Annotated in this window: 414 protein-coding genes, 3 tRNA genes, 10 pseudogenes and 2 riboswitches (2 of these 429 only partly in view); of the genes and pseudogenes, 240 read left to right on the plus strand and 187 right to left on the minus strand. The window is 60.4% G+C overall.

What is annotated here, in order from left to right:
* The 10 genes in view from arnB to PDR5_RS15305 are tightly spaced (at most 36 nt apart) and all read left to right on the plus strand, a layout consistent with a single transcriptional unit that may run on beyond the window.
* Nucleotides 1–1,068 carry the 3' portion of a UDP-4-amino-4-deoxy-L-arabinose aminotransferase gene (gene arnB / locus PDR5_RS15260; protein WP_064596790.1) on the plus strand. Its footprint begins 81 nt before the window's first position, so the window shows 1,068 of its 1,149 coding nt (coding positions 82–1,149); its start codon lies off the left edge, out of view; it ends in the stop codon at nt 1,066–1,068.
* Nucleotides 1,065–2,087 carry an undecaprenyl-phosphate 4-deoxy-4-formamido-L-arabinose transferase gene (gene arnC, locus PDR5_RS15265; RefSeq protein WP_064596792.1) on the plus strand — a complete coding sequence of 341 codons (1,023 nt, stop codon included), beginning with the start codon at nt 1,065–1,067 and terminating at the stop codon, nt 2,085–2,087. The genes arnB and arnC overlap by 4 nt, the downstream gene beginning before the upstream one ends.
* On the plus strand, nt 2,084–4,075 hold the full coding sequence (gene arnA / locus PDR5_RS15270; protein ID WP_064596795.1) for a bifunctional UDP-4-amino-4-deoxy-L-arabinose formyltransferase/UDP-glucuronic acid oxidase ArnA: 1,992 nt from the start codon (nt 2,084–2,086) through the stop codon (nt 4,073–4,075). The genes arnC and arnA overlap by 4 nt, the downstream gene beginning before the upstream one ends.
* Nucleotides 4,075–4,959 carry a 4-deoxy-4-formamido-L-arabinose-phosphoundecaprenol deformylase gene (gene arnD, locus PDR5_RS15275; protein WP_064596796.1) on the plus strand — a complete coding sequence of 295 codons (885 nt, stop codon included), beginning with the start codon at nt 4,075–4,077 and terminating at the stop codon, nt 4,957–4,959. Before arnA ends, arnD begins: the two co-directional genes overlap by 1 nt.
* On the plus strand, nt 4,956–6,605 hold the full coding sequence (gene arnT / locus PDR5_RS15280; protein WP_064596798.1) for a lipid IV(A) 4-amino-4-deoxy-L-arabinosyltransferase: 1,650 nt from the start codon (nt 4,956–4,958) through the stop codon (nt 6,603–6,605). Before arnD ends, arnT begins: the two co-directional genes overlap by 4 nt.
* Entirely contained in the window at nt 6,602–6,946 is a 345-nt protein-coding gene (arnE, locus tag PDR5_RS15285; RefSeq protein ID WP_064596800.1) for a 4-amino-4-deoxy-L-arabinose-phosphoundecaprenol flippase subunit ArnE, read from the plus strand. The genes arnT and arnE overlap by 4 nt, the downstream gene beginning before the upstream one ends.
* Nucleotides 6,943–7,347 (plus strand): 4-amino-4-deoxy-L-arabinose-phosphoundecaprenol flippase subunit ArnF, encoded by a 405-nt coding sequence (gene arnF, locus PDR5_RS15290; protein ID WP_064596801.1) that lies wholly within the window; start codon nt 6,943–6,945, stop codon nt 7,345–7,347. The genes arnE and arnF overlap by 4 nt, the downstream gene beginning before the upstream one ends.
* Entirely contained in the window at nt 7,344–8,723 is a 1,380-nt protein-coding gene (locus PDR5_RS15295; RefSeq protein WP_064596803.1) for a UDP-glucose dehydrogenase family protein, read from the plus strand. The genes arnF and PDR5_RS15295 overlap by 4 nt, the downstream gene beginning before the upstream one ends.
* Nucleotides 8,723–10,315, plus strand: coding sequence for an ArnT family glycosyltransferase (locus tag PDR5_RS15300; protein ID WP_172829485.1), 1,593 nt, complete (start codon nt 8,723–8,725; stop codon nt 10,313–10,315). Before PDR5_RS15295 ends, PDR5_RS15300 begins: the two co-directional genes overlap by 1 nt.
* Before the next feature lie 36 nt (nt 10,316–10,351).
* On the plus strand, nt 10,352–10,879 hold the full coding sequence (locus PDR5_RS15305) for a GNAT family N-acetyltransferase (RefSeq protein ID WP_064596808.1): 528 nt from the start codon (nt 10,352–10,354) through the stop codon (nt 10,877–10,879).
* On the opposite strand, the gene PDR5_RS15310 is transcribed toward PDR5_RS15305, so the two are convergent.
* Complete coding sequence (locus tag PDR5_RS15310; RefSeq protein ID WP_064596810.1) at nt 10,863–11,828, minus strand: LysR family transcriptional regulator; 966 nt, start codon at nt 11,826–11,828, stop codon at nt 10,863–10,865. The two genes, PDR5_RS15305 and PDR5_RS15310, sit on opposite strands and share 17 nt — an antisense overlap.
* Before the next feature lie 311 nt (nt 11,829–12,139).
* Between PDR5_RS15310 and argH the strand changes: the two genes are divergently transcribed.
* The 15 genes from argH (at nt 12,140) to PDR5_RS15385 (ending at nt 28,564) form a co-directional block, all read left to right on the plus strand.
* Entirely contained in the window at nt 12,140–13,567 is a 1,428-nt protein-coding gene (argH, locus tag PDR5_RS15315; RefSeq protein ID WP_064596813.1) for an argininosuccinate lyase, read from the plus strand.
* Nucleotides 13,568–13,626: 59 nt separating this feature from the next.
* Entirely contained in the window at nt 13,627–14,505 is an 879-nt protein-coding gene (locus PDR5_RS15320) for an amino acid ABC transporter permease (protein ID WP_011334265.1), read from the plus strand.
* A 10-nt stretch (nt 14,506–14,515) separates the two neighbouring features.
* A complete protein-coding gene (locus PDR5_RS15325; protein ID WP_039768627.1) occupies nt 14,516–15,280 on the plus strand; it encodes an amino acid ABC transporter ATP-binding protein in 765 nt (254 codons plus the stop codon).
* Nucleotides 15,281–15,319: 39 nt separating this feature from the next.
* Complete coding sequence (locus PDR5_RS15330) at nt 15,320–16,144, plus strand: ABC transporter substrate-binding protein (protein WP_064596815.1); 825 nt, start codon at nt 15,320–15,322, stop codon at nt 16,142–16,144.
* Between the two features lie 209 nt (nt 16,145–16,353).
* Nucleotides 16,354–17,202 (plus strand): polysaccharide deacetylase family protein, encoded by an 849-nt coding sequence (locus tag PDR5_RS15335; RefSeq protein WP_064596817.1) that lies wholly within the window; start codon nt 16,354–16,356, stop codon nt 17,200–17,202.
* Nucleotides 17,195–18,085, plus strand: a complete 891-nt coding sequence (locus PDR5_RS15340) for a polysaccharide deacetylase family protein (protein WP_064596819.1) — start codon at nt 17,195–17,197, stop codon at nt 18,083–18,085. The genes PDR5_RS15335 and PDR5_RS15340 overlap by 8 nt, the downstream gene beginning before the upstream one ends.
* The gene (locus PDR5_RS15345; protein ID WP_064596821.1) at nt 18,082–19,434 is read left to right on the plus strand and encodes an MmgE/PrpD family protein; all 1,353 of its coding nucleotides are present in this window, start codon (nt 18,082–18,084) and stop codon (nt 19,432–19,434) included. The genes PDR5_RS15340 and PDR5_RS15345 overlap by 4 nt, the downstream gene beginning before the upstream one ends.
* Before the next feature lie 173 nt (nt 19,435–19,607).
* Nucleotides 19,608–20,786, plus strand: a complete 1,179-nt coding sequence (locus PDR5_RS15350; protein ID WP_064596823.1) for an MFS transporter — start codon at nt 19,608–19,610, stop codon at nt 20,784–20,786.
* 157 nt (nt 20,787–20,943) lie between these two features.
* Entirely contained in the window at nt 20,944–21,630 is a 687-nt protein-coding gene (locus tag PDR5_RS15355; RefSeq protein ID WP_064596825.1) for an HPP family protein, read from the plus strand.
* Between the two features lie 408 nt (nt 21,631–22,038).
* Nucleotides 22,039–23,652 carry an acyl-CoA dehydrogenase family protein gene (locus PDR5_RS15360; protein WP_064596827.1) on the plus strand — a complete coding sequence of 538 codons (1,614 nt, stop codon included), beginning with the start codon at nt 22,039–22,041 and terminating at the stop codon, nt 23,650–23,652.
* Between the two features lie 2 nt (nt 23,653–23,654).
* The gene (locus PDR5_RS15365) at nt 23,655–24,881 is read left to right on the plus strand and encodes a cytochrome P450 (protein WP_064596829.1); all 1,227 of its coding nucleotides are present in this window, start codon (nt 23,655–23,657) and stop codon (nt 24,879–24,881) included.
* A 3-nt stretch (nt 24,882–24,884) separates the two neighbouring features.
* Nucleotides 24,885–25,289, plus strand: coding sequence for a RidA family protein (locus PDR5_RS15370; protein ID WP_064596832.1), 405 nt, complete (start codon nt 24,885–24,887; stop codon nt 25,287–25,289).
* Entirely contained in the window at nt 25,282–26,136 is an 855-nt protein-coding gene (locus tag PDR5_RS15375; RefSeq protein WP_064596834.1) for an alpha/beta hydrolase, read from the plus strand. The genes PDR5_RS15370 and PDR5_RS15375 overlap by 8 nt, the downstream gene beginning before the upstream one ends.
* Before the next feature lie 166 nt (nt 26,137–26,302).
* Nucleotides 26,303–27,409, plus strand: a complete 1,107-nt coding sequence (locus tag PDR5_RS15380; protein WP_064596836.1) for an enoyl-CoA hydratase/isomerase family protein — start codon at nt 26,303–26,305, stop codon at nt 27,407–27,409.
* 3 nt (nt 27,410–27,412) lie between these two features.
* Nucleotides 27,413–28,564 carry an acyl-CoA dehydrogenase family protein gene (locus PDR5_RS15385; RefSeq protein WP_064596838.1) on the plus strand — a complete coding sequence of 384 codons (1,152 nt, stop codon included), beginning with the start codon at nt 27,413–27,415 and terminating at the stop codon, nt 28,562–28,564.
* Nucleotides 28,565–28,819: 255 nt separating this feature from the next.
* On the opposite strand, the gene PDR5_RS15390 is transcribed toward PDR5_RS15385, so the two are convergent.
* From PDR5_RS15390 to PDR5_RS15410, 5 genes are all read right to left on the minus strand, one after another.
* A complete protein-coding gene (locus PDR5_RS15390; protein ID WP_064381493.1) occupies nt 28,820–29,593 on the minus strand; it encodes an enoyl-CoA hydratase in 774 nt (257 codons plus the stop codon).
* A 14-nt stretch (nt 29,594–29,607) separates the two neighbouring features.
* Nucleotides 29,608–30,735 (minus strand): acyl-CoA dehydrogenase, encoded by a 1,128-nt coding sequence (locus PDR5_RS15395; RefSeq protein ID WP_064596840.1) that lies wholly within the window; start codon nt 30,733–30,735, stop codon nt 29,608–29,610.
* Nucleotides 30,736–30,866: 131 nt separating this feature from the next.
* Nucleotides 30,867–32,060 (minus strand): acetyl-CoA C-acyltransferase, encoded by a 1,194-nt coding sequence (locus PDR5_RS15400; RefSeq protein WP_064596842.1) that lies wholly within the window; start codon nt 32,058–32,060, stop codon nt 30,867–30,869.
* Between the two features lie 12 nt (nt 32,061–32,072).
* Nucleotides 32,073–32,834: an SDR family NAD(P)-dependent oxidoreductase gene (locus PDR5_RS15405; RefSeq protein WP_064596844.1), complete on the minus strand. Its 762-nt coding sequence runs from the start codon at nt 32,832–32,834 to the stop codon at nt 32,073–32,075.
* A gap of 15 nt (nt 32,835–32,849) precedes the next feature.
* The gene (locus PDR5_RS15410; protein ID WP_064596846.1) at nt 32,850–34,514 is read right to left on the minus strand and encodes an AMP-binding protein; all 1,665 of its coding nucleotides are present in this window, start codon (nt 34,512–34,514) and stop codon (nt 32,850–32,852) included.
* 242 nt (nt 34,515–34,756) lie between these two features.
* On the opposite strand from PDR5_RS15410, the gene PDR5_RS15415 reads away from it, so the two are divergent.
* The gene (locus PDR5_RS15415) at nt 34,757–37,954 is read left to right on the plus strand and encodes a dermonecrotic toxin domain-containing protein (protein WP_064596848.1); all 3,198 of its coding nucleotides are present in this window, start codon (nt 34,757–34,759) and stop codon (nt 37,952–37,954) included.
* 1 nt (nt 37,955) lies between these two features.
* On the opposite strand, the gene PDR5_RS15420 is transcribed toward PDR5_RS15415, so the two are convergent.
* Entirely contained in the window at nt 37,956–38,993 is a 1,038-nt protein-coding gene (locus tag PDR5_RS15420) for an AraC family transcriptional regulator (protein ID WP_064596850.1), read from the minus strand.
* Between the two features lie 179 nt (nt 38,994–39,172).
* On the opposite strand from PDR5_RS15420, the gene efeU reads away from it, so the two are divergent.
* The 4 genes from efeU to efeO (PDR5_RS15440) are packed head-to-tail and all read left to right on the plus strand — an operon-like array spanning nt 39,173 to nt 43,382.
* Nucleotides 39,173–40,012: an iron uptake transporter permease EfeU gene (gene efeU, locus PDR5_RS15425; RefSeq protein ID WP_064596852.1), complete on the plus strand. Its 840-nt coding sequence runs from the start codon at nt 39,173–39,175 to the stop codon at nt 40,010–40,012.
* An 8-nt stretch (nt 40,013–40,020) separates the two neighbouring features.
* Nucleotides 40,021–41,220 (plus strand): iron uptake system protein EfeO, encoded by a 1,200-nt coding sequence (gene efeO, locus PDR5_RS15430; RefSeq protein ID WP_064596853.1) that lies wholly within the window; start codon nt 40,021–40,023, stop codon nt 41,218–41,220.
* Nucleotides 41,221–41,237: 17 nt separating this feature from the next.
* Nucleotides 41,238–42,536, plus strand: a complete 1,299-nt coding sequence (gene efeB / locus PDR5_RS15435) for an iron uptake transporter deferrochelatase/peroxidase subunit (RefSeq protein ID WP_064596855.1) — start codon at nt 41,238–41,240, stop codon at nt 42,534–42,536.
* Between the two features lie 21 nt (nt 42,537–42,557).
* Nucleotides 42,558–43,382 (plus strand): iron uptake system protein EfeO, encoded by an 825-nt coding sequence (gene efeO, locus PDR5_RS15440; protein WP_039768660.1) that lies wholly within the window; start codon nt 42,558–42,560, stop codon nt 43,380–43,382.
* 149 nt (nt 43,383–43,531) lie between these two features.
* Here the strand turns inward: efeO (PDR5_RS15440) and pssA are convergent, their stop codons facing one another.
* Entirely contained in the window at nt 43,532–44,875 is a 1,344-nt protein-coding gene (pssA, locus tag PDR5_RS15445) for a CDP-diacylglycerol--serine O-phosphatidyltransferase (RefSeq protein WP_064596857.1), read from the minus strand.
* Nucleotides 44,876–45,092: 217 nt separating this feature from the next.
* On the opposite strand from pssA, the gene PDR5_RS15450 reads away from it, so the two are divergent.
* Both PDR5_RS15450 and PDR5_RS15455 read left to right on the plus strand, forming a co-directional pair.
* Nucleotides 45,093–45,659: a TetR/AcrR family transcriptional regulator gene (locus tag PDR5_RS15450; protein WP_064596860.1), complete on the plus strand. Its 567-nt coding sequence runs from the start codon at nt 45,093–45,095 to the stop codon at nt 45,657–45,659.
* 53 nt (nt 45,660–45,712) lie between these two features.
* Nucleotides 45,713–46,192 (plus strand): nuclear transport factor 2 family protein, encoded by a 480-nt coding sequence (locus tag PDR5_RS15455; RefSeq protein WP_007951263.1) that lies wholly within the window; start codon nt 45,713–45,715, stop codon nt 46,190–46,192.
* A gap of 42 nt (nt 46,193–46,234) precedes the next feature.
* On the opposite strand, the gene sfnG is transcribed toward PDR5_RS15455, so the two are convergent.
* Nucleotides 46,235–47,329, minus strand: coding sequence for a dimethylsulfone monooxygenase SfnG (gene sfnG, locus PDR5_RS15460; RefSeq protein WP_064596862.1), 1,095 nt, complete (start codon nt 47,327–47,329; stop codon nt 46,235–46,237).
* Between the two features lie 409 nt (nt 47,330–47,738).
* On the opposite strand from sfnG, the gene PDR5_RS15465 reads away from it, so the two are divergent.
* Together PDR5_RS15465 and PDR5_RS15470 are read left to right on the plus strand one after the other, a co-directional pair.
* The gene (locus tag PDR5_RS15465; RefSeq protein ID WP_064592530.1) at nt 47,739–48,701 is read left to right on the plus strand and encodes an IS110 family transposase; all 963 of its coding nucleotides are present in this window, start codon (nt 47,739–47,741) and stop codon (nt 48,699–48,701) included.
* Between the two features lie 145 nt (nt 48,702–48,846).
* Entirely contained in the window at nt 48,847–49,626 is a 780-nt protein-coding gene (locus PDR5_RS15470) for a TSUP family transporter (protein ID WP_027611974.1), read from the plus strand.
* On the opposite strand, the gene nudC is transcribed toward PDR5_RS15470, so the two are convergent.
* From nudC to PDR5_RS15485, 3 genes are all read right to left on the minus strand, one after another.
* Nucleotides 49,594–50,424: an NAD(+) diphosphatase gene (gene nudC, locus PDR5_RS15475; protein ID WP_064596865.1), complete on the minus strand. Its 831-nt coding sequence runs from the start codon at nt 50,422–50,424 to the stop codon at nt 49,594–49,596. The two genes, PDR5_RS15470 and nudC, sit on opposite strands and share 33 nt — an antisense overlap.
* Nucleotides 50,425–50,430: 6 nt before the next feature.
* The gene (locus PDR5_RS15480; RefSeq protein WP_064596867.1) at nt 50,431–51,243 is read right to left on the minus strand and encodes a crotonase/enoyl-CoA hydratase family protein; all 813 of its coding nucleotides are present in this window, start codon (nt 51,241–51,243) and stop codon (nt 50,431–50,433) included.
* Between the two features lie 82 nt (nt 51,244–51,325).
* Nucleotides 51,326–52,099, minus strand: coding sequence for a class I SAM-dependent methyltransferase (locus PDR5_RS15485; protein ID WP_064596869.1), 774 nt, complete (start codon nt 52,097–52,099; stop codon nt 51,326–51,328).
* Nucleotides 52,100–52,257: 158 nt separating this feature from the next.
* Here PDR5_RS15485 and PDR5_RS15490 point away from each other — a divergent pair, with 158 nt between their 5' ends.
* From PDR5_RS15490 to pncA, 4 genes are all read left to right on the plus strand, one after another.
* Nucleotides 52,258–52,791, plus strand: a complete 534-nt coding sequence (locus tag PDR5_RS15490; protein ID WP_064596871.1) for a tetratricopeptide repeat protein — start codon at nt 52,258–52,260, stop codon at nt 52,789–52,791.
* A gap of 62 nt (nt 52,792–52,853) precedes the next feature.
* The gene (locus PDR5_RS15495) at nt 52,854–53,339 is read left to right on the plus strand and encodes an RNA polymerase sigma factor (protein ID WP_103385203.1); all 486 of its coding nucleotides are present in this window, start codon (nt 52,854–52,856) and stop codon (nt 53,337–53,339) included.
* A complete protein-coding gene (locus PDR5_RS15500) occupies nt 53,336–54,094 on the plus strand; it encodes an anti-sigma factor family protein (RefSeq protein WP_064596873.1) in 759 nt (252 codons plus the stop codon). Before PDR5_RS15495 ends, PDR5_RS15500 begins: the two co-directional genes overlap by 4 nt.
* Nucleotides 54,095–54,144: 50 nt before the next feature.
* Nucleotides 54,145–54,771, plus strand: coding sequence for a bifunctional nicotinamidase/pyrazinamidase (gene pncA, locus PDR5_RS15505; protein ID WP_064596875.1), 627 nt, complete (start codon nt 54,145–54,147; stop codon nt 54,769–54,771).
* A 52-nt stretch (nt 54,772–54,823) separates the two neighbouring features.
* On the opposite strand, the gene PDR5_RS15510 is transcribed toward pncA, so the two are convergent.
* Complete coding sequence (locus PDR5_RS15510; protein ID WP_064596877.1) at nt 54,824–56,125, minus strand: ATP-binding protein; 1,302 nt, start codon at nt 56,123–56,125, stop codon at nt 54,824–54,826.
* Nucleotides 56,126–56,129: 4 nt separating this feature from the next.
* Nucleotides 56,130–56,831, minus strand: coding sequence for a response regulator transcription factor (locus PDR5_RS15515; RefSeq protein WP_007960391.1), 702 nt, complete (start codon nt 56,829–56,831; stop codon nt 56,130–56,132).
* A 263-nt stretch (nt 56,832–57,094) separates the two neighbouring features.
* On the opposite strand from PDR5_RS15515, the gene PDR5_RS15520 reads away from it, so the two are divergent.
* The 4 genes from PDR5_RS15520 to PDR5_RS15535 all read left to right on the plus strand — a co-directional run bounded on the left by PDR5_RS15520 (nt 57,095) and on the right by PDR5_RS15535 (nt 62,733).
* Nucleotides 57,095–58,252, plus strand: a complete 1,158-nt coding sequence (locus PDR5_RS15520; RefSeq protein WP_064596879.1) for an efflux RND transporter periplasmic adaptor subunit — start codon at nt 57,095–57,097, stop codon at nt 58,250–58,252.
* 15 nt (nt 58,253–58,267) lie between these two features.
* A complete protein-coding gene (locus PDR5_RS15525; protein ID WP_064596881.1) occupies nt 58,268–61,366 on the plus strand; it encodes an efflux RND transporter permease subunit in 3,099 nt (1,032 codons plus the stop codon).
* A 79-nt stretch (nt 61,367–61,445) separates the two neighbouring features.
* On the plus strand, nt 61,446–62,087 hold the full coding sequence (locus PDR5_RS15530) for a DUF1345 domain-containing protein (protein ID WP_011334304.1): 642 nt from the start codon (nt 61,446–61,448) through the stop codon (nt 62,085–62,087).
* A 163-nt stretch (nt 62,088–62,250) separates the two neighbouring features.
* Nucleotides 62,251–62,733, plus strand: coding sequence for a hypothetical protein (locus PDR5_RS15535; protein ID WP_064596883.1), 483 nt, complete (start codon nt 62,251–62,253; stop codon nt 62,731–62,733).
* Nucleotides 62,734–62,808: 75 nt separating this feature from the next.
* Here PDR5_RS15535 and PDR5_RS15540 read toward each other — a convergent pair whose 3' ends face one another.
* From PDR5_RS15540 to PDR5_RS15550, 3 genes are all read right to left on the minus strand, one after another.
* Nucleotides 62,809–65,052, minus strand: coding sequence for an autotransporter outer membrane beta-barrel domain-containing protein (locus PDR5_RS15540; protein ID WP_064596885.1), 2,244 nt, complete (start codon nt 65,050–65,052; stop codon nt 62,809–62,811).
* A gap of 203 nt (nt 65,053–65,255) precedes the next feature.
* A complete protein-coding gene (locus tag PDR5_RS15545; RefSeq protein WP_064596887.1) occupies nt 65,256–67,253 on the minus strand; it encodes a hypothetical protein in 1,998 nt (665 codons plus the stop codon).
* Between the two features lie 93 nt (nt 67,254–67,346).
* Nucleotides 67,347–68,150, minus strand: coding sequence for a hypothetical protein (locus PDR5_RS15550; protein WP_064596890.1), 804 nt, complete (start codon nt 68,148–68,150; stop codon nt 67,347–67,349).
* A 225-nt stretch (nt 68,151–68,375) separates the two neighbouring features.
* Between PDR5_RS15550 and PDR5_RS15555 the strand changes: the two genes are divergently transcribed.
* The 5 genes from PDR5_RS15555 (at nt 68,376) to PDR5_RS15575 (ending at nt 73,920) form a co-directional block, all read left to right on the plus strand.
* On the plus strand, nt 68,376–69,404 hold the full coding sequence (locus PDR5_RS15555; protein ID WP_064596892.1) for a LacI family DNA-binding transcriptional regulator: 1,029 nt from the start codon (nt 68,376–68,378) through the stop codon (nt 69,402–69,404).
* 357 nt (nt 69,405–69,761) lie between these two features.
* Nucleotides 69,762–70,544, plus strand: a complete 783-nt coding sequence (locus PDR5_RS15560) for a sugar phosphate isomerase/epimerase family protein (RefSeq protein ID WP_064596894.1) — start codon at nt 69,762–69,764, stop codon at nt 70,542–70,544.
* Entirely contained in the window at nt 70,537–71,556 is a 1,020-nt protein-coding gene (locus tag PDR5_RS15565) for a sugar kinase (protein WP_064596896.1), read from the plus strand. The genes PDR5_RS15560 and PDR5_RS15565 overlap by 8 nt, the downstream gene beginning before the upstream one ends.
* 66 nt (nt 71,557–71,622) lie before the next feature.
* The gene (locus PDR5_RS15570) at nt 71,623–72,921 is read left to right on the plus strand and encodes an MFS transporter (RefSeq protein ID WP_064596897.1); all 1,299 of its coding nucleotides are present in this window, start codon (nt 71,623–71,625) and stop codon (nt 72,919–72,921) included.
* A 21-nt stretch (nt 72,922–72,942) separates the two neighbouring features.
* Nucleotides 72,943–73,920, plus strand: coding sequence for a 2-hydroxyacid dehydrogenase (locus PDR5_RS15575; RefSeq protein ID WP_064600846.1), 978 nt, complete (start codon nt 72,943–72,945; stop codon nt 73,918–73,920).
* A 124-nt stretch (nt 73,921–74,044) separates the two neighbouring features.
* Here PDR5_RS15575 and PDR5_RS15580 read toward each other — a convergent pair whose 3' ends face one another.
* The 4 genes from PDR5_RS15580 to PDR5_RS15595 all read right to left on the minus strand — a co-directional run bounded on the left by PDR5_RS15580 (nt 74,045) and on the right by PDR5_RS15595 (nt 79,477).
* A complete protein-coding gene (locus PDR5_RS15580) occupies nt 74,045–75,232 on the minus strand; it encodes a pyridoxal phosphate-dependent aminotransferase (RefSeq protein ID WP_064596899.1) in 1,188 nt (395 codons plus the stop codon).
* Between the two features lie 41 nt (nt 75,233–75,273).
* The gene (locus tag PDR5_RS15585; protein ID WP_064596901.1) at nt 75,274–76,899 is read right to left on the minus strand and encodes a methyl-accepting chemotaxis protein; all 1,626 of its coding nucleotides are present in this window, start codon (nt 76,897–76,899) and stop codon (nt 75,274–75,276) included.
* Nucleotides 76,900–77,121: 222 nt separating this feature from the next.
* A complete protein-coding gene (locus PDR5_RS15590; RefSeq protein WP_064596903.1) occupies nt 77,122–78,261 on the minus strand; it encodes a glycerate kinase in 1,140 nt (379 codons plus the stop codon).
* 91 nt (nt 78,262–78,352) lie between these two features.
* Entirely contained in the window at nt 78,353–79,477 is a 1,125-nt protein-coding gene (locus PDR5_RS15595) for a sugar diacid recognition domain-containing protein (RefSeq protein ID WP_064596905.1), read from the minus strand.
* A 171-nt stretch (nt 79,478–79,648) separates the two neighbouring features.
* Between PDR5_RS15595 and PDR5_RS15600 the strand changes: the two genes are divergently transcribed.
* Nucleotides 79,649–80,959 (plus strand): MFS transporter, encoded by a 1,311-nt coding sequence (locus PDR5_RS15600; protein ID WP_064596907.1) that lies wholly within the window; start codon nt 79,649–79,651, stop codon nt 80,957–80,959.
* 56 nt (nt 80,960–81,015) lie between these two features.
* Here PDR5_RS15600 and PDR5_RS15605 read toward each other — a convergent pair whose 3' ends face one another.
* Nucleotides 81,016–81,387, minus strand: coding sequence for a DUF6124 family protein (locus PDR5_RS15605; protein ID WP_064596909.1), 372 nt, complete (start codon nt 81,385–81,387; stop codon nt 81,016–81,018).
* A gap of 357 nt (nt 81,388–81,744) precedes the next feature.
* On the minus strand, nt 81,745–82,110 hold the full coding sequence (locus tag PDR5_RS15610; RefSeq protein WP_064596911.1) for a hypothetical protein: 366 nt from the start codon (nt 82,108–82,110) through the stop codon (nt 81,745–81,747).
* 97 nt (nt 82,111–82,207) lie between these two features.
* Here PDR5_RS15610 and PDR5_RS15615 point away from each other — a divergent pair, with 97 nt between their 5' ends.
* Complete coding sequence (locus tag PDR5_RS15615) at nt 82,208–83,107, plus strand: LysR family transcriptional regulator (protein ID WP_064596913.1); 900 nt, start codon at nt 82,208–82,210, stop codon at nt 83,105–83,107.
* A gap of 56 nt (nt 83,108–83,163) precedes the next feature.
* Here PDR5_RS15615 and PDR5_RS15620 read toward each other — a convergent pair whose 3' ends face one another.
* Nucleotides 83,164–85,122, minus strand: a complete 1,959-nt coding sequence (locus PDR5_RS15620; protein WP_064596915.1) for an Ig-like domain-containing protein — start codon at nt 85,120–85,122, stop codon at nt 83,164–83,166.
* A gap of 253 nt (nt 85,123–85,375) precedes the next feature.
* Here PDR5_RS15620 and PDR5_RS15625 point away from each other — a divergent pair, with 253 nt between their 5' ends.
* The 3 genes from PDR5_RS15625 (at nt 85,376) to rarD (ending at nt 89,664) form a co-directional block, all read left to right on the plus strand.
* Nucleotides 85,376–86,389, plus strand: a complete 1,014-nt coding sequence (locus PDR5_RS15625; RefSeq protein ID WP_064596917.1) for an aldo/keto reductase — start codon at nt 85,376–85,378, stop codon at nt 86,387–86,389.
* Nucleotides 86,390–86,403: 14 nt separating this feature from the next.
* Nucleotides 86,404–88,614, plus strand: a complete 2,211-nt coding sequence (locus PDR5_RS15630; protein WP_237233713.1) for an acyltransferase family protein — start codon at nt 86,404–86,406, stop codon at nt 88,612–88,614.
* 168 nt (nt 88,615–88,782) lie between these two features.
* Nucleotides 88,783–89,664 carry an EamA family transporter RarD gene (gene rarD / locus PDR5_RS15635; protein ID WP_064596919.1) on the plus strand — a complete coding sequence of 294 codons (882 nt, stop codon included), beginning with the start codon at nt 88,783–88,785 and terminating at the stop codon, nt 89,662–89,664.
* A 63-nt stretch (nt 89,665–89,727) separates the two neighbouring features.
* Here the strand turns inward: rarD and hppD are convergent, their stop codons facing one another.
* The gene (gene hppD / locus PDR5_RS15640) at nt 89,728–90,804 is read right to left on the minus strand and encodes a 4-hydroxyphenylpyruvate dioxygenase (RefSeq protein ID WP_007958955.1); all 1,077 of its coding nucleotides are present in this window, start codon (nt 90,802–90,804) and stop codon (nt 89,728–89,730) included.
* A 311-nt stretch (nt 90,805–91,115) separates the two neighbouring features.
* On the opposite strand from hppD, the pseudogene PDR5_RS15645 reads away from it, so the two are divergent.
* The 3 genes and pseudogenes from PDR5_RS15645 to PDR5_RS15655 form a co-directional block, all read left to right on the plus strand.
* Nucleotides 91,116–91,388 (plus strand): annotated as a pseudogene (locus PDR5_RS15645) (LysR family transcriptional regulator); the annotation flags it as partial.
* Between the two features lie 107 nt (nt 91,389–91,495).
* On the plus strand, nt 91,496–93,031 hold the full coding sequence (locus PDR5_RS15650; protein ID WP_064596923.1) for an EAL domain-containing protein: 1,536 nt from the start codon (nt 91,496–91,498) through the stop codon (nt 93,029–93,031).
* 234 nt (nt 93,032–93,265) lie between these two features.
* Nucleotides 93,266–93,631, plus strand: a complete 366-nt coding sequence (locus tag PDR5_RS15655) for a histone-like nucleoid-structuring protein, MvaT/MvaU family (RefSeq protein ID WP_064596925.1) — start codon at nt 93,266–93,268, stop codon at nt 93,629–93,631.
* Between the two features lie 206 nt (nt 93,632–93,837).
* On the opposite strand, the gene PDR5_RS15660 is transcribed toward PDR5_RS15655, so the two are convergent.
* The gene (locus PDR5_RS15660) at nt 93,838–94,356 is read right to left on the minus strand and encodes a DUF4946 domain-containing protein (protein ID WP_064596927.1); all 519 of its coding nucleotides are present in this window, start codon (nt 94,354–94,356) and stop codon (nt 93,838–93,840) included.
* 142 nt (nt 94,357–94,498) lie between these two features.
* Between PDR5_RS15660 and gloA the strand changes: the two genes are divergently transcribed.
* The gene (gene gloA / locus PDR5_RS15665) at nt 94,499–95,020 is read left to right on the plus strand and encodes a lactoylglutathione lyase (RefSeq protein ID WP_064596929.1); all 522 of its coding nucleotides are present in this window, start codon (nt 94,499–94,501) and stop codon (nt 95,018–95,020) included.
* An 82-nt stretch (nt 95,021–95,102) separates the two neighbouring features.
* Here gloA and ahpF read toward each other — a convergent pair whose 3' ends face one another.
* From ahpF to PDR5_RS15680, 3 genes are all read right to left on the minus strand, one after another.
* Nucleotides 95,103–96,665 carry an alkyl hydroperoxide reductase subunit F gene (gene ahpF / locus PDR5_RS15670; protein ID WP_064596931.1) on the minus strand — a complete coding sequence of 521 codons (1,563 nt, stop codon included), beginning with the start codon at nt 96,663–96,665 and terminating at the stop codon, nt 95,103–95,105.
* 130 nt (nt 96,666–96,795) lie between these two features.
* The gene (gene ahpC, locus PDR5_RS15675) at nt 96,796–97,359 is read right to left on the minus strand and encodes an alkyl hydroperoxide reductase subunit C (RefSeq protein WP_007958941.1); all 564 of its coding nucleotides are present in this window, start codon (nt 97,357–97,359) and stop codon (nt 96,796–96,798) included.
* Between the two features lie 136 nt (nt 97,360–97,495).
* Nucleotides 97,496–98,434, minus strand: coding sequence for a site-specific integrase (locus tag PDR5_RS15680; RefSeq protein ID WP_064596932.1), 939 nt, complete (start codon nt 98,432–98,434; stop codon nt 97,496–97,498).
* Nucleotides 98,435–98,611: 177 nt separating this feature from the next.
* Here PDR5_RS15680 and PDR5_RS15685 point away from each other — a divergent pair, with 177 nt between their 5' ends.
* Complete coding sequence (locus PDR5_RS15685; protein WP_064596934.1) at nt 98,612–99,616, plus strand: DNA-binding protein; 1,005 nt, start codon at nt 98,612–98,614, stop codon at nt 99,614–99,616.
* On the opposite strand, the gene gorA is transcribed toward PDR5_RS15685, so the two are convergent.
* Both gorA and galU read right to left on the minus strand, forming a co-directional pair.
* Nucleotides 99,613–100,971 (minus strand): glutathione-disulfide reductase, encoded by a 1,359-nt coding sequence (gene gorA, locus PDR5_RS15690; RefSeq protein ID WP_064596937.1) that lies wholly within the window; start codon nt 100,969–100,971, stop codon nt 99,613–99,615. The genes PDR5_RS15685 and gorA overlap by 4 nt on opposite strands.
* A gap of 129 nt (nt 100,972–101,100) precedes the next feature.
* Nucleotides 101,101–101,940: a UTP--glucose-1-phosphate uridylyltransferase GalU gene (gene galU / locus PDR5_RS15695; RefSeq protein ID WP_039768735.1), complete on the minus strand. Its 840-nt coding sequence runs from the start codon at nt 101,938–101,940 to the stop codon at nt 101,101–101,103.
* Nucleotides 101,941–102,187: 247 nt separating this feature from the next.
* Here galU and PDR5_RS15700 point away from each other — a divergent pair, with 247 nt between their 5' ends.
* Nucleotides 102,188–102,376 carry a hypothetical protein gene (locus tag PDR5_RS15700; RefSeq protein WP_064596939.1) on the plus strand — a complete coding sequence of 63 codons (189 nt, stop codon included), beginning with the start codon at nt 102,188–102,190 and terminating at the stop codon, nt 102,374–102,376.
* Between the two features lie 139 nt (nt 102,377–102,515).
* A complete protein-coding gene (locus PDR5_RS15705) occupies nt 102,516–102,812 on the plus strand; it encodes a hypothetical protein (protein ID WP_064596941.1) in 297 nt (98 codons plus the stop codon).
* 2 nt (nt 102,813–102,814) lie between these two features.
* Here the strand turns inward: PDR5_RS15705 and PDR5_RS15710 are convergent, their stop codons facing one another.
* The gene (locus PDR5_RS15710) at nt 102,815–103,045 is read right to left on the minus strand and encodes a hypothetical protein (RefSeq protein WP_011334337.1); all 231 of its coding nucleotides are present in this window, start codon (nt 103,043–103,045) and stop codon (nt 102,815–102,817) included.
* 72 nt (nt 103,046–103,117) lie between these two features.
* On the minus strand, nt 103,118–103,474 hold the full coding sequence (locus PDR5_RS15715; protein ID WP_064596943.1) for a hypothetical protein: 357 nt from the start codon (nt 103,472–103,474) through the stop codon (nt 103,118–103,120).
* Nucleotides 103,475–103,684: 210 nt separating this feature from the next.
* Here PDR5_RS15715 and PDR5_RS15720 point away from each other — a divergent pair, with 210 nt between their 5' ends.
* The 5 genes from PDR5_RS15720 to ada all read left to right on the plus strand — a co-directional run bounded on the left by PDR5_RS15720 (nt 103,685) and on the right by ada (nt 106,827).
* On the plus strand, nt 103,685–103,987 hold the full coding sequence (locus tag PDR5_RS15720; RefSeq protein WP_007958929.1) for a DUF1883 domain-containing protein: 303 nt from the start codon (nt 103,685–103,687) through the stop codon (nt 103,985–103,987).
* A gap of 34 nt (nt 103,988–104,021) precedes the next feature.
* Nucleotides 104,022–104,192, plus strand: coding sequence for a hypothetical protein (locus PDR5_RS29880; RefSeq protein WP_172829486.1), 171 nt, complete (start codon nt 104,022–104,024; stop codon nt 104,190–104,192).
* A gap of 91 nt (nt 104,193–104,283) precedes the next feature.
* Entirely contained in the window at nt 104,284–104,997 is a 714-nt protein-coding gene (locus PDR5_RS15725; RefSeq protein WP_064596945.1) for a 2OG-Fe(II) oxygenase, read from the plus strand.
* Between the two features lie 5 nt (nt 104,998–105,002).
* Nucleotides 105,003–105,665: a DNA oxidative demethylase AlkB gene (alkB, locus tag PDR5_RS15730; protein ID WP_064596947.1), complete on the plus strand. Its 663-nt coding sequence runs from the start codon at nt 105,003–105,005 to the stop codon at nt 105,663–105,665.
* An 88-nt stretch (nt 105,666–105,753) separates the two neighbouring features.
* Nucleotides 105,754–106,827, plus strand: a complete 1,074-nt coding sequence (ada, locus tag PDR5_RS15735) for a bifunctional DNA-binding transcriptional regulator/O6-methylguanine-DNA methyltransferase Ada (protein WP_064596949.1) — start codon at nt 105,754–105,756, stop codon at nt 106,825–106,827.
* Here the strand turns inward: ada and acuI are convergent, their stop codons facing one another.
* A complete protein-coding gene (gene acuI / locus PDR5_RS15740; protein WP_064596951.1) occupies nt 106,828–107,811 on the minus strand; it encodes an acrylyl-CoA reductase (NADPH) in 984 nt (327 codons plus the stop codon).
* A gap of 214 nt (nt 107,812–108,025) precedes the next feature.
* Here acuI and PDR5_RS15745 point away from each other — a divergent pair, with 214 nt between their 5' ends.
* The 9 genes from PDR5_RS15745 (at nt 108,026) to PDR5_RS15785 (ending at nt 115,680) form a co-directional block, all read left to right on the plus strand.
* Nucleotides 108,026–109,087 (plus strand): NAD(P)H-dependent flavin oxidoreductase, encoded by a 1,062-nt coding sequence (locus tag PDR5_RS15745; protein WP_064596953.1) that lies wholly within the window; start codon nt 108,026–108,028, stop codon nt 109,085–109,087.
* Between the two features lie 173 nt (nt 109,088–109,260).
* Nucleotides 109,261–110,016 (plus strand): molybdate ABC transporter substrate-binding protein, encoded by a 756-nt coding sequence (modA, locus tag PDR5_RS15750; RefSeq protein ID WP_064596955.1) that lies wholly within the window; start codon nt 109,261–109,263, stop codon nt 110,014–110,016.
* Entirely contained in the window at nt 110,017–110,697 is a 681-nt protein-coding gene (gene modB, locus PDR5_RS15755) for a molybdate ABC transporter permease subunit (RefSeq protein WP_064596957.1), read from the plus strand. It abuts the gene before it with no gap.
* A 3-nt stretch (nt 110,698–110,700) separates the two neighbouring features.
* A complete protein-coding gene (modC, locus tag PDR5_RS15760; RefSeq protein WP_064596959.1) occupies nt 110,701–111,780 on the plus strand; it encodes a molybdenum ABC transporter ATP-binding protein in 1,080 nt (359 codons plus the stop codon).
* 73 nt (nt 111,781–111,853) lie between these two features.
* On the plus strand, nt 111,854–112,891 hold the full coding sequence (locus PDR5_RS15765; RefSeq protein WP_064596961.1) for a DNA topoisomerase IB: 1,038 nt from the start codon (nt 111,854–111,856) through the stop codon (nt 112,889–112,891).
* Between the two features lie 143 nt (nt 112,892–113,034).
* Nucleotides 113,035–114,660 carry an ABC-F family ATP-binding cassette domain-containing protein gene (locus PDR5_RS15770; RefSeq protein WP_064596963.1) on the plus strand — a complete coding sequence of 542 codons (1,626 nt, stop codon included), beginning with the start codon at nt 113,035–113,037 and terminating at the stop codon, nt 114,658–114,660.
* Nucleotides 114,661–114,731: 71 nt separating this feature from the next.
* Nucleotides 114,732–114,962 carry a hypothetical protein gene (locus PDR5_RS15775; protein WP_064596965.1) on the plus strand — a complete coding sequence of 77 codons (231 nt, stop codon included), beginning with the start codon at nt 114,732–114,734 and terminating at the stop codon, nt 114,960–114,962.
* 120 nt (nt 114,963–115,082) lie between these two features.
* Complete coding sequence (locus PDR5_RS15780; RefSeq protein ID WP_064596967.1) at nt 115,083–115,313, plus strand: hypothetical protein; 231 nt, start codon at nt 115,083–115,085, stop codon at nt 115,311–115,313.
* Between the two features lie 82 nt (nt 115,314–115,395).
* Entirely contained in the window at nt 115,396–115,680 is a 285-nt protein-coding gene (locus tag PDR5_RS15785; protein ID WP_064596969.1) for a hypothetical protein, read from the plus strand.
* A 50-nt stretch (nt 115,681–115,730) separates the two neighbouring features.
* On the opposite strand, the gene PDR5_RS15790 is transcribed toward PDR5_RS15785, so the two are convergent.
* From PDR5_RS15790 to PDR5_RS15820, 7 genes are all read right to left on the minus strand, one after another.
* Nucleotides 115,731–115,817 (minus strand) — tRNA-Leu (locus PDR5_RS15790).
* A 194-nt stretch (nt 115,818–116,011) separates the two neighbouring features.
* Nucleotides 116,012–116,085: transfer RNA gene (locus tag PDR5_RS15795), tRNA-Cys, on the minus strand.
* Nucleotides 116,086–116,131: 46 nt separating this feature from the next.
* Nucleotides 116,132–116,207, minus strand: a tRNA-Gly gene (locus PDR5_RS15800).
* A 60-nt stretch (nt 116,208–116,267) separates the two neighbouring features.
* Nucleotides 116,268–116,828, minus strand: coding sequence for a CDP-diacylglycerol--glycerol-3-phosphate 3-phosphatidyltransferase (pgsA, locus tag PDR5_RS15805; RefSeq protein WP_064596971.1), 561 nt, complete (start codon nt 116,826–116,828; stop codon nt 116,268–116,270).
* Nucleotides 116,829–116,860: 32 nt separating this feature from the next.
* The gene (uvrC, locus tag PDR5_RS15810; protein WP_064596973.1) at nt 116,861–118,684 is read right to left on the minus strand and encodes an excinuclease ABC subunit UvrC; all 1,824 of its coding nucleotides are present in this window, start codon (nt 118,682–118,684) and stop codon (nt 116,861–116,863) included.
* A 2-nt stretch (nt 118,685–118,686) separates the two neighbouring features.
* Nucleotides 118,687–119,328, minus strand: coding sequence for a response regulator transcription factor GacA (gacA, locus tag PDR5_RS15815; RefSeq protein WP_032829778.1), 642 nt, complete (start codon nt 119,326–119,328; stop codon nt 118,687–118,689).
* Nucleotides 119,329–119,455: 127 nt separating this feature from the next.
* Nucleotides 119,456–119,899, minus strand: coding sequence for a GNAT family N-acetyltransferase (locus PDR5_RS15820; RefSeq protein ID WP_064596975.1), 444 nt, complete (start codon nt 119,897–119,899; stop codon nt 119,456–119,458).
* A 616-nt stretch (nt 119,900–120,515) separates the two neighbouring features.
* Between PDR5_RS15820 and PDR5_RS15825 the strand changes: the two genes are divergently transcribed.
* Nucleotides 120,516–121,592: a 3-deoxy-7-phosphoheptulonate synthase gene (locus PDR5_RS15825; RefSeq protein WP_064596977.1), complete on the plus strand. Its 1,077-nt coding sequence runs from the start codon at nt 120,516–120,518 to the stop codon at nt 121,590–121,592.
* Between the two features lie 61 nt (nt 121,593–121,653).
* On the opposite strand, the gene PDR5_RS30195 is transcribed toward PDR5_RS15825, so the two are convergent.
* Both PDR5_RS30195 and PDR5_RS15830 read right to left on the minus strand, forming a co-directional pair.
* Nucleotides 121,654–121,959, minus strand: coding sequence for a hypothetical protein (locus PDR5_RS30195; protein WP_237233716.1), 306 nt, complete (start codon nt 121,957–121,959; stop codon nt 121,654–121,656).
* 16 nt (nt 121,960–121,975) lie between these two features.
* Entirely contained in the window at nt 121,976–122,767 is a 792-nt protein-coding gene (locus PDR5_RS15830) for a hypothetical protein (protein WP_237233718.1), read from the minus strand.
* Between the two features lie 340 nt (nt 122,768–123,107).
* Between PDR5_RS15830 and PDR5_RS15835 the strand changes: the two genes are divergently transcribed.
* From PDR5_RS15835 to PDR5_RS15880, 10 genes are all read left to right on the plus strand, one after another.
* Complete coding sequence (locus PDR5_RS15835) at nt 123,108–123,977, plus strand: esterase/lipase family protein (RefSeq protein WP_064596978.1); 870 nt, start codon at nt 123,108–123,110, stop codon at nt 123,975–123,977.
* 96 nt (nt 123,978–124,073) lie between these two features.
* Complete coding sequence (locus PDR5_RS15840; RefSeq protein ID WP_007952068.1) at nt 124,074–124,355, plus strand: peptidylprolyl isomerase; 282 nt, start codon at nt 124,074–124,076, stop codon at nt 124,353–124,355.
* A gap of 134 nt (nt 124,356–124,489) precedes the next feature.
* Nucleotides 124,490–126,358 (plus strand): extracellular solute-binding protein, encoded by a 1,869-nt coding sequence (locus PDR5_RS15845; RefSeq protein ID WP_064596980.1) that lies wholly within the window; start codon nt 124,490–124,492, stop codon nt 126,356–126,358.
* Nucleotides 126,358–127,419, plus strand: a complete 1,062-nt coding sequence (locus tag PDR5_RS15850) for a microcin C ABC transporter permease YejB (protein WP_007952064.1) — start codon at nt 126,358–126,360, stop codon at nt 127,417–127,419. Before PDR5_RS15845 ends, PDR5_RS15850 begins: the two co-directional genes overlap by 1 nt.
* On the plus strand, nt 127,419–128,441 hold the full coding sequence (locus tag PDR5_RS15855) for an ABC transporter permease (RefSeq protein ID WP_007952058.1): 1,023 nt from the start codon (nt 127,419–127,421) through the stop codon (nt 128,439–128,441). Before PDR5_RS15850 ends, PDR5_RS15855 begins: the two co-directional genes overlap by 1 nt.
* Nucleotides 128,442–128,454: 13 nt before the next feature.
* The gene (locus PDR5_RS15860; protein WP_064596982.1) at nt 128,455–130,029 is read left to right on the plus strand and encodes an ABC transporter ATP-binding protein; all 1,575 of its coding nucleotides are present in this window, start codon (nt 128,455–128,457) and stop codon (nt 130,027–130,029) included.
* A gap of 40 nt (nt 130,030–130,069) precedes the next feature.
* Nucleotides 130,070–131,485: a sigma-54 interaction domain-containing protein gene (locus PDR5_RS15865; protein WP_064596984.1), complete on the plus strand. Its 1,416-nt coding sequence runs from the start codon at nt 130,070–130,072 to the stop codon at nt 131,483–131,485.
* A gap of 273 nt (nt 131,486–131,758) precedes the next feature.
* Entirely contained in the window at nt 131,759–133,150 is a 1,392-nt protein-coding gene (locus PDR5_RS15870; protein WP_064596987.1) for a GntP family permease, read from the plus strand.
* A 7-nt stretch (nt 133,151–133,157) separates the two neighbouring features.
* Nucleotides 133,158–133,931, plus strand: coding sequence for a 3-hydroxybutyrate dehydrogenase (hbdH, locus tag PDR5_RS15875; RefSeq protein WP_007952053.1), 774 nt, complete (start codon nt 133,158–133,160; stop codon nt 133,929–133,931).
* A 121-nt stretch (nt 133,932–134,052) separates the two neighbouring features.
* A complete protein-coding gene (locus tag PDR5_RS15880) occupies nt 134,053–136,011 on the plus strand; it encodes an acetoacetate--CoA ligase (RefSeq protein ID WP_064596989.1) in 1,959 nt (652 codons plus the stop codon).
* Between the two features lie 33 nt (nt 136,012–136,044).
* Here PDR5_RS15880 and PDR5_RS15885 read toward each other — a convergent pair whose 3' ends face one another.
* Together PDR5_RS15885 and PDR5_RS15890 are read right to left on the minus strand one after the other, a co-directional pair.
* On the minus strand, nt 136,045–139,908 hold the full coding sequence (locus PDR5_RS15885; RefSeq protein ID WP_156669339.1) for a hypothetical protein: 3,864 nt from the start codon (nt 139,906–139,908) through the stop codon (nt 136,045–136,047).
* Nucleotides 139,909–140,127: 219 nt separating this feature from the next.
* Nucleotides 140,128–141,240 (minus strand): PilT/PilU family type 4a pilus ATPase, encoded by a 1,113-nt coding sequence (locus tag PDR5_RS15890; protein ID WP_064596992.1) that lies wholly within the window; start codon nt 141,238–141,240, stop codon nt 140,128–140,130.
* Nucleotides 141,241–141,368: 128 nt separating this feature from the next.
* Here PDR5_RS15890 and PDR5_RS15895 point away from each other — a divergent pair, with 128 nt between their 5' ends.
* Nucleotides 141,369–143,906: a PAS domain-containing hybrid sensor histidine kinase/response regulator gene (locus tag PDR5_RS15895; RefSeq protein ID WP_064596994.1), complete on the plus strand. Its 2,538-nt coding sequence runs from the start codon at nt 141,369–141,371 to the stop codon at nt 143,904–143,906.
* Between the two features lie 50 nt (nt 143,907–143,956).
* Nucleotides 143,957–144,232, plus strand: a complete 276-nt coding sequence (locus PDR5_RS15900; protein ID WP_007952044.1) for a peptidylprolyl isomerase — start codon at nt 143,957–143,959, stop codon at nt 144,230–144,232.
* Nucleotides 144,233–144,352: 120 nt separating this feature from the next.
* Here PDR5_RS15900 and PDR5_RS15905 read toward each other — a convergent pair whose 3' ends face one another.
* The 9 genes from PDR5_RS15905 to PDR5_RS29885 form a co-directional block, all read right to left on the minus strand.
* The gene (locus tag PDR5_RS15905; protein WP_064596997.1) at nt 144,353–145,285 is read right to left on the minus strand and encodes a sugar kinase; all 933 of its coding nucleotides are present in this window, start codon (nt 145,283–145,285) and stop codon (nt 144,353–144,355) included.
* Nucleotides 145,285–146,505 carry an amino acid deaminase gene (locus tag PDR5_RS15910; protein ID WP_064596998.1) on the minus strand — a complete coding sequence of 407 codons (1,221 nt, stop codon included), beginning with the start codon at nt 146,503–146,505 and terminating at the stop codon, nt 145,285–145,287. The genes PDR5_RS15905 and PDR5_RS15910 overlap by 1 nt, the downstream gene beginning before the upstream one ends.
* Before the next feature lie 39 nt (nt 146,506–146,544).
* The gene (locus PDR5_RS15915) at nt 146,545–147,309 is read right to left on the minus strand and encodes an IclR family transcriptional regulator (protein WP_064597007.1); all 765 of its coding nucleotides are present in this window, start codon (nt 147,307–147,309) and stop codon (nt 146,545–146,547) included.
* Between the two features lie 243 nt (nt 147,310–147,552).
* Nucleotides 147,553–147,942, minus strand: coding sequence for a RidA family protein (locus tag PDR5_RS15920; protein WP_039768794.1), 390 nt, complete (start codon nt 147,940–147,942; stop codon nt 147,553–147,555).
* A 31-nt stretch (nt 147,943–147,973) separates the two neighbouring features.
* Nucleotides 147,974–148,771, minus strand: coding sequence for an amino acid ABC transporter ATP-binding protein (locus tag PDR5_RS15925; RefSeq protein WP_039768796.1), 798 nt, complete (start codon nt 148,769–148,771; stop codon nt 147,974–147,976).
* Nucleotides 148,768–149,430: an amino acid ABC transporter permease gene (locus PDR5_RS15930; protein WP_007960241.1), complete on the minus strand. Its 663-nt coding sequence runs from the start codon at nt 149,428–149,430 to the stop codon at nt 148,768–148,770. The genes PDR5_RS15925 and PDR5_RS15930 overlap by 4 nt, the downstream gene beginning before the upstream one ends.
* 9 nt (nt 149,431–149,439) lie before the next feature.
* A complete protein-coding gene (locus PDR5_RS15935) occupies nt 149,440–150,102 on the minus strand; it encodes an amino acid ABC transporter permease (protein ID WP_059405928.1) in 663 nt (220 codons plus the stop codon).
* A 51-nt stretch (nt 150,103–150,153) separates the two neighbouring features.
* Nucleotides 150,154–151,002 (minus strand): transporter substrate-binding domain-containing protein, encoded by an 849-nt coding sequence (locus tag PDR5_RS15940; protein WP_007960245.1) that lies wholly within the window; start codon nt 151,000–151,002, stop codon nt 150,154–150,156.
* 273 nt (nt 151,003–151,275) lie between these two features.
* Complete coding sequence (locus tag PDR5_RS29885) at nt 151,276–151,422, minus strand: hypothetical protein (protein WP_172829487.1); 147 nt, start codon at nt 151,420–151,422, stop codon at nt 151,276–151,278.
* A 203-nt stretch (nt 151,423–151,625) separates the two neighbouring features.
* Here PDR5_RS29885 and PDR5_RS15950 point away from each other — a divergent pair, with 203 nt between their 5' ends.
* Both PDR5_RS15950 and PDR5_RS30200 read left to right on the plus strand, forming a co-directional pair.
* Nucleotides 151,626–152,057, plus strand: coding sequence for a thioredoxin family protein (locus PDR5_RS15950; RefSeq protein WP_064597010.1), 432 nt, complete (start codon nt 151,626–151,628; stop codon nt 152,055–152,057).
* Between the two features lie 175 nt (nt 152,058–152,232).
* Nucleotides 152,233–152,397, plus strand: a pseudogene (locus PDR5_RS30200) (non-hydrolyzing UDP-N-acetylglucosamine 2-epimerase); the annotation flags it as partial.
* A 12-nt stretch (nt 152,398–152,409) separates the two neighbouring features.
* Here PDR5_RS30200 and PDR5_RS15955 read toward each other — a convergent pair.
* The 6 genes from PDR5_RS15955 to cobW form a co-directional block, all read right to left on the minus strand.
* Nucleotides 152,410–153,966 carry a TerC family protein gene (locus tag PDR5_RS15955; protein WP_064597012.1) on the minus strand — a complete coding sequence of 519 codons (1,557 nt, stop codon included), beginning with the start codon at nt 153,964–153,966 and terminating at the stop codon, nt 152,410–152,412.
* A 335-nt stretch (nt 153,967–154,301) separates the two neighbouring features.
* Nucleotides 154,302–155,948 carry a phospholipase D-like domain-containing protein gene (locus PDR5_RS15960; RefSeq protein ID WP_064597014.1) on the minus strand — a complete coding sequence of 549 codons (1,647 nt, stop codon included), beginning with the start codon at nt 155,946–155,948 and terminating at the stop codon, nt 154,302–154,304.
* 40 nt (nt 155,949–155,988) lie between these two features.
* Nucleotides 155,989–156,651: a vWA domain-containing protein gene (locus PDR5_RS15965; protein WP_237233865.1), complete on the minus strand. Its 663-nt coding sequence runs from the start codon at nt 156,649–156,651 to the stop codon at nt 155,989–155,991.
* 2 nt (nt 156,652–156,653) lie between these two features.
* Nucleotides 156,654–157,667, minus strand: coding sequence for an ATP-binding protein (locus tag PDR5_RS15970; RefSeq protein ID WP_064597019.1), 1,014 nt, complete (start codon nt 157,665–157,667; stop codon nt 156,654–156,656).
* A gap of 8 nt (nt 157,668–157,675) precedes the next feature.
* Nucleotides 157,676–161,443, minus strand: coding sequence for a cobaltochelatase subunit CobN (gene cobN, locus PDR5_RS15975; RefSeq protein ID WP_064597022.1), 3,768 nt, complete (start codon nt 161,441–161,443; stop codon nt 157,676–157,678).
* 3 nt (nt 161,444–161,446) lie between these two features.
* The gene (gene cobW / locus PDR5_RS15980; RefSeq protein ID WP_064597024.1) at nt 161,447–162,520 is read right to left on the minus strand and encodes a cobalamin biosynthesis protein CobW; all 1,074 of its coding nucleotides are present in this window, start codon (nt 162,518–162,520) and stop codon (nt 161,447–161,449) included.
* A 99-nt stretch (nt 162,521–162,619) separates the two neighbouring features.
* Nucleotides 162,620–162,829, minus strand: a riboswitch (cobalamin riboswitch).
* A gap of 589 nt (nt 162,830–163,418) precedes the next feature.
* Here cobW and PDR5_RS15985 point away from each other — a divergent pair.
* From PDR5_RS15985 to cobM, 5 genes are all read left to right on the plus strand, one after another.
* Nucleotides 163,419–164,570, plus strand: a complete 1,152-nt coding sequence (locus PDR5_RS15985; protein WP_064592843.1) for an integrase core domain-containing protein — start codon at nt 163,419–163,421, stop codon at nt 164,568–164,570.
* A gap of 465 nt (nt 164,571–165,035) precedes the next feature.
* Nucleotides 165,036–165,257, plus strand: a riboswitch (cobalamin riboswitch).
* Between the two features lie 120 nt (nt 165,258–165,377).
* Nucleotides 165,378–165,575, plus strand: coding sequence for a CbtB domain-containing protein (locus PDR5_RS15990; RefSeq protein ID WP_007959524.1), 198 nt, complete (start codon nt 165,378–165,380; stop codon nt 165,573–165,575).
* Nucleotides 165,576–165,586: 11 nt separating this feature from the next.
* Nucleotides 165,587–166,288: a CbtA family protein gene (locus tag PDR5_RS15995; RefSeq protein WP_064597026.1), complete on the plus strand. Its 702-nt coding sequence runs from the start codon at nt 165,587–165,589 to the stop codon at nt 166,286–166,288.
* The gene (locus tag PDR5_RS16000) at nt 166,285–166,698 is read left to right on the plus strand and encodes a cobalamin biosynthesis protein (protein ID WP_039768823.1); all 414 of its coding nucleotides are present in this window, start codon (nt 166,285–166,287) and stop codon (nt 166,696–166,698) included. The genes PDR5_RS15995 and PDR5_RS16000 overlap by 4 nt, the downstream gene beginning before the upstream one ends.
* 91 nt (nt 166,699–166,789) lie before the next feature.
* Nucleotides 166,790–167,536, plus strand: a complete 747-nt coding sequence (gene cobM, locus PDR5_RS16005; protein WP_064597028.1) for a precorrin-4 C(11)-methyltransferase — start codon at nt 166,790–166,792, stop codon at nt 167,534–167,536.
* Nucleotides 167,537–167,680: 144 nt separating this feature from the next.
* Here the strand turns inward: cobM and nfuA are convergent, their stop codons facing one another.
* From nfuA to PDR5_RS16020, 3 genes are all read right to left on the minus strand, one after another.
* Nucleotides 167,681–168,265, minus strand: a complete 585-nt coding sequence (gene nfuA / locus PDR5_RS16010) for a Fe-S biogenesis protein NfuA (RefSeq protein ID WP_007959519.1) — start codon at nt 168,263–168,265, stop codon at nt 167,681–167,683.
* Nucleotides 168,266–168,356: 91 nt separating this feature from the next.
* Nucleotides 168,357–169,358 carry an acyltransferase family protein gene (locus tag PDR5_RS16015; protein ID WP_064597030.1) on the minus strand — a complete coding sequence of 334 codons (1,002 nt, stop codon included), beginning with the start codon at nt 169,356–169,358 and terminating at the stop codon, nt 168,357–168,359.
* Between the two features lie 95 nt (nt 169,359–169,453).
* Nucleotides 169,454–171,748, minus strand: coding sequence for a fatty acid cis/trans isomerase (locus PDR5_RS16020; RefSeq protein ID WP_064597032.1), 2,295 nt, complete (start codon nt 171,746–171,748; stop codon nt 169,454–169,456).
* Between the two features lie 158 nt (nt 171,749–171,906).
* Here PDR5_RS16020 and metH point away from each other — a divergent pair, with 158 nt between their 5' ends.
* Nucleotides 171,907–175,617: a methionine synthase gene (gene metH, locus PDR5_RS16025; RefSeq protein ID WP_064597034.1), complete on the plus strand. Its 3,711-nt coding sequence runs from the start codon at nt 171,907–171,909 to the stop codon at nt 175,615–175,617.
* Nucleotides 175,618–175,729: 112 nt separating this feature from the next.
* Complete coding sequence (locus PDR5_RS16030) at nt 175,730–175,948, plus strand: DUF2970 domain-containing protein (RefSeq protein WP_007959515.1); 219 nt, start codon at nt 175,730–175,732, stop codon at nt 175,946–175,948.
* Between the two features lie 5 nt (nt 175,949–175,953).
* Here PDR5_RS16030 and PDR5_RS16035 read toward each other — a convergent pair whose 3' ends face one another.
* Complete coding sequence (locus PDR5_RS16035; RefSeq protein ID WP_064597036.1) at nt 175,954–177,027, minus strand: ABC transporter substrate-binding protein; 1,074 nt, start codon at nt 177,025–177,027, stop codon at nt 175,954–175,956.
* Between the two features lie 525 nt (nt 177,028–177,552).
* On the opposite strand from PDR5_RS16035, the gene PDR5_RS16040 reads away from it, so the two are divergent.
* Both PDR5_RS16040 and PDR5_RS16045 read left to right on the plus strand, forming a co-directional pair.
* Nucleotides 177,553–179,211, plus strand: a complete 1,659-nt coding sequence (locus PDR5_RS16040) for a nitrite/sulfite reductase (protein ID WP_064597038.1) — start codon at nt 177,553–177,555, stop codon at nt 179,209–179,211.
* Nucleotides 179,195–179,689 carry a DUF934 domain-containing protein gene (locus tag PDR5_RS16045; protein WP_007959510.1) on the plus strand — a complete coding sequence of 165 codons (495 nt, stop codon included), beginning with the start codon at nt 179,195–179,197 and terminating at the stop codon, nt 179,687–179,689. The genes PDR5_RS16040 and PDR5_RS16045 overlap by 17 nt, the downstream gene beginning before the upstream one ends.
* 48 nt (nt 179,690–179,737) lie before the next feature.
* On the opposite strand, the gene PDR5_RS16050 is transcribed toward PDR5_RS16045, so the two are convergent.
* Nucleotides 179,738–184,615 (minus strand): dermonecrotic toxin domain-containing protein, encoded by a 4,878-nt coding sequence (locus tag PDR5_RS16050; RefSeq protein WP_064597044.1) that lies wholly within the window; start codon nt 184,613–184,615, stop codon nt 179,738–179,740.
* A gap of 193 nt (nt 184,616–184,808) precedes the next feature.
* Complete coding sequence (sohB, locus tag PDR5_RS16055; RefSeq protein ID WP_064597046.1) at nt 184,809–185,831, minus strand: protease SohB; 1,023 nt, start codon at nt 185,829–185,831, stop codon at nt 184,809–184,811.
* A gap of 207 nt (nt 185,832–186,038) precedes the next feature.
* Between sohB and PDR5_RS16060 the strand changes: the two genes are divergently transcribed.
* Together PDR5_RS16060 and PDR5_RS16065 are read left to right on the plus strand one after the other, a co-directional pair.
* A complete protein-coding gene (locus PDR5_RS16060) occupies nt 186,039–186,749 on the plus strand; it encodes a histidine phosphatase family protein (protein ID WP_064597047.1) in 711 nt (236 codons plus the stop codon).
* 48 nt (nt 186,750–186,797) lie between these two features.
* Nucleotides 186,798–187,115 carry an SCP2 sterol-binding domain-containing protein gene (locus PDR5_RS16065; protein ID WP_007959502.1) on the plus strand — a complete coding sequence of 106 codons (318 nt, stop codon included), beginning with the start codon at nt 186,798–186,800 and terminating at the stop codon, nt 187,113–187,115.
* A gap of 51 nt (nt 187,116–187,166) precedes the next feature.
* Here PDR5_RS16065 and PDR5_RS16070 read toward each other — a convergent pair whose 3' ends face one another.
* The 10 genes from PDR5_RS16070 to PDR5_RS16115 form a co-directional block, all read right to left on the minus strand.
* Nucleotides 187,167–188,750: an ABC transporter ATP-binding protein gene (locus PDR5_RS16070; protein ID WP_064597049.1), complete on the minus strand. Its 1,584-nt coding sequence runs from the start codon at nt 188,748–188,750 to the stop codon at nt 187,167–187,169.
* 1 nt (nt 188,751) lies between these two features.
* Nucleotides 188,752–189,774: an ABC transporter permease gene (locus tag PDR5_RS16075; protein WP_064597050.1), complete on the minus strand. Its 1,023-nt coding sequence runs from the start codon at nt 189,772–189,774 to the stop codon at nt 188,752–188,754.
* Nucleotides 189,774–190,838: a microcin C ABC transporter permease YejB gene (locus tag PDR5_RS16080; protein WP_039768842.1), complete on the minus strand. Its 1,065-nt coding sequence runs from the start codon at nt 190,836–190,838 to the stop codon at nt 189,774–189,776. The genes PDR5_RS16075 and PDR5_RS16080 overlap by 1 nt, the downstream gene beginning before the upstream one ends.
* On the minus strand, nt 190,825–192,675 hold the full coding sequence (locus PDR5_RS16085; protein ID WP_064597052.1) for an extracellular solute-binding protein: 1,851 nt from the start codon (nt 192,673–192,675) through the stop codon (nt 190,825–190,827). The genes PDR5_RS16080 and PDR5_RS16085 overlap by 14 nt, the downstream gene beginning before the upstream one ends.
* 227 nt (nt 192,676–192,902) lie before the next feature.
* Entirely contained in the window at nt 192,903–195,557 is a 2,655-nt protein-coding gene (locus tag PDR5_RS16090) for a TonB-dependent receptor (protein ID WP_064597055.1), read from the minus strand.
* Between the two features lie 117 nt (nt 195,558–195,674).
* On the minus strand, nt 195,675–196,178 hold the full coding sequence (locus PDR5_RS16095) for an RES family NAD+ phosphorylase (RefSeq protein ID WP_064597057.1): 504 nt from the start codon (nt 196,176–196,178) through the stop codon (nt 195,675–195,677).
* Entirely contained in the window at nt 196,175–196,651 is a 477-nt protein-coding gene (locus PDR5_RS16100; protein ID WP_172829488.1) for an antitoxin Xre/MbcA/ParS toxin-binding domain-containing protein, read from the minus strand. Before PDR5_RS16100 ends, PDR5_RS16095 begins: the two co-directional genes overlap by 4 nt.
* 269 nt (nt 196,652–196,920) lie before the next feature.
* A complete protein-coding gene (locus tag PDR5_RS16105; protein ID WP_064597060.1) occupies nt 196,921–199,842 on the minus strand; it encodes a TonB-dependent receptor in 2,922 nt (973 codons plus the stop codon).
* 91 nt (nt 199,843–199,933) lie between these two features.
* Nucleotides 199,934–200,881 carry a FecR domain-containing protein gene (locus PDR5_RS16110; protein WP_064597061.1) on the minus strand — a complete coding sequence of 316 codons (948 nt, stop codon included), beginning with the start codon at nt 200,879–200,881 and terminating at the stop codon, nt 199,934–199,936.
* Nucleotides 200,878–201,384 (minus strand): sigma-70 family RNA polymerase sigma factor, encoded by a 507-nt coding sequence (locus tag PDR5_RS16115; RefSeq protein WP_064597063.1) that lies wholly within the window; start codon nt 201,382–201,384, stop codon nt 200,878–200,880. Before PDR5_RS16115 ends, PDR5_RS16110 begins: the two co-directional genes overlap by 4 nt.
* A gap of 298 nt (nt 201,385–201,682) precedes the next feature.
* Here PDR5_RS16115 and PDR5_RS16120 point away from each other — a divergent pair, with 298 nt between their 5' ends.
* From PDR5_RS16120 to PDR5_RS16135, 4 genes are all read left to right on the plus strand, one after another.
* A complete protein-coding gene (locus tag PDR5_RS16120) occupies nt 201,683–203,401 on the plus strand; it encodes a hydrogenase maturation protein (protein ID WP_064597065.1) in 1,719 nt (572 codons plus the stop codon).
* A 238-nt stretch (nt 203,402–203,639) separates the two neighbouring features.
* The gene (locus PDR5_RS16125) at nt 203,640–204,503 is read left to right on the plus strand and encodes a LysR family transcriptional regulator (RefSeq protein ID WP_039768849.1); all 864 of its coding nucleotides are present in this window, start codon (nt 203,640–203,642) and stop codon (nt 204,501–204,503) included.
* 109 nt (nt 204,504–204,612) lie between these two features.
* The gene (locus PDR5_RS16130; RefSeq protein WP_064597069.1) at nt 204,613–205,758 is read left to right on the plus strand and encodes a sterol desaturase family protein; all 1,146 of its coding nucleotides are present in this window, start codon (nt 204,613–204,615) and stop codon (nt 205,756–205,758) included.
* On the plus strand, nt 205,755–206,831 hold the full coding sequence (locus tag PDR5_RS16135; RefSeq protein WP_064597073.1) for an SMP-30/gluconolactonase/LRE family protein: 1,077 nt from the start codon (nt 205,755–205,757) through the stop codon (nt 206,829–206,831). The genes PDR5_RS16130 and PDR5_RS16135 overlap by 4 nt, the downstream gene beginning before the upstream one ends.
* A gap of 108 nt (nt 206,832–206,939) precedes the next feature.
* On the opposite strand, the gene PDR5_RS29890 is transcribed toward PDR5_RS16135, so the two are convergent.
* Complete coding sequence (locus PDR5_RS29890) at nt 206,940–207,110, minus strand: hypothetical protein (protein ID WP_172829489.1); 171 nt, start codon at nt 207,108–207,110, stop codon at nt 206,940–206,942.
* Between the two features lie 109 nt (nt 207,111–207,219).
* Nucleotides 207,220–207,462, minus strand: coding sequence for a YdcH family protein (locus PDR5_RS16140; protein WP_064597076.1), 243 nt, complete (start codon nt 207,460–207,462; stop codon nt 207,220–207,222).
* 205 nt (nt 207,463–207,667) lie between these two features.
* Between PDR5_RS16140 and PDR5_RS16145 the strand changes: the two genes are divergently transcribed.
* The 7 genes from PDR5_RS16145 (at nt 207,668) to PDR5_RS16175 (ending at nt 213,855) form a co-directional block, all read left to right on the plus strand.
* Nucleotides 207,668–208,189 (plus strand): DUF4142 domain-containing protein, encoded by a 522-nt coding sequence (locus PDR5_RS16145; RefSeq protein WP_039768854.1) that lies wholly within the window; start codon nt 207,668–207,670, stop codon nt 208,187–208,189.
* Between the two features lie 239 nt (nt 208,190–208,428).
* Nucleotides 208,429–209,280 carry an STAS domain-containing protein gene (locus PDR5_RS16150; protein ID WP_064597079.1) on the plus strand — a complete coding sequence of 284 codons (852 nt, stop codon included), beginning with the start codon at nt 208,429–208,431 and terminating at the stop codon, nt 209,278–209,280.
* 3 nt (nt 209,281–209,283) lie between these two features.
* Entirely contained in the window at nt 209,284–209,646 is a 363-nt protein-coding gene (locus PDR5_RS16155; protein ID WP_011334518.1) for an STAS domain-containing protein, read from the plus strand.
* Nucleotides 209,643–210,047 (plus strand): anti-sigma regulatory factor, encoded by a 405-nt coding sequence (locus tag PDR5_RS16160; RefSeq protein ID WP_039768856.1) that lies wholly within the window; start codon nt 209,643–209,645, stop codon nt 210,045–210,047. The genes PDR5_RS16155 and PDR5_RS16160 overlap by 4 nt, the downstream gene beginning before the upstream one ends.
* Nucleotides 210,044–211,054, plus strand: coding sequence for an ATP-binding protein (locus PDR5_RS16165; protein WP_064600859.1), 1,011 nt, complete (start codon nt 210,044–210,046; stop codon nt 211,052–211,054). The genes PDR5_RS16160 and PDR5_RS16165 overlap by 4 nt, the downstream gene beginning before the upstream one ends.
* Nucleotides 211,047–211,922 (plus strand): sensor histidine kinase, encoded by an 876-nt coding sequence (locus PDR5_RS16170; protein WP_064597082.1) that lies wholly within the window; start codon nt 211,047–211,049, stop codon nt 211,920–211,922. Before PDR5_RS16165 ends, PDR5_RS16170 begins: the two co-directional genes overlap by 8 nt.
* A complete protein-coding gene (locus PDR5_RS16175) occupies nt 211,912–213,855 on the plus strand; it encodes a response regulator (protein WP_064597085.1) in 1,944 nt (647 codons plus the stop codon). The genes PDR5_RS16170 and PDR5_RS16175 overlap by 11 nt, the downstream gene beginning before the upstream one ends.
* A gap of 51 nt (nt 213,856–213,906) precedes the next feature.
* Here PDR5_RS16175 and PDR5_RS16180 read toward each other — a convergent pair whose 3' ends face one another.
* The 3 genes from PDR5_RS16180 to PDR5_RS16190 all read right to left on the minus strand — a co-directional run bounded on the left by PDR5_RS16180 (nt 213,907) and on the right by PDR5_RS16190 (nt 219,502).
* Nucleotides 213,907–216,540, minus strand: a complete 2,634-nt coding sequence (locus PDR5_RS16180) for an excinuclease ABC subunit UvrA (RefSeq protein ID WP_064597088.1) — start codon at nt 216,538–216,540, stop codon at nt 213,907–213,909.
* Nucleotides 216,541–216,568: 28 nt separating this feature from the next.
* Nucleotides 216,569–218,680 carry a hybrid sensor histidine kinase/response regulator gene (locus tag PDR5_RS16185; protein WP_064597091.1) on the minus strand — a complete coding sequence of 704 codons (2,112 nt, stop codon included), beginning with the start codon at nt 218,678–218,680 and terminating at the stop codon, nt 216,569–216,571.
* A 132-nt stretch (nt 218,681–218,812) separates the two neighbouring features.
* A complete protein-coding gene (locus tag PDR5_RS16190) occupies nt 218,813–219,502 on the minus strand; it encodes a GntR family transcriptional regulator (RefSeq protein WP_039768861.1) in 690 nt (229 codons plus the stop codon).
* A 141-nt stretch (nt 219,503–219,643) separates the two neighbouring features.
* Between PDR5_RS16190 and PDR5_RS16195 the strand changes: the two genes are divergently transcribed.
* From PDR5_RS16195 to PDR5_RS16225, 7 genes are all read left to right on the plus strand, one after another.
* Entirely contained in the window at nt 219,644–220,729 is a 1,086-nt protein-coding gene (locus PDR5_RS16195) for an ABC transporter ATP-binding protein (protein WP_064597094.1), read from the plus strand.
* A gap of 1 nt (nt 220,730) precedes the next feature.
* On the plus strand, nt 220,731–221,648 hold the full coding sequence (locus tag PDR5_RS16200; protein WP_064597098.1) for an ABC transporter permease: 918 nt from the start codon (nt 220,731–220,733) through the stop codon (nt 221,646–221,648).
* Nucleotides 221,645–222,433, plus strand: coding sequence for an ABC transporter permease (locus PDR5_RS16205; RefSeq protein ID WP_064597101.1), 789 nt, complete (start codon nt 221,645–221,647; stop codon nt 222,431–222,433). The genes PDR5_RS16200 and PDR5_RS16205 overlap by 4 nt, the downstream gene beginning before the upstream one ends.
* A 15-nt stretch (nt 222,434–222,448) precedes the next feature.
* Nucleotides 222,449–223,501, plus strand: a complete 1,053-nt coding sequence (locus tag PDR5_RS16210) for an extracellular solute-binding protein (protein ID WP_064597104.1) — start codon at nt 222,449–222,451, stop codon at nt 223,499–223,501.
* A 219-nt stretch (nt 223,502–223,720) separates the two neighbouring features.
* The gene (locus tag PDR5_RS16215) at nt 223,721–224,917 is read left to right on the plus strand and encodes an amidohydrolase family protein (protein ID WP_064597107.1); all 1,197 of its coding nucleotides are present in this window, start codon (nt 223,721–223,723) and stop codon (nt 224,915–224,917) included.
* Nucleotides 224,914–226,401: an amidohydrolase family protein gene (locus PDR5_RS16220; protein WP_064597114.1), complete on the plus strand. Its 1,488-nt coding sequence runs from the start codon at nt 224,914–224,916 to the stop codon at nt 226,399–226,401. The genes PDR5_RS16215 and PDR5_RS16220 overlap by 4 nt, the downstream gene beginning before the upstream one ends.
* An 11-nt stretch (nt 226,402–226,412) precedes the next feature.
* Nucleotides 226,413–227,072 (plus strand): flavin reductase family protein, encoded by a 660-nt coding sequence (locus PDR5_RS16225; protein ID WP_064381260.1) that lies wholly within the window; start codon nt 226,413–226,415, stop codon nt 227,070–227,072.
* On the opposite strand, the gene PDR5_RS16230 is transcribed toward PDR5_RS16225, so the two are convergent.
* Genes PDR5_RS16230 through lexA form a run of 4 tightly spaced genes read right to left on the minus strand, consistent with a single transcriptional unit; the run spans nt 227,073 to nt 232,804 of the window.
* Nucleotides 227,073–230,171, minus strand: a complete 3,099-nt coding sequence (locus PDR5_RS16230; protein ID WP_218188766.1) for an error-prone DNA polymerase — start codon at nt 230,169–230,171, stop codon at nt 227,073–227,075. It lies immediately after the preceding gene.
* Nucleotides 230,147–231,562: a Y-family DNA polymerase gene (locus PDR5_RS16235; protein WP_064597117.1), complete on the minus strand. Its 1,416-nt coding sequence runs from the start codon at nt 231,560–231,562 to the stop codon at nt 230,147–230,149. Before PDR5_RS16235 ends, PDR5_RS16230 begins: the two co-directional genes overlap by 25 nt.
* Nucleotides 231,563–231,569: 7 nt before the next feature.
* A complete protein-coding gene (gene imuA / locus PDR5_RS16240; RefSeq protein WP_011334534.1) occupies nt 231,570–232,187 on the minus strand; it encodes a translesion DNA synthesis-associated protein ImuA in 618 nt (205 codons plus the stop codon).
* The gene (gene lexA / locus PDR5_RS16245) at nt 232,187–232,804 is read right to left on the minus strand and encodes a transcriptional repressor LexA (protein ID WP_064381249.1); all 618 of its coding nucleotides are present in this window, start codon (nt 232,802–232,804) and stop codon (nt 232,187–232,189) included. Before lexA ends, imuA begins: the two co-directional genes overlap by 1 nt.
* 200 nt (nt 232,805–233,004) lie before the next feature.
* Between lexA and PDR5_RS16250 the strand changes: the two genes are divergently transcribed.
* Nucleotides 233,005–234,663 carry a phosphoethanolamine transferase gene (locus PDR5_RS16250; RefSeq protein WP_064597120.1) on the plus strand — a complete coding sequence of 553 codons (1,659 nt, stop codon included), beginning with the start codon at nt 233,005–233,007 and terminating at the stop codon, nt 234,661–234,663.
* Between the two features lie 7 nt (nt 234,664–234,670).
* Here PDR5_RS16250 and PDR5_RS29350 read toward each other — a convergent pair.
* The 11 genes and pseudogenes from PDR5_RS29350 to PDR5_RS16305 all read right to left on the minus strand — a co-directional run.
* A pseudogene (locus PDR5_RS29350) lies at nt 234,671–234,940 on the minus strand (DUF971 domain-containing protein); the annotation flags it as partial.
* Nucleotides 234,937–235,899, minus strand: a complete 963-nt coding sequence (locus PDR5_RS16260; RefSeq protein ID WP_064597123.1) for a HEAT repeat domain-containing protein — start codon at nt 235,897–235,899, stop codon at nt 234,937–234,939. The pseudogene PDR5_RS29350 and the gene PDR5_RS16260, both read right to left, overlap by 4 nt.
* Nucleotides 235,896–236,744: an ABC transporter ATP-binding protein gene (locus PDR5_RS16265; RefSeq protein ID WP_064597126.1), complete on the minus strand. Its 849-nt coding sequence runs from the start codon at nt 236,742–236,744 to the stop codon at nt 235,896–235,898. The genes PDR5_RS16260 and PDR5_RS16265 overlap by 4 nt, the downstream gene beginning before the upstream one ends.
* Nucleotides 236,744–237,526: an ABC transporter permease gene (locus PDR5_RS16270; protein WP_064597129.1), complete on the minus strand. Its 783-nt coding sequence runs from the start codon at nt 237,524–237,526 to the stop codon at nt 236,744–236,746. Before PDR5_RS16270 ends, PDR5_RS16265 begins: the two co-directional genes overlap by 1 nt.
* 283 nt (nt 237,527–237,809) lie before the next feature.
* The gene (locus tag PDR5_RS16275) at nt 237,810–239,213 is read right to left on the minus strand and encodes an ABC transporter substrate-binding protein (RefSeq protein ID WP_064597131.1); all 1,404 of its coding nucleotides are present in this window, start codon (nt 239,211–239,213) and stop codon (nt 237,810–237,812) included.
* A gap of 233 nt (nt 239,214–239,446) precedes the next feature.
* Entirely contained in the window at nt 239,447–239,692 is a 246-nt protein-coding gene (locus PDR5_RS16280) for a 4Fe-4S dicluster domain-containing protein (protein WP_003225615.1), read from the minus strand.
* A gap of 25 nt (nt 239,693–239,717) precedes the next feature.
* On the minus strand, nt 239,718–241,448 hold the full coding sequence (locus tag PDR5_RS16285; protein ID WP_064597134.1) for a fumarate reductase/succinate dehydrogenase flavoprotein subunit: 1,731 nt from the start codon (nt 241,446–241,448) through the stop codon (nt 239,718–239,720).
* Between the two features lie 2 nt (nt 241,449–241,450).
* Nucleotides 241,451–242,197 (minus strand): GntR family transcriptional regulator, encoded by a 747-nt coding sequence (locus PDR5_RS16290; protein WP_064597137.1) that lies wholly within the window; start codon nt 242,195–242,197, stop codon nt 241,451–241,453.
* A 95-nt stretch (nt 242,198–242,292) separates the two neighbouring features.
* Entirely contained in the window at nt 242,293–243,261 is a 969-nt protein-coding gene (locus PDR5_RS16295) for a Gfo/Idh/MocA family protein (protein WP_064597140.1), read from the minus strand.
* 9 nt (nt 243,262–243,270) lie between these two features.
* A complete protein-coding gene (locus PDR5_RS16300; RefSeq protein ID WP_064597143.1) occupies nt 243,271–244,158 on the minus strand; it encodes a Dyp-type peroxidase in 888 nt (295 codons plus the stop codon).
* Between the two features lie 276 nt (nt 244,159–244,434).
* A complete protein-coding gene (locus tag PDR5_RS16305; protein ID WP_064597144.1) occupies nt 244,435–245,472 on the minus strand; it encodes an AraC family transcriptional regulator in 1,038 nt (345 codons plus the stop codon).
* 211 nt (nt 245,473–245,683) lie between these two features.
* On the opposite strand from PDR5_RS16305, the gene PDR5_RS16310 reads away from it, so the two are divergent.
* The 3 genes from PDR5_RS16310 to PDR5_RS29355 all read left to right on the plus strand — a co-directional run bounded on the left by PDR5_RS16310 (nt 245,684) and on the right by PDR5_RS29355 (nt 247,353).
* Nucleotides 245,684–246,631: a SphA family protein gene (locus tag PDR5_RS16310; protein WP_064597145.1), complete on the plus strand. Its 948-nt coding sequence runs from the start codon at nt 245,684–245,686 to the stop codon at nt 246,629–246,631.
* 253 nt (nt 246,632–246,884) lie between these two features.
* Nucleotides 246,885–247,079: a type II toxin-antitoxin system RelB family antitoxin gene (relB, locus tag PDR5_RS16315; protein ID WP_064597149.1), complete on the plus strand. Its 195-nt coding sequence runs from the start codon at nt 246,885–246,887 to the stop codon at nt 247,077–247,079.
* Entirely contained in the window at nt 247,012–247,353 is a 342-nt protein-coding gene (locus PDR5_RS29355) for a type II toxin-antitoxin system RelE/ParE family toxin (protein ID WP_082934424.1), read from the plus strand. The genes relB and PDR5_RS29355 overlap by 68 nt, the downstream gene beginning before the upstream one ends.
* A gap of 49 nt (nt 247,354–247,402) precedes the next feature.
* Here PDR5_RS29355 and PDR5_RS16320 read toward each other — a convergent pair whose 3' ends face one another.
* The 9 genes from PDR5_RS16320 to gspG form a co-directional block, all read right to left on the minus strand.
* Complete coding sequence (locus PDR5_RS16320; protein ID WP_064597152.1) at nt 247,403–259,885, minus strand: filamentous haemagglutinin family protein; 12,483 nt, start codon at nt 259,883–259,885, stop codon at nt 247,403–247,405.
* Between the two features lie 189 nt (nt 259,886–260,074).
* Entirely contained in the window at nt 260,075–261,184 is a 1,110-nt protein-coding gene (locus PDR5_RS16325) for a substrate-binding domain-containing protein (protein WP_064597155.1), read from the minus strand.
* Nucleotides 261,185–261,532: 348 nt separating this feature from the next.
* Nucleotides 261,533–262,744, minus strand: a complete 1,212-nt coding sequence (gene gspF, locus PDR5_RS16330; RefSeq protein ID WP_064597157.1) for a type II secretion system inner membrane protein GspF — start codon at nt 262,742–262,744, stop codon at nt 261,533–261,535.
* Nucleotides 262,744–264,150, minus strand: a complete 1,407-nt coding sequence (gene gspE, locus PDR5_RS16335; protein WP_064597159.1) for a type II secretion system ATPase GspE — start codon at nt 264,148–264,150, stop codon at nt 262,744–262,746. The genes gspF and gspE overlap by 1 nt, the downstream gene beginning before the upstream one ends.
* Nucleotides 264,147–266,498, minus strand: coding sequence for a type II secretion system secretin GspD (gene gspD, locus PDR5_RS16340; RefSeq protein WP_064597164.1), 2,352 nt, complete (start codon nt 266,496–266,498; stop codon nt 264,147–264,149). Before gspD ends, gspE begins: the two co-directional genes overlap by 4 nt.
* Entirely contained in the window at nt 266,495–267,040 is a 546-nt protein-coding gene (gene gspM / locus PDR5_RS16345) for a type II secretion system protein GspM (RefSeq protein ID WP_064597166.1), read from the minus strand. The genes gspD and gspM overlap by 4 nt, the downstream gene beginning before the upstream one ends.
* Nucleotides 267,033–268,178 carry a type II secretion system protein GspL gene (gene gspL, locus PDR5_RS16350; RefSeq protein WP_064597168.1) on the minus strand — a complete coding sequence of 382 codons (1,146 nt, stop codon included), beginning with the start codon at nt 268,176–268,178 and terminating at the stop codon, nt 267,033–267,035. The genes gspM and gspL overlap by 8 nt, the downstream gene beginning before the upstream one ends.
* Nucleotides 268,175–269,128, minus strand: coding sequence for a type II secretion system minor pseudopilin GspK (gspK, locus tag PDR5_RS16355; protein ID WP_064597170.1), 954 nt, complete (start codon nt 269,126–269,128; stop codon nt 268,175–268,177). The genes gspL and gspK overlap by 4 nt, the downstream gene beginning before the upstream one ends.
* An 8-nt stretch (nt 269,129–269,136) precedes the next feature.
* On the minus strand, nt 269,137–269,595 hold the full coding sequence (gene gspG, locus PDR5_RS16360; RefSeq protein WP_025109838.1) for a type II secretion system major pseudopilin GspG: 459 nt from the start codon (nt 269,593–269,595) through the stop codon (nt 269,137–269,139).
* Between the two features lie 146 nt (nt 269,596–269,741).
* Here gspG and gspI point away from each other — a divergent pair, with 146 nt between their 5' ends.
* Nucleotides 269,742–270,122 carry a type II secretion system minor pseudopilin GspI gene (gene gspI / locus PDR5_RS16365; protein WP_064597172.1) on the plus strand — a complete coding sequence of 127 codons (381 nt, stop codon included), beginning with the start codon at nt 269,742–269,744 and terminating at the stop codon, nt 270,120–270,122.
* Nucleotides 270,123–270,230: 108 nt separating this feature from the next.
* On the opposite strand, the gene PDR5_RS16370 is transcribed toward gspI, so the two are convergent.
* On the minus strand, nt 270,231–270,536 hold the full coding sequence (locus PDR5_RS16370) for a hypothetical protein (RefSeq protein WP_064597174.1): 306 nt from the start codon (nt 270,534–270,536) through the stop codon (nt 270,231–270,233).
* Nucleotides 270,537–271,062: 526 nt separating this feature from the next.
* Between PDR5_RS16370 and PDR5_RS16375 the strand changes: the two genes are divergently transcribed.
* The 3 genes from PDR5_RS16375 to PDR5_RS16385 all read left to right on the plus strand — a co-directional run bounded on the left by PDR5_RS16375 (nt 271,063) and on the right by PDR5_RS16385 (nt 272,612).
* Nucleotides 271,063–271,413: a DUF6124 family protein gene (locus tag PDR5_RS16375; RefSeq protein ID WP_064597176.1), complete on the plus strand. Its 351-nt coding sequence runs from the start codon at nt 271,063–271,065 to the stop codon at nt 271,411–271,413.
* A 318-nt stretch (nt 271,414–271,731) separates the two neighbouring features.
* Nucleotides 271,732–272,205, plus strand: a complete 474-nt coding sequence (locus PDR5_RS16380) for a hypothetical protein (RefSeq protein WP_064597178.1) — start codon at nt 271,732–271,734, stop codon at nt 272,203–272,205.
* The gene (locus tag PDR5_RS16385; RefSeq protein WP_064597180.1) at nt 272,202–272,612 is read left to right on the plus strand and encodes a hypothetical protein; all 411 of its coding nucleotides are present in this window, start codon (nt 272,202–272,204) and stop codon (nt 272,610–272,612) included. Before PDR5_RS16380 ends, PDR5_RS16385 begins: the two co-directional genes overlap by 4 nt.
* Before the next feature lie 197 nt (nt 272,613–272,809).
* On the opposite strand, the pseudogene PDR5_RS16390 reads toward PDR5_RS16385, so the two are convergent.
* Nucleotides 272,810–273,195: pseudogene (locus PDR5_RS16390) on the minus strand (DUF6124 family protein).
* 547 nt (nt 273,196–273,742) lie between these two features.
* On the opposite strand from PDR5_RS16390, the gene PDR5_RS16395 reads away from it, so the two are divergent.
* The 4 genes from PDR5_RS16395 (at nt 273,743) to PDR5_RS16405 (ending at nt 276,676) form a co-directional block, all read left to right on the plus strand.
* Entirely contained in the window at nt 273,743–274,225 is a 483-nt protein-coding gene (locus PDR5_RS16395) for a GNAT family N-acetyltransferase (RefSeq protein ID WP_064600863.1), read from the plus strand.
* A gap of 146 nt (nt 274,226–274,371) precedes the next feature.
* Nucleotides 274,372–275,094 carry a P-loop NTPase fold protein gene (locus tag PDR5_RS29690; RefSeq protein WP_156669341.1) on the plus strand — a complete coding sequence of 241 codons (723 nt, stop codon included), beginning with the start codon at nt 274,372–274,374 and terminating at the stop codon, nt 275,092–275,094.
* A gap of 80 nt (nt 275,095–275,174) precedes the next feature.
* Nucleotides 275,175–276,134 carry a hypothetical protein gene (locus PDR5_RS16400; RefSeq protein WP_156669342.1) on the plus strand — a complete coding sequence of 320 codons (960 nt, stop codon included), beginning with the start codon at nt 275,175–275,177 and terminating at the stop codon, nt 276,132–276,134.
* A 353-nt stretch (nt 276,135–276,487) separates the two neighbouring features.
* Nucleotides 276,488–276,676, plus strand: coding sequence for a hypothetical protein (locus tag PDR5_RS16405; protein ID WP_064597184.1), 189 nt, complete (start codon nt 276,488–276,490; stop codon nt 276,674–276,676).
* A gap of 111 nt (nt 276,677–276,787) precedes the next feature.
* On the opposite strand, the gene PDR5_RS16410 is transcribed toward PDR5_RS16405, so the two are convergent.
* Both PDR5_RS16410 and PDR5_RS16415 read right to left on the minus strand, forming a co-directional pair.
* Entirely contained in the window at nt 276,788–279,853 is a 3,066-nt protein-coding gene (locus tag PDR5_RS16410; RefSeq protein ID WP_064597186.1) for an NACHT domain-containing protein, read from the minus strand.
* 265 nt (nt 279,854–280,118) lie between these two features.
* Complete coding sequence (locus PDR5_RS16415) at nt 280,119–280,550, minus strand: type II secretion system protein N (protein ID WP_064597188.1); 432 nt, start codon at nt 280,548–280,550, stop codon at nt 280,119–280,121.
* Nucleotides 280,551–280,682: 132 nt separating this feature from the next.
* On the opposite strand from PDR5_RS16415, the gene gspH reads away from it, so the two are divergent.
* Together gspH and PDR5_RS16425 are read left to right on the plus strand one after the other, a co-directional pair.
* Nucleotides 280,683–281,135: a type II secretion system minor pseudopilin GspH gene (gene gspH / locus PDR5_RS16420; protein WP_064597190.1), complete on the plus strand. Its 453-nt coding sequence runs from the start codon at nt 280,683–280,685 to the stop codon at nt 281,133–281,135.
* Nucleotides 281,132–281,740 (plus strand): prepilin-type N-terminal cleavage/methylation domain-containing protein, encoded by a 609-nt coding sequence (locus tag PDR5_RS16425; RefSeq protein ID WP_025109826.1) that lies wholly within the window; start codon nt 281,132–281,134, stop codon nt 281,738–281,740. Before gspH ends, PDR5_RS16425 begins: the two co-directional genes overlap by 4 nt.
* Nucleotides 281,741–281,896: 156 nt before the next feature.
* On the opposite strand, the gene PDR5_RS16430 is transcribed toward PDR5_RS16425, so the two are convergent.
* From PDR5_RS16430 to PDR5_RS16440, 3 genes are read right to left on the minus strand one after another with little or no spacing between them, the layout of a single operon-like run.
* Nucleotides 281,897–282,835 carry a FecR family protein gene (locus PDR5_RS16430; RefSeq protein ID WP_064600865.1) on the minus strand — a complete coding sequence of 313 codons (939 nt, stop codon included), beginning with the start codon at nt 282,833–282,835 and terminating at the stop codon, nt 281,897–281,899.
* A 45-nt stretch (nt 282,836–282,880) separates the two neighbouring features.
* Complete coding sequence (locus PDR5_RS16435; protein WP_064597192.1) at nt 282,881–283,432, minus strand: RNA polymerase sigma factor; 552 nt, start codon at nt 283,430–283,432, stop codon at nt 282,881–282,883.
* The gene (locus PDR5_RS16440; protein ID WP_064597194.1) at nt 283,429–284,148 is read right to left on the minus strand and encodes an STN domain-containing protein; all 720 of its coding nucleotides are present in this window, start codon (nt 284,146–284,148) and stop codon (nt 283,429–283,431) included. The genes PDR5_RS16435 and PDR5_RS16440 overlap by 4 nt, the downstream gene beginning before the upstream one ends.
* A gap of 150 nt (nt 284,149–284,298) precedes the next feature.
* On the opposite strand from PDR5_RS16440, the gene PDR5_RS16445 reads away from it, so the two are divergent.
* Nucleotides 284,299–284,613, plus strand: a complete 315-nt coding sequence (locus PDR5_RS16445; RefSeq protein ID WP_064597196.1) for a hypothetical protein — start codon at nt 284,299–284,301, stop codon at nt 284,611–284,613.
* Nucleotides 284,614–284,734: 121 nt separating this feature from the next.
* Here the strand turns inward: PDR5_RS16445 and PDR5_RS16450 are convergent, their stop codons facing one another.
* Nucleotides 284,735–285,175 (minus strand): carboxymuconolactone decarboxylase family protein, encoded by a 441-nt coding sequence (locus tag PDR5_RS16450; RefSeq protein ID WP_064597198.1) that lies wholly within the window; start codon nt 285,173–285,175, stop codon nt 284,735–284,737.
* A 311-nt stretch (nt 285,176–285,486) separates the two neighbouring features.
* Between PDR5_RS16450 and pdxR the strand changes: the two genes are divergently transcribed.
* The 4 genes and pseudogenes from pdxR to PDR5_RS16470 all read left to right on the plus strand — a co-directional run bounded on the left by pdxR (nt 285,487) and on the right by PDR5_RS16470 (nt 288,941).
* The gene (gene pdxR / locus PDR5_RS16455) at nt 285,487–286,923 is read left to right on the plus strand and encodes a MocR-like pyridoxine biosynthesis transcription factor PdxR (protein WP_064597200.1); all 1,437 of its coding nucleotides are present in this window, start codon (nt 285,487–285,489) and stop codon (nt 286,921–286,923) included.
* A 120-nt stretch (nt 286,924–287,043) separates the two neighbouring features.
* A complete protein-coding gene (locus PDR5_RS16460) occupies nt 287,044–287,337 on the plus strand; it encodes a putative quinol monooxygenase (RefSeq protein WP_039773274.1) in 294 nt (97 codons plus the stop codon).
* Nucleotides 287,338–287,566: 229 nt separating this feature from the next.
* Nucleotides 287,567–287,986, plus strand: a pseudogene (locus PDR5_RS16465) (cupin domain-containing protein).
* Nucleotides 287,987–288,227: 241 nt separating this feature from the next.
* A complete protein-coding gene (locus tag PDR5_RS16470) occupies nt 288,228–288,941 on the plus strand; it encodes a hypothetical protein (RefSeq protein ID WP_064597202.1) in 714 nt (237 codons plus the stop codon).
* A gap of 269 nt (nt 288,942–289,210) precedes the next feature.
* On the opposite strand, the gene PDR5_RS16475 is transcribed toward PDR5_RS16470, so the two are convergent.
* Nucleotides 289,211–294,097: an NAD-glutamate dehydrogenase gene (locus PDR5_RS16475; protein WP_064597204.1), complete on the minus strand. Its 4,887-nt coding sequence runs from the start codon at nt 294,095–294,097 to the stop codon at nt 289,211–289,213.
* Nucleotides 294,098–294,612: 515 nt separating this feature from the next.
* Here PDR5_RS16475 and PDR5_RS16480 point away from each other — a divergent pair.
* From PDR5_RS16480 to PDR5_RS16510, 7 genes are all read left to right on the plus strand, one after another.
* The gene (locus tag PDR5_RS16480) at nt 294,613–294,966 is read left to right on the plus strand and encodes a hypothetical protein (RefSeq protein WP_064597206.1); all 354 of its coding nucleotides are present in this window, start codon (nt 294,613–294,615) and stop codon (nt 294,964–294,966) included.
* A gap of 280 nt (nt 294,967–295,246) precedes the next feature.
* Nucleotides 295,247–296,206 carry an AAA family ATPase gene (locus PDR5_RS16485; RefSeq protein ID WP_011334589.1) on the plus strand — a complete coding sequence of 320 codons (960 nt, stop codon included), beginning with the start codon at nt 295,247–295,249 and terminating at the stop codon, nt 296,204–296,206.
* A gap of 5 nt (nt 296,207–296,211) precedes the next feature.
* Entirely contained in the window at nt 296,212–297,156 is a 945-nt protein-coding gene (locus tag PDR5_RS16490; protein WP_064597208.1) for a DUF58 domain-containing protein, read from the plus strand.
* Nucleotides 297,153–297,650, plus strand: a complete 498-nt coding sequence (locus PDR5_RS16495; protein ID WP_064597209.1) for a DUF4381 domain-containing protein — start codon at nt 297,153–297,155, stop codon at nt 297,648–297,650. Before PDR5_RS16490 ends, PDR5_RS16495 begins: the two co-directional genes overlap by 4 nt.
* Complete coding sequence (locus PDR5_RS16500) at nt 297,643–298,722, plus strand: vWA domain-containing protein (RefSeq protein WP_064597212.1); 1,080 nt, start codon at nt 297,643–297,645, stop codon at nt 298,720–298,722. Before PDR5_RS16495 ends, PDR5_RS16500 begins: the two co-directional genes overlap by 8 nt.
* The gene (locus PDR5_RS16505; protein WP_064597214.1) at nt 298,719–300,455 is read left to right on the plus strand and encodes a vWA domain-containing protein; all 1,737 of its coding nucleotides are present in this window, start codon (nt 298,719–298,721) and stop codon (nt 300,453–300,455) included. The genes PDR5_RS16500 and PDR5_RS16505 overlap by 4 nt, the downstream gene beginning before the upstream one ends.
* Nucleotides 300,452–302,092, plus strand: a complete 1,641-nt coding sequence (locus PDR5_RS16510; protein ID WP_064597216.1) for a BatD family protein — start codon at nt 300,452–300,454, stop codon at nt 302,090–302,092. The genes PDR5_RS16505 and PDR5_RS16510 overlap by 4 nt, the downstream gene beginning before the upstream one ends.
* A gap of 230 nt (nt 302,093–302,322) precedes the next feature.
* On the opposite strand, the gene PDR5_RS16515 is transcribed toward PDR5_RS16510, so the two are convergent.
* The 6 genes from PDR5_RS16515 to PDR5_RS16540 form a co-directional block, all read right to left on the minus strand.
* A complete protein-coding gene (locus PDR5_RS16515; RefSeq protein WP_237233725.1) occupies nt 302,323–302,775 on the minus strand; it encodes a hypothetical protein in 453 nt (150 codons plus the stop codon).
* A gap of 70 nt (nt 302,776–302,845) precedes the next feature.
* Nucleotides 302,846–303,181 carry a hypothetical protein gene (locus PDR5_RS16520; protein WP_064597218.1) on the minus strand — a complete coding sequence of 112 codons (336 nt, stop codon included), beginning with the start codon at nt 303,179–303,181 and terminating at the stop codon, nt 302,846–302,848.
* Nucleotides 303,182–303,271: 90 nt separating this feature from the next.
* On the minus strand, nt 303,272–303,562 hold the full coding sequence (locus tag PDR5_RS16525) for a hypothetical protein (RefSeq protein WP_064597220.1): 291 nt from the start codon (nt 303,560–303,562) through the stop codon (nt 303,272–303,274).
* Complete coding sequence (locus tag PDR5_RS16530; protein ID WP_143491836.1) at nt 303,562–303,981, minus strand: hypothetical protein; 420 nt, start codon at nt 303,979–303,981, stop codon at nt 303,562–303,564. Before PDR5_RS16530 ends, PDR5_RS16525 begins: the two co-directional genes overlap by 1 nt.
* Nucleotides 303,978–304,361, minus strand: a complete 384-nt coding sequence (locus PDR5_RS16535; protein ID WP_064597226.1) for a contact-dependent growth inhibition system immunity protein — start codon at nt 304,359–304,361, stop codon at nt 303,978–303,980. The genes PDR5_RS16530 and PDR5_RS16535 overlap by 4 nt, the downstream gene beginning before the upstream one ends.
* A complete protein-coding gene (locus PDR5_RS16540; protein ID WP_064597228.1) occupies nt 304,358–304,855 on the minus strand; it encodes a hypothetical protein in 498 nt (165 codons plus the stop codon). The genes PDR5_RS16535 and PDR5_RS16540 overlap by 4 nt, the downstream gene beginning before the upstream one ends.
* Before the next feature lie 264 nt (nt 304,856–305,119).
* Here PDR5_RS16540 and PDR5_RS16545 point away from each other — a divergent pair, with 264 nt between their 5' ends.
* Genes PDR5_RS16545 through PDR5_RS16555 form a run of 3 tightly spaced genes read left to right on the plus strand, consistent with a single transcriptional unit; the run spans nt 305,120 to nt 310,583 of the window.
* Nucleotides 305,120–306,364: an exonuclease SbcCD subunit D C-terminal domain-containing protein gene (locus PDR5_RS16545; protein ID WP_064597230.1), complete on the plus strand. Its 1,245-nt coding sequence runs from the start codon at nt 305,120–305,122 to the stop codon at nt 306,362–306,364.
* The gene (locus PDR5_RS16550; protein ID WP_064597232.1) at nt 306,361–310,002 is read left to right on the plus strand and encodes an AAA family ATPase; all 3,642 of its coding nucleotides are present in this window, start codon (nt 306,361–306,363) and stop codon (nt 310,000–310,002) included. The genes PDR5_RS16545 and PDR5_RS16550 overlap by 4 nt, the downstream gene beginning before the upstream one ends.
* The gene (locus PDR5_RS16555; RefSeq protein WP_064597234.1) at nt 309,999–310,583 is read left to right on the plus strand and encodes a glutathione S-transferase; all 585 of its coding nucleotides are present in this window, start codon (nt 309,999–310,001) and stop codon (nt 310,581–310,583) included. Before PDR5_RS16550 ends, PDR5_RS16555 begins: the two co-directional genes overlap by 4 nt.
* 5 nt (nt 310,584–310,588) lie before the next feature.
* Here the strand turns inward: PDR5_RS16555 and PDR5_RS16560 are convergent, their stop codons facing one another.
* From PDR5_RS16560 to PDR5_RS16595, 8 genes are all read right to left on the minus strand, one after another.
* Nucleotides 310,589–310,846 carry a hypothetical protein gene (locus PDR5_RS16560; RefSeq protein WP_039766855.1) on the minus strand — a complete coding sequence of 86 codons (258 nt, stop codon included), beginning with the start codon at nt 310,844–310,846 and terminating at the stop codon, nt 310,589–310,591.
* Complete coding sequence (locus PDR5_RS16565) at nt 310,843–311,055, minus strand: hypothetical protein (RefSeq protein WP_064380404.1); 213 nt, start codon at nt 311,053–311,055, stop codon at nt 310,843–310,845. The genes PDR5_RS16560 and PDR5_RS16565 overlap by 4 nt, the downstream gene beginning before the upstream one ends.
* A gap of 255 nt (nt 311,056–311,310) precedes the next feature.
* The gene (locus PDR5_RS16570) at nt 311,311–311,490 is read right to left on the minus strand and encodes a hypothetical protein (RefSeq protein ID WP_007941320.1); all 180 of its coding nucleotides are present in this window, start codon (nt 311,488–311,490) and stop codon (nt 311,311–311,313) included.
* Nucleotides 311,491–311,646: 156 nt separating this feature from the next.
* A complete protein-coding gene (locus PDR5_RS16575; RefSeq protein WP_064597236.1) occupies nt 311,647–312,822 on the minus strand; it encodes a lactonase family protein in 1,176 nt (391 codons plus the stop codon).
* Entirely contained in the window at nt 312,819–313,127 is a 309-nt protein-coding gene (locus tag PDR5_RS16580) for a DUF5629 family protein (protein WP_064600873.1), read from the minus strand. The genes PDR5_RS16575 and PDR5_RS16580 overlap by 4 nt, the downstream gene beginning before the upstream one ends.
* A gap of 164 nt (nt 313,128–313,291) precedes the next feature.
* Nucleotides 313,292–314,872, minus strand: a complete 1,581-nt coding sequence (locus PDR5_RS16585; RefSeq protein WP_064597238.1) for an aldehyde dehydrogenase (NADP(+)) — start codon at nt 314,870–314,872, stop codon at nt 313,292–313,294.
* A gap of 9 nt (nt 314,873–314,881) precedes the next feature.
* Nucleotides 314,882–315,874 carry an AraD1 family protein gene (gene araD1, locus PDR5_RS16590; protein ID WP_064597244.1) on the minus strand — a complete coding sequence of 331 codons (993 nt, stop codon included), beginning with the start codon at nt 315,872–315,874 and terminating at the stop codon, nt 314,882–314,884.
* 58 nt (nt 315,875–315,932) lie between these two features.
* Entirely contained in the window at nt 315,933–317,255 is a 1,323-nt protein-coding gene (locus PDR5_RS16595) for an MFS transporter (protein WP_064597246.1), read from the minus strand.
* Nucleotides 317,256–317,448: 193 nt separating this feature from the next.
* Between PDR5_RS16595 and PDR5_RS16600 the strand changes: the two genes are divergently transcribed.
* Complete coding sequence (locus PDR5_RS16600; RefSeq protein WP_064380416.1) at nt 317,449–319,185, plus strand: IlvD/Edd family dehydratase; 1,737 nt, start codon at nt 317,449–317,451, stop codon at nt 319,183–319,185.
* A gap of 152 nt (nt 319,186–319,337) precedes the next feature.
* Nucleotides 319,338–320,057, plus strand: coding sequence for a FadR/GntR family transcriptional regulator (locus PDR5_RS16605; RefSeq protein WP_011334609.1), 720 nt, complete (start codon nt 319,338–319,340; stop codon nt 320,055–320,057).
* 263 nt (nt 320,058–320,320) lie between these two features.
* Here PDR5_RS16605 and PDR5_RS16610 read toward each other — a convergent pair whose 3' ends face one another.
* Together PDR5_RS16610 and PDR5_RS16615 are read right to left on the minus strand one after the other, a co-directional pair.
* Nucleotides 320,321–322,705, minus strand: a complete 2,385-nt coding sequence (locus PDR5_RS16610) for an efflux RND transporter permease subunit (RefSeq protein ID WP_064597248.1) — start codon at nt 322,703–322,705, stop codon at nt 320,321–320,323.
* Between the two features lie 28 nt (nt 322,706–322,733).
* Nucleotides 322,734–323,762, minus strand: a complete 1,029-nt coding sequence (locus PDR5_RS16615; protein ID WP_064597250.1) for a WD40/YVTN/BNR-like repeat-containing protein — start codon at nt 323,760–323,762, stop codon at nt 322,734–322,736.
* A 324-nt stretch (nt 323,763–324,086) separates the two neighbouring features.
* Here PDR5_RS16615 and PDR5_RS16620 point away from each other — a divergent pair, with 324 nt between their 5' ends.
* The 7 genes from PDR5_RS16620 (at nt 324,087) to PDR5_RS16650 (ending at nt 329,432) form a co-directional block, all read left to right on the plus strand.
* Nucleotides 324,087–324,677, plus strand: a complete 591-nt coding sequence (locus tag PDR5_RS16620) for an amino acid synthesis family protein (protein ID WP_007957412.1) — start codon at nt 324,087–324,089, stop codon at nt 324,675–324,677.
* Between the two features lie 32 nt (nt 324,678–324,709).
* Entirely contained in the window at nt 324,710–325,543 is an 834-nt protein-coding gene (locus tag PDR5_RS16625) for an alpha/beta fold hydrolase (RefSeq protein ID WP_064597252.1), read from the plus strand.
* Complete coding sequence (locus tag PDR5_RS16630) at nt 325,540–327,021, plus strand: aldehyde dehydrogenase (RefSeq protein WP_064597253.1); 1,482 nt, start codon at nt 325,540–325,542, stop codon at nt 327,019–327,021. Before PDR5_RS16625 ends, PDR5_RS16630 begins: the two co-directional genes overlap by 4 nt.
* Before the next feature lie 12 nt (nt 327,022–327,033).
* A complete protein-coding gene (locus PDR5_RS16635) occupies nt 327,034–327,519 on the plus strand; it encodes a flavin reductase family protein (RefSeq protein WP_064597255.1) in 486 nt (161 codons plus the stop codon).
* Nucleotides 327,520–327,654: 135 nt separating this feature from the next.
* Nucleotides 327,655–328,044: a carboxymuconolactone decarboxylase family protein gene (locus PDR5_RS16640; protein WP_007968634.1), complete on the plus strand. Its 390-nt coding sequence runs from the start codon at nt 327,655–327,657 to the stop codon at nt 328,042–328,044.
* 58 nt (nt 328,045–328,102) lie between these two features.
* Nucleotides 328,103–328,867: a GntR family transcriptional regulator gene (locus tag PDR5_RS16645; RefSeq protein WP_007957403.1), complete on the plus strand. Its 765-nt coding sequence runs from the start codon at nt 328,103–328,105 to the stop codon at nt 328,865–328,867.
* Nucleotide 328,868: 1 nt separating this feature from the next.
* A complete protein-coding gene (locus PDR5_RS16650; protein WP_007957402.1) occupies nt 328,869–329,432 on the plus strand; it encodes an NUDIX hydrolase in 564 nt (187 codons plus the stop codon).
* Between the two features lie 18 nt (nt 329,433–329,450).
* Here the strand turns inward: PDR5_RS16650 and PDR5_RS16655 are convergent, their stop codons facing one another.
* Nucleotides 329,451–329,744: a DUF1330 domain-containing protein gene (locus tag PDR5_RS16655; protein WP_064597257.1), complete on the minus strand. Its 294-nt coding sequence runs from the start codon at nt 329,742–329,744 to the stop codon at nt 329,451–329,453.
* 65 nt (nt 329,745–329,809) lie between these two features.
* Here PDR5_RS16655 and ribBA point away from each other — a divergent pair, with 65 nt between their 5' ends.
* From ribBA to PDR5_RS16680, 5 genes are all read left to right on the plus strand, one after another.
* Nucleotides 329,810–330,919 (plus strand): bifunctional 3,4-dihydroxy-2-butanone-4-phosphate synthase/GTP cyclohydrolase II, encoded by a 1,110-nt coding sequence (gene ribBA / locus PDR5_RS16660; protein ID WP_064597259.1) that lies wholly within the window; start codon nt 329,810–329,812, stop codon nt 330,917–330,919.
* Between the two features lie 276 nt (nt 330,920–331,195).
* On the plus strand, nt 331,196–332,221 hold the full coding sequence (locus PDR5_RS16665) for an ABC transporter substrate-binding protein (RefSeq protein ID WP_064597261.1): 1,026 nt from the start codon (nt 331,196–331,198) through the stop codon (nt 332,219–332,221).
* A complete protein-coding gene (locus PDR5_RS16670) occupies nt 332,218–333,162 on the plus strand; it encodes an ABC transporter permease (RefSeq protein WP_039766889.1) in 945 nt (314 codons plus the stop codon). The genes PDR5_RS16665 and PDR5_RS16670 overlap by 4 nt, the downstream gene beginning before the upstream one ends.
* Before the next feature lie 6 nt (nt 333,163–333,168).
* The gene (locus tag PDR5_RS16675) at nt 333,169–333,978 is read left to right on the plus strand and encodes an ABC transporter permease (RefSeq protein ID WP_007957396.1); all 810 of its coding nucleotides are present in this window, start codon (nt 333,169–333,171) and stop codon (nt 333,976–333,978) included.
* Between the two features lie 17 nt (nt 333,979–333,995).
* On the plus strand, nt 333,996–335,150 hold the full coding sequence (locus tag PDR5_RS16680) for an ABC transporter ATP-binding protein (RefSeq protein ID WP_064597263.1): 1,155 nt from the start codon (nt 333,996–333,998) through the stop codon (nt 335,148–335,150).
* Between the two features lie 246 nt (nt 335,151–335,396).
* Here PDR5_RS16680 and map read toward each other — a convergent pair whose 3' ends face one another.
* Nucleotides 335,397–336,188, minus strand: a complete 792-nt coding sequence (gene map, locus PDR5_RS16685) for a type I methionyl aminopeptidase (RefSeq protein WP_064597265.1) — start codon at nt 336,186–336,188, stop codon at nt 335,397–335,399.
* Nucleotides 336,185–336,445 (minus strand): ParD-like family protein, encoded by a 261-nt coding sequence (locus tag PDR5_RS16690; protein WP_064597267.1) that lies wholly within the window; start codon nt 336,443–336,445, stop codon nt 336,185–336,187. The genes map and PDR5_RS16690 overlap by 4 nt, the downstream gene beginning before the upstream one ends.
* Before the next feature lie 397 nt (nt 336,446–336,842).
* On the opposite strand from PDR5_RS16690, the gene PDR5_RS16695 reads away from it, so the two are divergent.
* From PDR5_RS16695 to yecR, 5 genes are all read left to right on the plus strand, one after another.
* Nucleotides 336,843–338,219, plus strand: coding sequence for a pyridoxal-phosphate dependent enzyme (locus PDR5_RS16695; RefSeq protein ID WP_064597269.1), 1,377 nt, complete (start codon nt 336,843–336,845; stop codon nt 338,217–338,219).
* On the plus strand, nt 338,216–339,394 hold the full coding sequence (locus PDR5_RS16700; protein ID WP_064597271.1) for a trans-sulfuration enzyme family protein: 1,179 nt from the start codon (nt 338,216–338,218) through the stop codon (nt 339,392–339,394). The genes PDR5_RS16695 and PDR5_RS16700 overlap by 4 nt, the downstream gene beginning before the upstream one ends.
* Before the next feature lie 548 nt (nt 339,395–339,942).
* Nucleotides 339,943–340,629 (plus strand): hypothetical protein, encoded by a 687-nt coding sequence (locus PDR5_RS29970; RefSeq protein ID WP_064597273.1) that lies wholly within the window; start codon nt 339,943–339,945, stop codon nt 340,627–340,629.
* 180 nt (nt 340,630–340,809) lie between these two features.
* A complete protein-coding gene (locus PDR5_RS16710) occupies nt 340,810–341,124 on the plus strand; it encodes a hypothetical protein (protein ID WP_039766904.1) in 315 nt (104 codons plus the stop codon).
* Nucleotides 341,125–341,183: 59 nt separating this feature from the next.
* Nucleotides 341,184–341,492: a YecR family lipoprotein gene (gene yecR / locus PDR5_RS16715; RefSeq protein WP_011334629.1), complete on the plus strand. Its 309-nt coding sequence runs from the start codon at nt 341,184–341,186 to the stop codon at nt 341,490–341,492.
* On the opposite strand, the gene PDR5_RS16720 is transcribed toward yecR, so the two are convergent.
* Nucleotides 341,464–343,101 (minus strand): ATP-binding response regulator, encoded by a 1,638-nt coding sequence (locus PDR5_RS16720; RefSeq protein WP_064597275.1) that lies wholly within the window; start codon nt 343,099–343,101, stop codon nt 341,464–341,466. The two genes, yecR and PDR5_RS16720, sit on opposite strands and share 29 nt — an antisense overlap.
* Nucleotides 343,102–343,214: 113 nt before the next feature.
* Between PDR5_RS16720 and PDR5_RS16725 the strand changes: the two genes are divergently transcribed.
* Nucleotides 343,215–343,820, plus strand: a complete 606-nt coding sequence (locus PDR5_RS16725; RefSeq protein WP_064597277.1) for a LuxR C-terminal-related transcriptional regulator — start codon at nt 343,215–343,217, stop codon at nt 343,818–343,820.
* Nucleotides 343,821–343,832: 12 nt separating this feature from the next.
* Here PDR5_RS16725 and PDR5_RS16730 read toward each other — a convergent pair whose 3' ends face one another.
* Nucleotides 343,833–344,108, minus strand: a complete 276-nt coding sequence (locus PDR5_RS16730; protein WP_064597279.1) for a DUF2798 domain-containing protein — start codon at nt 344,106–344,108, stop codon at nt 343,833–343,835.
* 130 nt (nt 344,109–344,238) lie between these two features.
* Between PDR5_RS16730 and PDR5_RS16735 the strand changes: the two are divergent.
* A pseudogene (locus PDR5_RS16735) lies at nt 344,239–345,161 on the plus strand (LysR substrate-binding domain-containing protein).
* A gap of 3 nt (nt 345,162–345,164) precedes the next feature.
* Here the strand turns inward: PDR5_RS16735 and PDR5_RS16740 are convergent.
* Nucleotides 345,165–346,163, minus strand: a complete 999-nt coding sequence (locus PDR5_RS16740; RefSeq protein WP_064597281.1) for a bile acid:sodium symporter family protein — start codon at nt 346,161–346,163, stop codon at nt 345,165–345,167.
* 84 nt (nt 346,164–346,247) lie between these two features.
* Between PDR5_RS16740 and PDR5_RS16745 the strand changes: the two genes are divergently transcribed.
* The 3 genes from PDR5_RS16745 (at nt 346,248) to PDR5_RS16755 (ending at nt 349,599) form a co-directional block, all read left to right on the plus strand.
* Complete coding sequence (locus PDR5_RS16745) at nt 346,248–347,036, plus strand: AraC family transcriptional regulator (protein WP_064597283.1); 789 nt, start codon at nt 346,248–346,250, stop codon at nt 347,034–347,036.
* 138 nt (nt 347,037–347,174) lie between these two features.
* Entirely contained in the window at nt 347,175–348,887 is a 1,713-nt protein-coding gene (locus PDR5_RS16750; protein WP_064597285.1) for an amidase, read from the plus strand.
* 214 nt (nt 348,888–349,101) lie between these two features.
* Nucleotides 349,102–349,599 (plus strand): hypothetical protein, encoded by a 498-nt coding sequence (locus PDR5_RS16755; RefSeq protein WP_064597287.1) that lies wholly within the window; start codon nt 349,102–349,104, stop codon nt 349,597–349,599.
* A 110-nt stretch (nt 349,600–349,709) separates the two neighbouring features.
* Here the strand turns inward: PDR5_RS16755 and PDR5_RS16760 are convergent.
* Nucleotides 349,710–350,207, minus strand: a pseudogene (locus PDR5_RS16760) (Dyp-type peroxidase); the annotation flags it as partial.
* A gap of 1 nt (nt 350,208) precedes the next feature.
* On the opposite strand from PDR5_RS16760, the pseudogene PDR5_RS29365 reads away from it, so the two are divergent.
* Nucleotides 350,209–350,391, plus strand: a pseudogene (locus PDR5_RS29365) (TerC family protein); the annotation flags it as partial.
* Nucleotides 350,392–350,662: 271 nt separating this feature from the next.
* Nucleotides 350,663–351,145 (plus strand): hypothetical protein, encoded by a 483-nt coding sequence (locus PDR5_RS16770; RefSeq protein ID WP_064597291.1) that lies wholly within the window; start codon nt 350,663–350,665, stop codon nt 351,143–351,145.
* A 148-nt stretch (nt 351,146–351,293) separates the two neighbouring features.
* Here PDR5_RS16770 and PDR5_RS16775 read toward each other — a convergent pair whose 3' ends face one another.
* Nucleotides 351,294–352,244, minus strand: coding sequence for a Dyp-type peroxidase (locus PDR5_RS16775; protein WP_064597293.1), 951 nt, complete (start codon nt 352,242–352,244; stop codon nt 351,294–351,296).
* Nucleotides 352,245–352,437: 193 nt separating this feature from the next.
* Between PDR5_RS16775 and PDR5_RS16780 the strand changes: the two genes are divergently transcribed.
* Complete coding sequence (locus tag PDR5_RS16780) at nt 352,438–353,415, plus strand: TerC family protein (RefSeq protein WP_064597295.1); 978 nt, start codon at nt 352,438–352,440, stop codon at nt 353,413–353,415.
* A gap of 41 nt (nt 353,416–353,456) precedes the next feature.
* On the opposite strand, the gene PDR5_RS16785 is transcribed toward PDR5_RS16780, so the two are convergent.
* Together PDR5_RS16785 and PDR5_RS16790 are read right to left on the minus strand one after the other, a co-directional pair.
* Nucleotides 353,457–354,557, minus strand: a complete 1,101-nt coding sequence (locus PDR5_RS16785; protein WP_064597297.1) for a polyamine ABC transporter substrate-binding protein — start codon at nt 354,555–354,557, stop codon at nt 353,457–353,459.
* Between the two features lie 253 nt (nt 354,558–354,810).
* Entirely contained in the window at nt 354,811–356,217 is a 1,407-nt protein-coding gene (locus PDR5_RS16790) for a purine-cytosine permease family protein (protein ID WP_064597299.1), read from the minus strand.
* Between the two features lie 324 nt (nt 356,218–356,541).
* Here PDR5_RS16790 and PDR5_RS16795 point away from each other — a divergent pair, with 324 nt between their 5' ends.
* Together PDR5_RS16795 and PDR5_RS16800 are read left to right on the plus strand one after the other, a co-directional pair.
* Complete coding sequence (locus tag PDR5_RS16795; protein ID WP_064597301.1) at nt 356,542–357,027, plus strand: flavin reductase family protein; 486 nt, start codon at nt 356,542–356,544, stop codon at nt 357,025–357,027.
* 67 nt (nt 357,028–357,094) lie between these two features.
* Entirely contained in the window at nt 357,095–358,138 is a 1,044-nt protein-coding gene (locus PDR5_RS16800) for an LLM class flavin-dependent oxidoreductase (RefSeq protein ID WP_064597304.1), read from the plus strand.
* 76 nt (nt 358,139–358,214) lie between these two features.
* Here the strand turns inward: PDR5_RS16800 and PDR5_RS16805 are convergent, their stop codons facing one another.
* Nucleotides 358,215–358,661: a winged helix-turn-helix transcriptional regulator gene (locus PDR5_RS16805; protein WP_064597306.1), complete on the minus strand. Its 447-nt coding sequence runs from the start codon at nt 358,659–358,661 to the stop codon at nt 358,215–358,217.
* Between the two features lie 184 nt (nt 358,662–358,845).
* Here PDR5_RS16805 and PDR5_RS16810 point away from each other — a divergent pair, with 184 nt between their 5' ends.
* The 7 genes from PDR5_RS16810 (at nt 358,846) to PDR5_RS16840 (ending at nt 365,983) form a co-directional block, all read left to right on the plus strand.
* Nucleotides 358,846–359,664, plus strand: coding sequence for an alpha/beta fold hydrolase (locus PDR5_RS16810; protein ID WP_064597308.1), 819 nt, complete (start codon nt 358,846–358,848; stop codon nt 359,662–359,664).
* A 260-nt stretch (nt 359,665–359,924) separates the two neighbouring features.
* A complete protein-coding gene (locus PDR5_RS16815) occupies nt 359,925–361,232 on the plus strand; it encodes a flavin-containing monooxygenase (protein ID WP_064597310.1) in 1,308 nt (435 codons plus the stop codon).
* A gap of 58 nt (nt 361,233–361,290) precedes the next feature.
* Nucleotides 361,291–361,707, plus strand: a complete 417-nt coding sequence (locus PDR5_RS16820; RefSeq protein ID WP_007950460.1) for a RidA family protein — start codon at nt 361,291–361,293, stop codon at nt 361,705–361,707.
* 27 nt (nt 361,708–361,734) lie between these two features.
* Nucleotides 361,735–362,412, plus strand: a complete 678-nt coding sequence (locus tag PDR5_RS16825) for a DUF1028 domain-containing protein (RefSeq protein ID WP_064597313.1) — start codon at nt 361,735–361,737, stop codon at nt 362,410–362,412.
* Nucleotides 362,409–363,557, plus strand: coding sequence for an acetylornithine deacetylase (gene argE, locus PDR5_RS16830; RefSeq protein WP_064597314.1), 1,149 nt, complete (start codon nt 362,409–362,411; stop codon nt 363,555–363,557). Before PDR5_RS16825 ends, argE begins: the two co-directional genes overlap by 4 nt.
* Before the next feature lie 287 nt (nt 363,558–363,844).
* Nucleotides 363,845–365,260, plus strand: coding sequence for a purine-cytosine permease family protein (locus PDR5_RS16835; protein WP_064597316.1), 1,416 nt, complete (start codon nt 363,845–363,847; stop codon nt 365,258–365,260).
* 99 nt (nt 365,261–365,359) lie between these two features.
* The gene (locus PDR5_RS16840) at nt 365,360–365,983 is read left to right on the plus strand and encodes a glutathione S-transferase family protein (RefSeq protein WP_064597319.1); all 624 of its coding nucleotides are present in this window, start codon (nt 365,360–365,362) and stop codon (nt 365,981–365,983) included.
* Between the two features lie 6 nt (nt 365,984–365,989).
* On the opposite strand, the gene PDR5_RS16845 is transcribed toward PDR5_RS16840, so the two are convergent.
* Nucleotides 365,990–366,487 carry a winged helix-turn-helix transcriptional regulator gene (locus PDR5_RS16845; protein ID WP_064597321.1) on the minus strand — a complete coding sequence of 166 codons (498 nt, stop codon included), beginning with the start codon at nt 366,485–366,487 and terminating at the stop codon, nt 365,990–365,992.
* 99 nt (nt 366,488–366,586) lie between these two features.
* Here PDR5_RS16845 and PDR5_RS16850 point away from each other — a divergent pair, with 99 nt between their 5' ends.
* Both PDR5_RS16850 and PDR5_RS16855 read left to right on the plus strand, forming a co-directional pair.
* Nucleotides 366,587–367,225 (plus strand): isochorismatase family cysteine hydrolase, encoded by a 639-nt coding sequence (locus PDR5_RS16850; protein WP_064597323.1) that lies wholly within the window; start codon nt 366,587–366,589, stop codon nt 367,223–367,225.
* Nucleotides 367,222–368,787, plus strand: coding sequence for an aldehyde dehydrogenase (NADP(+)) (locus tag PDR5_RS16855; protein WP_064597325.1), 1,566 nt, complete (start codon nt 367,222–367,224; stop codon nt 368,785–368,787). The genes PDR5_RS16850 and PDR5_RS16855 overlap by 4 nt, the downstream gene beginning before the upstream one ends.
* Nucleotides 368,788–368,875: 88 nt before the next feature.
* Here the strand turns inward: PDR5_RS16855 and ptrR are convergent, their stop codons facing one another.
* The gene (gene ptrR, locus PDR5_RS16860; protein ID WP_064600875.1) at nt 368,876–369,757 is read right to left on the minus strand and encodes a putrescine utilization regulator PtrR; all 882 of its coding nucleotides are present in this window, start codon (nt 369,755–369,757) and stop codon (nt 368,876–368,878) included.
* Nucleotides 369,758–369,860: 103 nt separating this feature from the next.
* On the opposite strand from ptrR, the gene PDR5_RS16865 reads away from it, so the two are divergent.
* Nucleotides 369,861–371,252, plus strand: a complete 1,392-nt coding sequence (locus PDR5_RS16865) for an aldehyde dehydrogenase family protein (RefSeq protein WP_064597327.1) — start codon at nt 369,861–369,863, stop codon at nt 371,250–371,252.
* A gap of 120 nt (nt 371,253–371,372) precedes the next feature.
* Here the strand turns inward: PDR5_RS16865 and PDR5_RS16870 are convergent, their stop codons facing one another.
* A complete protein-coding gene (locus PDR5_RS16870) occupies nt 371,373–372,203 on the minus strand; it encodes an oxidoreductase (RefSeq protein ID WP_064597330.1) in 831 nt (276 codons plus the stop codon).
* A gap of 130 nt (nt 372,204–372,333) precedes the next feature.
* On the opposite strand from PDR5_RS16870, the gene PDR5_RS16875 reads away from it, so the two are divergent.
* Nucleotides 372,334–373,239, plus strand: a complete 906-nt coding sequence (locus tag PDR5_RS16875) for a LysR family transcriptional regulator (RefSeq protein ID WP_064597334.1) — start codon at nt 372,334–372,336, stop codon at nt 373,237–373,239.
* Nucleotides 373,240–373,245: 6 nt separating this feature from the next.
* On the opposite strand, the gene PDR5_RS16880 is transcribed toward PDR5_RS16875, so the two are convergent.
* Nucleotides 373,246–374,415, minus strand: a complete 1,170-nt coding sequence (locus PDR5_RS16880) for a DUF1624 domain-containing protein (protein ID WP_064597337.1) — start codon at nt 374,413–374,415, stop codon at nt 373,246–373,248.
* 115 nt (nt 374,416–374,530) lie between these two features.
* Nucleotides 374,531–377,560: a D-2-hydroxyglutarate dehydrogenase YdiJ gene (ydiJ, locus tag PDR5_RS16885; RefSeq protein WP_064597339.1), complete on the minus strand. Its 3,030-nt coding sequence runs from the start codon at nt 377,558–377,560 to the stop codon at nt 374,531–374,533.
* A 159-nt stretch (nt 377,561–377,719) separates the two neighbouring features.
* Between ydiJ and PDR5_RS16890 the strand changes: the two genes are divergently transcribed.
* Nucleotides 377,720–378,604, plus strand: coding sequence for a LysR substrate-binding domain-containing protein (locus tag PDR5_RS16890; protein WP_064597341.1), 885 nt, complete (start codon nt 377,720–377,722; stop codon nt 378,602–378,604).
* 108 nt (nt 378,605–378,712) lie between these two features.
* Here PDR5_RS16890 and PDR5_RS16895 read toward each other — a convergent pair whose 3' ends face one another.
* Both PDR5_RS16895 and PDR5_RS16900 read right to left on the minus strand, forming a co-directional pair.
* The gene (locus PDR5_RS16895; protein WP_064597343.1) at nt 378,713–379,987 is read right to left on the minus strand and encodes a glucarate dehydratase family protein; all 1,275 of its coding nucleotides are present in this window, start codon (nt 379,985–379,987) and stop codon (nt 378,713–378,715) included.
* 24 nt (nt 379,988–380,011) lie between these two features.
* Nucleotides 380,012–381,379, minus strand: coding sequence for an MFS transporter (locus PDR5_RS16900; protein WP_064597345.1), 1,368 nt, complete (start codon nt 381,377–381,379; stop codon nt 380,012–380,014).
* Nucleotides 381,380–381,500: 121 nt separating this feature from the next.
* On the opposite strand from PDR5_RS16900, the gene PDR5_RS16905 reads away from it, so the two are divergent.
* On the plus strand, nt 381,501–382,400 hold the full coding sequence (locus tag PDR5_RS16905; RefSeq protein ID WP_007950480.1) for a LysR substrate-binding domain-containing protein: 900 nt from the start codon (nt 381,501–381,503) through the stop codon (nt 382,398–382,400).
* A gap of 142 nt (nt 382,401–382,542) precedes the next feature.
* On the opposite strand, the gene PDR5_RS16910 is transcribed toward PDR5_RS16905, so the two are convergent.
* Nucleotides 382,543–383,148, minus strand: a complete 606-nt coding sequence (locus tag PDR5_RS16910; RefSeq protein ID WP_064597347.1) for a DUF6338 family protein — start codon at nt 383,146–383,148, stop codon at nt 382,543–382,545.
* Between the two features lie 240 nt (nt 383,149–383,388).
* Between PDR5_RS16910 and PDR5_RS16915 the strand changes: the two genes are divergently transcribed.
* Nucleotides 383,389–383,667, plus strand: coding sequence for a Rho-binding antiterminator (locus PDR5_RS16915; protein WP_064597351.1), 279 nt, complete (start codon nt 383,389–383,391; stop codon nt 383,665–383,667).
* Nucleotides 383,668–383,720: 53 nt separating this feature from the next.
* Here the strand turns inward: PDR5_RS16915 and PDR5_RS16920 are convergent.
* Together PDR5_RS16920 and PDR5_RS16925 are read right to left on the minus strand one after the other, a co-directional pair.
* Nucleotides 383,721–383,924: pseudogene (locus PDR5_RS16920) on the minus strand (NAD(P)/FAD-dependent oxidoreductase); the annotation flags it as partial.
* An 84-nt stretch (nt 383,925–384,008) separates the two neighbouring features.
* Nucleotides 384,009–384,344 carry a hypothetical protein gene (locus PDR5_RS16925; protein ID WP_064597355.1) on the minus strand — a complete coding sequence of 112 codons (336 nt, stop codon included), beginning with the start codon at nt 384,342–384,344 and terminating at the stop codon, nt 384,009–384,011.
* A gap of 176 nt (nt 384,345–384,520) precedes the next feature.
* Between PDR5_RS16925 and PDR5_RS16930 the strand changes: the two genes are divergently transcribed.
* Nucleotides 384,521–384,760, plus strand: coding sequence for a hypothetical protein (locus PDR5_RS16930; protein WP_007950501.1), 240 nt, complete (start codon nt 384,521–384,523; stop codon nt 384,758–384,760).
* Between the two features lie 59 nt (nt 384,761–384,819).
* Here the strand turns inward: PDR5_RS16930 and PDR5_RS16935 are convergent, their stop codons facing one another.
* On the minus strand, nt 384,820–385,008 hold the full coding sequence (locus PDR5_RS16935; protein WP_064597356.1) for a hypothetical protein: 189 nt from the start codon (nt 385,006–385,008) through the stop codon (nt 384,820–384,822).
* A 197-nt stretch (nt 385,009–385,205) separates the two neighbouring features.
* Here PDR5_RS16935 and PDR5_RS16940 point away from each other — a divergent pair, with 197 nt between their 5' ends.
* Entirely contained in the window at nt 385,206–385,568 is a 363-nt protein-coding gene (locus PDR5_RS16940) for an NUDIX hydrolase (RefSeq protein ID WP_039766972.1), read from the plus strand.
* A 3-nt stretch (nt 385,569–385,571) separates the two neighbouring features.
* Here the strand turns inward: PDR5_RS16940 and PDR5_RS16945 are convergent, their stop codons facing one another.
* From PDR5_RS16945 to PDR5_RS16955, 3 genes are all read right to left on the minus strand, one after another.
* Entirely contained in the window at nt 385,572–385,814 is a 243-nt protein-coding gene (locus tag PDR5_RS16945) for a DUF1652 domain-containing protein (protein ID WP_011334667.1), read from the minus strand.
* A gap of 123 nt (nt 385,815–385,937) precedes the next feature.
* Nucleotides 385,938–386,837, minus strand: a complete 900-nt coding sequence (locus PDR5_RS16950) for a polysaccharide deacetylase family protein (protein ID WP_064597358.1) — start codon at nt 386,835–386,837, stop codon at nt 385,938–385,940.
* Nucleotides 386,838–386,971: 134 nt separating this feature from the next.
* Entirely contained in the window at nt 386,972–387,919 is a 948-nt protein-coding gene (locus PDR5_RS16955) for an ABC transporter substrate-binding protein (RefSeq protein WP_064597360.1), read from the minus strand.
* Between the two features lie 292 nt (nt 387,920–388,211).
* On the opposite strand from PDR5_RS16955, the gene PDR5_RS16960 reads away from it, so the two are divergent.
* From PDR5_RS16960 to PDR5_RS29370, 4 genes are all read left to right on the plus strand, one after another.
* Nucleotides 388,212–389,198, plus strand: coding sequence for an aliphatic sulfonate ABC transporter substrate-binding protein (locus tag PDR5_RS16960; RefSeq protein ID WP_064597362.1), 987 nt, complete (start codon nt 388,212–388,214; stop codon nt 389,196–389,198).
* A gap of 61 nt (nt 389,199–389,259) precedes the next feature.
* The gene (locus PDR5_RS16965) at nt 389,260–390,099 is read left to right on the plus strand and encodes an ABC transporter permease (protein WP_064597364.1); all 840 of its coding nucleotides are present in this window, start codon (nt 389,260–389,262) and stop codon (nt 390,097–390,099) included.
* A gap of 53 nt (nt 390,100–390,152) precedes the next feature.
* On the plus strand, nt 390,153–390,833 hold the full coding sequence (locus PDR5_RS16970) for an SOS response-associated peptidase (RefSeq protein WP_064597367.1): 681 nt from the start codon (nt 390,153–390,155) through the stop codon (nt 390,831–390,833).
* Nucleotides 390,834–391,100: 267 nt separating this feature from the next.
* Complete coding sequence (locus PDR5_RS29370) at nt 391,101–391,373, plus strand: hypothetical protein (RefSeq protein WP_082934463.1); 273 nt, start codon at nt 391,101–391,103, stop codon at nt 391,371–391,373.
* 43 nt (nt 391,374–391,416) lie between these two features.
* On the opposite strand, the gene PDR5_RS29695 is transcribed toward PDR5_RS29370, so the two are convergent.
* From PDR5_RS29695 to PDR5_RS16985, 3 genes are read right to left on the minus strand one after another with little or no spacing between them, the layout of a single operon-like run.
* Nucleotides 391,417–391,578, minus strand: a complete 162-nt coding sequence (locus PDR5_RS29695) for a hypothetical protein (RefSeq protein ID WP_156669343.1) — start codon at nt 391,576–391,578, stop codon at nt 391,417–391,419.
* Between the two features lie 25 nt (nt 391,579–391,603).
* Nucleotides 391,604–391,915: an AzlD domain-containing protein gene (locus PDR5_RS16980; RefSeq protein WP_172829539.1), complete on the minus strand. Its 312-nt coding sequence runs from the start codon at nt 391,913–391,915 to the stop codon at nt 391,604–391,606.
* Nucleotides 391,915–392,613: an AzlC family ABC transporter permease gene (locus PDR5_RS16985; RefSeq protein ID WP_064597377.1), complete on the minus strand. Its 699-nt coding sequence runs from the start codon at nt 392,611–392,613 to the stop codon at nt 391,915–391,917. Before PDR5_RS16985 ends, PDR5_RS16980 begins: the two co-directional genes overlap by 1 nt.
* A 155-nt stretch (nt 392,614–392,768) precedes the next feature.
* Here PDR5_RS16985 and PDR5_RS16990 point away from each other — a divergent pair, with 155 nt between their 5' ends.
* Complete coding sequence (locus PDR5_RS16990) at nt 392,769–393,155, plus strand: DUF2784 domain-containing protein (RefSeq protein ID WP_039766992.1); 387 nt, start codon at nt 392,769–392,771, stop codon at nt 393,153–393,155.
* Here the strand turns inward: PDR5_RS16990 and PDR5_RS16995 are convergent.
* Entirely contained in the window at nt 393,152–393,673 is a 522-nt protein-coding gene (locus tag PDR5_RS16995) for a DUF3087 domain-containing protein (protein WP_064597379.1), read from the minus strand. The genes PDR5_RS16990 and PDR5_RS16995 overlap by 4 nt on opposite strands.
* A 210-nt stretch (nt 393,674–393,883) precedes the next feature.
* Between PDR5_RS16995 and ppnN the strand changes: the two genes are divergently transcribed.
* From ppnN to PDR5_RS17010, 3 genes are all read left to right on the plus strand, one after another.
* Nucleotides 393,884–395,257, plus strand: coding sequence for a nucleotide 5'-monophosphate nucleosidase PpnN (gene ppnN / locus PDR5_RS17000; RefSeq protein ID WP_064597381.1), 1,374 nt, complete (start codon nt 393,884–393,886; stop codon nt 395,255–395,257).
* A 158-nt stretch (nt 395,258–395,415) separates the two neighbouring features.
* Entirely contained in the window at nt 395,416–396,153 is a 738-nt protein-coding gene (locus tag PDR5_RS17005) for a response regulator (RefSeq protein WP_039766999.1), read from the plus strand.
* A gap of 209 nt (nt 396,154–396,362) precedes the next feature.
* Complete coding sequence (locus PDR5_RS17010) at nt 396,363–396,728, plus strand: hypothetical protein (RefSeq protein ID WP_442963862.1); 366 nt, start codon at nt 396,363–396,365, stop codon at nt 396,726–396,728.
* 38 nt (nt 396,729–396,766) lie between these two features.
* Here the strand turns inward: PDR5_RS17010 and idi are convergent, their stop codons facing one another.
* Nucleotides 396,767–398,305 (minus strand): isopentenyl-diphosphate Delta-isomerase, encoded by a 1,539-nt coding sequence (idi, locus tag PDR5_RS30210; RefSeq protein ID WP_237233727.1) that lies wholly within the window; start codon nt 398,303–398,305, stop codon nt 396,767–396,769.
* A gap of 296 nt (nt 398,306–398,601) precedes the next feature.
* On the opposite strand from idi, the gene PDR5_RS17020 reads away from it, so the two are divergent.
* The 3 genes from PDR5_RS17020 to PDR5_RS17030 all read left to right on the plus strand — a co-directional run bounded on the left by PDR5_RS17020 (nt 398,602) and on the right by PDR5_RS17030 (nt 400,749).
* Nucleotides 398,602–399,537, plus strand: coding sequence for a polyprenyl synthetase family protein (locus PDR5_RS17020; RefSeq protein ID WP_064597385.1), 936 nt, complete (start codon nt 398,602–398,604; stop codon nt 399,535–399,537).
* Between the two features lie 120 nt (nt 399,538–399,657).
* Nucleotides 399,658–400,392: a substrate-binding periplasmic protein gene (locus PDR5_RS17025; protein ID WP_064597387.1), complete on the plus strand. Its 735-nt coding sequence runs from the start codon at nt 399,658–399,660 to the stop codon at nt 400,390–400,392.
* Between the two features lie 108 nt (nt 400,393–400,500).
* On the plus strand, nt 400,501–400,749 hold the full coding sequence (locus tag PDR5_RS17030; protein WP_039767006.1) for a hypothetical protein: 249 nt from the start codon (nt 400,501–400,503) through the stop codon (nt 400,747–400,749).
* A 64-nt stretch (nt 400,750–400,813) separates the two neighbouring features.
* Here the strand turns inward: PDR5_RS17030 and PDR5_RS17035 are convergent, their stop codons facing one another.
* The 3 genes from PDR5_RS17035 to PDR5_RS17045 all read right to left on the minus strand — a co-directional run bounded on the left by PDR5_RS17035 (nt 400,814) and on the right by PDR5_RS17045 (nt 404,469).
* Complete coding sequence (locus PDR5_RS17035) at nt 400,814–402,226, minus strand: FAD/NAD(P)-binding protein (RefSeq protein ID WP_064597389.1); 1,413 nt, start codon at nt 402,224–402,226, stop codon at nt 400,814–400,816.
* Nucleotides 402,227–402,285: 59 nt separating this feature from the next.
* On the minus strand, nt 402,286–403,689 hold the full coding sequence (locus PDR5_RS17040) for an LLM class flavin-dependent oxidoreductase (protein WP_064597391.1): 1,404 nt from the start codon (nt 403,687–403,689) through the stop codon (nt 402,286–402,288).
* A gap of 216 nt (nt 403,690–403,905) precedes the next feature.
* Complete coding sequence (locus tag PDR5_RS17045) at nt 403,906–404,469, minus strand: helix-turn-helix domain-containing protein (protein WP_064597393.1); 564 nt, start codon at nt 404,467–404,469, stop codon at nt 403,906–403,908.
* 85 nt (nt 404,470–404,554) lie between these two features.
* Here PDR5_RS17045 and PDR5_RS17050 point away from each other — a divergent pair, with 85 nt between their 5' ends.
* The 7 genes from PDR5_RS17050 (at nt 404,555) to PDR5_RS17080 (ending at nt 411,639) form a co-directional block, all read left to right on the plus strand.
* Nucleotides 404,555–405,493: a DMT family transporter gene (locus PDR5_RS17050; RefSeq protein ID WP_064597395.1), complete on the plus strand. Its 939-nt coding sequence runs from the start codon at nt 404,555–404,557 to the stop codon at nt 405,491–405,493.
* A gap of 106 nt (nt 405,494–405,599) precedes the next feature.
* Nucleotides 405,600–408,500: a monovalent cation/H+ antiporter subunit A gene (locus tag PDR5_RS17055; protein ID WP_064597396.1), complete on the plus strand. Its 2,901-nt coding sequence runs from the start codon at nt 405,600–405,602 to the stop codon at nt 408,498–408,500.
* Nucleotides 408,500–408,844, plus strand: a complete 345-nt coding sequence (locus PDR5_RS17060; protein WP_003192163.1) for a Na+/H+ antiporter subunit C — start codon at nt 408,500–408,502, stop codon at nt 408,842–408,844. The genes PDR5_RS17055 and PDR5_RS17060 overlap by 1 nt, the downstream gene beginning before the upstream one ends.
* The gene (locus PDR5_RS17065; RefSeq protein WP_064597399.1) at nt 408,841–410,520 is read left to right on the plus strand and encodes a monovalent cation/H+ antiporter subunit D; all 1,680 of its coding nucleotides are present in this window, start codon (nt 408,841–408,843) and stop codon (nt 410,518–410,520) included. Before PDR5_RS17060 ends, PDR5_RS17065 begins: the two co-directional genes overlap by 4 nt.
* Entirely contained in the window at nt 410,517–411,005 is a 489-nt protein-coding gene (locus tag PDR5_RS17070; RefSeq protein WP_064597400.1) for a Na+/H+ antiporter subunit E, read from the plus strand. Before PDR5_RS17065 ends, PDR5_RS17070 begins: the two co-directional genes overlap by 4 nt.
* Nucleotides 411,002–411,280 carry a K+/H+ antiporter subunit F gene (locus tag PDR5_RS17075; RefSeq protein ID WP_011334688.1) on the plus strand — a complete coding sequence of 93 codons (279 nt, stop codon included), beginning with the start codon at nt 411,002–411,004 and terminating at the stop codon, nt 411,278–411,280. Before PDR5_RS17070 ends, PDR5_RS17075 begins: the two co-directional genes overlap by 4 nt.
* Entirely contained in the window at nt 411,277–411,639 is a 363-nt protein-coding gene (locus PDR5_RS17080) for a Na+/H+ antiporter subunit G (RefSeq protein WP_064597402.1), read from the plus strand. Before PDR5_RS17075 ends, PDR5_RS17080 begins: the two co-directional genes overlap by 4 nt.
* Here PDR5_RS17080 and PDR5_RS17085 read toward each other — a convergent pair.
* Nucleotides 411,636–412,076, minus strand: a complete 441-nt coding sequence (locus PDR5_RS17085) for a DUF3995 domain-containing protein (protein ID WP_007950535.1) — start codon at nt 412,074–412,076, stop codon at nt 411,636–411,638. The genes PDR5_RS17080 and PDR5_RS17085 overlap by 4 nt on opposite strands.
* A 94-nt stretch (nt 412,077–412,170) precedes the next feature.
* On the opposite strand from PDR5_RS17085, the gene PDR5_RS17090 reads away from it, so the two are divergent.
* Together PDR5_RS17090 and PDR5_RS17095 are read left to right on the plus strand one after the other, a co-directional pair.
* Entirely contained in the window at nt 412,171–412,557 is a 387-nt protein-coding gene (locus PDR5_RS17090; protein ID WP_064597404.1) for a DUF2946 domain-containing protein, read from the plus strand.
* Between the two features lie 94 nt (nt 412,558–412,651).
* On the plus strand, nt 412,652–414,784 hold the full coding sequence (locus PDR5_RS17095; protein ID WP_064597406.1) for a TonB-dependent receptor: 2,133 nt from the start codon (nt 412,652–412,654) through the stop codon (nt 414,782–414,784).
* Nucleotides 414,785–414,898: 114 nt separating this feature from the next.
* On the opposite strand, the gene PDR5_RS17100 is transcribed toward PDR5_RS17095, so the two are convergent.
* The 3 genes from PDR5_RS17100 to PDR5_RS17110 all read right to left on the minus strand — a co-directional run bounded on the left by PDR5_RS17100 (nt 414,899) and on the right by PDR5_RS17110 (nt 416,708).
* Nucleotides 414,899–415,915 carry an ABC transporter substrate-binding protein gene (locus PDR5_RS17100; RefSeq protein WP_064597408.1) on the minus strand — a complete coding sequence of 339 codons (1,017 nt, stop codon included), beginning with the start codon at nt 415,913–415,915 and terminating at the stop codon, nt 414,899–414,901.
* A 128-nt stretch (nt 415,916–416,043) separates the two neighbouring features.
* Nucleotides 416,044–416,241 carry a hypothetical protein gene (locus PDR5_RS17105; RefSeq protein ID WP_064597410.1) on the minus strand — a complete coding sequence of 66 codons (198 nt, stop codon included), beginning with the start codon at nt 416,239–416,241 and terminating at the stop codon, nt 416,044–416,046.
* Entirely contained in the window at nt 416,238–416,708 is a 471-nt protein-coding gene (locus PDR5_RS17110; protein ID WP_007950541.1) for a hypothetical protein, read from the minus strand. Before PDR5_RS17110 ends, PDR5_RS17105 begins: the two co-directional genes overlap by 4 nt.
* Nucleotides 416,709–417,115: 407 nt before the next feature.
* Here PDR5_RS17110 and PDR5_RS30215 point away from each other — a divergent pair, with 407 nt between their 5' ends.
* Nucleotides 417,116–417,379: a hypothetical protein gene (locus PDR5_RS30215; protein ID WP_064597411.1), complete on the plus strand. Its 264-nt coding sequence runs from the start codon at nt 417,116–417,118 to the stop codon at nt 417,377–417,379.
* Between the two features lie 39 nt (nt 417,380–417,418).
* Nucleotides 417,419–417,655 (plus strand): DUF2789 family protein, encoded by a 237-nt coding sequence (locus tag PDR5_RS17120; RefSeq protein WP_039767041.1) that lies wholly within the window; start codon nt 417,419–417,421, stop codon nt 417,653–417,655.
* A 6-nt stretch (nt 417,656–417,661) separates the two neighbouring features.
* Here the strand turns inward: PDR5_RS17120 and PDR5_RS17125 are convergent, their stop codons facing one another.
* The 3 genes from PDR5_RS17125 to PDR5_RS17135 all read right to left on the minus strand — a co-directional run bounded on the left by PDR5_RS17125 (nt 417,662) and on the right by PDR5_RS17135 (nt 420,216).
* Nucleotides 417,662–417,865 (minus strand): hypothetical protein, encoded by a 204-nt coding sequence (locus PDR5_RS17125; protein ID WP_039767042.1) that lies wholly within the window; start codon nt 417,863–417,865, stop codon nt 417,662–417,664.
* Nucleotides 417,866–417,921: 56 nt separating this feature from the next.
* Nucleotides 417,922–419,583 (minus strand): methyl-accepting chemotaxis protein, encoded by a 1,662-nt coding sequence (locus tag PDR5_RS17130; RefSeq protein ID WP_064597413.1) that lies wholly within the window; start codon nt 419,581–419,583, stop codon nt 417,922–417,924.
* A 228-nt stretch (nt 419,584–419,811) separates the two neighbouring features.
* Nucleotides 419,812–420,216 carry a TraR/DksA family transcriptional regulator gene (locus PDR5_RS17135; protein ID WP_039767046.1) on the minus strand — a complete coding sequence of 135 codons (405 nt, stop codon included), beginning with the start codon at nt 420,214–420,216 and terminating at the stop codon, nt 419,812–419,814.
* A 409-nt stretch (nt 420,217–420,625) separates the two neighbouring features.
* Between PDR5_RS17135 and PDR5_RS17140 the strand changes: the two genes are divergently transcribed.
* The 3 genes from PDR5_RS17140 (at nt 420,626) to PDR5_RS17150 (ending at nt 422,649) form a co-directional block, all read left to right on the plus strand.
* On the plus strand, nt 420,626–421,231 hold the full coding sequence (locus PDR5_RS17140; RefSeq protein WP_064597415.1) for a glutathione S-transferase: 606 nt from the start codon (nt 420,626–420,628) through the stop codon (nt 421,229–421,231).
* 2 nt (nt 421,232–421,233) lie between these two features.
* Nucleotides 421,234–422,337, plus strand: coding sequence for a DNA alkylation repair protein (locus PDR5_RS17145; protein ID WP_064597418.1), 1,104 nt, complete (start codon nt 421,234–421,236; stop codon nt 422,335–422,337).
* Nucleotides 422,338–422,409: 72 nt separating this feature from the next.
* Nucleotides 422,410–422,649: a hypothetical protein gene (locus PDR5_RS17150; RefSeq protein WP_011334704.1), complete on the plus strand. Its 240-nt coding sequence runs from the start codon at nt 422,410–422,412 to the stop codon at nt 422,647–422,649.
* A 143-nt stretch (nt 422,650–422,792) separates the two neighbouring features.
* Here the strand turns inward: PDR5_RS17150 and PDR5_RS17155 are convergent, their stop codons facing one another.
* The 3 genes and pseudogenes from PDR5_RS17155 to PDR5_RS17160 form a co-directional block, all read right to left on the minus strand.
* The gene (locus PDR5_RS17155) at nt 422,793–423,107 is read right to left on the minus strand and encodes a hypothetical protein (RefSeq protein ID WP_064597421.1); all 315 of its coding nucleotides are present in this window, start codon (nt 423,105–423,107) and stop codon (nt 422,793–422,795) included.
* A gap of 132 nt (nt 423,108–423,239) precedes the next feature.
* Nucleotides 423,240–423,893 carry a DUF2931 family protein gene (locus PDR5_RS29380; protein ID WP_011334706.1) on the minus strand — a complete coding sequence of 218 codons (654 nt, stop codon included), beginning with the start codon at nt 423,891–423,893 and terminating at the stop codon, nt 423,240–423,242.
* Nucleotides 423,893–425,434, minus strand: a pseudogene (locus PDR5_RS17160) (phospholipase effector Tle1 domain-containing protein). The gene PDR5_RS29380 and the pseudogene PDR5_RS17160 overlap by 1 nt, the downstream one beginning before the upstream one ends.
* A 172-nt stretch (nt 425,435–425,606) precedes the next feature.
* On the opposite strand from PDR5_RS17160, the gene PDR5_RS17165 reads away from it, so the two are divergent.
* Entirely contained in the window at nt 425,607–425,963 is a 357-nt protein-coding gene (locus tag PDR5_RS17165; protein WP_039767675.1) for a hypothetical protein, read from the plus strand.
* 69 nt (nt 425,964–426,032) lie between these two features.
* Here the strand turns inward: PDR5_RS17165 and PDR5_RS17170 are convergent, their stop codons facing one another.
* From PDR5_RS17170 to PDR5_RS17185, 4 genes are all read right to left on the minus strand, one after another.
* Nucleotides 426,033–426,362 carry an antibiotic biosynthesis monooxygenase family protein gene (locus tag PDR5_RS17170; RefSeq protein WP_064597423.1) on the minus strand — a complete coding sequence of 110 codons (330 nt, stop codon included), beginning with the start codon at nt 426,360–426,362 and terminating at the stop codon, nt 426,033–426,035.
* Nucleotides 426,359–427,354, minus strand: coding sequence for a zinc-dependent alcohol dehydrogenase family protein (locus tag PDR5_RS17175; RefSeq protein WP_064597425.1), 996 nt, complete (start codon nt 427,352–427,354; stop codon nt 426,359–426,361). The genes PDR5_RS17170 and PDR5_RS17175 overlap by 4 nt, the downstream gene beginning before the upstream one ends.
* Before the next feature lie 63 nt (nt 427,355–427,417).
* Complete coding sequence (locus PDR5_RS17180) at nt 427,418–427,720, minus strand: ArsR/SmtB family transcription factor (protein ID WP_007950555.1); 303 nt, start codon at nt 427,718–427,720, stop codon at nt 427,418–427,420.
* Nucleotides 427,721–427,900: 180 nt separating this feature from the next.
* Nucleotides 427,901–428,449, minus strand: a complete 549-nt coding sequence (locus tag PDR5_RS17185) for a cytochrome b (RefSeq protein ID WP_064597427.1) — start codon at nt 428,447–428,449, stop codon at nt 427,901–427,903.
* A gap of 205 nt (nt 428,450–428,654) precedes the next feature.
* Between PDR5_RS17185 and PDR5_RS17190 the strand changes: the two genes are divergently transcribed.
* From PDR5_RS17190 to PDR5_RS17220, 7 genes are read left to right on the plus strand one after another with little or no spacing between them, the layout of a single operon-like run.
* A complete protein-coding gene (locus PDR5_RS17190) occupies nt 428,655–429,332 on the plus strand; it encodes a thermostable hemolysin (RefSeq protein WP_064597429.1) in 678 nt (225 codons plus the stop codon).
* Nucleotides 429,322–430,803: an AMP-binding protein gene (locus PDR5_RS17195; protein ID WP_064597431.1), complete on the plus strand. Its 1,482-nt coding sequence runs from the start codon at nt 429,322–429,324 to the stop codon at nt 430,801–430,803. The genes PDR5_RS17190 and PDR5_RS17195 overlap by 11 nt, the downstream gene beginning before the upstream one ends.
* Nucleotides 430,800–431,474 (plus strand): TenA family transcriptional regulator, encoded by a 675-nt coding sequence (locus tag PDR5_RS17200; RefSeq protein ID WP_064597433.1) that lies wholly within the window; start codon nt 430,800–430,802, stop codon nt 431,472–431,474. Before PDR5_RS17195 ends, PDR5_RS17200 begins: the two co-directional genes overlap by 4 nt.
* Nucleotides 431,461–432,270 (plus strand): SDR family oxidoreductase, encoded by an 810-nt coding sequence (locus PDR5_RS17205; protein ID WP_064597435.1) that lies wholly within the window; start codon nt 431,461–431,463, stop codon nt 432,268–432,270. The genes PDR5_RS17200 and PDR5_RS17205 overlap by 14 nt, the downstream gene beginning before the upstream one ends.
* Nucleotides 432,267–432,911: a tetratricopeptide repeat protein gene (locus PDR5_RS17210; protein ID WP_064597437.1), complete on the plus strand. Its 645-nt coding sequence runs from the start codon at nt 432,267–432,269 to the stop codon at nt 432,909–432,911. The genes PDR5_RS17205 and PDR5_RS17210 overlap by 4 nt, the downstream gene beginning before the upstream one ends.
* Nucleotides 432,912–432,922: 11 nt before the next feature.
* The gene (locus PDR5_RS17215) at nt 432,923–433,585 is read left to right on the plus strand and encodes a response regulator (RefSeq protein ID WP_064597443.1); all 663 of its coding nucleotides are present in this window, start codon (nt 432,923–432,925) and stop codon (nt 433,583–433,585) included.
* Nucleotides 433,582–434,949, plus strand: coding sequence for an ATP-binding protein (locus PDR5_RS17220; RefSeq protein WP_064597446.1), 1,368 nt, complete (start codon nt 433,582–433,584; stop codon nt 434,947–434,949). Before PDR5_RS17215 ends, PDR5_RS17220 begins: the two co-directional genes overlap by 4 nt.
* Nucleotides 434,950–434,970: 21 nt before the next feature.
* Here PDR5_RS17220 and PDR5_RS17225 read toward each other — a convergent pair whose 3' ends face one another.
* Together PDR5_RS17225 and PDR5_RS17230 are read right to left on the minus strand one after the other, a co-directional pair.
* Entirely contained in the window at nt 434,971–436,233 is a 1,263-nt protein-coding gene (locus PDR5_RS17225; protein WP_064597448.1) for an MFS transporter, read from the minus strand.
* A gap of 98 nt (nt 436,234–436,331) precedes the next feature.
* On the minus strand, nt 436,332–437,219 hold the full coding sequence (locus tag PDR5_RS17230; RefSeq protein ID WP_064597450.1) for a LysR family transcriptional regulator: 888 nt from the start codon (nt 437,217–437,219) through the stop codon (nt 436,332–436,334).
* Nucleotides 437,220–437,352: 133 nt separating this feature from the next.
* On the opposite strand from PDR5_RS17230, the gene PDR5_RS17235 reads away from it, so the two are divergent.
* Nucleotides 437,353–439,005, plus strand: a complete 1,653-nt coding sequence (locus PDR5_RS17235; RefSeq protein ID WP_064597452.1) for a GMC family oxidoreductase — start codon at nt 437,353–437,355, stop codon at nt 439,003–439,005.
* A 148-nt stretch (nt 439,006–439,153) separates the two neighbouring features.
* Nucleotides 439,154–440,776 carry an MFS transporter gene (locus tag PDR5_RS17240; protein WP_064597454.1) on the plus strand — a complete coding sequence of 541 codons (1,623 nt, stop codon included), beginning with the start codon at nt 439,154–439,156 and terminating at the stop codon, nt 440,774–440,776.
* A gap of 49 nt (nt 440,777–440,825) precedes the next feature.
* On the opposite strand, the gene PDR5_RS17245 is transcribed toward PDR5_RS17240, so the two are convergent.
* Nucleotides 440,826–441,194 carry a DUF427 domain-containing protein gene (locus PDR5_RS17245; protein ID WP_064597456.1) on the minus strand — a complete coding sequence of 123 codons (369 nt, stop codon included), beginning with the start codon at nt 441,192–441,194 and terminating at the stop codon, nt 440,826–440,828.
* Between the two features lie 181 nt (nt 441,195–441,375).
* Between PDR5_RS17245 and PDR5_RS17250 the strand changes: the two genes are divergently transcribed.
* Nucleotides 441,376–442,590, plus strand: coding sequence for an MFS transporter (locus PDR5_RS17250; protein ID WP_064597459.1), 1,215 nt, complete (start codon nt 441,376–441,378; stop codon nt 442,588–442,590).
* A gap of 81 nt (nt 442,591–442,671) precedes the next feature.
* Here the strand turns inward: PDR5_RS17250 and PDR5_RS17255 are convergent, their stop codons facing one another.
* Nucleotides 442,672–444,078 (minus strand): serralysin family metalloprotease, encoded by a 1,407-nt coding sequence (locus PDR5_RS17255; RefSeq protein ID WP_064597461.1) that lies wholly within the window; start codon nt 444,076–444,078, stop codon nt 442,672–442,674.
* Nucleotides 444,079–444,355: 277 nt separating this feature from the next.
* Here PDR5_RS17255 and PDR5_RS17260 point away from each other — a divergent pair, with 277 nt between their 5' ends.
* Nucleotides 444,356–446,299: a DNA topoisomerase III gene (locus PDR5_RS17260; protein WP_064597463.1), complete on the plus strand. Its 1,944-nt coding sequence runs from the start codon at nt 444,356–444,358 to the stop codon at nt 446,297–446,299.
* Between the two features lie 47 nt (nt 446,300–446,346).
* The gene (locus PDR5_RS17265) at nt 446,347–446,850 is read left to right on the plus strand and encodes a GNAT family N-acetyltransferase (RefSeq protein ID WP_064597464.1); all 504 of its coding nucleotides are present in this window, start codon (nt 446,347–446,349) and stop codon (nt 446,848–446,850) included.
* A 13-nt stretch (nt 446,851–446,863) separates the two neighbouring features.
* On the opposite strand, the gene PDR5_RS17270 is transcribed toward PDR5_RS17265, so the two are convergent.
* Complete coding sequence (locus PDR5_RS17270; protein ID WP_064597467.1) at nt 446,864–447,235, minus strand: hypothetical protein; 372 nt, start codon at nt 447,233–447,235, stop codon at nt 446,864–446,866.
* Between the two features lie 127 nt (nt 447,236–447,362).
* On the opposite strand from PDR5_RS17270, the gene PDR5_RS17275 reads away from it, so the two are divergent.
* The gene (locus PDR5_RS17275; RefSeq protein ID WP_047293552.1) at nt 447,363–447,692 is read left to right on the plus strand and encodes a hypothetical protein; all 330 of its coding nucleotides are present in this window, start codon (nt 447,363–447,365) and stop codon (nt 447,690–447,692) included.
* A gap of 72 nt (nt 447,693–447,764) precedes the next feature.
* Here the strand turns inward: PDR5_RS17275 and cynR are convergent, their stop codons facing one another.
* On the minus strand, nt 447,765–448,643 hold the full coding sequence (cynR, locus tag PDR5_RS17280) for a transcriptional regulator CynR (protein WP_064597469.1): 879 nt from the start codon (nt 448,641–448,643) through the stop codon (nt 447,765–447,767).
* A 119-nt stretch (nt 448,644–448,762) separates the two neighbouring features.
* Between cynR and cynS the strand changes: the two genes are divergently transcribed.
* The 3 genes from cynS to PDR5_RS17295 all read left to right on the plus strand — a co-directional run bounded on the left by cynS (nt 448,763) and on the right by PDR5_RS17295 (nt 450,219).
* Nucleotides 448,763–449,227 carry a cyanase gene (cynS, locus tag PDR5_RS17285; RefSeq protein ID WP_064597470.1) on the plus strand — a complete coding sequence of 155 codons (465 nt, stop codon included), beginning with the start codon at nt 448,763–448,765 and terminating at the stop codon, nt 449,225–449,227.
* Between the two features lie 84 nt (nt 449,228–449,311).
* Complete coding sequence (locus PDR5_RS17290; protein WP_064597472.1) at nt 449,312–449,548, plus strand: DUF2790 domain-containing protein; 237 nt, start codon at nt 449,312–449,314, stop codon at nt 449,546–449,548.
* 11 nt (nt 449,549–449,559) lie between these two features.
* Entirely contained in the window at nt 449,560–450,219 is a 660-nt protein-coding gene (locus PDR5_RS17295; RefSeq protein ID WP_039767103.1) for a carbonic anhydrase, read from the plus strand.
* A gap of 48 nt (nt 450,220–450,267) precedes the next feature.
* On the opposite strand, the gene PDR5_RS17300 is transcribed toward PDR5_RS17295, so the two are convergent.
* Complete coding sequence (locus PDR5_RS17300; protein ID WP_064597474.1) at nt 450,268–451,770, minus strand: aldehyde dehydrogenase family protein; 1,503 nt, start codon at nt 451,768–451,770, stop codon at nt 450,268–450,270.
* A 69-nt stretch (nt 451,771–451,839) separates the two neighbouring features.
* The gene (gene glsB, locus PDR5_RS17305) at nt 451,840–452,748 is read right to left on the minus strand and encodes a glutaminase B (RefSeq protein WP_064597476.1); all 909 of its coding nucleotides are present in this window, start codon (nt 452,746–452,748) and stop codon (nt 451,840–451,842) included.
* A 241-nt stretch (nt 452,749–452,989) separates the two neighbouring features.
* Here glsB and PDR5_RS17310 point away from each other — a divergent pair, with 241 nt between their 5' ends.
* Together PDR5_RS17310 and PDR5_RS17315 are read left to right on the plus strand one after the other, a co-directional pair.
* A complete protein-coding gene (locus PDR5_RS17310) occupies nt 452,990–453,193 on the plus strand; it encodes an HvfA family oxazolone/thioamide-modified RiPP metallophore (protein ID WP_064597478.1) in 204 nt (67 codons plus the stop codon).
* Between the two features lie 58 nt (nt 453,194–453,251).
* Nucleotides 453,252–453,767, plus strand: coding sequence for an HvfX family Cu-binding RiPP maturation protein (locus PDR5_RS17315; protein ID WP_064597480.1), 516 nt, complete (start codon nt 453,252–453,254; stop codon nt 453,765–453,767).
* 3 nt (nt 453,768–453,770) lie between these two features.
* Here the strand turns inward: PDR5_RS17315 and PDR5_RS17320 are convergent, their stop codons facing one another.
* Nucleotides 453,771–455,384 (minus strand): L,D-transpeptidase family protein, encoded by a 1,614-nt coding sequence (locus PDR5_RS17320; protein WP_064597483.1) that lies wholly within the window; start codon nt 455,382–455,384, stop codon nt 453,771–453,773.
* A gap of 151 nt (nt 455,385–455,535) precedes the next feature.
* On the opposite strand from PDR5_RS17320, the gene PDR5_RS17325 reads away from it, so the two are divergent.
* The 4 genes from PDR5_RS17325 to PDR5_RS17340 all read left to right on the plus strand — a co-directional run bounded on the left by PDR5_RS17325 (nt 455,536) and on the right by PDR5_RS17340 (nt 458,741).
* Complete coding sequence (locus tag PDR5_RS17325) at nt 455,536–456,249, plus strand: murein L,D-transpeptidase catalytic domain family protein (RefSeq protein WP_064597485.1); 714 nt, start codon at nt 455,536–455,538, stop codon at nt 456,247–456,249.
* 147 nt (nt 456,250–456,396) lie between these two features.
* Nucleotides 456,397–456,654 carry a DUF2790 domain-containing protein gene (locus PDR5_RS17330; protein WP_064597487.1) on the plus strand — a complete coding sequence of 86 codons (258 nt, stop codon included), beginning with the start codon at nt 456,397–456,399 and terminating at the stop codon, nt 456,652–456,654.
* Nucleotides 456,655–456,666: 12 nt separating this feature from the next.
* On the plus strand, nt 456,667–457,338 hold the full coding sequence (locus tag PDR5_RS17335; RefSeq protein WP_039767117.1) for a heavy metal response regulator transcription factor: 672 nt from the start codon (nt 456,667–456,669) through the stop codon (nt 457,336–457,338).
* Nucleotides 457,335–458,741: a heavy metal sensor histidine kinase gene (locus PDR5_RS17340; RefSeq protein ID WP_064597489.1), complete on the plus strand. Its 1,407-nt coding sequence runs from the start codon at nt 457,335–457,337 to the stop codon at nt 458,739–458,741. The genes PDR5_RS17335 and PDR5_RS17340 overlap by 4 nt, the downstream gene beginning before the upstream one ends.
* A gap of 145 nt (nt 458,742–458,886) precedes the next feature.
* Here the strand turns inward: PDR5_RS17340 and PDR5_RS17345 are convergent, their stop codons facing one another.
* On the minus strand, nt 458,887–459,507 hold the full coding sequence (locus PDR5_RS17345; protein WP_064597490.1) for a cell wall hydrolase: 621 nt from the start codon (nt 459,505–459,507) through the stop codon (nt 458,887–458,889).
* Between the two features lie 199 nt (nt 459,508–459,706).
* Between PDR5_RS17345 and PDR5_RS17350 the strand changes: the two genes are divergently transcribed.
* Nucleotides 459,707–459,744: the beginning of a CAP domain-containing protein gene (locus tag PDR5_RS17350; protein WP_064597492.1), read on the plus strand. The gene runs 814 nt beyond the window's last position; 38 of the gene's 852 nt are visible here — the first part of the coding sequence; the start codon lies at nt 459,707–459,709; the stop codon falls past the right edge of the window.

Here is a 459,744-nt window from a genome sequence, read left to right on the forward strand (position 1 = left end):
GGCTGGATCACCACCGGGCCGAAGAATCAGGCATTGGAAGAACACTTCGGCAACTATGTCGGTAGTCGGCACGCCGTGGCACTTTCCTCGGCCACCGGGGCCATGCATGTAACTTTGCTGGCGCTGGGAGTCGGCCCCGGCGATGAAGTCATCACTCCGTCGCAGACCTGGGTGTCCACCGCCAACATGATTTCCCTGCTCGGCGCCACGCCGGTGTTCGTCGATGTCGACCGCGACACCCTGATGACCGACGCCGCGCGCATCGAAGCCGCCATCACCCCGCGCACCAAAGCGATCATTCCCGTGCATTACGCCGGCGCAGCGTTCGATCTCGATCCGCTCTACGCCTTGGCCGACAAACACGGCATCGCCGTGATCGAAGACGCCGCCCACGCCGCCGGCACCCGCTACAAGGGCCGCCACGTGGGCTCCCAGGGCACCGCGATCTTTTCGTTCCACGCGATCAAGAACATGACCTGCGCCGAAGGCGCGATGTTCGTCACCGACGACGAGGCGCTGGCCAGCCGTGTACGCATGCTGAAATTCCACGGTCTGGGCGTCGATGCCTACGATCGTCTGACCGGTGGCCGCAAGCCTCAGGCCCAGGTCATGGAGCCAGGCTTCAAGTACAACCTGGCCGACATCAACGCCGCGATTGCGCTGGTGCAGCTCGAGCGTCTGGACGCGATCAACGCCCGTCGCACCGAACTGGCCACGCAATACCTGCAAAAACTCGAAGGCCTACCGGTGCAACCGCTGGCCGTGCCGCAATACGCCCAGCAGCACGCCTGGCACCTGTTCATCCTGCGCATCGACAGCGAACGCTGCGGCATGGACCGCGAGGCCTTCATGAAGGGTTTGCAGGATCAGGGCATCGGCACCGGCATCCACTTCATCGCCACCCACCTGCACACCTGGTATCGCCAGCGTGATCCGCACCTGTCCCTGCCCGACACCGAGTGGAACTCGGCGCGGCTGTGCTCGATTCCCTTGTTTCCCGACATGACCGACCAGGATCTGGACCGGGTCGTCGGAGCCATTGAACACCTGATGAGGAAACGCCCGTGAGACCTTATCCGATTCATTGTGTGTCGATCGTCATCCCGGTCTACAACGAAGAAGACAGCCTGCCGGAACTGCTGCGCCGCACCCAGGCCGCCTGCCAGCAATTGCGCCATGACTACGAAATCGTGCTGGTCGACGACGGCAGTCGTGACGCCTCCGCGCAATTGCTCGAAGACGCCGCGTCAGTCGAAGACAGCCCGTTTGTGGCCGTCATCCTCAACCGCAACTACGGCCAGCACGCGGCGATCATGGCCGGTTTCGAGCAGTGCAAGGGCGACGTGGTGATCACTCTCGACGCCGACCTGCAGAACCCGCCGGAAGAAATCCCGCGCCTGGTGGCCGAGGCCGAAAAGGGCTTTGACGTGGTCGGCACCGTGCGCGGCAATCGCCAGGATTCGGCGCTGCGTCGCTACCCCTCGAAACTGATCAACCTCGCCGTGCAGCGCTCCACCGGCGTTGCCATGAGCGACTACGGCTGCATGCTCCGCGCTTACCGCCGCACGATCATCGACGCGATGCTCGCCTGCCGCGAACGCAGCACGTTCATTCCGATCCTCGCCAACAGCTTCGCCCGCCACACCACGGAAATCACCGTGGCCCACGCCGAGCGCGACCACGGCGACTCGAAGTACAGCCCGATGCGCCTGATCAACCTGATGTTCGACTTGATCACCTGCATGACCACCACGCCGTTGCGCCTGTTGAGCATCGTCGGCTTCGCCATGGCCGGGCTCGGCGTGCTGTTCGCGGCGGCGCTGATCTTCATGCGCCTCGCCTTTGGCGCCGGATGGGCTGGCGACGGCCTGTTCGTACTGTTCGCCGTGCTGTTCGTGTTCACCGGCGGTCAGTTCATCGGCATGGGCCTGCTCGGCGAATACCTGGGCCGCATGTACAGCGACGTGCGCGCTCGTCCACGTTTCTTCATTGAAAAAGTCCTGCGCGGCCATCCCGCCACGCCGGCCCCTGCCATCACCGTTGACGGCCTCACTTCCAACTCCACGTCCGATCAGGTTCTCTCATGAGCGCAAAAACCGTTGTCTTCGCTTACCACGATATTGGCTGCGCCGGCATTCAAGCCCTGCTCGACAGTGGCTATGACATTGCGGCGGTATTTACCCATGCCGATGACCCGAAGGAGAACACCTTCTACGCCTCTGTTGCACAACTGTGCGCCAACAAAGGCATCGCGGTTCATGCACCGGAAGACGCCAACCATCCGCTGTGGATCGAGCGGATCGCCAAGCTCGACCCGGATTACATCTTCTCGTTCTACTACCGCAACCTGCTGAGCGAGCCGCTGCTGGCGCTGGCCAAAAAAGGCGCGTTCAACCTGCACGGCTCCTTGTTGCCGCGCTACCGTGGCCGCGCGCCGGCCAACTGGGTGCTGGTCAACGGCGAAACCGAAACCGGTGTCACCCTGCACCGCATGGTCAAGCGCGCCGACGCCGGTGCCATCCTCGCCCAGCAACGCGTGGCCATCGAACGCAGCGACACCGCGTTGAGCCTGCACGGCAAACTGCGGATCGCCGCCAGCGACCTGCTGCGCGACGCCCTGCCGGCGATGTTGTACGGCAAGCTGCGGGAAACCCCGCAGGACGAATCCCAGGCCACGGTATTCGGCCGTCGCACCCCGGCGGACGGCAAACTGGTCTGGGCGCAACCGGCGGAGCAACTGTTCAACCTCGTGCGGGCCGTGACTCAGCCCTACCCCGGCGCCTTCTGCGCCGTGGGCGAGCACAAGCTGATCGTCTGGAGCGCCGAAGTAGTCAAGGGCAACGAAGGCCAGGCGCCGGGCCGGGTCATCAGCGTCGATCCGCTGCGCATCGCCTGCGGTGAAGATTCGCTGGTGATCAACGCCGGCCAGCGCAACGACAACGGCCTGTACCTGAGCGGCCCGCAACTGGCCAATGAACTGGGTCTGGTGGACGGCTCGCTGCTGCGCGGTGCCGAATCCGGCCGTGGCCCGCGCCGTACACGGGTGCTGATCCTCGGCGTCAACGGCTTCATCGGCAACCATTTGTCCGAGCGCCTGCTGCGTGACGAGCGCTATGAAGTCTATGGCCTGGACATCGGCTCCGACGCCATCGACCGCCTGCGCAGCCATCCGCGTTTTCACTTCGTCGAAGGCGACATCAGCATTCACTCGGAGTGGATCGAGTACCACATCAAGAAATGCGACGTGGTGCTGCCGCTGGTGGCCATCGCCACGCCGATCGAATACACGCGCAACCCGCTGCGGGTGTTCGAACTCGACTTCGAAGAAAACCTGAAACTGGTGCGCTACTGCGTCAAGTACAACAAGCGCGTGATTTTCCCGTCGACCTCGGAAGTCTATGGCATGTGCCAGGACAAGCACTTTGACGAGGACAGCTCGAACCTGATCGTCGGCCCGATCAACAAGCAGCGCTGGATCTACTCGGTGTCCAAGCAACTGCTGGACCGGGTGATCTGGGCCTACGGCGCCAAAGGCCTGAACTTCACCCTGTTCCGCCCCTTCAACTGGATGGGCCCACGGCTTGATCGCCTCGACTCGGCGCGCATCGGCAGCTCCCGGGCCATCACCCAATTGATCCTCAATCTGGTGGAAGGCACGCCGATCCGCCTGTTCGACGGCGGCGAACAGAAACGCTGCTTCACCGACATCGCCGACGGCGTCGAGGCGCTGGCGCGGATCATCGATAACGACAACGACGTCTGCAACGGCCAGATCATCAACATCGGCAACCCGGACAACGAGGCCAGCATCCGCCAGTTGGGCGAAGAACTGCTGCGCCAGTTCGAGGCTCACCCGTTGCGCAGCAACTTCCCGCCGTTCGCCGGTTTCCGCGACGTGGAAAGCAAGGCGTTCTACGGCGCCGGTTATCAGGATGTCGAGCACCGCAAACCAAGCATTGCCAACGCCAAGCGCCTGCTGGACTGGACGCCGACCGTGGAAATGCGCGAGACCATCGGCAACACGCTGGATTTCTTCCTGCGTGAGGCCATGGCCGAAATCGAGAGCAAGCGTTGATGCAGGCCGGTTTGCGCATCGACGTCGACACCTTTCGCGGCACCCGTGAAGGTGTGCCGCGTCTGCTCGACATGCTCGACGAGGCGCAGATCAATGCGACGTTTTTTTTCAGTGTCGGCCCGGACAACATGGGCCGGCATCTGTGGCGCCTGATCCGTCCGCAGTTCCTGTGGAAGATGCTGCGTTCCAACGCCGCTGGCCTGTACGGCTGGGACATCCTGCTGGCCGGCACCGCCTGGCCGGGCAAGCCGATCGGCCGCGACCTCGGGCACCTGATGCGTCAGGCCCGGGCCGCCGGCCACGAAGTCGGCCTGCACGCCTGGGACCACCATGGCTGGCAGGCCAATGCCGGGCGCTGGAGCGATGCGCAACTGGTCGAGCAGATCCGTCAGGGCGTCGACACCTTGGGCGACATCCTTGGCGAAAAGGTCACCTGTTCGGCCGCCGCCGGTTGGCGCGCGGACGAGCGTGTGATCGAAGCCAAGCAGGCCTTCGGCTTTCGCTACAACAGCGATTGCCGTGGGCAGCGGCTGTTTCGCCCATTGCTGTCTGACGGCTCGGTCGGTGCGCCGCAGATTCCGGTGGACCTGCCGACCTTCGATGAGGTGGTCGGGCCGAGTGTGGCGGCGAAGGATTTCAACGCCTTCATCCTCGACCGGTTCCGCCCGGACAACCTCAACGTCTACACCATTCACGCCGAAGTAGAAGGGATTCTGATGGCCGATGATTTTCGTCGACTGCTGGCCGAGGCACGCCAGCAAAACATTCACTTCCAACCGTTGGGCGATTTGCTGCCCGAGTTTCTCAACACCCTGCCCGTCGGCCGTGTGCAACGCGGCACTCTCCAAGGCCGTGAAGGCTGGCTGGGAGTGCAAGGCGCATGAGCAAACGCTGGGCATTGCCGCTGTTGCTGGGGATTTTCCTGCTGGCCTATCTGTTGCCGTTGGGCAGCCACGGTTTGTGGATTCCCGATGAAACCCGTTATGCGCAAATCAGCCAGGAAATGCTGCTGAGCGGCAACTGGGTGTCGCCGCATTTCATGAGCCTGCGTTACTTCGAAAAACCGGCAGCCGGTTACTGGATGATCGCCCTCGGGCAGGCCGTGTTCGGGCAAAACCTGTTCGGCGTGCGGTTTGCCTCGGCCCTGAGCACCGGGTTGAGCGTGCTGCTGTGCTTCCTCATCGCCCGCCGTTTGTGGAACGACCCGCGCAAAAGCTTCGTCTGCGCCCTGCTCTACATGAGTTTCGTCATCGTCGCCGGCCAGGCCGGTTACGCCAACCTCGATCCGCAATTCACTTTCTGGGTCAACCTGAGTTTGGTGGCGCTGTGGTTTGCCCTCGACAGCCGTTCCAATGGTCAGCGGATCGCCGGCTGGGCGGTGCTGGGTCTGGCCTGCGGCATGGGGTTCATGACCAAGGGTTTTCTCGCCTGGTTGCTGCCGGTGCTGATCGCGTTGCCGTGGATGCTCTGGCAAAAACGCTGGAAGGAACTGCTGTTGTACGGTCCAGTGGCCATCGCGGTGGCGATCATCGTCAGCCTGCCGTGGGTGTTGGCGGTTCATGGTCAGGAACCGGATTACTGGCGGTTCTTCTTCTGGCATGAGCACATTCGTCGGTTTGCCGGTGACGACGCCCAGCATGACGCGCCGTGGTGGTTCTATCTGCCGCTGCTGGTGGCCTTCAGTCTGCCGTGGGTGGGGATGCTGCCGGTGGCGCTGAAGCAGGCGTGGCAGACCCGCCGCGACACCGGCATCGCGTTTCTCGGCCTGTGGCTGCTGATGCCGCTGCTGTTCTTCAGCCTGAGCAACGGCAAGCTGCCGACCTACATCCTGCCGTGCCTGCTGCCGCTGGCGTTGCTGTTGGGCCACGCGCTGGCCGATCGCTTGCGCCTGGAGCACGGCCGGGCGCTGGGCCTCAATGGTCTACTGAATCTGTTGCTGGGCATCGTCACGCTGATCGGGCTGGTTTACGTGCAGCTCAAGCGTCCGTTGTACGACCACGAATTGCACAGTCTGGTGCTGGTGTTCATCGCCCTGACCGGCTGGATCATCAGCAACCTGCTGCAAGCCTTCCGCCCATTGCAATGCTGGGCGGCGCCGGCAGTGGGCAGCCTGCTGCTGATCGCATTGCTGCCGGCGGCACTGCCCAAATCGGTGGTAACGAACAAGATGCCTGACCAATTCGTCCTCGCCCACCAGACGGAACTGGCGACCACTACGCACCTGTTGAGCAACGACCTGGGCGCCGCGTCGGCCCTGTCCTGGCGCCTCAAACGCCCGCAGGTGGCGCTGTACAACACGATAGGCGAATTGAAATATGGCCTTGCCTATCCTGACGGCATTCACCAACGGGTCGACCCCGATCAGGTGCAACAGTGGATGCGCGAAGCCCGCAGGACCGGTTCGGTCGGCGTGGTGATGCGGGTCAAGGGGCAAGACGAACTGGACGAACTCGACAGACTGCCCAAGGACGGCGTTCGTTATGAGCAAGGCAACCTCGTGATCATGATTCTTCCGCAGGAGGCGTCATGAGCCTGTGGCTGCTGCTGCTCGCCTGCCTGCTGACCTGCCTGGGCCAGGTCGCGCAGAAATACGCCGTCGAGAGCTGGCGCGGCGCGAGCCTGTCGTGGTCGCGCAAAGTGCGCTCGCCGTGGCTGTGGCTGGCGCTGTTTGCCCTCGGTGCCGGTCTGCTGGTGTGGCTGCTGGTGTTGCAGCGCCTGCCCGTTGGCATCGCCTACCCGATGCTCAGCCTCAATTTCGTGATCATCACCCTGATCGCCCGCTTCGCATTCAAGGAGCCCGTCGACGTTCAGCACTGGTTCGGCGTGTTGCTGGTGATTGGTGGCGTGGCGCTGTTGGGGCAACAGTCATGAACTCACGTCGTGGAATCGTCTTCGCCCTTGCCAGTGTGCTGCTGGTCAGCGTGGCGCAATTGAGCATGCGCTGGAGCATGACGCGCCTGCCCCGACCGGATCAGTGGCTGTCCGTGCCCAGCGTCGATTCAACCGCGCTGGCCGTGGTGCTCGCGGCGATCTTCGCCTATGCGCTGTCGATGCTCTGCTGGCTCGCCGCCCTGCGCGATCTGCCGCTGGGCCGGGCCTATTCGCTGCTGAGCATCAGCTATGCGCTGGTGTACCTGCTGGCGGCCAGCCTGCCGCTGTTCAACGAATCCTTCAGTTTCTCTAAATCACTGGGTGTGGCGCTGGTCATGCTCGGGGTCATCACCATCAACACTCGTCCGGCCCGTGCGCCCGAATTGAGGAGTTCGCCATGAAAATCACAGTGTTTGGTAGCGGTTATGTCGGTCTGGTGCAGGCCGCCGTGCTGGCCGAAGTCGGCCATGACGTGGTGTGCATGGACATCGATGAGAAAAAAGTCGAGCTGCTGCGCCAGGGCCACGTCAGCATCTTCGAGCCGGGGCTGGCCAGTCTGGTCCGCGAAGGCCTGGATGCCGGACGCCTGCAATTCACCTGCGATGAAAAACTCGCGGTGCAGCACGGCAAGGTCGCGTTCATTGCCGTTGGCACTCCGTCGAAAGAAGACGGTTCGGCCGACCTGCGTTACGTGCTGTCGGTGGGCGACGCCGTGGCCCGGCACCGTGAACAGCCACTGATTCTGGTGGAAAAATCCACCGTACCCGTCGGCACCGGTGACACCCTGCGCACGCACCTGGACAAAGCCCTGGTCAAGGCCGGACGCCTGCTGCAGTTCGATATCGTCTCCAACCCGGAATTTCTCAAGGAAGGCTCGGCAGTCGCCGATTGCCGCCGGCCCGACCGGATCGTCATCGGCTGCGAACGCGAAGAAGTGCGCGACGTGATGCGCGACCTGTACTCGCCGTTCAACCGCAACCACGACCGCATCATGTTCATGGACCTGCGCAGCGCCGAGCTGACCAAGTACGCCGCCAACTGCATGCTGGCGACCAAGATCAGCTTCATCAACCAGATCGCCGAACTGGCCGAACACCTTGGTGCGGACATCGAGTCGGTGCGCCAGGGCATCGGCGCCGACAGCCGTATCGGCTATCACTTCATCTACCCTGGTTGCGGTTACGGCGGTTCATGCTTCCCGAAAGACATGCGCGCCCTGATCCACAGCGCCGAAGAGGCGCACTGCTCCAGCGACTTGCTGCAAGCGGTGGAAGCAATCAACCAGCGGCAAAAACACAAACTGTTCGAGCGCATCAACGCGTTCTACAAGGGCGAATTGCGCGGCAAGACCTTCGCCGTCTGGGGCCTGGCCTTCAAACCCAACACCGACGACATGCGCGACGCGCCGAGCCGGGTCCTGCTCGAATCGCTGTGGGCCGCCGGCGCCAATGTGCGCGCGTTCGATCCGGAAGCGATGCAGGAAACCCAGCATCTGTACCCGGACGAATCAAAACTGATGCTGATGGGCACCCCGGAATCGGTACTCGCCGGTTCCGATGCGCTGATCATCTGCACCGAATGGCAGCAGTTCAAGGCGCCGGATTTCGACCTGATCCAACAACGTCTCAAGGCCCCGGTGATCTTCGACGGACGCAACCTGTACGACGCCGAACGCCTGGCCCGCAACGGCTTCCATTACTTCCCGATGGGCCGTGGCGAATCGCGCTCCCTGCCGATTCCTTTGCAGCAGTGGCCGCACGCCTCGGACGTGGCTTGATGGGGTTAACCCCCGCCCTGCGCCGGCAGTCCCTGATCGCAGGGCTGCTGGCGTTTCTGCTGTTCATCGCCGGTGTGTACGGGCAGGCGCCCATCGGTTTTGACTCGCGCTTCGTGTTGTTCGCCCAGGAAATGCTCCGGCACGGGCCCAGTGTATTTCCCACCACTTACGGTGAGCCGTACGCCGATTATTCGGCGCTCTCGACCTTGTTCATCTGGCTGTTGTCGTTGCCGTTCGGGACGGTCAACAGCCTGACAGCGTGGCTGCCGAGCGCTTTCGCCGGCGCGGTGATCGTGACATTGATCTATCGCTTGCTCGCGCCTTCGTCCGTGCGTTGGGCGGTGGTCAGCATCGCGCTGCTGATGCTCACCAGCACCTTCATCACCGAGACCCGCGCGGTGTCGCAGGACCTGATGCTCGCCGCCGTGGCGTTTTCGGTGTTCTACCTCGGCTATGCCCACGACCATTTCGCTGCCGGTCGGCGCTGGCCGCTGGTGTTCCTTCTGTTGCTGCTGGGGTTCGGTATTCGCGGGCCGATCGGGCTGGTGGTGCCGAGCGGCATGCTCTGCAGTTACTACCTGCTGGATCGCCAGTGGTCGCGTCTGTTGACCTTCGGCGTGCTGGCTTCGCTGCTACTGGCGGCCTGCGTGGGGCTGCTGTTGTGGCTGGCGGAGGTCAGCGGCGGGCCGGCGTTTCGGCAGGACGTGATCCGCATGCAGTTCATGGGGCGCATGGACGGCAGCGAAGGCGTCAGCGGTTCGCTGTATTACTTCACCAGTTCTCTGGGCAACTATGCGCTGGCGTATCCGCTGGCCTTGCTCGCGCTGGCGGCGGCATGGCTGAGCAAGCCCCGGCAACGCGGCCCGGCCCTGCGACTGGTGCAGTACTGCGCCGCTGCGGGTTTGATCGTCATGGTCGGGCTGTCGATTCCCCAGGCGAAAAAGGCCCGTTACCTGCTGCCGATGTTGCCCATGGCGGCGATCATTGCGGCGTATCCGTTTCAGGTGCTGCATGGCCGGGTGTTTGCCTGGCTGCGCGTCGGCATGCAAGGGCTGTGGTTGTTGATTCCCGCATTGTTGATCGCTTTGTTGTGGGTCGCGAAGCGGCGGTTTCCCGAGTCGTTGACCGATCTGACGCTGGTAATGATCGTGCTGGGATTGCTGCAACTGGCCGCTTTGTCACGGTTGTGGCGACCGCGCTGGCGAACCGAAGTCCTCGCGTTCAGCGCTGTGCTGGCGGTCTGGTCGGCCTACGTTCTGGTGTTCGAGCCGGTGGAACGGCTGCTCTACGACACGCGAAGCTTCAGCCAGTCGGCGCTTGCGCGAATCCACGCGCAACCCGCGCCGCTGGTGTTGCACGGCATGGGCAAGGACGCCAAGGCCATCAAGTTCATGGTCAACGTCGATCAGGATCTGCAACCGCAGTTCAGCGAAACCACGCAAGCGCTCGAAGCACTCAAGGGGCCGGCATGGTTGATGATGGATCGCAGCGACTATCGAGCGCTGCAAGGCACGCCGCTCGGGGCGTTGCAGCCTGCGTTGAGCGGCCGTTTCGATAAAAACGATTATGTGTTGCTGTGGCTGGCGCCTTAACCTGCGCGACGTGATTTCCACAGGGACCGCTGACTGATGACCTTTACCGTGCGACAGGCCCTTGCAGCTGATGCCATCGCCCTCCCCGCCATCGAGCGTTCGGCCGCCGCGCTGTTTCGACTCGACCCTTCACTGGCCTGGCTGGCGGATGCCGCTGTGCCGCAGGCTTCGGCGCATTTGCCGGCCATTGAACGGGGTGAACTGTGGGTGGCGCAAAACAACGACGGGCAACTTGCAGGTTTTTTAAGGGCGGTGACGGTCGACCAACAGTTGCACATTGAGGAACTGTCCGTCAGCCAACACTTTCAGGGCCGGGGTGTCGGTCGCAAGTTGCTGTTGGCGGCGATTGAACAGGCACGTCTGTGGCAACTTCGGGCGGTGACGCTGACGACCTTTCGCGATCTGCCGTGGAATGCGCCGTTCTATCAACGCATGGGTTTTGCGCTATTGAACGCCGAGGAAAAGGACGCGCGTCTGAACCATGTATTGCGCGATGAAATCGCTCACGGATTGCCCGGCGAGCGACGTTGCGCCATGCGCCTGATCCTCACGCCGTCGCCTTGAGATCAACCCCCAGCGCCTGGGCGAACGCCTTGACCAACGGACTGCGCACGGTGTTGTGGCGCAGGATCAAATTGAACGGCGTGACGAAGTGGATCAGTTCCGGGCACACAGCGCGAAACTGCCCGGCGGCCACCAGCGTGGCGGCGTAGTGCTGGGGCAGAAAGCCCACGAAACGCCCGGTCTTGATCAACAATGCCACCGCTTCGACCTGGGTCGCCGAGGCGGAAAAACTGTCGTAGCGGGCGAAGTTGAGCTTGTCGCGATGGATCGCGTAGCGGTGGTTGATGCACTCGTAATCCTGCAGCACGTTGCCGCCCATCTGCTCCGTCGGCATCTCGAACAACGGATGGCCGACGGCGCAGTAAGCCTGCGAGCGTTCTTCATAGAGCGGGTAATAATCGAACTCTTCGCGCTTTTGATAAACCGGGACTATTCCGGCAACTAAGCGACCTTCCACCACGCCTCTTTCCACTTCATCCAACTGGGTCGCCTGAAGTTGAAACCTTACTTTCGGGGAATGTTCATTTATCTTTCTAAGCGCGGCAACTAACGGTGAATTATCGTCGCTAATCGTATTGTCGATCACCCCCACTCCAAGATCGCCGATAAGTTCGTTCTGCGCTGAACTAAGCCGGTCACGAAAGTTGTCGACCGAAGCAAACAGATCGATCGACGCCTGATACACCAGACGCCCTTCTTCGGTCAGGTGAAACCCTTCGCGCCCCCGGGTACACAGGCGCATGCCGATGCGGATTTCCAGGTCGGAGATCTGTTTGCTGATCGCGGCCAGGCCCACATTCAGCTCGTTTTGCGCCGCGCTGAAGCCGCCGGCCTCGACCACCGCCTTGAACACCTTGAGCAGTTTGAAATCCAGTCCGCTGAGGGCCAAAGGTGCCCGGTGAGCGGTTTTGACCGGTGGGTTTCCGGAATTGGAAAGTGGGGTTTCCATAATGCTGATTTACCTCTGGCGCAATGTTCAACAATCTGTGTCCAACAACAAAAACATCGCCGGCTAATAATAATGATCACAGAAAACCAGCCTTGGCAACCGCCAGAAAATCCCGAACATCAGTGCCAACTCACTGATCGCCAAACATTAAAAGCTGACACTTCGATCAGCTCTTGTCTCTTGCAACTGCCCTCTTGAAAACTGCTTTGGCCTGATTCTGTCTGCCGCTTCTGTCCACTAATTGGCCGGCACGATTTTTCAGGGCCCAGCACACCGATTTCAGTTCGCGTTACCGACGAGGAAAACAACAAATGTCTCAAACCACCGACCGTCTCTGGGGTGCCCGTTTCAAAAGCGGCCCGTCCGCAGCCCTGGCGGCCCTGTCCCGTTGCCCCGAGCGCTATTTCCGCCTGACGCCGTACGATCTGGCCGGCTCCAAGGCCCACGCCGGGGAACTGCAACGTGCCGGCCTGCTCGACGAGCAGGAAACCCGCACGATGATCGAAGCCCTGGACGGCATCGGTGCCGATTTTGCTGCCGGGCGCACCGCCCCGACCCTGGACGACGAAGACGTTCACACCTTCATCGAGCGCCTGCTGACCGAACGCCTCGGCGCGCTGGGCGGCAAGCTGCGCGCCGGCCGTTCGCGCAACGACCAGACCGCCAACGACCTGCGCCTGTTCCTGCGTGATCACGTCCGCACCCTGGCCGTGGAAGTGCTGGCCCTGCAAACGGCGCTGGTGGATCAGGCCGAGCAGCACGTCGAAAGCATCTGCCCGGGCTTCACCCACTTGCAGCAGGCGCAACCGATCGTGTTCGCCCATCACCTGCTGGCCCACGCGCAATCGATGCTGCGCGATGTGCAACGGCTGGTGGACTGGGACGCCCGCACTTCGCTGTCGCCCCTCGGTGCTGCGGCCATGGCCGGTTCCGCGATCGCTCGCCAGCCGCAGCAGTCGGCCAAGGAAATGGGCTATGCCGGGGTCTGCGAAAACTCCATCGACGCCGTGGCCAGCCGCGATCACGTCGCCGAATTCCTGTTCATCGCCAGCATGCTCGGGATCAACATCTCGCGTCTGGCCGAAGAGTTCTGCCTGTGGTCGTCGCGCCAGTTCCGTTGGGTCGATCTGGACGACGCCTACGCCACCGGCAGCTCGATCATGCCGCAGAAGAAAAATCCCGACATCGCCGAACTGGCGCGGGGCAAGGCTGGCCGTCTGATCGGCAACCTGACCGGCCTGCTGTCGACGCTCAAATCCCTGCCGCTGTCCTACAACCGCGACCTGAGCGAAGACAAGAACGGCGTGCTCGACAGCGTCGACACCCTGCTGCTGGTGCTGCCGGCCATGGCCGGGATGGTCGCGACCATGACCGTCAACGTCGAGGAACTGCGGCGTCAGGCACCGCTGGGTTTCACCCTCGCCACCGAAGTTGCCGACTGGCTGGCGGTGCGCGGCGTGCCGTTCAAGGAAGCCCACGAAATCACCGGCGCGCTGGTGCAGGCCTGCGAGAAACACGGCATCGAACTGTGGGAAGCCTCGCCGGCGCTGCTGGCCGAGATCGACCCGCGCCTCACGGCAGACGTGCGTGACAGCCTGACCCTGGAGGCCGCCATCGCTGCCCGCAGCGGCTGGGGCGGCACCGCGCCGCAACAGGTGCGCGAGCAGATCGGCCGCCTGAAAACCGCCCTCGCCACGCAACAACAGTGGACCGAAAACTACCAGGGCTTCCGCCTCTAAGCCGAGTCCCCCTCCCACCGGGAGGGGGTTGATCGAAAAGTACAGTTCGGAGAAACACCATGAGCCAGACTCAGGCAGAACGACTCCAGGCGGAGCGCAAACTGGCGGAAAACCAGTTCGACATTACCCAGTACCAGCACGTGCCACGGCGTTATTACGGGCGGATCTTCTTCGCCACCGTGATCGTCATCGCCATCATCGGCCTGGTGCGCGCCTTCGCCGAAGGCAAGATCGAATGGTCGTACATCGGCCAGTTCCTCACCTCCGAAGCGATCATGTGGGGCCTGTTCAACACGATCATCATGGCCGTGCTGGCCATGGCGCTGGGCATCGTCTTCGGGGTGATCACCGCGATCATGCGCATGTCGGCCAACCCGATCCTGCGCTACGTGGCCGTGACCTACACCTGGCTGTTTCGCGGTACGCCGCTGATTCTGCAACTGCTGTTGTGGTTCAACCTGGCGCTGATCTTCCCCACCATCGGCATTCCCGGTCTGTTCGAACTCGACACCGTGAGCCTGATGACCCCGTTCGTGGCCGCCCTGCTCGGCTTGAGCATCAACCAGGGCGCCTACACCGCTGAAGTGGTGCGCGCCGGCCTGCTGTCCGTGGACACCGGCCAGTACGAAGCAGCCAAGTCCATCGGCATGCCGCGCTTGCAGGCACTGCGCCGGATCATCCTGCCCCAGGCCATGCGGATCATCATTCCGCCGGTCGGCAACGAATTCATCGGCATGGTGAAAATGACCTCGCTGGCGAGCGTCATCCAGTACTCGGAACTGCTCTACAACGCCCAGAACATCTACTACGCCAACGCCCGGGTCATGGAGCTGCTGATCGTCGCCGGTATCTGGTACCTGGCCACCGTCACCGTCCTGTCCTTCGGTCAAAGCCGTCTGGAGCGTCGTTTCGCTCGCGGCGCCGGCAAGCGTTCTTGAGGAGTCGAACATGAGAAACATCGTCAAGGCCGTGAGCCTGAACAAATATTACGACCAGTACCACGCGCTCAAGGACATCAACATCGAGGTCGAGCAAGGCGAAGTGCTGTGCATCATCGGCCCTTCCGGCTCGGGCAAGAGCACCCTGCTGCGCTGCGTCAACCAGTTGGAAAAGATCGACAAGGGCGGCCTGTGGGTCGACGGCGAACTGGTCGGCTACCGCGTGGTCGGGCACAAGCTGCACGAACTCAACGAGTCGCAGATCGCCCGTCAGCGCCTGGCCACCGGCATGGTGTTCCAGCGCTTCAACCTGTTTCCGCACATGACTGTGCTGCAAAACATCATCGAAGGCCCGTGCCAGGTGCTCAAGCGTTCGCCCAAGGAGGCGCACGAAGAAGCCCTGGAACTGCTGGCCCGGGTCGGCCTGGCCGACAAACGCAACAGCTACCCGATCGAACTGTCGGGCGGTCAGCAGCAAAGGGTGGCGATTGCCCGCGCGCTGGCCATGCGACCCAAGCTGATGCTGTTCGATGAACCCACTTCGGCACTCGACCCGGAACTGGTCGGTGAGGTGCTGTCGGTGATGCGCGATCTGGCGCAGACCGGCATGACCATGATCGTCGTCACCCATGAACTGGGCTTCGCCCGGGAGGTTTCCAACCGCATGGTGTTCATGGACGGCGGGCAGATCGTGGAGGCTGGAAGCCCCGAAGAAATACTAATAAGTCCGCAAAACCCGCGCACCCAAAGCTTCATTTCTGCCGTTCGAACCTGAGGCCCCTTTGGCCTTCACAACATTCATAAGAGAACGTCCATGAAGAACTTCGTCATTCCAGCAGTACTCACCTCCCTCATGTCTTGCGGTATCGCCGTGGCCGCCGAGTTGCCGGCCAGCATCAAGGAAAAAGGCGAGATCGTCGTCGCGATCATGCCCAACTATCCGCCGATGGATTTCAAGGACCCGGCCACCAACAAGCTCACCGGCCTTGACTACGACCTGGGCAACGCCCTGGCCGAACGTCTCGGGGTGAAGATCAAGTGGCAGGAAACCGGCTTCGAGCAAATGATCAACGCCCTGACCACCGACCGCGTGGACATGGTCCTGTCGGGCATGACCGACACCGCCGAGCGCCAGGCCAGCGTGACTTTCGTCGACTACTTCACCAGCGGCCCACAGTTCTACACCCTGCAGAAGAACGCGGCGACCAACGAGATCATCGACCTGTGCGGCAAGAAAGTCGGCACCAGCCGCCGCACCACGTTCCCGGCGGAAATCGCCGAGTGGAGCAAGGCCAACTGTGAAGCCGCCGGGAAACCTGCGATCAACGTGATCGGTACCGAAGGCTCGGCCGACGCCCGCGCCCAACTGCGCCAGAGCCGTATCGACGCGGCGATGCAGGGCAGCGAAACCCTGTCGTACCTCAAGACCCAGGAAAAGGACATGTACAAGACGGTCGGCCAGCCGATCTCCGTGCAGTTCACCGGGCTGGGCGTGAGCAAGAAAAAGCCTGAGCTGAGTGAAGCGGTGAAAGTGGCGCTGCAGAGCATGGTGGATGACGGCAGCTATGGCGCGATCCTGAAGAAGTGGGATCTGGAGTTGGGTGCCATTAAGACGGTGACCGTCAACGCCGGCAAGTAACGGTCAAGATCGCCTCCCCCTCACCCCAGCCCTCTCCCCCAAGGGGGCGAGGGGGAAAGGGAGCCGATTTGCGTGCTGTTCAGAACCTGAGTTCGACTCGATTTTTCAGGTCGATGCAACCCTCCAAAACACCTCAATCGGCTCCCTCTCCCTCCGGGAGAGGGCTGGGGTGAGGGAAAGCTTGTAAATACCATCGGAGCGTCACCCCCATGTCCGCCCCTCAACAACCCACCTGGCCCGACCAGCACAAAGCCTGCCTCGCCCTGGCCTTCGACCTCGACGGCCCGACCGGCGATGCCATGCTCAACAACTCGATCTGGCACAAACCCGAATACTTCGGCTTTGGCGGCTACGGCCCCTACCGCGCCCTGCCGCGCCTGCTGGATCTGCTCGACACCTTCAAGATCCCGACCACCTTCTTCGTCCCCGCCTGGGTCGTGGAAAACTGGCCGAAACAATGCCAGGCCATCGTCGAGCGCGGTCATGAAGTCGCCTACCACGGCTACAAACACGAATCCTTCTACGCCCTGACGCTGGACCAGCAGCAGGCCGTGATGAACAAGTCCCGCGACGTGTTCTGGCAATACCTGCACATCCGCGCCGAAGGTTTTCGCACCCCATCCGGCGACTGGCGCGCCGAAACCCCGGCGATGCTGGCCGACAACGGCGTCATCTATTCCAGCAGCATGCGCGGCGATGACCGCCCGTATCTGGTCAACGTCCCCGGCCATGACACGCCGCTGGTGGAAATCCCCGGCCGCTGGGAAATGGACGACTACGCCTCCCTCGCCTACACCCGCGCACCGAACTTCCCGTCCGGGCTCGACCGCACCGCCAGCTACGAACTGACCCTCGACAACTGGCAACGCGAGTACGACGGCGCGATGGACGAAGGCCTGTGCCTGACCACCCTGTTCCACCCGAAAATCACCGGCAAACCGGGGCGCATCCTGTTGCTGGAGAAACTCTTCGACCACATGCGCCAGCGCGATGACGTGTGGTTCGCCACTTGCCGCGACATCGCCCGCTGGTGGCTGAAGGAGCATCACCATGGCTGACGCTGACAACCTCTGGCCCGCCGGCAAACGCTGCGCGGTGGTGCTGACCGTCGATTACAACGACATCCACGGCATTCTCACCCAGGCCCCGGAAGTCGCCGGGCGCGACAAGACGCTGTCGGTGTGGCGCTACGGCACGCAACGCGGCGTCGAGCGTTTGCTCGGCCTGTTCAGGGAACTCGGGGTGCGCAGCAGCTGGTTCGTGCCCGGCATCGTCGCCGAGGAAAACCCGCAGCACATCGCCGCGATTCTGGCTGACGGCCATGAAATCGCCTGCGCCGGTTACCGCCATCAGAATTACGACACGCTGGATCTGGCGGCGCAGAGTGCGGAAGTCGCCAAAGGCTGCGCAGCGCTGCAAGCCTTGACCGGCGTGCGTCCGACCGGTTTCCGGATTCCCGCCGGCAACGGCGCGCCGGGATTCATTGAAGCCTTGAGAGACCACGGCATTCACTGGTCTTCCTCATGGCGCGGCGATGACCTGCCGTTCTTGCACCCGACCGCGCCCGAAGTGGTCGAGCTGCCGCTGCATTACGAACTGGAAGACGAACCTTATTTCGCCTTCAACCTGAGCCCGGCCGTGCCGCCGGCACAATCGCGGATCGCTTCCTACAGCCACACCCTGGGCAACCTGCAAATGGACTTCGCCGGATTCCACCGCTTCGGCTTGTGCTACGTGCTGCGCCTGCACCCGGAAATCATCGCCACACCGGGGCGCATCGGCGTGCTGCGCGAATTGCTGCAAGGCATTCAGCAGCATGACGACGTGTGGATCGCCACCGGCGCCGAAGTCGCGCAGTGGTGGGCGCAAACGGCGGCGCCGGTCACGCAGGATCATCCGGCGTCGGTGTATGAGCGCCATTATCGGGACTACCTCGTATGACCGAACGCATGCAGCGGCTGGCGCAGTTTTGCGTCGAGACCCGCTTTGAAGACCTGCCGCCAGCGTTGGTGGAACAGGCCAAGCGGCACATTCTCGACACCTTCGGCGCAGCGCTGGCCGGGGCTGACAGTGCGGTGGCGCTTCAGGCACGGCAGGTGTTCGGCGCCGAGCCGGGCACCGCGTTGGTCTGGGGTTCATCGTTGCGGGTCGGCGCAGGGCATGCGGCCTTGCTCAACGGCATCGCCGCCCATGCGCTGGAGCTGGACGACACCGGCGGTTGTGATCATTCCGGCGCGGTGGTGTTGCCGGCGGTGATGGCGGCTTTGTCATTGGTGGATCGGCCGGTGGACGGTCGTGAGTTCATCACCGCCGTGGTCATCGGCTACGAGATCGGCCGGCGGGTGCTGGAAGCCTGCGGCAGTTATTCGGCGCACAACGGCGCCGGCTGGCATTCAACCGCCACCTGCGGCGTGTTCGGCGCGGCGGCAGCCTGTGCGCGGGTCTTTGCGCTGGATTCGGCGCATACCGTATCGGCGCTGGGCATCGCCGGCAGTTTCAGCGGCGGGTTGTGGGCGTTCATCCATGACGGTTCGCAGAGCAAAAAACTGCACAGTGGCCGGGCGGCCGAGGGTGGTTTGCTCGCAGCGCGTTTTGCCCGTGAAGGCGTCAGTGGGCCGTCGGTGTTGTTCGAGAATGTCTGGGGTGGATTTCTCAAGACCCTGGCGCCGGGCAGCGCGCAACCGGATGCGCTGGATGCCGAATTGGGGCGTGTGTGGAAACTCGCGCGCTGTTCGATCAAACCCTATGCCGCGTGTCGTGGCACCCATTCGGCCATCGATGCACTCGGCTTGTTGCTGGAGCAATTGCAGGTCGGCGCCGATCAGGTGGAAGACATCCAGGTGAACCTGTGCGGGTTTCTGCTCGACATGTGCGGCGGCCGCGACACCCGCAGTCTGGCCGCCGCGCAAATGAGTCTGCCCTACGCCCTCGCCGCGCGAATGGTGCACGGTCATTGCCGATTGGAGGCTTACGACGAACAGCCGCGCAACGATCCGCAAATCACCCACTGGCTGACGCGCATTCGCCTTGAAGTGGATGAGCGACTGTCGGAGGATGGCGAGCCGCTGGTCATTGTTCGAACCCGCGACGGGCGTCAGGCGAGTCTGTGTGTCGAGGTTCCGCTGGGCGCGCCGGGCAATCCGTTGAGCGAGGCGGCGCTGGACGAGAAGTTTTTCAGTCTGGCGTTGCGGGTGTTGCCACGGGAAAAGGCTGACGCTCTGCTCGCTCAACTGCGGCGGCTCGAGAGGCTGGATTCGGTGGCTGGTCTGGAACGGTGGCTGATGGAATGAATGTGTCGTTTGAACTGGCCTCATCGCGAGCAGGGTCGCTCCCACATTGGTTCGAGGTGTTCACAAAAACGTTTTCCACCACGATACCTGTGGGAGCGAGCCTGCTCGCGATGCAGTCAACCCGGTCTGAAGCCAGGCACAAAAATAACTGAAATAAGGACATTTGATTTTCCGTGGCCACCTACTCGCTCGTTATTCGCCGCCTGATGATCGTCTCGCTGACCATCGTCGTCAGCCGCGCTATCACCAGTCCGTTGCTCACGCTGTTTTTGAGCAACAAGCTCGGCCTCAACCAACAGGATGTCGGGCTGTTGCTGGGCATCGCGGTGTTCATCGCTACCCTGCTTGCGCTGTACGGCGGCTACATCATCGACCGGCTCGAGAAGCGCCGGTTGCTGATTCTGGCGATGCTCTCCAGCGCCATCGGCTTCGTGCTGCTGACCTTCGCCAAAGACCTGTACCTGACGACCGCCACCCTGGTCATCACCGAAACCGCCTCTGCGCTGTTCCTGATCGGCTCCAAGGCGATCCTCAGTGAAAACCTGCCCATGGGCCAGCGGGCCAAGGCGTTTTCCCTGCGCTATACGCTGACCAACATCGGCTACGCCACCGGCCCGATGCTCGGCGTGGTAATCGCCGGGGTCTACCCGATTGCGCCGTTCCTGATTGCCGCCGGTATCGCTTTCGGCAGCATCTTCCTGATGATCGGGATTCCCAAGGATGCCAGCCCGGTCGCCGCCATCGGCCAGCCGCAAAGTTTCCTGAAAACCCTGATCACCCTGAAAAACGACCGCACGCTGATCATGTTCACCTGCGGCTGTCTGCTCAGCACCGTGGTTCACGGCCGCTTCACCCTGTACCTGTCGCAATACCTGCTGGTGGTCGAGGATTCGCAGCGGGCGTTGCAAACCATGGCCGCCCTGCTCGCCTGCAACGCCATCGCGGTGATCCTGCTGCAATACCAGATCGGTCGCTTCCTCAACCGGGAAAAACTGCGCTACTGGATCGCCGCCGGCACCAGCCTGTTCATCCTCGGCCTGATCGGCTTCAGCCTGGCCGACAGCCTGGTGACCTGGTGCATCGCGATGTTCATCTTCACCCTCGGCGAGATGATCATTTACCCGTCGGAATTCCTGTTCGTCGACACCCTGGCGCCCGAAGAACTGCGCGGCAGCTATTACGGCGCGCAGAACCTGGCGGCCCTCGGTGGTGCGCTGAGCCCGGTGATTTGCGGCTTTCTGCTGATGCATACGCCGGCGCCGACCATGTTCTACGCCCTCAGTGCACTGACGGCGATGGGCGGGTTCCTGTGTTTTATGAGTGGGCGGCGCGTGGCTTTACTTCATAAATAATGCACTGAAACTGCATTTATATGAATTTGTCAGCATCGTGATTGCTTGGCACACTGTGCGCGTTCCTCCCCCAATAGTTGGAACACTTCGAAGGACTTTCCGCGTTTACGGACAAGTCCTTTTTTTTGCCCTGAATTTCGTAAAGGATCGATTCTGCATGCTCGCTCGCTGGTTGCCCGCCGCCATCAACACCCGCCCCACCGAATGGAGCCGCGCCGCCATCGGCATGGCGCTGGGCACGTTGTTCAGCGTGTGGGCGTGCAGTCAGGTATTCGGCATTGAAGTGGCCTACCACCTGATCGGCCCGCTGGGCGCCTCGGCGGTGCTGCTGTTCGCGGTGTCCTCCGGCGCCCTCGCCCAGCCATGGTCGATCATCGGCGGCTACCTGTGCGCCGGTGTCGTCGCGTTGCTGGTGGCCCACGTGCTCGGCCGAACCCTGGGCAGTGCGTGCCTAGCGGCGGGCATGGCGCTGATCCTGATGTGCTGGCTGCGCTGCCTGCACCCGCCGGCCGGCGCCGTGGCGCTGACGATGGTGCTGGCCGACCCGCTGACCATCGCCATGGACTGGAAAGCCCTGGAACCGGTGATGCTCAGCGCCGCCTGCCTGCTGCTCGCCGCACTGGCCTACAACAACCTGACTCGCATCCGCTACCCGAAACGCCCCGCCGAACCGGCGCCGGCCATGGCACCGGTGGATATTCAGGCCATCACGGCCGAGGATCTGAAACGGGCAATGGCCGATATGGAGGCATTCATCGATGTCACGCCGGAGGATCTGGAACGGTTGATTCATGCCAGTGAGCTGCATGCCAAGCGGCGCAGCATTGGTCAGGTATTCAGCTGACCGAATCGCTCCCCGCCTCGACGATTGAAGAGACTGTGCGCGTGCGCTTGTGCGTGCTTCCGACAAAAGGCCCTTCGCCAACCTTGCCAAATGATCGGGAGTCACTAGATTTCATCTCTGTACCGCACAGAGTTGTCTGCCTTTCACTAAGAAGTCTGGCTCGCTGTAACGCCCAGTAGCGATGACATCGGAAGTCTGGCCATGGAGAAACGCTCAACGTCGTTGAGAAGCGAGCTGGCTTTGCGCTTTGATTGAACCGTTCACTTCAGAAAACACCGCATTGCCTGCGTAACCTGTTGTCCGCTCGATGCCCCGCCTGTTGCACACAGGTACATGTGTTCTTCGCCAGCTCCGTAAATCTGGTGGTTTTCGAATCCCTGATTTCGAGATCTGCGAGAGGAACGTTTCATGAGCGACCCACTGCTGCAATTGCTGCGCACGCCCCTGTTCGACCCCGGCAAGCGCCATCGTCTTTCCTTACGCGAATACATGGATCTGAACATCGATCGTATGCGCGCCATTTTAGGCGGCGGCCACATGACCAACGGCATGTGGCTGGGCCAACCCTGTCAGTCCGGTTTCCGACTGCTGCTTCAACGCGCCGCCTACCTGGGCGCTTATGACTATTCCCTGATTGCCAGCATCGTCGATCACATGATTGCCGGCGATGCCTTGCTTGCTCATGGCGATGATCGTCAGGTGCGTGACTACCGTGAAGAAATCAACCGACTGGGTGCCGTCTATGCATTTGGTTGCACGGAAATCGCCAGGGGTTCGGAAGTCGGCAATCTGCAGACCACGGTCATCCACGACTCGCAAAACCATTGCCTGATCCTTGACTCACCGTCTGCGCAAGCCTGCAAGTTCTGGATCGGCAACGCCCTGCACGCGGCCCAGGTGGTCATGGTACTGGGACGTCTGATCGTCAATGGCGTGGATGAGGGACTTCACTGGTTCCGAGTGCGCATTCGCGAGAACGAGAACGGCCCATTGCTGCCGGGTGTGCGCATTACCACCTGCGATCCGAAGGGCGGCATTCATGCCAATCAGGTTGCCGGCATCCGCTTTCGTGCAATGAAACTACCGCTGGAAGCGATGATGCAACGCTATGCCCGATTCTCGCCAGACGGCGTCTTCAGCAGCGACATCATGCGCAAGGAGCGCCTGACGTGCGCGATGCAGACATTCATTCAGGAACGCCTGTTCCTTATTGCGGCCGCTTGCGGGGCCGCCAGCCTGTGTGTCCACCTGGGGTATCGTTTCGCTTGCCATCGACTGGTCAAGAATGCCGATAACAACCAGCCACTGCTGAGCCGGGCCTTGTTTCGACAACGGTTGTATCTCGAGCAACTCAAGGTCCTGGCCCTGAAGCTGCTGGAACAGGCGGTCCTGGCCCGGTTCGAGGGAATGTGGAGCCAGCCGAAAAAGCGCACCGAGCTGCATATTCTCGCCGCCATCGCCAAAAGCGTCGGCACCTGGCTGGGGCTGGACGTCATCCGGGCAACCCGGCAGCTCTGTGGGTCCCAGGGGTTTCACCATGACAATCAGATCGTCACCTTGTGCATGGATCACGAGATCAGCACCACGTTCGCCGGTGATAACAGCATCCTGTGTGCTCAGGTCGCCAGGGACGCCATTACCCGACCACGGTTTGCCTCCCATAACATCGCCCAGCGCATCGAGTCGCTCATCGTTGATCAATGCCGCACCAGTGCTGACTTTTCCCACCGCCAGGCTGTGGCACTCACCTACGCCCGCGCGCTGGACCTGATACTGGTCGAAGGCGAACGCGACCGGCTCGTTTCGCCCGCAACGCTTCAGGACATGCTCCATGTCTTTTCCCCGGTGTTGCACCCTTGGGGGCTGTCGGTCGCTGGCGACGAACTGGAACTGCACGCGACGCAAGCCCGGCTCGGCGAGATCGACGATCTGCTCAAGCCACCGCCGGAGCTGGTCAGCGCCCCAATCGACAAACCCGATTACGCGGAGCGTTTCACGGCTGCACTCTATGAGGACGCGTGAGCATGGCCATTCATTCCTTTCCGGACTTCTCTGACCGCTACACCATCCAGAACCCCTATCCGGCGTATGCGTACCTGAGAAATCATCAACCGGTCTATTGGTGCGATCACTTGCATGCCTGGTTTCTGACCCGCTATGGCGATGTCCATGCCGCCCAGGCCGATACCCGCCGTTACTCCTCGAACCGTATGCGGCAACTGGTGGACACCCGCGTATCGAAAGAACAACGCGAGCAGTTGAACGTCTTCGTCCGCCTGGCCTCGCAATGGATGTATTCCCAGGATGGAGACGCGCACAAGGCCAGTCGTCAGTTGCTGGGCAAGGCATTCACACCTCGCGCCATTGAGTCGTTGCGCCAGATCATTCAGGACATCACCGATCGAGAACTGTCCGGCCTGCAAGGCCAGGTCGACCTCAAGGCCAGCCTTTTCGACCGGATTCCCGCGCTGATCCTCGCCGAGCTATACGGCATCGATCGCGAAGATGCCCTGAAACTGCGGCGCTGGACGAGGGACATCGTGATGTTTGTGGGCGGCAGCCACGATCCCGACTATGGGCCTGAACAGGCGCTGGCAGGGATTGAAGAAATGTACGCCTACTTTGCCGACCTCATTGAAAAGCGCCGCCGCCAGCCCCGGGACGATCTGGTCAGTCGGGTGCTTGAGTCGAGTCTGGAAAGTGCGGCAAGCGATGACGAGGTACTGGCGCAGATTGTCTTCATTCTGGTTGCCGGTTACACCACCAGCGCTGACCAACTCTGTATCGGCCTGCTGCACTTGCTCGAACACCCTGCGCAGCATGCGGCCCTCAAAGACGATCCGGCCCTGGTAAACCTGGCCGTGGAGGAAATGCTGCGTTTCGATGCCGCCGGTTCCTTGAGCCATCGAGTGCTGACCGAAGACGTCACGATCGAAGGCGTCACGATGAAGGCAGGAGACCTGGTCTATCTGATACGAGCCTCCGCCAACCGCGATCCTGCGAAATTCACTGACCCTGACACCTTCGATATCCGTCGAGCTGACCATGACCATCTGGCATTTGGCCGTGGACAGCACTTCTGCATGGGCACGGCGCTGTTCCGCCTGGAGGCCGAGATCGTTTTTACGTCCCTGCTCAAGCGCTTTCCCGATTTGGGTCTTGTCGTGGACAGCCCTGCGACCTGGCGCAACAGCAACCTTCAATTCCGGGGTTTGAAGGCACTTCCGATCAATCTTGGCAAAGGAGTCTGAACCATGGAGTTTCAACGTGTGTTTTCTGCCGCCCCCTGGGAATCCATCGCCGGCTACTGCAGAGCCTTGAAGGCTGGCGATACCCTTCTGGTAGGCGGCACGGTGGCGTTCGATGATGACGGCAAACCCTTCAAGCCCGGCGACGCCTATGCCCAGACGCTGCGGTGCCTGGAGATCATCGAACAGGCACTAAAACAACTGGGCGCGGATCGCACGCGCATCATTGCAACCAGCATGTACACCAGCAATATGGATCTCTGGCCGAAAATCGCCCAGGCCCACAAGGAATTCTTTGATCAACATCCACCCACCACCAAGCTGCTGGAAGTCGCACGATTGATCGGCCCTGAATTCGTTATAGAGATTGAGGCAGAGGCGCGCTCGACCGGGGATCGCGGTCATGAATGAGGCCTCTTTGACCGTAGAGGACGCCAGAGCAGCGTTGCGTCAGGCACAAGTGACCCGTGTTCACGACATGGCGATTGAAAGTCACGGTCGCCGGTTGCCGCTGCGCCTTTACTGGCCTGCGGGCAAGGGGCCTTTTGCCGTGCTGGTGTTCTTCCATGGTGGCGGCTGGGTCACGGGTGACCTGGATACCCATGATGGTTTCTGCCGACTGATGTGTGACTGGGCTGGCTGTGCGGTGATCGCCGTTGATTACGCCCGCCCTCCGGAACACCTGTTTCCGGCAGCCCTGGATGATTGCTGGACAGCTTTGCAGTGGGTCGTACGGCAGGGTCGCGAGCATGGCCTTGATACTTCGAGAATCGCGGTCGCCGGCGGTGGCTCCGGAGGGGCAATGGCCGCGGTCATCTGTCAGCGCGACTCGGCGCAGCAAAGACCGTGTCTCGGCTTTCAGCTGCTGCTTTACCCTTTGCTCGATTGTCACACCCGATACCCGTCCCACGAGCAGTTCGCGCAAGGACATGGCCTTACCACACAGATGCTCGAATGGTATCTCGGACACTATCTGCCGCCCGGCACATCGCGCGCCGATCCGCGGTTGTCCCCCCTGCTCGACGACGCGTTGCACGGACCGCCGCGGACGCTGATCATCACCAGCGAACTCGACATTCTGCGGGATGAAGGCCGTGCCTATGCAGCGAGATTGCGTGCAGCAGGTGTGAGCGTCGAATACCTGGAATTTAAAGGCATGCGCCATGGTTTCATGAACCATCCCGCGGCGCATGATGAGGCTCGGCAGGCACTGCTGTCATGCGTCCGCTCGCTGCAGGCACAGTTTCGCGGGGAGTGACAGCCAGTGCTTCTCTGCGCGGGAGTTCCCCCGGTCAAGATCAGGCAAAAATGCAGATAGCCCATGCACATATCCCCGTTGTACACGGCAAATTTGCACTGTTACGATCCGCTAACGCTCGCGCGCGAGTTTCTCGAATAAAGACAATAAAAGCAGGGAGTTAGTGATGACTGCTCAGGTTTCATCCCCGCGGACTTCGTCCATGGACGCCACGCCACACGAAGTGCTGGCCGAGGTTCGCAACCACATCGGTCATCTGACCCTCAATCGCCCCGCCGGCCTCAATGCCCTGACCCTCGACATGGTGCGCCAGCTCCAGCAACACCTGGACGTCTGGGCCGCCGATGCCGATATCCACGCGGTGGTACTGCGCGGTGCCGGCGAGAAAGCCTTCTGTGCCGGTGGCGACATTCGCTCGCTGTACGACAGCTTCAAAAGCGGCGACACGCTGCACGAAGATTTCTTCGTCGAGGAATACGCCCTCGACCTGACGATCCACCACTACCGCAAACCGGTGCTGGCGCTGATGGACGGTTTCGTTCTCGGCGGCGGCATGGGTCTGGTGCAAGGCGCGGATCTGCGGGTGGTCACCGAGAAGAGCCGTCTGGCGATGCCTGAAGTGGCGATCGGCTATTTCCCGGATGTCGGCGGCAGTTATTTCCTGCCACGGGTTCCCGGCGAGCTGGGGATTTACCTGGGTGTCAGCGGCGTGCAGATCCGTGCAGCGGATGCGCTGTATTGCGGCCTCGCCGACTGGTATCTGGAGAGCAGCAAACTCGGCATCCTCGACGAACAGCTTGATCATCTGGAGTGGCACGACACGCCGCTCAAAGACCTGCAAAGCCTGCTGGCCCGCCACGCCGTGCAAACCCTGCCGGATGCGCCGCTCGAAGCCTTGCGCCCGGCCATCGACCACTTCTTTGCGTTGCCGGATGTGCCGAGCATCGTCGAGCAACTGCGCGCCGTAACCGTCGCCGACAGCCACGAATGGGCGACCACCACCGCCGACCTGCTGGAAACCCGCTCGCCGCTGGCCATGGGTGTGACCCTGGAAATGCTCCGTCGCGGCCGTCATCTGAGCCTGGAACACTGCTTCGCCCTCGAACTGCATCTGGATCGCCAGTGGTTCGAACGTGGCGACCTGATCGAAGGCGTGCGCGCCCTGCTGATCGACAAAGACAAATCACCACGCTGGAATCCGCCGACCCTGGCCGCGCTGCACGCCGAACAGGTCGCGAGTTTCTTCCACGGTTTCGCAGAGAGCGGGAGCTGAGCCATGCACGATCTCGAATTGACTGAAGACCAGGTCATGATCCGCGACATGGCCCGGGACTTTGCCCGTGGCGAAATCGCGCCCAACGCACAAGCCTGGGAAAAGGCCGGCTGGATCGATGACGCCCTGGTGGCAAAGATGGGCGAACTCGGCTTGCTGGGCATGGTAGTGCCGGAAGAATGGGGCGGCACTTACGTCGACTACGTGGCTTATGCGCTGGCGGTGGAAGAGATTTCCGCCGGTGACGGCGCCACTGGCGCGTTCATGAGCATCCACAACTCGGTGGGCTGCGGGCCGGTGCTCAACTATGGCAGCGAAGAACAGAAACAGACCTGGCTGGCGGATCTGGCCAGCGGCGCGGTGATCGGCTGCTTCTGCCTGACTGAGCCCCAGGCCGGCTCCGAAGCCCACAACCTGCGCACCCGCGCCGAACTGCGCGACGGGCAATGGGTGATCAACGGCGCCAAGCAATTTGTCAGCAACGGCAAGCGGGCGAAGCTGGCGATCGTGTTTGCGGTGACCGATCCGGATCTGGGCAAGCGTGGCATCTCGGCGCTTCTGGTGCCAACCGATACGCCGGGGTTCATCGTTGATCGCACCGAACACAAGATGGGCATCCGCGCTTCCGATACCTGCGCCGTGACGCTGAACAATTGCAGCATTCCTGAAGCCAATCTGCTGGGTGAACGCGGTAAAGGTTTGGCGATTGCCCTTTCCAACCTGGAAGGCGGACGCATCGGTATTGCCGCGCAAGCATTGGGCATCGCCCGTGCGGCGTTCGAAGCCGCGCTGGGTTATGCCCGTGATCGAGTGCAGTTCGGCAAGGCCATCGTCGAGCACCAGAGCATCGCCAACCTGTTGGCGGACATGCAGATGCAGATCAACGCGGCCCGCTTGATGATCCTGCACGCGGCGCGGCTGCGCACGGCGGGCAAGCCGTGTCTGTCGGAGGCTTCGCAGGCCAAGCTGTTTGCGTCGGAGATGGCTGAAAAGGTGTGTTCGTCAGCGATTCAGATTCATGGCGGGTATGGGTATCTGGAGGATTACCCGGTTGAGAAGTACTACCGGGATGCGCGGATCACCCAGATTTATGAGGGGTCGAGCGAGATACAGCGAATGGTGATTGCTCGGGAGTTGAAGAACTATCAGTTGTGACCGTGTCGGCCCCTTTCCCTCACCCCAGCCCTCTCCCGGAGGGAGAGGGAGCTGACCGAGGTGTCTGGCGTCATACATCGACCTGAAAGATCGCGTCGATTATGGATAGCGGACTACATGCTTTTTACAGCCTGAGTTCGACTCGGTAATTCAGGTCGGCGTAACTCCCGAGTACAACCCGGTCAGTCCCCTCTCCCTCCGGGCGGTCCGACGTTTCGGGAGGGTTAGGGTGAGGGGGCTCTTGAGGGCGCCGCGTTATTTGCCCTGGAACTCGGCAGGCCGCTTGGCCACAAACGCCGCCATCCCTTCCTTCTGATCCTGCGTCGCAAACGCCGCATGGAACACCCGACGCTCGAAGCGCACGCCTTCAGTCAGGTTCACTTCGAATGCACGATTCACGCTTTCCTTGACCATCATGGTAATCGGCAGCGATTTGCTGGCAATCACTGCAGCGACTTTCAGCGCCTCATCCAGCAACTCGGCACTCGGCACGATCCGCGCGACGATGCCGCAGCGCTCGGCTTCCACCGCGTCGATCATGCGGCCGCTCAGGCACATTTCCATGGCCTTGGCCTTGCCCACTGCCCGCGTCAGACGCTGGGTGCCGCCCATGCCCGGCAGCACGCCGAGGTTGATCTCCGGCTGGCCGAATTTGGCGTTGTCGCCGGCCAGAATGAAGTCGCACATCAGCGCCAGTTCACAGCCACCGCCGAGGGCAAAACCATTGACGGCGGCGATGATCGGCTTGCGCCGGTTGGCCACGCGGTCGCTGTCGCTGAACAGGTCGTCCATGTAGATCTGCGGGTAGGTCAGATCGGCCATTTCCTTGATGTCGGCGCCGGCAGCAAAGGCTTTGGTCGAGCCGGTGATGACGATGCAGCCAATGTTCGCGTCGGCTTCAAAACCATCGAGCGCGCGGTTCACTTCGCTGACCAGTTGCGCGTTGAGGGCATTCAGCGCCTGGGGGCGATTGAGGGTGATCAGGCCGACGCGGCCATGGGTTTCCAGCAAAATCGTTTCGTAACTCATGTGCAGATTCCTTCTCAAAGATTGCGCGAAATGACCATGCGCTGAATGTCGCTGGTGCCTTCGTAGATCTGGCAGACCCGCACGTCGCGGTAGATGCGCTCCAGCGGGAAGTCGCTGAGGTAACCGTAACCGCCCAGGGTTTGCAATGCCATGGAGCAGACCTTCTCGGCCATTTCCGAGGCGAACAGCTTGGCCATCGACGCTTCCACCAGCGCCGGCTGACCGCTGTCGCGCAGGGCGGCGGCGTAGTGCACCATCTGCCGCGCCACGGCGATCTGGGTCGCCATGTCCGCCAGGCGGAATGCGACAGCCTGATGTTCGATGATCGGCTTGCCGAAGGTGTCACGTTCACGGGCGTAATCGCGTGCCGCTTCGAACGCGGCGCGGGCCATGCCCACCGATTGCGAAGCGATGCCGACGCGGCCGCCTTCGAGGTTGGCCAGGGCGATCTTGTAGCCCTCGCCCTCCTCGCCCAACCGGTTGGCCACCGGTACTTTCACATCTTCGAACAGAATCTGGCAGGTGTCCGAGGCGTGCTGGCCGAGCTTGTCTTCGACGCGGGCGACTTTGTAGCCCGGCGAGTCGGTCGGCACGATGAAGGCGCTGATCCCGCGCTTGCCGGCACTCGGGTCGGTGACCGCAAACACGATCACGACCCCGGCGTTCTGCCCGGAAGTGATGAACTGTTTGCAGCCGTTGAGCACGTAGTGATCGCCTTCCAGCCGGGCACGGGTTTTCAGGCTGCTGGCGTCGGAACCGGCCTGGGGCTCGGTCAACGCGAACGCACCGAGCATCTCGCCGCTGGCCAGCGGTTTGAGAAAGCGCTCGCGCTGGTCGTCGTTGCCGAACTTGAGGATCGGCACGCAACCCACCGAATTGTGCACGCTCATGATGGTCGAGCAGGCGCCGTCGCCGGCGGCGATTTCTTCCAGGGCCATGGCGTAGGCCAGATAACCGGTGTCGCAACCACCCCACTGCTCCGGCACCAGCATGCCGAAGAAGCCCAGCCCGGCCATTTCGCCGATGGCTTCTTTCGGGAAGCGGTGTTCGCGATCCCACTCGGCGGCAAACGGTTTGAGCCGTTCCTCGGCAAACTGCCGGGCCATGTCGCGGATTTGTTGTTGGTCGTCATTGGGAATCATGGCAAATCCTTAAAACATAAAACCTGTGGGAGCCAGCCTGCTGGCGATTGAAGTCTGTCAGTCAATATTGGCTTGTATGACACACCGCTATCGCCAGCAGGCTGGCTCCCACAAGGGATTTGGTGTTTACCTCAGTTGAGGCACTCGACCGCCATCGCCGTGGCTTCGCCGCCGCCAATGCAGATCGCCGCAACGCCGCGTTTCAGGCCTTTCTGGCGCAGGGCCGAGAGCAAGGTCACCAGAATCCGCGCGCCGGACGCACCGATCGGGTGGCCGAGGGCGCAGGCGCCGCCGTGGATGTTGAGCTTGTCGTGAGGAATTTCCAGGTGGGTCATCGCCGCCATGCCGACCACGGCGAAGGCTTCGTTGACCTCGAACAGATCGACCTGATCCAGCGACCAGCCGGTTTTCTTCATCAGCTTCTTGATCGCCCCAATCGGCGCCACCGGGAACAGGCCCGGGGTGTCGGCAAACGCGGCGTGGCCGTGAATCACCGCCAGCGGTTTCAGACCTTGTTGCTGCGCTTGCGACTGACGCATCAGCACCAGCGCAGCGGCGCCGTCGGAAATCGAGCTGGAGTTGGCCGCAGTTACCGTACCGCCCTCGCGGAACGCCGGTTTCAGCGAAGCGATCTTGTCCAGTTTGGCCTTCGGTGGCTGCTCGTCGTTGCTGATCACAACCTGTTCTTTGCCGACGGTCACGGTCAGCGGCACGATCTCGGCCTTGAAGCTGCCGTCCTTGATCGCCTGCTGGGCGCGGGTGGTCGAGGCAATGGCGAAAGCGTCCTGAGCCTCGCGGCTGAAGCCGTTGGTTTCAGCGCAATCCTCGGCGAAGGTGCCCATCAGGCGGCCCTTGTCGTAGGCGTCTTCGAGGCCGTCGAGGAACATCGAATCCAGCACCCGGCCGTGGCCCATGCGATAGCCGGCGCGAGCGCGGTCCAGCAGGTACGGCGCGTTGGACATGCTTTCCATGCCGCCGGCGATCACCACATCGGCACTGCCAGCCAGCAGCATGTCGTGAGCCAGAATGGTGGTCTCCATGCCCGAGCCGCACATCTTGTTGACCGTGGTGCAGCGGGTGGATTTGTCCAGCCCGGCGCCCAGCGCAGCCTGACGCGCAGGCGCCTGACCGAGACCGGCCGGCAGCACACAGCCGAACAGCACTTCATCGACCGCATCGGCGGCGACACCGGCGCGTTCAACCGCAGCCTTGATTGCTGCTGCGCCGAGTTGCGGCGCAGTCAGGCTTTTCAGTTCGCCCTGGAAACCGCCCATCGGGGTGCGGACGGCGCTGACGATGACAATCGGATCATTGGAGATAGTCATGGGAAATCCTCCTTACTTGGCGGCCATGCGCAAGGCACCGTCGAGACGGATCACCTCACCGTTGAGCATGCTGTTTTCAATGATATGCCGCACCAGCGCGGCGTATTCGGCAGGTTTGCCCAGACGCGGCGGGAACGGCACGCCGGCGGCCAGCGAGTCGCGCACTTCCGGGGTCATGCCGGCCATCATCGGGGTTTCGAAAATGCCCGGAGCGATGGTCATCACGCGAATGCCGAAGCGCGCCAGCTCACGGGCCGCAGGCAGGGTCAGGCTGGCGATGGCGCCTTTGGATGCAGAGTACGCCGCCTGGCCAATCTGGCCGTCGAACGCCGCAACCGACGCGGTGTTGATGATCACACCACGCTCGCCGTCGGCGTTGGCTTCGCTTTCGGCAATCGCTGCCGCTGCCAGACGCAGCATGTTGAAGCTGCCGATCAGGTTGACGTTGATCACCTGAGCGAAGCTGGACAAAGCGTGCGGGCCGTTCTTGCCGAGGATCTTCTCGCCGCGAACGATGCCGGCGCAATTCACCAGACCATTCAGGCTGCCGAAGGCTTTTACCGTTGCCTGAACAGCGGCCTCGGCAGCGGCTTCGTTGCTGATGTCGGCCACCACGCTTTGCGCGCCGAGGCGCTGAGCCTGGGCAAAGACGGCATCGGCGTTCATGTCCACCAGCATCACTTTGCCGCCGGCGTTCACCAGCAATTCAGCGGTAGCGGCACCCAGGCCGGACGCGCCGCCGGTGACGATAAAAACCTTGTTCTCGATCTGCATGACTGACTTCCTGATTCAAGCTGAAACGTTGTGCGCCGCGGCCTCTTGAGCCTTGGCGATTTCCTGGTTGCGCAAGATAAAGCGCTGCAATTTGCCGCTCGGGGTTTTCGGCAACTCGCTGACAAATTCGATTTCACGGGGGTACGAATGCGCGGCCAGACGCTTGCGCACGTGTAGGCGCAGTTCTTCGGCAAGCGCCGGTTCCGCGCGGTATTGCGGGTTGAGCACGACGAAGGCTTTGACCAGCTCGGTGCGCTCTGGGTCGGGCTTGCCGACCACTGCGGCTTCAACCACGGCAGGGTGTTCGATCAATGCGCTTTCCACGTCGAATGGGCCGACCCGGTAGCCGGAAGTGGTGATCACGTCATCGCTGCGGCCGACGAAGCTGATGCTGCCGTCCGGGTTCCACTCGACGGTGTCGCCGCTCAGGTAGTAATCGCCGACGAAGGCTTTGGTCGGCGCGCCTTCGTAGCCGGCGAACCAGCACATCGGCGACTGTGTGCGGTCGATGGCGAGGATGCCGGGCTGGCCGACGCCGAGTTCATTGTTCTGCTCGTCGAGCACCACGATGCGATGGCCCGGCGAAGCGAAACCGGCGGCACCGAGGTGGATCGGGTGTTCGAGGCCGTGGTGATTGCACAGGACCATGCCCAGTTCGGTCTGGCCGTAGTGGTCGTGAATGACCACGCCGAGGTTGTCGGCAAACCAGCGGATAACTTCCGGATTCAACGGCTCGCCGGCGCTGCTGACGATGCGCAGCTTGCCCTTGATCGACTTGGCGAACTCGTCGCCGCCGGCAATCAGCAGACGATACGCCGTCGGCGAACCGGTGAGGTTGGTGATGCCGTACTTGTTGATCACCCGGCAGGTACTTTCGAGGGTGAACGGGCCATCGTAGAACGTGATCGGGTGGCCCATCGACAACGGGCCGGTGACACCGAAATAAATGCCGTAGGCCCAGCCTGGATCGGCGACGTTCCAGAACGCATCTTCCGGGCGCAGGTCGACGGCATCGCGGGTGTAACTCTGGAACGCGACGATGGCTTTGAGCGGCACCGACAGTGCTTTCGACGGGCCGGTGGTGCCCGAGGTGAACATCAGCAGGAACGGGTCTTCGCCGGTCAGCATCACCGGTTCACAAACATTGGAATGGTTGGGCAACTCGGCCCAGAAACTGAAATCGCCACGGACGATGCCCTGGCCTCTCGGGCCGCCGACAGTGACCAGTGTTGGGCAATCGGCGACTTCGCTGAGTTTCGGCCGGTTGGCGGCGTCGGTGACCACCACTTTGGCGCCGGAGCTGTTCAGGCGATGTTCGAGGGCTTTGGGGCCAAACGCGGTGAACAGCGGTTGATACACCGCGCCGATGCGCCAGGTGGCGAACACGGTGATCAGCAATTCGATATTGCGCGGCAGCAGGCCGGCGACCTTGTCGCCCTTCTGCACGCCCTGGGCGAGAAGGAAATTGGCGAAACGCGCGGCTTTGTCCTGCAGGTCGCTGAAGGTGTACGTCGCACTGGTGCCATCGCGGCCTTCCCAGAACAGGGCGATGCGCCCCGGCAAGGCGTGGCGGTCACAACATTCGACGCAAGCGTTGAGCGCCTCGAGCGTACCGCTGAGCGCGGCATCCACGGTGTGCTGATAATCAAACTGTGCGGTGGCAGACAAGTAATCGCGCATTGCCAGAATCCCTCTGTTCTTATTAGGTTGGGGAACCGTAAACAACAGAGGAATACTCGCGCCGCACGCCGGTTGCGGCAATGGTCAAAGCCCTCAAAGTGGATGACTGGTTTGGCCAAACATGACTTTCGCACAACCGATTCCTTACATATAGATAACTATAACCATTAGTCGCAAGTTGGTTTTCTTGATAGCGTCCAATGACAAACAACCACGGTTTTGTTTCATGCAAGGAGCGCATCATGCCGTCCCAAAAAAAGTCGTTCAATCATAATAATTTCATCTTCAAACAATCGGTAATTACTAAATTCCAAGACCGCCCTACATTGCGCAGTGTTGCCCGATCGCAATTGGAGAATTATTTACAGCACTGTCTTGGATCGCAGCCACTGCTGCTTGAGACGATACTCTATCTTGATACCCGGTTTGGCCCGAGCTCTGAGCCGGCACCTTTACTGGATACGTTTATCCAGGCTTTCTGTGAAGGGCGCTGTATTGTTGTAAACGAGGATAACCTGATCACTCCGTTGGATATCCCTGGCGGCGTTCGTTTCGATCTTGCCGCTTTCCAATTGAGCCTGGAAGAACTCTGTCAAACACTGATCACCACATTGCAGCAGCAGTTGCTGGACTACTGGCAGCAACCCACCGATAACGGCATGAGCCGTTGGCAGTGGTTGTCGGAGGCATTGAAAGATGCCTGTGCATCGAATATCAACGAGTCGCTTCACCAGACAGATCAAGACTTGTATTTCGCTTTAACTGGCTTGGTCATAAAACCCCAAAAACAACATCGACAACTATTCAATGAGCATTTGCGACCCCCGACCTATCTATTGAAGTTCACTTTGAATAACGGGACGGATAGTCTTTCGCTGGTTTATCCTGCCTTGCTCGTCACGGATAAGTCAGGAACAGTATTGATTCAACCCTCGGGAGCCTGGGAGCGATTCAACTCCGAGTCAGACTGCATACAGAATATCTCCCGACACTTGGAGTGTCGCTGGGATGTCACGTCTCTGAGTGTTGAACGTTATGAACCTGATGCGGATATTTTTGATGAATTGGTGCGGGTCTTGATCGATCAGCAACTGTTGGAACTTGAACGCATACAGATTCCGGTCGACGAAATGTTCGAGAGCGCTGAGCAGCAGTTCGACCAGGCCACCGATCCACTACTCCTGTTGGCCGGGAAACAGTCGCCTGTTTCCCAAGCGGAAAATGTCGACAAGCATTTGCCACGATGGCTGAAGAATGCGGATCCCGGCGAAAGATGCACCTATCGGCGCTATGTGTTGGCCATGGCGGCAACTCACTTGGAGCATGATGGCGCGACGTTTTTCACTCATCTCGATTCCATTCGCGATTTTGCCTATCAAGCGCTCATCAATCAGATGAGCCTTGACGGGCATGAGCCGGTCGATCCTGATGACATTGAACTCAACATCAAGGTTGCTCGAGGTGTACCTGGTGGGTGGGGAAGCCTGGAAACGATTCGCCTGGGCATTATCGATTTTGCACTGGAAAATCTCGCTGGCCTGCCATGGGGCACGATAACCGTCAAAAGCCTGAACCAGCGCGAAATACCTGCATGGATGACAAACGATTATGTCAAGGCACTCATCCAGTCGGTGGACATTGGCCGTACCTTCCCGGCGTATCTGCAACAGCATCTGTTCGATAATCCTACCGAGGCGTCGTTCCGCCAAAATCTGTTTACGGCTCACCTGCGCAATCAACTGCCGCTCCAGGCACTGGAAGCCAAACTGACAGGCGCCCATGGTTTTGACGAGGAAGGTGTGCGTCTGATCGTCGCATTGGCTGACGGCGGCGAGGCCACTCAAGACATCGTTGTCAGCCCCCTGCTCCTGCGGCTCGGGCCGGTTCTGAATATGTTCGTCATTACTGCCGGCGACCGGAGCGATGCTCCCGTCATCCTCTATCAACCCTTCTATTCACCTTCATTGATCCAATACCCTTCGCGCAGCCATCTGCAACAGGCAATTCAATCCGACTCTACACTGCAAAAAAACATCCATGCCTGGTACAAAGCCGTGGTCAGGCGCCCCGGGCTACTGGGCGCCAACGAAATACGTCTGCGCTGGGAACTGGAGAACGCATCCCCACTGCAGGGTGATGTTTTTCAGAACTGGTATGAGGCGAACGGTCGGGCGCTCGTTGAGTTGGCAGACCGGCAATCGGTGTCCAACGCTGAAAATCGCTGGGCCCACTTCAAGACGCTCGGCTGGTTGATATTCGAGTCGTTGTTGCCGCTCGTGACCGGGCCGGCAGCCACTGCCGGCTGGTTGGTGCAACTGGCAGTTAGTCTCAAGGCCGACCTTGCAGCATTGGCGCAATCGGACGGTCAGGACAAATCCTTTGCCGTGGCTGACATGCTGCTAAACCTGGCGGCAGTGCTCATGCACGCCGGACGCATCACGACGGGCTTACAAAACGCCGAACCTGTTGCGCAGCTGTCTATCGAAACGGAAGGATTCGAATATTCCGTCGAAAGGCCCGCCTCCCCTACGCCCGATTTACCGATTGTCGAAAACCATGGCTTACCGAGTGAACAGCATCCGCAGGTAGACCTATCAGTCACCACAAACACCTGGGCTACGCCACGCTCACCCTATTCCCGGGCGCAAAAAGCGATACTCGACAGCTTCGCGCTGGAAAAGCCGGCAGATCTCGGAGAACCAGTAGCGCAAGGACGCAACAAAGGACTTTATCGATACAACGACAAATGGCATGCCTTGGTTGAAGGGCAGTTTTTTCGGGTTTCGATTGAAGAGGGGGTGGTGCTGATCATTGATCCGGTGGATAACCCGCGGCCCGGCCCCTTCCTGATGTCGGACGGTCGGGGACGATGGACATTCGATAAGGGGTTGTATCTGAAAGGAGGCGCGCCAAGCAAGCGCGGCCACGACGGTTCCAACGCGGATGCACCCGCGCCGTCACGCCGGTTGATCGCTGACAGTAGCGGGTTTCCGACGGTTGTCGAAACCGAAATCAAGTCCCTGCCCAAGCGTCTGTATCACTACGTGAACAGGGATAAACTGGCGACAATCAGAGCCACAAAAAGCGCGTTTATCGACAACTCATCCAACGATGCTTACGGCAGACCGCAACGCAATATCGTTGGACTGTATGTGACGGATCTCGCTCCAGACTCGATGCCGCTGCAACAGCTTTCGGAAACCCTGTTCGGTAAAAACCGTTACAACGTCTCATCCCGTGCCAACAAGATCCACGCGGTTCTGGAGCTTGATCCCACGCTTTATCCAGAGGGCACTGTAAAGCTGTTCAAGCTCGAAAGCCCGAAACTGTCGGATCATATCTACGTCTTGCGCGGGTCCAAGAATGACTTGCAATTGCGCATCAAGGCCTCGGCGTTCGGTACCGGCACCACCTCGTTAGTCAACGTGAAAGAATTGTGACTCACGCCTCAGTCGAGCCAGCTTCGGCTGGCTGGCTGAGGATCAGATTACGGTAATGCCCTGGATTGGAACCCGCCCATTTGCGGAACGCTTTATAAAAGGAGCTGACATCGGCAAAGCCCAAGCGCGCGGCGATTTCGACGAAACTGATCGAAGGCTCCGCCAGCCAGGTAATCGCCAGCTCCTTGCGCACGCTGTCCTTCAAACCCTGATAGGTGTGCCCTTCTTCCGCCAGACGTCGGCGCAGGGTCGAGGCCGACATGCACAGTTGCTGGGCCAGTGCGTCGGTTTCCGGCCAGTGTTCGGCGGGCAGCTGCCGCAGATCCTGCTTGATCCGGCTGGCGAGGCTTTCCGGGTCGCGGTACTTCACCAGAATGTTGGCTGGGGCATGGGCCAGGAAGCGTTTCAATTCCTCGGCGCTGCGCTTGATCGGCAGATCCAGCACGTCGGCGGCGAAAATCATCCGCGTGCGTGGCCGGTCGAAGCGCAGGTTTTCCGAGAACATCACCCGATAGTCATCACAGAAATCCGGCGCCGGGCAGCGCAGCTCGATGGCCAGGATCGGAATCCGCCGCCCCGCCAGCCAGCACGCCACGCCGTGGACGATCATCCAGTAAGTGAAATAGGTGAAGGCGCGACGCGGTTCCGGATCGTCTTCCAGCAGCACGATTTCCGCCAGACTCTGCTGGTGCACCAGTTGCGCCGGCAGGCGTTCAAGCATCAACGACAGGAAATTCAAACCGCTGCTCAGCCCGGCCGCCAGGTTCGGCTGGGCCATTGCGCTGCGGCAGAGGAATTCGAGGCTGCCGGATTTCAGCTTGCGCGGGTCCATGCCGAAGAACTCGTCATCGCCGCGCCGCGCCAACAGGCGCCACAACCGCGCGTACTGGCTGGCCGGCACACGGGCGTCATCGGTGGGCAGCAACGCCGGATCGATCCCGACCTTGCTCAAGACTTCTTCCGTGGCCACGCCCGGGGCACAACTTTGCAGCAGTGCTTCGCGCACCAGTTGAATGGCGATGGTGTCTTTTTCCGACATGGAACGCGCGCAATCCTGTTGTTGTTCGAGTGGCGGGCATCTTAGCGCAGCTGGCTGCGCGGCGTGGATGTTCAGACTCGTTCAGCTGAGGTTCAGCTTAATGTCAATGAATACCATGTGAGAATGACTTTCATTATGTTACAACTTGTAACCTCATTTCGTTACACAGTGACCGCCGAATGCTCGTTCCCTTTTTGATCATGTTGCGCGAAGGCATCGAAGCCGCGCTGATCGTTGGCATCATCGCCAGCTACCTGCAACAGACCGGCCGTGGCCAGTGGATGCCGGCGGTGTGGATCGGCGTGTTTCTCGCTGCTGCGCTGGCGTTGCTGGTCGGCGGTGGCCTGGAGCTGGTCAGTGCCGAATTCCCGCAAAAGCAGCAGGAACTGTTCGAAGGCGTGGTCGGGCTGGTGGCCGTGGGCATTCTCAGTTCGATGGTGTTCTGGATGCGCAAGGTGGCGCGTTCGATCAAGCATTCACTGCAAGCCTCTCTCGACCAAGCGCTGACCGCGTCGAAGCATCAGGTCATCGCGCTGATCGCCATGGTGTTTTTCGCCGTGGCCCGGGAAGGCCTGGAAACCGTGTTCTTCCTGCTCGCCGTGTTCCAGCAGAGCGAAGGCTCGGCCGCGCCGATCGGCGCCCTGCTCGGCCTGATCCTGGCGATCGTCGTCGGCTTCCTGATCTACAGCGGCAGCATGCGCCTGAACCTGTCAGCGTTCTTCCGCTGGACCGGGCTGTTCATCCTCGTAGTCGCCGCCGGGATTCTCGCCAACTCGGTGCAGGCCCTGCATGAAGCCGGGGTGTGGAACCACCTGCAAACCGTGCTCTTCGACTTCAGCGCGACGCTGCCGATGGACGGCCCGCTGGGCTCGGTGCTGGCCGGCATGTTCGGTTATCAGGATGCACCGACCGTCAGCACCCTCGGCGCGTACCTGATTTATCTGCTGGTGGCTCTGGTCATGTTCTTCATGCCGGCGCCCAAGCCTGCTGCCCAATCGTCTTCCGTTTCCAGCCAATAAGGGCCGTCATGTCAAAGCCTAATACTCCTCAGGCCTCGCCTCCCCGCGCCTTGCGCTGGGCGGTGGCCGGTTCGGTGGTCGTGATGATCGCCGCCGGTGGCCTGTTCTACTACGCCTCGAAACTGGCCGCCGCCAAACGTCAGCACAACCGTGACGAAGTGGTGGTCAACATCCATCCGCACAGTTGCGAACCGAACGCCCTGACGGTGCCGGCCGGCCGCGCCAGTTTCCGCATCGTCAATCGCTCCGACCGGGCGGTGGAGTGGGAAATTCTCGACGGCGTGCTGGTGATCGAAGAGCGCGAGAACATCGCGCCGGGCCTGAGCCAGGTGATCAACGCCAACCTGCAACCCGGCGACTACGCCATCACCTGCGGCCTGCTGAGCAACCCGCGCGGCACCCTGCACGTGACGCCGACCGCCGCTTCGGATGCCGCCGCCAAGGCCAAACCGTCGATGGTTGCCTTCGTCGGGCCGCTGTCTGAGTTCCGCGTCTATCTGGCCAGCCAGGGCAGCGCGCTGATCAAAGCCGTGACGGCGCTGAATCAAGCCATCGACAGCGGCGATCTGGCCCAGGCCCAGGCGTCGTATTTGCCGGCCCGCGCCGCGTACCAGGGTCTGGCCCCCGCCGCACAACGCCTGGCCGAGCTGGACAACAGCATCAACGCCCGCGCCGATTACTTCGAAAAACGCGAGCAGGATCCGGCCTTCGTCGGCTTCCACCGCCTCGAATACGCGCTGTTCCAGCAACGCAAACTCGATGGGCTGACACCGATTGCCCAAGGCTTGCTCGACAACGTCACCACGCTGAAACAGCAACTGCTGGCCCAGTCGCTGCCACCGGAGCAACTGGTGGAAATCGTCGTGCGCAACCTCAACACCCTCGCCGACGTGCGCGCCGCCAGCGGCGAAGAGGAACGCTACAGCCACAGCGATCTCAACGGCTTCGCGGCCAATCAGGAAACCGCGCACAAAGTCGTCGAACTGCTGCGACCGCTGCTGAGCAAATCTGCCGCTGACCTGCTGCCGAAAATCGACGGCGCACTGGCTGATTTCGATACCACGCTGAACGGCTTCAAGGTCAAGGACGGCTACGCCAGTTACGACACCGTCAACGGTGAGCAACGCAAGCAGATCGCCGACAAGGCCAAGGCCCTGGCCGACGCCCTCGACGCCATTGATCCCGCCCTCGGCCTCTCCGGCCTGTAAGCAGAAGACGAATACCGATGAACGATTCCGAACACTTCAACCTGCAACGTCGCCGCGTACTGATGGGCATGGGCGCCGCCGGTGTCGCACTGGCCGGCACTGCCCTGAGCTGCCCGGCGATGGCCGCCGCCCCTGCGCAAGTCACCGAAGCGCCGAGCAGCGACAAGACCCAGGATCACCACGATTTCCATGGCGTGCACCAGACTGGCATCGTCACCCCGCGTCCGGCGGCCGGCATGCTGGTGTCGTTCGATGTGCTGGCCAGCGACCGTGAAGACCTGGAGCGGCTGTTCCGCACCCTCAACGAGCGCATCGCGTTCCTGATGAAGGGCGGCCCGGTGGCGCAGATCGATCCGAAGTTGCCGCCGCCGGATTCCGGAATCCTCGGCCCGGTGGTGACGCCGGACAACCTGACCATCACCGTGTCCGTCGGCGAATCGTTGTTCGATGAGCGCTTCGGCCTCGCGTCCGCCAAACCCAAGCGTCTGGTGCGCATGGTCGGTTTCCCCAACGATGCGCTGGAAGCCGATTGCTGCCACGGCGACCTGAGCCTGCAGTTCTGCTCCAACACCGCCGACACCAACATCCACGCCCTGCGCGACATCATGAAGAACCTGCCGGACCTGCTGCTGGTGCGCTGGAAACAGGAAGGCAGCGTGCCGCCACAAGCCCCGGCCAAACCGGGTGTGCCGGCGCAATCGGCGCGTAACTTCCTGGGTTTCCGCGACGGTTCGGCCAACCCGGACTCCAACGACGGCAAGGCCATGGACCGCATCGTCTGGGTGCAACCGGGCAGTGATGAACCGGCCTGGGCCACCCACGGCAGTTATCAGGCGGTGCGGATCATCCGCAACTTTGTCGAACGCTGGGACCGCACGCCGTTGCAGGAACAGGAAAGCATCATCGGCCGAGTCAAAACCACCGGTGCGCCGATGGGCGCCAGCCATGAGACCGAAGTCCCGGATTACAGCAAGGATCCGGAAGGCAAGCTGACCAAGCTCGACGCGCACATTCGCCTGGCCAATCCGCGCACCGCCGCGAGTCAGGCCAATCTGATCCTGCGCCGGCCGTTCAACTACTCCAACGGCGTGAACAAGAACGGCCAGCTCGACATGGGCCTGTTGTTCATTTGCTATCAGGCGGATCTGGAAAAAGGCTTCATCACCGTGCAGACCCGTCTCAACGGCGAACCGCTGGAGGAATACCTCAAGCCGGTCGGCGGCGGTTACTTCTTCACCCTGCCGGGTGTCACGGGCGACAAGGACTTCATCGGTCGCTCGCTGCTCAACGCTACTCAACCAAAAACAACTGCATAGCATTCAACAGGAGCCGCCCCCATGAAAAAGACGCCACTCGCGTTATTGCTGACCCTTGGTTTGCTCAACACCCCGCTGTCGGCGTTCGCCGCGACCGCGCCGCTGGATTTGGTGGGGCCGGTGTCGGACTACAAGATCTACGTCACCGAACAATTGGATGAACTGGCCAGCCACACTCAGCAGTTCACCGACGCGGTGAAAAAAGGCGACCTGGCCACCGCGCAGAAGCTCTACGCACCGACCCGCGTTTATTACGAGTCGATCGAGCCGATCGCCGAGCTGTTCAGTGACCTCGACGCCTCCATCGACTCCCGCGTCGACGACCACGAGCAAGGCGTAAAAGCCGAAGACTTCACCGGTTTCCACCGCATCGAGTACTCGCTGTTCTCGGAAAAGAGCACCAAGGATCTGGACGCCCTGGCGGATGGCCTGAACAAGGACGTGAAGGACCTGCAAACCCGCGTCGCCGGCCTGACCTTCCCGCCGGAAAAAGTCGTTGGCGGCGCCGCTGCACTGCTCGAAGAAGTCGCCGCCACCAAGATCTCCGGTGAAGAAGACCGTTACAGCCACACCGACCTGTACGACTTCCAGGGGAACATCGACGGCGCGAAGAAAATCGTCGACCTGTTCCGTCCGCAGATTGAGAAACAGGACAAAGCCTTCGTCGCCAAAGTCGACAAGAACTTCGCCACCGTGGACAAGATCCTGGCCAAGTACAAGACCAGGGACGGTGGTTTCGAGACTTACGATAAGGTGAAGGACAACGACCGCAAGGCGTTGGTCGGCCCGGTCAATACCCTGGCTGAAGACCTTTCCACATTGCGTGGGAAACTGGGTTTGAACTGAGACGTGTAGCGCCTGTTCTACCCCTTTCGCGAGCAAGCCCGCTCCCACACTGGATCTTCGCTGAGCACAATTTTGTGTTCAACAAAGACCCTGTGTGGGAGCGGGCTTGCTCGCGAAGGTATTTTTAGCAGCGCCGAAAATTTCGGATCCTAGAGAATGCGATACAGCAACCGCTCGACCCGCACCCGGCTCACGCGCTTGAGGAACTTGGCCACCCCGGCCGGGTAATCCGGCAGGGCTTCCAGATCCTGGAAGCGTGCGATCCGCGTGGTGTGTTCGAAGATGTTCTCCAGCTCCAGGCGGCGCGGCTCCAGCCACTCGCCTTTCGGGTCATCGATCAGCAAGGCGTTTTCCAGATCGAGCCGAAACGCCCGCGGGTTCAGGTTATTGCCGGTCAGCAACGTGTAGCGCTGGTCGATCCACATGCCCTTGAGGTGATAGCTGTTGTCGCCTTCACGCCACAGGTGCAGGTTCAACTGGCCGCTGTCGATGTTGCGCTGATGCCGCTTGGCGAAGCGGCGCAGGCTGATCTCGTAGAGATACGGCAGCGCGGCGATCACCTTGAACGGCTCGCTCGGCGGAATGTAGAAGTCGTTGGCGGTCTTGTCGCCGACCACGATGTCGATCTTCACGCCCCGCGCCAGTGCGCGGTTGATCTCGCGGATCACCCCCAGCGGCAGGTTGAAGTACGGCGTGCAGATGGTCAGTTGCTTCTGGGCGCTGGCGATCAGCTCGAGAATCACCCGGTTCAGCGGATTGTTCTTGCCCACACCCAGCAACGGGCTGACCGACAGGCCAGTGTGCGCCGTGCTGCCGGCACTGGTGTCGTACGCCGCGTATTTCAGGCGGCTGCGCAGGTCGCCGATGTCGTTGCGCAGGCTGCGGGTGGTCGGCAGGTTCGGCAGGTCGAGGCGATGCACCGCTTTCGATTCGATCAGGCCGTGCTTGACCAGATGGTGCATCGAGTCCGCCAGTTCGCGGCTTTGCAACACGTGATAACGGTCGAAACGGTACTTGTCGAACTTGTGCAGGTAGACGTTGTTCAGGCTCGCACCGCTGTAGACCACGCAATCGTCGATCACGAAGCCTTTGAGGTGCAGCACGCCGAACAGCTCGCGGGTCTGCACCGGCACGCCGTAGACCGGCACCACGCTCTGGTGGGTGCGGGTCATTTCCTGATACCACGCCGAATTGCCCGGCTGCTTGCCGGCACCAATCAAGCCGCGCTGGGCCCGCAGCCAGTCGACGACCACCGCGATTTCAAGCTCGGGACGCTTGAGTTTGGCGGCGTGCAAGGCATCGAGGATTTCCTGGCCGGCTTCATCGTTTTGCAGATAAAGCGCGACGAGGTAAATGCGCCGGGTCGCCTGGGCGATTTTCTCCAGCAGGCAACGACGGAAATCGGCGGCGCCGGGCAGGATCGTCACGGCCTCGGCGGTCAGCGGAAAGCTGCGCAGTTTGGGCAGCAGAGAGCGTTTGAAAAGCAACGGCATAGGGCTCGCAATGGGTCGAATCCGAAGAACCCGAGAGCTTACACCATCAACTCCTTCGGGTCTTGTGAGTGTCTGTAATGACTTCATCACCAGCCGCCAGGTTCCCTCGGCTGAAATGCATTTTTTCTGTGGGAGCCGGCCTGCTGGCGATCGCTATCTTCCAGATGAAAGAAATATCCGCTTGACCAAGAAGAACGATCGTTCTACTGTTCACCACATGAACGAAATCACACGCAACGACACAACCCGAGACATCATTCTGGATGTCACCGAAAAGTTGATCTACAAAAGTGGCATCGCCGCCACCGGCATGGATCTTCTGGTGAAAACCGCCGGCGTTTCCAGAAAGAGTATCTACCGCTACTTCGCCAACAAGGAGGAGCTGACCGTCGCCGCCCTGCAAAGCCGCGACGTGCGCTGGATGCACTGGTACAGAAGCGCCGTCGATCAGGCCGAGACCCCGGCCGACCGCCTGCTCAACCTGTTCACCGTGCTCAAGGGCTGGTTCGCCTCGGAAGGCTTCCGGGGCTGTGCCTTCATCAATACCAGTGGCGAGACCGGCGATCCCGAGGATCCGGTTCGCCTGGTCGCCAAAGACCACAAACAGAAACTGCTCGACTACTTGTGCGAGCTGTGTACCGAACATGGGGCCGTGGACCCGCAACTGCTGGCCAAACAGTTGCTGATCCTGATTGACGGCGCCATTACCGTAGCGCTTGTGATGGGTGATCACAGTGCCGCCGATAATGCGCAATGCATGGCGCGAAAGTTATTGGACATGTAACGCCTTAATAAGCCTGACAAGTTGTTTAACTGTTAACAGATCGGGAGACAAACATGTCTACTGCAGCCGAAGTTCGTCCGCCATTGCCACCGTTCAACCGTGAATCGGCCATTGAAAAAGTTCGTCTGGCCGAGGATGGCTGGAACTCCCGCGACCCGGAGCGCGTGTCGCTGGCCTACACCCTGGACACCAAATGGCGCAACCGCGCCGAATTCGCCAACAACCGCGAAGAAGCCAAGGGTTTCCTGACCCGCAAATGGGCCAAGGAACTGGATTACCGCCTGATCAAGGAGCTCTGGGCTTACTCCGACACCCGCATCGCCGTGCGCTACGCCTACGAGTGGCACGACGACTCGGGCAACTGGTTCCGTTCCTACGGCAACGAGAACTGGGAATTCGACGAGCACGGCCTGATGTTCCAGCGTTACGCCTGCATCAACGACATGCCGATCAAGGAAAGCGAACGCAAGTTCCACTGGCCGCTGGGCCGGCGTCCGGATGATCATCCGGGGTTGTCCGAACTGGGTCTGTAATTAAGTAGCCGATCCCTCCTGCATAGTGTGCAGGAGGGATTTTCAAGCAACTTCAGCGGTCTGGATCGATTGCGCTTTGGCTTCCAGTTCCCGCACCAACGGCAACACCCGTTGGCCGAAATACTCCACCTCTTCCTGAAAATGCAGGAATCCCGCCAATACCAGGTCGACACCCACCGCTTTCAGCGCCACGATCCTCTCGGCAATCTGCAGTGGCGTACCGATCAGGTTGGTCTTGAAGCCGTCGTTGTACTGCACCAGATCTTCAAAGGTCGATTTGGCCCAGTTACCCTCACCTTCCGGCGACGCCCTGCCCGCCTGTTTCGCCGCATCCCCAAAGGCATTCACCGCTTCCGGGTCCGCCTGATCGATGATCTGCGCCAGCACTGCTTTGGCTTCTTCCTCGGTATCCCGAGCGATGACAAACGCGTTTACCCCGATTTTCACCGAGTGTTGGTTCGCTGCCGCTTTGGCGCGAATGTCATCGACCTGCGCCTTGATACCCTCGACGCTGTTGCCATTGGTGAAATACCAGTCCGACACCCGTGCCGCCATGTCCCGCGCGGCACGAGAACTGCCGCCCTGAAAAATTTCCGGCCGGCCCAGCGGTTTCGGCTTGAGGCTGTAGTTGTCGAAGCGATAGAAATCGCCACGGAAGGTGAAATTGTCCTGACTCCAGATCCCTCGCAGCGAACGGATAAACTCTTCCGAGCGACGGTAGCGCTCGTCGTGCTCCAGCCAATGCTCGCCAATCGCCTGGAACTCGCCTTTGAACCAGCCGCTGACGATGTTCACCGCGATCCGGCCGTTGGTGAGTTGATCGATGGTCGCCAACTGTTTCGCCGCCAGCGCCGGTTGCCACGGCCCGGGCAGAATGGCGGCGATGACTTTGAGTTTGCTGGTGGCCGCGAGCAGCGCATGGCTGAAGGCAACCGATTCATGCTGGAACTCGGCGCCGTAGCCCGCAGTGAAGCGGATTTGCGTCAGGGCGTATTCGAAACCCGCCGCCTCGGCCAGTTGCGCCAGCTTGCGGTTGTAGTCGATGCCCCAATCAGTGCGTTGCTCGATCTTGCTGACCACCAGCCCACCGCTGACGTTCGGCACCCAGTAGGCAAATTTAACGGCTTGCTGACTCATTGGCGTGTCCTCGGGACAGTTGATGAAGGTGAGTGAGCTAGAGCAGCAAGCGTGCCAGCCTCGATAGCCCGGTTTTATTGGGCTTGCAGATAATCAGGATGCGTTGTGTGAGGGTGATTTGTTGACTGGCTGTTCTAGGGGCAACAGTTGAGATATGTGCGGATTGGACTGACCTCTTCGTCGGATCGCCGCCCGGAGCAAGCTCGCTTGTATGTTTAGACTTGAAGGGGTGGGCGGGACTAAAAGCTCGATTCCGACTCTAGCCAGTACGGACCGTGGGAGACTTCTCGTCCCGCCCTTTCTACCTAAAGCGCCGATAAGGAATTCATCGGTAAAACCGACGATAGAGGCAAGCCAGCGCTACGGTAGACCCCGACAAGCTCTTAAACCCTAGCTCCGAGGATTCGTCATGACAATCCTTACCTCGCCAACGGTGATTGGTGTCGATGTGGCCAAAGCCGAAATCGTCGCTTATCGCGAAGATCTGAAAAACATTCAGGTCATCAACAACGACCGTACGTCTATAGGTCGTTGGCTGAAGACCCTGCCCGCACAAAGCTCGATTTCCCTGGAAGCCACTAATCTCTACCACCTGGATACGGCCGAACTGGCCCATGGTATGGGGCATCGGGTTTACGTCGTGGACCCTTACCGGGTGAGCCATTACCGCGAAAGCATCGGTCAGCGTGCAAAAACCGACCCTTGTGATGCACGTCTTCTGGCGCGTTATCTAACCAGTGAACAGCACCGGCTGCGGGTCTGGAGCCCACCACCACGGCACTACACGGTGTTGAAAAGTCTGCTTAACAAGCGTGCGCAGCTGATGAAGGCCCGAGTCAGTATCATGCTGAGCTGGTCAAACGAACCTCTCCTTGAAGATCTTTTGGCCCATGGGTTGGAGCATTTCAAACAGCTTGATCAGGCCATTCAGGAATTACTTCGCAAAGTCAGCCAAGAGGCCGGCATTAGCGAAAACATCAGACGCTGCAAAGCGATTGAAGGGATTGGTGAACTCACGGCAACGGGACTGGCAACTACGTACATGCGAGGTGAGTTCGCCAGCGCCGATGCGTTCATCGCCTTTCTGGGAATGGATTTGAAGGCAAAGGACTCAGGCAAGAAACACAGTCCTCGCCACTTGAGCAAAAAAGGTGACGGGGAATTACGGCGTCTTGCACACAATGCAGCTATGGCAGCTTGTCGGTCCCCTGTTTGGAAACCGTTCTATGAATCCTATCTGGCAAGAGGTCTAGCCAGAACCCAGGCCTTGGTCATCCTCGCCCGTAAGCTTTGCCGGGTGGCATTCGCCCTCATGAAAAATCAGAGCGAATACCAACCCAATTTAAGGTTGCAGGGTTCCCCTGCAACATAGAATCTCCCACAGGGGAACGCATTCCAGAATGTGGGGCGGGCTTGCTCGCGAAGGCGTCCGACAGGTCGCCGCAAAAGCTGGATACAGGTAACATGGCTGCCCTCCCCGCAGCCCAGCTCTGCGCCCTGCCGAATAAGCCGATTCCATGCCTTTCGAACTCAGCGTTGACCTCACCACCCTGGCCGTTCTGGCCCTTGTCGCTTTCATTGCCGGATTCATCGACGCCATCGCCGGCGGTGGCGGTCTGTTGACCACGCCTGCGTTGCTCACCGCCGGCCTGCCGCCGCACCTGGTGCTGGGCACCAACAAGTTGAGTTCGACCTTCGGTTCGGCCACCGCCAGTTTCACTTTCTACCGACGCAAGCTGTTTCACCCACGGCAGTGGATGCACGCTATCGTCGGCACGCTGGTCGGTGCGCTGACCGGCGCCATCGTCGCCCATTACCTGCCCGCCGAATGGCTGAACAAAATGCTGCCGGTGATCGTCTTCGCCTGTGGCCTGTACCTGTTGTTTGGCGGCACGCCGAAAGCGCCGCTGGACAGCGACGCACCGATCAAGAAAAAGTGGCAATCGACCCAGGGCTTCAGCCTCGGTTTCTACGACGGCGTGGCCGGCCCCGGCACTGGCGCGTTCTGGACCGTCAGCAGTCTGCTGCTGTACCCGATCGATCTGGTCAAGGCCAGCGGCGTGGCGCGCAGCATGAACTTCGTCAGCAACATTGCCGCGCTGTCGGTGTTCGTGTTTTCCGGGCAGGTGGACTGGATCATCGGCCTGAGCATGGGCCTGTCGGTGATGGTCGGCGCCTTCTTCGGGGCGCGCACCGCGATCAGCGGCGGCGCCAAGTTCATTCGTCCGGTGTTCATCACCGTGGTGCTGGGGTTGACCGTGCGTCTAGCCTGGCAGCACTGGTTCAGCGTGGCCTAAGCGCCGCGCCACGTAGACGTCGATCAGGTATCGGGCAATCGATTTGGACGCCGGCAACGGCGGCAGAGCGTGCACGTTGAACCACTGGGCGTCTTCGATCTCGTCTTCCTGACAGACAATCTCGCCACCGGCATATTCGGCATGGAAGCCGAGCATCATCGAGTGCGGGAACGGCCAGCACTGGCTGCCCATGTACTGAATGTTCTTCACCTCGATCTGCACTTCCTCGCGCACTTCGCGGATCAGGCAATCCTCGGCCGACTCCCCAGGTTCGGCAAACCCGGCCAGCGTGCTGTAGACCCCGGTGACAAAACGCGGTGAACGCGCCAGCAAGATCTCATCGCCACGGGTCACCAGCACGATCATGCTCGGCGAAATCCGCGGATAACTGCGCAGATCGCAGGGCTGGCAATACATCGCCCGCTCCCGCGGCACCTGGGTCATGGCCTGACCACAATTGCCGCAGAACCGGTGCTCACGGGCCCAGGTCCCGATTTGCGCCGCGTAACCCAGCACTTTGTAGATCGTGTGATCGCCGTCGAGCATGAACGCCCGCAGGCCTTTCCAGTTGCACCCCGGCACCTCGCTGGTGCTGTGCAGTTCCAGCAGGTACACCGGCTCGCCATCAAGGTGGCCGATACCGTGCTCGGCCAGGATCGACAAGTCCTGGCGCTTGAGCCATTCCCGGGGGAACAGCGCGCCGTTGTCATCGAACAGGAAACCCTCGGGGCTGCGCGCCACGGCCCAGCCGCCGGGTTGATCGGTGTCCAGTACTGCAGTGGTCCAGCGAGATGTCATGGTTTCTCAATCCAGAAATTCGGGTTTCTGTTTGCTCATATGGGCGGCCATGGCCACGCGCAAATCGTTGGATTGCAGCATGGCGGCGTTCCAGGTGGCAACGTACTCGAGACCGTCGTCGATGCGATGGTCGCGCATGTAGCTGATCATTTCCTTGGTGCCGGTGACCGCGATCGGCGACTTGCCGGCGATGTTCCGAGCGATGTCCATCACGCCTTCGATCAGGCTGTCCTTGTCGCTGTAGACGCGATTGACCAGGCCGATGCTGCGCGCTTCTTCGGCGCCAAAGGTGCGACCGGTGTAAGCCAGCTCACGCAGCATGCCGTCACCGATGATCCGTGGCAACCGTTGCAGGGTGCCGACGTCGGCCGCCATGCCGATGTCGATTTCCTTGATCGAGAATTGCGCGTCTTCGGCGGCGTAGCGCATGTCGCAGGCGGCGATCAGGTCGATGGCGCCGCCCAGGCAATAACCCTGGATCGCCGCGAGTACCGGTTTGCGGCAATTGTCGACCGCATTGAAGGACGCTTGCAGGCTCAGGATCTTCTTGCGCAGCAGGCGCGCATTGCGGCCGACGTCCTTGCCCAACTCATTGGCCACACCGGCCAGCATCATCAGGTCGATGCCCGAGGAGAAGTGTTTACCGGCACCGCTGAGCACCACCACCCGCACTTCGTCGGTGTCGTCGATCCACTGGAACACCTCGACGATTTCACTCCAGAACGCGGCGTTCATCGAGTTGATCTTTTCCGGACGATTGATCTGCACATGGGCGATGTTGTCGGCCAGTTCGACGCTGAAGGCGGTGTATTGAGTCATGGCAGAAATCCTTTACCGGGCTGAAAATGAGGCCCGAACTATAACAAGGCATCAGCACGGCGGTTCGGCCAAATGCGGGACTCTAGCCGTTCTTCACCGCCACGAAGGCGGCGGTCTCGTAAGGCACCGTCACTATCTCCCTGCCCCGCAGCTGCGGCTCGCCGGCAATCAGTTGAGCAATTTGCTCGTCGATCTTCGCGCGCTGCTGATCGCTCAGCGCGGCAATGAAACTGGTGGAGCGCACCCGGTTGAAAATCACATCTTCCGGCGCGCCGGTATGCCCGTGCTGGAAATGCTGCGCCTGCAACGGCCCGAACGCCGGATGGGGAAAGGCCTTGCGCCATTCGCCGGTGTAGAAGCGCGGCGTGTCGCCTTCCAGCGCATTGACGATGGCGTCCAGCTTGGGCACCCAGTCGATCCGGGTGTCGCGCAGGTTCCAAATCAGGCCCAGCTTGCCACCCGGCTTGAGGACCCGGGCGATTTCATCCAGGGCTTCGGTACGGGCAAACCAGTGAAAGGCTTGCGCGCACACCACGGCATCCACCGAGGCGTCGGGCAGCGGCAAATCCGTTGCTGTGCCGCTGACGGCCAATACCTGCGGCCAGGCCAGCGACAGTTTTTCCAGCATCTGCGCCACCGGCTCTACGGCAATCACCTGGGCGCCGGTCGCCACCAGCCGTCCGGTGAACTTGCCGGTGCCGGCGCCGAGGTCGATAACAGTCTTGTGGGCATCGAGGCCCAGTGTGCCGGTCAGCCATTCGCTGACGGCCGGCGGGTAGTCGGGCCGGCCTTTGACGTAGGTGTCGGCGGCGGTTTTGTAGCCGCTGGCGGCCGAGTGGTGAACCTGATCTTTCATGGCCAAACTCCCATGTTAGAACTGCAGATCGACGACGAACGCTGACCAGCATAGCGCCGGAAAAACGGCTTTCCTTTAACAAAGCCTGACAAAGCAATGAATAAATGTTCACCCTGCGGTGTTCAAAGTGAAACATGACCCCTTGTGGAGCCTTGCCCATGACTATCCGTTCCGTTATGTTCGCCGCCCCGTTGCTGGTAGCCGCCGCTTTCGCGAGCCCCCTCGCCTTCGCCAATGGCGATGAAGAGGCGCCGGTGCAGAAACCCAACTGCCCCAAAGGCCAGGTATTCGACACCAAAACGCAGAAGTGCGTGATGCAGACCAGCCATCTGGTGCCCGACGCCGACCGGACCGATTACGCCTACCGCCTGGCCAAGGCCGGCCGCTATGAAGAAGCCCTGGCCCTGCTCGATACGCTGGAACAACCGAACACCGCCAAGGCTCTCAACTATCGCGGTTACGCGACGCGCAAACTGGGGCGCACCGACGAAGGCATCGGTTATTACCTGCAATCGGTGAAGCTTGATCCGCAGTACGCGCAGGTCCGCGAATACTTGGGCGAGGCTTACGTCATCAAGGGCCGCGTCGATCTGGCGCAGGAGCAGTTGCAGCACATCCAGAAGATCTGCGGCACGACCTGCGAGGAATACCGGGACCTGGCCGAAGCCATCAACGATTCATCGAAAACCTGACACGACACGCGGAGGCGAACATTTTCAGCGATCAGGCCTTCAGAGCCGAACTCGGGCAACACCTGGCGCGCCTGTGGCGTTACGGCTTGCTGCTGTCGCGCAATCGGCACGTGGCCGAGGATCTGGTGCAAGCCACCTGCGTGCGGGCGCTGGAGCGTTCGGGCCAGTACGTGGCCGGCACGCGCATGGATCGCTGGCTGCTGAGCATCCTGCATTCGATCTGGCTCAACGAAGTGCGCGCCCGCCGGGTGCGCCAGGGCCAAGGCGTGACGGAAGCCGACAGGCAGCTGACCTTCGATGGCGAATACGCCGCGCAGACTCATGTGATGGCCGCGCAGGTGATCCGCCGCGTCGATGCGCTGCCGGAAACTCAACGTGAAACGGTTTATCTGGCCTACGTTGAAGGCCTGTCCTACCGCGAAGTCGCCGAGATCCTGCAAGTGCCGATCGGCACGGTCATGAGCCGCCTGGCCACCGCGCGCCTGAAGCTGGCCGAATACCCGCCGCTGCAAGCGGTACCGAACACCCCCGCAGGAGACCGGCAATGAATACGCCTTCCGACGAGCAACTGGTGGCGTATCTGGACGATGAACTGGACCGCGAACAGCGCAGCCAACTCGACGGCCTCATCGCCGACGATCCACTGCTGAATTTGCGGGTGCAATGGCTGAGCCGCAGCACCCTGCCGTTCAAGGCCGCCTATGACGAACAGGCGCAACAGGCGCCGCTCGACCGTTTGCAGGCCCGGCTCGATGCCGCGCCGTCACCGCAGAAACCCGGTTTCAGCCGACGCTGGTTCATCGGCGCGGCGGCAGCGGGCGTGGCGCTCGCGGCTGTCGCGGCGGACCGCTTGTTCCTGGCATGGCAAACGCAGCAATCGCACAACTGGCGCGAACTGGTGGGCGATTACATGGCGCTGTATGTGCCGCAGACCCTCGAACATCTGCCCACCGATGAAGCCTCGCAACTGGCGCAGTTGCGAACCGTCGATGCGCGGCTGGGTGTAAGCCTGTCGCCGGCGAAACTCAAACTGCCCGGCGCGCAGTTCAAACGCGCGCAATTGCTCGAGTATGACGGCGTGCCCATCGCCCAGATGACCTGGCTCGACGCCACCCACGGCCCGCTGGCGCTGTGCGTCACGCGCACCAACAGCGGCAGCCAGCCGCTGGCCCATGAGCGCCGTCACGGGATGAACGTGGTGTACTGGACCGAACGCGAGCACGCCTGGATGCTGATCGGCCATCACCCGGCTTCCGAGCTGGAAGACATGGCGAAAATGTTTAAGACCAGGCTGAACGTTTAAAGAATTTTGTCACTATGCTGCTCGGGTGATTTTCCAAGAAGGATGGATTTATGCCGATTTCGCCACGCACAGCCCTGCTGGTCATCGACGTGCAGAACGACTTCATTCCCGGCGGCCAACTGGCCGTGCCGGAAGGTGATTTGATTGTTCCGCTGATCAACCGGCTCGCCGGGCAGTTCACGCAAGTGGTCATTGCCCAGGACTGGCACCCGGCCGGACATGCTTCGTTTGCGACCAGCCATCCCGGCCGTCAGCCCTATGACGTGATTCAACTGCCGTATGGCGAGCAGACGCTTTGGCCGGATCACTGCATTCAGGGCTCACACGGTGCCGAGTTTCATTCGGGACTTGATCTTCCCCATGCGCAATTGATCATCCGCAAGGGCTGCAACCCGGACATCGACAGCTATTCGGCGTTTCTGGAAGCGGACCGCGTCACGACTACGGGTCTGGCCGGTTATCTGAAGGAACGCGGGATCGACACGGTGTATATGGTCGGTCTCGCGCTGGATTTCTGTGTAATGTTCTCCGCGCTGGATGCGCGGGCGGCTGGGTTCAATGCGTTTGTGGTGCTGGATGCGTGCCGGGCGATTGATTTGAATGGATCACTGGCGGCGGCGATCGAGCGGATGCAAGTGGCCGGAGTTGGATTGATCCAGTCGACTGAGATCCTCTAATCCAGAACACTGATCATTCCCACGCAGAGCGTGGGAACGATCGTCACGAGTGCTAAACGGGGGTTGGCAGCCAGAGCCTGAACCGCGCCCCGCCCAACGGCGAACCTTCCACCGTCAACGTCCCGCCCTGGGCCTCCAGCGCCCGACGGCTGATCGCCAACCCCAGTCCAAACCCGCCAGTGGCCCGATCCCGGCTGCGATCCAGTCGATAAAACGGCTCGAAAATCCGCTCCCGCTCGTCTTCCGGAATGCCGATCCCGTCATCATCCACCCAGATCTCACAGCCCTTCGGGCAGACCTGCACGCCAATCTGAATGCGTTTTTCGCAATAGCGCATGGCGTTGCGCAGCAGGTTCTGAATCGCACGGGCCGTCAGGCGTGGGTCGAGGGTGAAACGTTCCAGCTGATTGTGCAGCAGCACATCGATGACGATTTCCGGGGATTCCAGCTCTTCGTCGACGCTGCCCAGAATGCTGTCGATGAACTCGTCCAGCGACACCTCGACCTGCTCGGGCAACTTCGCCGGATTCTGCAAACGGCTGTAAGACAGCAACTCCAACACCAGCTCATCCAGTTCGCGGATGTGCGCGACCAGCCCTTGCAGGCGTTCGCGGCTGGCTTGCGGCAAGTCGTCGGACAGCGCCAGCGCCAGGCCGAAGTCCAGACGGGTCAGCGGCGTGCGCAGCTCGTGGGACACGGCGTTGAGCAGGTCCCGCTGCTGGTTGAGCAGGTTTTCGATGTCGCCGGCCATGGTGTCGAACACGTTGGCCAGGCTGCCGATGTTCGAGCTTGCGCCAATCTGCGTACGCTCGCTCAAATGGCCCTTGCCGAAACGTTCGGCGGTGCCCTTGAGGCGTTCCAGATCGCGCCAGTGCGGACGAAACCAGAGCAACAGGCACGCCAGCAGACTCGCGCCGATGAGCACGTTGATGCTCCAGTACAACAGATTCACGTCCATCGGATCCGGCGGCACCACCATCTGCACTGCCATTTCGTCATTCAGCGGCGTGACCGCCAGCGTGCGCCAGCCCCAGTCGCCCACCCGCACCATGTTCTCGCCGCGCCGCAGACGCTCTTGCTCGATGGCGGTGAAGCCAGGGTCATCGATACGGGCGAGCACGATGTGCAGCGGCTGGAAATCCTTGTCCATCGACGCTGCCAGCGCCGGCCACTGACCCTGCGGCACCGCGCGAAACTGCTTGGTGATCAACGATTGCAGGCCACGGGAATAGTCGAGGTTGTAGGTGACGAATCGCTGCTTGAACGCCATCACCACCAGATCCGGCACCAGATAGATCGCCGCACTGTAGGAGACGATCGTCACCAGATAGAGGCGAAACAGGATTCTGAACATCGAATCAGCATTCCCACTCGGAACGGCTGAACAGATACCCCTTGCCCCACACAGTCTTGATCTTCCGCGCCTCGCCGGCGTGGTCGTCGAACTTGCGCCGCAGTTTGGAAATCGCTACGTCTACCGAGCGGTCGGTGCCGTTGAATTCGATGCCGCGCAGACGTTGCAGAATCTGGTCGCGGCTCAGCACTTCACCGGCGTGGCGGGCCAGCACCACCAGCAGGTTGTATTCGCCGCTGGACAGCTCGACCGGTTGTTCGCGCCAGGTCACCGTGCGCTCCGACAGATCGATGCACAGATTGCCCATCAGGATCCGGTCGTTGGCGGTCATCGGCTCGCCGAGGCTGCTGCGCCGCAGCAATGTGCGCACCCGAGCCAGCAGGACGCGCGGCTCGCAGGGTTTGGTGACGTAATCGTCGGCGCCCATTTCCAGGCCCAGCACCTGATCGTGGCTGTCGTCACGGGCGGTGAGCATCAGGATCGGCAGCGTTGCCGAGTCGGCGCGCAACAGGCGACAGACCTGCAAACCGTCGAGCCCCGGCAGCATCAGGTCGAGAATCACCAGGTCCGGCGGATTGAGCCGTGCCCGCTCGCGCACATGGTCGCCACGACCGATCACGCTGACGGAGTAACCGTTGCGTTCCAGATAGCTGGAAATCAGTTCGGCGAGGGCGGTGTCGTCTTCGACCAGGAGGATGTTGGGCATTGAGGTGATCCAGAAATACAGTGGCGACCCATCGTCCGCTATCGCGAGCAGGCTCGCTCCCACATTTGGAATGCAATCCCTTGTGGGAGCGAGCCTGCTCGCGATGCTTTATCTGTCGCAATAAATATCAAGGCGTAAAGGATATACGCCCTCACCCGTCCCTGAGCAAAACCCTTACACAATTTCACACAGCGCCTACAAAGCTTCACCGCTACCCTCGGCGACTGTCCGTAGGATGCGCAGATCAATATTGGGGGTTGTACATGTCGAAGAATCTGCTGGCCGGTCTCGGCCTGATCGCATTGGCGCTGACGCTGAGTGCCTGTGATAAATCCTCGAACGCCGAGGAACAGGCGCCGCCGGCCACCGTGCGGATCGAAACCCTTGAGGCGCGCCCCCTGTCGATCAGCAGCGAACTGAGCGGGCGGATTGCCGCGCCGCGCATTGCCGAAGTCCGCGCCCGGGTCGCCGGCGTGGTACTGCAACGTACCTACCGCGAAGGCAGCGACGTGAAAAAGGGCGACGTACTGTTCCGCATTGATCCGGCGCCGTTCAAGGCCGACCTCGATAGCGCCGAAGCCGCGCTGCGCAAGGCCGAGGCCAACGCGTTCCAGGCAAAACTGCAGGAGCAGCGCTACGCCCAGTTGATCGAAGACAAGGCCATCAGCGCTCAGGATTACGACAACGCCCGCGCCAACGCCCGGCAGACCGCCGCTGACGTTGCCGCCAACAAGGCAGCCGTCGAGCGCGCGAAGCTGAACCTCGGTTACGCCACCGTCACCGCGCCGATTTCCGGCCGCGTCGGTCGTGCCCTGGTGACCGAAGGCGCGCTGGTCGGCCAGAACGAAACCACGCCCATGGCGCTGATCCAGCAACTGAACCCGATCCACGCCGACCTCACCCAGTCGACCCGCGAATTGAATGAACTGCGCCGGGCATTTCGTTCCGGCCAGTTGCAGCAGGTCGGCCAGGATCAGGTCAAGGCCACGCTGATCCAGGACGACGGCAGCCTCTATCCGTTGCCGGGCAAGTTGCTGTTCAGCGACATCACGGTCGATCCGGGCACCGGGCAGATCATCCTGCGCAGCGAGTTCCCCAACCCGGATCTCGATCTGTTGCCCGGCAGCTACGTTCGCGTGCGCCTGGAACAAGGCGTGATCCAGCACGGTCTCACCGTGCCGCAACGCGCGGTACAGCGTGACAGCGCCGGTGTAGCGCAAGTCCTGACTGTCGACGATCAGATGCGTGTTGCCCAGCAGCCGGTGCAGCTTGGCGCTGTGCAGAACGACCGCTGGATCGTCACCGGTGGCCTGAAGGCCGGCGACCGCATTGTCATCGAAGGCCTGCAACATGCCCGTCCGGGCGAAGTGGTGCAGATCGACGACACCCCTCTTCCACTTGCCCAGACCTCTGGTCAGTAAGCAGGACGCTCTTCTATGCCGCAGTTCTTTATCGACCGCCCGGTGTTCGCCTGGGTCGTCGCGTTGTTCATCCTGTTGGCCGGTGCGCTGGCCATCCCGCAATTGCCGGTGGCGCAATACCCCGACGTCGCGCCGCCGCAGATCGAAATCTACGCCGTGTACCCGGGCGCCTCGGCGCAGACCGTCGATGAAAGCGTGGTCAGCCTGATCGAGGAAGAGCTCAACGGCGCCGATCACCTGCTGTACTTCGCATCGCAAAGCAGCCTCGGCAGCGCCACGATCAAGGCCACGTTCCAGCCGGGCACCAACCCGGAGCTGGCGCAGGTTGATGTGCAGAATCGCCTGAAGGTAGTCGAGTCACGCCTGCCGCAAGCGGTCAATCAGCAAGGTTTGCAGGTGGAGAAAGTCTCCGCCGGCTTCCTGTTGCTGATCACTTTGACCTCCAGCGACGGCAAGCTCGACGACGTGGCGCTCAGCGATTACCTGGCGCGCAACGTGATGAACGAGATCAAGCGCATCGACGGTGTCGGCAAGGCCCAACTGTATGGCGCCGAGCGGGCGATGCGGATCTGGGTCGATCCGCAGAAGCTGATCGGTTTCAACCTGACACCCGCTGATGTCAACGCCGCCATCGTTGCGCAGAATGCCCAGGTCTCGGCGGGCAGCATCGGCGATCTGCCGAACCCGAGCACCCAGGAAATCACCGCGACGATTCTGGTCAAGGGCCAATTGTCGACGCCGGAAGAGTTCGCCGACATCGTGCTCAAGGCCAACCCGGACGGCTCCACCGTGCGCATCAAGGATGTGGCGCGGGTCGAGATCGGCAGCCAGGAATACCAGTTCGGCACCCGTCTTAACGGCAAGCCGTCCACCGCCGTCGGTGTGCAACTGTCGCCAGGCGCCAACGCCCTCAGCACCGCGACCTTGATCCGGGCGAAGATGGATGAACTGTCGCGCTACTTCCCGGCGGGCGTGGAATACAAGATTCCTTACGACACGTCGCCATTCGTGAAGGTCTCGATCACCAAAGTGGTCTACACCCTCGGCGAAGCGATGCTGCTGGTGTTTGCGGTGATGTTCCTGTTCCTGCAGAACATCCGCTACACCCTGATCCCGACGCTGGTGGTGCCGGTGGCGCTGATGGGTACCTTCGCCACCATGCTGGCGCTGGGGTTCTCGATCAACGTGCTGACCATGTTCGGCATGGTGCTGGCCATCGGCATTCTGGTGGACGACGCCATCGTGGTGGTGGAGAACGTCGAACGGATCATGGCCACCGAAGGCCTGTCACCGAAAGAGGCAACGCGCAAGGCGATGACCCAGATCACCGGCGCTATCATCGGCATTACCCTGGTGCTGGTGGCGGTGTTCATTCCGATGGCGTTCATGCAGGGCTCGGTGGGCGTCATCTATCGCCAGTTCTCGTTGTCGATGGCCACCTCGATCCTGTTTTCGGCCTTCCTCGCCCTGACCTTGACCCCGGCACTGTGCGCCACCTTGCTCAAGCCGATTGCCAAGGGCGAACACCACGAAAAAACCGGGTTCTTCGGCTGGTTCAACCGCCGTTTCGAGCAACTGACCGATCGCTATCAGGCCTGGGTCGGTTACGCGCTGAAACGCACCGGTCGTTACCTGCTGATCTACGTTGTGTTGCTGGTCGGCCTGGGCCTGTGCTTCGCGCGCCTGCCCTCCTCGTTCCTGCCGGTCGAGGATCAGGGTTACACCATCACCGACATTCAACTGCCACCCGGTGCAAGCAAGAACCGCACGGTGCAGGTGGTCGAGCAGATCGAAGCGCACAACGCCGGCGAACCGGGTGTGGGCGACAGCACCGTGATTCTCGGTTTCAGTTTTTCCGGTAGCGGGCAGAACGCCGCGCTGGCGTTCACCACGCTCAAGGACTGGTCACAGCGCGGCAGCGACGACTCGGCAAGTTCGATTGCCGACCGCGCCAACATCGCCCTGAGCCAGATCAAGGACGCCGTGGCGTTCGCCGTGCTGCCGCCGCCGGTGGATGGTTTGGGTACGTCCAGCGGCTTCGAGTTCCGCCTGCAGGATCGCGGCGGCCTCGGTCATGCGACCTTGATGGAGGCTCGCACCCAGTTGCTCGCGGCCGCCGAGAAAAGCCCGATCCTGATGAACGTGCGTGAAAGTGCGCTGGCCGAAGCGCCGCAAGTGCAGCTGGAAGTGGATCGCAAGCAGGCCAATGCACTTGGGATTTCCTTCGCCGACGTCGGCAACGTGCTGTCCACCGCCATCGGCTCCTCGTACGTCAATGACTTCCCCAATCAGGGGCGGATGCAACGGGTTGTCGTGCAGGCCGAAGGCGACCGTCGCAGTCAGGTCGATGACCTGCTGAAGATGCACGTGCGCAACGACGCCGGGAAAATGGTGCCGCTGTCGGCATTCGTGCGAGCCACATGGACTCAAGGCCCGGCGCAACTGACCCGTTACAACGGCTACCCGGCAATCTCGATTTCCGGTGAGCCGAAACCCGGCCACAGTACCGGCGAAGCCATGGCGGAAATCGAACGGCTGGTGGCGCAAGGGCCGAAAGGTCTGGGTCAGGAATGGACCGGTCTGTCGCTGCAGGAACGTTTGTCCGGCAGCCAGGCGCCGATCCTGCTCGGGCTGTCGCTGCTGATCGTGTTCCTGTGTCTGGCGGCGTTGTACGAGAGCTGGTCGATTCCGACTTCCGTGCTGCTCGTTGTACCGCTCGGCGTGCTCGGTGCGGTGCTGGCAGTGACTTTGCGCGGGATGCCCAACGACGTGTTCTTCAAGGTCGGGCTGATCACCATCATCGGTCTGTCGGCGAAGAACGCGATCCTGATCATCGAGTTTGCCAAGAGCCTGTATGACGAAGGTCACGATCTGATTGATGCCACGCTGCAAGCGGCGCGTCTGCGGTTGCGGCCGATTGTCATGACTTCGCTCGCGTTTATTCTGGGTGTGGTGCCGCTGGCGATTGCCACCGGCGCGAGTTCGGCGAGCCAGCAGGCGATTGGTACCGGGGTGATTGGCGGGATGATTACCGCAACATTGGCGGTGATTTTCGTGCCGGTGTTTTTCGTTGTCGTAATCAAGCTTGTACGCCGGTTCACCAAGCCTGATTGATAGAGCGCTCCCGGCGCGGTGGCCAGAGGTCGCCGCGCTGGGCTAAGGTGTCTGAACCGCCCTGGCCCATCGAGTCCCCATGCGCTTCCTCGCCCGTACCCACCCTCGCCTGTCTGCCGCTGCTTTGTTTGGGCTTGCCGTCGGCCTGCTCACACCCGCCGACTCCGTCATCAGCAAAATCCTCATCGGCTGGAATGCCGGGATCTGGACGTACCTGATCCTGATGCTTTGGCTGACCATCCGCGCCAAAGCGCCGGACGTCAAACGCATCGCCGAAGTCGAGGATGAAAATGCCGGGCTGGTGCTGTTCGTCGTCTGTATCGCCGCTTTGGCCAGCCTGGCGACCATTACTGTCGAACTGGCTGGCAGCAAGGACCTGGAAACCACCCGAAAACTCCTGCACTACGGTTTTACCGCATTGACCGTGATTGGCTCATGGCTGCTGATCGGGGTGATCTTCTGCGTCCACTACGCCCGTCTGTTTTACACCTGGGACGGCAAGGAGCCGGCGCTACGCTTTTCCGAAGGCCTGACGACACCCGATTACTGGGACTTTCTGTACTTCTCGTTCACCATCGGCGTCGCTGTGCAGACGGCAGATGTCGGCGTGGCCACGCGAGAGATCCGCAAGATCGTGCTGGCACAGTCGTTGATCGGGTTTGTGTTCAACACGGCGATTCTCGGGTTCTCGATCAACATTGCGGCAGGGTTGTTTGGTTGACAAAAAATACTCCATGAACAGCACTCATGCTTCACCTTTTTCTCGGTTTGTAAACTGTCAGGTATGACAGTTTACAAACGCCGGTCTTAAGCGCTCTGATAGGGAATCCGGGAAGTTCCATTACCTGGATATCCAAAATGTCATCAATGCAGAGACAACTTTTATGAAAAATATCAAAAGCATGGCCAAGGCCGGTAATTGCTCTGGAACCGTTGGCGTTGACAAGCCATTCAATGCTCAACTGGTAGAGCTGACATCGAAAGTATTTCCCCCTCCATTTGGTTCAGCTTTGGTCATGTTTGCCAGGCATCGCGAACCACACCCGAGCTACAAAACAAAAGAAATCTATATTTCGTTCGGTAGAAGTTTGGCGAATGATGAATACATTGTCACACCAGAGTCCAATCAGGTCCGTATCACCTTTGTCGATAACACTGTATCGACGGAGCCTTTGATTTATTCGCAGAAAAGCGGAGTCGCAACGTTGGCATTTGACAGTGAAGAAAGCATTTTTTCGGGAGAATTGACAAATGTCGTATTGCTGAATCAGGACGAAGAAGACGTGGAGCTGCTGGTCAACCTAAAATTCAGTGCACGCGGTGATGTCTATAACGCAGGATTCAATAAGAATTCGAAGGTTGCTTGAGACGCATGAATATTGGCACGCAATAAAAAAGGAAGCATTGCTTCCTTTTTTATTGATCTCTTATTACAGAGTCGTCTAAAAGTTATAACGGGCACCAATATTCAAGCCTATTGGCCGCTCTATATTTTTCCCGTTGCTGTAGTCCGCATCAAAGTGCACCTGCAGGCGGTCGGTCATGGCAATTGCCACGCCAACGGCCAGTTCACCTCGACTGCCCGACAAGTCATTGTTGAATACATTGTTGTTGACCTTGACCTCATTGTTTTTCGCGAACTCGTGTGCCATCGCGACACGGGCGTAGGGTTGAACTTTCAAATCGCGTTCGAGCACAAATGTGCGTCCCACGGTCATGCCGGCCTCACCCAGGAGTGATCGAGTACGGTCGCCATCGGCTTGCATGTCGTTTTCCAGGGAGAAATGCTTGCCCTCAATGACCACGCCGGACCACTTGGTGTAGGGCTCAATGAAAACACCATCATCCAGTTTGATGTGCCGCCCCAGCTCGACTGAACCACCCAGTCCCGTGTTGTCGTAATCGCCCTTGGCCCTGCCACCGTCACTCAAGCCGACTTTTGCGTCGTTGCGAAAGCGGTTCACCTTGAGCACAGCATCAACGTAATAACCGCTGAGCGGGTCAATCCAAGTGAGGTAGGTTCCCAGATAATTGCTTGTAACCGTGCCGGAAGTGCCGCCATCCAGGTTCAGATCCGACTTGCTGTGCCCTGCCATCACGCCGATCAGCCATTGTCCGTCTCCAAATGGCAGTGGAGTATCAGCGCCTAACGTAAAACCCTGCTGGGTTTGTTGGTAGCCGACACCTGAGGCATCGGCGACATTGTATTTGTTGCCATAGGTACGCCCCCAGGCACCACCTTGCCCACCGTTGAAACGCAACTCGCCCATGCGCGAACGAAGTGAGGCAAGTTCGCCATACCACACGGTCGGCGCAGTGTTGAATAGCGCCAACACCGAACGCGCTCCAGGGCTGACCGTTTTGGTTGTGGGGTCAAGAATCCAGTCATTGCCGTTTTTTTCCAGACCGTATGAGTAGGTGCCAAGGTCGACAGGACGATTCATGAAGAACTCCGCATCGCCCCCGGCAGTCTGAACCACCCGGATCGGTTGACCGGCCGCCGGATCAACACCGGAACTGCTGATTGCGAGCTCATGGCGACCCGTCGCTGTCCCCGTCACATTCAGCAAGTCTGTCTGACCCGTGGTGAAGTCAGTGCCCAACTCGAAACGGCCAGCTCCCGCCAGTTGCCCGACGTTCAATTGATAAAAAGCATTGTCAGCGCCGAAGCGCACGGTGCCACCGTTCAAAGTAAGGTTTTCAATCTGGCCATCGCCCACCAGAACCCAACGAGATGTGTCGTTGATGGTTGCATGAGAAACGTTTTCCAAACGCCCGGTCAGCGCCGAGTTGTTTTGCAATACCAATTCAGCCGTGCTGCCAGCTTCATTGATGACATTGCCATTCAAGGTACTGTTATTCACCGTCATCGAGGCCGTTGCACCGCCCCGTACATCCAGTATCGTGCCGTTGCCTGCCACCAGATTCGCATTGTCCAGAGTGATGGTCGCTCTGGACGATCCAGCGTTGGCAAAGTCGACCAGAATGGCGGAGCCCGTTACGCCTTCAACGGTTGTATTGGCAAGGCTCAGTGTCGCAGGCTGGATGGAGTTACCGTCCAGCCCAACGATTACACCGGTTTGTCCTCCTTTGATTGTGCTGTCCGTTGCCGTTGCCTGACCGCTGGCCTGGCGCAACCCATAACTGCTGGCACCCGTTGCTTGAAGGGTTGAGTCGACAATATCCAGACGACTGAACGCGCTAACCAATGCGCCGCCCGTCACGCCGGTTATGACGCTTTTGCCGCTTACGGTGGCAGTCGATCCGGTCAGGGTACTTGCGTCACGCACAACCTGGAGCCCGATCCGATTGCCATTGATCGTGCTGTTTTTAATGCTGCCATCGCTGTTGACAAGTGTCACCGCTGCCAAACCACTTACACCTGAAACGTTCGCGCCGCTCAGATTAACTTGTGAACCATTGCGGGCAGCAATTTGTTGGGTATTACCCGCGTTGACATTGAGTACTGAAGCATCCGTGTTGATAAACAAGGTGTCAGCACCATTGACATTCAAGGTTGCATTGGAAGTGAGCGTCCAGTCCTCGGGAGTGCCTCCAGTAATCGTTGTGGTCCCTCCGATCAGAGTTCCTGCGATGGCCATTTGCGAAAACGGAGCCAGAACCGATGAAAGCACTAGCCCCCAACGGATATCGTGTAGAAGTAAATTCAATACTGTTCTTTGCATAGTGAACACCTGTTATTTAAGGCAGGCCACGGAGAAAGGGCCATGAAAACGAGGCTCGCTAAGCTAGCTTGAAATAGCGCCAATTTATGTAGGATTAATCTCTTTTTTTCTTCGGAAAGGTCCACCATAAAACTTTTATACGGTGAACAAAGTAACAGCAGACAGCACGCCCGACTCACCGGTCGCACTGTCTGCCGCCCGCTTCAAGGTGCGGGGTAAACCTCGTCACAGAACTGCGCCTCACTGTTTGTCAGCAGGATGAAATGCTGCGCCTTTGCTGAATCGGGAGTCGGTGTTGTACCCGAACGAGTAATGGTATAAGACAGCACTCCGTTTGCCCGGTTGGCTGGTTTGAAGTGTGTTGCATATGTACCAATGTCAATGGGTGCGCCTGCATCCGGATAAGGATCAGGTACGTCTAGCTCTGCTTCAGTATCCGTCCCTGGAACCAGTACTGGAGGAGTGGTATCAGTATACGCTGCGAAACTCAACGTAATTTTTTTGCCAGGAACGGTGTAGGCACTTTTCGGAATGATGACACGCAAGTTCCGCCGAGAAGTTCCGTCACCGGCTCCCCAGTTCAATGTCGCACAACCGATTCTTTTCAGTGGACCAGCAAGATTTTGCACTTCAGGTGCCGGTGTCTGGATTGGAAACGCAGCAACAGGAATATCTTTTGGAGTACAGGAAATCGGGTTGGGATTGCTATCACTATGAAGTATCCAGTGGACAGGTTTGGTGCCTGGACCTTGAGTGAATATAGTGCTCCAGGGTAAAGGCGCCGGTAGTATTGTGCCCTCATCACCGTCCTTCAGTTCGAAAGTTCTCACCAACTCACCGTCATAGTAGATCGAAGCTTTCCAACCTTCTTCGGTAGGAGGGGCGGCGAACAGTTCGACAGAAAGCGTCGCATCATTCCCGTAGTCCGATTCCTCTACCTTGTCTGTACTACCGCCCGCAAACTGCAATACAGGTTGCTTAAGATCAGGGTTGTCCGGATCGGGCTCATTGGGATTGACAGGGCCGATGTAGAAGATATTGACAAGGGTCGTGTCCTTGTTGCCACCAATACGTCGATTGCCTCTGAACATGGCATAACTGAATTCGGTTGTTTCATCACCGTCGGTATTGCCGTATACCTTCTTGATCGTGGCATAGGGTACATCCCAGATCAGCTTTCCACCAACGGCGCCACTGACGGGTTTCTCACCCAACTCCTCACTACCCCAATAAGCCGCCAAGGTGTCTGTTGGCGCATTCGGAACAGGCACTTCGGCCTCAAGAGTAACGCCCTGATTGCAGTCAGCCAGATCAATCAGATCGTCTGCAGCCAGTGGTACTACCGGAATTTCAAACACCGTCGGATCGGCAATCCGTCTGATTTCGCGGGTGACGGGACTCGATTTTTTTCCCACGTTACCGGCAAGATCCCTTACTTGATAGATAACCGAGTTATTACCCTCTTCAGCGTCAACGTAGGCTTGGATGGGTATCGTAAATTCACGGGAAGCAGGCAAGGTGACTTTAAGTACCGGCTCGTCAATCTCCGGAACCGGAGCCTTGCCAAACCAGGCCCACAATTCGTCCGTGGCGTGATAATTGCCGTAAGCCGCAGCAGTCAAATTGATACCGTTCGGATTATTCGCGATGACGGCTTCGTCGATGACGCTGCCAGGCGGGATGGAGGCCGGGTAATTGGCCGCCTTGGGAGAAAGATTGGAAGCCGGCTCTTTGACTCTGTAAGGCGCCGTCCGGTCAATGATGTATGTCTTAATATCCGAATGGCCTTCATTGACTGCACCGTACCAGTAGATATATTGAACTTCGTATTCTGTTGGAGTCTCCGGTGTCGTTTTCTCGCTCATCCATTCCCCTAACGGAATGTTTTTTTGCAAAGGCCATTGGCGAGCGGCAATCGGCCCCAGTATTTGCATGGGTTCGATGTCGAGCCAGGGGGTTGTGCCTTTTACACGAATTTTGAACTCGATCAGATCATCTTCATCTTCTGGTTCAGTTGGCTTTGGGATGGTGTACACAAGTGGCGCGGCAAGCGCTGCCACCGGAATACGCAAGTCGCCGCCAGGCAGCGTTTGTGCAGGAATGGTAACGGCTGGAGGATCTGCGAACGCTCCAGATGCGCCATAACTTTTCTGAAGTAAAACCCTCCTGGACAATATAGCTTTTTCAACCCGACTGTTCATTTTAAAACTCCCGCTATTAAATTTATCAAGACGTTATATTTTCGATTACCGCTTTCCCAACAGTACTGCTCAAAACTCACTCACCGTCGAACTTCAAGGGCCGCAGGGCAGTTCTTGACCCGGCAGAATTCTGTCAATTTTTGCCAGTGCGACCTCGGACGTTCCTACTAGTCTTCTTCCACGATACATTCGATAAATAACAGTGACCGAGGACTCCCTCTCCATGGGTTTTATATGTACATCGTAGGGCTCCACCAAGAGCGAATATCCTTCACGAATGTCCTTGTCAGTCAGACTAGTCCGTACATTTCTCCATCTCGCGCGAACGATCTCCAGGCCGCTGCCATTTGGCGAAGAATAGCCTCGCCAGGTCACTTCACATCGATCGCCTGTTCTAAATAAAGTTAATGGAGGAACACGAATATGTATGCCTTCCCAAATCGGCGGAGTTGTTTGGCAGTTGTAGTAACCCCAGATATCGGTATTCAAAAATTCGACACCTTCCAGATCGACCGGTACAGGCGTGCGATCAATCGTCAGGTTCCGCCGCTGTGATTTGGATGGATTATCGGCCGTGTCTAAAAGGTCATACCAGAGTTCTCCGACGCCATCATTCAACAAGTGCTCGGGGCCGATATGTATCCTGAACTCAGGCCGCATATCTTCGGGGCGGTAGATGTTCTGGATTTTTACCGGGGTTTGGCCGGGCTGCTCAAAGTTCACAGTCAGAATATCCCGCTCCCCGGGATCGGTGGCCGGCTCTTTCCAGAGGGGGACGACAACGTCAATCCCCGTGAGGAGTAACTCGAGCGGAATCCATCCCTCCGGATCGATTACCGGATCGTCTACGCCGTCGACCTGCGGCGGATCGAAATCCAACGGATCACTTGAGATCATGAGCAAAACCCTTCTTGAACATGGCTGAATGTCAGATATTGCATTGACTGGGCGCTGACCAGATTAAGCGCCGTGTCGAAGCGATCGCCAACTGTCAGATCTGACAGGTCTTTCTACCGTCGGTCGGTTTTTCTTGTGAGGAAGCGGTTTTTCTGACTTGACGAGGAGCCGAGAAACGGCTTTCCTGAAACCGGTTTCATGGCATAACAACAAGGTCCACCCCCTATGAATGACTTCTCCAGCGCCCAGCGCAGCCGCGTCACCATGCTCGACGTCGCCGAACACGCTGGCGTGTCCAAGGCCAGCGTCTCGCGCTTCATCGGCGATGACCGAGCCCTGCTCTCCGATGCCATTGCCCGGCGCATCGAGCAGTCGATTGCCGAACTCGGCTACCGTCCCAATCAAATGGCTCGAGGCTTGAAGCGCGGCCGCACCCGCCTGATCGGCATGCTGGTGGCCGATATCCGCAACCCCTATTCGATTGCCGTGATGCACGGGGTGGAAACCGCCTGCCGCCAACACGGTTACAGCCTGGTGGTGTGCAACACCGACCGCGATGACGAACAGGAACGCCAGCACTTGGCGCTGTTGCGCTCGTACAACATCGAAGGGCTGATCGTGAACACCCTGGGCCATCACCGGGATGAGCTGGATGAGTTGAAGCGGGAAATGCCGCTGGTACTGGTGGATCGCAAAGTCGATGGGCTGGAAAGCGACATGGTCGGGCTGAACAACCCGCAAGCCATCGAGATGGCGCTCGAACATCTTCAGCAACGTGGCTATCGCGATGTACTGCTGGTGACCGAACCCTATGACGGCACCAGTTCGCGGATCGAGCGGGTCAGCAGCTTTCAGCAGCAGATTGGCCAGCGCGAAGACATGCGTGGTGCAGTGCTGGAAACCGGCTCCAGTCTGGTTAAAGACCTTCAAACCTTTTTGAACACACCTGATTCAGGCCTGAAGGCCCTGTTCTGCGCCAATGGCGTGGCGGCGCTGGCCTGCACCCTTGCCTTGCGCGAGATCGGCTGCCGGTTATTCGAGGATGTCGGGCTGATCGCGCTGGATGATCTGGATTGGTATCCGTTGGTGGGCAGCGGGATTACTGCCCTTGCCCAGCCAACTGCCGAGATTGGGGCGCAGGCATTTGAGTGTTTGCTCAAACGGTTGCGTGGTAATGATGAAGCGGCGCGGACACTGGATTTTGCGCCGGTGCTTATTGAGCGCGGTTCGACCCGTGGACTTTGTGGTGACTGACACGGCCTCTTCGCGGGCAAGCCCGCTCCCACAGGTATTGGGGTGTACCTGAGAATTGTGAGCGACCCGCTATCTGTGGGAGCTGCGGTGCGACGATTCGACTTGCCAGCGATGAGGCCAAAAAGAACAACACAGCCTTGGCTGATTTTTTTTGAACAAAAATGAAACCGGTTTCAGAGGTAAATAACAATGAATAAACCCGCCGTTTCCAGCAATTTCCCCAACCAAGGCTCGACCCATGTGTCATGCACAGATCATGACTCTTTTGCCCAAGTGATTAAACCCGCCGTTTCCAGCAGTTTCCCCAACCAAGGCTCGACCCATGTGTCATGCACGGATCATGACTCTTTTGCCCAAGTGACTAAACCCGCCGTTTCCATCAGCCTGTCCAGCTACGGCGCTGACCTCGTTCGCCGCAATGGTCAGGCTTCGTTCATCGAGGTGCTGGCCGCTGCCGGGGCCAATCGCATCGAGTGGCGCGAAGAACTGCTGACCAACGAAGTCCCCGATCTACTCGCCACCGCCACACACGCTCAAGGCCTGCAGAGCATCTATTCCTCACCCACCGAACTGTGGCTGGCCGGTCAGTCGCGACCCAATCCCGAACTCATCACCGCGCTGCAAAATGCCGAGGTTTTCGGTTCCAAGTGGCTAAAGGTTTCCCTGGGCTTCTTCACCGACAACAACGATTTGCAGACCCTCGCGCAAATTCTTGCGCAGAGCCCTGTGCAACTGCTGGTAGAGAACGACCAGACCCTGCACGGCGGGCGGATCGAACCGTTCCAGCGTTTCTTCGCTGCCGTCGAGCAACACAACCTGCCGATCAAGATGACCTTCGACATCGGCAACTGGCAGTGGCAAGACCAGTCCGCCACCAGCGCTGCACGACTGCTTGGCCGCCACGTCGGCTACGTGCATTGCAAAGCCGTGGCTCGCCGTGCCGACGGCAAACTGGTGGCAGTACCGCCCGCCGCCACCGACCTGCATCTGTGGGAACAACTGCTGCGGCACATGGCCCAAGGCGTTATGCGCGCCGCCGAATACCCGTTGCAGGGCGATGACCTGGTGCAGCTCACCACCGAACACGTCGCCGCCCTCGCCCGCCTCGGCCAATCCCGTCTGGAGCCTGCTCATGTCTGAGATCGATATTCTGTCGTTCGGCGAAACCATGGCCATGTTTGTCGCCGAACAGAGCGGCGATCTGGCAGCGGTTGAGCAGTTCCACAAACGGATTGCCGGGGCGGACAGCAACGTCGCCATCGGCTTGTCGCGGCTGGGCTTCAGGGTCGCGTGGCTGAGCCGGGTCGGTGCTGATTCGCTGGGACGATTTGTCGTCGAAACCCTGGCCCGTGAGGGACTGGATTGCAGCCATGTCGAAGTCGACAAGGCTCATCCGACCGGTTTCCAGCTTAAGTCGCGCAACGATGACGGCAGCGATCCGACGGTCGAGTACTTTCGTCGTGGCTCGGCAGCCAGCCATCTGTCACCGCAGTCGATCAACCCAACGTTATTAAGCGCCCGGCACCTGCACGCCACCGGTATTCCTCCGGCGCTGTCCGCGTCGGCGCGGGAAATGTCCCATGCACTGATGACGCGCATGCGCGACGCCGGGCGCAGCGTGTCGTTCGACCCGAACCTGCGCCCGAGCCTGTGGGCCAGCGAACGGGAGATGATCAGCGAGATCAACCGTCTCGCCGCCCTCGCCCACTGGGTGCTGCCGGGGTTGAGCGAAGGTCGCTTGCTGACCGGGTTTGAGGACCCGGCGGATATCGCGGCGTTTTATCTCGATCAAGGTGCGGAAGCCGTAGCGATCAAGCTCGGGCCGCAGGGTGCGTATTACCGCACCCATCTGGATCAGGGGTTTGTCGCCGGCGTGCCGGTCCAGACCGTGGTCGATACGGTGGGGGCCGGGGACGGATTTGCGGTGGGGATGATCAGCGCCCTGCTGGAGCACCAGAGTTTTCCCGAGGCGGTCAGACGCGCCAACTGGATTGGCAGTCGAGCGGTGCAGAGCCGTGGTGATATGGAAGGTTTGCCGACCCGATCCGAACTGTCTGCTGAATTCGAGGCCACCAATCGCGAGCAGGCTCGCTCCCACACAGGATCGGGTTCCAACTCAGACCCCTTGTGGGAGCGAGCCTGCTCGCGATAGGGCCAGTACAAACAACCAATCAATTGAACCTGCTGCGACAAAAACAACAAGCTCAGGAGCAAGACCATGAAAACCGCAACCCTCGCCACCCGCCGCTGGTGGTACATCATGCCGATCGTGTTCATCACCTACAGCCTGGCGTACCTGGACCGGGCCAATTACGGGTTCGCCGCCGCCTCCGGGATGGCCGCCGACCTGATGATCACCCCGGGCCTGTCCTCGCTGCTCGGCGCGCTGTTCTTCCTCGGTTACTTTTTCTTCCAGGTGCCCGGCGCGATCTACGCGCAAAAGCACAGCGTGAAGAAGCTGATTTTCGTCAGCCTGATCCTCTGGGGTGGGCTCGCCACGCTGACCGGCGTGGTCTCCAACGCCTATTGGCTGATCGTCATCCGCTTCATGCTCGGCGTGGTCGAAGCGGCGGTGATGCCGGCGATGCTGGTCTATCTCTGCCACTGGTTCACCCGCGCCGAACGCTCGCGGGCCAACACCTTCCTGATCCTCGGCAACCCGGTGACGATGCTGTGGATGTCGGTGGTGTCGGGCTATCTGGTGCAGCATTTCAGCTGGCGCTGGATGTTCATCATCGAAGGTCTGCCGGCAGTCCTTTGGGCCTTTATCTGGTGGAAGCTGGCCGATGATCGTCCGGCCCAGGCCAAGTGGCTCAACGACCAGGAGAAGCACGATCTGGAAAGCGCCCTGGCTGCCGAACAGGTCGGGATCAAAGCGGTGAAGAACTACGCCGAAGCCTTCCGTTCGCCGAAGGTGATCATTCTGGCGCTGCAATTTTTTTGCTGGAGCATCGGCGTCTACGGCTTCGTGTTGTGGCTGCCGTCGATCCTCAAGGCCGGCGCGCAGATGGACATGATCGAGGCCGGCTGGCTCTCGGCCCTGCCTTATCTGGCGGCAGTGATCGGCATGCTGCTGGTGTCCTGGGGCTCGGACAAACTGCAAAAGCGCAAACGCTTCGTCTGGCCGCCGCTGTTGATTGCCTCGGTGGCGTTCTACGGTTCCTACGCCTTGGGCGCGGAGCATTTCTGGTGGTCGTACACGCTGCTGGTGATCGCTGGCGCCTGCATGTACGCGCCTTACGGGCCGTTCTTCGCCATCGTCCCCGAGATCCTGCCGGCCAATGTCGCCGGCGGTGCGATGGCGCTGATCAACAGCATGGGCGCCCTCGGTTCGTTCGGCGGATCGTATCTGGTCGGCTACCTGAACAGCTCCACCGGTTCGCCCGGTGCTTCGTACCTGTTGATGAGCGGCGCGCTGATGCTCTCGGTGGTGCTGACGATTTTTCTCAAGCCCGGCGCCAGCGACCGGGTGACGGCCAAGCGCGTCGCACCGTGTCCGCAGCCGGCCCATTCCTGAATTGATAGAGAGATGACTGCGATGAAAAAGCAGGTTGTGCTGTACAAAAAACTGTCGCCGGCGCTGATGGCGCGCCTTGAGGAACAGGTCGATGTGACGCTTATCGACAGCCTCGACGCCGATGGCCTGATGAAACTGCGCGACGCCCTGCCCGGTGCCCACGGCTTGCTCGGCGCGAGCCTGAAACTGGACGCGGCGCTGCTCGATCTGGCACCGCAGCTGGAAGCGATTTCCAGCGTCTCGGTGGGCGTCGACAACTACGACATCGACTACCTGACCCGGCGCAAAATCCTGCTGACCAACACCCCGGACGTGCTCACCGAAACCACCGCCGACACCGGTTTCGCCCTGATCCTGGCCAGCGCCCGGCGCGTGGTGGAACTGGCGAACATGGTGCGCGGCGGTCACTGGCATCGCAGCATCGGCCCGGCGCATTTCGGCACCGATGTGCACGGCAAGACGCTGGGCATCATCGGTATGGGGCGGATCGGTGAGGCGCTGGCGCAGCGGGGGCATTTCGGCTTCGGGATGCCGGTGATCTATCACAGCCAGTCGCGCAAACCGGCGGTTGAAGAACGTTTCGATGCGCAGTACCGCAGCCTGGAGGACCTGTTGCAGCAGGCGGATTTCATCTGCCTGACCTTGCCGCTGACAGCGCAGACTGAAGGTTTGATTGGCGCCGAGCAGTTTGCGTTGATGCGCCCGGAGAGCATCTTCATCAATATTTCCCGGGGCAAGGTGGTGGACGAGGCGGCGCTGATCGACACCTTGCGCCATAACCGGATTCGCGCGGCGGGGCTGGATGTATTTGAGCGTGAACCGTTGAATCATGACTCGCCGTTGTTGCAGCTGAACAACGTGGTGGCGACGCCGCACATGGGCTCGGCGACCCATGAGACGCGCGAGGCGATGGCGCGGTGTGCGGTGGAGAATCTGTTGGCGGCGTTGGCTGGGAAGAAGCCGATGAATCTGGTGAACTCATCAGCTTGGCAGAGCTGAAGCTTTCAGCGCTTGTACCGGCCCTTTCGCGAGCAGGCTCGCTCCCACAGTGTTCTGCGGTGTACACAATACCTGTGGGAGCGAGCCTGCTCGCGAAGGGGCCAGTAAAGACAACACAGAACCTTCAGGCACTGCGCACTTGCAGAAGCTGCGCAGCACAAAAGGCAATCCGCGAACACGCATCCGCCAGTTTCACTCTATCCACCACCAGCCCGATGCGAATATGCCCCGCCGCACTGGGCCCGAACGCTTCCCCTGCCAGCACCGAAACCCCATACCCCTCCAGCAGGCGCTCGGCAAAGTCCTGCGCGCCGAGCCCGGTCTGGCGCACATCGACCATCACGAACATCCCGCCATCCGGCTTGATCGGGTACAACCCCGGACACCCACGTAACCGCTCGCACACCAGATCCCGACGCAAGCGGTATTCCTCGCGCATCTGCGTCACTTCCGGCAGATCTTTCTCCAGCGCGATCTGCGCCGCTTTCTGCACAAAGTCCGGCAGCCCGAACAGCATGCTCAGCGACAGATTCACCAGATGTTCCGCCAAGGGTGTCGGCCCGATCATCCAGCCGATCCGCCACCCGGTCATGGCATGGGATTTGGATAGGCTGTTAATGGTCGCCGTGCGCTCGGCCATGCCCGGCAGGCTCGCCGGGCTGACGTGCTCGCCTTCGTATAACAATTCGCTGTAGACCTCATCGCTGATCAGCCACAAGTCATGACGAATGCACAGCGCTGCCAGCTCCTGCCAGATCAACAGCGACAGACTGGCGCCGGAAGGATTGTTGGGGCTGTTGAGCAGCATGGCGCGGGTTCGGGGCGTGATTAGTGCCGCGACATCCGCCGGATCGACGCGAAAACCATTCTCCGGACGAACCGGCACAGGCACCACGGTTGCGCCGCAGGCACCGAACACGCCTTCGTAGGTCACGTACATCGGTTCGGCAACGATCACTTCATCGCCCGGATCCAGCAGACATTGCGCCACCGAATACACCGCGCATTGCGCGCCGGGCAGCACGATCACCTGCTCGGCATCCACATCCTGGCCGCTGTTGCGTCGATGGCGCTCGGCGATCTGCTTGCGCAGCTCCAGCCGGCCGCGCACGTCGGAATAATGGGTATCGCCCGCCAGCAGGCTGTCGATGGCGCCGTGGATGATCGGCAGCGGCGTATCGAAATCCGGATCACCCACGGACAGCAGCAAGACATCAATGCCCTCGGCGCGCAGCTCCAGCGCTCGGTCGTGAATCCGCCAGGCCGCTGCTCCCTCCCCGGCGATTCGTTGGGTCAAGGCTGAATAGCGCATGTACGTCTCCTGATTGCGCGGTCTCCAGCCTTCACCCTAGGTCAAATCACAAAGCGCGCCACCATCGCATTCAAATCCACCGCCAGGCGCGACAGTTCGTGGGTCGCGGCGCTGGTTTGATTCGCGCCGGCGGCCGATTGGGTGGCCAGGTCGCGGATGTTGACCAGGTTGCGGTCGACCTCGCGGGACACCTGCGCCTGCTCTTCCGAGGCGCTGGCGATCACCAGGTTGCGCTCGTTGATCTGGTGAATCGATTGGGTGATCTGCTCCAGTGCAACACCGGCGGCGCGGGCCATTTCCAGGGTGGTCTGGGTGCGCTGGTTGCTTTGCTGCATCGACTCGACCGCTTCACCGGTTCCGTTCTGGATGCCGGCGACCATTTTTTCGATTTCCTGGGTCGATTGCGCAGTGCGATGGGCCAGGGCGCGAACTTCGTCCGCTACCACCGCGAATCCGCGCCCGGCTTCACCGGCACGGGCCGCTTCGATGGCGGCGTTGAGCGCCAGCAGGTTGGTCTGTTCGGCGATGGCGCGGATCACGTCCAGCACCTTGCCGATGTCGCGGCCCTGAGCGGCCAGGCCTTCGATCATTTGCGCGGTGTTCTGCACGTCGTGGGTCATGGTCTGGATCGCGTCGACGGTTTTCACCACCTGATCGCGACCTTCACGGGCGGCGTGGGTCGACTGGTTCGAGGCTTCGGAGGTCGACACCGCGTTGCGCGCAACTTCTTCCACCGCTGCGGTCATTTCGTTGACGGCAGTGGCGGCCTGTTCGATTTCGTCGTTCTGCTGTTGCAAGCCACGGGACGCTTCTTCGGTCACGGCGCTCAGTTCTTCGGCGGCGGCGCCCAGTTGCGTGGCGGAGCCGGCGATCTGCTCGATGGTTTTGCGCAGGTTGGTCTGCATCGCCGCCAGCGCTTCAAGCAGGCGCGCCGGTTCGTCCTTGCCGTCGATTTCGATGGCTTTGGTCAGGTTGCCGCCAGCGATGGTTTGCGCGGCAGCGACGGCGCGGTTCAACGGGGTGACGATGCTGCGGGTCAGCAGCCAGGCCAGCAATACGGTCAACAACGCGGCAATCACAGACACCGCGATGATGCCGGTAATGGCACTGTTGTAATACTCACCCGCCTGAGTGGAAGCGGTCTTCGCGTCGGCGGCGTTGATCGCGATCAGCTTGTTGAGTTGTTCGCCCATCTTGTCGGTGCCGTCCTTGATCTTCGTGTTGATCAGGGCGCGCATCTCGTCGAGCTTGTCCTGGCGCGACAGCTCCATCATCTGATTCTGCGCTTGCACATAGTTGTCGAGAGTCGTCGAAAACTCCTGATATAACGCGCGTTCCTCCGGGCCGGCCGGCAGTACCGCGTAACTGGCCTGGGCAGCGCGCACCTTGTCCACCAGCACACCGATGCGGGTCTGGGCTTCCTGCAAACCGGCCGGTTCGCGGTTGACCAGAATGCGGAACGAGAGAATCCGCAGGCGCAACACGTTCTCCGTAACCACCGCGAGTTGGGTGACGCTTGGTAACTGCGTCGAGTCCATCTCCAGGGAAGCCTGACGGATGATCGACATGCGATTGACGGCGAACACGCCGAGCACGATCACCAACAAGGCAATGAAGGCAAAACCGAGGAAGGCACGGGGCGCGATATTCAGATTACGCAGGGACATAGGAGGACTCTCGGATAGTTGAAACTACGAGCGTCCATGCCGTTATCACGGGCCCGTGGGCGGGCTTCGTTCCGGCGTCACTGTTCTGGAAATTTTCGTGTGCGCCTGATTTCTGTATCGGCCAGGCTTGAGGAAGTTTGCGGGGAAAGATGAAATATTTTTCACGGCGCTGCGGGTGTTTCAGCGCTGAAACACCCGTCGTTTCAGATGATGACTGACAGGTCAGGCCGGAGTTGCAATACGCCATACGCGAGCAATATCTGTTGCACGTTCACGCAACAGGCGCGGGGCTTCGGCGCAGGCCTGTTCAAGGGTCATCGGGCCGCTGGTGACCGCGAATGCAGCGTCGATGCCGTGATCGTAGAGCGCTTGATAGCCCTCGCCGAGGGTCCCGGCGATGACGATCACGGGGACGCCGTGTTGCTTGGCGATCCGCGCCACGCCAAACGGGGTTTTGCCGCGCAGGGTCTGGGCATCGAAGCGCCCTTCGCCGGTAATCAGCAGATCCGCGCCCTTCACAGCGTCGGCCAGGCCAACCAGTTCCGCGACCACTTCAACACCGGCCTGAAACCGTGCGCCGAGAAACGCCTTGGCGGCAAAGCCCAATCCACCTGCGGCACCGCTGCCCGGTTCATCCCGTACATCCTTGCCCAGCGCTTGCGCGCAGAGTTCGGCGAAGTGACCGAGGGCCTGATCCAGTTGTTGCACTTGCGCCGGGGATGCACCCTTCTGCGGGCCGAAAATCGCCGACGCGCCGTGGGGGCCGCACAGCGGATTGTTGACATCGGCGGCGATGTCGAAACGCACTTGCGTCAGACGCGGGTCGAGCTCGCTCAGGTCCAGACGCGCAAGTTGCGCCAACGCCAAACCTCCCGGCACCAGCGATTGCCCTTGAGCATCCAGCAGTTTCACGCCCAACGCTTGCATGGCGCCGGCGCCACCGTCGTTGGTGGCACTGCCGCCGATGGCCAGAATGACTCGCTGCGCGCCGGCATCCAGCGCGGCGCGGATCAGCTCACCGGTGCCGAAGGTGCTGCTGATGCACGCGTCACGCTGCCCCGGCGGCACCAATTGCAGACCGCTGGCCTCGGCCATTTCGATGATTGCGGTGTGGTTGTGTGGCAACCAGCCCCACGCGGCTTCGACCGCTGCGCCCAACGGGCCGCGCACGCGGGTCCGGCGCAGTTCGCCTTCGCACGCGGCGAGAATCGACTCCACCGTGCCTTCGCCACCGTCGGCCATCGGGCACTTGACCAGCGTCGCCTGCGGCCAGACCTGCGCCAGTCCCAGCGCAATGGCCTCTGCAACGCCTTGGGCACTCAGGCTGTCCTTGAACGAATCGGGGGCGATGACGATTTTCATGCGAATTCTCCAGTTCCAATGCCCCTCATGCTGCCAGTCGCCTTGCCGGTTGACGCCTGTCCGCTGCACAAGTCGTGCAGGCGTTTATTGTTCATTTCGACAAATCGTCGGTCTGCGGCAGCAATTGCACACCCAGATACAACGCCAGCATCCCGTCGAGCTTCAACGGATCGACCCCGCTCAACTCGGCAATCCGCTCCATCCGGTAACGCAGGCTGTTGCGGTGGATACCCAAGGCATCGGCGCAAGCCTGGCTCTGCCCGTCGTGATCGCACCAACTGCGCAGGGTCGCGAGCAACTGGCCGTTGCTGTCCTTGGCGATCACTTTGCGCAACGGTTTGAGCAGTTCATCCAGCGCATCGTCGTTGCGATGGCGCCAGAGCATCACCGGCAAGCGGTAGCGATTGAGAGTCAGGAGCCGTGAACGCGGCAGCACTTCGCGACCATAGGCGAGCAGATCGCCGACCCGCCGATAGCAACGGCGCAACCCGGCCAGCCCGTCGGCCTGCCCGCCAACCGCGATACGCAGAATGTTCCAGCCCAGACCATCGAGTTTTTCCAGCAGGCGATCATGCTCGACGTTCTGACTCGCCGGCCGGCACCACAACAGTGACGACTTGGCCGAGCTCACGCACCAACTGTCGGGATAGCGCGACACCAGCCAGGCACTCAGCGCCTCGACGGTTTGCCCCGGCCCGTGCTCCAGCCCCAACTCGAACAGATACGGCACCCGCGTCAGTTGCGGTTTGAGCCCTAGCTGCTGGGCTTCATCCACCAAACGCGGCGAATCCCCTGCTTCACTCAACAGCAGTGCCAGCAAATCATCGCAACGCTGCCGCCGCCATTGCTGTTCGGATTGCTGGTTGCGCTGGCCGACCAGCATTTCAGCCGTCATGCGCACCAGCTCGGCGTAAGTGCGCAATTGCTCCGGCTCGCCGGTGATACCGAGCACACCGATCAAACGCTGATCGAGCAATAGCGGCAGGTTGATCCCCGGTTGCACGCCTTTCAAATGCACGGCGGTCTGCGCGTCTATCTCCACCACCCGCCCGTTGGCCAGCACCAGTTGCGCGCCTTCGTGGCGGGTGTTGATGCGCTCCGGCTCGCCACTGCCGAGGATCAGCCCCTGGCTGTCCATGACGTTGACGTTGTACGGCAAAATGGCCATGGCCCGGTCGACGATGTCCTGGGCGAGGTCGTGATCGAGTTCGAACATAGGGGCTGGAATCCTTGAAAACAGGCGCGGACGGTTGTTCACCCGCACAGGGTCTGGCGGCAAACCCTGTGCTCAGGCACAAAGACAATCCGGCCAAAGGTGGCCGAGACTCTCAGGGCGATCAACGTTACCCTTTGCATCGCAAAAAATCATAATAAAGAGAGAGCCGCCATGTCGCAGAGCGCCGCTGCCGCCCAGACCATCGTTGACGATAAAAATGCCGTCTACAAACGCATCACCCTGCGTTTGATCCCCTTCATCTTCATCTGCTACCTGTTCAACTACCTCGACCGGGTCAACGTTGGATTCGCCAAACTGCAGATGCTCGACGCGCTGAAATTCAGCGAAACCGTCTACGGCCTCGGTGCCGGTATCTTCTTCATCGGCTACGTGCTGTGCGGCGTGCCGAGCAACCTGGCGCTGACCAAATTCGGGCCACGGCGCTGGATCGCGCTGATGATGATCACCTGGGGCACGCTGTCGACCTGCCTGCTGTTCGTCACCACGCCGACCGAGTTCTACACCCTGCGCCTGTTCACCGGCGCGGCCGAAGCCGGGTTCTTCCCGGGCGTTGTGCTCTACCTTTCGCAGTGGTTCCCGACCTTCCGCCGTGGCAGGATCATGGCGCTGTTCATGTCGGCGATCCCGGTGTCCGGCCTGCTCGGCAGCCCGTTTTCCGGCTGGATCCTCAATCACTTCGCCGCCGGCCAGGGCGGTTTGGCCGGTTGGCAGTGGATGTTCCTGCTGCAAGGCATTCCAACTGTAATCCTCGGCGCGCTGGCGTATTTCCTGCTCAGCGACAACTTCGCCAACGCCAAGTGGCTGACCCCGCATGAGCGCTCGGTGCTGGAAGCGGATCAGGCAGAAGACCTGGCGAACAAGCCGAAAACCACCTCCGATTCGCTGATCGCCGTGTTCAAGAACCCGGCGATCTGGGCTTTCGGTCTGATCTACTTCTGCATCCAGAGCGGCGTGTACGCAATCAACTTCTGGTTGCCGTCGATCATCAAGAACCTCGGCTTCAGCGACAACCTGGTGATCGGCTGGTTGAGTGCGATTCCGTATCTGCTGGCGGCGGTATTCATGCTGGTGGTCGGGCGTTCGGCGGACTTGCGTAAAGAACGCCGCTGGCACTTGGTGGTGCCGATGTTGATGGGCGCTGTCGGCCTGCTGATCGCGGTGAACTTCGCGGCGAATCCGGCGATTGCGATTCTCGGTCTGACCATTGCGACTATGGGTGCGTTGACTGGGTTGCCGATGTTCTGGCCGGTGCCGACGGCCATGCTGAGCGCGGGTGCTGCGGCGGGTGGGTTGGCGTTGATCAACTCCATGGGGCAGATGGCGGGGTTCTTGAGCCCTTACCTTGTGGGTTGGGTCAAAGACAGCACCGGGTCGACGGATGCGGCGTTGTACCTGCTGGCGGGTGTGATTGTTGGCGGGAGTTTGCTGGCATTGCGGATGACGCGGACGTTGCGGGCTTAAGCCTTAGTCGAAATACAGAAACGGCCCTTTTCGGGCCGTTTTTCTTTTGGATCTAGCTACAGCGGTGCTTCAGTCTTGAGTTCCAGATTATCCAGCGCCCGGTTCACCGCCAGTTCACTCAGCATGATCAGTTGCGCAATGCCCAGCAGCACATGCCTCTGCGAGCCGTCCACCAGTCCGGCGAAGTCGGTCGCCATGACTTTGGCAGAGGTCAGCGTCTCGCAGGCATCGGCCAGCAGTTCTTCGCCGTCGATGCCGGGGGCGATGAGGTAGCGGGCGTTGGGTTTGAGCAGCGGTTTTCTGGGAAGCAGCGGATTGAGGTAGTGATCGAGGGCGCGTTCGGCGGCTTCGTGGAATTTCTTCGAATCGAGGGTTTCGTAGGGGGACGTTGAATCGGCTTCGGGTGGGTTGGGTGTTGGTTTGATCACGTTTGAATCTCCAAATCAGAAAAGTGGAGCCTTCAAACTTCGCTACCAAACGAAGAGGTGGTGGCCATACACGGGTTGGTAGACCGGTGACTTGGAGAACCGGCGCGCCCGAAAGCGCCCCGCGCATGGCCACCATAAAAACACGGACGGATAAGCGTCCGAATACGGTGAGTTGCGCAACAAGTCAGAACCGGGCTACCAAACCCCATCGCTGTTTTTCAGCGACGGGACAACGATAAAACCCGGCCCCTAAGCGCACAAGCCGGCGGATTCTGGCTTAGTCGTAGGCAACGGCGCAAGGTTGTGTAGCCTGCGGTGCGTGTCTGGACGTGTCCTTTAAACGCCACGATTAAACGCTCACAAGATCCCCGTTTTCGCATCCAGTTCCAGCACCAACCCGCCCGGCATCTGCACAAAAATCTGCCAGCCCCCACCCTCCGGCACCTGCGCCACCTGATACGGCAACCCACTGCCTTGCACCCGCTTCAAAATCACCGCTGCATCTTCATCGGTACGAAACGCAATATGACTCAAAGCAGTCTCGCCCGGCGCAGGCTGCTCAATCACATGCACCAACGCCTGCTCATCCTGATACAACCACCGCCCGGGAAACGGAAACGGCGGCCGACGCCCCGGCGTCAATCCCAATAACCTGCCGAAAGCGTCCTGCAGCGTCTGCCCATCAGCGGTGTTGAAGGCGAGATGATCGAATGTCCACGTCATGTCTGTCTCCTGCGGTTATTCAGGATTCCAGTATCTGTGCTTGCCAATCCCGGAAAAATCCCGCAAAACGCCAAGGATCTTCAACGGATTTTTACTAATGAGCTCAATCCTCGATCTGGAAATCTTCGTCCGCACCGCCGACTCCGGCAGCATTTCCGCCGCCGCCCGGGCGCTTGAGCTGACGCCGGCCGCCGCCAGCATCGCGTTGAAACGCCTGGAAACCCGCCTCCGCATCCGCCTCTTCGCCCGCTCGACCCGCAGCATGCGCCTGACCGAAGAAGGCCGGCGCTATCTGGAAAGCGTGCGTCTTGCATTGGCGACACTGGCCGAGGGCGAGCAGGCCCTGAAGCAGCAGACCGAAGGCCTGAGCGGCGTGCTGCAACTGGCAGCGCCGTCGGATTTCGGGCGCAATGTGTTGCTGCCGTGGCTGGATGATTTCAAGCGCGAGCACCCGCACATTCAACTGCAATTGCTGCTCAACGACCGGCATGCGGACCTGTTTCGCGAAACAGTGGATGTGGCGCTGCGCTTTGGCGTACCGATTGATTCGACGCTGGTGGCGCTGCCGATTCTGCCGGAGCATCGCCGCGTGGCCTGCGCCAGTCCTGCGTATCTGGAACGTCACGGCACGCCGCAAAACCCTGCCGAATTGAGCAAGCACAGCGCCCTGCTCTACCTGCGCAATGGCCGGCCTTACAACACCTGGCGCTTCCATCGCGAGGACGAAACAGTCGAAGTTGAAGTACGCGGTGACTACCTCAGCGACGACGGCGAAGTCGCCCGTCGCTGGGCGCTCGCCGGGCACGGCATCGCTTACAAGGCCTGGCTCGACGTGGCCGAAGACGTGCGCGCCGGGCGGCTGGTGACCCTGTTCGATGATTGGCACGGCGAGAGCGTGCCATTCAATCTGCTGTGCCCGCACCGGGTGCAGGTCTCGGAGCGGGTGAAGGTGTTGCAGGCATTTTTGCGCGAGCGTTGCCTGTCATTCAATCTATGAACTCGCAGTTATTCCCATGGCGAGCGTCACACCGGCCATGGAAAACGACGCTTCAATCAGGTAGCGGTCAAGCACCAGGAAGTCCACTGGGCAGTTGAGTGTGTAGTGCTATTAAATCTATTACTAGGTGCGATGTACCCTCCCCAATGCCCGAAAGTCCCACACGTCCATACATTGATCTCACGAGGCGGGACTACATAAACTCGCAGGAGGTCCTGCATGATTGCACCGTCGTAGGTGTGACGCCCTCCCAGCGTATGCATCCATTTTTCAGCGTTCAGAAAGGTATATAACTGATCACTGATCTGCAGTTTCCAGACGTTGGTGACAACTGCCAGATAAGTCAGGGTAGTCCCCTCCTGATCAGTGACATAGATGGTTGCCACGCCATTCTTCAATCCGCTGACTTTCCCTTGCTCCGTCACCGAAACGGTCGTCGGATCAGACGATGCATAGTCATACGGCTTAACCCCTCCGGTTGGAACCCGAACGCCGATATTGCCAATTGAGTCCTGGCCGGTCTTTATCCACTGTGGAACTCTGATCGACAGTCCCGCAAGCCTTAGTTGCGTCCTATCCATGCTGAACGCCAACCGCTCAATCGCCCAAGGTTCCGAAACCAACTGATTCCCTGCCTTTTCCCGGGCAGTAAAAACATGCCGCCCAACAGCAATCGATATCGCCGTGCTTTTCCATTTGTAATCAGCGCCCGTACGCACCTCCTCGACAACCGCCGCACCATCAAGAATTTCCAATACCGCGCCCGCCAGCGCCGACCCTTCCAGGATTATCTTGTTGTGGGAAACGGAACCGCCGTTTTCCAACACAACGCCGGCCAGGTCTTTGGCTGCGGTAATGACCGGCGCCAGAATGACCCGCGCCATCGCCACTCGAGAGCGCGCAATGACCGCCCCGCCCCTGACTTGCTCGTAACTGACCCTGACCACGCTGTCGACAATGACCTTGGTGTTGGGAATCAGCAATTTCTGCACGAACGGGATGCGCGCCACGGGAGCTTCAACACTGTGCTCCACCGGCGTACCGCCGGAGTTCGGTGTTGCCACGTACTTCACGCGAATGACGTCATTCGCCGTCCATGGCGGGCTCAGTACGTGTACCTGGATGGTCAGGTCGTTGGTGCCGAGCTTGTTCAGGTCGATGGTGTCCGGCGCATCATTGGGATCATCCGGGTCTTCGGTGATATCAGGTGCAGTCAAACGCGCGCCCTGCATATCAACAGTCACCAACAGGGATGCCGACCAAGGGGAATCCGGGTCAGCTCCATTGCCGACTTGGTCATTAACCGTGAAGTTGAAAACAGCCTGCGGATGGTCTTTGACCTGTTCCAGATCAGCTTTTGTCAATGTAAGGCAAATTCGTGTCGGTACGGCTGTCGGCGTCAAGGGTGCCTCATCTGCGGTAACCTCGCGGAATACGTCATGGCCGTTGCAGTTCAGGCGAATTGTGTTGAACGCCCCACAATAGGGGTATTCGAAACTAACGTGTACACCCTGCTCGGCGCGATCCGCATCGATTCCGTAGTCCAGCACATCCTGCGGCAAGATCAGTTTGAGCTCAGAATGGCCTGGCCTACCGGGAATGCGATTCTCCTTGCCGGGTCGAATGCCGTAATAAAGGACTCGCAGCGGTGGTTCGGAGGTGCCTTGGTTCTGGCTGCGTCTGGTCACGGTGTAAGTCAGCTCATTGATGATATCTGCACCGGATAACAGCTTGTTTTTCGGGATGTACAGAATGACTGCATCATCCGTGGACTGAGTTTGAGTGTTGGCGATATTCAGTTCGCCATTCAAATTCAGAGAGACAGTGTCTCCCGGAGCTTGATCGACATAAGGATCGACCCTGACTTTCGCCCCCATAGGGGTCAGGTCGTAGTAATTGATGGCAATGCCACAATCTGCCCCCACGACCGACTTGTTGCTGTCGACCAGATCGGGTGGATACAACGCAAGCACAGCGTTATCGCTATCTGGTTGTTCCAGTGTTTCAGTGTTCATGGCAACGCTCCTGAGTCATCGGAAATTTCACCCGGATACTCTCCGGTCTCAGATGAAATAAGATCTGATCCTGAAGTCCGTTCGCTACTGTCAGATCTGACAGTGGCGACAAGTGGTTGTCTGTTGTCGTTTTATATCTGTGGATCGAGCGTTTACTTCGATCGGACTTCCGTAGCCTGCGATAAATCGGATTGCCCCCAGCAAAGTTTCTGGTATTTGATGGAAGCTTTCCCACCGACAAAAGGATTTCGGCATGAGCTATCGCACACTGGGTCACTCGGGGTTGCAGGTGTCCACCCTCACTCTCGGCACGATGATGTTCGGCGAGCAGACCAGCGCAGAGGATTCGCTGCGCATCATCGACAAGGCCTGGGATCAGGGCATCAATTTCATCGACACGGCTGACGTCTACACCAATGGCCGCTCGGAAGAGATCGTCGGCGAGGCCATTGCCCGTCATCGTCATGAATGGGTGCTGGCGACCAAGGTCGGTTTCGGCCCGGTGGACGGCGTGCCGAACCGCAGCGGTCTGAGCCGCAAGCACATTTTCAATGGTCTGGAGGCCAGCCTGACCCGGCTCGGCACCGACTACCTCGACATCTATTACCTGCATCGCGAGGACCACAACACCCCGCTGGAAGTGACGATCTCGGCCATAGGCGATCTGATTCGCCAGGGCAAGATCCGTTATTGGGGCCTGTCGAACTATCGCGGCTGGCGGATTGCCGAGGTGATTCGAGTGGCGGACAAATTGGGAGTCGATCGCCCGGTGATCAGCCAGCCGCTGTACAACATCGTCAACCGCCAGGCCGAAACCGAGCAGATTACCGCCGCCCAGAGCTACGGCCTCGGCGTGGTGCCTTACAGCCCGCTGGCCCGTGGCGTGCTCAGCGGCAAGTACGCGCCGGACGTGACTCCGGATGCCAACAGCCGTGCCGGACGCCAGGACAAACGGATTCTGGAAACCGAATGGCGGGTGGAATCGTTGCGCATTGCCCAGCAGATTCAGCAATACACCCAGGAGCGTGGGGTCGGGATCGTCGAGTTTGCGATTGCCTGGGTGCTGAACAACGGCGCGGTGACATCGGCGATCGTCGGGCCGCGCACTGAGGAGCAGTGGGATGCGTACACCAAAGCGCAGTCGGTGAAGATTACAGCCGAGGATGAGGCGTTTATCGACTCGCTGGTGACGCCGGGGCATGCGTCTACGCCGGGGTTTAATGATGTGAGCCATTTTGTTTCAGGCCGCAAACCCCATCAGGCGTAGGATTTTCCTTAACCTTGAACAGCCGATACAATCGGCTGTTTTTTATCGAATCAAGCGCGATCAAACGGAAGCTGATTGATCGTTCGGAATTTGCCAGGGATCAGCACATGTCCAATCGCTCCGCCGAGCTCTTCAGAAAGCCACTGCGCGGGCTGCTGTTCAAATTAACGGGCGATAAAGATCTGCGCCCCCTCACTTGCGCTATAGAGCCCGCAACTTTCGGCGATCGCCGCCCTTCCCTCGCGTACCGGGCCGACATTGACGGACTTCGCGCCATCGCTGTTCTACTGGTGTTGATCTTCCACGGCGGACTGGCGCTTTTCCCGTCCGGTTTCATCGGCGTCGATATCTTCTTCGTGATTTCGGGTTATTTGACCACCGCTATCATCATGAAGTCGCTGCACAACGGTACGTTCACTTTCTCCGGGTTCTACACGCGCCGGATCTGGCGACTGCAACCGGCCGTTATCGCTTTATTGATCGTCACATTGATGCTCACGACGCTGCTGTACTTGCCCGATGATTACGTCGATTTTTTAAAAAGCGAAAAGTACACCTCGTTAATCATCTCCAACCAGTACTTTTCCAAAGTGACCACGGGTTACGCCACACCGGATGCAGCAAGCCTGCCGCTGTTGCACACCTGGTCTCTGGCCATCGAATGGCAGTGGTATCTGATACTCCCCCTGGGCATCTGGCTGCTCAACCGCTATCTGCCGAACGTTATTTTCAAAGCGGCGGTGCTCGGCCTGACCGTGGCAGCAATGGTGCTCGCGCTGTACCTGTCTTACGCCACTCCTGAGAAAAACTACTACTTCTTCGCTGCGCGGATTTTCGAATTGATGATCGGTTCTTGTGCGGTCATCTTCAGTACGGGCAAGTTCCGGCTCAATCGCCTGAGCGCCTCTGTGGTCTGTGCACTTTCGCTGGTCACGATCATCTATTGCGCCACCCGGGACGATATCTTGCCGGGATTCCCGCAATACCATGCCATTGCCGTGTGTCTCGCCACTGCAGCGTTGCTGTATCAGGGGATTGGTGATGCAAGCATTTTCGCCAAGCTGCTCGCGTTCAGACCCTTGGTGTTTATCGGCACGCTCTCGTACTCCTTGTATCTATGGCACTGGCCGATCCTGGCGGTGATGAATTACATGGGAATCGCGCTAACCCCGTCGATGACAATCATTTACTTCGTTTGCACTTTCGTCACGGCCTGGCTCTCTTATGTGCTGATTGAAAACAAGTTCCGCAAGGCACGATTCGGTTTTGCCAAAACGCTCGTGGTACTGATGATTTTGCCCGCTATCGGCCTGTCGCTGCTGCACTCGGCCAGTGTCAGGCACGAAGGCTGGCCGGGCCGCTTCAATCAGGGCTACAGCAACATGCTCAACGATTTGAAAGCATCCGTGCCAGTTGCTCGGGAAGGATGTCTTGGTGTCAGCGATGGTGCCGATTCTGGCTGCATATCGGGCGCCGATCACGCGGCGCCACAAATATTTCTGATGGGCGATTCGTTTTCGAATCACTACTGGGGTTTCGTTGAAACGCTGGCCAGGGATGCCAATCTTGCTGTACTCGCACAGGCTTACCCGGCGTGCCTGGCCTTGCCCGGGATCTACCAGTACGACGCGAAAAAATACAAGAACGCGTTGTTTCAAAAATGCCACGACGCCGCTCAACGCTATTACGAGATGATTGCGAACAAGCACTTCAAGTATGTGATTGTGGGCCAGTTCTGGGAGGCTTATCTGAACGGTGACATCGTCACTAAACGCGATGATCCTCACAGCCTGGAACTGTCTCGACAACGCTTTGGCGTAGCAATCCGGCAAGCCCTGGATATTATCGTCGCATCAGGCGCTATCCCGGTGTTTCTGGAGAACACGCTGCCCATGCCACCTGGGATCAACGCGTGCCTGTTGCGCCAGGTCAAGTTGCGTGGGTTGATGGGCAGTGTCGAGCAAGGCAACCTCTGCGCTACTACGCCATGGTCCGGCAGCAAAGAACCAGCGCTGGAAACACTCTTTAATGACCTGAAGACTGAGTACCCCGGATTAATTGTCATTGACCCGAAAACCGTGCAATGCACAGGTGATGCGTGCATGAACACGGTCGACGGTTTTCCGGTCTATCGTGACATAGGGCACATCACCGATTACGCCTCTTACAAGTTTGGCGAGATGTACCTCATGAACTTTGGCAATCCCTTGCAAGGTGCGCAGTGATGATTCGTGCCTCCGGACGGGCTCCGCAGCAAGGCTGAACGCTTCGCGAGCAGGCGAAGGTCTACAGGCTGTTTGATGTGTGGTAAATATTGAGCATCTGCCCAATATTCAGCACAAAAACCACGTATCCTTCGCTCCCCGTTTGACCATCACCCCCGCGAGGACAGTTTGTCTAAAGGTATCGCTCTCTCGGTAACAGCCTCGACGCTGTTTGCCGTCATGTATTACTACACCTCGCTGCTCACCCCGTTGAGCGGCGTGGAAATCTTCGGTTGGCGGATGCTGCTGACCGTGCCCTGCATGACCGTGTTCATGCTGGTGTCCGGCGAATGGCGGCGGGTGCTCGAGCTACTGCGCCGGATCCCTGCGCTGCCCAAATTGATCGCAGGCCTGTTCCTCTCGTCCGCGTTGTTGGGTGTGCAGTTGTGGCTGTTCATGTGGGCGCCGCTCAATGGCTACAGCCTCGATGTGTCGCTGGGCTACTTCCTGTTGCCGCTGGCCATGGTGCTGACCGGGCGCATCGCTTATGGCGAAAGCCTGTCGTACCTGCAAAAAGTCGCGGTGTTCTTTGCCAGCCTCGGCGTGTTGAACGAGTTGTATCAGGTCGGCGGATTTTCCTGGGCGACGCTGGTCGTGGTCGTCGGTTACCCGCTGTACTTTGTGCTGCGCAAATACCTGAAGTCGGACAACCTCGGCGGTTTGTGGGTCGACATGACCCTGATGCTGCCGGTGGCGTACTGGTTTGTGCGCGGCGGTGAACAGGGTTTCGGCGTGTTCGATCAGTACCCGGCGCTGACGTGGCTGATTCCGCTGCTCGGCCTGATCAGTGCGTCGGCACTGGTGGTGTACATCATTGCCAGCCGCTTGTTGCCGTTCAGTCTGTTTGGCTTGTTGAGTTACGTTGAGCCAGTATTGCTGCTCGGAGTGGCGCTGCTGCTCGGCGAGAGCATCAAGCCCGGTGAATGGCTGACCTACATCCCGATCTGGCTCGCGGTGGTGGTGCTGGTGTTTGAAGGGTTCAAGCATCTGATGCGCCAACGGCGCCCGTAAGACGCGCAATAAAAAGCCCGGCCTGCATTTCTGCAGGCCGGGCTTTTTTACATCTGATGCGGATTACTCGGTGGCAAGCACGCCACGACGCACCTGGTCACGCTCGATCGATTCGAACAGTGCCTTGAAGTTGCCCTCACCAAAACCATCGTCGCCCTTGCGCTGGATGAATTCGAAGAACACCGGGCCCATCAGGGTTTCCGAGAAGATCTGCAGCAGCAGACGCTTGTCTTCTTTATCCGAAGCGCCGTCGAGCAGAATGCCGCGCGATTGCAGCTGATCGACCGGCTCGCCGTGGTTCGGCAGGCGGCCTTCGAGCATTTCGTAGTAGGTGTCCGGCGGCGCGGTCATGAAGCGCATGCCGATCTTCTTCAACTGATCCCAGGTCTTGACCAGGTCGTCGGTGAGGAACGCCACGTGCTGGATGCCCTCGCCGTTGAACTGCATCAGGAACTCTTCGATCTGCCCGGCACCCTTCGACGACTCTTCGTTGAGCGGGATGCGGATCATGCCGTCCGGCGCGGTCATCGCCTTCGAGGTCAGGCCGGTGTATTCGCCCTTGATATCGAAGTAGCGGATTTCGCGGAAGTTGAACAGCTTCTCGTAGAAGTTCGCCCAGTAGGCCATGCGACCGCGATACACGTTGTGAGTCAGATGATCGATGATCTTCAGGCCGGCACCGACCGGGTTGCGGTCAACGCCTTCAAGGAATACGAAGTCGATGTCATAGATCGAGCTGCCTTCGCCGAAACGGTCGATCAGGTACAGCGGCGCGCCGCCAATGCCTTTGATCGCCGGCAGGTTCAGCTCCATCGGGCCGGTTTCGATGTGGATCGGCTGGGCGCCGAGTTCCAGTGCGCGGTTGTAAGCCTTCTGCGAATCCTTGACCCGGAACGCCATGCCGCAAACCGACGGGCCGTGCTCGGCCGCGAAGTACGAAGCAACGCTGTGGGGTTCGTTGTTGAGGATCAGGTTGATCGCGCCCTGGCGATACAGGTGCACGTTCTTGGAGCGGTGGGTCGCGACCTTGGTGAAGCCCATGATCTCGAAGATCGGCTCCAGGGTGCCAGGTGTCGGCGATGCGAACTCGATGAACTCGAAGCCCATCAGGCCCATTGGGTTTTCGTATAAATCTGCCATGGTTGGCGCCTCATCATTCTTATCAATTAACCAGAGTTATTTGTCAGTAATGCTGAGACCGGTGGGTGGCGCACAGGAGATGCCACGCACACTGCGGGCGAGGAAATCACCGTAGATCAGTTGAAACCCGAATATCTTCATTGTCGACCCAAGGCTCTTGCGGGCGAGGCTTCTGCTGCCAGAAGACGATTATTATTGTATGCGTAACCCGATTCTACACAGCGTAAATAGGGTTGTCTGCCCTCTCTATAAAATCCGCTTTTTTCCGGCTGGTGCAAGGGGTTTGTATACAGCCAGATGCCCGCCAGTAAGTTCCGCGCCTATTCAACGTCGCCCGGCTGAGCCCGAACATTCGCTATCGCTACGCGCAGTTGCTCAGCACCCTCGATGCCACTGGTCGGGCCGATGCGATGACCGTGGTAGCCGAAGGTTCGTTGCCTTCCGACCCAGCCCCGCGTTACGTCAAGCGAACGCTGTCCCCCACAGTCACCCGGCAAGTCGGCCTGGCGGTGCTGGATCAGCGTCAGGCTTCGCCCGCCACGCTGGCGTTTATTCAACTGGCAACACGACTGGATTACCGTTGAGCGGCGCAGGTGCCATTGGCCATCTATCATGGGCTCAGACCTTGGGCTTTGCGCGCACGCTTCGCCTGCAATCAAGAGCCCCACTCCATTCGCGACAGGATGCGCCCATGCCACTGACCGTCAGGCCCCGCCGCAAGCGCAGCACCAGGATTATCGTGACATTGCTGTGTGGCCTGCTGCCGATCGTGCTCGGCAGCGTCATCCTCTATATGCAGGCTGAACGCGCCCTCCAGCAGAGCTCACAACACACCGCCGATGAAGCCCTGCGCCAGTTCGAACTGATGCTCGACAACACTGCCCAGGCCGCCCGCGAACTGTTGCCCTTGGCCGGCCAGACCTGCGAGACCGTCAAGCTGGCCTTGCGCGAGCAAGTCACCCGCCGCCCGTTCGTGCGCTCGACCAACCTGGTGTGGGACGACAATCTCTATTGCAGTTCGCTGTTCGGCGACTTCAAGGAAGCCGTGAATCCGGGCGATTACGCCGAAGGCAAGCTGTGGCTCATGAACGGCAACCCGGTGACACCCAATACCGCGCTGCTGGTGTATCGCCTGAGTGAAGGGCGCGGTGGCGCGCTGACCACGCTGGACGGCTACCACCTGAGCAACATCCTGCGCCTGATCGGCCGGCATACATTGTTGTTGCTGCAAGTCGGCGACAACTGGCTCTCCGCCGACGGCAAAGTACATCAGGGCGCCCTGCCCGCGTTGCCGGTGGCGCAAAGTACCTTGCACTCGTCGCACTATGCATTTTCGGTCAGCGCCGCATTTGCGGAAGGCGAAACCTGGCGCTACATGAAAGATGAATACCCGCCGCTGTTCAGCCTGCTGATGTTCTTCGGTGCGGTATCGGCAGCGATCGGCTACATCGTGCAGAAGCGCTCCACCTCGCCCAGCCATGAAATGCTTCGGGCATTGGAAGCAGGTGAATTCATTCCCTATTTTCAACCGGTGGTGCACGGCGACAGCAAACGCTGGTCGGGCGCGGAAGTGCTGATGCGCTGGAACCATCCCAAGGAGGGACTGGTGCGTCCGGACCTGTTCATACCCTTTGCCGAACACTCCGGGCTGATCGTGCCGATGACTCGCGCCTTGATGCAGCAAACCGCTGTCATACTGGGGCCGTTGTCACCAACCTTCGATTCGCCGTTCCACATCGGCATCAACATCACCGCCAGCCACTGCCGCGATCTTGAGCTGGTTGAGGATTGCCGTGAATTTTTGTCAGCTTTCCAGCCCGGCAGCATCACGCTGGTCCTGGAACTGACCGAACGCGAGCTGATCGAGCCGTCCGACATCACCCATCAACTGTTCGCGCAGTTGCGTGCGATGGGGGTGAAGATAGCGATTGACGACTTTGGCACCGGCCATTCAAGCCTCGGCTACTTGAGGACATTCAATGTCGACTTCCTCAAGATCGACCAGACATTCGTCGCCATGATCGATAAGGATGCGCTGTCCCGGCACATTCTGGACAGCATCATCGAGCTCTCCACCAAACTGGATCTGGGCATTGTGGCCGAAGGTGTCGAGACGCAAGCTCAGTGTGATTATCTGGCAGCCCACCATGTCAACTTTCTGCAAGGCTACCTTTTCGGCAAGCCGATGCCGGCCGCAGATTTCATCGAAGCATTAACTCATCATTAACTTGGCGGGATAAATCCTGATTTGCCGACAGCCCGCACCAAATTGATACAAAACAACGTTGTTGTTACATGAAGAAAAAGTCAGGATTTACTCTTGCCACATTAACTACTACAATTTTTCTTACCTGTTGCAAGATGGGCAGGTGAGCCATTATCACCGAGTCGCTTCAAGGCTCTTGGCTTATAGCTTTGTTTGCGGTTGGTATCAGCCAAACACACTATTGGAGTAAAGATATTGTCCAGACTCGCTGAATTTCGTGCAGCTGAAAAGGCCCTTCAGGAACAGCTCAAGCAGCTGGAATCGCTGAAGAACGATGCCGGGCTCAAGAAAGAAATCGAATTCGAAGAAAAGCTCCAGGGGCTGATGAAAACCTACGGCAAAGGCCTGAAAGACATCATCGCCATTCTCGATCCGAACCCGGCGAAATCCGGTCTGCAATCGACCGCCGCACCTAAAACCCGCCGAGCTCGCGTGGTCAAGGTCTATCAGAACCCGCACACTGGAGAGCTGATCGAGACCAAGGGTGGCAACCACCGTGGCCTGAAAGCCTGGAAGGAACAATACGGTGTAGCCACCGTCGACTCCTGGTTGCGCGGTTAATCCCTCGCAAACATGAAAGCCCTGCATATGCAGGGCTTTTTCTGGACAATATTTAACAAATGCAACGATTTTTCTGGTGGGAAAGTTGAGTATCAAACCGCTCTTGCGCTGAAACTATGCTTCCGAATGTTGCCCCGTTAGCCGGAGATTAACTTTATGTTTAATCAGTTCCGGTATCTAACATCAGGCTGACCACGAACAGACGACTAGAATTTCAAGCTGTTTCGCGCAGCCACTATGTCGTCACCGCTCGCCTTATAAATCTCTGCCTGCCCAGCATACGAAAGTACGTAAGCCTTATCCGCCTCGACCGCTGCAACCAATGTTTGCGACAACACATGACGGCCGTTTTCAGTCACCGTACAAGTGGTCTCAAGCGCTGCGAGCGAACCCAGCGTACTCGGATGAACCCTGTTGCAGACACTCTGATAACCGCTCTGGAAAAAGTCTTTTTGCACCGACTTGCGCATCTCCAGCAACACGCCCTGCAAGTTGACCTGATGACCACTTTCCACACGGGTCATCGTCAACTCCATCACCATCACCTGATTGCCATCGGCGTCAGTCTTCACTGCCCGCTGACGGGAGACTTCAGGGGAGGTTTCGGGCAGCGCCTCGACCTCCCAGCCGGCGGGCCAGGTGATGCTCGGCGCCTCGGCACAGGCTGGCAGAGCAAGCAGGGAAAAACCCAGGAAAACGAACAGCGATTTGAACGGTCGGATCATTACCAGAGGCACTCGCGGATTGAGCCGTAAAGTCTGAGGCCCGCCCGCTCACAGGGCAAGCCCGCGCTTTCGGTTTGGCGATGCTGCCTGGCATGCGTATCATTGCGCCCATTCACTCGCCCCAATTTGTTACGGAGGGCTCATGAGCCTGCAAGAACTGAACACCTTCCCCGGCGTCACCGCCACCCCGGACAGCGCAACCCGCAACTTCGTGTTCAACCACACCATGCTGCGCGTCAAAGACATCACCAAGTCGCTGGACTTCTACACCCGCGTACTGGGTTTCTCGCTGGTAGAGAAGCGTGACTTCCCGGAAGCGGAATTCAGCCTGTACTTCCTCGCCCTGGTCGACAAATCGCAGATCCCGGCCGACGCCGCTGCCCGCACCGAGTGGATGAAGTCGATTCCCGGCATTCTGGAACTGACCCATAACCATGGCACCGAGAACGACGCAGACTTCGCCTACCACAACGGCAACACCGACCCGCGCGGTTTCGGTCACATCTGCATTTCGGTACCGGACATCGTTACGGCTTGCGCACGCTTTGAAGAGCTGGGCTGCGACTTCCAGAAGCGCCTGACCGATGGCCGCATGAAGAGCCTGGCGTTCATCAAGGATCCGGATGGCTACTGGGTCGAGATCATCCAACCGGCGCCGCTGTAAAGCTGAACTTGGGTAGAAAGCGCCCCGCAAAGAAAAACCCCCATCATCACTGATGGGGGTTTTCTTTTTTCAGGCCCGGGATTTACGCCGGAGCCGAAGTGCGGATCAGGTGATCGAAAGCGCTGAGGGAAGCCTTGGCGCCCTCGCCCACCGCAATCACGATCTGCTTGTACGGCACGGTGGTCACGTCACCGGCGGCGAAGATGCCGGAGATCGAGGTTTCACCGCGATTGTCGACGATGATCTCACCGCGCGGCGACAGCTCGATGGTGCCTTTGAGCCAGTCGGTGTTGGGCAGCAGACCGATCTGCACGAAGATCCCTTCCAGCTCGACCGTGCGCAACTCGTCAGTATTGCGATCCTTGTAGCGCAGGCCGTTGACCTTCTGCCCGTCACCGGTGACTTCAGTGGTCAGCGCACTGGTGATCACGGTGACGTTCGGCAGGCTGTGCAGCTTGCGTTGCAATACGGCGTCGGCGCGCAGCTGTACGTCGAACTCCAGCAAGGTGACGTGAGACACGATACCGGCCAGGTCAATGGCCGCTTCGACGCCGGAGTTACCGCCGCCAATCACCGCCACACGCTTGCCTTTGAACAGCGGACCGTCACAGTGCGGGCAGTACGCCACGCCTTTGTTGCGGTATTCCTGCTCGCCCGGCACGTTCATTTCACGCCACCGCGCGCCGGTCGCCAAAATCACGCTCTTGGCCTTGAGGGTCGCGCCGCTCGCGAAGTGAACTTCATGCAGCTCGCCGTTTTTTCCCGGGATCAGCTTGTCGGCACGTTGCAGGTTCATGATGTCGACGTCGTACTGCTTGACGTGTTCTTCCAGCGCGGTCGCCAGTTTCGGGCCTTCGGTTTCCTGCACGGAAATGAAGTTTTCGATGGCCATGGTGTCCAGCACCTGACCGCCGAAACGTTCTGCCGCTACACCGGTGCGAATGCCTTTACGTGCGGCGTAGATCGCCGCCGAAGCACCGGCCGGGCCACCGCCGACTACGAGCACATCAAAGGCTTGCTTGGCGCTGATTTTCTCGGCCTGACGCTCGATGGCGCCGGTGTCGAGTTTGGCGAGGATTTCTTCCAGGCCCATGCGGCCCTGGCCGAAGTTTTCGCCGTTCAGGTAAATGCTCGGCACAGCCATGATCTTGCGATCGTTGACTTCGTCCTGGAACAGCGCGCCGTCGATGGCGACGTGGCGGATGTTCGGGTTCAGCACAGCCATCAGGTTCAGCGCCTGAACAACGTCCGGGCAGTTCTGGCAAGACAGCGAGAAATAAGTCTCGAAGTTGAACTCGCCCTTGAGCGAGCGGATCTGTTCGATCACTTCGACACTGGCCTTCGAAGGGTGGCCGCCGACTTGCAGCAGGGCCAGCACCAGCGAAGTGAATTCATGGCCCATCGGGATGCCGGCGAAACGCAGGCTGATGTCGGCACCGGGGCGGTTGATCGAGAACGACGGTTTGCGTGCATCGTCGCCGCTGTCGATCAAGGTAATCTGGTGCGAAAGACTGGCAACGTCTTTCAGCAGGTCGAGCATTTCACGGGATTTCGCACCGTCGTCGAGTGATGCAACGATCTCGATCGGCTGGGTGACCCGTTCCAGGTACGATTTCAACTGGGCTTTAAGATTGGCGTCCAACATACGGGCGATCTCCTGACTTTATTTGAGGCGAAAAAAAGCCCGAGCGAATCTCGCCCGGGCTTTTCTATTGGGCGGTGCAGCTTACTTAAGTAGGTGCGGAGTCCCGCCCTGCATTGCGTTTGTCACAGACTTAGATCTTGCCGACCAGGTCCAGGGACGGAGCCAGAGTGGCCTCGCCTTCTTTCCACTTGGCCGGGCAAACTTCGCCTGGGTGAGCAGCGACGTACTGAGCAGCCTTGATTTTGCGCAGCAGCTCGGAAGCGTCACGGCCAACGCCGCCATCGTTCAGTTCAACGATTTTGATCTGGCCTTCAGGGTTGATCACGAAGGTGCCACGATCCGCCAGGCCAGCTTCTTCGATCAGCACGTCGAAGTTGCGGGAGATGACCTGAGTCGGGTCGCCGATCATGGTGTACTGGATTTTGCCGATGGCTGGCGAAGTGTTGTGCCAGGCAGCGTGAGCAAAGTGGGTGTCGGTCGAAACGCTGTAGATCTCTACGCCCAGTTTCTGGAAGGCGGCATAGTTGTCAGCCAGGTCTTCGAGCTCGGTTGGGCAAACGAAAGTGAAGTCGGCCGGGTAGAAGAACACTACGGACCATTTGCCTTTCAGGTCAGCGTCCGAGACTTGTACGAAGTCGCCGTTTTTGAACGCGGTAGCTTTGAACGGTTTTACTTGGCTGTTGATGATAGGCATTGATGACTCTCCGTCAGGGTTGTGAATTCGATGGGTGAATCCTACCCAGTCACTCGACGGATGGCTCATTGGCAAACCTGATGCTGCTGATTTGTTTTCGCTATTAGCTGAGGATATCAATAGAAGAAAACGATATCTACGGCGACAGCGGCTTATCCGTAATCCGGGCCATCCCGTGAAAGGGGCTCGCTTCAACATAGCGCATGGCGGACTTCATATCCTTCCAGCCCACGTAACTCATCAACGATTTGAGATCCCAGCCGCTTTGATGGGCCCATGTTGCGAAGCCGCGTCGCAGGGAGTGGCTGGTGTAGCGCTCGGCAGAGATTCCCGCGCGCTCCAGAGCCTGGCGCAACAAAGGGATCACACTGTTTGCGTGCAAGCCCTCTCCGCTCAGATTGCCCCAGCGGTCGACGGCGCGAAACACCGGGCCCCGTACCAGAGCCGCTTCGGTGACCCACTCGATATAAGCCTGCACCGGGCACAACTTCAGCAGCGCCGGGGCCTGATAGTTCTGCCCGAGGTTTTCCCGATCACCCTTGCTACGCGGCAGGTACAGGGTGATGCCGCTGCCGGCGTGCGCCTGCACGTGCTCGATCTGCACCCGACACAGCTCATCGCTGCGAAAGCCACGCCAGAAGCCCAGCAGGATCAACGCGCGGTCGCGGCAGGCTCGTAGCAGCAGCGGCCGGTCCTGTTTTTCCCGGGCGTCTTTCATTTCCTGCTCAAGCCAGGTGACGGTCTGCTCAAGATCGCGCAGTTGCAATGGCTCGGCCTGTTTTTCCTGCGCGGGATGCAGGGCGCGAATGCCCTTGAACACTTTGCGCACCACCGGCGACTTGGTGGGATCGGCGAAGCCCTGACTGTTGTGCCACTGCGCCAGCGCCGACAGGCGCAACTTCAGCGTGTTGACCGAAAGCACGCCGGCATGCGCCACCAGATACCGCGCGACGCTGTCCGCTGTCGCGGGCAGGAATCCGCCCCATACCGTTTCGAAATGCTCGACGGCCGCACGATAACTGCGGCGAGTGTTGTCACGGGTGGCGGCTTGCAGATAGCGATCGATATCGCTCATGGGCTGATTTTCTCGTGGCGTACTGAAGGTTTGTGCGGAAACCGATTTTATGGGTTTCACATGGGGTAATACCAGTATATCCCGTCCGTTTATCAGCGCTTGTTTCACTTTATTTTCAACATGGTACACTGCGCACTTTAGTGGCATGTACCACAGTACGAAATGGTAGGAGCAGATATGGCCCGTGGCGGCGTTAACAAAGCAGTGGTCCAGATCGCGCGCGCAGCGATCCTCGCCCGTGGCGAACACCCCAGCATCGACGCAGTACGTATCGAATTGGGCAATACAGGATCGAAAACCACGATTCATCGGTATTTAAAAGAACTGGATGACGGCAGCGAACCGGCCGATCCTTCGGCGGAACCCATCGATGACGAGCTGCTGGCACTCGTTACGCGCCTTGCACAACGCCTGAAAGAACAGGCGCAGGAACCGATTGACCAGGCGCGCGAGCAGTACGAGCAACAGCGTCAGGCACTGGAGGACGAACTGAATCAGCTTCGTCAGGATCATGTGCAACTGGAGAAGAAGCACGACATTCAGGCTGCCGCGCTGGCCAAGGAATCCGAAGCGCTGAGCGATACCCGCTCGATGTTGCAGACCGAGCAGACCCGCAACGCCGGGCTGAATCAGGCACTGTCAGACTTTGAATTACGCCTGCAGGACAAGGACGAGCAGATCCGCTCGCTGGAAGAGAAGCACCTGCATGCCCGCGATGCGCTTGAGCACTACCGCAACGCCATCAAGGAACAGCGCGAGCAGGAGCAAAGCCGTCACGAAACTCAGGTTCAGCAGTTGCAGATGGAGTTGCGCCAGGCGCAGCAAAGCGCACTGGTACGTCAGGACGAGATCACTCAGTTGCACCGCGACAACGAACGTCTGCTGACCGAGAATCGCGGCACCGTGCGCGAATTGAGCCTGATGCAGGATCAGCTCAAACAAAGCAATCAGCGTCAGGATCAACTGCTGGAGCAAGCGTCTCGCGTCGACAGCGAACGCACCCTCCTCCAGGAACGTTTGCGTGTGGCACTGCTGGAAAGCCAGACGCTCAAGCAGAACGTCGACGAGCAGTCACAGCTCAATCAGTCACTGGAAAAGGAATTGGCCACGGCACAAGCCAGCCTGCGCCTGGCCACCACCGTTGCGGCAGCACCAGACGCAGTAGAACCGAAAAAGACTTAAGCGCCGACCGGCGTACGCATGGTGACAAACTCTTCGGCCGCCGTCGGGTGCACCCCGATGGTGTCGTCGAAGTCACGCTTGGTGGCGCCAGCCTTCAATGCGATTGCCAAACCCTGCACAATCTCGCCGGCATCCGGCCCTACCATGTGACAGCCCAGCACCTTGTCAGATTTGCCATCGACCACCAGCTTCATCAGCGTGCGCTCCTGGCAGTCCGTCAGGGTCAGCTTCATCGGCCGGAAGCGGCTTTCGTAGATCACCACGTCGTGACCCGCTTCCCGCGCCTCTTCTTCGGTCAGGCCGACGGTGCCGATATTCGGCAGGCTGAACACCGCCGTCGGGATCATCTTGTAATCCACCGGACGGTATTGCTCAGGCTTGAACAGGCGTCGCGCCACTGCCATGCCTTCGGCCAGCGCCACCGGCGTCAACTGCACACGACCGATGACATCACCCAGTGCCAGAATTGACGGCTCGGTGGTCTGGTATTGCTCATCGACCTTGATGAAGCCCTTGTCGTCGAGCTGCACATCAGTGTTTTCCAGCCCCAGATTGTCCAGCATCGGACGCCGACCGGTGGCGTAGAACACACAATCCGCTTCCAGTACGCGACCATCCTTGAGAGTCGCTTTCAGGCTGCCATCCGACTGCTTGTCGATGCGCGCAATGTCGGCATTGAATTGCAGATCCATACCGCGCTTGGTCAGTTCCTCCTTCAAATGGTTACGCACCGAACCGTCGAAACCGCGCAAGAACAGATCCCCGCGATACAGCAACGTCGTGTTGGCGCCCAGCCCATGGAAAATCCCGGCAAATTCGACGGCGATATAACCGCCGCCGACGACCAGCACGCGCTTGGGCAGCTCTTTCAGGAAGAACGCCTGGTTCGAGCTGATCGCATGCTCATGCCCCGGAATCTCCGGGATCTGCGGCCAGCCACCAGTGGCGATCAGAATATTCTTCGCAGTGTATCGCTCACCGTTGACCTCGACTTCGTGCGGACCAACGATTTTCGCGTGCGCTTCATGCAGGGTCACGCCACTGTTGACCAGCAGATTGCGATAAATGCCGTTCAGGCGATTGATCTCGCGATCCTTGTTGGCAATCAGCGTGGCCCAATCGAAATTCGCCTCGCCCAGGCTCCAGCCAAAACCCGAGGACTGTTCGAAGTCTTCGGCGAAATGCGCGCCATACACCAACAGTTTTTTCGGTACGCAACCGACGTTGACGCAAGTACCGCCCAAATAACGGCTCTCGGCCACCGCCACTTTCGCACCGAACCCGGCAGCAAAACGCGCAGCCCGCACACCGCCGGAACCGGCACCAATCACATAAAGGTCAAAATCGTAGGCCATTTCTATCTCCTCGGCAGGCGATCAGCATACCCGCCGTCGTCCGTTGGGCAAGCACTCCTGCCGATATAGGGGCGGAAAATGAAAAAGCCACCCGAAGGTGGCTTTTTCGTACAGGCAGATCAGGCGCTATCAGTAAGCCTTGCCAGTCTTGTAGAAGTTTTCGAAGCAGAAGTTGGTGGCTTCGATATAGCCTTCAGCACCACCGCAGTCGAAACGCTTGCCCTTGAACTTGTAAGCCATCACGCAGCCGTTCTGGGCTTGTTTCATCAGGGCGTCGGTGATCTGGATTTCACCGCCCTTGCCTGGCTCGGTCTGCTCGATCAGGTCGAAGATGTCCGGAGTCAGGATGTAGCGGCCGATGATCGCCAGGTTCGACGGCGCGTCTTCCGGCTTTGGCTTCTCGACCATGCTGTGTACGCGGTAGATATCGTCGCGGATCATTTCGCCAGCGATCACGCCGTACTTGCTGGTTTCCTGCGGATCGACTTCCTGAATCGCGATGATCGAGCAGCGGAACTGCTTGTACAGCTTGACCATTTGGGTCAGTACGCCGTCACCGTCGAGGTTAACGCACAGGTCGTCCGCCAGCACCACGGCGAACGGTTCGTCGCCGATCAATGGGCGACCGGTCAGGATCGCGTGACCCAGGCCTTTCATTTCGGTCTGGCGGGTGTAGGAGAACGAGCACTCGTCCAGCAGCTTGCGGATACCGACCAGGTATTTTTCCTTGTCGGTGCCCTTGATCTGGTTTTCCAGCTCGTAGCTGATGTCGAAGTGGTCTTCCAGGGCGCGCTTGCCACGGCCGGTCACGATGGAAATTTCGTTCAGGCCAGCATCCAGAGCTTCTTCGACGCCGTACTGGATCAGTGGCTTGTTTACCACCGGCAGCATTTCTTTGGGCATGGCCTTCGTCGCTGGGAGGAAGCGAGTACCGTAACCGGCTGCTGGGAACAAGCATTTCTTGATCATATAAGTCCTTGAAAGGGCTGTGTGTACGAGTTTCGGCGCAGTCTAATCAGGCGGCGTGCACCTTACAATGCCCCGCACTGGCTAACCGATGTCAACATAGAGAAATAATCTGGCGGATAGTTCAATCCGCTCACAGAGGCTGCGCATTCAGCTTAGCCCAAAGATCTCGGAACGCCGCATCGAGCTGCGCCCGCTCGCCCATTTACCGTTATCATGGCGCCTTTGAACCAGCCAACGAGGCCGCTAGATGTCCGCAGCAAAAATCATCAACGGGTACACCGTCGCCAAGGCTAAAGATGGCCAGTGGCATATCACTGCCGCCAACGGCGAAGACGTGTCCGGCCCGTTGCCCACAGAGGCGATGGCGATTGAAGTCGCCGCGGTGCTCGATTACACGCCCGCAGCCCCGAAACGTCGCGGCAAGGAACAAGACTGATCGGTAATGATGAAGGCCGGCCCTGCCATTGCGCAGGGCTTTTTTTGGCTGCGCGAAAAGAAGTGGCCAATCGCTATAACCTTTTCCTGCCGGCGCTGTCATAGCGTCTAGCCCCCTCCTCCTCGAAGATGACATTGCCATGACCAACCGTTCCCTCATCAGTTTCCTGCCGCTGATTGCACTCGCCGCCCTGACCGGCTGTGCCACTTCGCAGACCACTTACCTGAACAATGGTGAACAAGGGTTGAGCATTGATTGCTCCGGCGAGGCCAATTCCTGGGCCACCTGCTATGAAAAGGCTGACGCGTCCTGCGCCGGAACCGGTTATCGCATCGTCGGAACTGACGGCACACCGGCGCCCAAGGAAGACGACAAGACGCTGGGCGTCGACGTCGGCAACTACAAAAACCGCAGCGTGGTAGTGGTCTGCAAGTAGCCTTACATGTGAATTTCGGCGAACTTGATCCCCAGCCCGCGCACGACCTCGATCAGGTCGTCGAGCCGGTTGAAGGACTCGACTTCGTCGTTATCGTCGACTAGGAAGTAACTGCGCCCGGCGCTTTTCTTGAAAAACACGATCCACTCCCCCGGATTCGCCGGGTTCTGGATCACATGGGTAGCCGCAATAAGCCCTTCCTTGTGTCGCTCCCGCACCTGCTCTCTCTTCATTCACCGCTCCGGAAATGACAATGCCGCCACAGCAACGCTGTGACGGCATCAATGCTGACTGCTGACAGTCTATCAGCCGGAAATACAGGCCGTGGCGGCTTTGCGTACATCCCATGGACGCAGCGGCACGTTGGACATCCGCTCGTGCAGCTTGATGCTGCTGCCACCGGAGCGATCCTCGATGTCAAACACCGCCGCCGGACCCGATCCCAGCTTGCCCGGCACAATGACCCGAACCTCGTCCTTGTGCCGCTCTACCTGCAGGGCACCGCGGCTGCTGGACAGCTTTTCGGCCAGGCATTCAGCATATTCATGGGGCTTCTTGCCGGAAATGACGTTCATGGTCGGCAGTGTTTCATTGATTTCCGAAACACTTGCGCAACCACCCATTGCCAATGCCAACGGCAGAATCACCACACCCCACTTCATACAAAACCTCCAATAAAGACCCTCCGACAGCATGAATGCCGTTTTTCTCCGAGGCACACTGCATTTAACCCACATCGAATCGTGAATTCTGTTTTTAATTGTCAAAGCGCTGCCCGACGGCCGGATAATAACCCGTCCGGGCTGATAAACTGCGCCAATCGACAATGCTATCGTTTTGATTTTTTAGAAAAAGCCCTTCTGGAGGCGCCCATGAAATTCATTCACCAGCGCGAGCACCTCAACGAAGACGACATCGTCGTCATTCAATGCTCGCAAACCTGCAACATCCGCTTGATGAACGACGCCAACTTCCGCAGCTTCAAAAATGGCGGCCGTCACACCTATCACGGCGGTGCTTTCGACACATTCCCGGCCCGCATTACCGCCCCGAGCACCGGTTTCTGGAACATCACCATCGACACCGTCAACCGCCGCGCGATCAGCGTGACCCGCAAGCCAACCCTGACGCACTCGATCAAAATCATCCGCCGCTCCAGCTCCAAACTCAGCTGAGCGGTTCCGCCAACGCAGACAGGTAAGCATCAACGTGGCCCAAACAACCAAATACGTGATCAAGTACAAACTCAACGGTGAGCGCCGCTTCGAGTTCGCCCAGCTGGAAAACGGCACGCCGGAAGAAGCCAAGGCCGCACTGGATGCCCTGCACGGCCAGAGCGCTGATGAGATAAGCGACATCAGCGTCAGCAAGGCCCTGTAAGACCCGGGTGACAATTCGACCGCAAGCGGCGGAGTGTTCCGGCCGGGTGGACGGCCCAGACTGATACCTGAATGCAAGCCAAGGAATCAGCATGTCATCCTCACCCGCCTCCCCGCTCGTTGCGCTCGACTGGATCGCCCTGGAGCGGCAACTGGATCAGGACGGTTGTGCCGTCATCCGCACGCTGCTGCGCCCGGAGACCTGCGATCGATTGAGTGCGCTTTACCCACAAAGCGAACCGTTCCGGTCCCAGGTGATCATGGCCCGCCATGGTTTCGGACGCGGGGAATACAAATACCTGCGCTATCCGCTTCCATCCGTGGTGGAACGCCTGCGCAGCGCGCTCTACCCGCGACTCGTGCCTCTGGCCAACCGCTGGCATGAACGAATGGGACTACCGGAGCGTTTTCCAGCGCAACACAGCGAATTTCTCGAGCGCTGCCACGCCGCCGGTCAACTGCGGCCTACCCCGCTCTTGCTGCAATACGACCCGCAGGACTACAACTGTCTGCATCAGGATCTGTACGGCGAACATGTGTTTCCGCTGCAAGTGGCGATTCTTCTGTCAGAACCTGGCGAAGATTTCACCGGTGGCGAGTTCGTCATGACCGAACAACGTCCGAGAATGCAGTCGCGCCCGCTGGTGATGGACCTGAGAAAAGGCGACGCGCTGATCTTTGCCGTCAGCCAGCGCCCGGTCAAAGGCGTGCGCGGTGACTACCGGGTGACCATGCGCCACGGTGTCAGCCGACTGCACAGCGGAAAACGGCATACTCTGGGCATCATCTTCCACGACGCGACCTGACGATCATGCAAACCACCTTCGACCTGTTCGCCGACACAGAATCCGAGCAACCACGGCGCGCCGAACAGATCGGCGAGCAATCCTGGGTGTTGCGCGGCTTTGCATTGGCGCGAATCGAGCAGTTGTTGCCGGCCCTGGAATCGATCATAGCCTGCGCTCCGTTGCGCCACATGATGACGCCCGGGGGGTTCAGCATGTCGGTGGCTACCAGCAGTTGCGGTGCACTGGGCTGGATCACCGATCGCAGCGGTTACCGCTATTCATCCGAAGATCCCGTGAGCCATCGACCCTGGCCGGCGATGCCCGAGGTATTTCGCGAACTGGCCCAGGCAGCAGCGAAACGCGCCGGATTTGCCGACTTCACGCCGGATTCCTGCCTGATCAATCGTTATATTCCGGGCGCGAAGATGTCGTTGCATCAGGACAAAGACGAAAACGCCTACGAAGCGCCGATCGTTTCGCTGTCATTGGGCCTGCCCGCGACGTTCCTGTTCGGCGGTTTCGCGCGCGGCGACAGGAGCCAGAAAATCCCGTTGCTGCACGGCGACATGGTGATCTGGGGCGGCGCCGACCGGTTGCGCTACCACGGCATCCTGCCGATCAAACCTGGCCGGCACCCGCGCCTGGGCGAACAACGCTTCAATCTCACGTTTCGCACCGCCGGATAATTCTGCAAAGTTTGACCGCAAGGCTCGGAGTGTTCCGGCCGGTGGCACTGGTTAACCTGAAATTCAACAGGTCAACGGACTCTCCATCATGAAAACGCTTACCACCTCGCTGAACACTGAAGACGATCCACGCTGGGCCGCTGTCGTGGCGCGCGACCCTCGGGCGGACAGCCAGTTTGTCTATGCCGTGAAAACCACCGGCATCTATTGCCGCCCCAGCAGCCTGGCTCGCTTGCCGAAACCACAGAACGTCGAGTTCTTCGATACCGCCGAAGAAGCCGAAGCCGCAGGCTATCGCCCAAGCAGACGAGTGAGCAAGGATCAGACCGAGGTCGCCGCGCAGCATGCCGCCACCGTTGCGGCAGCCTGTCGCCAGATCGAAGCGTCGGACAGCCTGCCCGCACTCAATGATCTCGCCGAGACCGCTGGCCTGAGCGCCTTTCATTTTCATCGCGTGTTCAAAGCAGCGACGGGCCTGACGCCCAAAGGCTATGCAGCCGCGCATCGCTCGCGCCGGGTTCGTCAGCGTCTGGCAGACGGCGGCTCGGTGACCGAAGCGCTGTATGACGCCGGTTTCAATTCCAACAGCCGTTTCTACGAGGCGGCCGATCAGGTGCTGGGCATGAAACCGGGCGACTTCCGGGCTGCCGGGCAGAACAACGACATCCGCTTCGCTGTCGGCCAGTGCTCGCTCGGCGCCATTCTGGTGGCACAGAGCGAGCGTGGGATCTGCGCGATTCTGCTGGGCGACGATCCACACCAATTGGTGTGCGACCTGCAGGACCAGTTTCGCCGGGCCAACCTGATTGGCGCCGATGCCGAGTTCGAACAACTGATCGCCCACGTCGTAGGCTTCATCGAAGCGCCTGCCATCGGACTGGATTTGCCGCTGGATGTGCGCGGCACAGCATTTCAGGAGCGGGTGTGGCAGGCGCTGCGCGAAATACCGGTCGGCAGCACCGCCAGCTACGCGGACATCGCCCTGCAAATCGGCTCACCAAAAGCCGTACGTGCAGTGGCCCAGGCTTGCGGCGCCAACAGCCTGGCGGTAGCGATCCCCTGTCATCGCGTTGTGCGCAGTGACGGCAATTTGTCGGGCTACCGCTGGGGCGTGGAGCGCAAGCGCGAATTGCTCGAGCGTGAAGGCAAAACCCGACAGTAATCAGCGATTCACATCAACGACAACTCGCCCCCGGAGTTGCCCCGCCAGCAACTTCGGTGCCGCGTCGATAGCTTCGCCGAGGCCGATTTCATGGCTGATCAGCGGCAACAGGGAAAAATCCAGATCCTTCGCCAAGCGATCCCAAGCCTCGATGCGCCGCGCCTTGGGCTGAGTCACGCTGTTGATCCCGGCCAGCGTCACGCCACGCAGAATGAACGGCGCCACGGACGCCGGAAAATCCATGCCCTGAGCCAGACCGCACGCAGCCACGGTACCTTCGGCCCGGGTGCTGGCACAGGCATTGGCGAGCGTGTGGCTGCCGACCGAATCGATGACGCCCGCCCAGCGCTCCTTGGCCAGCGGCTTGCCGGGTTCGGACAGGGTGGCGCGATCAATGATTTCGCTGGCACCCAGTTGTGTCAGGTATTCGTGTTCCGACACTCGACCGGTAGAAGCGACCACGCGGTAGCCCAGCTTGCTCAACAACGCGATGGCAAAACTGCCGACGCCACCGTTGGCGCCGGTCACCAGCACTTCGCCCTGTTGTGGTGTCACGCCGTTGCGTTCCAGCGCCATGATGCACAGCATCGCCGTATAACCCGCCGTGCCGATGGCCATGGCTTGCGCAGCGGTGAATGCCTTGGGCAGCGGAATCAGCCAGTCACCGTTCAGTCGCGCCTTCTGCGCCAGGCCACCCCAGTGGCTTTCGCCGACGCCCCAGCCATTGAGCAGCACCGCGTCGCCAACCTTGTAGTCCGGGTGTGAGCTGACTTCGACGGTGCCCGCCAGATCGATCCCCGGCACCATCGGAAACTTGCGCACCACCGGGCTGCTGCCGGTGATCGCCAGGCCGTCCTTGAAGTTCAGCGTGCTGTAAGCGACATCCACTGTCACATCGCCCTCCGGCAACTGCTCGTCGCTGATTTCCTGCAGGTTGGCGCGATAACCGCTGTCGTCTTTATCGATCAGAATGCCTTTGAACATGACTGCCTCTTATCGGTGAAATTAAGGATGTCGAGGCATTGGAATAGCACATTGCAACATTTTGCCCCACTCGACTTTTAGCCAATCGGGCGTGAACACCGAGCCAGCGCCCGCTGCTCAAGCTACAAATCTGTGCTGGTCATGGGGGTGGCTTTGCGTTAAAAAACCGGCTGCTACCGTCCCTGCCCTGTTTTGTCGTCGGAGAAGCTATTCCATGAGCCAATGGCCTGATACCCGCATTCTTGACCTGTTCGGCGTCGAACTGCCGATCATCCAGGGCCCCATGGCCGGAGCCACTAATTCATCCATGGTCATCGCAACTTGCAACGCCGGTGGCCTCGGTTCGATGCCGGCCGCGATGCTGACCATCGAGCAACTGCGCGAAGAACTGAAGACCATTCGCCAAGGCACGAGCAAGCCATTCAACGTCAATTTTTTCTGCCATCAAGCTCCGGGCGCGGATGAGCAAAAAGCCCGTGAATGGAAAAACCTGCTGGAACCCTACTATCGCGAACTGGGTGTCGATTTCGATGCGCCGACGCCGGTGTCAAACCGTGCGCCCTTCGATGCGACCGCCTGTGAAGTGCTGGAAGAATTTCGCCCTGAAGTGGTGAGCTTTCACTTTGGCCTGCCGGAAAAATCCTTGCTGGATCGAGTCAAGGCCACTGGTGCGAAAATCATCTCGTCGGCAACCACCGTCGACGAAGCGATCTGGCTCGAGCAGAACGGTTGCGACGCGATCATCGCCATGGGTTACGAGGCCGGCGGCCATCGCGGGATGTTCCTCAGCGCTGACCTGAGCAGTCAGGTCGGTACGTTTGCCCTGGTGCCGCAAGTGGTCGACGCGGTGAGCGTCCCGGTGATTGCGGCCGGTGCGATTGCCGATGCGCGCGGCGTCGCGGCAGCGTTCATGCTCGGCGCTTCGGCGGTTCAAGTCGGGACGGCGTATCTGTTTACCCCGGAAGCGAAAGTCAGTGCGTCGCATCACAAGGCCTTACGCACCGCCAAGGAAAGCGAGACGGCGGTGACCAACCTGTTTACCGGACGCCCGGCGCGGGGGATTCTCAATCGGGTGATGCGCGAACTGGGCCCGATGTCGGACAAGGCCCCCGCTTTTCCGCTGGCTGGCGGTGCCTTGATGCCGCTGCGTGCAAAGGGCGAAGCAGATTTCAGCAACCTCTGGGCCGGCCAGGCCTTCACACTCGGCAAAGACCTCGGCAGCGCTGAATTGACCCGGCAACTGGCTGAGGGCGCACTGGCAAGACTGACGCGGTGATGAACCCGAACGGGTGAGGGGCGTGGCGCCCTCGCCCGATTTAAAAGCAGTGCTTCCTGTTTGGCGGCATTTCGCTATATATTTCGCTATATAGCGTTTCACCCCTTCGCATCGGCGCAGTCTACCTTCCAATAACAACTGCCCACTGCACTTGCCACCCACGGAGCCGTTACATGATCAATCGTGCCTCACGTTTTGCCCCTGCCCTGCTCGCGGTATTCGCCATCGGCGCTGCTCAGGCCGATGAAGTGCAAGTCGCGGTCGCGGCCAATTTCACCGCACCGATCCAGGCGATTGCCGCTGACTTTGAAAAAGACACCGGGCACAAACTGGTCGCAGCCTATGGCGCCACCGGCCAGTTCTACACCCAGATCAAAAACGGCGCGCCGTTCGAAGTTTTCCTGTCGGCCGATGACACCACCCCGGAAAAACTCGAAAAAGAAGGCGACACCGTCAAGGGGTCGCGCTTCACCTATGCCATCGGCACCCTGGCGCTGTGGTCGGCCAAGGAAGGTTACGTCGACGCCAACGGCGATGTCCTGAAGAAAAACCAATACCAGCACCTGTCCATCGCCAACCCGAAAGCAGCGCCTTACGGTCTGGCCGCCACTCAGGTGCTGGAAAAACTGAAACTGACGGACGCCACCAAAGCCAAGATCGTTGAAGGCCAGAACATCACCCAGGCCTACCAGTTCGTGTCCACCGGCAACGCCGAGCTGGGCTTTGTCGCCCTGTCGCAGATCTACAAAGACGGCAAGGTCAGCAGCGGCTCCGCGTGGATCGTTCCGGCGAACATGCACGACCCGATCAAACAAGACGCCGTGATCCTCAACAAAGGCAAGGACAATGCCGCTGCCAAGGCGCTGGTTGATTACCTCAAAGGCCCGAAAGCCGCTGCGGTCATCAAGTCCTACGGTTATCAACTGTAAATGGCGCTGACGAGTGCCGATTTCGCGGCGATCTGGCTGACCCTGAAACTGGCGTCCCTGACCACCGCGATCCTGCTGGTCGTCGGTACGCCGATTGCCCTGTGGTTGTCGCGCAGCCGTTCCTGGCTGCGCGGTCCCATCGGCGCGATTGTCGCGCTGCCGCTGGTGCTGCCACCGACGGTCATCGGTTTTTATCTGCTGCTGGCCCTTGGCCCCAATGGCTTCATCGGGCATTTCACTCAGTGGCTGGGGCTTGGCACCTTGACCTTCAGCTTCACCGGCCTTGTCATCGGTTCGGTGCTCTATTCCATGCCATTCGTGGTGCAGCCGTTGCAAAACGCCTTCTCCGCAATCGGTATTCGTCCTCTGGAAGTGGCGGCGACCTTGCGCGCCAATCCCTGGGACACTTTTTTCAGCGTGATTCTGCCCCTGGCTCGCCCCGGCTTCATCACCGCGGCAATCCTCGGCTTCGCCCACACCGTCGGCGAATTCGGCGTAGTGCTGATGATCGGCGGGAATATTCCCGACAAGACCCGGGTGGTTTCCGTACAAATCTACGACCACGTCGAAGCCATGGAGTACGCACAGGCGCACTGGCTGGCCGGGGCGATGCTGGTGTTTTCGTTTCTGGTGTTGCTGGCGCTGTATTCCAGCCGCAAGACCCGCACGGGCTGGAGCTGATCGATGATTGATGCACGCCTGAAACTGGCCTGGTCGGGCTTCAGCCTCGACGTTGATCTGCAGCTGCCCGGTCGCGGCGTGACGGCGCTGTTCGGTCAGTCCGGCTCGGGCAAGACCACGTGCCTGCGCTGCATCGCAGGGCTCGAGCGCGCGCCGCAAGCCTTTATCCGCATCAATGACCAGGTCTGGCAGGACAGCGAAAAAGGCATCTTCGTGCCGCCACACAAACGTGCGGTCGGCTATGTGTTTCAAGAAGCCAGCCTGTTTGCGCATCTGTCGGTGCTGGCCAATCTGCAGTTCGGCCTCAAACGCATTCCCAAGGCGCAGCGCCGGGTCGACATGACCCAAGCCACCGAACTGCTGGGCATCGGCCATTTGCTGGATCGTCACCCTCAGCATCTGTCCGGCGGCGAGCGTCAGCGTGTCGGCATCGCCAGGGCGCTGCTGACCAGCCCTGAATTGCTACTGATGGATGAGCCTCTGGCAGCCTTGGACAGTCAGCGCAAAAGCGAAATCCTGCCCTACCTGCAACGCCTGCATGACGAACTGGAAATCCCGGTGCTGTATGTCAGCCACGCCCAGGACGAAGTGGCCAGGCTCGCCGACCACCTGGTGCTGCTCAGCGACGGCAAAGCGCTGGCCAGCGGCCCGATTGGTGAAACCCTGGCGCGGCTCGATCTGCCGCTGGCCATGGACAATGACGCCGGGGTGATCATCGAAGGCCAGGTCAGCGGCTACGATGCCGACTATCAATTGCTCACCCTGCAACTGCCGGACTCGCCACTGAGCATTCGCGTGACCCACGCGCCGATGACGACGGGCCAAAGTCTTCGCTGCAAGGTACACGCGCGAGACATCAGCCTGACTCTGCAAAACAGTGAGTTCAGCAGCATCCTCAATCGACTGCCGGTTACGGTCGTCAGCGAGCAGCCGGCGGATAACGCCGCGCATGTGCTTATCCGCCTCGATGTTGGGGGCACACCACTGCTGGCGCGCATCACTCGCTACTCGCGGGACCAACTCGGCGTGCATCCGGGCCAGTCATTGTGGGCCCAGATCAAGGCCGTCGCGGTGCTGGCGTAAACCCGCGGGCACGTCCGTCATGGCGTGCGGTCAATGGTTTTAACAGCCTGATTGCCGCGAAGGAAAATCCGCCATGCCCGATACTGCGCTCACCGAGGTATTGCCTTCGGATCTGCATTACGTCGATGACACCCAGCCGGGTATTAGCCGAAGAAAACTGCGCGGAAAATTCGCCTATTTCAATCCCGAAGGCCAGCGCATCACCGACCCTGACGAGATCAAGCGCATCAACTCGCTGGCCGTTCCGCCGGCCTACACCAACGTGTGGATCTGCGCCGACCCGTGCGGCCATCTGCAAGCCACCGGTCGCGATGCCCGTGGACGCAAGCAATATCGCTATCACGCTCGCTGGCGCGAAGTGCGCGACGCGGACAAGTATTCGCGCCTGCGCGAATTCGGGCTGGCGCTGCCCAAGTTACGCAAACAGCTGGAAGCGCTGCTGGCATCGCCCGGGTTCAGCCGCGACAAAGTCATGGCCACGGTCATCACGTTGCTCGACGCCACCCTGATTCGCGTCGGCAATACGCAATACGCGCGGGACAATCGCTCTTACGGCCTGACCACCCTGCGCAGCCGGCATGTCGAGGTCAACGGCAGCGCGATCCTGTTCCAGTTTCGCGGCAAGAGCGGCATCGAGCATCAGATCACAGTGAAGGACCGGCGATTGGCGCGGATCATCAAGCGCTGCCTGGAAATACCAGGGCAGAACCTGTTTCAGTATCTGGATGAAAACGGCGAGCGACACAGCGTCAGCTCTTCCGACGTCAACACCTACCTGCAAACCCTGACCGGCGCGGATTTCACCGCCAAGGATTACCGGACCTGGGCCGGCAGCGCATTGGCGTTGGCGGTCCTGCGAGAGCTGCAATGGGAGTCCGAGGCCGAAGCCAAGCGACATGTGGTGGAGATGGTGAAAGGTGTCGCCCGCCAACTGGGCAACACGCCGGCGGTCTGTCGCAAATGCTACATCCACCCGGCGGTGGTGGAGCACTTCATGCTCGGCGCCTTGGCCGAATTGCCGAAGCCGCGCGTCCGCAAGGGGCTGCGCAAGGAAGAAGTCGCGCTGGCCCTGTTTCTCGAACGCATGGTAGAGAAGGCAACAGCGCCTTGAAGCCTTCGCCCATCTCGAATAGGCTACGCCCTCCTACCTCCTCAGGACGACCGCAGAAGTGAACAACTAAGCCTTCAAAAATGTAATCGCGACACGCCGCTCAAGGCGCCTGTCAATGCTCACAACATTTTTTGGAGGTGCCGATGACTCACGTCTCGCGTACGCCCGCTCTCGTCTCCCTGAACCAGCTGGGTTTTCAGTTCGCCAATGGCGAGACGATTTTCACTGCACTCAACCTGAAATTCGATCACACCCCGACCGCCATCGTCGGGCGCAATGGCGTTGGCAAAAGCGTACTGGCGCGCCTGATCGCCGGACAATGGCAACCCACCACCGGTAGCGTGACGCGTTCCGTAACGACGACCTACGTGGCGCAAACCTTTATTGCCGCACCCGGCGAAACGGTCGCCGAGGCCACCGGCAGCGCCGCAATTCTTCAGGCTCTGGATCGAATGAACAGGGGCTGCGGATCAGTCGAGGATTTCGACCTGATTGGCGAACAATGGGATCTGGCAGACCGTCTGCGTCGTTTGCTCGATGACGCCGGGCTGACCGAAGTCGCCTTCACCGACGAGACCGGAAACCTCAGTGGCGGCCAGCAAGCGCGCATCGCCCTGATTGGCGCGTTTTTGAGTCAGGCTCCGCTGCTGATCCTCGATGAGCCGACCAACCATCTGGATGCATCGGGACGGCAATGGCTGATGAATTCACTGGAGCGCTGGCACACCGGGTTGATCGTTGTCAGCCATGATCGGCAACTGCTCGACCGGATGCAGCGCATCTTCGAGTTGAGCGCGTCGGGGGCTGTCGAATTCGGTGGCAATTACTCGGCGTTTCGTGAGCATCAGCGAATTCATCAAGCAGCGGCGCAAGCACGTCTCGACCGCGCCAGAAGCGAACGCCAGCGCGAGCGGATTCGATTACGACGCGAGCACGACACGATACAGCGCCACGCTGCCAACTCCCGACGCAACGCCGAAACCGCCAATATTGCCAGTTTCGAATACGTCGCGATCAAGGGCGCCGCACGGGAAATCATGGGGCATGTCCGTCAGGGACATCAGGCCCGCAAGTCCGAGCTCGATGCCCAGGTACGCGAGGCTTATGCCAGGGTACAGCCCGAGGACAGCGTGCTGATCAACCTGCCCGGGAGCGCCGTGCCCAACAACCGTCAGATCTGCACGCTGAGTGAAGCCCGATTGCCGTGGCTGCCGGGCGATGCACTGAATCTCACGATCCATGGCCCGATGCGGATCGCTGTCAGCGGTCCCAACGGCTGCGGCAAATCAACCTTGCTGAAGGTGCTCGCCGGGGAACTCGCACCCATCAACGGAACCGCCACAACACACGTGCCCTTAGCATTCCTGGATCAGCAGTTGGCCCAACTGAGCGATCAGCGCTCCATCACCGAACAGCTGATGATGCAGGGAACTGCGCTGACCGAGGGCACTCTGCGCAGCTATCTCGCTCACTTGCAACTGGATGCGAGCCGCGCCACGAGCCCCTGCGCGTCGCTGAGCGGTGGCGAACGCCTGAAAGCGGCGTTGGCACTGGCCTTGTGGCGATCGGATCCTGCGCAGCTATTGTTGCTGGATGAGCCGACCAATCACCTGGATCTGCCTTCCGTGGAAGCATTCGAGCGGGCATTGCAGACATTTCCGGGCGCCATTGTCGCCGTTTCCCACGATCAGGATTTCCTTGAGGCGTTGAATCCGACCCACCACCTGCGCTGGCGGCAGTCAGGCTGGCAACTGCAACCGACGAACTGACTTGCCTATTTTTTGCACGATTGGTCAGGGCTTCTATAGTTGATCTGGTAGGAATCAGCTGCGGTGACGCCATGGAAGACATATTTGTCGTGAAACGCTGCAACAAGATTGTCATCCACGGCCGGCGCGCCGGAGAAACGCTCCATGAGCCCGCCGAAGCCTTGGGCTGGTATCGCATCTGCGACACGCGAACCGGTGGTTTCATCGGCGATGGTTACGACCGGGAAGAAGACGCCCGCAAGGAATGTCATCGGCTCAACGCCGCCAGCTCGCAAGTGACCGCCCCCGAGTCGTCGGGCTGATAGCTGTCATTTACGGGTCTATACTCAAACCAGCTGAAGGAGCAGCGCCCCAACGGCAGAGAGCTCGCGCTTGGCGAGCTTTTTGCTGCTACCGAACGGATTAATGAACGGAGGTGCTCCATGTCCGAAAAAGAGTCCATCACCACTCTGCTTACCTTGCTCGAGGCTCGGGAGGCGCGTCTCGCGGCAGCTTGCAAAGAGATCGCCGACTGGGTCGATCATCAAGGCGGACACCCGACCGCTCTGCGCATCCGCGACCGGCTGAACGATATCGACAAGGACACTCCCCTCATTCGCAGTACCTTGTCGTCGCTCAAACCCAATGATCGGCCACTACCACGCTTCAGATAGCTCGTCGATTCGCCTGGGGCATGAAAGAACGCCCTTGGTCGTGAGAGGTCAAAACCTTTACACGTCACCAAGGAGACGTCCCATGGTCATTCATTTCAAAGTCGACGGGCATCTGGCCTGTGGGCACAAGGGCAACAACCTCTCCTCCAGCAGCGAACTCAATCGAGTGAAGTGCCGTAGTTGCCGCAATACCGATGCGTACAAGGATGCGCGCAAAAATCAGCGCAATGAGGCGCGGCGCGCGGCTCGCCAATCCTGGGCTGCACGCTCGGCGTCCGACTGGCGTTCCGAGTGGATCGAGCGGTTGACGGCTATGGCCGGGCTTCAGCGTTTGCCTAGAGGATTTAACGGGCAGGCGTTTGTATGAGCACGAAAAAGGGCTTGCATGAGGTATGTCATGCAAGCCCTTGATATTCATGGTGCCCGAAGCCGGAATCGAACCGGCACGCCCTTACGAGCGGGGGATTTTAAGTCCCATGCGTCTACCAGTTTCGCCATTCGGGCGGTAGCGCGATGTTGCACTGTGCTGACGACGATTCACAATCCTGACAGGACTGCACATTGGCAGCAGAGGGGGAAATATATACATCACTTCCCGGTGAAGCAAGTTTGCAGTTGCCGTTTCAAAGACAAAATCTTTCACTGCAACGCAAATAAAAAAGCTCCGTAAATCATGGATCTACGGAGCTTGTTTATAGTGGAGGCCGAGGTCGGAATCGAACCGGCGTAGGCGGATTTGCAATCCGCTGCATAACCATTTTGCTACTCGGCCTCAAAACATTTGCTGTCAGTAGCGCAACAACAAACGTTGTACAAATTGGAGCGGGAAACGAGACTCGAACTCGCGACCCCGACCTTGGCAAGGTCGTGCTCTACCAACTGAGCTATTCCCGCTTGGTGTGGCGCATTCTATAGATTCCAGATGCCCCGTCAACCCTTTGATTCAAAAAAGTTTTATTTCTTTTCTACATCGGTCTTCAGATGTGGCCAGGCTGCGCGAAGGTATTGAACCATCGACCACAGGGTCAGACCTGCAGAGATCATCAGCAACGCATAACCCATGAGAACCCAGAAACTGAAAGCCTTGGGGTTGGCCAGGAGAATCACCAGTGCCAGCATCTGCGCAGCAGTTTTCCATTTACCCAGATTGGATACGGCCACATGAGCCCGGGCACCGAGTTCGGCCATCCATTCACGCAACGCCGAGACCACGATCTCGCGACCGATAATGACAGCTGCCGGCAGTGTGAGCCAAAGGTTGCCATGCTCTTGCACCAGCAAGACCAGTGCGACGGCGACCATGAGCTTATCGGCTACCGGATCGAGAAACGCACCAAAAGGCGTGCTTTGTTCCAGGCGTCGCGCGAGGTAGCCGTCCAGCCAGTCCGTCGCTGCCGCAAAGGCGAATACCGAACTTGAGGCCAGATAGCTCCATTGGTAGGGCAGATAGAACAGCAGAATGAAGATCGGAATGAGCAGGACGCGGAGAACGGTAATCAGATTAGGGATATTCATCGGCACAACTGGCTACGAGGTGAATGGGCATTCTACTCACTATGCAGGTTTGCATAAATCGACTCTGCTAGCTTTTTGCTGATCCCCGGTGCTTTGGCGATCTCTTCGATGCTTGCACGAGACAGCTCCTGCAATCCACCAAAATGTTTCAACAAGTCCCGCCGCCGGGTCGGCCCTACACCCGCAACGCCTTCCAGCGTTGACGTGCGGCGGGTCTTGCCGCGCCGAGCACGGTGGCCGGTGATTGCAAAGCGGTGGGCTTCGTCCCGAATCTGCTGGATCAGATGCAGCGCCGGAGAATCACCCCGCAAGGTGAATTCATGCGCCGCATCATTCAGATACAAAGTCTCGAATCCGGCCTTGCGCGTGGCGCCCTTCGCGACCCCCAGCAGGATCAGATCAGGAACAGCCAATTCGTTGAGCACATCACGCGCCATCGACAACTGCCCCTTGCCGCCGTCCACCAACAGGATATCCGGCAACTTGCCCTCGCCTTCCTTCAGCTTGCTGAAGCGTCGGGTCAGGGCCTGATGCATGGCGGCGTAATCGTCGCCAGCGGTCACACCTTCGATGTTGTAGCGGCGATAATCCGACTTGATTGCCCCTTCCGGCCCGAACACCACGCAGGAAGCAACCGTGGCTTCACCGCTGGAGTGGCTGATGTCATAGCATTCCAGCCGTTGCGGCGGCTCGTCGAGGTTCAACACTTCTGCCAACGCTTCGAAACGTGCGGCAACGTGCTGACGATTGGCCAGCCGCGCACCCAGTGCCTGTTCGGCATTGGTCACGGCCAGTTGTTGCCAGCGCGCACGCGTACCGCGCACCCGATGGCTGATGGTCAGCTCGCGTCCGCGGAGCGTGTGAATAGCCTCGATCAACGCAGGAAAGTCTTCGTGAACGACATTGACGATCAACTCGCTCGGCAAGTCGCGCTCCGGGCTGCTGATGAAGTATTGCCCCAGAAACGCAGCCATGACTTCGGCTACGTCTTCTTCGATCCCGACCTGGGGGAAGAAATTCTTGCTGCCAAGCACCCGCCCTCCCCGCACGCTGATCAGGTGGACACAAGCACCGCCCGGATTGACGAATGCGGCGATCACATCGATATCACCCGTTCCGCCTTCCATGCTCTGCTGATCCTGCACTCGACGCAGCAAGGCAATCTGGTCGCGCAGTTCGGCGGCGCGCTCGAATTCGAGGTTAACCGCAGCCTCTTCCATCGCCGTCGACAGCTCATTGGTCAACGCATGGCTTCGCCCTTCGAGGAACATCACCGAGTGACGTACGTCCTCGGCGTAAACCTCAGGCTTGACCAGCCCGACGCAGGGTGCCTTGCAACGTTTGATCTGATACTGCAGGCACGGTCGGGTCCGGTTCTTGTAGTAGCTGTCCTCGCACTGACGCACGAAGAACGTCTTCTGCAGAAGACTGAGGCTTTCGCGGATAGCCCCGGCACTCGGATAGGGACCGAAATACTTACCCTTGGCCTTCTTGGCCCCGCGATGAATGCTCAGGCGCGGGAATTGCCCGTCCGACAAAAAGACATAGGGATAGGATTTGTCATCGCGCAACAGGATGTTGTACGGCGGCCGCCACTCCTTGATCAGAGTCTGCTCAAGCAGCAACGCCTCTGTCTCGTTGGACGTAATGGTGGTTTCGACCTGGGCGATACGCCCGACCAGTGCCGCCGTTTTCGGCGCCAGGCCCGTCTTGCGAAAGTAACTGGCCAGGCGTTTCTTCAGGTTCTTGGCTTTGCCTACGTACAACAGACGCGCGTCGCTGTCGAACATGCGATACACGCCGGGGCGCCCGCTGACGGTCGATAAAAAAGCGCCCGAATCGAATATTTCAGTCATGGTCAGAGGCTGGCATCAACCATGCCGTGACGAACCGCCAACAGCGTCAGTTCGACATCGCTGCTGATCGAGAGCTTTTCGAAAATGCGGTAGCGATAGGTATTCACGGTTTTCGGCGACAAACACAGTTTGTCGGAAATGATCTGAACCTTCTGGCAGCCGACAATCATCAGCGCAATCTGGATTTCCCGTTCCGACAACGCATCGAACGGTGAATCATTGGTCGGCTGAAAGGATTTGATTGCCAGTTGCTGGGCAATCTGCGGGCTGATATAGCGCTGGCCGGCGAACACCAGGCGAATGGCCTGAACCATTTCCGGCAACCCGGCGCCCTTGGTCAGATACCCCGCCGCACCGGCCTGCAACAAACGTGTAGGAAACGGATCTTCCTCACACACGGTGACTGCAACCACTTTGATGTCGGGATGGCTGCGCAACAGTTTGCGCGTAGCTTCGAGGCCGCCGATGCCCGGCATCTTGACGTCCATCAGCACCACGTCGGGCTTTAACTCACGAGCCTTGATGAGGGATTCTTCCCCGGACTCGGCCTGGCCCACCACCTGCAGGCCATCGATGTCGGCCAGCATACGTGTAATGCCTGTACGAACGAGATCATGGTCGTCGACCACTAGCACCCTAATCAAGCAGACACCTCGCGATATGGTCTTATTGGGATGCCGGACACCTTAGCAAAAAGTGCGGGGCAGACCTAGCGGCAAGCGACATATAAAAAGTTTCAATTCTTCATCGAGGGCTTGCCGGACGTGCGTTTCAGAGCACAGGTGTACTCACGTCAAGCTGCATTCGAAGGAAACACTCGTCCTCACCTTGCACCAACATTCCTTTTCTTCGATACAGGTTTTGCGCCGGATTGTTTTTGAACACCGTCAGGCGCAACGCCGGGCGACGCTCCAGCCGCGCCATCGCAACAACCTGATCGATCGCCCAGGATCCTGCGCCCCGGCCTTGAGCGCTCTCGACGATGTGCAATTCGCGGATGTACAGGGCCCGAGCATCACGGCTCAGACTGAAATACCCCGTCAACTCGCCTTCCTGAAGGATCAACCAGTTGTCGCGCCCGGCCCAGGCGACATCGAACGCCTTGTCCTGCCACAGCAAGTCATAGTGAATGTAGTAGCGGAGCATGTTTCGGCAAGTCAGCTCTCGCACAAACGACAGGTCGGCGGCCGTTGCCTGGCGCAGTTCAAAACTCATTCCTGCCTCGATACGCGTCAAAAGCAGAGTGTGGCACACCCAGGCGAGCGCTCAACCCATAAAGTCCTTCTTGCTACTCCAATAGCATTTTCTGATTGCTGATGCGCAGCAGCCTCTAGTAAGCTCGGCGCATTCATCGGAGACAGCTCATGTTCAACGCCCTTTCACAGTTTCATACCACCAGCGCCTCGCGCTCGGTTGCGGCTGCCCGGGTGAACGGTGCCTCGGCTCCAGCAAGCTTTTATTTTGGGTATTGGTTTAGCCACTGGCGCGCCTGATACCCAACCGGCGCCCATTTGAACGGGTCGCCTACCAGAGATTTCTCAACCCCCGGTCGGCCTCCCGACCGGGGGTTTTGTTTTTTCAGGCCCGAACTTTTTTCAGCAACACACCAGACACTTTGAGGATTCAACCAATGAACTACGCCACTTATTACCGTTACGACAGTTTTTCCGCCTGGCGATTTACCAGCCTCCGCTCGGGACAACCTGCCGCCTCCGATCGGTCACCCACAGGTGGCAAGCCAACACATGTAGCCAATCCGGCCAATTGTCGAACACCCCAGTAGGGCCGATTAAGCGGGAAGCCCCCGCACTCCGCCCAGGAATTACCGAATATGAACTCGTCCGTTTCTGCTCTGCCACTGTCCACGCTGAACTCTGCCAACGAAGCACTGACCCTGCGTCTGCCAAGTTCGCTGCAACTCAAGCAGCAATTGCCGCTCAGCAATGCCCTGAACAATCAAGTCGTTGCCCACCGCCAGGCGGTCCGAGCGATTCTCAATGGTGAAGACCAACGCCTTTTGGTGATCGTTGGCCCTTGCTCGATACACGACCCCGAATCCGCACTTGAATACGCCGAAAAGCTCGCACAACTGGCCAGCGAAGTCCGTCAGGACATGTTGCTTGTCATGCGCGCCTACGTTGAAAAGCCTCGCACCACCGTTGGCTGGAAAGGCCTGGCATACGATCCTCATCTCGACGGTAGCGACGACATGGCTGCGGGCCTGACGCTATCGCGCGAACTGATGCTGGAAATGATCCGCCTCGGACTGCCGGTCGCCACTGAACTGCTGCAACCCATGGCCGCCGGGTACTTTGACGACTTGCTGAGCTGGGTCGCCATTGGCGCCCGCACCACTGAATCACAGATCCATCGTGAAATGGCCAGCGGGCTCGGCATGCCGGTCGGCTTCAAGAATGGAACCGATGGAGGTGTCGCCATTGCCGTCGATGCGATGCGTTCGGCAGCTCATCCCCATCGCCATTTCGGCGTGGACAGCCAGGGCCATCCGGCTATCGTCCCGACGCTCGGCAACCCGGATACGCATCTGGTGTTGCGGGGCGGACATCAGGGGCCGAACTACGACCGTGAAAGCGTTTCCAGGATCAACAGCGAATTGAACCGACTGAAAATCCCGAGCCGAATAATGGTCGACTGCAGTCATGCCAACAGCGGCAAAGACCCCCTTCGCCAGCCTGACGTGTTCAATCATGTACTGGAGCAGCGTTTGCAGGGCGAACGCTCGCTGATCGGCATGATGCTTGAATCGCACCTGTTCGAAGGATGCCAGCCCTTGAGCGAGTCGCTTCGCTACGGGGTTTCGGTAACCGATGGCTGCCTCGGGTTCGATGCTACGAGACAATTGCTGCTGGACGCCGCCCATCGTATGCGCAAACAGACTTCGGTCTGATGATGAGCACCGCCCTCCGCCGAATTTCAAGCGGAGGGCGGGCTACGTTCGCAACGCTAGATCAAGCCTGTACGCGAACCAGTGTCACCGCGGACTCCTGACTGACATCATCCAGCCGTTCGACCGAGTAGGACAGTCGCACAACAGTGTTCACATGCTCTCGCCAGAACCGGTAAGGCACGATGAAAACCAACGGCTGCATGGCCATCCCCCCGATGATTTCGCGGTCGTCCCGGTGGAAGAACGACTCGCCGTCACACTTGAGATAAACCAGCTCACCCTCCTCCACCTGCGCATCACTTATCATCACGCTGATGCCATCGGTGGCGTCATGCATATCAAGCACGCCGTCTTCCGCTTCAAGCACTCGGGGTGCCGGTAGCTCATCTCGTGCCAATGGGCCAATGCTGATCCGCGTAGCGCCTGACTCGCGAATGGCTCCGCTTTTCTGCTCTACACGGTAGTGAACCAACACCTCGCCCCCCCAAATGCGGAGCGATGAATTCGGGCGCGACTCCGAACACCAAGGGCTGACCGACAGCAAAGAACTCAACGATAAGAATGTCTCGAAATGATGCCTCCGGCGAAGGCCCCTGCCAGATCAACTCTACCCGGTCGCCTGCACTCATTCCGGCATAGGGTTGAAGGATGGCAGTCGTTCCGTCGGGTACGCGAGCCGGATCGAGACTGCCCCCGACGGCATCCTCCACGAGGACCGGTAACAGACTGTAGCGGACGTCTCCGACGTCCAGCAGCGTACGCATTGAAGAACCAGGCGCCGTTCTCGTGACGCTGTTCAATGTCCAGAACACCTCCAGCGTGCCCCCGTCCAATGCTGCGATGTGAACGTCCCGCACGATCAGAACGACATCCTTGCCCAGCTGACTTTCACTGACGGATCTCGCAATGTCGTGCCGATACGGCAGGCCTTCTGTATCGAAACCATGCCAGCTCAACACGACCCTGTCACCGCATGCCATTCCAGACCAGGGCGCAATCCGCACCACAACCTTGCTCAATGACGGATCAACGACAGCGCCGACAATCGAATCCAGTGTGGGCGCCGGCAACGGCAAAGCCCCTGCGCCCTCCCGACAGGGTCCGAACGACTGAACGCTGCCACCCTCCATCCCTGTGTCCTTTTCTTGCAAGACCGCTGCTTGTAAATCATTCATCAGTTGCCTCTCCATTCCCTGGAAATGACACGTCGCCTGAGCTCTGCGTCGAAGAGCCTCCATTTAAACCGCTTCACCACCGATCGGATGTCAGCTCCTTACTGTTCGAGCCATGACCAAACGCACTAAAGGAAGTAGGCAAAAAAGGGAAAAGTACTTTCGACGAGGCGGGAGCTGTCTGAATGTTCCGAAGCGGAGTTCATGCAGCAGTGAAAATTCATACACGCATTGATCCAGTTTCCAACGCATGACGGCGATTCTTCAGGCATCCCCAGCCTCACGACTGTTTTAGAGTGGCAAGCAGAAAACATCGACGATCATCTGCGATCAAGGACGAAAAATGCTACTAAATGCGACAACCAATCATCCTATTCTTTTGGTGCATGGCCTGTTCGGATTCGAGCGCATTGGCCCGTTCGAACTGTTCCACGACGTAAAACAGGCGCTCAAGGCTGCTGGCGCGCAGGTGTTTGTGCCCCATCTGTCGGTCATCCATGACAATGAAATACGGGGGGAGCAACTGCTCTCGCAAATCAACGCCGTGTTAAGGGGCACAGGCGCGGCCAAAGTCAACCTGATCGGCCACAGTCAAGGCGCACTCACGGCACGCTATGCTGCAGCGCTAGCCCCACACAACGTTGCGTCTGTTACATCAGTCAGCGGGCCAAACCATGGCTCGGAACTGGCGGACTTCCTGCGCAAGGCGTTGATACCTGGAAGACTTCCGGAGGTCGTGGCACAGAATGTAGCTACCCGGTTTGCCGATTTTCTGTCACTGCTCAGCGGGCAAAAGGCATTGCCGCACAGCGCACTGGCTGCGCTGGGTGCCTTGACAACGGAGGGGGTCGGCAACTTCAACGACAAATACCCGCAGGGTCTGCCCGAGGTCTGGGGCGGTCACGGTGCAGAATGGGTGAATGGCGTTCGCTATTTTTCATGGAGCGGCGTCGTACCCGAACCCGAAGAGCCGTCGCTCGACCCTGTCCAGGGCATCTGCTGCGCCCTCTCGGAATACTTCATTACAGAACTCGCCCAGAACGACGGACTTGTCGGTCGCTTCAGCTCTCACCTGGGCACCGTGATCCGCTCCGACTACTCCCTCGATCACCTGCATACTCTGCGGCGGGCAAGCGGACACCACGCCATGGCTAACGACTCGATACGTCTCTATGTCGAGCACGCCTTGCGCCTTCAAGCCGCTGATCTATAGATGTCTCATCAGACCAGCGAACGGAACTTTGCCGAGAAATCGACCACTGAATCCGGTAGGCTCCACCCTTTATCGATTTGATTGGAGAATTTCCCCATGGCTAAAGCCACTGCCCGCCACATCCTGGTTTCCAGCGAAGCCAAGTGCAACGAACTCAAGGCCCAGATCGAAGGTGGCGCTGATTTCGCCGAAGTGGCCAAGGCCAACTCCACCTGCCCGTCCAGCCGTCAGGGCGGCGACCTGGGTTCGTTCGGTCCTGGCCAGATGGTCAAGGAATTCGACACCGTGGTATTCAGCGCACCGATCAACGTCGTGCAAGGCCCGGTGAAGACCCAGTTTGGCTATCACCTGCTGGAAGTCACCAGCCGTCAGGACTGATTTCAGCCCGACCTGCTGTGCAACGGCCCGCCTGATGGCGGGCCGTTTTGTTTTGGTTGCACCGCACCGCTGGCGAACGGCGCGCCGCTCGCGTACAAATTGCGCTTATCGATTACCCGGCTTTAAGGCTGACAATGCGACTGGCTTTCCCGACATTGATGTTCACTGCCCTAACCCTGCTGCTTGGGATCACTGGTGTGGACGCCGCACCGCTACATGCGATGACCGTCTATGGCGAACCGGCAAAGTACCCGCCCGGCTTCAGTCACTTCGATTACACCAACGCCCAGGCGCCAAAAGGCGGGACGATGCGCCGCTCGGCCATCGAGATAGGCCACTTCGATCATGTGCTGCCGTATATCGACAAAGGCATCGGCGTCAGCCAGATAGACGGCCTGCTGTATTCCCCGCTGGCCCAGCGCTCGCTCGACGAGCCCTACACCGTATACGGCCTCGTGGCGCAGAAAATGGAACGCTCGGATGACGGCCTGTCCCTGCGCTTCTTTATCAATCCAAAAGCCCGCTTCGCCGATGGCAAGCCGATCACCGCCGAAGACGTGCGCTACACCTATGATTTGCTGATGACCCAGGGCAGCCTGCGTTATCGCACCCAGTTCGCCGACGTCAAAGGCGTCGAAGTCGAAGCCCCGCTGACCGTGCGCTTCGATTTCAAGAGCAACGAAAACCGTACCCTGCCGCTGGACATCGCGACCCTGCCGGTATTTCCAGAACATTGGTGGAAGACCCGTGATTTCGCTGGCGGTGGCGGCTATGAACCGCCGCTGGGCAGCGGCCCGTATCGGGTCGGCAAAGTCGACTCCGGGCGCAGCATCACCTTTGAACGCAATCCCGACTGGTGGGGCAAGGACCTGCCGGTCAGCCGTGGCCTGTACAACTTCGATCATTTCAGCATCGAGTACTTCGGCGACACCGACGTCGCCCGCCAGGTCTTGCGCGGTGGCGCCTATGACTACAACCGTGAATTCTCCGCCACCGGCTACTCCATTGGTTACGACAGTCCGGCCCTGAGCGACGGTCGCCTGCAAAAGGCTCATCTGGCCACCGAGGCACCGCAGTCGGCCCAGGGTTTCGTGTTCAACCTGCAAAAGCCGATGTTCCAGGATCGCCGCGTTCGACAGGCCTTGGCCATGCTCTGGGATTTCGAATGGAGCAACCGGCAGATGATGCGCAACATGTACATTCGCCAGCAGAGTTACTTCTCCAACACCGACCTGGCCGCGCGCCAGCTGCCGGATGCCGCCGAGCTGAAGATTCTGGAACCCTTGCGCGGACAGATTCCCGACGAAGTGTTTACCCAGGTTTTCGAAGCGCCGAAAACCGATGGCAGCGGCCTTATCCGCGACAAACAACTGCAAGCGTTGGAGCTGCTGGAACAGGCCGGCTGGAAACCCGATGGCGACCAGTTGATCAACGACCGGGGCGAGCCGTTGAGTTTTACGTTCCTGGTCAGCCAGAACGGCATGGACCGTCTGCTGCTGCCGTACAAGCGCACACTTAAACAGATCGGCATCAACCTCGACATCCGTCGCATCGACTCCTCGCAATACGTCAACCGTCTGATGAGCCGCGACTACGACATGATTGTCACTGGTTACCCGGTCACCACCTCCCCCGGCGGCGAACTGTTGAACTACTTCGGTTCGGCATCGGCCAACGACCCCGGTGCCAACAATTACATGGTGCTGAAGAACCCGGCGGTCGACACCTTGATCAACGGCCTGATCCGCGCTTCGACCCAGGCCGATATGCTGCGTTACGCCCATGCACTGGATCGGGTTCTGCAATGGAACTACTACTGGATTCCCAACTACTACCCGCCGGGCACGTCCACCGTGTGGTGGAACCGTTTCGGCATTCCCACCGTGCAGGCGAGCAATGACGAAGCGATCGAGAGCTGGTGGGAAATCAGCAGCACGCCGCTGACAAACCAGCAGATGACGGCCGAGAAAATCAGCCGTGGCAGACCCGGAGGGCCGCACTGATGTGGGCTTACATACTGCGGCGCCTGCTGCTGATCATTCCGACGCTGGTGATTATTCTGCTGGTCAATTTCGTGATCATCCAGGCCGCGCCAGGTGGTCCGGTTGAACAAGCCATCGCCCACTTGCAAGGCATTGGCGGCGCCAGCGTCGGCGGCGGGGCGAGCGAGACCATGAGCGGCACGTCCCGCGCCAGTCGCGGCCTCGATCCGCAACTGATCAAGGACATCGAAAAACAGTACGGCTTCGACAAACCGGCCCATGAACGCCTGTGGCTGATGCTCAAGAACTACGCGCAGCTGGATTTCGGCAAGAGCTTCTTCCGTGGCGCCACGGTCACCGACCTGATCCTGCAGAAAATGCCGGTGACCATTTCCCTCGGCCTGTGGGCGACGCTGATCACTTATCTGGTGTCGATCCCGCTGGGCATCCGCAAAGCCGTGCACCACGGCAGCCATTTCGATATCTGGAGCAGCACGGCGATCATCATCGGCTACGCCATGCCGGCATTCCTGTTCGCGATGTTCCTGATCGTGGTGTTCGCCGGCGGCACCTCACTGAACTGGTTCCCGGTGCGCGGCTTGGTGTCCGACAACTTCGAATCCCTGTCAACGCTGGGCAAGATCACCGACTACTTCTGGCACCTGGTATTGCCCGTCACGGCACTGGTGATCGGCGGTTTCGCCACCCTCACCATCCTCACCAAGAACTCGTTCCTCAATGAAATCACCCGCCAATACGTGGTGACCGCGCGCGCCAAAGGCCTGAGCGAAAACCGGGTGCTCTATGGGCATGTGTTTCGCAACGCGATGCTGCTGGTGGTGTCGGGTATTCCCCAGGCGTTCATCAGCGTGTTCTTCGCCGGTTCGTTGCTGATCGAAGTGATCTTCTCCCTCGACGGTCTGGGGCGCATGAGTTACGAAGCGGCCGTGTCCCGTGATTATCCGGTGGTGTTCGGCTCGCTGTTCATCTTCACCCTGTTCGGCCTGCTGATAAAACTGATCGGCGACCTGTGCTACACGCTGGTCGACCCGCGCATCGACTTCGCCGCGAGGAATGCCTGATGTTCAAGCTCTCGCCTCTGGGCCGTCGCCGCTTCGAACGCTTCAAGAAAAACCGCCGGGGCTGGTGGTCGCTGTGGCTGTTTATCGGCCTGTTTCTGCTTAGTCTCGGCGGCGAACTGATCGCCAACGACAAGCCATTGGTCGTCAGTTATCAGGGCCAGTGGTACTTCCCGGTGTTCAAACGCCACACCGAACAGGAGTTCGGCGGACAACTGCCGTTCCAGGCCGACTACCGCAGCGATTACGTGCAGAAGCTGATCCGCAAGGACGGTGGCTGGCTGCTGTTTCCGCCAATTCCGTTCAGTGACGACACCCCGAACTACGACCTCAACAAACCGGCGCCGAGCCCGCCGACTTCGGTCAACTGGCTGGGCACCGACGATCAGGCGCGCGACGTCCTGGCGCGGGTGATCTTCGGCGCGCGGGTGTCGATCCTGTTCGCCCTGATGCTGACCTTCGTCAGCGCCCTGATCGGCATCGCGGCCGGCGCCCTGCAGGGCTATTACGGCGGCTGGGTCGATCTGCTCGGCCAGCGATTGCTGGAGGTCTGGTCGGGGTTGCCGGTGCTGTACCTGCTGATCATCCTCTCGGGATTCGTCGAGCCGAACTTCTGGTGGCTGCTGGGGATCATGGCGCTGTTTTCCTGGCTGGCGCTGGTGGACGTGGTCCGCGCCGAGTTTCTGCGCGGACGCAACCTTGAGTACGTCAAGGCTGCCCGGGCCCTGGGCTTGAGCGATCGCAAAGTGATTGTCCGGCACATCCTGCCCAACGCAATGAACGCGACCCTGAGCTACCTGCCGTTCATTCTGACCGGGGCGATTTCGACCCTGACCGCGCTGGACTTCCTCGGCTTCGGCATGCCTGCCGGCAGCGCGTCTCTGGGTGAGTTGATCGGTCAGGGCAAGCAGAACCTGCAGGCGCCGTGGCTCGGGTTGACCGCGTTTTTCACCCTGGCGCTGATTCTTTCCCTGTTGGTATTCATCGGCGAAGCGTTGCGCGATGCCTTTGACCCGCGCTCATGAACGGATCCTTGATATGACTGACAACCTGATCGAAATCCGTGACCTCAGCGTCGCCTTCCACGGCCAGACCGTGGTGCGGAACCTGTGCCTGGACATCCGCCCCGGCGAGTGCCTGGCACTGGTCGGCGAGTCGGGCTCGGGGAAATCTGTGACGGCCCATTCGATCCTGCAACTGCTCCCCGAATGCGATGCTCGGACCACCGGCAGCATCCGTTATCGTGGCCAGGAACTGGTCGGCGCTGATCCCAAGACCCTGCGCGACCTGCGGGGCAACCGCATCGCCATGATTTTCCAGGAGCCGATGACCTCGCTCAATCCGTTGCACACGATTGAAAAGCAGATTGGCGAGACCCTGTTGCTGCACCGTGGCCTCGGCGGCAAAGAGGCTCAGGCACGGATCCTCGAACTGCTGGAACTGGTGGGCATCCAGAAGCCGAAAGAACGGCTGAAGGCTTATCCGCATCAACTGTCCGGCGGCCAGCGCCAACGGGTGATGATCGCGATGGCCCTGGCCTGCGAACCCGAACTGCTGATCGCCGACGAACCGACCACAGCCCTCGATGTGACCGTGCAACGCAAGATCCTGGTGCTGCTCAAGTCCCTGCAACGGCGCCTTGGCATGTCGCTGCTGCTGATCAGCCACGACCTCAATCTGGTGCGCAGCATCGCCCAACGGGTGTGCGTGATGAAGGCCGGGGAAATCGTCGAGCAGGCGCCGTGCGAAACCCTGTTCACCGAACCGAAACACCCTTACAGCTGCGTGTTGCTCAACGCCGAACCGGAAGGCGAAGCGCTCCCGCGGGACGAACGCGAAAACGTGCTCGAAGTCGATAACCTGAGGGTGGATTTCACGGTCGGCGGCGGGTTGTTCCAGCGCAAGCAATACCTGCGCGCGGTGGACGGCATCAGCCTGAACATCCAGCGTGGCAAGACGCTGGGCATCGTCGGCGAGTCCGGTTCGGGCAAGTCGACCCTCGGTCAGGCGATCCTGCGGCTGCTCGACTCCAAGGGCAGCATTCGCTTCCAGGGCACGGCACTCGACGGTCTCGACCAGAAGCAGATGCGACCGTGGCGCCGGCAGATGCAGGTGGTGTTTCAGGATCCGTTCGGCAGCCTCAGCCCGCGCATGTCGGTGGCACAGATCATCAGCGAAGGGCTGGAAGTGCATTGCCAGTCCACCGCCGACGAGTGCGACGATCAGGTGATCCGCGTGCTCAAGGAAGTCGGGCTCGACCCTGAAAGCCGCCATCGCTATCCCCATGAGTTCTCCGGTGGCCAGCGTCAGCGCATTGCCATCGCCCGGGCGCTGGTGCTCAAACCAGCGCTGATCCTGCTCGACGAGCCGACGTCGGCACTGGATCGTACCGTGCAGAAACAGGTGGTCGCCCTGCTCCGCCAGCTTCAGGAAAAACACGGCCTGACCTATTTGTTCATCAGTCATGACCTGGCTGTGGTGCGGGCGCTGGCCCACGACATGATCGTGATCAAGGACGGCAAAGTGGTCGAAAGCGGCGCCAGCCATGACGTGTTCGACTCACCGCAGCATCCCTATACCAAAGAGCTGTTGGCGGCGGCGCATCCGGGATAGGCATAATCGCGCCACCTGACTTCCGCCAATGGACGCCGCCATGAACACCACCGAAAGCCTCAAGGATTACCAACGGGTCCGCACGCTGGCGATCCGTTCGTTGTTCGAGATCATCGAGCAATCCAGTGAAGGCACGGTGATTGTCGACCGTGATGCGAACATCGTCTGGATGAACGAGCGCTACGCCCGGCGCTTCGGTCTCGACTCCGCCGCCGGGGCCATCGGTAAACCCTGCGAAAGCGTGATCCCCGGCAGCCTGCTGCGCGAGGTGGTACGCACCGGGCGGCCGATTCTGCTGGACATGCAGGACACCCCGAAAGAACCGCTGGTGGTGATGCGCCTGCCGATCCATGACGACGCCGGCGCGGTGATCGGCGCCATCGGTTTTGCCCTGTTCGACGAACTGCGCACGCTGTCGCCGATGCTCAAGCGCTACCTGAGCATGCAGGAAGAACTGGCCTCGACCCGCTCGCTGCTGCGCGCCCGGCAGACCAAATACAACTTCGCACACTTCATCGGCACCAGCGCTGCCAGTCTGGAAGTCAAGCGCCGTGCCCGTCGCAGCGCCAGTGCCGAGTCGCCGGTTCTGTTGCTGGGCGAGACGGGCAGCGGCAAGGAGTTGCTGGCACAGGCCATCCACGGTGCTTCGCCACGGGCGCACAAGGCGTTCGTCAGCATCAACAGCGCGGCGATTCCCGAAGCGCTGCTCGAGGCCGAGTTCTTCGGCACCGCGCCCGGCGCCTTCACCGGCGCCGACCGCAAGGGCCGCACCGGCAAGTTGCAGATTGCCCAGGGCGGGACGCTGTTTCTCGACGAGATCGGCGACATGCCGCTGCCGCTGCAAAGCAAATTATTGCGGGTGTTGCAGGAAAAGGAATTCGAGCCTGTAGGCTCCAACGACGTGATCCAGAGCGATGTTCGGGTGATCGCCGCGACCTCGACGGATCTGGAAGCGGCAATCAAGCGTGGCGATTTCCGCGCGGATTTGTATTACCGGCTCAACGTGCTTCCGATTCAGGTACCGCCGCTGAGGGAGCGGCTGGATGATCTGCCGGCGCTCAGTGAGGCGATTCTTGAAGAGCTGCGCAGTCAGCACGAACTCAACCGTGAAGCGCTTGAGCTACTGGGTCAGCACGCCTGGCCGGGGAATATCCGCGAATTGCGCAACGTGCTGGAGCGAGCGGCGCTGCTCAGTGATGACCTGATGCTGACGGCGGATGACATTCGGGCGGCGATTGGCACGTTTACACCGGTTGAGCGAACACTGGCGCCTGTGTCAGAGCCAACAATAAACGAGACCTACAGTCAGGCCCGCGAGCGGTTTGACCGGCAGTTGATTCAATCCACCCTCGCGCAATGCGGGGGCAAGGTGATTGAGGCGGCTGAGCGGTTGGGACTGGGCCGTTCGACGCTTTACAAGAAAATGATTGCGCTGGGGATCGCCGAGTCTCAGTAAAGAGACTCAAATCCCAATAAAGAGACAAAATCAAAAGCTTCGCGGGCAAGCCCGCTCACACAGGGGAATGCGCTCAACTGTGGGAGCGGGCTTGCCCGCGAAAGCGTCCTCACAGCCATAGAAGTCTCAAAACAGAGACAAAATCTAGAAGGCCACCACCAAAAATCAAATTAATTCCTTTTATTTCAACAACTTAACCATCTGGCACAGATCTCGCTACAGCCCTCCCCACACCCGTTCCACCCACAAAAATAACAATCGAAGGAGCACACCATGAGTGTGATCATCGCCTTGGCAGCCCTCGCGCTGCTGATGCTCGCGGCCTACCGTGGCTACAGCGTTATCCTTTTTGCCCCGATCGCCGCCCTCGGCGCCGTCCTGCTCACCGACCCGTCTGCCGTCGCCCCTGCTTTCACCGGGGTGTTCATGGAGAAGATGGTCGGCTTCATCAAACTCTACTTTCCCGTGTTCCTGCTCGGCGCGGTGTTCGGCAAGCTGATCGAACTGTCGGGGTTTTCCCGCTCGATTGTTGCCGCAGCGATTCGTCTGCTCGGCACACGCCAGGCGATGCTGGTGATCGTGCTGGTCTGCGCCCTGCTCACCTACGGCGGCGTTTCGCTGTTCGTCGTGGTGTTCGCGGTCTACCCGTTCGCAGCGGAAATGTTCCGCCAGAGCAACATCCCCAAGCGCCTGATCCCGGCAACCATCGCCCTCGGCGCGTTCTCCTTCACCATGGACGCCCTGCCCGGCACGCCGCAGATCCAGAACATCATCCCCAGCACCTTCTTCAACACCACCGCGTGGGCGGCGCCGTGGCTGGGTGTGATCGGCACGATTTTCGTGTTCTGCGCCGGCATGCTGTTCCTGCAACGTCAACGCAACAAGGCGCAGCGTGCCGGTGAAGGCTACGGCACCGAACTGCGCAACGAACCGGAAACCGCCGAAGACCTGAAACTGCCAAACCCGTGGATCGCTCTTTCGCCACTGCTGGCGGTGGGCATCATGAACCTGCTGTTCACCCAATGGATTCCGCAGTGGTACGGCAAGACCCACAGCCTCGCGCTGCCTGGCATGACCGCGCCGGTCACCACCGAGATCGCCAAACTCACGGCGATCTGGGCGGTGCAGGCAGCCCTGTTGGTCGGCATCCTGATGGTGCTGGCGTTCGGCTTTCAGGCGATTCGCAGCAAACTCGCCGAAGGCAGCAAAAGTGCAGTCAGCGGTGCGTTGCTGGCGGCAATGAACACCGCCTCTGAATACGGTTTCGGCGCCGTCATCGCCTCGTTGCCGGGTTTTCTGGTGCTGGCCGACTGGCTCAAGAGCATTCCCAATCCGCTGGTCAACGAAGCGATCACCGTGACCCTGCTGGCCGGTATCACCGGTTCCGCTTCGGGCGGCATGAGCATCGCGCTGGCAGCGATGTCCGAACAATTCATCAGCGCTGCCCACGCCGCCAACATTCCGCTGGAAGTGCTGCACCGGGTGGCCGCGATGGCCAGCGGCGGCATGGACACCCTGCCGCACAACGGCGCCGTGATCACCCTGCTCGCCGTCACCGGCCTGACTCACCGTGAGGCCTACAAGGACATTTTCTGTATTACGCTGATCAAGACCCTGGCGGTTTTCGTGGTGATCGGCACTTTCTACGCCACTGGCATTGTGTGAGGTATTGATGACGACTCTTTCTGGCAAGACCGCACTGGTTACCGGCTCCACCAGCGGCATCGGGCTGGGCATTGCCCTGACGCTGGCCAAGGCTGGCGCCAATCTGATCCTCAACGGTTTTGGCGACGCGTCGAAGGTGATCGCCGAAGTCGAACAGTTCGGCGGCAAGGTCGGCCATCACCCGGCAGACGTCAGCGACCCTGCGCAGATCGCCGACATGATCGCCTACGCCGAGCGCGAATTCGGCGGCGTGGACATTCTGGTCAATAACGCCGGTATCCAGCACGTCGCGGCGGTGGAAGAGTTTCCGGTGGAGCGCTGGGATTCGATCATCGCCATCAACCTGTCGTCGGTGTTTCACAGCACCCGCCTCAGTCTGCCGGGCATGCGCGCCAAGGGTTGGGGACGGATCGTCAACATCGCCTCGGTGCACGGTCTGGTCGGGTCCACCGGCAAGGCCGCGTATGTAGCGGCCAAGCATGGCGTGATCGGCCTGACCAAGGTGGTCGGCCTGGAAACCGCCGCCAGCAACGTCACTTGCAACGCCATCTGCCCGGGTTGGGTGCTGACGCCGCTGGTGCAGAAGCAGATCGACGATCGCGCGGCCAAAGGTGTCGACCCGCAGCAGGCGCAGCACGATCTGCTGGCCGAAAAGCAGCCGTCGCTGGAGTTCGTCACCCCGGCGCATCTGGGCGAACTGGTGCTGTTCCTGTGCAGCGAGGCCGGCAGCCAGGTGCGTGGCGCAGCGTGGAACATCGATGGCGGGTGGCTGGCGCAGTAAGCCCTGCCCTTGTGGGAGCCAGCCTGCTGGCGATAGCGGATCATCATTTGACTGACCGATCTCAATCGCCAGCAGGCTGGCTCCCACAGGTCATGTGAACAACAAAAAAAAGAGGCAAACCATGTCCGACATTCTCTGGCAGCCCGATGCCAAACGCATTGCCCGGTCCCGCATGGACGGCTTTCGGCGCTTCATCAATCAGCGCCACCACCTGAAGCTCGACGACTACCCGGCCCTGCACCAATGGTCCATCGACCAGCGCGAAGCGTTCTGGCAGGCGATCGTGGATTTCTCCGACATCAGTTTTCACACCCAGCCCGACGCTGTTCTGCGTGGAGGCATGAAAATGCCGGGGGCCGAATGGTTTCCCGGCGCCACGTTGAATTTCGCCGAGCATCTGCTGAGTCGGCGCGACGATGCCATCGCTGTGATCGCTATCGGGGAAAACGGCCAGCGAGAACTGCTGACCTGGACCGAACTGGCCCAGCAAGTCGCCGGGTTCCAGGCCAGTCTGCAAGCGGCCGGCGTCGTGCTCGGCGACCGTGTTGCAGCCTGCATGCCCAACACCTGGCAAACCCTGGTGGCGATGCTCGCGACCACCAGCCTGGGGGCGATCTGGTCTTGCTCGTCGCCGGACTTCGGCACCCACGGCGTGATCGACCGGTTTGGCCAGATCGAACCGAAAGTACTCATCACCTGTGCCGGTTACCGTTACGCCGGCAAAGAGATCGACCAGACCGTCAAGATCAACGAAATCCTCGAACAGCTGCCATCCCTGCAACAGCTGATCATCGTGCCCTACGCACGACCTCACGCCCATGCCACGGATTACCGCACGCCCGCCAACGTCACGCTGTGGGACGACTTCTATGACCCCGGCGATGAGCCGCACTTCGTCCCGGTGACGTTCGACCATCCGCTGTACGTGCTGTATTCCAGCGGCACCACCGGCGTGCCGAAATGCATCGTGCACAGCACCGGCGGCGTGCTGCTGCAACACGTCAAGGAGCACGGGCTGCATGTCGACCTGGGCCCAGGCGACCGTTTGTTCTACTACACCACCTGCGGCTGGATGATGTGGAACTGGCTGGTCTCGGCACTGGCGGTCGGCAGCGCGGTGGTGCTTTATGACGGTTCACCGTTTTATCCGGACAACGAGCGATTGCTGGAGTTGCTGGACGACGAGCAGGTCAGCGTGTTCGGCACCAGCCCGAAATTCCTCGCCACACTGGAAAGCAGCGGCATCAAACCGCGTGAAAGCCATGACTTCAGCCGCATGAAAACCCTGCTCTGCACCGGCTCCGCACTGTCGCCGCAGAGTTATGACTTCGTCTATCGCGACTTCAAATCAGACGTTTGCCTGTCCTCGATGTCCGGCGGTACGGACATCGTGTCCTGCTTCGTCAACGGTAACCCGATGTCAGCGGTCCGCCGGGGCGAGATCATGGGCAAGAGTCTGGCCATGGCGGTGGAAGTGTGGAACGACGCCGGGCAACCGGTGATTGGCGAAAAGGGTGAGCTGGTGTGCACGCGACCATTCCCGGCGATGCCCATCGGACTCTGGAACGACCCCGATGGCGAGAAGCTGCGCAAATCCTATTTCAGTCAGTTCCCCGGCGTCTGGGCCCAGGGTGACTACGCCGAACAACTGCCTCACGGCGGGATGCTGATTCACGGCCGCTCCGACGCCGTGCTCAACCCTGGTGGCGTGCGTATCGGCACGGCAGAAATCTACCGCCAGGTGGAGAAAGTCCCGCAAGTGCTGGACAGCGTCGCCATCGGCCAGCAGTGGCAGGACGACGTGCGCGTGGTGCTGTTCGTGCGTCTCAAGGAAGGCGTAGCGCTGGATGAGGCGCTGCAACAGCAGATCCGCCAGGTGATCCGCGCCAACACCACGCCGCGGCATGTGCCGGCAAAGATCGTTGCAGTCACCGACATTCCACGCACGATCAGCGGCAAAGTGGTTGAACTGGCAGTTCGCAATGTCGTGCACGGTGAGCCCGTGAAAAACACCGATGCCCTGGCCAACCCCGAAGCATTGGAGCAGTTTCGGGATCGACCAGAACTGACTGGTCAGTGAAATGGGGCATCCTCTGAGTGGATGCCCCAGCGATCAAAGGTCGAACGCCAGCAGGACTTCTCCTTCAATCTGCTCGCCGTTGCTGGCCGTCACGGCGCTCTGCAGGGTTTCAAGGTTGCGACGGAATCGCCAGTTGTACTCACCCGACGCCTGATCCAACAACAGGGTCATCACGGCGTAGGTATCGGCATTCTCCAGGGCGCGACTCTTGTCGTATTTTCCCGACGCGCCTTCGCCGGTCGATGCTTTGAAACTGCCCCGGCTCGCATCCACACCGGCATCGGCCTGGATACTCGTCGGGACGCGCGCGTGACCCCGCGCCAGATTAATCAACGGTGCGACGTCCAACTTATAATGCTCGGCCTCGATTGCCGGCTTCATGGGGGCAATTGCAAGCTGTCGGAATTTCGGATCGACTTTAAAGACTTCATGAATCAGGTCATCGGCAATGACGTTGGTACTCAGATGTGCATTGTGGAAATGATCCTGCAGATTTTCTCCGTACACCTTCATAAACCGATGCGTCTCGGAGGCTGGCTTGCCCGCTCGCCTCCACGCAAGGTAAAGCGCGGAGTCGATAAGCATCGTTCGGCCATCCTCCTGAACCGCTTCCAGAAGGCAGTTGCCGAACGAAAAGCCGTCGAAGTCGGTTTTGATTAACTTGAGATACGTCAGCATGTTGTCTCGCCCCCTGGCACTGCTGCCAAACAGCAAACCGGCTACCAGGTCAGTCTTGAGCTGATCGACATTATTGACTAGAGACCTCAAGGCTCCATCGACCTTGCTGGACGCCCTGGGCAAGGCTCTGCCGATGATTTGGCCGATATAGACATCCGGCAGTTTTCGGAAAGACTGATAGGGTCGCAACGCATGAGCAAAGGTGAAATCACTCAGCTTCGGCCCCCATGCACGTCCTGATTGGCTGATTGCGTACCAGTGAGCACCTTGGTTGAGCGACCGGACAGTCAGTGCTTGAGCCGTCTTAGCCGATGGCCGCCAGCTACCCTGGCACAGTCTTGCGAAATCATTCACCTGCGACAGATCGACAGACGCTGCATGGCCCACAATTCGACGCAACTGGAACCTGGCGGACGAGAGAGTCTTCACACCATTTCGAACAAGCCGCGCACCGCCTCGTGCCAGTAGTTTGCCGCCGGTTCTGGCCATCGCGCCAAAGCCATCGAGTGGATTGAAGACCGAAATCGTCGTGCTCAAGGCGAACCTGGCCAGACTGGCAACCTTAGCCGTAGTCGACACCGAACGCGCGATCACGCTCATCACTTTGCTGGCGACGCCAACAGCGGTTCCGAGCAGTCCGATAGCATCCATGACGCAACCAAACACACCACTGCCAATACGATCCTTGTCACCGGAGGTCAGATCGGCGATACAGCTTCTGAAAGGCACTACCAGATTCAGAACGTACTCCCCGAGTTTCTCCAGACGTTGCCTTTCTTCTTCCAGCGGCGTCGGCAGCAATGCGACGGATTCGACATCCTTGTAGGTCGCTGGCGGATGATGATCGACGATAAAGGCTGCCAGCGCCGTTAATTGAACGTCGTCAAAACTTTGATAGGCAGTACCGTTGTATTCGGCCGAACGATTTATTTTGCGCAGCGTTCCCAGTTTGTCGATGACACCGCGACTGTCGTTGGCACTGGCGCTTCTGCGCCCTTCGGTGAAACACCCCAGGTCCGTCGGCAACGTCAGTACCGCTGCTGCCGGCACGTACGCTTTCAGATTCCCGTCATAGTCCAGACGCGAAGCCTTGTTCATGGCACCGCAAAGGCGGACCAGTTCAGCCAGTCGTTCATTTTTGCGACACACACCCTGCAAGGTGAATACTTCATAGCAGAGCAGTTCATTGCCACCCTTCAAGGCACACATGACAAAGCCATAACGGCCGGTCGCTTCATCTCGAGCCTGCTGAGTCTCCGACAGCACCGTCCTGGAAACTGACGCGGCGCCCGTCAAGCCATTCTGTGTGGACACCGGCGGCGTGTGATAAACACCTACGGACGGTCGCAGGGTGAAGAAACTGACATCACCGTTCAGAAATACCCGACGATCCGCCGAAGGCATTCTGGAAATGGCCAGCTTCAACGTGGTGGTCATTGCACCTTTCAGGTTGTCATACCACCGCGAAACTTCCTTGATTACAAAGGGCTTGATCGGCGCCAACGCGTATATCGGCGCGCCGAACTGTCTGAAGATGCTGGGTTGATTCATCAGGTCCCACTGCCGGCTCGTAAGTTCTCCCGAGGCATGAATTTCGACCATTGATCTGGCTTTCGGATCGGGTTTGGTCACTTTATCCAGTACAGGCCGTATGTCCAACGCGAACGATGGTGCAGGCACCTCGCCCGCATCACGCACTCGCTGTTCAAAAAGAACGTCCTTCTCCAGGAAATCGCATCCCGGAAGGGCTCTTTTCAACTCTTGCAATGCGCAGGTCATTTTGTCAGGCAATGGTCTGGCCAGCACCTCGGCTGTCCGGGCTAACAGTTTCATATGCGTTTCATAATGGCCAAACACCACATTCGATGCGCTCTGAGGGTCCGCAGCCAAGGCGTCATGAGTGATGATGCCGTTGATAAGCCCCCAATCGAGCACCGGGTCAATGACCGCAATGGCTCGTAGATCACGCAAGGATTTGCTCGGCGGTTCCATATTGCCAAACACTTGGATTTTGCTGGCATTCATTACACGGGCCAGCCCTTTGGTTTTCAGCTCGAGGGTCGCCACCGCACTGCAAAAGCTGATCCAGCCAACAGAACCGACCAGCATATCTTCACTGATGCCTTGCACCAGAAATTCCGGTGCCTGTTCACCGAGCATGATATGGGCGGCCAGAGCGCCGGCTTCCCGGGACACTTTTTTTGTAGCAATCAAATGATTTTCGAAGTGTTTGAAGACTGCATAAGGATGCAAATCGCAATTAGCTGGCTGATAAAGATCATACCCACAAATAACGTTTCTGTTGGCAGAGCCTTCTGTTGAGTCTAGATCGATAATAATGGCGCTCAACATCAATTGACCCAGTTCTTCCGGCGCCATGGAGTCGGTGTCATCGGCGCCATACCAATCCAGTGCCTGGATATATTTTTTCGCCAGAAGTTGAGTGTCCTCGTGAAACAAAATCCCCTCTATCAACCATCCATTATCGGCATTGGCTCCTGCCAACGCGCTTGCGGCGCCCTTGTATACCTTGTCCAGCAATCGGACATCATGGGTTAATAAAGTAGCTGTAAAAGCCTTGATACGACTTTTTTCTGCATCTGTCAGAACGACGGACATCTCATCTTCGCCACTGATCTGCCCCCAATAATTCCCAAACCAAGGATCAAATGCTTCAAGGCTTAGATGCTCGATAAGCTTTTTGCAATCGCCCACAGTGGCAGGAATATCGAACTCATAGAATCTCAGCCATTGTTCCAGCGACCCTTCATTGGTGTCCCAGATCACTCCACCTGTCTGCGCCGCGCACCGCGCCAACAAGTCCAAGTCACTGCGGTCTTGGTCGAGGGTGGCGTACAGCGGCAACGGGGGCAGCACCTTACCTTTGGAAAAAATCAGCAGTTCACCCTCTTCCGTCAAGGCGGCGTGGCTATAGGTTTCGATAGCAAGTGCATTGATAACGTCCTGTATGAATGCACGCTCCTGCAGTTCCTCGATGCGGCCAGCCAGCGGTGCATGCAGATTGTAAATTGACGAGCCCTTGACCATGTTAAAAAAACTGCCTGACAGATCCAGCTGAACATCATCGGTCTCGCCATACTTGCCGACATTCTTATTCAGTCGTTCTACAACCAATAGTGTTTCTTCACGATCAGCTGCCAAACGTTTTACATCCGCCTCTGTCGTCGAGACAGCAGACGCATTCGATTGAATTCTCACAAATAATCCTCAAAAAATATCTGACAAAAGAACAGGCAAATAACCTTTAAACAGACTCAAGCAAATACTGTTTAAAATCGATCCTTACGATGTCAGCTAATTTTTCAGAACCATTCAAAAGTATGCAAACTTCAAAAAAACAATAACAAAACCAGCACAACGCCTTTTACTCTTCAAAATTGCCAGGCCTTGCGGAAAAACATTTTTTACAGTTGCTTACTATTCATCAAGCAGCCCCCAACTTTCCGAAGAAGTTTTGTCGGCACGTACATTTTGCTCATTTAACTTCAGTGAAAGACGCAAGTTATTGACTGAGTCAGCATTTCTCAATGCTTCGTCTTCACTGATTGCACCTTCAATCACTAGTTGATGCAGGGCGCTGTCAAAGGTGCGCATACCAAGTTCCCCGGACTTTTCCATGATGACTTTCAGATCGTCCAACTGGTTGTTCTTGATCAGGTCGGCAATCGTCGGCGATCCCAGCATCACTTCCACGGCCGCGCGCCGCTGCCCATCGACGGTTCGTACCAGACGCTGGGACACGAGAGCCTTGAGGTTGTTGCCCAAGGCGTGCATCAGTTGAGGACGCCGCTCCTCGGGAAATAAATTGACGGCTCGATCCAGCGCCTGACTGGCGTTGACAGCATGCAATGTGGAGAGAACCAGATGCCCGGTTTCGGCGAACGCCAATGCATGCTCCATGGTCTCGCGGTCGCGGATCTCGCCGATCAGCACCACGTCCGGAGCCTGGCGCAAGGTGTTCTTGAGCGCCGCATGAAAGCTACGTGTGTCGACCCCGACTTCGCGCTGATTGATGATCGACTTCTTGTGTCGATGGATATACTCCACCGGATCCTCAATGGTGATGATGTGCCCGCTGCTGTGGCGATTGCGATGATCGATCAGCGCCGCCAGGGAGGTAGACTTGCCGGAGTCGGTAGCGCCCACGAACAGAATCAACCCCTGCTTGAGCATCACCGTTTCGAGCAGCACTGGCGGTAATTTGAGGTCTTCGAATCGCGGAATGTCGAGTTTGACGTTACGGATAACAATCGACACGTCGTTGCGTTGTTTGAAAATATTGACCCGGAAGCGGCCGATACCCGTTCGAGAAATCGCCAGGTTCATTTCCAGATCCCGGTCGAACTCACGGCGCTGCTCGGCGTCCATCAGGGAGGCGGCGACACTGCTCACCTCGCCGGGTTTGAAGGGCTGGTCGCTCAAGGGCGTCAGTACCCCGTCGAACCGCGCACTGGGTGGTGCACCGGTGGAAAGAAACAGATCCGAACCGTGACGGCTCGCCAGCAGTTTGAGCAGTGCGTCGATTTCCATGGCAAGAAACACCCGTGAAGCTTTCAATGAATCGCAAGGCCCGTCGTCGTGACGCAACGGGCCTTACAGCGTCTACCGCACTAGGATAGTAGACGCCGCCTCACCGACCGATGCTCAGGATTGATGTGATGAACGCTGTACCGAACACCAACGACGCCCAGGCATTGATTGCCCGCACCAACTGGAGCCGCAGCCCGCTGGGCGCTTCCGGCACCTGGCCACAGAGCTTGCGCACCGCGGTGGACATCGTGATTCACTCGCCGATGCCGATGCTGCTGTTGTGGGGTCCGCAGTTGACCCAGATCTACAACAACGGCTTTGCGCTGCTGGCCGGCAGCAAGCATCCGCACGCTTTCGGACAGCCGGCACACCAGATATGGCCGGAACTTCGAGACTTTACCGACCCGATTTACAGCGCAGTCCTACAAGGCCAGGTGCGAACCTACAGCGAACGGCGCTTCACCTTGCAACGGGACGGCAAGGATTCCGACTTCTGGCTGGATTTGACCTACAGCCCGATCCGCGATGAAAGCGCGCAAGTGGCTGGCATTCTGGTCACCGCCATTGAAACCAACGAACGCCGGCGCATCGCCCTGGAACTGCAGCAACGCTCGGAAGACAGTCTCAAGGCCCAGCGCGAAAGCGAAGAGCGCCTGCAACTGGCGCTGGCAGCCACCGATGCGGTCGGCACCTGGGATTGGGACATCGGCGAAGACCGCTTCATCGCCGACGCGCATTTCGCCCAGTTGCACGGTGTCGATCCGGCGCTGGCCGGTCAGTTGCCGATCAGCGAATACCTGCAAGGCGTGCACCCCGAAGACCGCGCGATGATTGCCCGCAGCATCAAGCACTGCATCACCCACGGCACCGAATACGCCGAGGAATACCGGTTACTGCAAGCCAATGGCGAGCTGCGCTGGGTGTTCGCCCGCGGGCGCTGCTACAAGGATCATCATGGCCGGCCGATGCGTTTTCTCGGCGCCGCGCTGGATCTGACCGAGCGCAAGCACACCGAACAGGCATTGCGCCAAAGCCAGACCGAGCTGCAACTGATCATCAACGCCATGCCGATCCTGATCAGCTATGTCGACCACGAAGAACGCTTTCGCCTGAACAACGCCGCGTACCTCGACTGGTACGGGCTCACGCCTCAAGAGCTGTACGGTCGCACGATCCGTGAGGTGATCGGCGAAGAGGCCTATTTCCTGCGGGCGCCGTACATCGCCGAAGCCCTCGCCGGCCGCCCTTGCTCGTTCAGCCTGTACACGCCGCACCGCGACGGCAGCCAGCGGCATGCCTTGATGAACTACCTGCCGCGCCACGGCGCGGACGGTGCGGTGAACGGTTTCTACATCTTCGTGATCGACGAGACCGAACGTAAAAAGACCGAAGAAGCCCTGCGCAACCTCAATGAAACCCTTGAGGAACGCGTGAGTGCGCGCACCGAACAACTGGCCCAGGCCAACCAGCGTTTGCAGAACGAGATGTTCGAACGCGAACGCGCCGAAGACGCTCTGCGCCATGCGCAGAAAATGGAAGCGGTCGGCCAGCTCACCGGCGGCATCGCCCACGACTTCAACAACATGCTGACCGGCATCATCGGCAGCCTCGACCTGATGCAGCGCTACATCGCCAATGGCCGCGCCGATGAGATCGGCCGTTTCACCGACGCGGCGGTGTCCTCGGCCAACCGCGCGGCGGCACTGACCCACCGTCTGCTGGCGTTCTCCCGGCGCCAGTCGCTGGATCGCAAGACCATCGACGTCAACGAACTGATCCGTTCGCTGGAAGACCTGATCCGCCGCACCAAGGGTGATCCGATCGAGCTCAAGTTGCGCCTCGCCGACAATGTCTGGTCCGTCAGTACGGATGTCAGCCAACTGGAAAACGCCCTGCTCAACCTGGTGATCAACGCCCGCGACGCTATGCCCGACGGCGGCGAGCTGTTGATCGAAACCGCCAACGTCTACCTCGACGGCAACGACATCACCACCCTCGAACCGGTCAAGGCCGGTGACTACTTGATGCTCGCGGTGAGCGACAACGGCACCGGCATGACGCCTTCGGTGCGCTCCAAGGCGTTCGATCCGTTCTTTACGACCAAACCCATCGGGCAAGGCACCGGGCTCGGGTTATCGATGATTTATGGCTTTGCCCAGCAATCGGGTGGACACGTCAGCCTCGACAGCCTGCCTGGCCAGGGCACCTGCGTGCGGCTGTACTTGCCGCGCCTCCACGCGCCGGAACCTGAGCAGCCATTGGCGGAAACGGTCAGCGAGACACCCACCCCCGCGACCGGCGAAACCGTGGTGGTGGTCGAGGACGATCCGGCGGTGCGCATGCTGGTGATGGACCTGCTCAAGGAGCTGGGTTATCGCGCCCATGAGGCCGAAGACGCCAAGGGTGCCTTGCCATTGCTCGAATCCGACTTGCGGGTTGACCTGCTGGTGACCGACGTCGGCCTGCCAGGCATGAACGGCCGGCAACTGGCTGAGATCGCCCGCCAGCATCGTCCCGGGCTCAAAGTGTTGTTCATGACCGGTTACGCGCAGAAAGCCGCCGAACGCCAGGGCTTCCTCGAAGACGGTATGGACATGGTCGCCAAACCGTTTTCCATCGAACAGCTGGCCGGCAAGATCCGCACGATGACCAGCCAAACCCCGTGACTTGAGGCATAATCCGCGCCCCGCCGTCACCCCGCTACAGGTATTGCACGATGAAAGCCCAAGCCCGCCATATTCTGGTGAAGACCGCCGAAGAGGCTGAAAAACTCAAACAACGCATCGCCAATGGTGAAGCGTTCGATGTGCTGGCGAAGAAGTTTTCGACCTGTCCGTCCGGCAAGCGCGGCGGCGATCTGGGTGAAGTGCGGCCGGGACAGATGGTCGGCGCGATCGATGCGGTGATCTTCAAAAAGCCGCTGCGCACGGTGCACGGGCCGATCAAGAGCAAGTTCGGTTATCACCTGGTGCAGGTGTTTTACCGCGATTAAGTGTTTGGCTTCAGGGCCAATCGCGAGCAGGCCCGCTCCCACAAAAAAATCGTGAACGACACACAATCACTGTGGGAGCGAGCCTGCTCACGATCCGATTGCCCGGCAATCGGTCACCGATTACTTCGGAATCAGAGCTCCGGGTACTTGAATAACCTGGCTCGCTAGCAGATGGCCGGCCTGCGCCGCTTCCGCCGGGCTACCCCCAAGCAAACGACTCGCCAGATACGCCGCACTGAACGAATCCCCCGCCGCCGTGGTGTCCACCACCTTCTCGACCTTCTGCGCCGGGATTTCGAAAGCCTCCCCGTCGCAACGGATCAGACAGGCTTCGGCGCCGCGTTTGAGCACCACTTCCGGCGTGCCGATCTGCGCGTATGCTTCAAACACCGCGTCACAGTCCTCGAAATGGAACAGCGCCTGCTCGTCGTCCACCGTCAGCAACGCCAGATCGACATGGGGCAACACGCTGCGATACGCCGCCCGCGCCTCCTCCACTGAAGCCCACAGGCGTGGGCGGTAGTTGTTGTCAAACACGATTCGCGCATCACGCTGACGGGCTTCGATCAAGGTTTGAATCAGTTTTTCACGGCCCTGTGTGCCGAGTACCGCCAACGTGATACCGCTGAAATACAACACGTCATAATCCGGCAGCGCCGCCAGAATCGGTGCGGCCGCCGGCGTGGTGAAGCAGTCGCGCACGGCGGCTTCGTTGCGCCAGTAAAGGAAGCGACGCTCCCCGGCGGCATCGGTCTGGATGCAATACAGGCCAGGCAGACGACCGGGCAAGCGCTGAACCAGATCCAGACCAATGCCTTCGTCGGCCCAACTGCGGCACATCGCGTCACTGAAGCTGTCGTCACCCAGCGCCGTGACGTAATCGACGTTCGCCTTGTCGCCCATGGCGCGGGACAGATAGACCGCCGTGTTCAGCGTGTCACCGCCAAAGCTCTGTTGCAGACTGCCATCGGCACGTTGCTGGAGTTCGATCATGCATTCGCCGATCAGGGCGATGCGCGGGGTGTTCGGACCCAATGCACTGAGCATGTTCATCAGAAGCAGGTTTCCATGGTTTCGATCACCGACAACTGCTCGTCCACCAGCAGCCCTACGCGCCACTTGTCGAAGGTCAGGCACGGGTGGGAAGTGCCAAAGGAAATGATGTCGCCGACGCGCAATTCCACGCCCGGCGCCACGGTCATGAACGCGTGCTGGTCCATCACCGCCGTCACCTTGCAGGCACCGACATCGTCGCCCACCGCCGGCAGCACACCGGCCTTGTAACGCAGCAACGGCACCGGCATCCCGGCATCGAACGCCACGTCACGCTTGCCCAGGGCAATCACGGCAAAGCCAGGCTCCGGCATCGACTGCACGTGGGCCCAGACTTCCAGCGCCGGACGCAGCCCTTCGTGCAGGTCACTGCGACGATCGAGCACGCAGCACTGCGCCTCTTTATAAATGCCATGGTCGTGCGCCACGTAACTGCCGGGACGCAACACGCTGAGGAAACGCCCGCCAGCGTTCTGCGCTTCGAACGATTCGGCAATCAGGTCGTACCAGGCCGAACCCGACGCGGTGATGATCGGCTTGGCGATGGCGAACGCGCCGCTGTCCTGCAACTGCACCGCCAGACGCACCAGCGAGGCGGCGAATTCACGGATGCCGGTGACGGCGTGATCGCCATGGATCACGCCTTCGTAACCTTCGATGCCGGTCAAGGCCAGTGCCGGCTGCGCGCCGATGGCCTTGGCCAGTTCGATGACTTCCTGCTCGCTGCGGCAACCGCAACGGCCACCGACCACCCCGTACTCGATCATCACGTTCAACCGCACGCCACGCGACGCGAAGTAAGCGCCCAGATCGGCGACGTTGTCCGGGTGATCGACCATGCAATAGAAATCGAAGCCCGAATCCGCCGCCAGCAGGTCGGCAATCAACGCCATGTTCGGCGTGCCGACCAATTGGTTGGCCATCAACACCCGGCGCACGCCGTGGGCGTAAGCGGCGCGGGTCTGGGTGGCGCTGGCCAGGGTGATGCCCCACGCGCCGGCGTCGAGCTGACGACGAAACAGCGCCGGGGTCATGCTGGTCTTGCCATGGGGCGCGAGTTCGGCGCCGCTGTCGCTGACGAATTTCTGCATCCAGCGGATGTTGTGTTCCAGCGCTTCACGGTGCAGCACCAGCGCCGGCAGGCTGATGTCACGCACCAGTTGCGCGCCGACGGCGGCATCGCCCTTTTCCACGGCAGCAGTGTTGTTGGCAGTCGTCATGGTCGAACTCCTCACAGTCGCGCCCGCAGGCAGGCGCGGTTATTCGTTGATTCGCCGGGCGAGGCTGTTGGCGCTCTCGATCAAGACCCGGCGATAGTCGTTGTAATGGGTCTTGGCATCGGCGCGCGGGGCGACGATGCACAGGGTGCAGATGGCCACGCCTTGAGGGTCTTTGACCGGGGCGGCGAAGCAATGGGTGAAGGTGTCGGCGACACTGTCGAAGGAGAAGAAACCGTCGATGCCAGCCTGACGGATTTCCGCCAGAAACGTCTCCATCGGCAGGCGTTCGCCATCCGGCAGGATGAAGTCCTCGGGGTCGATCAAATCGCTGATCTGCTGGTCACTCAAGTGCGCCAGCAGCAGGCGTCCCGAGGCGGTCCACGGGATCGGCGCGTTTTCGCCGATATCGGAAGAAATGCGGAAATGCCGCTCGCCCTCCTTCATCAGGGCCACCGTGTATTTGCGCCCGTTAAGCAGGCACATCTGCGCGGTTTCCCGGGTCTGGCTGACGATCTCCTGCAACGCGTGATCGGCCTCGCGACTGAGGTCGAAGTGTCGCAAATGCGCCTGCCCGAGGAAGTACAGCTGACGACCGAGATAGACGTGACCATCCTTGCCCACCGGCTCCAGGATCCGCCGCTCGAGCAATGACGCCACCAGTTCGTAGACCGTGGATTTCGGACTGCCGATGCCGTTGGCGATGTCGTTCGGGCGCAGTGGCTGGCCGATTTCCTTGAGAAAATCGAGGATATCGAACGCCCGGTCCAGACCGCGTGCCCGGCGCTTGATGGTGTCTTCGGTCATTTCAGTGGTTCCCATAAAAGATGCCGGGGATGGTAACTGGCCCTTGGCGTTGTGTCAGTTGGATCGCAGCCCTCACCCCCCGCCCTCCCGAAACGTCGGACCGCCCGGAGGGAGAGGGAGCCTGACCGTATCGATGCAAATGCCATCGTCTGGCACAACAATCTGCATCGATAGAGATCAGTCCCCTCTCCTGGGGGAGAGGGCTAGGGTGAGGGGGCTACGGCCTCAGCGACGCCACATCACTCAAGCCTTCTTCTTGTACGCAATGCAGTCGATCTCGACCTTGCAGTCGACCATCATGCTTGCCTGCACACAGGCCCGGGCCGGTGCGTGTTCGGGCTTGAAGTACTCGCCGAAGACCTTGTTGAAACTGGTGAAATCCCGCGGATCGTCCAGCCACACGCCAGCGCGTACCACGTCTTCCAGGCCATAACCGGCCTCTTCGAGAATCGCGATCAGGTTCTTCATGGTCTGGTGCGTCTGCTCGACGATGCCGCCCACAATGATCTCGCCATCCACCGCCGGCACCTGCCCGGAAACATGCAGCCAGCCATCGGCTTCAACGGCGCGGGCGAATGGGCGCGGCTGGCCGCCAGCGGCGGTGCTGCCGGTGCCGTAACGAGTAATGCTCATGGGTGTTTCTCCTGATTGAAAAAGTGAAAAGTCAGAACCGCGTGCTTTTGAGAAATTCCGCCAGCCGCGGCGATTGAGGACGCTCGAACAGTTCCTTGGGAGGCCCCTGCTCTTCGATGCGCCCCTGATTCATGAAAACGATCTTGTCCGATACCTCGAAGGCAAAACGCATTTCGTGGGTCACCAGCAACATGGTCATGCCGTCCTCGGCCAGGCCTTTGATCACGTTCAGCACTTCGCCGACCAGTTCCGGATCTAGGGCCGAGGTGACTTCGTCGAACAGCATCAGGCTCGGGTTCATCGCAATCGCCCGGGCAATCGCCACGCGCTGCTGCTGACCGCCGGACAACTGGCCGGGAAAGTGATTGCGCCGTTCCAGCAGACCGACCCGCTCCAGCCATTTTTCGGCCAGGGCCACGGCTTCGTCCTTGTGCATCTTTTTTACTTTCAGCAGGCCGAGCGTGACGTTCTGCAACGCGGTCAGATGCGGGAACAGGTTGAATTGCTGGAACGCCATGCCGGTCATCGCCCGATGACGGGCAATGACTTTTTCCGGGTGGCGCACGCGTTTGCCGTTGAGTTCGTCATAGCCGATGGATTCGCCGTCGAGCAGGATCTGCCCGCCCTGAAATTCCTCGAGCATGTTCACGCACCGCAGCAGCGTGGTCTTGCCCGAGCCACTGGAGCCGATCAGCGTCACCACGTTGCCGCGCTGCATGCTCAGGTCGACACCCTTGAGCACTTCGACCGCGCCGTATTGCTTGTGCAGGCCACGGATGTCCAGCAGCGGCTGAGCGTTCTGGAGGTTGGAAACTTGAGCTTGAGTCATGGCAGGGCCACCCGCTTTTCAATGTGCCGGCCGAGTAATTCGATGCCGTAGTTGATGACGAAGAACAGAAAACCGGCGAACAGATAAAACTCCAGGGTCATGAACGTCCGGGCAATGATCTGCTGGGTGCTGAGCAACAGCTCGGCCACGCCGATCACCGACAGCAAAGTCGAAGCCTTGACGATTTCCGTGGACGAGTTGACCCAGGTCGGCAGGATCTGCCGCAGCGCCTGCGGCAACAGCACATAACCGAGGGATTGATAGAACGTCAGGCCGATGGCCTTGCCGGCTTCCATCTGCCCGCGTGGCAATGCCTGCAACGCACCGCGCACGATCTCGGCGACGTGGGAGCCGCAAAACAGCGTCAGCCCGAGTGCACCGGCCTGAAACGCGCTGATCTGCCAACCGAGCGCCGGTGCCATGTAAAAGCACGCCAGCACCAGCACGAACACCGGCGTGCCGCGAATCAGATCGACATAAAAGCGGAACGGCGCGCGCATCCAGAACTTGCCGTAAGTCAGAACCAGCCCGGCAAACACACCGATGACCGTGCCGAACAAAATCGCCAGCGCCGACACCTGCACGCTGGTCAGAAAGCCTTGCCACAAGGCTTCACGGGCAATCCACAACTCATGCAACCAACTGGGGGATTCGTACATCGCAGCCTCCTATCGGCGGATTGCCAGACGCTGCTCGAGGTAACGCAGCAGCATGGCAATGAGGTAACAGGCCGCGACATACAACGCCGTGGTCACCAGCCAGGTTTCGATCACCCGGTAGCTTTCGACGTTGATCTTGCGCGCGTAATAGGTCAGCTCCGGCACCGCGATCGCGGCGGCCAGCGAGGTGTCCTTGAACAGCGAAATGAAGTTGTTCGAAAGCGCCGGCAGCACGTTGCGCAACATCACCGGCACGGTGACGTAGGCCTTCACCTGCCACTCGCCCAGACCAATCGCCAGCCCCGCTTCGCGCTGGCCCTTGGGGATGCTCAACAAACCGCCGCGGAACACTTCGGTCAAGTACGCCCCGGCATACAGCGACAGGGTGATGATGAACGACGGGATCTTGTCCAGCCGGATCCCCAGGCTTGGCAACGCAAAGTAGATCAACAGAATCAACACCAGAATCGGCGTGTTACGGATCACCGTCACATACACCGATGCCAGCACCCGCAAGGCGCGATGCTTCGACAGCAAGGCAAACGCCATCAGCAGGCCGATCACGCAGCCGATGGCGATCGACACCAGCGCCAGTTCGAGGCCCAGACCGAGCCCCGCCAGCAAGGTGTCGAAATCGCGCCACACGGCGGCAAAGTTCAACTGATAGTTCATGGTCGGCAGTACCTTGAGCGGGGCGCATCAGGGCGCCCCACTCTCACGGGATCATTTGAATTCGACAGGGAAACCGATGGCAGGCGATGGCAAATCGACGCCGAACCATTGCTTGAACGAGGCGGCATAAGTCGGGAACTCGACGCCGGTCATGGCTTCATGCAGCGCGGTGTTGACGAAGTTCAGCCAGTCCTGATCGCCACGTTTGACGGCGCAGGCGTAGGTCTGCGGGCTCCAGGCGTACGTCGGGCTGCGGTAGCGGCCAGGGTTCTGCACCATCAGGTATTTGACCGAAGACTGGTCGGTGGCGGCGGCATCGGCGCGGCCGGAGTTCACCGCCTGATACATCAGATCGACGCTGTCGTACTGATCGACCTTGGCCTTGGGCAGCGCCTGATGCACCAGCTCCTCGGCGTACACGTTCTGCAGCACGGCCACGGTCACGCCGTCGCCCCCGGCCTGCAGGTCTTCGATTTCCTTGTACTTGCTGTTGTTCGGCAGCAGCAGGCCAACGCCTTCGCGGTAATACGGGAGGGTGAACGCCACTTGCTGCGCACGGCTGGCGGTGACGGTGATGAACTGGCAGCTCATGTCGACTTTGTCGGTCAGCAGGTTGGGAATCCGCGCATCGGACGACTGCACCACGAACTCGACCTTGCTCGGGTCATTGAACAGACCTTTGGCCACCATCCGGGCGATGTCGATATCAAAACCCTGCAACTTGCCGTCCGCACCCTGGAAGTGCCACGGCGCATTGGTGCTGCCGGTGCCCACAATCAGTTTTCCACGGGCCAGGACGCTGTCGAGCTTGCTGTCGGCCGCCTGGGCCATACCCATGACAGCGGACGAAGCCGCGAGAACAAAAACACATGCTTTGAACAAGGAAGGTCGGCGATGCATGGCAAGCACTCCAGAGGATTGTTTATTCCGCTATACCGGAACACGGTTTGTTACTACGGAATAGACAGCAGAAAGTGTGCCACAGGATTCGTGGGGAATCTGCACCCGTTTGAAAATTCACAGGAATCAAAGAGATACGTAAAACGGAAAAATAGAGAAACAGCGAGAGAGCGGAGCGTGCGCTACCGTTGGCTACAACAATGCGGGTAACAGGTTCCCAGTCGGTGCACGGGTGATCGATTCAGGGGCAGCGTTTATCTCCGAGAACCAAGCTCAAAGGTCGTCTATCGAAACTTTTATGGTCGGATCATTTTCCCGCTCCTTGCAGAGAGCTATCAGCTCGAGATCCTCAAGGCGATTCATAAGTGCCTCATCGATTCGTACTACGGAAACTGCTTTCAAACCTGCATCGCTGCCCATCAGGAGCTCCTTTGATAAATGTCTGAAAAACGATACCAGCTGCCTGGCCTCCGCGGATCTGAGTCTTCTGAGGGAATGCTCTTGCATCAAAGTAGGACGAAATCATCCTTTGCAGGACCTACCTGTAATTTCTGACAGTAGACCGCCGTTTTGCCCTGCTTTAACTTCAAAGGCCTTCCAGACTCATTGATCAGGAGGCTCCAATGACGACACCGACTCGATATTCAGCGTTGCCCCCGACGTACCGGAAAGTCTTGAAAGCCAGGCGTCTTGTCGTCCTGTATTTCTTCAATGAGCATTGCGCTGCCTGCGTGTTTTCCAGCCCCGTTTTTCTCGAGATCGCCAAGCCTTTCCGGCCCTGGATGGATATCTTCATGCTCGATACCGCAAAGTCGATTCGACATCCGGATGTCACGGGCACACCGACCGTGTTGTTCTACAAGGAAGGCGTTCTGGTCAAAAAACTGAAAGGCATCGGTACAGAGGAATCACTGCGTCACAACTTCACCCAACACCTCGGCAAAACCAGGCACTGCGCTGCAACACGCAAACCGAGCCATGACCTGAACTGGCTGCGTCACACCCTCCGCACCCTCTGCACCGTCCACCGCGCAAAACGGTTGAACCTTTCCTGAAAGTGCCATCCAAGCGCCATCAGGCAGTTGCACCTTCGCTGCTATTGATCTGTAAGAACTAGCCTCGAGACTGGATTGGACAAGCTCCCATCCGGCTGCTTTTCTTTATTTCTCAGAAAGAGAAGAGTGCTGCCGGCCCCTCGGGTCGCAGCCATGCTACGTCCAGGAAGGGTCAATGTCCTTTGAAGTCATGATGGTTTTCGGCACTCGCCCGGAGGCCATCAAAATGGCTCCGCTGGCCCGGATACTGCGTCAGTGGCCCGACATCACACTCAACATCTGCTCCACCGGTCAGCATCGCGAGATGCTGACTCAGGTACTGGAGGCCTTCGAACTGACATCAGTGAGGCCATCAGGCCTCACGCACCAGCAACACCCGTGTCACGCGACGTTCTTCGACTGCCATTACGGTCATGCCCCAGCCTTCATGTTCCAGTCGATCGCCCTTCATCGGCAGGCGATCCAGCAGGCTCATCACCAGCCCGGCGAGGGTCTGGTAATCCTCGGTCGGCTCAGCGCGAAAACCGGTGTGCTCGCGGATGCGGGTCAGGTTCAGCGCACCGTTGACGATAAACCCGCCCTGCTCCTCGACTACATCGGGGCCGGCGATTTCACTGGCATCGGGCAGTTCACCGGCAATCGATTCGAGAATGTCGGTCATGGTCAACACACCCACAAAGTCACCGAACTCGTTCACCACAAAGGCAATGTGGGTCGAGGCTGCACGCATTTGTTCCAGTGCGTTGAGGATCGAATAGCTGTCCAGCAGGTTCACGGTCTTGCGCGCCAGGTGTTCAAGGTTCGGCTCGTTGCCGGCCAGATATTCCTTGAGCAATTCCTTCTTGTGCACGAAGCCCAGCGGCTCATCCACTGCGCCGTTACGAATCAGCGGCAAGCGCGAGTAGGACGAATGCATCAGTCGCGTGCGAATAGCCTCGGCGTCGTCCGCCAGATCAATGTGATCGACATCGGCGCGCACTGTCATCAAGGCGCGAATCGGTCGCTCGGCCAATTGCAGCACACCGCTGATCATCACCCGCTCGCGACGGTCGAACAGCTCCGCGCTCGGCGCTTCACCGTTGTCCAGCAAGTCGGAAATCTCCTCGCCGACTTCTTCCGCCGCCAGTTTGCGACCACCCAACAGACGCATCACCGCATGGGCCGTGCGCTCGCGCATCGGGCGCAAGCCCTGCATCGAGCGCTTGCGACGAGCGCGGGCGATTTGGTTGAAGATCTCGATCAGGATCGAGAAACCAATGGCCGCGTACAGATAACCTTTCGGGATGTGGAAACCCAGGCCTTCAGCGGTCAGGGCAAAACCGATCATCATCAGGAAGCCCAGACACAGCATGATCACCGTCGGGTGGGCGTTGACGAAGCGGGTCAGCGGCTTGCTGGCAACGATCATCACACCAATGGACACGACCACCGCGATCATCATCACCGCCAGTTCATCGACCATGCCCACGGCAGTAATCACCGCGTCCAGGGAGAACACCGCGTCGAGCACGACGATCTGAGCCACGATCGGCCAGAACAGCGCATAAGCGGTGTTGGTCGAACGCTCGCCGATATGGCCTTCCAGCCGCTCGTGCAATTCCATGGTCGCCTTGAACAACAGGAACACACCACCGAACAGCATGATCAGGTCACGGCCGGAGAAGCTCTTGCCAAACACTTCGAACAACGGTGCCGTGAGGGTGACCAACCAGGAAATACTCGCCAACAGGCCCAGGCGCATGATCAGCGCCAGGCTCAAGCCGATGATGCGTGCGCGGTCGCGCTGATGCGGCGGCAGTTTGTCCGCCAGGATGGCGATGAACACCAGGTTGTCGATGCCCAATACCAGTTCCAGCACGATCAGTGTCAACAAGCCCAGCCATGCCGTGGGATCCGCTAACCATTCCATAATCTGTCTCTGTCTCTCTTCAGTGAATTCAGGCTGCCGGACACGGCAAAGCGCGGCGCGAAAGCTCGAAGGCTGCGCCATCAACGATAGTCGGGAGTCGGAAGACCGGATGCTGCGAGTGCGTCAAGACCGCGCAATGGCGCGAAGGGAACGTTGTTTTTTTAGAAGAACTGGGAGGCTCCGAGAGGGTGTTCATGCAAATCCTGAATGAAAAAAGGCCTTGAAGCGTACAGGCTCTGATGACTTTTCCTACAGATGGAAATCATTTCAAAATCTGTACGCCGCCTGACTATCGCCGCTCTTGTCAGCATCGGCAGCCAACGGATATGTAAGGGCTAACGCCCGGAAAACCGCAGGCGAGACAACTGGCGCAGATCGTCCTCGACGTAGTAGTCGTTGGTCCAGCTGTCATCCGCCGCCAACGGCTGCACCTGCTTCAACGCCAGTTTTTTCGCGAAGTAGCGAAAACGGTAATGCTCGTAGAACCGCAGCAGTTCCAGGCCATAGCGATCCGCCAGATCGGTGTCGCCGCGAATGATCAGATAGTTCTCATCATTGCCGTTGCTGGCGGAGGTGCTGAGGTTATGGCTGCCGCTGATGAGGGTCGGGCTGTCGCTGGTGAAGTCGGTGACCACCGCTTTGGTGTGCACCAGCAGATTGCCTTTCTGGCCTTTCATGTTCTCCCGAAGCCAGCCTTCCAGCCCGGTGTTGAGCAACGCGGTGGCAGCGAATTCGGCGGTTCGGTCGGCGTGAAACCCGGTGATGCGGCTGACAGTGTTTTGCAGGCCGTAACGCAGGATGTCGTCATGGGGCTGGCCGAGCAATGCGTTGAGAATCGCGTCCGGCAAGGCGAATGCGGTGACGAACAGCAGGTCTTTCTTCGCCCCCTCGATGATATCGACAAACTCCCGCAAGTCGGCGCCGCCGGTGCGCGGGGAGAACCCGGCGAACAGGGGTTGCGCCGGGTTCATCGGGTTGTGTTGGGTAATCCAGTCGCGGGTGGCGCCGACGTCCGCCGGCTCAGCCCAGATCTGCTCGAAGGTTTTCAGGTAACTCGTACTGATCGCCTCATCGTCCAGCACATGCACCACGTTGGCCTGGCGGTACACGCCGTTGGCGGTAAAGTTGGTGCTGCCGCACAGCACCGCTTGCGGCTGACGCTCGCCGCCTCCGTCGAGGCGGCTGAGCACGATGAACTTGTTATGGAAAATATTGTGGGTGACCCGCCCGCGCTTGCTGGTCGCCGGCAGTTTCGCAAGGCTTGCTTCGTTGATCGTGGTGTCTTCGTCGTCGGGCCGGGCGTGATACAGCACGCGCACCTGAACACCTCGATCAAACGCCGCGTTTACCGTGTCGACGATGGCTTGCAACTGGTATTCGTAGATCGCGATGTCCAGCGCCCACTGAGCGTCCACCGCTCGTTCGATAAAGCCTTGCAGGCGCCCGAGCAGACCGTTCTCCAGCCACTGACGCGCCGCATCGGGCCAGGCTTCGATGGGCAGGTTTTTGTTGGCACTGATCTGTGCGTCGAGATCGGGGAATTTGCGCTGAAACGCCTGGCTCGCTGCCACGGCACGATTGAAGATCACGCCCTGATTGGCGGGATGACCGTCGTCGGAGCGGATCGTCAGCTCCAGCGCCTCACCGAGTTGCAGCGCATCCGGCGTGCCATACGCCAGGTGCACGCGATAGTGAATCGTCATCCCCGGATTGACCGCGTAATCGGCCCAGCGAAATTTCTGCAACGGCGCCTTGTCGCTCGGCGTGGCGTGAAACTGCGCGAACGTATGGGCCTTGCCGGGAAAGGTCAGGCTGTTAAACAGGAACAACCACGGTTTGTCGCCCTGCTGTTTCTCGATGGCAAACCCCAGCAGGCCTTTGCGCCGGGGTTCGGCGAGGTCCATGGCGAGCAGCACGCCGTTGGTGCCGGCGTAGGCCTTGACGCGAAAATCATCCTGCGAATTGGCGACCAGCACGCGCATGACTCACTCCTTGTGAATTGGCCTGAATGCAGCATAGCCCTCAGACCGACAATAACTCGTCGATATGCCGGTAATCCGCGTCCAGTGCGGTCGCCAATTGCCTTGCGCGCTTCAGGCGGATCGGCCCGCGCTCGATGTCGATCAACAGGCCCGGACACGCGAGCGCTGGCAGTTGCGGCCAGTCTTTCAAACGGCCATCGGTGATCACCAGCAACCGTTGCTGTTCAGCGGGGAAACGCTTGCGCCGCACCGTCAGCCAATGCTCGGCTTCCGTCAACGCCGCCAACAATGGCGTGCCGCCTCCCGCACCCAATCCATCGAGCCACGCACGCAACCCGCTGGAAGCCTTCAGCCCTTGCACCTGCCATTTCGGCGCGGCGCCGCTTGCGGTCAGCAACGCAAGGCGCGCGCGCTGCCGATAAGCGTCGTCGAACAGTTGCGCGAGCACGCCCTTGGCATCGCTCAAGGCTTGATGGCGACGGGTCGAGGCCGAGGCATCGACGATCACCAGCCACAGTTCATGGGGCGTGCGGGTGCGCAGTTGAAACAGCAGATCCGCCCGGGTTTTCGGGCGGCCATTGAGCAAGGTACCGGGCCAGTTCACCGAGCCATTGCGAGCCGCGTGACGCTTGCCCTGGCGGCCGTTATCGAGGCGTCCGGCGCGGGGTCTGGCATTCGCCCCCGCGTCGGATCGGGGGCGAATGCCTAAAGCTTTTTTGGCCAGGCCGGGACTTCGCGGCGTGCGCCGGTAGCCAGTGCCGGCGCCGGCGCCGGCGCCGGCATTTCACCCCACTGCCCCTGCCCTTCGCTTGGATCAGTCTGGGAGCCGGACGGTGATTGCGCCGGTGGCTGCGCACTGGATGAGGACTGTTCGCGACGACGATGACGCAATGCGAACTCAGCCACCGCATCAATATCCTGCTCGGCGATGGCGTCCGCACCGCGCCACGCCGCATGCGCCCGCGCGGCACGCAGCCAGACCAGATCGGCGCGCAAACCGTCGACGCCCGCCGCGAAGCAGCGCTCGGTGATCTGGGCCAGCGCCGCGTCATCCAGCGGGATGCCCGGTAAAACCTTGCGGGCGTTATCGCAGCGCTGACGCAGAGCTTGCTGTTCAGCCTGCCACTGCGCACAGAACGCCTGCGGATCGCTGTCGAAATCCAGTCGACGACGAATGATCTGACCGCGCTCGGCCGGCGCCGTGTGACCGCTCAGGGCGACGTTCAAACCAAAGCGATCCAGCAATTGCGGACGCAATTCACCCTCTTCCGGGTTCATCGTGCCGATCAAAACGAACTTCGCCGAATGCCGATGGGAAATCCCGTCACGCTCGATCAGGTTGGTGCCGCTGGCGGCCACATCAAGCAGCAAGTCCACCAGATGATCCGGCAGCAGATTCACTTCATCGACGTACAACACGCCGCCGTCAGCCTTCGCCAGAACGCCGGGAGAAAACTGCGCACGACCGTCGCTCAACACCGCGTCCAGATCCAGCGTGCCGACCAGTCGCTCTTCGGTGGCGCCCAACGGTAAGGTGACGAACTGACCGCTGGCCAGCAGATCCGCCAGACCCCGGGCCAGTGTCGACTTGGCCATGCCGCGCGGGCCTTCGATCAGCACGCCGCCGATCTTCGGATCGATGGCCGTCAGGTACAGCGCCAGTTTCAGGTCATCGGCGCCGACCACGGCGGAGAGCGGGAAATGCGGGGTGTCGGTCATGTTCAGTCTCAGCTCTCTTCTTCTATGTCCAGCAGCAGGCTTTCCAGCGCCTCTTTGTAGACGCCCGGTGCCTGCCACATCCCGCGCTGCTGCGCTTCGAGCATGCGTTCGGTCATGTCGCGCAGTGCGTGGGGATTATGCTCGCGCACGAACTCGCGGGTCGCCGGGTCCAGCAGATACGCATCGGCCAGCAAGGCGTACTGATGGTCGTCGATCAGTTGCGTGGTGGCATCGAAGGCAAACAGGTTGTCGACCGTCGCCGCCAGTTCGAACGCGCCTTTATAGCCGTGGCGCTTGACCCCGTCGATCCATTTCGGGTTCGCCGCCCGGGAGCGGATGACCCGGTTCAGTTCCTCTTTCAAGGTGCGGATCTTTGGCAGGTCCGGCTGACTGTGATCGCCGTGATAACTGGCTGCCGCCTCACCGCGCAGGCTTTCCACGGCGGCGAGCATGCCGCCCTGGAACTGGTAATAGTCGTTGGAATCGAGCAGGTCATGCTCGCGATTGTCCTGGTTTTGCAGCACGGCCTGCACCTGGCTCAGGCGCTGGACGAATTGCTCGCGGGCGGCGGTGCCTTCGTCGGAGCCACCGTAAGCGTACGCGCCCCAGTTCAGGTAAACCTCGGCCAGATCCTCGCGGGTTTGCCACAGCCGACCATCGATGGCGCCCTGCACACCCGCCCCATAAGCACCGGGTTTGGCGCCGAAGATCCGCCAGCCGGCCTGACGCTGCGCGGCCTCGTCATCCAGCCCGGATTGGCGCAGCGTCTCGCGTTCGGCACGTACTTTGGCGGCCAGTGGGTTCAGATCGTCCGGCTCGTCCAGTTCCGCCACGGCTTGCACGGCAGCATCGAACAGACGAATAAGATTGGCGAACGCATCGCGGAAAAATCCTGAGACCCGCAGCGTGACATCGACCCGAGGTCGGTCGAGCAGGCTCAGCGGCAGAATCTCGAAATCATCGACCCGCTGACTACCGGTGGCCCATACCGGGCGCACGCCCATCAGCGCCATGGCCTGGGCAATGTCATCGCCGCCGGTGCGCATGGTCGCGGTGCCCCACACAGAGAGGCCGAGTTGGCGCAGGTGATCGCCGTGATCCTGCAGGTGTCGCTCGAGAATCAGGGTCGCGGACTGGAAGCCGATTCGCCAGGCCGTGGTGGTCGGCAGGTTACGCACGTCCACGGAGTAGAAATTGCGCCCGGTGGGCAGCACATCGAGGCGGCCGCGACTGGGTGCGCCGCTCGGGCCGGCCGGGACGAAGCGGCCGCTCAGGGCATCAAGCAGGCCACGCATTTCGGCCGGGCCGCAGGCATCGAGGCGTGGGGCGATCACTTCGCGGAGGTTGTCGAGGATTGCACCGACTTCAACCCAGCGCGGCTCGCTCCCACAGGGAGATGGCAGTGACTGGGAGATCAGTTGGGTGGCGAACAGCTCCAGACGTTCGCGAGTATCCCCCGCCGTGCGCCAGGCTTCATCGCTCAGCGATTGCAGTTCCATTGGGCGCGGGCCGGTCCAGGAATCAGCCAGTGCACAATCCAGCGGATCGAACCCCAACTGAAACGCCTTGGCCAGCGCACGCAACAGACTCGATTGCGCCCCTTTGCCATCGCCACGCGGAATCCGCAGCAACGCCAGCAATGTGTCGATGCGCAGCCGTCCGGTCGGAGACTCTCCAAAGATGTGCAGACCATCGCGGATCTGCGACTCCTTCAGATCACACAGATAGGTATCCAGACGCGGCAGCCAGATCGCCGCATCGGCATCGCTGTCGAGGGCTTCGTCGAGTTGCAGCTCGCGATCGATCTGCGTGTCACGCACCAGTTGCAGAATGTCGCGCTGCAATTCACGGGCGCGGCGCGGATCGAGTAACTGAGCTTCGTAATACTCGTCAGCCAACAGTTCCAGATTACGCAACGGGCCATAGGTTTCGGCGCGAGTCAGCGGCGGCATCAGGTGGTCGATGATCACCGCCTGAGTGCGACGTTTGGCTTGGGCGCCCTCGCCCGGATCGTTGACGATAAACGGATAGATGTTCGGCAGCGGCCCGAGCAGTGCGTCCGGCCAGCAGTTCTCCGACAGGCCCACACCTTTGCCGGGCAGCCATTCGAGGTTGCCGTGCTTGCCGACGTGGATCACGCCGTGGGCGCCGTAGGTCTGGCGCAGCCAGAAATAGAACGCGAGGTAAGCGTGCGGCGGCACCAGATCCGGGTCGTGATACACCGCGCTCGGATCGACCTGATAACCCCGCGCCGGCTGAATGCCGACGAAAGTCAGGCCAAAACGCAGGCCGGCGATCATCATCCGCCCGTCCCGGCACATCGGATCATTTTGCGGCGAGCCCCAGCGCTCCAGCACCGCCGTGCGGTTGGCTTCGGGCAGCGCGTTGAACATCGACAGGTAATCATTCATCGCCAGGCTTTGCTGGCATGGGCGCTGATCGAGGGTGTCGAGATCATTGCTGACACCACCCAGCAGTTGCCGGATCAGTTCGGTGCCGCTGTCCGGCAGTTCGGCGGGCAGCGGATAACCTTGGGCCTGCAATGCCCGCAGGATATTCAGCGCAGCGGCCGGCGTGTCGAGGCCCACGCCGTTGCCGATGCGCCCATCCCGGGTCGGGTAATTGGCGAGGATCAGCGCGATGCGCTTTTCAGCGTTCGGCACCCGCGCCAGATCGACCCAGCGCCGCGCCAGTTCGGCGACGAAATCCATGCGCTCGGGTTGGGCCCGATAACACACCACGTCGGACTGACTGCGCTCGCTGCGCCAGGCCAGATCCTTGAAGCTGATCGGCCGACTGATAATCCGGCCGTCCAGTTCCGGCAAGGCGATGTGCATCGCCAGATCCCGCGGACCGAGGCCCTGCTCGCTGTCGCGCCAGCCGGGCTCGTTGTCCTGGGCACAGATCGCCTGAATCACCGGAATGTTGCGACGGAATGGCCGCAGATGCGGCGCTTCCGGGCTGGACTGAGCGAAACCGGTGGTGTTCAGAATCACCGAGGCTTCGACCTCATCCAGCCAGTCCTCGAGCATCGACAGGCAGCCGGGCTCTTTCAAACTGGCCACGGCAACCGGCAGCGGATTGAGTCCGGCCGCCTGCAACCGTTGGCAGAACACGTCGATAAATGCCGTGTTGGCCGCTTGCAAATGCGAGCGATAAAACAACACCGCCGACACCGGTTGACCGGGCAGCCAATCGGCTTGCCAGTCACTCAGTGCGGCGGTGTTTTTGTTCGGGTGATAAATCGCCGTGCGCGGCAGCGTTTGCGGCTCGCCCCACATGTAATCCCGCGCCAGCCAGCGACTGGCCAGGCAACGGAAAAAGTCCAGCGCATTGTCCATGCCGCCCTGACGCAGAAACTGCCAGAGCCGGTCGCGATCCTCGGCGCCCACGGTACTCAAGTCGCTGAGCTCCGGGTCGGGACGGTCATCGCCCGGCACCAGAATCACCTGCACGCCACGCTCGGACAATTCGACCAGCCGCTCGACGCCATAACGCCAATAGGCGATGCCGCCGTGCAGCGAGATCAGAATCACCTTGGCGTGGCGCAGCACCTCATCGACGTAAAGGTCGACCGACGCATGGTTCTGCACCTGCATCGGGTTGGCCAGGCGCACGCTCGGGTAATCCTCGGGCAGTTGCTGCGCGGCTTCGGCGAGCAGCGCGAGGCTGGAATCGCCGCTGCACAGGATCACCAGCTCGGCGGGGGTTTGTCCGAGGTCGGCAATGTTGTCGTCCGACACGAAACCGCCGGGCTGGGTCCTGAGCAGGTGCATGGCTTAAACGCTGAGCGCGGCGCGCAGTTGCGCTTCGAGTTGAGCGGCATCCAGTTCCTGACCGATCAACACCAGACGCGTCACGCGCGCCTCATCGGCGCCCCATTGACGGTCGAAGTGCTTGTCGAAACGCGTGCCCACGCCCTGGATCAGCAGGCGCATCGGCTTGTTCGGGATCGCCGCGAAGCCTTTGACCCGCAGGATGCCGTGTTGAACCACCAGTTGCGTCAATGCGTCGAGCAGCAGGCTTTCGTCGGCTTGCGGCAGCTCGATGGAAATCGAATCGAAGGCGTCGTGATCGTGGTCGTCGTGATCGTCATCGCCTTCACCGTGGTGGTGATCGTGATGGCTGTGGCGGCTGTCGATGTGTTCTTCGGAACCGGCACCGAGGCCAATCAGCACGTCCAGCGGCAGGCGGCCGTTGCTGGCTTCGATGATTTTTACGGCCGGCGGCAGTTCTTCGGCGACTTCCAGACGGACGCGCGCGAGGTCTTCAGGGCTGGTCTGGTCGGCCTTGTTGAGGATCACCAGGTCGGCGCTGGCCAGTTGGTCGGCGAACAGCTCGTGCAGCGGCGATTCGTGGTCCAGGTTCGGATCGAGTTTGCGCTGGGCGTCGACCTGATCCGGGAACGCGGCGAAGGTGCCAGCGGCCACGGCCGGGCTGTCGACCACGGTGATCACCGCGTCAACGGTGCAGGCGCTGCGGATTTCCGGCCATTGGAAGGCTTGTACCAGCGGTTTTGGCAGGGCCAGGCCCGAGGTTTCGATCAGGATGTGGTCAAGGTCGCCGCGACGCGCGACCAGTTCGCGCATCACCGGGAAGAATTCTTCCTGCACCGTGCAGCAGAGGCACCCGTTGGCCAGTTCGTAGACGCGGCCGGTGGCTTCTTCTTCGGTGCAGCCGATGGTGCATTGTTTGAGGATTTCACCGTCGATACCCAGCTCGCCGAACTCGTTGACGATCACCGCGATGCGGCGGCCCTGGGCGTTGTCGAGCATGTGCCGCAGCAAGGTGGTTTTGCCCGAGCCGAGGAAGCCGGTGACGATGGTGACGGGGAGTTTGGCCAGTGTTTTCATCGGATGCCCTTTGGCAAGGTGGCGGGCATACGGGACGAGACCGGTAACGCGAGTGCGTGCCTGGAGAGTTCGCCACCGGATCACCCCGCCCGGTTGAAAGTGAGAATCTGTGACGAGGCAGGTCTCCTGGCTGACGGTGTTCGGGCCTTGGCCCGGTATTCGCTGCGCCTTCCCGCTGGCTCTGGATGGAGTTGGCAGTGGCGTGGCAGCGAACAGCACCGTTCACAGTTGCGGGGGCAGCCGCGGCTTGGACCGCGTTCCCTTCTTAGCTTCGACGTGGGCCGAAGAACCTCGAAAGCGCAAGGCTACGCATGGGTTCGTGATGGGTCAATGGGAGGTTGGTTTTGGGAGCATATCCGTTGCTGCGGTTATGGCCACCTAGGGTTCCGCCCTTACGGCGGGTCACTTTTTCCAAACGCCGAAAAAGTAACCAAAAAGGCTGAGCCCCGGCGTACGGCACTTCGCCTAGGCTCAGTGTTCCCTCGCTACGGTGTCCACCAGGGGGCATCGCCTACGGTTTGCTTCGCTGCACCTCCTCTCGATGTATGCGGCTTCGCCGCACGGCGCTGCGCGCCTACCCCCTGATGGACACCTTCGCTCGGCCTGCCGAAGGGACTAAAGATCAAAAGCTAGAGCCAGAGCCAGAGCTAGAGCAAAGGCCAGATCAAGAGCCCCCTCACCCTAGCCCTCTCCCGGAGGGAGAGGGAACTGATCGGGGTGTTTGGAAGAGATACGCCGACGTGCGATACCGCGTTGAACTCAGGCTTTGAAAAGCACAAAAATCGGCCCCCTCTCCCTCTGGGAGAGGGTTGGGGTGGGTAAAGACCGGGTACATCCTTTACGTTTGAGACCGGGGACATGGTTTACAGGTATCAATCATGGTCAGGAGGTGCTGACCATGCCCTGGAATCAAGAGTCCCCGATGGATCAACGAGTGAAATTAGTCAGTGACTGGCTCAGTGGCAGCTACACCAAGAGCCAATTGAGCCGGCGTTATGGGGTCAGCCGGCCAACCGTCGATAAATGGCTGGATCGGTATGCAGCGCTCGGTGTGGATGGCTTGAAAGAGCAATCCCGCAAGCCTTTGAACTGCCCTCATCAAACCCCGGATGAAATCATCGCCACATTGCTGGCCAGGAAAAACGAGCATCCCGATCGAGGCCCCAAACAGATCATTGATCGCCTGCGAAAGTCCGATCCACAGATCCCATGGCCGGCCGCGAGCACTGCTGGTGAGTGGTTGAAGAAGGCTGGCTTGGTCATTGCGCGGCGCCCTTATCCTTTGCGCCCGCGTGCTCCGACGCATTTACGCCCGGCCGATGAACCCAACCAGACCTGGTGTGCCGACTTCAAAGGGCAGTTCAGGATGCAGGACGGCAATTGGTGCTATCCGCTGACCATTACCGATCAGATGAGTCGCTATCTGCTGCTCTGCCGGGCGCTGCCCGGCACGCACAGCGAGCCGACGCGACAGGGATTCGAATGGGCTTTCCGGGAGTTTGGATTGCCGGACGTAATCCGCACAGATAACGGGGCGCCTTTCGCATCGACCGGTTTGTCGCGGCTGTCGAAGCTGTCCGTCTGGTTCATCAGGCATGGCATCCATATCGAGACAATCACACCAGGGCGTCCTGACCAGAACGGTCGACACGAACGGATGCACCGCACCCTCAAAGCAGCGGTACTGCGAACACCGGCGGAAAATCTCGTACGCCAACAGCTGGCCTTTGAAGAGTTCGTTCAGGACTTCAACCATGATCGACCACACACCGCACTGGGCATGAAACCGCCGGCTTCCGTCTACAGACCTTCGTTGCGCCCGTATCCGGGCTACTTGCCCGCGGTCGAATATGGCCCTGAGGTTGAGGTACGCAAGGTTCGCTCGAACGGCGAGTTCAAGTGGAAGGGGCAACGAATGTTTTTGGGCGAGGCGCTGATCGGCGAGGACATCGCGCTGAAGGAAGTGGCTGATGACGTGTGGGAGCTGTACCTTTGCAACTTCTGTTTAGGCAGGCTTGAGCGCGGTGCCAACCGCGTATCAAGCCTGTAAAAGGTGTAAACGATGTCCCCGGTCTAATGTGTAAAGGATGTACCGGTCTCTACAGTGAGGGCCCGCCCCACCACAAAACCAAAGCCAAACACCCCAAGCTCCCCACCACTCAAAACGATGAGCGTTAGCTCAAGTACCGCTTTTGATCGCAGGGCCCGTCGGCAGGCTGAGTGGAGGGATTGATCCGGGGGTGGGAGCGCAGCGACCGTGCGGCGCAGCCGCATGCATCGAGAGGAGGTGCAGCGAAGCAAACCGTAGGCGATGCCCCCGGATCGATCCCGGAGCGAAGGAACCCCGAGCCTCAGCGAGGGGCCGTACGTCAGGGTTAGAGACCTTTTGGTTACTTTTGGGGCGTTTGCCAAAAGTGACCCGCCGTAAGGGCGGAACCCTAAGCAGCCATAACCGCAGCAACGGATCTGCTCCCAATCCCAATCCCAATTGACTCAAATCCCCCCCTCATGGTCTCCTACACAACTTGTTACGGGTGCCCCTCACAGGGTGAAACGGGAAACCGGTGAATCATGTGCTTTACTCTAAAGCCATGTCAGTCCGGTGCTGCCCCCGCAACGGTAAACGAGCGAAGCGTCAGATCCACTGTGCCCACGGGCATGGGAAGGTGACGCTTGCAGGTCGGCTAGACGCCAACCCCTCGTGAGCCCGGAGACCGGCCCGCAACACACAGTGCGCGATATCGCCACTGAACCTGACAAACCCGCGGTGGGCGGGCGCTGTTCGAGCCTCTGCGTGCGCGGCCGCAGGGGTTTTCATGCGCTCTATTCACCCGCTGACACTCCAGAGGGAAGCGCCATGTCGATCATCAGCAGCACCGGCAGCAATTCGGACAAGATCTCCAGCACCACCACCCTGAGCCAACGCCTGACCGCCGCCGTCTGCGCGTCGATCCTCGGTGCGTGCCTGGTGTATTTCGCCGGTTTCTCGCACATCGAAGCGGTGCACAACGCTGCTCACGATACCCGCCACAGCGCTGCGTTTCCGTGCCACTGAGACCTGACGACATGATCAAGCGTATTGCGCAGACCGCAGGTTTCACCGGCCTTCTGGCTGCCCTGCTCCTGACCTTGCTGCAAAGCTTCTGGGTATCACCGCTGATTCTGCAGGCCGAAACCTTCGAGAAAGCCGAACCGGTTGCCGAAGTTCACGAACACGCTGCCGGCACCGCCGCCCACACCCACGATGCCGAAGCCTGGGAGCCGGAAGACGGCTGGCAGCGCGTGGTGTCCACCACCGGTAGCAATCTGGTGGTTGCCGTGGGTTTTGCCCTGATGCTCGCGGGCCTGTATACCCTGCGTGCGCCGACCAAAACCTCGCAAGGCCTGCTCTGGGGCCTGGCCGGTTATGCGACTTTCGTGCTTGCACCGACCCTAGGCCTGCCACCTGAGCTGCCGGGCACCGCCGCCGCGGATCTGGCCTCGCGTCAGATGTGGTGGATCGGCACCGCCGCTTCCACCGCTGTCGGTCTGGCCCTGATTGCGTTCAGCCGTCACTGGCTGATGAAGATCCTCGGCGTGGCGATCCTTGCCGTGCCGCACGTGATCGGCGCGCCGCAACCGGAAGTGCACTCGATGCTCGCCCCGGAAGCCCTCGAAGCTCAGTTCAAAATCGCTTCGCAGTTGACCAACGTCGCGTTCTGGCTGGCCCTGGGCCTGATCAGCGCGTGGTTGTTCCGCCGCAAAAGCGAAGGTCAGTACCAGGCATGACCGATGACAGCGCAGCGCCGACCTTCGTGGTCGGCCTGGGCTGCCAGCGCGGCTGCCCGGCCAGCACGCTGCGCGCCTTGCTTGATCAGGCATTACAGGCACATCGAATTGATCTGGAGAAGGTCAAGGCGCTGGCCAGCATCGACCTCAAGCGCGACGAACCTGGCCTGCAGGAACTCGCCGCCCAACTGGCGCTGCCGTTGCTGTATTTCAGCAGCGAAGAACTGGCCAGTTATCAGCAACGATTGAGTCACCATTCACAGATCGCCTTCGAACGCACCGGTTGCTACGGCGTAGCGGAAAGTGCAGCGCTGGCGCTCGCCGAACAGTTGATAAGCGGCCCGGCAAAACTGCTGATACCCCGGCAAAAATACGCCCAGGCAACTCTGGCATTGGCCGGCGCGGCGTAAATTCCCGATAATCCATGCTTTCGATCATGAGCATTCTTCATCTGAAGCGCTTGTTAAGCACCGCCCTGCCCCTTTTTTACAGGATCCAACGATGACCGTTTACTTCATCGGCGCCGGCCCCGGCGACCCAGAATTGATCACTGTCAAAGGCCAGCGCCTGATCCGCAGTTGCCCGGTGATCATCTACGCAGGTTCGCTGGTGCCGACGGCGGTGCTGGAAGGTCATTGCGCGGAAACCGTGGTCAACAGCGCCGAACTGCACCTGGAACAGATCATCGACCTGATCAAGACCGCCCATGCCAAGGGCCAGGACGTGGCGCGGGTGCATTCGGGCGATCCGAGCCTGTATGGCGCGATTGGCGAGCAGATTCGTTATTTGCGCGAGCTGGATATTCCGTTCCAGATCATTCCCGGCGTGACCGCCACCGCCGCGTGCGCCGCGCTGTTGGGCGCTGAACTGACCCTGCCGGACATCTCGCAAAGCGTGATTTTGACCCGATATGCGGACAAGACCGCAATGCCGGTTGGCGAAGAGCTCGGCAGTCTGGCGCAGCACGGAGCGACCATGGCGATTCATCTGGGGGTCAATCATCTGGAGAAAATCCTGGCTGAGCTGCTGCCGCATTACGGCGCGGATTGCCCGATTGCGGTGATTCACCGGGCGACGTGGCCGGATCAGGACTGGGCGGTCGGGACGCTGGAGGATATTGCCGCGAAGGTTGCCGCCAAGGGGTTTCGGCGTACGGCGTTGATTCTGGTTGGGCGGGTGTTGGGTAGCGATCACTTTAGCGAGTCGTCGCTGTATCGCGCGGGGCATGCACATCTTTACCGCCCATGACGGCCCCATCGCGAGCAGGCTCGCTCCCACAATAGACCGCATTTCCCTGTGGGAGCGAGCCTGCTCGCGATTTGGGACGCTGAATTTCTGGCATAAAAAAACGGCGCTCACGGGGCGCCGTTTTTTCATGCCGCAGCGAACACCTTAGTAGTAGGCGTTTTCTTTCTGCGTGTGGTCGGTCACGTCGCGAACGCCCTTGAGCTCCGGAATGCGCTCGAGCAAGGTGCGCTCGATGCCTTCCTTCAGGGTCACGTCCGCCTGGCCGCAGCCCTGGCAACCGCCGCCGAACTGCAACACGGCAATGCCGTCTTCAACCACATCGATCAGGCTGACCTGACCGCCGTGGCTGGCCAGCCCCGGGTTGATTTCGGTTTGCAGGTAATAGTTGATGCGCTCGTTGATCGGGCTGTCGGCGTTGACCATCGGGACTTTGGCGTTTGGCGCCTTGATGGTCAGCTGGCCGCCCATGCGGTCGGTGGCGTAGTCGACGACGGCATCATCGAGGAACGCTTCGCTGAACGAGTCGATGTAAGCGGTGAAGCTTTTCAGCCCAAGCGCCGTATCTTCAGGTTTCTCTTCGCCCGGCTTGCAGTAGGCAATGCAGGTTTCGGCGTACTGGGTGCCAGGCTGGGTGATGAAAACGCGGATGCCGATGCCCGGGGTGTTCTGCTTGGAGAGCAGATCGGCCAGGTAATCATGGGCGGCGTCGGTAATGGTAATAGCGGTCATGGAAACTCCTCGCAGGCTTGGGGCGGAGTTTACGCCAATCGGCGCGCGGCACAAAGTCCTAGTATTTACGTAGGAATAGTTCGCAAATCGGCTAAGCGCCACGTTCGCCGTCAATCCGTGCTTTAAGCCACTGATAACTGCGCTTTTCCACCCATTCGTAGCTCAGCCAAGAACCGATACCGATGGCCAGCGCACAGACAACAAACATCAAATACGGGTTGATCCCATAGCGTCGGGCCAGATAACCGCCAGCCGACAGCACCAGCACGTGCATCAGATACACCGAGTACGAACAGTCGCCCAGCAGCTTGAGCAGCCTGTTGCGCTCGACATGGCGCTCCAGCGCCATGCTGGCCATGACCAGCACCGCACTGGGCACGCCCCAATTCAGCAAACGGGGTTCCGGCGGCAGGTGATAGATCGCCAGCAACGCCGCACCGATCCCCAGCAACGGCAGCCAGAGCGCCGGTCCGATCCAGCCGCGGCGATAGAACATGCCGATACTGATCCCGAGCAGGAACTCATAAACGATGTCCGAGCGATAAAACTCGCTGACCCAGCCAAATCCGGTCCAGGCCTGGCACACCGCGAACAGCAGCGCCGCGACCACCAGCAAGCGCACCTGCAACCGAAACAACAGCGCCCAGGCGAACAACACGTAAAACAGCATCTCGTAATTCAGGGTCCAGCCGACATTCAGGGTCGGGTAGATCCCGTAGCCGCCGGGGTTTTCGGTCGGGATAAACAGCAACGACAGCAGCAAATGACTCCAGTCCACCGTCTGATCCGGCAGCAACGGCCGGGCGAATACCACCAACAAAGCCATCAGCACGGTGTAGAGCCAATACGCCGGGACAATCCGGAACAGTCGATACAGCAGAAACCGCGCGGGCGGCAGCGCCTTGCCTTCGGTGGACAGGAAAATCACCAGCCCGCTGATCACGAAAAAGATATCGACGCCCACCGCGCCCTTGTCGATGAACAGCTGCCCGATCGGCCCCCGCGCCTCGAAGTCGAAGAAAATCTGCATGAAGTGATGGCAGACCACCGCCCACGCGGCGAGCGCTCGCAGGGCCTGCACTGAAATCAACATCAATGGCGCTCCCGTCCAGGATTTGCGGAGCACCACTGCACTTGTGGGAGCGGCGGTGTCCCTGAGAATTGGGACAACCGCTCAACCACAAACGATCAAAGATTCTCGTACCGGTTCATGTCCAGCACGCCCTCTTCCACCGGCTCGGTTTCGTGGATGTACTGGCTCAAATCGTGGAAATAGAACCAGAACTGCGGATGACTGCGGCGAATCCCCCAGCGCTCGACGACTTTCTCGAACTGCGCCGCGTCCTTTGCCCCTTCCATCGCATCGACAAACGCCGGCACCTGGTCTGCCGGGACGTTGAACATGAAATTCGGGTAGCTGCTGAGCACGCCCGGGTAGATCGTCAGCGTGTCCAGCCCCGGTTGATAGCGCAGCGATTCGCCGAGCAGGAACGCCACGTTGCTGTGGGCGCGGTTGCGCAGCAGGCTGTAGACCTCGCGCTTGCCGCTGCGGGTTTCAACCCGGAGCATGGTGGCTTCCGGCAATTGATCGATCACTTTCAGGCCCGCCGCCGGGCGCGAAGTCAGGCGACTCAGCGCCTGTTCGGCGTTTTGCAGCGCCGGGTCGATGTTCGGGCGCGAGCAGTAGGCGTCTTCGCAACGATTGATCGGATCCGGACGCGCGTTGAGATCGCCGTAGCGCGTCAGCAATTGCATGGCGAAATCGCGTTTCGGGTCTTTCTCGTCGAGTTTCAGCGCGGTCGGCTTGTCATCGTCTATGGCTTCGTAATCGAGCCACATCTTGAACTGGCCGCTGCTCTGGTACCAATCGTCGAGGTAGCCCTCACGGGAATCGGCGGGCATCAGGCGCAGGAAGTTCTGTTCGGCGCCGTTGCGGATCAGGTCGAAATACAAGCGCGTTTGCGCCTGATGGGAGACGTTGCCGAACACATCGAAATTTACCGCCAACTGGTAATAGGTGCGCTCCAGCAACGGGTAGTCGAACAGCCACATAGTCTGCGGCACTTCGCCGATCAGGCCTTTGGTCACCGAAGCGCTGTCGAAGTGGCGGAAGATGCTGAGCAAGGCGTTGTCGTTGCCGGCCCACAGGGTCGACCAGCTCGGCGCCGGCAGATCCGCATAGCTGTCACGGCGCAGGGCTTCGTATTGGTTTCGCTTGTTGCGGTAGTTGTGCCACAGGCTCAGGACACTGCCGACATCGTCGTTCTGCCCCGGCATGGCCAGCAACGGCGTGGCCTGGCCGCGATAGTTCGGGTCGGTGATGTACAGGTCGTGTTCCGGGGCCTGGAACAGCGCCCAGAAGTTGTCGCGGATCACGTCGGTTGCGATCTGCCCACGGCACACCGGGCCACGAATGAAGGTGCGCACGAAGTATTCGGCATTATCGAGCATGAACTGATAACGCGCCTGCGCCGGAATCGCCTCGAAAGTCGCAAAAGGGTTGGCCCGGCTCTGCGGCCCGTAGCCCGGCAAGGCATTGACCTGCCAGTTGCCGTTGTAGAACAGGCTTTTGACCCGCGCCATCTTCGCCGCGCTCAGCGGATAAGTGATGTGGGTCTTGTGCACGATCACACCCTGCACCGGCCACAGGCGGTAATACACCTGAGTACCCGGATCGTCGTTCGGGCGACGGGTGGCGATCAGATCGATTGGTTGCCCGGTCGGCGTGCGCGAGCGCACCCACTGGAAGTAATGCCCCGGCTCGCCGTCCTTGAAATAGATATGCGCCAGGAACCAGTGCTCGAACAGCCAGCGCCCGACCAGACTTTCCCGCGCGCCAGGCTGGTTGAGCAGATTTTCCCACTGGACGATCTGCATCGCTTCCTTGGCGCTTGGCGCCAGGCCTTGCTCATCGATCGGTGCGCCGGAAGCGAGCCAACGTTGCAGTGTCTGATATTGCTGATCGGTCAGCCCGGTCACCGCCAGCGGCATGCCCTCTTTCGGATGGGCGCCGGCATAGCCTTCGAACTCGGCGGGCATCGCGCACAGGTTTTCGCGGTTGAGACCCAGCACAATGTCTTGCGGCAGTTTGGCGTTGGGGGTCAGCGGCGTTTTGTGTCCCAGCTCCAACATGCGCGCCATCAGTGCGGCCTGGCTGCCCTGGGCGTCGAGCACCGAGTAGAAGTCTTTCTGCTGCCAGGCCCGTTTGCCGAAGGCGTCATAGAACAGCCGCGTGGTCGGCGCCGCCTGGGTGCGTTCGCCATCGTAGACCGGCATCTTGCTCGCGCCCCGCGCTGCGCCTTCACCACTGCCCAGGTTGAGCTGACAGGCAGAGTCGTAGCACGCATGGCAGGCCACGCACTTTTCGGTGAAGATCGGCTGGATGTCTCGGGTGTAGGAAATAGAAGAAGAAATAGCGGGACTTTGCGCCACCGCGCCAAAGCTTAAAAACAGCAATGCAATGCTGATGACGCGGTACGACATGTCCCTGACCCTGATCCTGAAGAAAAACGCCGCGATTCTACCGTTATGACGCCCGTACCAACATGAGCGATATTCATGCAAAAGCGTCACATGCTCTAAAACCGCACAGGTTTGTTATGATCCCGGCCCTTCGTCATGGTCTTTTTCGAGTAGCCCCAATGTCCGATCGCAGCGTCCGCCTTCAAGCTCTCAAGCAAGCTCTCAAAGAGCGCATCCTGATTCTCGACGGCGGCATGGGCACGATGATCCAGAGCTACAAGCTCGAAGAGCAGGATTATCGCGGCAAACGCTTTGCCGACTGGCCGAGCGACGTCAAGGGCAACAACGATCTGTTGGTGCTGACCCGCCCGGACGTGATCGGCGGCATCGAGAAAGCCTACCTGGACGCCGGCGCCGACATCCTCGAGACCAACACCTTCAACGCCACGCAGATTTCCATGGCCGACTACGGCATGGAAGAACTGGTCTACGAACTCAACGTAGAAGGCGCCCGCCTGGCACGCAAGGTCGCCGACGCGAAAACCCTCGAGACCCCGGACAAGCCGCGTTTCGTTGCCGGCGTTCTGGGCCCGACCAGCCGCACCTGCTCGCTGTCGCCGGACGTCAACAACCCAGGCTATCGCAACGTCACCTTCGATGAGCTGGTGGAAAACTACACCGAGGCCACCAAAGGCCTGATCGAAGGCGGCGCCGACCTGATCCTGATCGAAACCATCTTCGACACTCTCAACGCCAAAGCCGCGATCTTTGCCGTGCAAGGCGTATTCGAAGAACTGGGCTTCGAGTTGCCGATCATGATTTCCGGCACCATCACCGACGCCTCCGGCCGTACCCTGTCGGGCCAGACCACCGAAGCGTTCTGGAACTCCGTGGCCCACGCCAAACCGATTTCGGTCGGCCTGAACTGCGCCCTCGGTGCCCGCGAACTGCGTCCGTACCTGGAAGAGCTGTCGGACAAGGCCAGCACCCACGTTTCGGCGCACCCGAACGCCGGCCTGCCGAACGAATTCGGCGAGTACGACGAACTGCCGGTGGACACCGCCAAGGTCATCGAAGAATTCGCCCAGAGCGGTTTCCTCAACATCGTCGGCGGTTGCTGCGGCACCACGCCGGGCCACATCGAAGCCATCGCCAAAGCCGTTGCCGGCTATGCGCCGCGGCAGATTCCGGACATTCCCAAGGCTTGCCGTCTGTCGGGCCTGGAGCCGTTCACCATCGATCGCAGCTCGCTGTTCGTCAACGTCGGCGAGCGGACCAACATCACCGGTTCCGCGAAATTCGCCCGCCTGATCCGTGAAGACAACTACACCGAAGCCCTGGAAGTCGCCCTGCAGCAAGTCGAGGCCGGCGCCCAGGTGATCGACATCAACATGGACGAAGGGATGCTCGATTCGAAGAAGGCCATGGTGACCTTCCTCAATCTGATTGCCGGCGAACCGGACATCTCCCGCGTACCGATCATGATCGACTCCTCGAAATGGGACGTGATCGAAGCCGGCCTCAAATGCATCCAGGGCAAGGGCATCGTCAACTCGATCAGCATGAAAGAAGGCGTCGAGCAGTTCATCCATCACGCCAAACTGTGCAAGCGCTACGGCGCCGCCGTGGTGGTGATGGCGTTCGACGAAGCCGGCCAGGCCGACACCGAAGCGCGCAAGAAAGAGATCTGCAAACGCTCCTACGACATTCTGGTCAATGAAGTCGGCTTCCCGCCAGAAGACATCATCTTCGACCCGAACATCTTCGCCGTGGCAACCGGCATCGAAGAACACAACAACTACGCTGTGGACTTCATCAACGCCTGTGCCTACATCCGTGACGAGCTGCCGTACGCCCTGAGCTCCGGCGGCGTGTCCAACGTGTCGTTCTCGTTCCGCGGCAACAACCCGGTGCGCGAGGCGATCCACTCGGTGTTCCTGCTGTACGCGATCCGCGCTGGCCTGACCATGGGCATCGTCAACGCCGGTCAGTTGGAGATCTACGACCAGATCCCGCAGGAACTGCGCGACGCCGTTGAAGACGTGATCCTCAACCGCACCCCGGAAGGCACCGACGCCCTCCTCGCCATCGCCGACAAGTACAAGGGCGATGGCAGCGTCAAGGAAGCCGAGACCGAAGAATGGCGCAGCTGGGACGTCAACAAGCGTCTGGAGCACGCGCTGGTCAAGGGCATCACCACCCACATCGTCGAAGACACCGAAGAATCCCGTCAGTCCTTCGCTCGCCCGATCGAAGTGATCGAAGGCCCGCTGATGTCCGGCATGAACATCGTCGGTGACCTGTTCGGCGCCGGCAAAATGTTCCTGCCGCAGGTGGTGAAATCCGCCCGCGTGATGAAACAGGCTGTGGCGCACCTGATTCCGTTCATCGAACTGGAAAAGGGCGACAAGCCGGAAGCCAAGGGCAAGATCCTGATGGCCACGGTGAAGGGCGACGTGCACGACATCGGCAAGAACATCGTCGGCGTGGTACTGGGTTGCAACGGCTATGACATCGTCGACCTGGGCGTGATGGTGCCGGCCGAGAAGATCCTGCAGGTGGCCAAGGAGCAGAAGTGCGACATCATCGGCCTGTCCGGCCTGATCACCCCGTCGCTGGATGAAATGGTCCATGTGGCCCGCGAGATGCAGCGCCAGGACTTCCACCTGCCGCTGATGATCGGCGGCGCGACCACCTCCAAGGCGCACACGGCGGTGAAGATCGAGCCCAAGTACAGCAACGACGCGGTGGTCTACGTGACCGACGCCTCCCGCGCCGTGGGCGTGGCGACGCAGTTGCTGTCCAAGGAACTGAAGGCCGGCTTCGTCCAGAAGACCCGCGAAGAGTACATCGACGTCCGCGAGCGCACCGCCAACCGCAGCGCCCGCACCGAGCGCCTGAGCTACGCCGCCGCGATCGCCAAGAAGCCGCAGTTCGACTGGGCCACTTACACCCCGGTCAAACCGACCTTCACCGGCACCCGCGTGCTGGACAATATCGACCTCAACGTCCTGGCCGAGTACATCGACTGGACGCCGTTCTTCATCTCCTGGGATCTGGCCGGCAAGTTCCCGCGCATCCTCGAAGACGAAGTGGTCGGTGAAGCGGCGACCTCGCTGTACAAGGACGCCCGCGAGATGCTGACCAAGCTGATCGACGAGAAACTGATCAGCGCCCGTGCGGTGTTCGGCTTCTGGCCGGCCAATCAGGTGCACGATGACGATATCGAGTTGTACGGCGATGACGGCAAGCCGATGGCGCGCCTGCATCACCTGCGTCAGCAGATCATCAAGACCGACGGCAAGCCGAACTTCTCCCTGGCCGACTTCGTCGCGCCGAAGGACAGCGAAGTGACCGACTATGTCGGTGGTTTCATCACCACCGCCGGGATCGGTGCCGAAGAAGTGGCCAAGGCTTATCAGGACGCTGGCGACGATTACAACTCGATCATGGTCAAGGCCCTCGCCGACCGTCTGGCCGAGGCCTGCGCCGAGTGGCTGCACCAGCAGGTGCGCAAGGAGCACTGGGGTTACGCCAAGGATGAAGCTCTCGACAACGAGGCGCTGATCAAAGAGCAGTACTCCGGCATCCGCCCTGCTCCCGGCTACCCCGCGTGCCCGGATCACACCGAGAAGGCCACGCTGTTCGCCCTGCTCGACCCTGAGGCCCAGGAAATGCGCGCCGGTCGCAGCGGCGTGTTCCTCACCGAGCACTACGCGATGTTCCCGGCGGCAGCGGTCAGCGGCTGGTACTTCGCCCATCCGCAGGCGCAGTACTTCGCCGTGGGCAAGGTCGACAAGGATCAGGTGCAGAGCTACACCTCGCGCAAAGGCCAGGAACTGAGCCTGACCGAACGCTGGCTGGCGCCGAATCTGGGTTACGACAACTAATCCCGCTTCACGCGACGACACCCTGTGGGAGCCTGTTGGCTCCCACAGTTATTTCTGCGGCCTGAAAACGGTTGGCTATGCTTGTCTGACACACACGGCAGACGGGGGATTTATGGACGATCCAGTCGACAACAAGCCACCGACGTTCTGGCAGATGCTGCATAGCGTCATGGCGGCGGCGTTCGGGGTGCAGAGCGGCAAGAACCGGGCGAGGGACTTCACCCACGGCAAGCCCAGCCATTTCATCTTCTTGGGTATCGCGTTCACGGCGGTGTTCGCTCTGACGCTGTTCGGCATTGTGCAACTGGTGGTGCATCTGGCGGGCGTCTGACGGCCCTAGTGCATCAGGGTCTGCAGATTGAACGGGTAGCGATACGAAACCGGGCGCCCTTTCGCCGAGAGCTTGCGAAACTGCACGCCGTAGTCCGGTGAGGCGCCCATTGCAAGGATTCGGCGGGCATGATCCCTGTCGATCAGTTGCAGCAACGGAATCTGCCGATCCCTGCCGCCATACTGATTCAGATCGACGCCTTGCGCGTGATCATGCAGCTCGACCAGTGCCCAGCCACCCAGGGTGAAATGCCCGCCGAGCAACGCGCTCAGGCGTCCGTCGACCACCGCCTGCAAAGCTTCGGGCGAGGTGTTGACCGCGCTGAACAGCACGTCCTTGCCCGGCACCTTGCCGGCCTCGGACGCAGCACGCATCGCGCCGAAGGCCATTTCATCATTGGCTGCCCATACCAATGAAACGTTGGGATAGCGGACCAGCAACTGCTTCGCCTGCTCGTAAGCCCGTTGCTGGGTCCAGCCGCCATAGACCAGTTGCCGCAAACGTACCTGCGGATTCTCCGCCAGGGCCCGCTGCATGCCCTTTTCGCGCAATTGCGCCGATGGCGTGATCTTGAGGCCGGAGAACGCCAGCAGATCGATGCTTTCACCGGGCGCCACGGGCGGATGCAGGCGGATCAGTTCTTTCATCATCAGATAGCCGCCCTCCTCGTCGTTAGGCACCAGACTGCCGACGCGGTCCGCGCGCTCAGTCACCAACGCCTGCTGATTGGGCGTCAGTGCCGAATTGACGATAAAGAGCTTCACGCCGCTGCCGTTGGCCATGCGCAGAATCTGCGGCGCCACGTACTGTTCGTTGACGAACACCAGATAATCCGGGCGCTCAGGCCCCTGCAGGGCCAATCGCGCCTGCGCCAGGGTCAGTTCCGGCTGGCGCTGGGCATAAAGGATGCGCAGGTCGATCCCCAGATCCCGGGCGGCAGCCTGCATGAATTGCGAATAGCTGACCCAGAATGCTTCCTGCGTCGAGCCCGGATTCAGGAACAGCACCGACTCCGCACGCGCGCAGGTACCGAAAACCGCGCCGAACAGCAGCAGGCTGAGGTGGAAAAACTTGAACATGAATCATCCGGGCCCAAGGAAAAATGGCCGCGCATTATAGCCATTGATCACCTGGCCTTTGGCGCTTGATCCCGCCTTTTGTCCGACAATCGTCGCAAGCGGGGCCCGGACGAGTCGTTTTACTGATGGCTGACCCAGAATACTGCCGTTCCAACGACCAGAATGATCAGGAACAGAATCGCCCAGGCATCGACGCTGCTATCGCTTTTCCTTGCTTTGGTTGGGTTGCTCATTGCATCGCCTCTTGTCGGTTTTATCGGTGATTGCAGAAAGACTCGACCACAGTAAAGACGATGATTGTCCGCACGACAAATGTGGTTTAGTTGACAGTGATTCTTGTTAGGCGATTTGGTTCTTTACATATACTCAAACATCACTTTTGCGCATAACTGCAAACGGGTATATTGCCCCGGCTCCGTCAGGGAGTGCGCGGCCGTGCGCGCAGAATTGCAGAGGAACCATCGGACTCCAGCAAGCGAAAACGCAGCGTTTTCCGAGTGGCCAAAGCCTGAGAACAGGACTTATATGTACGTATACGACGAGTACGATCAGCGGATCATCGAGGACCGCGTCAAGCAGTTCCGTGATCAGACCCGACGCTATCTGGCAGGTGAGCTGAGCGAAGAAGAATTCCGCCCCCTGCGCCTGCAGAATGGCCTGTACATCCAGCGTTTCGCGCCGATGTTGCGAGTGGCGGTGCCTTACGGCCAACTGACCTCGCGTCAGGTGCGCATGATGGCCAAGATCGCCCGCGACTATGACAAGGGCTACGCCCACATCAGTACGCGGCAGAACGTGCAGTTCAACTGGCCGGCGGTCGAAGACATCCCGGACATCCTCGCCGAACTGGCCACTGTGCAGATGCACGCCATCCAGACCAGCGGCAACTGCCTGCGCAACGTCACTACCGACCAGTTCGCCGGTGTTGCAGCCGACGAGTTGATCGACCCGCGTCCGTGGTGCGAAATCGTTCGTCAGTGGACCACGTTCCACCCGGAATTCGCTTACCTGCCACGCAAGTTCAAGATCGCCGTCAACGGTTCGACCTCCGACCGTGCGGCCATCGAAGTCCACGACATCGGCCTTGAGCCGGTACACAACGCTGCCGGTGAACTCGGTTTCCGTGTGCTGGTCGGCGGTGGTCTGGGTCGTACCCCGGTGGTCGGTGCGTTCATCAACGAGTTCCTGCCATGGCAGGACCTGTTGAGCTACCTCGACGCAATCCTGCGGGTGTACAACCGCTACGGCCGTCGTGACAACAAATACAAGGCGCGGATCAAGATCCTCGTCAAGGCGCTGACGCCGGAAGTCTTCGCTCAGAAAGTCGATGCAGAGATGGAACACCTGCGCGGCGGCCAGACCACGCTGACCGAAGCCGAAGTGCATCGTGTGGCCAAACACTTCGTCGACCCGGACTACAAGGCGCTGGAAAACCAGACCGCCGAACTGGCCGCCCTCGACAAAGAGCATCCGGGTTTCGCCCGCTGGCGCACCCGCAACACCCTGGCGCACAAGAAGCCGGGCTATGTGGCCGTGACCCTGTCCCTGAAGCCGACCGGCGTTGCACCGGGTGACATCACCGACAAGCAGCTCGACGCCGTTGCCGACCTGGCCGACCGCTACAGCTTCGGTCAACTGCGCACTTCCCACGAGCAGAACATCATTCTGGCCGACGTCGAGCAGAGCCAGCTGTTCACCCTGTGGGGCGAGCTGCGCGAGCAAGGTTTCGCCACGCCGAACATCGGCCTGCTGACCGACATCATCTGCTGCCCTGGCGGTGATTTCTGCTCGCTGGCCAACGCCAAGTCGATCCCGATCGCCGAATCGATCCAGCGCCGCTTCGACGACCTGGACTACCTGTTCGACATCGGTGAACTGGACCTGAACATCTCCGGCTGCATGAACGCCTGCGGTCACCACCACGTCGGCCACATCGGCATCCTCGGTGTGGACAAGAAAGGTGAAGAGTTCTACCAGGTCTCGCTCGGCGGCAGCGCCAGCCGTGACGCCAGCCTGGGCAAGATCCTCGGCCCTTCCTTCGCCCAGGAAGACATGCCGGACGTGATCTCCAAACTGATCGACGTGTACGTGGAACAGCGCACCGAAGACGAGCGTTTCATCGACACCTACCAGCGTATTGGCATCGACCTCTTCAAGGAACGCGTCTATGCAGCGAATCATTAAGAACAACGAGGTCGTCGACGAAACCTGGCACCTGCTGCCCAAGGATTTCAACATCGACGAAATCAGCAACTGCGACGACCTGATCGTCCCGCTGCAGCTGTGGCGTGAACACGCCCGCATGCTCAAGGCCCGCGATGGCGGTCTGGGTGTGTGGCTGGATGCCGACGAAGAAGCCGAAGAAATCGGTGACGACGTGAACGAGTTCCAGGTGATTGCCCTGAACTTCCCGGCGTTCACCGATGGCCGCAACTACTCCAACGCCCGCCTGCTGCGTGACCGCTACGGTTTCAAAGGTGAACTGCGGGCGATTGGTGATGTGCTGCGCGACCAGTTGTTCTACATGCGCCGTTGCGGTTTCGATGCCTTCGCCCTGCGCGCGGACAAAGACCCGTACGACGCCCTTGAAAGCCTCAAGGACTTCTCGGTGACCTATCAGGCCGCCACTGACGAACCGCTGCCGCTGTTCCGTCGCCGCTGACCGCCTGCCCCGGGCCCTTGTCGAAGGGCCCGGGGCCTCTGTTCAGTCCTATTTCGTTCCTAATCTGTTGGGCCCCGAGGTGGCCGGCAATGGGAGCCCTGGATGGCGTGCCAATGCCGCATTGGTCAGTTGCTTGCGCAACTCCAGGCTTTCATTTCTGAAGTTGTCGTAGATTGTCGTCATTTGCTGTGCGGCGGCTTCGCGAGACAGATTGGCCTGAGACTCCAGCAGGGAAAAAGCCCGCGCACAGCGATCCAGAATCTCGGCAAACACGTCCTGACGACTCGTCCACAAATACTCGGCCCAGAATTCCTGCCGGCTGATCGAGTTTGCCAATTGCGCAGTATTTTCGGCCTTGACCACCTTTTGATAGGCTTCATCGATCTGCTCATCGCTGACCTCGACGTCCAGCCGCACATTCAGCTCAGTCGGTTGCGCAGGCAGCTCCAGCCGCTCTGCCAGTCGCACCCGGTAAATCAGGTTGATATCCAGAGCCTGGCGCAAGGTCAGCGATTCCGTTCTGGCGCGACGCGCCGTTTCCAGGACAACCTGTTTTTCAAGCTCCTGCAATCGAAACAGTCCACGCAACAGACGAATCAGATCACCCTCGAGCGCCTGACTGCCGGTGCGAGCCGCTACCAAAGCCCTGAAGCACAGAACCCTGACCTCCAGATCGCTAAATAACGCAGTGGCATTGGCGGTACTCACACGTCCTTCTCTGGCCATCCGAAACAGCACACGACGCAGCCTGTCGTTTTCACAGGCGGCCTCCAGCACGTTCCAGACCCGCTGCCCAAGCTGGGTGCGGGTGTGGAAATAATCGGCCGTCCCGCGCAATTGCATGAGCATCTCGAAAAAGGCCCGGGAATCGGGATCAGCCGACAGCGATAACAGGACCTCCTGCGCCCGCGCAATCTGCGTCCTCGGCAACCCGCTGCCCCACCCGGCACCCTGCATATCGACAGCCGGTCGTACCGTAGCGAGGTAGTCAGGGGTGATCACCCCCAGGCTGATACCTTGCACTCGCTGATAATCGGCAAGGGCCTGAAGGCTGGCCACGGACAGCGGGTTGCCGTCGATATGGGTGCCTCGATTGAGCACGGCGCGCGCCTTGAACACAGAATCCGGAACCTCGGAGATTTTGTTGTTGCGCAGATCCAGGGTTTCCAGGTGCGTGAGCGTGTCGATGTCCGCCGGCCACTGAGTGATTCCCGTATGGTGCAGATCCAGGTGGCGCAAATTGCGCATCCCTGCCAACGCGGGCACTTGGCCCAGGGCTGGATTCAGACTCAGGTTCAACGAGTGCAGGTGTGTTTTGCTACCCAGCTCCTGTGCTGCTCGTTCGCTCAGGCGAATTTCGTTGTTACTCAGATCCAGCTCTGTGAGTCCCGACATGTCCGCAACGACCTGAGGGATGCGGGTCAGTTCGTTTCCTGAAAGGTTCAGCACTCGCAGCCGGGTAAAGTTGCGCAGAAATGCATTCAGTCCTGAACTCGCCCCAACACCACTCATCTGCAACGCCGTCACATGGGTGAAATCACCGACGACCACCGGCAGATTTCCCAGCGGGACCGCATCGAAAACAAGGTTGTACAGGTTCTCACCGGAAGGTGCGGGCGTCTGGTCTTCCTTGCGCCACGCACGCAGGATCGCCTGCGCCGCGCGCCTCTTGGTATGGAAAGGAACCCTCAGCCTCATGCCATCGCCGTCGTGATACCACGTTTCGCGATGAACCCACCGCTCAAGCGTGTCGAGGATTGTCCGGTATTCCTGACGCATGTCCTCAAGCTTTCGAATGGCCAGCACTTCGTCAGTCCCAAGCGTCGACACAAAGCGCTCAATCTGCGCCATTGAATGCGCGGGATACAGCCGTCGGGCACGGCGTATCAACACGGACGATCGATGCGGCATCGGGTGAGTGGGCGACCCCGCCTGCACAACCGATTGTTCGACTTTCCGATCCGCCAGCCCCATGGGAGACCGATAGTCGGCATGCGGAGCTTCCATTCCCAGCACCTTCGCGTAGGCCACACGTCGCTGCAGTGCCAGCGCGGTTATTTTTTCTCTCAGGCCCGTGCCATCCAGATCCGCATCGACGCCAATGGCTTTACGGCTGTGTGACGGAAGGCTTTGCCACAATGCCTGGAAAAAATTCGTCCGGGTACGCCCCGGCTGGCTGGAAACGACGGCATGGCTCGAATCCAGGCCCTGATAGCGTTCAGGGTAAGCCTCGAGCAACGCCTGATGTTCAGCGCCGTCAGCACCGATCGTGGCTCGTTGATCGGCAAATACACCCCAATCCAGTATTTCGATAAACACATCACCCGGCCAACCTGGCAAGTGCGTCAAGGTGTCGAGTATCAACATATCCGCATCGCGCCCGCTGGCGGCGTCCAGATACAACGCCTCATAGGCGCGGTTCAGACGCAGGACCTGCTGATATCGCCGTGCTTCTTCCGCCAGACGCAGCGGAACGGTACCTGCGTCAAGCTGCGCCCATTCATGCGCATCGGCATGATGCGCCAACTCGTCGGCGACGCTTGCCGACAACCCCGGAAAGGCCTTGACGATCGGCTCGCTCCTGGAAAGTTCGCAGACGTCCGCGCGCCGAAACAGTCGATCCATCATTGCCATGCGCATGCGGGGCGCCAGCCCGGCAATGTGCATCCCGAGCAGCGCGCTCTGATTGTTGGGCTCTACGGTGGCAGAACCCAGCAGATGCGAACGCTCACTGTCACTGAGCGCTGCCAGCAACGGCGGATAAAACCGGCCGTCGCGCATCAGATCTTCATTGATTTTTACCTCGCGGGTGCCTTTGGTCCCACCGTATCGGGTCACTTCGTTGGCCATGATATCCGTCACGCTGATTGCCAGATCCCGCGGCCAGCGGCCCGTTGCTGTCAGCAAGTACAGCTGCAGATCGGCATCGGCCAGCGGCGCGGAGGCAGCAACGGCCATCTGGTCCATGAACCGGGTGACACCGATATCCGCACGAAAGCGCCTGACCGAATCAGTCAGGATCGCCATGGGCTTGCCACGCTCGACAAACAGCCGGCGCATGGCGGCTTCGTCGATCCCGGTTGCGGCGATGATTTGTTCGGCACGAGTATCCGAAATCTGTTCTTCACGAAAGCCCAGCCGACGGAACAGCGTCAGCGCATTCCACTCGTGAGGCAGCTCCGAGTCATGCCGCCAGGCGCCCGCACCATTGGACTCAAGCAATGGCGAATAACGTTTGGGCAATGTGGGGTTATGCACCTCCCACAGACTGGTGCCGCTCAACGGACGCACCGCGTAAGCATCGGGCCCCAAGGGCAGATAACCGTCCTCGCCGCGCCAGACCAGACCTTGTGCATCGGTCGACATACTGCTCGGCATCGACTCCTGCTGGCGGTAAGCGCTCATGTCTGGATTCCACAACCGATGCGACAGGTTGTCAGCCACCGGCACATGCTCAAGGCCCCTGATGAAATTCGACGAGCGCACGGTTTTAAAGGCTTTTCCCACCGCTACGCCGCCGGTGGCGAACCCCGCCATCAGGATCAGGTTTTCAAGCGTGTCAAACAGGCAGTCGGCGGCATGTTCCTGATCGCCGTGGGCCCAACTGTCAATGCCTTCATATATTTCGTTGAGCAACTGCAAGCCGGCCACGGCACACAGGACTTGACCCAGGACCGGGACAAATGAAAGGAAGAACAGCGCGGTGTTCAGCCCGATGGTCTTATAAGTGTCCAGCCTCGCCAGTCGGGTTTTCTCGTCTTCGTCGTCGGTCGGCACCACCAGCAGACGGGCGTCGGCGCAAACCTGCGCGGCACGGTGCTGGAAGATCGCCAGAAACAGATCCTGTTTTGCATCACCTTCAAGATCGATACCTGTCAGGGGCAGAAACGTCGTGGAGATCGGGAATTGATTCGGCTGGACTTTCAACAACCTTACATCCAGTCCTTTAAGGAACGCCGGACGATCCTTCATCGTAATGAAGCGCGAAAAAAAACGGTGGAACCGGGCGTCACGCAGACGCCCGCTCAATTCGAGTTCGAACCTCTGAAACGACGGGTATTCTTTCAACGGATGATCAGGATCGCCTGGCATATAGATCACACAGCGGTAATCGCTGTCGGCATGCTCGCTGACCGGGCCGATGAACATTGGGCCCCTGAGCGTCACGCCGAGCATTTCAAGGCTTTGAAATCCAAGTGTGTTGTTGCCCAGTTTGATCGACGGTTCCTGGTTCTTTACCGAATTCAGCATCTGATAGACATCGGGGCTGATGTAGCCGCGCATCAAAGCAATGTGCCGATCAACATCAAACTGGTCTTTCGAGTACGTTACCGAAGTAGCCTGCAGACTTGCGACTTGACTACCGCCACCAAAAAAAGTCTTCACATGTTTTTGATATTGCTCGCCAAGATCCAGAAAACGGCACAGTCTGGCGAATTCGTTGGGCCGCATCGACAACACACGACTGGATCGCCCGGTTATCTGTTCCGGAATATAAAGCAAGGAATGTTCGTGATAGTTGCTGGCCAGCGTTTCCGATAATTCGAAATTTTCGCAGGCAGCCATCAGTAAATCGCGTTTGATGGGTATTACCAGTTTCTTGCGCAGGCCCAAAAGGCTGGAGGTGGAACGCACATGCTGAAAAATCGCTCCCTCGACCTCGAAAGGTTCACCCAGTTTCTCACTCATCGCCTTGGCCAACAGCGGCGTACAGAAGCTCTGTGGAGATTTAAGTGCGCGCAGTTGCTGCAGTGCCGCATGTCGCGACTTAAAACTTTTTTTCAAACTTTCGCAGAGGTCATTGCGAACCGTCTCAGCCGACGTTAGCAACCAGGAAGGAATCTGTTTTTTATACAACTCAAAAAAGACACCTTGTTGATCAGGCGTCATGGCAGGCAAACTTGATTTACTATTTTCAACGTCCATGTTTAACAACTTTATTCTGAAGTGGACATTCAGAATAAAGTCGAAAAACCCTTGGATACAGCGCGCTTATTTGATGAGTTCGTCACTGAAAACAGCAACATTATCAAACTTTAGAATATCTATATACCGCACTGTCTTGCGTTGAAAATGCATCGCGCTCGCGGGGCGAAGACCTCGCGAGCGTGCGCAATTGTTACCAGAAACGCTGCTGGGTCAAGCGGCTCCACCAGCTCAGCAACACGCGATCCACCGAGCCGCTGGCCGCCATGCCGATACGCTCCTGCAGACTTTTGCGTTCGGCGTAGTGCAGGTGATAAACCTCGGACTGCTTGGCACGCTCGGCCAGGTATTCGTCACTGGTCTTGAGCTCATCGACCAGTTGTTTTTCCAGTGCGGCGATGCCAAGCCACACTTCCCCTGTAGCAACTTCGTCGATTGCCAGCTGTGGGCGATAACGAGCGACGAAGTTCTTGAACAGCTGATGGGTAATGTCCAGGTCTTCCTGGAATTTCTCCCGGCCCTTCTCGGTGTTTTCGCCGAATACAGTGAGGGTGCGTTTGTACTCGCCGGCGGTCAGCACTTCGAAATCGATGTCATGCTTTTTCAGCAGGCGGTTGACGTTGGGTAACTGAGCCACCACGCCAATGGAACCGAGGATGGCAAACGGTGCACTGATGATCTTCTCGCCGATGCACGCCATCATGTAGCCGCCGCTGGCCGCGACCTTGTCGATGCACACGGTCAACGGCACGCCGGCTTCACGGACGCGCGCCAGTTGCGACGAGGCCAGACCGTAGCTGTGCACCATGCCGCCGCCGCTTTCCAGGCGCAGGACCACTTCGTCCTTCGGTGTGGCCAGGGTCAGCAGCGCGGTGATCTCATGGCGCAGACTTTCAGTGGCCGAGGCCTTGATGTCGCCGTCGAAGTCGAGCACGAACACCCGAGGTTTGGCTTCGGGTTTCTTTTTCTGTTTCTTCTCGGACTTGGCCTGGCCCTTGCGCAAGGCCTTGAGCTGATCCTTGTCGAGCAGGGTCTGCTCCAGACGCTCACGCAGGCCTTTATAGAAATCGTTGAGCTTGCTGACCTGCAACTGGCCGGCCGATTTGCGCCGGCCCTTGCTGCGCAATGCAGCAAAACTTGCCAGCACCACCAGAATGGCGATGACCAGCGTCACGGTCTTGGCCAGGAAACTGGCGTATTCAGTCAAAAACTCCACAGAGACTCCTTCAAACGATGCGCGGTCGTGAAACACACGCGGGAATTGGCTCCAGCATACCCATGCACCGGCCCGTCGGCCAGCCGTGAAACCTCTGGCAACAAGGCTGGAACGGGCATTTCAAACAAGCGTATGTTTTTTCATTGACAGCTCACCGTCATCCCCATAACCTCGCCACAACCTTCAACGTACCGGGATGACGCGGACGTGGGCAGCATCTACTTGATTCGACATGGCCAGGCCTCCTTCGGTGCAGACGACTATGACGTCCTGTCGCCGACCGGTGTACGCCAGGCAGAAATCCTCGGCCGTCACCTCGCCGAACTCGGAATCAGCTTCGACCGCTGCCTGTCGGGCGATCTGCGCCGTCAGCAACACACGGCCAACAGCGCACTGGAACAGTTCGCCGCCGTCGGCCTGCCGGTCCCGGCTCTGGAAATCGATTCGGCGTTCAACGAATTCGATGCCGACGCCGTGATCCGCGCCCTGCTCCCGGCCATGCTGCCGGAAGAGCCCGAAGCGCTGGAGATTCTGCGCAACGCCGCACAAAACCGTGGCGAGTTCCAGCGCATCTTCGCCTTGATCATCGAACGCTGGCTCGCCGGCACCTACGACACACCTGGCCTGGAAAGCTGGCTGGCTTTCGTCGAGCGGGTCCAGGCAGGTCTGCACCGAATACTTGAACAAGCCGACAACACCCAGAAAATCGCAGTGTTCACCTCCGGTGGCACGATCACCGCCCTGCTCCACCTCATCACTCAAATGCCTGCCCGGCAGGCCTTTGAACTGAACTGGCAAATCGTCAACACCTCGCTCAACCAGCTGAAGTTCCGCGGTCGCGAGGTGGCTCTGGCTTCCTTCAACAGTCATGCGCATCTGCAACTGCTGAAGGCCCCGGAACTCATCACCTTTCGCTGAGTCCGGATTACTGTGACCCTGCTGCAATCAACCAAAAAGGATCGAACCATGACCTCCGTAGCTGATGCCGTAAAAGCAATGCAAGCCAAGTTCAACCCAGCCGCCGCTGCCGGTCTGGATCTGGTCTTCGGTTTCAACATCACTGACGAAGACAAGCAATACGCCCTGATCGTCAAAGACGGCACCTGCGACATCCAGGAAGGCGAAAACCCGGACGCCAACTGCACGCTGGTGCTGGACAGCGAAACCCTCAAAGGTATCGTCAGCGGCGAAACCGACGGCATGCAGGCTTTCATGGGCGGCAAGCTGCGCGTTGAAGGCGACATGATGCTGTCGATGAAACTGTCCGAGCTGTTCCCTGCGTAAGACCGCAGCCAGTCTGCAAACAATCCCGCCCCTGTGGCGGGATTTGTCGTTTCAGGCGTTCACACCGGCAAACGACGCCGCCAGCAGCTCCCGCGTATACGGGTGCCGGGCCGAATGGAATAACCCGGCCGTTTCGCCACGTTCCACCACCTCGCCATCCTTCATCACGATCAGATCGTGGGCCAGCGCGCGCACCACCGCCAGGTCGTGGCTGATGAACAGATAGGTCAGACCGTATTCCTCCTGCAACCGGCGCAACAGCGCAACGATCTGCTTCTGCACCGTGCGATCCAGCGCCGACGTCGGCTCATCCAGCAGGATCAGATCCGGCTTGAGCACCAGCGCCCGGGCGATGGCGATGCGTTGCCGTTGCCCGCCGGAAAACTCGTGGGGATAGCGATGACGCGTCGCCGGATCGAGCCCGACCTCCTTCAGTACATTGATCACAGCCTGCTCGCGCGCCTGCGCATTCAAGTCGCTGTGCACCTGCAAACCTTCGGCAATGATCTGCTCCACACACAAGCGCGGACTCAGGCTGCCGAACGGGTCCTGAAACACCACTTGCAGGCGTTTGCGCAGCGGACGCAATTGCTTGCCGCTCAGTCGTTCAAGCGCCTCACCCTTGAAGCGGATGCTGCCGTCGGCGTCGATCAGACGCAAAATCGCCTGACCTAAAGTGGACTTGCCCGATCCGGATTCACCAACAATGCCCAAGGTCTTGCCCCGTTGCAGGTTCAGATCGATGCCATTGACCGCGTGCAGATAAGTCTTGGCCCGCAGCCATCCGCCGCCCAGCGGAAAACGCACATTCAGATCGCGAACCTCGAGCAAATCCTCCGCCGCATCACGACACAGTGCCGCACCGCCGGGTTCGGCGTTGAGCAATTCGATGCTGTAGGGATGTTGTGGCGCGCGGAACAATTGCTCGCAGCTCGCCTGTTCGACGATTTCGCCCGCGCGCATCACCGCCACCCGCTGGGCAATGGTGCGCACCAGATTCAGGTCGTGACTGATGATCAGCAGCGCCATGCCCAACCGCTGTTGCAGTTCCTTGAGCAGCAACAGAATCTTGCGTTGCACTGTGACGTCGAGGGCCGTGGTCGGCTCATCGGCGATCAGCAACTGCGGTTCGCACGCCAGCGCCATGGCGATCATCACCCGCTGCCGCTGCCCGCCGGAGAGTTGATGCGGATACGCCTTCAGCCGCTCGCGCGGTCGTTGAATGCCGACCAGTTCCAACAGTTCCAGAATCCGTTTGCGCGCCGCCTCGCCCGCCAGGCCTTTGTGCAGCGCCAGGCTTTCGCCGAGTTGCCGCTCGATGTTGTGCAACGGATTTAGAGAACTCATCGGCTCCTGAAAAATCATCGCGATGCGGTTGCCGCGCAGTTGCCGCAGATAGCGCTCGTGCACACCCAGCAGCTCTTCGCCGCCATAACGGATGCTGCCGTCGATCTGCGTGATGTTCGGGTCCAGCAGTTGCAGAATGCTGTGGGCCGTCACTGACTTGCCGGAACCCGATTCGCCCACCAGCGCCAGGCATTCCCCCGGGCAAATGTCGAGGTCGATGCCGTGCACCACTTCCTGCCCTTTGAACGCCACCCGCAGGTCGCGTATTTCGATCAGATGTTCACGCATATCAAGTCCTGGGGTCGAAGGCATCACGGCAGGCTTCGCCGATGAAAACGAGTAAAGAAAGAATTAGCGCCAGGGCGAAGAACGCCGTCAGGCCCAACCACGGTGCTTGCAGATTGTTCTTGCCCTGACCGATCAGCTCACCCAGCGAAGCACTGCCGGCGGGCATGCCGAAGCCGAGAAAATCCAGCGCCGACAACGTGGCGATCGCCCCGGTCAGAATGAACGGCAGGTACGTCAAGGTCGCACTCATGGCGTTGGGCAGAATGTGACGCACGATCACCTGCGAATCGCCCACACCCAGCGCCCGCGCCGCTTTCACGTACTCAAGTCCGCGGCTGCGCAGAAACTCGGCGCGCACCACGTCCACCAGACTCAGCCAGGAAAACAGCGCCATGATCCCCAGCAACCACCAGAAATTCGGCTCGACGAAGCCCGACAGAATGATCAGCAGGTAAAGCACCGGCAGCCCCGACCAGACCTCCAGCAAACGCTGGCCGAGCAAATCGACCCAACCGCCGTAATAGCCCTGCAAGGCACCGGCGGCGATGCCGATCAACGCGCTCACCGCTGTCAACCCCAGAGCAAATAACAGCGACACCCGTGTGCCGAATATCACCCGCGCCAGCACATCCCGCGCCTGATCGTCGGTGCCCAGCCAGTTTTCAGCGGTGGGCGGGCTCGGGGCCGGTTCGCTGAGGTCGTAGTTGACCGTGTCGAAACCGAACGGGATCGGCGCAAACCACATCCGTCCGCCCTGCCCCTCGATCAATTCACGCACCTGGGCACTGCGGTAGTCGGGCTGGAACGGCAGCTCGCCGCCGAAATCCTGCTCGGTGTAGCGCTTGAACGCCGGGAAATACCACTCGCCCTGATACGTCACCAGCAACGGTTTGTCATTGGCGACCAGTTCGCCGCCCAGGCTCAGGCCGAACAGCGCGAGAAACAGCCACAACGACCACCAGCCGCGCCGATGGGCCTTGAACCGCGCCCAACGGCGCCGTCCGATTGGAGAAAGCGTCGGCATCAGGCAGTCCTCGCGGTGAAGTCGATGCGCGGATCGACCAGCGTGTAGCACAGGTCGCCCAGCAGTTTTATCAAGAGCCCGAACAGGGTGAAGATGAACAGCGAGCCGAACACCACCGGGTAATCCCGCGACACCGCCGCTTCGTAGCTCAGGCGGCCGAGCCCGTCGAGGGAGAAGATCACTTCGATCAAGAGCGAGCCGCCGAAAAACACCGTGACCAATGCCTGAGGCAATCCGGCCACCACCAGCAACATCGCGTTGCGAAACACGTGCCCGTACAACACCTGTCGTTCACTCAAGCCCTTGGCCCGGGCCGTGACCACGTACAGCCGCGAGATCTCGTTGAGGAAGCTGTTCTTGGTCAGGATCGTCAGCGTCGCGAAACCGCCGATCACCAGCGCACTGACCGGCAACACCAGATGCCAGAAGTAATCGGCAACCTTGCCCCACAGCGACAGCTCGGCGAAGTTGTCCGAGACCAGCCCGCGCACCGGAAACCAGTCCAGCGCCGTACCGCCGGCGAACACCACGATCAGCAGCAGCGCAAACAGAAACCCCGGCATGGCGTAGCCGATGATGATCGCCGCGCTGCTCCAGACATCGAACGCCGAACCGTTGTGCACCGCCTTGCGAATCCCCAGCGGGATCGACACCAGATAGGTGATCAGCGTCGCCCACAAACCCAGCGACAGGGTCACCGGCAGCTTCTGCCAGATCAGTTCGGTCACCGTCGCGCCACGGAAGAAGCTCTTGCCGAAGTCCAGTTGCGCGTAGCTCTTGAGCATCAGCCACAAGCGCTCGCCAGCGCTTTTGTCGAAGCCATACTGCCGCTCGATCTCGGCCACCAGTTTCGGATCCAGGCCCCGAGTCGCGCGGGACTCGCCGCCAATGCTTTCGACATGGCTGGCACCCACCGCCGCACCGACACCGATCCCCTGCAATCGGGCGATGGCCTGCTCGACCGGGCCACCGGGCGCGGCCTGCACAATCACGAAGTTCACCAGCAGAATCGCCAGCAAGGTCGGCACGATCAGCAGCAGACGCCGCAGGCTATAACCCCACATGGGCGTACTCCTTGTGCTGTTGCTGCATCTGCGTCGAGGTCAGCGCGGTCGGGCTGATTTCCCACCAGGTGTCGAGTCCGGCGTCGTACAGCGGCGCAATCGTCGGGCGACCGAAACGGTTCCACCACACCGTGGAAATCCCCGGCGGGTAATAGTTGGGAATCCAGTAGTAGCCCCACTGCAACACCCGATCCAAAGCATGGGCGTGGCGCAGCAGACTTTCACGGTTGTCGGCCTGGACCACGCCTTCGAGCAGCGCATCCACCGCCGGATCGCGCAGCACCATGTAGTTGTTGGAGCCAGGATCATCGGCGCCGTCGGAACCGAAATAATTGAACAGCTCGCGCCCCGGCGCCTGACTCACCGGGTAACCGACGACGATCATGTCGTAGTCGCGGCTGCGTACGCGGTTGGTGTACTGCGCGGTGTCGACCTGACGAATATCGAAACCGATGCCAATCTGCGCCAGATTGCGCTTGAACGGCAGCAGCAGACGCTCGAAGCCCTTCTGACCGTTGAGAAAAGTGAATTGCAACGGCTCGCCGGCGGCATTCACCAATTGATCGCCACGGGGTTTCCAGCCGGCGGACTCCAGCAATTTCAGCGCCTGCAACTGCTGCGCACGAATGTTGCCGCTGCCGTCGGTGCGCGGCGCCTCGAACACCTGGCTGAAGACTTCATCGGGAATCTTGCCGCGCCACGGTTCGAGGATTTTCAGTTCTTCGGCATCCGGCAGTTCGGTGGCCGACAACGCACTGTGGGAAAAGAAGCTGCGCTGGCGCAGGTACATGCTGCGCATCATCTGCCGGTTGCTCCATTCGAAATCCCAGAGCATGGCAATCGCCTGCCGCACCCGACGATCCTGAAACATCGGCTTCTGCAGATTGAACACAAAGCCTTGGGCACCTTGCGCGGCGCCGGGTGCGAGGTGTTCGCGCAGCAACTTGCCCTGCTCCAGCGCCGCCCCCGCATAACCGATGGTGTAACTGGTGGCGGAGAACTCGCGGTTGTAATCGAAGCCGCCGGCCTTGAGCACTTGTCGCGACACGTCGGTGTCGGCAAAAAACTCCACGCTCAACTGATCGAAGTTGTAAAGCCCGCGCGTGATCGGCAGATCCCTGGCCCACCAGTCCTTGATCCGCTGGAATTTCACGCTGCGTCCGGCATCCACCGCGCTGACCTTGTACGGCCCGCTGCCCGGCGGAATCTCGAAACCTGCGCCATCGGCGAAATTGCGCGTGCGCCACCAATGCTCGGGCAGCACCGGCAACGTCGCCAGATCCAGCGGCAAGGTACGGCTCTCGTTGTTCTTGAACACGAAACGCACCTGAGTCGGCGACTCGACCTGCACCTCGGCGACATCGCGAAACTGCTGGCGATATTTGAGGCTGCCCTGAGTGGTGAACAACTCGAAGGTGTAGCGCACGTCTTCGGCGGTGATCGGCGTGCCGTCCTCGAACCGGGCCTTGGGGTTGAGGTAAAAGCGCAGCCAGCGCCGGTCCGCGTCCAGCTCCATCCGTTGCGCGACCAGACCGTAGACGCTGTAAGGCTCGTCCTTGCTGCGATAGGCCAGCGGCGCATAGAGCCAGCCGTCGATGTCGGCAACGCCGGTACCTTTGTCGATGTAGGGAATCAGGTGATCGAACGGACCACTCTCCAGCGAAGAGCGGCGCAAGGTTCCACCCTTGGGCGCGTCGGGGTTGGCGTAGGCCAGATGCTGGAAGTCCGGGGCGTATTTCGGGGCTTCGCCGTAGACCGTGAGGGCGTGTTGGGGCGCGGCGAAACTGAGCGGGCTCAACCACACTAAGGCGGCAAAAAGCATGAGTCTGAAGTGCATTGGCAAGGTCCTGATGATTGGGCGACGCCAAGGGCCTCTTCGCGAGCAAGCCCGCTCCCACACAGGTTCGTGGTGAACACAAATCCCTGGGGGAGCGAGCGTGCTCGCGAAGAGGTCAGAGCAGTCACCACACCTCCTGCCTACCTGGGATGTGCAGCAGGCAGGCATTTTTTATAGGGCGGGGTTTAGAACGATAAGTGACTAAAACCCGCCACGACCGATCATTTTCAGAACTTGTAATTGATCCGCGTGTATAGCGTGCGGCCAAACGGGTCGCCGTATTTCGGGTCGTAGCCGCTCTGGAACGTGTAGGTCTGGTTGCTGAACGGCGGCTCGCGGTCGAACAGGTTTTTCACCCCGAGGGTCACCGCCAGGGTCTTGCGCCAGGTGTAGGTGCCGGCCACGTCCCAGACGTTGTACGAACCGACGTAATCGTGAGTCTCGCGATCCGAATCGTGGTAACCGCTGGTGTAGCGGTTGGTCAGGCTTGCGCCGAGCGGGCCGTAGTTCCAGCTGCCGGTCAGGCTGTGACGCCAGCGGGCCACGGCGCCGGCCGAGGCAAAGTCGCCACCGCGAAAATCGCCGAGCTTGTCGATGTAGTCACCCTTGAGCTGTTGCTGATAGTCATAACGGGTCACGTAAGTGCCTTGCAGACCGATGCCGAAATCACCGTACGGCGTGCTCGGCAGGCGATAGTCGAAACTCACATCGACGCCGTTGGTCTTGATCTTGCCGAGGTTGGCCAGCCCGGTGACGATGTGATCGATGGAGCCGTCGGGCTTGCGGATCAGGCGCTCCGGGTACAGCTCCGGGTTCTCGAACACCGCCGATTCAGGGAACTCGGCGATCTGGTTGGCGATGTCGATCCACCAGAAATCCAGGCCGGTGGTCAGGCGATCAAACGGCTGATATACGAAACCGAGGGTGACGTTGCGCGCGGTCTCCGGGCTCAGGTCTGTGTTGCCGCCGGAGGTGCGATTGAACTGCTGGGCGCAGTCGCGGTTGGCAATGCCGCCGTTGCTCGGGTTGCCTCCAGCGCACAGGCGCGGGTCGTTGTAGTTGGCGTTGGTGAACGAGGTAAACGTCGGGTTGTACAACTCGTACAGCGATGGCGCACGGAAACCTTCGCTGTAGGCGCCGCGCACCACCAGTTCCTTGAACGGCTGGAAGCGGAACGAGTATTTCGGGTTAGTGGTGCTGCCGAAGTCGCTGTACTTGTCGTGGCGCACGGCGGCGGACAGTTCCAGGCTGTCGAGCACCGGCACGTTGACCTCGGCGTACTGCGCCGAGACGCTGCGATCCCCTTGTACGCTGCCGTTGGGATCAACACCCAGGCTCTGCACGTCGCCGGCAAACGCGGCGAAATCCTGATGGAAATCTTCCTTGCGGTACTCACCGCCCAGCGCCAGTGCCGAAGGCCCTGCACCGAACCAGTCGCCGATCTCGCGGCTGACACGCCCGTCAATCGCCTTGACCCGGCCCACTGCGGTCGCGTAATCGCCTTCTACCTCGTTGGCTGCCAGTAATGCCGAACCGGCGGCGGTCTGCGGACCGAACGGGTTGATCACACCGTTGGCGATGCCCTGGCTGACGGCGCGGTCGTTCACATAACCGCTGCGAATCGTGTTGACCACCTTGTTCTGGTTGTACGACGCGCCGAGGTTGTAATCCCACCCGACCAGGGTGCCGTCGAAGCTCAACAGCAGGCGCTGACCGGTGTTGTCGTCCTCATGCTGACGCGCACCGACGGCGGTCTCACGCCAGTTCACGTCCACCGGTTGCGTCGGGTCCAAAGCAAAACCGCTCGGCCCGGGCGTGATGCCGTTACCCGGATAGAACGCCGTGCCAGGATTGACCTGATTGCCCATCAAAGTGCCGGGCCCGATCTGGGTACGGTTTTCGTTGCGCGCCCAGAAGTATTCGAGGCTGACGTTGTGATCATCCGACAGCTTGCCGGTGGCCTTGGCGAAGGCCGAGGTCTTCTCGGTTTCCGGCACCAGATCAAGGTAGTTCCACAGGCTCTGGCGGCAGATGCCGTTGCGTGACAACAGCCCCGGCGCATTGCAACCGGAACCGGCCAGCGGGTTGGTGGCATTGCTGCCCTGGCTCCAGTTGGCGGGCGATGCCGTGCCGGAGGTGTAATCCAGACCGCGCCCTGGCTGGTAGTTATAGGTGTAGCCACGATCATCGGCGGCCAGGCGATTCTGCTTGTCGTAACTCACCACGCCGAAAACGTTGAAGCGATCGTCCTGTAAATCGCCAAAACCCCAACTGCCGCTGAAATTGCGACTTTCGCCGCCGCCAGAATGGGTCGGTGTGTCGTAGTTCGTGCTGATCTGACCTTCGGTGAGGCTGGTCTTGGTGATGAAGTTGATCACCCCGCCGATGGCATCGGTGCCGTACAGCGCCGAAGCACCGTCGCGCAGCACTTCCACCCGGTCGATGGCGGCGAACGGGATAGTGTTCAGGTCGACGCCGGAGCCGTTGATCGCATTGGTCGCGTTGTTGCTCAGACGCCGACCGTTGAGCAGCACCAGGGTTTTGTTCGGGCCAATGCCCCGCAGGTCGGCATAGGACGCCCCGCCGCTGCTCGACCCCACCGAGCGCCCGGAGCCCACCGAAGACTGGTTGGCCGAGATGCGGTTGACCAGCTCTTCAGTGGTGGTCACGCCCTGCTTCTGCAACTCCTCGACCCGCAGGATGGTGACCGGCACGGCGGTTTCGGCATCGACCCGGCGGATCGCGGTGCCGGTGACTTCGACCCGTTGCAGTTGGGTGGTCGGTTCGTTTGCCGTGCTGTCGGCAGCGACGGCCGGCAACGTGTTGATCGCCAGCAGCAAGGCCAGGCTCAAAGGGGATTTAACGGGTGAAAAATGGATCATGAACAGCCATCCCTGCGTTTTGGTTTATGCAGGGATGTGCGATGGCAGACAGGGTTTTATAGGGCGCGATTTAGACCGTTGGGTGCTGAGGTTATGCAAAAAGACGCGCGTGATTTCTCATACCAGTTCCGCGTCCTTGAGCAATCGCGTATCCAGCCCGAATCGCTCTTGCGAGACCATCCTGAATTGCCCCTCTGCCAAATCGCAGCTCACCAGCAAATTCCACGAGTGCCGGGTGGCTGCCGATGGAATCAGTACAAACGGGTGCTCGGCGAGCAACGCGTCGGCAAAATCCTGCTGGTTGGGCGAGGCCTGTGCGGGACTCATCCAGTAGGGGTTGGGCAGCTCCTCGGGTTGCACGATTTTCACAAGCGCCTCACTGACCACCTCAAAGCACGTCAGCACATAGGGACTTCTATCAAGTGCGTTGAAACTCCCGTGAGCGGCCACCTCCAGAATGGCTGTAGATGGATCGATCGAAGCATAAACGACACGGCGGCCGGGCCGGTTCCATCGCCCGCCCTGCAGTTCTGAACCGATGCCGCTGTCCCATGTGCACCGGTAAAGCTCAGGGTCCAAACGCCACGCATACCAGCGGTCGTCCCAAGGCAGCGGGTTCATTGATAAACCCCGTATTTAATCCGGTGCAGATAAGCAATGACCGATTGATACCCCAGTGAGCTTTCAATCAATGCAACGGGTCTGTAACCGTTTAACCATTTGGTCGCCTTGCTCATCCACTCCTCGGCGCTCGGCTGATCGTGGAACACCTCGATAGCGGACTCAAGAGCGTGCGCATACTGAAAAGCGATCATGCTCTGCTGTCGGCTCATTCGCGTCGGCTCGCCACTATTCAGCAAGCGCCGCACGGTTCTGACGGACTTTCCGGTGATGAGCTGCACAAGCTCGCTTTCCCGGTAGAGCTCGGATGTTGAAATCATGTTCACAACGTCCCGCAGATCAAAACCTTCCCGCGCGTAACCAACAATGTGCATGGTGTCTCTGTCCCATATCCGGCCGTTCAGCAACACCTCAACAGGCTTCCCCTCGACCTTCTTCAGCCCCGTAAACCGGGGTGCTTTCGCTTGGGGCATCGGAACACCCTCCATAGGGCATCTGGCGTGATCGTGGCGCCAGGAATCACGAGGGGAATAAGTAGAGTTTTCGTGCTCGAGATGTGGGATTCGCATAATCCATCCAATGTCAGGGGCCCGAGTCTCCAGGCCGGTCAGTGACTTCATGTCACGACCGATGCTATAGGCCCCGCTTCCGACGGCCAACCTTAAAAAGTCGTCGGAAATATCCCCGTTTTCGCCCAAAGCCCGGCAACTTCCGTAGGACGCTGCCGGGCATTATTCCGTCCTCAACTGCCGAAGTGATAACTCACATCCAGCCACCACTGGCGCCCGTACGGGTCGTAGTTGCCGGTGGGGTAATACGGCCATCCCGCCGAGTCGTCATGCTTGACCTGATTGAGCACGTTGTTCACGGTCAGCCCGACGCTTGCCCGGTCGTTGAGCTTGTACCGCGCACTGGCGTTGAACACCGTCCACGGCGACAGACGCCCGTCGCCCGCGCCATTGGTGACCGAGCCGTAACGAATCCCCATCAGCGTTGCCGTGGCCTTTTGGTAATCCCAGGTCAGGCTGGCGTTGACCTTGCTGCGCCAGTCGTAGTTGGTGCGCGAAGTGCGCCAGTCCTGGGTCGGCGCCTCGTCCGATTCTTTGTAGTAATGCGAGAGCACCAGGGTGTAGCCCAGCGCCGAACTGAACGCGCCGTACTGCCCGGCGCCCCAGCGGATGTTGCTCTTGAAGTCCAGGCCGCTGACCCGCTCGCTGGCGGCGTTGATCGCGTTCACCCGTACCCGTTGCAACTGATTGGGATCGATAGCGGCATTGCCGGGATTGCGATCGACGCGCGCCAGGGTCGACTGGCAGTTGGCCGAGTTGATCTCCTGGGTGCCATTGCGGCATTCGTTCTCTTGCTGCAGCAGACGGTTTTCGTCGACGGTGGTCAGCAGGTCATCGATCTCCACCCGCCAAAAATCCGTGGAGAAATCGAAGTTGCGCGACGGCGACCAGACGAAACCGTAGGTCCAGGATTTGCCGCGTTCGGATTCCAGATCCGCCGTGCCGCTCTGGGTGTAATCGACCCGCCCGCGATCACAGGCGCCCTCCACGCCCTGGCTGCAGCCGTAATAGTCGATCTGCGCCGGGTAGTAACCGTTGCTGTCGGACTGATAGATGTAGTTCAGGTCCGGTGCGCGGAAACTGGTGCCGTAGCTGCCGCGCACCAAAAGGCTGGTCACCGGCCGCCATTCCAGGCCGAGGTTGTAGGTCTTCTGCTGCTCGGTGCGGCCGCTGAATTTGTATTGGTCCCAGCGCCCTGCCGCTGTCGCCAGCACCGTGTCGGTGACCGGAATGCTGAACTCGCCACCGGCCGCATAACGCTTGCGCGACCCGCCGGAGCTTTGCGCAGGCGTCACGCCGTAGAAACTGCCGTCGTTGAGGCTGTCATCCGGGTCGATGCGGTATTCCTGCTTGCCCGCCTCCAGCACCCCGGCGAATCCCACCGGACCGGCGGGCAGGTCAAACAACTCGCCGTTGACCGACGCGTTGTAACTGGTGGAAACCGACTTGCTGCTCTGCGTCAGGTTGCCGCGAAACTGCTCCCACTCCTGGGTTGTCAGTGGCCGGTCGAGGCGCGAGGCATCCGGCGCGAACACCGGGTAACCGTCACGGGTGCCCAGCTGCGGGCCGAGGTAGAAATCCTGGATCGACGACAGCGGCGTGTAACGGGTGGTGCGCACACTTTTGTACTCGGATCGGTTGGCCGCCAGTTCATAGTTCCACCCGGTGTCGGCGATCTTGTCCGAAAGGCCCAGGGTGCCGGTCCATGAGGTATCGCGCCACTTGCTGTTGTTGCTGGTGCGCCCACCGATTTCCTCTTCACCAAAGCGTCGGTACCAGCGCTCCAGATTGCCGCTGTTCTGGTTGATGAAATCCGGCGAGGTGAAGCTCGGGCCCCGTGTGTTGTTCTGGATGTGATCGAGGCCGTACATCAAATCGGCGAAGACCTGCCCGCTGTCGCTGAAATGCCAGGTGCCACGGGTGTAGCCGTCGTAGTTTTCCTTTTGCGTCTGCACCGTCCAGTAATCGTTGTAGATCTGATCGGTGCGGCAACGTCCGCCGCTGTTGAACAGCTTGTTGTCGAACGTGCCCTGATACGCGCCACAGCCGGGTCCCAGGTAGCGGTTGTTGGTCAGGTCGCGACGGTAGCCGACATCCGCCAGCGGCCCGCTCTGCATGAAGCCACGGTCATCGGCCCAGATCGGATCGCGGTTGGTCAGTTCGAGCCCGAACAACCCGTCGAAGTCGCCCCAACTGCCGCCGCCGCTGATCTGCAAGCGCTGGTTGTCACCGCCCCCGCGCTCGCTGCTGCCGCCCTTGAGGTTAACGTCAACGCCATTCATTTTGTCCTTGAGGATGATGTTCACCACCCCGGCAATCGCATCCGAACCGTAGATCGCCGAGGCGCCGCTGCTGAGCACTTCGATGCGGTCGATGATCGCCGACGGAATGTTCGCCAGGTTGGTGAAGTTGACCTTGCCGTCATACGGCGTCGGGTAATCGGCGACCCGTCGGCCGTTGATCAGCACCAGCGTGTGGTTGGGGCCGAGGCCGCGCAGGTTGAGGGCGCTGGCCGCCGGTTGCCAGGTGTTGCCGTAGTCTTCGCCCTGGGTCATGCCGGTGTTCTGGGTTTGCGTGGCGAGGGCGTCGTAGACATTCTTGTAGCCGCGCGCTTCCATCTCTTCGTGGGTGATGACGTTGACCGGGGTCGCACCATCGCTCTGGGCGCGGGCAATGCGCGAGCCGGTGACGGTGACTTTTTCCATGCGGTAATCGGCAGTGCTGGCGGGTGCCACGGCAGCGGCCTTGGCCGGCGCGGCACTCGGCGTATCGGCCGGGCGAATGCTCAGGCCCTGCGCCCCCTGCTCGACTTGCAGACCACTGCCGAGCAAGGCTTTCTCTACCGCCTGGCGGCCACCCAATGCGCCGCGCACCGCACTGCTGCGTTTGCCCTGAACCAGATTCTGACTGAAGGAAATCGGCACGCCGGTCTGGCGCGAGATGTCCAGCAGCACCTCGTCGAGGGCCCCGGCGGCAATGTCGAAGGTAAAGACCTGAGCGGCGTCTTGTGCCTGAACGGCGACCGGAACCATGCCCGTCGCCAGCACGATGGCCAGCGTCAGGCGGGACAATTGTTGTTGTTTGAATGAGAACATCGAGGGGCTTCCCTGTTGAAGGCGTCTGCAGGGAATGAGCAGCGGGCCGGCGCTTTTTATAGGGTCGCGGATAGACCGGGAAGTTATGGATTTATAACCGTGCTTCGATGCTGACCCAGTACGGGTTGTGCCAGGTGACACGGATCGGCAGCGAACGCTCCAGCAGCTGCAGGGTGCGGTCGCTGTCGTCCAGCGGATAGAGACCGCTGAGGCGCAAACCGGCGACCTCGGGACTCAGGTGCAGGATGCCGCGACGGTAGCTGCGCAGGCTGTCGATGACTTCGCTCAAGGGGCGATCACGCACTTCAAGCCGCCCTTGCACCCAGGCACTTTCCTGCCCTTTGCTGTGCTCCAGCGCGAGGATTTCCTGAGCGTTGAACAGCAGACTTTCACCCGCCTCCACCACTTGCCGCGCGCCGCTGGCAGTGGCCACTTCGACTTGCGAATGCAACATCACCAGCCGCGTCGAATCCTCACCGCGCTGCACCAGGAATTTGGTCCCGAGCGCGCGCATCCGCCCATGCTCGGTTTCGACCACAAAGGGGCGTCCCAGATTTTTCGCCACATCGATCAGCAGTTCACCGCTGCGCAAGTCCAGCAGACGCTCAAGATTGTTGAAGCGCGGCACCACGCGGCTGCGGGCATTGAGGGTCAGGGCGCTGCCATCCTCCAGCGTGAACGCCCGACGCTCGCCCGTTCCGGTCGACAACTCGCCGGCCTCCGGCAGCCAGCCATAGCGTCGCCCGAGCAGACCCGCCAGCACCGCGATCCCGAACACACTCAAACTGCCGCTGAGGAATCGACGGCGACTGGACGGCGCATTCAGGCTGTGCAGGACACTTTCACGCGGCAAGCCGCGCAGGTTCGCATGGCGCAGCAGGTTCAACCCGCCACCCATTTGCTCGATGATTTGCTGATGCCGTGGATCCGCCGTGCGCCAGGCGTCGAAGGCAGCGCGCTCCTGCAAGCTGACGTGCCCCGATTGCAGCAGCGCCATCCATTGCGCGGCTTCGTCGATCAGCGTGTCGTCCGGCCTCATGTCTGCATCGCCTGATAGCAACGTTTGAATGCCTCGACCATGTATTGCTGCACTCGGCTGGTGGACACGCCGAGGCGTTCGCCGATTTCGCTGTAGGTCAGGCCATCGAGTTGGTGATAGAGAAATGCAGCCTTGGCCTTGGCCGACAGGCCGTTGAGCAAGCGATCCACCGCCAGCAGCGTTTCGATCACCAATTCCCGTTCCTCGGGCGACGGGTGCACCGGTTCCGGCGCCAAGGCAAGGCTTTGCAGATAAGCGCGCTCCAGATCCTGCCGGCGCCAGCCTTCATAGACCAGCCGCCGCGCAATCGTGGTCAACAGCGCGCGGGGTTCGCGAATCGCCAGCGGATCGGGCAGTGCCAAAACCCGAAGAAAAGTTTCCGAAGCAATGTCCTGTGCGCTGTGCGGGCAGCCGAGGGTACGACTGACCGCCGCGCACAACCATCGGTAGTCCTTTTGGAACATTTGCCCGATGACCTGGTAATGCGGGTTGTGACTCCCCATGCCTTACTCCCTGAAAACGGGCTCCACCCGCTGCGAAAATCCATGGATACGCCGGGATCTTCCGGCGGTGATCAAGGGTGCGACTGTGCAATAGCGCCCGATACATTTGAAGTAATAAAAAATCAGGATCAGCAAACCTTTGAGAATAAGGCACGCCGTCGGCACGGCAACATTGCCTGACACAACGTTGATCTCGATCAGTGGCGCCCCCCACGCCAGTCTCTAACCTTGCGCCTCCATCGATAGCCACGGACGGCTCACCGGGAGCCTGCGGCTGACCTTTCAAGGAAGAGCAATCATGCGATCACTCAACATCATTCTTCTGTCGTCGGCGTTCAACGGCTTGACCCAGCGCGCGTGGCTGGAACTGCGCCAGGCCGGGCACTCACCCAGTGTGGTGCTGTTCACCGATGAAGCCGCCGTGTGCGAGCAGATCGAAAACAGCGGCGCCGACCTGGTGATCTGCCCGTTTCTCAAGGATCGCGTTCCCCATGCGCTGTGGAGCAATCCGCAGCGTCCGGTGGTGATCATCCACCCGGGCATCGTCGGCGATCGCGGCGCCAGCGCACTGGATTGGGCGATCATGCGCTCGCTGCCGTCCTGGGGCGTGACCGCCCTGCAAGCGGTGGAAGAAATGGACGCCGGCCCGGTCTGGGCCACCTGCGAATTCAACCTGCCGACCGGCCTGCGCAAATCGGAGCTGTACAACGGTCGGGTCAGCGACGCGGCGATCCGTTGCATCCGTGAAGTGGTGGAGAAATTCATCGACGGCTTCGTGCCGGTGGCGCTGGATTACAACGATCCGAAAGTGCGCGGACGCCTGCAACCGAACATGAAACAGGACGACCGCACCTTCAGCTGGCACGACTGCTCGCGCTTCATCAAGCGCTGCATCGACGCGGCGGACGGCCAGCCCGGCGTACTTGCCAGCCTCGCTGGCGGGCAATATTACGTGTACGACGCACACCTCGATCATCGCACCGGCATGCCCGGCGAGATTCTCGCGGTACACGACGACGCGGTACTGGTGGCGACCGGTGATCACAGCCTGTGGATCGGCTCGTTGCGACGCAAACCGCAACCGGGCGAGGAAACCTTCAAGCGTCCGGCGCGGCATGTGCTGGCCGGTCAGTTGTCTGGCGTGCCGGTGCTGGACTGGTCGATTGCCAACGCGCCGTTCAGCGACGAGCCGTATCAACCGATCCGTTATCGCGAGTCCGGTCAGGTCGGCGAGCTGACGCTGGAGTTCTACAACGGCGCCATGAGCACCGAGCAATGCCGGCGCATGGTCGAGGCCCTGCGCTGGGCCAAATCCCGCGACACTCAGGTGCTGTTGATCAAGGGTGGACGCGGCAGTTTTTCCAATGGCGTGCATCTGAACGTGATCCAGGCCGCCGAGGATCCGGGTGCCGAAGCCTGGGCCAATATCCAGGCCATCGATGATGTGTGTGAAGAACTGCTCAGCACCCGGCAACTGGTGGTCAGCGGGGTCACCGGCAATGCCGGTGCCGGCGGTGTGATGCTCGCCCTGGCGGCTGACATCGTGTTCGCCCGCGCCGATATCGTGCTCAATCCGCACTACAAGAGCATGGGTTTGTACGGCTCGGAATACTGGACCTACAGCCTGCCCCGCGCCGTCGGCCCGGCCATGGCGGAACAATTGACCCAGGCCTGTCTGCCGGTCAGCGCGGCTCAGGCGCTGCAACTGGGCATGGTTCAGGAAATCGGCCCGCGCTGCCCGGACGAGTTCTCGCTGTGGCTGCTGCAACGGGCCAACAGCGTGCTGAGCGATCCGACTTATGCGCCGGTGCGCGAACGCAAGCTGCGGGTCGATCATGTGTTGATCCGTCAGTGTCGCGAGGCTGAGTTGCAGGAGATGCAGGAAGACATGCTGTACAACCGCAATCAGTTTGCCGAGAAGTGCCGCAACTTCGTCTACAAGCGCAAGACCTGCTGCACGCCGGCGCGGTTGGTGGAGGATTGGGCTCGGGTGGTTGATACCGAGCTGGTCAGTTGATCGGCGGCGTCTGCTTTTCCCCTCACCCTAGCCCTCTCCCGGAGGGAGAGGGAACCGATCGGGGGAAATTGAGGAGTTACATCGACTTGAAAGATCTGCTTTGAATCCATAATCGACACGATTTTTCAGGTCGATGTACAGCGCAAGACAACTCGGTCAGTCCCCTCTCCCTCCGGGAGAGGGCTAGGGTGAGGGGCTTTTGACTTACAATGCCCCAACCTCAACCACCGGCCCGCCCATGGACATCGACCTCGCCCGCACCTTTCTGGAAATCGTCCGCCACGGCAGCCTCGCCGCGGCGGCGGAAAAGCTGTTTGTCACGCAAACGGCAATCACCGCCCGGGTCCAGAAACTCGAAAGCCAGTTGGGCAGCACGCTGTTCGTGCGCAACCGCGCCGGTGCGCGGCTGACCGCCAACGGCGAGGCCTTCGTGGTCTACGCCAATCAGCTGGTGCAGACCTGGGAAGCCGCACGCCGCGACCTGCCCTTGCCCGAGGGCTATCACAACGTGCTGCACATCGGTGGCGAGGTCAGCCTGTGCAACCCGTTGATGCTCAGTTGGGCCGCCGAATTGCGCGAGAAAATCCCCGGCCACGCCTTGCGCATGGAGATCCGCGATGGTGAAAACCTGCTGCGTCAGCTAGAACTGGGGGTGCTCGATGCGGCGCTGGTCTATCAGCCGGAATACTGGCCGGGGCTGCAGGTCGAGCAAGTGCTGGAAGAGAAACTGATTCTGGTGACCACGCCCGGCCGCCCTGCCCCTTACGTGTACATCGACTGGGGCCCGGATTTCCGCCGCCAGCACGACGCCGCCCTGCCGGAAAAAGCCAAGGCTGCCCTGAGCTTCAACCTCGGCCCGCTGGCCCTGCAATACATTCTGGAGAACGGCGGCAGCGGCTATTTCCGGACCCGGGTCGTGCGTACTTATCTGGAAAGCGGCGCGCTGGAGCCGGTGACCAAAGCCCCGGAATTCGGCTACCCGACCTACCTCGTCTACTCCCGTGACCGCGACTCGGCGATCCTGCAACAGGCGTTCGACCTGCTGCGTGAGGTGATCAGAGCCGATGACGACTGGTCGCAGCGCTGGAACCCATTGAGCTGACGGCCGCTATGCACCGGAGCATGGCACTTGTGACCTGAAGGTTGGCGCTGCACAAACGGCCGGATCGGCTACGCTGCCGGGATAACGACAATATCCGCAGGTGAGCGCAGTGAGGCAGACCACCGAGGCATTTCGCAGCCGTTACCGGGCGGCGATCCATCCCCGCTACAACCCTTGGCTGCACGGCGCGTTCGTGCTGCTGTTCGGTGTGTTGGCCATCGGCGCGTTCTGGAGCAGCGTGCACCAGGTGCGGCTGCTGGAATGGCTGACCGTGCCGCTGACCTTGCTGTTCTTCAATTTCGGCGTGTACATGGTGCACCGCCACCTCGGCCATCATAAAAAAAGCTTCGCGCGGATGTTCTACGCCCGGCATGCCGGCGATCATCACAGTTTCTTCACCCCCGGCCACATGACCTACGACGGCGCCCGCGACTGGCGGGTGATCCTGTTCCCGGCCTGGCTGATTGTCCTGCACACGCTGGCGATCACCCTGCCCCTGTGGTGGCTGTTCGCGCAGGTCAACAGCAACGTCGCCGGACTGTTCGGTGGCTGCATGGTGTTCGGTTACCTGACCTATGAAGTGTTTCACGCCTGCGAGCATCTGCCGCCGCAGAACCCGCTGACCCGCCTGCCGTGGATCCGCCAGATGCGCCGTCTGCACGAGCTGCATCACCGTCGCGAGCACATGCAGGAACGCAATTTCAATATCGTTTTTCCGTTGATGGACTACCTGTTCGGCACCCTCTACCGGGAGCCGGAAACCGCCCCTCTGACCGATTCGAGAACGCCCATGACCCGCATGCAGCACACAGTCGATATCGCCGGTGATCCGATTGCCGTCCTCGCCTACGCCGCCACCGTCAGTCGCTGGCCGGAGTGGCACCCGTCTTCGCTGAAGATCGACGGCCCGAGCGGTGCGTTGCATGCCGGCGCACGATTCGACGAGGACATCCATGCCGGCGGTCGCGAGGGGCATTTGCGCTGGGAGGTCACCGAGTACCTGCCCGGCCGACGCTGGTGCGCCCGGGCCCAGGGTGATCAGGGTCTGTCGTTGCGGCTGACCTATGAATGCTCGGCGCACAACGCTGCCACGCGGTTCGTGCGCACCCTCGATTACCAGTTCGAAGGGATCGGCCTGCGCATCGCCAACCATCTGCTGCTCAAGCGGCGCATCGAGCGCGAGTCGGCAACGTCGATGCTGGCCCTGCGCGACATGGCCACCCGGCATCTCGCACTTGCGGGAGCTCACGCGTGAGATGGCGTTATCTGCTGTTGCTGCTGATTGTCGGGGTTCTGGGCTTTTTGCTGTTGATGCCGACCAGGGTCGAGCCCGTGGCCTGGACGCCGCAACCGGCGCCCTCGCTGACCGAAGGCCAGTACGCTGACAATCAGCGGCTCAAGGGCGCGGCGCAAGTCGGCCCGAGTAACATCGAAGGCCCGGAAGCGCTGCTGCTGGAAAACGACTTTTTGATCACCGGACTGCACGACGGACGCCTGCTGCGCACCAGTCTCGATGGCCAGCAGCGCAAGGTGCTGGCCGATACCGGCGGCCGGCCGCTGGGGCTGGCGCGGCATCCCAACGGTTTGCTGGTGATCGCCGACGGGGTCAAGGGTTTGCTGTCCCTTGATGCACAGGGGCAACTGGTGGCGCTGACCACCGAAGCCAATGGCCTGCCGTTCGGGTTTACCGATGACGTGGCCATCGACAAGTCCGGGCATTACGCCTACTTCAGCGATGCCTCCAGTCGCTGGGGTTACGGCCACGATGGCGAAGCGATCATCGAGCATGGCGGCGACGGGCGCCTGCTGCGTTACGACTTCCAGACCGGAAAAACCAGCGTATTGCTGGACAGGCTGGAGTTCGCCAACGGCGTGACCCTCGGCCCGGAAGACGCCTATGTGCTGGTCAACGAAACCGGCGCCTACCGTATCAGCCGCTATTGGCTGACCGGGCCCAAGGCCGGCACCCACGATCTGTTCATCGACAACCTGCCGGGGCTGCCGGACAACCTGGCGTTTAATGGTCGGGATCGGTTCTGGGTGGCGCTGTATACGCCGCGCAATCCGCTGCTGGATCGCACCGCTGAACACCCGTTCGTACGAAAGATAATCGTGCGGGCCATGACCGTCGTGCCCAAACCGGTGGAGAAGCGCGGGTTCGTGCTGGGGCTGGATCTGGACGGCAAGGTGATCGCCAATCTGCAGGACGCAAGCGCCGGCAATTACTCGCCGATCACCACGGTGCGCGAGTATGGCGACTGGCTGTATTTCGGCTCGCTGAAGGCCACGCACATGGCGCGGATGCCGTTGGACGCCGCCTTGAAGTGAGGCCCTGGACTTTGTATTGAGTCGACTGGCCCTATCGCCAGCAGGCTGGCTCCCACAAAGAATTTGCATCCCAAATGTGGGAGCCAGCCTGCTGGCGATAGCGGATAGTCAGTTACTGGATCTATCGAAGGTTTCCGGGTCTTCGTCCTCCGGCACTTCCTCGCTCTTGCGTTCCTCTTCAGGATTACGGACGGTATGCGCCGGACTATAGGGCTCGGGATGGGTGGGAACCGGGTCGAATGCACCCTGCTCTTCACTGGGGAATTTTGGATCTTTCATAAGGCACCTCGTTGAGAGTCGCAATGTGAAGACTCTGAACATTCGAGGTGCCGGTCGGGGCTGTCGTTCCAGTCAATTCACCACCGCAGGCCGGTGGTGCGACTGACGGTCAGGATCGAGCCTGCAACTGCTCGACGATTTTGTCTTTGACCTGCAGGCGTTTCTCTTTGAGTTTCTTCAGGGTGTCGTCGCTCGGCGCATCCGAGGTCGCCGTCTCGGCCTTGACGACGTCGGCGTCCGCCTGGGAATACTTGTTGATCAGTGCATCCAGATGTGGATCCGCGGTGCGTCGTTGCTGGATCTCTTCCTTTGTAAGTTTCAAGTCCTGTAACAAATCATGGGTCACCGGCATGGAACACCTCCGTCAGTTGATCGGCAGCCAACGCGACCGATTGCGCTGGCCAGGTATCAGAATGGCCTCGGTTGGCCACTTCTGTCGACCACCTGTCAGACCAGCGGTGTCCGTTCGTCGCCCTTTCGCAAATGCGATAAAACCTTTGGTCGGCGAACTCCCTCCATTGAATAACGCTCACAAAAACCTGCGTGGAGAAACACCAATGGACGGATTCAAACTGCGTCATCTCTTTCTGGCCGTTGCGTTGAGCACCGGCATGGGCTCGGCTTTCGCCGCTACCGACAACGATTTTGTCGACAACGCAGCGGCCGGCGGCATCGCCGAAATCGAAACCAGTCGCCTGGCGCTGGAAAAAAGCCAATCCGCCGACATCAAAGCGTTTGCCAACATGATGATCACCGACCACGGCAAGGCCAACGATGAACTGGCGACGATTGCCAAGGCCAACGATATCGAGGTGCCGGACACCACGACCCTGGTCAAACAGGCCAAGGAAAAAATACTCGAAGTCCGTGATGAGTCGTTCGACGCCGCCTATGCCAACAATCAGGTGAAGGCTCACGAAGAAACCATCGAGCTGTTCAAGAAACAAGCCAACACCGTGACCGACGACAAAGTCAAAGGCGCCACCGAACTCAAAGCCTTTGCGCAGAAAATGCTGCCGGCGCTGGAGAAACACCTGGCCCACGCCAAAGAGCTGCAGGCCAAACACCCCAGCAAGTAACCGCCAGGTACGCAAAGAGGCCGCCTCCATTGGACGCGGCCTCTTTGCGTTGGGGCTTTGTTGCAGGCAAAAGATCAGCATTCCTAGCCGCGCCGACTAGAGTTACCGGTGCGTTACTTGCGCCAGATCAAAATATCCTCGGGGGAACGAACAACTATTTCGAACGGCCAAGGTCATTCACTTCGCGCCGGTCATTTTCCGAAGAACCGGCCCCCAATTCGCAATGGAGCAACAGGCACATGGCAGCACTGCAGAACAGCACACTCGATGCGATTAAAAACAATCAGGTTCAACTGCTGGGCGAATGGATCAAGGGACTGCAAGACAGCGGCGCCACCCGCAATCTCAAAGAACACGACTTGCAGCAGCAGACCAGTGAATTCCTGCAACTGGTGGTCAGTGGCCTGAAAAACGACAGCGGCACCAACATCACCGCGCCGGGCTGGGAAGGCATGCGCCAGTTCCTCGAAAAACTCTCCCATAGCCGCGCCCAGCTCGGTCAGGATTCCCAGCAGACCGCCAGCTTCATTTTCTCGCTCAAGGGCCCGCTGTTCGCCCTGCTGCAAAACCATTATCAGGACCAGCCCGCCCTGCTCGCCGAACAGCTTTGGGAAATTTCCGAATTGTTCGATGCTTTCGGCCTGTACACCATTCGCACGTTCCAGAAATCCCGTGAAGCGGTGATCAAGCGCCAGCAGGAAGAACTGCTGGAGTTGTCGACCCCGGTGGTCAAATTGTGGGATGGCGTGCTCGCGCTGCCGATGATCGGCACCCTCGACTCGCAACGCACCCAGGTGGTGATGGAATCGCTGCTGCAACGCATCGTCGACACCGGCTCGGAAATCGCCATCATCGACATCACCGGCGTGCCGACCGTCGACACCCTCGTGGCCCAGCACCTGCTGAAAACCGTCACCGCGATCCGCCTGATGGGCGCCGACTGCATCATCAGCGGCGTGCGTCCGCAGATTGCCCAGACCATCGTCCACCTGGGCCTCGACCTGCAAGGCGTGGTCACCAAAGCCAATCTGGCCGACGCACTGAAGCTGGCCCTGACCCGTCTGGGCATCACCCTCACCAAGACGGTCTGAACAATGGAACGTATCCCGATTCTTCAGATGGGTGATTTCCTGCTGGTGACCATCCAGGTCGACATGCACGACCAGCTCGCCCTCACCTTGCAGGACGACCTGTCCGAGCGCATCAGCAAGACCTCCGCGCGCGGGGTGCTGATCGACATCTCGGCGCTGGACATGGTCGATTCGTTCATTGGCCGGATGATCGGCACCATTTCCGGCCTGTCGAAAATCATGGATGCCGAAACCATGCTCGTCGGCATGCAGCCGGCGGTCGCCATTACCCTGGTCGAGCTCGGTCTGTACCTGCCAGGCGTCAGTACCGCGCTGAACGTCGAGCGCGGCATGAAACTGCTGCAGGAACGAGTACGCCAGCAATGACCGTGCGCAGCAGCGGTACCCAACCGATCAACATCGAGCAGGACGTGGTGCTGGCCCGGCAACAGGCGCGCAAACTGGCCACCGAATGCGGCATGCGCCTGATCGACCTGACCAAACTGGTGACTGCCGTCAGCGAGCTGGCGCGCAACACCATGGTGTATGGCGGGGGTGGCGACATGGACTGGCAGATCCTCGACGACAACCACAAGGTCGGCCTGCGCCTGACGTTCCGCGACGAAGGCCCGGGCATTCCCGACATCAAACTGGCGATGACCGACGGCTGGACCTCCGGCAGCGGTCTGGGCCTGGGCCTGACCGGGGCAAAGCGTCTCGTGGACGAATTTGAACTGGACACCGAGCCCGGCAAAGGCACTCGCATAACGATCACCCGATGGACATGAACATCAGCGGGACATTGACCCAGGTGTTGGTGATCGAGGACAGCAGCCAGATCGGCCATGCCCGGCGTACGGCCCAGCGTCTGGCCGAGCAACACGGTTTTGGCGAAAGCGACGCAGGCCGTGTGGCGCTGGTGGCCACGGAGCTGGCGAGCAATGTGCTCAAGCATGCCGGGCGCGGGGAATTGCACCTGCGCCTGTTGCCCCGTCAGGGTGACGACGGCATCGAGATGATTGCGGTCGACCGTGCCCAGGGGTTTGATCTGGACGCGTGTCTGGCGGACGGCTTTTCCACCGGTGGCACTCAGGGCATCGGCCTCGGTGCAGTGGCTCGACAGGCGGATATCTTCGACGTATTTGCCGATCATCGCGGCGCCGTGCTGCTGGCTCGTCTGTACCCGCGCAGCGACCGTCAGGCGGATCTGCCGTATGGTGTCAGCCAGCACTCGCTGCACAACGATCCAGCCTGCGGTGACGTCTGGCATCTGGCGATTCATGGCCGTGACATCAGTGCCCTGATCGTCGACGGTCTGGGCCATGGCGAGGACGCCGAGCGTGCGGCCCGTGCAGGAGAGAAAGCCTTTGCCCTGAGCCCGTTCGGTGCGCCGACGCTGCTGATGGAAGACATGCACCGCGAGATGATCGGGAGCCGGGGTGGCGCAGTGGCATTCGCGCAGTTTCACGCAGGGCGTGCCAGTCTGTCGTTCACCGGTGTCGGTAACATCGGTGCCAGCCTGATCGCCTCCGACAAGTCGCGCGGACTGGCCTCGCATCCAGGGATAGTCGGCGGCCAATACCGAAAAGCCCAGCGCTTTGACTATGCTCACGTGAACGGACATCTATTGATCATGTACAGCGATGGCTTGCAGTCCCGTTGGAACCTTCAAGACTACCCCGGTCTGGTGCATCGCCATCCCGCCGTGATAGCCACCGTCCTGCACCGCGATTTCTGTCGCGGGCGCGACGATGTAACGGTGCTGGTCGTTGCCCTGGAGGCAGCCCATGGCTGAGTCCCCGACACTGAGCAATGCCGAACAGGCTGCGTTGATCGCCCAGTTGCAGAACGAAACCGCTGCGTTGCGCGAAGAGCTCGACGAAACCAATCAGGGCGTGCTCGCGCTGTACGCCGAACTCGACACTCAGGCCGAACAACTGCGCCAGGCGTCCGATCTGAAAAGCCGCTTTCTGTCGTACATGAGCCACGAGTTCCGCACACCGCTGGGCTCGATCCTGAGCATCAACAGCCTGCTGGCCGACGAACTCGACGGCCCGCTCAGCCCCGAGCAGCACAAACAGGTGGCCTTCGTCAGCAGCGCCGCCCGGGAACTCAGTGACATGGTCGACGACCTGCTCGATCTGGCGAAGATCGAGGCCGGACGCATCAGCATTTCTGCGGCGTGGTTCGACATGTTCGACCTGTTCGCGGCGTTGCGCGGAATGTTCCGGCCGATTGTCGACGCCACCGCCGTCGACCTGATTTTCGAGGAGCCGGTAGGCCTGCCGCGTCTCTATACCGACGACAAGAAGCTCGCGCAGATTCTGCGCAACTTCATTTCCAACTCGCTGAAATTCACCACCCGTGGTGAAGTAAGGATCTCGGCACGCCTTGAGGGTGAGGACAAGGTACGGTTCGCCGTCAGCGACACCGGTATCGGCATCGCCCCCGAACTGCACGGCACCTTGTTTGAAGACTTTTCTCAGGTCGACTCACCGCTGCAAAAACGCCTGCGCGGCACCGGGCTCGGCTTGTCCCTGTGCAAACGCTTCGCCGAACTGCTCGGTGGCGAGGTCGGCGTCCAGAGTACCCCGAGCGTGGGTTCGTGCTTTTTCGTGATCATCCCGTTGGCGATCGCCCAGGAGAGCGTCGATGAAACATGACATCCGTCTGTTGATTGTCGACGACAACGTCGCCACCCGTTATGCCTTGCGCCGACGGCTGGAACGCCACGGCTATGAGGTGTCAGAGGCCGGCACCGGTGGCGAAGGCCTGGCGTTGATCGCCAGTGAAAAGCTCGACGCGTTGATTCTCGACGTCAACCTGCCGGACATGAGCGGCTTCGATATTGTCCGCGAACTGCGCGCCGACGCCCGCACCGCCCTGCTCCCGGTGATCCACGTGTCGGCCGCGTCGATCCAGACCGGCGACATCATCACCGGCCTCGATGCCGGGGCCGATGCGTATCTGATTCACCCGGTCGATCCCGATGTGCTGCTGGCAACATTGCGCACCCTGCTTCGGGTGCGCGACACGGAGAACGCGTTGCGCGAAAGCGAGGCGCGTTTCCGCGAGATCTTCGTCAACATCTCCGCGCCCATCGCGGTGCTGGATGCCGACCTGAAAGTCCACGAGTGCAACCACGCTTTCTCCCAACTGATCCAGGACAACCGCGACCCGCAGACCCTCAGCGAATGCTTCGCCGAGGATCAGAGCGCGATCCTCGACGAACTGCGCCTGCGGCTGGTGGATGGCGAACGCTGGAAAGGCACGCTGAACATGCGCGTGCAGGGCGAGATCCGTGAGACCGAGTGGCAAATTTCCCCCTACCGCACCCCGAAACTGAGCCTGGTGTTCGTCGAAGACGTCACCGAACACCGTCACCGCGAACGTTCGCACCTGGCGCGACTGGACGACACCACCACGCAACTGGCCAAGGAAGTCGCCGACCGGGTACGCGCCGAATCGCAACTGCTGCAAGTACAGAAAATGGATGCGCTGGGCAAACTTACCGGCGGCATCGCCCATGACTTCAACAACTTGCTGACCGGGATCATCACCAGCCTCGAACTGATCCAGAAACGCGTCGCCGATGCGCGCCCGGACAAGGTCCAGTTCTATGCCGAAGCGGCCCTGAGTTCGGCGATGAGCGCGGCCTCGCTCACCCATCGCCTGCTGGCTTTTGCCCGCCAGCAACCGCTCGACACCCGTCCGGTGGACATCAACAAGCACGTCCGCTCGCTGGAAGAGTTGCTGGTGCGCACCATCGGCGAACGCATCGCCCTCAAACTGGAAATGACCACCAAACCTGCCATCGCGCTGGTCGATCCGATCCAGCTCGAAAGCGCAGTGCTCAACCTGGTGATCAACGCCCGGGACGCATTGCCACGGGGCGGCAATATCTGGGTCAGCACTTACGCGGCGTATTCCCACGGCGACCCGAACCTCGCCGATGGTTCCTATGTGGCGCTATCGGTGCGCGATGACGGTACCGGCATCGAGCACAGCGTCATCGATAAGGTGTTCGAGCCGTTTTTCACCACCAAACCGCTGGGCCAGGGCACCGGGTTGGGGCTGTCGACGATCTACGGTTTCGCTCGTCAATCCGGTGGCGATGCGCACATCCGCAGCGTGGCGCGACGCGGCACCGAAGTGACGATCATGCTGCCGGCCACCAGTGATCCGACCGCTGTCGATGTGGCCCCGGTGACCATCGATCCGCAAGGCTCGGGCGAACATGTGTTGATCGTCGAAGACATGCCGGCCGTGCGCCTGTTCGTCACCGAAGTGCTGGAAGACGCCGGCTACCGCTGCACCCAGGCAGCCGATATCGAAACCGCGCTGGAGCGCTTGCAAAACGACTCGTCGATCGACCTGCTGCTGACCGACGTCGGCCTGCCACGCATGACCGGCCGTGAACTGGCGGACGTTGCCCGGGGCTGGCGTGAAGCGCTGCCGATCCTGTTCATGACCGGTTACGCGGAAACCGCGATCAACCGCCAGGTGTTCCTCGGGGCCGGCATGGAGATGCTGGTCAAGCCGTTCCAGATCCGCGAGTTGCTGGACAAGGTGCGCCGCACGCTCGACGGCGCCTGATACACCGCCATTGCGTGCAAGCCCGCGATGAGGCCCGCCCAGGCGACGCAGTTATCGGTTCAAGGCACGGGCTAGAAACGGCGCAGTCCGGCTCTTCTTGCTCGCCGCCACTTTCTGCGGCGTACCGGCCACGACGATCTTGCCGCCCTGATCCCCCGCGCCCGGGCCGATGTCGATCACCCAGTCGCTCTGCGCCACCACGCGCATTTCATGCTCGACCACGATCACCGTGTGCCCGGCCGTGACCAGCGTATCCAGTTGCTCCAGCAAGCGGTCGACATCGCGCGGGTGCAACCCGGTGGTTGGTTCATCCAGCACATACAACGTCGCGCCACGCTGGTTGCGCTGCAGTTCGGTGGCCAGTTTGATGCGCTGGGCTTCGCCGCCGGACAACTCGGTCGCCGGTTGCCCGAGGCGCAGGTAACCGAGACCGATGTCGCGCAGCACCTCTAGCGAACGGCGGATCGCCGGTTGCTCGGCAAACACCGTCACCGCTTCGTCCACCGTCAGTTTCAGCACCTGCGCGATGCTCAAGCCCTGCCAGACAATGGCCAGGGTTTCGGGGTTGTAACGCGCGCCGTGACAGGTCGGGCACGGCGCATAAACGCTGGGCATGAACAGCAATTCGACACTGACAAAGCCCTCGCCTTCGCAGGTCGGGCAGCGACCCTTGGCGACGTTGAAGGAAAATTGCCCGGCGTCGTAACCCGCCGCTTTCGCCTCATCGGTCGCGGCAAACAGCTTGCGCACGTTGTCGAACAGCCCGGTGTAGGTCGCCAGATTCGAACGCGGCGTGCGGCCGATGGGTTTCTGATCGACCTGCACCAGACGCTTGATCGACTCCAGCCCGGCGCTGACCTGGCCGGTGCTGGCAGACGGGGTATCGTCTTCCAGATTGAGTTCTTCCGGCTCGGCGTCACTGACGCTGCGCCCGAGTTGTGCGCCGACCAGTTCCAGCAGCGCCTGGCTGACCAGACTGGATTTGCCCGAACCGGAAACACCGGTGACCGAGGTGAAACAGCCCAGGGGAAATTCGGCGCTCAGGTTATTCAGGTTGTTGCGAGTGACGCCGTCGAGCTTCAACCAGCCGGACGGTTTGCGCGCCGTACGGGTCGACCGTTGCTGTTCGGCGAACAGATAGGCGCGGGTCTGCGAGTCCTCGATCGCGGCCAGCCCCGGTGGCGGTCCGCTGTAGAGAATTTGCCCGCCCTTTTCACCGGCCGCCGGGCCGACGTCGATCAGCCAGTCGGCCCGGCGCATGGTGTCCAGATCGTGCTCGACCACAAACACGCTGTTGCCGTCGGCCTTCAGGCGCTGCAAGGCTTCGAACAGCGCCTCGCCGTCAGCCGGGTGCAGGCCGGCGGAGGGTTCGTCGAGCACGTAGATCACGCCGAACAGTTGCGAGCCCAATTGAGTGGCCAGTCGCAGGCGTTGCAATTCGCCGGACGACAGGGTCGGCGTGCTGCGCTCCAGCGCCAGATATCCGAGCCCGAGATCGGTCAGGGTGCTGACCCGCTCCAGCAAGTCCTCGGCAATGCGCTGCGCGGCCAGGCGTTTTTCCAGCGACAGGTTCGGCGTATGGCGCACGTCCGGCGCGTTGGCGTGGCCGCTGGCGCCATGAGCCATGCGCTGCTGGCGGGCTTCGCGGGTCTGGCTGTGGGTCAGGGTTTCACCGCTTTCATCGGCGTGTTCCAGCCAGCTCGCGTCCGCCACCGGCTTCAAGACTTCGGCGACTTGCAGCAGCGGCATCCGCGACAACTCGCCGATGTCATGCCCGGCAAACGTCACCGACAGCGCCTCGCGCTTGAGGCGCTTGCCATCGCACAGCGGGCAAAGGCTGCCGAGCATGAACTGCGACACGCGCTTCTTCATCAGCGCACTTTGCGAATGGGTAAACGTGTGCAGGATGTAGCGCCGGGCGCCGGTGAACGTGCCTTGATAGCTCGGCTCCATGTTGCGCTTGAGGGCGACGCGGGTTTCTTCCGGCGTCAGCCCGGCGTACACCGGAACGGTCGGTGTTTCCTCGGTGAAGAGGATCCAGTCACGCTGTTTTTTCGGCAGTTTGCGCCACGGGATATCGACATCGATGCCCATGGTCACCAGGATGTCGCGCAGGTTCTGCCCCTGCCAGGCCAGCGGCCAGGACGCCACGGCACGCTGGCGGATGGTCAGATTCGGATCCGGCACCATCAACGCCTCGGTGACCTCGTAAACCCGGCCCAGTCCATGGCATTGCGGGCAGGCGCCTTGCGGCGTGTTCGGTGAAAAATCCTCGGCATACAGCATCGGCTGACCCGGCGGATAGCTGCCGGCGCGCGAGTACAGCATACGGATCAGGCTCGACAACGTGGTGACGCTGCCCACCGACGAGCGCGTGCTCGGCGTGCCGCGCTGTTGCTGCAGGGCCACGGCCGGGGGCAGGCCTTCGATGGAATCGACGTCCGGCACGCCGACCTGATCGATCAGCCTCCGCGCATAGGGCGCCACCGATTCGAAATAGCGCCGCTGGGCTTCGGCATACAGCGTCGAAAACGCCAGCGACGACTTGCCCGAACCCGACACCCCGGTGAACACCACCAGTGCATCGCGAGGAATGTCGACGTCCACGTTCTTCAGATTGTGTTCACGGGCGCCGCGCACGCGAACCATGCCGGCGGCAGAACTGGAATTGCGTCTGGAAGTCATCGGCCAGCCTTGGTCAGGGGATTGGAGCTCAGGTGCTGAGCACGGAACGGATCATCTGCAGCAGTGCTTCGGGGCCATAGGGCTTGCCGAGCAAATGGGTGTCGGGGCTGAGCTGGTGGTTGCGCGAGATGATGTCGCGGGTGTGGCCCGAGGTGAACAGCACGGCCACCGGCGGCATTTGCACCTTGGCCCACGCCGCCAGATCGGAGCTTTTGATAAGACCGGGCATGACCACGTCGGTGAAGATCAGGTCGACCCGCGCGCCTTCCATCAACATCTGCATGGCCGCATCGCCGTTGCCGGCGATCAGCACGCGGTAGCCTTCTTCGCGCAGCAGCTCGACGGCCGAGGTGCGCACCGCTTCGTTGTCCTCGACCACCAGGATCGTCTCGTGACCGCCCGCCTGCTGATGATTGACGCTCGGCGAGTCATCGAGCACGGGGCGCAGGCTGCGTGGAAAGTACAACTGCACCCGCGTGCCTTCGCCGATCCGACTGTCGATCTCCACATGCCCGCCGCTCTGCTTGACGAAGCCGAACACCATGCTCAAGCCCAGGCCAGTGCCCTGGCCATCGGCCTTGGTGGTGAAGAACGGTTCGAACACCTGCTCGAGCATGTGCGGGGCAATGCCCACGCCGCTGTCACTGACCGAGACCCGAACGAAATCCCCCGGCACGATGCCCTTGCCCGAACAGAACGCCCGGTCCAGTGAGAGGTTGGAGGCGCCGAGCACAATCGTGCCCTCGCCCTTCATGGCATCCCGGGCATTGATCGCCAGATTGAGAATGGCGTTTTCCAGTTGATTGCGGTCAACGTTGATGTGCCAAGGCTCAACAGGCAGTTGCACGTCGATCTGAATGGTTTCGCCCAGCGCCCGTTGCAGCAACTCGCCCACGCCTTCGAATATCTGGCGGGGGTTGCACACCGCCGGCGACAGCGGCTGACGCCGGGCAAACGCGAGCAGTTGCGAAGACAGCTTGGCGCCGCGCTCCACCGCCGCCAGCGAGGCGCTGACCCGACGCTGGACATTGGCATTGTCCGGTTCATGGCGAGCCAGCAGGTGCAGATTGCCGGCGATCACTTGCAGCAGGTTGTTGAAGTCATGGGCCACGCCGCCGGTGAGGCCACCGATGGCTTCGAGCTTCTGCGACTGACGCAATTGCTCTTCCGCGGCGAGGCGCGCCTCGACTTCATCCGCTACCCGCTGTTCGAGGTTGCGGGTGAACTTGAGCAGCGATTCCTCGGCGGTCTTGCGCTCGTGAATATCGATCAACACACCGGGGAAACGGAACGGCCGGCCCTGCTCGTCGAATTCGCAAGCACCGCTGGCGAGCACCCACAGACAACTGCCATCGGCACGCACCACCCGGTACTCGGCGTTGTACGGCTCGCCGGTACGCACCGAATTCTCCACGCACTCCTGTACCCAATTACGGTCGTCCGTATGAATGTGCGCCTCGGCGATATGCTGCGGCAGGTTGCTCAGGTCTTGATCAGGCGGGTAGGAAAATGTCCGGGCAAAACGCTCGTCGGCCGACAGCACGTTGTTTCTGACGTCCCAGACAAACGAGCCGAGCAATGCCCCGGCATTCAGTGCCAGGCGCACCCGCTCGTTATCGGCGCGATAGGCATCTTCAGCGGCCTGGCGCAGACGCTCGGACAACACCAGTTCAGTGGTTTCCACCACCATCGCCATCACACCCGAAGGCACGCCGGCATCGTTGGCCACCGGGCTGTAATACAAATCGAGCCAGACATCCTCGGGCACACCGTCGCGCAGCAACACCAAGACCTTGTTGCGGTATTCCAGGGTGCCGCCGGCCAGACAGGTGTCGACCACATGCCGGTTGAAATCGGCCACCTCCGGCCAGCCCAGTTCCACCGGCGATCCGAGCAGGTAGGGATGTCGTCCGCCGGCGAATCGTGAATAAGCGTCGTTGTAGATCATGTAACCGGCATGCCCCCAGAGCATGACCATCGGCAGCGGCGAGGCCAGCATCAGCTGGACCGTGCTGCACAGGCTGGCCGGCCAGGTTTCGAGGGGGCCCAGATCAGTCCTGCTCCAGTCAAACGCACGAATGCGCCCGGCCATCTCGCCTTGCCAGCCGTCACACCCATGGCTATCGGATAAAAACTGCATCAGCTGCTTCAACGCCTTGTAGTGGGTCCGGTTCTATCGCCGCGCGTTCAAACGCCACGCCCGTCTGTTTCGAGCGTGTCGGGCAGCGATGGTTTCATTAGAGGTATAGCCGATTTCACCTGCACTCGACGCTCACACTCCGATCAGGTGTTTGAGCGGATGGTAGCCGGTCTTCATTTTCGCAGCGACGTCGAGGATCGCCTTCTGGATGCCGTCCAGGTGCATGCAGGTCAGCTCGATCGCGGCGCTCTGATTGCCGGCCTCGATGTACTCGATCAGGCGCAGGTGCTCGTCATCACGGCAGGCTTCGTGGCTGTCGTCATCCAGCGCGGCGGCGTACAGCGAGGCGCGGGAAATCAGCTTCTGAAACCAGTCGAGCAACACCGGGTTATTCAGGCTACGGGCGAGTTTGATGTGGAACTCGCCAAGCAGGTGTATCAGCCGCTCGTGATCGCCGGCTTCGTGGGCTTCGTCTTCCAGCAGCAGGTGGTCACGCAAATCCTGCATCGCGGCAGAGTCCTTGCGCCGGCACAGTTCGGTGACGATGCCGATCTCGATCAGACGCCGGGTTTCGAACAGGGAACGGATTTCCTCATCGCTGGGCAGCGACACCGACGCACCTTTATTGGGCTCGGTGGTGACCAGTCCGTCGGCCTCCAATTGCTTGAGCGCAGCGCGAACCGACGTGCGGCTGACATTGAACAATTCCGCCAGCGACGCCTCGCCCAGCTTCATCCCCGGACGCAGCGAACGCTTGCTGATCGCCTCGTAAACCCCTTGGTAGACGCGGTCGACCGTGGTTTCCGTTTTTTTCTCGGTCATTTGGAAGCTCCTTCAACGCTGGCGACGCTGCCCGACGAACGACTCAGTCAGGGAAATGGGGGGGTTGCGCCAGCAGATTAATCCGGGTATTTCTAAATTGCATTCAGATATTGCATACAATAATTAGAGGATTGCACCATTATGGGTCAACCAATAGCCATTGAAGTGCGTAACGTATCCAAGCGGTATTCTGATGACCCTGGCCTCGCGCCTGCCCTCGACAACGTGTCGGTGAACATCGCCGACAACGAGTTTTTCACCCTCCTCGGCCCCTCGGGCTGCGGCAAGACCACCCTGCTGCGCACCATCGCCGGTTTCGAACACGTCAGCGACGGCGAGATCCGTCTGGCGGGCGAAACGGTCAATCACCTGCCGCCGTTCAAGCGTCGGGTCAACACGGTGTTCCAGAGTTACGCGCTGTTTCCGCACATGAGTGTCGCGCAGAATATCGCCTTCGGCCTCGAGATGCAGGGTCTTGATCGCAAGACAATTCCGGCACGGGTCGACGAAATGCTCGCACTGGTGCAAATGGAGCACCTGGCCGGGCGCAAACCGGCTGAGCTTTCCGGCGGCCAGCAGCAACGTGTCGCGCTGGCCCGGGCCCTGGCGCCGAAGCCGAAAGTGCTGTTGCTCGACGAGCCGCTGTCGGCGCTGGATCTGAAACTGCGCAAGGAAATGCAGGTCGAACTCAAGCGCGTGCAGCAGGAAGCCGGGATCACCTTCATCTTCGTCACCCACGATCAGGAAGAGGCCTTGACCCTGTCCGACCGGATCGCGGTGATGTCCGCCGGCAAGATCCTGCAGATCGGCACCCCGACCGACATCTATGAACGCCCGCAGCACCGTTTCGTCGCCCAGTTCATCGGCGACATCAATTTCCTCCCCGGCGAACTCAAGCGCGGCGACCACAACGAAAACCTCTTCGTGCCCAGCGGCATGCCGGTGGAAATCCCCTGCCCGCCGCAAGGCGTGAATGGCAGCAGCGTGCAACTGGCGTTTCGTCCCGAACGTTCGCAACTGGTTGCGGCGGATCAACCGCATCATCTGCGCGGGGTGATCGAAGCGGTGCTGTATGTCGGCACCGCGACCCTTTACCAGTGCCGCTTGAACAACGACATCAAAGTCATGCTGCGGGAAAACAACGAAGGCCTGAACCGTGGTCGCGCAGTCGGTGAGCCCGTGGCGGTGCATTTGCCGCCCCAGGCCTGCCTGTTGATGGAGGCCTGAGATGAGCGTCAGCAGCACTTCCCCCTCCCTCAACCGCGCGCTGTTGCTCAGCCCGGTGGTGTTGACCCTGCTCGCCCTGATCGCCATTCCGCTGGGCATCATGGGCTACATCAGCCTGCTGCCGCGCAACACCTACGGCGGCGTCGACTGGCAGGCCCAATGGCAACTGCAAAGTTACGTGCAGCTGTTTTTCCAGGAGGGTTTTGACGGCGAACTGGAGCTGAACTGGGTCTACGCCCAAGCGCTGTTGCGTTCGGTGTTCCAGGCCGGCGGCACCACCGTGCTGTGCTTCCTGTTCGGGTTTCCGGTGGCGCTGTGGATGTCGAGCCTGACCCCGCGCCGGCGCAATGTGATGGTGTTGCTCATCACCATTCCGTTCTGGACCAACCTGCTGATCCGCAACTACGCGTGGCTGATCATCCTGCGCGAACAGGGCTGGGTCGCCCAAAGCCTCAACGCGCTGTTCCCGAGTGCCGGCGGCATCACCCTGCTGTACAACGACTTCGCGGTCAGCGTCGGTCTGGTCTACAGCTTCTTGCCGTTCATGATCCTGCCGATCTACTCGACACTGGAAAAACTCGACTGGCGTCTGGTGGAAGCCGCCTATGACCTGGGCGCCAACCGCTGGCATGCGCTGCGGCGGATCATCCTGCCGCTGTCGATGCCCGGCGTGATTGCCGGCGCGTTGCTGGTGTTCGTACCGAGCCTCGGCGCCTTCATCACCCCGGCGATCCTCGGCGGCGGCAAGACCCTGATGATCGGCAACCTGATCCAGCAACAATTCGGCACCGCACGCAACTGGCCGCTGGGCAGTTCGCTGTCGTTCCTGCTACTGGGGATTCTGCTGTTGTCACTGGTGCTCTACGCCCTGTACAGCCGCAGCGCGGCGAAAACCCTGAACCGGGGAGCGAAAGCATGATCTCTCTGCACCTGAAAAAACTCCCGGCGACCCGGGAAATCAGCCTGCTGATCCTCGCCTATCTGTACGTGCCGATCCTGGTGTTGATCGCCTACAGCTTCAACGCCAACCGTTCGGCGACGGTGTGGACCGAGTTCTCGTTCGCCTGGTACGGGCGGATCCTGGCCAACCCGTCGATCCAGACCGCAGCGCTGAATTCGATCATCGTCGCGACCATCGCCACCGTCTGCGCCACGGCGATTGCACTGCTGGCGGCGCTGGCGACCTACCGGCCGTTCTACGGGCAGAAAATGGTCGAAGGCGGGATCAACCTGCCGCTGATCCTGCCGGAGATCGTCACCGCCGTGGCCACCCTGCTGCTGTTCATGGCGCTGGGCATCAAGCTCGGGCTGATGACGGTGATCGTCGCGCACATCGGCTTCTGCATTCCGTTCGCCTACCTGCCGATCCGCGCGCGGCTCAACGATCTGGACAAGAGCCTGCTGGAAGCCGCCAACGACCTGTATGCCAATCCGTGGCAAGTGTTCCGCCGCGTGACCTTGCCGCTGCTGTGGCCGGCGGTGCTGTCCGGATCGGTGCTGGCGTTCGTGGTCAGCCTCGACGATTTCATCATGACCTTCTTCGTCGCCGGGCCCGGTTCGACCACGTTGCCGGTGTACATCTTCTCGGCGATCAAGGCTGGCGTAACACCTGAAATCAACGCGATTTCAACCCTGATGCTGGTGATTTCCATCGTGCTGGTGGTGCTGGCCTTCTGGCTCGGCCAACGCGGCAAACAACAATAAACCTGGAGCGCGCTCATGAAAGTGAAAAACATGCGTCTGGCAGTATCCGGTCTGGCCCTGAGTTGTTTCACCGCGTTCGGCGCCCACGCCGCCGAGCCCAAGCAATTGTTCTTCTACAACTGGACCGATTACTACCCGGTGGACTTGCTGGCCAAGTTCGAAAAGGAGACCGGGATCAAGGTCACCATGGACGGCTACGACAGCAACGAAACCCTGCTCGCCAAGTTACAGGCCGGCGGCGCCGCGTATGACGTGATCGTGCCGTCGCAGTCGATCATGCAGACGCTGATCAAGCAGGACCTGCTGCTGGAAATCGACGCCCCGACCCTGAGCAACTTCCAGTACGTCAAAGGCCCGTTCCGCGACCCGAGCTTCGACCCGGGCCGCAAGTTTTCGGCGCCTTACCTGTGGGGCACCACCGGTTTTTCCTACGACAGCGCGCGGGTGCCGGGCGGCAAGCTCGATGATTCGTGGAAAGAATTCTTCGAGCCGCGCAAGGAACTGCAAGGCCAGCTTGCCGCCCTCGACACCTCCAGCAGCGTGATCAACGCCGCCAGCCATTACCTGAACGTCGACGAATGCACGGAAAACCCGCAGGACGCCAAGCGCATCCTCGAACTGCTGCAAAAGCAGAAACCGTTTTTGAAGATGTACAGCTCCGACAACACCGTCGACCGCATGGCCTCGGGCGAAGTGATCATGATGCAGAACTGGAACGGCTCGACGGCCCGCGCCACGTTGCAGAAGAGCACGATCAAATACGTGTACCCGAAAGAAGGCCTGGCGATGTTCCAGGACAACTTCGCCGTACCCAAAAGCGCCCCGCATCCGGGCAACGCGAAGATCTTCATCGACTGGATGATGAAGCCGGAAAACGCGGCGGCCGTGTCCAACGCGATTGCCTATGCCAACGGGATTCAGAGCGATCAGTTGCTGGATGCGAAATGGAAGGTCATGGACGCGATCAACATGCCCGAGGAGTACGCCTCGCGCCTGCGCCCGGAGAAGGAATGCAGCAACAAGGCGCGGGAGCTGCAGGATCGGATCTGGTCGAAGCTTAAGGGTTGATCCGAAACCGCAGCCCTCACCCTAGCCCTCTCCCAAAGGGAGAGGGAACCGATTGGGAAATATTCAAGAAATACACCGACCTGAACGTTTTGCTCTGAATCCATAATCGACTCGGTCTCTCAGGTCGGCGTATTACCTGAGACGACTCGGTCGGTCCCCTCTCCCTCCGGGAGAGGGCTAGGGTGAGGGGAAAAAATCCAAAGAACAAACGAGGTTCCAATGACTGCCCCCCGCTGGCTCAGAAACATCCGCCCCTACGGCGCCCCCGCCGAAGACCTGCTGATCGAAAACGGCAAATTCACGCAACGCCGCCCGGCCTCCAGCACCCCGCTGGCCGCCACCGACATCGACGGCCAGAACCAGCTCCTGACCGCCCCGCTGGTGGAAAGCCACGTCCACCTCGACAAGACCCTGTACGGCCAGCCCTGGCGCCCGAACAGCGCCGGCCCGACGCTCAAGGACTACATCAGCAACGAGCGCCGCGTCCTGCGGGAAGTCAAAGCGCCGATCGCCGAACGCGCCGGTGCCCTGCTGGAAAACTGCATCGCCCGGGGTTCGCTGACGATGCGTTGCCACGTCGACATCGACCCGGAATTCGGCCTGCGTCACGTCGAGGCCATGCAGCAACTGCGCGAAACCTACAACGACCTGATCGACCTGCAACTGGTGGTGTTCCCGCAAACCGGCCTGATCAGCCGCCCCGGCACCGCCGAACTGATGCGCGAAGCCATGGCCCTGGGCGTGGAAAACGTCGGTGGACTCGACCCTTGCGGCATCGACAACGACCCGATCGCACAACTGGATTTCGTGTTCAAACTGGCCCGTGAATTCCAGCGTGGCGTCGACATTCACCTGCACGACAAGGGAGAACTGGGCCTCTGGCAGATCGCCCGGATCGCCGATTACACCGAGCGTTTCAACCTGCACAACCGGGTGATGATCAGCCACGCCTATTGCCTGGGCATGCTGCCGTGGAGTCAGGTCAAACCGGTCGCCGAACGCCTTGCTGCACTGGGCATTTCGCTGATGAGTTCGGCGCCGGCCGATTGCGCCGTTCCACCCTTCCTGGCGCTGCGCGAGACCGGCGTCAACGTGTGTCTGGGCTCCGACGGCATTCGTGATGCGTGGTCGCCGATGGGCAATGGCGACATGCTGGAACGGGCAATGCTGCTGGCGTTTCGTTTTGATCTGGGCAAGGACGATGAACTGGCGGCGGCGTTCGACGCGGCGACGGTCAACGGTGCGCGCGCATTGGGTGTTGAAGAGTATGGTTTTGGAATCGGCCGGCCGGCAGACTTTCTGTTGATGCCGGTGGAAACCCTTGGAGAGGCGGTAGTCGCGCGGCCGGTGCGTCAGGTCTATCGCGGCGGCGAACTGATCGCCAGCGGCGGTCGTTTGCTGGGCAGCCGTCTGTGAAACGGATCGGCCTGAAGGCCGGTTGCGTGGTCGGTTTCGACGGCACGCAACATGTGCTGTGGCGCGACGGCGAAGTGGTATTCAGCGGATCGCGCATCGAGTTTGTCGGGCGCGGTTATCAAGGGCCGGTGGACCAGTGGATCGATTACGGCAATGCGCTGATCGGCCCCGGTTTTATCGACCTGGACGCCCTCGGCGATCTCGATTCCACGGTGCTGACCCTGGACAACGGCGACGAGCGCGCCATGGGCCGGATGTGGTCGGCGGAGTATCTGGCGGCCGGCCCGCACGAATCGTTCAGCCCCGAAGAAGAGGTCTTCAAATACCGCTACGCCTTCACCCAGTTGATCCGCAACGGCATCACCACGGCCATGCCGATCACCTCGATGTACTACCGCGAATGGGCGGAGACCTATGACGAGTTTGCCGCTGTCGCCGATGTGGCGGGCGAACTCGGCCTGCGCACCTATCTCGGCCCCTGCTACATGAGCGGCATGAGTTACTGGCGCGCCGACGGCACCCTCGCCCATCACTGGGATGAGGCTCGGGGCCTGGCCGGGCTGGACGCGGCCGAACGGTTTTTCAAGGATTTCGATGGCGCCCACGCCGGGTTGATTCGCGGCGCGCTGCTGCCGGATCGCATCCAGACCTGCACGCCGAAACTGCTGCAACGCACATCCGCCTTGAGCCGCGAACTGAACGCACCGATGCGTCTGCATTGCTGTCAGGCGCCGGGGGAAGTGGCGATGGTCGAACAGTTGCGCGGCACCACGCCGCTGGGCTGGTTGCAGCAACTCGACCTGCTCACCCCGCGCAGCCTGCTGCCCCACGGCCTCTACACCTCGGGCGATGACGACTTGCAGCGGGTCATTGATGGCGGCGCCAGTCTGGTGCACTGCCCGCTGGTGTTCGCCCGTGACGGCGAGGCGCTGAATTCGTTCGGCCGCTATCGCGCCAAAGGCATCAACTTCGCCCTTGGCACCGACACCTGGCCGGCAGACCTGCTGGAGAACATGCGCCACGGTTTGAACATCGCCCGGCTCATGGAAGGTGGTCCATCGCTGACCAGCAGCCTCGACCTGTACAACGCCGCCACCCTCGGCGGCGCCAAGGCATTGGGCCGTGATGACCTCGGTCGCCTGGCACCCGGCGCCAAAGCGGATATCACCGTGTTCAACCTGCGCGGTCTGCACCTGGGCCCGCTGTTCGATCCACTGAAAAACCTGCTGTTGGCCGGACGCGGCGACGACTGCCTCGCCAGTTACATCGACGGTCGCTGCGTGATGCAGGACGGTCAGGTCATCGGCGTCGACTACCCCTCTCTGCAACGCCAGGCCCAGCGCCAATACGAAAAACTGATGCGCAGCCACAGCGACCGGGCCTTTGGCCGACCGGACTGGAAAACCCTGTTCCAGCCGGCCATTGCGTTCGCCGACGACTACAGCGCCGAAGCGCCGTTGAGCGCCATCGACCCCCTTCTTTAGAGAACACTGCCATGCACAGCTTCGATTTCAGCCAACTGAGCCCACGGGAAAAGTACAAGATTCTGATCGGCAGCGTGGTGCCGCGCCCGATTGCACTGGTCACCACCATCGACGGCGAAGGCCGGGTCAATGCCGCGCCGTTCAGCTTCTTCAATGCGCTGTCGGCAGATCCGCCCATTCTCGCGCTTGGCGTCGAGAACTATGGCGACCAGAGCCCGAAGGACACCACGCGCAATATCCAGATGAATCAGGAGTTCACGGTCAACATCGTCAGCGATGCACTGGTGGAAGCCATGAACGTCTGCGCCGTGCCGTTTGCGCCGGGCTTCGATGAGTTGACCGCTGCGGGCCTGACAGCAATCCCCGGCACCTCGGTCAAATGCCCGCGAATCGGCGAAGCACCGGTGGCGCTGGAATGCCGACGGATGATGGCGCTGAACATCGGTCAGTCCCGGGAGATCATTTTTGGCGAGGTGTTGATGGCGCATGTGCGCGACGAGTTGATCGACCCGAAAACCCTGTACATCGATCAATTGGGGCTGGATGCGATCGGGCGCATGGGCGGGCATGGTTATGCGCGGACTCGGGATTACTTCGACCTGCCGACCCGCTCGTTGCAAGCGTGGACGGAAGCGCCGGGGGGTGGCGAGCGGTTCTGGCCACAGCGCTGATCAGTGGAAGTCGCGGCTCTGTACGCGGATGCCGTTGAGCAGCGGAGTCAGATCGCTCAGGCGTCCGGCAATCAGGTGCCGCACCTCGCCTTCACGCTCCCAGCGGCCATCGACCTTGAGCAGTTGTGAGCCCACCAGCACCTGACGCTGACGCTCGGCCAGATCGCGCCAGACCACCACGTTGACGTTGCCGAACTCGTCTTCCAGGGTCACGAAGGTCACGCCGCTGGCGGTGCCCGGCCGCTGGCGACCGGTCACCAGCCCCGCCACGCTGACCGGCCGACCATGCTCGACTTCCAGTAACTCCCGGGAACTGCGGCAGCGCCGTGCCCGCAACTCGTTGCGCAACAACGTCAGCGGGTGCGGCCCCAGCGTAGTGCCCAGTGTGGCGTAGTCGGTGAACAGATCTTCGCTGACACTCGGCGTCGGCAGCAGCACATCCGGCTCTTCCTGACTCGGCAACCCGGCAAACAATCCGAGCTGTTTCTGCACCCCGGCCACTTCCCAGCGTGCCCGATGACGATGACCGGCCAGACCGCGCAATGCCCCGGCATCGGCCAGCAGCGCCTGAGCGCGACTGTCGAGCGCGGCCCGTTCGCCCAGATCGGCGACATCGGCAAACGCCCCCCTCGCCCGCGCGCTTTCAATGCTGCGCGCATCCTCCTCGCGAAAGCCCTTGATCATCCGCAGGCCCATGCGGATGGCCGGTTGCTCGCCGGTGATCGGCTCCAGGCTGCAATCCCAGTCACTGGCGCGCACGTCCACCGGGCGGATCTGCAAATGATGCCGGCGCGCGTCCTGAAGAATCTGATCCGGGCTGTAGAATCCCATCGGCCAACTGTTGATCAGCGCACAGGCGAACGCCGCCGGTTCGTGGCACTTGAGCCAGCAACTGGCATAAGTCAGCAAGGCAAAACTGGCGGCGTGGGATTCAGGGAATCCGTAACTGCCGAAGCCCTTGATCTGCTCGAAGATCTGCGCGGCGAATTCCGGGCTGTAGCCGTTTTTCTTCATGCCGGCGGCCAATCGTTCCTTGTGCGGCTCCAGCCCGCCGTGGCGTTTCCACGCGGCCATGGAGCGGCGCAACTGATCGGCCTCACCGGGGCTGTAGTCGGCGGCGACAATGGCGATCTGCATCACCTGTTCCTGAAACAGCGGCACGCCGAGGGTACGCTTGAGCACCACTTCCAGTTCCGGGGACGGATAGGTTTCCTCTTCCTCCTTGTTCCGGCGGCGCAGGTACGGATGGACCATCCCGCCCTGGATCGGCCCCGGCCGGACGATGGCCACTTCGATCACCAGATCGTAGAAAGTTTGCGGGCGCAGGCGCGGCAGCATCGACATCTGCGCCCGGGACTCGATCTGGAATACGCCGATGGTGTCGGCGCGGCTGATCATGTCGTAGGTCGGACGATCCTCAGGCGGGATCGTGGCCAGGCTCAGATCCTGATGACGATGACGGCGCAGAAGGTCGAAACAGCGGCGGATCGCGCTGAGCATGCCAAGGGCGAGGATATCCACCTTGAGCAGCCCGACGGCGTCGAGGTCATCCTTGTCCCACTGGATGATGGTGCGGTCGGCCATGGCGGCGTTCTCCACCGGCACCAGCGTGTCCAGCGGTTGCTCGGAAATCACGAAACCACCGGGGTGTTGCGACAGGTGCCGGGGGAAGCCGATCAGTTGCCCGGTCAGGCTCAGCACCCGGTGCAGCAGCGGACTTTCCGGGTCGAAACCGCCTTCGCGCAGGCGCTCCACGGGCGGCGTGTCATCGCTCCAGTGGCCGCAGCAGTCGGCCAGCGCATTGATCTGGTCCGGCGGCAAACCCAGCGCCTTGGCCACATCGCGGATCGCGCCGGAAGCGTGGTAGGTGCTGACCACCGCGGTCAGCGCCGCACGACGGCGACCATAACGACGAAACACGTATTGCAGGACTTCTTCGCGGCGTTCGTGCTCGAAATCCACGTCGATATCCGGCGGCTCGTTGCGCTCCCTCGACATGAAACGCTCGAACAGCAGCGTGGTGCGGTCCGGATCGATCTCGGTGATGCCCAAGGCAAAACACACCGCCGAGTTGGCCGCCGACCCCCGGCCCTGACAGAGGATTTTCTGCTCACGGGCGAAGCGCACCACGTCGTGCACGGTGAGGAAGTAGCTTTCGTAGCCGAGTTCGGCGATCAGCTTCAGTTCATCGTCGATCTGCTTGAGTACCTTGGGTTGTGCGCCTTTCGGCCAGCGCCAGGCGATGCCTTGCTCGGTCAGGTGCCGCAGCCAGGAACTGGCGCTGTGTTCCTCGGGCACCAGCTCTTTGGGGTATTGATAGCGCAACTCGCCCAGATCGAAGGTGCAGCGGCGAGCCAGATTCACCGACTCGTCCAGCAAGGTCTGCGGATACAACTCGCGCAACACATCGAGGCTGCGCAAATGCCGCTCGCCATTGGGGTGCAGGCGCAATCCGGCTTCCGCTACCGGGACGTGGTGTCGGATCGCGGTCATGGTGTCCTGCAAGGCCCGGCGACCACGGGCGTGCATGTGCACATCGCCGCTGGCCACCGCTGGAATCTGCAGTTCATCCGCCAGACTCAGCAGTGCAGCCAGTCGCCGCTGATCGTCCTGCCCGCGGTGCAACTGCACCGCCAGCCACAGCCGCTCGCCGAAGGTCTGCTTCAGCCAACGGCCCTCTTCCACCTCATCGACCGAATCCGGCACCCACAGCACCAGCAATCCCGGCAGCGGCTCGCTGAAATCCTCACGCAGTGTTTGATACTGGCCTTTCTGGGTTCGCCGTCGAGCCTGGGTGATCAAACCGCACAACGCCTGATAACCCTCGATGTTCTCGACCAGCAACACCAGTTTCGGGCCGTTCTCGATGCGGATTTCGCTGCCGATGATCAGCGGCAGCTCCACGGATTTGGCCGCCTGCCAGGCACGAACGATCCCGGCCAGGGTGCATTCATCGGTGATCGCCAGTGCCTGATAGCCGTGTTTTTTCGCCCGCTGGAACAGCTCCAGTGCACTGGACGCCCCGCGCTGGAAGCTGAAGTTCGACAGACAGTGCAGCTCGGCATAACCCTGGCTCACGCGAACCAGCCCTGCAGCCACAACGGGCCGCCCTCACCCACTGATCGGTACGCCCAGCCTTGCTGGCCGGCGCGGTTCTGGATCAGGTAATAGTCGCGGCGCACGTCGTCACCGTCCCACCAGCCGGACTCGATCCGTTCCGGGCCCATGAGGATGCGCGCCGAACCTTCCGGCACGGACTGCGGTTCGCCCAACAACCAGCCCGGACGCTGCACGCCCGGCAATGCAGGACAACGCTGTTTGTCATCGGCGCTCTGCCACGCGCACTCCGGTCGATGATCGGCCTGAAAGCGCAGGCCCTGCACCGCCTCATCCCCCAGCCGCGCGCGCAGGCGTTCGCGCAATTGTTCCCAGGGCAAGGTCTGCTGCGGACGGTCGTCGAACAGCTCCTGAAACTGCGGCACGAAACTCGGCAGATCCTCGGCGCGCAGACGAAAACCGCGCACCGGGGCTTCGACCTGCACCTGCTCCAGTCGACCACGGGCCAGCTCGAACAGCATCGCCGGATCGCGCTCGGCGCTGAGCAGGCCGACCTTGATCAGCGTGTCCGGCAACCCGGCGTGTTCCAGATGCAGATCGAAGCGCTGCACGCCGCTGTCGCGCCCGCACAAAAACGCCGCCAGATCGGACGTCAGGCGGCGCAATGGAAACAGCAGCGCCTGATGGGACTGCACGTCGAAATTGAGTTCGATGCGCACGTCGAAGCGATCTGGCGGCAGGTAGAACGCCAGCGCCAGCGGCCGTGCGCCGAACAGCGTGTCCAGGTGCTTGAGCATCGGCGCCTCGAAACGCCGGGCCAAGGCCTGACGCGGCAGGTTCTGCACCTGATGGAGGTTGCGCAGGCCCATGCGCGACAACGCCGTGGCCACGCTCGGTTCAAGGCCGATGCGGTCGACCGGCAATTGCCCGAGGTGATGGCGCAGGGCTTCACCGTCGGGCACCACCAATCCGTCGTAGGCGTTGGCCAACACCCGCGCCGCCACCGGATTGGGCGCGGCGACGATGCGGTGACGAAAACCCAGCTCCGTCAGTTCCGTGCGCAAGCGTGCCTCGAACTGCGCCCAGGAACCGAACAGGCCGAGGCTCGATTCGATCTCGAACACCACGGTGCGCGGATAATGCACGCTGACCTGGGCGCTGAAACGATAGGCCCAGGCGGCGAGAAACTGCTGCCAGTGCTCGACCTCGGCTGCGTCGTAATCGACGGTGGCAAACCCTTTGCTCATGGCCTGCGCGGCGGTCATCGATTGCCCGGGACGCAAGCCCAGTGCCCGCGCCGCCGGGTTGACCGCTTGCAGCACCCGGCGCTGGGCCGGGCCGCTGAGCAGCGCCAACGGTTGCTCGGGATCGGGGCGCTGACGCAGTACGGCGTCGAGGGCCAATTGCGGGAACAGAATGCAAACCCAGCGCATGAAGACCTCAATGCCCCACGGTGAAGGCAATCGGTGCGCTGCGCGCCAGACCACCCCGGCACTTGAGCACGCGCAATTGCGCCGGGCGGGCATCGATGGCAATGCGCAACGCGGCCGGCGACGGGTTGACCGCTTCGCTCAATGGCCGCCATGCGAACGCCAGGGTCTGGCCGGTTTCCGCCGCCACCTGCAAACGGCGCAAGGCACGGTCATCGGCCTTGTGCGGCCAGCACAGCACCGCGCCGCAACTGCCCGAGCGCAGGCATTGTTCTGCCGCCCACAACGCATCGCGCTCGCTGGCCTGGATCACCGACAACTGCCGCAGATCGACCCCGGCATTGGCCCACGCCTGCGGGTACGGCACGAACGGCGGCGCCACCAGCACGATGCGCTCGCCCGCCGCCGACAGCCGCGCCAACGTCGGCCACACCAGTTGCAGCTCACCGACACCGGGCCCGGCCAGGAGGATTTCGCTCAGTGCCGCTTCCGGCCAGCCGCCACTGGGCAAGGCCGCATCCAGCGCCGCGTGCCCGGTGGGTTGCGGGCTGGCGGCCGGTGGCGCAGGCCGGCCCTTCCAAACCTGGCCGCCATTGAACAGCGTATCCAGCGCAACGACGGCCCCCATCAGCCTTGCCTCACCAGACCGCAGAACACCCCTTCGATGGCCAGGTCCTGATCGGCCCGCACCACAATCGGCTGGTACGCCGGGTTGCGCGGCAACAGGCGAACCTCATCGCCGACCCGCTCGAAACGTTTGATGGTGACTTCACCGTCGAGCCGCGCCACCACGATCTGGCCGTTGAGCGCCTCGGGGTTGCGCCGCACGCCAACCAGATCGCCGTCGAGAATGCCGTCCTCGATCATCGAATCGCCCTGCACCCGCAGCATGTAGTCGGGCGTGCGGGAGAACAGCGCCGGGTCGAGCATCAGCCGATTGTGCAGGTCGGCATCGGCGCCGATAGGCGCACCGGCGGCCACTCGGCCGAGCACCGGCACTTCGAGCAGTTCCGGTCGCGCCGGTTGCCCGAGCAAACGAATGCCCCGGGCCTGATGCGGGTTGACCTCGATAAACCCGGCTTCGGTGAGCGCCAGCACATGCTTGCGCGCCACGCTGCGGGAGGCAAAACCAAAAGCCTCGCTGATTTCAGCGAGGCTTGGGGGCTGACCGTGTTCGGCGATGCGTTCGCGGATAAAGGTCAGGATGGCGGTACGGCGGGGAGTCAGAGTCGTCATGGAGTACATTTGTACTCTTGTGGGAATTTCCTGACAAGCACCGCCAGTCAGCTCGGTCCGACTTCACCGCGCGGTGCTCAACGGCCACCTGAGTTACGTCAGCCATCGCTGAAAAACTGTTACCGGATGTTTACAAAATTTTTACCAATCATCTTCTACAGTCAGGAGCACATTCGTATGAGTTTTCTATCGGTAGAGGAAAGATTCAAATGGCTTTGGGCAAAGGACTGCGCTTGCAAGTCATCACTCCGACCCGCCTGGTGCTGCTGTTTTCGCTGGCACTGGTGGCGCTGTACAACCTGGCGACCTGGAAGGCGCTGGGAACGCTGATCACCCTGCAAGGCGCACAGAAACTGGCGTTTTTCGCGTCCTTCGGGCTGTTTCTCTGGGCGGCGATCACCCTGCTGCTGACCCTGGTGTCGTTTCGCTGGACGCTGAAACCGGCATTGACCCTGGTGGCCCTCCTCTCGGCCTGCGCGGCGTATTTCATGAACGAATACGGCATCACCATCGACACGGTGATGATCCAGAACGTGTTCGAAACCAACCCCGGGGAAGCCACGGCGCTGTTCAGCGGCAAACTTCTGGCTTACGTGCTGGTGCTCGGTGTGTTGCCGGCCGTGCTGATCTGGCGCTGGCCGGTGGTGTATCGGCCGTTCTTTCGGGGTTTGCTGAACAAGATGCTGGTGATCGCGGCCTGTGTGCTGGTGATCGGCGCTTCGGTGGGCGCGTTCTATTCGACCTACGCGCCGATTTTTCGCGAGGAAGACAAGCTCACCCACTTCATCAACCCGACCAACTACATCTACGCGATCAGCAAATACACCAAGCAACGGCTGGGGATCAAAAAGCATTTTGTGGTGCAGGCCATCGGCGAAGACGCAGTCATGAGCGCCAAGGCCGCCGCTCGCGAGAAGAAATCGCTGATGGTGTTCGTGGTCGGTGAAACTGCCCGGGCCGACCATTTCTCGCTCAACGGTTATGAGCGCGAGACCAATCCCGAGCTGAGCAAACTCGACATCCTCAACTTCACCCAGGTGCATTCCTGCGGCACCTCGACGGCGGTGTCGGTGCCGTGCATGTTCTCGATGTTCCCGCGCGAGGACTACAGCGACAAGAAAGGCAAAACCTACGAAGGCCTGCTGGACATCCTGCAACGGGCCGGCGTGCAAGTGCTGTGGCTGGACAACAACAGCGACTGCAAGGGCACTTGCCTGCGGGTGCCGAACCGCGACATCGCGAAGAACCAGCCGGGGCCGTTCTGCGACGGCAACAACTGCCTCGACGAAGCGCTGCTGGCCGACCTGCAAGGCTACATCGACAGCCTCAAGGGCAACGCGATCATTGTCCTGCACGCCGACGGCAGCCACGGCCCGGAGTACTACGAGCGCTATCCCAAGGACATGGAGCGCTTCAAACCGATCTGCCACACCAATCAACTGGGCAGTTGCAGCCGTGACGAACTGGTCAATGTCTACGACAACACGATCCTCTACACCGACCATTTCCTGGCCAAGGTGATCGAGTTGCTCAAGCGCAATCAGGACCACCTCGATACGTCGATGCTGTACGTCTCCGACCATGGCGAATCGCTGGGCGAGAACGGCCTGTACCTGCACGCCGCGCCCTATGCGCTGGCGCCGCAAGCCCAGACCCATGTGCCGATGGTGATGTGGTTCGGCAACAACACCCTGGCGCAACTGGGCATCGACCGTGGCTGCCTGCAAGGCAAGAGCAGCCAGCCGGATCTGAGCCATGACAACCTGTTCCACTCGGTGCTGGGGTTGTTCGAGGTCAGGACGTCGCTGTATCAGCCGAGGCTGGATATTTTCCATGGCTGTCGGCCGGCGATGACGGCGGGACAGTGATCCCCTCCAGCTGCGCCAGATAGGCCCACGGGTAAATCCCGCGCTGATGGCCGTCGCTGAACACCAGTTGCAGACCGTAGCCCTGAGCGTTCAATTCGATGACCCGCACACGCGGGTCAACCATGGGCGGCGAGCCCCGCAGGCGAAACGCCCGGCATTGCGAGCACGGGCATTGGCGGCGCAGTTCGGCATGGTCAAGCAACTGCTCGCGGCCATCCGGCCAGCTCAGCCGCAACCGGTGCTCAGTTTGAGAATTGCCGACCGACAGCGGATTCATTGCAGCTGACTCAAGGCAATCCGCACGGCTTTGCGCACTTCCGGATCGCCGTCGTCCTGCGCGGCCTGCAATGCGGCCATGGCCCCGCGATCATTCAGTTCGCCGAGAGCCAGCGCGGCTTCCTTGCGCAGGTTGCTGATGCGGTGGCCGAGGGTGTCGATCAGCGCGTCGAGGGCTGGCACGTAACGCAAACGGCCGAGGCTGCGGGTCGCGCGCAGGCGCACTTGCCAGTAGTCGTCGGCCAAGGCTTCGATCAGCGCCGGGCCCGCATCGGTGTGGCCGACCTTGCCGAGGGTGGTCGCGGCTTCTTCGCGCACTTGCCAGGCTTGATCCTGCAAGGCCTGACGCAACGCAGGCAGCACGTCAGCGTCACTTGCCAGGCCCAGGGCGCCGGTGGCGGCGCGGCGCACTTCGGTGTCCGGATCATTGCTGGCCAAGCGGGCCAGGGCCGGCAGCGCGTCGAGTTGCTTGAGCCAGCCAAGCACGCCGACGGCTTCACGGCGCACGCTGGCGTCGGCATCGTTCAGCGCCTGAATCGCGGCCGGCGCAGCGCCGGGGAAGCGCAATTCACGCAAGGCCCGGAACGCGGCAATCCGCACGCCGGTTTCGGCATGGCTGGTCCACGGCAGAATCACCCTGCCCGCCGCTTCGGTCTTGAGCAGGCTCAGGCTCTGCGCCGCAGCGGCTTGCACCGACGGCGACGGATCCGTCAGCGCCTGGCACAGCGCTTCAACCACCGGCTCGTCTTCCCAGGCTTCCAATAAACGCGCCGCTTCGGCACGCACCTCTTCGGCAGGGTCTTCGGCCAGTCGTTCGACCAGCCAGAGCAGACCGTCCGGCTCTTCGAGGTCGGCCAGGTCGATCAGGGCAATCCGCCGCACCCCGGCATCATCGGCGGTCAGGCGCGGTTGCAGAGCGAGAATGTCGTCGTTATCGGTCACAGCAAAAAATGAGGTCACAGGGCAAATCTCGGCAAGGAGTTTTCAGGAGGCAGGCCGAGCGGATTGAGGCGCGGCAGCGGTCGGTCGTTGTCGTGGCGCAGCAGGTCGAGGCAGTGGCGCTTGAGGCGCGAAAATTCGTGGCTGGTCACCAGTTCGGTGGTGCGTGGCCGCGGGAAATCCAGGCGCAGGTCTTCGATGATTCGCCCTGGCCGCGCGCTCATCACCAGCAAGCGGTCGGCAAGGAACAGCGCTTCGTCGATGTCATGGGTGACGAACACTACGGTGGTGCGAATCCGCGTCCAGATGTCCAGCAACAGTTCCTGCATGTTCAGCCGGGTCAGCGCGTCCAATGCGCCGAAGGGTTCGTCCATCAGCAACAGCCGTGGCCGGTTGACCAGCACCCGGGCGATCTCCACCCGTTGCTGCATGCCGCCGGAAAGTTGATCGGGCCAGCGCTCGGCGAAGCCTTCGAGGCCGACCAGTTTGAGGATTTCATCGGCGGCGCGATGGCGCTCGACTTTGCCGATGCCGCGCATCTTCAGGCCGAAGGCAACGTTGTCGCGCACCGTGCGCCACGGGAACAGGGTGTGATGCTGGAACACCATGCCGCGCTGTGGCGACGGGCCGGACACTTCGGCGCCATCGACTTTCAACTGCCCGCCATGGGGCTGCAGATGCCCGGCCAGCGCGCCGAGCAAGGTCGACTTGCCACAACCGGACGGACCGAGAATGCACACGAACTGACCCGGCTCGATCTGGCAATCCAGCCCCTGCACCGCTTCAAACGCTTGCCGGCCTTCGCCGAGGACGATGGATAACTGGCGGATATCGATCCGCCCTTCCGGGGTTTGCATCACGCTCATCAGGCTTTTCCTCGTGGTCGATGCCAGGGCGTGAACAGCCCGCCCAGGCGTTTGATCAGCAGGCTGCTGCCCATGCCCAACACGCCGATCAGCAACATGCCGACCACGATGTCCGCATAGTTCTGGATGGTGTAGGACTCCCAGGTGTAGTAACCGATGCCGAACTGGCCGGAGATCATTTCAGCGGTCACCAGACAGAACCACGAGGTGCCCATGCCGATGGCGAGGCCGGTGATGATGCTGGGCGCGGCACCCGGCAGGATCACTTCCAGCAGGATCGCCCGACGCCCGGCCCCGAGGCTTTTCGCCGAGGCGATCAGGCGCGGGTCGACGCCTTCAACGCCGTGCACGGTGTTAAGCAGGATCGGGAACAGCGCGCCGGTGAAGGTGATGAAGACCATCGACAGTTCCGACGACGGGAACATCAGGATGGCCAGTGGAATCCAGGCGACGGCGGGGATTGGGCGCAGGACTTCCAGTGGCGGCAGCAGCAGGTCTTCGGCCCATTTCGAACGGCCGATGGCCAGGCCCAGGGCGATGCCGATCACCAGTGCCGCGAGGTAACCGGCAAAGACCCGGCCGAGGCTGGCGCTCAGGTGCTGGATGAGCTTGCCGGAGTCGCCGAGGCCGAGGGCGGCTTCGATCACGGCCAGCGGGGTCGGGACGTTGGCGAAGGTGACGAGGCCGAGGTTCCAGTGGTGGCTGGCGGCTAGTTGCCAGAAGAGAAGGCAGAGCAGCAATGAGGCGGCTCTCGATGTCCAGCGTAGGGTGGGTGACTTCATGGATCGGGTTTCCAATTATGGAGCTGTGTTGTGGCTGAGATTTACCCCCTCACCCCAGCCCTCTCCCCCAAGGGGGCGAGGGGGAAAGGGAGCCGATCTTCAAGTTTTTCGAAATCTCGGTTCGACTCGATAACGAGCAGGTGTTCATGATGTTCAAAACCTGAGCTCGACTCGATATTTCAGGTCGGTGTAGCTCCAGCAAACATCTCGGTCAGTCCCCTCTCCCTCCGGGCGGTCCGACGTTTCGGGAGGGTTAGGGTGAGGGGGAGCCTTTGATCTGCTGTTAGCGGGCAGCAACGGCCTGGGTCGTGGCATCGGTGAAGTCGAAGACCTTCCCACCCTGCGCCGAGGCAAATTTCTGCGCCTGCCCCTTGAGCAAGAACGCGCTCAACCGCCCCTTCGCATCGCTGGCAAACCACGCCTGCTCCGCCAGCAACTTGATCCCGCTGTCACTCGCCTGGGCATAAACCGCCCGGATGTTCTTGCCTTCCGACTTCAGGCCGGCCAGCGCGGTGAACGCCTCTTCAGCCGAGGCATAGCGCCGGACCTTGTCCTCACCGCGCACCCAGATTTCCGCGACATGGCTGAAATCGCTGATAGCTTTTCCAGTCACCGCATCGACAGACTTCAACGGCGTCTGCGCGTAGTTGGCCAGTTGCGCGGTGTAATCCAGATTCGAGGCCTTGAACGCCGCACGGATGTACTGATCGTCGATAAAGGTGTTCAGGTCGAGCCCGCGATCGGCCTTCTTCAGCAGCTTTAGCGTGTCGATGGCAGTGCCCACGGCCTGGCGGTATTCCGGTTTCCAGCTCAGGTCGCGGGTCTGCACGCCGAGCGGGCCGTGGAACAGATAATTGACCTCGGCATCGACGCCGGTGACCTTGGCGATCAGTTCGCTGTATTTCTCGGGTTCGGCGGCCAGCAGTTGATTGGCCTCGATGCTGGCGCGCAGGTAAGCAACGACGATTTCCGGGTGTTTTTTCGCGTAGGCCTGATCCACCAGCGCACCGTGGAAGGTCGGTGCATTGGCCTGGGCGCCGTCGTAAATCTTGCGAGCGAAGCCACGGCTCGGGAACAGCTCGGCGAACGGTACGAAGTCGGCGTGGGCGTCGATCTTGCCGGCCTGCAACGCGGAACCTGCGACCTCCGGCGGTTGGGCGATGATGTTCACGTCCTTCAGCGGGTCCCAACCCTGTTCCGCCACCGCGCGCAGCAGCATGCCGTGGGCGGTGGAGGCGAACGGCACGGAAATGGTCTTGCCCTTGAGTTCGCTCAGCGACTGCACGCCCGACGCGCTCGGCACCACGATGCCGTTGCCGCTGCCCTTGATGCTGCCCGACAGCACGCTGATGAACAGGCTGTGTTTGCCGGCGGTTTCAAATGCCACACCGTTGAACGCACCGGGGAAATCGGCCATGGCGCCGAAGTCGAGTTTGCCGGCGACCATCTCGTTGGTCAGCGGCGCGCCGCTGGTGAAGTTTTTCCACTGCACGTCGTATTTGGCGTCCTTGTAGGCGCCGTCGTGAGGCAGGTATTTGTCGAGCAGGCCCAGCTCGCGAATCAACAGGCCGCCGGCGGCGCAGTTGATGGTGGTGTCCTGGGTGCCGATGGCAATGCGGATGGTTTCGGCCGAGGCCGACAGGGTGAACGAAGCCAGTACCAGACCGGCGATTGCTGCACGCAACATGGTTGAATCCCCTCGAATCATTTATAGGATGTTCGTCTCCGCCGCGATCAGGGCGCGGTGGGAAACGAGGGGTGTTTTTCAATTCAGCGTCCGGGGTTTACCGGATGGCTATCGGCTCGCTACAAATCCCCTGTGGGAGCGGGCTTGCTCGCGAAAGCGGTGTTTCAGTCAATAGTGATGCCAGCAATGCCGGCCTCTTCGGGAGCAAGCCCCCTCCCACAGTGGATTTGGGGTCACCGCAGCAGATAAGGGATGTCCACTTTGACGGCGCCAGTCGGGCAGTCCTTTTCACACGGCATGCAGTACCAGCACTCATCGAAGGCCATGTAGGCCTTTTGCGTGGCCGGGTTGATCGCCAGCAGGTCCATCGGGCAGACGTCGACGCACACGGTGCAGCCCTTTTCGGCGATGCATTTGTCCTCGTCCACGGTGACGGGGGCATTGGAGCGGAAGAAGATTTCCTGGGCTTGATAGGCCATGGTTCGGACTCTCTCTAGTGATGCATCAAGCGGCGAAAGCGCCGACCCGCAAGCGGTCGTAAGCCTGCATTTCCTCGGCATCGAGGGGGATGATGTAAGGTTCGACGGCTTTCTTGAAACTGGTCATGCGCCCGTCTTCGCCCTTCTTCAGATGGCAGTGGCAGAACCATTCGCGGTCGTCCCTTTGCGGATGATCGACGCGGTAGTGATACAGGCCCCAGCGGCTTTCGGCGCGGAACAGCGAGGCGCGCGCAGCCATTTCGGCGCAGTCGCGGATCACGCTGGTTTCCATGGCTCGCATCAGTTCGTGGGCGTTGTTGGCCTTCATCTCGTCGAGATCGCGTTCGATGTCGCTGAAGCGTTGCAGGCCGATTTCCATCTTCTTGGTCACTTTCGGCGGTTGCAGGTAGTCGTTGACGAAGCGCCGCAGCTTGTACTCGACCTGCGCCGGCGGCAGACCGTGTTCGCGATCCAGCGGTGCGTAGACCCGGGCCTTTTCCTTCTCGATCTGCTCGGTATCCAGCGCGGAGAACTCGCGCCTGGCAACAAACTCCGCCGCGTTGTTACCTGCGAACCAGCCGTAGGTGAACGCGCCGAGCATGTAATTGTGCGGCACGGCGGCCATGTCACCGGCCGAGTACAAACCTTTCACCGAGGTTTCGGCGCGCTCGTTGACCCACACGCCGGACGCCGAATGGCCGCTGCAAAAACCGATTTCCGAGATGTGCATCTCGACCATCTGCGTGCGGTAATCGGTGCCGCGATTGGAGTGGAACTGGCCGCGACTCGGGCGCTCGTTGCTGTGCAGAATTTCCTCGATGTTCTGGATGGTTTCCTCGGCAAGGTGATCGAGTTTGAGGAACACCGGGCCGTTGCCGCTTTCCAGCTCCTGGTGGAACTCCCACATCATCTGCCCGCTCCAGTAGTCGCACTCGATGAAGCGTTCGCCCTTGTTGTTGGCGGTGTAGCCGCCGAGCGGCCCCGTGACGTAGGCGCAGGCCGGGCCGTTGTAATCCTTGATCAGCGGGTTGATCTGGAAGCACTCGAGGTTCGCCAGTTCAGCCCCGGCGTGATACGCCATCGCATAACCGTCGCCGGCGTTGGTCGGGTTTTCGTAGGTGCCCATCAGGTAGCCCGAGGACGGCAGACCCAGTCGCCCGGCCGCGCCACAAGCGAGGATCACTGCCTTGGCCTTGATCACGTGGAAGTCGGCAGTGCGGCAGTCAAACCCCATCACACCGTTGACGGCGCCCTCCTCGTCGGTCAGCAGACGGGTGCAGACCAGGCGATTGGTGATGCTGACCCTTGCGCGTTTCAACTGGCGATACAGGACTTTCTTGATGTCGTGCCCTTCCGGCATCGGCAGCACGTAGGCGCCCATGTGGTGGACTTTCTTCACTGCGTAATCGCCGGTTTCGTCCTTCTCGAACTTCACGCCCCAGCGGTCGAGCTGCTCGATGGTTTCGAAACTGTGGGTGGCATAGGCATAGACCGCTGCCTGATTGACGATGCCGTCGTTGGCGATGGTGATTTCCTTGGTGTACTGCTCGGGCGTCGAGTGGCCGGGGATGATCGCGTTGTTCAGGCCGTCCATGCCCATGCTGATCGCGCCGCTGCGCTTGACGTTGGCCTTGTCGACCAGCAGCACACGCAGCTCCTTGTTCTTTTCCTTGGCCTTGATCGCGGCCATCGGGCCGGCGGTGCCGCCACCGATCACGACGATGTCGTATTCCTGTTCGAGGGTATTGCGGGTCATGGTCACGCCCCTTTTTGCCGGTCGATCCGCAGGCGGTACTGGAACGCATCGCCACGGTAGTAAAGGTGTTCGAAGTCCAGCGGCTGGCCGTTGGCGTCGTGAGTCAGACGCTCAATACGCATGATCGGCGAGCCGGCCTCGACGTTCAGGGCCTGGGTCAGGTCGCTGTCGGCCAGCACCGCGTCGATGGCCAGATCGGCGTGGCCGAGTGCGATGCCGCAGTCGTTTTCGAGGATCAGGAAAATGTCGCGGGTCACCAGATCGGCCTTCTCCAGCCGCTCGCCGACGGCTTTGGGCAGGTAGGTGATTTCCAGCGAAATCGGCTCGCGATTGATCAGGCGTACGCGTTTGATCTGCGCAACAGTTTCGCCTTCGGCAACCTGCAAACGCTCGGCGACCAGTTTGTCGGCAGCGATGAATTTGAAGCTGCGCAGGCGGTTGATCACCTCGTAGCCACGGCCGGTCATGGACTCGGCGAGGCCTTGCAGGGTGCTGACGTTTTGAAAGGTCTTGGGCTTGGCGACGAAGGTGCCCTTGCCGTGGATCTTGAAGATCAGCCCTTCCTTCTGCAGATCGCCCAGGGCCTGGCGCACGGTGATGCGGCTGACCTTGAACAGGGCGCCGAGTTCGCTTTCGGACGGCATCTGGCTGTCTTGCGGGTATTCACCGTCGAGAATCCGGGCGCGCAGCACGTCGCGCAGTTGGGTGTGCAGAGGAACGCTGCTTAAGGAGAGAACGTTATCGGTCATCACGGGATCACTTGTTATAACGAGTTATGACGTGATCTTAGAGACGTTATGACAAGCTTGAGAAATACCGAATGAGCATAAGGTTAGATGCGCCTTCAGTGGCGCTTGAGGATCTGATCCATGACCCAATCGGTCTTCAGGGCTTCGGCGGCGACTGCCGGGTGCCGGGACTCACCGCGAATCTGCGCGTTCATGCCCAGTACGTGGTGCCACTGGATGTGATCGTGATGGGGGATTTCCAGGCTGATGTCCTCGTCGGCATGCAGCTCGACCGGGTGCTCATCGAACACCGAAAACCCGATCCGCCCTTGGCTGCCGATGATCTCGACCCGATCCTCGCGCCGGTCCGCAACGAAACTCCAGCAGCCCATGCCCAACGCACCCGAGGCGAATCGCCAACTGGCGCTGACCGCATCCTCCGCCGCGTATAACCCGGCCTGACGCGCGGTGAAGCCAGCGACTTCAACGATATCGCCGAGCAGGTACTGGAACAGGTCGAACCCATGGCTGGCCAGATCCGCAAAGTAACCACCACCGGCCACCGCCGGATCGGTGCGCCAGTTTGCGCTGCCGGCCAGATCCTTGGGCGATGGTGCCTTGGTCAGCGTCCAGCTCAAATGCCGCACCTCACCGATGCGCCCCTGCTCCAGCCATTGCCGCACCTGCTGGAAGCGCGGCAATGAACGGCGGTAATAGGAGACGAACAGGTGCAAACCGGCATCGGCAAACACCTGCTGCATCTCGCGGCTTTGCCCGACGTTGAGCGCCATCGGTTTTTCCACGCAGCAATGCTTGCCGGCGGCGGCGACTTTCAGGCTGTAGGCGTGGTGGCTGTCGGGTGGCGTGGCGATGTACACCGCGTCCACCTCGGGGTCGTTGATCAGGGCATCGACGTCGGTGTAAGTCCGGGCGATGCCGTGGCGCGAGGCGTAATCGGTCACCGCTTCGAGGCGTCGCCCCATGACGGCCACCAACGCCGAGCCGGGGGCCTTGTAGAAGGCCGGCCCGCTCTTGCGTTCAGCGACACTGCCGCAACCGATCATGCCCCAACGCACCACGTGCATGCTTGCGCCTCAGCCGATGCGCAGTGCGCGCAGGTCGAGGTAGCCGTTTTGCAACGGCGGGCACCAGTAGTAGCCGCCGGTGATCGGCCGGCTGATGCGGTACAGACCGTCGGTGATGCCGTCTTCCAGACCGCTCATGCGCCGCAGTTGCGCTTCGAAGGCATCAAGGGAGAAGCCGAACGCGAGGAACATCAGGCCGGCGCGATCGCCTTCGATCCACGGCATCGAACGACGCACGACGAAGGCTTCCGGGGCGAAGCTTTCCTGGGCGGTGCGTTTGACGTGAGCGGACATCGGAGCGTCGTCGATCTCTTCGTTGTCGCTCAGGCGACGGCCCATGATGTTGTCCTTGTCCTCGGCGGACAGCGCATGGAATCCCTTGAGGTCGTGCTGCCACTGCTGGATCGCAGCGAAGCTGCCACCGACCAGACCGTCCGCACCTTCACTTTGCAGTGCGGCGGCGATGGCGGCTTCGTCATGGGGGTTTTCGGTGCCGTCTTCATAACCGGTGAGGTCATGGCCGTCCTTGTGGCGGAAAGCTTCCTGCATCTGCACCAGACGCAGCGCCGGGGCCAGGGCGGCCTCAAGCGCAGTGCTGCGGTTGAGCAGCTCGCCACGGTCGACGCCGTGCAGCCAGACCCACAGGGCGTGCTGGGTTGACGGGTTTTCCACGCCAACGCCGGTCAGCGCCGGAAAGCTGCGCAGGCCGTCAATGTGCACATTCAAGGCCTTGGCCAGGGACTCACCGAAACCGACCACCGCCGACTTGCCATCCACCAGGTTCAGCAGGTTGTCGATCGCCTGCGGCAGCGCTTCAACCGACTCGAGAGCGAAAAACAGGTGACGTGCTTGCGGCGGAACAGGGGTGGCGAGAATGCCCGGCTGGTAGTAACTCATGTCGACTCCTTGGAAAGAGCGCGGAGTTTAACTGTAGGCGGAGGGTTTGTGGGGGATTGAAATGGGTTGGATAACGTCAAAATCGCCCTCACCCCAGCCCTCTCCCGGAGGGAGAGGGAGCCGATCCGGGAATATTTAAGATGGATTGCGACCTGAAAAAACACCTGGGAATCCATAATCGACACAAACCTTTCAGGTCGATGTATAACGCCAGACACCTCGGTCGGCCCCCTCTCCCTCGGGGAGAGGGCTGGGGTGAGGGGTATCGGTCTCAAGTCAAATCACAGAACTCTCCATGCGCCACGCACTCGGACTCTTCCCCGTCCAACGCTTGAACGCCCGGCGAAAACTGCGAACGTCGCTGTAGCCGACCTCCTCGGTAATCCGCTCGATCGGCATATCAGGATTGGCCAGCAAACTCATGGTTCGCGCCTGCCGCACCTGCTCCAGCAGCGCCTCAAACGTCAGCGAATGTTCAGTCAGCCGCCGGCGCAAAGTCCGGCTGCTCATGTTCAAGTCACCGGCAATCTTTTCAATGTGACTGCCCCGGCTCAGATCCCGGGCAATCGCCCGCTCCACAGCCTGGATCAGATCAAGTTTTTGATGAACCTGCGCCGCTTCCAGTTCCAGCAGTTTGACCGCCTGACGCAGCGCCAGCGAATGATGATTGGGCAGGTTCACATCCAGCCATTGCACGTCGATCAGCATCCGATTGTGCAGGCAGCCGAAGCGCACCTCCGGCCCCAGCAGGCGCCGGTATTCATCAACGTAATCCGGCGCCGCGTGCATGAATTCCACGGCAATCGGCTTGAACGTCTCGCCCACCAGGGCCCGGCCATAGACCAGCAGGCTGGCGAAAAACTCTTCCACCGCAAACACCTGCACCTCGGCAAACGGCAGCCGGCATTCAACGTCGACGTAGACCTGATCGCCCACCACATCGACGCTGGAAACGACGATCCCGCCGGAGGTGTGCTGATGCCGAACCCCGATTTCGAACGCATCGCGCAAGGTCTTGCACAGCGACAGTACGTGCCCCAGCAAACCGAGCGTCCCGAGCACGTTCTGCGCGCCCACCCACAGGCCCAGCCCCTGATTGGGCAAAGCTTTAAGCGCCCGCTGGATCATCGCCACGGCCTGGCGGTAGGAAATCCGCTGCGCCGGATCCTGCAAGTCTTCGAAATCAAAACCCAGGCCACGGCACAGGCTCTGCGGCTCGACGCCCTTGTTGGCGGCGACTTCGGCCAGGGTTTGCAGGAGAAACGGCGACACCAGCGCCATTTCGAAGGTCGGGTCTTGGACTTTTACGTTCATGGGGGCTGACATTCCGGATCACGCTGAATTGTTATTTTTGTAACCGGTTATGTCGAAGGAAGTTAGCACAGGGTTGGCGGACTGTCCGCAGAAGTCCCCTTCCGTGTCCGCCAATACCCTGCCCTGTTGTGCGTCAAGGGCTTATTTCTATCGTGGCCGGGCACCCTGCGTGCCGGCGTTGCGCCCAAACACAATAATAATGAGGACGGACATGACCCCGAACCGCGCGACATTCCCTGTGCGACTGGCGCTGAGCCTGCTCGGCTGCGCCGCGACCCTGCCGGCGCTGGCCACCGAAGCCGGCGTCGACAACATCGGCACCGGCACCGACGGCTTCTTCATGCTGCCGCTGGAAGTCGACAGCCTTCCGGAGAACATGGTCGCCTTCAACCTCTACTACAACCACTACAAGTCACGAAAGCTCAACATCAGTTCGCTCGGCGGCAAGGTGCCGAATGTCGAGATCGAATCCACCGCCGTCATCCCGCGCCTCGATTACCTGAGCCCGGTGCGGATTTTCGGCGGACGTCTGGCCGGTTACATCGCCCAGCCGTGGCTCAAGCAGGAAGTCTCGGTGTTCGGCCTGAGCGACACGCGTGAAGGCATGGGCGATACCACCATCGCGCCGATCATCCTGTGGGACATGGGCAAGGACCTGACCCTCGGCGCCGCCGTGGAAATCACCGTGCCCACCGGCGAATACAGCGTCGATCGCCTGGCCAACACCAGCAACAATTTCTACACCTACAAACCGCTGTTCTCCTTCACCTGGCTGCCGACCGAGCGCACCGAGGTGTCGATGAAGACCACCTACAGCTTCAACGAGAAGAACAAGGACACCGACTACAAGTCCGGGCAGATCTTCCACTTCGATTACTCGGCCAGCTACAAGATCACCGACGACCTGATGCTCGGCATCAACGGCTATTTCCTCAAGCAGACCACCGACGACAAACAGTTCGGCCACACCGTGCAATTCGCCGGCGAAGACGTGAACGACGGCGTGCGCGGCAAGGTCTTCGCCATCGGCCCGGCGCTGCACTTTACCTTCCTCAAGTACGCCAGCGCGGAGATCCGCTGGGCCAAGGAGTTCGACGTGGAGAACCGGCCGGAGGGGGAAATGCTGTGGGCGAAGGTGAGCATTCCGTATGCGTTCTGAGTGCATTTGTAGGAAGGTGCGCGCGGATTTGTAGGCTGAAAACCTGAAAAACAGAGGGTAGGAATAGGCCTACAGTGGCAGTCGAGATTGCCGGACAACGGGGGGAAACGTCCGGCAGATTTCAAAGGGGCGCTTGCAGATACTGGGCTTCGTTATCCCATGGTTCTTCAAGGGCTCATGGGGTACATCGTCTGCCAGTGACGACAATGGGCCATTCCCCCTTAAACTGCTGAAATTGATCACGGAGATCACTATGAGCATATTGCATTCCCCGTTTTACGCTGACTTCGAATCCGAAGAAGAGGCAGAGAGCTACGATCGCTGGTTTCGTGCGGAGGTACAGGATGCACTTGATGATCCAAGTCCTGGCATTCCCCATGATGAAGTTATGGCAATGCTCGACCAGATGCTGGAAGAGATGCGCAGGAAGCGCCGCTCTGCTGCTTGAATGGAGCAGCAAGTCCTCGCGTCAACTGGCTGATATCTTCAAATACATCGAGCAACACAACACCAACGCTTCAATTTCGCTAAGAAACAAGGTGGGTGCAGCAGCACAGCGACTTTCATCAATACCTTATGGTTACCGACCCGGCCGAGTACCTGGCACTCGCGAAATGGTGATTCATCCGAATTATCTGCTGGTCTATCGAGTGAATGGCCACATCAAAATACTGAGGGTGCTTCACGCCCGACAAAAATACCCTCCAACTTCATCAACCTAAAAAAAAGGGCGACCAAACGGCCGCCCGAAGCGTACTACACGAGAGTTCTTTACAACGTCAGCTGTCCCCGCTCCTCTTCGGTCAGCTGCTGTTTCGCCTGTTCATCCAGCGCCCCGGCGCCCAGCACCTGCACCGGGCTGTTGGGGTTGTAGCCCGGTGTCGGCGCGCGGCTGGCGCCGTCGCGGGTCGGGGCCAGTTGTTCGTTGCCGAAGCTCAGTACCTGCACGGTAAATACCGAAGCCTGATTCTGGCGCGAGGCGGCCTGTTGTTGACGGGCGACGTCTTCCGCCGCCTGGGTTGCCGACGACGCAGCGGAGCTGGCCGAGGTGATCGCCCCGGTGTTGACCGCCGAAACCACCGGCACGCCGGTCGCCTTGCCCTGCACCGAGATGTTGGCGGCGTTGACCACCGTCAGCGCGGCGATGTTGACGTTGCCCGACACGCGAATCCCCGCCTCGCCTGCATCGATGGTGCCCAGCGGCGCGATCAGGTCGATGTCCCCCGGCGCCACTTCGGCAATCGGGTTGAGCGTGGCGATACCGGCGCCGGTGCTCGGCACCGATGGCGACAGGGTCACGTTGCCCCAGGTGTCGTACACGCGTTTCGGCGGGGTGTAGACCACGGTGGTTTTCGAGCCGCGACCGGCGTTGATGTCGCCCTCGGCAGACCAGCCGAGGATCGAGCCGCCGAACGTGGTCATGATCCGGCTCTGACCCAGCAAAATACTGCCTTGGGAGTAGAGCTGAATGTTGCCCGAACCCTGGGTGATGATCCCTGCCGTGGACGGCGGCGCGGCACCCTCGATGCCGAACACCTGACCGCCGCCCGGCGTGAGCATCTGGATATCGCCACCGAACAGGGTCTTGACCCCGGCGCCACCGTAAAGGGTGATGTCGCCGTCATACCGGATCGGGTTTCCGGCCACGTCGGTGGTCGGGAACAGCGAAGCAATGGCGTTGCGACCGCGCAGGTAACTGCCTGTGCGCGGGCCGTCGACATCGTTGTACTCAAGGCCACCGGCACGCAGTTCGGCGAAGTAAACCTGGCGGGCGAAGATCGCCTGCTCGGCACTTGGCAGGGCTGCGAAGAACGCTTGCGCCTGCTCTGCGTCGCCGCTGAAGCCATAGCCGAGGGTCAGCCAGCTCTGCAGCTCATCGAGGTAAGTCTTGACCACTTTGCCCGGTTGCCCGTTGAGCGACGCATTCGGGTCGGCGAGGTTCTGCGGGTTCAGGTAACGGGCGATGAACCGCGAGTAATCCGGCCCCTGCGCGCCTACACCGGCCTGCAATACCACGCTGGCCCCCGGTTGTTTATCGCCTGCCACCAACGATCCGAGGCTGGTGATGCTGGCGCGGTTTTCCATGAGGATGTTGCGCCCGGCATTGATATCGAGGACACCAGGACCGGCGATATCGAAGCTGCTGTAGAGAATGTCGCGACCGGCAGAAACGCGAGAAATGTCTCGTGGATCGTTATGGACAAACAGGTTGCCGGTGGACGTGATGTTCTCACGGTTGATGCCCATCTCTTCCGGCTGCACGGAGGTTGGCTGTCCAAGATTGGTCCCTGACGCGACAATGTCACGACCGGCGATCATCCAGACCGGCCCGGCGGCCTCATACCAGGTCCGTTTGGATATTTCGAAATTCAAGGTCTCACCGGTGCGTATACCCACCAGATCACCGGTCAACGCATAAAAGCGTGCAGGCTGCTGCACATCGCTCAATCCCGAATAGCTGTCGGGACCGAATGCGAACAACGGATAACGCGTGTTTCCGTCCGGAACAACACCGTCGCGACTGTAATTGCTGGCCACCAGTGTGCCTTGCGAATTGGCATCAAAGCGATTGAACGCCGGATTGAATGGTGTCGCGATGGCTAAAGGACTGGCACCGGATTGATTGATCGCATAGCCACCCGCGTAGATCGAATCACCCGCCAACAATTCCAGCTGACCTGACTGCGATGGCGCCAGCAGCAACGAATAGGCTTTAAGCGGGTTGTTGCCAAGCCCGCCGTCAAAAGCGGCAGACGGACCGGCATAAATGGAACCCTGCCCCGCCACTGCCCGAAGGATAGAGGGATAGACGAATCGACCGTCCGTAGGCGAAGTGTTTCGCCCAAGGATCAGATTGTTGGAACCGTCGAACTCTGCGATCTGCGTACTGGGCGTGAGATTGCCACCCGCCGAAAACAAGTCGATTGCCGTATGGTCGGTCCACAACGAAAAACCACTCAGGATCCCACCTCTCTTGATGTCCCCATTGCTGTCGAAAACAGGGGTCGCGCTCTGCAGGCTCACTCGCCCCGGATCCCCAGCCCCGCCCAACACCAGATCGCCACGGGTGCTCAGGCTCATGCCCGAGTCACCGGGAATCAACACCAGGCCACCGGAAGCTTTGCTGAGCGTGGAAGTAAACGGATCGAAAGCGCGCGTCTCTCGCGGGTCATTGAATTGCGAGGCCGCGCCGTATTGCAGATCAATTCCGCCCACAGCCCCGCCACTCAATTGTGCCGCGCCGCGCAGGTTAATCAGTGCACCTTGCAGATCGTGGAATGGTCGCGCCGTGCCGGTATCACCCGCCCGGGCTTGCAGCGACGGGTTGAGCTGACCGCCAATGCGGATATCCATGTCACCGCCACCGGTCATCTGCACGCTACCATCGCTGCCGATTCTGCCTGTGCTGCCGACTGCCACGATCAGCCCTTGACTGCGCAGGTAATTGCGCGAATCGCCCATGGGCTTCAACAGGCCCGCGTCAGCCCCGGCGCGCAAACTGATGTTGCCGCCGCCCAGCGTACCAAAGCCGGTAAACCCCACCAGATATGGGTCGGTACTGGTTGCATTCGGTATCGGCTGAGTGATGTAACTGCCGAAGTTGATCCACCAGGCGGTTGGAACATCGGCACTCCCCGTCCCCTGGCGCCACAGCCAGTTGCCGACGGCGACGCTGGCGATCTGGTCGCGGAAACCGCCGGAAGTGGTTTGCTCCTTGTGCCCTACCGAATCGCCGGAAATCGATCCACCGGCATTGATTGTGAGGTTGCCGCCCAGCTGTGGATACCAGGCCTGATAAAGGCTGTCAGTGCCACCGTTGACCCATTTTTCGTAGTCGGCCCCCGTGCTGCCCAGAACCGAGTTGGTATCGGAAAGGTGCCCGCGTGGCTGGTTATAGAGCGGATCGACATTGGCCGACTGCGTCCCTGCGGTGTACACACCAAAAGGTGAGTCCATGCTCAGATTGCCCGCCGATATCAGGTCGAGATCGCCCGTCCCTGTGCGCAGCACACTGAACATCTGGGTGTGAGCCTTGGCGGATTTCTGCGGATTGTTTTCCAGGCACAACTCCGGCATCAGTTGGCAGAGGATCAGGTAGTCATCCGGAACGGGCTCGTAATCGGCGCCCATGCCACTGCCCGGTGCCCAGACCCAGCGTGCCATCGGCGCGCAATCGCCGGGACCGATCTCGCACAGAATCAGGTACTCCTCGGGGATCGGCTCATACGCGGGGAAGCCATACTGGTTGCCGACGGCCCAGACCAGTTTCGCGGCACCCTGAGTGACCGTCACGCCATAGTGAGTATCCGCCAGTCGCAAATTGCCTTCGCTGGTCACCGGTTTGACCATGCGGTTATCGGCGGCCTCAAGATCGGCACCGGCCACCACACGCATTGACCACGAAGCACTGCCCGACGGCAACATGCTCGCCACTGCCCAGTTCTTGCCCTGCTGCGTGCCGTTGAACGGGCGCAACTCGATCAGGGACGTACCGTCGGCCAGTTTCACGTCCGTCATTGACGGAATCAGCGACCCGCGCAACAAGGCCAGTGACCCGCTCAACAGAACGCCGTCAGTGTTGCCGGTGTCTGCATCGACAGTCCCGGGGAGCGGCACTCCTTTGGGCCAGGTCATCGCGTCCAGCGAGGTCGCCTTGTTCAGGCGAATGCCTGCACCCAGACGCGTAGTGGCTGGCAGGGTCACGCTGTCGCTGAGCAATGTTCCTGCGGCGTACAGCAAATTGCCGTTCTGGTCGTGAATCGCGCCAGCCAGCACCGTACCGGCGCTGAAGGTATAGGACTCTTTCAGGGTCACTTGACCTGGCAGCAACGTACCGCTGGCGAAGGTCGCACTCTGAATCGCCACGTCATAGTTCAGCGTTGCACCTACCGGGAACCTCGTACCCTCGGCCAGCGAAACACCGGTGCCCGGAACGATCAGATCGCCGCCGAACGGCTGCACACCTGCAATCAGTTTCCAGCCGGCATCATCGACGGTTTCAGGTGGCGGGGCGAAGCCGTCGTTGATGCTGCCGTAAATATCGAGGTTGCCGCCGGCACGGATCACCAGGCTGCCGGCCTCCCCTGAACCGTAAACGGCAGGGTTCAGCCGCGTGTGCGGATTGAGACTGGCGTAGCGATAGCCCGAAAGGTCCAGATCGCCCTCCACCACCAGATCACCGTCGGCAGTCTTGCTGGCGATTTCCACGCCCGGTCGCAGATGGAATGCATCGGCGTAGGTGGCGTTGTTCAGCCCGGCCAGTTTGCGTTGCAGCAGATCACTGTTGCCCAGCGCAGCGTTGATGAAGTTGTTGCTGTCACCGTGAATGCGATCGAGCATGGCTTGATCGATGACCTGATACGGCCGCCCGCTGACGGCCTGATCGACACCATCACGGGCATCGGTGTAACGGCGCATGCCATTGAGCCCGATAGAACGCGCGCCCTGAATGGTCAGCGCACCACTGGCGTCGATGGCGAGGTCATTGCTGCCCAGGCGTGGCGCGTTCAGCTCCAGCGTGCCGCGCAGCATTCCATCGTGTTGCCCCGCCAGGAAACCGGGCACGGCATCGGTGCCGTGGCGCAGGTCGATGCGCGCGCCGCTGCCCAGCGTGAGCAAGCCATCGCCGGAACCGAGTTCGACCGTGGCACGGTTCGGCGCATCGATGATCTTGCCGTAGCTGTCGACCCGCAGCACGCGACCATGGGCGTCGAGCACGCTGTTACCCGCGAGGGTCAGACCGTTTTTCGCCGACAGACGAATGCTGCCGACACGTTCGCCGCTGGCATCGATCAGACCGGCCACCATCAGGCTGCCATTGTCCACCGACACATTGACCTCACCGGCCTTGAGACCGTCGCCGATCACCAGGTTGCCCTGCTTGAGCTGCAAGCTGCGGCTGCCGAACACCTGACCGGCGTTCAAGCGCTGGTTGAGCGCGGCAAACTGCTCGGAGGCGTCACCGTCCAGACGCTGCGCGCGAATGTCCACGCCCCCGGCCTTGTACGGCACCAACGTGCCCCCGGCGTCGTAGTAACCGCTGCTGCCGCCGACAATCTCGCCTTGCAGGTCGACCATCCCGGCTGCGTCCGCCAATGCGACGACGCTGAGGTTGCCGGCCTGATTGTTCTGCGCCGACAGGTCGATGCCCGAGCCCGCGGCCTGACGGATATTGCCGTTGGCGCTGTACAGCGAAACATCGCCGCCCCAGCTGTACTTGCTGACATCGTTGAACGGCAAGGTGCGCCCGGCCATATCCAGCACGGCTCCGCTGCCCAGGGTCAGATCGCCCTCGGACTTCACCGTCAGCTTGCCGCTGGCCAATGCGATACGGCTGTCGAGCACGACGTTGCGGGCTTCAAGGTTCAACTCCGCCCCCAGGGCATTGGCCACTCCAACAGCCCCGGCGCCACTGAGCGTCAGGCTGTTGCCGGCCTTGAGCAGACTGACCGATGCCGCTTCACCGGTCAGCAACGGTGTGCGCAAATTCAGATTGCCACCCCTGTAGGTGTAGCCTTTGACCGGGTCGTAAACGCCCTGCTCCTGATACACCGCCAGGCTGCCTTTGTGATTGGCGGTGATACGGTCGCTGGCGCTCAGGTTGACGTTGGCAAAGCCCAGTGCAAGACGATTGTTCTGATCCAGACCATTGGGCTGTGGCATCGGCCCGTAACCCAGCTCGATGCGTTGCGCCTGAATATCCAGCGTCCCCTTTCCGGTGCCGGCCCCCTCTTTGATCACCGTACCCGGGTTTTGAGTGGCACCGTTCCAGATCAGATTGCTGGTACGGATGGTCGCCACATCACTGGCATCGCCCAAGCCGTAAATCGCAGGTGTCACGAGTAACAGATTCTGCAACTTGCTCTGACCGGTCTGCGGGTCCAGCGTATCGAGGGTTACGCTACCAAAGAAGTTGAATGCATCACGAGCGGTCAGGCTCAGGGTTTCAAGGGCTGGCGCACCATACTGAGTGTCGCCGCGTAACAGGCGGTCAAGCACAGTCGGGTTCAGTACCAGGCCATTGGGTACGCGGTTGCCTGCCGCCGCCAGCGACGCTGCATTACCGACATTCACCGCGCCAACGGCGAGCGCCAGATGTCGAGTACCGAAACGTACTGTCTCACCCAGCTCGAACTGATCGTTGGTGGCGGCGGTAATGCTGCCATTGGAATAAAGCAGCGCCGGATTGCTGCATGCGTCAGACGCACAGGTGCCGATACGAACGTTGCCGCCGCTGCCGAGGTCGGGTGCCAGCACATTGGTCCAGCCGTTGGACACCAACAACATGCTGGCGGCCCCCGGTTTATAGAGATAGCCGTCTGCGGAGTCATAAGCGACATTGCCGCGCCCCAGCGTATTGATGCCCGCCCCCGCCTCGACCGTTATCCCGCCGGCGCCCGATGTCGTGCGCAACAGCACTTCCGGCGCCGACAATACGGCCCCTTCGCGCAGAACGATGCTGGAGTTATCACCCAGGAAACTGATGAGATTACCTTCCACGGTGTACCGCACATTCGGCATTGCGCCGACGGTCAGACGTCCTGCATTCAGGTTGTTCAGGGTATCGGCATAGAGAGAGACGCCTTTGAAACCTTCCGTGGGTGCATGCCCTGCACCCAGGATTTCAAAATCTGCGCCGGCGTTGCCACTGCGTACCACCGCTGTGCCAACCCTGCCATTTTCGGCTGCCGCGAATAACGCGCTACCCGCGAACTGAAGCGCAATGTCTTGCTTGCCGCCAGCAACCAGGCGCAAATCCAGTGTCTTGCCATCCATCGGCGCCAGCGCCCTTGGCACGCCACGGCGCGCGGCATCGCTCTGGATAAATGCAGTGAATCCGGTTTCGTTGTACTGCGAATAACGGCGCAACACATCAGCCGACGTCAGAATGACCTGACTGGCCAGACTGTCGCGCAGGCCGGTATTGGCAATCGACATCTGTGCGTTACTGGTCCACGAACCATTGCGCAATGTGCCCGTTGTCGTGCCTGGTGCGGCCTGACCATTGACCTCGACCCGGAACGCACCGGGCAACAGCGCGAAAGTAGAAGGTAACAGTGTGTAGGTGCCCGCCGGCAGCCCCGGAACACCAGCCCCCAGCGTGATTTGCTGGCCGATACGCGGGTCCACCGCACCGGCTTCGGCGAGCACGGGCGCGTAGGTACTCTGATTGCCCGGGACAATGGCGTAGACCGGGTTGCTTGCCAGCCCCGGCAAGCTGAATGTACCGTCAGCGGCGTTGCGTACCAGCGGGTTGAAACGCGCATCGGTTGAGCCGCCACGCCCGGAAACGAAACCGGCGCCGCGCAGATCGCCACCGCCCGAAAGGTCAATCACCGCGCCGCTCTGTACGTCAATGAATTGCGAGCGGATTGCCACGCCGGTGTTCTCGCCCGTGATCCCCTCAAGGGCGACGGACTTGCCGTTGTAAAGGTAGTCGATGCCATCGGTGGTGCCACCATACGGCATCACCAGGCCGGCAGCGCTGACCGAGGTCAGGCTGCCGGGAAGCAGATGAACCTCGCGGGTCTGGGTCAACAGGTCGTCACCCAGAGAAATCTGGCCCAGCGGTGCGCGAATCACCCCTCCCTGCTCGACGTACCCGCCATACAGACTCAACTTGCCGAACACCGAGTACGGCAATGCAACGGGCGCCGCACCCCGTCCGCTGATGCGCAACGTGTGCGCCGGCGCCGTAATCGAGCCCTGATAACCGACACGCACTTCAGCCTGGACGCCGCTGGCGGGATAAATCTGTGCAGCGCCAAGGCTCAAGTCACCCGGCGTCCACAGGCGGGTCTTCTCCGCGCCATCGGTCTGTGCCAGGAAACGAAGATCACCGCTGCTGTCGAGCGATACCTGGCCAAAAGCCCGTCGGCTGTATTCAGCGGCAGGACCGCTGACTTGCCGGATCACGCCCTGGGTACCGAACGACAGACCGTTGCTCAGATCCAGCAGATTAGCCGATGCGTTGAAGCTGGCCTCTGACAGTCGGGTCGTCGGATTGAGTGTTGCCTGAGGTCGAACCTTACCGACGATGCCGTAGTAGGTGCCGACTCCGGACAGGCGCAGATAGGGTGCGCTGACATTGACACGCGTTGCATCGTTCGACGACTCGGCCAGAGACAAGGCGCCCGCATACAGGCTCAGGCTCTGATTCATGTGCAGATTCACGTCACCGTCGAACGACAGCAGACCGTTGCTGAGCAGACTCAGGTTATCGAAACCACCACTCATCAAACCATCGGCACTCAAGCGCGCCTGCCCATAGCGCAAACCGTCAGCGCTATGGCCGGGTTCCAGATCCGATCCCAATCGCTGATCAGCCGCGCCTTGAGCAATGATCATCTCCCTTGGCGCTCGCACCTTGTTGTCCGCAGAGTCCGCGTACAACGGTGATTCCAGGGCAATGTCCAGACGACCTCCAGCGGCCCCGAGACCACCCGCCACCGCACGCAGACTGCCTTCGATGAACAGACCGTTGTAAGAACTCAGGCTGATGCGACCACCGTCAGTGGCGATGCGGGTCGGACCCTGGCCGGCGATATCGAGCAACGCCTCTGCACCCGAGGCATCCAGCCGTGCGCCTGGTCGTACGATCACGTAAGCATCGGCAGCGGTGGCTGTGGCGAGTTTCGAGTCGATCTCGCCGCCGATGACGATGCTGCCGCCCTTGCCCACCTGACCATACGTGCGCCCCAGAACGTCCGTTGCGGTACTGACTTGGCCGGATACATCCAGCACGGCCTGTTCACCGATCCAGATCGAACGGTCATGGGCCTTCGGATCGGCAACCAGGATGGACGTCGCCGGCTTGATCGAGCCGAACTGTTGCTGGCGGATGTCAATCGTGCCCCCCCTTGCATACAGCTCACCATCGACGGTGATCTGCCCGGCGCCACGCAGTTTGATGCTTTGTCCCGGGTCGACGCTGATGCGCGAGCCACGGCCCAGCGTCAAGGTGCTGTTGGCGGCATCGATCAGGTCGTCCAATGTCGCGCCACCTTGCAACGTCAGGCTGGCACCGGCGCGCTGGGTCAGAACGCCCTTGGTCGGGTTTTCCTGGAACAGCGTCGGGGTCCACAGCTCCAGCGCCGTACGCGGATCAACGCCGCTGATCGCGTTCGGTGCCGCATCGCCGAAACGGTAGACCGGCATGTTCACGTCGATTGTGGTGCCTTCGGCAACGTCGAGCCCGCTCAGGCCGATCAGGTTGTAGGCGGAGAACCCCTTGCCGAACAGATCAGCGGACAGTTGCAGGGTGTTGTCTGCCAGAGTTTTATCCGTTTGCCCGACGAGTATTTTGTTGGCCTGCACCGTCAGGGTGCCGCCGCCCGTGACGCCGTACCCGCGCAGTTCGCCATCGAGGTTCAGGTGGGTCTTTCCTGGCGCGGAAATAGCGCTCGACTCCAGCGTCAGGTCGCCGCCCTTGCCGCCCCGGGTTTTGCCATTGGCAAGCACGGCACCACCGGAAGAGACATCGAGCAGGCTGCCGGCAGCGACGTCGATATCGCCGCTGCTGCGGACCGATATCAGGCCACCGTTCAGATACGCCAGGCTGGCGTTATCGTCCGGGTTGGTGCGCAGGTTGCTCCACAGGCCTCGTGTATCGAGAAGCACGCCCTCGGCGATGCGGGTTTGTGTCGCCTTGTCGGTTTTGGCCGCCAGGCGAGTGTCGGTGTTTGTACCGCCATTGAACTGATTGAGTACGTTGCCCAGACGCAGGCTGCCACCGCGAGCAGTCAGGTCGGCGCCGACCTGCACATCCGGGGCGTACAGGGTGATGTCGCCACCGCTGTCGACCGTGAGAGCGCCGTCAACGGCGATCTGATCCTTGGCCGAAACCTTGAGCGCACCCAAGCGGAATCCGTTGAGCTGATCGTTATCGAGATACAGCTTGCCCTTGCGGGCATCGGACACCGCGCCGGTCAATTCAAGATCGTTGCCGGCGACCGGGCGCGTGCCACCGATCTGCACCTGATCAAGCATTGGATTGAGGGTGTAGAGCAGGCCGTTCGACGCCGCGACAAAGGTCGGGTCGTAACTGCCGACAATCAATTGCGCACGCCGGGCCAGCGCGGTCTGGCTCTGCTGATAGCCGTCGAGCACCGGTTTCGGCGCCTGATTCTGCCGCTCGCCCTGGTACACGTCACCGATCATCTGCCCGTCGAGCACGGCGCTGGCAGTGGAAATCACCAGTTGCCCGGCATCGCGGCCCACGGTGTAACCCGACTCGAAGCGCGAACGCGGAGCGATCAGCGGGTTGTAGAAGTAGCTGGTCTGGCCCCAGCGCTCGCTGTTGTCTTCATAACCTTTGTACAGCCCGGTGTAGAGCAGATCCCCCGGTGCACGGGAAACTTCGTACAAGCGCCCGTCTGCGCCACGCAGCCAGCTCTGGCGGATCTGCCCGCTCTGCACATCCAGGGTGCCGCCGGACAGGTTGATCAGCGAACCCTTTTCGGTGACCACGTCGTTGCCGGCGAAACTCACCACGCCACCTTGGGCCATCCACTCGCCGACGCTGTGCCCCTGGGTGCCGAGATAACCACCGACTTCCAACAGGCCGCCGGCGGTGTACCAGCGATCCGTGGCATAGCCGTTGGTGCCCGCCGGTACGTACACCAGCTCGCGAACATCGACCCAAATGTCGTTGCTGTTGAGCGCGCCCTTCTCGCGGTTGACCGACGCATCACGCTGCTCATTGCCCTGCACGTTGATCTTGATGCTGTTGTTTTCCATCGCCACCTTGACGCCGATGGCACCGGACACATCGATCATCGCGCCCTCACGCACCAGGCTGCGGCGCTGCGCGCTGACCGCGACCTGCCCGCCGGTGGCCAGGGTGATCGAGCCGTTCTGGAACTCGACGCTGCCGCCGCTCTGGATCTCGATGCGCGACTGGTCGCCACGGATCCGGTTGTTGGCCGTGACGCCCGTCAGCGCGGCCTGATGCTGGCTGTCGAGGGCGGTCATGTCGCTGCTGTCGAGCATGATCGCCGTGGCACTGCCCTGCCCCAGCGTCACACTGCCGTTGGTATCGGAGATCGGGTTGGTGAGGTGAATCGTGCCTCGCGTCGCCACTGACGTGCTGGCGAGCAATACGCCGTTTTGCACCACCTCATGACCGGTCAGGGTGATGTCGCCCGTAGCGGACTGGATCAATCCGTTGTTGCTGACCTTGCCCGCCACCGCACCGGCCTTGAATCCCGGAATCACTTCGCTGCCAAATGTGGTCGACAGCGCATTGCCTTCGGTGCCCGAACCCTTGCGGATGTAGAAACGGTCACCGGCCGCCAGCACGGTCTGGCCCTTGGCAGTGTTGATGCTGCCGTCGTTCTGCACTTCGTTGCCGAGCAGCAGCGCATAGCCGCCGGCATCGGTGGAAGCCGACGGTTTATGGGTTTCAATCGAGGCACCGCGCTCCACCAGCACTTTGCCGGCCGCATCGGTGAAGGTCGGCTGACTGCCGGTGCTGTCGAAATACAGACCCCGATCACGGAACTGGATATCGGTGATGTTCGCCGCTGCCGCCACCAGGTTGCGCACGTTGACCTGACTGCAGCCGCTGAACACGATGCCGTTGCGGTTGATCAGCATCACCGTGCCGTTGCCCTTGATCTGGCCTTGAATCTGGCTGGCCCGGGCGTTCGGATCGTTGACCCGGTTGAGCACTGCCCAGTTCGACTGCTGCGCGAAATCGACCGTGGTGTTGCGACCGACGTTGAAGGTTTCCCAGTTGAGAATGGCCTTGTCGGCGGTCTGCTCGATCGTCACAGTGGTCTTGCCATCGACCTGGGTCTGCTGCGGGCCCTTCGCGTTCTGCCAGCCCTGGGTCAGGCTGTTGTCGACTTTCAGACCGCCTTCGCCAAGACCGTCCGGCACAAACTGCACCGAGCCCAACGCGGCGGCGCGCCCGGCCGCCTGCGCCGCCTGTTGCGCGGCAATCGCGGCGACCGTGTTGTTCAGGGTCTGAATCGAACGCTGCAACTGCGCATTGGCCTTCTGCTGCTGGGCCAGCGGCGGTGTCATTCCAGGCAAGCCACCCACGCTCGGACGCGCCGCCGCAGCCTGTTGCGCCGCGCCCTTGGCAGCAAACCAGCCCGAACTGAACGCCGTCTGCGCCTGCGCGCTGCCCGCCACCAGACACAACGCCACCGCGTGCGCCAACGGTTTGAGCAACCACAGCGCCGGCTCCATGGCTTCACGTTTGGAGGACAGAACGCTGGTACGACGACGGGATGGGCGAGCGAGCATCACTACGAGATCCTTTTTGATTGCCACACAAGGCCGCAGGCGTGCAAAAACCTGCTGTTACGTCATAGGCAGTTGGCGAGGGGCGCGACCGAACGGATGTCACACAAACTTCATGATTGAGGTGTATCCAGCCAAAAAAAATGGCGGCAACCCGAAGGTTGCCGCCATTTCTGTTACGACTGCGCGAGCTTACAAAGGACGACCGATGGTGTTGCACACGGTGGTGTTGTTGATGTCCAGGTTGTTGCCCGAGGTGTTGGTGATGAAGTTGGCGGTTACAGCGTTTTTCCAGGAATCAGGCACTGCGACGAACTTGTGAGCCTGAGTTGCGGCGTTGTTGCCCGGGATGCTGTAGTGCTTGGTCAGGAAGGCTTTGACGTCGGCGGCCACGGCTGCATCCTTGTAGCACTGACCGAAGATGAAGTTGGTGTAGGCAGCGAGCTTGTAACCCAGAGCCGGGTTGGCAACCACTGGCGACCAGTTGGCCGGGTTGGCAGCCTGGGCAGCGGTCGAAGGCGCGGTAACCGATGCCAGTGCCAGGTTGACGTTGGCCGAAGTCGGCTGAACACCGTTGACGCGGGCAACAACAGCGTTGCTGGTGGCATCTACACCGTCCGGACCGACGTAACCGATGGAGCCGTCAACTGCGTTCACGGCAGTGGCGACATCGGAAGTGTTGGCAACGCCGACCCAGTTCGAAGGCAGCGCGATGCCACCGATACGAGCGGCGGTGAAGGTGGTGCTGGTGGCGAACTGAGTCGGGCAGACGGCGTTCAGGTGACGGGTCAGGATTTCCGAAGTGCCGCTGGAAACGTTGCGATAAACAACGCGGATGGCGGTGGTGTCGGAAGTGCCCAACAGAGCACCCCAAGTGGTTTTGGCGCCGGAGAACACGTCGCACAGTTGAGCGCTGGTCAGGTTCAGAGCGGTCTGACCGGCTTTTTTGTAAGGGATGGCAACCGAAGTGGCAACCGAAGGCAGTTGAATCAGCGGACCGAACGAAGCGCCGTAGGTGCTGCTGTAGGTGCTGAGTTCCGAAGCGCTGAGGATCGAGTCGCTACCGGCGAAGTGCACAGTGCCAGTGGTGCTGAAGCCAGCCGGGTTGTTGGTCAGGAAAGCGGTCTTGCCACCGCCGCTGCCGATGGCAGCGTAGCTGAAGTTGGCTGGCAGGATGCTGTCGGACGAACCTTTGTACAGAGCGGCTGGCAGAGTTGCACCACCACCGGTAACAGCCATGGCTTGAGCGGAAGCAAGAGCGGCAACGGTCAGGGAAGCTGCGATCAGAGTGCGCTTGAACATGAAGAATCTCCTTTTCAACGTTGGTTGTGAACACAGGTTTTCAGGGGACTTGCATGACACTGGGAGGACTCACCGCTGACCTTCGCAAGCGGGGTCCGGGGTTAAGTCGCACTGAGAAATTCGCAGTTTCCGGTGACAGATAAAGGAAAAAACCTCGGGAGGTGCAGGCTGATTTTCAAGGGATTTTCTCGGGTGTTCCGGGGGTTGTGCGGAGTGTCTACGGCAAGCTTTTCGAGGGAATCGGCCACAGCCCTTGAAGGGCCGTTGCAGATGACAGAAAGGAGAACCCGAGGATGCCGTTTTTCGCGCTCGGGTGAGATCTGGGCGCCGGCAAAAAAGTTGAAAAAACTACTGCACGAGTTGGTTGATCTCGATGATCGGCAACAGCACCGCCATCACGATCACCAGCACCACCCCGCCCATCACCACAATCATCAGCGGCTCAAGCAACGCGGTCATGCCCATCGCCCGGCGCTCGATATCGCGTGACAGGGTCTGCGCAGCGCGTTCAAGCATCGGTGGCAGCGCGCCGGTTTTCTCGCCGCTGGCGATCAGGTGAATCAGCACCGGCGGGAACACGTTTTCCACTTTCAGCGCTGCTGCCAGGTTGACGCCCTCGCGCACCTTGGCAGTGGCCTCATTGACGCTCAGGCTCAGACGATCATTGGACAAGGTCTGCCGCGCCGCTTCCAACGCGCGCAACAACGGCACCCCGGCGCCGCCGAGAATCGCCAGCGTCGAGGCGAACCGCGCGGTGTTCAGCCCCAGCACAAAGCGCCCGATCAGCGGCAGCTTCAGCACCCGATGATGCCAACTCAAACGCGCCGACGGATTGCGCAAATACAGGCGCCAGCTCCAGAACGCACCGGCCATGATCCCGGCGCACAACCAGCCCCACGCGCGGATGAAATCACTGGCATTGAGCATCGCCAAAGTCAGCCCCGGCAGATTCTGCCGCGCCTGGGAAAACGCACTGACCACCTGTGGCACCACATAGCTGAGCAGGAAAATCACAATGCCGATCGACACCAGCCCGACCACACCCGGATAGATGAACGCGGTGAGAATCTTGCCGCGCAGGTTGTTGCGCTCCTCGATGTAATCCGCCAGCCGCTCCATCACCTGCGCCAAATCACCGGACTCCTCGCCCGCCGCAATCAACGCCCGGTAAATCTCCGGAAAATCCCGTGGCCGCGCCGCCAGCGCTTCGGCCAGGCGCATGCCGCTGCGCACATCGGCGCGTACGGCGCTGAGGGTGTGGGCGATGTGTTTTTTCTCGGCCTGTTCGACCGTGGCGCTCAGCGCCGCTTCCAGCGGCAGACTGGCACCCAACAAACTCGAAAGTTGCCGTGTCGCCCACGCCAGATCGTTGTCCGACAGCCTGGCACTGAACATTCCACCGCCGCCATGCTGGGAGACATTGCTTTCCTTCTCCACCGACAACGCCGTCAAGCCACGACCACGCAGCACGCCAAACGCGGCGCCCTGACTCTCCGCTTCCAGATGCCCGGATTCGATCTTGCCGCTGGCATCGGCGGCCTCAAAACGATAGCGATTCATCAGGCGTCCCGTGTCACACGAAGGATTTCTTCCGGCGCCGTGGCACCGCTGCGGATCCAGCGCTCGCCGTCCTCGCGCAGGCTGAACATCCCGGCCTTGCTCGCCGCAGCACGCAACGCCTGCTCCCCTGCCCCTTGGTGAATCAGGGTGCGGATGTCGTCGTCGATGCAGAACAATTCGTGAATGCCGGTGCGGCCGCTGTAACCGGTGTGATTGCACGCCGCACAACCGACCGGGCGCCAAGTGCCGGGCGTCGCCGGATCTTCCTGTTTGCACTGGTTGCACAGGCGCCGCACCAGCCGCTGGGCCAAAACTCCCAACATCGACGAGGCCAGCAGAAACGGCTCGACGCCCATGTCGACCAAGCGGTTGACCGCCGATACCGCGTCGTTGGTGTGCAACGTCGCCAACACCAAGTGACCGGTCAACGAAGCCTGCACCGCGATCTGCGCGGTCTCCAAATCGCGGATCTCGCCGATCATGATGATGTCCGGGTCTTGCCGCAGAATCGCCCGCAAGGCCAGGGCAAACGTCATGTCGATCTTGGCGTTGACCTGAATCTGGCTGATGCCCGGCAAGTCATATTCCACCGGGTCTTCCACGGTGAGGATGTTGCTGGTGCTCGCATCCAGTCGCGCCAGCGCCGCATACAAACTCGTCGTCTTGCCGCTACCGGTCGGGCCGGTGACCAACACGATGCCGTGGGGCTGGCGAATCAGGTGATCGAGTTTGGACAGCACTTGCGCGTCCATGCCCAACGTTTCGAGATGCAGGCGCCCGGCCTGCTTGTCCAGAAGACGCATCACCACTCGCTCGCCATGGCCGGTGGGCACGGTGGAAACACGAATGTCGATTGGCCGCCCCGCTACGCGCAACGCAATCCGGCCGTCCTGCGGCAGGCGTTTTTCGGCGATATCGAGCTGCGCCATGATCTTGATCCGCGATACGAGCGCGCCATGCAACGCTTTGCGTGGCGAGACCACGTCGCGCAGGGTGCCGTCGACCCGGTAGCGCACCACCGAATGGGTTTCGAACGGTTCGATGTGAATGTCGCTGGCCTCGTCCCGCGCCGCTTGGGTGAGCAAGGCGTTGATCATGCGGATCACCGGCGCGCCGTCCTGGGTGTCGAGAAGGTCGGTGATTTCCGGCATGTCCTGCATCAGGCGGTCGAGGTCGACTTCGTTCTCCGCCGCACCGACCACCGCCGCCGCGCTGCCGGTATCGGCATAGGCAGTAGCGAGCAAGCCGTCGAGTTCGTCATCCCGTACCCGCTCAAGCTTCGCTGCGCCGAACTGCCGCCGTACTTCGCTGATCGACCAGCCCGGCGTCGACGGGCACACCGTCAGCACGCCGTCGCGCAGCAGAATCCGCTGCGCCTTGGCCCAGGCGTAAGGCAATGCGCTCATTGCAGCGGCACCGCTTTGATGGTTGCGCGCGGGCCGGACACCGGCGCCGGCACGCCTTGGGCAGTGGCGGGCAATTGCGGCGCCTGCATGTCCGGCATCGCCCAGCTGCGCTCCGGTTGCAGACCGCCTTGGGCGCGGCGCATGAAGTCGTAGCGGTTAAGCGTGATGCTGCGCCCCGCCGCGCTGTCGCGGATGATGTACGGGCGCAGGAACACCATCAGGTTGGTCTTGGTGATCGAGCGGCGCTCGTTGCGAAACAGCGCGCCGATCCCGGGAATGCTCGACAACCAAGGCACCGCGTCGTTGCTCTGGCTGTAGCCGTCCTGCAGCAGACCGCCGAGCACCATGATCTGCCCGTCATCCAGCAGGATGCTGGTGTCGAGCGCCCGTTTGCTGGTGACGATCCCCGCCGAGTTGGCTGCCGCCGAGGCGCGCTCGTCGATGCTGCTGACTTCCTGATAGATGTCGAGCTTCACCGTGCCGCCCTCGGAAATCTGCGGCCGCACATTGAGCTTCAAACCGACCTCTTCACGGGTCACGGTCTGGAACGGGTTGTTGCTGGTGCCCCCGCCGCCAGTGACGTAACTGCCGCTGACAAACGGGATGGTCTGGCCGACGAAAATGCTCGCCGCCTCGTTGTCCAGGGTCAGCAGGTTCGGCGTCGACAGCACGTTGGTGCCGCCCTTGCTCTTCAGGGCCCGGGCCAACACTTTCAGGTCAAGGATCTTGCCGATGCCGGGGATATCGACCGTGCCATTGACGTAGCCGAGGTTCAGGCCTTGCGGCAGCACATCGAGGCTGGTCTTGCCATTGACGTTGATCCCCGAACCACCGAGGTTGGCGCCGCCGATCACACCTTTGCCGCCGAGGTTGCCGGTCTGCCATTGCACGCCGAATTCGCTGGCATCGTCCTCGCCGACTTCGACGATCAGGCTTTCGATCACCACTTGCGCACGGCGCTGGTCGAGCAGATCGATGACTTCGCGCAGGTTGCGGTACAGCGGCTCCGGCGCGGAAATCAGCAAGGTGTTGGTCGTGGCGTCGGCCTGAATGGTCACGCCGCCGGCGCTGAAGGCGACGTTCTGTTCGCTGCTCTGGGCATTGCCGCTGCCGCTGGTGGCGCTGCTGCCCTGAGCGTAACTGCCGCCGGTACTGCCGCTGTTGGTGGTCGACGTGCTGCCGTTGCTTTGCGTGCCGCTCTGGCCGTTCTGCCCACCGCCCGAGTTGGTGGAGCTGCCCATGTTGCTGAGCACCGAGCGCGCATTGTCGCTGGTGCCGCTGTCGCTCTCGCCAGTCAACAAACCGCGCAGTGCCTGGGCCAGTTTGCCGGCCTGAGCATTGCGCAAATACACCACGTGCAGATTGCTCGGGTTGCTCTGGGCGTTGTCGAGTTTGTAGATCAGGTTGCGTGCCAGCTCCGTGCGCTCGGGGCTGCCGGCGCGGATGATGATGGTGTTGGAGCGCGGGTCGCCGATCACCGCGATTTTCTGGGTTGGATCGTTGCCCGGTGCGTCGAGCAGGTCAGCGACCATCGGCGCGATGTCGGCGGCGATGCCGTTCTGGATCTGCACCACGTCGGTGTCGATGGCGCTCGGGGTGTCGATGCCCTGGATCAGTTGCGCGACCCGCGTGAGGTTCTCGGCGTAATCGGTGACGACGATGGTGTTGTTGCCCGGATAGGCGTTGATCGGGTTGTTCGGCGAGACGATCGGGCGCAGCACCGGGATCAGGTTCACCGCGTTCTCGTATTGCAGGCGGAACGTGCGAGTGAGCATGCCGTTGCCGGCCGGTTTGTCGGCGCTGTAGATCGGCCCGCCGAGCAACTTGGCATCGGCCTCCGGCACCACCTGCGCCACGCCGCCCACGTCCACCACGCTGAAACCCTGCATGCGCAGCGCCGCCAGCAACATGTCGTAAGCCTGATGCGCCGGCACCTGGCCTTCGGAGACCAGCGTCAGGTTGCCCTTTACCCGAGGATCGACCAGAAACTGCTGACCGGTGGAACGCGACAACGCCCGCACCACCGCTTGAATATCCGCATCGACGAAATTCAGCGTCACCGGTTGATCGCCCAACGGATTGATCGGCAACGTCGTGCCACGCGCCGAGCCGCCGCTACGAGCGCGCTCGGTGATGTTGTGCAACTGCTTTGGCGCGGGTCTGACCTGAGCCTGCGCCCGCTCGCGGTCGAGCACCGCGTCGCCACTGCGCTGGGTGTTGGCCAGCGGCCGGCCGAGTTCGCTGTCCACCAGCAGCGGCGGTTGATTCGGTGGTGTGGTGTTGCTGCACGCGCTCAATGCCATCAACAGCATCGGCAACGCCATGCGTTTGGATCCTGACCCCTTCATGAAGCTTCCTTAGCGCCCAGCGCCTGATCCATGCGTACGGTGCCCGACAGAGTGCCGGCGGTGTCATCGGTCGCGGCGTCGTCTGCGCGTTGCAGACGGGCCTCGACCACTTGCAGTGAAAAATTCCGCGGTTGGCTCAGCAGCCAGTCGAGCACGGCGTCGGCCGGTGCCGCGTCGAAGGTCAACTGCCAGCCGGCGGACGCGGCAGCCAATTGGTAATGGCCGCCCAGTCCGCTGGCCTGCAAGGTCTGTTGCAGCGACTGCTCCAGGTTCTGCCCGTCCGGGCGCACGCTGACGTCGCGCAACAGCACTTCCAGCGCTTCGGCCTGGGCGCGCAATTTCGGGGTTTCGACTTGCGCTGCGGCGATCTTCTTCAACGGCGGCTGAATCAACGCCACCCACACAAACAGCCCCAGCAACAGCGCCGCCATGCCGCCGACCATGCGTTTTTCCCGCACGGCCAACGGCTGCCAACGGGCCTTCAACTGAGCATTGAAGCGCTGCCAACCGGCGCGGTATTTCGCAAGCGAGGGGCTATTCATCTTCGGCTCCGCTGCTGTCGTCGTTGTCGGTGGCAGCGGTCGCCTCGCCGGCCGGGCGCAAGACCCAGCCGTCGTCATTCGGGCTGATGCTGATGCCGGCCTGGGCCAGCGTGTCTTGCCAGTCCTTGTCGTTGCCCGAACGCCGCGCCTCGGGCAACAGACTCAGTTGCAACGCACCGTCGACAAACTCCAGCCGCTGCACCGTCCCGGCCATGGACGGCATCCCAATCCCAGCCTGCGACACCAGCCGCGTGAAATCCTGTCCCGGCGCATCCACCGCGCCTTGCTGGCGCGCCGCGATTTGCTGACGCGCCTGTTGCAGCGGATTGAGGATCACCGGCAACTCGGGGAACGCCTGCTTCACCCGCTGCGCCATCTGCGCCTTGAGCTGCTGGCCCTGCCCGGCCTCGCGAGCGGCGTACAAGTTCAAACCGATCACCCACACCGCCAACGCCAACGCACAGCAACCGAGCGCCCTGCCCCAACCGCGATGTTCGGTGCCCGGTTGCTGAATGCCGCCGTGCAGGCCCCAATTCGGCAACGGGCCGGCGCTTCGCTGTGTATCGGCCAATTTTGATTGCATCGCTTCAGGCGCGCCGTCACCGATCCAGTGCGCCGGCAGACCGGTTTCCAGCAGCCAAGCTTCGTCGATCATCGGCTGCACCTGCGCCGCATTCGGGCCGTGGCGCAGCAACAGATGCTCGTCATGCAGGCAGCCAACACCGCCGGCCATCACCGGCAAACTGTAGGCCGCCGGGTACAGGCCTTTGAGGTTCAGGCCGAATTGCCCGAGGTGCTGCAACTCCTTGCGTGCTACCCAGGCGATCTGCACCTGGCCGCTTTCATTGCGAGCGCTGTGGGCGATGTGCATCTCGGCGCTGTCACCGAGCATCAAGGCCTGCGCCGCACATTGCACAGCGGCGGCGGTTTTGCTCGCGGGCAGCGGCGGCAAATCGATACTCGCCAACAGGCTGTCCGACGGGTGCAGAAAGCACACCAGCGGTTGCTTCGGCAGTGCACCGAGCCGCACACGTTCCTGGCGTGTGACCTGCCCCTGACGATCCAGCCACGCACAATCCACTTCACTGTCGAGACTCAGCTCCGCCAGCGGTGGCAGACTCACGCGCAACGGGCTCATACGCCCACCCGCGACCAGATCACTTGCGGCAACCGATCCTGGCTGCGATGCAACAACGCATCGAGGCTGACCCGCCGCTGATCCCGCCGCGCCTGCCCGCGCAGCCGGAACCAGTCGCTGGTGATGCCGACCTTTACGCTGGTGATCTCCAGTTGCGGCAAGCGCAGGCGATTGACGAAATCCCCGCGATTGATAAACCAGCGCCCGGCGTCACGCTCATTGATCAACGCCTGCGCTCGCTCCAGCGACAGCCCCGGCACATAAGCCGCCAGCACCGGCGCCGTGGCGGTGTTGCCGTTGAGCCACGTGGTCGCTGGAATCACCGTCAGGTACGGCGCCATTTTCGCCAACAGCGCATCGTTGACCCCGTCGACACTGCGCAAATCGTCAAGCGTGCGCAGCATTGGCAAGGTCGGCGGTTGCGGTTTGCGCGAAGCGGACGGCGACGTCGCGCGCCCGCTGTCGAACGTATTTTTCGCAACAGGCTTGTCCACCACTTGGGCATTCAACAGGTGCGGATAAGAGCCGATCACCCGCTGAGTGATGCGCCGGCTCAAGCCGCTGCTGACACCGATCAACTCGCACAAGCGCTCGAACGCCTGCACCTGCGCATCATCGATCCGCTCGTTGGCCACCAGATTGCGCAGGTTGAACTTGGCCTGCTCGTCCTCCAGCCACCCCTCGAAACCCTGAGTGTTCAACCGCTGCGCCCACGGTTGATCGAGTCGGGTCAGCGGATCGCGCTGCCGCGCATCCCACAACAATTGCCGACTGATCTCCAACCCGCCGTGCAACACCCAACGGCCTTGCACGCGCAGTTGTTCGGCCTCCAGCGCACGGGTCGAAACGCTCTGGCGCGTCAGCATGCCGGCAGCGATCACCGCGACCACCGCCGCAATCAGCAGCGCACTGATGATCGCCATCCCCTGCTGGTTCGATTGGCTGTTCATGACCGGCCTTACAACTGCCAGGAACCGATGTCGGCATTCACGCCGTCGCCGTCAGGCTGGCCATCGGCGCCGAGGGAAAAGATGTCGATCTCGCCGTTGGCACCGGGATTGAGGTACTGATAAGGACGACCCCACGGGTCATTCGGCAGGCGCTCCAGGTACGAGCGCCAGTTGCTGTTCTTCGCATCGGCCGGCCGCTCCACCAGCACCTTCAAGCCCTGGCTCTGGCTCGGGTAAGTGCCGTGATCGAGGCGATACAGCTTCAGCGCCTGCATCAACCCGCCAATGTCCTGCTTCGCCGCCGTGGCCCGCGCCTGATCCGGCCGGTCCAGCACCTTGGGCACCACCATCGCCGCCAGAATCCCGAGAATCACCACCACCACCATGATCTCGATCAGCGTGAAACCCTGCTGCCCACGGGGCATCCGGCTCGGTCGATTGGGCTGTTTGAATTGCGCGATATCCATCTCGTCATTCCCTGGCTTGATTCGATTCGACGCGCAGTGTTGCAAGAAGATATGTCAGGGATGTTGAAAATCCTCGGGTGTTTTCGTCGTCAAGCCGTCAAGCACGGGCGTTAGCGTCAAGGGCTGCCCGACTGCCCGAGCCCCCGATGCGCACCCCCTCCCCGCAAGCCGGATTCACCCTGATTGAAGTACTCGTCGCGCTGGCGATCATCGCCGTCGCCATGTCCGCCGCTGTTCGTGTGGCGGGGTTGATGACGCAGAGCAGCGGGATCTTGCGGGATCGCTCGATTGCGATGATTGCGGCGCAGAGTCGGATGGCGGAGTTGCGGCTGGAGGGGCGGTTTCCGATGGGGGTCAAGGCAGTGGAGTGCGATCAAGGGAGGTTGTTGTTGCGGTGTGAGCAGGTGATTGGGGGGGCGGAGAATGGGCGGATGCTGAAGGTTGGTGTGCAAGTCTTTGACCGCAACCGGGAAGCGCCGCCGCTGGCGAGGCTTGAAACACTGCTCAGCCGCCCGGATACCCCATGACACCCTCCGGAGCAGCAGCGAGTTGATCCGGAATTGAGAGCGGCACCAACGTGCTCGCCGCCCTCAAAAAACTGCCGGACCCTCACTCAAAATCACCAAATTTTCAATCTACTTGACGGTAAAGGTTCTGACCGCCGACACAGCTCCAGCACCATACAAAGCCTTCGCCGTGACCCTGTGTGCACCTACACTCAGTCCTTTCATCTGAAACATCCAATTGCCCACAGAGTCAACGGACGCCAGACCACTCGACATAGCACCGTCAAACACTTCTACTCGCTGCATTTTTTCCGCCTGACCGACGATTATTACGCTGGTCTCGGTGGTGGTACCACCATTTGGAATTTCCTTACCGCTGGGATCCCTAAGAGAAACGATGGAGGGAATGGTGGCATCTTGCTTGGATGTAGACATATCAGTCACTCCTTTAGTGAATGGGTACGACGGAGTGATTAAGCAGTCAATAGCGGAAACAGTCACCTGTCAGATCTGACAGGTATTTAGAGGTTTACGACCAACGGTCGTTCCCCCGTGCGAAGTACCCTCAGCACGAATAACTTCGGTCTGCCTGGAAACCCGTTTAACCCTTTCCTGAACTCCGTTTAAAGACACCCACCGTTACTTCCTCAAGGCTACAACGCCTTGCGTCATTGCCTACGACTACGCCAGAATCCGCCGGCTTGTGCGTCTGGGGGGCGGGTCTTATCGTTTCCGGGTCACTGAAAAACAGTGATCGGGTTTGGTAGCCCGCACATGAGTTCTGCACAGCATCACCATTCGTGGCGTCGTTTCGTCTCGGCTTTATGGTGGTCATGCACAGGGCACCTTCGGGTGCGCCGGGTTCCTCATGTGCCGGTCTACCAACCTGAGCATGGCCGCCACCTTCGTTTGGTAGCGAAATTGGATGGCCTCCCTTTTTGAAGCATGAGGAGTTACATCTATGTTCAAACCAACACCCAATCCCCCTGAAACCGATCCGGTTTCCCCCTACAAATTCCCCGACTCCCGAACCCTGAACGAAGCCGCCGAACGCGCCCTCGACCACTACCTCACCCCACAACAACGCATCATGGGCAGCCACCACAAACACGACCCCATGTACCTGGCCAACCCGGCCTACAACACCGAATCCCTGCTGGCCAACGCCAGCGAATCACTGGGATCGGCCAGCGAAATGCTCAACAACTTCGCTGCCACGCTGGAGCCTGCTCATCGCAAGACTGCGATCGGGATTGCGCAGTTGGTGATGTTGAGTGAGTTGGCGTTGGATCATGTTGAGGTGAAGGCGTAAGCGGTTGAAAGCTGTAGCTCAACAGCCGGAAAGAAAATGGCCGAGGTTGTCAGGTGTGACTGACGACCTCGGCCAAATGAGCATTTCTATTTCTTGCGGCACATCTCGACGTCATCCTGAGTCTTCAAGTCTGTGTCGATTCCCAAGCGATACCTGCAGTAATCAATAATCCACCCCCGCTCCTCTGCTGTCAGGCGCTCTACCCCCTCTATTTTCCAGCGACTGAATTACCGCAAATGGCCAGGATGTCTATGCTGTCGACTTCCCTGATCGAAAAATCGTTTGTCGATGCCGTTATACGAAGCAATGGAGTGCGAGATGAAAATCATCGCTTTTTTGGCAATCTATCTCGCCGGCGGGGTTGCCCTTTTTCCCCTCCTCGACCTCTTTCGTCCGGTAGGCATTTCTCTCGACCATTTCTATTCGGAGTTTTACCTAAGCTCCGGCGCTGATGTGGCGCAACGTCTAAGCCTGACCTTCATCTACGCAAGCGTGTTTCACCTGGGGTGGGCTGCTCTGTTTTCTGAATCTGCGAAATGCTGGATGTATACGACCAACATCAAAGACCTTTGCTATCTCGCCTTACGGTGTTTGAGTGCTTTTTGCATTAGCCTAATGACGCTTGGACTGGTCGGGAAAAGCGCGCAGAAAGTGCCCTCTACAGAATTTCATCAATATTTTCATTTTCTGGTTATCTGCATGCTCGTGGGCGCTTGGGCGTGGGAGCTCAAGAATTTTTTGATAGCGGTCAATTATTACGCCGCAAGAAAAATCAGGGGAACGGCTAAATGAAGGCCCCGATGCTCCTCATCGCCATTTGTTGCATGGGCACAAGCGCTGCGTGCGCTGATGTCTCGCAAGCGGCAAACGACAAAAACGGGTCAGCAGGCATCACCGTCGGTGAGCGCTTGGTGGCGGCCAGATCCAAGTTGATCAAACAAGGATGGAAACCAACCCGGATGCACACCCGCGATGGCTATGAATACAGTGGTGTCGAGCGCGAGCTGGCTGCTCGCAACTTCCTGGAGCTCGATGTCTGCTCTTTCGATAGCTCGCGCTGCATCTTGTTCTATTCAAAGAAAGGCGCCTGCTTGCGTGTCGACACCATGGGAGAGCAACTCAAAGACATGATGGTTACGCGATGGACCGATGAATGTCCGGATACGCCTTCAGAGCCAAATAGCGGCGACGCGGGTTAAGCAACAAAAAGGGGATCGATTGAAATGAATCGATCCCCTTTTTCCACTGACGGCTAGGCGTCAGAAACAGCGCATGTGCCATCGCCCTCTCTGCCAGCCCAGCTCCCACAAATTTCAGCACCCTACACAATATCTGTGATCAACATAAATTCCGTGGGAGCGGGCTTGCTCGCGAAGGCGCCAAAATTGACACCCGTTTAATCAGCAGGTGACCCCGAGGTCTGCCTCACCGGCAATTGCAAATTATCCAACGCCCGATTCACCGCCAACTCCCCGAGCATGATCAACTGCGCAATCCCCACCAACGCCCGACGCTGCGAAGCCGGCACCAGACTGGCGATGTTCTGGGCAATGGTTTGGGCCGATGCGAGTGTTTCACTGGCATCAATCAGCAGTTCTTCGTTTTTGTTGTCCGCCGTCACGGCATACATCCCGCGGGTTCTGCGTGGAGGCGGCGTGGAGCCGGGCGGACAGAGGTAATGGTCGAGCGCGCGGTCGGCGGCTTCGTGGAGTTTTCTGGAATCGATGGATTCGTAGGGGGAAACCGAGTCGGTTTCGGCGGGTTGGGTGTTGGTTTGATCATGGTGAAGCTCCATTTTTATACCTAGTGGAACCACCAACACCTGTCGCTAAACAAGTAAGGGTGGCAGCTGTACGCGGGTTAGCGAACCGAGAGGTATAAGACCCGGCAGACCCGAAGGTCTCCCACGCACAGCCACCATATCGTCATCGCAAAAATCTGCGACAAACGGGAGCGTCGTTGAACTTATACCTGGTCGGGTCGCTAAACCCGGTCGCTGGGTTGCCAGCGACACGTAGACGATAAAGACCAGGTACAAAGCGCACAAGCCGGCGGATTCTGGCGTAGCTGTAGGCAACGGCGCAAGGATATGTAGCCTGAGAGAGTGTCTGGAGATGTTTTTTTAAACGTTGGTGTTTATCGGAATTCTCATTGCGTCTCGGATCCCACGACAGACACGTCCCCTTGCCCCAACAAACACAAGCGTCCTGCGAACACATCCCTCTGAAGCTGATAGGGAGCCATCGCCTCCATTGAACCGAAGCAGTAGTGGTTATGCGGAATCTGTTCTCTGCATAATGACTGACCGGCCATGTTTAGGGTGCTTGTCATGCCAGCCTCCGCTGATCAAAACTCCGCTGTCGTTTTATGCGCGGCTTCCAATAACGACCTGGAAGATCTGGTAGCCATCAGGATTGAGGCCATGCGCGAGAGCCTTGAACGGCTTGGACGATTTAACCCAGATCGTGCGCGCGAACGATTTGTTGCTGGGTTCGACGTTCACAGCACTCGCCGCATAGAAGTATCAGGTGATCTGGTCGGTTTTGTCGTAATCAAAGATCACCAGAGCGAGCTTTTGCTTGACCACTTGTATGTGATACCCAGTGCTCAAGGAGCAGGAATCGGCTCTGAAGTTCTTACTCAGATTTTCAGAGAGGCTGATGAGATCGGGCGTCCCATCAAGGTCGGTGCTCTCAAGGAAAGCGCTTCAAATCGTTTTTACACTCGCCATGGCTTCGTGTTCGTCGAAAGCGGTGAATTCGATAATTATTATGTCCGGGCTAACGGTAATGCCGTTAATTTGGGCGACTAGGCAGATCTTGATACAAAACAAAGAAAACAAAGGGGACTAATCTATTTTATGGAAAATAAATCTGTCCCTTTTTTTTCATCACTGGATAGCTTGTAATATTGGGTGCGGATTTGCACCTTCATAAAAGGACTTGTAGAGAGGTTCCAATGTCCATAGCTAAAGTTGAAAAGGCGTTGTGTAGCTTTGCTGCTCAAAAAACTGGTACAGCGATTGTACTCAAAGGTGAATGGGGTACAGGAAAAACACATTTTTGGAGCAGAGTTGTAAAATCCAGCTTCACCTCTTTTTCCAGACCCAAATATTCTTATGTTTCATTATTCGGCCTAAACTCATTAAATGATCTTAAACGCTCCATTTTCGAAAACACTGTTGAATGTGCCAAGGCCGGTGAGCTTGTCTCTAAGGAATCGGTATTTGATAATTTAAAAAAGTTAGATTTAAGTGATGCAACAACTGGCCTACGAAAAATATTAAAATTTGGAAAAGAGGCGAAAGTTCCGTTTGTCGGCAGTTTTGGTGGCGTAATCGACTCAATTCAATATGCGCTGACTGGAGATACAATCATATGCATTGACGACTTTGAGCGTCGAGGGAGTGGACTATCTTCTCGCGACGTACTTGGATTGATATCGAGATTAGTTGACTCAAAAAACTGCTCGATCATTCTAATATTAAATGATGGATCGCTAGACAAAGGCGATGAGTTTTTTTCTTTTAGTGAAAAAGTTTTTGATTACGAAGTAACCTTCGCCCCTTCCGAACAAGAATCAGTGAACCTTGTTTTTGACACAACAGGAGAAAATCGTAAGTCGGCAATCGAGAATGCAGTAAAATTAAAAATCAACAACATACGATTACTAAAAAAATAGATTTTTTTGCAACCATTCTTGATAGCGCATTAATAGACACTCACTCTAAGATAATTCAGCAGGCGCAGAGCACCTTAACCTTGGCGGTTTTTTCTGTGTACGGCGGGGAAAAATGCAAAGTCGATATTGATTTTATTTTAGCTCACCAAGGAAGCCTCGCTTCATACATGCCAGATAACACTGATATTTCGACGGAGGAATTAGAACTAAAGCAAATCACTCGAGAAAAAAGCTCTTACCTAGATGAATATGGCTTCGGAAGTTGCGATGCGTTTGATGTAGCCATAATTGATTTTGTTAGGAAGGGGTATGCAGATGAAGATTCTTTAAAGTTACTTATCGAAGGATTAGAGAAAAAGATAAAGCATGATGCAGATATCGCCCTTCTACAGAAGGCCTGGGATTTATTCCATGCTTCCTTTTCCAACAATGATTCTAAAGTACTAGCTGCATTTGAATTAACGATTTCCAGAGCCCTTCAGCACTTTAATATAAATGATCTTGATTCTGTGACATCAATATATTACGAACTAGGACAGGAAACATTCATAAATTCAGTTGCCGACAAATACTTTACCGAAGTATTTCCCACATTAGGCATCAGAGAAAAATATGATATTTTTCATTGGCCACGCAACGAATATTTATCATTAAAACTAGACCAGTATTTTGAAAGCTTAGCCATCAAGGGTAGTTTGAGCGAACTTATTTGTGCCGTAATGGAAGGTTCCGGCTTTCCTGATGGTGATCTTAGAAGAGGAATCGCTCAGGCGACCGATGACGAATTTTATAATTACTTTGCTCAACTTAACAGCAAAGAATTCACGCGACATGCAAGGGCACTACTTAAGTGCGGAGAGGTTCAATCTCATGATGGCGACGCCACGAATGATTACCAAGTCATCTTTATGAAATCCTATAGTGCTCTATTAAAGCTTTCAGAGCTCACACCGATTAATGCAATTCGTATGAATAAATTTAGAGTATATTCCGACACCTACACCAAACACACGAACACGTTCAAGAATGAACAACAATAAGGAACAAATGGGACTGATCTATTTTCTCGAAATAAATCAGTCCCCTTTTCACAGAAGATGGGGTTGTTAGGCCTGAGCCTCATGACCTTCCGGTGCGATATCGAGTAAATCTCCACGCACCCATCATCACCTGCAAAACGCTCGATACTTGCTTTCGGAAAGACATGCTGATTGATCGTGAGTTTGTGAGGGTTGCCTGGCTGGGTGGACTCGTATTTCAAATCCATGTCCTCTGTTCTAAACCTCTTAGCGGGCCAACACCGCTACTATCGACGCCATATGGATTAAAGCGCGTCATGGCTGACTCGGCATAGCTTGAACTGCGCAAACGTCAGCTCAGCTAAGGGGGGGGGATGAAGAAGGATGGGAAGGCTGTCAGCTTGCTGAAAAAAGGCTCAAGCATCGCCGATGCCAGCGTCGCTAATGTGGTATCCGCGATCTTCGGCGGCACTTTGTCCGGGCTACCAGGCTCAGCGGCCGGAACCGCGGCTGTTAAAGCCTGCGAGATCGTCATTGAAAACATTGCTGACCGGATGCTGTAGACGCGAGAGCAACATAAGGTAGGCGACGTTGCAACACTGACCATCGACGAATACAAAGGGGAATGATCTATTTTCTGGAAAATAAATCAGTCCCCTTTTCCCCAAATTAAACTACCTGTCTAGTTTTAGCCATCGCTCTTCTAAACGGGCCAGGGCGGAGACGCCTTCGCCCAACCCGACCGCCAACTTAAAATCAGAGGGCCACACTCCGGTTACAACAGCCCTACTCCCTTCTAAGTTTCGCACATACAACAGCTTTCCATGATTTGTTAAAAGTTTCGAAAAAGTTTCCGATATTTCTGGACGAGTAATACTTAACCCAATATTTAAACTTCTAATCATCGCAATATCTTTAATATAATCACGCGCAGCAGTTATGATTTTTTTTGCGGCCATAATCGCCACGACCGTTAACGTGAGCCAAAATACAGATTTCAATATCAACCCTAAAATCTCGTATTTTGAAAGATACTTATCCAAGTAATAGATCAACAACAGCATCAATCCAATTATCCCAGACATCAAAGGAAGAACCACCAAGCCAGTACGATTGAAAAGCTCTTTAAATAAATCATTCGAAACCTTAACAACCAGCACCCAATCAAGCAGCATTAACCCTAAAGCTATATATAAAGCAGCTAGCCACGAATTATACCCTTCGCACTCCCCGTAAGTGCATAACAGATCAATGGTTTCGCTTGAATTGCTATAAAGCAGAATTAGACTTATTCCAACTAGGGCGCAACAACCTAACAATCTAAATATTGTAACTAGCGCATCAAAAAAACCTTTATTGGCAAGTATCTTGGGGGAGACCAGAGTTTGTATTTTTCTTCCTGAGCTCACTCGCTCGCCAAATATTGAGCGAATTGAATTTTTTGCTCCCAAACCACGGATCGTTCCACTGAGTATGACTGCATAGACCAAACTTGCAAGTACTAGTTTTGGTATGGCAACCATAATCACTGCAGCTACGAAGATCGATAATTTTATATTCATCAAGCGTATGCGCGCATCTCTATAAACATTTCTCAAGGCATCGGACAAAGATAAACTAAGTAGAATGCTTTTACGATTTGACCAGAAATTAGTATCTGGAATAGTAAGCACATAACTTGAAATGCTTTCCTCCAAGTTCTTCTCCATCTTCGGCAAGTGACGGCAAGATCTAAAAGCCGTTTCTTGAAGCCATCCATCCACTCCCACTATCGCCACAGATAAAATTGGAGCTGCCTTGGATGCTGAAAGCAGACCAGTAGCCTCAAGGCAGATTTTTGCTAGTATTATACTATCCCCTTGACTTACATGCTCCATTACGAAATCACTGAGCTCGTCCTCAAATGGCAGAATTACACTTCTTCTTGAGCAAAAAGCGTCAATTAAAAACCTAAGGCAATGAATTGCACGTATCCTTAGATCAACATGATTAAAATTCTCCTGAATCTCCCTCCAGCAGAGATTAGCAATTCTCTTGGCCTCACCTTCTTCGCACAATTGAGCATACAAAACCAATGCGTCACGGCCACGAGAGTCCGTGGGGATATGCGAAACTGGAACTTCAGCAGGATTTAACAACAGCCTAACTGTAACGAAGTACTCTAAAAATCTTCGGTGAACAAATGCAAACGACTTATCATCACCTCGAGTCACCCTCGCGATTCGCGCGTAATCCAGTATCTCAAGAACAGCATCTACTTTACTTGATTTGAAATGATCGCTAATTACTTTAACTGGCGCTTCGAGACCGAATGCGGAGGAACTAAATACAAACCACGCAACCTCTGTAGATACATCCAAAACTTCTTGCGCTGATACTCCGGCATTTTTAAGTCGGGAGGAGCAGCTATCTAGCCTATTCCGTATGTACCCCTCATAAATCTGAGCTTGGCTTGATGGTAACTCTTGTTTTACTTTGACCCATGCTCCAAGCAACGCCATTATAAATGGATTGCGAGCCAACGGAATTAAATCTAAACGATCTCTAAACAAAACAAGTCTGAGACGATCATTAAATTGTGGATATCGACTGAGCGCTTCCGAAATGCTCGACTCCGAGAGAGGTCGTATTTCCAAAACTTTCTGAGCCAAAAAAGACTGCGTTGGACGCCTAAATACTCGTGAGGATAGAACGCCTCGAGATGCAGGGTGGCTTGAAATAAACCTAGAGATAACGCTTGATAACGAGTTAATTACTTCTGAGTCCTCATCAGCGTCCAAAAGTTCAGATATCTCATCAAATGAATCGAAAATGAAGAATAAGCGACCAGACCTCCATAATGGTCTGAAATACATATCTACGAACTCCTCTGTAAATACGTCTCCGCGTCGCTTCACGTTTTCAATGACGAACTCCTCAAGATTTTTAAGATCAAATCGGGTGTGATTAACTCCATTTGGCTCAGCAGGCACCCATTCGCGCAAATTTATATATATTGGGACCCTGTTGGTTTTTGCCGCCTCCGAAAGCATATCTCTTGCAAGCTTTCTAAGTGCGACGCTTTTGCCAGAGCCAGGTACTCCTAGTATTAGAAATGATTGTGATTTTCTGTCTTTTCTTATTGCTTCCTGAAGATTAACAATTTTTCTTCTGGACGCCGTGCCACTCGCCGACAGAACTTCGACCTCTGCCTGCAATTCGGTGTAGTATTCAGGACTCCAGTTACTAGCGCGGTCAATTGTGATCAGATCCTGATTCAATGCTGAACAGAAACTTTCTAGTTTTTTTTGAAAACTCTCCTCGGGAAAATCTTTTTCTAGCGGCGTAGGGTGCCCTCCACTTATGCTTCTATCGCGCATAAAATAGTTGACGACAAAAATAACGCCAAACACGAAAGCCAGAACGTAAAATGATGGCTGGCCATTTAGTCGTATACTCCGAATCCAAATAGGAACGCCGGATGTTTGAGGTGATTCCCATATAGCCGATAACATTATGTTGACAGTTTCTGACCAGGCGCCCCACGAAGTAACCAGTCCAAGTGAGCCTAAAATGCAGAGTGTACGAATTTTGTTAGCGCCATAGCCAGCGGGCATTACCAAAGGACGCAACATGTAAACTAATATGCATATTAATGCAGACAAAAATACAGCTATGGGACCAGAGGCATACAAAGCAGTGCATACCACAACGGTCGCGATAAGTAAAATCAAGATTACAAATTTATGGTTGGCTGACATTTTCGAATCCATTCGGAATCTAGGAGATATTGTTTTTGGCAAGATGCCACTATACCTCTAGCCGCTCCTATAAGTAATGCTTACCGAGATATGCATCCACACCTGCTCGCGTGCATGTGTCGCTTGGACTGAACGTCGACTATTGGCCGAAAGCGGATATTCACGACACGCTTCCTTCAGTTGGTCGAAAGCAGTCAAGTACGTCCCCTGCGATCCAGTCCCCACCACCCGACTGAGACGCCAAAATAACTGCATCCCCTAAAAATCACGGCCTAACCAACCGAGGCATCTCCACCCCCTCCCCCAACCTCTCCACCCCAAACCGCACCCTCTCCCCACCCTGCTCAATCACCACCCCATCCCCCTCCACCGCCACCAACTTCACCCCAGGACTCACCCGTTCCCCCTGCAAAAAGCTCCTCGGCGGTCCGTCGTTCAGGCTAAGTATCGCCACCGCCCCGCGACTCCCCGCCATCACCCCGCTGACCTTGATCTCCACCGGCGCCGTGCGGTTGGAAAACCACTGCAACGCCGGGTTATCGCTACGCGCCGCAAGCAGTTGCGGGGCGGCGGCCGGGGTGTGGGATTCGGCGGTGGTCAGGAGCAGGGATGACCAGGTGGCGATGCCGATCAGGGCGGCCAGCAGTGCGGCGGCCTGGGTGATTTGGGGGGGTGAAAAGCGTGCGGTGTATCTCATGGGCTGAATCTCCTTTTAGTCCCGGTGACCAGACTACGCGGCAATTCTCACGGTTTTATTTCACACGCCTTACATGTTGGCCGTGCAGGATGGTTTTTTGGACGGGGCTGGACGCAAGGGAGTGCACAATCGATGAACCGATGCAGTCAGCAGGGTTTTACGCTGATCGAGTTGATGGTGGTGCTGGTGATCATCGGCATCGCCAGTGCGGCGATCAGTCTGAGTATCAAGCCCGATCCGTTGCAGTTGCTGCGTAAGGACGCCGAGCGCGTGGCGCAGTTGCTGCAGATTGCCCAGGCTGAGGCCCGCGCCGATGGCCGGCCGATTGCGTGGTTGAGTGATGGCAAGGGGTTTCGGTTCAGTCGGCGCAGTGACAGTGGCAAGGGGTTTGATCATTTCGATCGGGACCCGCAGTTGCGGCCGCGTCCCTGGCAGAGTCCGAAGCTGGAAGTGCGGGTGGAGCCGAAGCAGAAAGTGGTGCTCAACGCGGAGTGGATCAATCCGCCGCTGCAGTTGACGCTGTCTGACGGGTTCAATCGGTTGAGTGTGCTGCGCGATGCTTCGGGCCGGATCAGCGTGCAATGAACAGACAACAAGGTTTTACGCTGATCGAAGTGATGGTCGCGATTCTGTTGATGGCGGTGGTCAGTCTGATTGCCTGGAAGGGGCTGGACAGTGTCACCCGCGCCGACAGCCATTTGCAGGCCAGTGGTGAGCAGAGCGACAGCCTGTTGCGGGCGTTGAATCAGATGCAGCGGGATGTGGAGATGCGCGCCGGGATCGAGCTGACGGAGCCGAAGAAGGTCGGCACTGAGGATGAGCCGGCGACGGCGCCGCCTGCCGTTACGGTGCGTAGCAGTGACAGCAAGGGGTTTCGGCTGGACATTATTCGTAGCGCGGCGGATCAGCCGGGGGCTTTGCAGCGGGTGCGCTGGTGGCTCAAGGGGGACACGTTGTATCGCGCGGTGGCGCCGGCGCGCAGTCGCTATCCGTTGCCGGCGCCTACGGCTGGGGTGGCGGTTTTGGGTGAGGTGAGTGATTTGCAGGTGCGGGTTTGGGAGATGGATAAGGGGTGGCGGCAGTTGAGCGGGAATCGGAGGGAGGATCCGTTGGGGTTGGAGGTGCGGTTGACTCGGGAGACGGCGCAAGGGGTGGAGAAGTATCGGCAGGTGATGGGGCCGTTGGAGTAAGCCGAAGCACTGAGGTTTGTGTGGGAGCGGGCTTGCTCGCGAAGGGGGCAGAACATTCAACATATCATTGGCTGATCCACCGCTTTCGCGAGCAAGTCGAATCGTCGCACCGCCGCTCCCACAGGGTTCCGTGGTGTTTTTGGGTGTTGCGTTGGGTTAGCTGAGAACTACGACGCCACCCGGCAACTCGGTGCATTTGACGCCGTAGGCGTCGCGGATCAACGCGCCTACCCCGGCCAGTTGGTCGAGGGAGAAACGCGCCTGCACGCGGCGCTGGCCGAGTTCGCGGTTGAGCAGCAGCAACATGCCTGGGCGGTAGCGGTTGATCTCGTCGATCATCTGGCTCAGCGTCGCGCCGTTGAACACCAGCACCTGCTGACGCCAGTTCATCACCGCTGCGGTGTCGACGCTTTGCACGGTGCCAACCTGTTGCGCGTCATAGGTCAGTTGCTGGCCCGGTTCCAGGCGCAGGCTACGACCTTCAACTTCCACTTCTACTGCGCCATCGAGGCACGTCACGCAAACCTGTTGATCAAGGTTGCGCAGGTTGAACCGCGCCCTGCTCGCCCGCAGCCAACCGCCACCGGCCTGCATCGCCATGGGCAGCCGTGCGGTCTGCACTTCGACTTCACCGCTGACCAGTTCAAAGCCTTGCACGCCCTCATCCACCGAGCGTTGGTTGATGCGGGTCTGGGTATTCAGTTCCAGGCTCAAACCATCGGCCGGTTCGACGCGACGTTGCTGGCCGACCTCGGTGATGTAATCCGCGCCAAGGCCTGAGAATCCGCCCGGGATCGTGCCGCGCACCAGCAGGAATGCGGCCGACGCGGCAATCGCGCCGCCAAGAAAGGCCCGACGTCCAAACCGGCGTGGCGCCTGCGTCGCTTCCGCCGCCGGTTGCAGCAGGTGCCACAACGCTTTGCACTCTTCGAAGGCGCGGGCGTGTTCGGGGCTTTGCGCGCACCACTGGCGCAGCGCTCGGGCGTCGGCGACCGTGGCGCGGCCGGAGGTCAGCAGGATCAGCCAGTCGCGGGCTTCGCTTTGCAGACGCTCGGCAGGCGTGGGCTCGGCAGGTGTCAGACGGAAGATGTTCAAACGCACAGGTACTCGACGGGTTGATCGGGACACTCAATCGGAGCTTCATTCACTAGACGGTTTTCCGGCCCCGCGACCGAACCGCTGAAACACTTTTCTTTCCAGTTTGGCCGCGCAGTGTCCGAGGGCGGCCTTGATTTCCTTCTCGACCATGCGCGTGGAGATGCCGAAACGCTGGGAGATTTCCAGGTGCGGCGCTTCTTCCAGCCGTGCGGCGATGAAGATCCGGCGGCGCCGGGCCGGCAGCTCGTAGAGGGCGCTGAGCAGGGACTGGATTTCCTTTTGGCCGCCCACGACGCGCATCGGGTCCAGCGCTTCGTCGCTGACTTGCAGCAGTTCTTCGACTTCGCTGCCGGTGAGCAGCCGCGCATCGGCCTGGCGGCGGTCGGCGGCGATGTTCAGGGCCATGCGATAGAGGTAGGCGTTGGGGCGCAGCAGGTTAGGCGGCGTTTCCATGCGGTCGACCCGCAGGTAGGTTTCGTGCAGCACGTCGTTGGCCAGGTCCTCCGAGCCGAGACGGCGTCGCAGGCGCACCCGAAAGTCCTCGTAGGACGTCAGGAACAACTGGACCATCGAACTTTGTCCGGCGTCTTTCATCCCCCGGAAACTCCTTCCCATTGTGTGCATTCCATGCGCTTTCCTGACGATTCGGGTAACAACAGCAACGTGACTGGCTGGCGCAGTGCGCCGGGTGTGGGCCGGTCGATTTTGAGCGTGTGAAAACTGTCTACCAGCGCTGCATCGCGCCGAACATCGCCGGTCGAGGTGACCAACCGGTTGTGCTGCACCACGCCGTCGCGGCCGATCCACAGCTGCAACACCGCGCGAAAACTGCCGGGCCGGGTCAGCGGCGAACGGCACAGGTTGCGTTCAATCGCGGCCTGCACCGCCGTGGCGTAACTACGGTTGACCGCTGCGCTGGCGGGGGTCGGTTTCTCCGCCGGCATCGGCACGTCCTCGACTTGCGCCACTTGCAAGGTGAACGCGTCGTCGCGGCTGTACTTGGCCATCAAGCCGCTGCCGCCGAGCATCCGGCGCAACGCTTCGGCGGCGGTGAATTCGCCATCCACCGCCAGCGAGCGCCGACCGCGACTCAACTGGCTGTCGACCAGCACCGCCATGCCGGTGGCGCGGCTGAACTGTTCGAGGGCGCGGGCCAGTTCCTGGGCCGGGATGTGCAGCGTCATGCGCATCGATGCCGGCATCGGGTCGGCGCCGGCGCGGCTCAGAAACAAGCCAAGCAGCAGCCCCAGACAGAGCTGGCGCACGAGCGCTGAGCGCGCAAATTCGTCCCTGGCACGGCCTCGCTGCACGGCTGATGCACCCCTGAAAACCGTCATCCTGAGGGCTGTTTATGAATCTGGTGTGACGGCCACTGCAAAAAAACCATCACGGGATCGTTGCCGCCGTTGCACTAGACTCTGGAGCTAGAGCGGCCCCTTCGGGTCGGCCAGGAGGCAGGCATGAAATCAGTCTGGAAAGTCGTCTTCGGAGGGTTGTTGCTGACGGTGTTGGGCGGTGCGCACGCGGAGCAGCCGCTGGGCTGCGTCGAGGTGACGGTGGCTGGCTACAAGGCGCCGAATTACGACTGCCTGAGCCAGCAGATGGGTAATAACCCCGACGGCGCGGCGGCTGCGCAGAAGAATCAGGAAGCGATGAATGTACCGGTCAACAAGCGCCCGCCGAATCAGGTGGGGCTGGCGACGCCGGCGGCCACGAGTACGCGGATGGGCAATACGTTTGGCACGTCGGTGAAACCGCAGCGGCCGCCGAACTAACTTCGTAGATCGTTCCCACGCTCTGCGTGGGAATGCAGCCCGTGACGCTCCGCGTCACTGGACGCGGAGCGTCCCTAGAGGCATTCCCACGCGGAGCGTGGGAACGATCGAGGTCTGGAGTTCAGTCGCTAGGAATCTGGCGGAAGCTCACCGCCAGACGATTCCAGCTGTTGATGGTACTGACGGCCATGGTCAGGTCCACCAGTTCCGTCTCGTTGAACTGTTCCCGCGCCTGCTGGTAAACATCGTCAGGCACCCGGCTATCCGCCAGCAGCGTCACCGCTTCGGTCCAGGCCAGCGCCGCCCGCTCGCGCAGGTTGAAGAAGCCGCTGTCGCGCCAGACCGCGATGGCGTACAAGCGTCGATCCGTCTCCCCGGCCCGTCGCGCCTCAACCGAATGCATGTCGGTGCAGAACGCGCAGCCGTTGAGTTGCGAGGCGCGGATCTTGATCAGGTGCAGCAGCGGCGGTTCGATGCTCAGGCTGCTGGTCAGCGCTTCCAGGGCAATCATCGCTTTCATGGCTTTGGGCGATGCACAGTAGTAATCCAGACGCGGGGACATGGGCGGGCCTCGGGCAGCAGAAGAGTGATTTCACGGTAGGCGCTGGTTGGGCAACGTTACAGCCCCAATTTCTCGAAAAAACGGCAGACCACTGAACCCACGCCAAACACGACACCTGTGGGAGCTGGCTTGCCAGCGATGGGGCAATCACATTCAACATAGATGTCAGCAGATACACCGCTATCGCTGGCAAGCCAGCTCCCACAGGGCCCTATGCCAATTTGGGGGATTTTCACTACTCAACTTCTGTCGATACTGCATTCGGGAGTAATCTGGCCGGCACACTCAACCGCCCAGAGAGCCCCGTCAGTATGGAACTGCATGTCGTGATCAACGGCCGCAAGGACCTGGCCGGTCAGTTGTACCAGCAACTGCGCGGCGCCATTGAATCCGGGCGTCTGGCCGCCGGCACCCAGTTGCCGCCCAGCCGTTTGCTCGCCGAGCAACTGGGGATCTCGCGCAAGACCATTTCCGACACCTACGCGCAGCTCACTTACGAGAATTTCCTCACCGGCGTGATCGGCAAAGGCACTTACGTCAACGCGCGCCCGGCGACCATCGAGCGCAAGCAAAATCACAGTGACCTGGCGAGCGCCGAAGTGATCGAGAGCTGGCGCAATCTGCCGGTGTTCCTGCGCCACCCGACGCTCGAGGGCTCGCTGCGCTACGACTTCATCGGCGGCGCCACCAGCAAGGGCCAGTTTCCCCAGGATGACTGGCGCCGCTGCGTCGCTCATGCGCTGCGGCAGATGGTCAATGCCAAAGGTTTCTACAGCGTGCCGGAAGGCCTGCCGGCGCTGCGCAATGCGATTGCCCGGCACATCGCGTTTTCCCGTGGTGTGAACTGTCAGGACGAGGACATCGTGGTCTGCAACGGCGCGCAGCAGGCGCTGGATTTGATCACCCGGGTGTTGATCCGCCCCGGCAGTCTGGTGGCGATGGAAGATCCCGGCTACCCGCCGGCGCGGCTGCTGTTCGGCACTCACGGGGCGACGGTGGTCGGCGTGCCGGTGGATGCCGAGGGCATTCAGGTCGAGCGGATTCCCGAGGGCACGCGGCTGATTTACGTGACGCCGTCGCACCAATTCCCGCTGGGCATGCCGATGAGCCAGGCGCGGCGCGAAGCCCTGCTCGAACGGGCTTATGAACTCGGCGCGATCATCATCGAGGACGACTATGACAGCGAATTCCGCTACGAGGGCCGGCCGACCGATTCGCTGCACAAGCTCGATCAGCGCGGCATCGTCGCCTACGTCGGCACCTTCTCGAAAACCCTGCTGCCGGAGCTGCGGCTCGGCTACGCGATCCTGCCGCCGGCGATTCTCGAGGCGGTGATTCGCGCCAAGCAGCTCACCGATCTGCACGCCTCTACCCTGCCCCAATGGGCGCTTGCCAAGTTCATCGCCGAAGGCTGTCTGCTCAAGCACATCCGCCGCTGCCATACCATTTATGCCCAGCGTCGCGAGCGGATTCTGGCGCGCATGGCCACCGACCTTTCGCCGTGGCTGGAAGCCGTGCCGCCCAGCGCGGGGTTTCATATGGCGGTGTTCTGCAAGGTGCCGATCGATTTGCCGCTGGTGATCGAACTGGCGAAAAAAGTCGAAGTCGGGCTGTACGCCATCGATGGCTTCTATTACCAGCAGCCGGCCAGAAGCGGGATGTACTTCGGTTTCGGCGCCATCGAGACGCTGGACATCGACATCGCGCTCGACCGCCTGCGCGACATACTGCAACAGGTCGTTGGTTAAATTGGCCTAAACGATTAACCGCCGATTGGTTATTGGTGATCCGGGGGGGCAGGCCTATCCTGCACAAGCGTTATCCCTCAATGAGCAGGATTCGTCCGGCCTGATTCAGGAGTGTGAGCAATGTCCAACGAAGTGATCAACACCGTACAGGTGCAGGCTGCCGCCGGCCGATCGGAGGAGCTGGGCAAGCAGTTGCAGAAGATCGTCGAAACCCTGCGCCAGACGCCGGGCTGCGATTCCTACATGGTCGACCGCTGCCCCGAGGACAGCCACCGCTGGACCGTCAGCGCCCGCTGGCAGTCGGAAGCGGCGATGCAGGCGCATTTCAATCGCCCGGAAGCCCAGGGCTTCATCGACCTGATCGACAGTCGTCTGGCCAATAGCGTGGATTTCAACTCTTTTCCAATCGTTTGACTTACTGACGCCATCGCTGGCAAGCCAGCTCCCACAAGGTTTTGTATCGTTCACAAATCATATGAACGACACAAAAACCTGTGGGAGCTGGCTTGCCAGCGATGGCGTATTTGAATGCGCTGAAATCCCCCAGATTGGTCACCCGAACTTCCCGAACATTGGCCGTTTGAATACCCCGGCACGCGGACTACTGTGATCACCGACTCCCCCACTTCATCAGGTGATCACCATGAAAATCCTGCACTTGCTTGCCGCCCCGCTCGCCGCTCTGGCCCTCACCATCAGCGCTTCGGCACTGGCCCACGGTACCGATTCCCCGTCCGAGAAAATCTCGGTGCTGCAGGACCAGATGCTGAAAAACGTCCCGGGCAAAAAAGCCATGATGATCGAAGTCGATTACAAACCCGGCCAGTCCTCGATCGCCCACAAACACGACGGCACCGCCATGGCCTACGTGCTCGAAGGCGAGATCGTTTCCCAGGTCAAAGGTGAGTAACCGATCACCTACAAGAAAGGCCAGTACTGGTACGAGCCGGCCGGTTCCGAGCATTTGATCTCGAAAAATGCCAGCAAGAGCAAACCGGCCAAGTTGCTGGTGTTCATGGTGCTCTCGCCGGACGAGCAAGTGCTGATCCCATTGAAAAACTGATGGTTGTTTAACCAGCCATAAATGAAAGGCGGAAATTTCTGATTTGCACCTTTTTTATTTCACGCGGCAATTAATCAAAAATCCTTACAACCAATAAAACTATGACATGACAGTCATTCAGCAAATTGTCAGGTTGTTTTCAGTTTGGCGGGAGTAGTCTGAGGCAACTGTCGCCGGTTCTATTTAATCAACCCCGACATGCCTGACTTTCCGACTGAAGTTGCTTCACGGGAGACTCACCATGAAACTTGCCTTTGCCAGTACTCTGGCGATATCGGTTTTAGCCTTGTCAGCCTGTTCTGTTCCAACCGCTCCGAAAGCGGTTTCCTCCCTCGATACGCTGTTCAACCAACCGGTGGGACGCAGCAGCGCCACCCAAGTCAAAAGCGGTCCCGGTGTCTCGCTGGGTGTCATCTACAGCCCAAGCACCCAGGCCAACCGTGACTATTTGCGCAACTACCAGGCCAACGCCGGCACCGGCTTCGGCCAGAGCCTGCTGGTGCAGCCGATCCATGACGCCTACGTCGCCACTTCAAAACCGGACATGGCGGTGGATTGGGTGAAAGCCTCGTTGCAACGCCAGTTCGGTTCGGTGACGGTGTACCCGGACATGCAGAGCCTGCGTGCGGCCAACCCGGATGTGGTGGCGATCGTCGACACGCACAGCCAGTTGATTACGTCGCGCAGTTCGAACATCAAGGCGGATGTGAGTGCGGATTTTTATGATGGGAAGTTCAACTATATCGGGACGGCCAAGGGGTCTGAGGCAAAAGAATTGACGCCGGTCTGGGCGGACTTCAAGCGTTCAGAGGAGATTGTTGCGGATATTAATCAGCAACAGGAAGTTCAGGTTCGGGCGTTGCAGAAGTTTGACCAGTCGCTCAGTAATTTATTGACCAGGTCGGCAGGTAATGTGTCGATGCTTGAGAGTAAACAAGGTTTTAATGTGCGGTGATAGTTGAACCGCTGCCCTCACCCTAACCCTCTCCCGGAGGGAGAGGGGACTGACCGAGTGGTATTGGCGAAATACATCGACCTGTTATTCCTGAGTCGAACTCAAGTGTTGAAAAGCACACAAATCGGCTCCCTTTCCCCCTCGCCCCATTGGGGAGAGGGCTGGGGTGAGGGGCTGGATTTGTGCAGCAACACACAAATACCGCCAAACCACAGGCATAAAAAAGCCCCGCCTCTTTCGAGAGCGGGGCTTTTTCATTCAACGGCTACTCAAGCAAGCTCAAGCTCCGCCGTCGCCGCAGCAGGCACAACCGCCTGACCGCTCAGCGCCACGTCGTTCAGCTCACGGTTGGCCACCGCGTACATGGCGTAGTCGGTGCCGCTGGCGGCACGGATTTCCACCAGCATGGCGCGCCAGCGCTGGATCATCGCGTCGTGTTGCGCCATCCACAGCGCCAGACGCTCTTCGACGTCCAGGTTACCGCCGCCCGCTTGCAGAACGGCGATGGTGATCGCGCGTTGCTGCCAGTCGACGTCGTCGCGGAACGCTTCACGGGCCAGGGCCTGCCAGTTGTTTTCAACCGGCAAGGCGCTGATCTGCGAGATGTACCAGGTGATGTCCAGCGCGCTGCCCACGGCGAAGTACGCCTTGGCCACTTCGGCTGGATCCTGACCGGTCACGTCGGCGGCTTCGATGATCGGCAGCAGCGTGTAGAGGTGGGTAGTCCCCGCCACCATACGCGCCAGCAGTTCCGGTACACCGGCGGCGACGTACGCCTGATAGCGCGCCTGCCAGTTTTCGCGGATTTCGCCGCTCAACAGTTCGTCCAGCTTCAGGCCCAGCTCTTTGAGGTGCGGACCGAAATGCGCGACGTCACGGGCAGCGTTCTGCTCGTTGCGGCGGGCACGCAGGAACCAGCGCGTGGCGCGACGGCCCAGACGCATCAGCTCGTCCATCAGCTCCAGTTGCACGTCAGCGGAGACCTGATAGTCCAGGGCTTCGATCTGACGGAACCAGTGCGGGAGGTGGAAGATGTCGCGCACGATCACGTAAGCGCCCGCCACGTTCGCCGGGGTCATGCCGGTGGACTCTTTGAGTCGCTGAACGAAGGTAATGCCCATGTGGTTGACCAGATCGTTGGCGATCTGGGTGCTGACGATCTCGCGCTTCAGACGGTGACGACGCATGGCTTCGGAGAACTTGCTGACCAGGGTCGGCGGGAACGCCGTTTCCATGTCGCGGGTCAGGTAATCGTCGTCCGGCACCAGGGAGCCCAGCAGCTGCTCCTTGAGGTCGATCTTGCTGTACGAGATCAGCACCGACAGCTCAGGACGGGTCAGACCATGGCCTTCGGCAACGCGTTCGGCCAGTTGCTCTTCGGTCGGCAGGAACTCGATGGCGCGATCCAGCTTGCCACGGCCTTCCAGATCGCTCATCAGACGCTTGTACTCGGCGATCCGCGCGTAAGCACGGCGGGCCGCCAGGGACAGAGCCTGAGTCTGCTTGTAGTTGTTGCCCAGCACCAGACCACCGACTTCGTCGGTCATGCTCGCCAGCAACTGGTTGCGTTGCTTGTCGGTCATGTCGCCGGCCTGAACCACTTCGTTCAGCAGGATCTTGATGTTCACTTCGTGGTCGGAGCAGTCCACGCCACCGGCGTTGTCGATGAAGTCGGTGTTGGAACCGCCGCCATTGAGACCGAATTCCACACGACCCAGTTGGGTCATGCCGAGGTTACCGCCCTCGCCCACCACTTTGCAGCGCAGTTCGTTGCCGTTCACGCGCAGTGCATCGTTGGCCTTGTCGCCGACATCGGCGTGGCTTTCGGTGCTGGCTTTGACGTAAGTACCGATACCGCCGTTCCACAGCAGATCCACCGGTGCCTTGAGCAAGGCATTCAGCAGTTCGGTCGGGGTCAGCTTGTCGGCCTGGATGTCGAAGCGCTCTTTCATCTGTGGCGAGATGGCGATGCTCTTCGCGCTGCGCGAGAAGATGCCGCCGCCTTCGGACATGATGCTGGTGTCGTAGTCGGACCAGGCCGAACGCGGCAGGTCGAACATGCGCTGACGCTCGGCGAAGCTGGTGGCCGGATCCGGGTTCGGGTCGATGAAGATGTGCATGTGGTTGAACGCGGCAACCAGTTGCAGCTTGTCGGACATCAACAGGCCGTTACCGAACACGTCACCGGCCATGTCGCCCACACCGACCACCGTGATGCTGTCTTCCTGGACATTGATGCCGCGCTCGCGGAAGTGGCGCTGTACGCCAACCCACGCGCCCTTGGCGGTGATGCCCATTTTCTTGTGGTCGTAACCGGCCGAACCACCGGACGCGAACGCGTCACCCAGCCAGAAGCCGTAATCGATGGCAATGCCGTTGGCGATGTCGGAGAAGGTCGCAGTGCCCTTGTCCGCCGCGACCACCAGGTACGGGTCATCGTCGTCATGCCGCACGACGTTGGCCGGCGGTACCAGTTTGCCGTCCTTCAGGTTGTCGGTGATGTCCAACAGGCCCGAGATGAAGATGCGGTAGCAGGCGATGCCCTCGGCCGCAATCTCGTCACGGCTGCCGCCCAGTGGCAGGCGACGCGGCAGGAAGCCGCCCTTCGCACCTACTGGCACGATGACCGAGTTCTTCACTTGCTGGGCTTTTACCAGGCCGAGGACTTCGGTACGGAAGTCTTCTTCACGGTCGGACCAGCGCAGGCCACCGCGAGCGACGTTGCCGAAGCGCAGGTGCACGCCTTCGACGCGTGGCGAGTAAACGAAGATTTCGAACTTCGGCACCGGTTTCGGCAGCTCAGGGATCAAGTGCGGGTTGAACTTGAAGCTGAAGTACGACTTGTTCTGGCCGTTGGCGTCGGTCTGGTAGAAGTTGGTGCGCAGGGTCGCTTTGATCAGGTCCAGGTAACGACGCAGGATGCGGTCTTCGTTGAGGACTTGAACGTCGTCCAGCGCAGTCAAGATCGCCTGTTCCAGACGTTGTTGCTTGTCGTCCAGATCATCGCTGCCGAGCTTGCGGGCCAGGTAGAAACGGGTCTTGAACAACCGGGTCAGTTCACGAGCGATGTCGGTGTGGTTGTTCAGGGTGCTGGCGATGTAACCGAGGTCGAAGCCCAGGCGGATCTGCTTCAGGTAACGGGCGTAGGCACGCAGCAGCGCAACGTCGCGCCATGGCAGGCCGGCGGTCAGCACCAGACGGTTGAACGCATCGTTCTCGGCATCGCCACGGACGATGTGGACGAACGCGTCCTGCAGGGTGTCGTTGAGTTGCTGGATGTCCAGGTCCAGGCCTTCGGCGGCGGTGAACGCGAAGTCGTGAATCCAGAACTCGCGGCCGTTGGTGTGACGCAGACGGTACGGGAATTCACCCAACACGCGCAGACCGAGGTTTTCCAGGATCGGCAAGACGTCGGACAGGGCCAGCGGGGTATCGGCGTGATACAGCTTGCAGTGCAGCTCGCGTGGGCCGGAGGCCAGCGGCTGGTAGAAACTCATCGCCAGCGGCTTCTTCTCGCTCAGATTGAGCAGGTGCTGCATGTCGACCACGGCCGAATGCGCCGCGAAACGCTCGCGGTAGCCGGCCGGGAAGCCTTTCGGGAAATCGGCCAGCACGTTGGTGCCGTTGGCTTCGCCGAAGGTTTCGACGGTCAGGGCGGCGTAGTCATCCTGCCAGCTGCGGCAGGCCTGGATCACTTCGTTTTCCAGTTGCAGCGGGTCGATGTCGATGCGGTTTTTCGGGTCGACGCGCAGGATCAGTTGCACGCGGGCCAGCACGGACTCGGAGAAGAACGTCCAGAATTCGCAGTCGGAGGCTTTCAGGCGCTCCATCAGCACTTGCTGGATCTTCTGGCGAACTTCGGTGGAGTAGATGTCACGCGGCACGTAGGCCAGGCAGTAGCAGAAACGGCCGTACGGGTCTTTGCGCAGGAACACGCGGATCTTGTTGCGTTCCTGGATCTGCACGATCGACATCACGGTGCTGAACAGTTCGTCGACCGGAGTCTGGAACAGGTCGTCACGCGGCAGCACTTCCAGAACCTGTGCCAGTTCCTTGCCCAGGTGAGCCTTGGACTGGAAGCCGGAACGGCGCTCGATTTCCTCGACCTTGCGGCGGATGAAAGGAATCACACGCACGCTTTCGCCATACACCGACGAGGTGTACAGGCCCATGAAGCGGTGTTCCTTGATCACTTTGCCGTCGGCATCGATTTCGCGAATCGACACGTAGTCCGGGTAGGCCGGACGGTGCACGCGGCTCGGATGCGCGGCCTTGGCGAACGACAGCAGTGTCGGTTCGCGCAGGTAGTTCACGGCATAGTCTTCGATGTGGCGGTCTTCGTTGGTCAGACCGGTGCGCAGCATCTTGGTCAAGCCGAGGAAGGAGTTCTGGTCGTATTCGATATGGCCACCATCGGCCTGATCGACAACGGTGAACTCTTCGTAACCAAGGAAGGTGAAGTGATTGCCCACCAGCCATTCCAGGAAGCTCTTGATTTCGTTCTTTTCGTCGGCATCGACGGCGAATGCGCTGTTATCGAGCTTGGTGAGGATTTCCTGCACCTTGGCCTTCATCGGCTCGAAATCGGCGACCGCGACGCGGACTTCACCCAGGACCTGTTCCAGTTCCTTGGACAGCACATTCAATTCGGCCGCGTTGGCGCAGCGGTCGATTTCCAGGTACATCAGCGACTCGTGCAGCACGCCTTCGCCGGTGGTGCCTTTTGGCAGGATTTCCAGCAACTCGCCCTTGCTGCCACGACGCACGCTCAGCACGGTGGTCTGCAGGGTGTGGATGCTGTAGCCGCGACGGTTCAGCTCGGTACGCACCGAGTCCACCAGGAACGGCAAGTCATGGTGCAGCACTTCGACCGCGGTGTGCGTCGACTGCCAGCCGTGACGTTCGTAATCGGGGTTGTAGACGCGCACTTGCGGTTGCGCGTGATCGAAGCGCTCAAGCAGGCGCCACGCAGAAAGAGTACAGCCAGCGAGGTCGGAGAGGCGACGTTGGGTCAGCTCGTCCAGGGAAATGATGCCGAAGAATTGTTCAGCGAACAGCGCCACTTGTGGCAGTGCCTGTTCACTGATGTGCTGCGCCAGTGCCGCTTGCAGTTGGTGCTGGAAGTCGGCTTTGCTGGCTGCGGTGAAGAACGCCATCTGTGGTACTCCGCTTGGGCTTGTTATTGATGGAAAGCGTCGCGTGCAAAACCCCTTTCGGGGCGTTCCGTCGCCCTGTTCCTGATTCTCGGGCAGAGGAAACAGGGTGACAGGTGGGTGAAGCTGGACGAGACACTCAGGTCACATTCACCTTCCATGAATGGGCATCTGCAAAAACGACTGCCCGGCGCCGCTCGCGGGGCCTGGCAATGCCTTTACGGGTGCTCATCCGTTGCGCAGCTTAATGGGTGCGACAATGTGTCTGCTTGCGGTGCTGCGACATATTCGGTCATTGGCACGTAAACCAAGGCGTGCGCATCGATAAACACTAGCATTCATGGGGCGGAACGCCGGTCTGAATGCCCGTTTTTACGGTACAGGCGTGCCAGGAATGACCATTGATCTGTGTCGCGTTCACGACACATCCTCTGACACTCTCACATGCAGAAATTCCCGCGGACTGGCAGAATCGCGCCCAATTGCGACCAACACGCCCGCCGAGGCAGGAATTCCCCATGCAAATGACCACCGCCCTTTTGATCGTCAACCCGTGCGACGACGAAGAAGACAACATGGCCATGCTCTGCTGCCACAGCGACAAGGGCGAAATGTTTCTGATGAGCCGCTATCCGGACGAGGACGAGCTGGAGATCACCCTGGATGGCGAGCCGTCCACGCTCGATGGCGTCAAGGTCACCCTGACCAGGACACTGCTGAAGATCGAAATCGCGGCGGCAGATGCCGATGCTTTAAACGGGGATGATGTGCTGGAAATCACCTTCAACCCGGACATGGTGGATCTGGCTGAAGTCGAGGAAACGCTGAAGAACATTCTTGATGGCACCGGGACCTTCATTAGCGAAGTTTAATGGCGTCTGCACTGGCCCAATCGCGAGCAGGCTCGCTCCCACAGTGGACCGTGTCTTACTGACAGAACGCGGTCACTGTGGGAGCGAGCCTGCTCGCGATAGGGCCCGAAAGAACACCGCACCTACCCCGCCCTACAAAATTCCAACAAATCCCCCGGTCATTTCCCGCACTTTGCGCAAAATGCCGTTAGTCGCCACCCCCCGCGATGGATTAAAGTAACGCCCCCAGCCCCGGCGTTATCCGAACGCCTGTGGCCACCCTTTCCAGGAACAGTCATCGATGGAACATCGTGAAGCGCTGCTGGCGCTGCGAACCTTTCTTTCAACGCAGATTCTCGGCCAGGAAAAACTCATCGAGCGCTTGCTCATCGCCCTGCTCGCCGACGGCCACATGCTGGTCGAGGGCGCTCCGGGTCTGGCCAAGACCAAAGCGATCAAAGAGCTCGCCGAGGGCATCGAAGCCCAGTTCCATCGCATCCAGTTCACTCCGGACCTGCTGCCGGCCGACATCACCGGCACCGAGATCTATCGCCCGGAAACCGGCAGTTTCGTGTTCCAGCAAGGGCCGATCTTCCACAACCTGGTGCTGGCCGACGAAATCAACCGTGCCCCGGCCAAGGTGCAATCAGCCTTGCTCGAAGCCATGGCCGAACGTCAGGTCAGTGTCGGGCGCAGCACTTACGAGTTGTCGCCGCTGTTCCTGGTGATGGCCACGCAGAACCCGATCGAGCAGGAAGGCACCTATCCGTTGCCCGAAGCCCAGCTCGACCGCTTCCTGATGCACGTGAAAATGGGTTTCCCGGACGCGGCCGTCGAACGCCGGATCCTGCAACAGGCCCGGGGCGAAGCCCTCAACGGCGAAACCAAGCCCGAACGCCGGGTCAGCCAGCAGGCGATCTTCGCCGCGCGCAAGGAAATCCTCGGTCTGTACATGGCGGACGCCGTGGAGGAATACCTCGTGCAACTGGTCATGGCCACACGCAACCCGGCCAAGTTCGACCCGGAAATGGCCGAGTGGATCGCCTACGGCGCCAGCCCGCGCGGCTCGATCGCCCTGGATCGGTGCGCCCGCGCCCACGCCTGGCTGGCCGGTCGCGACTTCGTCAGCCCGGAAGACATCCAGGCGGTGCTGTTCGACGTGTTGCGTCACCGCATCATTCTGTCGTTCGAGGCCGAAGCCGCTGGTATCGACCAGGATCGGGTGGTGCAACGGATTCTCGACGTCGTAGCCGTCGCTTGACCTCGATGAACGCCTCCCTGCCGTCCGAACCGGGCATCCGCATCAGCCTCGCCGAACTGATCGAGATGCGTCACCGCGTGCGCGAAGTGCAGCTGTTTTCCACGCCGAGCCAGCGCAGCCCGTTGATCGGCCTGCATCACTCGAAATTCCGTGGTCGCGGCGTCGACTTCGATCAGGTGCGGGTCTATCAGGCCGGCGACGACGTGCGCACCATCGACTGGCGGGTCACTGCGAGGACGCAGGAACCGCACACCAAACTGTTCCATGAAGAACGCGAACGGCCGATTTTCATCATGGTCGAGCAAAGCACGCGGCTGTTCTTCGGCTCCGGGCTGATGTTCAAATCGGTGCTCGCGGCGCAGGCTGCGGCACTGATCGGCTGGGCCGCGCTGGGCCACAACGACCGGGTTGGCGGGCTGGTGTTCGGCGACAACGAGCATTACGAAATCAAACCACGGCGCAGCAAGCAAAGCCTGTTGCAGCTGCTCAACCGGCTGGTGAAGGTCAACCAGTCGCTGCACAGCGAACGGGAACCGGATCGCGATGCGTTTGGCGTGGCGTTGCGCCGGGCCCGTGAAGTGCTGCGACCGGGCAGTCTGGTGATCGTGATCTGCGACGAGCGCGCACTGTCCGACAGCGCCGAGCAGCAATTGAGCCTGCTGTCGCGCCATTGCGACCTGTTGATGCTGCCGCTGTCCGATCCGCTGGATCACGCCCTGCCCGCCGCCGGACTGCTGAGGTTCGCCGAGCGCGGTGCGCAGCTGGAACTCGACACCCTGAACTTCGATCTGCGCCAGACCTATCGCGCCCAGGCTGAAGCGCGGATCGCTCGCTGGGAACTGCTCGCGCAGAAGCTGCGCGTGCTGCTGATGCCGCTGAGCACTCAGAGCGAAATGGTCGAGCAGATGCGCGAATTCCTTAACCCGCAACGTCCGGGGAAACGTCGATGAACGGCCTCGAACAACTGCAACCGCTGATCTCCCCGCCACCGATTGCCTTCTGGCCGCCGGCACCGGGCTGGTGGTTGCTGCTTTTGCTGTTGCCGGTGATTGGTTTTGCAGCCTGGCGGCTGCGGCGTTTCATTCCAATCAAGAAAAAACCGATCGTGCGCGCCGAACTGCCACTCGATCCCGTGCGCATCGCCGCACTCGCCGAACTGGCGCAGATGCCCAAACCTTACGACGGTGCCCCGGCCGGGGCCTGGCTGCAGCAGCTCAACGGCCTGCTCAAGCGCCTGTGCCGCAACCATTACCCCTACAGCCAGAGCCATACCCTCAACGGCCGCAAATGGCTGGCGTTTCTCGACAACCGTTGCCCCGCCGCCGGCCTGACCCGCTGGATGGTGCTCGTCGAAGGCGCCTACAAACCCGAGTGCAAACTCGACGACAAAGCCATCGCCGGCCTGACCCAGGCAGTCGACACCTGGATCCGCAAACATGTTTGAGTTCGCCTGGCCGTGGATCTTTCTGCTGTTGCCGCTGCCGTGGCTGATGCGCCTGGTGCTGCCGGTGGCAGACAGCGGCGAGCCAGCGTTGAAAGTGAGTTTCCTGGGTGATCTCGAAGGCCTCGCCCGCCGTCGCGCCCGAGCCAATCTGCCGGCCTGGCGTCAGCAGGCACCATTTCTGTTGTTGTGGCTGATGTTGCTGACCGCCGCCGCACGCCCGCAATGGCTCGGCGAACCGCTGCCGATTGCCGCCAGCGGTCGTGATCTGCTGGTAGCCGTGGACGTGTCCGGCTCGATGGATTTCCCGGACATGCAATGGAACGACGAAGACGTCAGTCGCCTGTCGCTGGTTCAGCATTTGCTCGGTGATTTTCTGGAAAGCCGCGATGGCGACCGGGTCGGCCTGATCCTGTTTGGCAGCCAGGCCTATCTGCAAGCGCCGCTGACATTTGACCGGCGCACCGTTCGGGTCTGGCTCGATGAGGCGCGGATCGGCATCGCCGGCAAAAACACTGCGATTGGTGACGCCATCGGTCTGGCCCTGAAGCGCCTGCGCATGCGTCCGGCCCAGAGCCGGGTGCTGATTCTGGTCACCGACGGCGCGAACAATGGCGGCGAAATCGACCCGCTGACCGCCGCCAAACTGGCCGCCAATGAAGGCGTGAAAATCTACCCGATCGGCATTGGCGCCGATCCCGAGGAAAGCGGCGCCACGGCGTTGCTTGGCGGCAACCCGACCCTCGATCTCGACGAACCGGCGCTCAAGGCCATCGCCGAGGTCACCGGCGGGCGCTATTTCCGTGCCCGCGATGGCAGGGAGCTGCAAGCGATCAAGGACACCCTCGACCAGCTCGAACCGGTGACTCAGCAACCGACTCAGGCCCGTCCGGCGCAGGCGTTGTATCAGTGGCCGCTGGCGTTCGCGCTGCTGCTGAGCATCTTGCTGGTGGCCCGTGCGTTGTGGCCGGACAACCCGCTGCAACGGCTGTTCACCAAGGAGCTGTATCTGCAAAGCCCCCTGCCTGACTGGCGCGAACGCCTCAAGCGCCTGCGTTTGCGGAGGCGCCGATGATCGCCCTCTGGCCGCACTGGTTCCGTCCTTGGTGGCTGTTGCTGCTGCCGTTGCTCGGCTGGCTGATCTGGCAGCTCTGGCACCGGCAGAAACGCGCGGGTCGCTGGCAGATGATTCTGCCGCCGGCCTTCCACGCCACGCTGCTCAGTGGCGGCAGTGGTCGTGACAGCAAGTTGCCGTGGGTCGCCCTGAGCGTGGCTTGGCTGCTGACGATTCTGGCGTTGCTCGGGCCGAGTTGGGAACGGGTCGAACAGACCAGCCAGAAACCCGCCGATCCGTTGGTGGTGGTGTTGGAACTGACCCCGGAAATGCTCGCCACCGACTCGCCACCAACGCGACTGGAACAGGCCCGGCGCAAGCTGTTCGACCTGCTGAAAGTGCGCAGCGATGCCCAGACCGCCATCGTCGTTTACGCCGGCAGCGCCCATACGCTGGTGCCGCTGTCGGATGACCTGGCGACCAGCCGCAACCTGCTCGACGCGCTCAAGCCTTCGCTGATGCCGGAAAGCGGCCATCGCGCCGATCTGGCGGTGAGCAAGGCGCTGGCGCTGCTCAAGCAGGGTGCGTTGGGTCAGGGGCGGATTCTGCTGATCGGCTCTTCGCTGTCGGAAGAGGAACGCCAAGGCATTCGCAATGCGCTGAGCGGCCAATCGGCGCAGTTGTTGATGCTCGGTGTCGGCACCGCCGAGGGCGCGCCGATTGCTCAGGAAGACGGCAGTTTCCTCAAGGATGCCCAGGGCGCGATCCGCGTACCGCAACTCGACAGCCCGGGCCTCGGCGCATTTCTCAACGCGGTCGGCGGCGAGTACCGCAGCGCACGGCTGGATGAATCCGATCTGGGCGACCTCGGCCTGCTCGATGGCCCGCGCAGCCTGCGCAACGATGGCCAGACCGTGCGCCTCGACGCCTGGGCCGATCAGGGTTACTGGCTGCTGTTGCCGCTGTTGTTGCTCGCCGCGTGCGCCGGGCGGCGTGGCTGGCTGTTCTGCCTGCCGCTGCTGCTGGCATTGCCGCAACCAAGCTATGCCTTCGACTTCGAAGACCTGTGGCTGCGTCCCGATCAGCAAGGCCTGCATCTGCTCAAACAGAAACGCCCGGCCGAAGCGGCGAAGCATTTCGAAGATCCGCAATGGCAGGGGGTGGCGTTGTACGAGGCCGGCGACTACAGTGGCGCCGCTCAGCGTTTCGCCGAGGGCAATGACGCCCACGCCCACTACAATCGTGGCAACGCCCTGGCCAGAAGCGGCGAGCTGGAAGCAGCGCTGGACGCCTACGAACAGGCCCTGGAACGTCAGCCGGATCTGCGTCCGGCGCTGACCAACAAGGCGCTGGTGGAAAACCTGCTGAAACAGAAAAACGCCCCGCCGCCGGCCGAAGCGCAAGACAAACCGGCGCAGCCAAACATACCGGGCGATGAACCGCCGCCACAGACCGCACCACCACCAGCGGTCAAAAGCGAAACGCACAGCGAGCCGCAGACCGGCGAATCCGCCAGCGAACCGCCACCGACCACCCCGCCGCTGCCGGGTGCCAACGAGCTGCCGGACAGCGAACCGGGCGAGGAACACAACACCCCGCCGCTGCTGCGCCCCAATGAGGACACTCTCGAAGGCGAGCAACAGCAGGCGCTGGAACAATGGCTGGGCAAGATCCCGGATGATCCGGGCGAACTGCTGCGACGCAAATTCTGGTACGAACAGCAACAACATCAGGATCAGGAAAACATTCGATGACCCGTTTCACCGCTCTCTTGCTGCCCCTGCTGATCTGCACGGCCACCGCCCAGGCGGCCGAGCTGACGGCCAGTGTGGATCGCAGTCGCCTGAACTCCGGCGAGACGGTGGAACTCACCCTCGAATCCAACGATGTCACGCAGTTCGGCAAACCGGACCTGAGCCCGCTGGAGCCGCTGTTCGAAGTGCGCGGCACGCGTCAGGTCAACCAGTTGAACACGCTAAACGATGACAACCGCGCTACCACGCGCTGGATCATCACATTGCTGCCCAAGCAGAACGGCAGCGTTGAAATCCCGCCGCTGAAACTGGGCGACGTCGAGAGCCAGCCGATCACCGTGCAAGTGATCGAGAGCGACACCCGCGAAGAAAACAATGCCCGCGAACCGGTGTTCATCGAAGCCACCCTCGACCAGACCAGCGTTTACGTGCAGGCCCAGGCCATCCTGACGTTGCGCATCTACCATTCGGTGTCGCTGTACGACGACAGCAGCCTGACGCCATTGCAGATCGCCGACGCGCGCATCGAGCAACTGGGCGACATGCGCACCTACGAAAAAGACATCAACGGCGTGCGCCATGGCGTGATCGAGATGCGCTATGCGATCTATCCGCAGCACAGCGGTTTGCTGAGCATCGCCCCGCAGACCTTCAGCGCCACACTGGTCGATACCCAGCCCGCGCAGGACGCCACGGCGCAGGGGCCGAAGCCGGGCAAACTGATGCACATCAGCTCCGCCGCGACTTCGCTGACGGTCAAACCCAAACCGATGACCTACCCCAGCGATGCGCCGTGGCTGCCGGCTCGCAGCCTGAGCCTGAGCGAAAGCTGGAACCCGGAGCCGGAGCACACTCAGGTCGGCGACTCCCTGACCCGCAGCCTGACCCTCAAGGCCGAAGGCCTGGCCAGCTCGCAACTGCCCGCCCTGCCCGCCACCGAAGCCAACGGCCTGCGCCGCTACCCGGATCAACCGGTGCTGAACAACCAGAGCAGCGACCGCGGCCTGATCGGCAGCCGTGAAGAACGTGAAGCGCTGGTGCTGAGCCGAAGCGGCTCGATCGAGCTGCCAACGGTGGACGTGGTCTGGTGGAACACCTTCGAAGATCACCTGGAACACACCAGCCTGCCGGCGCGCACCCTGCAAGTGGCGAACAACCCGAGCCTGCAAGTCGACACCCCGGCCGGCAACGCGCAACCGCTCAGCGTGGTCGACACCGAAGCCTTGTGGTGGTGGAAGCTCAGCACCTTCGTTTTCGCCTGCACCACCCTGCTCGGCTTCGGCCTGTGGTGGCGTGCCCGCTGGCAACCGGCAATCCTGCGCGCCGCACAAACCGGCCCGAGCCCGCGCACCCTGCTCGACGACATCAAACGCGCCAGCCAGGCCAACGACCCCCACGCCACCCGCCAGGCCCTCGACGCCTGGGCCCGCCAGCAGCCGGAAACGCTGGCGGATATGGCGGCGCGGTTTGTGCCGTTGTCGGATGCGCTCGATGGGCTGAACGGCGCGCTGTACAGCGAGACCGGGCAGCATTGGCAGGGTGAAGATCTGTGGCGGGCGATCCGGACGATTCCGACGGCGGAGCGGGTGCAGGATCCGGTCGGTGATAGTGGGTTGCCGCCGCTGTATCCGAAGTAGGATTGCGATAAACATTGCGTCGGGGGCTGCGTTTGAAAGCCCCTTGCAAAGATTACTTAGTGGATAAATGGCTAAACTCGAGTTTTGTCCACCCGGACACCTTCCTGTTTTATAGAAACCTCAGCTTCCAATAATCACTTCCGTCCTTTACCCAATATCGCTCTCTATCGGGAATCAGAAAATCAAAAAGGGAACAGATTTATTTAATCAAATAAATCTGTCCCCTTTTGCTACTGGGCAAGAAATCCCATGTCACCCGAGTTAACAGTAAGCACTGCTTGCTCATACCCCTCAAGGTCATCGCCCAACCAGGGCTCATCAGGTCGGAGCACATGAACCTTGACCGTTGCACCGAATTCGTCGGTTGAAACGCTCCCCTGAAGAACACCCGGCAGACCGAATTTATTCCATTGATCAAGTACCAGGGACAACCAGGAAATAGCGGTGGCTAATAAATCATCGCTGACATAATCATCAATATGAACCGAGTTCACGAAACACTCATAACCGGTTCTATCAGGGAAGCTATCGAGGCTCATATGACTTTGAGGATTCAGAGCTGCGATAAAAATACAACCATCACGCTCGACAAAATCAGAACGTGCAATACGCTCTAGCTCACCCTCGATAACAACGAGTGGCAGGTCAGCCAGCAGCGATTCCATTGCCTTGTTAGCTTTCACAGCAATCCTCAAACATAGTAAAAAAAAGGGACAGATTTATTTAATAAAAAAGCCCCCTTTCCTTTCACTTTCATGTCTTGTCGTAAACATAGTCGTCAGGTATTTCTTGCCACTCGGCTTCTCTGACCAGTGCATCGAAATCATCAAATATTCCTCTAAAAAAATTTGACAGATCCAAAAAAACCGTACGCGCCCTCCCCGCCGCCACACACAACTCAACGTCATCTTTATTTTTCAATGCTTGCGCGACTCTCGAAACATCGGACACAGCGTTACCCATCAATTCCGACAGTTCGTCATTCCAATTCAGCCTATAGTCGGCCGCCCAACTCTCAGCCTCGAAAGTGCCCCACTTTTCGGCAATCAAGTCAATCAACGTCTTTCGGAACACTTCTCCATCCTTCATCGCAACCCCTGCGGTTATTTATCGCCTTTTTCGCTTTTCGATCCTGAGCAACGAGTTTCCACTTTTATCTGGCTCATTGTCTGTTAGCACCTACTTCATAAACTCGCCAGGAACCGCCCTTCCCGTTTCGATATCAATCTCATACATACCACCATCCCATCTATAACCTTTAAGCCCCCTCTCATTGAGGATGATATTTGTGAAGGGACCTGCATGGGCGTCAAAGTCAGAAAAGACTTGCCAAACCCTACGACCGGCTTCATCTATTAAATAGATATTTCTCGAGCACTCAGCCTCATCAAAAAGGGATTCCTGCCCAAGTCGATCAATCAGCACAACACTCAAGGATTCTGCGACCTTAATTACTTTTGAAGTCTTCATCAGGCGCGATAAAGCTCTACATACACAGCCTCGACGATGGCGTCATCTTCTTCGAAGTCAGGCACGTAAAACTTCAAACCCATATCAACAACATCAAAACCCGAGTTGTTGAAAACCAGCGTTTGTCCTCGGCTTTTCAGAAACCGCTGTATCACCAGAGCGTCTTCACCGACCAGTTTCTGATCCCCCCAAACAAGCTCACTCCACTTTAAAAATTCAACACCAACGACAATGAAACTCTCATCAAAGTACATGTGAACGCCTAGATCATCATAAGCATCCGTCGGCACTGCCGAATCTTCAGTCTTGAAAAACTCATCAAACTTTCCACCAAGGGTCGCTCGGGACTGGTCTCGCGTCATACCAGCGCGAATCAATCCCAGATCACCGCGACCCAACAAGCTAAAAATCATAGTCATCTCAAGCAACCTGTCAGGGCTGAAGCAGCCTTTAACAGCTCAGCGTCAGCACTCAAGCGATTCACTTCGGCCACAGCTACAACAGCCTTGCGGGATGCTTCGACATTCTCGTGCCAATACACAGTTCTCAAACCCGCCAGCGCGACCAGCAATTCTCCGTCATATCTATCGCCTTCCAGGACGTCTTCGGTCAGTAAAGCGATGCCGATGGGCAACAATTCCCGCACATGCAAATCCTGCCTCAATGCACGACAGACATCTCCCACACTCAAGCAATCCAAGGGCGTATCGCGCACGGACAAATACCATTCATCCAACGACGAGAGCTTTACCGGGGGCCCGTAAACATCCGGTCCTTGCTCCAGGTCCCGAAACCTCATGCCTCGGCTCCCGGACTCAACGATCCAACCTGGTAGAAAGTAATATCCGGGCCATAGTTCTGCTCCGAGTTCGACACCTCTACACAAAACACCTTCTCTGGAAATTTTTCTTTCAGCACCATGCGCCACGCGAAACCGATCACATTGCACAATTGAAGAAACACGTCATCCGAAACACCAGCAGCAACCTGGCCAAAAACGTCATAGATCCTCACAACATTCAATAACTTTTCAGTCTTTGAAATATCACCAGAGGTAAGGCCAGAACACCTATCAAGCACTTCAGTCGAGAAATTCCGCGCTAAAAATACGCCACCCTCTTTCACCACAAAATCCGGGAAAAGCATTTTTGAAAACAACAGAATATGTTCGGGCTGGCATTGATCGAAGATGTACGAATAAACGTCCAGGCCTTCCTGATTCGACCACTGTTTTTTCCAGGAAAAATACGCTGGATTGTCAGTAACGGAAGGTATCGAATTAACCCGTTTCATTACGCTTGCTCCAGACTCTATGTCTCTGTGAGCTATCGTGGCGTGCGGGTTGAAGCACGACGAGTCGCCAGACCCCAAAAACGATATCAATATAGTGGCGCGATGGTAGGTAACCGGTGCCGAGTCGTCAATTAATGGGTTCACCGAGATCGCGGCCGCCATCTCCCGGACAAGCCTACCCGCCGCAATAATCTGTAAACTCTCCCCTCTTTCGCCGCCCTCTCATCTCGGCGGCCATCACCTTTTTATATTGCGGAGTCAGCCTTGCGTCTGTTTCACACCTCCGACTGGCACCTTGGGCAGAACCTGCACGGCCAGGAGCGCGATTTCGAGCACGCCTGTTTTCTCGAGTGGCTGCTGCGCCAATTGAAGCTGGCGCAGCCGGACGTGCTGCTGATCGCCGGCGACATCTTCGACACGGTCAACCCACCGGTCAAAGCCCAGGAACGCCTCTACGATTTCATCGTCAGCGCCCACGAACAGCAACCGTTGCTGACCATCGTGATGATCGCCGGCAACCACGATTCCGGTTCGCGGATCGAACTGCCCGCGCCGTTGATGCGGCGTTTGCGTACCCATGCGCTGGGTCGGGTGTTGTGGCTGGATGACGGGCAACTGGATGCGGAACGTCTGCTGTTGCCGCTGCCGGACGCCACCGGTGAAATCGCCGCATGGTGCCTGGCGCTGCCGTTCCTGCGGCCTGCCGAGGTCACCGGCGCGCATCTGGGCGACAACTATTTGCGTGGCATTGGCCAGGTGCATGAATGGCTGATCGAAGCGGCGAACGCCAAGCGCCAACCGGGCCAGGCATTGGTCGCCATCAGCCACGCGCACATGGCCGGCGGCTCGGTGTCGGAAGACTCCGAGCGCAGCCTGATAATCGGCAACGCCGAAGCCCTGCCTGCCAGCCTGTTCGGGCCGAGCATCAGCTATGTCGCTCTCGGCCATTTGCACAAGCCGCAGAAGGTCAACGGTGAAGATCGGATTCGCTACAGCGGCTCGCCGATTCCGTTGTCGTTTTCGGAAATCAGTTATCAGCACCAGGTGCTCGACATCGTTCTGGACGGCGAAACCCTGGTCAGCGTCGAGCCAATGCTGATCCCCCGCTCCGTCAATCTGCAGCGCCTCGGCCCTGCGCCGCTGGCGGAGATCCTGCTGCAACTGGCGGACCTGCCGAACATCGACCTGCTGGCCGAAACCCAGCGCCAGCCTTGGCTGGAAGTGCGGGTGCGCCTCGACGAGCCACAACCGGACCTGCGCCATCAGGTCGAAAGCGCCTTGCAAGGCAAGGCTGTGCGACTGGTACGGATTGCTGCCGAATACGCCGGCAACCGTGGCGCTGATGGTGCCGAGGACGGCAGCGCGCTGATCGAACTGGACCAGCTCACGCCGCAGGAATTGTTCAGCCGCGCCTGGCTCGACAACTACGGCAGCGAAGTCGACGAGCAAACCCTCAAGGACTTCGCCGAACTGCTGCAAGACGTACAGATGGAGGGCGAGCAGCCATGAAGATTCTCGCCATTCGTTTGAAGAACCTCGCCTCGCTGGCGGGCCCGTTCGAAATCGATTTCACCGCCGAACCGCTGGCCAGCGCTGGCCTGTTCGCCATCACCGGCCCGACCGGCGCCGGTAAAAGTACCCTGCTCGACGCCTTGTGCCTGGCGCTGTTCGGTGCCGTGCCGCGCCTGAACAACACCGGGCGTGACGCCAAGGTGCCGGACGCCGACGGCGAAATCGCCACCGGCGACCCGCGCACCCTGCTGCGTCGCGGCACTGGTGAAGGCTTTGCCGAAGTGGATTTTGTCGGCGTCGATGGCCGTCGCTATCGCGCGCGCTGGGAAGCCAACCGTGCCCGGGAAAAGGCCGGCGGCAAGTTGCAGGCCAGCCGTCAGAGCCTGCGCGACATCGATCAGGATCAACTGCTCGCCAGCCAGAAAGGCGAGTACAAGACTCAGCTCGAGGCCGCGCTGGGCCTGAACTTCGAACAGTTCACCCGCGCGGTGCTGCTGGCCCAGAGCGAGTTCAGTGCGTTCCTCAAGGCCGACGATAACGACCGCAGCGAACTGCTGGAAAAGCTCACCGACACCGCGCTCTACACGCGACTCGGCCGCCGCGCGTTCGACAAGACCAAAGAGGCCCGCGAAGCCCACAAGCAGTTGCAGGATCAGGCCACCGGCGTGACTCCGCTGGCCCCCGAGGCTCGCGCCGAACTCGACGAGCGCTTCAATGCCGCCCAGCAACAGCTGAAGTTGCAGCAGGCGCAGCTCAAGCAGATCGAGCAACAGCACGACTGGCTCAAGGAGCTGTTGCGGCTGCAAGACTCGCAACAAGCCGCCGCTGAACAACTACGCAGCGCCGAGCATGAACGCGAATCGCTGGCCGGTGAACGTCTGAAACTGACACGCCTGGAACAGCTCGCCCCGCAACGGCACCAGTTCGCCCGCAAAACCGAACTGGATGTACTGCTGACGCCACTGGCGGAACAGATCAGTGCGCACACCCGGCAACAAAGCGAACTGGCTGAGCGCCAGACGCGACTGGAACAGGATCTCGCCGCAGCGCAGATCGCCCTGACCCAGGCGCAAACGCAGCTGAGCGAAAGCGCGCCGCTGTTGCGCCAGGCTTTCGAGGAGCAAAGCACCCTCGCCCGCCTCGCCAAGGACGTTGCGTCCGGCACCGAAGCGAAGCACGCCGCAGAGCAAGCCTGCACTCAGGGCCAAAGCACGATCCAGTCCCTGCTCGATCAGCAAAAACAGGTCGCCGAACGCTTGCAGCGCATTGCCGCCGATCTTGAGCAAAGCGCTCATCTGGCACCGTTGAGCGAAGCGTGGAATGCCTATCGCGACCGTTTGCAGCAACTGATGCTGATCGGCAATCGGTTGAACAAGGGCCAAAGTGAACTGGCCTCTCTCGAAGAAAACGCCACTCGCGCCAGCGAAGCGCTCGCCACGCAGAAGCAACAGCTGGAAGTGCTGTTCAAGGAAGCCGGCGCCGAGCCGGACGCCGTCGCCGAGCAGATCGGCATCCTCGGCACTCTGTTGCAGGACAACCGCAAGCAATTGCGCGCCGTCGAGGACCTGACGCGCCTGTGGGCCAGTCAGCAGGAGCTGGACAAGCGCAGTGCCGAGCTGCAACAGCGCCAGCTCGATGCGCAACAGGAACGCGAGCGCCTGACCCAGGACGGGGTGAAAACCAAGTCCGAGCTGACCGTCGCCGAACAGACCCTCAACGTCACCCGTGAACTGCTCGAGCGTCAGCGTCTGGCCCGCAGTGCCAGTGTCGAAGAGCTGCGCGCGCAGTTGCAGGACGACCAACCGTGCCCGGTCTGCGGCAGCAACGAGCATCCGTATCATCAGCCGGAAGCCCTGCTGCAAAGCCTCGGCCGTCACGATGAAAGCGAGCAGGCCAGCGCGCAGCAAGCAGTCGATCAACTGAAGGAAAAACTCACCGAGCTGCGCGCCAGTGTCGGTGGCGTGATTGCCCAACAGAAAGAGTTACTGCAACAGCAGGAACAACTGGCTGCTCAGCAACAATCGCTGACGCCGAGCATCGAGGCGCATCCGCTGGCGGCGTCCTTGCTGAATCAGGACAGTGACAAACGCGCCGCGTGGCTGACTCGCCAGAATGAACAACTGAATCAGAGCATTACCCAGGACGAACAGCGCCAGACCGCCCTGCTCACGCTGCAACAGGATGCGGCGCGCCTGACCCAGCAATTGCGTCAGGCCGAGACCGCACACCAGCAAGCGACCCAGCACCTGAGCAATCAGCAACGCGAGCTGAGCGCTGACCGCCAGCGCCTGGACGAAGAGCTGGCGGCCTTCGCCACACTGCTGCCGAGCGACACGCTCGAAGCCCTGCGCGCTGAACCAGCCGCAACATTCATGCAGCTCGACCGGCAGATTGCCGAGCGTCTGGCGCAAGTCGATCAGCAGAAGGAAGAGCTGGCCGAACAGCAACAACGCCAGCAGACGCTCGAGAAAGAACAGGACCGCCAACAGGGCCGTGTGCAGCAGCTGCAAAACGCTGAACAGCAACTCAACACGCTGACCGGACAGCAACTCGCCAGCCAGGAAAAACTGGCGCAATTGTTGGGCGATCACACCTGCGCCGAGCATTGGCAGCAGCAACTGGAACAGGCCGTGGAACAGGCGCGCAACGCCGAATCCACGACGACTCAGGCGCTACAGGAAGCGCGTACGCAGTGGGTGCAAATCGCCGCCGAACTCAAGGCGCAGCAAGAGCGTCTGCAAGCGCTGGAAACCGAAGACCGCGAACTGGCCGGCAAGATTGCCGACTGGCGCGCCCGTCATCCGGAGCTGGATGACGGTGGCCTCGAAGACCTGCTGCGGATTGATGACGCGCAAGTTGATGAGCTACGCCAGCGCTTGCAGCGCAACGAAAAAGCCGTTGAACAGGCCACGGTGTTGGTGCAGGAACGCGATCAGCGCCTGCTCGAACATCAGGGCCAACACAACGGCAACCTGGACGCCGAACAACTCGCCAGCGCCCTCGCCGACCTGCAAAACCAGTGCACGGCCAGCGAACAGCAATGCGCCGAACTGCGCGCCGAGCAGGCCGAAGACCAGCGCCGCCAGAACGCCAATCAGGCGCTGGCGCAGCAGATCGCCGATGCCTATGCCGAATATCAGCGCTGGGCGCGGCTCAATGCGCTGATCGGCTCGGCCACCGGCGACACCTTTCGCAAGATCGCCCAGGCCTACAACCTCGACCTGCTGGTGCATCACGCCAACGTGCAGCTGCGGCAACTGGTCAAGCGCTATCGCCTCAAGCGCGGCGGCAGCATGCTCGGCCTGCTGGTGATGGACACCGAAATGGGCGACGAACTGCGCTCGGTGCATTCGCTGTCCGGCGGCGAAACCTTCCTCGTGTCGCTGGCCCTCGCCCTGGGCCTTGCCTCGATGGCATCAAGCACGTTGAAGATCGAATCACTGTTCATCGACGAGGGCTTCGGCAGCCTCGATCCGGAATCCCTGCAACTGGCCATGGACGCTCTTGATGGCTTGCAGGCGCAGGGGCGCAAGGTCGCGGTGATTTCCCACGTACAGGAAATGCACGAGCGGATTCCGGTGCAGATTCAAGTACAGCGCCAAGGCAACGGTTTGAGCACGCTGGAGGTGAAATGAACACGCTGTATTCCTTCCGCCGCTGCCCGTACGCGATGCGGGCACGGATGGCCCTGCGTTATTCGGGCGTGCCGGTGGAGATCGTCGAAGTCAGCCTGAAAGCCAAACCGGCCGAGATGCTGGCGATCTCGCCCAAGGGCACGGTGCCGGTGCTGGATGCGGGCGGTCAGGTGATCGATGAAAGCCTGGAGATCATGTGCTGGGCGCTGGCGCAGAATGATCCGGATGACTGGTTACTGGGGGGTGATTCAAGGATTGCCGAGTTGATCGAAGCCAACGATCGCGTATTCAAGATTCACCTGAATCGCTACAAGTACGCCGAGCGTTATCCGGAACAGCCGATGGAGGTTTATCGCGCCGAAGGTGCTCTGTTCTTGCAGAAACTGGATGAGTTGCTCGAGGGTCGTGATTACTTGTTGACCGGGCATCCAAGCCTGGCCGACATCGCGCTGTTGCCGTTCGTTCGCCAGTTCGCCCATGTTGATCGTGACTGGTTTGCGCAGACGCCTTACGTGCGGTTGCAGGCCTGGTTGCAGCGGTTTCTGGAATCGGAGCTGTTCACCGGCATCATGAAAAAGTAGGCGCGTTACGCCAGCACTTCACACATGCCGATGGCCGAGCAATCCACTTCGAACGGGCCAAGAAAACCGCTGGCGGTTTTCGCTGGCGGATTGCCGGCCAGCAGCCCCAGCGCATTGGCCCGTTCGATGTTGTGCGCGATGTTGTGGTTGGCCTCTATGGCCCGGGCCAGCCCGCCGACCGAGCCTTGGCCAAATCCCAACAGGGAAGCGCCGTTGGTCATGAACGCCAATCCGGCAATGACCCAGAGTCTGTAGCCTTTCATGCTCCGCCGACTCCCGCGAGTTCAGCTGAACCGACCGCTGCGTTTTGTGAGCGAAGTTCGAACTGGATGCCGGGATGTGCAACGTCGATCGGTGCTTCGAAGCTGTGTTGCGACTGCGACGCCAGACTGACAAACAGCACCATGACCAGGTACAGACCGATGGCCACGTAGGCGCCGCGTTTGGCGGAAGTGATGATTGAACTGGCCATGATGTGTGCTCCGTGGACAATGTTTCGAGGTCCACAGAATCGATCAAAAAAGCCGGGGTAACCACTCAGGGTTTTCCATAGTAACCATCAGCTTCGTTGATTATTTAGCCGGTCTATCTCGTCGTTTGAAAATAGCTATCGTCGGTCGCTGCGCAGGCAAAAAACTGCCCAGGGCTGCGATCTTTTGATTTTGCTTTTTGAGAAACAAGATCAAAGGATCGCAGCCTTGGGCAGTTCCAGGGCGTAACGGAAATTTCAGTGTTGAGCTTTGTGATCCAGCGCGGCGTAGAAGTTAGCGCTTTGTTGCAGGTATTTCTGGGTGTAGCTCTGGGTGTGGGATTTTTTGTCGCTGATTTCAACGTTGGCACTGGCTGGCAGAGCCACGGTGGCGGAGATGGCGGAAGCGGCAATTACGGAGAAGAGATTGAAGTTCATGGCGGTAACCCTCGTGTTCAGTTGGCTTGCTTGCCCGGTTGGGCCGTGGAGCAAACTTAACGCTCGAGGGTTGATCGCTTGAAATGCTTTGCAACATTACCTGTTATCAGCAGGATTAATACATAGCTTCAGGCCCCGTAGAACGGGGCCTGCGGCTTATTGACGCATGAGGAACTTGATATCGCTCGGGGCGTCCATCGGCAGTTTTTGTACGGTTTTGCCCAGCAGACCGGTCTTGCTGTCGCGCTCGACCACGACAATCTGATTGCTTTTCTGATTGGCGATCAGCAGGAATTTGCCGCTTGGATCGAGGCTGAACTCACGGGGGTGATCACCTTCCACCGAACGTCGCTGCAACTCTTTGAGCTGACCGGACGCCGGATCGATAGCAAACACCAGCAACTGATTGGCGGTGCCACGGTTGCTGACATAGAGGAATTTGCCGTCAGCGGATGCGTGCAACGCGGCGGCGGCCTTGTCCGAGGTCGGTTGACCGGCCGCCAGATCGACCAGTTGCGTCTGGGTCAGCACGCCGTCGTGGTAATCGAACACCGCAACCTGGGCGCTCATTTCCATGGTCAGCCAGGCGTGTTTGCCGTCGGCGCTGAACAACAGATGACGCGGGCCGCTGCCGGCGGGCAAAGGCACAGAAGCGGTCATCGCCGGCGTCAATGGCAAGTCCGGGTTGGCCTTGGGATCGAACAGGTAGACAAAGACCTTGTCCGCGCCCAGGTCATTGGAGAACACATAACGACCGTCCGGCGAGGAAACCGTCGAGTGCACGTGGTTCGAGGCTTGACGCTCGAGATTGATCCGGCTTGCCGGGTGCGCGCTCATCTGCACCACCGGTTTGAGCTTGCCGTCGCTGCCCACCGGCAATACCGCGAGGGTGCCGCCCGGATCTTCCATCACCGAATAGTTGCTGACGAACAGATGGCTGGCATCGCCGCTGAGGCTGGAATGGGTCGGCTCGTTGCCCAGGCTCTGGACCTGATTGATCAGGCTCAGGGCATGGGTCTTCGGATCGATGGAATAACTGCTGACGCGACCGACCGGGTCTTTCTGGCCAGGACCGTTTTCGTTGACCACGAACAGCCGGCGCTGATCCTTCGACAGGGTAAGCCACGACGGGTTTTCGCTCTTGATCACTTGCAGCGGCTTGGCGTCAATCTGGCCGGTGGCGCTGTTGAAGTTCATCCGGTAAATGCCTTCGCTGGTATCGGCGGTGTAGGAGCCCACCAAAAACTGGAAGCTCTCGGCCGAGGCACTGGAAAGGCCCATCGCGCCGACGCTGCCGGCCATCAGCAATGGCCAGAATTTACGCATGTTCATTCGGTTTCTTCCTCGTCGTCGGCGCTGCTCAGTACATCACCGAGGCACACCAAGCGGTGCTCGCCAACGGTTTTGGTGTCGCTGGCAAAACCGACAATCAGCCAACTCTGCAAATCTAGATCAAACGTCGCCGCTGCCACCTGCGCCGGGGTGAACTCCCAATGCTTGGCGGCCCGGCCATCGATGCATTCGATGTGCAGGTTGTCGTCTTCGTCGAGGGCAAATTCGAAAGCGTGCAGGCCGTCGATTTCGACCATACCGCAGTGTTCGAGGGCGTTGAGAAGGGTGTCGGTTACGGCAGTCATGGCAATCATGTCTTTCAGGGGGAAAGGGGCAATGATAGCTCAAAGCAGCTGCTGAGCCCTGCCTGTGGGAGCGAGCCTGCTCGCGATAGCGGTGCATCAGTCGACATACATGTCGCCTGACGATCGCGAGCAGGCTCGCTCCCCCCATTGACTGGGTTCGGCGGTTAGAGGGCTTCGCGCGATGGCTTGCCATCCACCAGCCGCTGAATGCGCAGCGGGTTGGCGTTTTTCAGCGGTTCCGGCAACAGGCTGTCGGGATAATTCTGGAAGCACACCGGACGCAGGAAACGATCGATCGCCAGGGTACCCACCGAGGTGCCGCGAGCATCGGAGGTCGCCGGATACGGCCCGCCATGAACCATCGAATCACAGACTTCGACACCGGTCGGATAACCATTGAGCAAGATCCGTCCGACCTTCTGTTCCAGCAACGGCGTCAGCTCCGGGAAGTGCTCGAAATCCGTCTGCTCGCCGATGATGGTCGCCGTCAGTTGCCCGTGCAGGCCCTGCAACGCCGCGCTCAACTGCGCCGTGTCGGCCACTTCGACAATCACCGTGGTCGGGCCGAACACTTCTTCCTGCAGCACTTCATCGCCATCGATCAGCAGGCTGACATCGGCCTTGAACAACTGCGGCTGCGCCTGATTGCCCTGCTGCGGATTGCCCGCCAGATGCTCGATGCCGGCGTGCGCCAAGAGTTTTTCCAGGCCTTTGCCATAGCTGCCGAGGGTGCCGGCATTGAGCATGGTTTGCGCCGGTTGATCGCCGATCAGCGCCGTGACTTGCTCAACGAATGCGGTGAACTGTGGCGAACGGATGCCGATCACTAGACCCGGATTGGTACAGAACTGACCGCAGCCCTGCACCACCGACGCGGTCAGATCGCGGGCAACGGTTTCCGAACGCACGGCCAGGGCCTGGGGCAACACGATCACCGGATTGATGCTCGACATCTCGGCGAACACCGGAATCGGTTGAGGGCGCGCGGCGGCCATGTCACACAGCGCCCGTCCGCCGCGCAGCGAGCCGGTGAAACCCACGGCCAGAATCGCAGGATGCTTGACCAGCCATTCGCCGACGCCACCGCCGTAGATCATGTTGAACACACCGGCCGGCATAGCGGTTTTTTCTGCTGCACGGATCAACGCGTCGGCAACGAGTTCGGCCGTGGCCATATGACCGCTGTGGGCCTTGAACACCACCGGGCAACCGGCCGCCAGCGCCGACGCGGTATCGCCGCCGGCTGTGGAAAATGCCAGCGGAAAATTGCTGGCGCCGAACACCGCCACCGGCCCCAGGCCGATACGGTACTGACGCAGATCCGGACGCGGCAACGGCTGTCGATCCGGCAACGGCAGGTCGATGCGTGCACCGTAGAAATCACCGCGTCGCAGGACTTTGGCGAACAAGCGCATCTGGCCGCTGGTGCGCCCTCTTTCGCCCTGAATCCGCCCGGCCGGCAGCGCGGTTTCGCGGCAGACCACGGCGACGAAATCATCGCCCAGCGCGTCCAGCTCATCGGCGATTGCATCGAGAAACTGCGCGCGGCGTTCGGCGCTGAGGCTGCGATACGTTGGATACGCCGCCGCAGCGGCCTTGGCGGCGGCGTCGACTTCCGCTTCCGTGGCCTGAATGAAATCGTGGGGCAGTGCTTCGCCCGTGGTGGCGTCGACGCTCTGCAGCTTGACGTTACCCGCCGCGCTGCGACGACCGCCGATGTAGTTGTGACCGAGAATCTGAGTCATGGGATCTCCTTAAAGGGTGCCGATGCTGTCCGGTTCAAATGCCGCTGCGACCGGGGCGATGCCGTTGACCAGCGGTGCGCCGAATTCAGCCTGGCTGATTTCGAACACGTCGCCCGGTTGAGTGCGGATGCCATCGGCGAACGACAGGGTCGCGGTGCCGAAGAAGTGAATGTGTACGTCGCCAGGACGCAGGAACTGGCGGTACTTGAAGTGGTGGTATTCGAGGTTCGCCAGGCTGTGGCACATGTTGGCCTCGCCGCTGAGGAATTCGTTCTGCCACAGCACTTCACCGTCGCGCAGGATGCGACTGGTGCCCGCCAGGTGTTGAGGCAATTCACCCGTGCGAAGTTCCGGGCCGTAGCTGCAACTGCGCAGCTTGGAGTGGGCCAGGTACAGGTAATTCTTGCGTTCCATGACGTGATCGGAGAACTCGTTGCCCACCGCAAAACCGAGGCGATACGGCTTGCCATCGTGGCCGATGATGTAGAGGCCGGCCATCTCCGGTTCCTCGCCGGCGTCTTCGGCAAACGGCGGTAGCGGGAACGGCTGGCCAGGACGCACGAGAATGCTGCCGTCGCCCTTGTAGAACCATTCCGGCTGCACCCCGGCCTGCCCCGCCGCCGGTTTGCCACCCTCCACGCCCCACTTGAAGATGCGCATGGTGTCGGTCATCGCCGCTTCGTCGCCGGCCTGCTGGTGCATCTTGTCCCGGGCCGACGCGCTGCCGAGGTGCGTGAGGCCGGTGCCGCTGACCAGCAGGTGCGCCGGGTCCGGGTGATCCAGTGGCGGCAGGATGCGCAGTTGGGCCAGCAACTCGGCGTAATCATGGCTGATGCCCAGGCCGAGGGTCTGCACTTGCTGCGCGAGCGTGTTGCCGGCCTCGATTGCCGCCAGGGCCAGATCACGAACCGTGCGTGCATCCTGCACTTCACGCACCAGACCGTCCTCGACCACCCCGACACGGCGCTCGCCGCTACTCAATTCGAATTGAACCAGATGCATAAATCTTCTCCTATTCCCTCAAAAAAACAGCGCTCCCACAGGGGCCAGTGTTGATCATTCAGGTGCGCGTCGCACCGCGTGCGCTCGCTGCAAATTGCTCGACTGGCAGCACATGCTTGCGCTCCAGCACGCGATAAACGACGCCCGTCAGAATCAGCCCGAACACCATCACCCCGGACAGGAAGTACAGGCCCGAAGCGAGGTTGCCGGTGTATTCCTTCAGCGCGCCGATCACGAACGGGCCGATGTAACCGCCGAGGTTGCCCACCGAGTTGATCAAGGCGATCCCGGCCGCCGCGCTGGCACCGGCAAAGAATCGGCCCGGCAGCGTCCAGAACACCGCCGTGCAGGAAAACAACGCAAACGCCACTAGACACAACGCCGCCAGTTGCGCCACCGGCAACGACAGCCAGGCGCTGAAGAACAGGCCCATGGCACCCAGCACATAGAGCACCGCGAGATGGCCGTACCGGTCGTTCAAACGGTCGGAACTGCGCGGAATGATCAGCAGGCCGATGATCCCGAAAATGTACGGCACCGAGGACACGAAACCGGTGACCAGATCACTGCCGCCAAACTGTTTGATCAGGGTCGGCAACCACAGGCCCAGGCCATAGATGCTCAGGGTCACCGGCAGGTAGAACAGCGCCAGCAGCAACACGCGTTTGTCTTTCAGCGCATGCAGCGGATTGCCGTGACGCGTCTGGCCGTATTCCTGCAGGTCCTTTTTCAACTCGCCGGTCAGCCAGTCCTTCTCGGCCTGGTCCATCCATTTCACTTGCTGCGGGCCGTCCGGCAGCCAGCGCAATACCGGCCAGGTCAGCAGGATCGCCGGGGTGCCGATGACGATGAACAGCCACTGCCAGCCATGCAGGCCGAGGATGCCGTCCATGCCCAGCAAACCGCCCGAGACTGGGCCGGTGATCATCATCGCGATGGGTTGGGACAGGATGAACAGCCCGAGGATCTTGCCGCGGTGGCGAACCGGGAACCATTGGGTGATGTAGTAAAGAACGCCGGGAAAGAAACCCGCCTCCGCCGCGCCGAGCAGAAAGCGCATCACGTAGAAACTGTGCGGGCCCTGAACGAAGGCCATGCCAATGGTGATCGCGCCCCAAGTGATCATGATCCGCGCAAACCAGCGCCGCGCGCCGAAGCGTTCGAGCATCAGGTTGCTGGGGATTTCAAACAGAAAGTAGCCGATGAAAAACAGCCCGGCGCCAAGGCCGTAGGCGGCATCGCCGATACCGATGTCGGCGCCCATGTGCAGCTTGGCGAAGCCGACGGCAGAGCGATCCACATAGGCGATCAGGTACAGCAGGATCAGGAAGGGAATCAGTTTCAACGTGATGCGCCGGACAAGCCGCAGTTCCTGGCTCATGAGATCGGTCTCCGATTGTTGTTTTTATGGAACCTCGGGGGACGCCTCTCGCGGAAAACCGCCAGGGCCATCCCTCCGTCGAAATCGACTATATAGTAATACTAATTACGCAACAACACTTCCAAACCGTCGACTTTGCGCTTATGTTTAGCCAAAGCTCGCAAACAATAGTCTTACAATAAGAGAATCGATCATGTCTGATAAGAAACCCACCCTGCGCTCCGCCCAATGGTTTGGCACGGCCGACAAGAACGGCTTCATGTACCGCAGCTGGATGAAGAATCAGGGCATCGCCGACCATCAGTTTCACGGCAAGCCGATCATCGGCATCTGCAACACCTGGTCGGAACTGACCCCGTGCAACGCGCACTTCCGCCAGATCGCGGAACACGTCAAACGCGGGGTGATCGAGGCTGGCGGCTTCCCGGTGGAGTTCCCGGTGTTCTCCAACGGCGAATCGAACCTGCGTCCGACCGCCATGCTCACCCGCAACCTGGCGAGCATGGACGTCGAGGAAGCGATTCGCGGCAATCCGATTGACGGCGTGGTGCTGCTGACCGGTTGCGACAAGACCACCCCGGCCCTGCTGATGGGCGCGGCCAGTTGCGACGTGCCGGCGATCGTCGTCACCGGCGGGCCGATGCTCAACGGCAAGCACAAGGGCAAGGACATCGGCTCCGGCACCGTGGTCTGGCAGCTCAGCGAACAGGTCAAGGCCGGCACCATCACGATTGACGATTTCCTCGCGGCCGAGGGCGGCATGTCTCGCTCGGCCGGCACCTGCAACACCATGGGCACCGCGTCGACCATGGCCTGCATGGCCGAAGCACTGGGCACGTCCCTGCCGCACAACGCGGCGATTCCGGCGGTGGATGCGCGGCGTTACGTGTTGGCGCACATGTCCGGCATGCGTGCGGTGGAGATGGTTCGTGAGGATCTGAAACTGTCGAAGATCCTGACCAAGGAAGCCTTCGAAAACGCGATCCGGGTCAACGCGGCCATTGGCGGTTCGACCAACGCGGTAATCCACCTCAAAGCCATCGCCGGGCGCATCGGCGTCGAGCTGGATCTGGACGACTGGACGCGCATCGGTCGCGGCATGCCGACCATCGTCGACCTGCAACCGTCCGGGCGTTTCCTGATGGAGGAGTTCTACTACGCGGGCGGTTTGCCGGCCGTGCTGCGCCGCCTCGGTGAGGCCAATCTGATTCCCAATCCAAATGCATTGACCGTCAACGGCAAATCCATCGGCGAGAACACCAAGGACGCACCGATCTACGGTGAAGACGAAGTGATCCGCACCCTCGACAATCCGATCCGCGCCGACGGCGGCATCTGCGTGTTGCGCGGCAACCTGGCGCCACTGGGCGCGGTGCTCAAGCCGTCAGCCGCCACGCCGGAACTGATGCAGCACCGTGGGCGCGCGGTGGTGTTCGAGAATTTCGACATGTACAAGGCGCGGATCAACGACCCGGAACTGGACGTCGATGCGGACTCGATTCTGGTGATGAAGAACTGCGGGCCGAAGGGTTATCCGGGCATGGCCGAAGTCGGCAACATGGGTTTGCCGGCCAAGCTGCTGGCGCAGGGCGTGACCGACATGGTGCGCATCTCCGACGCACGGATGAGCGGCACCGCGTATGGCACCGTTGTCTTGCACGTCGCCCCGGAAGCAGCGGCCGGCGGGCCTTTGGCGGCGGTGAAGGAAGGCGACTGGATCGAGCTGGACTGTGCCAGCGGGCGTTTGCATCTGGACATTCCGGACGCTGAACTGGCGGCGCGCATGGCGGATCTGCAACCGCCGCAGCAGCTGTTGGTGGGTGGGTATCGTCAGTTGTACATCGACCATGTGCTGCAGGCGGATCAGGGTTGCGATTTCGACTTCCTCGTTGGTTGCCGAGGGGCTGAAGTCCCGCGCCATTCCCACTAAAACCGCCATCCCCTTGTGGGAGCCAGCCTGCTGGCGATGGCGATCTGTCAGTTGATATTCATGTTGACTGATACACCGCTATCGCGAGCAGGCTCGCTCCCACATTGCTATGATGCGCGGCATCTCCATCGCTCAGGATCGCGCCACTCCCCATGGATTACCGCAAACCTTCCGACCGTAAAAGCATGCACTCGCGCATCGTCCAGGAACTGGGCATGCAGATTGTTTCCGGACGTTTTCTGCCCTGCGACAAACTGCCCGCCGAAGCCCTGCTCTGCGAGGAGTACGCGGTCAGCCGGCCGGTGTTGCGCGAAGCCACGCGAGTGCTGGTCGCCAAGGGCCTGGTGTATTCCAAACCCCGCGTCGGCACCGTGGTCAAGCCGCGCCGCGAATGGCACATGCTCGACCCGGACGTATTGCACTGGTTGATGCAAAGCAGCCCGCAGAACGAGTTCTTCAACGTCCTGACCAGCGTGCGCAGCATCATCGAACCGGCCGCCGCCGCCCTCGCCGCCCAGCATGCGACCGATGCCGACATTGCGTCGATTGCCGAGGCTTACCAGCGCATGGAAGCGGCCCCGACCCCGGAAGCCTTGTTGCAGCCGGATCTGGACTTTCACAGCCGAATTGCCGACGCGACCCACAACGATTTGCTGGCCAACCTGTGCAACATGCTTGCGGTGGCGATTGCCGAGGCGCTGAAGCACTCCAATCAACGGCCGAATCTGCATGAGTTGGCGTTGCCGCGGCATAAGGCGATTCTGACGGCGATCGAGAATCGTGATGCGTTGGGGGCTCGGCATGCGACGTTGGTGCAGTTGGATGATGCGCGCAGTGCCTTGAGTGTTGTGCTGGGGGCGGATCTTTCTTAAGCCTTGAGACCGCTTGCCCTCACCCTAGCCCTCTCCCAGAGGGAGAGGGAACCGATTGGGGGATACTTGAGAGATACGCCGACTTGAACGATCCGCTTTGAATCCATAATCGACTCGGTTTTTCAAGTCGATGTATCACGCGAGACATTGCGGTCAGTCCCCTCTCCCTCCGGGAGAGGGCTAGGGTGAGGGGCTTTTGATCTTGCCCCATAAAAAAGCCGCAACCCTTCAAGGTTGCGGCTTTTTCATTTCAGCCAAACGGATCAGTGAGCAAACAACGAATTGCCCTTCTGCCCTGCCAGTTTCTCCGGCTTGATCAGGAACTTCGCCAGTGCCGGCAGCAGCCACAGCGCACCGAACATGTTCCACAGCAACATGAAGGTCAGCATCAGGCCCATGTCGGCCTGGAACTTGATCGCCGAGAAGATCCAGGTGCACACACCAATGGCCAGGCACAGGCCGGTGAACAGCACCGCCTTACCGGTGGATTTCAGGGTCTGGTAATAGGCTTCCTGCAACGGCAGGCCGGCACGCAGGAAACTTTCCAGACGGCTGTAGATGTAGATGCCGTAGTCCACGCCGATCCCCACGCCCAGCGCCACCACCGGCAACGTCGCCACCTTCACGCCGATACCCATGAACGCCATCAGCGCGTTGCCCAGCACCGAGGTCAATACCAGCGGCAGCACGATGCACAGGGTCGCCGCCCACGAGCGGAAGGTGATCATGCACATGACCGCCACGCAGATGTACACCAGGATCAGGATGGTCAGCTCGGACTTCTTGATCACCTCGTTGGTGGCCGCTTCGATGCCGGCGTTACCGGCGGCGAGGATGAATTCCAGGCCTTCCTTGTTGTTTTCCTTGGCGAAGTCCTGCACCGCATGCACCGCGCGATCCAGGGTTTCAGCCTTGTGGTCGTTGAGGAACACCAACACCGGCGCCAGTGAGCAACTGTTGTTGTACAGGCCGTCGGCCCGGGCGATGGAGTTGTTCAGCACGTCCGGGTTGCGCGACAGGGTTTCCCATTTCAGGTTGCCCTCGTTCATGCCCTTGATCATCTGCTTGGACACGGTCACCAGCGAGATCGCCGACTGCACGCCCTCGGTGTTCTGCATCTTCCACATCAGCTCGTCGATCGGCGCCATGGCTTCATAACGCGAGCAGCCTTCGGACTTGGTCTTGACCATCACCACCAGCACATCGGAGCTGGTCGAGTAGTTATTGATGATGAAGTTGTTGTCCTTGTTGTAGCGCGAGTCCGGACGCAGTTCCGGAGCGCCCTGGTCGAGGTCGCCGATCTTCAGGTTCTGGCTGTACCAGAGGCCGCCACCGAAGGCGACCAGCGCCAAGGCAATGGAAATCGGGGCGACTTTCGGGTTGGCAAAGTTCGACAGCAGGCGCCAGAACGGATGCTCGCGGTGCGCGTCCTTCTTGCTCTTGGCGATGGCGCGCTTGCTGATGCCGACATAGGAAATCGCCACCGGCAGCAGGATCAGGTTGGTGAACACGATCACCGCCACGCCGATGGAAGCGCCGATAGCCAGCTCGCGGATCACCCCGATGTCGATGATCAGCAGTGTGATGAAGCCGACGGCGTCCGCCAGAATCGCGATCATCCCCGGCAGGAACAGCTGACGGAAGGTCCGCCGTGCGGCCGTCAGCGCGTTATCAGCCTCGCCGGATTGCAGGGCGATCCCGTTGATTTTCTGCACGCCGTGGGAAATGCCGATGGCGAAAATCAGGAACGGCACCAGCATCGAATACGGATCAAGGCCGAACCCGAAGAAGTGCATCAACCCGAGTTGCCAGACCACCGCCACCAGCGTGGTGCTCAACACCGCCAAGGTGCTGCGCAGGCAGTTGGTGAACCACAGCAGCAGGATCAGGGTGATGACGAAGGCGATGCCGAAGAACATCACCACCATCACCAGGCCGTCGATCAGGTCACCGACCTTCTTGGCGAAACCGACGATGTGGATCTTGACGTTGGGGTTCTGCGCTTCGAACTTGTTGCGGATCTTGTCTTCGAGCTCATGGGAGAACTGGCGATAGTCCAGCGCCAGCAGCTTGCCTTGGTCCTGCGGGTCCGGGTAGGACTCCAGCAGCGGGATGTCGACAATGCTCGACTTGAAGTCGTTGGCCACCAGACGCCCGACCTGACCGGACTTGAGCACGTTGTTGCGCAGCAGATCGAGGCTGTCCTGGGAGCCGTTGTAGCTCTGCGGGATCACTTCGCCGCCGGCAAAACCTTCCTCGGTCACTTCGGTCCAGCGCACACTCGGGCTCCACAGCGACTTGAGGCCGGAACGGTCGACGCCGGAGATGTAGAACACCTCGTCGTTGATCTGGCGCAGAGTCTCCATGTACTCCCTGGAGAAGATGTCGCCGTCCTTCGCTTCCACCGAAATGCGCACGGTGTTGCCCAGGTTCGCCAGATCGTTGCGGTGCTCCATCATTTTTTCAATGAACGGATGCTTGAGCGGGATCATCTTTTCGAAACTGGTGGACGGACGGATCAGCGTGGCCTGCCAGAACAGGAAAATGCTGACCAGCAGGCAGATCACGATCACTGCCGGGCGGTTGTTGAAGATCAGGCGCTCGAGAAACGTCGCCTTGTCCTGATGATGAGTGCTCAAGGAAGTCATAGCCCCGCCTTCTTATTATTGATTCGGCTCATTTGCCCAGCTCGGCGCCGTTCGGCGAAGTGACCCGAACGCCACCCTGCCCGCTCAGGATCAGATTGCCGTTGCCGGCGGCGGTGACCGACGACAGCGAGATGCGATCCGGACGGTTGAACACGCTGAAGGTTTCGCCGTTGTCGCTGCTGCTGACCACCGAGCCGCCGTTGCCGACGATGACGATGGAGCCGTCCGCAAGCAGTGTGGCACCGGACAGGCCGAACTCCAGCGAACCGCGCGCAGCTTTCAGTTCGACCTGCTCCCAGGTGCTGCCGAAATCGGTGGAGCGGTAAAGGTTGCCCCGCAGACCGTAGGCCAGCAGGGTTTGCGGCTGCGCCGTGCCGATCACGCCGAACAGCGAGCCTTCGTACGGGCCTTCGAGTTTTTCCCAGGTCTGGCCCCAGTCGGCGGAGCGGAACATGCTGCCCGACTCGCCAACGATGAACAGACCGGCGTCTTTTACCGCGCCGATGGCGTTTAGGTGGAACTGGTCTTCGTTGTCGAGGCGATCACTGACGTCTTCCCAGTTTTTGCCGCCATCGGTGGTTTCCAGCAGCGCGCCGTAGGCACCCACCGCCAGGCCGCTGTTGACGTCCTTGAACCAGACGTCGAGCAGCGGCGATTCGCGCTTGAGGTCTTCGAACTGTTTGGTCCAGGTCAGGCCGCCGTCTTCGCTGGCGAGGATCTGCGCGTCGTGGCCGACGGCCCAGCCGTGCTTGTCATCGACGAAATACACGGCGGTCAGCAACTGGCGGCTCGGCACCTTGGCCTGGGTCCAGGTCTTGCCCTGGTCGTCGGAATAGAGAATGTGCCCACGATCCCCGACCGCCACCAGGCGGGTTCCGGCGTGAACGACATCGAGCATCAGGCTTTTCGAGGCCTTGGCCGATTCGGTGGAATAGACCACGTCGGCTGGCGCTTCGGCGGCGAGAACCGGCGCCGACAATGTGGCAAAGCCCAGCAGAGAGAGTGCTGTGGCCAGCAACGCGGTGTTGCGTAACGCCGGCGGGCGGCAACGACTCATAGACCTTCCCCTGTTTATTATTGTTGGTCATGGACCTTAAGGGCGCCGCAAGGGTGCTCACGGTGACTGCCTGGTCACAAGCATAGTCCTGAAACCCGCTGTCCAGAGCCCCTTCGGAAGCTGGCTCATCCTATCGGGCATTCGAAACGTCTGACAATCGGCGCAACGTTATCTTTTGTTAACCGAAAGGGACTTCAGCGGCGGCTGAATGCGCGGGCATTCGTCCGACTGATGGCGGGGATTCTTGCGATGGGGACTTGCACGATCGGTATTATGGTATACCATCAGACGCACAGACACTCTTTATCCCCTACGGAGCAGCTCATGAGTTTCGAAATTCGCAAGATCGTCAGCTATGTCGAAGAGACCTTCATTGAAGGCGGCAAGGCGTCCGACACCCCGGTGACCATGGTCGGCCTGGCCGTCGTGATGAAGAACCCGTGGGTCGGCAATGGGTTTGTCGAAGACCTCAAGCCGCAGATCCGCGCCAATTGTTCGGATCTCGGCGCGATGATGGTCGAGCGTCTGGTGGGGATCATCGGCGGCGCCGAGAAGATCGAGGCTTACGGCAAAGCCGCGGTGGTCGGTGCCGATGGCGAAATCGAACACGCGTCGGCGGTGATCCACACCCTGCGCTTCGGCAACCACTACCGCGAAGCGGTCAAGGCCAAGAGCTACCTGAGCTTCACCAACAAGCGCGGCGGTCCGGGCACTTCGATTCAGATTCCGATGATGCACAAGGATGACGAAGGCCTGCGCTCGCACTACATCACCCTGGAAATGCAGATCGAAGACGCCCCGCGCGCCGACGAAATCGTCGTGGTGCTCGGTTGCGCCGACGGTGGTCGCCTGCACCCGCGCATCGGCAACCGCTACATCGATCTGGAAGAACTGGCCGCCGAAAAAGCCCAGTAACCACAATAAAAAAGGCATTGCAGGAGCGCTCCATGATTCGGCTCACCGCTGAACTCACCCCGGCCGGCACCAGTTATCTGGCGACAGGCGTTGGCCAACCCGTGGTGTTGATCCACGGCGTAGGCCTGAACAAAGAAATGTGGGGCGGCCAGATCGTTGGCCTGGCCACGCAATACCGGGTGATCGCCTACGACATGCTCGGCCATGGCGCCAGCCCGCGACCGGCCAACGGCACCGCCCTGCTCGGTTACGCTGATCAGTTGCTGGAGCTGCTCGACCACCTGCAATTGCCTGAGGCATCGGTGATCGGCTTTTCCATGGGCGGCCTGGTGGCGCGGGCGTTTGCCCTGCATTACCCGGAACGCCTGAAAAGCCTGGTAGTGCTCAACAGCGTGTTCAACCGCAGCGAAGAGCAGCGCGCCGGGGTTATCGCCCGTACCGCGCAGGCTGCCGAACACGGGCCGGACGCGAATGCCGAAGCGGCGCTGTCGCGCTGGTTCAGCCGTGAATACCAGGCGGCCAACCCGGCGCAGATCGCTGCGATCCGCCAGACCCTGGCTGGCAATGATCCGCAAGGCTACCTGACCACCTACGAACTGTTCGCCACCCAGGACATGTACCGTGCCGACGACCTGGGCAGCATCCAGGCGCCGACGCTGATCGCCACCGGCGAGCTGGACCCCGGATCGACCCCGGAAATGGCCGAGCAACTGGCCGCGCGCATTCCCGGCGCGAAGGTTGCCGTGCTGCCCGAGCAACGGCATATGATGCCGGTAGAGTCGCCACGGCTGGTGAACCAGACACTGCTGGAATTTCTCGACACCGCACACGCCCGACAAAACCATATAAAGGGGATCGTTGCATGACGCTCGCACGCTTCCAGATGTGCATCGGCGGAGAATGGGTCGATGCCCTCTCCGGCAAGACTTTCGAAAGCCTCAACCCGGCGCTGGCCGAACCCTGGGCCGTACTGCCCGACGCTGACGAGGCCGACGTCGAACGCGCCGTGCAAGCCGCGCAGACCGCCTTCGACAGCCCGGCATGGCGTGGTTTGACCGCCACCGCGCGCGGCAAACTGCTGCGTCGTCTCGGTGACCTGATCGCTGAAAACAAGGAACAACTGGCGCAGCTGGAAAGCCGCGACAACGGCAAGCTGATCCGCGAAACCCGCGGTCAGGTCGGTTATCTGCCGGAGTTCTTCCACTACACCGCCGGCCTCGCCGACAAGCTCGAAGGCGGCACCCTGCCGCTGGATAAGCCCGATCTGTTCGCCTACACCGTGCACGAAGCCATGGGCGTGGTCGCCGCGATCATTCCCTGGAACAGCCCGCTGTACCTGACCGCGATCAAACTGGCGCCGGCGCTGGCGGCGGGCAACACCATCGTGATCAAACCGTCCGAGCATGCCTCGGCGACCATCCTCGAACTGGCGCGTCTGGCCCTCGAAGCAGGGATTCCACCGGGCGTGGTCAACGTTGTCACCGGCTACGGCCCGAGCACTGGCGCCGCCCTCACCCGTCATCCGCTGATCCGCAAGATCGCCTTCACCGGTGGCGCCGCCACGGCCCGGCATGTGGTGCGCAGCAGCGCCGAGAACTTTGCCAAGCTGTCGCTGGAACTGGGCGGCAAGTCGCCGAACATCATCTTTGCCGACGCTGATCTCGACAGCGCGATCAACGGTGCGATTGCCGGGATTTATGCGGCATCCGGGCAGAGTTGCGTATCCGGCTCGCGACTGCTGGTGCAGGACGAAATCTACGACGAGTTCGTCAGCCGACTGGTGGAACGCGCCCAGCGCATCCGCATCGGCAACCCGCAGGACGACAGCAGCGAAATGGGCCCGATGGCTACCGCGCAGCAACTGGCGGTGGTGGAGGGTCTGGTGGCTGATGCGATTGCCGAAGGTGCACGCCTGCGTCTGGGTGGCAAGCGTCCGAGTGGCGTGGGTGACGGCTGGTTCTACGAACCGACGCTGTTCGAATGCGATCGCAACTCGATGAAGATCATGCAGGAAGAAGTCTTTGGTCCGGTCGCCTCGGTGATCCGTTTCAAGGACGAAGCCGAAGCGCTGGCGATCGCCAACGACTCGCAGTTCGGCCTCGCTGCCGGCATCTGGACCCGCGATCTGGGCCGCGCCCATCGCCTGGCCCGGGACGTGCGCTCGGGGATTATCTGGGTCAACACCTACCGCGCGGTGTCGGCGATGGCACCGATCGGCGGCTTCAAGAACAGTGGCTATGGACGCGAAAGCGGCATCGATTCGGTGCTGGCCTACACCGAACTGAAAACGGTGTGGATCAACCTCTCCCAGGCGCCGATGCCTGATCCGTTTGTGATGCGTTAGGAGTCCTGCGACATGATCGAACCCGGCATTTACAAAGACGTCATGAGCTCGTTTCCTTCCGGGGTCACGGTGGTCACCACCCTCGACCCGGACGGCGGCATCGTCGGCATCACCGCCAGCGCCTTCAGTGCGCTGTCGATTGATCCGGCGCTGGTGCTGTTCTGCCCCAACTACGCCTCCGACACCTACCCGGTGCTGCGCGACAGCAAGAAGTTCGCGATCCATTTGCTGTCCGCCGACCAGACCGCCGAAGCCTATGCTTTCGCCGGCAAAGGTAAGGACAAGGCCAACGGCATCGAGTGGCACTTGAGCGAGCTCGGTAACCCGATCCTCGCCAAGGCCACGGCGATCATCGAGTGCGAGTTGTGGCGCGAATACGACGGCGGCGATCACGCGATCATCGTTGGCGCAGTGAAGAACCTGATCCTGCCGGCGCAACCGGTGACGCCGATGATTTATCACAAGGGCAAGCTTGGGCCATTGCCGACCCTGGCCTGACAGATTCACACAAATTCCACTGTGGGAGCGGGCTTGCTCGCGAAGGCGTCGTGTCAGCCGACACCTATGTTGAATGAGCTACCGCATTCGCGAGCAAGCCCGCTCCCACAAGGGATTGTGGTGACTGGAGGATTTATGAGTAACGAGAAGTATGAAAAGGGCCTGAAGATCCGCACCCAGGTGCTGGGCGAAGCCTATGTGCAGCGCTCGATCGAGAATGCCGACGACTTCACCCGCCCGCTGCAGGAAATGGTCACCGAATACTGCTGGGGCCACGTCTGGGGACGTGAAGGCCTGTCGCTCAAAGAGCGCAGCATGATCAACCTGGCGATGATCTCGGCGCTCAACCGTCCGCATGAACTGAAACTGCATGTGCGCGGCGCCTTGCGTAACGGCCTGAGTCGTGAGCAAATACGCGAAATTCTGCTTCAGGTCGGTATTTATTGCGGCGTCCCGGCAGCCGTGGACAGTTTCCGGCTCGCCCGTGAAGCCTTCGCCGAAGCCGACGCCGAGGCCTCCAGTTAACCCCTCGGCTGTTTTGATGCCCGTCTGGCATGGACAGCCACCTTAAAGAGCGGACCCCATGAAACGCCTGCCACTCGACGACAGCTTCAAGGTCAATCGCAACCCCGTCACCCTGCGCGAAATCGTGCTGGATAAACTGCGAAGCGCCATCATGAACTTCCAGCTGCTGCCGGGCGATCGCCTGGTGGAGCGCGATCTGTGCGATCGCCTGGGCGTGAGCCGTACGTCGGTGCGTGAAGCCTTGCGTCACCTGGAATCCGAAGGCCTGGTGGAATTCGCCGACGCCAAGGGGCCGCGCGTGGCGATCATTACCCTCGCCGATGCCGTCGATATCTATGAACTGCGCTGCGTGCTCGAAGGCCTGATCGTCCAGCTGTTCACCCTGCGCGCCAAGGCCAAGGACATCAAGGCCCTGGAAAAAGCCCTCGACGAGAACCGCAAGGCGCTCAAGGACGGCGAGTTGCAACAGGTGATCGACTCGGTGCAGGGTTTCTACGACGTGCTGCTGGAAGGTTCGGGCAACCATGTTGCGGCCACCCAGTTGCGTCAATTGCAGGCGCGCATCAGCTACCTGCGTGCGACGTCGGTGTCCCAGGAAAACCGTCGCGGCGCCAGTAATCACGAGATGGAAAAAATGGTCGAGGCGATCAAGAGCGGCGATCCGCTGGCGGCGCATCAGGCGTGCGTCGATCACGTTCGCGCCGCGGCTGCCGTGGCCCTCGATTACCTCAAGCGCAAGCAGGAAGAGACCGGCACCGATCTCAAGAGCACTCCGCCGATCACCCTGCCCATCGCGCTGAAAGAACCGCGCATAGGTCACTGACATGTTCAGCCCGAGCTTTTGCCCGAAATGCGGTGGCGCTGACCTCGGTCAGCAGGTGCCGCCGGGCGATACGCACGAGCGCCTGATGTGCCGCGGCTGCGGCTACATCCACTATGTAAACCCGAAGATCATCGCTGGCTGCATCATCGAGCAGGACGGCAAATATCTCCTGTGCCAACGGGCAATTCCCCCGCGTCCCGGCACCTGGACCCTGCCCGCCGGTTTCATGGAAAGCGGCGAAACCACCGAGCAGGCCGCCCTGCGCGAAGTCTGGGAAGAAAGCGGCGTACGCGCGGAAATCGTCTCGCCGTACTCGATCTTCAGCGTGCCGAAGATCAGCGAGGTCTACATCATCTTCCGCGCCCTCGCGCTGGAGATCACCGGCCAGTACGGCCCGGAAACCCTCGCCTGCAAATTCTTCGCCCCCGAAGACATCCCGTGGGAGCAGATCTACTACCCGGCGATCCGGCAGATCCTCGAACGCTACATCGAGGAACGCCAGGCCGGGGTGTATGGCATGTACATGGGCAATGATGACAGCGGCAAGATTCATTTCATGCGTTGATCGCCCTGCCCGCGCTGCTTACGGCGCCATCCCTTCCACAATGATGATCTCCGCCCTCGCCCACTCCTCGCGGTAGCTCTTCGCTTCCTGATACGCCGCCGAGTGGTAGCACGCCACCGCCTGCTCATAACTGTCGAATTCAATCACCACGCTGCGCTGCGGCGTCATCCGCCCTTCCATCGCTTCGCTGCGCCCGCCTCTGGCTAAAAACTTCGCGCCGAACTCGGCGAACGCTTTCGGCGCGCGCTGGGTGTATTGGCTGTAGTGATCGGGATCGGTGATGTCCACGTGAGCAATCCAGTACGCCTTCATAGTGACCTCTTGGTTGATTTTGTATTATGGTATACCACGAATTTCACTTACATCGAGAGTCCAGCATGGCCTTCAACAGCATCGAAGAAATCATCGAAGATTATCGCCTCGGCAAAATGGTGTTGCTGGTCGATGACGAGGATCGGGAAAACGAAGGCGACCTGCTGCTGGCCGCCGACCGTTGCACGCCCGAGGCGATCAGTTTCATGGCCCGCGAGGCTCGGGGGCTGATCTGCCTGACGTTGACTGACGATCATTGCCAGCGCCTGGGACTGGAGCAAATGGTGCCGAGCAATGGCAGCGTGTTCAGCACCGCGTTCACGGTCTCCATCGAAGCGGCGGTCGGCGTGACTACCGGCATTTCCGCCGCCGACCGCGCTTGTACGGTGGCCGCTGCGGTGGCGCCGAACGCACGCGCAGAAGACCTGGTGCAGCCCGGCCATATCTTTCCGCTGCGCGCCAAGGAAGGTGGCGTGCTGACCCGCGCCGGCCACACCGAAGCCGGTTGTGATCTGGCGCGGCTGGCGGGGTTCACGCCGGCCTCGGTGATCGTCGAGGTGATGAACGACGACGGCACCATGGCCCGTCGTCCGGATCTGGAAGTCTTCGCGCGCAAGCACGGGATCAAGATCGGCACCATCGCCGACCTGATCCACTATCGCCTGAGCACCGAACACACCATCGAACGCATCGGCGAGCGGGAACTGCCGACGGTGCATGGCACGTTTCGCCTGATCACCTTCGAAGATCGCATCGAAGGCGGCGTGCACATGGCGATGGTCATGGGCGAGTTGCGCCGTGAGGAACCGACGCTGGTGCGCGTGCATGTGATCGATCCGCTGCGCGATCTGGTGGGTGCCGAGTACAGCGGGCCGTCGAACTGGACGTTGTGGGCGGCGTTGCAACGGGTCGCGGCCGAAGGGCATGGCGTGGTCGTAGTGCTGGCCAATCATGAGTCTTCCCAGGCGCTGCTGGAGCGCATTCCGCAACTGACTCAGCCGCCTCGGCAGTTCAGTCGCTCGCAATCGCGGATCTATTCGGAGGTCGGCACCGGGGCGCAGATTCTGCAGAACCTGGGCGTCGGCAAGCTGCGCCACCTGGGCCCGCCTCTGAAATATGCCGGTTTGACCGGCTACGATCTTGAGGTGGTCGAGAGCATTCCGTTCACCGAGTAAAGCAGCCCTCACCCCAGCCCTCTCCCGAAGGGAGAGGGAGCCGACCGAGTTGTTTTACCGCTATACATCGACCTGAAACTCCGAGTCGAACTTGAGTTTTGAACAGCAAGAAGACCTTCGCCAGATAGCCGGTACGGCAAAGTGCTTGCACAAAGTTTGGAATACCATAATATGATATTCCATAGACCGGACGACCCAAAAACCGTCCAGCTACTGCTCCCGACAGGCGGGCAACAACGCAAGCCCGCTCAAAAACACAACAATGAGGGCGTAAAAATGGTGTTGAACAAAGCTGCAACCGCGATCTTTTTTGCGGGACTGCTGAGCGTGACCGGTCAGGCCGCGATGGCCGCCGAGAGTGTGAACTTTGTCAGCTGGGGCGGTAGCACCCAGGATGCGCAGAAACAGGCCTGGGCCGATCCGTTCAGCAAGGCCAGCGGCATCACCGTCGTGCAGGACGGCCCGACCGACTACGGCAAACTCAAGGCCATGGTCGAAAGCGGCAACGTGCAATGGGACGTGGTCGATGTCGAAGCCGACTTCGCCCTGCGCGCCGCCGCCGAAGGCCTGCTCGAACCCCTCGATTTCAAACAGATCCAGCGCGACAAGATCGACCCGCGTTTCGTCAGCGACTACGGCGTCGGCTCGTTCTTCTTCTCCTTCGTCCTCGGCTACAACGAGGGCAAACTCGGCGCCAACAAGCCGCAGGACTGGAGCGCGCTGTTCGACACCAAGACCTTCCCCGGCAAACGCGCCCTGTACAAATGGCCGAGCCCCGGCGTGCTTGAACTGGCCCTGCTCGCCGACGGCGTAGCAGCCGACAAGCTCTATCCGCTGGACCTGGATCGCGCCTTCAAGAAACTCGACACCATCAAGAAAGACATCGTCTGGTGGGGCGGCGGCGCGCAGTCGCAGCAACTGCTGGCTTCCGGTGAAGCGAGCATGGGCCAGTTCTGGAACGGCCGGATCCACGCCCTGCAGGAAGACGGCGCACCGGTCGGCGTGAGCTGGAAACAGAACCTGGTCATGGCCGACATTCTGGTGGTGCCAAAGGGTTCGAAAAACAAGGACGCGGCGATGAAGTTCCTGGCCAGCGCCAGCAGTGCCAAAGGCCAGGCCGACTTCTCCAACCTGACCGCCTACGCCCCGGTCAATGTCGACAGTGTGGCGCGTCTGGACTCGACGCTGGCCCCGAACCTGCCGACTGCCTACGCTAAGGATCAGATCACTCTTGATTTCGCGTACTGGGCCAAGAACGGTCCTGCCATCGCGACACGGTGGAACGAATGGCTGGTCAAATGAAAATGGCGGCCACCGCGTCCCGTCCCTCCACTGCCACCGGGAGCGCCGCGAGCGCTGCCGGCCTGGCATCCGGCAAGGCGAGTGCAATGGCGCAAGCCCCGTCCCTCAAGCAACGCTGGCGCGGCGCCGGCAACCTCGCGCCGGCGCTGCTGTTCCTCGGTCTGTTCTTTCTCGCCCCGCTGATTGGATTGTTGCTGCGCGGCGTGCTGGAACCGGTGCCGGGCCTTGGCAACTATGAACAACTGTTCGCCAACTCGGCGTACGCCCGGGTGCTGTTCAACACCTTTTCGGTGGCGGGACTGGTGACGGTGTTCAGCCTGCTGTTGGGCTTCCCGCTGGCCTGGGCAATCACCCTGGTGCCGCGAGGCTGGGGCCGCTGGATCCTCAACATCGTGCTGCTGTCGATGTGGACCAGCCTGCTCGCCCGCACCTATTCGTGGCTGGTGCTGTTGCAGGCTTCGGGCGTCATCAATAAAGCCCTGATGGCGATGGGCATCATCGATCAGCCGCTGGAAATGGTGCACAACCTGACCGGCGTGGTGATCGGCATGAGCTACATCATGATCCCGTTCATCGTGCTGCCGTTGCAGGCGACCATGCAGGCCATCGACCCGATGATCCTGCAGGCCGGTTCGATCTGTGGCGCGAGCCCGTGGACCAATTTCTTCCGGGTGTTCCTGCCGCTGTGCCGGCCGGGTCTGGCGTCCGGCGGGTTGATGGTGTTCGTGATGTCGCTCGGTTACTACGTCACCCCGGCGCTGCTGGGCGGAGCGCAGAACATGATGCTGCCGGAATTCATCATTCAGCAGGTGCAGTCGTTCCTCAACTGGGGCCTGGCCAGCGCCGGCGCCGCGTTGCTGATCGTCATCACGCTGGTGCTGTTCTACGTCTACCTGAAGCTGCAACCGGAATCCCCGGTTGGCGCCAGTAATGCGAGGTAAACCGACATGCTCCTGACGCCCAATGCCATGAGTCGCCGGATGCGCTTCGGCCTGTATTTCACCACCGGGCTGATCGGCCTGTTCCTGCTGTTGCCGATCGTGTTCATCGTCCTGCTGTCGTTCGGTTCGTCCCAGTGGCTGGTGTTCCCGCCGCCGGGCTGGACGCTGAAATGGTACGTGCAGTTCTTCTCCAATGCCGACTGGATGAGCGCAGCGCTGGCCAGCCTCAAGGTCGCGGTACTGACCACGATCTGCGCCGTCGCCCTCGGTTTGCCGACTGCCTTTGCGCTGGTGCGCGGACGCTTCCCCGGCCGGGAAATGCTCTACGGTCTGTTCACCCTGCCGATGATCGTGCCGCTGGTGATCATCGCCGTGGCGGTGTACGCGCTGTTCCTCAAGCTCGGCTACACCGGGACGATGTTTGCCTTCGTCGTCAGCCATGTGATCGTCGCGCTGCCGTTCACCATCATCTCGATCATCAATTCGCTGAAGCTGTTCGATCAGTCGATTGAAGACGCGGCGGTGATCTGCGGTGCGTCACGCCTGCAAGCGGTGTTCAAGGTGACCTTCCCGGCGATTCGCCCGGGGATGGTGGCCGGCGCCCTCTTCGCCTTCCTGGTTTCGTGGGACGAAGTGGTGCTCAGCGTGATGATGGCAAGTCCCACCCTGCAAACCCTTCCCGTGAAAATGTGGACCACCCTGCGCCAGGACCTGACGCCCGTGATCGCCGTCGCCTCGACGCTGCTGATCGGCCTGTCGGTATTGGTCATGGTGATCGCCGCCGCCCTGCGCCGGCGCAACGAAATCAGCGCCTGAGCGCCCAGGAGTACGACATGAGTGCCGTGATCAAAGACGCATCCCAGCAGAACGACAAACCCCTGGTCAGCCTGCGCAACCTGAACAAGCACTACGGCGATTTCGCGGCCGTGGACAACATCTCGCTGGACATCAAGGACGGCGAATTCCTGACTTTCCTCGGCTCCAGCGGCTCGGGCAAAAGCACCACGCTGTCGATGCTCGCCGGCTTCGAAACCCCGAGCAGCGGCGAGATCCTGGTCAACGGCCAGTCGCTGGTGAACGTGCCGCCGCACAAGCGCGACATCGGCATGGTGTTCCAGCGTTATTCGCTGTTCCCGCATCTATCGGTACGCGACAACATCGCGTTCCCGCTGGCGATCCGCAAACTTGCTGCGGCCGAGCGTGATAAACGCGTCGATGCGATGTTGAAACTGGTGCAGCTGGAACAGTTCGCCCATCGTCGTCCTTCGCAACTGTCCGGCGGCCAGCAGCAACGGGTCGCCATTGCACGGGCGCTGGTTTACGAGCCACGTATTCTGCTGATGGACGAACCGCTCGGGGCGCTGGACAAGAAACTGCGTGAAGACCTGCAGGATGAATTGCGCCAGTTGCACCGTCGCCTCGGCATCACCATCGTCTACGTGACCCACGACCAGGAAGAAGCCATGCGCCTGTCCCAGCGCATCGCGATTTTCAGTCACGGCAAGATTGTCGGGCTCGCCAGCGGTTATGACCTCTATCAGAATCCGCCGAATGCGTTTGTGGCGTCGTTTCTGGGTAACTCGAACTTTCTCAAGCTCAAGGCGCAGGGCAATGCGGCGGCGAGTTTTGAGGGGCAGTCGCTGTCGATTCGCCTGACCGCTGGATTGCAGACCGGGCAGGATGTGCTGCTGATGGTGCGGCCGGAAAAGGCGTTGGCGTTGAGTGTGCAGCAAGCGATCGATGAACCGCTGGCGGCGGGCTGGAACGAGGTTTCGGCGAAGGTGGTCGAGGTGTTGTTTCTGGGTGAGAGCCAGACGTGCAGTGTGGTGACGTCGGGCGGGACTGCGATGACGGTGAAGGCATTGTCGGCGGCGGGGATGCCGTTGAAGGCTGGGGATCCGGTTCGGGTGCGTTGGGCGACGGCGGATGCTTGTGTTTATACGGAGTGGGCGGAGAGCGATTTGAACAAAGCGGCGGGGGCTCATTAACACCGAGTCGCCTGCCCGCCCTCACCCCAGCCCTCTCCCGGAGGGAGAGGGAGCCGACCGGGGTGTCTTGCGCTGTACATCGACCTGAAAAACCGAGTCGATTGTGGATTTGGCACAGCATTCTGGTCAGCGGCGATTATGGATTCACTGCGGAGTTTTCAGGTCGGCGTAATTCTCCAATATTCCCCAATCGGCTCCCTCTCCCTCCGGGAGAGGGCTGGGGTGAGGGCCAGAAGGCGACTCGGACTATCTGATCGGCGCAAAACCCTCAATTTCGTCAGGCCAAGCCGTCAACACCTCAAACCCATCCTCCGTCACCGCCACCATGTGCTCCCACTGCGCAGACAACGATTGGTCCTTGGTCACAACCGTCCAGCCATCCGCCAGACTCTTCACATGCCGCTTGCCGGCATTGAGCATCGGCTCAATGGTAAAGATCATCCCCGCCTTCAGCTTCATGCCCTGCTCCGGATAACCGTAATGCAGCACCTGCGGTTCATCGTGATAAACCTTGCCGATCCCGTGCCCGCAGTACTCACGCACCACGCTGAACCCTTCTTTCTCCGCCAGCGTCTGGATCGCATGACCGATGTCACCCAACGTAGCGCCCGGACGCACCACGCGGATGCCCGCGCACATGGCGTCGTAAGTGGTCTTGATCAGATGTCGCGCCTCGGGCGTCGGTTCGCCCACTACGTACATGCGGCTGGTGTCGCCGAACCAGCCGTCCTTGATCACCGCGATGTCGAGGTTGACGATGTCGCCGTCCTTCAGCACGCGCTTCGACGGAATGCCGTGACACACCACTTCGTTGACCGACGCGCAGACGGTTTTCGGGAAGCCGTGGTAACCGACGTTGGCCGGAATGGCTTTCTGCACATTGACGATGTAGTCGTTGCACAACTGGTCGAGTTGATCGGTCGTCACGCCAGCCTTGACGTGCGGCACCAGCATCGCCAGCACCTCGGCGGCCAGTCTGCCGGCCTCGCGGGATTGAGCGATTTCGGCTTGGGTGTTGATCTTGATCGGGTTTCTCATGCCTTTACCGCCTCTTTGGCCGAGGCGTTCTGCGCGGCATCCGCCAGTGCGCAGACTTGCTGCAGATCCAGACCGCCCGACTGCTCGGCGCGAATCAGCAACCGGCAAATGGCGTGGTGATCAAGATCGGGATACAACTCGGCGAGCATGCCGATGCGCATCCAGTGCTCGGCCTGCGCGTTGATCGAGCGGCTGAGTGCGTTGCTGGAGATGCGCAGATTCTCGTGCATGTCCTCTGAAATCTTTACGATGCCCATGGCAATATCCGATACGAAGTGTATATGGATCGTATATTAATCGTGTGTCGCTCGGGATTGCAAACGCTGCATACCCGGTAAGTCGCTGAGAAAAAATCTGCCCGGCACCGGAGACTGGTTCTGACGAGCAATCAATCAGCATTTTTCGCTGCAAGATTTTTACTATCGGATCAAGCGCTTCATGACGCTGAAGACGCCCTTTCAATACTCGATGACGCCTGCGTATAAACCCCTGCAAATCACTTCCTTCACCTCTCCGATTTCGTTCTATCGTTAGATCGAAATGGCAGTATTTCCGGCTTTTTAAAGGTTGCGACAGCGCAGGTCAGAGCCTATGTTGCACGCGAGCTTTTTCCCCGCGAATGGAACGCGATCAACACCACAAAGAGGTGAAGAGATGTCAAAGGATTCACGCCCTGCCGTACTTGGGCTGATCGGCAATACGCCGCTGGTACAAGTCACCCGCTTCGATACCGGTCCCTGCACCCTGTTTCTCAAACTCGAATCACAAAACCCCGGCGGTTCGATCAAGGACCGCATCGGTCTGGCCATGATCGACGCCGCTGAGCGCGATGGTCGCCTGCAACCCGGCGGCACGATCGTCGAAGCCACCGCCGGCAACACCGGTCTGGGCCTGGCTCTGGTCGGCCGCGCCAAGGGCTACCGCGTCGTGCTGGTGGTGCCGGACAAAATGTCCACCGAAAAAGTCCTGCATCTCAAAGCCATGGGCGCCGAAGTGCACATCACCCGCTCCGATGTCGGCAAGGGTCATCCCGAGTATTACCAGGATGTCGCCGCGCGTCTGGCCAAGGACATTCCCGGCGCGTTCTTCGCCGACCAGTTCAACAACCCGGCCAACCCGCTGGCCCACGAGTGCAGCACCGGGCCGGAAATCTGGGCCCAGACCGAGCATGACCTGGACGCGATCGTGGTTGGCGTTGGCTCGGCCGGCACGCTGACCGGCCTGACCCGCTTCTTCAAGCGCGTGCAACCGGATCTGGAAATGGTCCTGGCCGATCCGGTCGGTTCGGTGATGGCTGAATACAGCCGCAGCAAGCATCTCGGCACCGCAGGTTCGTGGGCGGTGGAAGGCATCGGTGAGGACTTCATTCCGTCGATCACCGACCTGTCGAGCGTGCGCAACGCCTACTCGATCAGCGACGAGGAAAGCTTCGATCACGCGCGCCAGCTGCTGAAAGCCGAAGGCATTCTCGGTGGTTCGTCCACCGGCACCCTGCTCGCTGCCGCGCTGCGCTACTGCCGCGAACAGACCGAGCCGAAGCGCGTGGTCAGCTTCGTCTGCGACACCGGCACCCGATATCTGTCGAAGGTCTACAACGACCAGTGGATGACCGATCAGGGCCTGCTGCAGCGCAAACGCTACGGCGACCTGCGCGACCTGATCGCCCGACGCTTCGAGGACGGCAAAGTTGTCAGCGTCGGCCCGGACGATACGCTGATGACCGCGTTCCAACGCATGCGCCTGGCCGATGTTTCGCAACTGCCGGTGCTGGTGGATGGTAAGCAACTGGTCGGCGTGATCGACGAATCGGACATTCTGGTGCGTGTGCACGAAGACGCCTCGCTCTTCAGCAAACCCGTCGCCAGCGCGATGACCGACAAGTTGCAAACCCTCGCCCCCGGCGCGACGCTGGCTGAACTGGAAGCCGTACTCAGCAGCGGTCTGGTGGCCATCATCGCCGACGCTTCAGGCTTCCATGGCCTGATCACCCGCGTCGACATGCTCAATCAATTACGGAGATCCCTGGCATGAGCCAGCACGACAAGAACGCCCGTCAACAAGGCTTCGCCACCCGCGTGATCCACGCCGGGCAAACGCCGGACCCGACCACCGGCGCGCTGATGCCGCCGATCTACGCCAACTCCACGTACCTGCAAGACAGCCCCGGCGTGCACAAGGGGTTTGACTACGGCCGCTCGCACAACCCGACGCGCTTTGCCCTGGAGCGCTGCGTGGCGGATCTGGAGGGCGGCACCCAGGCGTTCGCCTTCGCGTCCGGGCTGGCGACGATTTCCACCGTGCTCGAACTGATCGACGCCGGCTCGCACATCGTGTCCGGCAATGACCTGTACGGCGGCACGTTCCGTCTCTTCGACAAGGTGCGTCAGCGCAGTGCCGGGCATCGTTTCAGCTTCGTCGATCTGGCGGATCTGTCGGCGTTCGAAGCGTCGTTGCAGGACGACACGCGCATGGTGATCGTGGAGAGCCCGACCAACCCGCTGCTGGGTCTGTCCGACCTCGCCGCCATCGCCCGTATCTGCAAGGCGCGCGGGATCATCTGCGTGGCCGACAACACCTTCGCCAGCCCGTGGATCCAGCGTCCGCTGGAACTGGGTTTCGACATCGTGCTGCACTCGACCACCAAATACCTGAACGGTCACTCCGACGTGATCGGGGGGATTGCCGTGGTTGGCGACAATCCTGCGCTGGCCGAGCGTCTGGGCTTTCTGCAGAACGCAGTCGGTGCCATCTCCGGCCCGTTCGACGCGTTCCTCACCCTGCGTGGCGTGAAGACGCTGGCGCTGCGTATGGAGCGTCATTGCAGCAATGCGCTGGATCTGGCGCGCTGGCTGGAGCAACAGCCGCAGGTCAAACGCGTCTACTACCCGGGTCTGGAATCCCATCCGCAGCACGAACTGGCCAAGCGTCAGATGCGTGGGTTCGGCGGGATGATTTCCCTGGATCTGAACAGTGATCTGGCCGGCGCCCGGCGCTTCCTGGAGAACGTGCAGATCTTCGCCCTGGCCGAAAGCCTTGGCGGTGTGGAAAGCCTGATCGAGCACCCGGCAATCATGACTCACGCGACCATTCCGGCCGAAACCCGTGCCAAACTCGGCATCGGTGACAGCCTGGTGCGTCTGTCGGTGGGCGTCGAGGACATCGAAGACCTGCGTGCCGATCTGGCGCAGGCGCTGGCCAGCATCTAAAGCCCGAAAACGTCAAAGCCCGCACAAGGCGGGCTTTGGTGTTTGAGTAGGCGGCCAGTGCTGGTCTCTGGCTTACGAGGTTTCTCAGGACTCCCACAGTACAGGCAATGTGCTCTGCTGCTTCACACGGCATAAGGGCTGGAACCCAGCGCGGGGTTCTTTCTAACCGTATACCCTTCGAAACGCGCCCAACGCTTCCTCGCTATCCGCTTGCGCATCAGTCTGCGTCTTCGCCTACATTCTTGAGCCTAGCAAACACACTGCATTGCGCTACGCGGTTTTTAGACTGATTGTTTTCTAGCGCAGGCCTGCAAGGAAGCTAACCGACTATCGCCTTCACGACCCTTCAGCCTGCCTCCCGCCAAGGGCGAACTATACTTTTCAGTTCGCTGTCCAGATTTCCTGTAAACCGTCGACACCTGTGCACCCTCCGGTGCCCCCGTGCCATTCACCAATCTGGTTGACCCCGGGCCGACGAGCCTTCCGTCTAGCAACGAATGACGGGTAACGCTCGGTTGCTGTGTGGCTGATGGGGCGTGGAGAAAATCATGAAGCACACGCTTTGGCCGGGCCTCGTCCTGGCAGTTGCGGCAACAGTGGCAATGCCCAGTGTCTGGGCTGCGCAGGCGCAGGCATTGGCGTCGGATGGGGCGGATCATGTGGGGGCGGGAGCGGTTGCTTCTGATGGTTCGGATCATGTTGGCGCCGGCGCCGTTGCCTCTGACGGCTCCGATCATGTCGGTGCTGGCGCGGTAGCTTCTGACGGCGCGGACCACGTCGGCGCCGGAGCAGTTGCCTCCGACGGCTCCGATCACGTTGGCGCTGGCGCCGTTGCTTCTGACGGTTCCGATCACGTTGGCGTCGGTGCCGTTGCTTCTGACGGTTCCGATCACGTTGGCGCTGGCGCCGTTGCCTCTGACGGTTCCGATCACGTCGGCGTCGGTGCCGTTGCTTCTGACGGTTCCGATCACGTCGGCGCCGGAGCCGTTGCTTCTGACGGTGCGGATCACGTCGGCGCTGGCGCTGTTGCTTCTGACGGCTCCGATCACGTCGGCGCCGAAGCCGTTGCTTCTGACGGTGCGGATCACGTCGGCGCAGGCGCAGTCGCCGCCGATGGCGCAGACAAGGTCGGTGCCAGTCGACTCGCCTACTCCCGCGCAGGCGTCGGCTCCGACCAGGTCGCTTCCGCCCTCATGAGCGGCAGCTATTCGGATCAGTTCAACAGCCCTCAATAACCGCTATCGGCGCAATCAGCCCACCGCTGGTTGCGCCGCACTAGCACATTTGTGCTAATCGACCACCCCGTTCCCTGGCGTTATATTCCCTCGCAACCCCCGACGCTCCCCAACATTGCCGCTGTGCAGTGCGCGGGATCGTTGTGCCTGGAAAAACAACAACACCAAGGAAGAAACACCATGAAACTTCAGCTCAGCCTCGCCAAGATTACAGTTCTCGGTGCCCTGCTCCTCGGCGCCAGCGGTTGCCAGACCGCCAAACCCACCGAAGACAGCATGCGCGAACGCGCCCAGACCGTCATCGGCCAACCGGTCACCAAGATCGGCAACATCCGCAACGACAGCACGCTGACCTACTACACCGCCTACACCGCCGCCGGCGAATACAACTGCGAGTTGCCCAGCGGCGCAATCATCGCGGTGGCGAGCATGGGCATCATGACGCCTCCGCTGTCCTGCCTGCCCAAAGGCGCGTCGCCGATTCCGTACCAGTAATCCGGCGCAGGAAAACCGTTCAACGCCTCTTCTCATCCGGTAAAGGATTTCGTTCGACCATGAAAACACTCATCGCCACCCTCAGCCTCGCGGCCGTCGTTCTCACCGGCTGCGCCACCCCCAAGCAATGGGAAGCCACCGGCGGCAGCAAGACCGACGGCGTTGTCCAGGTCTCCTATGAACTGGGCCAGTTCGAAAGCGGGCAAACCTCCGCCGCTCAAGGGTTGGCCGCGGCAGAAGGCCGTTGCAAGGTCTGGGGCTACAAGAGCGCCGAAGTATCAGGCTCGGAGAAAAACATCTGCCGCACCATGGGCCAGTACAACTGCCTGCAAACCACCATCACGCAGGACTATCTGTGTAAGCGCTGACCCCTTCGGTCTGCCGGTCGCGCAGCGCACGCAAGGTCGCGCGCAGCTCGGCCGGGCGTACCGGCTTGGACAGAATGGCGATCTGCCGGTCATGCAGGGCCGCCTGGATTTTTTCAATGTCATGCCCGGTGATGATCATGGCCGGCACCGCATAACCGCGCTGACGGCGAACCTCATCGATGCACTCGATGCCGGTGCTGTGCGCACCGAGGTCATAGTCGGCAACGATGATGTCGCAGTCCGTGACCAGGCCCTGCCCGCTCAGCTCGGCCTGCACAACGCAGCCCCAACGCTCGAGCAACGCCGAGGTCGCCAGCAGAACGTTGCGATCATCCTCCACCAGACACACCTTCAACCCCGTCAGCAAACCGATTTGCCGAGCCTCTTCACGATTGACCGGCACCTGCGGCGGCGCCAGCGGCAGTCCATGCAAGGTCACCGCCGTGCCATGCCCCAGCCGTGAGCGGATCGCGACATCAACACCTATCAATTGCCCCAGACGCCGAACAATCGACAGCCCCAGGCCCACACCTTCGACGTCCTTGTCGCGCAACTGGCGAACCCGATAAAACTCCTCGAACACCTTGGGCAAATGCTCTTCGGCGATGCCGCTGCCCCGGTCATAGATCGCGATGGCCAACCCCGCGCCGTGCTTGCGCACACCGATCAACACCGGTCGGTGCGCACCGTATTTGAAGCAATTGGAGAGCACGTTCTGGACCATGGTCGCCAGCAACGCCGGATCGGTACGTACCCAGTGTTCACAAGGTCGCAGACGCAACTCCACACCCGCCCAGCGTGCGGCTTCGGCGTTCTGACGGATCAGATCCGCCAGCCATTCGCCCAGCTCAAGCGTCTGCAAGCGCGGCAGAATCCGCCCGTTGTCGAGGGTGTAGAGATCAAGAATCGAACGAAACAACTGCGACACGTTGAGCAGCGAACGGTCGATGCTGTCCACCAGCCGCCGCTCCTCTTCGCCCAGCCGCGACTCACGCAGGCACGCGGTAAACAACCCGATGGAGTGGATCGGCTGACGCAGGTCATGACTGGCCTGAGCCAGGAACCGTGATTTTTCAAGGTTGGCGGCGACCGCCTCTTCGGACGCCTTGCGCGTGCGCTCCAGCAGCAGGTGCGCATACACCGGAATCACCGTGCTGGTGATCATCAGCATCAACACCATGAACGGTTGCGCCTGCCAATACGGGGTCAACCGATAGACCGCCAGCAGCGCCAGCAACGCCAGCACCGTGGCGATCGCCAGGTAGCGCGAGCCGTAGCGCATGCCGTTGCCGAGATTGACCCAGACCATGACGGCATAGATGGGCAACGCCGCCTCGCCGCCGACCACCAGCCCGAAACTGGTGCCGGTGTAATCGTGGAGCATGCCGAAAATCCGCCGCGCCGGATAATGCCCCGGCCAGCGCACAATCGCCTGGCGCAGCACGACGGAGGCCAGCAGAAACAGGGAAATGTAGGTGACCACCGGCAGGTAAGTATCGAAGCGCTGGCCCGGCAGGAAACCAAGCACGCCCATGTAAACCAGCGCAATGCTGGCGATGATGATGCGCAGATTGGCCTGGTCGAGCTCGGTGTTCTTTTCGAACTTCATGGGGGAACGTCCTTGTGCAGCAGTCGTCATAAACGCACGAATCAACAGGCAATGCCTTCGCCCGATGCTAAGGTGCATGCCATGAGCAATGCAGACCCAGGGAGGGTTGCGCCATGGCGTGCCGAATCATCATAGCCGACGATCACCCGTTGTTTCGCGAAGCGCTGCTGCGCACCGTCCAGCGTCTGCTGCCCGAAGCCCTGATCGAAGAAGCCGGCGACCTCGACACAGTGCTCGCCCTGCTGCCGGCGAGCGATGAGCCTGACACCTTGATCCTCGACCTGCGCTTCCCCGGCCTGACCTGTGTCAGCCAGCTCGCGGAACTGCGCCGGCGTTTGCCGCGAACCACGCTGATTGTGGTGTCGATGGTCGATGACGAGGCGCTGATCGGCGAAGTCATGGCGGCCGGCATCGATGGTTTTATCGGCAAGAACATCGCCCCGGATGAGATCGGTCAGGCGATCCAGGCGATTCGTGAAGGTGAGGTTCTGGTGAAATTCGCCCCGTCCGGCCTGCTGCCGCTGGACTCCGGCACCGCCCTCACCCCGCGTCAGCAGGATGTGCTGCGGCTGATCGCCCAAGGCAAGACCAACAAGGAAATCGCCCGCGAACTGGATATTTCGCCGTTCACGGTGCGGATTCATGTGTCGTCGTTGTTGCGGGTGCTCAACGTGCCGTCGCGAGCTGCGGCGGCGGTGAAATACTCCGGGGCCTTGTAGCGTGCCTCCAAATCAGGCGTGCGGGTGGACGGTCAGTGCGACCAGTTTCACCACAATCGGCCGGACCACGAGAATGCACAGAAATGCCACGGGCATCGCCAGTTTGTAGGCGTGCAGCGCATTGCTAAGGTAATCGGCATCAATTCCGAAATTGGAGGCGGTGATCACCAGCGGCATCAGAAACGCCATGATTGTCGCCATGTACAACGCAAATACGTACGGCATGGCACGGGCAGACAGCTTGCGCGGGCTGAACGCCGTGGTTCTTGGGGATAGTCTCTGATTCATGTCAGTCCTTGTTGACCGAAGTGGATAGTCGCCGAGCACCCTAACAAGTCTGCCAAGCCGAAACTAGACTGATCGCCGTGAGCACTTTATAAACAAAATCTTATTAATTCGTCCTCGCCGGGATCCACGCATGAACCTCTTGGGTGCAATCGATTGTTTTATCAAAGTCGTTGAGGCGGGATCGATTGTCGGCGCCGCCAAAACCCTCGGGGTGAGTGCCGCCGCCGTCAGTCAGACCCTTGGTCGCCTTGAAAATCACCTCGACACACGCCTGCTGCAACGCACCACCCGCAGCATGGCGCTGACGGAGAGCGGTTCGGTATATTTCGAGAAAGTAAAACGTATCGCGCTCGATCTGGAGTCCGCGCAGAGCGCCATCAGCCACGCGCAGACGCAACTCCAGGGACACTTGAGTATCGCCTCCACCGCCGGGTTCGGGCGCCATGTATTGGCCCCGGTCATTGCCGGTTTCGCCGAACGCTACCCGCAGTTGACGCTTGAGCTCTCGACCACCGACCGCAAAATCAACCACCTCCACGAAGGTATCGACCTGAGTCTGCGCATCGAGCCGCAACTGGAAGACGGCATCATCGCGCGCAAGGTTGCGACGGTGCCGTTCATGATTTGCGCCAGCCCTGACTACCTGCAAAAGGCCGGTCGTCCTTCTACTCCGGCGGATCTTCAACAGCACGCCTGTCTGGCGTTCCGCTATCCGCTGGACGGACGGTTACTGCGCTGGTGGTTCGTTGAGCAGGGTCAGCGCTTTGAGGCTGCGATCAATGCGACCGCCATCAGCGACGATATCGACGCCTTGGCGCAAATGGCTGCTCATGGTGCCGGGGTCACCCGACTGGCGGAATTCGTTGCAGCGCCCTATCTGGAAAGTGGTCACTGGTCTCTTTATTCGAACCGGGCGGCGGCTCGACCTTTGCCAGCGCCGCACCGCTCGAGATCTACGCCTGCGTGCAGGAGCGCGCCGCCATGACTTCCAAGGTCAAGGCCTTCACCGAGTTTTTGCAGGAGTTCCTGCATAACCGCTGGCCCGCTCGATGAGGATCAAGGATCAACCTGCGCCATCAGTTCAGGCACCGATTCCTGCCGCTTCGCATATCGCTGCGCCAGCACCGCGCAGACCATCAGTTGAATTTGATGGAACAGCATCAGCGGCAGAATCAACACGCCAATCGTGCTGCCGGCGAACAACACCTGCGCCATCGGCACGCCAGTGGCCAGGCTCTTTTTCGAACCGCAGAACAGAATGGTGATGCGATCCTCCAGACTGAAACCGAACGCCCTGCCCAGCAGCGTGGACGCCAGCAGCACCAGCGCCAGCAGGATGCAGCACACCACCACCAGCCCCAGCAGGTCGATCACCGGAATCTGGTGCCAGATGCCCTCGTTCACTGCCTCGCTGAACGCGCCGTAGACCACCAGCAGAATCGAGCCCTGATCGACGAATTTCAGCCAGTTCTTGTTGCGACCGACCCAGGCGCCGATCCAGCGACGGGCAATCTGGCCGGCAATGAACGGCAGCAGCAATTGCACGCTGATTTTCACGATTGCGTCGAGGGTCGAGCCGCCGTCGCCGTGGACGTTGAGCAGCAGCGTCACCAACAGCGGCGTGAGGAAAATCCCGAACAGGCTGGACGCCGCCGCACTGCAGATCGCCGCCGGAATATTGCCCCGCGCCAGCGAAGTAAAGGCAATCGCCGACTGCACCGTGGCCGGCAACGCACACAGGTAAAGCATGCCCATGTACAGCTGATCACCGATCAGCGGCGACAGCAGCGGCTTGAGCGCAAGACCCAGTAGCGGGAACAGGACAAAGGTCAGGCCGAACACCAGCAAATGCAGGCGCCAGTGGCCGGCGCCGGCGATGATCGATTCGCGCGACAGCTTGGCGCCGTGCAGGAAAAAAAGCAGCGCAATGGCGATGTTGGTCAGCCAGCCGAAACCGGTCGCGACCTGACCGCTGGCGGGCAGGAAGCTGGCCAGCAGCACCACGCCGATCAGGGTCAGGGTGAAGTTGTCGGGCAAAAATCGTGGGCGCGTCATGGTTTGCTCATCCGGGGGTTGCCAGTACGTGGAAGCGACTCTAACGTGACTGGAAATTACCGACTAACGCCGAAGTACCCACAGATGCCGCCAAAAGGACACGACAAGAGCGTCAGACGCAGCATTCCCGGGCTGCCCAGCCTGCCGCGTCCGCTGTACGGACGCACCGAATCGCTGCCCAATCGTGCGCTCACCCGCCGCCACAGCCATCCGTGGGTGCAGTTGTCCTACGCGATTCAGGGTGTGCTCGAAGTGCAGACTGCCGTCGGTCGTTTCGTTGCGCCGCCGGAGCGGGCGGTGTGGATTCCGGCGGGCGTGCCGCATCGGGTGTTCAGTTCGCCGCACACCGAAATGCGCAGCCTGTACATCGATTGCAGCGTCGCCAGCTGGGCGCCGGAGCGTTGTCATGTGCTCGGCGTCAGTGATCTTTTGCGTGAGCTGATTCGGGCCTTCAGTCAGATACCTGTCGAATATGACCAGAGCGGCCCGCACGGGCGCCTGGCCCAGGTGATCCTCGATCAACTGGCCGAGGCGCCGCCCATCGACCTGATGCTGCCACTGCCGCAGGACAGTCGCTTGCGCCAGATCTATCAGAGTCTGGAGCAACATCCGGAACAGCAGACCACCCTGGCGCACTGGAGCGAAAAATTCGGCGTGACCGAGAAAACTCTGACTCGGCTGTTCCTGCGCGACACCGGTTTGACCTTCCGCACCTGGCGCCAGCGCCTGCGTCTGCTGGGTGCGCTGACGCCGCTGGAACGCGGCGAACGCGTCACCGACGTGGCTTTGGCCTGTGGTTATGACTCGACATCGGCCTTTATTGCGGCGTTTCGCCAACAGTTCGGCGAGACGCCAGGAGAGTTTTTCCGATGAAATTAACCGATATTTATCGACTTTGTGCATGCCATTGGGCAAATTTCAGGGTAGAGTTTCGCCCATCAAGAACCTTTGACATCTTTCGACGATAACAATGATCAACCACCCTTTAGCGAACCTGTCGGCGGTAACAGCATGATCGAAGTCACTGAAGTTTCCATTGCCCAATTGCGCGCGGCGCTCGAGTCCGGCCAGACCACGGCGGTCGAGTTGGTGCAGGCCTATCTGGCGCGCATCGACGCCTATGACGGCCCTGACACCGCCACTGCGCTGAACGCGGTGATCGTGCGTAACCCCGACGCACTGAAAGAAGCGCAAGCCTCGGACGCCCGTCGTGCCAAGGGCGAAACCCTCGGTCCGCTGGACGGCATCCCCTACACCGCCAAGGACAGCTATCTGGTCAAAGGCCTGACCGCCGCGTCCGGCAGCCCGGCCTTCGCCGATCTGGTGGCACAGCGCGATGCGTTCACCATCGAGCGCCTGCGTGCGGGCGGTGCGATCTGCCTGGGCAAGACCAACATGCCGCCGATGGCCAATGGCGGGATGCAGCGCGGCGTCTATGGCCGTGCCGAAAGCCCGTATAACGCTGATTATCTGACTGCACCGTTTGCTTCCGGCTCATCGAACGGTGCCGGCACCGCCACCGCTGCGAGCTTCTCGGCATTCGGTCTGGCGGAAGAAACTTGGTCGAGCGGTCGCGGCCCTGCCTCGAACAACGGGCTGTGCGCCTACACGCCGTCGCGCGGCGTGATCTCGGTACGCGGCAACTGGCCGCTGACGCCGACCATGGACGTGGTGGTGCCCTACGCCCGCACCATGGCCGACCTGCTGGAAGTGCTCGACGTGGTGGTCGCCGAAGACAGCGACACCCGTGGCGACCTGTGGCGTCTGCAACCGTGGGTGCCGATCCCGAGCGTGGCCTCGGTGCGCCCGGCGTCCTATCTCGATCTGGCAGTGAAGAGCGATGCACTGGCCGGCAAACGCCTGGGCGTTCCGCGCATGTACATCAACGCCGACCCCGAGGCGGGCACCAGCGACGAGCCGGGCATTGGCGGCCCGACCGGACAACGCATCAACACCCGCGCCTCGGTGATCGATCTGTGGAAACAGGCCCACCAGGCCCTCGAAGCCGCCGGTGCAGAAGTTATCGAAGTGGATTTCCCGCTGGTTTCCAACTGCGAGGGCGACCGTCCGGGCGCACCGACCGTGTTCAATCGCGGCATCGTCTCCAAGGAGTTCATGCATCACGAACTGTGGGACCTGTCGGCCTGGGCCTTCGATGATTTCCTGCGTGCCAACGGCGATCCGAAACTCAACCGTCTGGCGGACGTCGACGGCCCGAAAATCTTCCCCCACGACCCGGGCACCCTGCCCAACCGTGAAGGCGACCTCGCTGCCGGCATGGACGAATACGTGCGCATGGCCCAGCGCGGCATCACACCATGGGATCAGATCCCGACCCTGCCGGACGGCCTGCGCGGTCTGGAGAAAACCCGCAAGCTCGACCTCGAAGACTGGATGGATCGCCTCGGCCTCGACGCCGTGCTGTTCCCAACCAACGCCGACGTGGGTCCGGCCGACGCCGACGTCAACCCGGCCTCGGCGGACATCGCCTGGAGCAACGGCATCTGGGTCGCCAACGGCAACCTCGCGATCCGCCACCTCGGCGTGCCGACCGTCACCGTGCCGATGGGCGTGATGGCCGACATCGGCATGCCGGTGGGGTTGACGTTTGCCGGGCGGGCCTATGACGACTCGACGCTGCTGCGACTGGCGGCGGCGTTTGAAGCCACCGGGTCGAAGCGTCGGGTTCCCCCACGTACACCAGCACTTTCCAGCGAGCGTTGATTGACTCTCACCCTGTGAGTCCGCGCTTTAAACGTGTGCCGTGAGCCTGTTCGCGGCACATATTTCCAGACACCAACCCACGCCTTCAACTTTTAATCAACTGTCAACTCTGACAGTTGTAAATAAAAAAAATGACAACTAGATTCGAATTGCAAGAGCGGCAGAACTCACAATTGCGTTTGCCAAACTACCAATTCGATGAAGGACAATGGTTATGGAAATCGATAAATTCCCGCCAGAAATCAAAGCTGCGCTAGGTTTAGACGGCAACAATGAAGCTATAACTGTCATCTCCAATGAGGAAAAAGAAGCTTCCATATTCCGGGTAAGTATTGCACCGAGGCACCCGGGTCTTGGTACTGAATTTATTGCGGAGCGATACATTTACGCAAGCCTGACCCCAGACAGCCACAGTCTCCTGGGATATAGAAAAAGACCAGATGGTTTTCCAGAGGATCAGATTTCAATTATTCTTCCAAAACGCTTGCCGCCTGGTGAATATCCTTTCAAAAACTCCGACATGGACTTCCCCCACGCCTATGCTGGACACTACCCCAACGGTTACAGCGCAAGGAGTGGCTTCATAAAATTCACCCGCGACGACGCCAACCAGAGGATTGAAGCGACCTTTGAATTCTCTATAAAAACAGACGAACTCGATTACGAGTTGAAAGGAAAGCTCTATCTAGATGCAACAGGCCCATTTGAATAAGCACACTGCCAAACAACCAACCATTGAATAAAAACTTTGGTGTTTAGCAGTCCGGTGCAGAACCTGAAGAGGGACATAAAAGGGCGGGATCAATTGATCCCGCCGCTTTTCTATGGTTCTGCCAGTTCTTCCAGCAAATCCGCCGAAGGCACAAAGAAAAGGCTGCCAGTGACCGCCGTGCTGAAGTCCAGCAACCGGTCGTAATTGCCGGGTGGCTTGCCGACAAACATGTTCTCCAGCATCTGCTCCAGCGGCTCCGGCGAACGCGCATAACCAATGAAATAAGTGCCGAACTCGCCTGCGCCAGGTCGGCCGAACGGCATGTTGTCGCGCAGGATTTTAACCTCTTCGCCGTCCTTGGTGATGGTCGTCAGCGCGCTGTGGGAGTTGCTCGGTTTGACCGAATCATCGAGCTCGATATCGGACAGTTTGGTGCGACCGATCACCCGCTCCTGTGCTTCGACTGACAGTTCGTTCCACGCCTTCATGTTGTGCAGGTACTTCTGCACCAGCACGTAACTGCCGCCGCTGAACGTCTGATCTTCATCACCCACGAGGGTGAAATGCTCGGCTTTGCGGCCGACCGGATTTTCCGTGCCGTCGACAAATCTGAACGGCGAATTCGGCCCCGAAATCGCCAAGGTCAAGACCCTGGAATTCCTCACCGGTTATTTGATCGAGCAGTCGCTGTCGATCGATAACATGTTCGTCTTCGTGATGATTTTCAGCTACTTCGCCGTGCCGCCGGAGTTGCAGCGCCGGGTGCTGCTGTACGGCGTGCTTGGGGCAATCCAAGCGTCTGGTACCGCCACGCACGCCAGCGCTGGCAACCCGATAGGTTCTCGCAGTCTTAACGCACTTCGCTTAGAGAAGCGGGCGCCATGAAGTCAATAATGGCCCCGCTTCTCTAATATCAAGTACGCGCTCACACATTCCTGCCTTATACAACTGTAAGTTCTGACAGTTGCCCCTTGAAAAACGCAAGCGTAGCGTGACGATTGATTGGGTCATTGATACCCAAGACTGTCTTTCACGCACTTTGATTTCGAAGGAACGTAAAATCATGACCACAAACAAACTGTATGAAGCGCTGGGCATTGATAACAACTTGAAGCCTCTGCCTGCCACTCAAAAATCAAGCGCCGCCGACCAAACTTTCACCGCAATCATTGAACCTGCACTCCCCTCCGGAACTGATAAATTCAAGGCAGAGGAGTTTTGGTATGAGAAATTTATTCCAGACACTATTAGTGTGTTGGGGCGCTCTGGCGCTGGGGAAAAAATGAAGCAAATAGCTATCCTTATCAACGAACAGACCCCAGATGGCACCTATAAGGTGAGTGGTTTCCAAGCAGTGGACGTCACAGCAGTACTGCTTGCAGACGGTGTGTTTACACATGCTCGAAAAGGTTCTGTAACGTTCAAACGAAACACCACCAATAACTCAATCGAAGGCACGGCCGATTTCAAAATTGACTTTGGAGAAGGCGTTGAGTACCGAGTATCACGAGTTGAATTTAAAGTGAAAGCAACTGGCCCGCTTTAAACAGGCCAATGTTCTTTTCAACACAGGGTGAAGGGCAGTCTTTCGATAAGAGCTAAATTTAATCGTTGACGAGCCCCTTCCCAATTCAACTTCAGAACTGAAAATTCAAAAACAACGAAGTCAGTTCGGCTACCTGTCCTGGTTTTTCTTAACGTTCTGCCAGTTCTTCCAGCAAATCCGCCGAAGGCACAAAGAACAGACTGCCTGTGACGGCGGTGCTGAAATCCAGCAGTCGATCGTAATTGCCGGGTGGCTTGCCGACAAACATGTTCTCCAGCATCTGCTCCAGCGGCTCCGGCGAACGCGCATAACCAATGAAATAAGTGCCGAACTCGCCTGCGCCAGGTCGGCCGAACGGCATGTTGTCGCGCAGGATCTTCACCTCTTCGCCGTCCTTGGTGATGGTCGTCAAGGCGCTGTGGGAGTTGCTCGGCTTGACCGAATCGTCCAGCTCGATATCAGACAGTTTGGTGCGCCCGATCACCCGTTCCTGCGCCTCGACCGACAATTCGTTCCAGGCCTTCATGTTGTGCAGATACTTCTGCACCAGCACGTAACTGCCGCCGCAGAACGTCTGATCTTCATCACCCACGAGGGTGAAATGCTCGGCTTTGCGGCCGACCGGATTCTCCGTGCCGTCGACGAAACCGATGATGCTGCGCATGTCGAAATAGCGGAAACCCTGCACCTCGTCGGTCACCGTCACAGCGTCGTCCAGCGCCGACATCAACTGCGTCGCCAGTTCGAAACACAGGTCCATTTGATCGGCGCGAATGTGCAGCAGCAAGTCGCCCGGCGTGGAAACGGCGCGTCGCCCTTCTACGCCGAATTCGCGAAAGTCGTGCAAGGATGCCGGGCGTGGACTGCCGAACAGACGATCCCAGGCGTTGGAAGAGAACCCGCAAACACAGGACAGGCTTCCCGAAGGGACACGCTTGCCGACCGAGCGCGTCAGCCCCGCGACATCGGCGCACCAGCCGCGGACTTTTTCCGCTGCATCTGAATCGGCGTTGAGGGTCGCCACAATGAATATGGCAGCGCTGGTGATCGGGCTGCAGACGGCTTGAGGATCTGGCGTTTCGATGATCGTGACTCCCAAGGGATGATGGACTGGCTCGAAGGGAGGTTAGCAAAGAAGCACAGACTGAAATACCTTCCGTCACCCCGTTGCCAAGGTAGACACTTCGTTAATAACGAACAATACCCACGAAATAAACGATTTTTCTTTGTCGGAAAGCTCCTACTAGCATGGCCCCGTCTACCCCGAAAAACATAAAGACAGGGAGAACGGCATGCACCCCATCAACATCGGCGAACCCTGGATGTGGGTCGCCTTCATCGTTTTTGTCCTCGCCATGCTGGCCGTCGACCTGTTTGTCTTCGGTGGGCGCAAGGCGCATCGGGTCTCGGTACGTGAAGCCTCATCCTGGGTGTTCGCCTGGTGCATGCTGGCGATGGCCTTCGCCGGATTGCTCTGGTGGTATCTGAACGGCGAATTCGGCCCCGAAATCGCCAAGGTCAAGACCCTGGAATTTCTCACCGGTTACTTGATCGAGCAGTCGCTGTCGATCGACAACATGTTCGTCTTCGTGATGATCTTCAGCTACTTTGCCGTGCCGCCGGAGTTGCAGCGCCGGGTGCTGCTGTACGGCGTGCTCGGGGCAATCGTGATGCGCGCGGCGATGATTTTTGCCGGCGTATGGCTGGTGTCGCAATTCACTTGGCTGCTGTATGTGTTCGGCGTGTTCCTGATCATCACCGGGATCAAGATGCTGGTGTTCGCCGAGCAGCAACCGGATCTCGATAACAACCCGCTGCTGCGTTGGGTGCGCGGACATCTGCGGATCACCAACGGCTTTCACGGCGAGCGGTTTTTCGTGCTGCAGAACGGTGTGCGCTGGGCCACGCCGATGTTTCTGGTGCTGGTGCTGATCGAGGCCAGCGACCTGATGTTTGCGGTCGACAGCATCCCGGCGATTTTCGCGGTGACCACCGACCCGTTCATCATTTTCACCTCGAACATCTTCGCGATCATGGGCCTACGGGCGCTGTACTTTTTGCTGGCAGACATGGCCGACCGTTTTCATCTGCTCAAGTACGGACTGGCGCTGGTGCTGGTGTTCATCGGCGGGAAGATGACGGTGATGCCGTGGTTTCACATGCCGGTGGAGTGGTCGCTGGCGATTGTTGGCGGGCTGATTCTGGCGTCGGTGGTGCTGAGTCTGATGCTGACGAAGGACAAGTCGCCCGAAGAAAGTCAGGCGAAATAACGGCCGAGGGAGCGAACGGATTCGCTCCCTCGGCTTTGAGCTCATTTATCCGACTTGATACTGGTCCACACCCGGGTCCGCACCCGCTCCAGTTTCTGCGGCAACGGTTGCACCACGTACAGCTTCTTCAGCGCTTCGCTGGTCGGCGTCAGGTTCGGGTTGCCTGTGATTTCCTTGTTGATCAGCGGCAGCGAATCCTTGTTGGCATTCGGGTAGCCGAGGAAGTCGCTGATCGAAGCGATGACTTTCGGATCGAGCAAGGTGTTGAGGAACTCGTGGGCCTCTTCGACGTTCTTCGCGCTCTTCGGAATGGCGAAGGTGTCGAACCAGATCGGCGCGCCTTCCTTCGGCAAGCGCCAGTCGACCACCACGCCATTGCCCGCCTCTTTGGCACGGTTGCCGAACTGGTAGAAGCTGCCGGAATAACCGATGGCCACGCAGATATCGCCGTTGGCGATGTCGGTCATGTACTTGGCCGAGTTGAAGTAGGTGACGTAAGGGCGAACCTTGAGCATCAGGTCCTTGGCTTTCTCATAGTCGGCCGGGTTCTGGCTGTTCGGGTCCAGGCCCAGGTAGTGCAGAGCCAGCGGCAGGATTTCCGACGGCGAATCGAGCATTGCCACGCCGCAGGATTTCAGCTTTTCCATGTTCTCCGGCTTGAACACCAGATCCCAGCTGTCCACCGGCGCATTCTCACCGAGCGCAGCCTTGACCTTGGCCGGGTTGAAACCGATCAGTACCGTGCCGACCATGTAGGGCACGCCGTACTGATTGCCGGGGTCGTTGGCGTCGAGCAACTTGAGCAGCGCCGGGTCCTGGTGGCTCCAGTTCGGCAGCTTGGACTTGTCGAGTTTCTGGAACACACCGGCCTTGATCTGGGTATCGAGGAACTGATTCGACGGCACCACCAGGTCATAGCCGGAGTTGCCGGTCAGCAATTTGGCTTCGAGGGATTCGTTGGTGTCGAAGGTGTCCCAGGTCACTTTGATGTTGCTTTTGGCGGCGAACTCCTTGGGCACCGACGGCAGGATGTAATCCGCCCAGTTGTACACCCGCAGTTCGCGCTGTTCGGCCTGTACGGCGCTGGCCAGCAGCGTCAGCCCGAAAACAGTAGCGCCCAGAATGCGTTTCATCGTGACCATGTTGTGTTTCCCCGAATGCAGCGTGAGTCGATGGTTTTTATGTTCTGTACACGGCAGTGGCTGGCAAAATCAGCCATGGGCAAGGAAGGTGCAGCATTTAGTTGTGGCTTCGATTCTTGCTGACAGCGTAGACGCAGCACAGTAGCCGGTTGGCCAAAAGGGGATCGAAATGGCCAATTTGCATGACCGCCGGGATGCGGAAACAACAATGCCCGACGATGTGCCGGGCATTGTTTGGACAGCCAGCGAACGCTCAGTCGGTAAAACCCAACCGCGTCGCCCTGCTCTGCTGCGCCTGCCCGCGGGTCGCCAGGCAGTAATACAGCGGGCACGTCACGATCAGGCCGACCAGCCACGACAGGTCAGCGCCTTCCACCAGATTGGCATACGGCCCGACATACAACGATGTGTTGGCGAACGGCAGCTGCACGATGATGCCGATGAAGTAGGCAATGATCGCGTGCAGGTTGAAGCGCCCATAAATGCCACCATCGGCGCGGAAGATCGAGGCGATGTCGTAACTGCCGCGCTTGATCAGGTAGAAGTCGATCAGGTTGATCGACGCCCACGGCACCAGCACCAGCAGCAACGCGAGAATCAGCCCGATGAACTCGGAAATGAAATCCGCCGACGCACCCAGCGCCACCACGCAGCAACCCGTCAGCACCACGCTCGACAAGATCACCCGCACCTTGATGCTCGGCGTCCATTGGCTGGCAAAGGTCTGGATCGAGGTGATGATCGACAACACCGCGCCATACAGATTCAGCGCGTTGTGGCTGATGATGTTGAGCAGGAACAGCACCATCAGAATCGGCCCCAGCCAACCGGTGGACTGCTTGACCGCCGCCATCGCTTCGGTGCCGTCCGGGGTCGCCAGAACCGCCACCGCGCCGAAGGTGAACGACAGAATCGTGCCCAGCGTGGCGCCCAGATAAGTCGCGATAAATGGTCTGCCGATCCCGATGTCCGCCGGCAAGTAGCGGGAATAGTCGGAGACGTACGGCGAGAAACTGATCTGCCAGATGATCCCCAGCGATACCGTCGCCAGCCACCCGGACAGGTTGAAGCTGCCACGGGTAAAGAAGTCCGCCGGCAACTCATGGGCAAAGATGTAGATGAAACCGGCGAGCAGCGCGCTGCCCATCACCCAGGTGCCGATGCGGTTGAGCGTGTGAATGAAGTTGTAGCCGATCACGCCGATGACCGTGGCGCTGAGGGCGCCGATCAGAATGCTCAACGGCGCCGGCACCGACGGCGCAATGCCGACGATGGACTTGCCGGCCAGCACGATGTTGGAAATGAAGAAGCCGATATAGATGATCGCTGCGAAGAACACGATCAACAGCGCACCGTAACGCCCGAACTGACCACGGCTCTGCACCATCTGCGGAATGCCCATGCGCGGGCCTTGCGCCGACGCCAGGGCGATCACCACACCGCCGATCATGTGCCCCAGCGCAATCGCCAGCAGCCCCCAGAACAGGTCGAGATGAAACGCCTGGACCACCATGGCGCCGGTGACGATGGGCAGTGGCGCAATGTTGGTGCTGAACCAAAGGGTGAACAGGTCGCGGGCCTTCCCGTGGCGTTCCGCGAGTGGGACGTAGTCGACCGTGTGATTCTCGATCAACGGATCTTGCCGGGACATCTGGGACATAAAAATGAACTCGATTGGGTCTGTTCTTATCGTTGTATGAAGCCAAACCGGGGGTGCTTCGTGGCCACCCCTCAGATGAAGACCATATTATGGTATTCCAACATTTTCACAAGACTGATCCGCTCTTTACGACGGCATCTGATCCGGCATCCTCCCTGATAGCCAGCGCTCACGGCTAGAGCAAAGCCCCGTAAATGCTGAGTTTACGACGGATGAACCACGTTTATCGTTTCACCAAAAAAGCGCTTGCAATCGATGTATTACGGTATACCATCAGACCCATAAACACATAAAAACCGCTTCACCGCACTCGAGGATTGACCAATGATCGATGCTGCCGTCTACAAACAAGTCATGGGCTCGTTCCCGTCCGGTGTCACTGTCATCACCACGCTTGATGACGACGGCCAGATCGTCGGCCTCACCGCCAGCGCCTTCAGCTCGCTGTCGATGGACCCGGCCCTGGTGCTGTTCTGCCCCAACTACAGTTCCGACTCCTATCCCGTCCTGATCAAGAACAAACGCTTTGCCATTCACGTCCTGTCCGGCGGTCAGCAAAGCGAAGCCTACGCCTTCGCCCGCAAAGGCAAGGACAAGGCGCAGGGCATCGAGTGGACGCTGAGCGAACTGGGCAACCCGATCCTCGCCAACGCGACAGCTATCATCGAATGTGAGCTGTGGCGCGAATACGAAGGCGGCGACCACGCGATCATGGTCGGCGCGGTGAAGAACCTCATCGTCCCTCAGCAGGACACCGGCCCGCTGGTGTACTGCCACGGCAAGATGGGCGCCCTGCCCGCCTTCGCCTGACACGCACGATTGCACTTAAACAGGCCGGCAAGCGACCGGCCGACCACAAGAGATTCGAGGTAGCGTCATGAAATTTTCCCTGTTCGTACACATGGAGCGCTGGGACGAAAGCGTCAGCCACCGTCAACTGTTCGAAGACCTGACCGAACTGACGTTGATGGCCGAGGCCGGTGGTTTCAGCACCGTGTGGATCGGCGAACACCACGCGATGGAATACACCATCTCGCCGAGCCCGATGCCGCTGCTGGCCTACCTCGCGGCCAAGACCACCACCATTCACCTGGGCGCCGGCACCATCATCGCGCCGTTCTGGCACCCTCTGCGGGTCGCCGGTGAATGCGCGTTGCTCGACGTGATCAGCAACGGCCGAATGGAAGTCGGCCTGGCACGTGGCGCCTACCAGGTGGAATTCGACCGCATGGCCGGCGGCATGCCCGCCTCCAGCGGTGGACAGGCACTGCGGGAAATGGTCCCGGTGGTGCGCGCCCTGTGGCAAGGCGACTACGCCCACAACGGCGACATCTGGAAATTCCCCACCTCCACCAGCGTGCCGAAACCCATCCAGAAGCCGAACCCGCCGATGTGGATCGCCGCCCGCGACCCGGACTCGCACAACTTCGCCGTTGCCAACGGTTGCAACGTGATGGTCACGCCGCTGATGAAGGGCGACGAAGAAGTCCTCGATCTGAAGAACAAGTTCCAGACTGCGCTGGACAACAACCCCGATGTGCCGCGTCCACAATTGATGGTGCTGCGTCATACCCACGTGCACTCGGCGGATGACCCGGAAGGCTGGAAGGTGGGCGCGAAAGCCATCTCACGTTTCTATCGCACGTTCGATGCGTGGTTCGGCAACAAGGAAGTGCCGGTGAACGGCTTCCTGGCGCCGAGCCCGGAAGAGAAATTTGCCGGACGGCCAGAGTTTGAGCTGGAGAGCCTGCACAAGACGGCCATGATCGGCACGCCGGAAGAGATCATTCCACGGATCAAGTACTACCAGGAACTGGGGGTGGATGAGTTCAGTTTCTGGTGCGACAACAGCTTGCCGCATGCGGAGAAGAAGAAGTCGCTGGAGTTGTTTATCAAGCATGTGGTGCCGGCGTTTCGTTAAATACGCCAAGCGACCCTGAGAGTGCAGAGCGCCCCGAACAGAACGTCGGGGCGCTTTTTTTTGTCTGACGCAGGTGTCAGTACGCAGTCGAAGTTGTCGCGATATCTTCCGGCGCCAAATGGCGTCCATCGGCCGACAGTAACTCCAGCTTCCTGATCGGCTTTCGCTTTTGCGCATCCACCATCACCGACCCCGCCTCGCCCGGCTCGAACATGAACTCCCCACCCCACTGCGACAACGCGACGATCACGGTTTGCAACGCCCGGCCCTTTTCAGTCAGCACGTACTCCTTGTAGGCGCTGCCGTCGGACGCCGGCACCAGACGCAGGATGCCCCGCTCCACCAGCCCTTTGAGCCGCATGCTCAACATGTTCTTGGCGATTTCCAGGCTCTTCTCGAAATCGCTGAAACGACTGATGCCTTCCAGCGCGTCGCGGATGATCAGCAACGACCACCAGTCGCCGATCAGGTCCAGCGTCCGGGCAACCGGGCAGATGTTGCCCTCCAGGCTTTTGCGTTTCATCCAGCGCTCTCCAGCAAAACGGTCATCAAATCGTGGTTGCATCTTACAACTCTGACGCCCGCAGGCGTCTACGCTGATTGGCTGGCGAAACTTAGCACCTGCGTACAAGTAGGCCAGACGCTTAACCGCGATAGTCAGCGATGCCATCCCGGCAACCACACACGCCCCGACACAAGGAGTTTTCATGAGCACCTTCACGACCCAAGACGGCACCGAGATCTATTTCAAGGACTGGGGCAGCGGCAAGCCCGTGCTGTTCAGCCACGGCTGGCCGCTGGACGCCGACATGTGGGAATACCAGATGGAATACCTGAGCAGCCGCGGCTACCGCACCATCGCCTTCGACCGTCGTGGATTCGGGCGCTCCGAGCAGCCTTGGACCGGCTACGACTACGACACCTTCGCCGATGACATCGCGCAACTGATCGAACACCTCGACCTGCGTGACGTGACCCTGGTCGGCTTCTCCATGGGCGGTGGCGATGTCAGCCGCTACATCGCGCGCCACGGCAGCGAGCGCGTTGCCGGGCTGGTGTTGCTGGGCGCGGTGACCCCGCTGTTCGGCAAGAAACCGGACTTCGCCGAGGGCGTCGACAAGTCGGTATTCGACGGGATCAAGGCGGGTCTTTTGAAGGATCGCGCGCAGTTCATCGCAGACTTCAACACGCCGTTCTATGGCCTCGATAAAGGTCAGAAAGTTTCGGACGGCGTGCTGACACAAACCCTGAATATTGCGCTGCTGGCCTCGCTCAAAGGCACCGTGGATTGCGTCACCGCGTTCTCGGAAACCGACTTCCGCCCTGACATGGCGAAAATCGATGTACCGACCCTGGTGATCCATGGCGACGGCGACGTCATCGTGCCGTTCGAAACCACCGGCAAACGCGCCGCCGAGCAAATCAAGGGTGCCGAGCTGAAGGTTTATGCCGGTGCGCCGCACGGGTTTGCCGTGACGCATGCGCAGGCACTGAACGAAGACCTGCTGGCTTTCCTCAATCGTTGAGTTCGATGTAAATCAAGCGCCAACTGAAAAGGGCCGTCGACACACCTGTCGACGGCCCTTTTTTTCGTTGTCCCGGATTCCGGCTCCAGGGCGAACCCCTTTGTTTACGGGGCTTTCAGGCCTCTGCATCACGTTTTTATCTTCACATGCCAGCTTAATAATATTTTACCGATAACCACCCCCTCCCTAGTCTGATCCCAAGCACAGAGAACAGGTCGACAGCGACCTGAATCCAACGGCCTCGTGAGAAGGGATCAGAGATGACCACTGAAATAATAAAAACAGACACGCTTGTTGTCGGCGCCGGTCAAGCGGGTGTGGCCATGAGTGAACACCTGAGCAAACTCGGTGTGCCGCACCTCGTTCTGGAGCGCAACCGCATTGCCGAGCGCTGGCGCACCGGACGCTGGGACTCGCTGGTGGCCAACGGTCCGGCGTGGCACGACCGGTTTCCGGGGATGGAATTCGATGATGTCGATCCGGACGGTTTCGCCCACAAGGAACGCGTCGCCGACTACTTCGAAGCCTATGCGAAGAAATTCAATGCGCCGATCCGCACCGGCGTCGATGTGAAAAGCGTGGTGCGCAATGTCGGGCGTCCGGGCTTCACCGTAGAGACCTCCGAGGGCGTGATCGAAGCGGCTCGCGTCGTCGCCGCCACCGGCCCGTTCCAGCGTCCGGTGATCCCGGCCATTGCGCCGAAAGATGAGCGTCTGCTGCAGATTCACTCGGCCGACTATCGCAACCCGCAACAACTGCCGGCCGGCGCGGTGCTGGTGGTCGGCGCCGGCTCGTCGGGCGTGCAGATCGCCGACGAATTGCAGCGCTCTGGCAAGCAGGTTTACCTCTCGGTCGGCGCCCATGACCGCCCTCCTCGCGCTTACCGCAACCGTGATTTCTGCTGGTGGCTTGGTGTGCTCGGCGAATGGGATCAAGCCGCGATGAAACCCGGCCGCGAGCACGTGACCATCGCCGTCAGCGGCGCCCATGGTGGTCGCACCATCGACTTCCGTGGCCTGGCCCATCGCGGCATGACCCTGGTTGGCGTCACCGAATCGTTCAGCGACGGCGTGGTGACCTTCAAACAGGACCTGCGCGACAACCTCAAACGTGGCGACGAGAACTACCTCGCGCTGCTGGATGCCGCCGACGCCTACATCGAACGCAACGGCCTCGACCTGCCGCTGGAACCGGAAGCCCGCGAAACTTATCCGGATCCTGAATGCGTGAAAAACCCGCTGACCGATCTCGATCTGGCCGCCGCCGGTATCACCTCGATCATCTGGGCCACCGGGTTTGCCGTGGACTATTCGTGGCTGAAAGTCGCCGCTTTCGACGACAACGGCAAGCCGCAGCACCAGCGCGGTGTGTCCAGCGAGTCGGGTGTGTATTTCCTCGGCTTGCCGTGGCAGTCGCGACGCGGTTCGTCGTTCATCTGGGGCGTTTGGCACGACGCCAAGCACGTGGCCGATCACATCGCCACCCAGCGCAAATACCTGGCTTATCGCGATGCCGAACAACGCGAAGCCGCGCTGCACAACCACGCTGTCGACACCGTCGACGCTTGATTTCCCTCTTCAGTACCGGCGCCTGTCGCGCCGGGTTCGATTTCGTCAGGAGCCGCACATGAGTCAGCCAACCCACACCCGCATCCGTATGTTCAACACCAAGGACACCTACCCGAACCAGACCCTGGACAATGACCTGTGCCAGGCTGTGCGCGCCGGCAACACCGTGTATGTGCGTGGTCAGGTCGGGACCAATTTCGATGGCGAACTGGTCGGCCTCGGCGACCCGCGCGCGCAGACCGAACAGGCGATGCGCAACGTCAAGCAATTGCTCGAAGAGGCCGGCAGCGACCTGAGCCATATCGTCAAGACCACCACTTACCTGATCGACCCGCGCTACCGCGAGCCGGTGTATCAGGAAGTCGGCAAATGGCTGAAAGGCGTGTTCCCGATCTCCACCGGGCTGGTGGTGTCGGCCTTGGGTCAGCCGCAATGGCTGATGGAGATTGATGTGGTTGCGGTGATCCCCGAGTAATTCGACCTTAGCGAAAGGAGGCCACACATGACATTTTCCATCGCCGCCCGTTGCCCCGAAACCGGTCAGTTCGGCATCGCCATCAGCTCCTCCAGCATCGCCGTCGGCGCCCGCTGCCCGTGGCTGTTGCCGGGGGTTGGCGCGGTGTCGAGCCAGAACATCACCCTGCCGTCGCTCGGCCCGGAAGTGCTTGTCCTGATGGAACAAGGCCTGGCACCCGAGGCTGCACTGGACAAGGTGCTGACCCGCAACGGCTACAGCCAGTACCGGCAGATCACGGCGATCAACCACCTCGGCCAGACCGCGCATTTCAGTGGTGCGCAAACCCTGGGCGTACACAACGCCGTGTCCGGCGAACAATGCGTGGCGGCCGGCAACATGCTCGCCGGGCGCTCAGTGATCGAAGCCATGATCAGCGCGTTCGAGGACGGCGAAGGCCAACTGGCCGATCGCCTGATCAAGGCCTTGCACGCCGCCCAGGCCTTGGGCGGTGAAGCGGGCCCGGTGCATTCGGCAGCCGTGGTCGTGGTCGGTGAGCTGACCTGGCCCATCGTCAACCTGCGGGTGGACTGGGCCGATGAGGACCCGATCGGCCAACTGCAAAAACTCTGGGACGCCTATCGTCCGCAGCTTCAGGACTACATCGACCGCGCCCTCGATCCGGCAAAGGCGCCGGGTTATGGAGTCGCCGGAGACGATCGATGAGCAACAGCGTCGCGTTGCTCAAGACGCTGGTGGGGTTCGATACCACCAGCCGCGAGTCCAACCTGCAATTGATCGACTTAGTGCGCAGCTATCTCGAAAGCTTCGATGTGCCGTGCGAACTGATCTACAACGATGAGCGCAGCAAGGCCAACCTGTTCGCCACGATCGGCCCGGCCGATCAGCCGGGCATCGTGCTGTCGGGGCATACCGATGTGGTGCCGGTCGATGGCCAGCCATGGACGCTACCGCCGTTCGAACTCAGCGAGCGCGACGGCAAGCTTTACGGACGAGGCACGGCGGACATGAAGGGCTACATCGCCTGCGTGCTCGCGTTGGTGCCGTCGCTGATCGAAGCACCTTTGCGCCTGCCGGTGCACATCGCCCTGTCCTACGACGAAGAGGTCGGTTGCCTCGGCGTGCGCTCGTTGCTCAAGGTGCTGGAGCAACGTCCAGTGAAACCGCTGCTGTGCATCATCGGCGAGCCGACCGAACTCAAACCGGTGCTCGGGCACAAGGGCAAACTGGCGATGCGCTGCGATGTCCAGGGTCACGCCTGTCACTCGGCTTACGCGCCACTTGGGGTCAACGCCATCGAATGCGCCGCCGAGCTGATCGGCGAGCTGGGACGCATCGGTCGCCAACTCAAGGATGAACACCTCGATCCGCGTTTCGACCCGCCGTATTCCACGGTGCAAACCGGCGTGATCGGCGGTGGCAAGGCGTTGAACATCGTCCCCGCCGATTGCCGTTTCGACTTCGAAATCCGTGCCCTGCCCTCGCAGGACCCGGCGTTGGTCGCGCAGCAACTCAAGGCCTACGCCGAACAGCAAATGCTGCCGCGAATGCGAGCCGTCAGCGAGCAGAGCGATATCCGTTTCAGCGAATTGTCGGCGTATCCGGGGCTGGCCACAGATGCCCGGAGCAAGGCTGCGGAACTGATCGCCACGTTCTGCGGCTCGGACGATTTCGGCACCGTGGCCTTTGGCACCGAAGGCGGATTGTTCGACGCGGCGGGGATTCCCACGGTGGTGTGCGGCCCCGGCAGCATGGATCAGGGCCACAAGCCGGACGAGTTCGTCAGCGTCGATCAGCTCACGGCCTGCGATGCGATGCTGCAACGGATGCTGGTGTCGATTCGCCTCTGAAAAAACGCCTGGCTGCTGGATTTAAATCCGCAGCCAAGCCGCCGGTTCACCGACAGACAGCTGCTCCGATGGAGGTCAGCTGCATTGTCGTTCATGGCGCTAGAACGCCCGAGGCAGAGCGTTTTCAGCTGACCGGAGAGCCTCGTTTTTTTAACGCCTGAAGCAACAAAACTACTAATTTATCTCTGCCCTTTCCTTGCCCATGATCACCCCAACAAGAAATGCGCCGTCCGTGCCGGCGCTCACTGAAGTACGTCCACGTACTCGTCCTTGCCTTGGAGTTCGTCATGACCACCTCTGCATCAACGTCTGCACCGCTCATTGAAAAACACACGATCGGCTACGTGCCGCCCGAAGATCGCCACGGAAAGGTTCGGGATCTGTTCACCCTCTGGTTCGGCGGCAACATCGCGCCGCTGCCCATCGTCACCGGCGCTCTCGGCGTGCAACTGTTTCACCTGAATCTGGTGTGGGGCATCGTCGCCATTCTGGTCGGCCATCTGGTCGGCGGTGTGCTGATGGCGCTGCACTCGGCGCAAGGCCCGCAGATGGGCATCCCGCAGATGATCCAGAGCCGCGCGCAATTCGGCTCCCTCGGCGCGCTGCTGGTGGTGTTGATTGCCGGCGTCATGTACATCGGCTTCTTCGCCTCCAACATCGTGCTGGCCGGCAAGTCCCTGCATGGCGTGGTCGACAGCGTTCCAGTGCCCGTCGGCATCGTCATCGGTGCGCTGGGTTCGGGGATCATCGGGATCATCGGTTACCGCTTCATCCACGTGCTCAACCGCATCGGCACCTGGGTGCTGGGGATCGGCATCGTGATCGGTTTCGGCTACATCCTCACCCACATCCAGACCGATGATTTCCTCACGCGCGGCAGCTTCAACCTTTCGGGATGGCTGGCAACGGTGTCGCTGGCGGCGCTGTGGCAGATCGCGTTTGCGCCTTACGTGTCGGACTACTCGCGTTACCTGCCGGCGAACGTGCCGGTGGCGGCGACCTTCTGGACGACCTATCTGGGATCGGCGCTGGGCTCGAGCCTGTCGTTCGTGTTCGGCGCCGTCGCCGTGCTGGCAACCCCGGTGGGCATGGACACCATGGACGCGGTGAAACTCGCCACCGGCGCCATCGGCCCGCTGATGCTGGTGCTGTTTCTGATCAGCGTCATCAGCCACAACGCCCTCAACCTGTACGGCGCGGTGCTGTCGCTGATCACGCTGGTGCAGACCTTCGCCTACCGCTGGATTCCAACTGCCAAGAGCCGCGCAGTGATTTCGATCATCGTCCTGCTGGCTTGCTGCTTCGCTGCGGTCGGCGCCTCGGCGGACTTCATCGGCCACTTCGTCGACATGGTGCTGGTGCTGTTGGTCGTACTGGTGCCGTGGACCGCGATCAATCTGATCGACTTCTACGCCATCCACAAAGGCCAGTACGACATCGGCTCGATCTTCCAGGTCGATGGCGGCATCTACGGTCGTTACAACCCGCAGGCCTTGCTGGCCTATGCGATCGGTATCGCGGTGCAGATTCCGTTCATGAACACGCCGCTGTATGTCGGGCCGGTGTCGGCGCACATCAACGGCGCGGACCTGTCGTGGCTGGTTGGCTTGCTGGTGACTTCGCCGCTGTATTTCTGGCTGGCGACCCGTGACAGTGCTTATCGGCGGCGGCTGACCTCCGAGAAACTGGCGGGCAGTCTCTGAGATTGACTCGATGCACCAACAAGGCCCGCTGTTCGCGGGCCTTCTGCTTTGCGTTGTGCTATTTCTTTACGCCCGACGACAACCGGAGATGGAAATCCAATGCTGCGAATTCTGGGCAAAGCCTCATCGATCAATGTGCGCAAAGTGCTGTGGACCTGTGCTGAACTGAATCTTCCCTTCGAACGCGAAGACTGGGGCTCAGGTTTTCAATCAACGTTGACGCCGCAGTTTCTCGCACTCAATCCCTGCGCGATGGTGCCGGTGATTCAGGACGATGACTTCACGCTGTGGGAATCGAACTCGATCATTCGCTACCTGGCGTCGCGCTACGTCGGCGAGCAACTTTACCCGAGCGAGGCGCGTGCCCGCGCGCAGGTGGATCAATGGATCGACTGGCAGGCTTCGGAGCTGAACAAATCCTGGTCTTACGCGTTCATGTCGCTGGTACGCAAGTCACCTGCGCATCAGCACAGCGTTGCTCTCGCGACCGGTTGCCGGGAGTGGGCAAGGCACATGGAGATCCTCGACCGGCAGCTGCAAAAAACCGGCGCCTATGTCAGCGGCGAGCAGTTTTCCCTCGCCGACATCCCTATCGGCCTGTCGGTCAATCGCTGGTTCGAGACGCCGCTGGAGCATCCGCACCTGCCCGCAGTGAGCGCTTATTACGAACGCCTGAGCCAACACCCCGCTTACCGATTGCACGGACGAAATGGCACGCCGTGATTTCAGTCATTTGTTTTTGAACGCCTCACGCCGCGCCTGTCGTTCCGCGGCGTACGCCTCTTGCGGCTGGCTGATCAAATCCTCACGGCGCAACACTTCACCGCAGTGATAGCACATCGGTCCGAGGCCGGCGCTGTGGTTGCAGTTCTTGTGGGTCATGTTCACCGCCAGCCCCTCCTCCGGCGATTTGCACCAGGTCTCGCCCCAGGCGCGCAGCGCGATCACCACCGGGTAAAACGCCTCACCCTTTGCGGTGAGGTGGTACTCGTAGCGTTTCGGCCGCTCGTTGTACAAGCGGCGCTCGACCAGTCCGTCCGCCTCCAGGCTTTTCAGACGGGCGGCGACCATCTGCGGCGTGCCGCCGGTCTGCGCCAGGATCTCGTCATAGCGATGGCTGCCCATGAACAATTCGCGCAAAACCAGCACCGTCCAGCGGTCGCCGACGATCAACTCGGCCCGGGAAATCGGGCACAGGGTCTCAGGAAGACTATCGTTTACAGCCATCAGGGCTTGCCTCTTACACAGTTACTATGATTATCATATCAACACGATGCGGGAACAAGCCCTGAGCATCGATCACTCTCATTGCCGGAGTACATCGTCATGTCGAAACCTCTTTATCCGCTCGACAGAACCGCCTACCTGCTGGTCGATCCGTACAACGATTTTCTCTCCGAGGGCGGCAAGATCTTTCCGCTGCTCAAACCGATGGCCGAGCAGAACGGACTGCTCGACAACCTGCGCAAACTCGATCACGCCGTGCGGGCCCTGCCGATTCCGGTGGTCATCGTACCGCATCATCGCTGGGTCAAAGGCGACTACGAGAACTGGGATCACCCAACCCCTACCCAACAAAAGATCATGCACATGCACCACTTTGCGCGCGGCGAATGGGGCGGTGAATGGCACCCGGATTTCGCACCGAAGGACGGCGACATCGTGGTTCAGGAACACTGGGGCTCCAGTGGTTTCGCCAACACCGACCTGGATTTTCGCCTGAAACAGCAAGGCATCACCCACGTGATTATCGTCGGCCTGCTGGCCAACACCTGCATCGAAGCCACCGCCCGTTACGCTTCGGAACTCGGTTACCACGTCACGCTGGTGCGCGATGCGACCGCCGCGTTTAAAGAGGAAATGATGCACGCCGCCCACGAACTCAACGGCCCGACCTTCGCTCATGTCATCACCACCACGGACGAACTGATCGCCACTCTTCAGTCGCAAGGTGAAACGAAATGAGTCTGACCGGCCACCTGCTGATCGGCGCCGCTGACGTACCCGCCACTGAGGGCACGATGAAGGCGCTGAATCCGGCAACCAACACGCTGATCGAGCCGGAATTCGCCTTCGGTGGTACGGCCCAGGTCGATCAGGCGGCTACCCTCGCCGACGCGGCATTCGACACCTACAGCCACACCTCGCTGGCAGAACGTGCGGCGTTTCTCGAAAGCATCGCCGACAACCTCGACGCCGTCCGTGAGGAACTGGCCGCCCGCGCTGCCCTGGAAACCGGTCTGCCTAAGGCTCAACTGGAAGGCGAAGCCACCAAAGCTGCGACCCAGTTTCGCCAGTTCGCCGAGGTGGTGCGCAAGGGGCGCTTCCTGCAGCTGGCAATCGACCCGGCACAGCCGGAGCGTCAGCCGCGACCCCGAATGGATCATCGCCTGCAGAAAATCGCCATCGGCCCGGTGGCAATCTTCGGTGCGAGCAATTTTCCGATCTCCTATTCGGTGGCCGGCGGTGACACTGCGTCGGCACTCGCGGCCGGGGCGACGGTGATTCTCAAGGCACATAACGCGCATCCCGGTACATCGGAAATTCAGGCGCGCGCCATCCGCAAAGCGGTGCAGTCGCATGGCTTGCATGAAGGCGTTTTCTCCATGGTGCGCGGTGGTGGTAACGCCATCGGTGAAGCGCTGGTCGATCATCCCTTGATTAAAGCAGTAACGTTCACGGGTTCAGAGGTGGGCGGCATGGCGCTTTATCGTCGCGCTCAATCACGGCCTGATCCGATCCCGGTGTTTACCGAAATGACCAGCGTCAACCCGACCTTCATTTTGCCCGCCGCGCTGGCCGCGCGTGGCAGTGAGATCGGCGATGGCTTTGTCGAGCGGATGCTGGTGAATGTCGGCCAAGCCTGCCTGTGTCCATCGATCCTGATCGCGGTCGAGGGCGAAGGTCTGCAAGCGTTGCGCAGCGCGATGATCAAGCGAGTCAGCGAAGCGCCGGCGCGCACGATGCTGACGCCGGAGATTCACGGTTCATACGTCAAAGGGCTGGTTGCAATGGAAAGCGTGGGGGCGAATCTGGTGGCGGTCGGCGCGCCGTCGGATGGCCCGTTTGAGGGCCGCTCGGCGTTGCTGGAAGTCGGTGGCCAGCACTTTCTCAACGAAACCGCACTGGCCCATGAAGTGTTCGGCCCCGCTGCAATGCTGGTGACGGTCAGCGATGAGGAAGAACTGCTGGCAGTTGCCCGCTCGTTCAAGGGCCAACTGAGCGCAGCCATTCACCTTGAAGACCGCGATCTGGATCTGGCCCGGCGTCTGCTGCCGATCCTCGAGCGCCGCACCGGACGCATCGTGGTCAACGCCTTCGCCCATCCGCAGGAAGTGACCTTCGCCACCGTACATGGCGGCCCGTTCCCGGCCACGTCGGACAGCCGCTTCACCTCGGTCGGCAGGACCTCGATCGAGCGTTTTTTGCGGCCGGTGGCGTATCAGGGCTTTCCCGATGCATTGCTGCCGGAGGTGTTGCGCGACGCCAATCCACTCGACCTGCCCCGCAGCATCGACGGCCAATGAAAAATGCCCGGTTCGGCGAATCACCGAACCGGGCACGCTTTTCAATCAAATGAGCAGGTCTTCATGGAGAAGACCCGAACCCAGAGCGTCAATTCTCTTCTGCACGCACCACACCGCGCTCCTCCAGTAAACGCACAAACATGCTCAGACTGCGCGAAACCGTACCCCGCCGCCATACCAGCCACGTCGTCAGAAAGCGGAAATCCGCCGCCAGCGGCCATACGCTGACCGTCGCGCAGCCGGGCATGCTTTGCAGCATGCTGCGCGGCATCAAAGCTAGGCCGGCACCCGCACTGACGCAGGCGAGCATGCCGTGATAGGACTCCATTTCGAAGATCTTGCCGGGCACCGCAGCGTCGGTGCTGAACCATTTTTCGAAGTGATGGCGATAGGAGCAGTTCGAGCGGAAGGCATAGATGTTCTCGCCGTTCACGTCCGCCGCGCGCTGGATCGGCCCGTGATGGAGCGGCGAGATGATGACCATTTCTTCTTCGAACGCCGGAATGCCTTCCAGCGCCGGGTGCAGGACCGGGCCGTCGACGAACGCGGCCGCCAGGCGCCCGGAAAGCACACCGTCGATCATCGTCCCGGACGGCCCGGTCGACAGGTCCAGATCAACCTTCGGGTGTTGCTGGTTGTAGGTCGCCAGCAAACCGGGAATCCGCACCGCCGCCGTACTTTCCAGCGACCCCAGCGGGAAAGCGCCTTGCGGTTCCTCGCCGGCCACCGTGGCGCGGGCTTCCTGTACCAGGTCGAGAATGCGTCGCGCGTACTCGAGAAAACTCCAGCCCGCCGGTGACAGGCGCAAGCGGCTTTTCTCACGGATGAACAGGTCGACGCCCAGGTCCTCCTCCAACTGCTTGATGCGCGTTGTCAGGTTCGACGGCACGCGATGGATCTGCGCCGCCGCCGCACTGATGCTGCCGTGCTCGGCAACGGCCTTGAAGATTTCCAGTTGCACCAGATCCATCATCATTCTCCAATCGTGAAAGAAACGCTCTTTATTATTCAGTTTCCAGAAAACAAACGCCACCCTACTCTGAGCGCATCCACTGACCTCGCAGGACGATGCCATGAGCCCGATTTCCAGCCAGACCCACGCCATCTCGATCAATCCCGCCACCGGCGAGCAGATCGGTCACTACGCCTTCGAATCCGCCGAAGCTCTCGACGCCGCGCTGACCCGCGCCGCATTCGGCTTCAACAAGTGGAAACGCAAGCCACTGCAAGACCGCTCCCGCGCCCTGACCGCGCTGGCCGGCGCCCTGCGGGACAGCAGCGAAGCCATGGCGACCATGATCACCCGGGAAATGGGCAAGCCGATCGCCCAGGCCCGTGGCGAAATCGAGAAATGCGCCAAGCTCTGCGAGTGGTACGCCGAACACGGCCCGGCCATGCTCAACGCCGAAGCGACGCTGGTCGAAGGCGGCAAGGCGCGCATCGAGTACCGTCCGCTCGGCCCGATCCTCGCCGTGATGCCGTGGAACTTCCCGATCTGGCAAGTGCTGCGCGGCGCCGTCCCGGCACTGATCGCCGGCAACACCTACGTGCTCAAGCATGCGCCGAACGTGATGGGCAGCGCCTATCTGTTGCGCGACGCCTTCACCCGCGCCGGTTTTGCCGATGGCGTGTTCGAAGTGATCAACGTCACCCCGGAAGGCGTTTCGACCGCCATTGCCGATTCGCGCATTGCCGCCGTAACGCTGACCGGCAGCGTCCGCGCCGGCATGGCCATCGGTGCACAGGCCGGTGCGGCGCTGAAGAAATGCGTACTGGAACTGGGCGGTTCCGATCCGTTTATCGTGCTCAATGACGCCGATATCGACGAAGCCGTGCAAGCGGCGGTGATCGGTCGTTACCAGAACTCAGGGCAAGTCTGCGCCGCCGCCAAACGCCTGATCATCGAAGAAGGTGTGGTCGAAGAATTCACCCGCAAATTCGTCGAAGCCACCCGCCAGTTGAAGATGGGCGATCCATTGTCCGCCGACAACTACATCGGCCCGATGGCCCGTTTCGACCTGCGTGACGAACTCGATCAACAAGTGCGCGACACCCTCGAAGAAGGCGCCACCCTGCTGCTCGGCGGCGGCAAGGCCCAAGGCCCGGGCAACTACTACGAGCCGACCGTACTGGCCGACGTCACCGACCGCATGACTTCGTTCAAGCAGGAACTGTTCGGCCCGGTGGCCTCGATCATCACCGCTCGGGATTGCGCTCACGCCGTGGCCCTGGCCAACGACAGCGAGTTCGGCCTGACCGCCACGATCTACACCGCCAACGTCGCCCTGGCCCAGCAATTGACCAGCGAACTGGAAACCGGCGGCGTGTTCATCAACGGCTACTCCGCCAGCGACCCGCGCGTGACCTTCGGCGGCGTGAAGAAAAGCGGTTTCGGCCGCGAGCTGTCGCACTTCGGCGTGCGCGAGTTCTGCAATGCGCAGACGATATGGCTGGATCGCCGTTGATCCGGTCGATCCGATAAACCCTGTGGGAGCGGGCTTGCCCGCGAAGAGGGAGAGTCAGTCTCCGTTTAAGGTGCCTGACACTCCGCCTTCGCGGGCAAGCCCGCTCCCACAGGTCTTGTTTCAGTCCTTGAAATCCGTGGATAACGCCAGCTCATTCCACTCGGCCAATTCCTGCGCCACCAAACGATTCTTCGCTTCGATCCGTGCAACCGTGTCGCTGCCCAGCGCCAGCCGCTGCGGCGGGTTCGGCGCATTGACCAGCGCCAGCATCGCTTCGGCAAACTTCAGCGGATCGCCCGGTTGCGCATGGTTGGCAGCTTCGGCAAAGGTGCGCATCTTGCCAACGGTTTCGTCGTAGTCCGGCAGCACCAGCGCGGTCTTGAGCAGCGACTGCTCGTCGAGGAAGTCGGTGCGGAAGAAGCCCGGTTCGACCACCGTGGCATGAATGCCCAGCGGCGCCAGTTCCTGATGCAGCGCTTCGCTGATGCCTTCCACTGCGAACTTGGTCGAGCCGTAGACACCCCAGCCCACGTAGGCCTGATAACCGCCAATCGACGAGATGTTGATGACCCGTCCGCTGCGCTGGGCGCGCATGTGCGGCAACACGGCGCGGGTGACGTTGAGCAGGCCGAACACGTTGGTGGCGAACAGGCGCTCGGTTTCGCTGGCGCTGGTTTCTTCGACGGCGCCCAACACGCCAAAGCCGGCATTGTTGATCAGCACGTCGATGCGGCCGAAGCGCTTGATGCCCTGTGCCACCGCTTGATGGGCTTCCTCTTCGCGAGTGACGTCCAGCCGCACCGCCAGCAGGTTCGGGTGATCGCCGAGGCGGTCGGTGATGTCTTGCGGGTTGCGGGCGGTGGCAATCACCGCGTCACCGGCACGCAGGGCCTGTTCGGCGATAAGGATGCCAAAACCACGGGAAGCTCCGGTAATCAGCCAGGTACGCATATCAACTCCTCCTGTCGGTGACCCTGGCGAGATTGCCGGGCCTTCTTGATGAGTTGAGTCGACTTTAAAGCCGTGCTACTGATGTGATAATCCCAGCAAATTTGCATGACTTTGTGAAAGGTGCTCACAAATGAAAAACCCGTCCACGGCGGATCTGTCGATCTTTCTTTGCATCGCCCAGCACCTGAATTTCAGCCGTGCGGCGGTGGATCTGGGCCTGACACCGTCGGCGCTGAGCCATTCATTGCGCGCTCTGGAAAATCGCCTGGGCGTGCGTCTGTTCAATCGCACCACTCGCAGTGTGGCCCTAACCGAAGCAGGCGAGCGGTTATATGCGCGGCTGAAACCGGCGTTTCGCGATATCGACGACGCGCTCGAAGACCTCAATCACTTTCGCGACAAACCTTCCGGCAACCTGCGCATCACTGCGGGGCGCCAGGCCTGCGAACTGGTCCTGCTACCGATTGCCGGGGCGTTCCTTCAGGCCTATCCGGATATCCGCCTGGAAGTGGTCGAAAGCGATGCGCTGCTGGATATCGTCGCCGGCGGTTTTGATGCCGGGGTGCGGTTCGGCAATCGGCTGGAGGCGGACATGGTGTCGCTGCCGATCGGCCCGACCTTGCGCTCGGTGGTGGTCGCTTCACCGGCGTTTCTGGAACGGCACGCCGCACCGCAAAAACCGGAGGATCTGCACACCCTGCCCTGCATCCGTCACCGTTTTCCCAGCGGCGCGCTGTATCGCTGGGAATTCGAACGCGGTGGCATCGTTCAGGAAATCGAAGTGAACGGCCCGCTGACCCTGGGCGATGTCAGCCTGATGGTCGGCCCGGCGTTGCAAGGTCTGGGATTGGCCTATGTGTTCGAAGACATGGTCAGCGAGCACCTCGCGGCCGGGCGTCTGGTGCAGGTCTTGGCGGACTGGTGCCCGTACTATCCGGGTCTGCACCTGTATTACCCGAGCCGGCGCCATGTGCCGGCGCCGCTCAAGGCGTTTATCGACTTCGCCCGCCATGCCCGCGATGGCAAAACGGGCTGAGCCGTTCTACAGATACTTCAGCCAGGCAATGTCGCGACGCCGGGCCTTCAATGCCGAAAACCAGCGCACGGCCGGGAACAACGCGACCGCCAGCACCATCGCCGCCAGCCACACCGCCGTCACCGACGAGAAACCGAAATACGTGCCCTGATTGAGCCCGAACAGCGCCACGCCAATCAGGTACAGCACCTTCAGCGCATACAGGTGCAGCAGGTAAAAAAACATCGGTGCCGAACCGAACACCGTCAGCCAGCGAATCCAGCGTCGATCCTGTGCGCGTTCGAACACCAGCAACAGCAACAGTCCGACACTCACCGTCAATGTGATGAACAACAGCGACGGCGGGTATTTGGTGATGTTGAAAAAACTCATCAGGGTTTGCACACCGCTGTCACCGAAGGCCCAGGGTTTCTCGCCGTAACCGTTGACCAGCCGCAGTGCCACAAAGCCCAGCAAACCGGTGATGCCACCGATCAACAAACGGCGCTGACGCACCCCGGCATCGGCCGCACGAGCGAACCACGGCCCCAGCGCGTAACCCAACCCGATCACGCCGATCCACGGCAACAACGGGTACGAGGTGCGCAGACGCAAAGTCTCGCTGGCCTCGATCCAGCCCCGGTCATGCAGGATCGCCCACGGTATGTGCAGCGCCGACTCCGCTGCGAAGTGCAGTCCGTCGAGCAGATTGTGCCCGGCGATGATCGCCAGGCTCAGCGTCAACAACAGCCAGCGTGGCAGCCAGACCAGCAGCGACAGCGCGATCATGCTCAGGCCGATCGCCCAGATCACTTGCAGGTAGATCACAGTCGGTGGCAGCTGGAACGTCCAGGCAAAATTCACCAGGGTGAATTCGAGCGCCACCAGAAACAAACCGCGCTTGAACAGAAAGGCACTGACGTCAGCCTTGCCGGCATACTTTTCCCCGAACAGCCACGCCGACAACCCGGTCAGCAGCACGAACACCGGCGCGCACAGATGCGCCAGGGTGCGACTGAAGAACAGCGCCGGTTCCGTGCTGGCGATGTCCATCGGGTCGGTGACCTGACGATGCAGCAGAAAGGTTTCGCGCACGTGGTCGAGCAACATGAACAGAATCACCAGGCCACGCAACGCATCAATGGACAGCAACCGGCCAGTCGCCGAGGGGGCAGAACGGGGAACCGCAATCGTCATGGAAGTATCGCAATCGAAAGGTTGATCGATGCAACCGCCCGAAAGCGGCCGTAAAATTTGCGTTACCTTATAACATGAAAAACCGATCCAATCGCTAGCGGTTCTCAAACAGCGATCACGCGGTGCGCAGGGTTTCCAGCACGACCTGCAACGGATGGCGCAACTGTCGATCGGCCTGGCGCTTGACCTGACTGCGGCAGGAATAGCCGGTGGCCAGTGCTTCGCCCTTCTCCAACGGCGCCTCGATCTGCTTCGCCCAGGATTGCTCGTAGATCACCGCCGAGGTCTCGCGATTACGCGCTTCGTGGCCGTAAGTGCCGGACATGCCGCAGCAACCGGTGGCCTGGGTCGCGAGCTTCAGGCCGACACGCTCGAACACCTGCTCCCATTGCCGAGTGGCGGCCGGAGCGTTGGTTTTTTCGGTGCAGTGCGCCAGCAGGCGGAAGGTTTCGTCGCGGCGCGTTCCGACTTTCTCCGGCATGATCTTGAGCAGCCACTCCTGCACCAGCGCCACCTCCGGGCATTGCTCCATTCCCGGGACTTTCAGATATTCCTGGCGATAGACCAGGGTCATGGCCGGGTCGAGCCCTACCAACGGCACACCGATCTCGGCCAGCGCGCGCAATTGCCCGGCATTGCGCAACGCCGCGCGGTTGAACGCCGAGAGAAAACCCTGCACATGCAGCGGCTTGCCGTTGGCACTGAACGGTGCCAGGTAGACCTGATAGCCGAGACGCGAAATCAGCTCGATCAGATCCGCCAGCAACGGCGCCTCGAAATACCGGGTGAAGGCGTCCTGCACCAGCACCACGCTGCGTTCGCGCTGGGCTGCAGTCAGCGCCGACAACACCTCGACCGATGCCGGCTGAACCTGCCAGCGACGCATAGCCGCGTGGAAATCGAAACGGCTGAGCAACGGCACATCGACCATGCCACCAAGACGCTCGATCAAGCGACGACTGAACGAGGCGCCCATCAAGCCGTTATAGAGAAACGGAATCCGCGCCATGTACGGAATCGTGTACTCCAGCGAAGCAATCAGGTAATCCCGCGCCGGCCGCAGATAACGGGTGTGGTACAGCTCAAGGAACCGCGAACGGAAGTCCGGCACGTTGACCTTCACCGGGCACTGCGCCGCGCAGGACTTGCACGCCAGGCACCCGGCCATGGCGTCGTACACCTCGTGGGAGAAGTCCTGTTCCTGCGCACGGCTGTTGCGCCAGCGCTGCAGCAACGTGCTGAAAAACGGCGGACGGCGACTGGCATCGGCCAACACGTCGACCCCTGCCTCGCCCTGCAACCGCAGCCATTCGCGAATCAGCGAGGCGCGGCCCTTGGGCGATTGCGCACGCTGGCGGGTGGCTTTCCACGATGGGCACATGGCGTCGTCGGGATCGAAGTTGTAGCAGGCGCCGTTGCCGTTGCAGTGCATCGCCGCCCCGTAGTCCTGCCAGACTTTTTCGTCGATCTGCCGATCAAGTTCGCCGCGCAGGGTGACTTCGTCGATTTTCAGCAATGCCGCGCCGGGAATATTCGGCGTGGCTATCTTGCCGGGATTGAACTGGTTGAACGGATCGAACGCCGCCTTCAGGGCCTGCAGCGCCGGGTACAAGTCGCCGAAGAAGGCCGGCGCATATTCCGAGCGCAGGCCCTTGCCGTGTTCGCCCCACAGCAGGCCGCCGTAACGCTGGGTCAGCGCGGCGACGCCGTCCGAAACGGGACGCACCAGTGCGGCTTGCTGTGGGTCTTTCATGTCGAGAATCGGCCGTACGTGCAGCACGCCGGCATCGACGTGACCAAACATGCCGTACTGCAATTGGTGGCTGTCGAGCAGGTCGCGCAACTCGGCGATGTACTCGGCCAGGTGTTGTGGCGGCACGGCGGTGTCTTCGACGAACGGCTGCGGCCGCGCTTCACCGGCGACGTTGCCGAGCAAACCCACCGCGCGTTTGCGCATGCCGTAGACGCGATTCACCGCCGCATGCCCGACGGCCAGCGTGTGGCCCAGGCGCTCGACCGTGGCGTCGTTGCCCAAGTGCTGGACGAAGGCTTCGACCCGGCGTTGCAGCTCCTCGGGATCGTCGCCGCAGAACTCCACCAGGTTGATCCCCAGCGTCGGCCGCTCGGCGCTTTCCGGAAAGTACTCGGCGACGCCGTGCCAGACGATGTCCTGCATCGCCAGCAACAGCACTTTGGAGTCGACGGTTTCAATCGACAGCGGCTTGAGCGCCATCAGCGCACGGGCATCGCGCAAGGCATCCATGAAGCCGGCGTAGCGAATGTTCACCAGCATCGTGTGCTTGGGGATCGGCAATACGTTGAGTTTGGCCTCGACCACAAACCCCAGCGAACCCTCGGCGCCGCACAGCACGCTGTTGAGGTTGAAACGGTTGTCGGCCTCGCGCAGGTGCGCCAGGTCGTAGCCGGTCAGGCAGCGATTGAGATCGGGGAAGGTTTCCCGGATCAGCTCGCCCTGCTCATCAATGATCTGCCGCGCACAGCGATACACCTCACCGGCCCGGCCCTCGCGGGCGCACTCCGCTGTCAGCTCGCTTTCTTCCAGCGGGCGACCGTGCAAGCGCTCGCCACCGCGCAGGACCATGTGCAGTTCCAGCACGTGGTCGCGGGTCTTGCCGTAGGTGCAACTGCCCTGGCCGCTGGCGTCGGTGTTGATCATGCCGCCGACCGTAGCGCGGTTGGAGGTCGACAGTTCCGGGGCGAAAAACAGCCCGGCGGATTTCAGGGCGGCGTTCAGTTGATCCTTCACTACGCCGGCCTGCACCCTTACCCAACGCTGTTCAACGTTGATTTCGAGAATGCGGTTCATGTGCCGCGACAGGTCGACGACGATACCATCGGTCAATGACTGGCCGTTGGTGCCCGTGCCGCCACCGCGAGGGGTGATCACCACTTTCTGGTAGGCCGGTTCGGCGATCAGGCGTGCCAGCAGCGCCACGTCGTCGGCGTCACGCGGGAATACCGCCGCCTGCGGCAAGCGTTGATAGATCGAGTTGTCGGTGGCCAGCACCACGCGGCTGGCGTAGTCGGCACTGATTTCGCCGCGAAAACCGCTGGTTTCAAGGGCTTTGAGAAACTGTTGGTAGTCGGTGTTCAACGTGGTGGAAGGCGACAGCTGAGCAATCATCGGAAGTGCAATCTCGGTCAAAAACGGGCCGTGTGGCGGTGAACAGTTGTGCGCAATGAATGATTGCGTCACGCTCCCGCCATCTCATAGGCCTTATGTTCATTGCAGATCGATGCCGGGACAACCGTAAAATCGACCCGCAATCCATGACTAAAACGAATGAATCCGCGAACCCTTACTCCCTCGATGTCGTTGCTGCTGGCGTTTGAAGCCGCTGCACGCCATGAAAGCTACACCCGCGCCGCTCACGAACTGTCGCTGACTCAGAGTGCGGTCAGCCGTCAGGTGCAAATCCTGGAAAAGATGCTCGGCATGCGCCTGTTCAGCCGCGAAGGACGGCGAGTGATCCTCACTGACGTTGGGCGCATGTATCAGCGCGAACTGTCCGAAGCCCTCGGCCAGATCCGCAGCGCGACGTTGCAGGCCATGGCGTTTGGTTCGGGAATCCACAGCCTGCGCCTGGCGACCTTGCCGACCTTCGGCTCGAAATGGCTGCTGCCACGCTTGAAGGATTTCTACACTGCCCACCCCGGCATGACTGTGCACCTGCATTCACGCATCGAAACCATCGACTTCGACACCAGCGAAATCGACGCGGCGATTTGTGTCGGCGGCGGTGACTGGCCGGGGCTGACCGCCCACCGCTTGCACACTGAAGAACTGGTGGTGATCGCCAGTACGCAGCTGACCGATGCCGAACGTCTAGCGGCCGACAAGGATATCGCCGGGCAACTGCTGCTCAACGTCAGCAGCAACGCCCAGGCCTGGTCCGAGTGGTTCAGTCATCACGCCCTGCCCCATCGCAGCATGCGCATCGGCCCGAGTTTCGAGATGACCTCGCACCTGATTCAGGCCGTGCGCGCCAATATCGGTATCGGGCTGGTGCCGAGGATTCTGGTGGAGGATGAATTGCACAACGGTGATTTGCTGCAACTGGGCGAACCGATCAGCAGCCGGCGCAGCTATTACCTGGTGTACCCGGCGCGTAATGAATCGCTGGCGTCGCTGAAGGCGTTTCGCGACTGGTTGATGCGCACGCTCTGAATCTCTACATCGCCAGATCAATTGCCATCGCGAGCAGGCTCGCTCCCACAGAGATCAATATTCCAATGTGGGAGCGCGCCTGCTCGCGATGGCGCCAGACCCGTGAACTCAGAACCGCGGCTTAACTGCTTTCCAGTCCGGCTTGTAGCGCTGCATCTGTCGCACATCATCGCGCTGGCGAATGCCGCAGGTCAGGTACTGGTCATGCAGCTTGCCCAGTTGATCGTGATCCAACTCCAGCCCGAGGCCCGGTGCACGAGTAACCTTCACGCAGCCATCGACAATCGGCAGCTTGCCGCCCTTGATCACTTCTTCATCCGGTTCCTGCCACGGGTAATGGGTGTCGCAGGCGTAGTCCAGATTCGGTACAGCCGCCGCCACGTGCGCCATGGCCATAAGGCTTATGCCCAGGTGTGAGTTGGAATGCATCGACACGCCGAGGCCGAAGGTGTCGCACATTTTCGCCAGCGTCTGGGTGTCGCGCAGGCCGCCCCAGTAATGGTGATCGGCGAGGACAATCTGCACGCTGTTCAGCGCAACGCTGCGGCGGAACTCATCGAAATCGGTGACCACCATATTGGTCGCCAGCGGCAACCCGGTGCGTTTGTGCAGCTCGGCCATGCCGTCGAGGCCCGGGGTCGGGTCTTCGTAATACTGCAGATCATCGCCCAGCAACTCGGCCATGCGGATCGAGGTTTCCAGCGACCAGTTGCCGTTGGGATCGATGCGCAGCGGATAACCGGGAAAGGCCTTTTTCAGCGCCTTGATGCACGCCACTTCGTGCTCCGGCGGCAGCGTGCCGGCCTTGAGCTTGATGCTCTTGAAACCGTACGCCTCGATCATCCGCGCGGCCTGGGCGACGATCTGCTGCTCGTTCAGCGCCTCACCCCAGTTGTCCGGCTTGTACGGTGAATCGACGTGTTGCGCGTACTTGAAAAACAGATAGGCGCTGAACGGTACTTCATCACGCACCGCCCCGCCCAGCAGATCCACCAGCGGCACATTCAAGTAGCGGGCCTGCAAGTCGAGGAACGCCACTTCAAACGCCGAATATGCGTTGCTCACCGCTTTACTGGCGTGGGAACCAGGGGCGAGTTCAGCACCGGCCAGACTGGCCGGTTTGTTGGCAGCGACCGTGGCCTGAACGATCCGACGCAACTGATTGAGATTGAACGGATCGAGGCCGATCAACTGCGACTGCAACTGTTGCTGGATCGCCAGCGCCGGGGCATCGCCATAGCTTTCGCCGAGGCCGATGTAGCCGTTGTCGCTTTCGATCTCAATGATCGAGCGCAGGGCGAACGGTTCGTGGATGCCACTGGCGTTGAGCAGCGGCGGATCACGGAAGGCAATCGGAGTGACGGTTACGCGAGTGATTTTCAAAATGACGCTCCTGTTGAGTCGGAATCAGTGGCTCGCCACCGGATTGGCCGTCGGCGCGACGGCGGTTTCGGGTTCAGGCTTTGCCGGGGTTTTGCCTTTGGCGCCGGGCGCCATGCGGGCAAAGAAGATCACCACTGCTGCCACCAGCGAAGTTGCGGCCAGGCCATACAGGCCGCCTTCTATGGAGCCGGTGGTCTGTTCCAGGAAACCGAACGCGGTCGGCGCAACGAAGCCACCCAGATTGCCGATGGAGTTGATCAGCGCGATCACCGCCGCCGCGATGCGCGCATCCAGATAGCTTTGCGGAATCGGCCAGAACAGTGCCGAAGCCGCCTTGAAACCGATGGCCGCAAAACAGATCGCGACGAAGGCGAAAATCGGCCCGCCGGTGGTGGACATGAACATGCCGAACGCGGCGATCACCAGGGTCAGCGCGACCCACGCCTGCTGGAATTTCCACTTGCCGGCCAGCGCCGCAAAGCCGTACATCGCGACGATGGAAATGATCCACGGCACGGAGTTGAGCAACCCGACCTGGAAGTCGCCGAGATTGCCCATCTTCTTGATCATGCTCGGCAGCCAGAAAGTGGCGCCGTAGATGGTCAGGGCGATGGAGAAGTAGATGAAGCAGAACAGTGCGATCTGCCGATCCGCCAACAGTTTGAACATCGATGGTTTGGCAACATGGGTCGCTTCCCGAGCACGCTGCTCCTCGGCGATTGCCGCCACCAGCGCCTCGCGCTCCTCCTCGCTCAGCCACTTGGCCTGACGCGGATGGGATTGCAGCCAGAACCAGACAAACCCGCAGAGCACTACCGACGCGGCACCTTCGATCAGGAACATCCACTGCCAGCCGTGCATGCCCAGACCGCTGATGTGCAACAGCGCACCGGACACCGGACCGGAAATTACCGAAGCGATTGCCGAGCCGCTGAGAAACACCGCCATGGTCTTGCCGCGCTCAGAGGCCGGCAGCCATTGGGTGAAGTAATAAATGATCCCCGGGAAGAACCCGGCCTCGGCAGCGCCCAGGATGAAGCGCAGCACGTAGAAACTGGTTTCGCCTTTGACGAACGCCATGGCCATCGCCGCTGCGCCCCAGGTGAACATGATCCGCGTCAGCCAGGCGCGGGCGCCATAGCGCTGAAGAAGCATGTTGGATGGCACTTCAAACAAGGCGTAACCGATGAAAAACAGACCGGCACCAAGGCCATAGGCAGCAGCGCCGATACCCAGATCGGTTTCCAGATGACTGCGCACGAAGCCGATGTTGACCCGGTCGATGTAGTTGACGATGAACATCACCACGAACAACGGCAGCACATGGCGCTTGACCTTGGCGGCGGCGCGGGCGAGTACCGTGATGTCCGGCGGACTCTGGAGGGTTTTCAAGGGGCGACTCCCGATCTTTGTTTTTGTAGGGATGGCCTGTTCAGGCGTAGAGCGATCATGGACGGGGTGATTGATCCCGTCTAATCTAACTTGGCATTCGATTGATACCTGGATTAGATCAATGTTCGAACTGACCCAATTGCGCTGCTTCACCACCGTCGCCACCGAACTCAACTTCCGCCGCGCTGCCGAGCGGTTGAACATGACGCAGCCACCATTGAGCCGGCAGATCCAGTTGCTGGAACATCACCTGGGCGTCGAACTGTTTACCCGCAGCACGCGCAGTGTGGCGCTCACCGCTGCCGGCCGCGCATTCTTCATCGAGGCGCAGAACCTGCTCGAACGCGCCCAGCAAGCCGCCGTCACCGCCCGGCGTTTTGCCGAGGGCGATATCGGTTCGGTGAACATCAGTTTTGTTGGCAGCGCGGTTTATGAATTCCTGCCCAAGGTCATCGCCGAGGCGCGCCTCAAGCAGCCGCAGGTGAAGATCGACCTGACTGAAATGAACACCTACCAGCAACACGAAGCCCTGCGCGCTCGACGCATTGACCTGGGGATCGTCCGCGCGCCGTTGCTGGAGCCGGGTTACGCCACCGAATGCCTGGTGCGCGAGCCGTTTGTGCTGGCGGTGCCGAGCGGCCATCGACTGGCCGAGGCCGACGAGGTTTCAGTGAAGGACCTGGATGGGCAGCCGTTCCTGATGTATTCCCACGCGGCCTATCCGCCGTTCAACGAATTGCTCACCGGCATGCTGCGCTCGGCCCGGGTCGCCCCGGATTATGTGCAGTGGCTGGGTTCTTCCTTGACGATTCTGGCGCTGGTCAACGCAGGCATGGGCCTGGCGCTGGTGCCGCGTTGCGCGACCAGTGTGGTGTTCAGGAATGTGGTGTTTCGCGAGATCGATCTGGGCGAAGGGGTGCAGAGCGAGCTGCATCTGATCTGGCGGGAGAACAACGACAACCCGGCGTTTGCGATGTTGCTGGAGGGCATTCGCCGGGCGGTGAAGGATGGATGGGGTTAAGAGCGGGCTTGCGATGATGGGGGGTACTTCAGCGGTGGTGGTGCCTTTGGGCCTGTGATCAATGGTTTCTCCAACAGCTTCCCGTCGGGCCCTACGAAAAGTCGCTCCAGATGTTGCGGCATTGGTTGCGGTGCTCTGGCGGTCATGATGAACCCTCTGATGCCGGGCTGAATTCAACCCATTTAACCTTCGCGGAATCTATCAGCAAAAATTCAGCGCCAATAGGATCCAATTTGCCATCTTCGTTGAGCCAGCGTGGAAACCTCATCAAGAACTGCCCGGTGTTCGACTCCGGTGGCCACTCGACTGGCCAGCCTAGGACGCGCCTTTCATCCTCCAGATGAAGGGTGATGAATCGGTCATATTGAGCGAAAGCGCAGAACCATTCACTGGGATAGGAAGATTGTTTCGTTACGTTTCTGCTGCGCAACCACCTATGCAATTTGCCATTAGTTGCCAGACAACAAGCCATCAATCCCAGCAGCAAGGACGCAAAAAATGCCCACAACGCTTCAGCCTTCGCATCCCACTTCCCTACAGAAAACCCCTTCTCCCCCACCCACACACAAACCGCTCCAACCCCCAACACCATCCCGTGAATCACAAACGTGAAAATCAACGCCTGCACAATCTGCCCGAACGTATCCGGCCGTTTGAACGCCGTCAGAGTGTAGAAAATCCAGGTCGAAACAAACCCCGGGATCAGGTACTGCAACAGCGGAATCACTTCTTTCACCAGATCATCCATGATCGGTCGCTCCTTGCATCAAAAACAATCCTCCAGAAACAGCAATGCCGGCCCGTAATGGGCCGGCATTCAAAGCCTAGTGCTCGCGGGAAAAAAGCCCGCAATCAACTGTCACCGCGCATTACACTTCCCGCAGAATCTGATCCGCACCGTTCCCTGCCGCCATCAGCACCGCCGCATGAAGGTTGATGCACGAGCCGGATCGTTTCATCATCGCGCAAGGTTTCGAGGAGTAACGCCATGACCCGTTATCAGCCGTTGAACTGTGATCTGCACGACTACCTGGAAATCGCCTGCCTGCGCGGCTATCAGCTGGACATCGAGCTGGTCGACGGTCAGCGTCTGATGGCCCGGGCCGTGACCACGCGAACCAGCAGTGACAAGGAGGAGTTCCTGGTGATCGAGCAACAAGGCGCGCAACAGGAAATTCGCCTCGACCAGTTGCTCGCGATCACACCTCAGGAGGCCAACGCCGAGTTCGGTCGAGTGGTCCTTGCCGGAGGAGTTTGCGGAATCTGAACAAAAAATCCCGCCCGGCATCAACCGGGCGAGATTTTCTGTGACACGCCGTTTTACGCGACGACAGGGATCATCGGATCCGCAGCCGCCAGCGCGCTGGCACGGTCAGCCGCCGGCGGGTAGATCCACTGGGTGTTGATCTGGGTCTTGAGCGACTTGCCCTCCTCCCTGACCAGTTTTACCTGGCGACCCCAGCCTTCGGTGTACACCGCGCCCCAGGCGCCGAGTTCGAGGCAGGTCACGTATTTCGGCTGGCTGTCACCGACATCACGGACTGAACTCGATCAGCAGGCAAAAAAAAGCAGAAACCGATCACCGGTTTCTGCTTTTTTATTTCGACCTTACAGGCAATCGCGTACCGCCTTGCGCAACGATCCGGACTTCGCCCACGGCGGCCCTTGGTAAAGGGAGACACGGCTGCCGTCCTTGTACTTGACCACATCAAGAATCTCGTCGGCGGTGACGATGCTCGGTGCAGTGATCCGGTAGCCATTGGAAATTGCTGTCTGGGACGTCTTGGCAACGTCCTGCTGCCAGAGCGGCAATACACACGCGGCGTAGTCCTTGGGAGTCTTGTCGCTGGTCTTGCTGACATTCGGCTCGCCCGGCACCAGTGACGCAGGCAACGAACAACCGGCCAATGCCACCAACAGCATCCCCCCGATCAACATCCGCATGGTGATTCCTTCATCTGAAAAAACGCGAATGTACCTTGTAACTGTTCGGACATCCATCGTAGCGCTCTGCCTGTATTCCTCGTAAACCGGACCAATCAGCTCACCGACAGATGACCTTGCCCCACTCCCGAAAAATGCGGCTACTCTGTTTTACCGAGAATGTTCCGGAGGTGATCATGCGGCTCAATGAATACGAACACGAACTTCAACGTGACCTGCAAAGCGTGGCATCGGACCTGAGATGGTCGGCGGTGGACCTCAAGCGCATTGCCGAGCAACTGCGCCAGTCGGGCAACGAGGCGGACGCCCAGGCGGTCCTGCGATCCTGCGAGGTGCTGCAAAGCGATGAAGAGCGCCTGCAACTGTATGCCCGGGAAGTGAAAGCCCGCGCCATCAGCCGAACCAAAGTCCACTGAACCTGACGCTGCGCACAGCAAAAAGCCCCGGACAACCGGGGCTTTCTCTTCACAGGTCGTCAGCCTGACTTGCGACCGCGCGTACGACCTTTATAGCCCGGCAGTGCGGCGGCGTACGCCAGCGCTTCCTCGCGACTGGCAAACGAAGCGAGCCGGTCACCCTGCGTGCAGACCCGCCACGGGCCGTTGTTCACGCTGAGTACGTCGTAGCCATTCATGTGCATTTTGTTCAGCATCGCCATGCTCATAGGCACCTCCTGTCTTCTAACGAACTTTTGCACATTACACCCGCAACGCGCAGTCGTGCCGACCGGACGTCGTGCCGCAGCAGCGTCAAGTCTCCGGCACTTTTAGCCTGGCCAGGCACTCAGACGCTCTAAACCGGCAGCGGCCCAAATATTGCTAATTCATGACAGATTTATGACAACCGGCAATCGGGTAACACATGAAAGTACGAGCAACCGTCATCTGCGAGCAGGATCGACACATTCTCCTGGTGCGCAAACCCAGATGCCGCTGGACGCTTCCGGGCGGGACCGTCGAACCGGGAGAAACCCGCGCGCAAGCCGCCGCCCGCGAACTCAAGGAAGAGACCGGACTGGACAGCGATGACATGCTTTATCTGATGGAGTTGCAGAACGGCAGCACCCGCCACCACGTCTACGAGGCGTCGGTGCTGAACATCGAGCAGGTTCGCCCGCTGAATGAAATCGTCGACTGCCTCTGGCACCCGCTCGATGCGGTGCAGAATCTGAACGTCAGTGACGCCACGCTGAGCATCGTCCGCGCCTTTCAACGACGCCTTTGACTCTCAGCCGGCAAACGCCCGGCGTCCGGCGCTCATTTCCGTGCGCAATTCACCGATAAAATTGGAGATGTCACGAATAGTGACCAGATGTTCAGGAGAAACACCATTGAGCAGCAACTCGACACGCCCGCTGTCGGGTTCGTAAACCTTGATCTGCAAGAGGCCTTGCGCCGTTTCGGTGCAGTCGCAATACAACGGCGAAAAGCCGGATTCGACGATGCGGCAAATATCGGCAATGGCAATCATGGTGGGCACGCCTCACAAGCGTTGGCTCGGGCAACCCGATGAGCATAGATGAGCTTTCACTGCCCCGCCCCTGCCGCCCAGTGTAAAAATTGCCAACCGCTTCACAACTTCAAATCGCGGTTCTCAATGGGCGTCATGGTCCCAGATCCAGTTCCATATTCCCGGCAGGTTCACCGGTTTCGACGACTCGCGCACCGTGCGCGCCAGCGCAGCTTTTTCCAGCGCCGCGCGATCGTCATAGAACGGTCTGCCTGCCAGTCGTACGCCGGTGGCGGCGGCACTGTCGAGCAGAATCTGCAGATACTCGCGGGTGTGGCGGGCGGTGTAGCGGTTGAGGTCATGGAAGGTCACCACCACCGGGATCACTCCGTCCACCGTTGGCAATTCGCCGAGGGCAATCCGTTCGCGGACCTCCGACAGTTGTCGCAGCATATTCGCCCGCCGCCGGGGGCTGGCGTTGAAGCCCCAGATCTTGCCGTCGTTGGCGCTCAGGTCGGTCAGCAACACCTGCATATGGTGCAGCTGATAGGCGGCGAAGGTGCGCTTGTCATAGTTCCAGAATGGCGGACGCAATAACGTCGGCGGCGCGCCGGTGATTGCCGCGATGTCCGCCGAACCGTTGGTCAGCGAGGTTTCGAGTTCTTGGGGATCGAGCAATCGATGATTGGTGTGCCAATGGGTGGCGGTGTGAAAGCCCAGAATGTGCCCTTCGTCATACTCGCGGCGCATGACTCGCCGACCGATCTCGCTGTTGCCCGCTCGGGGTGCGCGGGTCTGGACGAAAAACACCGCTTTGATCCCTGGTTGCAGCGGGTTGTCCTTGAGGCTGTCGAGCACAGTGTCGGTGGGATTGAAAAAACTGGAGGCGCTGGGGCCGTCATCGAAGGTCAACAGAAACCGCACCGGCGCCTGAGCCTTGAGCCGGGCTTCGGTCTGCGCGGTCATTTCGATGGGAGCGGCGATGCATCCGGCCAACCCGACGGCTACCGCCATCGCACAGAAAAGCTTGAACCACTGTGTCATGTTTTGCCTTGAGCCCGACCGTTGCGGTCATGTTGTCGATTGGCAAAACTCCTTCGCCGCTGCTGCCTCCCTGCGACCCATTGAGATGGGCCGAGGTTGGATAAAGATACACAGGGTTTGGTTCCGGCGCTCGCTCAGCGTGCCAGTGCCTGTTGAAACGAGCCGTCGATGATCCCCGCCGTGGCCAGCGGAGCCGGCAGCGCCTTGACCTTGAACAGGAAGTCGGCCGTGCTTTGCAAATCGGCGGCGGCCTGCTGATCCACCGGGCCGACCGTCATGTGCGCCTGGCGCAACCAGTGCCGCGAAACCTGTTGATCGAGGTTAGCCTTCTTCGCCCACAGGTCGGCGTACTCGTCGGTGTGACTGTCGACCCAGGCCCTGGCCTGCTTCAAACGTCCGAGGAAATCGGCGATCGCTTCGCGCTTGCTGTCGATGGACGGCGCAGACGCGGCGATGGCGCTCAAGCCCGGCATCAGGTTTTTCGCCGTGAGAATCGGCCGGGCGCCGGAGAACACGATCTGCTGGGAAATGTACGGCTCCCACACCGGGAACGCGTCGATGCTGCCTTGCGGTAGCGCGGCCGCCGCATCGATCGGCATCAGTTTGACGAAGTCGACGTAATTTTCCGGCAAACCGCCCTGCTCCAGTGCCCGCAAGGTCAGTTGCTGACTCCAGGCACCCGGCCAGTAAGCGACTTTTTTGCCCTTCAGGTCCTCGATAGTTTTCACCGGAGAATCCTTGGGCACCAACAGCGCGATAGTGTCCGGGTTCTGTCGTGACACACCAATCAGTTTCACCGGCGCCTGTTTGGCGGCCAGAAACAGAAACCCCGAATCCCCCAGGAAACCCAGATCCAGCGACCCGGTCTGCAACGCTTCGGCCAACGGCGCGGCAGCCTGGAAGTGTTTCCAGTCAACCGTGTAAGGCGCGTCCTTCAACACGCCGGACGCTTCTATCGAAGCGCGGATGTTGTAGTAATTCTGGTCGCCGACGTGCAGGACCAAGGGTTCGGCAGCGTAGGTCAATGGCGTGGCAAACAGTGCGCTGGTCAACGCGGCGCGTAGGAAACGTGAGAGCTTCATGGCGAGTCCTGCAGAAGGGATTTTTATAGACCATAACGCTCTTACAAATCAGATTTGAAATTCGATTAGCGCATAAGCTCAGCACCTTCCCGCCGCACTGTTGGCCGAGCAACAGTGGCTCGTCAGAGTGTTTTCCCTGCAACACTTCAAACCTGCAAAACCAGCGTCAACCCCCGTAATACGGGACAAAACGTACATGGCACAGAGCCTGCAATATTCCATTCATGCAGGAAGCATTCGATAAAAATATCTTTTTGGACATAAGAATCTGTTGCCTTGCCGGAGCGTGCCCATGAAACCCTTCTTTCCGTTTTCCCGCGTCAAAACGCTGCTCGCGGCCTGCGCAGTAGCCCTGAGTCTGCAACCTCTGGCCCACGCTGCCGAAGCGCCGCCCGCTGAAGTGCATCTGGATTACGCCTATTACTCGCCGGTCAGCCTGGCGCTGAAACATCTGGGCTACCTGGAAAAAGCCTTGCCCCAGAGCAAAGTCAGCTGGGTGCTGAGCCAGGGCAGCAACCGCTCGCTGGAATACCTTAACAGCGGCGGCGTGGATTTCGCCTCGTCGGCCAGCCTCGCCGCCGTGCTCAGCCGTGCCAATGGCAGCCCGATCAAATCGGTCTACGTCTACAGCCGCGCCGAGTGGACCGCGCTGGTGGTGCGCAAAGACTCGCCGATCCAGTCCGTCGCCGACCTCAAGGGCAAGAAAATCGCCGCCACCAAAGGCACCGATCCGTACCTGTTTACCCTGCGCACCCTGCAACAGGCCGGGCTGAAAAAGGACGACGTGGAACTGGTACACCTGCAGCACCCGGACGGCCGCACCGCGCTGGAGAAAGGCGATGTCGACGCCTGGGCCGGCCTCGATCCGCACATGGCCGCCAGTCAGGTGCAGGCCGGTTCGCGCCTGCTGTACCGCAATCGCGACTTCAACAGCTACGGCGTGGTCAGCGTCACCGAGCAATACGCCAAGCAACACCCGCAAACCATCGACACCGTGATCAAGGCCTATGAGCAGGCCCGCGAGTGGTCGGTGAAGAACCCCGACGAATTGGCCAAATTGCTCGCCAGCGAATCCGGCCTGCCGCTGGACGTGGCCAAACTGCAATTGTCGCGCACCGACCTGAGCAGCCCGCAACTGACCGCCAGGGACGTGCTGGCCTCGAAAGCCGCCGCGCCGATTCTGGTCTCCGAAGAACTGGTGCGCCGTGGGGTGAATGTCGATCAGGTCATCGATCAGTTGATCGACACCGGTTTCCAGCAAGTCGCCGCCGCCCAGTAACCGATCAGGCTCATGACAAGTCCGCGTCCGTCGCGGATTTGTCGTGAGCGGAGAACCGTCCATGAGCAACGACTTGCCCGCCCGCCTCGCCGTGCCGGCACCACGCCGCAAAGGCCCACTGCTGAATCCGCTCTGGCGCTGGCGCCTTAAAGGCCTGGCCCTGCCACTGCTGATCGTGATCGTCCTGGAATTTATCGTGCGCATCGGCTGGCTGCCGTCCTACCAGATGCCGGCGCCGAGCGAGATTGCCCTGACCCTCACCGACCTGGCCGAAGGCGCCTTGTGGAAGCACATCGGCGCCAGCCTGATTCGCGTGCTGCTGGGGTTTGCCATCGGCGCGAGCCTGGCGCTGGTGTTTGCCGCGTGGGTCGGCCTGAGCCGTGAAGCCGAGGCCTATCTGGAACCGACGTTCGCCGCACTGCGGTCGATTCCCAGCCTGGCCTGGGTGCCGCTGTTACTGCTATGGCTGGGGATCGACGAGACCTCGAAAATCGTTCTGATCGCCATCGGCGCGTTCTTCCCGGTGTACGTCAACGTAGTCGCGGCGATCCGCAACATCGACCGCAAACTGGTGGAGGTCGGGCACATCTATGGTTTCAGTCCGCTGCAACTGGTGCGACGGATTCTGTTGCCCGCTGCCCTGCCCGGCCTGTTCACGGGATTGCGCAGCGGTATGAGCCTGTCGTGGATGTTTCTGGTGGCGGCCGAACTGATCGCCGCGACCAAAGGTCTGGGTTACCTGCTCAGCGACGGTCGCGAAACTTCGCGGCCGGACATCGTGCTGGCCGCGATCATCGTCCTGGCGCTGCTGGGCAAACTCAGCGACGGTTTGCTTGCGGTGCTGGAACGTCGCTGGCTGGTCTGGCGCGACGCGTTCACCGGCCAGGGCAGCAAGGATTGAACCGTGCAACTAAGCTGAAACCTTCAGGCAGCTGTTCGCCGGAGGGTCGGCCGATGTGCGGAAGACTGTCGCAATACCGGGGTATCCACGATTTCGTCGCAGTGCTGAGTATTCCCGATGCGCTGATCAATCACGTCGGCGAGGCGCCGCTGGCGCATTACAACGCCGCGCCCACCACGTCACTGGCGATCCTTCATCAGCACCAACAACGGCTATACGCCGACAATCTGCGCTGGGGCTGGCGCCCGCACTGGGCCAGGGATCGCGCCGCACCGATCAACGCGCGGCTGGAAAAAGTCGCCCACGGGCCGTTCTTTCGAGCGATCTGGCGTCATCGACTGATCGTGCCGGTCGACAACTGGTTCGAGTGGGTCGATGCACCCGACAAGAGCCGACAACCGTGGCTGATTCGTCGGGCCGATCATCAGCCGGTTTTCTGCGCCGCCATCGGCCAGTTTCCGATACCCGGCGAACCTTCACGGGAAGACGACGGCTTCGTCATCATTACCGCCAACAGCGAAGGCGGCTTGCTCGATGTGCATGACCGGCGCCCGATTGTGCTGCGCCCTGACCGGGTTCAGGAATGGCTCGATCCCGCCACGCCCACAGAGCGTGCCGAGCAGATGCTGTTGTTCGAAGCCGAGCCCAGCGAAGCGTTCCAATGGCACAAAGTCGGCAAAGCGGTGGGCAACTCCCGCAATCAGGGCGCGGAATTGATTGATGCCGTACCGTAAATAAATGTCGACGCGGTGCGTTATCAAAAGCAGGAACTCACGAATCGAATCCTGCCTGTTACACGCGGTGTTTCAAACGCGAAACATTCAACCTAAACAGTCGTTTGATTGAACTAACCGCCTGTCTGACATTTCAACCGTCATACATACATTTACAAACACTACGGATAGCATGCGCGCCGCATTTCCTTTTGGCATACCAGTTGACCAAAGAGTCAGCAAAACCAGGAATCCCCCACAAACTTACAAGCCTTGCAGAGAATTAAGTTGCGCGACGATTTTGCAATCAAACAGGTCACAGGCCTGGAGTGTATTCATCTGTCCCCGACAGAACGCTTTGAACTCGACTGTTTTATCGGCCACTATATAAAGACTCGAAACCTGCGTGACGTACCCGATATCGACCGCATCCTGCGCGCCACCCTCGAAAGCTATCCCTGCCACCCGCCGGTGATGGTCAACGAGCTGAATGCCTGGATCGACAAGACCTTGGGTTATCGGGCCTCCCACCCCGATTTCACGCACTTGGACGATCTTTGATGAACGAAAAGCCCCGCAATCGCGGGGCTTTTCGTTGTGGCGTTCAGGGTTTCAGCAGGGGTTCCCGATCACGTTCGGACAACTCGCGGCTTTCGTCATGCTTCCAGGTCTGCTCCTTGTGTTTCTCCCGTTCGATTTCTTCTTCGCTCGGTTCGTCATCTTCTTCAGGACGTTTCTGCTCGGTTGCCATGTTCACCTCGCTCATGAAATTGATCCATTAAGCGTAGAACTTAAAGCCACCAGCGCAATACAAAGAAAAACGCCATGCTCAATAGCATGCTGAGCAACGTGTTGCGCGTGTAGATCACCAGTGCGATTGCCACTAACGAACTCAGCAGATAAGGGTTATCCCACTGCAGATTCAGTTGTTTGTCCGGCATGAACACAATCGGCCCGCAAATCGCGGTCAACATGCCCGGCACGGCAAAACCGAGAAATTGCCGCGCGTTGCTGCTCAACCGTACCGGCAAGCGTGGTTCGAGAAACACGTAACGATTGAGGAACACCAGAATCCCCATGCCGATAATCACTGCCCAGACCATCATGTGCGCTCCCGATACAGCTTGTTGCAGATGAACCCAGCCGTCATGCCGGCCAGCCCCGACAGCACCAGCGCAGAACCCCATTGCCAATAACTGAACAACACCGAGCAAAACAGCGACACCGCCACGCAGACCACCGTCGGCACATTGCGCACCACCGGTGTGATCAGAGCGATGAAGGTGGCGGCAATCGAGAAGTCCAGCCCAAGGTGTTCAAGCCCCGGAATGCTGCTGCCGAGCACAATGCCGGCCAGGGTAAAAAGGTTCCAGGCGATGTAGAACGTCAGGCCGACGCCCAGGGCGTACCAGCGGTTGAACTGCTGACGATCGTGCTGACTGGTCAGGGCGAACAGCTCGTCGGTGAGCAAAAAGCCCAGGCCGATGCGCCAACGTCCCGGCAACGGCGAAATCACCTGGCGCATGCTCATGCCGTAAAGCAAGTGCTGCGAGGTCAGCAGCAGCGTGGTCAGCAGAATCGAGAAAATCCCGGCGCCGCCCTTGAGCATGCCGATCGCCACCAATTGCGCAGCGCCGGCAAACACGATGCTCGACAGGCCCTGCCCTTGCAGCGGCGTGAGGTTGGCTTCAATCGCCATTGAGCCGGCCAGCAGCCCCCAAGGGGCGGTCGCCAGGGATAACGGCATGATCGCCGCGGCGCCGTGAAGGAAGGCACTGCGCGGCATTAATGAGTCAGACATAACACGCTTCAACCGTGAGACAAGGCCCCGGACTCTGCCAGCAAACGCCCTTTCATGGCTTGAACAATCTTGCGCAGTTGGCGCAAATCCTTCCTTCCGTCAGTCGTTTACGGGCGTAACATGGCAACCATTCACACACGCGTCAGGGAGACGACATGCTGTATCGAATAGCCGCCGACGGGCTGGTGCTGTTTCATTTGCTGTTCATTCTGTTCGTGCTGTTCGGCGGACTGCTGGTACTCAAGTGGCCGCGGCTGATGTGGCTGCATTTGCCAGCGGCGGCCTGGGGCGTGGCGGTCGAGGTGTTGCACCTGACCTGTCCGCTGACCTATTGGGAAAACCTGATGCGCCACGCCGCCGGGCAAACAGAGTATGCCGGCGGTTTCATCGAACATTACGTCTGGCCGATCATCTACCCGGCCGGGCTGACCCCGCAGATTCAGTTGGTACTGGGCAGCGTGGTGCTGGTGGTCAACCTGCTGGTCTACGGGCGCCTGATCCGCCGCTGGAAACTCAGACGCGCCGCGCGCATTCCGTTTTAGCGCGCTTTCAGGGTTTCCAGCCAGGCCGGATCGAGGCGCGTCTGATCGGTGTCCAGACCGAGCGCCTCCATCTGCGCCTTGTGTGCTTCGACTTCTCGGTGCAATTGCGCGTGATCGCTGGAGTTGCCATCCAGTTCATGCATCTGAGTCAGGCCCAGGTGATAGAAACGCAGCACCTTCATCGCCACCGGATCACCCTTCTCCACCGCCGCCGTCACCTGATGCATCACATTGGTGACGCTCATCAGGCTGCGCTTGAGCCGCCAGCCGTACACTGCCGGAGCCATCCAGGTCTGGTTCCAGAAACGCCCGCGCAGCAACGCCGCCGTCAGCAGAAATGCGCCAAACACCCCGCCAACATTGAACCGCAGATTATCCCCGCCCGGCTCGCCGAACAGCGCCACCGCCGCCGTCGAAAACGCCATCGCCAGCACCAGAAACAGCAACGCGATGATCAGCGTGCTGCGCCGGGTCTGCTGGCGATAAGTGATGGCATCGATTGGTTGAATCTCGAACATCGCGACAGGCTTCCATGGCTTGAGTTAAAAAGAGGCTGCGCATTATCGCCTCTGGGGCGGATTTAGCTATGCTGGAGCGCCTTTTCATCTTTTCAAAGTCCAACGGGGACATGGCGATACCACGCAGATCGTGCCATCTTCATTCATGGATACACACTATTCGGATGCCATTGGCCATGCCGGCAATGACATCGTTTTAAGGATCACTGCATGACCCAACGACACGTAATCAATGCCTCGGTCAGCCCGAAAGGCAGCCTCGAAACCCTTTCCCAACGTGAAGTTCAGCAACTGAGCCAGGCCGGAACCGGCAGCACCTACACCCTCTTTCGCCAGTGCGCCCTGGCCATCCTCAATACCGGCGCCCATGTCGACAACGCAAAAACCATTCTTGAAGCCTACAAAGACTTCGAAATCCGCATCCACCAACAGGATCGCGGCGTGCGTCTGGAACTGTTGAACGCCCCGGCCGACGCCTTCGTCGACGGCGAAATGATCGCCAGCACCCGGGAAATGCTGTTCAGCGCCCTGCGCGACATCGTCTACACCGAAAACGAGCTCGACGCCCTGAGCATCGACCTCAGCACCTCCCAGGGCATCAGCGACTACGTCTTCCACCTGCTGCGCAACGCGCGCACCCTGCGCCCGGGCGTCGAGCCGAAAATCGTCGTGTGCTGGGGCGGCCACTCGATCAACACCGAAGAATACAAATACACCAAGAAAGTCGGCCACGAACTGGGTCTGCGCAGCCTCGATATCTGCACCGGCTGCGGCCCGGGCGTGATGAAAGGCCCGATGAAAGGCGCGACCATCGCCCACGCCAAACAGCGAATTCACGGCGGCCGTTACCTCGGTCTGACCGAGCCGGGCATCATAGCCGCCGAAGCGCCGAACCCGATCGTCAACGAACTGGTGATCCTGCCGGACATCGAAAAACGCCTGGAAGCCTTCGTCCGCGTCGGCCACGGCATCATCATCTTCCCGGGCGGCGCCGGCACTGCCGAAGAATTCCTGTACCTGCTGGGCATCCTGATGCACCCGGACAACGCCGGGCTGCCGTTCCCGGTGATTTTGACCGGGCCGAAACACGCCGCGCCGTACCTGGAACAACTGGACGCCTTCGTCACCGCCACCCTCGGCGAAGCGGCGAAACAGCACTACGAAATCATCATCGACGACCCGGCCGAAGTGGCGCGGCAGATGACCGCGGGCCTCAAAGCGGTGAAGCAGTTCCGCCGCGAGCGCAACGATGCGTTCCACTTCAACTGGCTGCTGAAAATCGACGAAGGCTTCCAGCGCCCGTTCGACCCGACCCACGAAAACATGGCCAACCTCAAGCTGCACCGCGACCAGCCGCCTCATGAACTGGCGGCCAACCTGCGCCGCGCGTTCTCCGGGATTGTCGCCGGCAACGTCAAAGACAAGGGCATTCGTCTGATCGAGGAACACGGGCCGTATCAGATCCGTGGCGACGCCGCGATCATGCAGCCGCTCGATCTGCTGCTCAAAGCCTTCGTCGCCCAGCACCGGATGAAACTGCCGGGCGGCGCGGCGTATGTGCCGTGCTATCGCGTGGTGTCCTGACACCGCCAATGCTTAACCCTGAAGACCCCATTCTTCAGGGCATCCCATAACACTGTGGGAGCCGGCTTGCCCGCGAAGGGGCCATTGAACTCAGCATCATTGTTGACTGACAGACCGCCTTCGCGAGCAGGCTCGCTCCCGCAAAAAGAGTGTGAACCATGGATCACATCAACCACATCCTGATCGTCGACGATGACCGCGAGATCCGCGAACTGGTCGGCAATTACCTGACAAAAAACGGCCTGCGCAGCACCGTGGTCGCCGATGGCCGGCAGATGCGCAGCTTTCTGGAAGCCAACACGGTCGACCTGATCGTGCTCGACATCATGCTCCCCGGCGATGACGGGTTGGTGCTGTGCCGCGAGTTGCGCGCCGGCAAGCACAAGGCGATCCCGATCCTGATGCTCACCGCCCGCGACGACCAGACAGACCGCATCCTCGGCCTGGAAATGGGCGCCGACGATTACCTGACCAAACCCTTCGCTGCCCGCGAACTGCTGGCGCGGATCAACGCCGTGCTGCGCCGCACGCGGATGCTGCCGCCCAATCTGCTGATCACCGAAACCGGGCGGCTGCTCGCGTTCGGTCGCTGGCGCCTGGACACCACCGCCCGACATCTGCTCGATGAAGACGACACCATGGTTGCCCTCAGCGGCGCCGAGTATCGTTTGCTGCGGGTGTTTCTCGATCATCCGCAACGGGTGCTCAGCCGCGACCAGTTGCTCAATCTGACTCAGGGTCGCGACGCCGACCTGTTCGACCGCTCCATTGATTTGCTGGTCAGCCGCCTGCGTCAGCGGCTGCTGGACGACTCCCGCGAGCCGACCTACATCAAGACCGTGCGCAACGAGGGTTATGTGTTCTCCTTCGCCGTGGAGATGCTCGCCGAATCCTGACGGATTTGTATCGCTCTGTATAAATTCGCCGCGCAGATACGTAACCCGCGTTTTCGGGCCGCAACACCACATATCAGCGATACACCCTCGCGTTTGAATGAACCCACCAGAAAGCACTGGTTCACTCATCATCAAACGCAAGGAGAAGCACCATGTTGAAGTCCTCGAAATCCCTGGTACTCGCTCTCAGCCTGCTCGGCGGCCTGGCAATGGCCGATCTGGCATCCGCCAGCTCCCAGCCGCTGGTCGCCGAATACGGCGCGGAAAACCTGCAGAAGGATCGTGTTGCCGAAGGTGGCGCGGATCGCTTGCAGGAACTGCGTGAACGCGTGGCTGAAGGCGGTGCCGATCGCTTGCAGGAACTGCGTGAACGCGTAGCCGAAGGCGGTGCCGATCGCTTGCAGGAACTGCGTGAACGCGTAGCCGAAGGCGGTGCTGACCGTTTGCAAGAGTTGCGCGAACGCGTCGCTGAAGGTGGCGCCGACCGCTTGCAGGAACTGCGCGAACGTTCGGCCCGCAGCGTACTGGTCGCCGAGAACCGTCCCGAGTTCGGTTCCAAGTATCAGCGCTACTGATCGGCTGTACCCGTCGTACTCGATTCCTGCCGGGGGTGTCACACCCCCGCAGCGATCACGACTTCCCGGTAACGAGGCACTGTCAGATGCCATGCAATATTGCCGTGCCATTGCACCTCGAGCGTCCGGGCACTGCGCAAGACTTGTTCGCGTAAAACATCGTCGCACTCAAGTCGATCCAGCTCGCGCGGCAAGCGCCGTTGCAGCTTGAAAAACTCACCGGCCCACACATCGATTCGACGGCGAACCTCGCTGGCAGCTTCACGCGGGGAACATTGTCGATGATGAATGAGATGAGTCAGCAGGTTGTACACGTCCTCCATGGGGTTTTTCATGATGGAGAAAGACAACAAGTCATTAACAGCCTTCAGCAGGTTCAAGCTCAGCCTGCGTAGCGCCTGCCAGATGTCGCTGTAATAAACACGAGATGGCAGGTGTACACGATCGGCGAAGTAATTGAATTCCACACACACCTGAAACCCGCCGGCATTGCGCCAGACACTTTCAAAATCCTGTTCGGCCGGCTGCGAACCTTCAAGCCGATGCATCGCTGCGCGCAAACAGGGATAGAGATAACTTTCATATTGCTCAAGCGTTCGTTGTCGCCACTGCGCGGGCATCTGCGCCCCCGCCTGCTGAATGATGTCCGCCAGACCGCCCGCCAGACCGGTGCAAAACGGTTGTCCATCGCGGCTTGCCATCTCATGCACGTCACGGATGCTCTGCTCCAGTAACTCAGGTGCCTGACTCAAATCCTCATCGGCCAGATCGTCTTGACAACTGAACCACCCGGTGAGGTGAGCAAACAACAGAAGGTCCTCACAGCCTGCATCGGGCCACATATAACCGGCGTAGAGCCCTGGCTGGTATATATCAAGTTGATGACGCGCATGCGGCCCATCCTCCAGCCCCAGTCGAATCAGCCATTGGCGAGTATGCAGTTCCGCTGCCTGAGCATGGGGGCTTAGCGCAAATGAAAGCCGTTGCAGCCGAGGTGGAAGAGCGAAGTCTTTTCGATGCTGTTTGATTAACGCGTCACGGTCACGAAGCTGCTTGTGCCACCCGCGTACGGTCGAGATGTCGTGCTGTCTGAAAATTAACTGCAGCCAGACGGTGAACTGTGCCGCATCTCGCCTGATCTCGCCAAAAACCGCATGCAGACTTGACCATCTCCAATCCATCGCTTCATCGGAATTCACCTTGGGATCCACTCGACTGAGCCCGACAAAGACGTGGTCATACTCGTTCTCGATCAAACCATTCGAAACCGGTGTCCGATAAACGAAGGCCTCGACCTCGATCAGCGCTGGGCAGTCCAGTCCCATTTCTTCGAACAATCGTCGTCTGGCTGCCGCAAGGATCGGTTCGCCGGCTCGAGGATGACCACAACACGTATTAGTCCATAATCCTTGAGAGTGATATTTGCCCAGCGCCCGTTTTTGCAGGAGCAGTCGGCCTTTCAAATCGAAAATGAAGATGGAGAAGGCGCGATGCAAAAGTCCGTCGCGGTGAACCTGCATTTTTTCGGCAGTTCCGGTTTCCCGATCGTATTCATCTACAAGAATCAGCTCTTCCATTCTCGTCACCGTCGCCCTTCAAGACTGGACGATACGTCGGACCAGGCTTCACTTTGCATGTGGGGTTAAAACTTCATTCTAAAACTAGACAAATTTGAGCAAGTGACAAGTTCGGCACTCAACCTCTCTTCAGACAACATCTGGATATATCTGAAAATTCTACAGTCGATAACCAATCGGTTTTTACTTGAGCATGAATCGCCACAAAAAATACGCTACGTTTCAACTGTCACTCCCGTATAACCCGCCCTTGCCAGAAGTACGCTGTTGGCAACCCGCCCAAAGAGTCTTCTGCAATGTTGCAATCAACCAGCTCAACCTACGCGCAAGCCAGAGAACTCTGGACGTTGGCCTTTAACTATCAAGAACAGCACGCCGGCATGAAAGTCAGGACAGCACTGACGCTCGCGCTTGCGGACATTTACCAATTAGCGCCGATGCATGCGCAAACGCTTTGCCAGATTGTCGAGCTCTTCAACACGGCGTCTCTGGTACACGATGACATCATTGACGAAGACCCTACACGTCGTGGTGCCCCGTCCGTCTGGGTGAAATTCGGTATCGCCAGCGCACTGGTATCCGGTATGTATGGCTACATTGAAGGCCTGCAAAAGTTGAACGCTTTGGGGGATCCGAATCTTATTCACGCAGCCCTGGGAAGTCTCGAGGCGTTGCACATCGGTCAGCACCTCGACACGCAGTTGAGTGCAGGCGACAGCCTACCGACGCTGGATCAATATCGTTTTATTGCACAAGCCAATACCGGATGCTTTTTCATGTTTATCCTGGACTCATGCCAAAGCCTCAATCCGATGCCGGTAGCAGTTTATTTGGCATTGCAGGACTTGATGCTGGAACTTGCCGTCTATTACCGCTACATCAATGACTACTGCGATATAAATCACACGCCCCACTTCAAGAAAAAAGGCTTTGCCCCTGATTTGGAAGGAGGTCCGAAAACGTTTCTCATGATCCTGGCCAACAGTCCATTAATCAAAAGTAAAAGAACGGACTTGCAGAAGCGCAGAATCATTTCTGACTGGGGTGATGCCGGAGTTTTCACCCGAGCGATGAACATCATGGAAGACAGTTTCAAGACCATTGAGCTTCATTTTGAGCAAGCCCGGTGCCTAGCTGGGGAACGAAACTTCGGTTCTCTACACACGTTCCTGCGGAACGTGCACTTTGAGCAAGAACCACAGGATAACTACTATCAGTCATTAATCAGGTAGCCTGGGCCCCTCGCTACTACCGATAAGCCTTGTTCTCTGACACAAAAGCCCCGCTGTTTCCCCACGACAGCCGTCATGGCTCGTACTAAGCTGCGCGATTGATTTGTTCAGGGACGATCCATGAAACGATTTGCCGCCTGTCTGCTGTCAATGCTGGCCCTGACGGCCACTGCGGCGGACCTGCAACTGCTCACCGACAACCACCCGCCCCTGCATTTCATGCAAGGTGATCAGCTCGCGGGATTCGGTGTGGACGTGGTACAGGCCCTGGCGACCCAGACCGGCGACCGTATCCATCTGCAACAAGTCCCGCTGCTGCGCGCCCTGCGCATGGCCAGCGACACCCCCGACACCGGCGTATTCACCGTGCTGCGTACCGACGAACGCGACGATCGCTATCAATGGGTCGGGCCGCTGATCGAAGTCGAAACCGCACTGTACGCCCGCGACAATCTCCAGCCTCCCGTGCACAGCCTGCGTGAAGCCGATCATCTGGGCCGGATCACCGTGCCGCGCAAATGGCTGGTCTACAGCTACCTGCAAGGACAAGACCTGAACAACCTCTACGGCGTGGAAACCCCGGAGCAGATGATGCGGCTGTTCAGCCTGGGGCGTACCGATTTCGTGGTCTCCGATACCTGGTCCAAAGCCGCCCTCGCCCGCGAACAAGGCATGGAGCCGGGACGCTTGCAGTACCAGATCCCGTTGATGAAACAGAACACCTACATTGCCTTTTCGCCGCAGACCGATCCGAAACAGGTCGCACGCTGGCAGCAGGCGCTGGATACATTGCGGGCCGACGGCCGTCTGGAGAAGCTGCGCCAGCGCTGGCTGAGCAATACCCTACCGCGCTGATCGCGCATCAACACCTTCGATAACAACTATGCGCAAGGGTGTTTTCACATCAAAACCCTCCAGCACTACAGTGGGCCCCATCTTCTCCCCACTCTCTGGAGCAACATCATGAAAGACATCATCGCACTCGGCTTCATTGTTTCCCTGATCGGCGCCACTTCCGCCATCGCTGCCCCACACGCCAGCACTCCAGTTGTCGCGGCTGCGACCGTTGGCCAGTCCGGCACCCTGAACGTCGACACCGTCAGCAACGACGCCGAACACCAAGGCCTCAAACTCCAACAGAACGCCGAACAGACCAAACTGTACGTCGCGGAAAATCGCCCGGAATTCGGGTCCAAATATCAGCGCTACTGAGTGATCGGTTTGAGCTGCCAGAAACAGGAAACCCCGCCGAAGCGGGGTTTCTTGCATTTGGGTGTCAGCGAACCAGACGCGCGGCCAGTGCCTTGGCCTGCAACGCCACGTCGGTGACAGCGGTGCTTTCCCACCACATGCCACGCAGCGGCGGGCCCAAGGCGAACAAGCGGTTCGAGACCCGACCCTCTTCATCCAGCACCGCACCGTCCACCGCCGCCGCGATGCCCAGCGCCAATGGCCCCGGCCGAACCAGACCGCGCGCCAGCAACTGCTGCGGCAACGGTCGCGCGACCCGGCGCCAGTCGTATTCGATGCCGCTGGAATTGATCAACGCCGCGCCCTGCACTACGCGGGTTTCGGCCTCACCGCGAGGGCGAATGCGGATACTCACGCCGTCCGGCGCCGGCTCAAGCCCCTTGTAAGACGCCGCATGAATGCGCAATCGCCCTTCCCGGTGCAGACGCTCGACCAGTTCCGCGCTCAGCGGCGGTGAACGATGGTGATGACTTTCCCACCACGGTCGCACATGGCGCACGAACTGCCGGCGCTGCGCATCGCTGGCCTGGCTCCACAAGCGACCGATGTGCGCCCGCACGGTGTCGAGCGGCGCCTGCCAGTCGATGCCTTGGGCGATGGCGTCGCGGCAATGCCGGCGCAATTCGCGCAGTAACTGGCGCGGCGTGCGGATGCTGTGATCCTCGGCGAGGAAGTCCACCCACACGGGCGGTTGCCGACGCACATGGGGCAACAGCCCGTGCCGGGAAAACACCTCGATCGGCCCGCGATGCCCGGCCTGCTCCAGCGACACCACGGCATCGACCATGGTCAAGCCGGAACCGATGATCAGCACCGTCGACTGCGGATCAAGTTGACGCATTGCAGCGACATCCCACGGATCGAGCGCCGCCGCGTTGAGGCCGCTGGACTCCTTTTGCGGGGTGCGGGCAGCCGGGAACATCCCGGTCGCCAACACGGCAAAAGCACCCTGCAACTGTTGACCGTCACTCAAGATGAGCTGCACGGAATCGTTGGAGGCCTGAACATCGACCACTTCGGCGCGCACATGCTCGACCGTCGAACCGTGTTGCGCGCCCACCTGCTGCGCCTCCGCCAGACGCTGCTGCACATACACGCCGAACAAACCCCGAGGTGGAAACAGTTCGCTGACCGGTACATGTTGCTGATCCGACTCCGGCCAGCCACCGCCAGCGATGTGAGCGGTCAGCCACTGGGTCAGGTCATCGGCATCGTCCGGATCGACGCTCATCCGCGCCGCATTGCCGTTGAGCGTGTGGCCCAGTTCCACCGCACTGTACGCTTCGCCCCGGCCCAGTTCGGCCCGGGGCTCGATCACCAGAATCGTTCTGCGCCCCGGCAAACGCAGCAATTGCACCGCCAGCATCGTACCGCTGAGGCCGCCGCCGACAATCAGAATGTCGGCGTGACGGGTGGCGGTTGTATCGGTTTGAGTCATGCCGTTCTCGCAGCTGAGGATATGCTCGGGCCAGTGTCATTCAGACGCCGCGAAGACGTCTAGACAGACGCGACCTTTTTCTCCTGCCGATGCAGCTCGCCGAGGTTTCGATAGCCGCTGCCCGGATGGATCTCCGGCAGTCTCGGCCCTTCGCCAAACAGCTTCTCGCGCAAGGTCCCCGGCGCGTACTCGGTCTTGTAGACACCGCGCTTCTGCAACTCCGGCACCAGCAATTCCACCGCGTCGATGAACGTTTCGTGGGTCAGCGCGTAGGCCAGGTTGAAGCCGTCGACGTCGGTTTCATCGACCCATTCCTGCAACAGGTCCGCCACCGTTTCCGGGCTGCCGACGAACAGCGGGCCGAAGCCGCCGATGCCGACCCAGTCAGCCAGTTCGTTGGGGGTCCAGACCTTGTTCGGATCGGCCGTGGAAAAAGCCTCGACCGCCGACTGGATCGCATTGGTATGCACATGCTTAAGCGGCTCGTCCGGTTTGAAGCGGCTGAAATCGATGCCGGTCCAGCCCGAGATCAATGCCATCGCGCCTTCGTAGCTGACCCAGGATTTGTATTCTTCGAACTTGGCTTTGGCCTTGGCGTCGGTCTCGCCCAAGATCACCGTTTGCAGATTGAAGATCAGGATCTTCGACGGATCGCGCCCGGCCTCGGCGGCGCGGCGGCGGATGTCGGCCACCGTTTTCTTCAGCAGCACTTTCGACGGTGCCGCGACAAATACACACTCGGCATGCTCGGCAGCAAACTGCTTGCCACGACTGGACGCGCCGGCCTGGTAGAGAACCGGCGTGCGCTGCGGCGACGGTTCGCAAAGGTGAATGCCCGGCACCTGGAAGTGTTTGCCGTGGTGGCGGATCTCGTGGATCTTGCTCGGGTCACTGAAAATCCGCCGCTCGCGATCCCGCAGGATAGCGCCCTCTTCCCAACTGCCTTCCCACAGTTTGTAGCAGACCTCCAGGTATTCCTCGGCGAAGTCGTAGCGCGCGTCGTGTTCGGTCTGGGCTTGCTGGCCGATGTTCTTCGCGCCGCTCTCCAGATAAGAGGTGACGATGTTCCAGCCGGCACGGCCCTTGGTCAGGTGATCGAGGGTCGACAGGCGTCGAGCGAATGGATATGGATGTTCGAAGGATAACGAGGCGGTCAGGCCAAACCCCAGGTGCTCGGTGACCAGGGCCATTGGCGGGATCAGTTGCAACGGATCGTTGACCGGCACCTGCGCCGCCTGCCGGATCGCCGCTTCGCCATTGCCGTTGTAGACGTCGTAGATGCCCAGCACGTCGGCGATGAACAAGCCGTCGAACTTGCCACTCTCAAGGACTTTCGCCAGATCGGTCCAGTACACCAGATCCTTGTATTGCCAGGAGCGATCCCGAGGGTGAGCCCACAGGCCCGGCGACTGATGACCGACGCAGTTCATGTCGAAGGCGTTGAGGCGGATTTCGCGGGGCATCAGATGGCACTCCCGATGTTCAGGAGGCGTTTCACGATTGGGTTTGAAGCGGTCATGTAAGGCGACTCCGTGGTTTCCGGATGAGGATCCACAACCCTTAGCAGGAGTCATGCCTGAATATATTTTCTATATTTATCAATGCATTGGGATAACAACCTAAAGTAGCCTGCAAACGGTAGGGAACAAACTGTTTATTGGCTGTCGGCGCAGCAACAGTCAGATCACCACATTGCGCACGAAGCGCGCGGCCACTTCCCCGTCATTGCGGTAGGTGTGCGGCTGATTGCTGGCGAACATGAAAAACTCGCCGGCGGCGATGCGCTGGGGTTGGTCGCCGAGCATCAGCGTCAGGCAGCCTTCGAACACAAAAATCTGCTCGCTCCAGCCCTCGGCGTCCGGTTGCGAGGGATAGACCTCGCCCGGTTGCAGGCACCATTCCCACTGTTCCACCGCGCGAGTGGCATTGGCCTTGGATAGCAAAACGGCTTTGCTGCCGGGGATGCTGCCGGCCCAGGCAAGTTCGTTGATACGGCCGGGATCGCGATTGTCCGGGGCCTGGATCAGATCGCTGAAGGCCACTTCGAGGGCTTCGGCGACGCGGTCGAGGGTGGTCAGACTGACATTCTTCTCACCCGCCTCGATGGCCACCAGCATTCGGCGGCTGACCCCGGACTTTTCGGCGAGGGCCGTCTGGCTCATGTCGGCGGCGTGGCGCAGGCGCCGGACGTTCTGGCTGACGTGTTGCAGGACTGAAGCCCGCTGAACGGAATCTCTGTGCACTATATTGCTCACTGGCTGGGGTTGGGCAGTATACTGCGCACCATTTGGCGCATTGTGCGTCTCCTTCTTAAAAGTGCGCAAGGTCATGACGTCAGCCAACTCCCCTCAAACTCCCCTGCGGTTTTCCCGGTTCAGCAAAGCCGAGTGCGTGCTGGTGTTGATCACCATGCTTTGGGGCGGCACCTTCCTGCTGGTGCAGCACGCCATGACCGTCAGCGGCCCGATGTTTTTCGTCGGCCTGCGCTTTGCCGCCGCCGCAGGCATTGTTGCGCTGTTCTCCTGGAAACACTTGCGGGAACTGACCCTGTTCGAATTCAAGGCTGGCGCCTTTATCGGCGTGGCGATCCTGCTCGGTTATGGCTTGCAGACCGTTGGGTTGCAGAGTATCCCAAGCAGCCAGTCGGCGTTCATCACGGCGTTGTACGTGCCGTTCGTGCCGCTGTTGCAATGGCTGGTGCTGGGCCGGCGCCCGGGTTTGATGCCGAGCATCGGCATCATGCTGGCGTTTACCGGACTGATGCTGCTTTCCGGGCCATCCGGGGCTTCGCTGAATTTCAGCCCCGGTGAAATCGCCACGCTGATCAGCGCCATCGCGATTGCGGCCGAAATCATCCTCATCAGTAACTACGCCGGGCAGGTGGATGTGCGCCGAGTGACGGTGGTGCAACTGGCGGTAACCGCGGCCCTGTCTTTCTTGATGGTGGTGCCGACCGGCGAGGCGATTCCGGATTTCTCGTGGCTGTTGCTGAGCACCGCCCTGGGCCTGGGCGCGATGAGCGCGGCGATTCAGGTGGCGATGAACTGGGCGCAGAAAAGTGTTTCGCCGACCCGCGCGACCTTGATCTACGCCGGTGAGCCGCTGTGGGCCGGAATCGTCGGGCGCATCGCGGGGGAGCGTCTGCCAGCGATTGCATTGGTGGGTGCGGGGCTGATCGTGGCGGCGGTGATCGTCAGTGAATTGAAGACCAAAGGCAAAGAGACACAAACGGTCACGGAAGAATTGGAGCACGAGACCGAAGGCTAAACGGGGGTTTTACGGCTACTTTGTAGGATTCAGAGACATCCTCGCGTTTGGCGATCCGGGAGCTGGCACGTATGATGCTTCACAAACTTCCGCAGATTAGAAGCCTATGTCCCTGATAGTTCTACTGCTTCTGCCTTTTCTGGGCAGCTGTCTGGCAGCCGTGCTGCCGCACAACGCACGTAACGCTGAATCCCTGCTGGCAGGTCTGGTCGCACTGATCGGCACTGTCTCGGTCGCGATGCTGTACCCGCAGATCGCCCACGGCGGCGTGATCCGCGAAGAATTCACCTGGCTGCCCAGCCTGGGCCTGAACTTCGTCCTGCGCATGGACGGCTTCGCCTGGCTGTTCTCGATGCTGGTGCTGGGCATCGGCACCCTCGTTTCCTTATATGCCCGTTATTACATGTCGCCGGACGATCCGGTGCCGCGCTTCTTCGCGTTCTTTCTGGCGTTCATGGGTGCCATGCTCGGGCTGGTGATCTCCGGCAACCTGATCCAGATCGTATTCTTCTGGGAGCTGACCAGCCTTTTCTCGTTCCTGTTGATCGGCTACTGGCACCACCGCCACGACGCGCGCCGTGGTGCGTACATGGCGTTGATGGTTACCGGCGCGGGAGGATTGTGCTTGCTGGCGGGGGTCATGATCCTCGGCCATGTGGTCGGCAGCTATGACCTGGACAAGGTCCTGGCCGCCGGCGATCTGATTCGCGCACACGCTCTCTACCCCATCCTGCTTCCCCTCATTCTTATCGGCGCGCTCAGCAAAAGCGCCCAGTTCCCCTTCCACTTCTGGCTGCCCCACGCGATGGCGGCCCCCACACCGGTTTCGGCGTACCTGCACTCGGCAACCATGGTCAAGGCCGGGGTTTTCCTGCTGGCCCGTCTGTGGCCATCGCTGTCCGGCAGCGAAGAATGGTTCTACATCGTCAGCGGCGCCGGCGCCGCCACGCTGTTGCTCGGCGCGTATTGCGCGATGTTCCAGAACGATCTCAAAGGGCTGCTGGCCTACTCGACCATCAGCCACCTCGGCCTGATCACGCTGCTGCTGGGTTTGAACAGTCCGCTGGCCGCTGTGGCGGCGGTGTTCCACATTCTCAACCACGCGACCTTCAAGGCTTCACTGTTCATGGCCGCCGGGATCATCGACCACGAAAGTGGCACCCGCGACATCCGCAAGCTCAACGGCCTGTTCAAACTGATTCCATTCACCGCCACCCTGGCGATGGTCGCCAGTGCGTCCATGGCCGGCGTGCCGCTGCTCAACGGTTTCCTGTCCAAGGAGATGTTCTTCGCCGAAACCGTGTTCATCAACGCCACTGCGTGGGTTGAAACCAGCCTGCCGATCGTCGCGACCATTGCCGGTATGTTCAGCGTGGCCTATTCGCTGCGTTTCACCGTTGATGTGTTCTTCGGCCCGACTGCCACCGACCTGCCGCACACCCCGCACGAGCCCCCGCGCTGGATGCGTGCGCCGGTGGAACTGCTGGTGTTCACCTGCCTGCTGGTGGGGATTTTCCCGGCCCAGGTGGTCGGCCCGTTGCTCGCCGCCGCCGCGTTGCCGGTGGTGGGTGGCGTGCTGCCGGAATACAGCCTGGCGATCTGGCACGGCCTCAATGCACCGATGATCATGAGCCTGATCGCCATGTCTGGCGGCATCGTGCTGTATCTGCTGCTGCGCAACCAGCTCAAGCGCGGCCGCTTCAAGTATCCGCCGCTGGCGGGTCGCCTTAACGGCAAGCGAATGTTTGAACGCAGCCTGGTGGCGATGATGCGCCTGGCTCGACGCCTGGAGCGACGAATCGGCACCAAGCGCCTGCAAGCGCAATTGTTCCTGATGGTGCTGGCGGCGGTGCTGGCCGGGCTGATCCCGATGCTGCACAGCAACCTGAGCTGGGGCGACCGGCCGAAGATCCCGGGCTCGATCGTGTTCGTGACCCTGTGGTTGCTGGCAATCGCCTGCGCCCTGGGCGCTGCGTGGCAGGCCAAGTATCACCGTCTCGCCGCACTGACCATGGTCAGCGTCTGCGGCCTGATGACCTGCGTAACCTTCGTCTGGTTCTCGGCGCCGGATCTGGCCCTGACGCAACTGGTGGTCGAAGTGGTGACCACCGTGCTGATCCTGCTCGGCCTGCGCTGGCTGCCACGGCGGATCGAAGAGGTTTCGCCGCTGCCAAGCAGCCTGCGCAAGGCGCGGGTTCGACGTCTGCGCGACTTGCTGCTGTCGATTGCCGTCGGTGGCGGCATGGCGCTGCTGTCCTACGCGATGCTGACCCGGCAGACGCCGAACGACATTTCTTCGTTCTACCTGAGCCGCGCCCTGCCCGAGGGCGGCGGCAGCAACGTGGTCAACGTGATGCTGGTGGATTTCCGTGGTTTCGACACCCTTGGTGAGATCACAGTGCTCGCCGCCGTGGCCCTGACCGTGTTCGCCCTGCTGCGTCGCTTCCGCCCGCCGAAAGAAAGCCTGCAACTGCCGGCCCAGCAGCGCCTGCTCGCCCCCGACGTGGTGACCGATCTGGTCAACCCGCGCTCGGCCAGCGACACCGCGCTCGGTTTCATGATGGTGCCGGCGGTACTGGTGCGCCTGCTGCTGCCGATTGCGCTGGTGGTGTCGTTCTACCTGTTCATGCGCGGGCACAACCAGCCGGGTGGCGGCTTCGTCGCCGGTCTGGTGATGTCGGTGGCGTTCATCCTCCAATACATGGTCGCCGGCACTCAGTGGGTCGAGGCGCAAATGAGCCTGCGCCCACTGCGCTGGATGGGCACCGGCCTGCTGTTCGCCACCGTTACCGGCCTCGGGGCGATGGCGGTGGGCTATCCGTTCCTGACCACCCACACCTGGCACTTCAGCCTGCCGCTGCTGGGTGATATCCATATCGCCAGCGCGCTGTTCTTCGATATCGGCGTCTACGCCGTGGTGGTCGGCTCGACCTTGCTGATCCTCACCGCCCTCGCCCACCAATCGGTCCGGGGCCATAAAACCGCTGCCGCCAAAGGAGCCGCCTGATGGAAGAAGTCATCGCAATCGCCATCGGCGTACTCGCCGCGTCCGGGGTCTGGCTGATCCTGCGGCCACGGACATTCCAGGTGGTGATGGGCCTGTGCCTGCTGTCCTACGGCGTCAATCTGTTCATCTTCAGCATGGGCAGCCTGTTCATCGGCAAGGAGCCGATCATCAAGGACGGCGTGCCGCAGGACCTGCTCAATTACACCGACCCGTTGCCCCAGGCGCTGGTGCTGACGGCCATCGTCATCAGCTTCGCCATGACCGCATTGTTTCTGGTGGTGTTGCTGGCCTCTCGGGGCCTGACCGGCACCGACCACGTTGACGGAAGGGAGCCCAAGGAATGACGGCGATGACTCACCTGATCGCCGCACCGATTCTGCTGCCGCTGCTGACCGCCGCCATCATGCTGATGCTCGGCGAAAAGCACCGTCCGCTGAAGGCGAAAATCAACCTGTTCTCCAGCCTCCTCGGCCTCGGCATTTCGGTGTTGCTGCTGCAATGGACCCAGACCACCGGCGTGCCCGGCTCGATCGGCGTCTACCTGCCGGGCAATTGGCAGGTGCCGTTCGGCATCGTGCTGGTGGTCGATCGCCTTTCGGCGCTGATGCTGGTGCTGACCGGGATCATTGGCGTCAGCGCCCTGCTGTTCGCCATGGCCCGCTGGGACGGCGCCGGGTCGAGCTTCCACGCCTTGTTCCAGATTCAGTTGATGGGCCTTTACGGCGCATTCCTGACGGCGGACCTGTTCAACCTGTTCGTATTCTTCGAGGTATTGCTGGCCGCGTCCTACGGCCTGTTGCTTCATGGTTCGGGCCGGGCGCGGGTGTCGTCGGGGCTGCATTACATCTCGATCAACCTGCTGGCGTCGTCGCTGTTCCTGATCGGCGCGGCGCTGATCTACGGTGTGACCGGCACGCTGAACATGGCGGATCTGGCCCTGAAGATCCCGCTGGTGCCGGAAGCCGACCGTGGCCTGCTGCACGCCGGCGCGGGAATTCTGGCCGTGGCATTCCTGGCCAAGGCCGGCATGTGGCCGCTGAACTTCTGGCTGGTGCCGGCCTATTCGTCGGCCAGCGCACCGGTGGCGGCGATGTTCGCGATCATGACCAAGGTCGGTGTCTACACCCTGCTGCGCCTGTGGACGTTGCTGTTCTCGGGCCAGGCCGGCGCTTCGGCGTACTTTGGCGGCGACTGGCTGATCTACGGAGGCATGGCCACCATGGCCGGCGCGGGTGTGGCGATCATCGCCGCGCAACGCCTGGAACGCATGGCCAGCCTGAGCATTCTGGTATCCGCGGGGATCCTGCTGTCGGCCGTGGGCTTCGCCCAGCCAAACCTGATCGGCGCCGCGCTGTTCTATCTGGTCAGCTCGACCCTGGCGCTGAGTGCGCTGTTCCTGCTGGCCGAATTGATCGAACGTTCGCGCACCGCCATCGAAGTGCCGCTGGAAGACGAGAACGAACTGCTGCCGCGTCCGCAGGAATGGCAGCGTCCGATCAAGGGCATCAACCTCGACGACGATCAGAAAGCCGTGGTCGGTCAGGTGATCCCGTGGACCATGGCCTTCCTCGGTCTGAGCTTCATTGCCTGCGCGCTGTTGATTATCGGCATGCCGCCGCTGTCCGGCTTCATCGGCAAGCTCAGCCTGATCGGTGCCCTGCTCAATCCGCTGGGCCTCGGCGCAGGCGAACCGATCTCGAATGCCGCCTGGGGCTTACTGGCCTTGCTGATTCTTACAGGCCTCGGCTCGCTGATGGCGTTCTCGCGCCTGGGGATCCAGCGCTTCTGGTCGCCCGAGGAGCGCCCGTCGCCGCTGCTGCGCAAACTGGAATGCACACCGATTTTCCTGCTGCTCGGTCTGAGCATCGCCCTGACCTTCAAGGCTGAACCACTGCTGCGTTACACCCAGGCAGCGGCCGATGCCCTGAACAATCCGCAGCAATACGTGATGGCGGTGCTCGGCACCCGCGCCGTGCCGAGCCCGGAAGCCAAGGCTGCGCTGCTGGAGGTGCAGCCATGAAGCGTCTGATTCCGGCTCCGTGGTTGTCGCTTGCGCTGTGGTTGCTGTGGCTGGTGCTGAACCTGTCGGTCAGCCCGGGCAACCTGCTGCTGGGTGCCGTACTCGGTTTCTGCGCCCCGCTGATGATGCGCAAATTGCGCCCGCAGCGGATCCACATCCGCCGCCCGGGCACGATCCTGCGATTGTTTCTGCTGGTCGGGCGTGACGTGATCGTCTCGAACCTGCAGGTGGCCTGGGGCGTGCTCAACGCCGGTCGCCGCCCGCCTCGCTCGCGCTTCATCAAGGTGCCGCTGGACCTGCGCGACGCCAACGGCCTGGCAGCATTGTCGATGATCACCACGGTTATTCCCGGCACAGTCTGGTCAGAACTGGCGCTGGATCGCAGCATTCTGTTGCTGCACGTCTGGGATCTGGATGACGAGGCGCAGTTCATCCAGCACTTCAAGGTCACTTACGAGCGGCCGTTGATGGAGATTTTCGAATGAGCCCGCTGCTGTCGAACGCCATTCTGCTGACGCTGTTCCTGTTTTCCCTGGCCATGGTCCTCACGCTGGTGCGCCTGTTCAAAGGCCCGTCGGCGCAGGACCGGGTACTGGCGCTGGATTACCTGTACATCGTCGCCATGCTGATGATGCTGACCCTGGGGATTCGTTATGCCAGTGACACCTACTTCGAAGCGGCGCTGCTGATCGCGCTGTTCGGCTTCGTCGGCTCGTTTGCCCTGGCGAAATTCCTCCTGCGTGGCGAGGTGATCGAATGAACGCTGAACTGTCTTTGTGGGTGGAAATCCCGGTGGCGATTCTGCTGGTGCTCAGCGGTATTTTCGCCCTGATCGGTGCGACCGGCCTGCTGCGGATGAAGGATTACTTCCAGCGCATGCACCCGCCGGCACTGGCCTCGACCCTCGGCGCGTGGTGTGTGGCGCTGGCATCGATCATCTGTTTTTCCGCGCTCAAGTCCGGGCCGCTGCTGCACGCATGGCTGATCCCGATTCTGCTGTCGATCACCGTGCCGGTGACCACCCTGCTGCTGGCGCGGGCGGCGTTGTTCCGCAAGCGCATGGCCGGGGATGATGTGCCGGCCGAGGTGAGCAGCCGACGTACTGAAACCGGCAGCTAGATCCAGGCAACAGCCAATAGCCCGGCTCCCAAAATCAGACACAGCGGCGAGTAAACCCAAGTGTCGAGCCGGGCAAACCGCGACCCCTTCACTTCCTTGAAAAAACCCACCAGCTCCGAATCGCCGATCGCCCGCGCAAACATCAGCAGCGCAATCGCGCTGATCACCCATTGCAGCGCCCAGTGATGCACGGCGGGCAGCCACCACCCCACTCGCATGCACACCAGTGCGGCAATCAGTAGCAGGGCTGCCGCTACCACCAGCGTGATCCAGCCTGACGGCTTGAACGCAGGCCTGAGGGTCAGCCCGCCGTTATCCACCGGAACCTGCGGCACCACCGCAACGGCCGCCCACTGTCCACCCATCGCCCAATACACATGCATCAGGCTGATCACCGCGAATATCGTCACCAGCCATTGAGCCAACACAAAGGTCATGGTCGAGAATCCTTGAAAGGGATTTGAACAAAACATCCTAGTCGGCATTTTTCCATGTGCACGACCGATCGGCGGTGCGGTAAAGTGCCGCCCCATGAAATTCACCCGTACCGATCGCTCACTGCTGGCCTGGATGCTCTATTGCTGCGTCCTGTTCAACGTGTTCGCCTGCAGCATCGGTCACGGACAAATGGTCGGTATGCAGCTCAACGGTATCGGCGGACAGTTCTGTGCCGTCGACCCGAGCACCCAGGCGCCGCTCGCCTCGAGTCCCACCGAAGAAAAACTGCCGACCCTGGCCAAGGCGTTCGGCTGTCCACTGTGCTCCACCGGAGGCATGGGCCCGGCGTTCAACTCCAGCCTGACCCTGGCGATCCTGCCGGAACAACACAGCCCGCCGCTGCCGGCCATCGTCAGCGCCGACCTTCCTGCCCGTTTTATCTGGCCTTCGGCCAATCCCCGCGCCCCGCCGCTCGCCTGAGTGCCCTTGCCTTTTTGATCTGTCAGCCCACTGCGCCAACGCGCGGCGTTCGCCTGTGCGCTGACTCCGAGAACAAGCATTCAGGATTCAATCAATGAAACAACTTACCTTGCTGGCAAGCCTCTGCGGCTGCCTGTCCGTCAACGTCTGGGCGCAATCCACCGTGGATCTGGCGCCGATCACTATTGACGGCGAATCCGGTGCCGAGCCTGGCCTGAGCCTCGACCAGTCCAGCGGCATGGCCTCGCGCCTCGGCCTCAGCGTGCGTGACACCCCGGCCTCGGTGGCCATTGCCAACCGCAGTGACATCGAACGTCGCGGTTCGCAAAACTTTCAGGACGCGGCCAACACCTTGCCGGGCGTGAACGCCAGTGCCCCGCCTGGCTTTGGCGGGTTCATCTCCTATCGCGGTTTCACCAGCAGCCAGATCACCCAGATGTTCAACGGCGTCAACGTTTCCGGCGGGCTGGCGCGCCCCGTGGATTCATGGATTTATGATCGGGTGGAACTGGTCGGCGGCCCGTCATCGTTGATCAACGGCGCCGGCTCGGTCGGTGGTTCGCTGAACTACGTGACCAAACTGGCCACCCGCGACGAGCAAGCCATCAAAGGCCGGGTCAGCTATGGCACCTACGACACCACCGAAACCGCGTTCGGCCTCAATCACGCGCTGACCGACCCCGGCGCCGACGTGCAGCACTACGCGCGTCTCGACGTCAGCCACAACACCAGCAACGGCTACATCGACCGCCAGGAACGCGATGCCTGGAGCGTGGCGTTCTCGTTGCTCAGTGACCTGACGCCGAACCTGTCGCACACCCTGGCCCTGGAATATCAGGACGAACACGAGGACAGCCCGTACTGGGGCACGCCGGTGCTCAACCCCAAGGTCGGCGAGTTGAAGATCGACAAGCACAACCGCTTCAACAACTACAACGTCGAGGACGGCCGCTACGAGCAGCGGACGATCTGGGTGCGCTCGATCATCGATTACCGGATCAACGACAGCACCACCCTGCGCAACACCCTCTATCACCTCGACAGCCAGCGCGACTACCGCAACCTGGAAACCTATCAATACAACGCCGACAACAGCGCAGTGAACCGCTCCACTGCGTATCAGGTGCGACACCAGGGCGAGCAGAACGGCAACCAGTTCGAACTGCGCCACGACAACAGCCTGTTCGGCCTCGACACCACCTGGTCCGGCGGTTTCGAGTACAAGGTCAACCAGACCACCAACTCGCCGCTGAACGTCAAAGGCGCCAGCACGGTGAACCCGAACAACTACCGTCCGGGGCATTTCTATGACATTCCCGGAACGATGCCGGGTTTCGTCAGCGACAAGACCAACGAAGTCACGACCAAAGCGCTGTTCGGCGAAAACCGCCTGGCACTGACCGACAAGCTTTCCCTGCTCACTGGGCTGCGCTACGACGAAATCGACCTCGACGTGACCAACCATCGCACGGTGACCGCGAGCAACCCGCGCCATCTCAAACGCAGCTGGGAGCCGGTCACCGGGCGTGTCGGCCTGACGTATCAGTTCATTCCGTCAGCCAATGTGTACGTGCAATACAGCACCGCCGCCGAGCAACCCAATGGCACGCAGGACTTCGATGTCTCGACCGGCAAGCAATGGGAAATCGGCAGCAAGTTCGACTACCTGAACGGACGCGGCTCGGCGACGGTGGCCGCCTACACCATCGAGCGCAAGGACTTCGCGGTGACGGATCCACTGGACCCGACCAGCAGCATTCCGGTCGGCCAGCAGACTTCGAAGGGCATCGAGATTGCCAGCTCGCTGCGGATCACCGAAAAGTTGCTGGCCGAAGGCAACTTCGCCTGGGTCGATGCGCAATACGATGAGTTCAACGAGAAGAACGCCGCCGGCGTAGTGGTTTCGCGCAAGGGCAATACACCGACCAACGTGCCGGACCGGGTGGGCAATCTGTGGCTGACCTATGATTTCTCGCCGCAGTGGCAAGGCGGGGTCGATGCGCGGTACGTGGCGTCGGTGTTCGCCGACACGGCCAACACCATGACCGTGCCGTCGTACACGTTGTTTGGCAGCTTTCTCAGCTACAAGGTGGACTCGCACACCACCGTGACCGGACGAGTGCGCAACCTGACGAATGAGGTGTATGCCGAGTTCGCCCATGTATCGCCGGCGTATTACCTCGGCACACCGCGCACCTTTGAGCTGGCTGTGCAAACCCGCTTCTAAAAGCTTCGCGGGCAAGCCCGCTCCCACAGGAATCGATGTGTTTTCAAAGCTCAGAGCACACCGAAAAACCTGTGGGAGCGGGCTTGCCCGCGATGAGGTCCGTTGATTCAACCTCTATTTCAAATCAGCTGAAACCTTATCTGCCACATCCTTCGGCAGCCACGCCTGCCACACATCCGGATGCGCCTTCATGAACGCTGTCGCCGCATCCCGAGGTGGTGTGTGTTTTTCACTCATCTCGGCCAGCGCCTTGTTCAGATCATCAATCGGAAAGTCGACCTTGCTGAAGAACTCGGCGATCTGCGGATACTGTTTCTGGAACGGCGTGGACACCCCGATCGACAGCTTAGAGGCCAGTGACCGGGTCGGTTTCGGATTGGGGTTGTCGGCGTCGGTCAGGGTTTTCCAGGCCTCGGCATCGAACGGCGGCTCTTCGAGTTGGATCAGCTTGAACTTGCCGAGCAACGGCGTCGGCGACCAGTAATAGAACAGCACCGGCTTGCCCCGGCGGATCGATGAACTGATCTCGGCATCCAGCGCAGCACCGGAACCACTGCGGAAATTGGTGAAGTCATTCTGCAAGCCATACGCCGTGAGCTTCTGCTTGTTCACTACCTCCGATGTCCAGCCGATCGGGCTGTTGAGGAATCGGCCCTTGCTCGGGGTTTCCGGATCCTTGAACACGTCCTTGTACTTCTTCAGATCGCTGACGCTTCGCAGGTCCGGCGCCAATGGCTTGATGCCCTTGGCCGGATCGCCTTTGATCACGTATTCCGGCACCCACCAGCCTTCGGTAGCGCCTTTGACCGTGTCGCCCAGGCTGACGACCTTGCCCTCGGCCTCCGCCTTGACCCATACCGGACTGCGCCCGGCCCACTCTTCGCCGATGACCTGAATGTCATTGTTGGCCAGCGCAGTCTCAAGGGTGATGGTGGTGCCCGGCAAGGTATCGGTCGGCAGGCCATAGCCCTTCTCGACAATGATCCGCAGGACGTCGGTGATCAGGCTGCCGCTTTCCCAGTTCAGATCGGCAAAGTGAATCGGCGCCTGTGCCGCGCTCACCGAAGGCACCACCGTCATCAGGCCGAATGTGGTCAACCCGGCAGCCAGCAACCGTCGAAATCCGTTCATGCTTTTGCACCTCGTGCCGTTCACAGCAATAGCAGGATGGCCTGACAGAAGACCGCAAGCCTCTGAATACTCAGTCAACTGACTGTAGACGAGGTTCCTGCTTTTTCAGGGGCATGACACGCACGAGGCTACTTTTCAGACATTTCCTGCAGGATCTTCAGCTCGCGTCTGACCATGCTGGCGTATTCCGCAGGCTGCAAGGCGTAGATCTGCGAGGCGACCCACCCCAGCCAGGCGCCCTTCAACTCAGCCTTTGCAGTGAACAATCGACGTGCTTCTTCACGGGCGCTGTCGAGGTTCTGCAAATGGAAATCGGCGCGGCTCACTCGCTGGCCTTGAACGTCACCAGTTCGCCCTTGCGCCACTTGGCGGCTTTGGCGGTGACGGCTTTCAGGGTTTTGGTCAGGCCTTCCTGCAGTTGTTCATTGGCGGCAAACACGGTAACCGCGCTGTGGCCTTCCTTGAACACGATGGCGTGGCCATCGGCCGTGGTGACGAACGCGTAGTCGCCCAGACCGTACACGGTCATTTTGATTTCGCGAAAGCGGATGTCCATCTTGCCGCCTTCACGGCTGGGCAGTACCGACGCGCTGAAATGATCGCCGACCTTGAGCTTGAGGCCAGGTTTGTCATCGACCACCAATGCGCTTTCGGTGTCGATCTCGGCAACGTAAATGCCTTCGGCGTTTTGCTCGGTGATGTAAACAAAACGTGATTGAAACTGCTTGACCAGCTTTGCCCGCAAATCACCCAGCACGAACAAAGCATGCATATCGAGGTTACTGACTGCCAAAGAAACATCCCCACACTTGAAAAGAGTGCCATACGCGAAAGCGCGCACAGCAGAAAAAGTCGGCCGGGCCGAAGGTGTTGCGCGATGACTCGAATATACGCCTGAGCGAGCGAAGTGCTCATTCAACGCGAGTTGCACAAGACTACTGGAATGCCACTCGCGAAACCTGCAAAGACGTTCTCCAAATGTTGAAGGAAAACGCATCACGGCCGGCCAGGAAAAACTGACTACGAACTTTAGGGAAAAAACTCACCAACAAAAGCATTTTTCCGACATATCGCACGCAAAAAATTGCTTTAGATAGCGCCATGCCGACAACAGGTGTTGGCGATTCTAGAGCAGCGATGCTGTTCGCGACTACCCGCAACACCCTGTAAATGCGGGTCAATCCATGAAAAGGACTTCATATGTGCACTATGACGCATTTTGCCGTGACTCACGAACCCGCCTTTGCCTTGAACACTCCAGCCTTCGAGACTGTTCCTGCAATCGAGTGTTGCGGTCAGGCACCGTTGTTTCAGGTAATCCCGGCGGGCAACGGCTTTTTCCATATCAGGGAAAAGTCGACGGGGCTTGTCAGAGGTTTCCGTGAGAATCACAACGCCGCTTGCGCCCTCGCCCGTTCACTGGAATCCCGGATCGAACTCCTGGCCAGCGAGCACCTCAGATAAAGAGAGCGATCGACCCCACCATCCTTCAAGGAGTAAACCATGGAACTGCCTGCGTACAATCTGACAACCCTGTTCGACCAATTAGGGCTGCCTTCGGAGGAAACGGCGATCGACGACTTCATCGAAGCCCATCCGCTGGATGCCGATACCAAGCTGATCGACGCCGACTTCTGGAGCCCACAACAGGCGCAAATGCTCAAGGAGTGGCTGCGGGCCGATGGCGAGGAAGCCATCATGGTCGATGAGCTGAATGTGCGCCTGCACCGGGGCAAGTAATCTTGATCAGTGCAGGCTGTCACCGGTTTCAGCGCTCAATTGCGCCAGCCATGCGGCCCTGCACTCTTCCGCCTCGTTACGACTTGCAAACGCAGTGCCCCGGCGTTCGCCATTGAGCAGCACCACCCAGCAGACACTTTGCCCCATCGCGCGCAGACCGGCGGGTACACCGCTGCCGATCATCACCGCGACATCGACTCTGCATTGCATGTTGACCTCCCAACTTCATTAGCAACCTAACTATGTGGGCATGTTAATGATTTGGATCAAGAGGAAACAGCAACGCCGCTGCACAGCTTAATTGCAGTTCCGGCAACAATGGCTGAGCGCGGCTTCTCCGGTTTATAGCCCAGACGCAACCCGCCCCAATGCCGGCCCTTGACCATGATCGGCACCGACAGGTCGTGCATCAACTCGCCGGTATCGCGGGTGTAAGTCTGCAACAGCACCGGTTGCTGGTGGCTGCCGCAACGGATTCCGGTGCGGTCGGCAAATTTGCGTTTGGTGCGATTGTTGACGGTATCGACCTGCACATTACCGGTCAGCGGTTGGCTGAATGCCTGATTGTGGGTCGGCACATAACCCTGCTGCGTGCAGGCGATGGCGAACACCAGACCTTCGTGACGCGGCAGTAACGGTTCCTGGATGGCCGGCAGCACCTGATCGGTGTAGCGATCAAAACGAGTCTGGAACTTGGCGGGCTGGGTGTCGGGAATCGGTTGATATTGGCGGTCGAACAGGTCTTCAAGACTAATGCGTCCCTGCTCGACATCGGCCTCGAACCGCGCGGCAATCTGGCTAGCCCCTTCGCGGGCGAGGTCGTAGATGCGTTGGTGATAGTCATCCAGCCCGACTTCGGCCAGACGCTCGCTGATGGTTTCCGCCTGCCCTTCCATCTGCACGGCGGCCTCGGCCAGACGCCGGGTCTGCTGGTCGCTGATCGCCAGATCGCTGCGCATCTGTTCGATGGCGGTGAACAGGCTGTCGAGCTGTTCACGATTGGTTTCCGCGCCTCGGGCGATTTCGCCAACCTGGGTTTCCACCCCGGCCGCCAGTCGCGCAATGTTTTCCAGGTGCTGACCGGTGTGTTCGACCTGCTCGACGCCCGTGTGCAAATCGTCGGAGAGCTGGCGAATCTGCTCCACCACCTGCGCCGTGCGTTGCTGGATGTCGGCGACCATCTCGCCCACTTCACCGGTGGCTGTCGCGGTACGCGCCGCCAGACCGCGCACTTCATCCGCCACCACCGCAAAACCACGACCGTGCTCGCCGGCCCGGGCTGCTTCGATGGCGGCATTCAATGCAAGAAGGTTGGTCTGACTGGCGATGGATTGAATCACCAGCGTCACGCGCTGAATGTCATCGCTGCGCTGGCTCAAGGCTTCGATCAGTTCGCGGCTGGCATTGGCGCGCTGGCTGAGCTGATGCATGCGCGAAATGGAATCCACCAGCTCGGTGCGCCCCGCCGCGCTGCTGTGATGGGCTTCGCTGGCAGCGCCCAAGGCTTCACGGCTGAGCTGCGAAGTGGCTTGCTCAGTGGCGATCATCACTTCAGCGTTGTTGACGATCTGCGCGGCGGCGTCGAGTTGCGATTGAAGCTTGCCGGCCAGCTCCTTGACGGAAAACGCCACGCCAGCAGCTGATAGCGCGTTATGACTGGTGGTGTAGGAAAGGTCGCGAGTCAGCTCGGACATCGCGTTGCTGCTGTCGACCGGTTGCGCATCGGGAACCGCCCGGGAACGCAGGCGCGGCAGCCAGACGATCAGCACCGCCAGCGGCATGCCGATGTACAAGGGCCATTCGCCCAGGCTCATCCCGGCCAGCAACAGCATCAGGGCGATGCTTTGCAGGGTCGGCGTCAACCAGCGATTCTTCGGCAAAACAACTGGTGCAGGCAGAGCCGCAACCAGAGATCCATCTCTCGTCATTTTGTTACCCCACGCTTGTTCTCATTGTTGTGACTGCATTAAACGCCACTACAACGCCATTATCCATGGTCCGTTAGTCGTGGGTCTGTGGCAGGTCAATGGAATGGCGGGGAGACTTTCCGGCAGACGAGAAAAAGCAAAGATCGCAGCCTTTTGCAGTTCCCGGAGAAACTGCAAAAGGCTGCGATCTTTTCGCGACGACCCGCATTGAAGGAGTCGCCTCAGGAATCAGGCCTGACGCTGGTGCTTGTCGATCTGCTCGTGACGCTCTTGAGCTTCGATGCAGTACTTGGTGGTCGGGCTGATCAGCAGGCGTTTCAGGCCGATCGGCTCGCCGCTGTCGTCGCACCAGCCAAAGCTGTCTTCCTTGATACGCTCAAGGGCCTGCTCGAGTTGCGGCAGCATGCGCTGGTCACGATCGATCGCGTTTACCAGCCAGGTGCGCTCTTCTTCCACCGATGCGGCGTCCGCCGGGTCAGCCGGGGTGTCCAGGCTCTCGATGGCAATACGGTTCTGCTCAATGCGCTCATGGGTTTCGACTTTCATGTTCTGCAACAGCTCTTGAAAGAAAGCGTGTTGCTCGGCATTCATGTAGTCATCTGCCGGCATGGCCAGCAACTTGTCCTTTGTCATTGATATCTCTATAAAAAACGTGCATTAAGGCGAATTAGGGAGCGTTCCGGCGAACCGCCTGCGGTCATCGGAAAGGCATCGTTTATTGCAAACGCCACCCGGCACTCAATTTACGAAGGGGCGGCAGTCTAAGGCCCGTTTGAGGCCTCAGCAACTGTAAATACCGGGAATTTGTCCGACAAGGCCCGGAAACTGCTCTGACACAGGCTTCACAGCGCTCATCGGAGTGCGTTTATAGCAAGAAATTCAGTCGAGCGGCTGTATATAGAAGACAAACGTCAGACGAGCGGCGCTTTGTCGCAATTTGTCACGGTCGCTGACCGTAAAACCCACCCCTCTCAAAGACTGACAAATCCCCCCAACCTCGGCTACGTTATGCGCTCCCCGGTTCGACTTGAAGGAACGCGTCATGAAACTGATCGGCATGCTGGACTCCCCTTACGTGCGCCGCGTGGCGATCTCTGCCAAATGCCTGGGGGTCGAACTGGAACACGACCCGGTCTCGGTGTTCCGCCACTTCGAACGTTTCCAGCAGATCAACCCGGTGGTCAAGGCGCCGACCCTGGTGCTCGATGACGGCGAAGTGCTGATCGACTCGACCCTGATCCTCGACTATCTCGAAGCCCTGTCCGGCAAAACCCTGCTGCCCGCCGACCTGCCGCAACGCGCCAAAGCCCTGCGCCTGACCGGCCTCGGCCTTGCCGCCTGCGAAAAAGCCGTGCAGCTCTACTACGAACGCAACCTGCGCCCGGCCGACATTCAATACCAGCCGTGGGTCGAACGCGTCGAAGGTCAACTCGCCGCCGCCTTCACCGCCCTTGAACACGAACTCGAAAAACACCCACTGCCCACCGACGGCCCTCTCCAGCAGGACGGCATCACTCTCGCCGTCGCCTGGAGCTTCACCGGCCTCGTCGTCCCCGACCAGATCGACGCTCAACGTTTCCCGCGCATCGCCCAATACACCGCGTACGCCGAAAGCACCCAGGCGTTCATCGACACCCCGATGACCTGACCATGAGCGCCACCGAAACCGCCGCCCCGGCCCTCAAAGAAATCTTCAACGCCGAACGCCTGCAACACATCGCCACAGAAATGAGCGCCGTGTACCCGGCGTTCAAGGCCAAGGCGTTTCTCAAGCACGCCAACGACGGCCTCGCCGACCTCTCCGTCATGCAACGCATGGCCCGCGTCAGCGAAAGCCTGCACCACGTGCTGCCGCTGGACTACGCAGACTCCCTCCACGTCCTACGTGAACTCGCCCCACGCCTGAACAGCGGCTTCGTTAGCATGTGCCTGCCGCACTACGTCGCGAGCTACGGCGCGCACGCGTTCGATACATCGATGGAAGCCCTGAAGTACTTCACCACCTTCGGCTCCTCCGAATTCGCCATCCGCCACTTCCTGCGCAGCAACCTGGAACGCTCGCTGGAACTGATGCACGACTGGACCCGAGACGAAAACCACCACGTCCGAAGACTCGCCAGCGAAGGCAGCCGCCCTCGCCTGCCGTGGTCGTTTCGGCTGGAACCGGTGCAAGCGGATCCGCTGTTGGCTGCCGGGATACTTGATCGGTTGAAAGCCGATGAAAGTTTGTACGTGCGCAAGTCCGTGGCGAATCATTTGAATGACGTGACCAAAGAGCATCCGGAGTGGGTGCTGGATACGGTTGAGGGGTGGTCGCTGGAGAACAAACACACGGCGTGGATTGCCAAACATGCGTTGCGGAGTTTGATCAAGCAGGGGAATTCTCGGGCGCTCACGGTTATCGGTGCGGGGGCGAAGGCTGAGGTTGAGTTGCTGGATGTGAAGGTGGAACCGGCGGTTGTGCGGCTTGGGGAGACGATTACTTTGTCGTTTACCGTTCGATCGTTGGTGCCAGTTGAACAGCGGTTGGTGATTGATTATGCGATTGACTATGTGAAGGCGAATGGCGGGACTTCGGCGAAGGTTTTCAAGTTGAAGACGTTGGAGCTGGAGGGGTTTGGGAGTGAGGTTGTGGTGCGACGGCAGGTGATTAAGGATTTCACTACGCGCAAGCACTATGCGGGGGTGCATGCGGTGCATGTGGTGGTTAATGGGGAGCGGTTGGGGAGTACAGCGGTTGACATCGATTTTTGACGGACTGAAAGATTCTCTCTGACGTTGCTCTCGTACGTGGACTAGCCAACAAAAAAATCCAAGGACCTGGCCATGAAGCTTAAACAAATAGTCGATTGCTTTTTTAAATATGCGATTGAACGGAGAAATCCGTACAGCAGCTTCCCCCTTACCACTGAAATCGATGAGTTTGGCGGGCCGTATGTTGAAATTTCCGACTCAGGAAAACTGGCTATCGTTGCGCGAGATCGCGGTTATGAAGTGTTGAGAAAAGAGACAACATCACCAGAGGAGCTGGCTAAATGGGTGTATGAAATGTTCAACAAGAGATAAAACTTCACACCTATGCGTCATTCCGACTAATCCAACTCGACGCTTTCAACTCTTCGCAACCGATCAAAAATTTACGACTTTACTTTCTGACTGATTGTGACCAAAAGTATCTAAACACGCTTGGCACCCCTTCACAGCCGGCTTCAGGCGGGAAGGAAGGTCAAACTGTCAAGATTGATCTCGGCGTAAGAACCTATATCCCCCTTGTAAAGCGAGACCCTGGACACGCCCAGCTCGGACTGTAAAAGCTCGACTAACGTTCTTAGCTTTTTGTTTTTAGACATCGACGTCGGACGCACTACCGCTGCCTGTCCGGGTTCGTCATCGTAAATCCTGATCAGAAACATATCCTCTTCGCTCTGTATTTCGTAGTTATAACCACGATACTCATACCCGAGGTCGTGGTCGACGTCATCAAAGCGAGTAGCTTTTATTATCTTCAAAGTGGCATCCAGCATTTGATCACCATAGAAGGATCGTTTCAAAGAAATGCTAAAAAAATGGGGACGTGCAAAAAATCGAAAAATAGGGACGCATCTATTTATCAAAAGACCCGCTCTATTTTTTCCGACTCCCCCCGTTTCCAAGAATTACCAACTGCCATATGGAATGCCGAACTGGTCGATATAACGCTTGGATTTTTCACTGACCGGATATGCGTAACGCCCCTGGTTTTTGCCTTGGCTTGGCCCCAACGGTTCAATCTCAGCTTGCGCCCTAGCCACTTTGATCGGGTGATGACAAGAGTCTCTAACCCACACTTGCACAACTCCGCCCGGCGCCAACCCTAAATAAACGGAAGAAATATAGGTGGCCGTTTCCTCCGGAGTTTTCGCACATCGCTGATTGACCGACGTCAGCATCAGCTGCCTGGCTTCTTCCGGTATATCCACCCAAGCACGATAGGTCTGAGGCTCCACAATAGATTGCCAACGAACAAAGATTCGTTTGGGAAGATCGGCGCCTACTACTGCTTTTGCAGAGCCGCCTACGCCATGCCAACCTCGGGCTGACTCTGTGCCATCCTCTGGTTGCCCGCCCGAGGCGGATCCCCCGCCGGTGCGTAGGAACGTTCTTCCTTTGATGTCTTCCACCGAAGTATCTTCCACCCAAACCTTCATGTAGTGAGGCTCTGTGAAACCCAGCTCCCACCATGGGGATTTTGGGTCGTTTTTCGCTGAAAGCGGGTCTGCGGAACAACCGGTAGTGAGCAGTGTGCACAACAGGGTTACAAGTAGCTTCATTACCAAAGCGTCCAATCAGGTACGTGCGGGTGTTTTACTCGAATTGCATCTGACGTGGGAGCGTTGATCTAAACCGCTTTCACGCCACTTCCATCCCTTCGGCCGAGTGGGTGGTTCCAGTTGGCGGATGTATGAATGTACTTGAGTTTCAGGATTTGCTCCTCTTGCGGGGTGGTGCTGTAGTCGCCAGAGACAAAACGATCACACAAAGCTTGAAGCTCCGCAGGAATGGAAAACTCGGGAGTCTCAGGAATATCGTTGAAGCGAACTCCCTTGGCTTTCGCCTGTTGATGCATCACACGTAGACATACTCTGGAAAGCATCCCGCTCACAGGGCGTTTGAGCTGAACGGCGGCATAGACGCGCTTGATCTGTGGACTAGATCGATCCTGTGGACTATTGGGCATAAGGAGTGGCGGTGGCGTGACGATTTCCAGCATTTCAGAAGGCCAGCCATTGGCGAGCCACTGATTTTTCACGGTTAAAGCATCCTGATAAATCGAGGTGGTTACGACATCAGTGTTAAGCGACACCTCAAGTGTCTGCATCGGGCTGACGAGTACGCACTCATCCGCCTCCTCGAGGTAGCCCCCACCAATATCGGAATGAACACCGGGCAAAATGATCTCCTGATGATCTGGCGTTACACAGCTGAGGGCGAAATTTCCCCTGCACTCATCGCGTGCGACCAATTGGAGGACATCAGTGAAATAGCGTTGATCCAGATAAAGCTTGATGCCTGTTGCAACGGGGCTTTTGATGTTGCCCAGATTGGACCAGCCAGCAATGGACGGAACGGTATCGAACAGGCCTATAAAGCCCATATTGATATCGCTTTTATATTGATCGCTGAAAGTCGAACTCAAGGAAGCTGCGTTATTTCGAAGGATTTCTCCTAAAGGACCCTGTTTGCCGCGCACGACTTCATTTGCAAAATGCCGAGCGGCTGCCGCACCACGGCTGAAGCCGAAGGTGTCGAATGTCAGGGAGACAATTTCACAGCCCGGATTTTCGTCCAGCGCCTCCTTGATCCGCTGCTTGATCAATACGAACGAAGATTGAACACGACCGGCAACTCCGGTTTCGCCACGCCCAGTACCTGCTCCCAAGGTGCTGTCTTTTTCACCTGAACGGGTGCCGATCCCTTCGACATACACCATGCGAAAAGCACGTTTTCGCGTGCCCTCACCTTCGGCTGCCTCAGGCGTGTCATACAGCTCACTCAGCTTTTTTATATTGCTGACATCATTGCCATAACTACTATCCGGATCACTCATATACGGCTTGCAGCTCGCATCAATATCTTGAGCAGCAATCGGATGATGAGCACCACACAGAAGCCCGGCCGCAGCGTTATTGGCATTATTCCCCGTCCCATCGAAGAACACTCCGATCCGCAGGGCTATGCCGATCTTTTCACGAGCCGATGCCGGTTCCTTCCCGTGTTTCTCATATTCAGCCCAACGCTGGGCATGAATATCGACGGGGTCGGTTCCTTTGTTGCGATAGTTTTTAGGCGGGTTGGGAATGTAGCCACTCAATCTTTGATTCCTTCTTCTGATCCTTGAAGAACGGGCCGAAGGGTGACAGCGGAAATCGGGGGACGCAAGGCGTGGCCGCGTGCCAGCACCTGGCGCTCTTTCTCCCTGCCTGCAATGGTGGCGCCGAGCCACGAATGATATGGTTCAGCCTCAAAACCAGGGACGACACCTCGTGCACAAACAATGTCTGGCAGCAGCAGTAACCTTCGCCATCAGTTTTTCCGCTCTTGCCTCTCCCGTACCGCAGGAAGAGCTCGAAGAGTGCCAACGAATAGAAAACTCGGCCAAACAGGTCATGAAAACCAGGCAGCAAGGCGTGCCCATGGCTTCGGTGTTGGAACTGGCCGAAGCGGCAGGTAAGCAGAACGAGTATGTGGGTGAGGTGTTCAAGTCGTTGATTCGCGAGGCGTACGAGATTCCTCAATACTCAAGCGAGAGTTTGCAACAGAAAGCGATCAGCGATTTCCATTCCAATTTCTACAAGGCTTGCATCGTGACGGCGGAAAAGAGAGCGAACGCCAACGGTTGAGCTTAACGAACAAAAAAGGGAGCAGATTCAGGTAGTGAATCTGCTCCCTTTTTCTGAAGGGCTCCTGTTTCAGTTTCCGGGCCAAAGAGCCCCATCATCTCCACCCGCAGTGAAAGCCGCCCCTTCAATGTGATACACCTGCGGCTCCTCCGAAAAATACCCCTCCAGCCCCAGCATGAAGATCCTGTGATCCTCCCCCGCCTCAAACTCTGTATGAGCCTCAAGCGACTCCCACCGCACGATCAAGTTGAACCGCTCCGGCGTTTCAATCCCCTGCGCAAGCATGTGCCCGCCATACCCATTCGCACGGCGGAGCAAAGGCGCAACCTCGGCAAATGCACCTCTGAACTCATCAACACGTTCTGCGTGAACGGGCAGCAAAGCGATCTCATAAATCATGATGCATCCTCCACACAACCCGAACGAAGCGCCGGCACGACCGCAATCGCAATCTTCCCTTGAAGACCGTTGTTGGGACTTTCCAACCGAGCATGGGCCAGCGCAATCTCCGCAAGCGAATACACCGCGCCAACATGTGGTCGCAGTTGACCGCGCTCCACCAGGGCACTCAATTCATCAAGCTTGCCGCGGTTCTGGCGGGTGAAAACGAAGTGATAGCTCGCGTTCTTGCCCCAGGCCTGAACGAGGTTTTGTGGTTTGGCGATGTCGACGATCGAGACCACGCGGCCAAGTTGTGCGAGGGCGTCGGGGCTGCGCGCGAGGGTGTCGCCGCCAATGGTGTCGAATACCACGTCCACTCCCAGGCCATTGGTTTCTCGCAGGATGGCGTCGACGTAGTCGTCCTTTTCGTAGTCGATGATCACATCGGCGCCCATGCGACGGACGAACTCGGCGTTTGCTTCGCGCGCAGTGGTGAACACTTTGGCGCCCATCGCTTTGGCGAGCTGGATGGCGACGTGGCCGACGCCGCCTGCGCCGCCATGGATCAAGATGCTCTCCCCCACTCTGAGCGCTGCCCGCACGATCAAGGCTTCCCATGCTGTCCCGCCCACCAGGCTCAGGCTGGCCGCTTCGAGATGGCTCAGCGAGCGCGGCTTTTTGCCAATGATGCTGGCGGACGCCACGTGGTACTCGGCATAACTGCCGGGGCCGTCGAAGATTTGCGGCGTGTACCAGACTTCGTCGCCCGGTGCGAAAGCCGTCACGCCGGGGCCAACCGCTTCGACTACGCCGGAGACGTCATGTCCGGTGATGGCCGGCAGTTGCACCAGATCCTGATAGTCGCCGCGTCGGACTTGATAATCCAATGGGTTGATCGAGGTCGCGTGTACCCGGACCAGCACTTGCCCCGCTTCCGGCACGGGCTTGGGTATGTCGCAGAGTTGGAACGATTCAGAGTTGCCAAATGATTCAAGCAGCATCGCTTTCATGGTGAATCCTCGTATCGACAATAAGGGATATCGAGATATCTCGATATCATGCGGTAAATTTTTTTACAGCTCTTTCCCTATGACCTCGGCCAAGGCGCTGATGTTGGCTTCATTGCGCTTGTAGTAGGTCCACTGACCGATGCGCCTGACTTCAACCAGGCCCACACGCTGCAGCGTTGCAAGATAACCGGACACCGTTGACTGCGAGAGTCCTATGCCCTCTTGAATACTGCTCACACACACGCCCACCGTGTGAACGTCGCCCTCGTCCTGCGGGGGGAAGTTCTTTACGGGGTCCTTCAAGCCTTTCAGGATTTCAAGCCGTACCGGGTTTGAGAGTGCTTTGAATACTTCGATCAGGTCCATGCCGCGAGAATATCGAGATTATTCGATATGTCAATACGCTGTTTGACCAGCGGAAAACGAACCGCTGGCCGGATCATCGTGAAGATGTCCTCACTTCCTGTTGACAGGCAACAGACTGGATGCTGATCGTGCGTTCGGCAACCTGCCCGGCAGACTGCCTTTGGCTTTTTGATAACGAACTCAACGCTGACGCAACGGCAGCATGCGCAGCAGCGTGTTGTCCCGCACCCAATAGTGATGAAACAGTCCCGCCGCCGCGTGCAGGCCGATCAGCCAATAGCCCGTACTGCCCAGCAGTTCATGCCAGTACTTGATCTGCTTGGCCAGATCCGGATTGACCGCCACCGGCGCCGGCACATGAAAGCCGAAATACGGAAAAGGTTTGTCGCCGGCCGCGAGCATCAGCCAGGCCAGCACTGGCGTGACAATCATCAGCCCATACAGGGCCAGGTGCATCAGGTGCGCGATTGCCGTCTGCCAGGCAGGCGGTTTGGGGATAATCGGCGGACGTGGCGTCAGGCGGCCAAACAGGCGCACCCAAACCAGAACAAAAATGCTCGCGCCGAACATTCCGTGCAGGCCCATTAACAGGCCTCGCGCTTCGCTGCCTCGGGGCATGAAGCCTTTTATTTCAACGCAGGCATACACGCCCACGAACAGCGCCAGCATCAGCCAGTGCAAGGTGATCGACAGTTTTCCATAACGGGGTGCGGCCAGGTCGCGGGTCATAGTTGCCTCGTGATTGTTGTAAGCGAAGGCCGATTCGTTCGGCTGTCTCGATCCGGTTGCCGGGCGACCCGACGGCGTCACACTGCCGTGACAGTCTTAAGACAATCTGAAGATCCGACGTTCGTTAACCTTTTTTCACCTTCAGACTTCGTTAAGAAATGGTCCGGATACTCCACTCAAACCTATTGAGGGAGGCGTTCAGCCCATGCCCGATTCTGACTGGAACATCCCCCTGCCCCTGCGTTTCGGCCAAGGCGAAACACCGCGGATGCAACTGTCGAGCGCCCCACCCGGCGACGCTCAACGAGCGGCGTTCGAAGCGTTTATTCAACAACGTTTTCGCAAGGCCCACGGCGCCGATATCCGCCATTTCATGCCCGAACTGTTTGGTGTGCACAACGACTCCGGCGACCTTTGCGCGGTTGCCGGAGTACGTCGTGCGCACCTTGAACCACTTTTTCTCGAACGTTACCTGGATGAACCGATCGAGCCGTTGATCAGCGCGGCGGCAGACCATCCGGTGGAGCGCAGCGCGATTGTCGAAGTCGGCAACCTTGCCGCCAACGACACCGGCAGCGCGCGCCTGAGCATCATTGCCATCACTTACCTGCTGGCCATGGGCGGTCTGGGGTGGGTGACGTTTACCGGCAATATCGGGCTGGTCAACAGCTTCCATCGCCTGGGTCTGAAACCCGTGACGCTGTGCGCCGCCGACCCGGAACGCCTGGGCGATGACCGTCACCACTGGGGCAGTTACTACGAAAGCAAACCCTGGGTGCATGTCGGCAACATCCGCGCCGGTTTCATCCATCTGCGCAACATCGGTCTGTTCAGCCGGCTGGGATTGCCGACGTCTATCGAAGGAGCCTGCCATGTCGCTTGAACGGCAACGATTCCAGGAAACCCTGCGCAGCCATGCAGGGCGCAATGACAACGCTTTGGCATTGTGGGGCGACACGCTGAAAATCAGTTACACGACGCTGTACGCCGAGGTGATGTACCGCCAGCAGCGCCTGCGCGATGAGCAGGTGACGGTCATCGCCCTGGCGCTGGACAACGGCGTCGAAGCCATACTCTGGGATCTGGCGGCGTTGTTTGAAGGCTTGACGTGCGTGACCCTGCCGCCGTTCTTCAGTCCGGCACAACGTGCCCATTGTCTGGAACAAAGCCAGGCCGAACGAGTGATCGCCGAACCGGAGCTGGAGCCAGAATTGCTCGCTGCCGGTTATGAACAACGCGGTGAATTCTGGTGCCGCGCCTTTGAAGGCCCGAACCGCCTGCCCGCCGGTACCGCCAAACTGACGTTTACCTCCGGCACAACCGGCACACCGAAAGGCGTGTGCCTGAGCGCCGACAGTCTGCTGCGGGTCGCTCGGGAGCTGGAAGAGGCCAGCAAACCCACAGCCCCTCAACATCACGTGGCGTTGCTGCCGCTGGCAATCCTGCTGGAAAACCTTGGCTGTTACGCGGCCCTGTACGCCGGCGCAACGCTGAGCGTGCCGAGCCAGAAAACCCTGGGCATCCAGGGCGCCAGCGGCGTCGACCTGCCGCGTTTGCTGGGCTGCCTGGCCCACCGGGCGCCCGAGAGTCTGATCCTGGTGCCGCAATTGCTTTTGCTGTTGGTCAGCGCTGCCGAACAGAAAGCCTTCGATCCGCAATCGCTGCGTTTTGCCGCCGTTGGTGGCGCACGGGTTTCCGAGGATCTGCTGCACCGCGCGCAACGAATCGGCCTGCCGGTCTACGAAGGTTACGGCCTGTCAGAGTGCGCCTCGGTGGTCTGCCTCAACCGACCCGGCGAACGTCGTCCGGGCAGTGTCGGGCGGCCCCTGCCCCATGTCGACGTGCGCCTTGCCGAAGACGGAGAGGTGTTGATCAAGGGCTCGACCTTGCTCGGTTACCTTGGCGAGCCGATGTACAGCGATGAATGGTGGCCCAGCGGCGATCTGGGCGAGTTCGACCCGGAAGGTTTTCTCTACCTCAAGGGCCGCAAGAAGCATCAGTTCGTTACCAGTTTCGGACGCAACGTCAACCCGGAATGGGTCGAGTCCGAACTGACTCAGCGCCAGCACATCGCCCAGGCCTTTGTATATGGCGAGGCCTTGCCGCACAACCACGCCCTGCTCTGGCCACATCGCCCTGATTGCACCGATGCACAACTGGAAGCCGCCGTCGCCGCTGCCAACGAGGCCTTGCCCGATTACGCCCAGGTGCATCACTGGACACGCCTCGAACAACCTTTCACGGCCACCAACGGCCTGCTCACCGCCAACGGTCGCCCCCGCCGCGAGGCAATCGTCACGCAGTACCGCGCCGTGCTTACCGAATCCGCCTTTTCCGAGGAATCCGCACCATGAGCTTTTTTGACACCTTGCAAGAAGCCACGCACCAGGAACGCCACGAGCTGTTCAATTTGCCGATCATCCTCGATGCGCTGCAAGGCAAGGTCAGCCTTGAAAGCTATCGCGCGTTTCTCGCCCAGGCCTACTACCACGTGCGCCACACCGTACCACTGATGATGGCTTGTGGTGCGCGCCTGCCGACGCATCTGGAATGGCTGCGCAAAGCCGTGTGCGAATACATCGAGGACGAATACGGTCATGAGCAATGGGTACTCGACGACATCGCCGCTTGTGGCGGTGATCGTGACGCGGTCCGGGACGGTCAGCCTTCGTTGCCGATCGAGCTGATGGTCAGTTTCCTTTACGACCTGATCGCCCGGGGCAACCCGGTGGGACTGTTCGGCATGGTGAATGTGCTTGAAGGCACCAGCATCGCTTTGGCCACACACGCGGCAGGCAGCATCCGCGAACGTCTGGCCCTGCCGGAAACGGCGTTCAGCTACCTCAGCTCCCACGGCTCGCTGGACATCGAGCACATGCAAACCTATCGCCGGCTGATGAATCAGCTGGAAGATCCGGCCGACCAGGCGGCGGTGATTCATGCCTCGAAAGTCGTCTATCGGCTCTACACCGACATGTTCCGAAGCCTGTCCCGTGACGCGGAGGTTCAACATGCAGCTGCATGAAGCCCGTGTGGTGCTGACCGGTGCCAGCGGCGGCATCGGGATAGCGATCACGCGTGCCCTGTGCGCCGCCGGTGCGCAAGTACTGGCGGTGGCGCGACATCAGGAATCGCTGCGCCCGTTGCTCGATCTTTACCCACAGAATCTGTGCTGGGTCGCTGCCGACCTGACATTCCTCAGCGACCGGCGCAAGGTGCTGGCCGCCGCCGAGGCCATCGGCGGCATCAACCTGCTGATCAACGCCGCCGGGGTCAATCATTTCGCAATGCTGGAACAGCTCGACGACAGCGACATCAACGCCATGCTGGCGGTGAACATCGGTGCGCCGATCTGCCTGACCAAACTGTTGCTGCCGCTGCTCAAACAGGCCGACAGTGCCATGGTGGTCAACGTTGGCTCGACCTACGGGTCGATCGGCTATCCCGGTTATGCCAGTTATTGCGCAACCAAGTTTGCCTTGCGCGGATTTTCCGAGGCCTTGCGCCGAGAGTTGGCGGATACCCGGGTCGGTGTGTTGTACGTGGCGCCCCGCGCCACACGCACCAGCATGAACAGCCCCGCCGCCCAGGCATTGAACGATGCACTCAAAGCCAGCGTCGACGATCCGCAGGCCGTCGCCGCTGCGGTGATTCATGCGATTGCCGGTGATCGCCGCGACCTCTATCTGGGCTGGCCGGAGCGCTTCTTCGTACGCCTCAACAGCCTGCTGCCCAATCTGGTGGATCGCGGTCTGCGCAAGCAATTGCCATTGATCCGTCGCCTGAGTGAAAAAACCGAGAACGAGACGCCGAAACCATGAAAAAACTTCTCGCCTGTGTGCTGCTGGGCGCCCTCAGTCAAAGTGTCTGGGCGCTGGACGCTGCCGATCAACAACGCCTCAACAGCATCCAGCAGAGCTGGGCACACATCCAGTACGAAACACCGGAAAAACAGCGCGCCGCTGCATTTGAACAGTTGGCCGTCCAGGCAACGCACTTCGCCACCGAACGGCCGGCCGTCGCCGAGGCCTGGATCTGGAAAGGCATCGTCACCAGCAGTTGGGCCGGTGCCGAGGGCGGACTGGGTGCTCTGGGTAAAGCCAAGGATGCCAAAGCCGATCTGGAAAAATCCCTGACCCTGGACCCCAAGGCGCTGCAAGGTTCCGCCTACACCAGCCTCGCCGCGCTGTACGATCGGGTGCCCGGCTGGCCGATCGGTTTCGGCGACAGCGACAAGGCTGAGCAACTGCTCAAGCAGGCCCTGCAACTCAACCCTGATGGCATCGACAGTTTGTACTTTTGGGGCGATCACCTTTACCGTCAAAAACGCTACGCTGAAGCCAGAGCAGCGCTGCTCAAGGCCCTGCAAGCCGCTCCGCGCCCGGGCCGGGAAAGTGCCGATGCCGGGCGCCGCAAAGAGATCGCCGCGTTGCTGGTGGACGTAAACAAGAAACTCGACTGACAGGAGTCCGTGTGCGCTTATTACTGATCGAGGATGACGTGGCCCTCGGCGAGGGCATTCATCAGGCACTGGGGCGCGAGGGCTACACCGTCGACTGGCTCAAGGACGGCAGCAGCGCCCTGCACGCCCTGCTCAGCGAAACCTTTGATCTGGCGGTGCTCGATCTCGGCCTGCCACGCATGGACGGCCTGGAAGTACTACGCCGTCTGCGTAGCACTGGTTCTAACCTGCCGGTGCTGATCCTCACCGCCCGCGATGCCACCGAAGACCGCATTGCGGGGCTGGACGCCGGCGCCGACGATTACCTGATCAAGCCCTTTGACCTGGCCGAGCTCAAAGCCCGCCTGCGCGCCCTGCTGCGACGCAGTGCCGGACGCGCGCAGATGCTGATCGAGCACGCCGGCATCAGTCTCAACCCCGGCACCCAGCAAGTCAGCTATCTGGGGCAGCCGGTGGTGCTCACGCCCAAGGAATATCAGTTGCTGCACGAACTGCTCTCGCCGCCGGGTCGGGTCATGACCCGCGACCACCTCACACAACTGCTTTACGGCTGGAACGAAGAAGCCGAAAGCAACACCCTGGAAGTGCACATTCATCACCTGCGCAAGAAATTCTCCACCGACCTGATCCGCACCATTCGCGGCGTGGGTTATCTGGTGGAGGAGCGCCGATGACCTCGATCCGGCGCCGCACCCTGACCCTGATCATCGGCCTGATGCTCGCTGGTCTGACTGTGCTCAGCCTGTTCAACCTGCACGACAGCAACCACGAAATCGCCGAGGTCTACGACGCGCAACTGGCGCAGAACGCGCGTCTGCTGCAAGGCGTGATGCGCATGCCGTTGTCAGCGCCGGAACACACGAACCTGTATCAGGCCTTCAACTCGGCACTGGCTGAAGCCGTGCCTCGGGGCGATGGCCACCCCTACGAACGAAAACTCGCCTTTCAGGTGTGGAATCCCCAAGGCGAGGTGTTGGTACACACCGCCAGTGCACCCTCCTTCAGCACGCCGCCGATCCAGCCAGGCTTCAGCGACGTGGAGGATCTGAACAAGCGCCACTGGCGGGCGTTTGTCCTGGAAGACAAACAGAACGGTTTGCGCATCTGGGTGGGTGAACGTGGCGACGTGCGAGCGGATCTGGTTGACCGGATCGTCCGCCATACCCTGTGGCCGAACGTAATCGGCAGTCTGGTCCTTGCGGCGATGATCTGGCTGGCCATCGGCTGGGGGCTCAAGCCGCTGGCCAATATGGCGGCGACCCTGCGCGCCCGCCACAGTGGCGCTCTCGAACCGCTGCAACTGACGCCGCTGCCCAGCGAACTGGAACCGATGCAAGCCGCACTCAACCGCATGCTTGCGCAGATCCAGGAAGTGCTCGGTCGGGAACGCCGGTTCATCGCCGACGCCGCCCACGAAATGCGCACGCCGCTGGCGGTACTGCGGGTACATGCGCAAAACCTGCTGGAGGCTGGCACCGAGCAGGAACGTCGCGAGTCACTCGAATTTCTGATCGCCGGGGTGGATCGCACCAGCCGACTGGTCAATCAGCTACTGACCATGGCCCGCCTCGAACCCAAGGCCAGTGCGCCTGCCAACCAACGCATCGACCTTGGCGACACCGTGCGCAACAGTCTGGTGCAACTCACGCCATGGTTGCTGAGCAAACATCTGGAACTGGCCTTTGACGTCAGCGACCAACCTTTTCCAGCGTTCGCCGATGCTGCCACCATCGACATTGCCTTGAACAACCTCATCACCAACGCCGCCAACTTCTCCCCGGAGCAAGGCGTGATCAGCGTGCAATTGACCCGCGTCGACGGTTTTTACCATTTGGACGTTGAAGATCAGGGCCCGGGTATCGATGAAACGGACCGGGCGCGATTGTTCGAGCGGTTCTACAGCCGGGGCAACCCCGAGGGCGCGGGCCTGGGGCTGACCATCGTCAATACCATCGCCACCCGTCTGGGTGGGCGGATCACACTGCAAAACCGGGTCGAGGGAGGCCTGCGGGCGACGCTGTCGATTCCCGCCGGTTGAACAGGTCTTGGGACCGTTGAGTCAAGGCGTAACCATCCGCGACGCCTTGCTTTGCAGTGCAATTGAGTCGGCATTGGAACCCGATACTGTCTCGGGCACCGCCACCCAAAGCAGCACCAGCGCTACCAGCGCCACGGCCGCCAAGGTCAGAAACCCGGCGCTGTAACCGGCCTCTTGAACCACGATGCCCGCCAGACTGTTGCTCAATGCCGCGCCCAGTCCGAACACTGTCGAAATCGCCCCCAGACTGACGTTGAAGTGGCCGGTCCCCAGCGTCAGGTCTTTCACCACCACCGGAAACAGCGCGCCGAAAATCCCCGCGCCGATGCCATCGAGCAACTGCACCGAAACCAGCCACCACGGATCGTTCGACAGCACATACAGCACACCGCGCAACGGCAAAATTAGAAACCCCGCCAACAGCAACGGCTTGCGTCCCCACAGATCGGCCTTCGCCCCCACCAGCAGCGCGACCGGCACCATCACCAGTTGTGCCGCGACGATGCAGGCAGACGTGAGCGGTGTGGCCATCTGCAGATTGGCCTGCGCCAGTTTCTGGCTCACCAACGGCAACATCGCCGCGTTCGCCAGATGAAACAGCGCACAGCAAATCGCGAACATCAGCAGCGGCTTGTTGGTGAGCAACACGGACAAGCCCGAAGGCTGTTTGCCCTGCCCCGTTTCGCTGGGTGAAAGACCTCGGGCGAGATCGTGGTCAATCGCGTCGGCCGATACGAACGAGACGGCAATCACACTGGCCAGCGCCATGACCGCCATCAGATAAAACACCGCAACCGGACCGAACAGGTACGCCGACAGACCGGCCAACAACGCGGCGCAGGCGTTGCCGGCGTGGTTGAAGGTTTCGTTGCGCCCGGTTCTTCGCGTGAAGGCGCGCGGCCCGGTGATGCCAAGGGTGATCGCGCAAATGGCCGGCGCGAAAATCGAAGCGGCGACGGCACTGATGGCTTGCGTCACGGCCACCAGGGTAAACGACGTCACGAACGGCAGCAGCAGACAGCTTCCGGTCACCACCAGTGCGGCAATCGCGATCAACGCCCGTTTGAAGCGTGTGCTGTCGACCAGCGCGCCTGCCGGGGTCTGGGTGATGAGCGCGGCGATCCCGGCGATGGTCATGACCAGACCGATACTCGCCGGCTCCCAGTGGTGAACCGCCAGCAGGTAAATCGCCAGATAAGGACCGAGCCCGTCACGCACGTCGGCGAGGAAGAAATTCAGGCTGTCGAGGGACAGGTTATTGCGGTGATCGAGGTGAGTGGCCACGGGAAACGTCTTCGTTGTCGAGGTTCTGCGTGATGACTCAACCTCCGCAAATCGAATGACCTTTTGCCGGGCGTTTTAGTTGCATGAAACCGCTGTCTTTACTGGCCCATCAACAACTCGCGCTCGCCTTCGCAAAGCCCCACCACGTAATCCCAGACCACCCGCAACCGAACCGACTTGTGCAACTCGCGCCGCGTGCTGATCCAGTAACTGCGCTCGATGCTCTCATCCGGCAACAGCGCCACCAGATCCGGATCCGACGCGGCCATGTAGCAAGGAAGTACCGCAATCCCCAGCCCCGAGCGCGCCGCCTGCTGCTGGGCGATCACGCTGGTGCTGTGAAACACCACCCGTGGGTTGCGGCAGAAGCTGTTGAGAAACATCAGCTCCTGACTGAACAGCAGATCATCAACGTAGCCGATCCACGCGTGCCGTCCGAGATCTTCGCGACTGCGCAGCGGCGGTGAATTATCGAGATAGGCGCGGCTGGCATAGAGCGCGAGTCGGTAATCGGTGAGTTTGCGGGTGACCAGCATGTCCGCCGCCGGCCGCTCCAGGTGAATGCTGATTTCCGCCTCGCGATTGAGGATGCTGACGAAGCGCGGCACCGCCACCAGTTCCACTTCCAGCCCCGGATAGCGTTCGAACAACCCGATCATGCGGCTGGCGAGAAACATGATGCCCAGCCCTTCTGTCACACCGACGCGAATCTTGCCCAGCGGCGCCGTGGACTGGGTGATTTCTTCCTGAGCCAGCAGCGCGACATTTTCCATGGCTTCGGCATGCTTGAGCAGCGCCTCCCCCGCCGGAGTCATTTCGTACCCCTGGGCGTGCTGGACGAACAACGCGGTGCCAAGGCTTTTTTCGATGGCTTCGATATGTCGGGCGACGGTGGCGTGCGTGGTGTTCAGTCGGCGGGCGGCGGTGAGCAGGCGGCCGCTGCGCTGCAATTCGAGAAAGAACCGCAGGTCGTTCCAGTCGAACATGGCTTGTCCTTGTCGGCTATCGTCAGGGAGCGCTGTTTGAAAACGCACAGCGGCTGCGCAAAAACTAACATTCTTTTGACGAAAGCTAACAACTAGGATGACCGACAACAAAAACAATAAGCGAGGTCAGGGAATGCAGACTTCCCTCGATGAATTCGACTACATCGTGGTCGGTGCCGGGCCGGCCGGATGTTTGCTGGCCAATCGGCTGTCGGCGGATCCGCAGCAGCGCGTGCTGTTGCTGGAAGCCGGCGGGCGCGACAACTATCCGTGGATTCACATTCCCGTGGGTTACCTGTTCTGCATCGGCAACCCGCGCACCGACTGGTGCTTCAAGACCGAAGAGCAACCGAGCCTCAATGGCCGTGCGCTGAGTTATCCGCGCGGCAAGGTGCTGGGCGGCTGCTCGTCGATCAACGGCATGATCTACATGCGTGGCCAGGCCAACGACTATGACGGCTGGGCCGCCGAAGGCAATCCGGGCTGGGCCTGGAACGATGTGCTACCGCTGTTCAAACAGAGCGAAAACCATTTTGCTGGTGCGGCGGACTTTCATGGCGACAAGGGTGAGTGGCGAGTCGAACGCCAGCGCCTGTCGTGGCCGATTCTCGATGCCTTCCGCAGCGCTGCCGAACAGAGCGGCATCGCCAGCATCGACGACTTCAACCAGGGCGACAACGAGGGTTGCGGCTACTTTCAGGTCAATCAGAAGGCCGGGGTGCGCTGGAATGCGGCGAAGGCGTTTCTGAAGCCGATTCGCGATCGGGCCAATCTCACCGTGCTGACTGAAGTCGAAGTGGATCGCGTGTTGTTCGAAGACGGTCGCGCTTCGAAAGTCAGCGCCCGTTGGCAGGGTCAACAAAAGAACTTCAAGGCGCGCAAGGAGATCGTGTTGTGCGCCGGCTCCGTGGGCTCGCCGAGCATTCTGCAACGCTCCGGAATCGGGCCGCGCCCGCTGCTGGAAAAGCTCGGCATCGGCGTGGTGCATGAATTGCCGGGCGTCGGCGGCAACCTGCAGGATCACCTGCAACTGCGGCTTATCTACCAACTGGAGAACGCCCGCACCCTCAATCAGATCGCCGGCAGCGTGTGGGGCAAGATGGGCATGGGCCTGCGTTACCTGTACGACCGCAGCGGGCCGTTGTCGATGGCCCCGAGTCAGCTGGGTGCGTTTGCCCGTTCCGGGCCTGAGCAGACCTCGGCCAACCTCGAATATCACGTGCAGCCGCTGTCGCTGGAGCGCTTTGGCGAACCGCTGCACAGCTTCCCAGCATTCACCGCGTCGGTGTGTGATTTACGGCCGCAGAGCCGGGGTCGGGTCGAGATCCGTTCCGCCGATCCACAAACCGCGCCGCTGATTCAACCCAATTACCTCAGCCATCCCGAAGACCTGCGCGTGGCCGCCGATGCGATTCGCCTGACCCGGCGCATCGTCAGCGCCCCCGCCCTGCAAGCCTTCAACCCGGTGGAATACCTGCCCGGCGCCAGCCTGCAAACCGAAGAACAACTGCACGAAGCGGCGGCGAAGATCGGCACGACGATTTTCCACCCGGTCGGCACTTGCCGCATGGGCAACGACGCGGACGCCGTGGTCGATGCGCAGTTGCGCGTGCACGGCGTACCGGGGCTGCGGATTGCCGATGCGTCGATCATGCCGCGCATTACCTCGGGCAACACCTGTTCGCCTACGCTGATGATTGCCGAGAAGGCGGCACAGCTGATCCTCAACCCTGCAACTGTAAGTACAACCCCTGTGGGAGCTGGCTTGCCAGCGATGACGGAGTGACATTCAACAATCATGTCGGCTGATTAACCGCCATCGCCAGCAGGCTGGCTCCCACAAGGGGCCCTATTTGATTCAAGGACATCGCGCATCACCCGGACACGCAACACCAGTGGAAACAACAAAAACAATCACTGTGAGGGATACCGATATGTCAGAACACGTTCAGTCTCTGGATGCCGTGCGCAGCGCGGACGCCAGCCCCGATACCCGAAAGGTCATCTTCGCCTCGTCCCTGGGGACGGTGTTCGAGTGGTATGACTTCTTCCTCTACGGCGCCCTGGCGGCGGTCATCAGCAAGCAATTTTTCGCCGGGGTCAACGACACCACCGCATTCATCTTTGCGCTGATGGCATTTGCCGCAGGCTTCATCGTGCGGCCGTTCGGGGCGCTGGTGTTTGGTCGGTTGGGGGACATGATCGGGCGCAAATACACCTTCCTCGCAACCATCATCCTGATGGGCGTGGCGACGTTCGCCGTGGGCCTGCTGCCGACCTACGCCAGCATCGGCATCGCCGCACCGATCATTCTGGTGATACTGCGCATGCTTCAGGGCCTTGCCCTCGGCGGCGAGTACGGCGGCGCCGCGACTTACGTGGCCGAACACGCGCCGATCGGCAAGCGCGGGTTCCACACCAGCTGGATTCAGTCCACCGCGACCCTTGGCTTGCTGCTGTCGCTGCTGGTGGTGCTCGGTTGCCGCTACTTCACCGGCGATCAATTCGAAGTCTGGGGTTGGCGCATTCCGTTCCTGTTGTCGATCGTGCTGCTGGGCATTTCCACCTGGATTCGCCTGAGTCTGCACGAATCGCCGGCCTATCTGAAAATGAAAGAAGAAGGCAAGGCCAGCAAGGCGCCGATCCGCGAGTCCTTCGGCAAATGGGAAAACCTCAAAGTCGTGCTGATCGCCCTGTTCAGCATCAACGCCGGGCAAGCGGTGACCTTCTACGCGGCGCAGTTTTACGTGCTGTTCTTCCTCACCCAGTTCTTGAAAATGGACCCGGCGGTGGCCAACAGCCTGCTGATCATCAGCGTGGTGATCGGCGCGCCGTTCTTCATCATTTTCGGCTGGCTGTCGGACAAGGTCGGGCGCAAACCGGTGCTGATGCTTGGCTTGCTGCTGGCCACCGCGCTGTACTTCCCGATCTTCAAATCCCTGGCCCACTACGCCAACCCGGCCATCGACCACGCCAGCCGACAGGCACCGATCACCGTGGTGGCCGACCCGGCGACCTGCACCTTCCAGTTCGATCCGGTGGGCAAGGCCAAATTCGACAGCCCGTGCGACAAGGTCAAGACCTTCCTGGTCAAGCAAGGCCTGCCCTACTCCAGCGTCGCCGCGCCGGCGGGCAGCACGGTGCAAGTGAGCGTCGGCGATGTGAAACTCGACGGCTTCGACGAAGCCGCCCTGCGCGGCGCCATCACTCTGGCCGGCTACCCGCAACAGGCCGACATGCAGCAGATCAACAAACCGATGATCGTGGCCCTGATCGTCGGCCTGATCATCATCTCGGCCATGTGCTACGGCCCGCTCGCCGCGCTGATGGTCGAACTGTTCCCGACCCGCATCCGCTACACCTCGATGTCCCTGCCGTACCACATCGGTAACGGCTGGTTCGGCGGTTTCCTGCCGACCGTGTCGTTTGCGCTGGTGGTGTACACCGGGGATATTTTTTACGGGCTGTGGTACCCGGTGCTGATTACCGGAGTGAGCCTGGTGGTGGGGATGATCTGTCTGCGTGAGACGAAGAATATCGATCTGGACAAGAACTGATTGATATTCGTGTGGCGGGGGCGCAATGCCCTCGCCACCCTGCTGGATCTCAAACCTCCGCCTCCAGCAACTCAAACTTCACCTGATCGGGATAAAACGCCACGTAGTCCTTGATCTGGCTGACCGAAATCTTTGGATTTTCGTACGTCCATACCGCGTTCGCGCCCTCATGTCCCGGCACTTGCAGACTGAAATAGTTGGCATCGCCCTTGTACGGGCAGTAGGTGGTGTGGTCGGTGCGGGCGAAGTATTTTTCGTCGATATCCTCGCGCGGGATGTAGTAGACCGGCGGGTAATTGGCTTCGAGCAGCACCAGGGCTCGGGCCGAGGCGGCGACCTGTATGCCGTGGAATTTTACCAGCAGGCAGCCAGGCTGCTCGGCGACGGTGATGACGGGACTGGGACCGGACGTTTTCATCGGTTTCTCCTGACGGCGGCGAAGGCACCGGTTCAGGTATAACCCATGTGGGGGAATCTCGTCGGATCCGCAGCCGAACGGTTTTTTCTCCGATCAGCAACAACCGTCACTTGCGAAGGCGGCGGTTTCTGTTTTCATATCACGCGCAAAACGACCAAGACGCCCACCGACAGGAGTCATCATGCGCAAGGATTACCTGGCTTTTTTCATCTCGCTGTTCCTGTCACGGCTGGCGGATCAGATCCTGTTGTTCATCGTGCCGCTTGTGGTGTTCCAGACCACCAACAGCGCGTCCTGGGCGGGGCTTGCATTCTTCGTCGAGTCGCTGCCGCGTTTTCTCGCGTTTCCGCTATGCGGAGCCCTGTGCGACAAGTTCTCGCCCATCAGGATCCTGCACATCAGTCAGGTCTACCGCGCGCTGCTTTGCGTATTGGCAGTAGGGCTTTATGCCGTCTTCGGCGGTATCGCGTGGCTGGTGGTGCTGTCGGCGCTATGCGGCGTGCTGACGACTCAGGGCATCATGGCCCGCGAAGTGCTGATGCCGCGTATTTTCCAGCACTATAGCTACACCAAAACCCTTTCCTACTCGCAGATAGCCGACCAGACCGGGCTGGTTCTGGGGCCCTTGGTGGCGGCATTGCTGCTCGAAGTGTCGGCCTGGCACTGGGTGCTGCTGTGGGTGGCCGGGCTGTTCCTGCTCGCCGACCTGAGCATGCGGGTGTGGCAACGTTTCAGCCGTATCACTCTGGAGGTGTTCGAGCAGCATCAGGACATCTGGCTGCAGCCTCTGCGCATCGCTTTCAGGCATATCCGTGAACTGGCGGAGCTGAAAAAGATCATCACCCTGGCGATCGGGGTCAACCTGATTGTCGGGGTCACCCTGGCCACTTCGGCGGCCATGGTGCTCGGTCAATACAGCGCCGGCAAGGACGACTACGCCGTGCTGCAAGCGGCTGGCGCGGTGACCACCATCGTGATTCTGTTTTTCCTCGCCCGGGTGGTATTGCCGTTACGCGTATTGGGTGGCGTTGCCTATTCGATGCTCGCCGCCGGCGCCTTCATCAGCGCCCTGAGCCCGAACCTGGCGGGTTATGTGCTGGGTTTCCTGTTGATCGTCGGCTTCGACAAGATGTTCAACGTTTACATGCGCAGCATTCGCCAGCGAGTGATTCCCCCTCAGGACTTCGGCAAGACCGTGGGCGTGATCACCCTGCTCAACAACTTGTCACAACCGCTCGCGGGACTGCTTGTTGCGCTGCTCGCCGCGCCTTTGGGGGCACAACGTGTGATCCTGATCCTGGCTGTGCTGGCGACGCTGCTGGGCGTTGCGGCTCTCTGGTGGTTTGCCAGAGTACGTAATACACCCGCCGCTTCGATCCTCGAAACCGAGCAGTAACCGATTTCAATGTCGTAGAGCGATGTCCGAAAACAAAAAAAACCGCAGCCTGCGAAGGACTGCGGTTTTTTTCGTTTCAGATCACGCGACAATATCGGTCGCCACAGCCTGCCCCACCACACCCACGGCGAAGTCCACCGAACCCTGGCCTGTGAGGTCAATCATCAGGCTGGTCTGGTTGGTCTGTTCGAAGTAAGTGAGGATCGCGTCCCCGGCATGCCCTGTGAAGCCGCTGACGAAGTTCAGTGTGGCTGCGCCGGTGGCGAACCCGGCGATGCCTGACAGGTCGATCTTGTCCAGGCCGCCGGTGAAATCCATGATCCAGTCCGGCGCGGTCATGGTCGAGTCGCTGGCCGCGCCGAACACGAAGGTGTCTGCGCCTTCACCGCCCCACAGCGAATCACCGCCGCCACCGCCGTAAATGATGTCGTTGCCGGCACCGCCGATCAGGTCGTTGGCCGCTGCGTTGCCGATCAGCAGGTCATTGCCCGAACCGCCAATGGCGTTTTCCACGGTCACGCCGTGAGCGATGGACACGTTGCCCACCAGACCGCCGACATCGGAGAACGACCCTTCGTTAAGGTTGATCTTCTGGTTCTGGCTGAAGCCGGAGAAATCCAGCGTGTCATTGCCGCCGCCGTCCCACACCGAGAACACCACTTTGGAAGTGTTCGAGGTGGCGCTGTAGAAGTCGCGATCGGCGTTCGAGTTGAAGCCGTACACGGTGTTGTCGGCACGGGTTTCGAAGTTGGCGCCGTAGAGTTTCTGCACCGCGACGATGTCGTCCATCAACGGTGCCGAGGCGTAGGCACCGCTGCCGTCCTTGCTGAAGTTCTGGTCGGTGTTGGCTTCGCTCCAGTAGCTCATCAGGCTGTAGCCGCGGGTGTCTTCGGCGTATTTGGCGTCGCCGTAGGTCGGGTTGCCGTTGCCGGCGTTGTAGGCGCCCGGGTGCGACAGGCCGAGGGTGTGGCCGATTTCGTGGGTCAGTGTCTGGCGCCCGTAGTTGTTGGTGTCCGGGGTCTTGTTGACCTGGTACTGATCGTTGATCAGGTACCACGATTGACCGTCGTAGCTGCTGCCCTGCGGCAGGTAGGCGAACGCCGCGCCGCCGGTGCTGACATCGTAGTTGCCGAAGGTCATGTGGCCGTCACCGCCCTTGCCTTCGGTGAAGGTCACGTTGGCCACGTCGGACCACGATTGCATCGCCAGCACGGCCTGGGCCTTTTGCTGGGCGCTGAACTCGCTGAAGTTACCGAGTTTCGGGTTGTAGTTCGACGGTTTGTCGGTCAGGAAGGTGTAGGTCAGATCAATCTTGCCGTCGGCATTCTTGTCCTGCCACGACATGCCCTTGCGCAGGATTTCGTCGGCAGCCTGGTCGGCGGTGAACGATGGTTTGCCGTTGACGGTCCCGGTGCCGCGATCGTACAGGTGGCTGAAGGTGTCGACGGCGGTGAAGGCGCTGCTGGCCTGGGAGGAAGGTTGAGACATGGTGTACGTCCTTGTTTCTGAAGAGTCAGTGTCAGACAGAAAAACGGCGATCTTCTGGCGAGATCGTCCTGTCACTCGCCCTGTTAGGCAGATTTAACCTGCCACAGCCGCCAACGGGGGGCTAATCAATTTCTCGATAGCGTCCCGGATTGCCCTGGCGACGGCTGTCATGACCGGCAATCTTTTTATCTGTATATCCATACAGATAAAAGTTGCCCGTTCACCCGAGTCAGGCCATTCTGTGCGCCTCTTCGGGCAATGATCGACGACGGTGGTTATGCGGCTGTACCTCTGTGAAAAACCTTCCCAGGCCAAGGACATTGCGGCCGTGCTCGGCGCAAAGCGTCGGGGCGACGGCTGCTGGCTGGGAACGGACGTCACGGTGACCTGGTGCATCGGCCACTTGCTGGAAACCGCGCCGCCGGACGCCTACGACGCCAAATACAAGCGCTGGGTGCTGGCGGACCTGCCGATCATCCCGGACAAATGGAAAATGACCGTCAAGCCGCGTACCGCCAGTCAGTACAAGGCGGTCAAGCGCCTGCTCGGCGAGGCCAGCGAACTGATCATCGCCACCGACGCCGACCGTGAGGGCGAGATGATCGCCCGGGAGCTGGTGGAGCATTGCCGCTATCGCGGGCCGATCCGCCGCTTGTGGCTGTCGGCGCTGGATGAAGCCTCGATCCGCAAGGCGTTGGCAGCGCTCAAACCGGGCGCTGAAACCTTCAGCCTGTATCACTCGGCACTGGGGCGCTCGCGGGCGGACTGGCTGATCGGGATGAACATGAGTCGCCTGTTCACCCTGCTCGGCCGGCAATCGGGCTATCAAGGCGTGTTGCCGGTGGGCCGGGTACAGACGCCGACCTTGCGACTGGTGGTGGATCGCGACCGCAGCATTGCCGATTTCGTGCCGGTCGCGTACTGGGCCATCGACGTGCAACTGCTGCACAACGGCACGCCGTTCACGGCGCAGTGGCGTGCGCCGGGCGATGCCTGTGACGATCAGGACCGTTGTCTCAATCAGGCCCTCGCCCAGCAAGCGGCCGCCGCCATCGGCAGCGCCGCCAGCGCCCGGGTGGTCAAGCTGCGCACCGAACGCATGCGCGAAGTGGCACCCCTGCCCTTCGACCTCGGCACCTTGCAGGAAGTCTGCTCGAAGAAGCTCGGCCTCGGTGCCCAGGAAACCCTCGATATCGCCCAGGCGCTTTACGAAACCTACAAGGTCATCACCTACCCGCGCAGCGATTGCGGCTATCTGCCCCTGAGCCAGCACAGCGAGGCGCCAGGGATTCTTGCGGCGTTGCGTCAGGCCGATCCGAGCCTCGAAGCGCTGCGCGAGCATCTGGAGCCACAGCGCCGCTCCCGCGCCTGGAACGACGCCAAGGTCAGCGCCCACCACGGCATCATTCCGACCGCTGCCGCGAAAAACCTGGAGCGTCTGACCGGCAAGCACCGCGCGGTCTACACGCTGGTTCGCGCACGGTATCTGGCTCAGTTCCTGCCCAATCACGAATACGACCGCACCCAGGCCGATTTCGATTGCGCCGGGGAAGCCTTGCGCGCGGTCGGCAAGCAGATCATCGAGCCGGGCTGGAAACGCGCGTTGCCCGAAGCGCTGGCCCCGGCCAGGGGGCGTGAAGCCCCCGCGCCACAGACGCTACCGACACTGACCCAAGGCGCCGAGTGCGCCGTGGCGGACGTGAAGCTCAAGGACCTTTGGACGCAACCGCCCAAGCCCTACACCGAAGGCGACCTGATCAAGGCCATGAAGAACGTCGCCAAACTGGTGGAAGATCCGCTGCTCAAGCAGAAACTCAAGGACACCACCGGCATCGGCACCGAGGCCACCCGCGCCTCGATCATTCAAGGGTTGCTGGATCGCGGTTATCTGGTGAAGAACGGCAAGGCGCTGTCCGCCACGCCCGCTGCCTTCAGCCTGATCGACGCCGTGCCGCGGGCGATTGCCGACCCCGGCACCACAGCGATCTGGGAACAGGCGCTGGACATGGTGCAGAGCGGCGAGATGAGTCTGGAGGAATTCGTCACCAAACAGGCCGCGTGGATGAGCAAGCAAGTGACCCGTTGCGCCGGGCTAAGCCTGACCATCAGCGGCCCGCCACCTGCCGGCAAAGCCGCTGCGCCATGGAAGAACAAACGCAAGACCACTCGGCGCAAAACCACCGGAACCGGCAAACGCTCGGCGAAACCGGCGGCCAAATAGCCCGCTGCGCGCTACTGTTTCAACAGTGATGGTCAGGAGGCTGCGGCATGTCTGTCATCGAACTGCGCGTCGCCCGGCGCGACGAACTGGACACCCTCGAAAACCTGATGCAGTTCTATACCTATGATTTCAGCGAGTGGCTGCCGCTGAAGCTCGGCGGGCATGGTTTCTTCCCGATCCAGTTGAAGGAAGATTACTGGCGCCAGCCGGCGACCCGGCCATTCCTGATCCACGTCGACGGCGAACTGGCGGGGTTCGTGACTGTGGATGACCACCTCCTCATTGAAGGCGCCGACTACAACATCGGCTACTTCTTCGTCAGCCGACGCTGGCGTGGCCAAGGCGTCGCGCAGTTTGTCGCCTCTGCCCTCTTGAGCCACCTGCCCGGTCGATGGCAGATTTTCCACGTCGACGCCAACCTGCCTGCACAGCGGTTCTGGGCCCGGCTCATCCCCGAGCTGAGCGGCGGCGACTTTACCCGCCAGACAAAAAACGTGGACGGCTATCCCTGCACGTTCTACTGCCTGCGCAGCCTTACTCCCACTGCCTGAAGCCCCCCTTTTTTCATTCCAGAATGACTTTGTCCGACAATATGTAGTGACCAAAAATAATCACTACAAAACCGTTGACGGCATCGTTTTGCTTTTGCATGATGCAGACGTCTCCCCGATCGGGAGCACTGGCAACACGCTTGAGCAAGCTCGTCTGACCGCCGAGCTGTTTTTTCCGGATACACGCTGCCCACAAGGCAGATTGAAGAAGCTGACCTGGCCTGAACGTCCAGTACAAGGACGAGAAGCGCTGGCGAAAATTCTCAAGACGCTTGTGGTCGACCCTGAAAACGTCGTCAAGGAGCCTCCCGGTTTTCGCTGCTTCTCCTCGTTGTGACGCTTTTGCGTAGCAGTTATTCAACACGACTACATGCAACAGACGCATGACCCCGTACTTCACACGGGCGACCGCTGACGTCCTGGTTTCGGTGCCAGGGATCAACTAACCGATGGGCTACCTGTATTAGCGAATCAACTTTGAAAGATCACCAGACTGGTCAAGGGGCAATATCATGAATCTGAACAATCAACCTACTATCGAAGAACTGGCTCGTATGTTCGCTGCGCAAAAAGACAGCCACGACAGCCATATTCTGTGGATCAGCAAGTCGGGTCAGGTCCATATCGACTGCCTGTCGCCCCATGCTGGTGAAGAAGAGTTCGACCGGAACAACCAGAACCTGCTGGCCCGCCTGAAGATGTACCGCCGCGGCCACGGCTATGTCGGCAAGAAAGCCGCGGCCGACAAGGACTTCATCGGTAATGTTCTGCAAACGCTGAAACAAGCGTGGGACTCGATGCAGAACAAGAACGAAGTTCGGGTGATTGATCGGTTCTGCTAAGTTAAAACTTCAATAAAACAAGAGCCTGCTTCGAAGACGAAGCAGGCTCTTTTTATTGCTCGCAAAAAAAGCTCATGAACGAGTTTCCAGCACCAACTTCATAAACGCCTCAGCCGCCGCACTGTGATAGTTGTTCTTGCGCCGCAACAACGCCGCTCCCCGCTGCGGCGCTTCGCTCTCGACCCGCAATCTGTGCAACGCCCGGTCCTCGGTCGCAATCGCCTCGGGCAGCATGGTCGCAATCGGCGCATGCCGGATCACTTCCAGCAACGTGCTCACCGAATTCACCTCGATCTGCACCTTGGGGGTGATGCCGTTCTGGCGGAAGTATTCATCGATCGACAGGCGCGTGAAAAAATCAGGCGCCAGCAAGGCGAAATCCAGCTGCGCGATGTCCTCCGGCGTCAGCACAGAAGCACTGTCATACAACGGATGTTCACGCCCGACCATCACCCCCAACGTCTCGACAAACGCCGGAATGCACTCAATGTCCGGATTACGCACCGGCGTGAAGGCAATCGCAATATCCAGCGAGTCATCCGCCAACCCGGCCTCGATGTCATCCATCGACAACTCGAAAATCTCCAGGTGAATCCCCGGATACCGCGCCACGTAGTCGCGCACCAACGGCCCGACCAGGTACGCCATGAACGTCGGCGTCATGGCCAGGCGCAGCGAGCCTCGGGACAGATCCTTCACGTCATGCAACGCGCGCTTGCCCGCCTCCAGCTCCACCAGCACCCGTCGCGCGCACTCGATATAGGCCTGTCCGGCGTCCGTAGGTTTGACCGAGCGCGAGGTGCGATCAAACAGATCGACACCGAGGCTTTCTTCCAGTTGGCGGATCTGTTGCGACAAGGTCGGCTGCGACACATGCAACGCCTCGGCAGCCCGGGTAAAGCCGCCGTGATCGGCCACGGCCAGCAGGTATCGCAAATGTCGCAGCAGCATGGAACGCTCCATCTATAGGCATTACTTATGCTTGGCATTGTATATCGGTCTTGGACGCTATGGATCAATCGGCAGAAGATGAATCCACACAGCAAGCCAACCCCGAAAGGAAAAGCACCATGCAATCCCAAGCCTACAACGACAGCCGCATCGCCCTGACCACCCGCGCCCTGGATGCCAAGGCACAGAAAAACCTGTCGTGGCAGGATCTGGCCGACGACACCGGCCTGAGTCTGGCCTACGTCACCGCCGCCCTCCTCGGCCAGCATCCACTGCCCAAAGCCGCGGCCGAATTGGTTGGCGACAAGCTTGAGCTGAGCGCCGAAGACGTCGCCGCCCTGCAAATCATCCCGCTGCGCGGCAGCCTCGACGGTGTGCCGACCGACCCGACCATTTACCGCTTCCACGAGATGATCCAGATCTACGGCACCACCCTGAAGGCACTGGTTCACGAGCAGTTCGGCGACGGCATCATCAGCGCGATCAACTTCAAGCTCGACATCAAGAAAGTCGAAGACCCTGAAGGCGGTTCCCGCGCCGTTGTCACCCTCGACGGCAAGTTCCTCCCGCTGCGTCCGTTCTGATCCCTCCCGGGCCCGCACCCCGCGTGCGGGCCCCTCCAAACCTGATTTGCCAAGTCATCACCACATCTGTCTGGAGGCTGCCCCATGCAAAAAATTCTGTTGACCCTGGCCCTGCTCGCCGGCCTTGCTGCCCAGGCCCAGGCTGATGAAGAGGCCGTCGCCTACCGCTACGGCATGTCGCTGGACATCGCGCAGGTCGTGAGCATCACCCCGGTCGCCGACGTCTGCGGCGTGGTGCCGGTCGAAATGACTTACCTCGACAGCCACGGCGCAAAACACATTCTTCAATACAGCGAATTCGGCACCGGCTGTTCGAACTGAGAGGACACACCATGAAAAACCTGATCGAAGGCTTCCTGAAGTTCCAGAACGAAGCGTTTCCACAACGCACCGAACTGTTCAAACACCTGGCGACTACCCAAACCCCGGGCACGCTGTTTATCACTTGCTCCGACAGCCGCGTCGTCCCGGAACTGCTGACCCAGCAAGAACCCGGTGAGCTGTTCGTGATCCGCAACGCCGGCAATATCGTGCCGTCCTACAGCCCGCATCCGGGCGGGGTTTCGGCGACGGTGGAATACGCGGTGGCCGTGCTCGGCGTAACCGACATCGTGATCTGCGGCCACTCCGATTGCGGCGCCATGACCGCCATCGCCCAGTGCAAATGCATGGATCACCTGCCCGCCGTCAGCGGCTGGCTGCAACACGCCGAGTCGGCGAAAGTGGTCAACGAATCGCGGCCACACGCCAATGACGCCGCCAGGCTGAGTTCGATGGTGCGGGAAAACGTGATCGCGCAACTGGCGAATATCCAGACTCACCCGAGCGTGCGCCTGGCTCAGGAGAAAGGCCTGCTGAATCTGCATGGCTGGGTGTACGACATCGAGACCGGTTCGATCGACGCGCTGAGTGCCGACCGTCGCACCTTCGTCTCGCTGGCCGAGCAACCGTCGACGTGCGCGGTCTACGGTCAGGCAGTCGATGCGGCTTGAAAACACAACGCCGCGCCCGTCATTGCGACGGGCGCGGCGTTGTTCTGTTCAGCGTTTTACGCCCAGATCGATCTGCGTCATGCGGCTGCGTACGGTGAACACGCCGTCACCGGAGAGGATCGCGCTGCGGGCAAACAGGCGGCCGCTTTCCCAGTTCGAAAGCCCCAGTTCCGGCTTGTTCAGCGCGTACTGGCCATCGACCCAACGGGTGATCCCGTTGCCCACGAACGGCGCGTTGACCGCGCTGTAGAAACGTTCCTGAACCGCCGCGTCTTCGCTGATCAGCGACACGGTGAATTGCGGGCTGTAGCGGTTGAACAGTGCGATGGCCTGATCCAGATCGTCGACGATCATCAGGCTGGTTTCCGGGGTTTCTTCCCATTCCCATTCGCGGCCCAGTTGCGCTTCCGGCAGCGGCTCGGCCAGGGCTTCGGTCTGGTAACCCTCGGCGCGATAGACCTCGACCGTCGCGTTCTGCCAGTCGCTCGGCAGGTAGCTTTCGCTGCCTTCGACGATATGCAATTTGCAGCCCTGACCACGCGCGGTGCCGGCCTGCTGCAAGGCGTCGAGGAACAGCGGCACCAGTTCGGCAGCACGGTCGCGCTGGATCAGGCAGACGTTCAACGTGTTGCAGACTTTGCGATCCAGCGAGTTGCGCACCACAGCGGCAAAGCGCTTGGCGTCAGCATCGCGATCAGCAATCAGCCACGCGCCACCAGTGCCGTGCAGGCTGACGGCGGTGCCGGCCTGCTGGGCGATGCTGCCCAACTGGCTGACCGCACGCCCCGAACCACGAGCCACCGCCAGCGACAGACGCCGGTCGGCGAACATCGCCCAACCGGCGGCGTGGTTGACGCTCTCCACCAGCGACACCGCGCCCGCCGGCAGACCGGCATCGGCCAGCGCCGGGTTCAGGGCGTGAGTGACGATCGCTTGCGCGGTGCCCAACGCATCGCTGCCAATGCGCAGCACGGCAGTGTTGCCGGTGCGCAACACGCCTGCGGCGTCGGCGAAGACGTTTGGCCGACCTTCGAACACGAACGCGACGATGCCCAGCGGCGACACTACCTGCTCGACCTTCCAGCCGTCATGTTCGACGCTGCTGATCACCTTGCCACGGGTGGCCGGCGCATCACGCCAGGCCCGCAGACCGGCGATCATGTCGCGGCGCATGCGCTCGTCGGCGAGCAAGCGGGTGGTGGAGCGACCGCGCGCCTTGGCCCGTTCGATGTCGGCGAGGTTGGCGGTTTCGATCAGTGCCCAGGCGTCCGGGTTTTCCAGGCGTTGGGCAAACAGATCGAAGAAGCGGCTGATGGCCTCGTCCGGCACCGCGGACAACGCGGTAAACGCCGCCGCTGCACGCTCGATCGCCACCGAGGCTGCCTGTTGATCAACCACCGGAATCAGCAACAGCTCGCCGCTCACCTGCTCCACCAACAGGTGGTCGCCGGGTCGGAAACGCTCGGCCAGTTCGGGGCTGACCACGGTGACGCGGTTACCGGCGAAAGGGATAGGCGTGCCAGCGACGAGACGTTCGAGCGCGAGAGACATGGAGCGGATTCACCATATTGAGGGCGGCCGGAAAATGTATAGGTTGGCCTCCCTCAAAGCAACACGGCCTCAGAACACCGACCAGCCAATCCGCGAGCTGAGCATTTCCAGCGCCGCCATCCCCGCCAGCGAATTGCCCGCCGTGTTCAACTCAGGCGACCACACGCACACCGTGAACTGCCCCGGCACCACCGCGACGATGCCGCCGCCGACGCCGCTCTTGCCCGGCAGACCAACGCGGTAGGCGAAGTTGCCCGCCTCGTCGTACAGGCCGCTGGTGGCCATGATCGAGTTGACTTGCTGGGTCTGGCGGCGAGTAAGAATCTGCTCGCCGCTGTGTTTGCAGAAGCCGTCGTTGGCCAGGAAACAAAAGGCCCGGGCCAGGTCGATGCAGCTCATGCGCAACGCGCAGTGGCTGAAGTAGCTGCGCAGCACCGCTTCAACGTCGTTGTGGAAATTGCCGAAGGATTGCATCAGGTACGCCATCGCCGCGTTGCGCGCGCGGTGCTGGTATTCGGAGTCAGCGACCTTGCCGTCAACCATCACCTGCGGGTTGCCCGACAGCCGCCGCACGAAGTCGCGCATCGACAACGCCGGTGCGGCAAAGCGCGACTGGTTGATGTCGCAGATCACCAGCGCCCCGGCATTGATGAACGGATTGCGCGGACGGCCGCGTTCGAATTCCAGCTGCACCAGCGAGTTGAACGGCTGGCCGGAAGGCTCGTGGCCCAGACGCTCCCAGATCGCCTCGCCGGAATGTTCGATGGCCTGCACCAGGCTGAATACCTTGGAAATACTCTGCACCGAGAACGGCGTCTCGGCGTCGCCGGCGCAATACATCTCGCCGTCGTTGCCATACACGGCGATGCCCATTTGATTGGCCGGCACGGTGCCGAGGGCGGGAATGTAGTCAGCCACCTTGCCCTGCCCGATCAGGGGCCGGACAGCGTCAAGGATCTCGTTCAACAGCGCTTGCATGCCGGGTTCCGAAGTCTCGCCCCATGGGATTGCGGGGACACCGTGGCTAGACGCTGCGCCCGGCAATCGAATCACAACGGCGCTGTGTATCGCAGTGTGTACGGCCCGACGCCCGACACATCCCGCGCACAAATCCGGCCCTTTGCGACACATCCGCGATACAGCCTGACGCTCAAATACGCCTGTCGATCGGCAACCCCGATCAAGCCTTTGAACTCACCTATCGCATCGGAGATACATCATGACCAAGCGCTCGAAAACCTCCCTGACCCTCGGCCTCCTGCTTGCCGGTGGCCTGGCCCTGTCCAACGCGGCTTCGGCTTCCGAAGCGTTCAGCGTCAAGCAACTGGATCACGGCTACAGCCAGGCCCAGGCCAAGGCCGACACCGCGGAAAAAACCTCGGAAGGCAAATGCGGCGAAGGCAAGTGCGGCGCCGGCGAATAAGCCTTTTCACGGGGTACGCCAGTGCCCCGTTTTTCCCTTGAATGAATGGAGCCTTCCCATGACCACAGCTCTCTCGTCGGCCGTCAAAGGCCTGCACTGGAACCTCGACCGCGCCGGCCAGTGGCTCGCGCCGCTGACCTTGCGCCTGTTCATCGCCTGGGAGTTTTTCGAATCGGGGCTGGAGAAATTCAACGGCCAGAACTGGTTCGAAGACATTCAGGAGCGGTTCCCGTTTCCCTTCGACCACTTGCCGGCCACGCTGAACTGGGAACTGTCGATGTGGGCCGAACTGATCTGCGCACTGGCGATCCTGATCGGATTCGGCACGCGGATTTCGGCGATTTCGCTGATTGTCGTGACCGTCGTCGCCACCGCTGCCGTGCACTGGCCGGCGGACTGGTCATCGTTGAGTGAGCTGGCCCAGGGTTACGCGATCACCAACAAGGGCTTCGGCAACTTCAAGCTGCCGGCGATTTATTTGGCTGCGCTGCTGCCGCTGGTGTTTACCGGGGCCGGCAAGTTGAGCGTGGATGCGTGGCTGGCGCGGTTTTTCTGGAAACACGCCAGCCACTGAGGATCAATGCGCCCGGTCCAGCCCGGCCAGCAACGCACTGTCCCGGCTGTAGATGTCCGGTGCGTAGAGCACACGCCCCTGGCCGTCGACCTGTGCCGTCCAGTAAGTCATGAGGATCGGCACCGGATTGCTCAGGCGGAATTCATGGGTGGTGCCGGTGGCGAGCAAGGTGTCGGTGCGCGCCTTCTCCGCCGGGCTGAGCAGCAAATCGCGCAGCTTCATCGGATGCTCGACCCGCACGCAGCCGGAGCTGAACGCCCGTGGCCCCTTGTCGAACAGCGCCTTGCTCGGCGTGTCGTGCAGGTACACCGAAAACGGGTTGGGGAACCGAATGACCATTTGCCCCAGCGGGTTGCGTGGCCCGGCGTCCTGACGCAGGAGGATGTTGCCGGGGTTGTCCCAGTCGATGTCGGCGGCGGCCAGCGGCTGGCCGTTGGCGTCGAGCACTTGCAGGTTCTGGCGGCTGAGGAAGGTCTGATCCTTGCGGATCTCCGGCAGCTTGTCTTCCTTCCAGATCGTCGGCGGCACGGTCCAGGTCGGGTTCAGGGTCAAGCGTGTGACCCGGGATTTGAGCAGCGGGGTCTGGCGTTCGGCGCGCCCGACCTGGGTGCGGGTCTGCCACACCGGCAGGCCGCCCTGATAAAGCGTCAGCTCGGCCGCGGCGACGTTGACCAACAGACCATCCGGCTCCATGTCCTGGGCCATCCAGCGGAAACGTTCTAGGTTGACCCGCAACTGTTCACGGCGAGTCAGCGGACTGATGTTGAGTTCGGCAATCGTTCCCGGCCCGACAACCCCGTCGGCCTGCAACGAATGGTTGGCCTGAAAACGCTTCACCGCCTCCACCAATACGCCGTGATAAGCGTTGTCCGGCGTGCCGACCACACTGCTCAGATAACCTTCGCTGTAGAGCCGGCGGGCCAGTTCCGGCACGCGTTTGTCTTCCATGTCCGGACGCAGCAACGGCCCATTGCCCACCGACGTCCACTGAGGCAGGGCTTGCAGGCGCTGCGCGGCATACAGATGACGCAGGTTCTGGTACTGCGCCAACTGCGGCCGGGCCAGATCGAAGGCAGCCGGAACGTTGTGCACGCCCGGCACGGCGATCGCCAGCAATTCAGCCTGACGGTCGCGAGGCGTTTCGTCGGAATGCCACAGCGGTTCGAAGTGCGATTGCAACAGGCGGCCGTAATGCAGATCCTGCAGGGCTTGCAGGTAATAGCGGCTGATCTCGATATCGGCGCACAGTTCTCCATCCTGCGGAGCAGTGAGCGCTACCGGATAGCGTTTCGGGTTCAGGCCATCGTCGGCCAACAGCTGCAATTGCGCATGCAAGGCCGGCAATTGCCCGCCATCGGCCCACACCGGCAGCCAGTCCTGCTGCTGGTAGAACGCGCGCAACTGATCCAGCGCCGGGCCGTTGAGACTGGTGCCGATCGTCGGGCACGCCTGGGGCAGGCTGATCAGCGCAGCCTGCAGCGGGCTCTGCGGTTCGATGGGCATTTCCGTCGGCACGGGCGGCAGCGTCGGAAGTTCCGGCAACGGTTCCTCGGCGCAAGCGACAAACGGCGCAGCGAGCAAACAAATGCTCAAGTAGCATGCGTACTTTTTGAACAACTGCTTTACTCCAATCCATGGCCGTCTTGATTGACGGTCAACCTTACCTCAGGTGCGGTGAACAGTCAGGCCCGATTCGCGGGTCTGCCGGGGTCGACTGGACGTCAGGAGCCTAAGTGCCAAACAAGTAGCAAGTGGAGACTCACTTTAAATGTTGACGTTTTTGCGCCGACTTCTGCTGACTGCCACCGCCCTTGGCGTGCTGACCAGCCCAGCCTTTGCCGCCGGCACCTCTTCGCCGGTTCTCTACACCAGCCTCGCGCACGCCGCGCCGGAACTCAATCCCCAGGCGCTGAAAGGTGCCTTGAGCGCCATGCAATGTGCGATCAACAACGGCGCGAAGCAGTCTCGTCATCTGGCGATCATCGACTATTCGCAGCCGTCCACCGAGCGCCGGTTGTGGATCTTCGACCTGACCCGGAAAAAACTGGTGCTGCGCGATCTGGTCGCCCACGGCTCGAACTCCGGGGAAAATTTCGCCACCCGGTTCTCCAACCGTGAAGGCAGTTTCCAGTCCAGCCTCGGCCTGTTCCGGACCCAGGAAAGTTACCAGGGCACCCACGGTTACTCGCTGCGCATGGACGGTCTGGAACCGGGCATCAACGACATGGCCCGCGACCGCGCCATCGTGATCCATGCCGCCGACTACGTGAACCCGTTCTGGAGCAAACGTACCGGCCGCCTGGGCCGCAGCCAGGGTTGCCCGGCGGTGCGACCGCAGGTTGCCAAACGGGTGATCGACAGCCTGAAGAACGGCCAATTCATGTTCTCCTGGTATCCGGATCAGCAGTGGCTGAAATCCTCGCCGTACCTCAACTGCCAGCCACAACAGATCGCGAGCATTCTCAGCACCCACGCCAGCTGAATACTCTGTGGGAGTGCGCTGGCTCCCACAGGTTCGGTTTATTACAGATTTGTCATCGAGTTGTCGGTTTGCCGAGCGGATCGCCCGGTAGCTTGAAGTTGTCCCGGCCAGAACGCCGATCAACTTCAACGATTCGAGTGACTCATCATGAAAACCCTGATCCTCGCTTTCACCGCCCTCCTCGCCACCGGTTCCGTGTTCGCCGCACCTGCACCGGACGCTGCCGTCATTCATGACAAAACCGGCTTCTTCGTGCACCTGGATGTCGACAAAGTCCTCTCCAGCACCGATATTTCCCAGGCCTGCGGCGTGATCCCCGCGCAGCTCGACTACCTCGACCACCAGGGCCGTGAACATGTGCTGGACTATCAAGTGCAAGGCAGCGGCTGCACCAACGATCATTGAGGCGCAGTAGCCATGAATATCCTTGTTGTCGAAGACGAACCGAAGGCCGGCAATTACTTGCTCAACGGCCTGCAGGAACTGGGCTACAGCGTGAGCCTGGCCCGGGACGGCGCCGACGGTCTGCACCTGGCGCTGGAATTCGACTTCGACGTGATCGTGCTGGACGTGATGATGCCGAAAATGGATGGCTGGGAAGTCCTGCGCCGGCTGCGCAAGGAAACCGACACGCCGGTGCTGTTCCTGACTGCCCGCGACGACATCGCCGACCGGGTCAAAGGCCTGGAACTGGGCGCCGACGATTACCTGATCAAGCCGTTTTCCTTCGCCGAACTGGTGGCGCGCCTGCGCACCCTGACCCGACGCGGGCCGATCCATGAAGAGGAGCAATTGCAGGTGGCCGATCTGCAGATCGACGTGCTCAAGCGTCGGGTCAGCCGCGCCGGCAACCGGATCACCCTGACCAACAAGGAATTCGCCCTGCTGCAACTGTTCGCCACCCACACAGGGCAAGTGCTGTCGCGCTCGCTGATCGCCTCGCGAGTGTGGGACATGAATTTCGACAGCGACACAAACGTGGTCGATGTCGCCGTGCGCCGCCTGCGGGCGAAAATCGACGATCCGTTCCCGCTCAAGCTGATCCACAGCGTGCGCGGCATCGGCTACCGCTTCGATACCCAGCCATGAAAATCGCCGGCACGTATTCCCTGACCTTGCGCCTGGCGCTGGTCTTCGCCGTGCTTGCCTTCGCCGCGCTGGCAGGCCTGGGCGCGGCGCTGTACAACCAACTGGAAGCAGCTCTGATTCGCCGCGACGACATCCAGTTGGTCAGTCGCGTCGATCAGTTGCGCACCTTCCTCAACGACAGCAACACCCTGGAACTGATCAAGAACAAGCCGGCGCTGTTTCAGAACATGCTCGGCAACCGCGAAGCCTTGCTGACCATCGGCGCACCCGGCCAGCCGCCGTTGCTGGTGGTCAACCCCGGCAACCTCGCCACCCCGAACTTGCCCGCCGTACCGATCGATCATCCGATGGCCCTGAGCGATGTACAGCACTTGCCGAGCGTCGACGGTGTGCCGTTTTCGGCGGTGGCGGCGACCATCGACTCGGGCGATCTGGGCAACCTGCAGGTGCTCACCGGACGCCTGATGACCGAGCGCACGGCAATGCTCGCCAATTACCGGCTCAGCGTGTACGGCCTCGCTTCATTGGCCGCGATTGTGCTGGCGCTGGTCGGCTGCCTGCTGGTGTATCGCGGTTTGCTGCCATTGCGGCGGATTGCCCGGCATGCCCACGGGATCGGCATCGCCAACCTCGGCGAACGCCTCGACCGCCACGGCACGCCCCGGGAATTGCAGCCGATGATCGAAGCTTTCAATGCGATGCTTGACCGGCTCGACCGAGGGGTTGCGCAACTCAGTCAGGTCTCCACCGACATGGCCCACGAACTGCGCACGCCGATCAACAACCTGCTCGGTGAAACTCAGGTTGCCCTGCAACAGAATCGCAGCGTCGACGCCTATCAACAGTTGCTCGCCTCCAACGTCGAAGAACTCGAACGGCTGGCGCGGATGCTCGACAACATGCTGTTTCTCGCCCGCACCGACCCGGCGAGCGCGCTGAGCCAGCGGCAGGAGCTGGACGCCAGCGATGAGATGCAGCGCATTGCCGATTACTTCGAAGGGCTGGCGGCGGACGTCGGTGTCACCATCGAGGCCAGTGGCAGCGGCGTGATCTGGGCCGAGCCGATGCTGCTGCGCCGGGCCCTGGCCAATCTGTGCGCCAATGCGATCAAGTACGGCGCGGCGGATTCGACGTTGCAGGTCGAGGCCGTGGCTGAAGCGGACGGCAGTTATCTGCGGGTACGCAATCAGGGCGCGACCATTCCTGCCGAACACCTGTCGCGGCTGTTCGAACGCTTCTACCGCGTCGATCCGTCCCGCGAGCGTTCGGCCCAATCCAACGGGCTGGGCCTGTCGATTGTCGCGACCATCATGCAATTGCATCAGGGCCGCTACAGCGTCAGCAGTGTTGACGGCATCACCTGCTTTGAACTGTTCTTTCCGGCCCGACAACCCCGCGACTGATTTCGCCAAAGTGTCCCTGTGGGAGCGAACTGCTTGCGAATGCGTTGGGTCAGGCACTGATGAAACTGGCTGACCGGGCGTTAACGCGAGCAGGCTCGCTCCTACTAGGGAAATGGCGGCGCCATTGTGTGCGGGAAGTCCGCGCCTAACGCGCATCCCCGCCAGCAGGTTTGTAGAACAGGAATTTCCTGGTCTCGGCGGTCTTTCTGTATTCCTTGGCCCAGCTCGGATGAACGTTACGGTCGTGGAAATACAGCGCGCCGTGGGTGCGGTCGGTGAGCTGGCGGTTCAGTGCCTTGCCGGCGATTTCCTTGGCCAGCGCGTATTCGGCGTCCTCCTTGACCTGATCCGGACGCCCGTCGCACCACCAGGAAAACTGGCAACTCTTGGTTTCCGAGCCCTGCTTGACCACCGCGCAGACCGTGCCCGGAAAGCCGTCATGCCCGAGACGGTTCATCACCACACTGGCCACGCCTTCCATGTCGGCGGTGTCCTTGCCCTTGGCTTCCCAATAGATACTGCGTGCCAGACAGGTGATCGGATCGTCCAGCGGCGCAGCGCCGGCGGGGTCAACCGCCTGTGCTTCGGTCGGGGTGATGGCTTCGGATTTGGGTGCTGGGGGCGCGTCGGGTTTGTCGGCCGCTTTCTCTTCCAGTACTTCGGCTTTCGCTTCAGCCTTTTCCTTGATCGGCGCCTGATCGGTGGCCAGTGCCGTACCGCTCAGCAGGGTCAACGCAAGACAGCAAAGCAACCCGTTCAATCCCATGATCATTCTTCCGGCAGGGCCCGCTGCGGGCAAAGTGTTACGTGGTTGAGACGCCCGGATCCCGGGCTCTTCGCGAAGTGTAGACGGCAATTTTCACAGCATCGTTCCGCAGAAAAATCCGTGCCATGAAGAAAAAGACATTGCACCAACCGGGGCCCTTTCGCGCATGATGTGCGCACTCAGCCCAAGGGAGATTTCCATGCGCTTCATGCCATCCGTTCTGCGACTCGCCGCGTT

Origin of the sequence: Pseudomonas sp. DR 5-09 (genome assembly GCF_001655595.1) — a bacterium.
Classification (GTDB): Bacteria; Pseudomonadota; Gammaproteobacteria; order Pseudomonadales; family Pseudomonadaceae; genus Aquipseudomonas; species Aquipseudomonas pharyngis.

Excerpts from the sequence above, each read along its gene's own strand:
- arnA (WP_064596795.1), top strand. The coding sequence starts at position 2,084 with ATGAGCGCAAAAACCGTTGTCTTCGCTTACCACGATATTGGCTGCGCC.
- arnD (WP_064596796.1), top strand. The coding sequence starts at position 4,075 with ATGCAGGCCGGTTTGCGCATCGACGTCGACACCTTTCGCGGCACCCGT.
- arnT (WP_064596798.1), top strand. The coding sequence starts at position 4,956 with ATGAGCAAACGCTGGGCATTGCCGCTGTTGCTGGGGATTTTCCTGCTG.
- arnE (WP_064596800.1), top strand. The coding sequence starts at position 6,602 with ATGAGCCTGTGGCTGCTGCTGCTCGCCTGCCTGCTGACCTGCCTGGGC.
- arnF (WP_064596801.1), top strand. The coding sequence starts at position 6,943 with ATGAACTCACGTCGTGGAATCGTCTTCGCCCTTGCCAGTGTGCTGCTG.
- PDR5_RS15295 (WP_064596803.1), top strand. The coding sequence starts at position 7,344 with ATGAAAATCACAGTGTTTGGTAGCGGTTATGTCGGTCTGGTGCAGGCC.
- PDR5_RS15300 (WP_172829485.1), top strand. The coding sequence starts at position 8,723 with ATGGGGTTAACCCCCGCCCTGCGCCGGCAGTCCCTGATCGCAGGGCTG.
- PDR5_RS15305 (WP_064596808.1), top strand. The coding sequence starts at position 10,352 with ATGACCTTTACCGTGCGACAGGCCCTTGCAGCTGATGCCATCGCCCTC.
- PDR5_RS15310 (WP_064596810.1), bottom strand. The coding sequence starts at position 11,828 with ATGGAAACCCCACTTTCCAATTCCGGAAACCCACCGGTCAAAACCGCT.
- argH (WP_064596813.1), top strand. The coding sequence starts at position 12,140 with ATGTCTCAAACCACCGACCGTCTCTGGGGTGCCCGTTTCAAAAGCGGC.
- PDR5_RS15320 (WP_011334265.1), top strand. The coding sequence starts at position 13,627 with ATGAGCCAGACTCAGGCAGAACGACTCCAGGCGGAGCGCAAACTGGCG.
- PDR5_RS15325 (WP_039768627.1), top strand. The coding sequence starts at position 14,516 with ATGAGAAACATCGTCAAGGCCGTGAGCCTGAACAAATATTACGACCAG.
- PDR5_RS15330 (WP_064596815.1), top strand. The coding sequence starts at position 15,320 with ATGAAGAACTTCGTCATTCCAGCAGTACTCACCTCCCTCATGTCTTGC.
- PDR5_RS15335 (WP_064596817.1), top strand. The coding sequence starts at position 16,354 with ATGTCCGCCCCTCAACAACCCACCTGGCCCGACCAGCACAAAGCCTGC.
- PDR5_RS15340 (WP_064596819.1), top strand. The coding sequence starts at position 17,195 with ATGGCTGACGCTGACAACCTCTGGCCCGCCGGCAAACGCTGCGCGGTG.
- PDR5_RS15345 (WP_064596821.1), top strand. The coding sequence starts at position 18,082 with ATGACCGAACGCATGCAGCGGCTGGCGCAGTTTTGCGTCGAGACCCGC.
- PDR5_RS15355 (WP_064596825.1), top strand. The coding sequence starts at position 20,944 with ATGCTCGCTCGCTGGTTGCCCGCCGCCATCAACACCCGCCCCACCGAA.
- PDR5_RS15360 (WP_064596827.1), top strand. The coding sequence starts at position 22,039 with ATGAGCGACCCACTGCTGCAATTGCTGCGCACGCCCCTGTTCGACCCC.
- PDR5_RS15365 (WP_064596829.1), top strand. The coding sequence starts at position 23,655 with ATGGCCATTCATTCCTTTCCGGACTTCTCTGACCGCTACACCATCCAG.
- PDR5_RS15370 (WP_064596832.1), top strand. The coding sequence starts at position 24,885 with ATGGAGTTTCAACGTGTGTTTTCTGCCGCCCCCTGGGAATCCATCGCC.
- PDR5_RS15375 (WP_064596834.1), top strand. The coding sequence starts at position 25,282 with ATGAATGAGGCCTCTTTGACCGTAGAGGACGCCAGAGCAGCGTTGCGT.
- PDR5_RS15380 (WP_064596836.1), top strand. The coding sequence starts at position 26,303 with ATGACTGCTCAGGTTTCATCCCCGCGGACTTCGTCCATGGACGCCACG.
- PDR5_RS15385 (WP_064596838.1), top strand. The coding sequence starts at position 27,413 with ATGCACGATCTCGAATTGACTGAAGACCAGGTCATGATCCGCGACATG.
- PDR5_RS15390 (WP_064381493.1), bottom strand. The coding sequence starts at position 29,593 with ATGAGTTACGAAACGATTTTGCTGGAAACCCATGGCCGCGTCGGCCTG.
- PDR5_RS15395 (WP_064596840.1), bottom strand. The coding sequence starts at position 30,735 with ATGATTCCCAATGACGACCAACAACAAATCCGCGACATGGCCCGGCAG.
- PDR5_RS15400 (WP_064596842.1), bottom strand. The coding sequence starts at position 32,060 with ATGACTATCTCCAATGATCCGATTGTCATCGTCAGCGCCGTCCGCACC.
- PDR5_RS15405 (WP_064596844.1), bottom strand. The coding sequence starts at position 32,834 with ATGCAGATCGAGAACAAGGTTTTTATCGTCACCGGCGGCGCGTCCGGC.
- PDR5_RS15410 (WP_064596846.1), bottom strand. The coding sequence starts at position 34,514 with ATGCGCGATTACTTGTCTGCCACCGCACAGTTTGATTATCAGCACACC.
- PDR5_RS15415 (WP_064596848.1), top strand. The coding sequence starts at position 34,757 with ATGCCGTCCCAAAAAAAGTCGTTCAATCATAATAATTTCATCTTCAAA.
- PDR5_RS15420 (WP_064596850.1), bottom strand. The coding sequence starts at position 38,993 with ATGTCGGAAAAAGACACCATCGCCATTCAACTGGTGCGCGAAGCACTG.
- efeU (WP_064596852.1), top strand. The coding sequence starts at position 39,173 with ATGCTCGTTCCCTTTTTGATCATGTTGCGCGAAGGCATCGAAGCCGCG.
- efeO (WP_064596853.1), top strand. The coding sequence starts at position 40,021 with ATGTCAAAGCCTAATACTCCTCAGGCCTCGCCTCCCCGCGCCTTGCGC.
- efeB (WP_064596855.1), top strand. The coding sequence starts at position 41,238 with ATGAACGATTCCGAACACTTCAACCTGCAACGTCGCCGCGTACTGATG.
- efeO (WP_039768660.1), top strand. The coding sequence starts at position 42,558 with ATGAAAAAGACGCCACTCGCGTTATTGCTGACCCTTGGTTTGCTCAAC.
- pssA (WP_064596857.1), bottom strand. The coding sequence starts at position 44,875 with ATGCCGTTGCTTTTCAAACGCTCTCTGCTGCCCAAACTGCGCAGCTTT.
- PDR5_RS15450 (WP_064596860.1), top strand. The coding sequence starts at position 45,093 with ATGAACGAAATCACACGCAACGACACAACCCGAGACATCATTCTGGAT.
- PDR5_RS15455 (WP_007951263.1), top strand. The coding sequence starts at position 45,713 with ATGTCTACTGCAGCCGAAGTTCGTCCGCCATTGCCACCGTTCAACCGT.
- sfnG (WP_064596862.1), bottom strand. The coding sequence starts at position 47,329 with ATGAGTCAGCAAGCCGTTAAATTTGCCTACTGGGTGCCGAACGTCAGC.
- PDR5_RS15465 (WP_064592530.1), top strand. The coding sequence starts at position 47,739 with ATGACAATCCTTACCTCGCCAACGGTGATTGGTGTCGATGTGGCCAAA.
- PDR5_RS15470 (WP_027611974.1), top strand. The coding sequence starts at position 48,847 with ATGCCTTTCGAACTCAGCGTTGACCTCACCACCCTGGCCGTTCTGGCC.
- nudC (WP_064596865.1), bottom strand. The coding sequence starts at position 50,424 with ATGACATCTCGCTGGACCACTGCAGTACTGGACACCGATCAACCCGGC.
- PDR5_RS15480 (WP_064596867.1), bottom strand. The coding sequence starts at position 51,243 with ATGACTCAATACACCGCCTTCAGCGTCGAACTGGCCGACAACATCGCC.
- PDR5_RS15485 (WP_064596869.1), bottom strand. The coding sequence starts at position 52,099 with ATGAAAGATCAGGTTCACCACTCGGCCGCCAGCGGCTACAAAACCGCC.
- PDR5_RS15490 (WP_064596871.1), top strand. The coding sequence starts at position 52,258 with ATGACTATCCGTTCCGTTATGTTCGCCGCCCCGTTGCTGGTAGCCGCC.
- PDR5_RS15500 (WP_064596873.1), top strand. The coding sequence starts at position 53,336 with ATGAATACGCCTTCCGACGAGCAACTGGTGGCGTATCTGGACGATGAA.
- pncA (WP_064596875.1), top strand. The coding sequence starts at position 54,145 with ATGCCGATTTCGCCACGCACAGCCCTGCTGGTCATCGACGTGCAGAAC.
- PDR5_RS15510 (WP_064596877.1), bottom strand. The coding sequence starts at position 56,125 with ATGTTCAGAATCCTGTTTCGCCTCTATCTGGTGACGATCGTCTCCTAC.
- PDR5_RS15515 (WP_007960391.1), bottom strand. The coding sequence starts at position 56,831 with ATGCCCAACATCCTCCTGGTCGAAGACGACACCGCCCTCGCCGAACTG.
- PDR5_RS15520 (WP_064596879.1), top strand. The coding sequence starts at position 57,095 with ATGTCGAAGAATCTGCTGGCCGGTCTCGGCCTGATCGCATTGGCGCTG.
- PDR5_RS15525 (WP_064596881.1), top strand. The coding sequence starts at position 58,268 with ATGCCGCAGTTCTTTATCGACCGCCCGGTGTTCGCCTGGGTCGTCGCG.
- PDR5_RS15530 (WP_011334304.1), top strand. The coding sequence starts at position 61,446 with ATGCGCTTCCTCGCCCGTACCCACCCTCGCCTGTCTGCCGCTGCTTTG.
- PDR5_RS15535 (WP_064596883.1), top strand. The coding sequence starts at position 62,251 with ATGAAAAATATCAAAAGCATGGCCAAGGCCGGTAATTGCTCTGGAACC.
- PDR5_RS15540 (WP_064596885.1), bottom strand. The coding sequence starts at position 65,052 with ATGCAAAGAACAGTATTGAATTTACTTCTACACGATATCCGTTGGGGG.
- PDR5_RS15545 (WP_064596887.1), bottom strand. The coding sequence starts at position 67,253 with ATGAACAGTCGGGTTGAAAAAGCTATATTGTCCAGGAGGGTTTTACTT.
- PDR5_RS15550 (WP_064596890.1), bottom strand. The coding sequence starts at position 68,150 with ATGATCTCAAGTGATCCGTTGGATTTCGATCCGCCGCAGGTCGACGGC.
- PDR5_RS15555 (WP_064596892.1), top strand. The coding sequence starts at position 68,376 with ATGAATGACTTCTCCAGCGCCCAGCGCAGCCGCGTCACCATGCTCGAC.
- PDR5_RS15565 (WP_064596896.1), top strand. The coding sequence starts at position 70,537 with ATGTCTGAGATCGATATTCTGTCGTTCGGCGAAACCATGGCCATGTTT.
- PDR5_RS15570 (WP_064596897.1), top strand. The coding sequence starts at position 71,623 with ATGAAAACCGCAACCCTCGCCACCCGCCGCTGGTGGTACATCATGCCG.
- PDR5_RS15575 (WP_064600846.1), top strand. The coding sequence starts at position 72,943 with ATGAAAAAGCAGGTTGTGCTGTACAAAAAACTGTCGCCGGCGCTGATG.
- PDR5_RS15580 (WP_064596899.1), bottom strand. The coding sequence starts at position 75,232 with ATGCGCTATTCAGCCTTGACCCAACGAATCGCCGGGGAGGGAGCAGCG.
- PDR5_RS15585 (WP_064596901.1), bottom strand. The coding sequence starts at position 76,899 with ATGTCCCTGCGTAATCTGAATATCGCGCCCCGTGCCTTCCTCGGTTTT.
- PDR5_RS15590 (WP_064596903.1), bottom strand. The coding sequence starts at position 78,261 with ATGAAAATCGTCATCGCCCCCGATTCGTTCAAGGACAGCCTGAGTGCC.
- PDR5_RS15595 (WP_064596905.1), bottom strand. The coding sequence starts at position 79,477 with ATGTTCGAACTCGATCACGACCTCGCCCAGGACATCGTCGACCGGGCC.
- PDR5_RS15600 (WP_064596907.1), top strand. The coding sequence starts at position 79,649 with ATGTCGCAGAGCGCCGCTGCCGCCCAGACCATCGTTGACGATAAAAAT.
- PDR5_RS15610 (WP_064596911.1), bottom strand. The coding sequence starts at position 82,110 with ATGACGTGGACATTCGATCATCTCGCCTTCAACACCGCTGATGGGCAG.
- PDR5_RS15615 (WP_064596913.1), top strand. The coding sequence starts at position 82,208 with ATGAGCTCAATCCTCGATCTGGAAATCTTCGTCCGCACCGCCGACTCC.
- PDR5_RS15620 (WP_064596915.1), bottom strand. The coding sequence starts at position 85,122 with ATGAACACTGAAACACTGGAACAACCAGATAGCGATAACGCTGTGCTT.
- PDR5_RS15625 (WP_064596917.1), top strand. The coding sequence starts at position 85,376 with ATGAGCTATCGCACACTGGGTCACTCGGGGTTGCAGGTGTCCACCCTC.
- hppD (WP_007958955.1), bottom strand. The coding sequence starts at position 90,804 with ATGGCAGATTTATACGAAAACCCAATGGGCCTGATGGGCTTCGAGTTC.
- PDR5_RS15650 (WP_064596923.1), top strand. The coding sequence starts at position 91,496 with ATGCCACTGACCGTCAGGCCCCGCCGCAAGCGCAGCACCAGGATTATC.
- PDR5_RS15660 (WP_064596927.1), bottom strand. The coding sequence starts at position 94,356 with ATGATCCGACCGTTCAAATCGCTGTTCGTTTTCCTGGGTTTTTCCCTG.
- gloA (WP_064596929.1), top strand. The coding sequence starts at position 94,499 with ATGAGCCTGCAAGAACTGAACACCTTCCCCGGCGTCACCGCCACCCCG.
- ahpF (WP_064596931.1), bottom strand. The coding sequence starts at position 96,665 with ATGTTGGACGCCAATCTTAAAGCCCAGTTGAAATCGTACCTGGAACGG.
- ahpC (WP_007958941.1), bottom strand. The coding sequence starts at position 97,359 with ATGCCTATCATCAACAGCCAAGTAAAACCGTTCAAAGCTACCGCGTTC.
- PDR5_RS15680 (WP_064596932.1), bottom strand. The coding sequence starts at position 98,434 with ATGAGCGATATCGATCGCTATCTGCAAGCCGCCACCCGTGACAACACT.
- PDR5_RS15685 (WP_064596934.1), top strand. The coding sequence starts at position 98,612 with ATGGCCCGTGGCGGCGTTAACAAAGCAGTGGTCCAGATCGCGCGCGCA.
- gorA (WP_064596937.1), bottom strand. The coding sequence starts at position 100,971 with ATGGCCTACGATTTTGACCTTTATGTGATTGGTGCCGGTTCCGGCGGT.
- galU (WP_039768735.1), bottom strand. The coding sequence starts at position 101,940 with ATGATCAAGAAATGCTTGTTCCCAGCAGCCGGTTACGGTACTCGCTTC.
- PDR5_RS15700 (WP_064596939.1), top strand. The coding sequence starts at position 102,188 with ATGTCCGCAGCAAAAATCATCAACGGGTACACCGTCGCCAAGGCTAAA.
- PDR5_RS15705 (WP_064596941.1), top strand. The coding sequence starts at position 102,516 with ATGACCAACCGTTCCCTCATCAGTTTCCTGCCGCTGATTGCACTCGCC.
- PDR5_RS15710 (WP_011334337.1), bottom strand. The coding sequence starts at position 103,045 with ATGAAGAGAGAGCAGGTGCGGGAGCGACACAAGGAAGGGCTTATTGCG.
- PDR5_RS15715 (WP_064596943.1), bottom strand. The coding sequence starts at position 103,474 with ATGAAGTGGGGTGTGGTGATTCTGCCGTTGGCATTGGCAATGGGTGGT.
- PDR5_RS15720 (WP_007958929.1), top strand. The coding sequence starts at position 103,685 with ATGAAATTCATTCACCAGCGCGAGCACCTCAACGAAGACGACATCGTC.
- PDR5_RS15725 (WP_064596945.1), top strand. The coding sequence starts at position 104,284 with ATGTCATCCTCACCCGCCTCCCCGCTCGTTGCGCTCGACTGGATCGCC.
- alkB (WP_064596947.1), top strand. The coding sequence starts at position 105,003 with ATGCAAACCACCTTCGACCTGTTCGCCGACACAGAATCCGAGCAACCA.
- ada (WP_064596949.1), top strand. The coding sequence starts at position 105,754 with ATGAAAACGCTTACCACCTCGCTGAACACTGAAGACGATCCACGCTGG.
- acuI (WP_064596951.1), bottom strand. The coding sequence starts at position 107,811 with ATGTTCAAAGGCATTCTGATCGATAAAGACGACAGCGGTTATCGCGCC.
- PDR5_RS15745 (WP_064596953.1), top strand. The coding sequence starts at position 108,026 with ATGAGCCAATGGCCTGATACCCGCATTCTTGACCTGTTCGGCGTCGAA.
- modA (WP_064596955.1), top strand. The coding sequence starts at position 109,261 with ATGATCAATCGTGCCTCACGTTTTGCCCCTGCCCTGCTCGCGGTATTC.
- modB (WP_064596957.1), top strand. The coding sequence starts at position 110,017 with ATGGCGCTGACGAGTGCCGATTTCGCGGCGATCTGGCTGACCCTGAAA.
- modC (WP_064596959.1), top strand. The coding sequence starts at position 110,701 with ATGATTGATGCACGCCTGAAACTGGCCTGGTCGGGCTTCAGCCTCGAC.
- PDR5_RS15765 (WP_064596961.1), top strand. The coding sequence starts at position 111,854 with ATGCCCGATACTGCGCTCACCGAGGTATTGCCTTCGGATCTGCATTAC.
- PDR5_RS15770 (WP_064596963.1), top strand. The coding sequence starts at position 113,035 with ATGACTCACGTCTCGCGTACGCCCGCTCTCGTCTCCCTGAACCAGCTG.
- PDR5_RS15775 (WP_064596965.1), top strand. The coding sequence starts at position 114,732 with ATGGAAGACATATTTGTCGTGAAACGCTGCAACAAGATTGTCATCCAC.
- PDR5_RS15780 (WP_064596967.1), top strand. The coding sequence starts at position 115,083 with ATGTCCGAAAAAGAGTCCATCACCACTCTGCTTACCTTGCTCGAGGCT.
- PDR5_RS15785 (WP_064596969.1), top strand. The coding sequence starts at position 115,396 with ATGGTCATTCATTTCAAAGTCGACGGGCATCTGGCCTGTGGGCACAAG.
- pgsA (WP_064596971.1), bottom strand. The coding sequence starts at position 116,828 with ATGAATATCCCTAATCTGATTACCGTTCTCCGCGTCCTGCTCATTCCG.
- uvrC (WP_064596973.1), bottom strand. The coding sequence starts at position 118,684 with ATGACTGAAATATTCGATTCGGGCGCTTTTTTATCGACCGTCAGCGGG.
- PDR5_RS15820 (WP_064596975.1), bottom strand. The coding sequence starts at position 119,899 with ATGAGTTTTGAACTGCGCCAGGCAACGGCCGCCGACCTGTCGTTTGTG.
- PDR5_RS15825 (WP_064596977.1), top strand. The coding sequence starts at position 120,516 with ATGAACTCGTCCGTTTCTGCTCTGCCACTGTCCACGCTGAACTCTGCC.
- PDR5_RS15830 (WP_237233718.1), bottom strand. The coding sequence starts at position 122,767 with ATGAATGATTTACAAGCAGCGGTCTTGCAAGAAAAGGACACAGGGATG.
- PDR5_RS15835 (WP_064596978.1), top strand. The coding sequence starts at position 123,108 with ATGCTACTAAATGCGACAACCAATCATCCTATTCTTTTGGTGCATGGC.
- PDR5_RS15840 (WP_007952068.1), top strand. The coding sequence starts at position 124,074 with ATGGCTAAAGCCACTGCCCGCCACATCCTGGTTTCCAGCGAAGCCAAG.
- PDR5_RS15845 (WP_064596980.1), top strand. The coding sequence starts at position 124,490 with ATGCGACTGGCTTTCCCGACATTGATGTTCACTGCCCTAACCCTGCTG.
- PDR5_RS15850 (WP_007952064.1), top strand. The coding sequence starts at position 126,358 with ATGTGGGCTTACATACTGCGGCGCCTGCTGCTGATCATTCCGACGCTG.
- PDR5_RS15855 (WP_007952058.1), top strand. The coding sequence starts at position 127,419 with ATGTTCAAGCTCTCGCCTCTGGGCCGTCGCCGCTTCGAACGCTTCAAG.
- PDR5_RS15860 (WP_064596982.1), top strand. The coding sequence starts at position 128,455 with ATGACTGACAACCTGATCGAAATCCGTGACCTCAGCGTCGCCTTCCAC.
- PDR5_RS15865 (WP_064596984.1), top strand. The coding sequence starts at position 130,070 with ATGAACACCACCGAAAGCCTCAAGGATTACCAACGGGTCCGCACGCTG.
- PDR5_RS15870 (WP_064596987.1), top strand. The coding sequence starts at position 131,759 with ATGAGTGTGATCATCGCCTTGGCAGCCCTCGCGCTGCTGATGCTCGCG.
- hbdH (WP_007952053.1), top strand. The coding sequence starts at position 133,158 with ATGACGACTCTTTCTGGCAAGACCGCACTGGTTACCGGCTCCACCAGC.
- PDR5_RS15880 (WP_064596989.1), top strand. The coding sequence starts at position 134,053 with ATGTCCGACATTCTCTGGCAGCCCGATGCCAAACGCATTGCCCGGTCC.
- PDR5_RS15890 (WP_064596992.1), bottom strand. The coding sequence starts at position 141,240 with ATGGAAATCGACGCACTGCTCAAACTGCTGGCGAGCCGTCACGGTTCG.
- PDR5_RS15895 (WP_064596994.1), top strand. The coding sequence starts at position 141,369 with ATGAACGCTGTACCGAACACCAACGACGCCCAGGCATTGATTGCCCGC.
- PDR5_RS15900 (WP_007952044.1), top strand. The coding sequence starts at position 143,957 with ATGAAAGCCCAAGCCCGCCATATTCTGGTGAAGACCGCCGAAGAGGCT.
- PDR5_RS15905 (WP_064596997.1), bottom strand. The coding sequence starts at position 145,285 with ATGAACATGCTCAGTGCATTGGGTCCGAACACCCCGCGCATCGCCCTG.
- PDR5_RS15910 (WP_064596998.1), bottom strand. The coding sequence starts at position 146,505 with ATGACGACTGCCAACAACACTGCTGCCGTGGAAAAGGGCGATGCCGCC.
- PDR5_RS15915 (WP_064597007.1), bottom strand. The coding sequence starts at position 147,309 with ATGACCGAAGACACCATCAAGCGCCGGGCACGCGGTCTGGACCGGGCG.
- PDR5_RS15920 (WP_039768794.1), bottom strand. The coding sequence starts at position 147,942 with ATGAGCATTACTCGTTACGGCACCGGCAGCACCGCCGCTGGCGGCCAG.
- PDR5_RS15925 (WP_039768796.1), bottom strand. The coding sequence starts at position 148,771 with ATGACTCAAGCTCAAGTTTCCAACCTCCAGAACGCTCAGCCGCTGCTG.
- PDR5_RS15930 (WP_007960241.1), bottom strand. The coding sequence starts at position 149,430 with ATGTACGAATCCCCCAGTTGGTTGCATGAGTTGTGGATTGCCCGTGAA.
- PDR5_RS15935 (WP_059405928.1), bottom strand. The coding sequence starts at position 150,102 with ATGAACTATCAGTTGAACTTTGCCGCCGTGTGGCGCGATTTCGACACC.
- PDR5_RS15940 (WP_007960245.1), bottom strand. The coding sequence starts at position 151,002 with ATGCATCGCCGACCTTCCTTGTTCAAAGCATGTGTTTTTGTTCTCGCG.
- PDR5_RS29885 (WP_172829487.1), bottom strand. The coding sequence starts at position 151,422 with ATGGGCAGCGATGCAGGTTTGAAAGCAGTTTCCGTAGTACGAATCGAT.
- PDR5_RS15950 (WP_064597010.1), top strand. The coding sequence starts at position 151,626 with ATGACGACACCGACTCGATATTCAGCGTTGCCCCCGACGTACCGGAAA.
- PDR5_RS15955 (WP_064597012.1), bottom strand. The coding sequence starts at position 153,966 with ATGGAATGGTTAGCGGATCCCACGGCATGGCTGGGCTTGTTGACACTG.
- PDR5_RS15960 (WP_064597014.1), bottom strand. The coding sequence starts at position 155,948 with ATGCGCGTGCTGGTCGCCAATTCGCAGGATGATTTTCGCGTCAAGGCC.
- PDR5_RS15970 (WP_064597019.1), bottom strand. The coding sequence starts at position 157,667 with ATGACCGACACCCCGCATTTCCCGCTCTCCGCCGTGGTCGGCGCCGAT.
- cobN (WP_064597022.1), bottom strand. The coding sequence starts at position 161,443 with ATGCACCTGCTCAGGACCCAGCCCGGCGGTTTCGTGTCGGACGACAAC.
- cobW (WP_064597024.1), bottom strand. The coding sequence starts at position 162,520 with ATGAAAACACTGGCCAAACTCCCCGTCACCATCGTCACCGGCTTCCTC.
- PDR5_RS15985 (WP_064592843.1), top strand. The coding sequence starts at position 163,419 with ATGCCCTGGAATCAAGAGTCCCCGATGGATCAACGAGTGAAATTAGTC.
- PDR5_RS15990 (WP_007959524.1), top strand. The coding sequence starts at position 165,378 with ATGTCGATCATCAGCAGCACCGGCAGCAATTCGGACAAGATCTCCAGC.
- PDR5_RS15995 (WP_064597026.1), top strand. The coding sequence starts at position 165,587 with ATGATCAAGCGTATTGCGCAGACCGCAGGTTTCACCGGCCTTCTGGCT.
- PDR5_RS16000 (WP_039768823.1), top strand. The coding sequence starts at position 166,285 with ATGACCGATGACAGCGCAGCGCCGACCTTCGTGGTCGGCCTGGGCTGC.
- cobM (WP_064597028.1), top strand. The coding sequence starts at position 166,790 with ATGACCGTTTACTTCATCGGCGCCGGCCCCGGCGACCCAGAATTGATC.
- nfuA (WP_007959519.1), bottom strand. The coding sequence starts at position 168,265 with ATGACCGCTATTACCATTACCGACGCCGCCCATGATTACCTGGCCGAT.
- PDR5_RS16015 (WP_064597030.1), bottom strand. The coding sequence starts at position 169,358 with ATGTTGATTTCAGTGCAGGCCCTGCGAGCGCTCGCCGCGTGGGCGGTG.
- PDR5_RS16020 (WP_064597032.1), bottom strand. The coding sequence starts at position 171,748 with ATGTCGTACCGCGTCATCAGCATTGCATTGCTGTTTTTAAGCTTTGGC.
- metH (WP_064597034.1), top strand. The coding sequence starts at position 171,907 with ATGTCCGATCGCAGCGTCCGCCTTCAAGCTCTCAAGCAAGCTCTCAAA.
- PDR5_RS16030 (WP_007959515.1), top strand. The coding sequence starts at position 175,730 with ATGGACGATCCAGTCGACAACAAGCCACCGACGTTCTGGCAGATGCTG.
- PDR5_RS16035 (WP_064597036.1), bottom strand. The coding sequence starts at position 177,027 with ATGTTCAAGTTTTTCCACCTCAGCCTGCTGCTGTTCGGCGCGGTTTTC.
- PDR5_RS16040 (WP_064597038.1), top strand. The coding sequence starts at position 177,553 with ATGTACGTATACGACGAGTACGATCAGCGGATCATCGAGGACCGCGTC.
- PDR5_RS16045 (WP_007959510.1), top strand. The coding sequence starts at position 179,195 with ATGCAGCGAATCATTAAGAACAACGAGGTCGTCGACGAAACCTGGCAC.
- PDR5_RS16050 (WP_064597044.1), bottom strand. The coding sequence starts at position 184,615 with ATGGACGTTGAAAATAGTAAATCAAGTTTGCCTGCCATGACGCCTGAT.
- PDR5_RS16065 (WP_007959502.1), top strand. The coding sequence starts at position 186,798 with ATGACCTCCGTAGCTGATGCCGTAAAAGCAATGCAAGCCAAGTTCAAC.
- PDR5_RS16070 (WP_064597049.1), bottom strand. The coding sequence starts at position 188,750 with ATGCGTGAACATCTGATCGAAATACGCGACCTGCGGGTGGCGTTCAAA.
- PDR5_RS16075 (WP_064597050.1), bottom strand. The coding sequence starts at position 189,774 with ATGCCGACGCTTTCTCCAATCGGACGGCGCCGTTGGGCGCGGTTCAAG.
- PDR5_RS16080 (WP_039768842.1), bottom strand. The coding sequence starts at position 190,838 with ATGTGGGGTTATAGCCTGCGGCGTCTGCTGCTGATCGTGCCGACCTTG.
- PDR5_RS16085 (WP_064597052.1), bottom strand. The coding sequence starts at position 192,675 with ATGCACTTCAGACTCATGCTTTTTGCCGCCTTAGTGTGGTTGAGCCCG.
- PDR5_RS16090 (WP_064597055.1), bottom strand. The coding sequence starts at position 195,557 with ATGATCCATTTTTCACCCGTTAAATCCCCTTTGAGCCTGGCCTTGCTG.
- PDR5_RS16095 (WP_064597057.1), bottom strand. The coding sequence starts at position 196,178 with ATGAACCCGCTGCCTTGGGACGACCGCTGGTATGCGTGGCGTTTGGAC.
- PDR5_RS16100 (WP_172829488.1), bottom strand. The coding sequence starts at position 196,651 with ATGCCCCAAGCGAAAGCACCCCGGTTTACGGGGCTGAAGAAGGTCGAG.
- PDR5_RS16105 (WP_064597060.1), bottom strand. The coding sequence starts at position 199,842 with ATGTTCTCATTCAAACAACAACAATTGTCCCGCCTGACGCTGGCCATC.
- PDR5_RS16110 (WP_064597061.1), bottom strand. The coding sequence starts at position 200,881 with ATGAGGCCGGACGACACGCTGATCGACGAAGCCGCGCAATGGATGGCG.
- PDR5_RS16115 (WP_064597063.1), bottom strand. The coding sequence starts at position 201,384 with ATGGGGAGTCACAACCCGCATTACCAGGTCATCGGGCAAATGTTCCAA.
- PDR5_RS16120 (WP_064597065.1), top strand. The coding sequence starts at position 201,683 with ATGCGATCACTCAACATCATTCTTCTGTCGTCGGCGTTCAACGGCTTG.
- PDR5_RS16125 (WP_039768849.1), top strand. The coding sequence starts at position 203,640 with ATGGACATCGACCTCGCCCGCACCTTTCTGGAAATCGTCCGCCACGGC.
- PDR5_RS29890 (WP_172829489.1), bottom strand. The coding sequence starts at position 207,110 with ATGAAAGATCCAAAATTCCCCAGTGAAGAGCAGGGTGCATTCGACCCG.
- PDR5_RS16140 (WP_064597076.1), bottom strand. The coding sequence starts at position 207,462 with ATGCCGGTGACCCATGATTTGTTACAGGACTTGAAACTTACAAAGGAA.
- PDR5_RS16145 (WP_039768854.1), top strand. The coding sequence starts at position 207,668 with ATGGACGGATTCAAACTGCGTCATCTCTTTCTGGCCGTTGCGTTGAGC.
- PDR5_RS16150 (WP_064597079.1), top strand. The coding sequence starts at position 208,429 with ATGGCAGCACTGCAGAACAGCACACTCGATGCGATTAAAAACAATCAG.
- PDR5_RS16155 (WP_011334518.1), top strand. The coding sequence starts at position 209,284 with ATGGAACGTATCCCGATTCTTCAGATGGGTGATTTCCTGCTGGTGACC.
- PDR5_RS16160 (WP_039768856.1), top strand. The coding sequence starts at position 209,643 with ATGACCGTGCGCAGCAGCGGTACCCAACCGATCAACATCGAGCAGGAC.
- PDR5_RS16165 (WP_064600859.1), top strand. The coding sequence starts at position 210,044 with ATGAACATCAGCGGGACATTGACCCAGGTGTTGGTGATCGAGGACAGC.
- PDR5_RS16170 (WP_064597082.1), top strand. The coding sequence starts at position 211,047 with ATGGCTGAGTCCCCGACACTGAGCAATGCCGAACAGGCTGCGTTGATC.
- PDR5_RS16175 (WP_064597085.1), top strand. The coding sequence starts at position 211,912 with ATGAAACATGACATCCGTCTGTTGATTGTCGACGACAACGTCGCCACC.
- PDR5_RS16180 (WP_064597088.1), bottom strand. The coding sequence starts at position 216,540 with ATGACTTCCAGACGCAATTCCAGTTCTGCCGCCGGCATGGTTCGCGTG.
- PDR5_RS16185 (WP_064597091.1), bottom strand. The coding sequence starts at position 218,680 with ATGCAGTTTTTATCCGATAGCCATGGGTGTGACGGCTGGCAAGGCGAG.
- PDR5_RS16190 (WP_039768861.1), bottom strand. The coding sequence starts at position 219,502 with ATGACCGAGAAAAAAACGGAAACCACGGTCGACCGCGTCTACCAAGGG.
- PDR5_RS16195 (WP_064597094.1), top strand. The coding sequence starts at position 219,644 with ATGGGTCAACCAATAGCCATTGAAGTGCGTAACGTATCCAAGCGGTAT.
- PDR5_RS16200 (WP_064597098.1), top strand. The coding sequence starts at position 220,731 with ATGAGCGTCAGCAGCACTTCCCCCTCCCTCAACCGCGCGCTGTTGCTC.
- PDR5_RS16205 (WP_064597101.1), top strand. The coding sequence starts at position 221,645 with ATGATCTCTCTGCACCTGAAAAAACTCCCGGCGACCCGGGAAATCAGC.
- PDR5_RS16210 (WP_064597104.1), top strand. The coding sequence starts at position 222,449 with ATGAAAGTGAAAAACATGCGTCTGGCAGTATCCGGTCTGGCCCTGAGT.
- PDR5_RS16215 (WP_064597107.1), top strand. The coding sequence starts at position 223,721 with ATGACTGCCCCCCGCTGGCTCAGAAACATCCGCCCCTACGGCGCCCCC.
- PDR5_RS16225 (WP_064381260.1), top strand. The coding sequence starts at position 226,413 with ATGCACAGCTTCGATTTCAGCCAACTGAGCCCACGGGAAAAGTACAAG.
- PDR5_RS16235 (WP_064597117.1), bottom strand. The coding sequence starts at position 231,562 with ATGCGCTGGGTTTGCATTCTGTTCCCGCAATTGGCCCTCGACGCCGTA.
- imuA (WP_011334534.1), bottom strand. The coding sequence starts at position 232,187 with ATGGGGGCCGTCGTTGCGCTGGATACGCTGTTCAATGGCGGCCAGGTT.
- lexA (WP_064381249.1), bottom strand. The coding sequence starts at position 232,804 with ATGTACTCCATGACGACTCTGACTCCCCGCCGTACCGCCATCCTGACC.
- PDR5_RS16250 (WP_064597120.1), top strand. The coding sequence starts at position 233,005 with ATGGCTTTGGGCAAAGGACTGCGCTTGCAAGTCATCACTCCGACCCGC.
- PDR5_RS16265 (WP_064597126.1), bottom strand. The coding sequence starts at position 236,744 with ATGAGCGTGATGCAAACCCCGGAAGGGCGGATCGATATCCGCCAGTTA.
- PDR5_RS16270 (WP_064597129.1), bottom strand. The coding sequence starts at position 237,526 with ATGAAGTCACCCACCCTACGCTGGACATCGAGAGCCGCCTCATTGCTG.
- PDR5_RS16275 (WP_064597131.1), bottom strand. The coding sequence starts at position 239,213 with ATGTTGCGTGCAGCAATCGCCGGTCTGGTACTGGCTTCGTTCACCCTG.
- PDR5_RS16280 (WP_003225615.1), bottom strand. The coding sequence starts at position 239,692 with ATGGCCTATCAAGCCCAGGAAATCTTCTTCCGCTCCAATGCCCCCGTC.
- PDR5_RS16285 (WP_064597134.1), bottom strand. The coding sequence starts at position 241,448 with ATGACCCGCAATACCCTCGAACAGGAATACGACATCGTCGTGATCGGT.
- PDR5_RS16290 (WP_064597137.1), bottom strand. The coding sequence starts at position 242,197 with ATGACCGATAACGTTCTCTCCTTAAGCAGCGTTCCTCTGCACACCCAA.
- PDR5_RS16295 (WP_064597140.1), bottom strand. The coding sequence starts at position 243,261 with ATGCACGTGGTGCGTTGGGGCATGATCGGTTGCGGCAGTGTCGCTGAA.
- PDR5_RS16300 (WP_064597143.1), bottom strand. The coding sequence starts at position 244,158 with ATGAGTTACTACCAGCCGGGCATTCTCGCCACCCCTGTTCCGCCGCAA.
- PDR5_RS16305 (WP_064597144.1), bottom strand. The coding sequence starts at position 245,472 with ATGAACGTAAAAGTCCAAGACCCGACCTTCGAAATGGCGCTGGTGTCG.
- PDR5_RS16310 (WP_064597145.1), top strand. The coding sequence starts at position 245,684 with ATGACCCCGAACCGCGCGACATTCCCTGTGCGACTGGCGCTGAGCCTG.
- relB (WP_064597149.1), top strand. The coding sequence starts at position 246,885 with ATGAGCATATTGCATTCCCCGTTTTACGCTGACTTCGAATCCGAAGAA.
- PDR5_RS29355 (WP_082934424.1), top strand. The coding sequence starts at position 247,012 with ATGAAGTTATGGCAATGCTCGACCAGATGCTGGAAGAGATGCGCAGGA.
- PDR5_RS16320 (WP_064597152.1), bottom strand. The coding sequence starts at position 259,885 with ATGCTCGCTCGCCCATCCCGTCGTCGTACCAGCGTTCTGTCCTCCAAA.
- PDR5_RS16325 (WP_064597155.1), bottom strand. The coding sequence starts at position 261,184 with ATGTTCAAGCGCACTCTGATCGCAGCTTCCCTGACCGTTGCCGCTCTT.
- gspF (WP_064597157.1), bottom strand. The coding sequence starts at position 262,744 with ATGAATCGCTATCGTTTTGAGGCCGCCGATGCCAGCGGCAAGATCGAA.
- gspE (WP_064597159.1), bottom strand. The coding sequence starts at position 264,150 with ATGAGCGCATTGCCTTACGCCTGGGCCAAGGCGCAGCGGATTCTGCTG.
- gspD (WP_064597164.1), bottom strand. The coding sequence starts at position 266,498 with ATGAAGGGGTCAGGATCCAAACGCATGGCGTTGCCGATGCTGTTGATG.
- gspM (WP_064597166.1), bottom strand. The coding sequence starts at position 267,040 with ATGAATAGCCCCTCGCTTGCGAAATACCGCGCCGGTTGGCAGCGCTTC.
- gspL (WP_064597168.1), bottom strand. The coding sequence starts at position 268,178 with ATGAGCCCGTTGCGCGTGAGTCTGCCACCGCTGGCGGAGCTGAGTCTC.
- gspK (WP_064597170.1), bottom strand. The coding sequence starts at position 269,128 with ATGAACAGCCAATCGAACCAGCAGGGGATGGCGATCATCAGTGCGCTG.
- gspG (WP_025109838.1), bottom strand. The coding sequence starts at position 269,595 with ATGGATATCGCGCAATTCAAACAGCCCAATCGACCGAGCCGGATGCCC.
- gspI (WP_064597172.1), top strand. The coding sequence starts at position 269,742 with ATGCGCACCCCCTCCCCGCAAGCCGGATTCACCCTGATTGAAGTACTC.
- PDR5_RS16370 (WP_064597174.1), bottom strand. The coding sequence starts at position 270,536 with ATGTCTACATCCAAGCAAGATGCCACCATTCCCTCCATCGTTTCTCTT.
- PDR5_RS16375 (WP_064597176.1), top strand. The coding sequence starts at position 271,063 with ATGTTCAAACCAACACCCAATCCCCCTGAAACCGATCCGGTTTCCCCC.
- PDR5_RS16380 (WP_064597178.1), top strand. The coding sequence starts at position 271,732 with ATGAAAATCATCGCTTTTTTGGCAATCTATCTCGCCGGCGGGGTTGCC.
- PDR5_RS16385 (WP_064597180.1), top strand. The coding sequence starts at position 272,202 with ATGAAGGCCCCGATGCTCCTCATCGCCATTTGTTGCATGGGCACAAGC.
- PDR5_RS16395 (WP_064600863.1), top strand. The coding sequence starts at position 273,743 with ATGCCAGCCTCCGCTGATCAAAACTCCGCTGTCGTTTTATGCGCGGCT.
- PDR5_RS29690 (WP_156669341.1), top strand. The coding sequence starts at position 274,372 with ATGTCCATAGCTAAAGTTGAAAAGGCGTTGTGTAGCTTTGCTGCTCAA.
- PDR5_RS16405 (WP_064597184.1), top strand. The coding sequence starts at position 276,488 with ATGAAGAAGGATGGGAAGGCTGTCAGCTTGCTGAAAAAAGGCTCAAGC.
- PDR5_RS16410 (WP_064597186.1), bottom strand. The coding sequence starts at position 279,853 with ATGTCAGCCAACCATAAATTTGTAATCTTGATTTTACTTATCGCGACC.
- PDR5_RS16415 (WP_064597188.1), bottom strand. The coding sequence starts at position 280,550 with ATGAGATACACCGCACGCTTTTCACCCCCCCAAATCACCCAGGCCGCC.
- gspH (WP_064597190.1), top strand. The coding sequence starts at position 280,683 with ATGAACCGATGCAGTCAGCAGGGTTTTACGCTGATCGAGTTGATGGTG.
- PDR5_RS16425 (WP_025109826.1), top strand. The coding sequence starts at position 281,132 with ATGAACAGACAACAAGGTTTTACGCTGATCGAAGTGATGGTCGCGATT.
- PDR5_RS16435 (WP_064597192.1), bottom strand. The coding sequence starts at position 283,432 with ATGAAAGACGCCGGACAAAGTTCGATGGTCCAGTTGTTCCTGACGTCC.
- PDR5_RS16445 (WP_064597196.1), top strand. The coding sequence starts at position 284,299 with ATGAAATCAGTCTGGAAAGTCGTCTTCGGAGGGTTGTTGCTGACGGTG.
- PDR5_RS16450 (WP_064597198.1), bottom strand. The coding sequence starts at position 285,175 with ATGTCCCCGCGTCTGGATTACTACTGTGCATCGCCCAAAGCCATGAAA.
- pdxR (WP_064597200.1), top strand. The coding sequence starts at position 285,487 with ATGGAACTGCATGTCGTGATCAACGGCCGCAAGGACCTGGCCGGTCAG.
- PDR5_RS16460 (WP_039773274.1), top strand. The coding sequence starts at position 287,044 with ATGTCCAACGAAGTGATCAACACCGTACAGGTGCAGGCTGCCGCCGGC.
- PDR5_RS16470 (WP_064597202.1), top strand. The coding sequence starts at position 288,228 with ATGAAACTTGCCTTTGCCAGTACTCTGGCGATATCGGTTTTAGCCTTG.
- PDR5_RS16475 (WP_064597204.1), bottom strand. The coding sequence starts at position 294,097 with ATGGCGTTCTTCACCGCAGCCAGCAAAGCCGACTTCCAGCACCAACTG.
- PDR5_RS16480 (WP_064597206.1), top strand. The coding sequence starts at position 294,613 with ATGCAAATGACCACCGCCCTTTTGATCGTCAACCCGTGCGACGACGAA.
- PDR5_RS16485 (WP_011334589.1), top strand. The coding sequence starts at position 295,247 with ATGGAACATCGTGAAGCGCTGCTGGCGCTGCGAACCTTTCTTTCAACG.
- PDR5_RS16490 (WP_064597208.1), top strand. The coding sequence starts at position 296,212 with ATGAACGCCTCCCTGCCGTCCGAACCGGGCATCCGCATCAGCCTCGCC.
- PDR5_RS16495 (WP_064597209.1), top strand. The coding sequence starts at position 297,153 with ATGAACGGCCTCGAACAACTGCAACCGCTGATCTCCCCGCCACCGATT.
- PDR5_RS16500 (WP_064597212.1), top strand. The coding sequence starts at position 297,643 with ATGTTTGAGTTCGCCTGGCCGTGGATCTTTCTGCTGTTGCCGCTGCCG.
- PDR5_RS16505 (WP_064597214.1), top strand. The coding sequence starts at position 298,719 with ATGATCGCCCTCTGGCCGCACTGGTTCCGTCCTTGGTGGCTGTTGCTG.
- PDR5_RS16510 (WP_064597216.1), top strand. The coding sequence starts at position 300,452 with ATGACCCGTTTCACCGCTCTCTTGCTGCCCCTGCTGATCTGCACGGCC.
- PDR5_RS16520 (WP_064597218.1), bottom strand. The coding sequence starts at position 303,181 with ATGAAGGATGGAGAAGTGTTCCGAAAGACGTTGATTGACTTGATTGCC.
- PDR5_RS16525 (WP_064597220.1), bottom strand. The coding sequence starts at position 303,562 with ATGAAGACTTCAAAAGTAATTAAGGTCGCAGAATCCTTGAGTGTTGTG.
- PDR5_RS16530 (WP_143491836.1), bottom strand. The coding sequence starts at position 303,981 with ATGACTATGATTTTTAGCTTGTTGGGTCGCGGTGATCTGGGATTGATT.
- PDR5_RS16535 (WP_064597226.1), bottom strand. The coding sequence starts at position 304,361 with ATGAGGTTTCGGGACCTGGAGCAAGGACCGGATGTTTACGGGCCCCCG.
- PDR5_RS16540 (WP_064597228.1), bottom strand. The coding sequence starts at position 304,855 with ATGAAACGGGTTAATTCGATACCTTCCGTTACTGACAATCCAGCGTAT.
- PDR5_RS16550 (WP_064597232.1), top strand. The coding sequence starts at position 306,361 with ATGAAGATTCTCGCCATTCGTTTGAAGAACCTCGCCTCGCTGGCGGGC.
- PDR5_RS16555 (WP_064597234.1), top strand. The coding sequence starts at position 309,999 with ATGAACACGCTGTATTCCTTCCGCCGCTGCCCGTACGCGATGCGGGCA.
- PDR5_RS16560 (WP_039766855.1), bottom strand. The coding sequence starts at position 310,846 with ATGAAAGGCTACAGACTCTGGGTCATTGCCGGATTGGCGTTCATGACC.
- PDR5_RS16565 (WP_064380404.1), bottom strand. The coding sequence starts at position 311,055 with ATGGCCAGTTCAATCATCACTTCCGCCAAACGCGGCGCCTACGTGGCC.
- PDR5_RS16570 (WP_007941320.1), bottom strand. The coding sequence starts at position 311,490 with ATGAACTTCAATCTCTTCTCCGTAATTGCCGCTTCCGCCATCTCCGCC.
- PDR5_RS16575 (WP_064597236.1), bottom strand. The coding sequence starts at position 312,822 with ATGAACATGCGTAAATTCTGGCCATTGCTGATGGCCGGCAGCGTCGGC.
- PDR5_RS16580 (WP_064600873.1), bottom strand. The coding sequence starts at position 313,127 with ATGACTGCCGTAACCGACACCCTTCTCAACGCCCTCGAACACTGCGGT.
- PDR5_RS16585 (WP_064597238.1), bottom strand. The coding sequence starts at position 314,872 with ATGACTCAGATTCTCGGTCACAACTACATCGGCGGTCGTCGCAGCGCG.
- araD1 (WP_064597244.1), bottom strand. The coding sequence starts at position 315,874 with ATGCATCTGGTTCAATTCGAATTGAGTAGCGGCGAGCGCCGTGTCGGG.
- PDR5_RS16595 (WP_064597246.1), bottom strand. The coding sequence starts at position 317,255 with ATGAGCCAGGAACTGCGGCTTGTCCGGCGCATCACGTTGAAACTGATT.
- PDR5_RS16600 (WP_064380416.1), top strand. The coding sequence starts at position 317,449 with ATGTCTGATAAGAAACCCACCCTGCGCTCCGCCCAATGGTTTGGCACG.
- PDR5_RS16605 (WP_011334609.1), top strand. The coding sequence starts at position 319,338 with ATGGATTACCGCAAACCTTCCGACCGTAAAAGCATGCACTCGCGCATC.
- PDR5_RS16610 (WP_064597248.1), bottom strand. The coding sequence starts at position 322,705 with ATGACTTCCTTGAGCACTCATCATCAGGACAAGGCGACGTTTCTCGAG.
- PDR5_RS16615 (WP_064597250.1), bottom strand. The coding sequence starts at position 323,762 with ATGAGTCGTTGCCGCCCGCCGGCGTTACGCAACACCGCGTTGCTGGCC.
- PDR5_RS16620 (WP_007957412.1), top strand. The coding sequence starts at position 324,087 with ATGAGTTTCGAAATTCGCAAGATCGTCAGCTATGTCGAAGAGACCTTC.
- PDR5_RS16625 (WP_064597252.1), top strand. The coding sequence starts at position 324,710 with ATGATTCGGCTCACCGCTGAACTCACCCCGGCCGGCACCAGTTATCTG.
- PDR5_RS16630 (WP_064597253.1), top strand. The coding sequence starts at position 325,540 with ATGACGCTCGCACGCTTCCAGATGTGCATCGGCGGAGAATGGGTCGAT.
- PDR5_RS16635 (WP_064597255.1), top strand. The coding sequence starts at position 327,034 with ATGATCGAACCCGGCATTTACAAAGACGTCATGAGCTCGTTTCCTTCC.
- PDR5_RS16640 (WP_007968634.1), top strand. The coding sequence starts at position 327,655 with ATGAGTAACGAGAAGTATGAAAAGGGCCTGAAGATCCGCACCCAGGTG.
- PDR5_RS16645 (WP_007957403.1), top strand. The coding sequence starts at position 328,103 with ATGAAACGCCTGCCACTCGACGACAGCTTCAAGGTCAATCGCAACCCC.
- PDR5_RS16650 (WP_007957402.1), top strand. The coding sequence starts at position 328,869 with ATGTTCAGCCCGAGCTTTTGCCCGAAATGCGGTGGCGCTGACCTCGGT.
- PDR5_RS16655 (WP_064597257.1), bottom strand. The coding sequence starts at position 329,744 with ATGAAGGCGTACTGGATTGCTCACGTGGACATCACCGATCCCGATCAC.
- ribBA (WP_064597259.1), top strand. The coding sequence starts at position 329,810 with ATGGCCTTCAACAGCATCGAAGAAATCATCGAAGATTATCGCCTCGGC.
- PDR5_RS16665 (WP_064597261.1), top strand. The coding sequence starts at position 331,196 with ATGGTGTTGAACAAAGCTGCAACCGCGATCTTTTTTGCGGGACTGCTG.
- PDR5_RS16670 (WP_039766889.1), top strand. The coding sequence starts at position 332,218 with ATGAAAATGGCGGCCACCGCGTCCCGTCCCTCCACTGCCACCGGGAGC.
- PDR5_RS16675 (WP_007957396.1), top strand. The coding sequence starts at position 333,169 with ATGCTCCTGACGCCCAATGCCATGAGTCGCCGGATGCGCTTCGGCCTG.
- PDR5_RS16680 (WP_064597263.1), top strand. The coding sequence starts at position 333,996 with ATGAGTGCCGTGATCAAAGACGCATCCCAGCAGAACGACAAACCCCTG.
- map (WP_064597265.1), bottom strand. The coding sequence starts at position 336,188 with ATGAGAAACCCGATCAAGATCAACACCCAAGCCGAAATCGCTCAATCC.
- PDR5_RS16690 (WP_064597267.1), bottom strand. The coding sequence starts at position 336,445 with ATGGGCATCGTAAAGATTTCAGAGGACATGCACGAGAATCTGCGCATC.
- PDR5_RS16695 (WP_064597269.1), top strand. The coding sequence starts at position 336,843 with ATGTCAAAGGATTCACGCCCTGCCGTACTTGGGCTGATCGGCAATACG.
- PDR5_RS16700 (WP_064597271.1), top strand. The coding sequence starts at position 338,216 with ATGAGCCAGCACGACAAGAACGCCCGTCAACAAGGCTTCGCCACCCGC.
- PDR5_RS29970 (WP_064597273.1), top strand. The coding sequence starts at position 339,943 with ATGAAGCACACGCTTTGGCCGGGCCTCGTCCTGGCAGTTGCGGCAACA.
- PDR5_RS16710 (WP_039766904.1), top strand. The coding sequence starts at position 340,810 with ATGAAACTTCAGCTCAGCCTCGCCAAGATTACAGTTCTCGGTGCCCTG.
- yecR (WP_011334629.1), top strand. The coding sequence starts at position 341,184 with ATGAAAACACTCATCGCCACCCTCAGCCTCGCGGCCGTCGTTCTCACC.
- PDR5_RS16720 (WP_064597275.1), bottom strand. The coding sequence starts at position 343,101 with ATGAAGTTCGAAAAGAACACCGAGCTCGACCAGGCCAATCTGCGCATC.
- PDR5_RS16725 (WP_064597277.1), top strand. The coding sequence starts at position 343,215 with ATGGCGTGCCGAATCATCATAGCCGACGATCACCCGTTGTTTCGCGAA.
- PDR5_RS16730 (WP_064597279.1), bottom strand. The coding sequence starts at position 344,108 with ATGAATCAGAGACTATCCCCAAGAACCACGGCGTTCAGCCCGCGCAAG.
- PDR5_RS16740 (WP_064597281.1), bottom strand. The coding sequence starts at position 346,163 with ATGACGCGCCCACGATTTTTGCCCGACAACTTCACCCTGACCCTGATC.
- PDR5_RS16745 (WP_064597283.1), top strand. The coding sequence starts at position 346,248 with ATGCCGCCAAAAGGACACGACAAGAGCGTCAGACGCAGCATTCCCGGG.
- PDR5_RS16750 (WP_064597285.1), top strand. The coding sequence starts at position 347,175 with ATGATCGAAGTCACTGAAGTTTCCATTGCCCAATTGCGCGCGGCGCTC.
- PDR5_RS16755 (WP_064597287.1), top strand. The coding sequence starts at position 349,102 with ATGGAAATCGATAAATTCCCGCCAGAAATCAAAGCTGCGCTAGGTTTA.
- PDR5_RS16770 (WP_064597291.1), top strand. The coding sequence starts at position 350,663 with ATGACCACAAACAAACTGTATGAAGCGCTGGGCATTGATAACAACTTG.
- PDR5_RS16780 (WP_064597295.1), top strand. The coding sequence starts at position 352,438 with ATGCACCCCATCAACATCGGCGAACCCTGGATGTGGGTCGCCTTCATC.
- PDR5_RS16785 (WP_064597297.1), bottom strand. The coding sequence starts at position 354,557 with ATGGTCACGATGAAACGCATTCTGGGCGCTACTGTTTTCGGGCTGACG.
- PDR5_RS16790 (WP_064597299.1), bottom strand. The coding sequence starts at position 356,217 with ATGTCCCAGATGTCCCGGCAAGATCCGTTGATCGAGAATCACACGGTC.
- PDR5_RS16795 (WP_064597301.1), top strand. The coding sequence starts at position 356,542 with ATGATCGATGCTGCCGTCTACAAACAAGTCATGGGCTCGTTCCCGTCC.
- PDR5_RS16800 (WP_064597304.1), top strand. The coding sequence starts at position 357,095 with ATGAAATTTTCCCTGTTCGTACACATGGAGCGCTGGGACGAAAGCGTC.
- PDR5_RS16805 (WP_064597306.1), bottom strand. The coding sequence starts at position 358,661 with ATGAAACGCAAAAGCCTGGAGGGCAACATCTGCCCGGTTGCCCGGACG.
- PDR5_RS16810 (WP_064597308.1), top strand. The coding sequence starts at position 358,846 with ATGAGCACCTTCACGACCCAAGACGGCACCGAGATCTATTTCAAGGAC.
- PDR5_RS16815 (WP_064597310.1), top strand. The coding sequence starts at position 359,925 with ATGACCACTGAAATAATAAAAACAGACACGCTTGTTGTCGGCGCCGGT.
- PDR5_RS16820 (WP_007950460.1), top strand. The coding sequence starts at position 361,291 with ATGAGTCAGCCAACCCACACCCGCATCCGTATGTTCAACACCAAGGAC.
- PDR5_RS16825 (WP_064597313.1), top strand. The coding sequence starts at position 361,735 with ATGACATTTTCCATCGCCGCCCGTTGCCCCGAAACCGGTCAGTTCGGC.
- argE (WP_064597314.1), top strand. The coding sequence starts at position 362,409 with ATGAGCAACAGCGTCGCGTTGCTCAAGACGCTGGTGGGGTTCGATACC.
- PDR5_RS16835 (WP_064597316.1), top strand. The coding sequence starts at position 363,845 with ATGACCACCTCTGCATCAACGTCTGCACCGCTCATTGAAAAACACACG.
- PDR5_RS16840 (WP_064597319.1), top strand. The coding sequence starts at position 365,360 with ATGCTGCGAATTCTGGGCAAAGCCTCATCGATCAATGTGCGCAAAGTG.
- PDR5_RS16845 (WP_064597321.1), bottom strand. The coding sequence starts at position 366,487 with ATGGCTGTAAACGATAGTCTTCCTGAGACCCTGTGCCCGATTTCCCGG.
- PDR5_RS16850 (WP_064597323.1), top strand. The coding sequence starts at position 366,587 with ATGTCGAAACCTCTTTATCCGCTCGACAGAACCGCCTACCTGCTGGTC.
- PDR5_RS16855 (WP_064597325.1), top strand. The coding sequence starts at position 367,222 with ATGAGTCTGACCGGCCACCTGCTGATCGGCGCCGCTGACGTACCCGCC.
- ptrR (WP_064600875.1), bottom strand. The coding sequence starts at position 369,757 with ATGGATCTGGTGCAACTGGAAATCTTCAAGGCCGTTGCCGAGCACGGC.
- PDR5_RS16865 (WP_064597327.1), top strand. The coding sequence starts at position 369,861 with ATGAGCCCGATTTCCAGCCAGACCCACGCCATCTCGATCAATCCCGCC.
- PDR5_RS16870 (WP_064597330.1), bottom strand. The coding sequence starts at position 372,203 with ATGCGTACCTGGCTGATTACCGGAGCTTCCCGTGGTTTTGGCATCCTT.
- PDR5_RS16875 (WP_064597334.1), top strand. The coding sequence starts at position 372,334 with ATGAAAAACCCGTCCACGGCGGATCTGTCGATCTTTCTTTGCATCGCC.
- PDR5_RS16880 (WP_064597337.1), bottom strand. The coding sequence starts at position 374,415 with ATGACGATTGCGGTTCCCCGTTCTGCCCCCTCGGCGACTGGCCGGTTG.
- ydiJ (WP_064597339.1), bottom strand. The coding sequence starts at position 377,560 with ATGATTGCTCAGCTGTCGCCTTCCACCACGTTGAACACCGACTACCAA.
- PDR5_RS16890 (WP_064597341.1), top strand. The coding sequence starts at position 377,720 with ATGAATCCGCGAACCCTTACTCCCTCGATGTCGTTGCTGCTGGCGTTT.
- PDR5_RS16905 (WP_007950480.1), top strand. The coding sequence starts at position 381,501 with ATGTTCGAACTGACCCAATTGCGCTGCTTCACCACCGTCGCCACCGAA.
- PDR5_RS16910 (WP_064597347.1), bottom strand. The coding sequence starts at position 383,148 with ATGGATGATCTGGTGAAAGAAGTGATTCCGCTGTTGCAGTACCTGATC.
- PDR5_RS16915 (WP_064597351.1), top strand. The coding sequence starts at position 383,389 with ATGACCCGTTATCAGCCGTTGAACTGTGATCTGCACGACTACCTGGAA.
- PDR5_RS16925 (WP_064597355.1), bottom strand. The coding sequence starts at position 384,344 with ATGCGGATGTTGATCGGGGGGATGCTGTTGGTGGCATTGGCCGGTTGT.
- PDR5_RS16930 (WP_007950501.1), top strand. The coding sequence starts at position 384,521 with ATGCGGCTCAATGAATACGAACACGAACTTCAACGTGACCTGCAAAGC.
- PDR5_RS16935 (WP_064597356.1), bottom strand. The coding sequence starts at position 385,008 with ATGAGCATGGCGATGCTGAACAAAATGCACATGAATGGCTACGACGTA.
- PDR5_RS16940 (WP_039766972.1), top strand. The coding sequence starts at position 385,206 with ATGAAAGTACGAGCAACCGTCATCTGCGAGCAGGATCGACACATTCTC.
- PDR5_RS16945 (WP_011334667.1), bottom strand. The coding sequence starts at position 385,814 with ATGATTGCCATTGCCGATATTTGCCGCATCGTCGAATCCGGCTTTTCG.
- PDR5_RS16950 (WP_064597358.1), bottom strand. The coding sequence starts at position 386,837 with ATGACACAGTGGTTCAAGCTTTTCTGTGCGATGGCGGTAGCCGTCGGG.
- PDR5_RS16955 (WP_064597360.1), bottom strand. The coding sequence starts at position 387,919 with ATGAAGCTCTCACGTTTCCTACGCGCCGCGTTGACCAGCGCACTGTTT.
- PDR5_RS16960 (WP_064597362.1), top strand. The coding sequence starts at position 388,212 with ATGAAACCCTTCTTTCCGTTTTCCCGCGTCAAAACGCTGCTCGCGGCC.
- PDR5_RS16965 (WP_064597364.1), top strand. The coding sequence starts at position 389,260 with ATGAGCAACGACTTGCCCGCCCGCCTCGCCGTGCCGGCACCACGCCGC.
- PDR5_RS16970 (WP_064597367.1), top strand. The coding sequence starts at position 390,153 with ATGTGCGGAAGACTGTCGCAATACCGGGGTATCCACGATTTCGTCGCA.
- PDR5_RS29695 (WP_156669343.1), bottom strand. The coding sequence starts at position 391,578 with ATGAGCGAGGTGAACATGGCAACCGAGCAGAAACGTCCTGAAGAAGAT.
- PDR5_RS16980 (WP_172829539.1), bottom strand. The coding sequence starts at position 391,915 with ATGGTCTGGGCAGTGATTATCGGCATGGGGATTCTGGTGTTCCTCAAT.
- PDR5_RS16985 (WP_064597377.1), bottom strand. The coding sequence starts at position 392,613 with ATGTCTGACTCATTAATGCCGCGCAGTGCCTTCCTTCACGGCGCCGCG.
- PDR5_RS16990 (WP_039766992.1), top strand. The coding sequence starts at position 392,769 with ATGCTGTATCGAATAGCCGCCGACGGGCTGGTGCTGTTTCATTTGCTG.
- PDR5_RS16995 (WP_064597379.1), bottom strand. The coding sequence starts at position 393,673 with ATGTTCGAGATTCAACCAATCGATGCCATCACTTATCGCCAGCAGACC.
- ppnN (WP_064597381.1), top strand. The coding sequence starts at position 393,884 with ATGACCCAACGACACGTAATCAATGCCTCGGTCAGCCCGAAAGGCAGC.
- PDR5_RS17005 (WP_039766999.1), top strand. The coding sequence starts at position 395,416 with ATGGATCACATCAACCACATCCTGATCGTCGACGATGACCGCGAGATC.
- PDR5_RS17010 (WP_442963862.1), top strand. The coding sequence starts at position 396,363 with ATGGCCGATCTGGCATCCGCCAGCTCCCAGCCGCTGGTCGCCGAATAC.
- idi (WP_237233727.1), bottom strand. The coding sequence starts at position 398,305 with ATGGAAGAGCTGATTCTTGTAGATGAATACGATCGGGAAACCGGAACT.
- PDR5_RS17020 (WP_064597385.1), top strand. The coding sequence starts at position 398,602 with ATGTTGCAATCAACCAGCTCAACCTACGCGCAAGCCAGAGAACTCTGG.
- PDR5_RS17025 (WP_064597387.1), top strand. The coding sequence starts at position 399,658 with ATGAAACGATTTGCCGCCTGTCTGCTGTCAATGCTGGCCCTGACGGCC.
- PDR5_RS17030 (WP_039767006.1), top strand. The coding sequence starts at position 400,501 with ATGAAAGACATCATCGCACTCGGCTTCATTGTTTCCCTGATCGGCGCC.
- PDR5_RS17035 (WP_064597389.1), bottom strand. The coding sequence starts at position 402,226 with ATGACTCAAACCGATACAACCGCCACCCGTCACGCCGACATTCTGATT.
- PDR5_RS17040 (WP_064597391.1), bottom strand. The coding sequence starts at position 403,689 with ATGCCCCGCGAAATCCGCCTCAACGCCTTCGACATGAACTGCGTCGGT.
- PDR5_RS17050 (WP_064597395.1), top strand. The coding sequence starts at position 404,555 with ATGACGTCAGCCAACTCCCCTCAAACTCCCCTGCGGTTTTCCCGGTTC.
- PDR5_RS17055 (WP_064597396.1), top strand. The coding sequence starts at position 405,600 with ATGTCCCTGATAGTTCTACTGCTTCTGCCTTTTCTGGGCAGCTGTCTG.
- PDR5_RS17060 (WP_003192163.1), top strand. The coding sequence starts at position 408,500 with ATGGAAGAAGTCATCGCAATCGCCATCGGCGTACTCGCCGCGTCCGGG.
- PDR5_RS17065 (WP_064597399.1), top strand. The coding sequence starts at position 408,841 with ATGACGGCGATGACTCACCTGATCGCCGCACCGATTCTGCTGCCGCTG.
- PDR5_RS17070 (WP_064597400.1), top strand. The coding sequence starts at position 410,517 with ATGAAGCGTCTGATTCCGGCTCCGTGGTTGTCGCTTGCGCTGTGGTTG.
- PDR5_RS17075 (WP_011334688.1), top strand. The coding sequence starts at position 411,002 with ATGAGCCCGCTGCTGTCGAACGCCATTCTGCTGACGCTGTTCCTGTTT.
- PDR5_RS17080 (WP_064597402.1), top strand. The coding sequence starts at position 411,277 with ATGAACGCTGAACTGTCTTTGTGGGTGGAAATCCCGGTGGCGATTCTG.
- PDR5_RS17085 (WP_007950535.1), bottom strand. The coding sequence starts at position 412,076 with ATGACCTTTGTGTTGGCTCAATGGCTGGTGACGATATTCGCGGTGATC.
- PDR5_RS17090 (WP_064597404.1), top strand. The coding sequence starts at position 412,171 with ATGAAATTCACCCGTACCGATCGCTCACTGCTGGCCTGGATGCTCTAT.
- PDR5_RS17095 (WP_064597406.1), top strand. The coding sequence starts at position 412,652 with ATGAAACAACTTACCTTGCTGGCAAGCCTCTGCGGCTGCCTGTCCGTC.
- PDR5_RS17100 (WP_064597408.1), bottom strand. The coding sequence starts at position 415,915 with ATGAACGGATTTCGACGGTTGCTGGCTGCCGGGTTGACCACATTCGGC.
- PDR5_RS30215 (WP_064597411.1), top strand. The coding sequence starts at position 417,116 with ATGTGCACTATGACGCATTTTGCCGTGACTCACGAACCCGCCTTTGCC.
- PDR5_RS17120 (WP_039767041.1), top strand. The coding sequence starts at position 417,419 with ATGGAACTGCCTGCGTACAATCTGACAACCCTGTTCGACCAATTAGGG.
- PDR5_RS17125 (WP_039767042.1), bottom strand. The coding sequence starts at position 417,865 with ATGCAATGCAGAGTCGATGTCGCGGTGATGATCGGCAGCGGTGTACCC.
- PDR5_RS17130 (WP_064597413.1), bottom strand. The coding sequence starts at position 419,583 with ATGACGAGAGATGGATCTCTGGTTGCGGCTCTGCCTGCACCAGTTGTT.
- PDR5_RS17135 (WP_039767046.1), bottom strand. The coding sequence starts at position 420,216 with ATGACAAAGGACAAGTTGCTGGCCATGCCGGCAGATGACTACATGAAT.
- PDR5_RS17140 (WP_064597415.1), top strand. The coding sequence starts at position 420,626 with ATGAAACTGATCGGCATGCTGGACTCCCCTTACGTGCGCCGCGTGGCG.
- PDR5_RS17145 (WP_064597418.1), top strand. The coding sequence starts at position 421,234 with ATGAGCGCCACCGAAACCGCCGCCCCGGCCCTCAAAGAAATCTTCAAC.
- PDR5_RS17150 (WP_011334704.1), top strand. The coding sequence starts at position 422,410 with ATGAAGCTTAAACAAATAGTCGATTGCTTTTTTAAATATGCGATTGAA.
- PDR5_RS17155 (WP_064597421.1), bottom strand. The coding sequence starts at position 423,107 with ATGCTGGATGCCACTTTGAAGATAATAAAAGCTACTCGCTTTGATGAC.
- PDR5_RS29380 (WP_011334706.1), bottom strand. The coding sequence starts at position 423,893 with ATGAAGCTACTTGTAACCCTGTTGTGCACACTGCTCACTACCGGTTGT.
- PDR5_RS17170 (WP_064597423.1), bottom strand. The coding sequence starts at position 426,362 with ATGATTTATGAGATCGCTTTGCTGCCCGTTCACGCAGAACGTGTTGAT.
- PDR5_RS17175 (WP_064597425.1), bottom strand. The coding sequence starts at position 427,354 with ATGAAAGCGATGCTGCTTGAATCATTTGGCAACTCTGAATCGTTCCAA.
- PDR5_RS17180 (WP_007950555.1), bottom strand. The coding sequence starts at position 427,720 with ATGGACCTGATCGAAGTATTCAAAGCACTCTCAAACCCGGTACGGCTT.
- PDR5_RS17185 (WP_064597427.1), bottom strand. The coding sequence starts at position 428,449 with ATGACCCGCGACCTGGCCGCACCCCGTTATGGAAAACTGTCGATCACC.
- PDR5_RS17190 (WP_064597429.1), top strand. The coding sequence starts at position 428,655 with ATGCCCGATTCTGACTGGAACATCCCCCTGCCCCTGCGTTTCGGCCAA.
- PDR5_RS17195 (WP_064597431.1), top strand. The coding sequence starts at position 429,322 with ATGTCGCTTGAACGGCAACGATTCCAGGAAACCCTGCGCAGCCATGCA.
- PDR5_RS17200 (WP_064597433.1), top strand. The coding sequence starts at position 430,800 with ATGAGCTTTTTTGACACCTTGCAAGAAGCCACGCACCAGGAACGCCAC.
- PDR5_RS17205 (WP_064597435.1), top strand. The coding sequence starts at position 431,461 with ATGCAGCTGCATGAAGCCCGTGTGGTGCTGACCGGTGCCAGCGGCGGC.
- PDR5_RS17210 (WP_064597437.1), top strand. The coding sequence starts at position 432,267 with ATGAAAAAACTTCTCGCCTGTGTGCTGCTGGGCGCCCTCAGTCAAAGT.
- PDR5_RS17220 (WP_064597446.1), top strand. The coding sequence starts at position 433,582 with ATGACCTCGATCCGGCGCCGCACCCTGACCCTGATCATCGGCCTGATG.
- PDR5_RS17230 (WP_064597450.1), bottom strand. The coding sequence starts at position 437,219 with ATGTTCGACTGGAACGACCTGCGGTTCTTTCTCGAATTGCAGCGCAGC.
- PDR5_RS17235 (WP_064597452.1), top strand. The coding sequence starts at position 437,353 with ATGCAGACTTCCCTCGATGAATTCGACTACATCGTGGTCGGTGCCGGG.
- PDR5_RS17240 (WP_064597454.1), top strand. The coding sequence starts at position 439,154 with ATGTCAGAACACGTTCAGTCTCTGGATGCCGTGCGCAGCGCGGACGCC.
- PDR5_RS17245 (WP_064597456.1), bottom strand. The coding sequence starts at position 441,194 with ATGAAAACGTCCGGTCCCAGTCCCGTCATCACCGTCGCCGAGCAGCCT.
- PDR5_RS17250 (WP_064597459.1), top strand. The coding sequence starts at position 441,376 with ATGCGCAAGGATTACCTGGCTTTTTTCATCTCGCTGTTCCTGTCACGG.
- PDR5_RS17255 (WP_064597461.1), bottom strand. The coding sequence starts at position 444,078 with ATGTCTCAACCTTCCTCCCAGGCCAGCAGCGCCTTCACCGCCGTCGAC.
- PDR5_RS17260 (WP_064597463.1), top strand. The coding sequence starts at position 444,356 with ATGCGGCTGTACCTCTGTGAAAAACCTTCCCAGGCCAAGGACATTGCG.
- PDR5_RS17265 (WP_064597464.1), top strand. The coding sequence starts at position 446,347 with ATGTCTGTCATCGAACTGCGCGTCGCCCGGCGCGACGAACTGGACACC.
- PDR5_RS17270 (WP_064597467.1), bottom strand. The coding sequence starts at position 447,235 with ATGCGTCTGTTGCATGTAGTCGTGTTGAATAACTGCTACGCAAAAGCG.
- PDR5_RS17275 (WP_047293552.1), top strand. The coding sequence starts at position 447,363 with ATGAATCTGAACAATCAACCTACTATCGAAGAACTGGCTCGTATGTTC.
- cynR (WP_064597469.1), bottom strand. The coding sequence starts at position 448,643 with ATGCTGCTGCGACATTTGCGATACCTGCTGGCCGTGGCCGATCACGGC.
- cynS (WP_064597470.1), top strand. The coding sequence starts at position 448,763 with ATGCAATCCCAAGCCTACAACGACAGCCGCATCGCCCTGACCACCCGC.
- PDR5_RS17290 (WP_064597472.1), top strand. The coding sequence starts at position 449,312 with ATGCAAAAAATTCTGTTGACCCTGGCCCTGCTCGCCGGCCTTGCTGCC.
- PDR5_RS17295 (WP_039767103.1), top strand. The coding sequence starts at position 449,560 with ATGAAAAACCTGATCGAAGGCTTCCTGAAGTTCCAGAACGAAGCGTTT.
- PDR5_RS17300 (WP_064597474.1), bottom strand. The coding sequence starts at position 451,770 with ATGTCTCTCGCGCTCGAACGTCTCGTCGCTGGCACGCCTATCCCTTTC.
- glsB (WP_064597476.1), bottom strand. The coding sequence starts at position 452,748 with ATGCAAGCGCTGTTGAACGAGATCCTTGACGCTGTCCGGCCCCTGATC.
- PDR5_RS17310 (WP_064597478.1), top strand. The coding sequence starts at position 452,990 with ATGACCAAGCGCTCGAAAACCTCCCTGACCCTCGGCCTCCTGCTTGCC.
- PDR5_RS17315 (WP_064597480.1), top strand. The coding sequence starts at position 453,252 with ATGACCACAGCTCTCTCGTCGGCCGTCAAAGGCCTGCACTGGAACCTC.
- PDR5_RS17325 (WP_064597485.1), top strand. The coding sequence starts at position 455,536 with ATGTTGACGTTTTTGCGCCGACTTCTGCTGACTGCCACCGCCCTTGGC.
- PDR5_RS17330 (WP_064597487.1), top strand. The coding sequence starts at position 456,397 with ATGAAAACCCTGATCCTCGCTTTCACCGCCCTCCTCGCCACCGGTTCC.
- PDR5_RS17335 (WP_039767117.1), top strand. The coding sequence starts at position 456,667 with ATGAATATCCTTGTTGTCGAAGACGAACCGAAGGCCGGCAATTACTTG.
- PDR5_RS17340 (WP_064597489.1), top strand. The coding sequence starts at position 457,335 with ATGAAAATCGCCGGCACGTATTCCCTGACCTTGCGCCTGGCGCTGGTC.
- PDR5_RS17345 (WP_064597490.1), bottom strand. The coding sequence starts at position 459,507 with ATGGGATTGAACGGGTTGCTTTGCTGTCTTGCGTTGACCCTGCTGAGC.